The sequence below is a fragment of the Streptococcus sanguinis genome, assembly GCF_050223295.1.
In the GTDB taxonomy this organism is placed as follows: Bacteria; Bacillota; Bacilli; order Lactobacillales; family Streptococcaceae; genus Streptococcus; species Streptococcus sanguinis_X.
Map to the genome: position 1 here is coordinate 980,418 of NZ_CP071424.1, position 461,373 is coordinate 1,441,790.

General features: G+C 42.1%; 418 protein-coding genes, 4 tRNA genes, 16 pseudogenes and 1 other annotated feature (2 of these 439 running past the window's edge). Of the genes and pseudogenes, 245 read left to right on the top strand and 193 right to left on the bottom strand.

The window, feature by feature from the left end:
• From J1C77_RS04835 to J1C77_RS04900, 14 genes are all read left to right on the top strand, one after another.
• On the top strand, positions 1 to 1,403 hold the 3' portion of the coding sequence (locus J1C77_RS04835) for a hypothetical protein (RefSeq protein ID WP_427195153.1). It extends 1 nt beyond the left edge of the window; 1,403 of the gene's 1,404 nt are visible here — the last part of the coding sequence; only part of the start codon is in view: it crosses the left edge, with 2 bases visible at positions 1 to 2; it ends in the stop codon at positions 1,401 to 1,403.
• Positions 1,404 to 1,413: 10 nt separating this feature from the next.
• Complete coding sequence (locus tag J1C77_RS04840; RefSeq protein ID WP_002895761.1) at positions 1,414 to 1,710, top strand: hypothetical protein; 297 nt, start codon at positions 1,414 to 1,416, stop codon at positions 1,708 to 1,710.
• 8 nt (positions 1,711 to 1,718) lie between these two features.
• Positions 1,719 to 2,045, top strand: coding sequence for a hypothetical protein (locus J1C77_RS04845; RefSeq protein WP_002897756.1), 327 nt, complete (start codon positions 1,719 to 1,721; stop codon positions 2,043 to 2,045).
• Between the two features lie 168 nt (positions 2,046 to 2,213).
• Positions 2,214 to 4,754 carry a M1 family metallopeptidase gene (locus tag J1C77_RS04850; protein WP_002921556.1) on the top strand — a complete coding sequence of 847 codons (2,541 nt, stop codon included), beginning with the start codon at positions 2,214 to 2,216 and terminating at the stop codon, positions 4,752 to 4,754.
• 163 nt (positions 4,755 to 4,917) lie between these two features.
• A complete protein-coding gene (locus tag J1C77_RS04855) occupies positions 4,918 to 9,108 on the top strand; it encodes a GbpC/Spa domain-containing protein (protein WP_002921554.1) in 4,191 nt (1,396 codons plus the stop codon).
• A 267-nt stretch (positions 9,109 to 9,375) separates the two neighbouring features.
• Positions 9,376 to 9,660, top strand: a complete 285-nt coding sequence (locus J1C77_RS04860; RefSeq protein ID WP_002900560.1) for a helix-turn-helix domain-containing protein — start codon at positions 9,376 to 9,378, stop codon at positions 9,658 to 9,660.
• Between the two features lie 55 nt (positions 9,661 to 9,715).
• Positions 9,716 to 10,042, top strand: a complete 327-nt coding sequence (locus J1C77_RS04865) for a DMT family transporter (protein WP_002904310.1) — start codon at positions 9,716 to 9,718, stop codon at positions 10,040 to 10,042.
• A gap of 3 nt (positions 10,043 to 10,045) precedes the next feature.
• Entirely contained in the window at positions 10,046 to 10,861 is an 816-nt protein-coding gene (locus tag J1C77_RS04870) for an SDR family NAD(P)-dependent oxidoreductase (RefSeq protein ID WP_002921552.1), read from the top strand.
• Between the two features lie 181 nt (positions 10,862 to 11,042).
• Complete coding sequence (locus J1C77_RS04875) at positions 11,043 to 11,516, top strand: hypothetical protein (protein ID WP_002921550.1); 474 nt, start codon at positions 11,043 to 11,045, stop codon at positions 11,514 to 11,516.
• A gap of 104 nt (positions 11,517 to 11,620) precedes the next feature.
• Positions 11,621 to 12,295: a response regulator transcription factor gene (locus J1C77_RS04880; protein ID WP_002897753.1), complete on the top strand. Its 675-nt coding sequence runs from the start codon at positions 11,621 to 11,623 to the stop codon at positions 12,293 to 12,295.
• A complete protein-coding gene (locus J1C77_RS04885; RefSeq protein ID WP_002904314.1) occupies positions 12,285 to 13,676 on the top strand; it encodes a sensor histidine kinase in 1,392 nt (463 codons plus the stop codon). Before J1C77_RS04880 ends, J1C77_RS04885 begins: the two co-directional genes overlap by 11 nt.
• A gap of 15 nt (positions 13,677 to 13,691) precedes the next feature.
• Positions 13,692 to 14,630: a ketopantoate reductase family protein gene (locus tag J1C77_RS04890; RefSeq protein ID WP_002921549.1), complete on the top strand. Its 939-nt coding sequence runs from the start codon at positions 13,692 to 13,694 to the stop codon at positions 14,628 to 14,630.
• A gap of 113 nt (positions 14,631 to 14,743) precedes the next feature.
• On the top strand, positions 14,744 to 15,130 hold the full coding sequence (gene gloA / locus J1C77_RS04895) for a lactoylglutathione lyase (RefSeq protein ID WP_002921548.1): 387 nt from the start codon (positions 14,744 to 14,746) through the stop codon (positions 15,128 to 15,130).
• Between the two features lie 61 nt (positions 15,131 to 15,191).
• Positions 15,192 to 16,589, top strand: coding sequence for a polysaccharide deacetylase family protein (locus J1C77_RS04900; RefSeq protein ID WP_002921547.1), 1,398 nt, complete (start codon positions 15,192 to 15,194; stop codon positions 16,587 to 16,589).
• 92 nt (positions 16,590 to 16,681) lie between these two features.
• Here the strand turns inward: J1C77_RS04900 and J1C77_RS04905 are convergent, their stop codons facing one another.
• Positions 16,682 to 17,773: a DEAD/DEAH box helicase gene (locus tag J1C77_RS04905; protein WP_002904320.1), complete on the bottom strand. Its 1,092-nt coding sequence runs from the start codon at positions 17,771 to 17,773 to the stop codon at positions 16,682 to 16,684.
• On the bottom strand, positions 17,763 to 18,773 hold the full coding sequence (locus tag J1C77_RS04910; protein ID WP_002921546.1) for a Gfo/Idh/MocA family protein: 1,011 nt from the start codon (positions 18,771 to 18,773) through the stop codon (positions 17,763 to 17,765). The genes J1C77_RS04905 and J1C77_RS04910 overlap by 11 nt, the downstream gene beginning before the upstream one ends.
• A 79-nt stretch (positions 18,774 to 18,852) precedes the next feature.
• On the opposite strand from J1C77_RS04910, the gene udk reads away from it, so the two are divergent.
• The 26 genes and pseudogenes from udk to J1C77_RS05040 all read left to right on the top strand — a co-directional run bounded on the left by udk (position 18,853) and on the right by J1C77_RS05040 (position 39,532).
• Positions 18,853 to 19,488 carry a uridine kinase gene (udk, locus tag J1C77_RS04915; protein WP_032907433.1) on the top strand — a complete coding sequence of 212 codons (636 nt, stop codon included), beginning with the start codon at positions 18,853 to 18,855 and terminating at the stop codon, positions 19,486 to 19,488.
• Positions 19,489 to 19,653: 165 nt separating this feature from the next.
• A complete protein-coding gene (locus tag J1C77_RS04920) occupies positions 19,654 to 20,322 on the top strand; it encodes a YoaK family protein (RefSeq protein WP_002921544.1) in 669 nt (222 codons plus the stop codon).
• Positions 20,323 to 20,405: 83 nt separating this feature from the next.
• Positions 20,406 to 21,071 carry a hypothetical protein gene (locus J1C77_RS04925; protein ID WP_002921543.1) on the top strand — a complete coding sequence of 222 codons (666 nt, stop codon included), beginning with the start codon at positions 20,406 to 20,408 and terminating at the stop codon, positions 21,069 to 21,071.
• Positions 21,072 to 21,218: 147 nt separating this feature from the next.
• A pseudogene (locus tag J1C77_RS04930) lies at positions 21,219 to 21,893 on the top strand (hypothetical protein).
• A gap of 157 nt (positions 21,894 to 22,050) precedes the next feature.
• On the top strand, positions 22,051 to 23,049 hold the full coding sequence (locus J1C77_RS04935; RefSeq protein WP_002921540.1) for a hypothetical protein: 999 nt from the start codon (positions 22,051 to 22,053) through the stop codon (positions 23,047 to 23,049).
• A gap of 323 nt (positions 23,050 to 23,372) precedes the next feature.
• Complete coding sequence (locus J1C77_RS04940) at positions 23,373 to 23,759, top strand: hypothetical protein (RefSeq protein ID WP_235787765.1); 387 nt, start codon at positions 23,373 to 23,375, stop codon at positions 23,757 to 23,759.
• A 108-nt stretch (positions 23,760 to 23,867) separates the two neighbouring features.
• Entirely contained in the window at positions 23,868 to 24,359 is a 492-nt protein-coding gene (locus J1C77_RS04945; RefSeq protein WP_235787764.1) for a hypothetical protein, read from the top strand.
• A 5-nt stretch (positions 24,360 to 24,364) separates the two neighbouring features.
• The gene (locus J1C77_RS04950) at positions 24,365 to 24,526 is read left to right on the top strand and encodes a hypothetical protein (protein WP_002921536.1); all 162 of its coding nucleotides are present in this window, start codon (positions 24,365 to 24,367) and stop codon (positions 24,524 to 24,526) included.
• A 6-nt stretch (positions 24,527 to 24,532) separates the two neighbouring features.
• The gene (locus J1C77_RS04955) at positions 24,533 to 25,396 is read left to right on the top strand and encodes a hypothetical protein (RefSeq protein WP_002921534.1); all 864 of its coding nucleotides are present in this window, start codon (positions 24,533 to 24,535) and stop codon (positions 25,394 to 25,396) included.
• Positions 25,389 to 25,514, top strand: a pseudogene (locus tag J1C77_RS04960) (DUF4176 domain-containing protein); the annotation flags it as partial. The gene J1C77_RS04955 and the pseudogene J1C77_RS04960, both read left to right, overlap by 8 nt.
• Positions 25,515 to 25,763: 249 nt before the next feature.
• A complete protein-coding gene (locus tag J1C77_RS04965) occupies positions 25,764 to 25,955 on the top strand; it encodes a TipC family immunity protein (protein WP_002921525.1) in 192 nt (63 codons plus the stop codon).
• A gap of 230 nt (positions 25,956 to 26,185) precedes the next feature.
• Entirely contained in the window at positions 26,186 to 27,199 is a 1,014-nt protein-coding gene (locus J1C77_RS04970; protein ID WP_042763204.1) for a hypothetical protein, read from the top strand.
• Positions 27,200 to 27,315: 116 nt separating this feature from the next.
• A complete protein-coding gene (locus tag J1C77_RS04975) occupies positions 27,316 to 27,762 on the top strand; it encodes a hypothetical protein (protein ID WP_002921520.1) in 447 nt (148 codons plus the stop codon).
• Positions 27,763 to 28,194: 432 nt separating this feature from the next.
• Positions 28,195 to 29,763 carry a 2-isopropylmalate synthase gene (locus J1C77_RS04980; RefSeq protein ID WP_042763202.1) on the top strand — a complete coding sequence of 523 codons (1,569 nt, stop codon included), beginning with the start codon at positions 28,195 to 28,197 and terminating at the stop codon, positions 29,761 to 29,763.
• Positions 29,764 to 29,775: 12 nt separating this feature from the next.
• On the top strand, positions 29,776 to 30,813 hold the full coding sequence (gene leuB / locus J1C77_RS04985; RefSeq protein WP_002921514.1) for a 3-isopropylmalate dehydrogenase: 1,038 nt from the start codon (positions 29,776 to 29,778) through the stop codon (positions 30,811 to 30,813).
• Complete coding sequence (locus tag J1C77_RS04990; protein WP_002921512.1) at positions 30,810 to 31,076, top strand: DUF1294 domain-containing protein; 267 nt, start codon at positions 30,810 to 30,812, stop codon at positions 31,074 to 31,076. The genes leuB and J1C77_RS04990 overlap by 4 nt, the downstream gene beginning before the upstream one ends.
• A 1-nt stretch (position 31,077) precedes the next feature.
• On the top strand, positions 31,078 to 32,460 hold the full coding sequence (leuC, locus tag J1C77_RS04995) for a 3-isopropylmalate dehydratase large subunit (protein ID WP_002921509.1): 1,383 nt from the start codon (positions 31,078 to 31,080) through the stop codon (positions 32,458 to 32,460).
• A 9-nt stretch (positions 32,461 to 32,469) separates the two neighbouring features.
• Positions 32,470 to 33,060, top strand: a complete 591-nt coding sequence (gene leuD, locus J1C77_RS05000; protein ID WP_002897735.1) for a 3-isopropylmalate dehydratase small subunit — start codon at positions 32,470 to 32,472, stop codon at positions 33,058 to 33,060.
• Positions 33,061 to 33,159: 99 nt separating this feature from the next.
• Complete coding sequence (locus tag J1C77_RS05005; RefSeq protein ID WP_002897734.1) at positions 33,160 to 33,939, top strand: L-threonylcarbamoyladenylate synthase; 780 nt, start codon at positions 33,160 to 33,162, stop codon at positions 33,937 to 33,939.
• 173 nt (positions 33,940 to 34,112) lie between these two features.
• Positions 34,113 to 34,550: a MarR family winged helix-turn-helix transcriptional regulator gene (locus J1C77_RS05010; protein WP_002900536.1), complete on the top strand. Its 438-nt coding sequence runs from the start codon at positions 34,113 to 34,115 to the stop codon at positions 34,548 to 34,550.
• A gap of 3 nt (positions 34,551 to 34,553) precedes the next feature.
• Entirely contained in the window at positions 34,554 to 35,318 is a 765-nt protein-coding gene (locus J1C77_RS05015; protein ID WP_002900535.1) for a nuclear transport factor 2 family protein, read from the top strand.
• Between the two features lie 13 nt (positions 35,319 to 35,331).
• Positions 35,332 to 36,060, top strand: coding sequence for an ABC transporter ATP-binding protein (locus J1C77_RS05020; RefSeq protein WP_002900534.1), 729 nt, complete (start codon positions 35,332 to 35,334; stop codon positions 36,058 to 36,060).
• Complete coding sequence (locus J1C77_RS05025) at positions 36,053 to 37,573, top strand: ABC transporter permease/substrate-binding protein (RefSeq protein WP_002900533.1); 1,521 nt, start codon at positions 36,053 to 36,055, stop codon at positions 37,571 to 37,573. The genes J1C77_RS05020 and J1C77_RS05025 overlap by 8 nt, the downstream gene beginning before the upstream one ends.
• Positions 37,574 to 37,744: 171 nt before the next feature.
• Positions 37,745 to 38,041 carry a TfoX/Sxy family protein gene (locus J1C77_RS05030; RefSeq protein WP_002900532.1) on the top strand — a complete coding sequence of 99 codons (297 nt, stop codon included), beginning with the start codon at positions 37,745 to 37,747 and terminating at the stop codon, positions 38,039 to 38,041.
• Positions 38,042 to 38,132: 91 nt separating this feature from the next.
• Entirely contained in the window at positions 38,133 to 38,798 is a 666-nt protein-coding gene (locus J1C77_RS05035) for a SatD family protein (RefSeq protein WP_002900531.1), read from the top strand.
• Entirely contained in the window at positions 38,795 to 39,532 is a 738-nt protein-coding gene (locus tag J1C77_RS05040; protein ID WP_002900530.1) for a DUF3307 domain-containing protein, read from the top strand. Before J1C77_RS05035 ends, J1C77_RS05040 begins: the two co-directional genes overlap by 4 nt.
• A gap of 78 nt (positions 39,533 to 39,610) precedes the next feature.
• Here the strand turns inward: J1C77_RS05040 and J1C77_RS05045 are convergent, their stop codons facing one another.
• A complete protein-coding gene (locus J1C77_RS05045) occupies positions 39,611 to 40,372 on the bottom strand; it encodes a DNA/RNA non-specific endonuclease (protein ID WP_002900528.1) in 762 nt (253 codons plus the stop codon).
• A 193-nt stretch (positions 40,373 to 40,565) separates the two neighbouring features.
• Here J1C77_RS05045 and J1C77_RS05050 point away from each other — a divergent pair, with 193 nt between their 5' ends.
• The 7 genes and pseudogenes from J1C77_RS05050 (at position 40,566) to J1C77_RS05080 (ending at position 45,463) form a co-directional block, all read left to right on the top strand.
• Entirely contained in the window at positions 40,566 to 41,147 is a 582-nt protein-coding gene (locus J1C77_RS05050) for a GrpB family protein (RefSeq protein ID WP_002921506.1), read from the top strand.
• Between the two features lie 46 nt (positions 41,148 to 41,193).
• Positions 41,194 to 41,463: pseudogene (locus tag J1C77_RS05055) on the top strand (methyltransferase domain-containing protein); the annotation flags it as partial.
• A gap of 11 nt (positions 41,464 to 41,474) precedes the next feature.
• Complete coding sequence (locus tag J1C77_RS05060) at positions 41,475 to 42,098, top strand: Type 1 glutamine amidotransferase-like domain-containing protein (protein WP_002921504.1); 624 nt, start codon at positions 41,475 to 41,477, stop codon at positions 42,096 to 42,098.
• Positions 42,099 to 42,202: 104 nt separating this feature from the next.
• The gene (locus tag J1C77_RS05065) at positions 42,203 to 43,036 is read left to right on the top strand and encodes an alpha/beta fold hydrolase (protein ID WP_002921503.1); all 834 of its coding nucleotides are present in this window, start codon (positions 42,203 to 42,205) and stop codon (positions 43,034 to 43,036) included.
• A gap of 29 nt (positions 43,037 to 43,065) precedes the next feature.
• Positions 43,066 to 43,563, top strand: a complete 498-nt coding sequence (locus J1C77_RS05070; protein WP_042763200.1) for a GAF domain-containing protein — start codon at positions 43,066 to 43,068, stop codon at positions 43,561 to 43,563.
• Complete coding sequence (gene dnaX, locus J1C77_RS05075) at positions 43,563 to 45,233, top strand: DNA polymerase III subunit gamma/tau (RefSeq protein WP_002921501.1); 1,671 nt, start codon at positions 43,563 to 43,565, stop codon at positions 45,231 to 45,233. Before J1C77_RS05070 ends, dnaX begins: the two co-directional genes overlap by 1 nt.
• A 38-nt stretch (positions 45,234 to 45,271) precedes the next feature.
• On the top strand, positions 45,272 to 45,463 hold the full coding sequence (locus J1C77_RS05080; RefSeq protein ID WP_002895701.1) for a DUF3272 domain-containing protein: 192 nt from the start codon (positions 45,272 to 45,274) through the stop codon (positions 45,461 to 45,463).
• A 52-nt stretch (positions 45,464 to 45,515) separates the two neighbouring features.
• Here the strand turns inward: J1C77_RS05080 and birA are convergent, their stop codons facing one another.
• From birA to J1C77_RS05095, 3 genes are all read right to left on the bottom strand, one after another.
• Positions 45,516 to 46,451: a bifunctional biotin--[acetyl-CoA-carboxylase] ligase/biotin operon repressor BirA gene (birA, locus tag J1C77_RS05085; RefSeq protein ID WP_002921500.1), complete on the bottom strand. Its 936-nt coding sequence runs from the start codon at positions 46,449 to 46,451 to the stop codon at positions 45,516 to 45,518.
• A 16-nt stretch (positions 46,452 to 46,467) separates the two neighbouring features.
• Positions 46,468 to 47,469, bottom strand: coding sequence for a LacI family DNA-binding transcriptional regulator (locus J1C77_RS05090; RefSeq protein WP_002921499.1), 1,002 nt, complete (start codon positions 47,467 to 47,469; stop codon positions 46,468 to 46,470).
• 82 nt (positions 47,470 to 47,551) lie between these two features.
• Positions 47,552 to 48,382: an AraC family transcriptional regulator gene (locus tag J1C77_RS05095; protein ID WP_032913384.1), complete on the bottom strand. Its 831-nt coding sequence runs from the start codon at positions 48,380 to 48,382 to the stop codon at positions 47,552 to 47,554.
• Between the two features lie 102 nt (positions 48,383 to 48,484).
• On the opposite strand from J1C77_RS05095, the gene J1C77_RS05100 reads away from it, so the two are divergent.
• From J1C77_RS05100 to J1C77_RS05200, 21 genes and pseudogenes are all read left to right on the top strand, one after another.
• Positions 48,485 to 50,647 (top strand): alpha-galactosidase, encoded by a 2,163-nt coding sequence (locus J1C77_RS05100; RefSeq protein WP_002921498.1) that lies wholly within the window; start codon positions 48,485 to 48,487, stop codon positions 50,645 to 50,647.
• Positions 50,648 to 50,659: 12 nt separating this feature from the next.
• Positions 50,660 to 51,330: pseudogene (locus J1C77_RS05105) on the top strand (extracellular solute-binding protein).
• A gap of 13 nt (positions 51,331 to 51,343) precedes the next feature.
• On the top strand, positions 51,344 to 52,210 hold the full coding sequence (locus J1C77_RS05110; RefSeq protein ID WP_002921496.1) for a carbohydrate ABC transporter permease: 867 nt from the start codon (positions 51,344 to 51,346) through the stop codon (positions 52,208 to 52,210).
• 13 nt (positions 52,211 to 52,223) lie between these two features.
• Positions 52,224 to 53,057: a carbohydrate ABC transporter permease gene (locus J1C77_RS05115; RefSeq protein ID WP_002904353.1), complete on the top strand. Its 834-nt coding sequence runs from the start codon at positions 52,224 to 52,226 to the stop codon at positions 53,055 to 53,057.
• Between the two features lie 197 nt (positions 53,058 to 53,254).
• Positions 53,255 to 54,700 (top strand): sucrose phosphorylase, encoded by a 1,446-nt coding sequence (gene gtfA / locus J1C77_RS05120; RefSeq protein ID WP_002921495.1) that lies wholly within the window; start codon positions 53,255 to 53,257, stop codon positions 54,698 to 54,700.
• Between the two features lie 21 nt (positions 54,701 to 54,721).
• A complete protein-coding gene (locus J1C77_RS05125; protein WP_002912291.1) occupies positions 54,722 to 55,858 on the top strand; it encodes an ABC transporter ATP-binding protein in 1,137 nt (378 codons plus the stop codon).
• Positions 55,859 to 56,034: 176 nt separating this feature from the next.
• Positions 56,035 to 57,213: a galactokinase gene (locus J1C77_RS05130; protein WP_002921494.1), complete on the top strand. Its 1,179-nt coding sequence runs from the start codon at positions 56,035 to 56,037 to the stop codon at positions 57,211 to 57,213.
• A gap of 219 nt (positions 57,214 to 57,432) precedes the next feature.
• Positions 57,433 to 58,914, top strand: coding sequence for a UDP-glucose--hexose-1-phosphate uridylyltransferase (galT, locus tag J1C77_RS05135; protein WP_002921493.1), 1,482 nt, complete (start codon positions 57,433 to 57,435; stop codon positions 58,912 to 58,914).
• A 45-nt stretch (positions 58,915 to 58,959) separates the two neighbouring features.
• On the top strand, positions 58,960 to 59,961 hold the full coding sequence (galE, locus tag J1C77_RS05140; protein WP_042762906.1) for a UDP-glucose 4-epimerase GalE: 1,002 nt from the start codon (positions 58,960 to 58,962) through the stop codon (positions 59,959 to 59,961).
• A gap of 350 nt (positions 59,962 to 60,311) precedes the next feature.
• Positions 60,312 to 60,902 (top strand): CDP-archaeol synthase, encoded by a 591-nt coding sequence (locus J1C77_RS05145; protein ID WP_002921490.1) that lies wholly within the window; start codon positions 60,312 to 60,314, stop codon positions 60,900 to 60,902.
• Positions 60,903 to 60,916: 14 nt separating this feature from the next.
• Complete coding sequence (locus tag J1C77_RS05150; protein ID WP_042762905.1) at positions 60,917 to 63,412, top strand: PEP/pyruvate-binding domain-containing protein; 2,496 nt, start codon at positions 60,917 to 60,919, stop codon at positions 63,410 to 63,412.
• Positions 63,399 to 64,031, top strand: a complete 633-nt coding sequence (locus J1C77_RS05155; protein ID WP_002921487.1) for a CDP-alcohol phosphatidyltransferase family protein — start codon at positions 63,399 to 63,401, stop codon at positions 64,029 to 64,031. Before J1C77_RS05150 ends, J1C77_RS05155 begins: the two co-directional genes overlap by 14 nt.
• On the top strand, positions 64,024 to 64,896 hold the full coding sequence (locus J1C77_RS05160; protein ID WP_002921486.1) for a phosphatidylserine decarboxylase: 873 nt from the start codon (positions 64,024 to 64,026) through the stop codon (positions 64,894 to 64,896). The genes J1C77_RS05155 and J1C77_RS05160 overlap by 8 nt, the downstream gene beginning before the upstream one ends.
• Positions 64,881 to 65,780, top strand: a complete 900-nt coding sequence (locus tag J1C77_RS05165) for a UbiA family prenyltransferase (protein WP_002921484.1) — start codon at positions 64,881 to 64,883, stop codon at positions 65,778 to 65,780. The genes J1C77_RS05160 and J1C77_RS05165 overlap by 16 nt, the downstream gene beginning before the upstream one ends.
• Positions 65,780 to 68,263 (top strand): phosphoenolpyruvate synthase, encoded by a 2,484-nt coding sequence (locus J1C77_RS05170; RefSeq protein WP_002921483.1) that lies wholly within the window; start codon positions 65,780 to 65,782, stop codon positions 68,261 to 68,263. The genes J1C77_RS05165 and J1C77_RS05170 overlap by 1 nt, the downstream gene beginning before the upstream one ends.
• A complete protein-coding gene (locus tag J1C77_RS05175) occupies positions 68,250 to 69,323 on the top strand; it encodes a hypothetical protein (RefSeq protein ID WP_268681875.1) in 1,074 nt (357 codons plus the stop codon). Before J1C77_RS05170 ends, J1C77_RS05175 begins: the two co-directional genes overlap by 14 nt.
• Positions 69,324 to 69,527: 204 nt before the next feature.
• The gene (locus J1C77_RS05180; RefSeq protein ID WP_002921478.1) at positions 69,528 to 78,203 is read left to right on the top strand and encodes an SIALI-17 repeat-containing surface protein; all 8,676 of its coding nucleotides are present in this window, start codon (positions 69,528 to 69,530) and stop codon (positions 78,201 to 78,203) included.
• Between the two features lie 388 nt (positions 78,204 to 78,591).
• Positions 78,592 to 81,012: an SHIRT domain-containing protein gene (locus J1C77_RS05185; RefSeq protein ID WP_002921476.1), complete on the top strand. Its 2,421-nt coding sequence runs from the start codon at positions 78,592 to 78,594 to the stop codon at positions 81,010 to 81,012.
• Positions 81,013 to 81,216: 204 nt separating this feature from the next.
• Positions 81,217 to 82,263 (top strand): M42 family metallopeptidase, encoded by a 1,047-nt coding sequence (locus J1C77_RS05190; protein ID WP_002921475.1) that lies wholly within the window; start codon positions 81,217 to 81,219, stop codon positions 82,261 to 82,263.
• Between the two features lie 92 nt (positions 82,264 to 82,355).
• Entirely contained in the window at positions 82,356 to 83,471 is a 1,116-nt protein-coding gene (locus tag J1C77_RS05195) for a glycosyltransferase (protein WP_002921473.1), read from the top strand.
• A gap of 12 nt (positions 83,472 to 83,483) precedes the next feature.
• Entirely contained in the window at positions 83,484 to 86,378 is a 2,895-nt protein-coding gene (locus J1C77_RS05200) for a MucBP domain-containing protein (RefSeq protein WP_002921471.1), read from the top strand.
• 45 nt (positions 86,379 to 86,423) lie between these two features.
• On the opposite strand, the gene J1C77_RS05205 is transcribed toward J1C77_RS05200, so the two are convergent.
• Positions 86,424 to 87,890: an alpha-amylase gene (locus J1C77_RS05205; protein ID WP_002921469.1), complete on the bottom strand. Its 1,467-nt coding sequence runs from the start codon at positions 87,888 to 87,890 to the stop codon at positions 86,424 to 86,426.
• 196 nt (positions 87,891 to 88,086) lie between these two features.
• Here J1C77_RS05205 and J1C77_RS05210 point away from each other — a divergent pair, with 196 nt between their 5' ends.
• Positions 88,087 to 88,830, top strand: a complete 744-nt coding sequence (locus J1C77_RS05210) for an ABC transporter ATP-binding protein (protein WP_002915365.1) — start codon at positions 88,087 to 88,089, stop codon at positions 88,828 to 88,830.
• Positions 88,820 to 90,457, top strand: coding sequence for a hypothetical protein (locus J1C77_RS05215; RefSeq protein WP_002921467.1), 1,638 nt, complete (start codon positions 88,820 to 88,822; stop codon positions 90,455 to 90,457). The genes J1C77_RS05210 and J1C77_RS05215 overlap by 11 nt, the downstream gene beginning before the upstream one ends.
• An 82-nt stretch (positions 90,458 to 90,539) precedes the next feature.
• On the opposite strand, the gene J1C77_RS05220 is transcribed toward J1C77_RS05215, so the two are convergent.
• Complete coding sequence (locus J1C77_RS05220) at positions 90,540 to 91,313, bottom strand: XRE family transcriptional regulator (RefSeq protein WP_002921465.1); 774 nt, start codon at positions 91,311 to 91,313, stop codon at positions 90,540 to 90,542.
• A 103-nt stretch (positions 91,314 to 91,416) separates the two neighbouring features.
• Positions 91,417 to 92,259: a DegV family protein gene (locus J1C77_RS05225; RefSeq protein ID WP_002921462.1), complete on the bottom strand. Its 843-nt coding sequence runs from the start codon at positions 92,257 to 92,259 to the stop codon at positions 91,417 to 91,419.
• Positions 92,260 to 92,393: 134 nt separating this feature from the next.
• Here J1C77_RS05225 and J1C77_RS05230 point away from each other — a divergent pair, with 134 nt between their 5' ends.
• The gene (locus J1C77_RS05230; RefSeq protein WP_002921461.1) at positions 92,394 to 92,969 is read left to right on the top strand and encodes a TetR/AcrR family transcriptional regulator; all 576 of its coding nucleotides are present in this window, start codon (positions 92,394 to 92,396) and stop codon (positions 92,967 to 92,969) included.
• Between the two features lie 14 nt (positions 92,970 to 92,983).
• On the opposite strand, the gene J1C77_RS05235 is transcribed toward J1C77_RS05230, so the two are convergent.
• From J1C77_RS05235 to coaA, 3 genes are all read right to left on the bottom strand, one after another.
• The gene (locus J1C77_RS05235) at positions 92,984 to 93,505 is read right to left on the bottom strand and encodes a DNA topology modulation protein (protein ID WP_002921459.1); all 522 of its coding nucleotides are present in this window, start codon (positions 93,503 to 93,505) and stop codon (positions 92,984 to 92,986) included.
• 57 nt (positions 93,506 to 93,562) lie between these two features.
• Positions 93,563 to 93,799 (bottom strand): 30S ribosomal protein S20, encoded by a 237-nt coding sequence (gene rpsT, locus J1C77_RS05240; RefSeq protein ID WP_002895661.1) that lies wholly within the window; start codon positions 93,797 to 93,799, stop codon positions 93,563 to 93,565.
• 70 nt (positions 93,800 to 93,869) lie between these two features.
• On the bottom strand, positions 93,870 to 94,790 hold the full coding sequence (coaA, locus tag J1C77_RS05245) for a type I pantothenate kinase (protein ID WP_002921456.1): 921 nt from the start codon (positions 94,788 to 94,790) through the stop codon (positions 93,870 to 93,872).
• 94 nt (positions 94,791 to 94,884) lie between these two features.
• Here coaA and J1C77_RS05250 point away from each other — a divergent pair, with 94 nt between their 5' ends.
• The 8 genes from J1C77_RS05250 to J1C77_RS05285 all read left to right on the top strand — a co-directional run bounded on the left by J1C77_RS05250 (position 94,885) and on the right by J1C77_RS05285 (position 102,610).
• Positions 94,885 to 95,472: a class I SAM-dependent methyltransferase gene (locus J1C77_RS05250; RefSeq protein ID WP_002921454.1), complete on the top strand. Its 588-nt coding sequence runs from the start codon at positions 94,885 to 94,887 to the stop codon at positions 95,470 to 95,472.
• 1 nt (position 95,473) lies between these two features.
• Complete coding sequence (locus J1C77_RS05255) at positions 95,474 to 96,751, top strand: pyrimidine-nucleoside phosphorylase (protein WP_002921453.1); 1,278 nt, start codon at positions 95,474 to 95,476, stop codon at positions 96,749 to 96,751.
• Positions 96,752 to 96,768: 17 nt separating this feature from the next.
• Positions 96,769 to 97,431, top strand: coding sequence for a deoxyribose-phosphate aldolase (gene deoC, locus J1C77_RS05260; RefSeq protein WP_002897691.1), 663 nt, complete (start codon positions 96,769 to 96,771; stop codon positions 97,429 to 97,431).
• Complete coding sequence (locus J1C77_RS05265; RefSeq protein WP_002921451.1) at positions 97,418 to 97,807, top strand: cytidine deaminase; 390 nt, start codon at positions 97,418 to 97,420, stop codon at positions 97,805 to 97,807. Before deoC ends, J1C77_RS05265 begins: the two co-directional genes overlap by 14 nt.
• A 71-nt stretch (positions 97,808 to 97,878) precedes the next feature.
• Positions 97,879 to 98,934, top strand: coding sequence for a BMP family lipoprotein (locus J1C77_RS05270; protein WP_002906684.1), 1,056 nt, complete (start codon positions 97,879 to 97,881; stop codon positions 98,932 to 98,934).
• 136 nt (positions 98,935 to 99,070) lie between these two features.
• Positions 99,071 to 100,603, top strand: coding sequence for an ABC transporter ATP-binding protein (locus J1C77_RS05275; protein ID WP_002900481.1), 1,533 nt, complete (start codon positions 99,071 to 99,073; stop codon positions 100,601 to 100,603).
• The gene (locus J1C77_RS05280) at positions 100,596 to 101,651 is read left to right on the top strand and encodes an ABC transporter permease (RefSeq protein WP_002906683.1); all 1,056 of its coding nucleotides are present in this window, start codon (positions 100,596 to 100,598) and stop codon (positions 101,649 to 101,651) included. The genes J1C77_RS05275 and J1C77_RS05280 overlap by 8 nt, the downstream gene beginning before the upstream one ends.
• A 2-nt stretch (positions 101,652 to 101,653) precedes the next feature.
• The gene (locus J1C77_RS05285) at positions 101,654 to 102,610 is read left to right on the top strand and encodes an ABC transporter permease (RefSeq protein WP_002900479.1); all 957 of its coding nucleotides are present in this window, start codon (positions 101,654 to 101,656) and stop codon (positions 102,608 to 102,610) included.
• A 109-nt stretch (positions 102,611 to 102,719) separates the two neighbouring features.
• Here J1C77_RS05285 and J1C77_RS05290 read toward each other — a convergent pair whose 3' ends face one another.
• A complete protein-coding gene (locus J1C77_RS05290; RefSeq protein ID WP_002921449.1) occupies positions 102,720 to 103,685 on the bottom strand; it encodes a polysaccharide deacetylase family protein in 966 nt (321 codons plus the stop codon).
• 140 nt (positions 103,686 to 103,825) lie between these two features.
• On the opposite strand from J1C77_RS05290, the gene J1C77_RS05295 reads away from it, so the two are divergent.
• The 7 genes from J1C77_RS05295 to J1C77_RS05325 all read left to right on the top strand — a co-directional run bounded on the left by J1C77_RS05295 (position 103,826) and on the right by J1C77_RS05325 (position 111,196).
• Positions 103,826 to 105,112 carry a homoserine dehydrogenase gene (locus tag J1C77_RS05295; RefSeq protein WP_002921446.1) on the top strand — a complete coding sequence of 429 codons (1,287 nt, stop codon included), beginning with the start codon at positions 103,826 to 103,828 and terminating at the stop codon, positions 105,110 to 105,112.
• Between the two features lies 1 nt (position 105,113).
• Complete coding sequence (gene thrB / locus J1C77_RS05300) at positions 105,114 to 105,980, top strand: homoserine kinase (protein ID WP_002921445.1); 867 nt, start codon at positions 105,114 to 105,116, stop codon at positions 105,978 to 105,980.
• A 347-nt stretch (positions 105,981 to 106,327) separates the two neighbouring features.
• On the top strand, positions 106,328 to 107,233 hold the full coding sequence (gene murB, locus J1C77_RS05305; protein WP_002897679.1) for a UDP-N-acetylmuramate dehydrogenase: 906 nt from the start codon (positions 106,328 to 106,330) through the stop codon (positions 107,231 to 107,233).
• Between the two features lie 181 nt (positions 107,234 to 107,414).
• Positions 107,415 to 108,572 (top strand): ABC transporter ATP-binding protein, encoded by a 1,158-nt coding sequence (locus tag J1C77_RS05310; protein WP_002921444.1) that lies wholly within the window; start codon positions 107,415 to 107,417, stop codon positions 108,570 to 108,572.
• Positions 108,553 to 109,359, top strand: a complete 807-nt coding sequence (locus J1C77_RS05315; protein WP_002921442.1) for an ABC transporter permease — start codon at positions 108,553 to 108,555, stop codon at positions 109,357 to 109,359. The genes J1C77_RS05310 and J1C77_RS05315 overlap by 20 nt, the downstream gene beginning before the upstream one ends.
• Positions 109,356 to 110,129 (top strand): ABC transporter permease, encoded by a 774-nt coding sequence (locus tag J1C77_RS05320; protein ID WP_002900472.1) that lies wholly within the window; start codon positions 109,356 to 109,358, stop codon positions 110,127 to 110,129. The genes J1C77_RS05315 and J1C77_RS05320 overlap by 4 nt, the downstream gene beginning before the upstream one ends.
• Positions 110,126 to 111,196: an ABC transporter substrate-binding protein gene (locus tag J1C77_RS05325; RefSeq protein WP_002921440.1), complete on the top strand. Its 1,071-nt coding sequence runs from the start codon at positions 110,126 to 110,128 to the stop codon at positions 111,194 to 111,196. The genes J1C77_RS05320 and J1C77_RS05325 overlap by 4 nt, the downstream gene beginning before the upstream one ends.
• A 67-nt stretch (positions 111,197 to 111,263) precedes the next feature.
• Here J1C77_RS05325 and J1C77_RS05330 read toward each other — a convergent pair whose 3' ends face one another.
• The gene (locus J1C77_RS05330; protein WP_002921437.1) at positions 111,264 to 111,680 is read right to left on the bottom strand and encodes a DUF6556 family protein; all 417 of its coding nucleotides are present in this window, start codon (positions 111,678 to 111,680) and stop codon (positions 111,264 to 111,266) included.
• Between the two features lie 184 nt (positions 111,681 to 111,864).
• Positions 111,865 to 114,486, bottom strand: coding sequence for a pyruvate, phosphate dikinase (gene ppdK, locus J1C77_RS05335; RefSeq protein ID WP_002921435.1), 2,622 nt, complete (start codon positions 114,484 to 114,486; stop codon positions 111,865 to 111,867).
• Between the two features lie 245 nt (positions 114,487 to 114,731).
• On the opposite strand from ppdK, the gene J1C77_RS05340 reads away from it, so the two are divergent.
• From J1C77_RS05340 to J1C77_RS05380, 9 genes are all read left to right on the top strand, one after another.
• On the top strand, positions 114,732 to 115,361 hold the full coding sequence (locus J1C77_RS05340) for a CBS domain-containing protein (RefSeq protein ID WP_002921433.1): 630 nt from the start codon (positions 114,732 to 114,734) through the stop codon (positions 115,359 to 115,361).
• 5 nt (positions 115,362 to 115,366) lie between these two features.
• On the top strand, positions 115,367 to 116,185 hold the full coding sequence (locus J1C77_RS05345; protein WP_002921431.1) for a pyruvate, water dikinase regulatory protein: 819 nt from the start codon (positions 115,367 to 115,369) through the stop codon (positions 116,183 to 116,185).
• Positions 116,186 to 116,226: 41 nt separating this feature from the next.
• Positions 116,227 to 118,137 carry a fructose-bisphosphatase class III gene (locus J1C77_RS05350; protein WP_002921429.1) on the top strand — a complete coding sequence of 637 codons (1,911 nt, stop codon included), beginning with the start codon at positions 116,227 to 116,229 and terminating at the stop codon, positions 118,135 to 118,137.
• 100 nt (positions 118,138 to 118,237) lie between these two features.
• Positions 118,238 to 119,380 (top strand): cysteine desulfurase family protein, encoded by a 1,143-nt coding sequence (locus tag J1C77_RS05355; protein WP_149565595.1) that lies wholly within the window; start codon positions 118,238 to 118,240, stop codon positions 119,378 to 119,380.
• Positions 119,381 to 119,383: 3 nt separating this feature from the next.
• The gene (gene thiI, locus J1C77_RS05360; RefSeq protein WP_002921425.1) at positions 119,384 to 120,598 is read left to right on the top strand and encodes a tRNA uracil 4-sulfurtransferase ThiI; all 1,215 of its coding nucleotides are present in this window, start codon (positions 119,384 to 119,386) and stop codon (positions 120,596 to 120,598) included.
• Positions 120,599 to 120,945: 347 nt separating this feature from the next.
• On the top strand, positions 120,946 to 121,260 hold the full coding sequence (rplU, locus tag J1C77_RS05365) for a 50S ribosomal protein L21 (protein WP_002904398.1): 315 nt from the start codon (positions 120,946 to 120,948) through the stop codon (positions 121,258 to 121,260).
• 15 nt (positions 121,261 to 121,275) lie between these two features.
• Positions 121,276 to 121,620: a ribosomal-processing cysteine protease Prp gene (locus tag J1C77_RS05370; RefSeq protein WP_002900460.1), complete on the top strand. Its 345-nt coding sequence runs from the start codon at positions 121,276 to 121,278 to the stop codon at positions 121,618 to 121,620.
• A 17-nt stretch (positions 121,621 to 121,637) separates the two neighbouring features.
• Positions 121,638 to 121,931 carry a 50S ribosomal protein L27 gene (rpmA, locus tag J1C77_RS05375; RefSeq protein ID WP_002895619.1) on the top strand — a complete coding sequence of 98 codons (294 nt, stop codon included), beginning with the start codon at positions 121,638 to 121,640 and terminating at the stop codon, positions 121,929 to 121,931.
• A 250-nt stretch (positions 121,932 to 122,181) separates the two neighbouring features.
• Positions 122,182 to 123,537: a vWA domain-containing protein gene (locus J1C77_RS05380; RefSeq protein WP_002921423.1), complete on the top strand. Its 1,356-nt coding sequence runs from the start codon at positions 122,182 to 122,184 to the stop codon at positions 123,535 to 123,537.
• 97 nt (positions 123,538 to 123,634) lie between these two features.
• Here J1C77_RS05380 and J1C77_RS05385 read toward each other — a convergent pair whose 3' ends face one another.
• Positions 123,635 to 124,375: a hypothetical protein gene (locus tag J1C77_RS05385; protein ID WP_002921422.1), complete on the bottom strand. Its 741-nt coding sequence runs from the start codon at positions 124,373 to 124,375 to the stop codon at positions 123,635 to 123,637.
• Between the two features lie 236 nt (positions 124,376 to 124,611).
• On the opposite strand from J1C77_RS05385, the gene J1C77_RS05390 reads away from it, so the two are divergent.
• The 3 genes from J1C77_RS05390 to J1C77_RS05400 all read left to right on the top strand — a co-directional run bounded on the left by J1C77_RS05390 (position 124,612) and on the right by J1C77_RS05400 (position 130,626).
• Positions 124,612 to 127,410, top strand: a complete 2,799-nt coding sequence (locus J1C77_RS05390) for a glycoside hydrolase family 3 N-terminal domain-containing protein (protein WP_002921421.1) — start codon at positions 124,612 to 124,614, stop codon at positions 127,408 to 127,410.
• A 284-nt stretch (positions 127,411 to 127,694) separates the two neighbouring features.
• A complete protein-coding gene (locus J1C77_RS05395) occupies positions 127,695 to 129,656 on the top strand; it encodes a peptide ABC transporter substrate-binding protein (RefSeq protein WP_002921419.1) in 1,962 nt (653 codons plus the stop codon).
• Between the two features lie 112 nt (positions 129,657 to 129,768).
• Positions 129,769 to 130,626: a GNAT family N-acetyltransferase gene (locus J1C77_RS05400; protein WP_042762899.1), complete on the top strand. Its 858-nt coding sequence runs from the start codon at positions 129,769 to 129,771 to the stop codon at positions 130,624 to 130,626.
• A 150-nt stretch (positions 130,627 to 130,776) separates the two neighbouring features.
• Here the strand turns inward: J1C77_RS05400 and J1C77_RS05405 are convergent, their stop codons facing one another.
• Positions 130,777 to 133,134 (bottom strand): KxYKxGKxW signal peptide domain-containing protein, encoded by a 2,358-nt coding sequence (locus tag J1C77_RS05405; RefSeq protein ID WP_049547394.1) that lies wholly within the window; start codon positions 133,132 to 133,134, stop codon positions 130,777 to 130,779.
• Between the two features lie 279 nt (positions 133,135 to 133,413).
• Between J1C77_RS05405 and J1C77_RS05410 the strand changes: the two genes are divergently transcribed.
• From J1C77_RS05410 to J1C77_RS05700, 59 genes are all read left to right on the top strand, one after another.
• On the top strand, positions 133,414 to 134,316 hold the full coding sequence (locus J1C77_RS05410) for a LysR family transcriptional regulator (protein ID WP_032908183.1): 903 nt from the start codon (positions 133,414 to 133,416) through the stop codon (positions 134,314 to 134,316).
• A gap of 3 nt (positions 134,317 to 134,319) precedes the next feature.
• Positions 134,320 to 134,787: a signal peptidase II gene (gene lspA, locus J1C77_RS05415; RefSeq protein ID WP_002921410.1), complete on the top strand. Its 468-nt coding sequence runs from the start codon at positions 134,320 to 134,322 to the stop codon at positions 134,785 to 134,787.
• Positions 134,771 to 135,667 (top strand): RluA family pseudouridine synthase, encoded by an 897-nt coding sequence (locus tag J1C77_RS05420; protein ID WP_002921408.1) that lies wholly within the window; start codon positions 134,771 to 134,773, stop codon positions 135,665 to 135,667. The genes lspA and J1C77_RS05420 overlap by 17 nt, the downstream gene beginning before the upstream one ends.
• 116 nt (positions 135,668 to 135,783) lie before the next feature.
• The gene (gene proB, locus J1C77_RS05425; RefSeq protein WP_042762897.1) at positions 135,784 to 136,893 is read left to right on the top strand and encodes a glutamate 5-kinase; all 1,110 of its coding nucleotides are present in this window, start codon (positions 135,784 to 135,786) and stop codon (positions 136,891 to 136,893) included.
• Positions 136,894 to 136,914: 21 nt separating this feature from the next.
• On the top strand, positions 136,915 to 138,177 hold the full coding sequence (locus J1C77_RS05430; protein ID WP_002921405.1) for a glutamate-5-semialdehyde dehydrogenase: 1,263 nt from the start codon (positions 136,915 to 136,917) through the stop codon (positions 138,175 to 138,177).
• 2 nt (positions 138,178 to 138,179) lie between these two features.
• Positions 138,180 to 138,983: a pyrroline-5-carboxylate reductase gene (gene proC / locus J1C77_RS05435; protein ID WP_002921404.1), complete on the top strand. Its 804-nt coding sequence runs from the start codon at positions 138,180 to 138,182 to the stop codon at positions 138,981 to 138,983.
• Between the two features lie 138 nt (positions 138,984 to 139,121).
• A complete protein-coding gene (gene hemW / locus J1C77_RS05440) occupies positions 139,122 to 140,252 on the top strand; it encodes a radical SAM family heme chaperone HemW (protein ID WP_427195154.1) in 1,131 nt (376 codons plus the stop codon).
• A gap of 3 nt (positions 140,253 to 140,255) precedes the next feature.
• Positions 140,256 to 140,996: an acyl-[acyl-carrier-protein] thioesterase gene (locus tag J1C77_RS05445; protein WP_002921401.1), complete on the top strand. Its 741-nt coding sequence runs from the start codon at positions 140,256 to 140,258 to the stop codon at positions 140,994 to 140,996.
• An 11-nt stretch (positions 140,997 to 141,007) separates the two neighbouring features.
• On the top strand, positions 141,008 to 141,778 hold the full coding sequence (locus J1C77_RS05450) for a TIGR01457 family HAD-type hydrolase (protein ID WP_002921399.1): 771 nt from the start codon (positions 141,008 to 141,010) through the stop codon (positions 141,776 to 141,778).
• Positions 141,771 to 142,400 (top strand): TIGR01906 family membrane protein, encoded by a 630-nt coding sequence (locus J1C77_RS05455; RefSeq protein WP_002921397.1) that lies wholly within the window; start codon positions 141,771 to 141,773, stop codon positions 142,398 to 142,400. The genes J1C77_RS05450 and J1C77_RS05455 overlap by 8 nt, the downstream gene beginning before the upstream one ends.
• A 13-nt stretch (positions 142,401 to 142,413) precedes the next feature.
• Positions 142,414 to 143,397, top strand: a complete 984-nt coding sequence (locus J1C77_RS05460) for a CPBP family intramembrane glutamic endopeptidase (protein WP_002921395.1) — start codon at positions 142,414 to 142,416, stop codon at positions 143,395 to 143,397.
• 170 nt (positions 143,398 to 143,567) lie between these two features.
• On the top strand, positions 143,568 to 144,311 hold the full coding sequence (locus tag J1C77_RS05465; protein WP_002900441.1) for a DeoR/GlpR family DNA-binding transcription regulator: 744 nt from the start codon (positions 143,568 to 143,570) through the stop codon (positions 144,309 to 144,311).
• Positions 144,308 to 145,219, top strand: a complete 912-nt coding sequence (pfkB, locus tag J1C77_RS05470; RefSeq protein WP_002921393.1) for a 1-phosphofructokinase — start codon at positions 144,308 to 144,310, stop codon at positions 145,217 to 145,219. The genes J1C77_RS05465 and pfkB overlap by 4 nt, the downstream gene beginning before the upstream one ends.
• Entirely contained in the window at positions 145,216 to 147,177 is a 1,962-nt protein-coding gene (locus tag J1C77_RS05475; RefSeq protein ID WP_002921391.1) for a PTS fructose transporter subunit IIABC, read from the top strand. The genes pfkB and J1C77_RS05475 overlap by 4 nt, the downstream gene beginning before the upstream one ends.
• A gap of 125 nt (positions 147,178 to 147,302) precedes the next feature.
• Complete coding sequence (locus tag J1C77_RS05480; RefSeq protein ID WP_002915309.1) at positions 147,303 to 147,677, top strand: DUF1149 family protein; 375 nt, start codon at positions 147,303 to 147,305, stop codon at positions 147,675 to 147,677.
• A 2-nt stretch (positions 147,678 to 147,679) separates the two neighbouring features.
• Positions 147,680 to 148,528, top strand: coding sequence for a DegV family protein (locus J1C77_RS05485; RefSeq protein WP_002921389.1), 849 nt, complete (start codon positions 147,680 to 147,682; stop codon positions 148,526 to 148,528).
• A gap of 41 nt (positions 148,529 to 148,569) precedes the next feature.
• The gene (dapB, locus tag J1C77_RS05490; RefSeq protein ID WP_002921388.1) at positions 148,570 to 149,337 is read left to right on the top strand and encodes a 4-hydroxy-tetrahydrodipicolinate reductase; all 768 of its coding nucleotides are present in this window, start codon (positions 148,570 to 148,572) and stop codon (positions 149,335 to 149,337) included.
• Entirely contained in the window at positions 149,334 to 150,533 is a 1,200-nt protein-coding gene (locus J1C77_RS05495) for a CCA tRNA nucleotidyltransferase (protein ID WP_002921387.1), read from the top strand. Before dapB ends, J1C77_RS05495 begins: the two co-directional genes overlap by 4 nt.
• A complete protein-coding gene (locus J1C77_RS05500; protein WP_002921386.1) occupies positions 150,530 to 152,398 on the top strand; it encodes an ABC-F family ATP-binding cassette domain-containing protein in 1,869 nt (622 codons plus the stop codon). Before J1C77_RS05495 ends, J1C77_RS05500 begins: the two co-directional genes overlap by 4 nt.
• A 40-nt stretch (positions 152,399 to 152,438) precedes the next feature.
• Positions 152,439 to 152,849 carry a GNAT family N-acetyltransferase gene (locus tag J1C77_RS05505; protein WP_002921382.1) on the top strand — a complete coding sequence of 137 codons (411 nt, stop codon included), beginning with the start codon at positions 152,439 to 152,441 and terminating at the stop codon, positions 152,847 to 152,849.
• A gap of 112 nt (positions 152,850 to 152,961) precedes the next feature.
• The gene (locus J1C77_RS05510) at positions 152,962 to 153,921 is read left to right on the top strand and encodes an ROK family glucokinase (RefSeq protein ID WP_002921380.1); all 960 of its coding nucleotides are present in this window, start codon (positions 152,962 to 152,964) and stop codon (positions 153,919 to 153,921) included.
• A gap of 104 nt (positions 153,922 to 154,025) precedes the next feature.
• A complete protein-coding gene (locus tag J1C77_RS05515; protein ID WP_002921378.1) occupies positions 154,026 to 154,865 on the top strand; it encodes a thymidylate synthase in 840 nt (279 codons plus the stop codon).
• 124 nt (positions 154,866 to 154,989) lie between these two features.
• A complete protein-coding gene (locus J1C77_RS05520; RefSeq protein ID WP_002921373.1) occupies positions 154,990 to 155,502 on the top strand; it encodes a dihydrofolate reductase in 513 nt (170 codons plus the stop codon).
• Positions 155,503 to 155,726: 224 nt separating this feature from the next.
• On the top strand, positions 155,727 to 156,956 hold the full coding sequence (clpX, locus tag J1C77_RS05525; protein ID WP_002895582.1) for an ATP-dependent Clp protease ATP-binding subunit ClpX: 1,230 nt from the start codon (positions 155,727 to 155,729) through the stop codon (positions 156,954 to 156,956).
• Between the two features lie 10 nt (positions 156,957 to 156,966).
• Entirely contained in the window at positions 156,967 to 157,554 is a 588-nt protein-coding gene (yihA, locus tag J1C77_RS05530; RefSeq protein ID WP_002921367.1) for a ribosome biogenesis GTP-binding protein YihA/YsxC, read from the top strand.
• 146 nt (positions 157,555 to 157,700) lie between these two features.
• Positions 157,701 to 158,399 (top strand): glucosaminidase domain-containing protein, encoded by a 699-nt coding sequence (locus J1C77_RS05535; RefSeq protein ID WP_002921366.1) that lies wholly within the window; start codon positions 157,701 to 157,703, stop codon positions 158,397 to 158,399.
• Between the two features lie 135 nt (positions 158,400 to 158,534).
• Positions 158,535 to 159,941 (top strand): amino acid permease, encoded by a 1,407-nt coding sequence (locus J1C77_RS05540; protein WP_002921365.1) that lies wholly within the window; start codon positions 158,535 to 158,537, stop codon positions 159,939 to 159,941.
• 9 nt (positions 159,942 to 159,950) lie between these two features.
• Positions 159,951 to 160,898, top strand: a complete 948-nt coding sequence (mmuM, locus tag J1C77_RS05545) for a homocysteine S-methyltransferase (RefSeq protein ID WP_002921364.1) — start codon at positions 159,951 to 159,953, stop codon at positions 160,896 to 160,898.
• A 113-nt stretch (positions 160,899 to 161,011) separates the two neighbouring features.
• The gene (locus tag J1C77_RS05550) at positions 161,012 to 161,809 is read left to right on the top strand and encodes a formate/nitrite transporter family protein (protein ID WP_002921363.1); all 798 of its coding nucleotides are present in this window, start codon (positions 161,012 to 161,014) and stop codon (positions 161,807 to 161,809) included.
• Between the two features lie 239 nt (positions 161,810 to 162,048).
• On the top strand, positions 162,049 to 162,390 hold the full coding sequence (locus tag J1C77_RS05555; protein ID WP_042762894.1) for a hypothetical protein: 342 nt from the start codon (positions 162,049 to 162,051) through the stop codon (positions 162,388 to 162,390).
• Between the two features lie 106 nt (positions 162,391 to 162,496).
• On the top strand, positions 162,497 to 163,120 hold the full coding sequence (locus tag J1C77_RS05560) for a hypothetical protein (protein WP_002921360.1): 624 nt from the start codon (positions 162,497 to 162,499) through the stop codon (positions 163,118 to 163,120).
• 110 nt (positions 163,121 to 163,230) lie between these two features.
• Positions 163,231 to 163,366, top strand: a sequence feature (ribosomal protein L10 leader region).
• Between the two features lie 37 nt (positions 163,367 to 163,403).
• Positions 163,404 to 163,904, top strand: coding sequence for a 50S ribosomal protein L10 (rplJ, locus tag J1C77_RS05565; protein WP_002897628.1), 501 nt, complete (start codon positions 163,404 to 163,406; stop codon positions 163,902 to 163,904).
• 72 nt (positions 163,905 to 163,976) lie between these two features.
• Entirely contained in the window at positions 163,977 to 164,345 is a 369-nt protein-coding gene (gene rplL / locus J1C77_RS05570) for a 50S ribosomal protein L7/L12 (RefSeq protein ID WP_002900419.1), read from the top strand.
• A 259-nt stretch (positions 164,346 to 164,604) separates the two neighbouring features.
• The gene (locus tag J1C77_RS05575; protein ID WP_001171243.1) at positions 164,605 to 164,778 is read left to right on the top strand and encodes a hypothetical protein; all 174 of its coding nucleotides are present in this window, start codon (positions 164,605 to 164,607) and stop codon (positions 164,776 to 164,778) included.
• Entirely contained in the window at positions 164,775 to 165,599 is an 825-nt protein-coding gene (locus J1C77_RS05580) for a replication initiator protein A (RefSeq protein ID WP_000822756.1), read from the top strand. The genes J1C77_RS05575 and J1C77_RS05580 overlap by 4 nt, the downstream gene beginning before the upstream one ends.
• 157 nt (positions 165,600 to 165,756) lie before the next feature.
• Complete coding sequence (gene dcm, locus J1C77_RS05585; protein WP_000670058.1) at positions 165,757 to 167,112, top strand: DNA (cytosine-5-)-methyltransferase; 1,356 nt, start codon at positions 165,757 to 165,759, stop codon at positions 167,110 to 167,112.
• Positions 167,096 to 167,524, top strand: a complete 429-nt coding sequence (locus J1C77_RS05590) for a hypothetical protein (RefSeq protein ID WP_000770702.1) — start codon at positions 167,096 to 167,098, stop codon at positions 167,522 to 167,524. Before dcm ends, J1C77_RS05590 begins: the two co-directional genes overlap by 17 nt.
• A 9-nt stretch (positions 167,525 to 167,533) precedes the next feature.
• Positions 167,534 to 167,917, top strand: a complete 384-nt coding sequence (locus J1C77_RS05595) for a hypothetical protein (protein ID WP_000890151.1) — start codon at positions 167,534 to 167,536, stop codon at positions 167,915 to 167,917.
• Positions 167,918 to 167,926: 9 nt separating this feature from the next.
• On the top strand, positions 167,927 to 168,160 hold the full coding sequence (locus tag J1C77_RS05600) for a hypothetical protein (RefSeq protein WP_000999832.1): 234 nt from the start codon (positions 167,927 to 167,929) through the stop codon (positions 168,158 to 168,160).
• 2 nt (positions 168,161 to 168,162) lie between these two features.
• Positions 168,163 to 168,744 carry a CPBP family intramembrane glutamic endopeptidase gene (locus J1C77_RS05605; protein ID WP_000826253.1) on the top strand — a complete coding sequence of 194 codons (582 nt, stop codon included), beginning with the start codon at positions 168,163 to 168,165 and terminating at the stop codon, positions 168,742 to 168,744.
• Positions 168,745 to 168,820: 76 nt separating this feature from the next.
• Entirely contained in the window at positions 168,821 to 169,309 is a 489-nt protein-coding gene (locus tag J1C77_RS05610) for a hypothetical protein (protein ID WP_000093689.1), read from the top strand.
• Complete coding sequence (locus J1C77_RS05615) at positions 169,309 to 171,129, top strand: VirD4-like conjugal transfer protein, CD1115 family (protein ID WP_000253516.1); 1,821 nt, start codon at positions 169,309 to 169,311, stop codon at positions 171,127 to 171,129. The genes J1C77_RS05610 and J1C77_RS05615 overlap by 1 nt, the downstream gene beginning before the upstream one ends.
• A 17-nt stretch (positions 171,130 to 171,146) precedes the next feature.
• Positions 171,147 to 171,389, top strand: a complete 243-nt coding sequence (locus J1C77_RS05620) for a hypothetical protein (RefSeq protein WP_001072180.1) — start codon at positions 171,147 to 171,149, stop codon at positions 171,387 to 171,389.
• 16 nt (positions 171,390 to 171,405) lie between these two features.
• Entirely contained in the window at positions 171,406 to 172,260 is an 855-nt protein-coding gene (locus tag J1C77_RS05625) for a type IV secretion system protein (protein WP_001066427.1), read from the top strand.
• A gap of 61 nt (positions 172,261 to 172,321) precedes the next feature.
• A complete protein-coding gene (locus tag J1C77_RS05630) occupies positions 172,322 to 172,675 on the top strand; it encodes a PrgI family protein (RefSeq protein ID WP_001097594.1) in 354 nt (117 codons plus the stop codon).
• Positions 172,632 to 174,983, top strand: a complete 2,352-nt coding sequence (locus tag J1C77_RS05635; protein ID WP_002921334.1) for a VirB4-like conjugal transfer ATPase, CD1110 family — start codon at positions 172,632 to 172,634, stop codon at positions 174,981 to 174,983. The genes J1C77_RS05630 and J1C77_RS05635 overlap by 44 nt, the downstream gene beginning before the upstream one ends.
• On the top strand, positions 174,980 to 177,784 hold the full coding sequence (locus J1C77_RS05640) for a phage tail tip lysozyme (protein ID WP_000196426.1): 2,805 nt from the start codon (positions 174,980 to 174,982) through the stop codon (positions 177,782 to 177,784). Before J1C77_RS05635 ends, J1C77_RS05640 begins: the two co-directional genes overlap by 4 nt.
• Positions 177,785 to 178,028: 244 nt before the next feature.
• Positions 178,029 to 178,622, top strand: a complete 594-nt coding sequence (locus J1C77_RS05645) for a PBECR4 domain-containing protein (protein ID WP_001012715.1) — start codon at positions 178,029 to 178,031, stop codon at positions 178,620 to 178,622.
• Between the two features lie 243 nt (positions 178,623 to 178,865).
• Positions 178,866 to 183,770 (top strand): SspB-related isopeptide-forming adhesin, encoded by a 4,905-nt coding sequence (locus tag J1C77_RS05650; protein WP_032461792.1) that lies wholly within the window; start codon positions 178,866 to 178,868, stop codon positions 183,768 to 183,770.
• Entirely contained in the window at positions 183,771 to 183,962 is a 192-nt protein-coding gene (locus J1C77_RS05655; protein ID WP_000433422.1) for a thrombospondin type 3 repeat-containing protein, read from the top strand.
• A complete protein-coding gene (locus J1C77_RS05660) occupies positions 183,946 to 184,497 on the top strand; it encodes a hypothetical protein (RefSeq protein ID WP_000312517.1) in 552 nt (183 codons plus the stop codon). Before J1C77_RS05655 ends, J1C77_RS05660 begins: the two co-directional genes overlap by 17 nt.
• A 49-nt stretch (positions 184,498 to 184,546) precedes the next feature.
• The gene (locus tag J1C77_RS05665; RefSeq protein WP_002921323.1) at positions 184,547 to 191,368 is read left to right on the top strand and encodes a DEAD/DEAH box helicase family protein; all 6,822 of its coding nucleotides are present in this window, start codon (positions 184,547 to 184,549) and stop codon (positions 191,366 to 191,368) included.
• Between the two features lie 69 nt (positions 191,369 to 191,437).
• Complete coding sequence (locus tag J1C77_RS05670) at positions 191,438 to 191,737, top strand: DUF5962 family protein (RefSeq protein WP_000195243.1); 300 nt, start codon at positions 191,438 to 191,440, stop codon at positions 191,735 to 191,737.
• 14 nt (positions 191,738 to 191,751) lie between these two features.
• Positions 191,752 to 192,042, top strand: a complete 291-nt coding sequence (locus J1C77_RS05675; protein ID WP_000572502.1) for a DUF5966 family protein — start codon at positions 191,752 to 191,754, stop codon at positions 192,040 to 192,042.
• Between the two features lie 110 nt (positions 192,043 to 192,152).
• Positions 192,153 to 192,791, top strand: coding sequence for a hypothetical protein (locus J1C77_RS05680; protein WP_000932867.1), 639 nt, complete (start codon positions 192,153 to 192,155; stop codon positions 192,789 to 192,791).
• 39 nt (positions 192,792 to 192,830) lie between these two features.
• Positions 192,831 to 193,919 (top strand): toprim domain-containing protein, encoded by a 1,089-nt coding sequence (locus J1C77_RS05685; RefSeq protein ID WP_000196745.1) that lies wholly within the window; start codon positions 192,831 to 192,833, stop codon positions 193,917 to 193,919.
• Between the two features lie 53 nt (positions 193,920 to 193,972).
• Positions 193,973 to 194,188, top strand: coding sequence for a DUF5965 family protein (locus J1C77_RS05690; protein ID WP_000110927.1), 216 nt, complete (start codon positions 193,973 to 193,975; stop codon positions 194,186 to 194,188).
• Positions 194,189 to 194,203: 15 nt separating this feature from the next.
• Positions 194,204 to 194,599: a DUF5945 family protein gene (locus J1C77_RS05695; RefSeq protein WP_000159227.1), complete on the top strand. Its 396-nt coding sequence runs from the start codon at positions 194,204 to 194,206 to the stop codon at positions 194,597 to 194,599.
• Positions 194,600 to 194,642: 43 nt separating this feature from the next.
• Positions 194,643 to 194,930: a hypothetical protein gene (locus tag J1C77_RS05700; protein WP_001235982.1), complete on the top strand. Its 288-nt coding sequence runs from the start codon at positions 194,643 to 194,645 to the stop codon at positions 194,928 to 194,930.
• A 26-nt stretch (positions 194,931 to 194,956) separates the two neighbouring features.
• On the opposite strand, the gene J1C77_RS05705 is transcribed toward J1C77_RS05700, so the two are convergent.
• The 5 genes from J1C77_RS05705 to J1C77_RS05725 are packed head-to-tail and all read right to left on the bottom strand — an operon-like array spanning position 194,957 to position 197,857.
• The gene (locus tag J1C77_RS05705) at positions 194,957 to 195,256 is read right to left on the bottom strand and encodes a DUF5960 family protein (RefSeq protein WP_001072431.1); all 300 of its coding nucleotides are present in this window, start codon (positions 195,254 to 195,256) and stop codon (positions 194,957 to 194,959) included.
• Complete coding sequence (locus J1C77_RS05710) at positions 195,243 to 195,611, bottom strand: hypothetical protein (protein ID WP_000567221.1); 369 nt, start codon at positions 195,609 to 195,611, stop codon at positions 195,243 to 195,245. The genes J1C77_RS05705 and J1C77_RS05710 overlap by 14 nt, the downstream gene beginning before the upstream one ends.
• On the bottom strand, positions 195,608 to 197,023 hold the full coding sequence (locus tag J1C77_RS05715) for a Y-family DNA polymerase (RefSeq protein ID WP_001840572.1): 1,416 nt from the start codon (positions 197,021 to 197,023) through the stop codon (positions 195,608 to 195,610). The genes J1C77_RS05710 and J1C77_RS05715 overlap by 4 nt, the downstream gene beginning before the upstream one ends.
• Before the next feature lie 4 nt (positions 197,024 to 197,027).
• Entirely contained in the window at positions 197,028 to 197,162 is a 135-nt protein-coding gene (locus tag J1C77_RS05720; protein WP_000115706.1) for a hypothetical protein, read from the bottom strand.
• A 2-nt stretch (positions 197,163 to 197,164) separates the two neighbouring features.
• Positions 197,165 to 197,857 (bottom strand): helix-turn-helix domain-containing protein, encoded by a 693-nt coding sequence (locus J1C77_RS05725; protein ID WP_000491222.1) that lies wholly within the window; start codon positions 197,855 to 197,857, stop codon positions 197,165 to 197,167.
• A 213-nt stretch (positions 197,858 to 198,070) separates the two neighbouring features.
• On the opposite strand from J1C77_RS05725, the gene J1C77_RS05730 reads away from it, so the two are divergent.
• Positions 198,071 to 199,870, top strand: coding sequence for a Spaf_1101 family AAA-like ATPase (locus J1C77_RS05730; protein ID WP_002921320.1), 1,800 nt, complete (start codon positions 198,071 to 198,073; stop codon positions 199,868 to 199,870).
• 10 nt (positions 199,871 to 199,880) lie between these two features.
• On the opposite strand, the gene J1C77_RS05735 is transcribed toward J1C77_RS05730, so the two are convergent.
• Positions 199,881 to 200,992 (bottom strand): IS3-like element IS981 family transposase gene (locus J1C77_RS05735; RefSeq protein WP_106083840.1). Its coding sequence is split into 2 segments (ribosomal slippage): positions 199,881 to 200,776 and positions 200,776 to 200,992, totalling 1,113 coding nucleotides; the frame shifts between segments, so codons are not numbered across the junction.
• A 30-nt stretch (positions 200,993 to 201,022) separates the two neighbouring features.
• Here J1C77_RS05735 and J1C77_RS05740 point away from each other — a divergent pair.
• The 7 genes from J1C77_RS05740 (at position 201,023) to msr(D) (ending at position 208,950) form a co-directional block, all read left to right on the top strand.
• Entirely contained in the window at positions 201,023 to 201,811 is a 789-nt protein-coding gene (locus tag J1C77_RS05740; protein ID WP_002921310.1) for an AAA family ATPase, read from the top strand.
• A gap of 418 nt (positions 201,812 to 202,229) precedes the next feature.
• A complete protein-coding gene (locus tag J1C77_RS05745) occupies positions 202,230 to 202,589 on the top strand; it encodes an SAG1252 family conjugative relaxosome accessory protein (protein ID WP_000529539.1) in 360 nt (119 codons plus the stop codon).
• Positions 202,590 to 202,598: 9 nt separating this feature from the next.
• Complete coding sequence (gene mobC / locus J1C77_RS05750) at positions 202,599 to 202,964, top strand: plasmid mobilization relaxosome protein MobC (protein ID WP_000263053.1); 366 nt, start codon at positions 202,599 to 202,601, stop codon at positions 202,962 to 202,964.
• Entirely contained in the window at positions 202,951 to 204,813 is a 1,863-nt protein-coding gene (locus J1C77_RS05755) for an SAG1250 family conjugative relaxase (RefSeq protein ID WP_000261800.1), read from the top strand. Before mobC ends, J1C77_RS05755 begins: the two co-directional genes overlap by 14 nt.
• A 780-nt stretch (positions 204,814 to 205,593) precedes the next feature.
• Complete coding sequence (locus J1C77_RS05760; protein ID WP_000873143.1) at positions 205,594 to 205,764, top strand: hypothetical protein; 171 nt, start codon at positions 205,594 to 205,596, stop codon at positions 205,762 to 205,764.
• A gap of 385 nt (positions 205,765 to 206,149) precedes the next feature.
• Positions 206,150 to 207,367: a macrolide efflux MFS transporter Mef(A) gene (mef(A), locus tag J1C77_RS05765; RefSeq protein ID WP_000417519.1), complete on the top strand. Its 1,218-nt coding sequence runs from the start codon at positions 206,150 to 206,152 to the stop codon at positions 207,365 to 207,367.
• A gap of 119 nt (positions 207,368 to 207,486) precedes the next feature.
• Positions 207,487 to 208,950 (top strand): ABC-F type ribosomal protection protein Msr(D), encoded by a 1,464-nt coding sequence (gene msr(D) / locus J1C77_RS05770; RefSeq protein WP_000420313.1) that lies wholly within the window; start codon positions 207,487 to 207,489, stop codon positions 208,948 to 208,950.
• Between the two features lie 117 nt (positions 208,951 to 209,067).
• On the opposite strand, the gene J1C77_RS05775 is transcribed toward msr(D), so the two are convergent.
• From J1C77_RS05775 to J1C77_RS05790, 4 genes are read right to left on the bottom strand one after another with little or no spacing between them, the layout of a single operon-like run.
• Positions 209,068 to 209,367 (bottom strand): DUF5960 family protein, encoded by a 300-nt coding sequence (locus J1C77_RS05775; protein WP_001072467.1) that lies wholly within the window; start codon positions 209,365 to 209,367, stop codon positions 209,068 to 209,070.
• Complete coding sequence (locus J1C77_RS05780; protein ID WP_000567222.1) at positions 209,354 to 209,722, bottom strand: hypothetical protein; 369 nt, start codon at positions 209,720 to 209,722, stop codon at positions 209,354 to 209,356. The genes J1C77_RS05775 and J1C77_RS05780 overlap by 14 nt, the downstream gene beginning before the upstream one ends.
• 12 nt (positions 209,723 to 209,734) lie before the next feature.
• The gene (locus J1C77_RS05785) at positions 209,735 to 210,070 is read right to left on the bottom strand and encodes a hypothetical protein (protein WP_000806926.1); all 336 of its coding nucleotides are present in this window, start codon (positions 210,068 to 210,070) and stop codon (positions 209,735 to 209,737) included.
• Positions 210,067 to 210,312 carry a hypothetical protein gene (locus J1C77_RS05790; protein WP_001813542.1) on the bottom strand — a complete coding sequence of 82 codons (246 nt, stop codon included), beginning with the start codon at positions 210,310 to 210,312 and terminating at the stop codon, positions 210,067 to 210,069. The genes J1C77_RS05785 and J1C77_RS05790 overlap by 4 nt, the downstream gene beginning before the upstream one ends.
• Positions 210,313 to 211,276: 964 nt before the next feature.
• Here J1C77_RS05790 and J1C77_RS05795 point away from each other — a divergent pair.
• From J1C77_RS05795 to tnpA, 5 genes are all read left to right on the top strand, one after another.
• Positions 211,277 to 211,747 (top strand): MarR family winged helix-turn-helix transcriptional regulator, encoded by a 471-nt coding sequence (locus J1C77_RS05795; RefSeq protein ID WP_000142891.1) that lies wholly within the window; start codon positions 211,277 to 211,279, stop codon positions 211,745 to 211,747.
• A complete protein-coding gene (locus J1C77_RS05800; protein ID WP_000845068.1) occupies positions 211,731 to 212,756 on the top strand; it encodes a phosphotransferase family protein in 1,026 nt (341 codons plus the stop codon). Before J1C77_RS05795 ends, J1C77_RS05800 begins: the two co-directional genes overlap by 17 nt.
• Positions 212,753 to 214,498, top strand: a complete 1,746-nt coding sequence (locus tag J1C77_RS05805) for an ABC transporter ATP-binding protein (protein ID WP_002921287.1) — start codon at positions 212,753 to 212,755, stop codon at positions 214,496 to 214,498. The genes J1C77_RS05800 and J1C77_RS05805 overlap by 4 nt, the downstream gene beginning before the upstream one ends.
• The gene (locus J1C77_RS05810) at positions 214,479 to 216,218 is read left to right on the top strand and encodes an ABC transporter ATP-binding protein (protein WP_002921285.1); all 1,740 of its coding nucleotides are present in this window, start codon (positions 214,479 to 214,481) and stop codon (positions 216,216 to 216,218) included. The genes J1C77_RS05805 and J1C77_RS05810 overlap by 20 nt, the downstream gene beginning before the upstream one ends.
• Positions 216,219 to 216,479: 261 nt before the next feature.
• The gene (tnpA, locus tag J1C77_RS05815) at positions 216,480 to 216,944 is read left to right on the top strand and encodes an IS200/IS605 family transposase (protein ID WP_037616840.1); all 465 of its coding nucleotides are present in this window, start codon (positions 216,480 to 216,482) and stop codon (positions 216,942 to 216,944) included.
• Between the two features lie 142 nt (positions 216,945 to 217,086).
• Here the strand turns inward: tnpA and J1C77_RS05820 are convergent.
• Positions 217,087 to 217,353 (bottom strand): annotated as a pseudogene (locus J1C77_RS05820) (IS66 family transposase); the annotation flags it as partial.
• 219 nt (positions 217,354 to 217,572) lie between these two features.
• On the opposite strand from J1C77_RS05820, the gene J1C77_RS05825 reads away from it, so the two are divergent.
• Entirely contained in the window at positions 217,573 to 217,866 is a 294-nt protein-coding gene (locus J1C77_RS05825) for an LPXTG cell wall anchor domain-containing protein (protein ID WP_157641670.1), read from the top strand.
• Between the two features lie 255 nt (positions 217,867 to 218,121).
• Here the strand turns inward: J1C77_RS05825 and J1C77_RS05830 are convergent.
• Positions 218,122 to 218,385 (bottom strand): annotated as a pseudogene (locus J1C77_RS05830) (DUF5960 family protein).
• A gap of 355 nt (positions 218,386 to 218,740) precedes the next feature.
• Positions 218,741 to 218,991 (bottom strand): annotated as a pseudogene (locus J1C77_RS05835) (hypothetical protein).
• A gap of 46 nt (positions 218,992 to 219,037) precedes the next feature.
• Here J1C77_RS05835 and J1C77_RS05840 point away from each other — a divergent pair.
• The 20 genes and pseudogenes from J1C77_RS05840 to sdbB all read left to right on the top strand — a co-directional run.
• A pseudogene (locus tag J1C77_RS05840) lies at positions 219,038 to 219,837 on the top strand (IS30 family transposase); the annotation flags it as partial.
• A 110-nt stretch (positions 219,838 to 219,947) separates the two neighbouring features.
• On the top strand, positions 219,948 to 220,166 hold the full coding sequence (locus tag J1C77_RS05845) for a helix-turn-helix domain-containing protein (protein WP_000278092.1): 219 nt from the start codon (positions 219,948 to 219,950) through the stop codon (positions 220,164 to 220,166).
• A gap of 269 nt (positions 220,167 to 220,435) precedes the next feature.
• On the top strand, positions 220,436 to 220,684 hold the full coding sequence (locus J1C77_RS05850) for a DUF3173 family protein (protein ID WP_002921272.1): 249 nt from the start codon (positions 220,436 to 220,438) through the stop codon (positions 220,682 to 220,684).
• Positions 220,685 to 220,686: 2 nt separating this feature from the next.
• The gene (locus J1C77_RS05855) at positions 220,687 to 221,892 is read left to right on the top strand and encodes a tyrosine-type recombinase/integrase (protein WP_000201883.1); all 1,206 of its coding nucleotides are present in this window, start codon (positions 220,687 to 220,689) and stop codon (positions 221,890 to 221,892) included.
• 342 nt (positions 221,893 to 222,234) lie between these two features.
• Entirely contained in the window at positions 222,235 to 227,736 is a 5,502-nt protein-coding gene (locus tag J1C77_RS05860; RefSeq protein WP_049547698.1) for a ZmpA/ZmpB/ZmpC family metallo-endopeptidase, read from the top strand.
• Positions 227,737 to 228,104: 368 nt separating this feature from the next.
• Positions 228,105 to 229,841, top strand: coding sequence for an ABC transporter ATP-binding protein (locus J1C77_RS05865; protein ID WP_002921267.1), 1,737 nt, complete (start codon positions 228,105 to 228,107; stop codon positions 229,839 to 229,841).
• A gap of 13 nt (positions 229,842 to 229,854) precedes the next feature.
• On the top strand, positions 229,855 to 231,633 hold the full coding sequence (locus J1C77_RS05870; RefSeq protein ID WP_002921265.1) for an ABC transporter ATP-binding protein: 1,779 nt from the start codon (positions 229,855 to 229,857) through the stop codon (positions 231,631 to 231,633).
• Between the two features lie 56 nt (positions 231,634 to 231,689).
• Positions 231,690 to 232,244 (top strand): GNAT family N-acetyltransferase, encoded by a 555-nt coding sequence (locus J1C77_RS05875; protein ID WP_002921262.1) that lies wholly within the window; start codon positions 231,690 to 231,692, stop codon positions 232,242 to 232,244.
• A 412-nt stretch (positions 232,245 to 232,656) separates the two neighbouring features.
• Positions 232,657 to 233,985, top strand: coding sequence for a branched-chain amino acid transport system II carrier protein (gene brnQ / locus J1C77_RS05880; RefSeq protein WP_002921260.1), 1,329 nt, complete (start codon positions 232,657 to 232,659; stop codon positions 233,983 to 233,985).
• Positions 233,986 to 234,205: 220 nt separating this feature from the next.
• Entirely contained in the window at positions 234,206 to 235,384 is a 1,179-nt protein-coding gene (locus J1C77_RS05885; RefSeq protein WP_002921258.1) for a YSIRK signal domain/LPXTG anchor domain surface protein, read from the top strand.
• A gap of 80 nt (positions 235,385 to 235,464) precedes the next feature.
• Complete coding sequence (locus tag J1C77_RS05890) at positions 235,465 to 236,163, top strand: response regulator transcription factor (RefSeq protein WP_002921257.1); 699 nt, start codon at positions 235,465 to 235,467, stop codon at positions 236,161 to 236,163.
• Entirely contained in the window at positions 236,160 to 237,194 is a 1,035-nt protein-coding gene (locus J1C77_RS05895) for a HAMP domain-containing sensor histidine kinase (protein WP_002921255.1), read from the top strand. Before J1C77_RS05890 ends, J1C77_RS05895 begins: the two co-directional genes overlap by 4 nt.
• Before the next feature lie 142 nt (positions 237,195 to 237,336).
• The gene (gene ccdA2 / locus J1C77_RS05900) at positions 237,337 to 238,047 is read left to right on the top strand and encodes a thiol-disulfide oxidoreductase-associated membrane protein CcdA2 (RefSeq protein ID WP_002921253.1); all 711 of its coding nucleotides are present in this window, start codon (positions 237,337 to 237,339) and stop codon (positions 238,045 to 238,047) included.
• 27 nt (positions 238,048 to 238,074) lie between these two features.
• Entirely contained in the window at positions 238,075 to 238,395 is a 321-nt protein-coding gene (locus J1C77_RS05905; RefSeq protein ID WP_002921252.1) for a hypothetical protein, read from the top strand.
• A gap of 70 nt (positions 238,396 to 238,465) precedes the next feature.
• A complete protein-coding gene (locus J1C77_RS05910) occupies positions 238,466 to 239,029 on the top strand; it encodes a redoxin family protein (protein ID WP_002921250.1) in 564 nt (187 codons plus the stop codon).
• 15 nt (positions 239,030 to 239,044) lie between these two features.
• Positions 239,045 to 240,154 (top strand): peptide-methionine (R)-S-oxide reductase MsrB, encoded by a 1,110-nt coding sequence (gene msrB / locus J1C77_RS05915; protein ID WP_002921249.1) that lies wholly within the window; start codon positions 239,045 to 239,047, stop codon positions 240,152 to 240,154.
• 59 nt (positions 240,155 to 240,213) lie between these two features.
• Positions 240,214 to 240,948: a response regulator transcription factor gene (locus tag J1C77_RS05920; RefSeq protein WP_042762853.1), complete on the top strand. Its 735-nt coding sequence runs from the start codon at positions 240,214 to 240,216 to the stop codon at positions 240,946 to 240,948.
• On the top strand, positions 240,945 to 242,648 hold the full coding sequence (locus J1C77_RS05925; RefSeq protein ID WP_002921247.1) for a cache domain-containing sensor histidine kinase: 1,704 nt from the start codon (positions 240,945 to 240,947) through the stop codon (positions 242,646 to 242,648). Before J1C77_RS05920 ends, J1C77_RS05925 begins: the two co-directional genes overlap by 4 nt.
• 222 nt (positions 242,649 to 242,870) lie before the next feature.
• Positions 242,871 to 243,578 carry a thiol-disulfide oxidoreductase-associated membrane protein CcdA2 gene (gene ccdA2, locus J1C77_RS05930; protein WP_002921246.1) on the top strand — a complete coding sequence of 236 codons (708 nt, stop codon included), beginning with the start codon at positions 242,871 to 242,873 and terminating at the stop codon, positions 243,576 to 243,578.
• Positions 243,579 to 243,592: 14 nt separating this feature from the next.
• Positions 243,593 to 244,168, top strand: a complete 576-nt coding sequence (gene sdbB, locus J1C77_RS05935; RefSeq protein WP_002921245.1) for a thiol-disulfide oxidoreductase-associated lipoprotein SdbB — start codon at positions 243,593 to 243,595, stop codon at positions 244,166 to 244,168.
• Between the two features lie 49 nt (positions 244,169 to 244,217).
• On the opposite strand, the gene J1C77_RS05940 is transcribed toward sdbB, so the two are convergent.
• The 3 genes from J1C77_RS05940 to J1C77_RS05950 form a co-directional block, all read right to left on the bottom strand.
• Complete coding sequence (locus J1C77_RS05940; RefSeq protein ID WP_002921244.1) at positions 244,218 to 245,468, bottom strand: NAD(P)H-dependent oxidoreductase; 1,251 nt, start codon at positions 245,466 to 245,468, stop codon at positions 244,218 to 244,220.
• Positions 245,469 to 245,485: 17 nt separating this feature from the next.
• The gene (locus J1C77_RS05945; protein WP_002921243.1) at positions 245,486 to 246,091 is read right to left on the bottom strand and encodes an NADPH-dependent FMN reductase; all 606 of its coding nucleotides are present in this window, start codon (positions 246,089 to 246,091) and stop codon (positions 245,486 to 245,488) included.
• A gap of 171 nt (positions 246,092 to 246,262) precedes the next feature.
• The gene (locus J1C77_RS05950) at positions 246,263 to 247,198 is read right to left on the bottom strand and encodes an FAD:protein FMN transferase (RefSeq protein WP_002921242.1); all 936 of its coding nucleotides are present in this window, start codon (positions 247,196 to 247,198) and stop codon (positions 246,263 to 246,265) included.
• Positions 247,199 to 247,456: 258 nt separating this feature from the next.
• Between J1C77_RS05950 and nox the strand changes: the two genes are divergently transcribed.
• The 9 genes from nox to J1C77_RS05995 all read left to right on the top strand — a co-directional run bounded on the left by nox (position 247,457) and on the right by J1C77_RS05995 (position 257,416).
• Positions 247,457 to 248,833 (top strand): H2O-forming NADH oxidase, encoded by a 1,377-nt coding sequence (nox, locus tag J1C77_RS05955; protein ID WP_002897609.1) that lies wholly within the window; start codon positions 247,457 to 247,459, stop codon positions 248,831 to 248,833.
• Between the two features lie 143 nt (positions 248,834 to 248,976).
• Positions 248,977 to 250,533: a chloride channel protein gene (locus tag J1C77_RS05960; protein ID WP_427195053.1), complete on the top strand. Its 1,557-nt coding sequence runs from the start codon at positions 248,977 to 248,979 to the stop codon at positions 250,531 to 250,533.
• A gap of 118 nt (positions 250,534 to 250,651) precedes the next feature.
• Complete coding sequence (gene efeO, locus J1C77_RS05965) at positions 250,652 to 251,524, top strand: iron uptake system protein EfeO (RefSeq protein ID WP_002895547.1); 873 nt, start codon at positions 250,652 to 250,654, stop codon at positions 251,522 to 251,524.
• Between the two features lie 4 nt (positions 251,525 to 251,528).
• Complete coding sequence (efeB, locus tag J1C77_RS05970) at positions 251,529 to 252,737, top strand: iron uptake transporter deferrochelatase/peroxidase subunit (RefSeq protein ID WP_002921237.1); 1,209 nt, start codon at positions 251,529 to 251,531, stop codon at positions 252,735 to 252,737.
• On the top strand, positions 252,715 to 254,415 hold the full coding sequence (locus tag J1C77_RS05975) for an FTR1 family protein (RefSeq protein ID WP_002921236.1): 1,701 nt from the start codon (positions 252,715 to 252,717) through the stop codon (positions 254,413 to 254,415). The genes efeB and J1C77_RS05975 overlap by 23 nt, the downstream gene beginning before the upstream one ends.
• Positions 254,408 to 255,124: a twin-arginine translocase subunit TatC gene (gene tatC, locus J1C77_RS05980; protein ID WP_002921235.1), complete on the top strand. Its 717-nt coding sequence runs from the start codon at positions 254,408 to 254,410 to the stop codon at positions 255,122 to 255,124. The genes J1C77_RS05975 and tatC overlap by 8 nt, the downstream gene beginning before the upstream one ends.
• Positions 255,124 to 255,312 carry a twin-arginine translocase TatA/TatE family subunit gene (locus tag J1C77_RS05985; RefSeq protein ID WP_002897604.1) on the top strand — a complete coding sequence of 63 codons (189 nt, stop codon included), beginning with the start codon at positions 255,124 to 255,126 and terminating at the stop codon, positions 255,310 to 255,312. Before tatC ends, J1C77_RS05985 begins: the two co-directional genes overlap by 1 nt.
• Positions 255,313 to 255,377: 65 nt before the next feature.
• Positions 255,378 to 255,959 (top strand): xanthine phosphoribosyltransferase, encoded by a 582-nt coding sequence (locus J1C77_RS05990; RefSeq protein WP_002921234.1) that lies wholly within the window; start codon positions 255,378 to 255,380, stop codon positions 255,957 to 255,959.
• A gap of 116 nt (positions 255,960 to 256,075) precedes the next feature.
• Complete coding sequence (locus J1C77_RS05995) at positions 256,076 to 257,416, top strand: MATE family efflux transporter (protein ID WP_002921233.1); 1,341 nt, start codon at positions 256,076 to 256,078, stop codon at positions 257,414 to 257,416.
• 22 nt (positions 257,417 to 257,438) lie between these two features.
• On the opposite strand, the gene J1C77_RS06000 is transcribed toward J1C77_RS05995, so the two are convergent.
• A complete protein-coding gene (locus J1C77_RS06000; RefSeq protein WP_002919037.1) occupies positions 257,439 to 257,621 on the bottom strand; it encodes a 4-oxalocrotonate tautomerase in 183 nt (60 codons plus the stop codon).
• Between the two features lie 123 nt (positions 257,622 to 257,744).
• Here J1C77_RS06000 and J1C77_RS06005 point away from each other — a divergent pair, with 123 nt between their 5' ends.
• From J1C77_RS06005 to J1C77_RS06045, 9 genes are all read left to right on the top strand, one after another.
• Positions 257,745 to 258,317: a thymidine kinase gene (locus J1C77_RS06005; protein ID WP_002919036.1), complete on the top strand. Its 573-nt coding sequence runs from the start codon at positions 257,745 to 257,747 to the stop codon at positions 258,315 to 258,317.
• Positions 258,318 to 258,352: 35 nt separating this feature from the next.
• Complete coding sequence (prfA, locus tag J1C77_RS06010; protein ID WP_002919035.1) at positions 258,353 to 259,432, top strand: peptide chain release factor 1; 1,080 nt, start codon at positions 258,353 to 258,355, stop codon at positions 259,430 to 259,432.
• Positions 259,432 to 260,262, top strand: coding sequence for a peptide chain release factor N(5)-glutamine methyltransferase (prmC, locus tag J1C77_RS06015; RefSeq protein WP_002921231.1), 831 nt, complete (start codon positions 259,432 to 259,434; stop codon positions 260,260 to 260,262). Before prfA ends, prmC begins: the two co-directional genes overlap by 1 nt.
• Entirely contained in the window at positions 260,255 to 260,845 is a 591-nt protein-coding gene (locus tag J1C77_RS06020) for an L-threonylcarbamoyladenylate synthase (RefSeq protein WP_002921230.1), read from the top strand. Before prmC ends, J1C77_RS06020 begins: the two co-directional genes overlap by 8 nt.
• A 47-nt stretch (positions 260,846 to 260,892) precedes the next feature.
• Positions 260,893 to 262,155 carry a serine hydroxymethyltransferase gene (glyA, locus tag J1C77_RS06025; RefSeq protein WP_002900380.1) on the top strand — a complete coding sequence of 421 codons (1,263 nt, stop codon included), beginning with the start codon at positions 260,893 to 260,895 and terminating at the stop codon, positions 262,153 to 262,155.
• Between the two features lies 1 nt (position 262,156).
• A complete protein-coding gene (locus tag J1C77_RS06030) occupies positions 262,157 to 263,131 on the top strand; it encodes a nucleoid-associated protein (RefSeq protein WP_002921229.1) in 975 nt (324 codons plus the stop codon).
• A complete protein-coding gene (locus J1C77_RS06035; protein WP_002921228.1) occupies positions 263,131 to 263,733 on the top strand; it encodes a lysozyme family protein in 603 nt (200 codons plus the stop codon). Before J1C77_RS06030 ends, J1C77_RS06035 begins: the two co-directional genes overlap by 1 nt.
• A gap of 115 nt (positions 263,734 to 263,848) precedes the next feature.
• Entirely contained in the window at positions 263,849 to 264,703 is an 855-nt protein-coding gene (locus J1C77_RS06040) for an alpha/beta hydrolase (protein WP_002921227.1), read from the top strand.
• Between the two features lie 275 nt (positions 264,704 to 264,978).
• Positions 264,979 to 265,959 carry a DUF1002 domain-containing protein gene (locus tag J1C77_RS06045; protein ID WP_002902904.1) on the top strand — a complete coding sequence of 327 codons (981 nt, stop codon included), beginning with the start codon at positions 264,979 to 264,981 and terminating at the stop codon, positions 265,957 to 265,959.
• A 120-nt stretch (positions 265,960 to 266,079) separates the two neighbouring features.
• Here the strand turns inward: J1C77_RS06045 and guaA are convergent, their stop codons facing one another.
• The gene (guaA, locus tag J1C77_RS06050; RefSeq protein ID WP_002921226.1) at positions 266,080 to 267,642 is read right to left on the bottom strand and encodes a glutamine-hydrolyzing GMP synthase; all 1,563 of its coding nucleotides are present in this window, start codon (positions 267,640 to 267,642) and stop codon (positions 266,080 to 266,082) included.
• 238 nt (positions 267,643 to 267,880) lie between these two features.
• On the opposite strand from guaA, the gene J1C77_RS06055 reads away from it, so the two are divergent.
• From J1C77_RS06055 to xerS, 7 genes are all read left to right on the top strand, one after another.
• Positions 267,881 to 268,579: a GntR family transcriptional regulator gene (locus J1C77_RS06055; RefSeq protein ID WP_002921224.1), complete on the top strand. Its 699-nt coding sequence runs from the start codon at positions 267,881 to 267,883 to the stop codon at positions 268,577 to 268,579.
• A gap of 152 nt (positions 268,580 to 268,731) precedes the next feature.
• Positions 268,732 to 269,064, top strand: coding sequence for a putative DNA-binding protein (locus tag J1C77_RS06060; protein ID WP_032907526.1), 333 nt, complete (start codon positions 268,732 to 268,734; stop codon positions 269,062 to 269,064).
• A gap of 2 nt (positions 269,065 to 269,066) precedes the next feature.
• A complete protein-coding gene (locus tag J1C77_RS06065; RefSeq protein WP_042762852.1) occupies positions 269,067 to 269,282 on the top strand; it encodes a hypothetical protein in 216 nt (71 codons plus the stop codon).
• A gap of 28 nt (positions 269,283 to 269,310) precedes the next feature.
• Positions 269,311 to 270,885, top strand: a complete 1,575-nt coding sequence (ffh, locus tag J1C77_RS06070) for a signal recognition particle protein (RefSeq protein ID WP_002921219.1) — start codon at positions 269,311 to 269,313, stop codon at positions 270,883 to 270,885.
• A gap of 79 nt (positions 270,886 to 270,964) precedes the next feature.
• Positions 270,965 to 271,765: an alpha/beta hydrolase gene (locus J1C77_RS06075; RefSeq protein WP_002921217.1), complete on the top strand. Its 801-nt coding sequence runs from the start codon at positions 270,965 to 270,967 to the stop codon at positions 271,763 to 271,765.
• 53 nt (positions 271,766 to 271,818) lie between these two features.
• Positions 271,819 to 272,262 carry a MepB family protein gene (locus tag J1C77_RS06080; protein ID WP_002921214.1) on the top strand — a complete coding sequence of 148 codons (444 nt, stop codon included), beginning with the start codon at positions 271,819 to 271,821 and terminating at the stop codon, positions 272,260 to 272,262.
• 178 nt (positions 272,263 to 272,440) lie between these two features.
• On the top strand, positions 272,441 to 273,511 hold the full coding sequence (gene xerS / locus J1C77_RS06085) for a tyrosine recombinase XerS (RefSeq protein ID WP_002921212.1): 1,071 nt from the start codon (positions 272,441 to 272,443) through the stop codon (positions 273,509 to 273,511).
• An 86-nt stretch (positions 273,512 to 273,597) separates the two neighbouring features.
• On the opposite strand, the gene J1C77_RS06090 is transcribed toward xerS, so the two are convergent.
• The 27 genes and pseudogenes from J1C77_RS06090 to J1C77_RS06220 form a co-directional block, all read right to left on the bottom strand.
• Positions 273,598 to 274,236 (bottom strand): hypothetical protein, encoded by a 639-nt coding sequence (locus tag J1C77_RS06090; protein ID WP_002921210.1) that lies wholly within the window; start codon positions 274,234 to 274,236, stop codon positions 273,598 to 273,600.
• Positions 274,237 to 274,401: 165 nt separating this feature from the next.
• A complete protein-coding gene (locus tag J1C77_RS06095; protein ID WP_002921209.1) occupies positions 274,402 to 275,391 on the bottom strand; it encodes a lipoate--protein ligase in 990 nt (329 codons plus the stop codon).
• Between the two features lie 66 nt (positions 275,392 to 275,457).
• Positions 275,458 to 277,164, bottom strand: coding sequence for a dihydrolipoyl dehydrogenase (gene lpdA, locus J1C77_RS06100; RefSeq protein ID WP_002921208.1), 1,707 nt, complete (start codon positions 277,162 to 277,164; stop codon positions 275,458 to 275,460).
• Positions 277,165 to 277,242: 78 nt separating this feature from the next.
• On the bottom strand, positions 277,243 to 278,286 hold the full coding sequence (locus J1C77_RS06105) for a dihydrolipoamide acetyltransferase (protein WP_002921207.1): 1,044 nt from the start codon (positions 278,284 to 278,286) through the stop codon (positions 277,243 to 277,245).
• Between the two features lie 336 nt (positions 278,287 to 278,622).
• Complete coding sequence (locus J1C77_RS06110) at positions 278,623 to 279,615, bottom strand: alpha-ketoacid dehydrogenase subunit beta (RefSeq protein WP_002921206.1); 993 nt, start codon at positions 279,613 to 279,615, stop codon at positions 278,623 to 278,625.
• Positions 279,616 to 279,633: 18 nt separating this feature from the next.
• Complete coding sequence (locus tag J1C77_RS06115) at positions 279,634 to 280,602, bottom strand: thiamine pyrophosphate-dependent dehydrogenase E1 component subunit alpha (RefSeq protein ID WP_002921205.1); 969 nt, start codon at positions 280,600 to 280,602, stop codon at positions 279,634 to 279,636.
• A gap of 222 nt (positions 280,603 to 280,824) precedes the next feature.
• Positions 280,825 to 281,991 (bottom strand): ATP-grasp domain-containing protein, encoded by a 1,167-nt coding sequence (locus J1C77_RS06120; protein ID WP_002921202.1) that lies wholly within the window; start codon positions 281,989 to 281,991, stop codon positions 280,825 to 280,827.
• Between the two features lie 12 nt (positions 281,992 to 282,003).
• Entirely contained in the window at positions 282,004 to 282,744 is a 741-nt protein-coding gene (locus J1C77_RS06125) for an esterase family protein (protein ID WP_002921199.1), read from the bottom strand.
• Between the two features lie 32 nt (positions 282,745 to 282,776).
• On the bottom strand, positions 282,777 to 283,601 hold the full coding sequence (locus J1C77_RS06130; protein ID WP_002921197.1) for an alpha/beta hydrolase: 825 nt from the start codon (positions 283,599 to 283,601) through the stop codon (positions 282,777 to 282,779).
• 115 nt (positions 283,602 to 283,716) lie between these two features.
• Positions 283,717 to 285,051, bottom strand: a complete 1,335-nt coding sequence (trmFO, locus tag J1C77_RS06135; protein ID WP_002921194.1) for a methylenetetrahydrofolate--tRNA-(uracil(54)-C(5))-methyltransferase (FADH(2)-oxidizing) TrmFO — start codon at positions 285,049 to 285,051, stop codon at positions 283,717 to 283,719.
• 93 nt (positions 285,052 to 285,144) lie between these two features.
• Positions 285,145 to 285,639: a hypothetical protein gene (locus J1C77_RS06140; RefSeq protein WP_002921193.1), complete on the bottom strand. Its 495-nt coding sequence runs from the start codon at positions 285,637 to 285,639 to the stop codon at positions 285,145 to 285,147.
• 58 nt (positions 285,640 to 285,697) lie between these two features.
• Positions 285,698 to 287,791, bottom strand: coding sequence for a type I DNA topoisomerase (gene topA / locus J1C77_RS06145; protein ID WP_002921190.1), 2,094 nt, complete (start codon positions 287,789 to 287,791; stop codon positions 285,698 to 285,700).
• A gap of 84 nt (positions 287,792 to 287,875) precedes the next feature.
• Positions 287,876 to 288,718, bottom strand: a complete 843-nt coding sequence (gene dprA, locus J1C77_RS06150; protein ID WP_002921187.1) for a DNA-processing protein DprA — start codon at positions 288,716 to 288,718, stop codon at positions 287,876 to 287,878.
• A gap of 131 nt (positions 288,719 to 288,849) precedes the next feature.
• Positions 288,850 to 289,413: a sugar O-acetyltransferase gene (locus tag J1C77_RS06155; RefSeq protein WP_002921185.1), complete on the bottom strand. Its 564-nt coding sequence runs from the start codon at positions 289,411 to 289,413 to the stop codon at positions 288,850 to 288,852.
• A gap of 20 nt (positions 289,414 to 289,433) precedes the next feature.
• Positions 289,434 to 290,231 (bottom strand): annotated as a pseudogene (locus J1C77_RS06160) (PRD domain-containing protein).
• Positions 290,232 to 290,248: 17 nt separating this feature from the next.
• The gene (locus J1C77_RS06165) at positions 290,249 to 291,013 is read right to left on the bottom strand and encodes a ribonuclease HII (protein ID WP_002921178.1); all 765 of its coding nucleotides are present in this window, start codon (positions 291,011 to 291,013) and stop codon (positions 290,249 to 290,251) included.
• A complete protein-coding gene (ylqF, locus tag J1C77_RS06170) occupies positions 291,000 to 291,851 on the bottom strand; it encodes a ribosome biogenesis GTPase YlqF (RefSeq protein WP_002921176.1) in 852 nt (283 codons plus the stop codon). The genes J1C77_RS06165 and ylqF overlap by 14 nt, the downstream gene beginning before the upstream one ends.
• A gap of 141 nt (positions 291,852 to 291,992) precedes the next feature.
• A complete protein-coding gene (locus J1C77_RS06175; protein ID WP_002895476.1) occupies positions 291,993 to 292,331 on the bottom strand; it encodes an ATP cone domain-containing protein in 339 nt (112 codons plus the stop codon).
• Between the two features lie 237 nt (positions 292,332 to 292,568).
• Positions 292,569 to 293,168, bottom strand: a complete 600-nt coding sequence (locus J1C77_RS06180; RefSeq protein ID WP_002921174.1) for a hypothetical protein — start codon at positions 293,166 to 293,168, stop codon at positions 292,569 to 292,571.
• A gap of 60 nt (positions 293,169 to 293,228) precedes the next feature.
• On the bottom strand, positions 293,229 to 294,164 hold the full coding sequence (gene dapA / locus J1C77_RS06185; protein ID WP_002897548.1) for a 4-hydroxy-tetrahydrodipicolinate synthase: 936 nt from the start codon (positions 294,162 to 294,164) through the stop codon (positions 293,229 to 293,231).
• A gap of 82 nt (positions 294,165 to 294,246) precedes the next feature.
• Positions 294,247 to 295,323: an aspartate-semialdehyde dehydrogenase gene (locus tag J1C77_RS06190; RefSeq protein WP_002921173.1), complete on the bottom strand. Its 1,077-nt coding sequence runs from the start codon at positions 295,321 to 295,323 to the stop codon at positions 294,247 to 294,249.
• Between the two features lie 530 nt (positions 295,324 to 295,853).
• Positions 295,854 to 296,378: a GNAT family N-acetyltransferase gene (locus J1C77_RS06195; RefSeq protein WP_002921166.1), complete on the bottom strand. Its 525-nt coding sequence runs from the start codon at positions 296,376 to 296,378 to the stop codon at positions 295,854 to 295,856.
• Positions 296,375 to 297,028 carry a DNA alkylation repair protein gene (locus J1C77_RS06200; protein ID WP_002921164.1) on the bottom strand — a complete coding sequence of 218 codons (654 nt, stop codon included), beginning with the start codon at positions 297,026 to 297,028 and terminating at the stop codon, positions 296,375 to 296,377. The genes J1C77_RS06195 and J1C77_RS06200 overlap by 4 nt, the downstream gene beginning before the upstream one ends.
• A 3-nt stretch (positions 297,029 to 297,031) precedes the next feature.
• Positions 297,032 to 297,643 (bottom strand): DUF5052 family protein, encoded by a 612-nt coding sequence (locus J1C77_RS06205; protein WP_080980244.1) that lies wholly within the window; start codon positions 297,641 to 297,643, stop codon positions 297,032 to 297,034.
• Between the two features lie 2 nt (positions 297,644 to 297,645).
• Positions 297,646 to 298,173, bottom strand: a pseudogene (locus J1C77_RS06210) (N-acetyltransferase family protein).
• A gap of 76 nt (positions 298,174 to 298,249) precedes the next feature.
• Complete coding sequence (locus J1C77_RS06215) at positions 298,250 to 299,920, bottom strand: formate--tetrahydrofolate ligase (RefSeq protein ID WP_002921159.1); 1,671 nt, start codon at positions 299,918 to 299,920, stop codon at positions 298,250 to 298,252.
• Positions 299,921 to 300,112: 192 nt separating this feature from the next.
• Positions 300,113 to 300,670, bottom strand: a complete 558-nt coding sequence (locus tag J1C77_RS06220) for a hypothetical protein (RefSeq protein ID WP_002921157.1) — start codon at positions 300,668 to 300,670, stop codon at positions 300,113 to 300,115.
• A 132-nt stretch (positions 300,671 to 300,802) separates the two neighbouring features.
• Between J1C77_RS06220 and J1C77_RS06225 the strand changes: the two genes are divergently transcribed.
• From J1C77_RS06225 to J1C77_RS06245, 5 genes are all read left to right on the top strand, one after another.
• Positions 300,803 to 301,486: a phosphopantothenate--cysteine ligase gene (locus J1C77_RS06225; RefSeq protein WP_002921155.1), complete on the top strand. Its 684-nt coding sequence runs from the start codon at positions 300,803 to 300,805 to the stop codon at positions 301,484 to 301,486.
• Between the two features lie 16 nt (positions 301,487 to 301,502).
• Positions 301,503 to 302,054, top strand: coding sequence for a phosphopantothenoylcysteine decarboxylase (coaC, locus tag J1C77_RS06230; RefSeq protein WP_002921153.1), 552 nt, complete (start codon positions 301,503 to 301,505; stop codon positions 302,052 to 302,054).
• Entirely contained in the window at positions 302,038 to 302,601 is a 564-nt protein-coding gene (locus J1C77_RS06235) for an ECF transporter S component (RefSeq protein ID WP_002921152.1), read from the top strand. Before coaC ends, J1C77_RS06235 begins: the two co-directional genes overlap by 17 nt.
• Before the next feature lie 238 nt (positions 302,602 to 302,839).
• On the top strand, positions 302,840 to 304,558 hold the full coding sequence (locus J1C77_RS06240) for a phospho-sugar mutase (protein WP_002921150.1): 1,719 nt from the start codon (positions 302,840 to 302,842) through the stop codon (positions 304,556 to 304,558).
• A 124-nt stretch (positions 304,559 to 304,682) separates the two neighbouring features.
• Positions 304,683 to 305,030, top strand: coding sequence for a thiol reductase thioredoxin (locus J1C77_RS06245; RefSeq protein WP_002921148.1), 348 nt, complete (start codon positions 304,683 to 304,685; stop codon positions 305,028 to 305,030).
• Positions 305,031 to 305,076: 46 nt separating this feature from the next.
• Here J1C77_RS06245 and mutY read toward each other — a convergent pair whose 3' ends face one another.
• The 5 genes from mutY to J1C77_RS06270 all read right to left on the bottom strand — a co-directional run bounded on the left by mutY (position 305,077) and on the right by J1C77_RS06270 (position 309,661).
• Positions 305,077 to 306,237, bottom strand: coding sequence for an A/G-specific adenine glycosylase (gene mutY / locus J1C77_RS06250; protein WP_002921145.1), 1,161 nt, complete (start codon positions 306,235 to 306,237; stop codon positions 305,077 to 305,079).
• Positions 306,238 to 306,302: 65 nt separating this feature from the next.
• The gene (gene pta / locus J1C77_RS06255) at positions 306,303 to 307,280 is read right to left on the bottom strand and encodes a phosphate acetyltransferase (protein WP_002921144.1); all 978 of its coding nucleotides are present in this window, start codon (positions 307,278 to 307,280) and stop codon (positions 306,303 to 306,305) included.
• Between the two features lie 23 nt (positions 307,281 to 307,303).
• Entirely contained in the window at positions 307,304 to 308,191 is an 888-nt protein-coding gene (locus tag J1C77_RS06260; protein ID WP_002921142.1) for an RluA family pseudouridine synthase, read from the bottom strand.
• Positions 308,188 to 309,015, bottom strand: a complete 828-nt coding sequence (locus tag J1C77_RS06265; protein WP_002897531.1) for an NAD kinase — start codon at positions 309,013 to 309,015, stop codon at positions 308,188 to 308,190. Before J1C77_RS06265 ends, J1C77_RS06260 begins: the two co-directional genes overlap by 4 nt.
• Positions 308,990 to 309,661: a GTP pyrophosphokinase gene (locus J1C77_RS06270; protein ID WP_002921140.1), complete on the bottom strand. Its 672-nt coding sequence runs from the start codon at positions 309,659 to 309,661 to the stop codon at positions 308,990 to 308,992. The genes J1C77_RS06265 and J1C77_RS06270 overlap by 26 nt, the downstream gene beginning before the upstream one ends.
• 95 nt (positions 309,662 to 309,756) lie before the next feature.
• Between J1C77_RS06270 and J1C77_RS06275 the strand changes: the two genes are divergently transcribed.
• From J1C77_RS06275 to J1C77_RS06305, 7 genes are all read left to right on the top strand, one after another.
• Entirely contained in the window at positions 309,757 to 310,320 is a 564-nt protein-coding gene (locus tag J1C77_RS06275; protein WP_042763190.1) for a CYTH domain-containing protein, read from the top strand.
• 135 nt (positions 310,321 to 310,455) lie between these two features.
• Positions 310,456 to 311,412: a ribose-phosphate diphosphokinase gene (locus tag J1C77_RS06280; RefSeq protein WP_002921136.1), complete on the top strand. Its 957-nt coding sequence runs from the start codon at positions 310,456 to 310,458 to the stop codon at positions 311,410 to 311,412.
• 10 nt (positions 311,413 to 311,422) lie between these two features.
• The gene (locus J1C77_RS06285; protein ID WP_042763188.1) at positions 311,423 to 312,535 is read left to right on the top strand and encodes a cysteine desulfurase family protein; all 1,113 of its coding nucleotides are present in this window, start codon (positions 311,423 to 311,425) and stop codon (positions 312,533 to 312,535) included.
• 1 nt (position 312,536) lies between these two features.
• Positions 312,537 to 312,884, top strand: coding sequence for a DUF1831 domain-containing protein (locus J1C77_RS06290; protein WP_002902952.1), 348 nt, complete (start codon positions 312,537 to 312,539; stop codon positions 312,882 to 312,884).
• 116 nt (positions 312,885 to 313,000) lie between these two features.
• Positions 313,001 to 313,222: a DUF4649 family protein gene (locus J1C77_RS06295; protein ID WP_002921132.1), complete on the top strand. Its 222-nt coding sequence runs from the start codon at positions 313,001 to 313,003 to the stop codon at positions 313,220 to 313,222.
• A 123-nt stretch (positions 313,223 to 313,345) separates the two neighbouring features.
• Entirely contained in the window at positions 313,346 to 313,993 is a 648-nt protein-coding gene (locus tag J1C77_RS06300; RefSeq protein ID WP_002900304.1) for a redox-sensing transcriptional repressor Rex, read from the top strand.
• Positions 313,994 to 314,017: 24 nt separating this feature from the next.
• Positions 314,018 to 314,710 (top strand): gamma-glutamyl-gamma-aminobutyrate hydrolase family protein, encoded by a 693-nt coding sequence (locus J1C77_RS06305; protein WP_002921128.1) that lies wholly within the window; start codon positions 314,018 to 314,020, stop codon positions 314,708 to 314,710.
• Positions 314,711 to 314,779: 69 nt separating this feature from the next.
• Here J1C77_RS06305 and radC read toward each other — a convergent pair whose 3' ends face one another.
• The 3 genes from radC to gyrA form a co-directional block, all read right to left on the bottom strand.
• Positions 314,780 to 315,463, bottom strand: a complete 684-nt coding sequence (gene radC, locus J1C77_RS06310; protein WP_002921127.1) for a RadC family protein — start codon at positions 315,461 to 315,463, stop codon at positions 314,780 to 314,782.
• Positions 315,464 to 315,584: 121 nt separating this feature from the next.
• Positions 315,585 to 316,340: a class A sortase gene (locus J1C77_RS06315; RefSeq protein ID WP_002921124.1), complete on the bottom strand. Its 756-nt coding sequence runs from the start codon at positions 316,338 to 316,340 to the stop codon at positions 315,585 to 315,587.
• Between the two features lie 14 nt (positions 316,341 to 316,354).
• Positions 316,355 to 318,814 carry a DNA gyrase subunit A gene (gene gyrA, locus J1C77_RS06320; RefSeq protein WP_042762849.1) on the bottom strand — a complete coding sequence of 820 codons (2,460 nt, stop codon included), beginning with the start codon at positions 318,812 to 318,814 and terminating at the stop codon, positions 316,355 to 316,357.
• Between the two features lie 194 nt (positions 318,815 to 319,008).
• Here gyrA and J1C77_RS06325 point away from each other — a divergent pair, with 194 nt between their 5' ends.
• Positions 319,009 to 319,995: an L-lactate dehydrogenase gene (locus J1C77_RS06325; RefSeq protein ID WP_002895436.1), complete on the top strand. Its 987-nt coding sequence runs from the start codon at positions 319,009 to 319,011 to the stop codon at positions 319,993 to 319,995.
• 46 nt (positions 319,996 to 320,041) lie between these two features.
• Here J1C77_RS06325 and J1C77_RS06330 read toward each other — a convergent pair.
• The 13 genes and pseudogenes from J1C77_RS06330 to parE all read right to left on the bottom strand — a co-directional run bounded on the left by J1C77_RS06330 (position 320,042) and on the right by parE (position 330,572).
• Positions 320,042 to 320,458 (bottom strand): annotated as a pseudogene (locus tag J1C77_RS06330) (NUDIX hydrolase).
• Positions 320,459 to 320,514: 56 nt separating this feature from the next.
• Positions 320,515 to 320,586, bottom strand: a tRNA-Arg gene (locus J1C77_RS06335).
• A gap of 87 nt (positions 320,587 to 320,673) precedes the next feature.
• Entirely contained in the window at positions 320,674 to 321,876 is a 1,203-nt protein-coding gene (rpsA, locus tag J1C77_RS06340; RefSeq protein ID WP_002921119.1) for a 30S ribosomal protein S1, read from the bottom strand.
• Between the two features lie 163 nt (positions 321,877 to 322,039).
• A tRNA-Gln gene (locus J1C77_RS06345) sits at positions 322,040 to 322,111 on the bottom strand.
• 13 nt (positions 322,112 to 322,124) lie between these two features.
• Positions 322,125 to 322,205 (bottom strand) — tRNA-Tyr (locus J1C77_RS06350).
• Positions 322,206 to 322,254: 49 nt separating this feature from the next.
• Positions 322,255 to 322,485 carry a DUF2969 domain-containing protein gene (locus J1C77_RS06355; protein WP_002921118.1) on the bottom strand — a complete coding sequence of 77 codons (231 nt, stop codon included), beginning with the start codon at positions 322,483 to 322,485 and terminating at the stop codon, positions 322,255 to 322,257.
• Between the two features lie 105 nt (positions 322,486 to 322,590).
• Positions 322,591 to 323,616: pseudogene (locus J1C77_RS06360) on the bottom strand (branched-chain amino acid aminotransferase); the annotation flags it as partial.
• 167 nt (positions 323,617 to 323,783) lie between these two features.
• Positions 323,784 to 326,234, bottom strand: a complete 2,451-nt coding sequence (gene parC, locus J1C77_RS06365) for a DNA topoisomerase IV subunit A (protein WP_002921116.1) — start codon at positions 326,232 to 326,234, stop codon at positions 323,784 to 323,786.
• 242 nt (positions 326,235 to 326,476) lie between these two features.
• Complete coding sequence (locus tag J1C77_RS06370) at positions 326,477 to 327,295, bottom strand: aminoglycoside 6-adenylyltransferase (RefSeq protein ID WP_042762848.1); 819 nt, start codon at positions 327,293 to 327,295, stop codon at positions 326,477 to 326,479.
• A 16-nt stretch (positions 327,296 to 327,311) separates the two neighbouring features.
• Complete coding sequence (locus J1C77_RS06375; RefSeq protein ID WP_002921113.1) at positions 327,312 to 327,848, bottom strand: GNAT family N-acetyltransferase; 537 nt, start codon at positions 327,846 to 327,848, stop codon at positions 327,312 to 327,314.
• Between the two features lie 29 nt (positions 327,849 to 327,877).
• A pseudogene (locus tag J1C77_RS06380) lies at positions 327,878 to 328,096 on the bottom strand (protein adenylyltransferase Fic); the annotation flags it as partial.
• Between the two features lie 43 nt (positions 328,097 to 328,139).
• Complete coding sequence (locus J1C77_RS06385; protein ID WP_002921107.1) at positions 328,140 to 328,616, bottom strand: hypothetical protein; 477 nt, start codon at positions 328,614 to 328,616, stop codon at positions 328,140 to 328,142.
• A 12-nt stretch (positions 328,617 to 328,628) separates the two neighbouring features.
• Entirely contained in the window at positions 328,629 to 330,572 is a 1,944-nt protein-coding gene (gene parE / locus J1C77_RS06390) for a DNA topoisomerase IV subunit B (protein WP_427195054.1), read from the bottom strand.
• A gap of 190 nt (positions 330,573 to 330,762) precedes the next feature.
• Here parE and plsY point away from each other — a divergent pair, with 190 nt between their 5' ends.
• Positions 330,763 to 331,413, top strand: coding sequence for a glycerol-3-phosphate 1-O-acyltransferase PlsY (plsY, locus tag J1C77_RS06395; RefSeq protein WP_002921094.1), 651 nt, complete (start codon positions 330,763 to 330,765; stop codon positions 331,411 to 331,413).
• 39 nt (positions 331,414 to 331,452) lie between these two features.
• Here the strand turns inward: plsY and nt5e are convergent, their stop codons facing one another.
• The 12 genes from nt5e to J1C77_RS06455 all read right to left on the bottom strand — a co-directional run bounded on the left by nt5e (position 331,453) and on the right by J1C77_RS06455 (position 344,074).
• Positions 331,453 to 333,612, bottom strand: coding sequence for a cell surface ecto-5'-nucleotidase Nt5e (gene nt5e, locus J1C77_RS06400; protein ID WP_002921093.1), 2,160 nt, complete (start codon positions 333,610 to 333,612; stop codon positions 331,453 to 331,455).
• A 162-nt stretch (positions 333,613 to 333,774) separates the two neighbouring features.
• A complete protein-coding gene (locus tag J1C77_RS06405) occupies positions 333,775 to 335,043 on the bottom strand; it encodes a dihydroorotase (RefSeq protein WP_002921092.1) in 1,269 nt (422 codons plus the stop codon).
• 12 nt (positions 335,044 to 335,055) lie between these two features.
• Positions 335,056 to 335,520, bottom strand: a complete 465-nt coding sequence (locus J1C77_RS06410) for an NUDIX hydrolase (protein ID WP_002921090.1) — start codon at positions 335,518 to 335,520, stop codon at positions 335,056 to 335,058.
• 8 nt (positions 335,521 to 335,528) lie between these two features.
• Complete coding sequence (locus J1C77_RS06415; protein WP_002921088.1) at positions 335,529 to 336,182, bottom strand: uracil-DNA glycosylase; 654 nt, start codon at positions 336,180 to 336,182, stop codon at positions 335,529 to 335,531.
• Between the two features lie 36 nt (positions 336,183 to 336,218).
• Positions 336,219 to 336,971, bottom strand: a complete 753-nt coding sequence (locus J1C77_RS06420; RefSeq protein WP_002921086.1) for a DUF4336 domain-containing protein — start codon at positions 336,969 to 336,971, stop codon at positions 336,219 to 336,221.
• Positions 336,968 to 338,506, bottom strand: a complete 1,539-nt coding sequence (locus tag J1C77_RS06425) for a glycosyltransferase family 39 protein (RefSeq protein WP_002921084.1) — start codon at positions 338,504 to 338,506, stop codon at positions 336,968 to 336,970. The genes J1C77_RS06420 and J1C77_RS06425 overlap by 4 nt, the downstream gene beginning before the upstream one ends.
• A 110-nt stretch (positions 338,507 to 338,616) precedes the next feature.
• Positions 338,617 to 339,246: an orotate phosphoribosyltransferase gene (gene pyrE, locus J1C77_RS06430; RefSeq protein WP_042762847.1), complete on the bottom strand. Its 630-nt coding sequence runs from the start codon at positions 339,244 to 339,246 to the stop codon at positions 338,617 to 338,619.
• A gap of 78 nt (positions 339,247 to 339,324) precedes the next feature.
• Entirely contained in the window at positions 339,325 to 340,017 is a 693-nt protein-coding gene (pyrF, locus tag J1C77_RS06435; protein ID WP_002904555.1) for an orotidine-5'-phosphate decarboxylase, read from the bottom strand.
• 247 nt (positions 340,018 to 340,264) lie between these two features.
• Positions 340,265 to 341,203 (bottom strand): dihydroorotate dehydrogenase, encoded by a 939-nt coding sequence (locus J1C77_RS06440; protein WP_002921080.1) that lies wholly within the window; start codon positions 341,201 to 341,203, stop codon positions 340,265 to 340,267.
• An 11-nt stretch (positions 341,204 to 341,214) separates the two neighbouring features.
• Positions 341,215 to 342,126 (bottom strand): dihydroorotate dehydrogenase electron transfer subunit, encoded by a 912-nt coding sequence (locus J1C77_RS06445; RefSeq protein ID WP_002921078.1) that lies wholly within the window; start codon positions 342,124 to 342,126, stop codon positions 341,215 to 341,217.
• A gap of 102 nt (positions 342,127 to 342,228) precedes the next feature.
• Positions 342,229 to 343,206, bottom strand: coding sequence for a hypothetical protein (locus J1C77_RS06450; protein WP_002921077.1), 978 nt, complete (start codon positions 343,204 to 343,206; stop codon positions 342,229 to 342,231).
• A gap of 25 nt (positions 343,207 to 343,231) precedes the next feature.
• On the bottom strand, positions 343,232 to 344,074 hold the full coding sequence (locus J1C77_RS06455) for a hypothetical protein (RefSeq protein WP_002921075.1): 843 nt from the start codon (positions 344,072 to 344,074) through the stop codon (positions 343,232 to 343,234).
• A 234-nt stretch (positions 344,075 to 344,308) separates the two neighbouring features.
• Here J1C77_RS06455 and J1C77_RS06460 point away from each other — a divergent pair, with 234 nt between their 5' ends.
• Complete coding sequence (locus tag J1C77_RS06460; RefSeq protein WP_002895403.1) at positions 344,309 to 345,217, top strand: LysR family transcriptional regulator; 909 nt, start codon at positions 344,309 to 344,311, stop codon at positions 345,215 to 345,217.
• A gap of 42 nt (positions 345,218 to 345,259) precedes the next feature.
• Here J1C77_RS06460 and J1C77_RS06465 read toward each other — a convergent pair whose 3' ends face one another.
• The 6 genes from J1C77_RS06465 to rpiA all read right to left on the bottom strand — a co-directional run bounded on the left by J1C77_RS06465 (position 345,260) and on the right by rpiA (position 350,505).
• Positions 345,260 to 345,991, bottom strand: coding sequence for an NAD-dependent protein deacylase (locus J1C77_RS06465; protein ID WP_002921074.1), 732 nt, complete (start codon positions 345,989 to 345,991; stop codon positions 345,260 to 345,262).
• 11 nt (positions 345,992 to 346,002) lie between these two features.
• Complete coding sequence (locus tag J1C77_RS06470) at positions 346,003 to 346,764, bottom strand: hypothetical protein (protein ID WP_002921073.1); 762 nt, start codon at positions 346,762 to 346,764, stop codon at positions 346,003 to 346,005.
• Positions 346,761 to 347,474: a purine-nucleoside phosphorylase gene (gene deoD, locus J1C77_RS06475; protein WP_002921071.1), complete on the bottom strand. Its 714-nt coding sequence runs from the start codon at positions 347,472 to 347,474 to the stop codon at positions 346,761 to 346,763. The genes J1C77_RS06470 and deoD overlap by 4 nt, the downstream gene beginning before the upstream one ends.
• Before the next feature lie 286 nt (positions 347,475 to 347,760).
• Entirely contained in the window at positions 347,761 to 348,573 is an 813-nt protein-coding gene (locus J1C77_RS06480) for a purine-nucleoside phosphorylase (protein WP_002921069.1), read from the bottom strand.
• Positions 348,574 to 348,602: 29 nt separating this feature from the next.
• On the bottom strand, positions 348,603 to 349,814 hold the full coding sequence (locus J1C77_RS06485) for a phosphopentomutase (RefSeq protein WP_002921064.1): 1,212 nt from the start codon (positions 349,812 to 349,814) through the stop codon (positions 348,603 to 348,605).
• A 13-nt stretch (positions 349,815 to 349,827) separates the two neighbouring features.
• On the bottom strand, positions 349,828 to 350,505 hold the full coding sequence (rpiA, locus tag J1C77_RS06490) for a ribose-5-phosphate isomerase RpiA (RefSeq protein WP_002921063.1): 678 nt from the start codon (positions 350,503 to 350,505) through the stop codon (positions 349,828 to 349,830).
• A 176-nt stretch (positions 350,506 to 350,681) separates the two neighbouring features.
• Here rpiA and mnmE point away from each other — a divergent pair, with 176 nt between their 5' ends.
• Positions 350,682 to 352,055, top strand: a complete 1,374-nt coding sequence (gene mnmE / locus J1C77_RS06495; protein ID WP_042762845.1) for a tRNA uridine-5-carboxymethylaminomethyl(34) synthesis GTPase MnmE — start codon at positions 350,682 to 350,684, stop codon at positions 352,053 to 352,055.
• A gap of 99 nt (positions 352,056 to 352,154) precedes the next feature.
• On the opposite strand, the gene J1C77_RS06500 is transcribed toward mnmE, so the two are convergent.
• From J1C77_RS06500 to J1C77_RS06535, 8 genes are all read right to left on the bottom strand, one after another.
• On the bottom strand, positions 352,155 to 352,892 hold the full coding sequence (locus J1C77_RS06500; protein WP_002921061.1) for an alpha/beta hydrolase: 738 nt from the start codon (positions 352,890 to 352,892) through the stop codon (positions 352,155 to 352,157).
• 29 nt (positions 352,893 to 352,921) lie between these two features.
• Positions 352,922 to 352,993: transfer RNA gene (locus tag J1C77_RS06505), tRNA-Arg, on the bottom strand.
• A 40-nt stretch (positions 352,994 to 353,033) separates the two neighbouring features.
• Complete coding sequence (gene rplS, locus J1C77_RS06510; protein ID WP_042762843.1) at positions 353,034 to 353,381, bottom strand: 50S ribosomal protein L19; 348 nt, start codon at positions 353,379 to 353,381, stop codon at positions 353,034 to 353,036.
• Between the two features lie 118 nt (positions 353,382 to 353,499).
• A complete protein-coding gene (gene crcB, locus J1C77_RS06515) occupies positions 353,500 to 353,826 on the bottom strand; it encodes a fluoride efflux transporter CrcB (RefSeq protein ID WP_002921058.1) in 327 nt (108 codons plus the stop codon).
• Positions 353,823 to 354,197, bottom strand: a complete 375-nt coding sequence (gene crcB / locus J1C77_RS06520) for a fluoride efflux transporter CrcB (protein ID WP_002921057.1) — start codon at positions 354,195 to 354,197, stop codon at positions 353,823 to 353,825. The genes crcB (J1C77_RS06515) and crcB (J1C77_RS06520) overlap by 4 nt, the downstream gene beginning before the upstream one ends.
• On the bottom strand, positions 354,197 to 354,460 hold the full coding sequence (locus J1C77_RS06525; protein ID WP_002921056.1) for a chorismate mutase: 264 nt from the start codon (positions 354,458 to 354,460) through the stop codon (positions 354,197 to 354,199). The genes crcB (J1C77_RS06520) and J1C77_RS06525 overlap by 1 nt, the downstream gene beginning before the upstream one ends.
• 214 nt (positions 354,461 to 354,674) lie before the next feature.
• Positions 354,675 to 356,057 carry a Fe-S cluster assembly protein SufB gene (sufB, locus tag J1C77_RS06530; protein WP_002895377.1) on the bottom strand — a complete coding sequence of 461 codons (1,383 nt, stop codon included), beginning with the start codon at positions 356,055 to 356,057 and terminating at the stop codon, positions 354,675 to 354,677.
• 123 nt (positions 356,058 to 356,180) lie between these two features.
• Positions 356,181 to 356,621 (bottom strand): flavodoxin, encoded by a 441-nt coding sequence (locus J1C77_RS06535; protein WP_002917149.1) that lies wholly within the window; start codon positions 356,619 to 356,621, stop codon positions 356,181 to 356,183.
• Positions 356,622 to 356,726: 105 nt separating this feature from the next.
• Between J1C77_RS06535 and J1C77_RS06540 the strand changes: the two genes are divergently transcribed.
• Positions 356,727 to 357,662: a DHH family phosphoesterase gene (locus J1C77_RS06540; protein WP_002921055.1), complete on the top strand. Its 936-nt coding sequence runs from the start codon at positions 356,727 to 356,729 to the stop codon at positions 357,660 to 357,662.
• Positions 357,663 to 357,769: 107 nt separating this feature from the next.
• The gene (locus J1C77_RS06545; RefSeq protein WP_002895374.1) at positions 357,770 to 358,012 is read left to right on the top strand and encodes a type B 50S ribosomal protein L31; all 243 of its coding nucleotides are present in this window, start codon (positions 357,770 to 357,772) and stop codon (positions 358,010 to 358,012) included.
• Between the two features lie 207 nt (positions 358,013 to 358,219).
• Here the strand turns inward: J1C77_RS06545 and J1C77_RS06550 are convergent, their stop codons facing one another.
• From J1C77_RS06550 to uvrC, 13 genes and pseudogenes are all read right to left on the bottom strand, one after another.
• Positions 358,220 to 360,184, bottom strand: a complete 1,965-nt coding sequence (locus J1C77_RS06550; RefSeq protein ID WP_080980296.1) for a cell wall protein — start codon at positions 360,182 to 360,184, stop codon at positions 358,220 to 358,222.
• Between the two features lie 701 nt (positions 360,185 to 360,885).
• A complete protein-coding gene (locus tag J1C77_RS06555) occupies positions 360,886 to 361,176 on the bottom strand; it encodes a cupin domain-containing protein (protein WP_002895366.1) in 291 nt (96 codons plus the stop codon).
• 29 nt (positions 361,177 to 361,205) lie between these two features.
• The gene (gene ldcB / locus J1C77_RS06560) at positions 361,206 to 361,994 is read right to left on the bottom strand and encodes an LD-carboxypeptidase LdcB/DacB (RefSeq protein ID WP_392392039.1); all 789 of its coding nucleotides are present in this window, start codon (positions 361,992 to 361,994) and stop codon (positions 361,206 to 361,208) included.
• A 4-nt stretch (positions 361,995 to 361,998) separates the two neighbouring features.
• Positions 361,999 to 363,729, bottom strand: coding sequence for a TcaA second domain-containing protein (locus J1C77_RS06565; protein WP_002921051.1), 1,731 nt, complete (start codon positions 363,727 to 363,729; stop codon positions 361,999 to 362,001).
• Positions 363,730 to 363,745: 16 nt separating this feature from the next.
• Positions 363,746 to 364,783 (bottom strand): annotated as a pseudogene (locus J1C77_RS06570) (DUF6574 domain-containing protein).
• A 98-nt stretch (positions 364,784 to 364,881) separates the two neighbouring features.
• Positions 364,882 to 365,196, bottom strand: a complete 315-nt coding sequence (locus J1C77_RS06575; RefSeq protein WP_002921046.1) for a rhodanese-like domain-containing protein — start codon at positions 365,194 to 365,196, stop codon at positions 364,882 to 364,884.
• Entirely contained in the window at positions 365,189 to 366,151 is a 963-nt protein-coding gene (locus tag J1C77_RS06580; protein WP_002921044.1) for a zinc-binding alcohol dehydrogenase family protein, read from the bottom strand. The genes J1C77_RS06575 and J1C77_RS06580 overlap by 8 nt, the downstream gene beginning before the upstream one ends.
• Before the next feature lie 247 nt (positions 366,152 to 366,398).
• Positions 366,399 to 366,887, bottom strand: a complete 489-nt coding sequence (locus J1C77_RS06585) for a prolyl-tRNA synthetase associated domain-containing protein (RefSeq protein WP_002921041.1) — start codon at positions 366,885 to 366,887, stop codon at positions 366,399 to 366,401.
• An 11-nt stretch (positions 366,888 to 366,898) separates the two neighbouring features.
• On the bottom strand, positions 366,899 to 367,483 hold the full coding sequence (locus tag J1C77_RS06590; RefSeq protein ID WP_002895357.1) for a uracil-DNA glycosylase family protein: 585 nt from the start codon (positions 367,481 to 367,483) through the stop codon (positions 366,899 to 366,901).
• 53 nt (positions 367,484 to 367,536) lie between these two features.
• The gene (pepV, locus tag J1C77_RS06595; RefSeq protein WP_042762842.1) at positions 367,537 to 368,943 is read right to left on the bottom strand and encodes a dipeptidase PepV; all 1,407 of its coding nucleotides are present in this window, start codon (positions 368,941 to 368,943) and stop codon (positions 367,537 to 367,539) included.
• A 69-nt stretch (positions 368,944 to 369,012) separates the two neighbouring features.
• On the bottom strand, positions 369,013 to 369,618 hold the full coding sequence (locus J1C77_RS06600) for a nitroreductase family protein (protein ID WP_042762841.1): 606 nt from the start codon (positions 369,616 to 369,618) through the stop codon (positions 369,013 to 369,015).
• A gap of 87 nt (positions 369,619 to 369,705) precedes the next feature.
• Positions 369,706 to 371,022 (bottom strand): hypothetical protein, encoded by a 1,317-nt coding sequence (locus J1C77_RS06605; RefSeq protein ID WP_002921036.1) that lies wholly within the window; start codon positions 371,020 to 371,022, stop codon positions 369,706 to 369,708.
• Positions 371,023 to 371,103: 81 nt separating this feature from the next.
• Positions 371,104 to 372,939: an excinuclease ABC subunit UvrC gene (gene uvrC, locus J1C77_RS06610; protein WP_002921033.1), complete on the bottom strand. Its 1,836-nt coding sequence runs from the start codon at positions 372,937 to 372,939 to the stop codon at positions 371,104 to 371,106.
• Positions 372,940 to 373,303: 364 nt separating this feature from the next.
• On the opposite strand from uvrC, the gene J1C77_RS06615 reads away from it, so the two are divergent.
• The 3 genes from J1C77_RS06615 to J1C77_RS06625 all read left to right on the top strand — a co-directional run bounded on the left by J1C77_RS06615 (position 373,304) and on the right by J1C77_RS06625 (position 376,836).
• On the top strand, positions 373,304 to 374,560 hold the full coding sequence (locus J1C77_RS06615) for an extracellular solute-binding protein (RefSeq protein ID WP_002921031.1): 1,257 nt from the start codon (positions 373,304 to 373,306) through the stop codon (positions 374,558 to 374,560).
• 81 nt (positions 374,561 to 374,641) lie between these two features.
• Positions 374,642 to 376,000: a carbohydrate ABC transporter permease gene (locus J1C77_RS06620; protein ID WP_002904606.1), complete on the top strand. Its 1,359-nt coding sequence runs from the start codon at positions 374,642 to 374,644 to the stop codon at positions 375,998 to 376,000.
• Entirely contained in the window at positions 376,000 to 376,836 is an 837-nt protein-coding gene (locus tag J1C77_RS06625; protein ID WP_002897450.1) for a sugar ABC transporter permease, read from the top strand. The genes J1C77_RS06620 and J1C77_RS06625 overlap by 1 nt, the downstream gene beginning before the upstream one ends.
• Positions 376,837 to 376,998: 162 nt before the next feature.
• On the opposite strand, the gene J1C77_RS06630 is transcribed toward J1C77_RS06625, so the two are convergent.
• The 3 genes from J1C77_RS06630 to rimM all read right to left on the bottom strand — a co-directional run bounded on the left by J1C77_RS06630 (position 376,999) and on the right by rimM (position 380,987).
• The gene (locus tag J1C77_RS06630; protein ID WP_002921027.1) at positions 376,999 to 379,566 is read right to left on the bottom strand and encodes a CAP domain-containing protein; all 2,568 of its coding nucleotides are present in this window, start codon (positions 379,564 to 379,566) and stop codon (positions 376,999 to 377,001) included.
• Between the two features lie 190 nt (positions 379,567 to 379,756).
• Positions 379,757 to 380,479 (bottom strand): tRNA (guanosine(37)-N1)-methyltransferase TrmD, encoded by a 723-nt coding sequence (trmD, locus tag J1C77_RS06635; RefSeq protein ID WP_002921020.1) that lies wholly within the window; start codon positions 380,477 to 380,479, stop codon positions 379,757 to 379,759.
• Positions 380,469 to 380,987, bottom strand: coding sequence for a ribosome maturation factor RimM (rimM, locus tag J1C77_RS06640; RefSeq protein WP_002921017.1), 519 nt, complete (start codon positions 380,985 to 380,987; stop codon positions 380,469 to 380,471). The genes trmD and rimM overlap by 11 nt, the downstream gene beginning before the upstream one ends.
• A gap of 198 nt (positions 380,988 to 381,185) precedes the next feature.
• On the opposite strand from rimM, the gene J1C77_RS06645 reads away from it, so the two are divergent.
• Positions 381,186 to 381,644 (top strand): hypothetical protein, encoded by a 459-nt coding sequence (locus tag J1C77_RS06645; protein ID WP_002921015.1) that lies wholly within the window; start codon positions 381,186 to 381,188, stop codon positions 381,642 to 381,644.
• A gap of 106 nt (positions 381,645 to 381,750) precedes the next feature.
• On the opposite strand, the gene J1C77_RS06650 is transcribed toward J1C77_RS06645, so the two are convergent.
• The 14 genes from J1C77_RS06650 to lepA form a co-directional block, all read right to left on the bottom strand.
• Positions 381,751 to 382,539, bottom strand: a complete 789-nt coding sequence (locus J1C77_RS06650; protein WP_002921013.1) for an alpha/beta fold hydrolase — start codon at positions 382,537 to 382,539, stop codon at positions 381,751 to 381,753.
• A gap of 162 nt (positions 382,540 to 382,701) precedes the next feature.
• The gene (locus J1C77_RS06655; RefSeq protein WP_002921012.1) at positions 382,702 to 383,493 is read right to left on the bottom strand and encodes an alpha/beta fold hydrolase; all 792 of its coding nucleotides are present in this window, start codon (positions 383,491 to 383,493) and stop codon (positions 382,702 to 382,704) included.
• A gap of 15 nt (positions 383,494 to 383,508) precedes the next feature.
• Entirely contained in the window at positions 383,509 to 384,057 is a 549-nt protein-coding gene (locus J1C77_RS06660; protein ID WP_002921010.1) for a putative immunity protein, read from the bottom strand.
• Positions 384,058 to 384,296: 239 nt separating this feature from the next.
• Positions 384,297 to 384,536 carry an RNA-binding protein KphA gene (kphA, locus tag J1C77_RS06665; protein ID WP_002895313.1) on the bottom strand — a complete coding sequence of 80 codons (240 nt, stop codon included), beginning with the start codon at positions 384,534 to 384,536 and terminating at the stop codon, positions 384,297 to 384,299.
• 19 nt (positions 384,537 to 384,555) lie between these two features.
• Complete coding sequence (rpsP, locus tag J1C77_RS06670) at positions 384,556 to 384,828, bottom strand: 30S ribosomal protein S16 (protein WP_002895310.1); 273 nt, start codon at positions 384,826 to 384,828, stop codon at positions 384,556 to 384,558.
• A 130-nt stretch (positions 384,829 to 384,958) separates the two neighbouring features.
• Positions 384,959 to 385,786, bottom strand: coding sequence for a hypothetical protein (locus J1C77_RS06675; RefSeq protein WP_002921009.1), 828 nt, complete (start codon positions 385,784 to 385,786; stop codon positions 384,959 to 384,961).
• A gap of 11 nt (positions 385,787 to 385,797) precedes the next feature.
• Complete coding sequence (locus J1C77_RS06680; RefSeq protein WP_042762840.1) at positions 385,798 to 386,487, bottom strand: YjjG family noncanonical pyrimidine nucleotidase; 690 nt, start codon at positions 386,485 to 386,487, stop codon at positions 385,798 to 385,800.
• A gap of 191 nt (positions 386,488 to 386,678) precedes the next feature.
• Positions 386,679 to 387,605: a hypothetical protein gene (locus tag J1C77_RS06685; RefSeq protein ID WP_042762839.1), complete on the bottom strand. Its 927-nt coding sequence runs from the start codon at positions 387,603 to 387,605 to the stop codon at positions 386,679 to 386,681.
• Between the two features lie 53 nt (positions 387,606 to 387,658).
• Positions 387,659 to 388,492, bottom strand: coding sequence for an AraC family transcriptional regulator (locus tag J1C77_RS06690; RefSeq protein ID WP_042762838.1), 834 nt, complete (start codon positions 388,490 to 388,492; stop codon positions 387,659 to 387,661).
• Positions 388,493 to 388,689: 197 nt separating this feature from the next.
• Complete coding sequence (locus J1C77_RS06695; RefSeq protein ID WP_002909597.1) at positions 388,690 to 389,184, bottom strand: YkgJ family cysteine cluster protein; 495 nt, start codon at positions 389,182 to 389,184, stop codon at positions 388,690 to 388,692.
• A gap of 167 nt (positions 389,185 to 389,351) precedes the next feature.
• Complete coding sequence (locus J1C77_RS06700; RefSeq protein ID WP_002921004.1) at positions 389,352 to 389,996, bottom strand: hypothetical protein; 645 nt, start codon at positions 389,994 to 389,996, stop codon at positions 389,352 to 389,354.
• A 104-nt stretch (positions 389,997 to 390,100) separates the two neighbouring features.
• Positions 390,101 to 390,892, bottom strand: a complete 792-nt coding sequence (gene pnuC / locus J1C77_RS06705) for a nicotinamide riboside transporter PnuC (protein ID WP_002900207.1) — start codon at positions 390,890 to 390,892, stop codon at positions 390,101 to 390,103.
• A 330-nt stretch (positions 390,893 to 391,222) separates the two neighbouring features.
• Positions 391,223 to 391,855: a hypothetical protein gene (locus tag J1C77_RS06710; protein WP_002921003.1), complete on the bottom strand. Its 633-nt coding sequence runs from the start codon at positions 391,853 to 391,855 to the stop codon at positions 391,223 to 391,225.
• A 42-nt stretch (positions 391,856 to 391,897) separates the two neighbouring features.
• Positions 391,898 to 393,721 carry a translation elongation factor 4 gene (gene lepA / locus J1C77_RS06715; protein ID WP_032915898.1) on the bottom strand — a complete coding sequence of 608 codons (1,824 nt, stop codon included), beginning with the start codon at positions 393,719 to 393,721 and terminating at the stop codon, positions 391,898 to 391,900.
• 122 nt (positions 393,722 to 393,843) lie between these two features.
• Between lepA and J1C77_RS06720 the strand changes: the two genes are divergently transcribed.
• Complete coding sequence (locus J1C77_RS06720) at positions 393,844 to 394,659, top strand: Cof-type HAD-IIB family hydrolase (protein ID WP_002921002.1); 816 nt, start codon at positions 393,844 to 393,846, stop codon at positions 394,657 to 394,659.
• A gap of 79 nt (positions 394,660 to 394,738) precedes the next feature.
• Here J1C77_RS06720 and J1C77_RS06725 read toward each other — a convergent pair whose 3' ends face one another.
• The 6 genes from J1C77_RS06725 to J1C77_RS06750 form a co-directional block, all read right to left on the bottom strand.
• On the bottom strand, positions 394,739 to 395,104 hold the full coding sequence (locus J1C77_RS06725) for a TIGR02328 family protein (RefSeq protein ID WP_002921000.1): 366 nt from the start codon (positions 395,102 to 395,104) through the stop codon (positions 394,739 to 394,741).
• Positions 395,105 to 395,155: 51 nt separating this feature from the next.
• Positions 395,156 to 396,250, bottom strand: a complete 1,095-nt coding sequence (hemH, locus tag J1C77_RS06730) for a ferrochelatase (RefSeq protein ID WP_042762834.1) — start codon at positions 396,248 to 396,250, stop codon at positions 395,156 to 395,158.
• A gap of 195 nt (positions 396,251 to 396,445) precedes the next feature.
• Positions 396,446 to 397,729, bottom strand: coding sequence for a glycosyltransferase (locus J1C77_RS06735; protein WP_002920997.1), 1,284 nt, complete (start codon positions 397,727 to 397,729; stop codon positions 396,446 to 396,448).
• Positions 397,698 to 398,345 (bottom strand): hypothetical protein, encoded by a 648-nt coding sequence (locus J1C77_RS06740; RefSeq protein ID WP_042763184.1) that lies wholly within the window; start codon positions 398,343 to 398,345, stop codon positions 397,698 to 397,700. The genes J1C77_RS06735 and J1C77_RS06740 overlap by 32 nt, the downstream gene beginning before the upstream one ends.
• The gene (locus J1C77_RS06745) at positions 398,338 to 399,480 is read right to left on the bottom strand and encodes a glycosyltransferase (protein WP_002920994.1); all 1,143 of its coding nucleotides are present in this window, start codon (positions 399,478 to 399,480) and stop codon (positions 398,338 to 398,340) included. The genes J1C77_RS06740 and J1C77_RS06745 overlap by 8 nt, the downstream gene beginning before the upstream one ends.
• Positions 399,481 to 399,482: 2 nt before the next feature.
• Positions 399,483 to 400,253 (bottom strand): SDR family NAD(P)-dependent oxidoreductase, encoded by a 771-nt coding sequence (locus J1C77_RS06750; RefSeq protein ID WP_002920992.1) that lies wholly within the window; start codon positions 400,251 to 400,253, stop codon positions 399,483 to 399,485.
• 138 nt (positions 400,254 to 400,391) lie between these two features.
• On the opposite strand from J1C77_RS06750, the gene pepT reads away from it, so the two are divergent.
• Entirely contained in the window at positions 400,392 to 401,615 is a 1,224-nt protein-coding gene (gene pepT, locus J1C77_RS06755) for a peptidase T (RefSeq protein ID WP_002920991.1), read from the top strand.
• A gap of 44 nt (positions 401,616 to 401,659) precedes the next feature.
• Here pepT and J1C77_RS06760 read toward each other — a convergent pair whose 3' ends face one another.
• The 23 genes and pseudogenes from J1C77_RS06760 to J1C77_RS06870 all read right to left on the bottom strand — a co-directional run bounded on the left by J1C77_RS06760 (position 401,660) and on the right by J1C77_RS06870 (position 426,958).
• On the bottom strand, positions 401,660 to 402,304 hold the full coding sequence (locus J1C77_RS06760) for a DUF6572 domain-containing protein (RefSeq protein WP_002920990.1): 645 nt from the start codon (positions 402,302 to 402,304) through the stop codon (positions 401,660 to 401,662).
• A 64-nt stretch (positions 402,305 to 402,368) separates the two neighbouring features.
• Entirely contained in the window at positions 402,369 to 402,656 is a 288-nt protein-coding gene (locus J1C77_RS06765) for a hypothetical protein (protein ID WP_002913511.1), read from the bottom strand.
• Positions 402,657 to 402,696: 40 nt separating this feature from the next.
• Positions 402,697 to 403,251 (bottom strand): NAD glycohydrolase inhibitor, encoded by a 555-nt coding sequence (locus tag J1C77_RS06770; protein WP_002920989.1) that lies wholly within the window; start codon positions 403,249 to 403,251, stop codon positions 402,697 to 402,699.
• A 250-nt stretch (positions 403,252 to 403,501) separates the two neighbouring features.
• Positions 403,502 to 404,389, bottom strand: a complete 888-nt coding sequence (gene ifs, locus J1C77_RS06775) for an NAD glycohydrolase inhibitor (protein ID WP_002920988.1) — start codon at positions 404,387 to 404,389, stop codon at positions 403,502 to 403,504.
• A gap of 129 nt (positions 404,390 to 404,518) precedes the next feature.
• Positions 404,519 to 405,397 (bottom strand): annotated as a pseudogene (locus tag J1C77_RS06780) (DUF4299 family protein).
• Positions 405,394 to 405,861 (bottom strand): hypothetical protein, encoded by a 468-nt coding sequence (locus J1C77_RS06785; RefSeq protein ID WP_002920984.1) that lies wholly within the window; start codon positions 405,859 to 405,861, stop codon positions 405,394 to 405,396. The pseudogene J1C77_RS06780 and the gene J1C77_RS06785 overlap by 4 nt, the downstream one beginning before the upstream one ends.
• Position 405,862: 1 nt before the next feature.
• Positions 405,863 to 406,423 carry a hypothetical protein gene (locus J1C77_RS06790; RefSeq protein ID WP_002920983.1) on the bottom strand — a complete coding sequence of 187 codons (561 nt, stop codon included), beginning with the start codon at positions 406,421 to 406,423 and terminating at the stop codon, positions 405,863 to 405,865.
• Between the two features lie 150 nt (positions 406,424 to 406,573).
• Positions 406,574 to 406,996, bottom strand: a complete 423-nt coding sequence (locus J1C77_RS06795; protein ID WP_042762832.1) for a hypothetical protein — start codon at positions 406,994 to 406,996, stop codon at positions 406,574 to 406,576.
• A gap of 281 nt (positions 406,997 to 407,277) precedes the next feature.
• Complete coding sequence (locus J1C77_RS06800; protein WP_002920981.1) at positions 407,278 to 407,937, bottom strand: DUF6572 domain-containing protein; 660 nt, start codon at positions 407,935 to 407,937, stop codon at positions 407,278 to 407,280.
• Positions 407,938 to 408,111: 174 nt separating this feature from the next.
• Positions 408,112 to 408,666 carry a hypothetical protein gene (locus J1C77_RS06805; protein ID WP_002920980.1) on the bottom strand — a complete coding sequence of 185 codons (555 nt, stop codon included), beginning with the start codon at positions 408,664 to 408,666 and terminating at the stop codon, positions 408,112 to 408,114.
• 547 nt (positions 408,667 to 409,213) lie between these two features.
• Positions 409,214 to 409,303 (bottom strand): annotated as a pseudogene (locus J1C77_RS06810) (DUF2185 domain-containing protein); the annotation flags it as partial.
• Between the two features lie 6 nt (positions 409,304 to 409,309).
• Positions 409,310 to 409,918, bottom strand: a complete 609-nt coding sequence (locus J1C77_RS06815) for a hypothetical protein (RefSeq protein WP_002920978.1) — start codon at positions 409,916 to 409,918, stop codon at positions 409,310 to 409,312.
• Positions 409,919 to 410,035: 117 nt separating this feature from the next.
• Positions 410,036 to 410,782, bottom strand: a complete 747-nt coding sequence (locus J1C77_RS06820; RefSeq protein WP_002920977.1) for a PoNe immunity protein domain-containing protein — start codon at positions 410,780 to 410,782, stop codon at positions 410,036 to 410,038.
• Positions 410,783 to 411,066: 284 nt separating this feature from the next.
• Complete coding sequence (locus J1C77_RS06825) at positions 411,067 to 414,612, bottom strand: pneumococcal-type histidine triad protein (RefSeq protein WP_002920976.1); 3,546 nt, start codon at positions 414,610 to 414,612, stop codon at positions 411,067 to 411,069.
• Positions 414,613 to 414,621: 9 nt separating this feature from the next.
• Entirely contained in the window at positions 414,622 to 415,560 is a 939-nt protein-coding gene (locus tag J1C77_RS06830; RefSeq protein ID WP_002920975.1) for a metal ABC transporter solute-binding protein, Zn/Mn family, read from the bottom strand.
• A gap of 281 nt (positions 415,561 to 415,841) precedes the next feature.
• Positions 415,842 to 419,021 carry a carbamoyl-phosphate synthase large subunit gene (carB, locus tag J1C77_RS06835; RefSeq protein WP_002920974.1) on the bottom strand — a complete coding sequence of 1,060 codons (3,180 nt, stop codon included), beginning with the start codon at positions 419,019 to 419,021 and terminating at the stop codon, positions 415,842 to 415,844.
• Between the two features lie 23 nt (positions 419,022 to 419,044).
• Positions 419,045 to 420,121 (bottom strand): carbamoyl phosphate synthase small subunit, encoded by a 1,077-nt coding sequence (locus J1C77_RS06840; protein ID WP_042762831.1) that lies wholly within the window; start codon positions 420,119 to 420,121, stop codon positions 419,045 to 419,047.
• 114 nt (positions 420,122 to 420,235) lie between these two features.
• Positions 420,236 to 421,153: an aspartate carbamoyltransferase catalytic subunit gene (locus J1C77_RS06845; protein WP_002920972.1), complete on the bottom strand. Its 918-nt coding sequence runs from the start codon at positions 421,151 to 421,153 to the stop codon at positions 420,236 to 420,238.
• Between the two features lie 106 nt (positions 421,154 to 421,259).
• Entirely contained in the window at positions 421,260 to 422,543 is a 1,284-nt protein-coding gene (locus J1C77_RS06850) for a uracil-xanthine permease family protein (protein ID WP_002920971.1), read from the bottom strand.
• 8 nt (positions 422,544 to 422,551) lie between these two features.
• Complete coding sequence (pyrR, locus tag J1C77_RS06855; protein ID WP_002920970.1) at positions 422,552 to 423,070, bottom strand: bifunctional pyr operon transcriptional regulator/uracil phosphoribosyltransferase PyrR; 519 nt, start codon at positions 423,068 to 423,070, stop codon at positions 422,552 to 422,554.
• A gap of 233 nt (positions 423,071 to 423,303) precedes the next feature.
• The gene (locus J1C77_RS06860) at positions 423,304 to 425,841 is read right to left on the bottom strand and encodes a pneumococcal-type histidine triad protein (protein ID WP_049547677.1); all 2,538 of its coding nucleotides are present in this window, start codon (positions 425,839 to 425,841) and stop codon (positions 423,304 to 423,306) included.
• A 138-nt stretch (positions 425,842 to 425,979) separates the two neighbouring features.
• Positions 425,980 to 426,612, bottom strand: a complete 633-nt coding sequence (locus J1C77_RS06865) for a Pr6Pr family membrane protein (protein ID WP_002920967.1) — start codon at positions 426,610 to 426,612, stop codon at positions 425,980 to 425,982.
• 7 nt (positions 426,613 to 426,619) lie between these two features.
• On the bottom strand, positions 426,620 to 426,958 hold the full coding sequence (locus J1C77_RS06870) for a zinc ribbon domain-containing protein YjdM (RefSeq protein ID WP_002920966.1): 339 nt from the start codon (positions 426,956 to 426,958) through the stop codon (positions 426,620 to 426,622).
• A gap of 274 nt (positions 426,959 to 427,232) precedes the next feature.
• On the opposite strand from J1C77_RS06870, the gene J1C77_RS06875 reads away from it, so the two are divergent.
• Both J1C77_RS06875 and J1C77_RS06880 read left to right on the top strand, forming a co-directional pair.
• Positions 427,233 to 427,757: a membrane protein gene (locus J1C77_RS06875; RefSeq protein WP_002904666.1), complete on the top strand. Its 525-nt coding sequence runs from the start codon at positions 427,233 to 427,235 to the stop codon at positions 427,755 to 427,757.
• A 20-nt stretch (positions 427,758 to 427,777) separates the two neighbouring features.
• Positions 427,778 to 428,311, top strand: coding sequence for a transcription repressor NadR (locus J1C77_RS06880; protein ID WP_002920964.1), 534 nt, complete (start codon positions 427,778 to 427,780; stop codon positions 428,309 to 428,311).
• A 120-nt stretch (positions 428,312 to 428,431) separates the two neighbouring features.
• Here J1C77_RS06880 and J1C77_RS06885 read toward each other — a convergent pair whose 3' ends face one another.
• From J1C77_RS06885 to J1C77_RS06950, 14 genes are all read right to left on the bottom strand, one after another.
• Complete coding sequence (locus J1C77_RS06885) at positions 428,432 to 428,728, bottom strand: hypothetical protein (RefSeq protein WP_002912660.1); 297 nt, start codon at positions 428,726 to 428,728, stop codon at positions 428,432 to 428,434.
• Positions 428,729 to 428,772: 44 nt separating this feature from the next.
• Entirely contained in the window at positions 428,773 to 429,240 is a 468-nt protein-coding gene (locus J1C77_RS06890; RefSeq protein ID WP_002920963.1) for an 8-oxo-dGTP diphosphatase, read from the bottom strand.
• A 521-nt stretch (positions 429,241 to 429,761) separates the two neighbouring features.
• Positions 429,762 to 430,205, bottom strand: coding sequence for a hypothetical protein (locus J1C77_RS06895; RefSeq protein WP_002920960.1), 444 nt, complete (start codon positions 430,203 to 430,205; stop codon positions 429,762 to 429,764).
• On the bottom strand, positions 430,183 to 430,719 hold the full coding sequence (locus tag J1C77_RS06900) for a hypothetical protein (protein WP_002920959.1): 537 nt from the start codon (positions 430,717 to 430,719) through the stop codon (positions 430,183 to 430,185). Before J1C77_RS06900 ends, J1C77_RS06895 begins: the two co-directional genes overlap by 23 nt.
• Positions 430,709 to 431,254, bottom strand: a complete 546-nt coding sequence (locus tag J1C77_RS06905; protein WP_002920958.1) for a DUF1697 domain-containing protein — start codon at positions 431,252 to 431,254, stop codon at positions 430,709 to 430,711. Before J1C77_RS06905 ends, J1C77_RS06900 begins: the two co-directional genes overlap by 11 nt.
• 36 nt (positions 431,255 to 431,290) lie before the next feature.
• Positions 431,291 to 431,788, bottom strand: a complete 498-nt coding sequence (locus J1C77_RS06910) for a GNAT family N-acetyltransferase (RefSeq protein ID WP_049547676.1) — start codon at positions 431,786 to 431,788, stop codon at positions 431,291 to 431,293.
• A gap of 30 nt (positions 431,789 to 431,818) precedes the next feature.
• Entirely contained in the window at positions 431,819 to 432,595 is a 777-nt protein-coding gene (locus J1C77_RS06915; RefSeq protein WP_002920955.1) for a hypothetical protein, read from the bottom strand.
• 106 nt (positions 432,596 to 432,701) lie between these two features.
• Positions 432,702 to 434,690 carry an excinuclease ABC subunit UvrB gene (uvrB, locus tag J1C77_RS06920; RefSeq protein ID WP_002920954.1) on the bottom strand — a complete coding sequence of 663 codons (1,989 nt, stop codon included), beginning with the start codon at positions 434,688 to 434,690 and terminating at the stop codon, positions 432,702 to 432,704.
• Between the two features lie 161 nt (positions 434,691 to 434,851).
• On the bottom strand, positions 434,852 to 435,799 hold the full coding sequence (locus J1C77_RS06925; RefSeq protein WP_002920953.1) for a CPBP family intramembrane glutamic endopeptidase: 948 nt from the start codon (positions 435,797 to 435,799) through the stop codon (positions 434,852 to 434,854).
• A gap of 168 nt (positions 435,800 to 435,967) precedes the next feature.
• Positions 435,968 to 436,561, bottom strand: a complete 594-nt coding sequence (locus J1C77_RS06930; RefSeq protein WP_002920952.1) for a hypothetical protein — start codon at positions 436,559 to 436,561, stop codon at positions 435,968 to 435,970.
• Positions 436,545 to 438,440, bottom strand: a complete 1,896-nt coding sequence (locus J1C77_RS06935; RefSeq protein ID WP_002920950.1) for a DUF3114 domain-containing protein — start codon at positions 438,438 to 438,440, stop codon at positions 436,545 to 436,547. The genes J1C77_RS06930 and J1C77_RS06935 overlap by 17 nt, the downstream gene beginning before the upstream one ends.
• A complete protein-coding gene (locus J1C77_RS06940; RefSeq protein WP_002920948.1) occupies positions 438,430 to 438,789 on the bottom strand; it encodes a hypothetical protein in 360 nt (119 codons plus the stop codon). The genes J1C77_RS06935 and J1C77_RS06940 overlap by 11 nt, the downstream gene beginning before the upstream one ends.
• On the bottom strand, positions 438,782 to 439,075 hold the full coding sequence (locus J1C77_RS06945) for a TIGR04197 family type VII secretion effector (RefSeq protein ID WP_002920946.1): 294 nt from the start codon (positions 439,073 to 439,075) through the stop codon (positions 438,782 to 438,784). The genes J1C77_RS06940 and J1C77_RS06945 overlap by 8 nt, the downstream gene beginning before the upstream one ends.
• 86 nt (positions 439,076 to 439,161) lie before the next feature.
• Entirely contained in the window at positions 439,162 to 440,094 is a 933-nt protein-coding gene (locus J1C77_RS06950; RefSeq protein WP_002920945.1) for a CPBP family intramembrane glutamic endopeptidase, read from the bottom strand.
• A 195-nt stretch (positions 440,095 to 440,289) separates the two neighbouring features.
• Between J1C77_RS06950 and J1C77_RS06955 the strand changes: the two genes are divergently transcribed.
• Together J1C77_RS06955 and J1C77_RS06960 are read left to right on the top strand one after the other, a co-directional pair.
• Positions 440,290 to 442,458: an ABC transporter substrate-binding protein/permease gene (locus J1C77_RS06955; protein ID WP_042762828.1), complete on the top strand. Its 2,169-nt coding sequence runs from the start codon at positions 440,290 to 440,292 to the stop codon at positions 442,456 to 442,458.
• Positions 442,458 to 443,198: an amino acid ABC transporter ATP-binding protein gene (locus tag J1C77_RS06960; RefSeq protein ID WP_002895249.1), complete on the top strand. Its 741-nt coding sequence runs from the start codon at positions 442,458 to 442,460 to the stop codon at positions 443,196 to 443,198. Before J1C77_RS06955 ends, J1C77_RS06960 begins: the two co-directional genes overlap by 1 nt.
• 57 nt (positions 443,199 to 443,255) lie before the next feature.
• Here the strand turns inward: J1C77_RS06960 and J1C77_RS06965 are convergent, their stop codons facing one another.
• The 7 genes from J1C77_RS06965 to J1C77_RS06995 form a co-directional block, all read right to left on the bottom strand.
• Positions 443,256 to 445,034, bottom strand: coding sequence for a serine hydrolase domain-containing protein (locus J1C77_RS06965; protein ID WP_002920942.1), 1,779 nt, complete (start codon positions 445,032 to 445,034; stop codon positions 443,256 to 443,258).
• A gap of 66 nt (positions 445,035 to 445,100) precedes the next feature.
• The gene (locus J1C77_RS06970) at positions 445,101 to 446,882 is read right to left on the bottom strand and encodes a serine hydrolase domain-containing protein (protein WP_002920941.1); all 1,782 of its coding nucleotides are present in this window, start codon (positions 446,880 to 446,882) and stop codon (positions 445,101 to 445,103) included.
• Between the two features lie 102 nt (positions 446,883 to 446,984).
• A complete protein-coding gene (locus J1C77_RS06975; protein WP_002920940.1) occupies positions 446,985 to 447,797 on the bottom strand; it encodes a CPBP family intramembrane glutamic endopeptidase in 813 nt (270 codons plus the stop codon).
• Between the two features lie 234 nt (positions 447,798 to 448,031).
• Positions 448,032 to 449,813: a serine hydrolase domain-containing protein gene (locus tag J1C77_RS06980; protein WP_002920939.1), complete on the bottom strand. Its 1,782-nt coding sequence runs from the start codon at positions 449,811 to 449,813 to the stop codon at positions 448,032 to 448,034.
• 64 nt (positions 449,814 to 449,877) lie between these two features.
• Positions 449,878 to 451,668, bottom strand: coding sequence for a serine hydrolase domain-containing protein (locus J1C77_RS06985; RefSeq protein ID WP_002920938.1), 1,791 nt, complete (start codon positions 451,666 to 451,668; stop codon positions 449,878 to 449,880).
• A 63-nt stretch (positions 451,669 to 451,731) separates the two neighbouring features.
• Positions 451,732 to 453,513, bottom strand: a complete 1,782-nt coding sequence (locus J1C77_RS06990) for a serine hydrolase domain-containing protein (protein ID WP_002920937.1) — start codon at positions 453,511 to 453,513, stop codon at positions 451,732 to 451,734.
• A gap of 113 nt (positions 453,514 to 453,626) precedes the next feature.
• Positions 453,627 to 453,818, bottom strand: coding sequence for a hypothetical protein (locus tag J1C77_RS06995; RefSeq protein ID WP_002920936.1), 192 nt, complete (start codon positions 453,816 to 453,818; stop codon positions 453,627 to 453,629).
• Positions 453,819 to 454,411: 593 nt separating this feature from the next.
• Between J1C77_RS06995 and J1C77_RS07000 the strand changes: the two genes are divergently transcribed.
• Entirely contained in the window at positions 454,412 to 455,938 is a 1,527-nt protein-coding gene (locus J1C77_RS07000) for an ATP-binding cassette domain-containing protein (protein ID WP_002920935.1), read from the top strand.
• Positions 455,939 to 456,013: 75 nt separating this feature from the next.
• On the opposite strand, the gene J1C77_RS07005 is transcribed toward J1C77_RS07000, so the two are convergent.
• From J1C77_RS07005 to asnS, 4 genes are all read right to left on the bottom strand, one after another.
• A complete protein-coding gene (locus J1C77_RS07005; RefSeq protein WP_002920934.1) occupies positions 456,014 to 457,750 on the bottom strand; it encodes an ABC transporter ATP-binding protein in 1,737 nt (578 codons plus the stop codon).
• Entirely contained in the window at positions 457,740 to 459,482 is a 1,743-nt protein-coding gene (locus J1C77_RS07010) for an ABC transporter ATP-binding protein (RefSeq protein ID WP_002920932.1), read from the bottom strand. Before J1C77_RS07010 ends, J1C77_RS07005 begins: the two co-directional genes overlap by 11 nt.
• A 96-nt stretch (positions 459,483 to 459,578) precedes the next feature.
• Positions 459,579 to 460,766, bottom strand: coding sequence for an MFS transporter (locus J1C77_RS07015; protein WP_042762827.1), 1,188 nt, complete (start codon positions 460,764 to 460,766; stop codon positions 459,579 to 459,581).
• A gap of 156 nt (positions 460,767 to 460,922) precedes the next feature.
• Positions 460,923 to 461,373 carry the end of an asparagine--tRNA ligase gene (asnS, locus tag J1C77_RS07020; protein ID WP_002920930.1) on the bottom strand. 896 nt of this gene lie beyond the right edge of the window, so only the last 451 of its 1,347 coding nucleotides appear in the window; the start codon falls outside the window, past its right edge — the gene reads right to left on this strand; the stop codon is at positions 460,923 to 460,925.

A 461,373-nucleotide genomic window follows, 5' to 3' on the forward strand; every position in this document is an offset into this window, starting at 1 on the left:
TGACTTTGTCTGATCAAGAGGTTCAAAGATTACAGTTTGGTCTTAAGAAAAACGTAAAGAAGAATGAGGGAGAAATTATAAATGCCGGAACAGAAGATAGCCCTAAGTTTTATCAAATTGTTTATCGACAGGATAGTATAACCCAAGCAATGGCAGTTGTACCTGTTGATAGCAAAGGATTAAATCCAAACTATCAAGAAACAACCATAGTTGTTGCTGGTACGCAGATGCCTTTTGAGAATTCAAAAGAATTTGGGAATCAGCCATATTTCTGGAAAAAGAATCGAGACATTGTTGATTCATCTGAAAGAGCATTCTTTGCTAGTGGGGCATTTGGAATATTTCCAGGAATGCTGACTCCCCAATCAGATGATATTGATATGTTTTATCAAATTACCGAAGAAAAAATAAAATCCCATAACGGAATTATTTCTAATATGTCTGGGCACAGTCAAGCTGGGCCTGGGGTAGCTTATACAGCCTCAAAGTACGGCCTTAAACAGAACCGTACAATCAAAGTGACAAATTTTATGGATTTTGCGGCTAAAAAAGCTGTTGATACAGGCGGTATTTCAAAAGAACAAGTAGCTTATCTCAATAAAAACGCCACTATCTATAGAGATAGTCGAGGCGATGTTGTTTTCTTAGACGGGAATAGTGGTTATGTTCCCTATGGACAAACTATGAGATTTGAAGTTCTTGAAGGAGAGGACGGACATTCACCAAGAACTCCAGTAATGAAGGGAAACAAGTTAGATGTAGATTATTATTATAAAAGAAATCTATTCGCTACTGGCATGACAGAAAAACAGGTCCGAAAGATTGCTGAGTATAAAGCAAAAACGTACAAAGTAAATGTAGTAATCGCAAATTATGGATTAGAGGATGACAAGCAAAATCCTGAGTATTATGTTAGCGAGTATTTAAAGGAATATGGAGACTTTGCCCCTGAGCCTTCTAAGCAAGATTTAATCGCCATAAATAGGAAACGAATTGATGAGTTGCATGCCTCTTTGAAGACTAGTTCTGGCGACAAAAAAATTAGTTTAAGAGAGGAACTTGTTCGTACGAGTGCGCAAACAGCTCAGCTTCAGGCTGAAGTATATGAGCAAGAAATTAAAGATAAGATAAAAAGTGCTAAATCTAGTGTTGAAAATCATATCAAAGAACTGAGAGATGCAGCTTATACTCTAGCTCACAATCTTTCTGCTGATGAGATAGAAGGATTACTATCTGAGTTGAGCATATCAACTGCTTGGAATGATGGAAAAGAAGCAACTACCCTTGCCTCAGCAAGTGCATATACGACTAAAATGACGGAGATTGCTGGCAATTTAAACAAGGCCGCTGATAATATTGTAGCGATTGATCAAAAAGGCGCCCAGATTTTCACAAAGAAATAGGAGGAAACGCATGATTGAACCAAATACAGAAGATCGAGCTGAAGCCGAACGTATAAAAAAAGAATATTTAAAGATTCAGGAACGTATTGCTATTCGTGGTTTAATTTCAGCTAAAATAGCTGTCCTTCTTGAAGAAAGTCAAGCTTTGCAGAGTTGGCTAGATAGTCAAGCAGATACTATGAAAACTTTTGCCTCTACTCAAGTACCTGCTGACTTATCTGGAGCTTTCACAGGTGGAGCAGCAGATTCAATCAAGGAGGTACTAGGCGCTGTTCCTAAGCCTAGTTTGACCAGCCCTATCTTATAGGAGGCTTTATGGATATTCAGAAAAAGATTGATCGTCTTGATGACGATCACATAGCTTTTCGAAAGAAAGTTAGTGAGTATGAATGGGATTACCAAGATATGAGACGAGAGGCTAAAAATGTTTCAGAGGAAATGAGCGAATGGATATTTTCTTTTTGTTGCAATAGTCCTGATACTGTGCCCTCATATGAATTAAGACAAATAGAAGAAAATAGAGAAATTTTTGAGAGAAAAATTCAGCGTTATGAAGAACGGCTAAACAAAACTTATCACGAAGAAAATCGAATCTATAATAAAAAATTAGAGGAACTTGAGAAAGAAAAGAAGAACTCTTGACCTTTCTTCCATTTTCATAAACTACATAGACAGGTTATTCCCCTGTCTTTTTGTTTGCATTTATTCTGCAACGAAATCTTTTAAATATGATACAATAATAACAGATTATAAGTGGACAAGGGTGGCAGAATAATTTTGCCATGATGTTCGTTAGATGAGGAGAAGCTTATGCAAGCAGTTAAACATTTTATTGAAACTTTTGTTCCTGAGCACTATGATCTCTTTTTGGATCTGAATCGTGCCGACAAGTCTTTTTCAGGCAAGGTGACCATTACTGGAGAAGCTAAGACGAGTAAGATTTCCCTACATCAAAAAGATTTGACAGTTGAAGCTGTAGAGGTGGCTGGCCAAGCTCGTCCTTTCACTCTTGATAAGGACAATGAAGCTCTTTATATCGAGCTGGAAGCGGCTGGGCCTGTATTGGTGACAATAACTTATACTGGTAAGATTACGGACAATATGACCGGGATTTACCCATCTTACTACACGGTAGATGGTGTGAAAAAAGAGATTATTTCTACGCAGTTTGAGAGCCACTTTTCCCGCGAAGCCTTTCCGAGTGTGGATGAGCCAGAGGCTAAGGCAACTTTTGATTTGGCTTTGAAATTTGACCAAGCAGAGGGTGAGTTGGCTCTGTCTAATATGCCAGAAATTGATGTTGAAAACCGCAAAGCGACTGGCGTTTGGAAGTTTGAAACGACTCCACGTATGTCTTCCTATCTCTTGGCTTTTGCTGCAGGTGATATGCAAGGAATTACTGCTAAAACCAAGAATGGAACTTTGGTAGGAGTTTATGCGACCAAGGCCCACCCAGAGAGCAATCTTGAGTTTGCTTTGGACATTGCGGTTCACTGTATCGAATTTTATGAAGAATACTATGGAGTCAAGTATCCTATTCCTCAGTCCCTTCATGTGGCCCTGCCAGACTTTTCTGCTGGGGCTATGGAAAACTGGGGATTGGTAACCTATCGGGAAATTTATCTGCTGGTGGATGAAAATTCAACAGCTCTGAGCCGTCAGACAGTTGCCTTGGTTGTTGCTCACGAACTAGCCCACCAATGGTTCGGAAATCTAGTGACCATGAAGTGGTGGGACGACCTCTGGCTCAATGAAAGCTTTGCCAATATGATGGAGTATGTCTCAGTTGATGCGATTGAGCCTAGCTGGAAGATTTTTGAAGATTTCCAGACCAGTGGAGCTCCTTATGCCCTCAAGCGTGACGCGACAGATGGCGTCCAGTCGGTCCATGTAGAGGTCAAGCATCCTGATGAAATCAATACTCTTTTTGATGGAGCCATTGTCTATGCCAAGGGTAGCCGTCTCATGCACATGCTGCGCCGTTGGCTGGGAGACGATGCCTTCCGTAAGGGACTAGGCGCCTACTTTGAGAAGCACCAATATGGAAATACCATCGGTCGTGATCTTTGGGATGCTCTTTCTCAAGCTTCTGGCTGTGATGTAGCTGCCTTTATGGATGCTTGGTTGGAACAACCGGGTTATCCAGTTGTCACTGCTAAGGTTGAAAATGACTGCTTGATTTTGACCCAGAAGCAGTTCTTCATTGGAGAGCACGAAGACAAAGGTCGCCTCTGGCCAGTACCGCTCAATAGCAACTGGCAAGGACTTCCTGATACTCTGACGACAGAAAGACTAGAAATTCCTAATTATGCAGCCCTAGCAGCGCAAAATGAAGGAGCCTTGCGTCTTAATACAGAAAACACTGCTCACTATATTACAGATTATCAGGGTAAGTTGCTAGATGCTCTTCTGAATAATCTTAGCTCTTTAGACAATATCAGTAAACTGCAAATCGTGCAGGAGCGCCGACTTCTAGCAGAGTCAGGTAAGATTTCCTATGCGGACCTGCTGCCAGTTATCAGCAAGCTGGCAAACGAAACTTCTTATATGGTGGTTTCAGCTGTTTCCCAAGTGCTAGAAGGATTGAACCGCTTTGTGGATGAAGGCAGTCAGACTGAAGAAGATTACAAAGCCTTGCTGAAAATTCTCAGTCAAAGTAATTTCGACCGTCTTGGTTTTGAAAAACAGGAGGGTGAAAGCGATGAGGATGAGATGGTTCGTCAGTTGATTGTGGGTAATATGATTAAGGCTGACGATGAGGCAGCTAAAGCTCAATCTAGCCAGATTTTTGACCGCTATCGTGATAATTTGGAAAAACTCCCTGCCGCTATTCGCTTGCAGGTATTGGTCAACCAAATCAAGCATCATGAAAGCAAGGAGCTGACTAAGCTTTATCTGGACCTCTATGTCGCTTCAAATGATGGAAGCTTCAAAAATGCTCTTTCTACAGCTCTTTCTTATACGAAGAACAAGGAAACCTTGGATGAACTGTTAGCGACTTGGAAGGATAAATTTACTGTGAAACCGCAGGATTTGTCAGCTTGGTATGCCCGTTTCCTCAGCCGGGATTTTACTCAAGAAGCAGTGTGGACTTGGGCGCGTGAGAATTGGGACTGGATTAAGGCTGCATTAGGTGGCGACATGAGCTTTGATAGCTTTGTCATTAGTCCAGCAATGGTCTTCAAGACAGAGAAGAGATTAGCAGAATACAAAGCCTTCTTTGAACCACAGTTGGACGATATGGCGATTAGCCGAAACATCAGCATGGGAATCAAGGAAATTGCTGCGCGTGTTGAACTGGTGAAGCGCGAGAAAGAAGCAGTGGAAAAAGCAATTCGAGCTGCAATCTGATAGATTTGATTAAAATAACAAGAAAGTCTGGGATATTAGCCTATCTCAGGCTTTTTCTTTATCATTTTGAGTATTTAAACATTGCTAATATGCCTTTGCTTTGATAAAATAGAAAAGTATGTGAAATAAACAGGCAACTGTTTAAAGGAGAAATGGAGTTTATATGGAAAAGAAAATAGTATATGGCTTCCGCAAGAGCCGCCTTTCTAAGGGCTTGTGCGGAGCTGTTTTGGGTGCGGCTTTGTTGATAGCTGCCGGATCAGTTCAAGCAGAGGAAAAGGTATCTTCAGCCGCAGATCAGTCTGCTCTTTCTGAAGCTGCTCTTTCGCCAATCGAAGCGTCCCAGCCAACTGTTGCGCCTGCTCAGTCAGAGCCAGTTAATCAAGACAAGCTTCCCTTGGAGGTTTCTCATGCAGAAATGGACCAAGCTTTGGCAGAGGCCGGGAAAGCAGGAGTTCAGCTAAAGCAGGAGCCGACTGTTGATTTAGGAACAGCTAGAGATCCAGAAGAAGCTGCTAGTAAACGGGAGACAGCCCTAACAGATTATGCGACCCAAGTCAAGGAAATACGTGAAACCACAGCAGCTTATCAAGAGCAACTGAAGACTTATGAGAAAGAACTCAGTCAGAAAGAGTCTGCCAATCAAGCCTTGAAAGACCAATATGACAAGGCTCTGGCTTCCTATGAACAAGAGTCCAGTCGCATTCAGGCTGAAAATACTCAGCTTCAGGCAGACTATGAGCAGAAACGGACGGCTTATCAGGCAGAATTGAGCCGTATAGTAAAAATCAATCAAGAGAAAGAAGCCTCCTATCAAGCAGCTTTAGCAGCCTATCAAGAGGAGCGTTCACGGATTTTACAAGAAAATGCTCAAGCAAAAGCGGACTACCAAACTGCTATGGAAAGCTATGCTACAGAGCTGAAAGCTACCCAGGAGAAGAATGCAGAAGCAAAGCGTCGCTATGAAGAAAAGCTTGCCCAAGTCTCATCTCACAACAAAGCTGCCCAAGCTGAAAATGCAGCCATTGCAGAACGAAATCAGGCAGCTGAAAAGGCCTATCAGGAAGCAGTCAAACGGTATGAAGCTGAGGTTTCCAGATTGGCTCAGGTTAAGGCAGAAAAAGAAGCTGTTTATCAAGCTGCCTTGGCTGACTATGAGAAAGAATTGGCTCGGGTTCAGAAAGAAAATGCTGAGCTAGAGCAGCAGTATCAGTCAGAATTGACGGCTTACCAGCAGGAAGTAGAACGCATTCAAACAGCCAATCAAGCTGCAAAACAATCTTATGAGACAGCTTTGGCTAAAATCCAAGAGCAGAATAAAGAGATTGAGGCGCAAAATCTAGCTGTTCAGAAGAAAAATGCAGCCTTAAAGGAGCAGTATCAGGCTGATTTAGCTGCTTATCAAGAGCGATTGGCTGAGATTCGTCAAAAAAATCAAGCGGCAGAGAAAGACTATGAGAGCAAATTAGCTGCTTATCAAAAGAATCGCTCTGAAATCGAGGCGGCCAATGATGCCAAAGCGAGAGATCATCAAGCAGCTTTGACTGCCTATCAATCTGAACTTGAGCGTGTTCAATCTGAAAATAAGAAGCGGCAAACAGCCTATGAGACAGAAAAAGCAGAAATAACAGCCCGTAATGATGCCATTCAAGCTGAAAACGCCCAGATTCGTCAGCAAAATCAGGAAAAACAAGAGCTTTATAAAAATCAATTAGCTCAATATGAGCAGGATATAGCTCGAATCACTGAAAGCAACCAGAAAAGTCGGGAAGCATATGAGAAAGCCTTGCTTACCTACCAGGAGGCGACTGCTCGGATTGAGACGGAAAATAAGAATAAACTAGCTGCTTATCAGGCTGACTTAGCGACCTACCAAGCAAATCTTGCAAGAATTGAAGCAGAAAATCAAAGACTAAAAGAAGATTATGATGCAAACCTTGCGGCTATTTCAGCGCAGAACGCAGTGATTGAGCAGGAAAATGCAAGCATTAAGGGAAAAAATGCCCGCTTGAAAGCTGACTTTGATAAGCTCTTGGAAGAATATAAGAAGGCAAAAGCTGCCTATGATACAGCCAAAACTAAGTATGATGCAGCTCTTGTAACTTTTGAGAGAGAGTTGCAAGAAGCTGAAGCTAAGAAAAATGAAGAAGGTTATCTCAGTAAGGTTGAAAGCCAGCCTTTTGTTTTCAAATCTGAGTCCCAGGCTGTCTTGACGCTTGATCCCTCTATTAGAACCTATACCAATGATGAGCTGACTGATGAGGTTCGTTCTTGGGGAATGGATCAACAAGGAATAACTGCTTTGACCAGTGTTTTAAAAGGGAAAGAACATCAGACTAAAGTCATTTTACAAAAAGATGTGCCTCTGGTAGCTACTTATACTAATATCAAAAATTCCAGTATTCAGGGCAAGAAAATCGCTAAAGTTGTCTACACTTATACTCTGAAAGAATCAACGAAGAGTCAGGATAAGCTGCCAGTTTTCTTAGTTAAGGATCCGACCTTGACTGTCTGGACCTTGGATTTTTATGGCCATTCTCGGGTCAATGTTCAAGCTGAGTTTTTCGATGAGGCGGGAGAAAGGCTTGATATGACAGGCTCGCTTGTCAGCTTCTCGTCTTTAAATACGAACAAAGTTGCGATTGAATATATCAAGAATTTTAATGGTGAATATATTCCTATTACAGGCTCTGCCATTAATGTTCACCCAGATACTAGTGTTCACGCTGATATTTCTATTAACTTTGAGCGGGAAGGTTCTCGCTTTGAGCACAACAAGTGGGATACACCTACTAGTCCTTATAACTGGTATGGCGCTATTGTCGGTAAGGCGCAAGGCGATGTCATTTCCTTTGACATTGGTTCACGAAACCGGGGTTCTGCTTGGTTTGTATTTAACTCTGATATTAAAGCCAAAGGTGTTCCAATGAAGCCTGTTGCTCCGACAGAAGTTGCTCAACCTCAGGAACCGGCTTATGAGGAAGTCAAGGCCTTGCAGCCTCTTCCGAGTCAGCCAGTTTATCAACCCTTGCCAGAAGAGCCAGATCAGCCGGCCTATCAAGAACTTCCTAGCCAGCCGACAGAAACTCAGCCTCTTCCTCTTCCAAATCGGCCTGAGGAGCCAGCAGTTCTACCGGAAAGAGATTTGGAAAGTCTGCCGCAAGAGCTAACTTATCTGCCTGAGCCGCTTCAACCTCAAAAGCCAGTTTATCAGGAAGTGCCAGAAGAACCTAGCTCCCCTTCTCTATTGACAGAGCCGACTGCAGTTGAAGAGCCGACCTATGAGAAGGAGCAGCCCTTGCTGAGCCTTCCGCAAGCTCCGGTCGAAAATCCACTGCCACAGGAACCTCAACGACCATCTTATTTGAAAGAACCAGAAAAACCTCAAAAAGATCCTGAAGCAAGCGCGGGAGAAGCACCGAAACCGCCTGCTTATGAAGAAGAAATTGCTTTAGAGGACCTGTCTCAGGAGCCAAGCTATCTGCAGGAACCACAGCTCCCTAAAGAACCAGTTCTTCAGCCTGAGCCCCAGTCACCTGTCAGAGAAAGTGACCTGCCTTTGATTGAGGAGCCTGACAAGCCGACCTATAAAGAGCTTCCTCAAAAGCCGGCTGAGCCTAGCTTTCAAGCTTTGCCAAGCCGTCCGCAAGCGCCGACTCAAACTTATCACTATAACCAGCTCTTTATCCAGTTAAAAGTCAGAGAAGAGTTGGAGGATGAGTCCAAGAAGAATATTCATCAACAAGAGGTTAGCCAGGGAAGTTTTGCTGTCCTTAATCTGGTAACGGATGCTTTGCCTGCTTATCGCTTGCCAATTCACTCTTTCGTATTGGAAGATCGTCTGCCGGAAGGTTTTGAATTGGATCTAGAAGCGACTAGAGCGAAAAGTCCTGGTTATGAAGTTTCTTATGACCCGAGCACCAGAGTCTTGACTTTTGTTGCTGCACCAGGTCTGCTTGAACGCTACAATGCTGACTTGAATACTGCGACCGAGACCCTAGCTCCAGCAGCAGTCGGTCGACTCTTGTATCCAGGCAGAACCTATACCAATCATTTCAGCTTGCTGATTAATAATCAATACCGGATAGAATCCAATCAGGTTAGTGTTTCGACACCTCCTGCAGAGATTACTGTTCAAACAGCGCAAAAATTTGAGCCTCTTTCAAATCAGGATTGGCAGCATCAAAGATCTGCAAGTAAGCAACCAAGCAACATGCAGCTATCCGTCAGCTACCAAACCAGTCAAGGTCAATTGCCTAAAACTGGTAGCAATGCGAGCTCTCTTCTCACCTATCTTGGCTTTGCGGCCTTGCTAGCTTCAGCTGGTTTCCGCTTTTCTAAGAAAAAGTCATAAAAAGATAAACAGCTCCTGCATCCAGAGCTTTTGAACATGATAAATTTAGACTGAGACAATTTTGTCCCAGTCTTTTTTGCTGCGGATTTTTGGGGCAAATGTTTGATAGATGTATCAAGTGTTTTAGATAGGCAAGTATTTTAAGATGAACGTAAATCGTGTTATAATAGCCATGTCAAAGAATTTTTACCTACAATAATCACTAATGTTAAAGAATTTCATCTAGCCAAACAACTAAAAAATAAGTATGATGAGGAGGAAAAGATAATGTTAGGAAAACAATTGAAGTTTATACGGGAGCAAAGAGGCTATAGCCAAGCTCAGATTGCAGAATCATTAGGAACGACTCGGCAGACCATCTCGAACTGGGAAAATGATAAGACGATTCTAGATAGTGCAAGTCTTATTCGTCTAGCCGATTTTTACCAGATTTCATTAGACGAGTTATGCGGTCGAAAAGCTTTATCTATCTCCAAAGATTCGAGCATAAAATCAATGATTTTGACAAATGCCTGTACACTTTGGACTTGCTTTGTTTCATCTCTCGGATAGTTCTATTGATTTTCCTGCTAACTTTTTAGTTATTTAGAATATTAGGAGGAAAACAATGTTTTACTATTTTTATTTATCTCTCGCAATTCTATTTGAAATTGCCGCCACAAGTCTTTTAAAACTATCTCAAGGTTTTTCGAAACTATTTTTCGGTTGCCTTGCTTTGATGTTTTATGGCTTGTGCTTTTTCTTTTTATCTCTATCTTTAAAGGGCATTCAGTTAAATCTAGCTTACGCTATTTGGTCTGGAATAGGTCTAGTAGGGACAACGATATTATCTATTCTGCTTTGGCACGAAAAAGTAACAGCTGTAAGCCTTTTAGGGATAAGTCTAGTTATTGTCGGACTTGTTTTATTGAATTTATCACAAAAGACTCACTAGAGAATGGAGAATGATATGTTTGATAATTATTTTAAAAATAAAAAGGTTGTAATTATTGGTGCAAGTGGCAGTTTGGGAAGAGTCTATACACGAGCTTTTCATCAAGCAGGTGCTAGGTTATTTCTCTTAGGAAGAGATATAGAGAAGTTAAAGATATTTGTGCAAGAATTTTCGTCTTTTATTCCAATAAGCTCAGTTGATATTACAAGTGAAGAGTCTCTAAAAAATGTAGTATCAGAGATACACGAGTGGTCGGAATGTATAGATATTGTTATCAATGCAACTGGTTTTGATGTAAGAAAGTCTTTGTCAGCGCATTACCTTGAGGACATAGAGCAGACACTATTGATCAATTTATCTGGCGCCATTCTGATTAGCAAGATTTTTCTGCCCTTATTAGCAAATGAAAAAGGTGCTACAATTGTTCATTCTGGCGGTTTTGCAGATGGGCGGCTCGCTTTCCCTTACTATAGCGTAGATGTGGCTAGTCGCGCAGGGATTTTTTCTTTTATTGAATCAATGAATCGCGAATTAAAGCAGGAGCAGAAAAAGGTGTATTTAACCTATTTTTGTCCCAATGCTGCGGATACACCCTCAGAAAAGCCTTACCATCCTGTTTGGAAGGAAATGGGGATTAAGATTTCAACTACAGATGAAGTTTGCCTAGCTTTGCTAAAAGGTATTAAGTCTCATCAAAGAGTCATCCTGATGGGGCGAGGAGCATCTTTGTTTGCTAAACTCAATCTTCTGTCTTCAAGATTAGCTGATTTTCTTTTATTAGATAAATATAGCCGTATATTGAAAAAACACTTTTCATAAACCATTTTCCCTATCTTTCAGCCTTTTTTAAGAAAAAATTCAGTCCTGTTTAAGTAAAAATCTATATGATAATGCTATTCAAGTGAAAGGATGTGTATGGGATGACTTGTAAGCTGCATTAGCTTCTTGTTTGATAGAAACAGATTGAAAAATTTACAAAAGAAAGAAGGAATCGTATTAAATGGATATGGAAAAAATGATGGTTGTAGAAAAAAGCACCAAATGGTGGCTGACAGTTGCGACGGGTGGTGCTCTAGCAGTCGGACTTATGGGTGGCTATGGCCTTGCGACAGCTATTCACGGTATAAACAATCAGCAATCAGCTATTCAACAGACAGCTACTATGCCTGGAGCACCGGAGCAGGGGCAGAATGCAGGAAATGGAATGCTACCACAACCAGGTCAGAATGGTCAAAATGGTGGACCAGGTAATGGAATGCCGCCGCAGGATGGTGGACCAGGACAGAACGGTCAAGACCAAAGCATGCCGTCTCAAGACGGCCAGCAGTCTGACAATGACAAGAGCAAGAATTCTCCTGCTCAGCAAAATGATAACGGGAAGAAAAACAAGAAAAAGTCTTCAACGAACACAAATGAACAATCGGACAAGAACAATAATAAGTCGACAAAAGAAAATAAAACGTCGCAGTCGTAGAAAAAACTTACTGATTTTGACCCAAGTCATGATATAATAAGAATAGCAAATAAAACAAAAACCAAAAGACATGATCTTGGTAAGTTTTATTGGAGGAAAGAAAAATGATTAAAATTCTATTGGTAGAAGATGACCTTGGACTGTCAAACTCAGTTTTTGATTTTTTAGATGATTTTGCGGATGTAATGCAGGTTTTTGATGGTGAAGAAGGTCTATATGAAGCAGAAAGCGGTGTTTATGACCTCATCTTGCTGGATCTCATGTTGCCTGAAAAGGACGGTTTCCAAGTGCTGAAAGATCTCCGAGCAAAAGGAGTTACAACACCTGTTCTCATCATGACAGCTAAGGAAAGCTTGGATGACAAAGGACATGGCTTTGAGCTCGGCGCTGACGACTATCTGACAAAACCTTTCTATTTGGAAGAACTGAAAATGCGGATCCAAGCGCTCTTGAAACGCGCTGGTAAATTCAACGAGAATACTCTTTCTTACGGCGATGTGACTGTCAATCTATCTACAAATTCGACCACGAAGGCAGGTAAAGATGTAGAGTTGCTTGGTAAAGAGTTCGACCTCTTGGTTTATTTCCTGCAAAATCAAAATGTAATCTTGCCTAAGACTCAAATTTTTGACCGTCTGTGGGGCTTTGACAGTGATACCACTGTTTCCGTTGTCGAAGTGTACGTTTCAAAGATTCGTAAAAAACTGAAAGGAACGGCATTTGCGAAAAACCTACATACTCTTCGTAGTGTCGGCTACATTTTAAAAGATGCTGAATAAAATCAAGAAGACCTTTTATGCGGATGATTTCTCTTATTTCATTCGCTATTTTGGGTTGTTTACATTAATCTTCTCAGCCATGACCTTGATTATTATTCAGGTTATGCGCTCCAGCCTTTATACGTCAGTTGATGAAAATCTGAAAAACCTGAGTAATGATCCTAGTTCAGTAGCTGATTTGGCCTATCGGACGACAGGTCAGCAGTCTGATCCGAGTAATAAGGTCAATTCTAAAAGTCCTAAAAGCAGTAAAGAGCCAGATGGTGATTCAGATGAAGAGCCTAAGCCTAACAATCTAACTACGCCAAATGTCAGCTCTAATACTTTTGCCCTGCTTTTGGATGATGATTATAAAAATATTTCCACCAGCAAGAGCGATGGTTTTCTGGACTTTAATTCATTAGAGTTTAACAAGTCCTATCTAAATCAAATCAAGGAAATTGTGATTGGTAATAGCTTTGGTCAGACAGAAAGCTATCGGGCTTATCTCTTTGATATTGATCCTAAAAATGAGTATCCTGATATCAAGTACGCTGTGGTCATGACTAGTATCAGCCAGCTGGAGCAGACCAGCAGCAAGCATGAGCAGTTGATTGCCATGGTCATGGTCAGCTTTTGGGGAATTTCCCTGATTGCCAGTATTTATCTGGCTCGGATGAGTGTCAAGCCTCTGCTGGAAAGTATCCAGAAGCAGAAGGCTTTCGTGGAAAATGCCAGTCACGAGCTACGGACTCCTCTGGCAGTATTGCAGAGCCGCTTAGAGACGCTCTTTCGTAAGCCTGAAGCTACAATTATGCAGAGCAGTGAAAATATTGCTTCTAGCTTGGATGAAGTACGAAATATGCGCTTGCTGACGACCAATCTGCTCAATTTGGCCCGCCGCGATGATGGCATCAAGCCACAATATGGTGAAGTCGAACCAGAATTTTTTGATACGACCTTTGCTAATTACTGCATTATCGCAAGGGAGAATAAAAAAGCGTTTCATTCAGAAAATATGATCAAGCACCCTATTGTAACCGATCAAATTTTTCTCAAACAACTGATGACCATTCTATTTGACAATGCTATCAAGTACACAGATGATGATGGCGTAATCAGTGTCATGGCTACTTCGACAGATCGCTACCTTATTTTCCGAGTGGCGGACAATGGTCCTGGTATCAGCGATGAAGATAAGAAGAAGATTTTTGATCGCTTTTATCGGGTGGACAAGGCTCGGACCCGTCAGAAAGGTGGCTTTGGTCTGGGACTTTCTCTGGCCAAGCAGATTGTCGATGCTTTCAAAGGCTCTATTTATGTCAAGGACAACAAACCAAAAGGTACGGTCTTTGAAGTTAAACTGCTACTGAAAGAAACGAAAAAGCGTTCTGTTAAATAGCGGGAGAGGCCTAATATGAACATTTTGGTTTATGGTGCTGGCACAATCGGTTTGACATACGCTTGGTTACTGTCTAATCAACATAAAGTTACGGTCTTAGTTAGAGAGCATAAGCTGTCGGCTTTTGAGCAAGGCTTCACACTTTCTATTAAAGATTTAAGGAAAGACGAACAGGTCTATAAAGAACATCACTTCCAGCCGCCATTGGTGACGAGCATCGCTCAAGACTATGACCTGATTCTCTTAACGGTAAATAGTTTGCAACTAGAGCAGGCATTGGATCATTTGGCGGCTATAAAGGAAAAAGCTCATTTACTTATTTTACAGAATAACTGGAATATCAACTCCAAGATTCCTTCTTATTTGGACAGAAAGCAGGTGTCGTTAGCTTTTCCTTCTTCTGTTGGAGGAGGGCGAAAGAGTGATGGTCGGATCCAAGCTATCATTTTCAAAGAAGCTACGTTACTTGATGATGATTCTTACACATCAGAGTTGTCTCCTATCTTCACAGCTAGTGGTATAGGCATTGATGCTATGCCTGACTTGGCTTCTTGGATGAAGGTTCACTGCCTTCAGGAGGCGGTAATGGCAGGTGCAGTTGCAGAAGCGGGGACTTTTGATGCACTCTTGAAAGATAAAAAAGCAATTCGAAAGATGATTTGCGCTTGGCGAGAAGGTTTAGAACTCTGTCAGCGATATGGCATTCCTAAACATCGTTATAAACCTACTAAATATCTATCCATGCCCCTATTTCTCTTGGTTCCAGTAATGAAGTTCATGTTGAGTCAGCTTTTGGTTGCCGAAATGGTCACAAATCATATGCATTCAGGCTATGCCGAATGGGTTGATCAATATTTTGAAATCAAAAGAAGTGCTGAAAAAGAAAGCATTCCCATGCCTCAATGGAATTCGTATAGCGACTTCATTGATCAGTTTTTGAAAAACAATTCTTAGCAAGCCTTATTAGCTTGCTTTTTATCTGGCTTCTATTTACTTTTTTAAAAATTTAATATAAGTTTTGCCCAAAATAGGGTATAATAATAAACAAGAAAGAATGAGGTGAAATTATGGCATCAAAAATGTTACATACTTGTTTGCGTGTGGAGAATTTGGAAGCGTCTATCGCTTTTTATGCAGAGGCTTTTGGTTTTAAAGATCTTCGTCGCAAGGATTTTCCAGATTATCAGTTTACTATCGTTTATCTAGGTTTGGAAGGTGATGATTATGAGCTGGAACTGACCTATAACTATGACCATGGTCCTTATGTGATTGGGGACGGTTTTGCTCACGTGGCACTTAGCACGCCAGACTTGGAAGGTCTGCACGCTGAGCACAAGGCTAAAGGCTATGAAGTGACAGATCCAAAAGGCCTTCCTGGCAACCCGCCTAATTATTATTTTGTAAAAGATCCTGATGGCTACAAGGTGGAAGTCATTCGTGAGAAGAGTCTCTAACATCTAGCTGCAGTTAATTTTGCAAGATAAATGATGATTTTTATTCATTTAGGACAGGTGTATGAAAAGACAAAATAACAAGAAACACGGTAAGAAAACGCTCATTGTTCTCAGCTTGCTAGGTTTAGCTTTTGTTGCTGCTCTATTTCTGGGTGCTGTAAAGATTTACGCTATTTTCCAAGAAAAGGAACTGCAAGAGAAGGTTAGTGTGTTGATTTCTCAAGAAGAGACCTTCCACGCTGAAAAAACTGAAAAGCAGAGCAAGATGATTGGCAGTCACTACGTAGAGGCCTTTTATCCTCTGCTGGATGGTCAGGTTATGGCAAGTGTCAAGGAGCAGATGGACGCAGATAGCCAGACGATTAAGGATAATCAGAAGAAGGGCGATAAGATTGAGGAATTGACCTTCTACTATGCCGAGGAAAAAGAAACGAGCCTGAAGGATGTCAAAGAAGTACTGGTGCATCGCAAGGACTATCATGTCAAAGAGATGAAAATCAGTAAAGGAGAAGAGCGGGAAGTTGCTGACAGCTATCTCGGTGCAGACGGCAGCCGTTTCACTCTAGATAAGCTTTTTCAGGATCCTGATGCAGCTAAGGAAATCTTCATCAACGAAATATCCAGCCAGCTGACCTTTAGACAGGCCGATGAGGCGGTGCAGACGGAAATTCTCAATAACCTTAATGGAACGGAGTTGAGTCAGTGGTCCTTCCGTTATGAGTACAGCCATTTTTCTATTAAGCTGAGTAAGGAAGTGCAAGGCTTAACCAGCATTGATGTTCCTTTGTCTAGCTTTTATGACCAGATCAATGCGGACTATCTGACTGGCGATGACTTGGCAGCTTATCAGAGTTTTGAAGCTAAGAAGCATGTGAAGATGGTTGCTCTGACCTTTGATGACGGTCCAGATCCTAAGACAACACCGCAGGCTCTGGATATCCTTAAGAAATACGGTGCCAAGGCGACCTTCTTTATGGTTGGGCAAAACATTGCTGGTAATGAAGCGATTGTCAAGCGCGTGCACAATGAAGGTCATCAGATTGGGATTCATACATGGGACCATCCAGTCTTAACCAAACTACCTCTAGAGTCAGCCCAAAAAGAAATCCTCGATACCCAGACCGCTATTAACAATGTCATAGGCATCAAGCCAACGATTACGCGGCCTCCTTATGGAGCTATTAATACTACAATCCAAAATTCGGTTGACCAGTCCTTTATCATGTGGAATGTGGACAGCCTAGACTGGAAGACACGCAATACTAAAGCTATTATGCAAGAGATTGCTAAAACTCAGCCAGGTTCGATTATCCTCATGCATGATATTCACCAGACCAGTATTGACGCTCTGCCAAGTGTCCTCGAATATCTGAAGAGTAACGGCTATACTTTGGTAACGGTCGATGAGCTGCTGGAAGGCCAAATAGAGCCGCATCGTATTTATTACGGCAGAGACTAAGACGGTCCTTGGGGTTAGATGTTTGAAATTCTTGTTGGTAATGAGTAAAATCAAAAAGCTTTGGAAATCTAATGTTTCCAAAGCTTTTTAGTTTAACTCGTTATATAAAGCTCTTGATTTTTTAGTACAATTTCGCGCACAGAAGCGTATTTTTTCAATGTTTTCAGCTCTTCTGGATGGCTGATAAAGGTAATGACATAGCCTTCCTTGCCCATGCGGCCGGTTCGGCCAGAGCGGTGGGTGTAGGTTTCTAAATCGCGTGGAAGGTCATAGTTGACGACGCATTCTAGCGAGTCAATATCTATGCCGCGAGCAACCAAGTCAGTAGCTAGCAAGAGAGTAATCTGGTGTTCTTTAAACTTATCTAGAATAACCTTGCGGAACTTAACGTTGACATCGCTGGCCAATGAAACAGCATTGGCTTCACGATACTGGAGTTTTTCCTCAGCGCTGCCTAGGTCTGACAGAGCGTTGAAGAAGACCAGTCCGCGGAAATCTTCAACATTTGATAACTTGCGGAGCAAGTCCACCTTATCACGTTTTTCGACTTGCATGTAAAAATGCTGGATGTTGTCCAAAACTTGGTCGTCAATGCTGATTTCTAGGGTATTTTCAGCAATCTTATCGTGGTCGAACTTAGCGGTGGCGCTCATATATACCAGCTGGTGGTCACGAGGCGCATAGTGGGTGATTTTATCTACAAAGTGATACTGAGAATCGCTGAGCAGCTGGTCAAATTCGTCCAAAATGATGGTTTCGACATTCATCATCTTGATTTTCTTGAGCTTGACCAACTCAAAAATCCGTCCAGGCGTTCCGATGATAATTTCCGGACCTTTCTTAAGGCGCTCAATCTGTCGCTTCTGGCTGGAGCCGGAGAGCAGGAGCTGGGCTGTCAACCCTAAAGGCTCCGCCCAAGTCTTGCAGACCTCAAAGATTTGTCCGGCCAGCTCAGTATTAGGAGCTAAAATCAAGAGTTGTTGGGCTTTTTTAGGTGTTAGTCTAAGCAGACTTGGAAAGAGATAGGCCAGAGTTTTACCAGTACCAGTCGGACTGATTCCCAGCACGGTATCACCTGCAGAAATAGGCTCAAACATCTTCTCTTGAATAGCTGTCAAATTTTCAAAGCCTAGCTGAGCCAGCTGATTTTGCCAGCTCGGGGGAAATTGTTCCTTAATCATCATCAACCTCAAATCTAATGCCAGCGTCCTTGCGCATGGCAAATAAGCTTTCATGAACAGCCGCTGCCGCATCCAACCATTTCTCATGAGCTGCATCCTGTCCGCCCTTGAGCACTCGCGCGAAAGCCTGAGCTTCCTCCAGCATGGTATGGGAAGCACGCTGGATAGGCAGCAGCTCCTCTTGACCGTCCAGATTTTGGAAAATAGCAGAGCTGATAAATTCAATCCCGTCTAAAGTCAGAGTTCCCTGATCTGTGTAAATCTCTGCAGGCAGATTGCTGTTTATATTTTTACCGGCCTGAATCTGAACTTGAAAATCTGGATAGATAAGACAGCCGGCTCCATTTAAATCAATCGTATTGGCTAGCTGCTGGGCGCTGTAGCGAGCGAAGCGCGGATGGCCGAAAAGTCTGATAGCCGCATAGACAGGATAGACACCCAAATCCATCAAAGCGCCGCCAGAAAACTTAGCTGAGAAAACATTGGGCTGCTCTCCCGCAAGCAGAGCTTGCATTTTTGAAGAATACTTGGCATAGGTGAAGTTGGCTCCCAAGACGGTCTTGTCCTTGAGAAAATCACTGATTGTATCAAATGCCTGCTCATGATAGTTGCGGGCAGCTTCAAAGAGATAGACTTGATGCTCGTCAGCCAGCTTGACCAATTCCCGCCATTCTTTGGGACGAGAAACCGCAGGCTTTTCGACAATGACATGTTTACGAGCCAGAATGGCTACCTTGGCATGCTTGAAATGCAGGCTGTTGGGACTGGCGATATAAACGACATCAATATCGGACGACAGAAATTCCAACATTTCAGTATAGACGGCTGTATTTCCATAGTTTTGCACAAAGCGCTCAGCAGAAGTTAAAGTCCGAGAGTAGACAGCAACAAGCTGATAGTCGCCTGTTGAGTGAGCAGCCTTGATGAACTCATGAGAAATAGAACCTGTTCCGATGATTCCAAGTTTGAGCATAAAAACCTCCTTTTTTCTATTTTTAAGCATGTACTTTTTTTATTTTAGCTCTTTCATTATAACATGAATTGCGGTAAAATAGATAAGATAACAAGAGATGGAGCTTATAATGCAAAATAGACCTATTATTATTGGTGTAACTGGTGGTTCCGGAGGCGGAAAGACCAGTGTTTCTCGAGCAATTTTGGCTAATTTTCCAAACGAAAATATTGCCATGATTGAACATGACTCCTACTATAAGGATCAGACGCATTTGACTTTTGAGGAGCGGGTGAAGACCAACTATGACCATCCTTTTGCCTTTGACACGGACCTGATGATTGAGCAGATCAAGGAGCTCTTGGCTGGTCGGCCAGTGGATATCCCTACTTACGACTATACGGAGCATACCCGCAGTAAAAAGACCTATCGTCAGGATCCTCAGGATGTGTTCATCGTTGAGGGGATTTTGGTCTTAGAGGACCAGCGCCTGCGGGATTTGATGGATATTAAGATCTTTGTGGACACAGATGATGATGTTCGGATTATCCGTCGTATTAAGCGGGACATGGAAGAGCGTGGTCGCAGTTTGGATAGTGTTATTGAGCAGTATTTGGGTGTCGTTAAGCCTATGTACCATCAGTTCATCGAGCCAACCAAGCGCTATGCGGATGTCATCATTCCAGAGGGAGCTTCTAACAAGGTGGCTATTGACTTGATTACGACCAAGATTGAAAAAATCCTTAAGGAAGCCAGAGAAGGCTAGGACAGACAGCTTTCTAGCTCTGTCATTTGATGAAATAAAAGTTTGTAAATCTGGTGAATCGCAGTAGCTGCAAGATTTTTGAAATCTAATCTAGCAAAGGGCAGTGGACGGACTGAAATCTAGAATTTTCGAAGTCTGGTCACTCCCTTATTTTGTAGGTGGTTTATGAAACAATTTGTAAAAAGAGAGTTTCACTCTCGTTCAAAATTTTTTGCCTGCCTCTTGACCTTTTGTGCAGGATTTATCGACGCCTATACCTTCATTGAGCGGGGAGGGACCTTGGTGGCAGGGCAGACGGGAAATGTCGTTTTCCTTTCGGTTGAGCTCATCAATCAAGAGACAAGAGGAATTGAAGTGAAATTGGCAACTATGTTGGCCTTTATGCTGGGTATTTTTCTGATGACCGTTTTTCAGCATCATTTTGATCATTCTTGGCGCAGGCTGTCCAGTGTTTTCCCTTTGATATTGACAACAGTTATCGCTGGATTTTTGCCAGCAAATATCCCCCATCTCTATATCGTGCCGCCACTTGCTTTCTGCATGGGCCTGGTTGCGACCGCTTTTGGCGAGGTGGATGGCATTGTCTACAACAACTCCTTTATGACGGGGAATATCAAGAAAACCATGGTAGCTTTTGGCAACTATGCTCGAAACAAGAAAGCGAAAGATTTGAAAGAAGGCCTTTTCTTTGTAGCTCTACTGGCAAGCTTTGTAGTGGGAGCCATCATCTCTACCTATCTAATTCAATTTTACCTCCTGAAGACCATCTGGCTTGTTTCTCTGATTCTAACAGCCTTTCTCCTTTTCCGAGGCATTCAGTATGTGAGGAGATGAGGGTGTATATTTTTCTTAGAAACGAAGTGCCTTAAGAAGTGATACTGTGAAATTCATAGAAAGTAGTAAAAATATAAGAAAATATGAGAAAAATAATTTTTATAGGACAGAGCGGTGACGGAGCTGTCTACTATAATACGCGAACAAGAGAGGCTCTGGTAGCTGATAAGAGTGCTCTCTTAAATACAGAAGGAGCAAGGAGATCGAATAGAGGGATTGCTCCTTTAATTGCTTTATTCTCTTTTTTAGGTTTACTTGGAGGATTTGTTTCTATACCAATTTTCTCAGGCTTTCGTTACAATAGTGGGATGGTTCCTATTTTTATACTTTGTCTTTTCCTTATCATATTTGGATTTATATGGATGATGGAAGTCGCCTTATATAAAGGAGTGAAACGAGCCCGAGGAGCAACAAAGCAAGATTTTAAAGAAGCAGTTTATTCAAATTTGTTCTGGGAAAATTTTAGTGAGAAAAAAGCAACGTTTGGGAAGATAACAGTTTTTCTAATAATACAGTTAGTAATTCTATTTTTAACATTCATAGGAATTGCTACTGTACCAAATATTGTAAGTTCATTTATAAAGCAGGAGAAATTTGATGCACAAATTATATTTTCATTATTGATAGGTCTCTTTCCTGCATTGTTGTACCTTTTCTTATTCCAAAACAATCCTATCCGCTGGCTCTTAGCTGTGCGGAAGTATGAGCAGGGAAAAGTAGTATTTGCAGAAGAAAAGGAAAAACAATAGTTTTTACTTATTGCTATTGAGACCTTATTTGGTGCATGGGTAGGAACAGTGGTTGGTAATGTTTTATCAACAAGCTATGATAAAGCTAGACATGATAAAGTTGAATTTTCTGATTATAAAGATGTTTTAAAACTGTGGTGATTGAATATGAGAAAAATAATTTTTATTGGACAGAGCGGTGATGAAGCCGTCTACTATAACACGCGAACAAAAGAGGCTTTGGCAGCTGATAAGAGTGTCTTGTTAAATACGGAAGGGGCTAGGAAGACCAATAAGGCTATTATTCCTTTGATATTACTTTTTGCGTTATTTGGTGGGGGTACTGGGGTTGCTATTTTTTCCTTTACTACTCCATTTAGATTAAACGAGAGGATGATTCCAATCATTTTATAAGCCATATTTTTAGTTTTCGTTGGAAGTATTTATATGTTGGAAAAGGCCTTGTATAAAAATGTTCGATCCACAGTTTTGGCAAACGAAGAACAATTTAAAGCTGCAGTGAATAGCAGTTTAATTTGGGAAGGTTTTTCCGATAAGAAAGCCACATTTGGTAAAATTTTCTTTTTCATATTTATTATCTTCATTCTTCTCTTTTGTGTAGGAATTGTAGGTATGTTTGGAATACCAGGGATGCTTATTCCTTATTATAATCATGAGTGGTTCGATCTTTCATTATTATTTTCACCAATAGCAGGGGTTCTTCCAGCTGTGGTCGTAATTTCTCTGTTCCAAAACAATCCTATCCGTTGGCTCTTAGCCATGCGGAAGTATGAGCAGGGGGAAGTGATATTTGCAGAAGAAAAGGAGAATAAAGATAAATAAAATTGGATTCTTTGTTCTTCATTTATAGTGCATATTTTTTATAGAAATTGATTTATTAATAATACTGAGTATTATCGACGGCATTTTCGTGGATTGAACAAAGCGATCATGTAAGTGCGAAGGGAACACAGATAGTTCATTTTTAAGGTATAAAGGTTTGAAAGAAAATACATTTAAAGAAATTAAAGATGCAAATAAGCTGTATTTTAAAAGTCTAGCTAATACACGAGCATCTGTCAGTATGCTGGTTATTGCATGGACTGGAGTACTAATATTGGCTATTGAAATTATTGCTTTTTATTACTATTTTGATATAGATTTGAAAATTAATCCATTTAGCAATATATTTTTTAATTTACTCGTGTTTATTGCATGTTATCTTGTTATAGCCTTTTTTCTTCCTTTTTTAGGTTCCTTTGTTTACAAAAGGCAAATTTTATCAACTGCATTTCTAGCATTATGTTATGCAAGTATATTCTTTTCTTTACAGTTGATGATGCTTTTAATTGTAGTTACTTCGATATCAACAAAAGAATTTACGATAGGTTTTCCAAAGTACTCACCAATTTTTGTGCCATTATTTATCGTAGAAACAGTTCTAAGTTTTATCTATCATTATCTTTGGTTAAAAAGGCAGCTTAAAAATGGATTCTCTATAAATAGAACAGTGGGCAACTATTTTGCGAAATCTAGCGTCTATAGTCGAAATTCTCTTCTTATTATTTTCGGTCTCTCCATGTTAGGAGGAATTCTTTCAGGAAAGTTGATTCTTATCTTTGGGATTTTTGGTTCTCTTCTTTTCAGCTATGCGTTCTCTCAACTAATCATAGAGGTTACATACCTTTTGCATCTAAAAATTCAGAGCAAGGAATATTGGGAAGAGGCTCCTAAAAGGAAAGAAACTTTTCGAGAACTATTTAAAGGATTTAGTTTGAAAAAAACAAAAATTCGTATTCCTATTGAAATCTTAGTTTTTGTTATATTCTTAGGTGTTTTTTATAATACTAGCTATTCGAATCCAAGTATCAAACATCCCTTTTGGTTAAATTTTATTGGCAGAGTTTTTATCTACCTAATAGGATTAGATTGCTTGGCTAGTTTTATACTATCGAAAATCAAAAAATCAAAAGATAAAACTAAAGGAGGAAAGAAATGATGAAATTAATAATCAGATTTGATTCAAACAAGACTTGTTTATTTTTATATTTATTCTAGGGGGTTGCTGTGCAAGCGCATCATCTAAATTTTCGGTATATATTATTGGAGGATAGTAAGGAATATTTTTTGTTGGATAAGCTACCGACATTGTAGGGTTATTTCTTTCCTTATCTGAATTGGTTTAGCAATCGAACGTTTTACCAATTGACAGAGTCGCAATTTTGGGAAATACGTAACCGCAAGAAATCTTGGTCTGAGACTTTTGCTATCTCAACGCCCATTTTGATAGCAATAGAGGTATGGGCAGACAGGGAGATAGAAATGGAGAACAACTATTGGTCAGCGCTGGATAAGGTATACAAAGGCGAAGCGCTGACTGAAGCGGAGCTGACAGCGATAGAGCGATATGCGGCGTCCTATCCAGAACGCGTGGATGCTTCTGTTTTAGAGTACGTACAGCAAGCACGTCAGGTCAAGGCAGAGGAGATGAAAATCCGAGGTTTGATTGATAAGGTGGATGAAGGGAAGTCTTTGACAGATGAGGAAACAAAGACACTTCAAGACTATCAGTCAAATCACCTAGATAGCAATTTACTGGAGAATGTCAAGCATGCGCTAGATCAAAATGAGGCAAATAAGAGTGTTGAGAATGGGAAGCAATTATCTAAAAAGAAAGCAGAGGAGGAAACTCTTCTTCAGCAAGCATAAAATCTATTAGATGACGCTAGAAAAAGTGATCTTTATCAACGTTTTATCATACTTTATAAGCTTTACCCTAAGAATGTGGTTGAAAAGATATTAAAAAATGATGCAATAGTGGAATTGATTAATTCTTCGAAAAATAGAGAAGGGATATATAAGCTGATTAAGTCGTATAGTGAACTAGGCGATAAGAGTTTAAAATTGGGGAAATGGACCATATCTGCTAATTCAATTGGTAAAAAGATAGATTCTTTTAATAAAGGCTTGGGTTTTCTATTACCAACCACTACAATTAAACAGACGGTGACAGAATTTGTTAAAAATTCAAATGTATATAAAGCATTAACTAAGAATGCTTGGTTAGGAAAATCTGCAAAGTTTTTAGGGAAAGCAAGCACTTTCTTAACTGTTGCAGACATAGCTATAACTTACACTAGTAGTGCTATGCAAGAATTTTCTGAATCAGGTCATGTTGGGAAAGCAGTGGCTGTTGGGGCGTTAGATACAATTAAATCAATTGGTCCATTGGAAGGTGCAACGATTGGGTCGATGTTTGGGCCGGTTGGAACGGCAGTTGATTCGGTTTGGGAGCGGTTAATACGGTAGTTCAAATGGTAAATCCACACCTTTATAGTGATATAAAAAAGGGAACTAAGCAGTTTATTGATGATGCTTCGAAAGTTACCAATGCTGTTGGAAAAACAACGAAAAAAGCGGTTAGCAACATTGTAGGGGGCGCATCGAAAATGTTTTCAGGATTTTTTGGAGGATGATAATTAATGAGAAAAACATTATTTAATGCTAATTTTTATGAAAGTCGTCGATTGCGTCATGATGCTTTAATAGAGTATATGGTTAGAGATACTAATAGCCGTGCACTTTATACTGAATACTTTAGTGTTGCAAGAAAAATATTTTCTATTTTAGGAGTGCTGATTATGTTTGGCATTGCTATTTTTACCGATGCAAATGTTCGTCATCCGGCTTCTGATGCTCCTATGGAAACATGGAGAATTAATTTTCTACCTCTTTGGATGTTTTTCCTATGTTGGATTTTGTGGCTTATTTCTTGTCGAGTAAATTTATATAAAAAATATTGTGCCCAAATACCCTACATTGGTATCCTGAATGCTAATCTTTATATGGTGTGGATGATTGTATCAATAAATTTGTTTTTTATTACTTTTTTTGGGAAATTTATGACGGTATATGGTTTAATTATCTTTTATCTTTTAATTATTCTAATTGAATTGTGGTTGACTAAAAAAAGACTTGCTTCTCTTAAATATCGACTTTATAAAAGTGCAACTAATGATTCACTTGAGAAACAAAGGAAGGTGATACAGTTATTCATACTTTTAATCGGGTTAGTTGTTGCTGGATGGCTGACACTAAAAATTTTGCTTCCGGGTATTGGTGAAGTAAAGACAGATGTTTCAGGTGTGTTGTTGTCAATAGGCTTGATATTTATAGTAAATATATTTTTAATAGGTATGCTTATAATACTACTTTTGCCACACTCATTATATGGCTATTATCGCCGGAAGTATTCGGAAGAATATCGTCAATTTGAAGAAAAAACACTAGAAGAATGGTATGGAAAAAAATATTTGAAGAAATATGGAGGAAATTTATATGTTTGAAAAAAATATGTTGCCGCTGGGCAGTGTTGTAATTTTGGAGGAAGGGATGCAAAAATTAATTATTATAGGTCGAGGTGTCATTTATGATGATCCCGAATTAGGTGAAGAAAGATTTGCAGCTATATATCAATTCCGATGGCTTGCTTGCCGTTCTATATAGTAAAAAGTTATCAGGAGATACTTATCTCAATATTGGCTATGTATATGAGGATAGCTTCGTTAAACAAAATGTTTCCATTGCTTTCTCCAAAGTTTCGGATTTTACTGTTCAAGCTTTTATTAATCAATCTAAAGAAAGGGGCTATGTCCGGACAGCAGATGAAATTTATCGCTCTATTGGAGGGGGAGAGCCCCGCGTAAGAGTCTAGTGTCAAAAGAGGAGATTTTGGACTATCTGAAGGATTACGATATTGATCAGGCTTGGTTGTCAGAAAAATCTGACCAAATTCTCTACACTTATTTTCTAGATATCTGGTTTAAAGAGGGAAGTCAGCGCTTTTCTAAAGAAAAAATGGGGAATTTGAAAGTGAAATACTCAGAAACTGTAGGAAAAGAGTGAATAGGCTATTCTAAACCAGACAGAATTTAATAAGTTTTTTTCACTTTAAAAAAAGTTATATGCCTTTTCGATTCAAAGTTGAATTATCAGAGGCGATGTAACTCTTGGAGGATTTTAATGAGCCAAATAGTATTTGCAGAAATTTTAGAGAGGGAGCAGAATTGACAAAGAAAACATCGATTGCTATATATACACTAAAAGGAATTGCTCTGATTAGTATTTTCAGCTTAATGATTATCGTAAGTTTTTTAAACCTCTTTTTAGATGAGAATTTGTTGGCAAATTTTTTATATTTTTCAGGGTCAGTTGTTTTATTAATTACAGTAGGATGGATGGCTTTTGCTTTTATGGGGAGAATAGAGCTTGATGGCCAAGACTTGCTTGTTTTCCGAAATTTTAAATGCTATCGCTTTCCTCTTTCTTCGGTTACATTTTACTTCGGTAAGAAGAGACACCTTTATCGCGGTAGTTATGAATGGCCTTTATTTATTGTAGGAGAAGCATTGACCCCAAATGGCAGCGGTCAAAAAGTAACACTGAAGTTGATTGGAAGCAAGTGGAAGAACCATCAAATCCAGCAGTTTATTCAAGAACATCTTGAAGGGAAAATACACCCTCTGCCTCAGGAAGATTCGTGGAAAGTGAACGCTTTTGGTCAGTTAGAGATCATTGAAGATGAGGTGCATGAAGAACCAAAGTCAGCATTGGCAGTTACAAGGAAGTTGTCTGATTTTATCGAATTTGGAGCAGATCAAGGAAATGTCAAGAGGACTGTGTTTTATGATATCAAGCGAAATGAGCTTTTTGTAGGGAAAAGTGTGTCTTTTCCAATGATTTTTCTACCAAGTGCTGGTTTTTCTTATGGCCTGTATGTATTAACGGAGAATTTGATTGTACGAGGTTTGTTCCCTTTACTTTTTTCATTCATTTTCATGCTTTTACTAGCTCTTTACCAATTTAAAAATAGAAGGGAGAAATCAGTAGTTGAAGTAGTGCCTTATGAGATGCCCAGAGACTATTTTACCACCCAAAAATCCAATGGCCTAAAAACTTATGCTCTCATTTTCCTCTTTGCCTTGATTTCAGCTGTTTTTTCCTGGCTATATCTTCTATTTGGCAGTTTCCTACTTTTATTTTTGACGATTGTGATATGGTATTGTTTCTTGCTCTTGCTCCTGTCTGGTCAATTTAAAAAAACTAAATATTTGAAAGTATTGGAAAAAGAAAAGTTATATAGTAAGTAATGATTAGTGTGTTTATAGGGAATATTTTATGATGATTCTTTTATAATAAGTATTAGAGTGAGGCCATAAACCCATCCATGCTATAATAATGTCAGTAGTTGAAAGGACGATGTGAGATGAAGACTATCAAAAGTACGTTATTTGTAGCATCGCTGATACTTGTATTTCTAGGTGCAATTATAATAGTTCAAAATAAAAATTTGTTTACAGATGGAACCAAGGAGGAGAAAAAGAAAGATCAAGATCCACATGAAAAGCAGCTGGCTTACCTTAAGAAACATGAGGAAGAGATGGCTGAATTCGTTAAATCTTTAAACTCTAAAGTTGAAAGTGTTCAATTTGATTGGGACAGTATGAAGGTCGAAGATATAGGGAACGGCACCCTACAAGGAGGTGGATATATTTTAACCTTGGATGGTAGAATAAATAATAACAAAGACACTGAATTTACATTAGGAATCCCTTTAAACTACGATTCAAATGAAGTTCCTGATAAGCTAGTTATTTATGGAATGCAGCCGATAAGAATTTTACGAGATGGAGGTTGGTTCTTATATGAGTAATAATCATATTAAAAATTTTCAGAAAATATCGACTTTTTCTTGACAGGTTTATGATACTGTGTTAAAATACTAAACAATAAGAAACCATCTCAAAAAGGAGTTAGTCAAACATGAAGTCAACCCAATCTTCAAACTTTGCTTTGTTGTTGCGTTACTCGGGCTAGTGCAAAAGCATTAGTCCTGTTTGGCTTACCAAGCGGGAGTAAATCAACATCTCGCTTGTTCCTCAAGTGAGATGTTTTTTATTTCACCTATCTTACCTCAAATTCTGATGAGGAAGAAATGGTTTCTAAAGGAACGACGGGAGTGAGAATACATCTTGATTTTTCTGAAATCAATTTGTCTCATACTGTCTCAGTCATTGAACATGACCTAGAAGTTGGGAAAGAGTTTTTCCTAAATGGTCTATGTATTTTAGAAAAGGAGTTGTCTATGACACGCAAAGTTGAGTTTTTTGATACCAGCCTCCGGGATGGTGAGCAGACACCAGGAGTGAATTTCTCTATCAAGGAAAAGGTTGCTATTGCCAAGCAGTTAGAGAAGTGGGGGATTTCAGTCGTTGAAGCCGGTTTTCCAGCTGCGAGTCCAGATTCATTTGCGGCGGTGCAGGAGATTGCTAAAGTCATTACAAAAGCTTCTGTTACTGGTCTGGCGCGTTCAGTCAAATCCGATATTGATGCCTGCTATGAAGCGCTCAAGGATGCCAAGTATCCACAGATTCATGTCTTCATTGCGACCAGTCCTATTCACAGAGAGTTTAAGCTGAAAAAGTCCAAGGAAGAGATTTTAGAAGCTGTGAAAGAGCATGTCTCCTACGCGCGCTCCAAGTTTGATATAGTCGAGTTTTCACCAGAGGATGCGACACGAACAGAGCTGGATTTCCTTTTTCAGGTGGTACAAACAGCGGTTGATGCAGGTGCGTCTTATATCAATATTCCAGATACAGTCGGCTTTACCACGCCAGAAGAGTTTGCAAATATTTTCGACTACCTAGTGGCAAATGTGACTTCTGATCATAAGGTGGTATTTGGTGTTCATTGCCATGATGACCTTGGCATGGCAACGGCCAATACTTTGACGGCTATCAAGCACGGTGCTGGTCGTGTTCAGGGGACTATCAATGGAATCGGTGAGCGGGCAGGAAATGTAGCGCTGGAAGAAGTAGCAGTTGCTTTAGAAATTCGTCAAGACTATTATCAGGTTGAGTCGGATATCGTCCTTAATGAAACCATCAACACTTCTGAGCTGGTGTCCCGCTTCTCAGGTATTCCAGTGCCTAAGAACAAGGCGATCGTTGGCGGCAATGCCTTCTCTCATGAGTCCGGTATCCATCAGGATGGAGTCCTTAAGAATCCACTGACCTATGAAATCATCACACCTGAGCTGGTTGGAGTCAAGAGCAATTCACTGCCGCTTGGCAAGCTGTCTGGCCGCCATGCCTTTGTCGAAAAACTCAAAGAACTGGCTCTGGACTTTGCGGAATCTGAAATTAATGATCTCTTTGCTAAGTTTAAGGTCTTGGCTGATAAGAAAAATGAAGTCACAGACGCTGATATTCGGGCGCTGATTGCCGGAACGACGGTCGAAAATCCTGAAGGCTTCCACTTTGATGATCTGCAGTTGACGACCAATGACGACCATACCATCACAGCAGATGTGCAGTTGGTTAATGGAGATGGCGAGACGGTCAGCTGTGTGGCAGAAGGTAAAGGAAGCGTTGAAGCTATCTTTAATGCCATTGACCAATTCTTTAACCAGTCTGTTCAGCTTTTATCTTATAACATCGAAGCGGTAACGGATGGTATTGACTCTCAGGCTCGCGTCTTGGTAGCTGTTGAAAATATGGATACAGATACGATTTTCAACTCCTCTGGTATTGACTTTGATGTTCTTAAGGCCAGCGCCATTGCCTATATCCATGCCAACACCTTTGTGCAAAAGGAAAATGCTGGTGAAATTGGCCATCAGGTATCTTACCGCGATCTGCCTGCAAATAATTAGAAGGAAGCGACTATGACAAAAGAAATTGTAGCTCTGGCGGGTGATGGTATCGGCCCAGAAATCATGGAGGCTGGTCTCCAAGTGCTGGCTGCTGTTGCGGACAAGTTTGGCTTTACTTACCATGTCACAGAGAAGGCTTTTGGGGGTGCTGGTATTGATGCGGAAGGTCATCCTCTCCCTCAGTCAACTCTAGAAGCGGCCAAGGAGGCGGATGCTATTCTCCTAGCAGCTATCGGCAGTCCTCAGTATGATAATGCTCCAGTTCGACCGGAGCAAGGCTTGCTCGCTCTGCGGAAGGAGCTTGAACTCTATGCCAATATCCGTCCAGTTAAGATTTTCGATGCACTTAAGCATTTGTCGCCTTTGAAGGCTGAAAGAATTGCTGGCGTGGACTTCGTAGTCGTGCGTGAGCTGACTGGTGGGATTTACTTTGGTGAGCATATTTTGGAGGATAAATCTGCGCGGGATATCAACGACTACAGCTATGAAGAGGTGGAACGAATTGTCCGTAAGGCCTTTGATATCGCGCGTGGTCGCAGAAAGCGCGTGACCAGTATTGACAAGCAAAATGTGCTAGCGACATCCAAACTCTGGCGCAGAGTAGCTGATGAGGTGGCCAAGGATTATCCAGATGTGACCTTGGAGCACCAACTGGTGGACAGCGCTGCGATGCTCATGATTACCAATCCTGCTAAGTTTGATGTCGTAGTAACAGAAAATCTCTTCGGGGATATTCTATCAGACGAGTCCAGTGTCTTGTCAGGGACGCTGGGAGTTATGCCATCGGCCAGTCATTCGGCAGCTGGACCAAGTCTTTACGAGCCTATCCATGGTTCTGCTCCAGATATTGCAGGGCAAGGTATTGCCAATCCTATCAGTATGATCGTTTCTGTAGCTATGATGCTGCGGGATAGTTTTGCAGAGCTTGAAGCCGCAGAAGCGATTGAAGCAGCGGTTGAAAAGACTTTGGCTCAAGGGATTTTAACGCGAGATCTGGGCGGTCAGGCGACAACAACTCAAATGACGGAGTCAATTATTAATAACTTATGAATTGGATATTAACAGGTATTTGCCTGCTTTGGAACCTTATCGTTTTCCTGCTTTATGGCTGGGATAAGCGTAAGGCTAAGAAAAATCACTACCGCATTCCAGAGAAGACTTTGCTGCTGTCAGCATTGGTAGCCGGAGGTTTGGGTGCTTTATTAGGCGGTCGCCTCTTTCATCACAAGACCAGAAAATGGTATTTCTGGTTGGCTTGGATTTGCGGAATAATAGTTGAAATCGGAATTTTATATTACATATGGAGAAGCTAGTATGGCTGGAAAATCGATTTTTGATAAGCTGTGGGAAAGGCATCTGATAACAGGCGAAGAAGGCCAGCCCCAGCTTATGTATGTGGATCAGCATTATATTCATGAAGTAACCAGTCCTCAGGCTTTTCAGGGACTTCGAGATGCAGGGCGCAAAGTTAGACGGCCGGATTTGACCTTTGGAACCTTTGACCATAATGTTCCTACGGTCAATATCTATGATATCCGGGATGTGATTTCCAAGGCTCAGATTGATAAACTTTCTGAGAATGTTAAGGATTTTGGTATCGAGCATGCAGCTCACGGATCGGAACTGCAGGGGATTGTCCATATGGTTGGACCCGAAACAGGCAGGACTCAGCCGGGCAAATTCATCGTCTGTGGTGACAGTCACACGGCCACTCACGGAGCTTTTGGAGCTATTGCTTTTGGAATCGGTACTTCAGAAGTAGAGCACGTCTTTGCCACGCAGACCATTTGGCAGGTTAAGCCCAAGAAAATGCTGGTCAAATTTACCGGAGTGCCACCTAAAGGTGTCTATTCCAAGGACTTTATCCTCGCTCTGATTGCCCGATATGGTGTGGCTGCAGGTGTCGGTCATGTGGTCGAGTATGTTGGTGATGCGATTGACCATCTGACCATGGAAGAGCGTATGACCATCTGCAATATGTCCATAGAGTTTGGCTCTAAGATGGGCATTATGAACCCTGACCAGAAGACTTATGATTACGTTAAAGGGCGGCCGGGCGCTCCCAAGGACTTTGAGGCGGCGGTAGCCGATTGGAAGACTCTGGTCAGTGATCCTGATGCTGTCTATGATAAGGTCATTGAGATTGATGTCTCCCAGCTGGCACCTATGGTGACTTGGGGAACCAATCCTTCTATGGGAGTAGAGTTCGGATCGGCTTTCCCTGAAATCCGTGATATGAACGATGAGCGGGCCTACAATTACATGGACCTCTCCCCTGGTAAGAAAGCAGAAGATATTGACCTAGGTTATATCTTTATCGGCTCCTGTACCAATGCCAGACTCAGCGATTTGCAGCTGGCAGCTAAGTTTGTCGCTGGCAAGCATATTGCTCCCAATCTGACTGCTATCGTCGTACCAGGCTCTCGTCCGGTCAAGCGGGCTGCTGAAAAGATGGGACTGGATAAAATTTTCATGGATGCAGGCTTTGAGTGGCGCGATCCTGGTTGTTCCATGTGCCTGGGAATGAATCCAGACAAGGTGCCAGACGGAGTTCACTGTGCCTCGACCAGTAATCGGAACTTTGAGGATCGGCAGGGATTTGGAGCTAAGACTCATCTTTGCAGTCCAGCCATGGCAGCAGCGGCAGCCATTGCCGGGCGCTTTGTAGACGTCCGCCAGCTACCGGAGGTCCAGTAAGGAAGGTTTATGGAAAAATTTACAATTTACACGGGGACAACAGTCCCCCTCATGAACGATAATATTGACACGGACCAAATTTTGCCCAAGCAGTTTCTCAAGTTGATTGATAAAAAAGGTTTTGGCAAGTACCTCATGTACGCATGGCGCTATCTAGACAATCAGTACACGGAAGATCCTGATTTCGTCTTTAACAGACCGGAGTATCGCAAGGCGACTATTCTGATTACAGGGGACAATTTCGGAGCGGGTTCCTCTCGGGAGCACGCTGCCTGGGCCTTGGCTGACTATGGCTTTAAGGTAGTCATTGCCGGATCTTTCGGGGATATTCACTACAACAACGAGCTTAACAACGGTATGCTGCCTATCGTCCAGCCACTGGAAGTCCGGCAAGCATTGGCTAATCTGAAGCCGACGGATCAAGTGACGGTGGATTTGGAGCAGCAGAAGATTTTTTCGCCGGTGGGGGAATTCTCCTTTGACATTGATGGAGAATGGAAGCACAAGCTCCTCAACGGTCTAGATGACATTGGCATTACACTGCAGTATGAGGATTTGATTGCAGAATATGAAAAAAATCGTCCATCTTATTGGCAGTAACCTTATTTTTTCTATATTGAGAAAATTCTGAAAAAACCTTGTCTCCGATAAAAATATATGGTAAAATAAATCTTAATTTAATAGAAAAGGAAGAAACTTATGACAAAACACATTCAATGGAACGGACAGCTTTCACAAGAAGGTTATGATATCTTGAAAGGCGATGGTGGCTGTATCGTTTGCCCGACCAAGGTGGGTTACATCATCATGACCAGCGATAAAGCTGGCTTGGAGCGTAAGTTCGAAGCTAAGGCTCGTAACCGTAATAAGCCAGGTGTTGTCCTCTGTGGCAGTATGGATGAGCTCCGTGCTTTGGCTCAGCTAAATCCGGAAATTGAAGCTTTTTATCAAAAGCATTGGGATGAAGACATCCTCTTAGGTTGTATCCTCCCATGGAAGCCAGAAGCTTTTGAAAAGCTCAAGGCCTTTGGCGACGGTCGGGAAGAGCTGATGACAGATGTTCGTGGCACTAGCTGTTTTGTTATTAAGTTTGGTAAGGCGGGCGAGCAGCTGGCAGCTAAGCTTTGGGAAGAAGGCAAGATGGTCTATGCATCCTCAGCTAACCCATCTGGTAAAGGAAACCGCGGCAAGGTAGAAGGAATTGGCGAGCGCATCGAAAATGCTGTTGATTTGGTTATTGAAGCAGACGACTATGTAGCCTCTATCCAGCCAGACAAGACCATTGAAACTCGCTACGAGCAAGGTGTTATGGTCTCTATGGTAGACAAGGATGGAAAACTGATTCCAGAACAAGGTGGGCAACGTTCCATCTCACCAGCACCAGTGGTCATCCGCAAAGGCTTGGACATCGACAAAATCATGATGCACCTGTCTGATACCTTTAACTCATGGGATTACCGTCAGGGTGAATATTACTAATATAAAAAAGAAGCTCAGTGTAAGAAGGGGATTTCCTGTTTATACTGGGCTTTTTTGTTTATAATCTTTATTCAGTTTAAAATTATTTCCAAATAGAACAAAATGCTTGACAGATATAATTCTAGATGTTACAATTTAAAAACGATTCGATATAGAAATAAATTGGAGGGAGTATGAAAGACAGTCATTTGGTAGCCTATCATATTCGTTTGTTGAATGGGCGGATTTTTCAAAAGTTACTGAATCAGGATCCTGAAGCCCTTTATCGGAGTGAACAGGGCAAGATTCTCACAGTTTTATGGAATAGTGAAACGGGCTGTGCGACGGCCACAGATATTGCGCTGGCGACAGGACTGGCCAATAATACGCTGACGACTATGCTGAAAAAGTTGGAAGAACAGGGGTTGGTGACCTTTAGTCAGTGTGGTTTAGACAAGCGAAAAAAATATGTCAAGTTGACGGAGCAAGGTTGGTCCCAGAAAGAAGTTGGCCATCGTATCAGTCAAAAATTGGATGCTATTTTTTATAAAGGTTTCTCAGAGGAAGAAATTCGCCAGTTTGAAAGTTATCAGGAACGCATCTTAGCGAATTTAAAAGAAAAAGAGGCATAAATCATGTCAAAACAAGTTGAAAATGCACAAAATTTATACATTCATGCCATTCAAGATGGGCGCGTTGCCGAGGCTCAAGCTCAGTCTGTAGGGGATACCTACATTCAACACTCAACAGGTGTGCCAGATGGGAAAGAAGGGTTTGCGGCTTTCTTTGCAAATTTCTTTGAGCGCCATCCCGAGCGTGAGATGAAGATTGTTCGCACCATTGAAGACGGCAATCTAGTCTTCGTCCATGTTCATCAATATCTCAATGGCGGGGAAGCTCAATGGGTGACGACTGATACTTTCCGTGCGGATGAGAATGGCCGTATCGTGGAGCATTGGGATGTCATTGACTACTATCGTGTTCCAGAAAATGGACAGTTAGACCAGATCTTTGGAGATTTTGAAATCACGGATTTGGACAAGACAGTAGCAAATAAAAAAACCGTTCGTCGTTTCTTGACAGAAATTTTCCAAAATGGGGAGCTAGAGCAGTGGAGTGATTATGTGGCAGAAGATTTGATTCAGCATAATCACGAGATTGGCCAAGGAAGTCAGGCTTATAAAGACTATGTAGCTGAGCATGGAGTTGCTTTTGACTTTGTTTTCCAGCTTTTGGGACAAGGAAACTATGTGGTTAGCTATGGGCAGGCTCAGATAGATGGGGTGGCTTATGCCCAGTATGACATCTTCCGTTTAGAGAATGGATTGATTGTAGAGCATTGGGACAATAAAGAAGTCATGCCTAAGGTAGAAGACTTGACCAATCGAGGGAAGTTTTAAATGAGGACAAAGAATGATTGAATATAAAAATGTAGCGCTACGCTATACAGAAAAGGATGTCTTGAGAGATGTCAACTTACGGATTGAGGATGGAGAGTTCATGGTTTTAGTGGGTCCTTCTGGATCTGGTAAGACGACCATGATTAAGATGATCAACCGTCTCTTAGAGCCAACAGATGGTAATATCTATATGGATGATAAGAGGATCAAGGACTATGATGAGCGTGAACTCCGCCTTTCCACAGGCTATGTCTTACAAGCGATTGCCCTCTTTCCCAATCTAACGGTTGCGGAAAATATTGCTCTCATTCCTGAGATGAAAGGTTGGAGTAAGGCGGATATTGAGCAGAAGACTGATGAATTGCTAGAGCTAGTAGGCTTGCCTGCTGAAGACTATGCTCAGCGTATGCCAAGTGAGCTGTCTGGTGGTGAGCAGCAGCGGGTGGGCATTGTCCGTGCCATTATCGCCCAACCCAAAATCCTGCTGATGGACGAGCCTTTTTCTGCTCTTGATGCCATCTCGCGTAAGCAATTGCAGAGCTTGACCAAGAGTATCCATGACCAGTTTGGGATGACAACAATCTTTGTGACCCATGACACGGATGAGGCTTTAAAGTTGGGGAATCGGATTGCTGTTCTGCAGGACGGGGAGATTCGTCAAGTGGCAACACCTGAGGAAATCTTATCTGCACCTGCGACCAGCTTCGTAGCAGATTTATTTGGAGGTGTTCAACATGGCTAATTTGTTTTCTACCTTTCAGGAGCGCTTTGGCGAATGGTTGGCAGCCTTAGGGCAACATCTCCAGCTGTCTCTTCTGACCTTATTAGTGGCGATCTTCTTGACCATTCCGCTCGCTATCTATCTTCATAGTCACAAAAAGACAGCCAATTGGGTGCTGCAAATTGCAGGAATCTTTCAAACCATTCCTTCAATGGCCTTGCTGGGACTCTTTATCCCCCTTATGGGGATTGGTACACTACCAGCACTGACTGCTCTGGTGATTTACGCTATTTTCCCGATTTTAGAAAATACTGTCACGGCTTTGAATGGGATTGATCCTAGTTTAGAAGAAGCTGGAATCGCCTTTGGGATGACCAAGTGGGAGCGGCTCAAAAAGTTTGAACTGCCTCTAGCTATGCCCGTCATCGTTTCTGGAATTCGGACAGCAACGGTTATGATTATCGGAACAGCAACTCTAGCAGCCCTTGTCGGAGCTGGTGGACTAGGTTCTTTTATCCTTCTAGGAATTGATCGTCGTAATGCCAGTCTGATCTTGATTGGAGCTATTTCATCCGCAGTTTTGGCTATTCTTTTCAATAGTCTCCTTAAATGGATGGAAAAGGCTAAGCTTCGGACTGTATTTACAGCTTTTGCTGTCTTAATACTCGGACTTGGCGCTTCTTATACGCCAAGTTTTCTACCAAAACAGGAGAAGGATCATCTGGTTATTGCTGGAAAATTGGGTCCAGAGCCAGAAATTCTTATGAATATGTATAAACTCCTCATCGAGGAAAATACGGATATGACTGTGACAGTCAAACCAAACTTTGGGAAGACCGACTTCCTTTATCAAGCTCTGAAAAAAGGTGATATTGATATCTATCCTGAGTTTACCGGTACGATTACTGGAACTCTCTTGCAGCCTGCTCCAAAGGTCAGCAATGATGCTAAAGAAGTTTTTGAAGCAGCACGTGATGGAATCAAAAAACAGGACAATCTAGTCTTGCTCAATCACATGGCTTATCAAAATACCTATGCCATTGCTGTACCTAAGAGTGTCGCCAAAGAATACAATCTTAAAACCATCTCTGATCTTAAAGCAGTCCAAGACAAGCTCAAGGCTGGGTTTACCTTGGAATTTAACGACCGTGAAGATGGAAACAAGGGACTCCAGTCTGTCTATGGACTGAATCTCAATGTGTCAACCATGGAGCCAGCACTTCGCTATGATGCGATTAAATCTGGTGAAATCCAGATTATGGAAGTCTACTCAACTGACCCTGAAATTGAGCGCTATCAACTTCAGATTTTAGAAGACGATAAACATCTTTTCCCTCCTTATCAAGGGGCGCCTCTCCTGAAGGCTGAATTGCTAGAAAAACACCCTGAGTTGGAAGGTATTCTCAATAAACTAGCTGGTAAAATTACGGAAAGTCAGATGAGCCAGATGAATTATCAAGTTGGCATTGAAGGCAAAAAAGCGGAAGCTGTTGCGCGTGATTATCTGGTCAAGGAAGGACTTCTAAAAAAATAAAAAGTAAAAGAGTTAGACTTGTAAGGTCTAGCTTTTTTACTTAATTGAGGATAGACAGACTACGGATTGAAGGAGATGTGTTTATCTTTGAGTCAGGAAATCTTCATTCATTTTTGGTATAATAAAGTATCAATTCATGGAGGTGTTCCGATGGCATCTAGTTAAGAATATTTGGATTTTATTCTGAAGCAGCTGCAGGGCTTAGGCCAAGAAATTAGCTTTCGCAAGATGATGGGGGAATATTTGCTCTATTATCGAGGTCGCTTATTTGGCGGGATTTATGACAATCTCCTGATGATCAAGCCGGTCCAGCCAGCCCTGGATTTTTTTGAAAATCCGGTTTATGAGTTTCCTTATCCAGGCGCAAAGCCAATGCTTTATATAAAAGAAGTAGAAGATGCTGCCTTTCTCTGTAATTTGATTGAAGCTGCCTATCCTGCCTTACCAGCACCTAAAAAGAAAAGATAGACTTTCCTTTACAATAGATATTATAAAAAGTTGCCGTTTAAATAGACATTTTTAAAATTTTCCTTTATAATGGACTTAAAGGAGGTTTGGTATGCTTTATATTGCTCTTATTGGAGATTTAATAGAATCCAAACAGCTGAAAAATCGTAAGCAGGCTCAGAAGGACCTGCAGGACATGATGGCAGTGCTAAATCAGGATTATCACGATTATCTGGTGTCGCCTTTCACGGTGACGACTGGAGATGAGTTTCAGGCTTTGCTGCGGCCTAATCCAGAGATTATGCAGCTCCTTGATCAGATTGCCTTGGGCTTTCCTCATCCGATTCGCTTTGGACTTGGCCTGGGGGAGATTGTGACGGACATCAATCGAGAGCAGAGTATTGGTGCGGACGGTCCGGCCTACTGGAGGGCACGCGCGGCCATTGATGTTATTCATGAGAAGAACGACTACGGCAGCAGCCGTATAGCTGTATCCTTGGGAGATGAAGAGCTCAGTCAGGCGGTCAATACGGTGCTGGCAGCTACTTCATTTATCCAGAGCAAGTGGAACACCAGTCAGAGAGAGGTTCTGGAGCGGATGCTCATGGAATATATCTATGACGAGAATTTTTCTCATGGAGAAATAGCAGAGCTGCTGCAGATTAGTCCCAGTGCGCTTAGTAAGCGGCTGAAGTCGTCTGGTCTGAAGATCTATCTGAGAAATCGCCGTTTAGCTATGAGGATGATTCTACAGGCAGCTAAGGAGGCTGAACAATGACAAATTTTATGGGATTTTCAGAATTTTTCATGCAGAATCCGATTCTTGTACTGACTTTGCTTGCTCATGTACTAGCTGATTTTCAGCTTCAAAGTCAGAAAATGGCTGACCTTAAAAGCCAGCGGTTAAATTTTTTGATTCTCCACTTGGGAATTGTTCTCTTGCCTCTGTTGTTATTAGGGCTAGTCCTACCTAGGTATCTGCTATATTTTGCCTTGGTCTGGCTCAGTCATGCGCTTATTGACTTCTTGAAGTATAGACTGAATTCATTGATTGTCCGGCATCATGCTCAAAAGCTTGCCTTTATACTGGATCAGATCTTGCATCTGATTAGTATTTTTGCTCTTTATTTTCTCTTAGGGCAGCAGCAAATTCCAGTTCCTAATTGGCTGACTGACCGTTACCTCATGCTGCAGGCTCTCTTTTTCTTCGCACTTACTGGTAAGCCAATTAATATCCTCTTTAAACTCTTCTTTAGTAAGTATCAGGCAGGAGAAGACAGTGGGGAGACTATTGCGGGGGCTGGTGCCATGATTGGGATTTTGGAGCGCTTGATTATGGGACTTTCTCTTATTTTCGGGCAGTTTACTGCCATTGGGCTAGTCTTTACGGCTAAGTCTATTGCCCGCTATAATAAGATTTCAGAAAGCCAGTCCTTTGCTGAATACTACCTGATTGGCTCGCTTTTCAGTATGATTGCAGTCTTGTTGGTTTACGGCTGTCTGTATTGGTAAAAATAAATAAAAAAAACAGATCATCATTATTATGCTAAGCACGAATGATGGTCTGTTTTTGTGTTCTTATCTGTAACCCTACTCAATCATAGTATTGACAGCAGTGCCTGTTTGGTAGTCAATCTCTGCATTTGGGGAGACATTGTCCAAGAGGACATGAGACATTCCGTCTTCATCTATTGTTTCCTTGCCCCCTAGCTGGATGCTGACAACATTGCCTTCTGCGTCAAGCCCGACATACTGGAGCTCAATCTTGCGAGGAAGAAGCTCATTGTCCGTGTAAATCGGAGTAACCTTGTAATCCAGCCAGTAATCTGGATTTTCCTCCAACCAGCGCTCCAAGCGGTGTTCATAATAGAGCATGCTGTCTGGGTTATTGTCATCCAGTCCTTGGAAACTGCCAGAGTTGAGCCAAGCTGTCATCGGAACGAGGTTTTTCCCTTCGTTATTGAGGCCGCTGAAAGTGAAGCCAATCAGGTGAGCGCGATTCATGAGCCAAGCCCGATCATCTCCATTACCGTAGTAAAATTTGTAATTGTGCCAACCGATGGGATTGTAAGTGACCTTGGTTTCCTTTTTCTTTTTGGCTTTGTGTTGTTCCTGCATTTGTACATGAGCAGCGGTAGCCCGACCGTACTTGTCCTTTTTCCCAAGCTTTAGCTGATACTCTCCATTCAACTCCAGAGTGCCGATAGCTGTTTCATCGCTATGGTTAAGCAGCTGGACCTTAATCTGGTTCTTCTGATTCGCAGCAGCATTTTCTGCAGGAAGAGCCTGTGAAAGTAACAACAAAGAGCCGGCTGACAGGACAAGCCAAGTGCCAAACCTAAACTTTTTCATAAAGAACTCCTTTTAAATAATATATCTCCGACATCATTCTACTAAAAAATAGATTGTTTGACAACTAAAACTTTTCAAAAATATTACAAAAATAAATATCTGTTCAATAAGTGCAGGGTTTGACTAGGATGTGTATTTTTCCTATAATCATAACTAGAGAAAACGCTTGTATAAATTACCTAAGGAGGTGCTTATGAGTCCATCTTTAGAGGAAATATCACTCGAGGAGTTGTGGCAGCTTTTTCCGATTTTTTTAAGAGAGCATCAGGCTGAGTGGAAAGACTGGTATGATGAGGAGCGGCTTCAGCTCTTGAGTTTTTTGCCTGCAAATCAGCTGGTTCGGATTAGTCATATTGGGTCGACATCGGTAGAGACCATCTGGGCCAAGCCTATAGTGGATATCTTGCTGGAAATTCCTAAAGAAACAGATATGGCGGTAATGAGAGACTTGCTGCTGCAAAATGGTTATCTGCTCATGTCAGAAAGCCAAGGGCGGATGTCATTTAATAAAGGCTACACACCGAGTGGTTTTGCGGAGCGGGTTTTCCATTTGCATCTGCGCTATGAGGGCGATCATGATGAACTTTACTTTAGAGACTATTTACAGGAGCATCCTACTGTAGCCAAAGATTATGAAAAGCTCAAGATATCCTTATGGAAGCAATATGAGCACAATCGTGATGCCTATACAGAGGCGAAAACGGATTTTATCAAGAACTATACAGAGGAAGCTAAAAGGCTTTATGGCGGAAAATATGAGAGGGAAGACAGATGATTTATCCAATTATTGGCTTTCTGGTTATTCTTGCTTTTCTTTACTTGATTTATCAATCAAAGAATTTGATTTGATTGCAGCATTTTAAACTCATTTTCATTGGTCAGATTTAACTCAAGCCTTTTTGGAATTAAAGAGAATTCTTAAGCCAGATGGAATCATCTTACTGGCATGTGAATGGAGCAAATTAGCTTATTAGCAACCAGACTTTACAAAGCAAGAAAAACTGGAAAACTATTTGATAAACTTGGACTTGCATCTCATCGATAGTCAAAGAAAGGGTCAATGGATTCTTTATAAGATTGTTAAAAAATAAGGAGGTATCCTATGAAACAATTATTTTTATGTTCTTATTTTGCGGAAGTTAAGAGCTTATTTAAACAATATGCATCTAAAAAGCAATTGGGCAAACATGTGCTTTTTATCCCGACGGCTGGAAATGTAGAAGAGTACAGAGGTTATATTGACGAAGCCCTGCAGACATTTGCAGATTTGGGATTTCAAGTAGAAATTTTAGATATTTCAGCTTGTGATAGAGAGACAGCTCAGGCCAAAATTTTCCAAAGCAAACTCCTCTATGTCTCTGGCGGCAATACTTTTTACCTTCTGCAAGAACTAAAGAAAAAGCAGCTTCTGTCCTTGATAAAAGAACAGATTGCGGATGGCATGGTTTATGTGGGCGAATCTGCTGGTGCTATCATCACAGCCAAGGACATTGATTACAATAAGCTCATGGACGATAAAGGAGTTGCAGCAGAACTGCACGATACAGGGGCACTAAACGAGGTGGATTTTTATGTTCTTCCTCATGTTGGCGAAGAACCTTTTGTCGAAAGTGCCCAGGCCACTCTGGATACATACAGCGACCAGCTGAATCTGCTTCCCCTCAATAATCGCCAAGCTGTGCTTGTGGAGGGTGAAGAAGTGAAGGTTTTGGAGGAGGATAAGTAAGCAGAATATATGTTCTAGTGAACCTACTTGAGAAACTATAATAAAAGGAATGAGTGAAATTGCGATAAACTAGATTAAACAAATTAGAATGCGAGTGTTGAACTTTGATTGAAAAAATATATGAAACACCAAGTGGAATAATTCATTATTGGACAAATGATGCTGTTGAATCATCCCAAAGTGCTCTTATCTTTTTACCTGGGCTAACTGCTGACCATAGGTTATTTGAAAAACAAATAGAATATTTTAAAGATACATATAGAGTCTTGGTTTGGGACGCACCTGGACATGCTTCATCTTATCCATTTCGTCTCGATTTTACTTTATTTGATTTAGCAACTTGGCTGGATGAAATATTTATCAAAGAGAGAATAGAAAATCCAATAGTAATTGGTCAGTCAATGGGAGGATATGTAGGACAGGTTTATGCTCAACTTTTTCCTGAGAAATTAAAAGGTCTTGTTACGATTGATTCACCATCCCTTCAAAGGAAGTATTATACAGCTATGGAATTGTGGCTCTTAAAAAATATGGAGGCAATTTATAGAATCTATCCATGGAAATCTCTTTTGAAATCAGGCCCTAAAAGCGTATCAACAACAGACTATGGAAGAAAACTGATGTATGATATGATGATGATTTATGATGGCGATCAAGAAAGGTATGCTCGTCTTGCGGGATACGGATATAAGATATTTTCAGAAGCAGTGGAGAAGAAACTTTCCTATGAAGTAAAATGTCCACAATTGGTTATATGTGGAAAAGAAGATCGTGCAGGGTCTTGTATACGATATTTGAAGGCCTATGAAAGAAATACTGGGAAGTCTGTTCAATGGATTGATAAGGCGGGGCACAATTCTAATACCGACCAACCCGATATTGTAAATAGACTGATTGATGAATTTTTGGATAACAAAATTAAAGAAAAGCTTGGTTGAAAGACCGGCTTTTTGATATAATAGAAGCTATGAACACAAAAGAAAAAATTTCAAATTATCAACTTTTACTGGCTCAGCTAGAAGCCTTGTTGGAGGGTGAGACCAATGCTTTGGCTAATCTTTCCAATGCTAGCGCCTTGCTCAATCAAGCTTTGCCTCATTCGGTTTTTACTGGTTTCTATCTTTTTGATGGGAGTGAGCTGATTCTGGGGCCTTTTCAGGGTGGTGTTTCCTGTGTCCATATTGCCTTAGGTAAGGGTGTCTGTGGGGAATCTGCTGAGAAAAAGCAAACGATTATCGTAGACGATGTGAGCCAGCATGCCAACTATATCTCTTGTGATAGCCGGGCTAAGAGCGAAATTGTGGTGCCTATGGTAAAAGATGGCCACCTTTTGGGAGTGCTAGATTTGGACTCAGCCTTGACGGGTGATTATGATAAGGTAGATCAGGAATATCTGGAAAAGTTTGTTCAGATTTTGCTTGAAAAAACGACTTGGAATTTTGAAATGTTTGGAGAAAAAGCCTAATGTATCAAGCTTTATATCGGAAGTACCGCAGTCAGACTTTTGGTCAGCTGGTGGGTCAGCAGGTAGTGGCTACTACTCTGCGGCAGGCTGTGGAGCAAGGGAAAATCAGTCATGCTTATCTCTTTTCTGGCCCTCGTGGAACAGGGAAGACCAGCGTTGCCAAGATTTTTGCCAAGGCTATGAATTGTCCGAATCAAAAGGACGGTGAGCCTTGCAATGACTGCTATATCTGCCAGGCTATTACTGAGGGGAGCCTTGAAGATGTCATAGAAATCGACGCAGCTTCTAATAATGGGGTAGATGAGATTCGTGATATTCGGGACAAGTCAACCTATGCACCCAGTCTTGCCAAGCACAAGGTCTATATCATTGACGAGGTCCACATGCTCTCGACTGGGGCTTTTAACGCCTTGCTTAAGACCTTGGAAGAGCCAACGGAAAATGTGGTTTTTATCCTAGCAACGACAGAGCTGCATAAGATTCCAGCGACCATTCTTTCACGTGTCCAGCGTTTTGAGTTTAAGTCTATCAAGACGCAGGACATTATTGGTCATATCGAGTGGATTTTGGAGCAGGAAGGCATTAATTTTGAGCAAGAAGGTGTGCAGATTATTGCCCGTCGAGCTGAGGGCGGTATGCGGGATGCCCTATCTATACTCGACCAGGCTCTTAGCTTAACTCAGGAAAATCGTTTGACTACAGACATTGCTGAAGAAATCACTGGCTCTATCAGCTTGGGAGCCTTGGATGCCTATGTAGCAGCCTTGATTGCTCATGATGCAGTAGCAGCCTTGGATAATCTCAATCTGATTTTTGACAGCGGTAAAAATATGGCCCGTTTTGTGACGGACCTCCTGCAATATCTGCGCGACTTGATTATTGTCAAAACTGGCGGGGAAAATCATCATGCCAGCGAGCTCTTTCTGGAAAATCTCAAGACACCGCAGGACACTCTCTTTGCCATGATTGATATAGCGACCAAGAGTCTAGCAGATATCAAGAACAGCCTGCAACCTAAGATTTATACGGAAATGATGACCATTCGACTGGCAGATACTAGCAGTCTTCCTGCAGCGGCAGCGATTCCGGATAATCTAGCTGATGAACTTAAGGGATTGAGACAAGAGATTGATAGTCTTAAACAGCAGCTGGCTAATGGCAATGGGAAACCTGCAGCGGCTGTCAAAACTTCGGATATTCGGCCGCAGAAAACTAAGGGCTATCGAGCAGACCGCAATAAGGTCAATGCCATCCTAGAAGAGGCTGTTGAGAATCCTAGCCTGGCTCGCAGCAATCTGACTAAGCTGCAGAATGCTTGGGGTGAGATTATCGAAAGTCTGGCTGGAGCTGATAGGGCCTTGCTGGCAGGCTCGCAGCCAGTGGCCGCCAATGAAAGTCATGCTATCTTAGCTTTTGAGTCTAATTTCAACGCTGAGCAGACCATGAAGCGGGACAACCTCAATACCATGTTTGGCAATATCCTCAGCAATGCGGCGGGATTTTCACCAGAAATTTTGGCTATTTCCTTGGAAGAGTGGACCAAGATTCGGGCGGATTTTTCGGCTCGCAGCCGCAATAGCAAGGCAGAGGTTGAAGAGAAGGAAGAGGAAAGTTTGATTCCAGAGGGATTTGACTTTTTAGCAGAAAAAATTACCATTCAAGAGGATTAAAAAAAGATTTTTCTAAGCTTTCGTGTTATAATAAATCTATGAACAGACGACAATTTATTGTGATGGCTGTTTTCACAGCCTTAGAAACCTATTTTTTCAATGAATCCATCATGGCGGGGCGCTATTTTATGGCTGCTTTCTGGGCTGTTTTGGTGCTTCGCAATCTGCAGATTTCCTATGTAATGGGGCGGATTGTGGATGAAATCGATAAACATTTAGGACCGAAATAATGAAAACAGGACTGAGCCATAAGACTCAGTCCTTTTGAAATGAAATTTTTGATTACCAACTGGTCAACGAGACTTCGCCGCTATTGAGCCAGATTTCCTGACCATCTGTCAGCTGGACTAAAAGTTGCCCGCTGTCTGAGATGTCTTTGGCCAAACCTTGGTAGTCCACGCCTTTTTGGCTAAAGGTCACTTGTCGTCCTAGCACCAAGGAGCGCTGCTTGTTGAGATAGATGAGCTCTTCTGGGTCACTTTCGTAGAAGCATTTCCAAATCTCGGCAATGAGCTCATTGCGACTAATGGCTGGTTTCTCTTCAAAGAGGGAGCCAGCTTTTTCTTTAATCTCAGCTGGAAAGTCTTTAATGAAAAAATTAAAGCCAACACCAATGATAACATCAGTGACGAGCCCTGTCTCAATAGAAGTTGTAGCCTCGGTCAGGATGCCGGAAATTTTCTTGTTTCGATAGTAAATGTCATTGACCCACTTGATATCAACCTCTATAAGGGTTAGATTTTTTACTGCCTTGTAGATAGCTCCTGCGGTCAAGATTGTATAGGAGGGGAGCTGGTCGAAGGGGAGGTTGGGCTTGAGGTGGAGAGACATGTAAAAGCCACCCTGGTTGGGGCAGAAGAAGGCACGACCGAAACGGCCACGGCCAGCAGATTGGGCAGCGGCCAGATAGAGAGTGTTGGCAGGGCGTCCGGCCTCCATGCCAGCCTTGGCGTCCATCTGAGTGGACTGGCAGTCAGGATTAAAGGAGACCTGAACAGGTGAGTGCGCTTCAATCCAATCAGGAATCAGTAAGTCACCCGCTGTCAATCGATAGCCTCGGTTCTTGACGGATTCGATTTGGATGCCTTCTTTTTCCAGTTTTTGGATGGCTTTCCAAATGGAAGTTCGTGAAATGCCCAATTCTTGGGCTATTTTTTCACCGTTGACATAGTCGTCAGCCTGGCTGAGGATGTCAAAGATTTTTTCGTAGGTTTTCATAGGCGGTCTTTCTAGCTTAAAGGCTGCTTGCTCTTAGTGTCAGCTTGGTAGAGAGCTTGATCATATAGGGGATGGGGCTTTCGTCAGTTTTAATCATCTGGTCCAGCATCTGCAGAGCTTGCTTACCCATTTCCTCTGTAAAGACTGTCACAGTGCTGAGAGGCGGATAGACGTATTTGGCGATGGATGTATCATTAAAGGAAATAATCTGGACATCTTGGGGAACAGCTATTCTCGCTTCCTGAAGAGCACGGAGGGCACCGATTGCCAGAGCATCGCTGGCTATGAAAAATGCTTTGGGCATCTGTTCTTTTTGTTCGTCAATCATGTCTTTCATCAGCTGGTAGCCCGACTCTGAGGAGAACTTGCCTGTCTTGACATAAGTCGGCTGATAAAGACCTTTGTCACTAAGGTAACGGCAGAAGCAGGCCAAGCGCGGATCGTCAAGACTTGTCGTTCCGTCTGCGGTCTCTTCACGTCCAGCAATCATACCGATTTCTCGAATGCCCTGCTCAAGAAAATGGTCGAGAACATGAGTAACGACATGCTCAAAGTCCGTTGTCACACAGCTGTGGCCTTGGTCGAGCGTATCGCTGTCCACGAAAACCAAGGCAGGACTGTATTGCTCCAGCTCCTTGACTTGCTTGCTGCTGAATTTTCCGATGGCAATGATGCCGTCAATCTGTTCTAGCTGGCTTAGAGAGTCGTTGTTGAAAATCCGCACGATATCATAGCCCAGTTCCTGAGCTTTCTTTTCGATGCCTAGGCGGATGGAGTAGTAGTAAAGATCATCCAGTTCTTCCAGCTCGGTGTACCATTCAACGATGGCAATGCGGTGGGTCTGAGGCAAAGTCTTTTTCTGTCTGTTGCTTTTTTTGTAGTTGAGTTGTTCAGCGATATCGAAAATCTTTTTACGCGTCTCATCGCTGACAGACATGGACTTGTCATAGTTCAAAACCCGCGAAACAGTTGCGGGAGAAACACCAGCAACCTGGGCGATATCTTTGATAGTAGCCATTTGATTTGATCCTTTTTAATTTACTGTCTACATAAATTATAACTCAAAAATTAGTAAATAACAAAGATATGTTTAGTAAAACTTAACTTTGTTCTCGAAATGAACTGGGTGAAAAGCCAAAATATTTTTTAAAAGCCTTTGAAAAGTAAAGGGGGTCTGAGAAACCGACAGAATAGGCGATAAATTGGACAGGCTCACGGGTGCTTTTGAGGAGTTGTTTAGCTCGATGCATTCGGACATATTCCAGATATTCTTTAGGTGAGCTTTGGTGCTCCTCCTTGAAAATGGTTGTTAGATAGCTGCGATGAACGGACAGCTTAATTGCCATATCTTGAATGCTGAGGTTAGGATTGGGATATTGAGTGTCAATTATCTGCTTGCAGGCTAGATAGAGTTGCTGGCTTGCAGATAGGGTATTTGCTTGGGGCTTATAGGCAACGCTGCCCAAGTGAAAGATGAGTTCATAAAGTTGGCCCATAATGTGGAGTTGAGCTAGTTGGTTAGATTTGGTCTGCTCGGCGAAGTAAACCAAGTTCTCAACAATTTTCCCAATCCTATCTGTTTTTCGTTCCTGGTTAGCAAGTAGGTAGCAGTCTTCGGCAATCTGAGAGTGATTGAAGTAGTCATAAACCCTACCGCCAGTCACTCCCAGCCAGTAGTAAGACCAAGGTTCTTCTTTGTCAGCCTGATAAAAGGTAAGTTCATTTGGCTTGAGCAGAAAGAGATCTCCAGCTCTTAAATCGACAATTTTTCCTTTGTAATGAAATTGACCTTTCCCCTTGTTAACGTAATGAAGTACATAGGTATCTCTAATTGCTGGCCCAAAAGAGTAGTTAGGAGTGCACTCTTCGTATCCGTAGAAGCTAAGTGCAAGATCAATTGTTCCTGTTTGGTATTCTGAAAAAACAAGCATATTTTGCCTCCTACCTAACATTTTACCATATTTCCCTAACATAATTCTATTTTAGGAAGCGATTTCATAAGGTAAAATATTAGTAAATATGGAGGTTCAGAAATGGCTATCAAAATAGACAAACATCTATTCTATATCAATACAAAAAATTCCAGTCTTATCATTGAGGAAAGGGATGGCTACCTTTTGCTTAAACACTTAGGCAGAAAAATCGAATCCTATCATTTTTCCAATACAGTATTTGAGCGAGATCATGCTTTTTCTGGTAATCCGAGATCGAATGAGCGAAGTTTTAGCTTAGATACCCAGCGGCAGGTTTTGGGTCAGCATGGTTTAGGAGACTTTCGGCAACCTTCTCTGCAAGTCCAACATGCTAATAATGAAGTAACAGATTTTAGGTTTATTGAGAGTCAGCTGATTAAGGGTGGTTTGGAAGTTCCAGGACTGCCTAGCCCTCACAGTACAGAAGATGCAGAAACACTGGCCTTTATTTTAGAGGATGCAGTAGCTCACTTACGCCTCACTCTCTATTACACAGCTTTTGAAGATAGTAATACTATTGCAACCTTTACTAAGCTGGAAAATATAGGTAGAGAGACAGCAGTCATACATAAGAACTTGAGCTTAATGGCAGATTTGCCAGCAGGGACTTATGATGTGATTAGTTTACAGGGAGCTTATGCTAGGGAGAAAACAGTTCGTCGTCACAAGCTAGAACAGGGAATTTTCAAAATAGCTTCCAACCGAGGAGCTTCTGGTCACGCGCAGACTCCGAGCCTTATCCTTTGTGATAGTGAAACGACGGAAGAGGCTGGTCAAGTTTGGGCAATTCAGCTCCTTTATAGCGGAAACTTTGAAGCTTGGATTCAGCAAAATCAGTTGAATGAAGTTCGGCTAGGTATCGGTATCAATGAAGATAACTTTGCTTGGAAACTGGAAGCGGGGCAGATTTTCTATAGTCCTGTTGCTCTGTTGAATTATTCGGCTCAGGGTTTGACTGGTCTTAGTCATGAGAGCCAAGCTTTTGTTCAAGAGCATATCATTCCTAAAGCTTTTGCGAAGCGAGAGCGGCCAATTTTAATCAATAACTGGGAAGCAACCTACTTTGATTTCAAAAAAGAGAAGTTGCTAGAGTTAGCAGATGAGGCGCAGAAAGTTGGTATTGAGCTCTTTGTTCTCGATGATGGCTGGTTTGGCAACCGTTTTGATGACAATCGGGCTCTGGGCGACTGGTTTGTCAATGAAGATAAGCTAGGCGGCAGTTTGACGGAGCTCATATCAGAAGTTCATAGCAGAGGATTGCAATTTGGTTTATGGGTTGAGCCAGAAATGATTTCCGTAGACAGTCAGCTTTATCGGGCACATCCAGACTGGGCTATTCAAGCGCCTGATCGAGATCATACCTACTCTCGCAATCAACTCGTATTGGATTATGCTAATCCAGATGTGGTAGCCTATATCAAAGAAACACTGGATCAGCTGTTGAGTCAGCACGATATTGACTACATAAAATGGGATATGAATCGTAATATTACCAATCTTGGGAATGGCACTAACTATCTGGCGACCAAAATGCAGTCGCATAAGTATATCTTGGGGCTTTATGAAATTGTAAAATATTTGACAGAGAAATATGAGAATATTTTATTTGAGTCCTGCTCAGGTGGTGGTGGACGAAATGATCTTGGTATGATGAGGTATTTCCCTCAAGTCTGGGCTAGTGACAATACCGATGCCATAGCTCGTTTGCCAATCCAATATGGGTCTTCTTATCTTTATCCGACTATTTCAATGGGTTCCCATGTGTCGGCAGTGCCTAATCATCAGATGGGTCGGATTACTCCACTAGCAACCCGTGGTCATGTAGCTATGATGGGAAATCTGGGGTATGAGCTTGATTTGACTAGTCTATCAGATGAAGAGAAAGCTGTGATTGCTGACCAGGTGAAGTTGTATAAAGAATTACGGCCAGTGGTCCAGTTAGGGCGTCAGTATAGACTAATCAATCCAGATGTTGCCTCCAATGAAGCAGCGGTTCAATTTAACTATGAAGATCAAACGATTGTAACCTATGTCCGAGTCTTATCAGTTGTGGAAACGATGGAAACAACCTTGAAACTAAAAGACTTAGAGGAAGAAGGACTTTATGAGCTGCAGGGAAATGGCGCAGTTTACTCAGGTGCAGAACTCATGTATGCTGGTATCACTATGAATCTTCCGCAAGGAGATTATCTTAGCAGACAGTTGCATTTTATTAAAAAATAAGGAGGCTAGACCATGAAATGGTATAAAAAGATGAGCTTAGCTGCTATTACAGGACTGTCCCTTTTGGGGCTGTCAGCTTGCAGCAGCCAAGGGGAATCGACAGATGGTAAGGTAACGATTGAGTATTTCAATCAGAAGGGTGAAATGGTTGATACCCTTCGTGAGATTGCAAAAGACTTTGAAAAAGAAAATCCGAATGTGCATGTGAAAGTGGTGAATGTCCCTAACGCTGGGGAAGTACTCAAAACGCGCGTTCTGGCTGGAGATGTTCCTGATGTTGTCAATATCTATCCCCAATCTATTGAATTGCAAGAATGGGCTAAAGCTGGGTACTTTGAAGATTTATCTAATAAAGATTATCTCAAGCGAGTTAAGAATCATTACGCAGATAAATATGCGATAGATGGAAAGATTTACAATATTCCTTATACTGCTAATGCTTATGGTATCTATTACAACAAAGATAAATTTAAGGTGTCAAGGAAGCTGGGTCAGATGCACCGCTAGCCGGTCTTGCTGAACTAGCATTTACAGACCGACACCTCGTTTGGCTAGCTCAAGACTGGACCAGTGAAAGTGATTTTTATACCTTGACCGGGAACTATATTACAACTGGAAACAAAGAGGATATGGCGAAAGCACTAAATGCCTTCTTCAATCCGATGAAAGCAGACGTAGAGTAGGAGTAGATCAACTATGAAAAAATTGATTGAGAAATATTGGGGCTGGCTCTTTGTCCTAGTTCCCCTTGTACTACAGGCTGTATTTTTCTATGTGCCCATGTTTCAAGGTGCCTTCTACAGCCTGACAAACTGGACTGGTTTGACCTATAATTATAAGTTTGTCGGACTCAATAACTTTATGCTCCTCATGAGCGATCCTAAGTTTATGAACGCGATAGGATTTACATTGATCATTACTATCTGTATGGTAGTTGGTGAGATTATGCTGGGAATCTGGATAGCGCGAGCTCTCAACTCGAAGATAAAGGGGAAAACTTTCTTCCGAGCTTGGTTTTTCTTCCCCGCTGTCCTATCTGGATTGACTGTGGCTCTTATCTTTAAGCAACTTTTTAACTACGGATTGCCAGCTATAGGGAATACCTTAGGAATTGAATTTCTTAAAATCAGCCTTCTAGGAACGAATGGCGGCGCAATCTTTGCAGCAATCTTCGTCTTGCTTTGGCAAGGGGTAGCCATGCCTATTATCATCTTCTTAGCTGGTCTTCAGTCTATCCCGACTGAGATTACAGAAGCAGCTCGAATTGATGGAGCTAGCAGCAAACAAATTTTTTGGAAGGTGGAACTTCCTTATCTCCTACCAAGTATTTCCATGGTCTTTATCTTGGCTCTAAAAGGTGGTTTGACAGCATTTGACCAAGTCTTTGCCATGACAGGCGGCGGTCCGAATAATGCGACCACCTCTCTAGGACTTCTGGTATACAACTATGCTTTTAAGAGCAATCAATTTGGTTATGCCAATGCCATTGCTGTTATCTTGTTTCTCTTGATTGCGGTTATTTCTATTATCCAGTTGAGAGTATCTAAGAAATTTGAAATCTAAGAGGAGAAGCCCGATGAAAAATGCAGAAAGAAAAGCTAATTTTAGTAAATATATCTTGCTAACACTGGGATCTATTATCATTTTAATTCCACTCTTAGCAACGATATTCAGTTCCTTTAAGTCTACCAAAGACATCGTAAATAATTTTTTCGGATTTCCGACTCAACCGACTTTAGAAAATTTCCAACGCCTTTTGGCTGATGGTATCGGAGGCTACTATTGGAATTCAATTGTAATCACGGTTCTATCTTTGGTTGTTGTCATGATTTTTATTCCCATGGCTGCTTACTCTATCGCTCGTAATATGTCTAAGAAAAAAGCTTTTGGTATTATGTATACGCTCTTGATTTTAGGGATTTTCGTTCCTTTTCAAGTTATCATGATTCCTATTACAGTTATGATGAGTAAGCTAGGACTAGCCAACACTTGGGGATTAATTATTCTCTATCTGGCTTACGCTGTTCCACAGACTCTCTTTCTCTATGTAGGCTACATTAAGATTTCCATTCCAGACAGTCTGGATGAGGCAGCAGAAATTGACGGTGCTGGAAAGTTTACAACTTATTTCAAGATTATCTTTCCTATGATGAAACCCATGCATGCGACAACCATGATTATCAATGCCCTCTGGTTCTGGAATGACTTCATGCTTCCTCTCTTGGTACTCAATAAAGACTCCAAGATGTGGACTCTGCCACTCTTCCAATATAACTACACAGGTCAATACTTTAATGATTATGGACCGAGCTTTGCTTCTTATGTTGTTGGGATTATCACCATTACTATCGTCTATCTCATCTTCCAGCGCAACATTATTGCTGGAATGAGCAATGGGGCAGTGAAGTAAGCTCAAGATACAAAGACCGTAAAAAGCTCACAGTGCATACAAAGGCAACCACATCCGTAAACTATTGAATTTGTAACGCCTGTGGAAAAATAGGGAATTGGAAAAAGAAGCTTCAGCTTTTTCATACAGAGCTTAGGGCGTTTTCCATTCAGCGCACGGGAAAGAGTATATAAGACAAGATTTTAGAGTAGAAGACTATGGCTATTCAAAATAAGACCATGCTGATTACTTACTCAGACAGCCTGGGGGAGAATTTAAAAGATTTATATGACAATTTAGAAAAGCATTTTGGCGATGCTGTTGGAGGAGTGCATTTGCTCCCTTTCTTCCCATCAACTGGTGACCGGGGATTCGCTCCAGTAGACTATGAAGAGGTTGATTCAGCCTTTGGTGACTGGGAGGATGTAGAAAAGCTGGGCGAGAAATATTATCTCATGTTTGACTTTATGATCAACCATATCTCACGCCAGTCCAAGTATTATAAGGATTTTCAGGAAAAGAAGGATCAGAGTGAGTATCGTGACCTCTTTCTCAGCTGGGATAAGTTTTGGCCAGAAAATCGTCCAACGCAAGCTGATGTTGACTTGATTTATAAGCGTAAGGATCGGGCGCCTAAGCAGGAAATCGTCTTTGCAGATGGAAGCACCGAGTATCTGTGGAACACCTTTGGTGAAGAGCAGATTGATCTAGATGTTCGCAGTCAGGTGACTAATGATTTCATCAAGAAAACATTGCGTCAACTGTCAGAGCATGGCTGTGATCTGATTCGTTTAGATGCATTTGCCTATGCAGTCAAAAAGTTAGATACCAATGATTTCTTTGTTGAGCCAGAAATCTGGGATCTCTTAGAAAAAGTCCAGCAGCAAGCGGCTGAGTTTGGGACGGATATTTTACCAGAAATTCATGAGCATTATTCTATCCAGTTCAAGATTGCAGAGCATGGCTACTTTGTCTATGATTTTGCGCTACCGATGGTAACTCTTTATTCTCTATACAGTGGTAAAGCAGAGCGTCTAGTTGAGTGGCTTGAAATGAGTCCTATGAAGCAATTCACAACACTGGACACCCACGATGGTATTGGGGTTGTTGATGTTAAGGATATTTTGACTGATGAAGAAATTGATTTTGCAACCAATGAACTATATAAGGTTGGGGCTAATGTCAAGCGTAAGTATTCCTCAGCTGAGTACAATAATCTGGACATTTACCAGATTAACTCGACTTACTACTCAGCCTTGGGCGATGACGACAAGAAGTACTTCATTAGCCGTCTGATTCAGGCTTTTGCTCCAGGGATTCCACAGGTCTATTATGTTGGTTTCTTAGCTGGGAAAAATGACCTTGAGCTGCTAGAAAACACTAAGGAAGGCCGCAATATCAACCGTCATTATTACAGTAATGAGGAGATTGCTGAAGAAGTCAAGCGTCCAGTTGTGCAAGCCTTGCTCAAGCTTTTCAGTTACCGCAACCAGTCTGCTGCCTTTGACCTAGATGGCATTATTGAAGTGAATCTATTGGATGAAAATAGCCTCCGGATTGTCCGTAGCAATGCAGATAAGTCAGTCACTGCTCAAGTAGTTATCAACCTCAAAGAATTGACATATAGCGCGAGTGAAAATGGCCAAGCTATCACTTTTGAATAGAGATAAGAAAAGAGAAGAATAATGGTAGAATTAAATCTGAAAAACATCTATAAAAAATATCCCAACAGCGACCACTACTCAGTGGAAGACTTCAATTTAGATATCAAGGACAAGGAATTTATCGTCTTTGTCGGTCCGTCCGGTTGCGGAAAATCAACTACGCTGCGTATGATTGCGGGTTTGGAGGACATCACAGAAGGAACTGCCTCTATTGACGGTACGGTGGTCAATGATGTAGCGCCCAAAGACCGCGACATCGCCATGGTCTTCCAGAACTATGCCCTTTATCCTCACATGACTGTCTACGACAACATGGCTTTTGGTCTCAAGCTGCGCAAGTACAGCAAGGAAGATATTGAAAAACGGGTCAATGAAGCAGCAGAAATCCTAGGCTTGAAGGAATTCTTGCAACGCAAACCAGCTGATTTGTCTGGCGGTCAGCGTCAGCGGGTAGCAATGGGACGCGCTATTGTTCGGGATGCAAAGGTTTTCCTTATGGATGAGCCTCTGTCTAACTTGGATGCGAAGCTGCGTGTTTCTATGCGGGCGGAGATTGCTAAGATTCACCGCCGTATCGGGGCAACAACTATTTACGTTACCCACGACCAGACTGAAGCTATGACCTTGGCGGATCGGATCGTTATCATGTCAGCGACCAAGAATCCTGCTGGAACTGGTACGATTGGTCGAGTGGAGCAGATTGGTACGCCGCAGGAAGTCTATAAACATCCGGCAAATAAGTTTGTGGCCGGCTTCATTGGCAGCCCAGCTATGAACTTCTTTGAAGTGACACTGGAAGATGGCCGTCTTGTCGGACCAAACAGAGACTTCAGTCTCCAAGTCCCAGAGGGCAATCTTAAGAGGTTGCGGGAGAAGGGCTATGAAGGCAATAAGTTGATTTTTGGTATTCGTCCTGAAGATATCAACATGGAACCAGCCTTTCTGGAAACCTTCCCTGAGTCGGTTCTAACTGCGAAGATTTCTGTTTCTGAGTTGCTTGGAGCGGAGTCTCACCTCTACTGTACGGTTGGTGGCAGTGAGTTTGTTGCCAAAGTTGATGCACGTGATCATATGAATACCGGAAGCAGTATTAAACTTGGCTTCGACCTAAACAAGGCGCATTACTTTGATGCTGAGACGGAAGACAATATTTTCTAATCTATTGCTCCTTATAAAATAATCCAGACAGATTACTGTTTGGATTTTTACAAAAAATCTATCTATAAAATTAGTAAAATTTTACTAAATTTATTGAAGTTTTACTCGGAAACAGTTATAATAAAACCAAGAAAACGATTACAATATCGATTATTCATTTTAAAGGAGTTTAGCTTATGTCAAACCTAATTTCAGCGGAGCAAGTCCGCGCAGATTTTGCCAAGGTTTTTGGAGTAGAAGCGGACCACACTTTCTTTTCACCCGGTCGGATCAATCTGATTGGTGAGCATACGGACTATAACGGCGGCCATGTTTTTCCTGCTGCGATTTCTCTAGGAACTTATGGAGCGGCTCGCAAGCGGGACGATCAGCTCTTGAGATTCTTCTCAGGGAATTTTGAAGAAAAAGGGATTATTGAAGTGTCGCTGGAAAACCTGCACTTTGAGCCTGAGCATAACTGGACCAACTATCCGAAAGGAGTTCTGCATTTTCTGCAGGAGGCAGGCCATACAATTGACCGAGGTATGGATGTCTATGTTTATGGAAATATTCCAAATGGTTCTGGCTTATCATCTTCTGCATCGCTAGAGCTTTTGACGGGTGTCATTGCTGAGAAACTCTTTGCTTTGCAGTTGGAACGTTTGGACCTAGTGAAAATCGGTAAATTAACTGAAAATGAGTTTATCGGGGTTAATTCTGGCATTATGGACCAGTTTGCTATCGGAATGGGCGCTGACCAGCGGGCTATTTACTTAGATACAAATACTCTTGAGTATGATTTGGTACCGCTTGATCTTAAGGATAATGTCGTAGTGATTATGAATACCAACAAGCGTCGTGAGTTAGCTGACTCTAAATACAATGAGCGTCGGGTGGAGTGCGAAAAAGCTGTTGAAGAGCTCAATCGCAAGCTGTCTATCGCTACCTTGGGTGAGTTGGACGAGTGGGCCTTTGATGAGTATAGCTATCTGATAGAGGACGAAAATCGTCTCAAACGGGCTCGCCATGCTGTTTTAGAAAATCAACGCACTTTGCAAGCGCGGGCAGCTTTGCAGGCAGGCGATCTTGACAAATTTGGTCGTCTCATGAATGCTTCCCACGTTTCATTGGAGCATGACTATGAGGTGACTGGTCTAGAGCTGGACACCTTGGTTCACACAGCCTGGGAGCAAGAAGGTGTTCTGGGGGCTCGTATGACCGGAGCTGGCTTCGGTGGCTGCGCCATTGCTTTAGTTGCTAAGGATGCGGTGGAATCTTTCAAAGAAAATGTCGGCCGCAAGTATCAAGAAGTCGTTGGCTATGCCCCTAGTTTTTATATCGCAGAAGTAGCTGGTGGAAGCCGAGTGCTGGACTAAATCAGAGAAAAGGAACTTGGGTCTGGGACAAAAGTCCTAGCCTCTCAATTGTCTTTGGATTGTCGAGCAAGACGCAGTGGTTGAGTGGGCTCTATTACGCTGATTTCATCAGCTTTTACAGCCCTAATCAACTGTGCGGAGGTGGGACGACGAAATCGAATTCTAACGAATTACCGATTTCTGTCCCACTCTCTTTACTAGCAAGAGAAAGGAAGAACTATGTCCAAGAAGTTACTGGATGCTTTCGTATCAGCAGTGATTGACAATAGCGCTTTTGAGGAAATGGACACCATCTATCTGAGAAATCGTGTCATGGCTCTGGTTGGAGAGACAGTGGCGGAGGAGGAGACTGAGGCTGAGAATCTAATTGACCTTAAGGATTACTTGGTAGCTGTGGCTGTAAAGAATGGGAAGATTGGCGATACTCTGGCTGAGCAGGATATACTGGGAGCTGAGCTCATGAACTTAATCACACCTGCCCCTAGCCAGCTCAATCGGGACTTCTGGACGACTTATGCCTCCAATCCTGAGCAAGCTGTAGCTGATTTTTACCAGCTTAGTCAAAAGAATGACTATATCAAGGTCAAGGCCATTGCTAAAAACATTGCTTTCAAAGCACCGACTGAATATGGAGATTTGGAAATCACCATCAATCTCTCTAAGCCAGAAAAGGATCCCAAGGAAATTGCGGCAGCTAAAAAGGCAAAGACCAGCCATTATCCAGCCTGCCAGCTTTGCATGGAAAATGAAGGTTACCAAGGGCGCTTGGACCACCCAGCTCGCGCCAATCATCGGATTATTCGCTTTGACTTGGCTGGACAGGAGTGGGGCTTCCAGTATTCGCCCTATGCCTACTTTAATGAGCATTGCATCTTTCTGCACAGCCAGCACCTTCCTATGTCCATCAGCCGGCTGACCTTTGAGCGCCTGCTGAACATCGTTGAGACCTTTCCAGGCTATTTCGCAGGTTCTAACGCCGACCTGCCTATTGTCGGCGGCTCTATCCTGACTCACGACCACTATCAGGGCGGACGTCACACCTTCCCTATGGAAATAGCAGAGCTGGATTGCAGCTTTACCTTTAGCGGATTTGATGAGGTAGAGGCAGGTTTTGTCAAGTGGCCTATGTCCGTCATTCGTCTGAGGTCTGAGAAGAAGGAACAGTTGATTGAGTTGGCTGACAAGATCTTGAAAATTTGGCGGACTTATTCTGACCCAAGTGTGCAGGTGTTGGCAGAGTCTGAGGGTGAGCTGCATCATACCATCACACCGATTGCCCGCAGAAAAGATGGATCTTTTGAGCTAGACTTGGTCTTGCGGGACAATCAAACGTCGCCTGAACACCCAGACGGCATTTACCATCCTCATAGGGATGTGCAGCATATTAAGAAAGAAAATATCGGTCTGATTGAGGTGATGGGACTAGCTATTCTGCCGCCTCGACTCAAGGAAGAACTCAAGCAGGTGGAACTTTTCTTGCTGGGAGAAGACTGTCAGGTCGCTGCCTATCATCAGGAGTGGGCCAATCAACTCAAAAACCAGCATCCGAATGTTTCCGCTGAGACGGTGGAAGGAGTAGTTCAGGCATCGGTTGGACAAATTTTCGGTCGAGTACTGGAAGACGCGGGAGTTTACAAGCGAACAGAGGAAGGGCAAGAGGCTTTCATGCGCTTCGTCCAATCCGTCGGCATCCAGCCCTAGGAAATGTGTTATAATGAATCTAGCGTAACAGGGAAAGGAAGTTTTATGGCAATTTTAGTATTAGGTGGTGCTGGCTATATCGGCTCGCACATGGTAGACCGTCTGGTAGCAGCAGGAAAGGAAGAAGTAGTCGTCATTGATAATTTGGTGACTGGCCATCGGGCAGCCATCCATCCGAAAGCAGTCTTTTATGAGGGGGATTTGGCGGATAAGGACTTTATGCGTGGCGTTTTTGCCAAACATCCATCTATCGATGCAGTCATTCACTTTGCTGCCTTTTCACTGGTCGCAGAGTCCATGTTAGATCCGCTCAAGTATTTTGACAATAACACAGCCGGTATGGTTTCACTTTTGGAGGTCATGCAGGAATGCGGCGTTAAGAACATTGTCTTTTCTTCGACTGCGGCGACTTATGGCATTCCTGAGGAAGTTCCGATTCTGGAAACAACTCCGCAAAAGCCGATTAATCCTTATGGTGAGAGCAAGCTTATGATCGAGACCATTATTCGCTGGGCAGACCAGGCCTACGGCATCAAGTTTGTAGCCCTGCGTTATTTCAATGTAGCCGGTGCCAAGCCCGACGGCTCAATCGGCGAGGACCACGGACCTGAAACCCATCTCCTGCCCATTGTGCTTCAGGTGGCTCAGGGCAAACGTGAGAAGATTGCCGTTTTTGGTGATGATTACGATACTCCGGACGGGACCAATGTCCGCGATTATGTCCATCCTTTCGACTTGGCTGACGCCCATATTTTGGCTGTCGAGCACCTGCGAGCCGGACATCCTTCAGATGCCTTTAACCTTGGTTCTTCGACTGGTTTTTCCAACCTGCAGATTGTAGAAGCGGCCCGAAAGGTGACCGGACATCCTATTCCTTTGGAAATAGCAGAGCGGCGCCCAGGCGATCCGGATACGCTGATTGCTTCCTCTGAGAAAGCAAGAAATGTTCTGGGTTGGCAGCCGAAATTTGACAATATCGAAACCATTATCGAAACTGCTTGGAAATGGCATTCCAGTCATCCAAACGGCTATGATGACAGAGAATAAACTGACAAACCAGCTGGAAAGGCTGGTTTTTTACTTTGAATCATAAAGAGCACTTCTTTACAATTTTTTAAAAGCCTTTTATAATAAAAGGAAGATTGATTGACATATTATCTACAATCTTGTTTAGTTGTTACTAATTATTAGTATTTCTTAAAAAATCAGGCAGTTACAGATGCGACGGGAAGCAATATTTTAGAATAACGAATTTTTGTACAACAATCAGATGTGACAGTTGTTGACAATTTGTTGTGTAAGGGCTTTAGAGACTTATGATATAATGAAGTCATAAAAGTTTGAGAAGTCTCTTAATCTTTTCAAACTGATTTTCATAAAAAGAATAGGAAATAAGTATGCGTTCGATTCTTGCTTTATATATCACCCTGATGCCGGTCATTCTGGCTGGGATTCTGAATATGATCTTTTGCAAGTCTTCACTGCTAGAGGCGGCTTATCGACCAATGGATGCTGGGCTGATTTTAAAGGATGGAAAGAGGCTTTTTGGGGCTAATAAGACCTGGAAAGGTTTCCTAGGGATGATTGTATGGGGAGCTTTGGCGCAGATTCTCTGGGGCTTGCTCTTGAAGAGTATTCCTAGCCTAGAGATGCTGCACTTGGTTTATGCCTTCTACGAAAATACCGTGCTGTTTAATCTGGTGCTTGGGGCTCTTTTGGGGCTGGCTTATGTTTTGTTTGAGCTGCCCAATAGCTTTATCAAGCGCCGGTTGGAAATAAGAGAGGGCAAGACGGCGGAGAATGGCTGGAAATGGACCTTTATCTGGATAGACCAGATTGATTCCTTGATTGGCTGTATTATTTTCTTGCTTTTCTATATCCCTCTGTCTTGGCAGCAGATGCTAGGCATACTTATTCTAGGGGCGGGCACGCATCTAGGAGTCAATCGCCTGCTCTACTGGGCTAAGCTTAGAAAAAATCGTATGTGAGATGGGAGTTTTTGATGAAAGAACTATGGCTGGAAAAAGAGCCTTCGGCCGTCTATGGCGGGAAAATCAATCAGTTAATCAACCTCCGTCAGCTGGGGCTTTCGGTTCCTAAGGGTTTGATTTTACCTGCGGACCAAGTAATGGCTTGGCTAAGAGCGGCTCTGCCAGAATATTCAAAACAGGGACTTAAAGAGTTAATTCATTTGGGCAAGGAGGGAATTGCTGAGCGTTTGCAGCATTATCCCTTGGAGCCATCTTGGCTACAGCAGTTAGCAGCATTTTGTCAGGAAAATCAAGCTTATATCGTTCGAAGCAGTGCTCTTTTAGAAGACGGACAGGCCATGTCATTTGCCGGTCAATATGACTCGATTGGCGACTGCCGGACACTGTCAGAAATTGAGCAGGGCATTCGTTCTTGTCTGCTTTCTCTTTTCAACCCAGAGGCGCTAGCCTATTGGCAACGACAAGGCTTGGCCGAGCAGGATTTTGCTATGGCTGTGCTGATTCAGGAGCAGATAGAGCCTGACTTCAGCGGTGTCTGCTTTTCCCTAGACGTGGCGACCAATCAGGATCAGTCTATGCTCCTTGAGTACGTAAAAGGCTCGGCTGAGAGCTTGGTTAGCGGTCAAGTTAATCCTGTGCAGCTGACTCTTCCTTGGTACAAGCCAGACTGGCTTCAGTTTGAAAAAGTTGAAATGCCTCTTGCAGTCTTGCAGAAGCTGCACGAGCAAGTTTTGCAGATTGTGGCGTATTTTGGTCGGCCGATGGATATTGAGTGGTGTGCTGTCCAAGAGCAAGTCTATCTGCTGCAGGCTCGGCCCATCACGACAGTACCAACTAAAATCGACAGTGGTCGCTGGACGACGGCGAATTTTCGGGATGGAGGGGTGGCGGCTCAGCCCTGTCCCAACCTGATGTGGAGCCTTTACCGCCATTCTTGGCAAGAGGCCCTTTCTAGCTTTTTGCTGGCAATTGGCCTAGAGCCTGAAGGTGTGATGCCTCCACTGATGCGTCTCCATTATGCTCGGCCTTTCTGGAACTTAGGCGTAGTCAAGCAAGGTATGGAGCAGATTCCAGGCTATATTGAGCGAGACTTTGATGATGAGCTGGGAGTTAATAAAGACTACCAAGGTCAAGGTTTCACCAGCAAATTAAGTCCATCCTTGCTCTTGAATTTCCTGCGGGTAGCCTTGAAAACGCAAAAAGTAACTAAGACATTTCTGCATCAGGCGCCAGACAAGCTGCAAGAGTTGCGCCAGCAATTTACCCGCCTGAATCAAGAAATCCAAGAACTGAACGACCAAAGCCTGCTGCATCAGGTCGAGAGTCTTTGGCAGTTAGTGCTAAATCAGGCTTATTTAGACAGTGAGGGAACTTATTTCTGGCAGGCCTACATCAATACGGTCCAGCTGTCTATGAAAAAGACCAGTCTGCTCAAATGGCTGACGGTCGATGAATTTTTCCAACTGATAGCTAAGTTGGGAAATGTTTCGCATACTAAGCCTTTAGCTAGAATGCTGGAAGCTGCGGATCTTGTTTTGGCAGAGGAGAAACTGACAGACGATTGGTTGAAGCTATCGGTGAAGGAATTGCAGGAACTGGCTGCACAATATCCTGAGCGAGCAGATTTCATCAAGATTCAGGATTTCCAAAAGGATTTTGGCTATCACTCGGCTCGGGAGCTGGACTTGCGAGTAGCTAGTTACGAAGAAGATGCTCATCAGGTTATGATAGCAGTCCAGCAATTGGTTGTTGATTCAGCTTACTACCAGGCGGCCAAAGCTTCGCTCAGTCCTGTCTCAGAGTCTGAGCTGGATCTGGCTCATCTATCTCGAGCCAAGCAGAAAAAGATAGAAAAAATCAGTCAAGACCTTCGGAACTTGCTCTGGTGGCGAGAGGAGTTCAAGGATATTTCCACACGTTATTACCACCTCATTCGTCAGATTAGCCTCAAACTCGGCCGAGCCTATGAAAAGCGAGGCTTTCTGAAAAGTGAACAAGATATTTTTTACATTAAGAAAGAAAGTCTGATTTCCTTTATGGAAGGGCAAAAGACTGCTGACAAGCTCCAAGAAGAAGCGGCTGATAATCAGCATTATTGCCAGGCCTATCGAAATTTTGAGCCAGTAGGTGATTTGACCGACAAAGATATGAGCCTAGAAGAGGTGGTCCATGAGAGTCAGGTCCTGCTGACAGGAATGCCAGCCAGCAGTGGTCAGGTGACAGGTCGGGTTCGAGTCCTCTTGGATTTGGCGGATATTGAGACGATTGAACCGGGAGAAATTCTTGTCACTCGCTATACAGATACGGGTTGGAGCTATGTTTTCGGTATTCTGGGCGGTCTTGTGACAGAGTACGGCGGGGTTCTCTGCCATGCCTCCATCGTCGCTCGGGAATGCGGAATTCCAGCTTTGGTCTGCGCCAAGAATGCAACGCAACTGCTAGAAACTGGCATGCTAGTAACTTTAGATGGAAGAAGAGGAGAAATAAGAATTCATGAAGAAAAATGAACCTTTGTTTATCGGTGAATACGACAAATCTGTTATCCTAACCTATATGGGCGCCACTTTTGCACTGTTGGCAGTCTATGCCATCATTCAGTCCCAGCTACGACTAGCCATGATGGCTTTTATCGTTAGCGGTATCTGTGACCTCTTTGATGGTGTGGTGGCGCGGCGGATGAAGCGGACTGAAAGCCAGAAGCGCTTCGGCATTGAGATTGATTCGCTCTGCGACATGATTAGCTTTGCGGCTCTTCCGGCGGTGCTCCTCATGACCCAGCTGCCCTTGGGAGCGGCCAATATCATCTTGGCTGTCCTCTATGTCTTGGCTGCAGTTACGCGCTTGGCTCATTTTAACCGTTTGGCCAAGCATGATGAAGGATCGGGCGCTTATTTTATCGGCTTGCCCGTGACTTACAGCGCCCTCTTTTTACCTCTGACCTATCTGGTATGTCAATGGCTAGCGCCTGGTTTCTTTGCTTGGGCGTGGCTGGGCTTGTCTCTTTTGCTGACCTTTCTATTTGTCTACAACTGCCGTATTCCCAAGCCCAATAAGCTGGCCTATCTGGTCTTTGCGATTCTGGCTGTTGCAAGTCTGATTGGTCTGGGGGGTCTCCCGCATGGTTAAGGTCTATCAGAGAAGGACTGGACAGGTAGTGGAACCGACAGAATACAAGGCGGGTCTGTTAGACAAGCTTTATGGTACTGCTTGGGGTCGCTTCCTATTGCCTATCTTGACCCGACCTAGCCTGTCTTATCTTCTGACTTTGAAAGACTACACTCCTTTTTCTCGCAAGAAAATAGCAGCTTTTGTGGAAAATTATCAGCTGAATCTGGCTGACTATGAGGATGGCCCTTATTCTAGCTTTGCCGCTTTTTTTCAGCGGAAAATCAAGCCTGATTTGCGTCCAATCTGTCCTGACAGTCAAGTACTGGCAGTGGCAGATGCCAAACTAGAGGCTTTTACCATCAGTCAGGACTTGCAGCTGCTGATTAAGGGGCAAACATACAGGCTACCTGACTTACTGCTGGATGATGACTTAGCTCAGCTGTTCACTGGCGGAACAGCGCTGGTCTATCGTTTAGGAGTGGAAGACCTGCACCGCTATTTGGCGGCTGAATCCGGCAGAATTACCCAAAGTCGAAAAATTAAGGGCCGCTTGCATACGGTCAGGCAGGTAGCCCAAAAGCGGCGCTTTATTTACAAGGAAAATAAAAGAGAATACTGTCTTTTAGATACCGACCTAGGACCTGTCCTGCAGATGGAAGTAGGGGCTCTCTTGGTCGGAAGAATATACAATCACAGTCAGGACCATTTGGTCAGAGGACAGGAGAAGGGCTGCTTTGGTCTGGGTGGCTCAACCATTCTTGTCCTCTATCCAGCAGGCACGATTCGCTTGGATCAGGATATCCTGACTTACTCAGACCTCGGAATAGAAACCCAGATTCAAATGGGTGAAAAGATTGGAGAAAAGCTATGTTTAAACGATTAGCCGTTTATTACAAGGAAATGTTTCCTTTGCTGCCGCGCTTTTTTGTGGCTGCCATTATGTTTTTTGAGATTTATTTTGTCCTCTTGCTCAATGACGGAGTGACTACCTTTCACTTTGACCATCAGGAGTTGATTGGGATTTTTACTATTTTTGTCTTTCTGATGATTCTGCGGATCGCAGATGATTTCAAAGACTACGAGACCGACAGACGGCTCTTTCCTCATCGGGCTCTGCCATCTGGTCGGGTTAAAAAGAAGGACTTGGCTATTGCCCTCAGCTTTATCGTAGCGGTGTCTGTATTTCTCAATATCCTCTTTATGAACAATATCGGCTGGTTCCTTTTTCTCTATATCTACGGAACCCTCATGTCCTTCTGGTTCTTCAAGCGTGACAAGATTCAAAATTCTCTACCACTGGCTCTAGTGACCCATAATCCAGTCATGATGATTTTGAATCTCTATACTATCTCCTTCGTCTGCTATAAGTATAATCTGCCTCTCTTGTCTTTGCCGACCGTTTTGCTGGCCTTTACCATGTATTTCCCAAGTCTGATCTGGGAAGTCTGCCGCAAGATTCGGGCGCCAAAAGACGAGACAGAGTATGTGACTTATTCTATGCTTTTTGGCTACAAAAAAGCCACTCGGTTTATCGAGGTGGTGACTCTGCTGGATATCTTGACCAATTTCGCCCTTCTCTGGAATATTTCCCATGTCGGAGTGGTAGTCTTGGTGCTGAATGTCATTTGGATGACTGTCCAGTTTGAGCAGTTTATCAAGGATCCGACTTGCTTTAATATACGGGAGCGGGTGGAACGTTATACTTATATCACGGAGACGACCATGGTTCTGTCCGTTGCTGTTTATCTCTTGATGGGGGTACTTTGATGAAAAGAATCAAGCAGACAGGGCTTGACCAGGTCGGAGGCAAGGTCTATCATTTGCTGAAAATGCAGGCTGCTGGTTTGCCGGTTCCTGACTTTGCAGTGTTTGCTTTTGACTTTTTTCAAAAATCTGCCAGCTCTGCTGACTTGGAGCGGATGGAAGCAGCCTATCGGTCTGGAGAGCTGGACTTGTCCCAACTCAGTCAGCAGCTCCAGGACTGGGCCAGAGAGCAGTTTGGTCAAGAAAATCTGACGGCAGCAGAAAACTGGATTCATCAGGAGTTTTCTCAGAAAGACTGTCGCTTCGCAGTCCGCTCATCTGCTACCATTGAGGATGGGAAGGCTTCATCCTTTGCCGGTCAGTTTGAGAGCCAGCTCAATGTGAAGCTAGAGGGGCTTAAAGAAGCCATCCAAGCGACCTTGCTCTCTCTTTATCAGGAGTCGGCTCTTAGTTATCTATTTGAGCAGGGATTATCCTTGAAGCAGGCACAGATGATTTGCCTTGTTCAGATCATGCAGGAGGGAGACTTGTCTGGGATTTACTTCACAGCTAATCCCAAGGGCATTCTGAACGAGCACATCATTGTCATCGGTCGGGGCTTGGGCAATAAGGTTGTTGAGGATAAGATTCCTACGACAATGGTGACCCTCCATCCCAAGGACCAGCTCTTTTATACAGAGCAGACGGAGGACTCGCCAGACTTATCGCAGAAACTACTTGAGGACTTACAGGCCATGGCTGGTCAAGTAAGTCAGCTTTTCGGACCTTACATGGATATGGAGTTCACCTTCGCAAATGGTCAGCTCTATCTCTTGCAGGCACGACCTATTACCACCTTGCCAGAGGGACAGCGGATTATTCTGGATAACAGCAACATTGTCGAGAGCTATCCGGGCGTTTCCAGTCCTCTGACTATTAGCTTTATTCAAGAGGCTTATGCCAGCATTTTCCGCAGTCTGGCCCAGCGATTGGTTGGCAAGAATGCCCCTGAATTGGCAGCTTATGAATCCACATTTCAAAATATGCTACAACCGGTCAACAGTCGGGTTTATTACCAGATTCAGAGCTGGTATCAGCTCTTGCAGCTTTTGCCTTTTTCGAAGAAAATCATTCCTATCTGGCAGGATATGCTGGGTGTTCGAGAGACAGAGGTACCTCAGATGCCGGTGCACCTGTCTGCTTCCAAACGCCTGCAAATCATGCTTCGCATTATTCGAGAGTTTTGGACGGCACCCAAGCAAATGCAGCAATTGGAAGAACAGTTTGCCCAGATTCAGCGCGAATACGAAGCGAGCTTTTCTCCCGACGCAGATGCAGAGACCTTGATTGCCTTGGTCAGCAAGCTAAAAGAGGATATTCTGGCTCACTGGGACATTACGCTGGTCAATGACCTCTATGCTTTTGTCTATACTGGACTCCTGAAGAAGTCGCGTCGTGGCGGAGCTGTTCAGGCTGAGATTGCAGGAATTGAGCAGATTGAAAGTATGCAGCCAGCCTTGGCTCTGCAGGCTTTAACAGCTCAGCTGAAAGCAGAAGAAAATGCAGAGATTAGACAGGCCATGGCAAGTGAAAGTCCAGCAGTCTTTCTAAGTCGCCAGCACCCTTTGGTCAAAGAAATAGTCCATTTTATCCATGAATTTGGCGACCGGGCTCCGGAAGAGTTGAAGTTAGAAACACCAACCTTCCGAACGCACCCAGAGCGTCTGCTCAAGCTCCTGCTGCATATGTGCCAGCAAGAGGAGAAGAAGTTGGCTCCTCAGAAACTTGAAGAAGAGGAGCAAAAATCAGGCTGGTGGGTGAATTTTCTTCGCAAGCGAGCCATGACTGGTGTTAAATATCGGGAAAACTCTCGCTTAAACCGAACACGAATCTATGGCATGATGCGGCAGATTTTCAGAACATTGGGCCAGCAATTAGCTGAGCAAGGGCTGCTGGCTACGCCTGACGAAGTTTTTTACCTGACAAAGGAAGAATTGTTTGAGCTGACCAGAAAGCCCAGAGATGTTAGCGACTTAATAGCCGAGCGTCGAGAGAAGTTGGAGGCTGATAAAGAACTGCCAACATTTAGTCGATATGTTTTTGCTGGACAGGTCTTTGAGAAATACCTGAAACTGCAAAACCGTACCAGCAGTCATAATACGGCTAATCACGCCTTACAAGGGATTGGCTGCTCGCCTGGTTTCGTTAAGGCTCAGGTTTTGGTCGTAGAAGATGTGCAGGAGATTGAGTCTGCTCAGGACCGAATTATCGTGACCAAGATGACCGATCCGGGCTGGGTTTATCTTCTGACCCAAGCCAAGGGTGTCATTGCCGAGCAGGGGTCTTTGCTCTCGCACACGGCCATTATTTCCCGCGAGTTGGGTATTCCTTCCATTGTCAATATCAGAGGAGCCTGCAGTCAATTGCAAAATGGCGACTGGATTGAGATGGATGGCCTTACTGGCAAGATTCGACTGATCAAGGAGGAAGACCATGCTGCAAATTAAACCAGTCAAACCCAATACGACAGAGCTGGATGATTTTCTAGCTCTGCCCAAGCGGATTTACCAGCCAGACCACCTCATGCAGTCTGAAGAGGAAGAACTGGCTTTGATTGAGGGCAGTCACCCGTTGAGTTCTGACATAGTAACCTATGCCTTTATCGGCTATGAGGAGAGTCAGCCTTGTATTCGCGGACTTCTGACCTTTTATTCAGAAGATGAGGCTGCTTACTTAGGATTTTTCGAGTCGATCAATGATCAACAGATTGCATCTGCTTTTATCGAGCATTTAGCAGGTTTTGCTCGCAGTCTCGGAGCTAGCAGGATTATCGGTCCGGTACAGGCAAGTTTTTGGCTGGGTTATCGAATGCAGCTGACTGGAACAGAGGAGCTTCCTTTTACAGGGGAGCCTCATAATCTAGCCTATTATCCTCAGCTGTGGCGGGCTGCAGGTTTTGAGCTCAAGGAGCGCTATCTATCAAATTTTTATCCCAAGGTTAGCAATCAAACTCATCAGGACAAGCTAGCTCATCGCTTTAAGTCTTTTGAAGAAGCGGGTTTTACCATTTGCTCTCCAAAGAAGCAGGAGTGGGAAGAAGCTTCGCTGCTGGTTTTTGAGCTCCTCAATCGGCTCTATCAAGATTTTCCGATTTATCGGTCAATTTCTAGTCAGCAGTTCAGTCTGATTTTTCAGAAATACCAGCATATTCTTGATTTTTCTATGGTTAAGTTGGCCTATAAGGAGGACAAGCTAGCTGGTTTTCTGATTGCCATGCCGGACTATGGCTCTTTGGTTTATCAAAAGCTGACTCCTCTTAACCTAGCCAAGCTTTTTTGGACCAAGCGTTTTCCCAAACGTTATACGATTATGTATCTAGGAGTAGATGAGCAATTCTTGGGGTTGGGCTCTGCCTTGGTCTATCCGATTTTTAAAGAAGCACAGAAGCGACAAGCCTCAGCTATTGGAGCTTTGATTCATCAAAAAACCGTCACGCGCCACTATGCAGCAGAATTGCAAGGGGACAAGCATGAGTACGGCCTCTTTGAGTTGAATTTAAGCTCTTGATTAACAAATTAAAACATAGATTAAAAAGCAAATTTTCTAACCGAAGATTTGTTTTTTTAGTTAAAAATGAACACTATTTTCAGGTTGTTCAGAAATCAAAAGATTTCAGCTTTCAAAGATATATTTTTAAGCAAAAGCATTGAATTTTTGTAGGAAATTCTGTAAAATTTTAAGAGATTATTATATGGAGAAAAGGGAATTATTATGGAAAAAAGAATCACTGGCGATACGCTCCAGCGTTATTCTTTTAGAAAGTTATCAGTAGGATTGGTTTCCGCCACTATCGGAAGCTTCTTTTTGAGTACCGCCATAGGGGGAAATATAAGCACTGTTGAGGCTGCAGAAGTCTCAGCCGGCAAAACCGTTCCAGTTCAGTATCACTACGTAGTAGAGTCTGAACTGACTGAAGCTGAGAAGAATGCAGTTGTTAAGGAGCTTCCAAAGTTTGTGGAAGAAAACTCTGATGCTTATTACCTGGTTTACCGTCCAAAGACCCAGGGGCTTTCGGCAAAAAGTTTGCCAAAGACAGGCTACTCAAGTCTGTGGGAAGCAACATTTGCAGCTGCTGGGTTGACCTTAGCAGTCTTAGTAATTGCACGAGGTAGAAATGGTAAGCGATACCTGTCTTCTATCTTACTGGTGACAGGTCTAGGCTCTATTCTCCTAGCTCCTTCTGTATTTGCAGTGACCAATATTGAATTAGCCGCCTACAATCAAAGGCTAAATTTGACAGTAGGAGATAAGCTACCTGAACCTTTAGAGATTGCTGGTTTTGAGTATGTCGGCTATCTAAAAAGCGGTGAACAAGGCAAGGAGAACGCAGCAGGAAGTCATCAGCTTCCTACGGCACAAAAGGACTTGTCAGCTGTCGAAGTCGATCAGCAGGCAGGTAAATCTGCTAGTCTTTCTGGGAATCTGAGTACTGCCAACAAGCCAGCATCTACTGAAACAGAGAAACTAACTGAGCAAGAAAAAGAGATTATTGCTGCCAAAGAGCGCGAATTCGCTCGGCTTTCTCCAGTCACTGAAGTACCAGAACTGGAATTCAAGAGCCAAGAAAGCAGCCAGACCCAAGTCCTGCCTTATCAAACAGAATACCAATATTCAAATAAACTCGCAGAGGGGCAATCTCAGGTCATTCGTGCAGGTGTCGCTGGTACACGTACTGTCGTCACACGCAATTATATTGTAGGTAAAGAGATTGTAAAAAGCGAAGTCGTTTCAGACCAGGTAACTGCAGAGCCAGTTTCGGAAATTGTGTTGGTTGGAACTGCTGCAGTCAAATCTGTACCAAAAGAAGCACCAGTGCAAGAAGTCCCAGAGCTTACCAGCTATGGCACTGCACCAGATACCGCACCCGTAAATGAAGTTCCCGAATTGACGACCTATGGAACGACGCCCGATACAGCGCCAGTGCAAGAAGTTCCAGAGCTAACAACTTATGGTACCTCACCAGATGAAGCACCCGTGCAAGAAGTTCCAGAATTGACGACTTATGGCACAACGCTAGATACAGCACCGGTTCAAGAAGTCCCAGAGCTAACAACTTATGGTACCTCACCAGATGAAGCACCCGTGCAAGAAGTTCCAGAATTGAAGACTTATGGCACCGCACCGGATACTGCACCGGTTCAAGAAGTCCCAGACTTGACAACGTATGGCACTGCACCAGACACCGCTCCAGTACAAGAAGTTCCGGAACTAACCACTTATGGTACCTCACCAGATGAAGCACCCGTGCATCAAGCCCCAGAATTAGAACTGACTGCGACAGATGAAACAAGAAGAGAAAAGATAGATTTTTCCGTCGAAGAACAGTATACTGATGAGATTCCAGAAGGCAGTCGCCAGATTGTCACACCAGGAGTTGAGGGCGAGCGGGCGATTACCACTCGTATCTATACCTCGAATGGCCAAGAGGTTGATCGCCAAGTTTTATCGGATGAAGAAATTCTTGCAGCAGTCACTCAAATTATTAAGGTCGGTACAAGTAAGTCAAGTCTGATTCCGGCTGACGCACCAAAGGTAGAAGAGCTATCAGAATACCCGCTAACTTACACGGACGAAACGCGTGTAGAGAAAATCAACTATACTATTCGTGAAGAAGAGACTGACGAGCTAATTCAAGGCACCCGTCAAATAGTGATTCCAGGAGTTGAGGGCGAGCGAACTATCAAGACCCGTATCTACAGCTCCAACGGTCAAGAAGTTGACCGCCAAGAACTTTCAAATGAGGAAACTCTAGCGCCAGTAACGCAAGTTGTCAAAGTTGGTACAGCTAAGTCTCACATGGTACCGAACGATGCGCCAAAAGCAGACGCTTTGCCAGAGTACCAGTTGACTTATGCCGATGAAACGCGTGTTGAAAAGGTTAACTTCACCATTCGTGAAGAAGAAACGGACGAGCTAGCCCAAGGTACTCGCCAAATTGCGACTCCGGGTGTCCAAGGCGAGCGGACGATTAAGACCCGTGTCTACAGTTCCAACGGTCAAGAAGTTGACCGTCAAGAACTTTCAAATGAGGAAACTCTCGCTCCAGTAATGCAAGTCGTCAAAGTCGGAACAGCTAAGCCGCATATGATACCGAACGATGCACCAAAAGCAGAGGCTTTGCCAGAGTATCCACTGACCTACACGGACGAAACCCGTGTTGAAAAAGTAGCCTTCAATATTTTGGAACAATATACTGATGAGTTGCCACAGGACGCCCGTCAAATTGCAACTCCAGGTGTCCAAGGAGAGCGCACTATTAAGACTCGTGTCTACAGTTCCAATGGTCAAGAAATTGACCGCCAAGAGTTGTCCAATGAGGAAACTCTAGCTCCAGTGACGCAAGTCATCAAAGTTGGTACCGCTAAGCCAAATATGGTACCGAATGATGCACCAAAAGTAGACGCCTTGCCAGAGCATCCACTGACTTATACCGACGAAACTCGTGTTGAGAAAATAGCCTTAAACATCGAGGAACAATACACCGATGAATTGCCACAGGACGCCCGTCAAATCGCAACCCCAGGTGTGCAAGGTGAGCGAACAATCAAGACTCGCATCTACAGCTCCAACGGTCAAGAAATCGATCGTCAAGAGCTGTCTAACGAGGAAACGCTAACTCCGGTAACGCAAATTGTCAAGATCGGCACGGCTAAGCCAACCATGGTACCAAACGATGCACCGAAAGCAGACACTCTTCCAGAGTACCCGTTGACTTATACAGATGAAACCCGCGTAGAGAAAATAACCTTCAATATTGAAGAGCAATATACGGATGAGCTGGTTCGCGATGCCCGTCAAATTGCAACCCCAGGTGTCCAGGGCGAACGGACGATTAAGACCCGTGTCTACAGCTCCAATGGTCAGGAAATCGACCGCCAAGAGCTTTCGAATGAGGAAACTCTGGCTCCAGTAACACAAGTTGTTAAGGTTGGTACAGCTAAGCCAAATATGGTACCGAATGATGCACCAAAAGCAGATGTTTTGCCAGAGTATCCGCTGACTTACACAGACGAAACCCGCGTAGAAAAAATCAACTTCAGCATTCGAGAAGAAGAAACGGACGAATTGGTTCGTGATGCCCGTCAAATTGCCACTCCAGGTGTTGAGGGCGAGCGAACTATCAAGACCCGAGTTTACAGCTCCAACGGCCAAGAAGTTGACCGCCAGGAGTTGTCCAACGAGGAAACTCTAGCTCCAGTAACGCAAGTTGTCAAAGTTGGTACCGCTAAGCCGAATATGGTTCCAAACGAAGCTCCGAAAGTAGACGCCTTGCCAGAGTACCCTCTGACCTACACGGATGAAACGCGAGTTGAGAAGATTAACTTCTCTATTCGTGAAGAAGAAACGGACGAGTTGGTTCGAGATGCCCGTCAAATCGCAACACCGGGTGTTCAGGGCGAGCGGACCATCAAGATCCGCGTCTACAGCTCTAACGGTCAAGAAATTGACCGCCAAGAGCTTTCTAATGAAGAGACTCTAGCTCCAGTGACGCAAGTTGTCAAAGTCGGAACAGCTAAGCCAAACATGTTGCCAAGTGAAGCTCCGAAAGCAGACGTGTTACCAGAGTATCCACTGACTTACACCGACGAAACGCGAGTTGAGAAGATTAACTTCACCATTCGCGAAGAAGAGACAGACGAGCTTGTACGAGATGCCCGTCAAATCGCAACACCGGGAGTTCAAGGCGAGCGGACCATCAAGACTCGTATCTACAGCTCCAACGGTCAGGAAATTGATCGTCAAGAACTGTCCAACGAGGAAACTCTAGCTCCAGTAACGCAAGTTATTAAAGTCGGTACAGCTAAACCGCACATGGTACCGAACGATGCGCCAAAAGTAGAAACTTTAGAAGAATTCGATTTAATTCCACTGTATAATCTATTAGCGGAAGCGGATCAGATTAAAGCTCAGGCACGTTATTTCAACGATAGTCAGAGCCATCAAACTAGCTATGATACTGCTTTGACAGCGGGTCAAGCGCTTCTGAGTCAATCACATGCTAGTCAAGCAGAAGTCAATCAACTGGTGGAACAAATCAATCAAGCCAAGGCACAGTTAAGCGGACTTGAGGTTGTCAAAACCGCTCTTCAAAATGAATACGATTTAAATCCAACTATCAAAGCTGCTCCAAAATATAAAAATGCTGACTCAGATAAGCAGACAGCTTATACTGACGAATTAGCCAAGGCAGAAGGAGTTCTAAACAATCAAACTGCTACGCAAGTGCAGGTCAACCAAGCTTTTGCTAGCCTGACAGCAGCCAAAGAAGCTCTAAATGGACTGCCTAAAGTTAAGCCGACAGTTTCTATTCTAAGTCTGACAGAAAATGCAGATGACAAGTCGGTTACGGTTCAATATAGATTGGAAGACCAGACCCAGTCCTTCCGTTCAGCGACTGCTGAATTGTACCAGGGTGATCAGCTTGTCCGCACTCTTCCGATTACCAATTTCGCAGGAAGTCTGAAGATTGACGACTTAGACTACTACACAGGCTATACCCTGAAAACCAAGCTGACTTATGAACTGGATAATGGCAGCTTCACAGAACTTGAAACGGACAGCCGCAATTTTGAATTGGAATACAAGAAGATTGCCTTCCGAGATATTGATTCGGCCGAGTTTTACAGAAAAGAAAACGACCAGTTTAAGCGCGTCGTGTCCATGAGCTCTATGCCTACGGATCTGTCTACCTACTTTGTCAAAGTCAAATCAAGTGAATCTAAGGAAATGCTCCTGCCGGTTCACAGCATAGCGGAAAGTCATAAGGATGGCAGAGATGTCTATAAGGTGACCGTTTCTCTGCCTGAGCTGGTCCAAGAAGCTGAGATAGGCTATAAGGCTGGTTATGACTTCTATATCAGTAAGGCAGTCCCTAGCCAGCAAAATGTCTACACTAGCTTTGCTGGATTGGTAGACGCTATGAAGCAAAATATGGCTGGCAACTATGTTCTGGGAGCAGATTTGGATGCTAGCGAGGTTACTCTTGCACCTGCGGATTATGTCTATCTCAAAGGGAACTTCACAGGCAGTCTGACTGGTAGTCATAATGGCAAGCAGTACGCGATTTATAATCTGGTCAAGCCGTTATTTGGAAACCTCAAGAGTGGTTCCTCTATTTCTAATCTGGACCTGAAAGAGGTCAATATTGTAGGCACCTATGACTCAGCCGCCCTGGCCCGCAATGCAGAAAATGCTCGAATCACAGATGTTTCAGTCCAAGGTAGAGTAGAAGTAAAAGACAATGCTTCTCAGGTGGCAGGTCTGGTCGTTATTGCTAACAATACTCAAATCACCAATAGTTCCTTTACTGGAACTATCGTGTCAAATGATAAACAGGGCAAAGAATACAATGTCGGGGGTTTGGTTGCCAATCTTAAGGGAGGAAACTCCTTGATTAGCCAAAGCAGGACAGATGTGACCATTCTAGCAGGCGCTAGAGCCAACAACCAACGCTTCGGTGGTTTGGTTGGCCGTTTAGAAAACAATGCCCGCATCAGTCGTTCTTATGTAGCTGGAAAAATCAAAAACTCTACTAAGAACGGTCAGATTGGTGGTGTAGTAGGTTCCAATTACTTCAATGGCTTGATTGATAATGTCATCAGCAATGTCAGCGGTACAAATGTTTACAGTATTTCTGGCGATCAGGGATATGAGAACAACCGCATCACAGAAGCTTATGCCGTTGAAGGAAATAAAACACTGGAAAATGACAAGTTTGTCACTTCAACACTGACTCTGAACGAGGCAGAAGAAAAGCTGACTAACCTAGACATTACGACCACCCTAGAAGACACGAATCTCAACCTTTATTCTGTCAACTATGCTCAGGAAAAGAATGCTCGAGAAGACCGTCTGATAGCTTATGCTAACATGGAAAAACTCCTTCCGTTCTACAATAAGGAGACCATCGTTGCCTATGGAAATAAACTTCCAGATAATCACAAGCTCAATACAGAGTACTTGCTGGATGTTGTTCCGATGAAGGGCGACCAGATTATCACTGATATCAATAGCAACAAGATCGGAATTAACCGCTTGATGCTGCACTTTGAGGATAATACGGTTGACTACCTGGATCTGACCTATAAGGGAGATTTCAAATATAAGGCAATTGCAGAGTACAGTGTAAATGGCTTAGATCTCCTTTATACACCAGAAGCATTCCTATCAGACTATAGCAGGGTTCTCAATCAAGTGCTGCCGGAGTTGAACAAGGTTGTCCTTGACTCACCAACTATGCGAACTATTTTAGGCGTGAATGCTGACACTTCTCTGGATGATCTCTATCTGGATACAGCCTTTGACCAAGTCAAGACTAAGCTGTCAGAAGAGTTACGCAAGGTTCTGGCTATGGACAAGTCCATCAATACTGAAGGTGATGTCGTGGCTGACTATGTAGCTCAGCAAATTAAAGACAATAAAGAAGCCTTCTTACTTGGTCTAACCTATCTCAACCGTTGGTATAATATCAACTATGACAATATCAATGTCAAGGATTTGTCGGCCTATAAGTTTGACTTCTTTGGAAATCATAATGCTTCAACGCTGGATACTATCATTTCACTAGGTCAGTCAGGCTTTAATAATCTTAAAGCTAAGAACAACTATATGGCTTATGATACCTCGCTCTCTGAGGCGACTGGTAAACGAGGGCTCTTTAATTATCTGGAAGGCTATCGTCAGCTCTTCCTGCCGGACAAGTCCAATAATGAATGGCTCAAGACCAATACAAAAGCCTACATCGTTGAGGCTAAGTCGGATATAGCAGAAGCGAGACAGCTTCAGGATGCAGCCGAGGACAAGAGCAAGTATTCTGTCGGCGTTTACGACAAGATTACTGCTGATAACTGGGAACACAAGGGCATGCTCTTGCCACTCTTGACCATGACTGAGAAGGGTGTCTATGCTATCTCAAATATGTCCACCATCTCCATGGGGGCTTATGACCGTTATCGCCTTGATGCCAATGGCAGGGTTCGGACAGATGCAGAGCTAGCTGAATTTGTCGAAGACAGAGTGAGAAAAACAGCTGAATACCAGCGCGATCACTATGACTTCTGGTATAAGATTCTAAGCGATGAAAGCAAGGACAAGCTCTTCCGTTCTGTTCTGGTTTACGATGGATTCTCATTGGTTGACAAGACTGGTCAAAGATATTGGGCTCCAGCTAATGACAAAAAATCACTGGCTATGCAGGAGTTCTTTGGACCAGCTGGCAAGTGGTATCCAAGCAAGGGCTACAATGCCTATGCGACAGGAAGTGTAACCCACTTTGATGCAGCTAAATTGTTAGAAGACTATGGTAACTCTGTCTACACGCATGAGATGACCCATAATTCTGACGGAGGCATTTACTTTGAGGGCAATGGCCGCCGCGAAGGTCTGGGAGCTGAGCTTTATGCTCGCGGTCTCTTGCAGTCCACTCCAAGTGCAGATGAAGCTACCATTACTCTCAATACCCTCTTCAAGGTTGACAAGGACTCTAAGACGCGCCTACACACATATAACTTCAAGGAACGCGTTCAAAATGCAGAAGACCTTCAGCACTATGTCCATGGTATGTTTGACATGATCTACACCCTAGATTACCTAGAAGGTACCTCTATGCTTAAGCAGAGCGATGATGCCAAGCTTCAGTGGTTCAGAAAGATGGAGAATTACTATATTACAGATAAGTATGGTAAGGAAACCCATGCCGGTAACCAGACACGAAGCTTTACTGCTGAGGAAATCAAGCAGCTGAAGACCTTTGACTCCCTGATTGAAAATGATGTTATCACTCGTCGGGAGAATAAGGATAGTGGGAAATATGGCCGAAATGGCTACCTCAGTCTTAGCCTCTTCTCACCAATCTACTCAGCCTTGAGCAATCCAAATGGAGCTCCGGGTGACGTCATGTTCCGCCGCACAGCCTACGAGTTGCTGGCAGCCAAGGGTTACCATGAAGGATTTATCCCTTATGTTTCTGGTAAGTACTCTAAGGAAGCCTTTGATGAAGGTAAGAAAACGTGGGATGGATGGTCCGGAAGAGATGTTGGTCTCGTAACTGACCAGAAAGTCTTGGAAAATGTATTCAAGGGTGAATATGACTCCTGGGTAGCCTTCAAGAAAGCTATGTATAAAGAGCGGATTGATCAGCTGACCAAGCTCAAGCCAATCACCATTGAGTACGAGCTCAGAAACCCAAACAGTACTAAGAAAGTAACCATTCGCTCTTATGCAGAGATGCAGAAGCTGATGGACGAAGCAGTAGCAGAGGATGTACGCAACATTGCCAATGCTACCAGTCGTGTTGATGCTAGCTGGGTCAATCTGCTCAAGAAGAAGATTTACAATGCTTATATTCGTGAGACAGATGACTTTAGACAGTCAATCTTTAATAAGTAAGCGGTAAAATGTTTTTCAGAAATACCTTTAAAAATATCTAGACTGTAAAAAGTCTAGGTATTTTTTCTGCTATTTATTTCTAATATATCAATAATAACCCATCCGAGTTAGATTAAAAAACAATTTGTAACTTTTTTGTAATGAAAGTAGACAAAGAATAGAAAAATGCTAATAAAAATAATAGTTTACAGGGCGTAAATTATAATTTTTATGTTATAATTGATATGTATATGTCATATTTGCTTATCATATACGAGTGCTATCATTTTTAGTTTGGTAATAAATCATGATTTAGAATCGGCTGAAAATGAGGGGGTAGACAGGTGATGGTGTGCCTGCCAGCATTTGTCAAAAATAAAATATAAAAAGAAGGAGGACCGCATTCAAGGTGAAACAAACTTATCATAAAGTGTCTCATGCTCTGATGACTTTGCTGCTTTTGGTATCAACCTTTCTTCCCTTGTTAAGCTCAAGTCCTAGGGTTTCTGCTGCAGAGTTAGGTGAAAGTGATTATCAGCTAACTACAGATGTCACTATTAATACTAATCCTTTAAAGGATACAGGCTACGGTGAAGGTAAATTTTACATTGCTCCGACCTATACATTTGCAGATAGCAAAGTATTAAATAATGGTGATACCATGGTTTATCGTGTTCCATCACAGTTCAAAATTGAGCGAACTTTGGAGGAAAATATAAGCGCACCGGATGGCACTGTTGTTGCCAAGTTGGTGACAGATCCTGTTACCAATACAGCGACCATTACTGTCACAAATGCTGAGTATTTTGCGAAAATGCCAGATACCAAGCGTATTCAATCTTCTTTCACAGTGGTTTGGGCTGATAATATGCCTTATGACCAAGAGCAAGAAGTTAATTTCCCAGGTGCTAGAACCTATAGGCTGAAGCGTATCAAGGTTGATGAAGAACCTCAGGGGTATTCCAAGTGGGGTGTTCAGGATTCTAAGGATCCTAACTACGTCAACTGGCGTATCCGTGTCAATCGTGATGTCCAAAATCTTGGTCAAGTTGTCATTGAGGACACTATTCCAGAAGGCCAAGAGCTAGATGAAGATACAGGTATTAAAGGTTACTACTTTACTGAGTGGGAAGGTGCTTCTGGCACACGTAAATCCTTTAACCCAAGCGATGTCGTTTCAATTACAGACTCCAATCATTTCACAGTTAATGCTGGGGATTTGAGTGGAAGAGGTATTTATGTTATCTATCGGACACGTTTGACAGAGCCAGTTGATAAGGTGACCAAAAAAGCCTTTAACGATGTAACCGTTACGGCTAATGGACAAAAGATGCCAGATTTAGTATCACGTCCATTTGCACCTTTGACAACTCTTGACGGTGTCGGGGAAGGTACCCGTTCGGATGAAGTTATCTTCAAAGTCAAAAAGGAATTGACTGGCCGCAATTTGGCAGATGGTGAATTTACTTTTGATTTGATCAATAAGGATGACAACGACAAAGTTGTTCAAACGGTAACAAACAAAGACGGTGCCGTAACCTTTAAGAAACTTCGTTTCAAAAATGAGGGAACCTTTAACTATGTCATTCGTGAGCGAGCGAGCAATCTGCCGGGTGTGACAAACGATGCCAATTCAGACATCAATGTTACTGTTACTGTAACAGACAACAACGGCGTTAAGACAGCAACTGTTGCCTATGACCGTGATGCTTTCACCAATACATACAAGTTAGAGCCAGCGACTGCAGCAATTAACGCTAAAAAAGTTCTGGATGGTAAAGCACTTGAAGCTGGTAAGTACACTTTCAAGCTGACTGAAGTTGGCGGAAATAACGTGGAACTTCAAGCAACAAATGACGCCAATGGTAATATTAAGTTTTCTGAAATCAACTATGATAAAGAAGGGACTTATACCTATAAGCTGAAAGAAGTAGCTGGAAGTGAAGCTGGAGTGACTTATGACAGTACAGAACATACTGTGACTGTCACAGTGACCGCAAACAATGCTAAATTGGAAGCTGCTGTTACAGACAACAATCCAACATTCACCAACAGTTATAAAGACTATGGTGTCAGCTATGAGTTTCTCAGCTCTAATCCAGCCTATCCAAACCTGCCAAAAGAAGTAACTGATTTGCTTCCAGCAGATACTAATCGCTACACTAGTGGTACTAATGTAGACGCTAAGCAGCCTGCTAAAACAAGTGTTACAATTACTGAAGGCACATGGACTTTCGAAGGCTATGCAGAAACGAATGCACAGACTGTTGCGGATAAGGACCTTAAATTTACCGGTAAATGGAATTTCACTCCTGCACCGAAATACAAGGTGACTTATGAATTTGTAAGCGAAGATCCGAATCGCGCCTTACCTGCAGAGGTAACAGAATTGCTGCCGACCGATGCCAATGAATACACAGATGGTACTGCAGTTCAAGCGGTTCAGCCAGCTAAGGATTCTATTGAAGTAACTGGAGGTACTTGGAAATTCCTTAAATATGACGCGGATAGTAAAACTATTGCAGGCTCAGATGTCAAATTTACAGGCACATGGACATTTGAAGCTAGACGTCCACAAGGACCAACACCACCACCATCTTCTTCAGATTCGACACCACCACCGTCATCATCTGGTGATAAACCAGGCGGTTCGAAAAATGGAACCCCAGGTAATTCGACAGATAAAGATGGAAAAGATGTTCGTGGATCAGCAACTGGCAAAAAAGTTTTGCCGAAAACTGGCAGTGAAACATCTATCTTTGCGATAGCAGCAGGATTTGCACTGATTCTTTTATCAGCTCTTGTCTATCGTTTCAAAAAAGCTAATTAATATTAGCCAGACAAATCATCTCAGCTAGCTGAGATGATTTTTTCTTGTCTTTGTGCCTTTTTAGCTTTTCTATGAAGAAGTGTAGAAGTACAGCGATAGTAATTGAGGAGTTTTTATTGCATTTAATCCTTAAAAGCCTGCTGAAAATCTATTTGCTCAGGCTTTCTTTGTGCTATAATAAAGAAAAACGATGAGGAGACATTCATGAATCAAACTATTCAATATTTACAGGAATTAACGGCTATCCCTTCCCCAACAGGCTTTACGACTGAGGTGGCAGACTATTTGGTACGCACGCTGGAAGGATTGGGCTATGAGCCTGTTCGGACCAATAAAGGCGGCGTTCATGTTGTAGTTAAGGGTGAAAATGATGCCCAGCATCGGGTTGTGACTGCCCATGTGGATACACTGGGGGCTATTGTTCGGGCTATTAAGTCTGACGGTCGTCTCAAGCTGGATCGGATTGGCGGTTTCCCTTGGAACATGATTGAAGGAGAAAACTGTCTAGTCCATGTGGCCAGCAGTGGCAAGACTATCAGCGGGACTATCTTAGTTCACCAGACTTCCTGCCATGTCTATAAGGATGCTGGGACGGTTGAGCGAACTCAGGACAATATGGAAGTCCGTTTGGATGAAAAGGTGACGAGTGAGAAAGAAACGCGGGATTTAGGGATCGAAGTCGGGGATTTTATTTCCTTTGATCCTCGTACCACAATTACCGAGTCAGGTTTTATCAAGTCTCGCTTTCTGGATGACAAGGTCAGCGCAGCTATTTTCCTCAATCTTTTGCGCGTTTATAAAGAGGAAAATATTCAGCTACCAGTGACGACTCATTTTGCTTTCAGTGTCTTTGAAGAGGTTGGTCATGGGGCTAATTCCAGCCTGCCGGAGCAAGCGGTAGAGTATCTGGCTGTTGATATGGGCGCTATGGGTGACGACCAGCAGACAGATGAATACACGGTTTCAATCTGTGTCAAGGATGCATCAGGACCTTATCACTATGGCTTCCGCCAGCATTTGGTAAATTTGGTTAAGGAGCAGGACATTCCTTATAAACTGGACATCTATCCATTTTACGGATCAGATGCCTCTGCTGCTATGAGCGCAGGAGCAGAAGTCAAGCATGCTCTGCTAGGTGCCGGCATCGAATCCAGCCACTCTTATGAACGTACCCATATTGATTCAGTTGTCGCGACAGAGCGCATGGTGGATGCTTATCTAAGGAGTGGCTTGGTTGAACAAAAAGGGTAATTTTGTCTAAAATCATTGCTCAAATTATTGGTATAATTCTTAAAAATATGTTATGTTCGTATATAGAATTACTTTAGGTTAAAAGGGAGAAAATGAAAGTAGTTTGTGTGGATTCTTGTATCCGTTCTAGGGCGTTTGGGATTGACATTGCCCTCCGCAATCGATTTGAACTTTTTGAAGAAATGAAAGTTCCTTATGAATTGTGGGTTTCTGAAGCGGATACAGATATATATGCTAATGCCTCTTCTAGGCAGATTGTGTTGGACAGTTATGAAGCCTTGGGAATTGATAGGAGTAAAGTCCGTTTTCTGGGCTTAGAATTAGCTGGTAGGAGCCTGCAGGAGTTTGCTGAGGAGGAGCTTGAACCAGAAGACTGGCTGATGATGGAACGTCTGGATATCCCAGAAAATATTCTCTTGAGACGTGGACAAGATTTTCATGTAGCGCGCGTCCTTCATCAGGATCATATGATTGCCCTCGGACAAGAGTTAAATAAAAAGGTGATGGGCTGGCTGGATCAGGATGTGTTAGACTCTTTGATTTTGGTTGGGGAAGGCCAAGAGGCTTATCTGCCTCAAAAGATGAGGGATCAGGCCCTCTTTATTCCAACAACCTACGCAGATCAAGTGGTCCAGTATCCAAGAAAGAGAGTCTTTGATCCAAAGGAAATTCGCTTGGTGACTGTCAGTCGTTTGTCTGAGGAGAAAAATGTTCTGTTATTGCTGAAAATCATGGCTTTGCTGAAATTTAAAGGGTATGAGCAATTTAGATTAGATATCTATGGAGATGGTCCAGACATGTCCATGCTAAAAGATGTAGTCCAGCTCAATGATTTGGAAGGCATGGTTTGTTTTAAGGGCTATCAGTCTCAAATACCTTATCAAGCTTATGATGCCTATATTAGCACTTCCGTATCGGAAGCCTTTGCGACATCGCTCTATGAGGCTCTGGTCAATGGCTTGCCTCTGATAGGTCTGGATGTGCGTTATGCCAATCGAGCTTATATTAAGCATGGAAAGAATGGCTGGCTGATACCGCAAAATGATGCTAATCAATATATTGCCTATCTGGAGCAATTTAGCCAATTTGGAGAAAAAGAATGGAGGGGATTTTCGGCAAGATCCAAAGAACTTGCCTATCGTTATAACAAAGAATTACTAGTCAATCTATGGGAAAAAGTTTTTAAAATTTCAAAAATAGGAGATTAAAAGGAGAATAATATGAAAAAGAATTTAGGGAAAAAAGTAGAACTGGGAATGAAATTAGTCCCAATTCCTCTGTCTTTACTGCTTGCTGGGACAATGGCAGTGACTGTGCAGGCTGAGGAGGTAAGTAGTGAAACAGAGGGGAATCAAGTCCAAAATAACCAAGCGACTCCTCCTGTCAATCAAGAACTGCCAAATGATGGGACAATCAAAAATACACCAGCAGAGGAAGCTTCCGGTCTGACCATCTCAGAAGAAGGAGAGAAGGGCGCAGCCCAAGTCACGCCTGAAATCAAACAATTAGCTCAAGAGTTTTATGACTATCATACTAAGGAAAATAGCTCTGAAATAACTAAGGCTGCAACCTTAACTTCCGTTATGCCTGAGATGCAGTCAAAGGAGCAAATAGAAGAAGAAGCTAAAAAGTATGATCGTGCTTATGCTATTCGCAAGATGGATGGTGTCTTTAAATACATTGATTTAAAACAAGTAGAAAATTTAAATCTAGTTAGAGATGAGGATTTTAGGGATGTAGGTTCTCGAGTGGCAACACTTATCCAAAATGATACGGCCCTCTTCTTTTTGAATAAGTGGGAGGCTATATTTAATCCAAATCCAACACCTGAAGAAGTAGCGAAGATACCAAAAGCTATTATTCCGCGCTCAGAATTGGATTTGACAGTTGATGAATCTATTCCAAAAAGAGTGTTTTTGAGAAACGCGTATCATCCACGAAACTGGCGTGGAGACTGGGATGGTTGGAAAACCTATGAAGAGGCTTTTTCTAGAAAATATCTGCCTTCGTCAGATCGTAGAATATTATCTATGAAAGAGATAAGACAGATATATTCTAAAAATCCTGATATGGTCCGAGTTGAAGCGTATCCTATTGAAAGGGAATTCTCTGAAAAAGGACCTATAAATCCGTACTTTCAGAGAATTGTGATTAATCAAAAGGAGCTCGAATTTTTTTCCACGCGTTTCCATAATAGGGATATAAAGAATGGAGTGTTTGATACACGAGATACGGATTCCTTAGGGTTTGGTTATAGAGATCCTATTGAATCATGGAGACAACAAAATTATCGTTTCAATGAGTCTCAAATTGGTAGAATTTTTAAACTACAAAAAGGGATGGGATTAGAAAAATATAACGACCTAGTGTATATCGACTGGCTGGGGAATAATCCGACAGTAACGGAGCCTTGGTTTGGTGAAAACAATATTAAAACCTTCCACTACAAACTGTATCTGATGAAACCTGGTGATAAGACTCGCTACTATATCGATCGGGACTATACGATTCAAATTGAGGGTGTACATGGGTTAATTGAGACGCCTGATGGTGGACTTAAAATTGTTGAATCAACTCTTTACAAGGGAGGGAAGACAACACTTGGCTTAAAAATTGACCAAAAGTTCATAGATACAGCTTTTAGATCTGTCAAAGCTGATGGCTTCGTCTTTAAAGTTTCGGATGTTAAGAAGGTTTATGCGAGTGATACGGAACCGGGCAAGGTTCTTGTCCGGTATCAAGACGAGCATGGCAATGCTATTGCCAACCCTATTACTGATGAACAACCGGGTATGACCAGATACACAGTCAGCCCTAAACCTCTTATTTCCTATAATAACAAGCTCTATACTTATAAATCTCGGCTAGCATACTATGATGATGAATCGGGAGAGTATGAAGCGGGAAGAACCAAAGAAATCGTCTATAAGTATGAACTCAGCCAGTTCCAGCTTCCAAATGATGCACCAAGCGAAGACAAGCCCATCTTGGAAATGACTCGTTTTGTAGATGAATCAGGTCAAGAGTTATCAGACCCAGAGCGAGGTTTAGTAGCTTCTAAGAGTATCGCTGGCTATGACTATCAGTCCAGCAGTGACGAGGACAGTATTCGCACGCATGTCTATCGCGCAAGTGTGCATGAAGTACCGTCAGACTCTCCAAGTGAAGACAAGCCAGTCATGGAAATGACCCGCTTTGTCGATGAATCAGGTCAAGAATTATCATCTCCTGAGCAAGGTTTGGTGGCATCTAAGAGTATTGCTGGCTATGATTTCCAGTCTAGTACTGAGGAGGATGGCATTCGTACTCATGTCTATCGTGCCAGCGTGCATGAAGTACCGTCAGAAGCTCCACGAGAAGAGAAACCAGTTTTAGAAATGACCCGCTTTGTCGATGAATCAGGTCAAGAATTATCAGACCCAGAGCAAGGTTTGGTGGCGTCTAAGAGTATCGTTGGCTATGACTTCCAGTCCAGCACCGACGAAGATGGTGTTCGCACTCATGTCTATCGCGCCAGCGTGCATGAAGTACCGTCAGATGCTCCAAGCGAAGAGCGTCCAGTCATGGAAATGACTCGTTTTGTCGATGAATCAGGTCAAGAACTATCAGATCCAGAACGTGGTTTGGTGGTGTCTAAGACTATCGCAGGTTATGACTTCCAATCCAGCAGTGATGAGGACGGCATTCGCACCCATGTCTATCGTGCTAGTGTCCATGAAGTACCGAAAGATGCTCCGGTTGAGGACAAGCCATCTATCGAAATCACTCGCTTTGTAGATGTAGAAGGAAGACCTTTAGCAGCAGCGGAATTTGGTTTGCTTGATGCTAAGACTATTGAGGAGTATGGATTCGTTTCTGTATCAGATGCTAATGGCGTTCGCACTTATGTTTACAAGCCAAAAACGCACACTCAAACACCTTTGGGAACAGAAACTTCTGCTCAGAAGAGTCCTGCAAGGGTTGAAAACTCTGAGACTAGTCCGGTTCTATCTCGAGTGTCGAAACACACATTACCAAATACAGGAAGTACAAATTCATCATTCTTGGGAGCAGCAGTCATTAGCCTTTTGGCTTCCTTTGGCTTACTACATTTCAAGAAAGAACGAAAAAAATAAGACCAATTTGGTCTTATTTTTCTTTTTCCATATGTTTTCTGTGACTTATCTGACACTCCAGACACTGACTGACTTTTCCTCCACTGGAAATTCTCCCCAGCCTTCTTCGTCAATCGTCACGATTTGAGAGCTGTTGCCTAGATAGTCACTGAATTCTCTGCCAGCCCATTCTGGACCGACAAGCATGGATTTGCTTGTTGCTTGGTCATTACTGATAAGGACAGCGATTGGCTGACCATCGTCCATACCTTGGCGAGTCCAGCCAATACAGTTGGCATCGTCAAAGTAGTCGGTCTGCTCACCATAGGCAAGATTGAGGCGGATGTCTAGGAGTTTATCCAGTAGCTCTTGAAAGCAATCTTGGGCAAATTCTCCGCTAATGCCATAGTAGTCTCCATAAAAGACGCAAGGCAATCCAGCTTCTCTTAGAAGTATAAGAGCATAGGCCGCCGGCTTGAACCATTCTTCGACGGTAGACTCCAAAGCCTGACCTCTCTGAGTATCGTGATTATCTACAAAGGTCACAGCTGATTCGGGGTGATTTTTTGCAAGTGTCTGGTCAAAAATAGTTCGCAGGTCATAGTTTGCTCCAGATTTGCTGGCATCAAATAAATTATGATGAAGTTTAACATCGACTAGGTCAAAGCGGTAGTCAATACTTTCTAGATAATCGTTATTAGCTGTCTCGTCACTATTCCAAAATTCCCCAAAGACATAGAAATCGTCACCGTATTTTTCAGTAATATCACGAATGAAATTCTTCATAAAGAAGGAATCAATGTGCTTAACAGCATCCAAGCGAAAGCCATGAACTCCAGTGCTTTCAATAAACCAATGAGCCCAGTCGTAGAGGTTTTGGATGACTTCGGGATGCTTGAAATCAATATCCGCATACATCAGGTAGTCGTAGTTACCATTCTCATTGTCCACTAGCTCATCATCTGCCCAACCTTTATTGTCCCCTTGGATGAGAAAAATGCCTGACTTGTTGTTTTTGGCATCATAGTCGGTGCCAGTGAAGTGGTACCAGTGCCATTCAAAGTCATTGTAGGCTTTTTTGCGACCTGGGAAAGCAAAATGCATCCATGCTTCTATTTCAAATGGTTCTGAGATTTCTACATTTCGGTCACTTGGATCAACTTCAACGACAGTAAAACGCTCTTTGTAGTCAGCTGCGGCCTTGTGATTGAGAACCACATCTGCAATAGCTTCGATACCGTTTTGGCTAAGCGCTTCAATTGCTCGGAGGTATTCTTCCTTCAATCCATACTTGGTGCGTACAGTCCCTTTTTGGTCGAACTCTCCCAAATCAAAGAGGTCATAAATACCATAGCCGACGTCATTAGAGCCCGTTCCCTTGAAAGCTGGCGGCATCCAGACCTTGCGAATTCCTTTCGTTGCCAAGTTAGGTGCGTCTTCTGCCAAGCGATTCCAATGCTGACCGTCATCTGGCAGATACCATTCAAAATACTGCATTAAGGTTTGGTTTTCCATATAAATTTTCCTCTTCATTCTCACTGATTGGCTTTATTGTACCAAAAGAAGCAGAAAGACGCAATCGCTTGCGTTTTTTCACTCTCATAGATATTTAACTCTTTTATAATTTGAAAAATATTTTTAAAATTGAAAATGAAACATTTTTAGTTGAGACAAAAAGCCGCAAAAAGAGTATACTAATCTGTATAGAAATCGGTAAAGGAGCTTTCTTATGATTGAATTTAAAGATGTCACTAAAGTTTATGAAGGAACGGTAGCTCTCAATCAGCTGAATCTGACCTTGCAGAGCGGAGAAATCGTCGGTCTGATTGGTCACAATGGTGCCGGAAAATCTACTACCATTAAGTCATTGGTCAGCGTCATCAATCCTAGTAGTGGACAGATTTTTGTAGATGGGAAAGAATTATCCGCTAATCGTTTGGAAATCAAGAAAAAAATCGGCTATGTAGCTGACTCACCAGATCTATTTTTACGCCTAACTGCCAATGAGTTCTGGGAGCTGGTAGCGACTTCTTACGATATGACAAATGCAGAAGTCGAAGAACGACTGGGCAATCTGCTCCATATTTTCGACTTTGGCTCTCATCGGTATGAGGTTATTGATTCATTCTCTCACGGTATGAGACAAAAAGTCTTCGTCATAGCGGCGCTTTTGTCTGACCCGGATATTTGGGTGCTGGATGAGCCGCTGACTGGTCTTGATCCGCAGGCGGCTTTTGACCTCAAGCAGATGATGCGGGAGCATGCAGATAAAGGAAATACAGTTCTCTTTTCAACCCATGTCTTGGAAGTTGCAGAGCAGCTCTGTGATAAGGTGGCCATTCTCAAAAAAGGGAAATTGATTTTCTACGGAACGATTGAAGAACTAAAAGGCCAACATCCAGAACAGTCTCTTGAAACCATTTATCTTGGTCTGGCAGGCCGTAGAGAAGAGGTGAGTCCTGATGCGCATTAAAGCTATAAAAAAACTCGTTGATATCAACATCCTCTACGCCATTCAGCCGTCTCAGCTGCAGCAGTACCGCAAGATGCAAGCTAAGAATCCTGAGCGCAAGGTAAATGTATCGCTGAAGGCTATCCGTATGTATCTGATCTTAGGACTGGTCTATCTCTTTCTTTTCGGTTTGATGGGCTCCCTGAACCAACTGGTTGGCAATCCTGGTCTCTTTGCCAATTTGGTTTCTGCTTTTGCTCTCTTTTCTATGTCTCAGGGCTTTCTGGTTTTTTACAATGTCTTTTACGAAAGCAAGGACTTGCAGTCTTATCGTCCCTACGCTTTTAGCGAAGCAGAAATCATCGTCGGCAAAAGCATTTCAGTTATTCTGACCTTGCTGATTGCCATTCTGCCTATGTTCAGTTATTTCTTGGTTTTGGCTTTTCAAGGTGGTAATCCTTTCTTGGGGCTGCCCTTGGCTCTGCTTGCTATTCTGATTTTAAGTTCAGTTATCACCTTTCTGATTTTGATTGCCGTCCACTTTATTACCAAGACAGCATTTTTCAGAAAGTACAAGACCATCCTGTCCAATGTCATTCTGGTTCTTGTTTCCGTCGGATCCTTTTTCCTCTATTTTATGATTAATCAAATGAACAGCAGAAGCGTCATAAATCGTACAGAGGTCAAAGCTTTCTTCCCGCCAGTTCAAGCTTTTTATGATTTTATCCTTCATCCTTTTCATACAGCTTCCTTGCTGAGCTTTTTGGGATGGGTGGCAGTTGCGGCTCTTCTATTTTTCATCGTAAAGACCAAGGTGATTCCAGAATTTTATGAGGCAGCTCTCATGACGGGCTCTTCAGTAGGAAAGCGGGAGCGCTTGCATGACATCAATATTACGGAAGCAAAAAATCTCAAAAAGTTTGTCTGGCGCTACAATATCAGGCTCTTGAGCGAGGGTTCTGTCATTATGCAGGCCATCTTTATGTCGGCCTTTCTCCCTTACATTGTCATTTTCAGTATGGGAATGGGGATGATACAAGGCGGCCTGTCTTTGACTTCTTATCTGGGACCACGTTTCCTCTTGCCAATGATGGCCCTGGCTGTTTTGATTGCAACACTAAACTCAGGCGGTAGCAACCTTACGGCTATTGGGATTTCTCTGGAAAGGGAAAATTTTGATTATCTCAAGGTTCTCCCCTTTGATTTGAAGCAATATATTCATCTGAAGTTTTGGCAACTCTTTGCCGTCCAGTCTATCCTGCCTCTGACCTTGCTTTTGATAACCAGCCTTGTTTCTGGTATGCATCCAGTGACTTTCTTGGGCATGGTTATTGTTTGGGCCTTAATCAGCCTAATGTGGAGTTCTTGGGGTTACTATCGAGACTACAAGCATCTCGTGACTAATTGGTCCAATGTCACAGAATTGATGAGCCGAGATAACAATATGGTGAAAACTCTCCTAGCTATCGCCCTGATTTTAGGAATGTTGATTATCATTACTCTTCTCTTCTTTATATCCAATGTTCTTGCGCCTCTGGTAATTTATACGATAGTAGCTATAGTTCTAGTAGGATTAGCTGTGTTGTCTTATATAGTCCACAAACACTACATGAAGAAGCTGAATGAAGAGTTAGCAGTATTTTATTAAACGAGCATCAGGAAGTCGAAAGACTTTCTGATTTTTTGACTGATAATCATAAAAATAACAGCTCTGTACATTTGCAGAGCTGTTATTTGTTTTTCTTTATTTTTTCTACATCCAGTGGCATGAAAGTCGCCATGACCCGACCGATAAGTTTAGGTTCTTCCTCATGCGGGATAAACTTATCACTGTATTTTTTATTAAGGGAAATTAGACGGATACCGGATGGATCGTTGAAGACCCTTTTTATAATGGTTTGACCGTCATAGTCGATAGCATAGATAGCGCCGGCAAGCTCGAAATGAGTCTGCTCGATTAGCGCTACGGAATCTCTTGGATATTTGGGCTCTAACGAGTCAGTTCGTACCCAAAGGGCAATATCGTAGTCAATTTCTCTGTCCAGCCAGACTAAATCAGCTTGTTCAGGCTTATGCTGAGAGAGATAGTAATTCTCATAGACCAAGTAGGGGAAGTAGTCATCCTTTAAGCTGGCTTGTGTTTCTTGCTCAGTCAGGCTAGCTTCCAGTAGCTTTAATCCTTGCTCCTGTCTGTTTTGGTCAAGTTGCTGATAAATACGATTTAAATCGGGAAATTGTTGAGGGATATCTGCAATTAGTCGGTAACGAGGGTCGATTTCTTTGACCTCTACCTCAAAAAAACTTGCAATCTTTTCTAGATTGGCTGCGATAGGCAGAGATGTCCCTTTGATATAGCCAGTCAGTGTACTAGCGGGAATGCCTGTTTCACGAGATAGCTCAACTTGTTTTTTACCTGTTTCCTTGAGAAGTTCTTTGAGTTTTTTAGAAATGAGAAGACTTGCTTCCTTATCTTGGGGGCTTGCGGCGCCTCTTCCTCTGGCCATAATATCAACTCCTTTACTTGGTTTTATTATAGCGAATTAAATCGAAAAAGTAAAGGATTAGGTCAATTATTTGAGCCTAGTCCTTTACTTTTTTAATGCCGTATTAAATTTCGTAGCCCATTAAGATTCCGCCTTCCTCAGCATAGAAGCTGCAGAGGCCTGAAGTCGGTACCGTTTCGATTTGAGCTTGAGGATACTTTTCTTGTACCAGTTGGCTAATTTGCTGGCAGAATTTTTCGTTATTGCGGTGAGCGATAATGAGTCGGCCACCCTTGTAACCGGCTTTGAGTAGCTCTTCGATTGCAGAAGCAAGGGCTTTTTTCGGACCGCGTGCCTTTTGCAGAAGCTCTAGAGTACCAGTCTGGCTAGCTTCACCGACCATACGTATATTAAGCAAGCCGACAACGGTTCCCAGAAGTTTACTCAGTCTACCGTTTTTGACCAAGTTATCTACTTTTGCTAGAACGAAGAGAAGTTTTGTTTTCTCCTGATAGCGATTAATGACTTCAACAACTTCATCAAAGCTGAGATCTTGCTGGATGAGTTCATTGAGTTTTGTCACAAGTAAGTCCACCTCGCCGCCAGCAGAAAGACTATCAATGACATGAATTTGGGCATCAGGATGTTCTTCCAAAAAGATTTTCTTAGCAACATGTGCACTATTATTGCTGCCAGATAGAGTTCCAGTGATAGTCACCACAAAGATTTTGTCAGCCCCCTCAAAGCTTTTGAGATAGTCATCTGGACTAGGGCAGGCAGACTTTGAAGCAGCAGAAGAAGCATACATCTTCTCCATCATCAGGTCAATATCAAGCTGCTTATCATCTACAAAAATCTCATTTTCCACTTGAATGGTCAAGGGAACACTTTCAAACTGGGTGTCTTTAGCCAAGTTTGCCATTTCACGAAAGTCACAGCCAGAGTCAGCTATAATTTTCCAAGTCATATTTTTCTCCTTTTTTGTCAAGTATGTACAATAAAAAAATTGACAAAAAACCTGTCTTTTTTTAAAATTATAACATGAAGAATGCTTACTAAAAAGCGGAAACTGTCAGCTGATACAAGAGGGAAGAAATTGTTATGTCGGAAAAGAAAATATCGGAAAAATCACTCGCGAATTTAAAGAAATACAATCAGGAATCCAATCAAATCACGAGAGAGTCTCTGGAAATTTCTCTCATGCAGCTGCTGGAGAAGAAAGAACTCAAAAAAATTACGATTTCAGAGCTGGTTGAGCGAGCAGGGGTTTCCCGCGCTGCATTTTACCGCAATTATAGCTCTAAAGAGCAGATTCTGGAAGAGATTTTTAAAAACACTGTTCAAGGTATTACGGATAAATTGGAAGAGTTTAACTTTAAAACTGAGATGTACCAGATTTGGCTTTTTCTTTTTAAGGAAGCTAAGAAAGAGGCTCGGGTTATCAGTCTAGCCATTGACTATAATTTTGAAAAGCTGCTGACCCAGGCTGTATTCGACTTTTTGGAAAAGCGCAATCGCAATGCTAAGAAAATGACTAACTCTTACATGAATTCCTTCTGGAGTTCGGCAGTTGTTTCCGTTCTTTCCAAGTGGATTAAGGACGGCATGAAGGTTCCAGCTGAAAAAATAGCTTCTTTAGGCCTACCTCTTTTCCCACAGAAAAAGAAAATCAAATAAAAACAAGTGAGTCATTAGGGCTCGCTTGTTTTTAGGTTCTGTAAGAAGTTAGTCAGTTCTTTTTGATTTCTTATTTCATAGAATTTCTGAGGAAAAGTCTGTCGGATTCTCTTATATCTTGCCAGTGCTGTCCGACGTCGTCCTTTCCAAAGAACCCAGCAGATAAACTCCCGGTCAAATTTTTCAGGGCAACCGGGAGCCATGCTTTCTCTGGTCCGATTGCGATATTTTAGATAGCGCTTGAAAGCTCGATAGAGGCAGTTCCAGTGAGAGAAGTTCAGAAAGATGATTTGGTCGGCTTCTGCCATCCGACGTTCATAAAAACACCAAGAGTAGTTGCCATCAATAATCCAGTCGGTATTTTTTGACAAAAAATTATCCATCTGTTTACTCATCCAATCACGGTCGCTATCCTTCCAGCCAGGTTGGAACTGCAATGTATCCATGTGAAGTTTGGGAATGGAGTAGTGATTGGACAGTTGTGCTGCTAGAGTGGATTTGCCAGAACCGGAATAACCAATAATTGCTATTTTCATCCCTACCTCCTTTATGTTAGAAACAAAAAAAGCTCCTGAGAGCTCCCTTTGTATGCATTATTTAGCAAGTTTAGCTGAAAGACGTGCTTTATCGCGGCTTGCTTTGTTTTTGTGGATCAAACCTTTTGTTTCTGCTTTATCGATAGCTGAGCTAGCAGCACGGAAAAGTTCTTCAGATGGGTTTGCTTCAAATGCTTTGATTGCAGTACGCATAGCTGACTTTTGAGCTGAGTTTTTTTCGTTATGTTTCACGTTCAATTCAGCGCGTTTGATAGCTGATTTAATGTTTGCCAAGTTGTTTCACCTCCATTGAAAATACTAACTATCTAATTATATATGAAAAGTTAGGATTTGACAAGCTTTTTTATTTTTTTAAGTAAATTTCATCAATTTCATGATTTCCAGCTTTGTGCAGGATAATTTCTGCTCGATTTCGGGTTGGCTCAATGTAGTCTAGCAGGTTGACAAGGTTAATGCTTTTCCATACATTATGGGCGAAGGTTACTACTTCCTCTTCTGATTGCGTGGTGAAGCGGTGGTAGTAGTTTTTGGGGTCGTTTTCAGCCAGAGTCAGCATTTTTTTAAAGCGATCTAGATACCAGTTTTCGATATTTTCGACTTCTGCATCGACATAGATAGAAAAGTCAAAAAAGTCTGTCATATATAGGCGCTCGTTCTGTGGATTCTGGAAAACGTTAATCCCTTCGACAATAACAAAGTCGGCTGCCTTTACCTCTTGCATTTCTTGAGGAACGATATCGTAAGTCTCATGCGAGTAGACGGGTATTTGGAAATTCTGACCGTTTTTTATGCTGTCCAGAAAAGAAAGAAGCAGCTCCATATTATAGCTTTCTGGGAAACCTTTGCGGTTTAAAATGTCATGATCTTCCAAGATTTTATTCGGAAATAAAAAACCATCTGTGGTAACTAGCTCGACTGTCGCATTTGAAAAAGTCCGAGAAAGCAGAATCTGCAGCAAACGGCTGGTGGTGGATTTCCCAACGGCCACGCTGCCAGAAACTCCGATGATAAAGGGCTGTTTCCGGCTTTCTTTTTGTAGAAAAATCCCCTTGGAAAAAGCCAAGTCTTCCTTAGAACGTTTATAAATCTGAATGAGATTGGTTAAGGGTAAGTAAATGTCCGTCACGTCCTGCAGGCTAATTTTGTCATTGAAACTCTTGATAGAGTTAAGTTCAGCCTGAGTCAGGGGCGGAGTTGTTTTTCGGTGCAGGTTTTGCCATGTATGGCGGCTGATTTTTTCAAAATGAAGAAATTCGTTAGTCATAAGTTACTCCTGTATGATGGACTTTAGTATAACATACTTTTTGGAGAAATGAAAACGATTTACAAATCTAGGAAAATTATGATAAAATGGTTGTATGACTAAAATGTATTTTGCAGAAAATCCTGACGCCAAACATGATATTCATGAATTAAATGTAGAACTGTTAGGACAGCGGCTGACTTTTTTGACTGATGCTGGTGTTTTCAGTAAAAAAATGATTGATTATGGCAGTCGGGTTCTTTTGTCTGTCTTGGACTTTGAAGCTGGAGAACGGGTGCTGGATGTTGGCTGTGGCTATGGGCCTCTAGGTTTGACCTTAGCCAAAGCGCAAGGAGTGGCTGCGACCATGGTAGATATCAACCAGAGGGCCTTGGACTTGGCTCAGAAGAATGCTGAGAGAAACCAGATTTCAGCTGAGATCTTACAGTCAAATGTTTATGAAAAGGTCAGTGGCATTTTCGACCATATTATCAGTAATCCGCCTATTCGTGCTGGTAAGCAAGTTGTACATGAAGTTATCAGCGGAAGCTATGGGCATTTGACAGAAGGCGGTGATTTGACCCTTGTGATTCAGAAAAAACAGGGAGCACCCAGCGCCAAGTCGAAGATGGAAACTGTCTTCGGTAATTGTGAGATTGTTAAGAAGGACAAAGGCTACTATATACTAAGGAGCGAAAAATAGGATGCGTGCTGTAGATATTATCCAAAAGAAAAGAGATGGTCTTGAACTGACCAGTCAGGAAATCCAGTGGCTGATTGAGGGCTATGTGGATGGGACTGTGCCTGATTATCAGATGGCAGCCTTTGCGATGGCTGTCTATTTTAAGGGCATGACGACTCGGGAAATTTCGGATTTAACCATGACAATGGTTGGAACTGGAGAGCAGTTTGACTTGTCAGAAATCGCGGGAATAAAAGTAGATAAACATTCTACTGGCGGTGTCGGTGATAAAGTAACTCTGGTCTTGGTTCCTTTGGTGGCTAGCTTCGGTGTTCCCGTTGCTAAAATGAGCGGCCGTGGGCTGGGCCATACTGGAGGAACCATTGATAAATTGGAATCCATTAAAGGATTTCAGGTAGAGCGCAGTCAGAAAGACTTTATCAAGCAGGTGCAGGAAATTGGCTTGTCCGTTATCGGTCAGTCTGATCAGTTGGTGCTAGCGGATAAGTTGCTCTATGCCTTGCGAGATGTAACAGCAACCGTTGATACAATTCCGCTGATAGCTAGCTCTGTTATGAGTAAGAAAATTGCTGCTGGTGCAGACAGTATCCTTCTGGATGTGACGGTCGGTGAAGGCGCCTTTATGAAAAATATTGATGACGCTCGTGTACTAGCACGTACTATGGTAGATTTGGGCAAGGCTGTCGGCAGAAAAACAGTAGCTGTTCTGACAGATATGAGTCAGCCTCTGGGAACCAGCATTGGCAATCGTCTGGAAATCTTAGAAGCTTTGGATATCTTGCAGGGCAGGGGTCGTGAAGACATCACAACTTTCATTTGTGAGTTGGCTCAGATTATGCTCGGACTGGCAGATGTTGAGAAAACGGTGGAAGAAGTGAGAGAACAGTTGACTAATGGCGCTGCTTTGAAGAAATTTGAAGCTATGATTGCTGCTCAAGGAGGTGACTTGCAAGATCTCTATCGTCCATCAAGTGCAGCTCATATTATAGAAGTGAAAGCAGAACAGGCAGGTTATATCACTGAACTGCCTGCTATGGAATTCGGACTCTTTGCCATGAGACTTGGAGCAGGACGGGCAGTTAAATCTGACGACTTGGATTATGAAACTGGAATTGTTTTCGAAAAGAAAGTCGGAGACAAGGTCGAAATTGGAGAAGTTTTCGCAAAAATTTATTCAAATGAAAAAATTTCTCAAGAACTAGTTACAGATTTTCAAAAAAATGTTAAAATAGGTGATGAAAGCGTTGCAGTAAGCGAGATTATCGAGGTTATTGCTTAATTCTAGGAGAAGCCAACATGAAATTAAACAAATACATAGACCATACGCTTTTAAAACCAGAAGCGTCAGAAGAGCAGATTCTGAAGTTAATTGAAGAAGCAAAAGTTTATGATTTTGCTAGTATCTGTGTCAATCCAACCTGGATAGAGTTTGCTGCGGAGCAGCTGAAAGGCTCAGATGTCAAGGTTTGTGTGCCAATTGGTTTTCCTTTAGGAGCCAACACTTCCGATGTGAAAGCTTTTGAAACCAAGGACGCAATCCAAAAGGGTGCTGGCGAAGTGGATATGGTCATCAATGTCGGTGCTCTGAAATCTAAAGATTATGATTTGGTAGAGCGAGACATCCGTGCGGTTGTAGAAGCTGCTAACGGTACCTTGGTCAAGGTAATTCTGGAAACTTGCCTGCTGACAGATGAGGAGAAGGTTAAGGCCTGCCAATTGGCTCAGAAAGCTGGAGCTGATTTTGTTAAGACCTCTACAGGATTTTCAACTGGTGGTGCAACAGTCGAAGATGTCGCCCTTATGAGAAAAACAGTTGGTCCTGACATGGGGGTCAAGGCTTCTGGCGGTGCTCGTTCTTATGAAGATGCGCTGGCCTTTATTGAAGCAGGTGCGACTCGTATCGGAACTTCAGCCGGTGTGGCGATTATGAAGGGAGAAGAAGCTAGTGGCGACTACTGAGTTGATTGACTTGGCTGTCCAAGCCAGCAAAAATGCTTATGTTCCCTATTCTCATTTCCCGATTGGAGCGGTTTTAGTCGCTAAAGACGGACGGATATTTACCGGTGTTAATGTTGAAAATGCCAGTTTTGGCTTGACCAACTGCGGCGAGCGGACAGCTATATTTAAGGCAGTTTCAGAAGGAGCTTTAGACTTCGAGGAGCTGATTGTCTATGGTGAGACGGAAAAACCCATATCGCCCTGTGGTGCCTGCCGCCAAGTAATGGCAGAATTTTTTGCTGAGGATCTAAAAGTGACCTTGGTCGCTAAAGATAAATCGACGGTCGTGATGACGGTCAAGGAATTACTTCCATATTCTTTTACAGATTTAACATAAGTCTGTTATCGGTCATCTGACCAAACTCAAACTTGCAACTGTGTTGCACATCTTAATTAGGAGGTTCAGAAATGAACAAAAAACAATGGCTAGGTCTTGGTCTAGTAACTGTCGCAGCATTCGGACTTGCTGCATGTGGAAACCGTGCTTCTCGCTCAGATTCTTCAAACGCGAAAACTGATTTGAAGGCTGCTATCGTAACTGATACTGGCGGTGTTGATGATAAGTCATTTAACCAGTCTGCATGGGAAGGCTTGCAAGCTTGGGGTAAAGAAAACGGTCTTTCTAAAGATAACGGCTTTACTTACTACCAGTCTACAAGTGAAGCGGATTTTGCGAATAACTTCAGTCAAGCAGCTACAAATGGCTATAAATTAGTTTATGGCGTTGGTTATAAATTAGCACCTGCTGTTACAGCTGCTGCTGATGAAAATGCTGATATTAATTATGTTATTATTGATTCTGTTATCAAAGACAAGAAGAATGTAGCATCTGCTGTTTTTGCTGATAATGAAGCTGCTTATCTTGCAGGTGTTGCTGCTGCAAAAACTACTAAGACTAACAAAGTTGGTTTTATTGGAGGGGCACGTGGCGAAGTTATCACTCGTTTTGAAAAAGGCTTTGAAGCAGGAGTGAAGTCTGTTAACAAAGATATTTCAGTTGATATTCAATATGCCGAAGACTTTAATAATCCTGAAAAAGGAAGAACTATTGCTGCAACCCAATATGCCGCAGGGGCTGATGTAGTTTATCAAGCTGCAGGTGGTACTGGAGCAGGTGTCTTTAAAGAAGCAAAAGACTTGAATGAGAAGAAAAATGAAGACGAAAAAGTTTGGGTAATCGGTGTCGATCGTGATCAAGCTGAAGAAGGTAAATACAAGTCTAAAGATGGTAAGGAATCTAACTTTGTACTTGCTTCCAGCTTAAAACAAGTTGGCAAAACTGTTCAAGAGATTGCTACTCAAACAGCTGATGGTAAATTCCCGGGTGGGAAAGTAATTACATTTGGTTTGAAAGATGGTGGAGTTGAATTGACAACTTCTAACCTATCTGAAGATGCTAAAAAAGCTGTAGAAGATGCTAAGAAACAGATTATTGATGGTAGTGTAAAAGCACCTGAAAAATAATAAAGATCCAGAAGCGACCCAACCTTCTTGGGTTGCTTTTTTAGGGTATTGAGACATTTTGTCTCAATAGAACCTACTAACTTGATTAGTAGGCTCTACTGAAATAAAATATAATTTTCTAGAAAGGAATACTCTAATGGCACATGAAAATGTCATTGAGATGCGTGAGATAACTAAAGTTTTTGGTGAATTTGTCGCAAATGACAAAATCAACCTACAACTGCGTAAAGGTGAGATTCATGCACTTCTTGGTGAAAATGGAGCTGGGAAATCTACCTTGATGAATATGTTGGCTGGTCTTTTAGAGCCAACTAGTGGAGAAATTTTTGTCAACGGAAAATCGGAAAAATTGGATTCTCCTTCTAGGGCTGCAGCTCTCGGAATAGGAATGGTTCATCAGCACTTTATGTTGGTTGAAGCATTTACTGTTGCTGAAAACATTATTCTTGGTAGCGAAATAACGAATAAAGGTGTATTAGATTTGAAAAAAGCTAATGCAGATATCCTTGAATTATCAGAACGCTATGGCTTAGCTGTTGATCCAACAGCTAAGGTTGAAGATATTTCTGTTGGTGCCCAACAACGTGTAGAAATCCTGAAGACCCTCTATCGTGGTGCCGAAATTTTGATCTTTGATGAGCCAACGGCAGTATTGACCCCTGCTGAAATTTTGGAATTAATGGATATTATGAAAACTCTTGTTAAAGAAGGGAAATCTATTATCCTGATTACTCATAAACTAGATGAAATTCGAGCAGTAGCGGATCGTGTCACAGTTATTCGCCGTGGAAAATCAATTGAAACTGTTAGCATTGAGGGCGTTTCAAATAAAGATTTGGCTGAAATGATGGTTGGACGCTCGGTTTCTTTTGTTACTGAAAAGGAAGAAGCTAAACCGAAAGACGTTGTACTTCAAATTTCTGATTTGATAGTGAATGAGAATCGTGGGGTACCAGCTGTTAAAGAGCTTTCTCTTGATGTTCATGCGGGTGAAATCGTAGGAGTTGCTGGGATTGACGGTAACGGTCAGAGTGAGTTGATTCAGGCTATTACTGGACTTCGAAAAGTAAAATCAGGAAGTATTAAAATCAAAGGAAGGGAAGTTGTAGGACTTTCTCCACGAAAGATTACAGAAATGCAAGTTAGTCATGTACCTGAGGATCGTCATCGTGATGGTTTGGTACTTGAAATGATGCTATCTGAAAATATTGCTCTCCAGACTTACTATAAAGAACCGCTCAGTAACAAAGGTGTTTTGAATTATAATCAAATTAATTCATATGCCCGTAAATTGATGGAAGAATTTGATGTTAGAGCAGCAAGTGAACTTGTTCCAGCAGGTGCTTTGTCAGGGGGGAATCAACAAAAAGCTATTATTGCTCGAGAAGTTGATCGTAATCCAGATCTATTAATTGTCAGTCAACCTACTCGCGGATTGGATGTTGGTGCGATTGAGTATATTCATAAGCGCTTAATTTCTGAACGTGATAAAGGGAAAGCCGTTCTTGTTGTCAGCTTTGAATTAGATGAAATTCTTAATTTATCAGACCGTATTGCTGTTATTCACGATGGAAAGATTCAAGGAATTGTAAAGCCATCTGAAACTAATAAGCAAGAGCTTGGTATTCTCATGGCTGGTGGAAAAATCAAGGAGGGTTCTAATGGATAAAAAAACACAGCAAATTGCTATTCCTTTTATTTCAGTTCTTTTAGGAATCTTACTTGGCGCCATCATCATGTGGATTTTTGGTTATGATGCCTTGTGGGGTTATGAAGAGTTGTTCAAAACAGCTTTTGGTTCCATTAAAAATATTGGAGAAATTTTCCGAACCATGGGGCCGCTAATTTTGATTGCTCTTGGGTTTGCAGTGGCTAGTCGTGCTGGTTTTTTCAATGTTGGTTTACCTGGTCAAGCTTTGGCAGGTTGGATTGCAGCTGTTTGGTTTGCCCTATCTTTTCCAACTATTCCTCGTTTTGCAATGTTACCACTGACTGTCCTTGTAGCAGCAGTTGCCGGTGGTTTAATCGGTTTAATTCCGGGTTTGTTGAGAGCATTTTTAGGTACAAGCGAAGTTATTGTTACCATTATGATGAACTATATTGTTCTTTTTGCTGGAAATGAAATTATTCGGAATTTCCCTAAAAAATTAATGGTTGATTCCGAATCGAGTATTCCTGTTTCGGCAAACGCTAGCTATCGTCTAGACTTTCTTACAGAGCTTACTAAGTCACGTATGAATATTGGAATTTTCATTGCTTTGATTGCTGTCGCTGTAATTTGGTTTATCATAAAGAAAACCACACTTGGATTTGAAATTCGCTCAGTAGGTCTCAATCCAAATGCTTCAGATTATGCAGGGATGTCGGCGAAACGTACTATTATTCTTTCAATGGTGATTTCTGGAGCTCTTTGTGGTATTGGAGGAGCAGTTGAGGGTATAGGTACTTTCCAGAACGTATATGTTCAAGCAGGATCTCTGGCTGTTGGATTTAATGGTATGGCAGTTGCTCTTCTTGCTAGCAACTCTCCTATCGGAATCATTTTTGCTGCGTTTTTACTTGGAACATTACAAACTGGTGCGCCTGGTATGACAACAGCTACTATTCCTCCAGAACTTGTCAATATTGTAACAGCTTCCATTATCTTCTTTGTAAGTGCTCACTACATTATTGAAAAATATATCAAACCGAAAAAACGAATGAAAGGAGTAGAGTAAAGATGAATATTGTTGCTATTCTAACGATACTTGTATCAAATATGCTGGTCTATGCCGCTCCTCTCATTTTCACCAGTATTGGAGGTGCTTATTCTGAGCATGCTGGTGTTGTTAATGTTGGCTTGGAAGGCATCATGGTCATGGGAGCTTTTACAGGAGTTGTTTTTAACCTGACTTTCGCTGAAAGCTTAGGAGGAATGACTATTTGGCTTTCTCTTCTTGCAGGTGGTTTAGTTGGTCTTATTTTTTCTGCGATTCATGCAGTAGCAACCATTAATTTTCGTGCTGATCATGTTGTTAGCGGTACTGTACTGAACTTGCTGGCGCCAGCTTTAGCTGTCTTTCTTGTTAAGGCTATTTATGGAAAAGGACAAACTAATAATATTGATTTGTCCTTTGGTAAATTTGATTTTCCAATTTTGTCTAATATTCCTGTTATTGGAGATATTTTCTTTAAGAATACTAGCTTGATGGGTTACATAGCTGTTGGATTCTCATTTTTAGCTTGGTTTATCATGTTTAAGACGAAATTTGGTCTTCGCTTACGCTCAGTAGGTGAACATCCTCAAGCTGCTGATACATTAGGGATTAACGTTTATCTCATGCGTTACTATGGAGTGTTGATTTCAGGATTTTTGGGAGGAGTAGGTGGAGCTTTGTATGCTCAATCTGCTTCGGTTAATTTCTCTGCTACGACGATTGTCGGCCCTGGATTTATCGCTTTAGCTGCCATGATTTTTGGCAAATGGAATCCAATAGGTGCTATGCTTTCAAGTCTTTTCTTTGGACTTTCCCAAGCCCTGGCTGTTGTTTCTACACAGATTCCTTTCCTTGCTCATATACCTGCGGTTTATCTTCGTATCGCGCCTTATGCGTTGACAATCATTGTTTTAGCCGCTTTCTTTGGTAAATCAGTTGCACCCAAAGCGGATGGTATCAACTATATCAAGTCTAAATAAAACTTTACACCAGTTCTTTAGAACTGGTGTTTTTTGGGTGTTTGAAAGAAGTTATAATCATAGGATAGGAATAGAAAAGCCTGCTTCAAGTGAAGCGAGCTTTTTAAGATTAGTTGGTTGCAATTTCATTTAGCAGGTCTTCTGCAGTGGTGGTTGGATTAACGCGTACGCGGTTGAGTGAGAGCAAGCCATTTGATAGGGAAGCTAGTCCGTTATTGGTTGTCAGTCCCATCTTGTAGCCAAGGCTTTCAGCAATCTGCAAGGTTGCATCACTGTATCGTCCAGATGGATAGGCAACAGTTGTTGTGGTTTGAGACAGTTCCTTGTCTAAGTAAGACTTGGAGTCTTTTAACTCAATTTTTTGTTGGTCTTCTGCAGTCGCTGAGAGGTCAGGATGGTTGACGGTATGGTCTTCAAAGGACATGCCTTTTTCCTTCATTTCCTTTATCTCATCTAGCGTCAGCATATCTTCACGCCCTGCTTGAACAAATCCGGTAATGACATTATTGGTTGCTTTCATGTCATATTTCTGGAGAAGCGGAAAGGCATTAGTATAGAAATCCTTTAAACTGTCATCGAAGGTCAGCCAGACGACTTTTTTGTTTTCTGGCAGGACGTTCTCCGTCAGTACCTTGTATGCTTCTGCTGGTGTTAGTGGATAGTAGCCTGCGTCTTTCAAGGCTTTCAGATGACTTTCAAATGTGGCTGGGTCCACAATCAAACCGGCGTTAGCTGCTTCTGATGGATCCATGACGTGAATGGCATGATACATCAAGATAGGTACTTGAACTGGTTGGTCTTGTTTGACCCATTTTACCTTGTCTTTGCTACTGTCATCCGAAGTCGTCTTTTTTTCCCGAGTCGGTGCTGACGAAGTTTTAGATGAAGTATTGACCTGGTTTGTTGGCACATTATTAGCTTCTTTTTGATTGTGCGAGTTTTGCAGCTGAGCTAGTAAAGAAAAGCCACCAACAATCAGGACGAGAAAAAGTAATAAACTCGTTAAAGAAAGCAAAATAGCTCTTTTCCTAGCTTTGCGTTGCTGCATGCGATTTCCTCTGTGTTTTCCTGTCATAATATCTCCTTTTTTTAAAAAATTACAATTCCTTGCGGAAATTTACATCTATTATAACAAATAAAGAAGTAGTTTTGTAGGCATTTTTATATAATTTTGTTATAATATTTTTTATACAAGAAATTTTCAAGGAGTGCTTCATGTCTATTAAAATAGCTTTACTTGGTTTTGGAACAGTGGCAAGCGGTGTGCCTTTTTTGCTGAAAGAAAATGGAGAAAAAATCGTTCAAGCGGCTCATTCAGAGATTGAGGTTGCTAAAGTCTTGGTCAAGGACGATGCCGAAAAAGATCGTCTTTTAGCAGCTGGAAATGACTTTAATTTTGTAACAAATGTTGAAGAAATTCTGAAGGATCCTGAGATTACTATCGTTGTAGAATTGATGGGACGAATCGAGCCAGCGAAAACGTTCATCACTCGTGCTCTTGAAGCTGGCAAACATGTAGTAACGGCCAATAAGGACTTGTTGGCTGTTCACGGATCAGAGTTGCTGGAAATTGCTCAAAAGCAAAATGTAGCTCTCTATTATGAAGCAGCTGTTGCTGGTGGGATTCCGATCCTGCGTACCTTGGTTAATTCATTGGCTTCTGACAAAATTACCCGTATCTTGGGTGTCGTCAATGGAACCTCTAACTTTATGATGACCAAGATGGTGGAAGAGGGTTGGTCTTATGAAGACGCTCTTGCTGAAGCACAACGCCTTGGCTTTGCTGAAAGCGACCCAACCAATGACGTAGATGGCATTGATGCGGCTTACAAGATGGTGATTCTTAGCCAGTTCGCCTTTGGTATGAATGTTAAATTTGAAGATGTGGGCCATCAGGGAATTCGAAATATCACACCAGAGGATGTGGCTGTTGCTCAAGATCTGGGCTATGTAGTCAAGCTGGTTGGTTCTATCGAAGAAACGGCATCGGGTATTGCAGCAGAAGTAGCTCCAACATTTCTGCCTAAAGCTCATCCTTTGGCTAGTGTCAATGGGGTGATGAATGCTGTCTTTGTTGAGTCCATCGGTATTGGCGAATCTATGTACTACGGACCGGGAGCTGGTCAAAAACCAACCGCAACTAGTGTTGTGGCAGATATTGTCCGTATCAGCCGTCGTTTGAATGAAGGAACAGTTGGCAAGGCCTTTAATGAATTCAGCCGTGAGCTTGTGTTGGCTAAGCCAGAAGATGTGAAGAGCAGCTATTACTTCTCTATCTTGGCACCTGATTCTAAAGGTCAAGTTCTGCATTTGGCTGAGATTTTCAATGCTGAGGATATTTCCTTTAAGCAGATTCTGCAGGAAGGTACTGACGGTAAGAAGGCTCGCGTGGTGATTATTACCCATGCTGTCAGCAAGACGCAGCTGGAAAATGTCACTGCTAAGCTCAAAGAAGTTGCTGAGTTTGACTTGCTCAATACCTTCAAAGTATTAGGAGATTAAGATGAAAATTATTGTACCAGCGACCAGTGCCAATATCGGTCCTGGCTTTGACTCCGTTGGGGTAGCCCTCTCAAAATATCTGGAAATTGAAGTCTTGGAAGAAAGTCAGGAGTGGGTGATTGAGCATGACCTCAATCCGAGAATTCCTAAGGACCGACGCAATTTACTGGTTAAGATTGCCCAGCAGTTGGCTCCAGATATTCAGCCACGCCGTTTGAAAATGACCAGTGATATTCCATTAGCTCGCGGACTGGGGTCTTCTAGTTCGGTCATTGTGGCTGGGATTGAATTGGCCAACCAGCTGGCTCATCTTAATTTGTCGGATTATCAGAAACTGAAAATCGCTACCAAGATTGAAGGACATCCTGACAATGTTGCGCCGGCTATTTATGGTAATTTGGTCGTATCTAGCTCATCTAGAAATCAGGTGTCTGCTGTGGTAGCGGACTTTCCGGATGCAGACTTCATCGCCTATATCCCAGACTATGAGCTTCGGACGGTTGAGAGCCGCCAAGTCTTACCAAATCGGCTTTCTTACAAGGAAGCTGTTGCGGCCAGCTCCATTGCCAATGTTGCGATTGCAGCTCTTTTAAAAGGTGATATGAAAATCGCTGGTCGGGCTATCGAGTCAGATTTGTTCCACGAAAAATACCGTCAACCTTTAATCAAGGAATTTTCAGATATTAAGTTCTTAGCCAGAAAAAATGGCTCTTATGCAACCTATATTTCAGGAGCGGGCCCAACTGTCATGGTCTTATCGCCTAAGCACAAGACGGAGACGATTTATCAGCTTCTGCAAAAGCAGAATTTCAAGGGGCAAATCTTCCGGCTTCAGGTAGACACAGAGGGTGTCCGAGTAGAAAAATAAATCATCAAGAGGTTTTCCATGAACCTCTTTTTTCTTTTCTAGGAACGCGTACACAATAGAAGGAGTGGATATCCCTATCTTTTTATACCTAACTGTGCTATAATGGGTCTAGCTTAAAGGAGGATAATTCACTTTATGGATCATTTAGAATTACAGGCTCTAGCGAGTGAGCTAGCTTTCGGTGCCATCAGGAATGCTCTTTCTACTCAAACACAACGTTTTGCTACTAGGCAATTATAATCATTAAAAAGCTGACCTTTCTCAGCTTTTTCTTTGTAATCTATCGTAAATGCCATAGATTTTTGATATAATAGAGTGTATTTTGTTTACATAAAAGAGAGAAAATCATGCAAAAACTAGAGAAATTAAAATCTGAATTAGAGGGAATCGACATTCGCTTCAATGAGCCTTTGAGTCAATACACCTACACAAAGGTCGGGGGTGCAGCCGATTTCTTAGTTTTCCCCCGCAATCGTTATGAGCTGGCTCGTATTGTCAATTTTGCCAATCAAGAAGACATTCCTTGGATGGTGCTGGGAAATGCCAGTAATATCATTGTGAGAGATGGCGGTATCCGAGGTTTCGTGATTATGTTTGACAAGCTCAATAATGTAGCAGTAGATGGCTATATGATTGAGGCAGAGGCTGGAGCTAATCTGATTCAGACAACCCATATCGCCTTGCAGAACAGTCTGACTGGCTTTGAGTTCGCTTGTGGTATTCCAGGTAGCGTTGGCGGAGCTGTCTTTATGAACGCTGGGGCTTATGGCGGCGAGATTGCTCATGTCTTGGTGTCTTGCAAGGTACTGACTCCTCAGGGTCAAGTCAAAACGCTGGATGTTCGGGATATGAAGTTCGGCTATCGTCACTCACTGGTTCAGGAAACAGGCGATATCGTTATTTCAGCTAAGTTTGCTCTTTCTCCTGGTGTTCACAGAACGATTCGTCAGGAAATGGAACGCTTAACCCATCTGCGGGAGCTCAAGCAGCCTTTGGAATATCCATCTTGTGGATCTGTTTTCAAGCGTCCTTTGGGTCACTTTGCTGGTCAGCTGATTAGCGAAGCAGGACTAAAGGGGCATCGGATCGGCGGTGTAGAGGTATCTGAGAAGCATGCCGGCTTTATGATTAACGTCGATAAAGGAACGGCTCAAGATTACGAAAATCTTATCGCTCATGTGATTGAAAGGGTGCGGGAAAATTCAGGTATTACACTGGAGCGCGAAGTCCGCATCATTGGTGAATCTCTGTAAGACAGATATGATTTCCAGTAGAAGTATGCTGGATAAGGAACTGCAGCTGGCTGCAACTTAGTAAGGGGGTGAAAGCCTATCGACACGGAATTTATAAAGGGCCTTTACAGCCCTCACGAGGTAGCAGCGGTCTGACAGAACCCTTAATCTGTTAATACGAGAAAGAAGGAATTTATGACAATTGAAAAAACCAATCATCGAGTTTAAAAACGTTTCAAAAGTTTTTGAAGATAATAATACTGTCGTCCTGAAAGAAATTAATTTCGAGCTGGAAGAAGGAAAGTTCTATACTTTGCTGGGGTCTTCTGGTTCTGGCAAATCAACGATTCTGAACATCATTGCTGGACTTTTGGACGCGACGGACGGGGATATTTTTCTTGATGGCGTCCGCATCAATGATATTCCAACTAATAAACGAGACGTCCACACGGTTTTTCAGTCCTATGCACTGTTTCCGCATATGAATGTTTTTGAAAATGTGGCCTTTCCGCTGCGTCTGCGCAAGGTTGATAAAAAAGAAATTCAAGAGCGGGTTGCCGAAGTACTGAAAATGGTTCAGCTGGAAGGTTTTGAGCGCCGTTCTATTCGCAAACTGTCGGGCGGTCAGCGCCAGCGTGTAGCCATCGCGCGGGCAATCATTAATCAGCCGCGGGTCGTTTTGCTGGATGAGCCGCTGTCTGCTCTGGATTTGAAGCTGCGTACAGATATGCAGTATGAGCTGCGGGAATTGCAGCAACGTCTGGGCATTACTTTTGTCTTTGTCACGCACGACCAAGAGGAAGCCCTGGCTATGAGCGACTGGATTTTCGTTATGAATGACGGTGAAATTGTTCAGTCGGGGACGCCTGTCGATATTTATGACGAGCCTATTAATCATTTTGTTGCAACCTTCATTGGCGAGTCCAATATTCTGCCAGGTAAGATGATTGAGGACTATCTGGTTGAGTTTAACGGCAAGCGCTTTGAAGCAGTGGATGGTGGGATGCGCCCAAATGAATCTGTTGAAGTGGTGATTCGGCCGGAGGACTTGCGGATTACTCTGCCAGAAGAAGGCAAGCTGCAGGTTAAAGTTGATACCCAGCTTTTCCGTGGTGTCCACTATGAGATTATCGCTTACGATGAACTGGGCAATGAATGGATGATTCACTCAACTCGCAAGGCCATTGTTGGTGAAGAAATTGGCCTGCATTTCGAGCCTGAAGATATCCATATCATGCGTCTCAATGAAACTGAAGAAGAATTCGATGCCCGTATCGAAGAATATGTAGAAGTAGAAGAGCAGGAAGCGGGTCTGATCAATGCTATTGAGGAGGAACGTGATGAAGAAAACAACCTCTAATCTTTTTCTCTTGCCTTACCTGCTCTGGATTTTCCTTTTTGTCCTAGCACCTGTTGTCATGATTATCTGGAAATCCTTCTTCAACATTGAAGGCCAGTTTACGCTGGAAAATTACCAGACCTACTTTACATCGCAGAACTGGACCTATCTCAAGATGAGCCTGAATTCGGTTCTTTATGCAGGGATTATTACTGTCGTAACCCTGCTGATTTCCTATCCGACCGCATTCTTTTTGACTCAGCTCAAGCACAAGCAGCTTTGGCTCATGCTGATTGTCCTGCCAACTTGGATCAATCTCCTGCTCAAAGCTTATGCTTTCATTGGTATTTTCGGTCAGAATGGCTCAATCAATCAATTTCTGACTTTTATCGGAGTGGGATCGCAACAGATTCTCTTTACGGACTTTTCATTTATCTTTGTAGCCAGCTACATTGAGCTACCTTTTATGATTCTGCCCATTTTCAACGTTCTGGATGATTTGGATCCTAATCTTATCAATGCCAGCTATGACTTGGGAGCTAATCGCTGGGAGACTTTCCGTCGGGTTGTTTTCCCTTTGTCCTTGAATGGTGTCAGAAGTGGAGTGCAGTCTGTCTTTATCCCTAGTCTCAGTCTCTTCATGCTGACCCGCTTAATCGGTGGTAATCGAGTGATTACTCTGGGAACTGCCATTGAGCAGCACTTCCTGACTACTCAGAACTGGGGCATGGGCTCTACTATCGGAGTGGTACTGATTGTTGCCATGCTCTTTACCATGTGGGCGACCAAGGAAAGGAGAGGGCGATGAAAAAAATTGCAAATCTCTATTTGGCCTTTGTCTTTTTGGTGCTCTACATCCCCATCTTTTACCTGATTGCTTATGCTTTTAATGCTGGGGAAGACATGAATCGTTTTACAGGATTCAGTCTCAGCCATTTCCAGAATCTCTTTGAGGATTCACGTCTGATTTTGATTTTGGTTCAGACTTTCTTTCTGGCTTTCCTGTCTTCGTTGATTGCGACGCTGATTGGAACTTTTGGAGCCATCTATATCTATCAAGCCCGCAAGAAATATCAGGATGCCTTTCTGTCTATCAACAATATCCTCATGGTGGCACCGGATGTCATGATTGGGGCCAGTTTTCTGATTCTCTTTACCACTGCAAAATTCCAGCTGGGCTTCCTGTCTGTGCTGGCTAGCCATGTGGCCTTTTCCATTCCGATTGTGGTGCTGATGATTCTTCCGCGTCTGAAGGAAATGAATGATGATATGATTAAGGCTGCCTATGACTTAGGCGCCAGCCAATTGCAAATGCTGAAAGAAATCATGCTGCCTTATCTGACTCCAGCCATCATCGCTGGCTACTTCATGGCCTTTACCTACTCACTAGATGACTTTGCAGTGACCTTCTTCGTTACAGGCAATGGCTTCTCGACTCTGTCTGTTGAGATATACTCCCGCGCTCGTCAGGGAATTTCTCTGGAAATCAATGCCCTGTCAGCCTTGGTCTTTCTCTTCAGCATTGCTTTGGTAATTGGGTATTATTTTATCACCCGTGAGAAGGAGGAGACTGTATGAGAAAGCTCTATTCATTTTTAGCGGGGATTCTGCTGATTATCGTAGTCTTATGGGGTGTTAGTTACCAGATTGAAAGTCGGACGCAGAGCAAGGAGAGCGATAAGCTGGTCATTTACAATTGGGGTGACTATATCGATCCTGAGCTGCTAACTGAGTTTACTAAGGAAACTGGTGTCCAAATCCAGTACGATACCTTTGACTCCAATGAAGCCATGTATACGAAAGTAAAGCAGGGCGGCACAACCTACGACATCGCCATTCCCAGTGAATATATGATTGCCAAGATGATGAAAGAAGGCTTGGTGGAGAAGCTAGATCATAGCCAGATTAAAGGTTTGGAAAACATCGGATCTGACTTTTTAGACCAGCCTTTTGATCCTGGAAATCAGTACTCGATTCCTTATTTTTGGGGAACACTGGGCATTGTCTACAATGAAAAAATGGTTGATAAAGCTCCTGAGCATTGGAATGACCTCTGGCGTCCTGAATACAAAAACTCTATCATGATGATTGATGGAGCCCGTGAAGTCATGGGACTTGGTCTGAACTCGGATGGTCATAGTCTTAACTCCAAAGATGCAGATCAACTACAGGAGGCTGTCGATAAGCTTTACACTCTAACGCCAAATATCAAGGCGATTGTGGCCGATGAGATGAAGGGATACATGATTCAGAACAATGCTGCTATCGGTGTGACCTTTTCTGGCGAGGCTCGGCAGATGCTGGAGGCCAATGAAGACCTACGCTATGTCGTGCCAACAGAAGCCAGCAATCTTTGGTTTGACAATATTGTCATCCCCAAAACGGTCAAAAATAAAAAAGCAGCCTATCAGTTTATTAACTTTATGCTGAGACCGGAAAATGCTTATAAAAATGCCCTTTATGTTGGTTATGCGACACCAAATCTTCCTGCCAAGGCCATGTTGCCTAAGGAAACTCAGGAAGATGAGGCTTTTTATCCGACTGAGGAAACGATGAAACATCTGGAAGTTTATGAGCAGTTGGGCCCTAAATGGTTGGGAACCTACAATGACCTCTATCTTCAAGTCAAGATGTATCGGAAATGATAGTCAAATAATTACTTGATGAATACAAAAAACGCCTGGCTCAATGAGCTAGGCGTTTTCTACTTGCTTAGTTTGAAGCTTCTGTCTGAGTGTTGGTTGCCGTGTCTTGGCTCTGGCTAGAAGCGGTAGTGTCGCCTGCTGCTGTATCTGCCGCAGAGCTAGATACACTAGTCTCAACCGCTGCTGTATCGCTGCTAGAAGCAGTTGTATCAGTTGCAGTTGTTGAAGCAGGGCTGCTTGTTTCTTTTTCGATTTCCTTGATAATGGTAGTCGTTGCAGTAGAGCTGCTGGTATCAGTTTTTGATTTTTCATCCTTTTGGCCAGTCAGATTCATAATCGTGATGCTGGCAATGATGATAGACAAGATACTGGCAACCGTTGCAATAGTCTTTTGGAAGGCTGAAAGACCTGTTTTAATATGCTGTTTAGTAGGTTTTTTAGATGATTTTGTCTTGTTTTTATTACTGCGAGAATAGTTTTCCATGCTTGCAAGAATCTCCTTTTAAAATTTCAATGATTTCTTATCTCTCATTATACGTTTTTTATCTGAAAATGTCTTAAAAAAATCAAATTTTTATCTATGAAAACGCACACAGAAGATTGCTGTCAAGAAAAGAAACTGCTCAAATTTGGATTGAGCAGTTTCTTGAGCTAGAATAGCAAAGTAATCATGCCTTCTCATCTTGGAGTGCAGCTTGAGCGACAGCCAGCCTAGCTGCTGGAACTCGATAAGGAGAGCAGGAAACGTAGGTGACACCAATTTCTTGGAAGAAAGGAATGGAAGCCGGATCACCACCGACCTCGCCACAAATGCCGATAGGAAGTTCAGGCTTAACTTGACGCCCTTTGCTGATAGCTATCCGCATCAATTCACCAACGCCGTCCTGGTCAATACTTTGGAAAGGATCAAAAGGAAGAATTTCTTTCTCTTTATAATGGCCGATGAATTTTCCAATATCGTCCCGTGAAAAGCCATAGGTCATCTGGGTCAGGTCGTTAGTACCAAAGCTGAAGAAGTCCGCTTCCTGAGCCAGATGGTCTGCAACCAGACAAGCACGCGGAAGTTCAATCATGGTGCCAATTTCATAAGGGAAAGGCTCCAGACCTTGATACCGAAAGAGCTTAGTGATATGTTGGATGAGAAAGGCTTTGACAGAGTCCAGCTCAGCCTTGTCCGCAATCAGCGGAATCATGATTTCTGGCCTAACGGTTAATCCTTCTTGACTCAGTTTGATAGCACTCTTAAAGACGGCTTCGACCTGCATCTTGTAAATCTCTGGTTGCGTGATACCCAGACGGCAGCCGCGGTGGCCTAGCATTGGATTGCTTTCTTGTAGCTGTTCAATGCGGCGAGTCAGTTTTTCTGGTGATTTGTGTAGTTTGTCAGCCAAAGCCTTGATTTCCTGTGAATCTTTAGGTAAAAATTCATGCATCGGCGGATCCAAAAGACGGATAATCATAGGTTTGTCCTGAACTGCTTTGAACATTTGATAGAAGTCATTTTCTTGGAATTCCAGTAGTTTTTTGAGGGCGGATCTGGTTTCCAATTCGTTGTCGGCTAGAATCAGGCGCCGCATTTCTAGAATTCGTTCCTGATCAAAGAACATGTGTTCAGTACGAGCAAGACCGATACCTTTTGCCCCAAACTTAATAGCTGTTTTCAAATCCTGAACGGTCTCTGCGTTGGCACGGACTTTGAGTTGTGCGAACTTATCTGCCCATGAAAGCAAGCGGTGAAGTTCTTGGTCATTTTCGATTAGGACGGTCGGAATTTCTCCGCTATAAATGCGTCCAGAGCTACCATCAACTGAAATGACATCACCCTCAGTCAAGACAAGGCTTCCGCAGGAAACAGTTTTGCTGTCCTCGCTGATGGTCAGCTCACCGCAGCCAGCCACACAACAGGTTCCCATTCCCCGAGCTACGACAGCCGCATGAGAGGTCATACCGCCCTGACTGGTTACGATGGCCTGGCTGACAACCATACCTTCAATGTCTTCAGGTGAAGTTTCCTGGCGGACTAAAATGACCTTTTTACCCAAGGAGTGGTAGTCTTTGGCGCGCTCAGCTGTAAAGACAATCTCGCCAGTTGCAGCACCTGGGCTGGCTGGCAGTCCTTGAGCCAAGAAAGGAGCATCTTGCAGAGCTTTTTCTTCAAATACAGGATGGATGAGTTGGCTAATCGTAGCAGGAGATACGCGCTGGAGAGCTTCTTTTTTGCTGATAATGCCCTCGTCTACCAAATCTAAGGCGATTTTCAAAGATGCTTTGGCGGTTCGTTTACCGTTTCTAGTTTGGAGAATATAGAGTTTACCCTTTTCGATGGTAAATTCGATATCTTGCATGTCTTTATAGTGGTTTTCGAGAATCTTAGCATAGTCTTGGAAGGCTGCATAGGCCTGAGGGAGAGCTGTCTCAAGTGCAGCGATAGGCTCAGGTGTTCGAATGCCGGCTACGACATCCTCTCCTTGTGCATTGAGCAAAAATTCGCCAAATAACTGATGCTCACCGCTGGCAGGGTTTCTCGTGAAGACAACACCTGTACCACTGGCCTGGTCGCTATTTCCGAAAACCATGGCTTGGACATTCACCGCTGTTCCCAAATCATGAGGAATATCATTCAAGTTGCGGTAAACCTTAGCTCTAGGGTTATTCCAAGACTTGAAGACAGCCTTGATAGCAGCATAGAGCTGTTCTTTAGAGCTTTGCGGGAAGGTTTGATGATGCTCACGATAAAGCTGCTTGTACTGGTCGATTAATGCTTGATGTTCTTCCAATGTGAAATCCTTGGCTTGTTTTCCAGCATTTTTTTCAAAATAGCCCAATAGGTCATCGAACTCATCCTTGGAAATTCCATAAACCACATCAGCAAACATTTGCAGCAGACGTCGGTAGCAGTTGTAGGCAAAGTCAGCATTGGTCTGCTCAGCCAGAGTCTGGGTTCTTAAATCGTTGAGACCTAGATTGAGAATAGTGTCCATCATGCCCGGCATGGAAAACTTGGCTCCGCTTCGAACAGACACTAAGAGCAAGGCAGAGTCGTTGCCGCTGAAATATTTACCTGTTTTCTCTTCTAAATCAGTAACCGCTTTCAAAACATCTTCTTTTAAAGAAGATTCAAAGAAATAAGGACTTTCTAAATATTCGATACAGCTTTCTGTGGTAATAGTAAAACCTGGAGGGACAGGCAGTCCCAAATTGGTCATTTCAGCTAGGTTGGCTCCTTTTCCACCAAGCAGGGCTCTGTCATCTGCACATCCTTCCTCGAAGGAGTAAATCCATTTCGCCATATTTACCTCCAAAATTATGAAATATGTGTCATATTGTAGGACAACTACATTGTAATATACATCACATATATTTGTCAACCGAAAAAAGCATCCTGTTTTATTGACAATTTTTCTTTTTTTGTTATAATGTGTTACAAAATGATGATTATTTAAACGTTTAAAAATAAAATATGAGTAATAATTCCTAAATTTTAAGCGAAATCAGGCTAATCATCTATTATAAAGAACGAAGGAGTCAGACCTATTTGAAATTAAGTGAACGGCAAAAGAAAATTGTAGAAATTGTAAAAGAACACCAGCCACTCAGCGGTGAGAAAATCTCTGAATTACTCGATATTTCTCGGGCGACCTTGCGCTCGGACCTGTCTTTTCTGACCTTGGTTGGGATTTTGAAGGCTACGCCAAAAGTTGGTTACACGTACTCGGGCTCGGATTTAGAGACGCTTTTCTTTTTCGATACCTTTCGAAAGGAAGTGGCGGAAATTATGACATCTCCTGTTTTGGTATCTCATGATTCCTTTATTCAAGATGCCATTATCACCTTATTTATGTATGATGCGGATGTTCTCTATGTCATTGATGAGCATAAGCTGCTCTTGGGGATTTTGTCGCGTAAGGACTTGCTGCGGGCTTCGCTCAATACTAACATTGACAGCACGCCTGTAGCGGTCTGCATGACCCGAATGCCCCATATTAAAACTTGCTACAAGGATATGAATATTTTGGAAGCGGCAGCAGTTTTGCAGGATTTTGCGATTGATTCACTGCCGGTAGTGGATAAGGATAATGAACGTAAGCTTTTAGGAACTGTGACCAAGTCAGCTCTGCTGGATTATATTATTCAAGAGGCCAGAAGCGCTGAGGTTAATAGATAAGAGGAATGAACATGAAGAAAGAAATTATTGTTTACAGCATTTCAGATTCTTTGGGGGGGACTTCGCAGAAGCTGTTGTCTGCAGTGACAGCCCAGTACCCAGATATTATTTTTAATAACAGCTATCGTTTTCCATTTATCAACAAGGAAGAAGAATTGCTGGATATTCTGCGCGATGCCATCAAGGACGATGCCCTTGTCATCAGTACACTGGTCGATGGTAGGCTAGCTGCTGCAGCTAGGGAGTTCAGTAAGTCCAATGGCCTTGCTTATTTGGATTTGATGCACCCATTTTTTGAGATTATTAGAGAAAAGACGGGCACCAATCCTATAGAAGTTCCGGGTACACTGCACCGGCTGGACACTGAGTATTTTAATAAAATCTCCGCTATTGAGTTTGCAGTTAAATACGACGATGGCAAGGCACCGCAAGGTTTTTTAGATTCAGACTTGGTCCTCTTGGGGGTCTCCCGTACATCTAAAACACCACTCAGTATTTATCTGGCTAATAAAGGCTACAAGGTTTCTAACCTGCCTTTGATTCCAGAAGTCCCTCTGCCTCAGGTCTTGGATAAGGTTGATCCGGAGCGGATTATCGGCCTCTTATGTGAGCCAGAAAAACTGTCTAAGATACGAAGTAATCGTTTGAATTCTCTGGGATTGACCCAGTCAACCAGCTATACAGATCTGGAAAAAATATACGAAGAACTGGACTACTCAAAAGAAGTCTTTAAAAAGTATCGGGCACATGTCATCAATATCACTGATAAATCAATCGAGGAGACGGCTTTCTTGATTGAAGATCATTTAAAGAAATTGAGATAAGAAAGAAGATTGAGTGAGCGGTTATATAGTGAGGACTGAAGATGGAGCAATATAAGCGTATTTTACTGAAAGAATTTGATACCCGGCAGAAGGTCATTACAGAGCTGACTAACCTAGAGGCAATTTTGAACTTGCCCAAAGGAACGGAGCTGTATATAAGTGACATTCACGGGGAGTTTGCTGCTTTTGACTATATTTTGAGAAGCTGTGCAGGTATTCTCAATGAGAAGATTAAGGACTGTTTTGGAGACAGCTTGTCAGAAGAACACAAAGACCGCCTGTCAGCGTTGGTTTCCTATCCTGAGCTTGTGTTGGGGGAAGAAACTAAAGGCCAAGACTGGTATCAGGAAACCATTCCTCAGCTCTTGAACTTGCTGGCTTTTGCGGGTGCCAAATACAGTCGCTCCAAGGTTAGAAAGGCCTTGCCGCCACAATATGCCTATATTATAGAGGAGTTGCTCTATAGTGACAGGGCTTTAGCTGATAAAAAATCCTATTTTGAGAATATCCTGACTTATGTGATTGAATTGCGGGAAGCGGTGCCTTTTATTCTAGGCTTGTCCCGAAGTATTCGGCAGTTGTTGATTGACCATCTGCATGTGGTTGGAGATATTTTTGACAGAGGAGCCGGCAGTGCTCAGGTCATGGATGAACTGCAGCGTTTTCACTCGCTCGATATTCAGTGGGGCAATCACGACATTATCTGGATGGGAGCCTTTTTTGGCTCTAAGGCTTGCTTACTCAATGTGCTGCGCATCGCAGCTCGCTATGGCTATCTCTGGGATATAGAGAAAGATTATGGTTTAAACCTGCGCTCCTTGACTCTTTTTGCGGACAAGACTTACCAGTCTAATCCTAAGTTTAGGCCTATTCTTGGTGGCAGAGAGCAGGAGTTTTCTGAAGAGGAAATTCTGCAACTGGAAAAAGTTCACCAAGCCTTGGCGATTATCCAGTTCAAGCTGGAAAATCAACTCATCAAACGACGGCCTGAATTCCAGATGCAGGACCATGTTATGCTGGACAAGATTGACTATTGGGAAGAAAGTGTTACGATTGACGATACCAAGCATGCTCTGGTTAACACTTGTTTCCAAACTATCAATCCGGAAAATCCGTCAGCTTTGACACCAGAAGAAAATCAAGCTGTAGACAGTATGCTGGCCTCATTCCAAAGTTCTCTTAAGATGGCGGAGCATATGAGTCTTCTGATGAACAAGGGCTCTATGTATAAGATTTACAACCAGCACTTGCTTTTTCACGGCTGCATTCCTCTGGAGCCGTCAGGAGAATTCCAGCCTTTCATTCTCAATCAAGCCCATTATGCAGGCAAGGAATTGCTTGATTTCTTCGAGTATCATATTCGGCAGTCGGCCAAGGATAAGGAAGTGAGCGACGATTTGTCGACTGATTTGATTTGGTATTGCTGGAAAGGAAAACTATCGCCCCTGTTTGGCAAAGAAAAGATGACTACCTTGGAGCGCTATTTCATTGAAGATAAGGTCACCCACAAGGAAGTGGAAAATTCTTATTTTTCTTATCGTAATTCTGAGAAAGTCTGCCAGCTGATTTTAGAAGAATTTGGCCTCTTTTCTCAAGAGTCTAGGATGGTCAATGGTCATACTCCAGTTAAGACGGGCAAGGGAGAGTCGCCTATCCGTGGGGGCGGTCTGCTCTTTGTCATTGATGGTGGCCTCTGCAAGGCCTATCAGAAGAAGACTGGAACGGCTGGCTATTCACTGCTCAATAATTCCTATGGCTTCCAGCTAGTGACGCATCAGCCTTTCCAAAACGCTCAGAAAGTTGTAGAATCGCCCTTTGCTCAAACCTCCTTGAAAAAGGTGATTGAAAATGTAGAGGAACGAACCCTCATCAAATCTACTACCATCGGTCAGAGCTTGTTCGCTCAACAACAGGAACTCTTTGGCTTATTGCATGAGTTTTATGACCGGTGAAGTTTAGCCCTAAGTTTTAACAGAATTTAGGGCTTTTTCTTTCTTGTTCCAGTTTCTCTTTCGTGTTACAATAGGAGTATTGAAATTTAGAGGAAAGAACATGATTTATTTAGATAATTCAGCGACAACCAAACCTTATCCCGAGGCTTTGGCCGCTTACACAGAAGTAGCTTCTAAAATCTGGGGAAATCCATCCAGTCTGCACAGTTTAGGCAGTCAGGCAACCCGTCTTTTAGAAGCTTCTCGTCGGCAAATAGCAGAGCTTTTAGGCAAGTCTTCGTCAGAGATTTTTTTTACGTCTGGAGGGACAGAAGGGGACAACTGGGTACTTAAGGGAGTTGCTTTTGAAAAAGTTCCTTTTGGCAAACACATCATCGTATCCAACATTGAGCATCCAGCGGTTAAAGAATCAGCTCTCTGGCTGCAGAGTCAAGGGTTTGAAGTGGATTTTGCCCCAGTTGATAAGGCAGGTTTTGTTGATGTAGATAAGCTAGCAGAGCTGATTCGACCAGACACCACTCTGATCTCCATCATGGCAGTCAATAATGAAATCGGCAGTATTCAGCCCATTCAGAAAATATCCGAACTGCTAGCAGACAAGCCGACTATTTCCTTTCATGTGGACGCTGTGCAGGCCGTTACGAAGATTCCGACAGCTGCTTATCTGACGGATCGCGTGGATTTTGCGACATTTTCCAGTCATAAATTTCACGGTGTCCGGGGCGTAGGATTTGTCTATATCAAGTCTGGCAAGAAAATCAGTCCCCTCTTGACTGGTGGCGGTCAGGAGTCGGACAAGCGCTCGACGACGGAAAATCTAGCTGGCATTGCAGCAACAGCTAAGGCTCTGCGTTTGTCCATGGAAAAGCAAGAAGTATTTGCCCAGCGGACGGCTCATATGAAGAAGATTCTCTTTGAAGAGCTGCAGAAGTATCCAGATGTGGTGATTTTCTCAGACATGGAAAATTTTGCGCCTCATATACTAACCTTTGGTATCAAGGGAGTGCGGGGTGAAGTCGTCGTTCATGCATTTGAAGACTACGAGATTTATATCTCGACTACCAGCGCTTGTTCTTCCAAGGCTGGAAAGCCAGCAGGTACCCTAATCGCTATGGGCGTCGAGAAATCTCTCGCTCAGACTGCTGTCCGTATCAGTTTGGATCTTGACAATGATATGAGCCGGATGGAGCAGTTTTTGACAACTTTTAAAATTATTTACGAAAAAACCAGAAAAGTAAGGTAAACAATGCATTATTCAGAAATTATGGTGCGCTACGGTGAGCTCTCAACCAAGGGCAAGAACCGCATGCGCTTTATCAACAAGCTCAAACGCAATATCCAGGCTGTTTTGTCAGTCTATCCGCAGGTCCATGTCAAGGCTGACCGTGACCGGACCCATGTCTATCTGCATGGAACAGACTATCAGCCGGTCGCTGAGTCGCTCAAGCAGATTTTTGGGATTCAGAATTTCTCGCCGTCTTACAAAATTGAAAAATCTGTACCAGCCCTAATCGAAGCTGTCCAATCCATTATGAAGGACGTCTATCAAGAGGGCATGACCTTTAAAATTACCAGCAAGCGAAGTGATCACAGTTTTGAATTGGATAGCCGCGAGCTTAACCATACACTTGGTGATGCTGTTTTTGAGGCTATTCCCAATGTTCAGGTCAAGATGAAAGCGCCGGATATTGAGCTACGTGTCGAAATTCGTGAAGAAGCGGCCTATATTTCTTATGAGACGATTCGTGGTGCTGGAGGCCTGCCAGTTGGTACTTCAGGAAAGGGTATGCTCATGCTGTCGGGAGGAATTGACTCACCGGTGGCGGGCTATTTGGCTCTCAAGCGGGGGGTAGATATCGAGGCGGTTCACTTTGCAAGTCCGCCTTACACCAGTCCAGGTGCGTTGAAAAAAGCTCAGGATCTGACTCGGAAATTAACCAAGTTTGGCGGCAACATCCAGTTTATCGAAGTGCCTTTTACAGAGATTCAGGAGGAAATCAAGGCCAAGGCTCCAGAAGCCTATCTCATGACACTGACCCGTCGCTTTATGATGCGTATTACGGACCGGATTCGAGAGGAGCGGAGCGCTCAAGTCATTATCAACGGAGAAAGTCTTGGTCAGGTGGCAAGTCAAACGATTGAGAGTATGCAGGCTATCAACGCTGTAACCAATACACCGATTATACGTCCTGTCGTGACCATGGACAAGCTGGAAATCATTGACATTGCTGAAAAAATCGATACTTTCCAAATCTCTATCCAGCCATTTGAAGACTGCTGTACCATTTTTGCTCCAGACCGGCCTAAAACCAATCCAAAAATCAAGAATGCAGAGCAGTACGAAACTTACCTAGATGTTGAAGGTTTGGTAGAACGCGCTGTTGCAGGCATCATGATTACAGAAATCAGACCACAAGCAGAGACTGATGAAGTTGACGAGCTGATTGAGGGGCTGTTGTAATAGCAAGAATGAAGTAGTCTTTGTGCATTAGCAGACAAAATCTAAAAACAATTCTTAAAAATCCGTTTTCATGAGATGAAAAAGCTTGCTAAAGAGCTGCAGAAGTGCTATACTTATAGAGTTGACTATGCACATTCCTGTGCAACCGCACGAACATCGTTGCTCGTCGTATAACAAATTTAAACTTCGTCATTGTCGCTTTGCCTAACACAAGTTATGCCTTCGGCTCAATTCCTAGTTTATTCTTTGTTATACTTAGAGCTCTTCTCTTAAGTGGTTCGTCCCACGATGCTAGGCGAGTCTTCACAAAATTAGGGGAAACCCCAAAAAATCATAGGAGGTGCATAATGAGCACATACGCAATCATTAAAACTGGCGGAAAACAAGTTAAAGTTGAAGTTGGTCAAGCAATCTACGTTGAAAAGTTGAACGCTGAAGCTGGTCAAGATGTTACTTTTGATGAAGTTGTTCTTGTTGGTGGTGAAAACACTGTTGTAGGAACTCCGCTTGTTGCTGGAGCTTCTGTTGTCGGAACTGTTGAAAAACAAGGCAAGCAAAAGAAGGTTGTTACTTACAAGTACAAACCTAAAAAAGGCAGCCATCGTAAACAAGGTCACCGTCAACCATATACAAAAGTTGTCATCAACGCTATCAACGCTTAATTTTAAGGAGATTAAATGATACAAGCAGTCTTTGAAAGAGCCGAAGATGGCGAACTGAGGCGTGCAGAAATCACAGGTCACGCCGCGAGTGGTGAATACGGCTTTGATGTCGTGTGTGCGTCCGTTTCGACGCTCGCCATTAATTTTGTCAATTCAGTTGAGAAATTCGCAGGCTACGAACCAAACTTAGAATTAAACGAAATAGAAGGCGGTTATCTGAAGGTTGAAATTCCTCAGGATATACCGTCACACCAAAGAGAAATGACTCAGCTTTTCTTTGAATCATTTTTCCTAGGAATGGCAAACTTATCGGAGGACTCATCTGAGTTCGTCCAAACCAGAGTTATCACAGAAAACTAACACGGAGGAAAAACATTATGTTAAAAATGAATCTTGCTAACTTGCAACTATTCGCCCACAAAAAAGGTGGAGGTTCTACATCTAACGGACGTGATTCACAAGCGAAACGTCTGGGAGCTAAAGCAGCTGACGGTCAAACCGTAACTGGTGGTTCTATTCTTTACCGTCAACGCGGCACTCACATCCATGCAGGTGTCAATGTTGGACGCGGCGGAGATGATACTTTGTTTGCAAAGGTTGAAGGCGTAGTACGCTTTGAACGTAAAGGACGCGATAAGAAACAAGTTTCTGTTTACCCAATCGCTAAATAATTAATAATAAATCCCCATGCTCAAATATCGAGCATGGGGATTTATTATTAGAGACGGCACGATAAAGCATTTGTTTAATGATTCATGATGATGCTCATCGATTTTGGTATACAAACTCTGATAATATTCTAAAATTTTAATTTTTAGACTAATAAATATCTGAAATCGCTTGCAGTTCCTATTTTTTTATGTTATTCTATATAAAATAGATGCAATCATGTTTCTAAATCTAAAAAGATAAGGAGAAATTATGGAAAAAGAATCATTTAAACTTCCAGGCTTTTCATTGTACAAATTGAAAGTTGGATTAGCATCAGCAACTCTTCTATTTGCCTTTTCACAAGCTTCGCATGTTTTTGCAGACCAGATTGGTACACCACCTTCATCAAGCGGTATAGCAAAAACTGAAGCAGTAAGCTCTCCGATTGAAGCTGCTGGTACTGAAATTGCTGCTGATACAACGAAACCTGTTGTTGAAGAATCCGCAGCGAAACCAGGAGACTTGATCGATGTCTCAAAAAATGTATCACCTGTTGATGTCAAAGAAAGTCAAGAAGGCAATCAAACAGTCCGTGTAGAAACGGCAACTGTTGATGTTACAAAGACAGAAGTGGCTCCGGCAAAGGTTGATAAGGCGCCAGAGCCAATAACTAGACGTACTGAAAATACTTTATCTGGCACAGATGAAAATGGAAATCCCTATACGCAGTATGAGCGAGTAGATAAGACTACAACTATTACCTACACCTCAACGCCACCAACTGTGACAAAAGCTGGTTCAGCTGATATTGTATTTGTTGTCGACCGTTCAGGATCCATGGGTGGCACAATTGATATTGTTCGTGCAAATATTAATGAATTTGTGCGAAATATTACTAAAGAGGGGATTACAGCACGTTTTGGCTTGGCAACATTTAGTGATGAAGTCTACGGCCGTAATTCTGGCAGCAAAGATGAAGATACGGTTCTAACACGGTTTGGGTCATCTTATTTTACAACTGATCCGGCTGAGCTCGAAAAAGCATTGGCTGCAATTCGTATAGCGAGTGGAGGAGATACTCCAGAAACACCAACTCCTGCCCTGAACCAGATTATTTCAACCTATGACTGGTCTAAGTCATCTAAAAATAAGAAATTCGTCGTTTTATTGACAGATGCTGAAATGAAAGAAGACCCTTCAATTCCAACGGTTGCTGATACACTTGCTGCTCTAAAAGCTGCTGGTATAGAAAGAACCGTAGCGACGGTAAAAGCGATTGAGGGAATTTACAAAAATTTTGCAACAGAAGGCAGAGTGCTTGATATCGAAAATAACTTAGCTGATGCTCTGACAAAGGGAACCACTTCATGGATTGTTGAAAGTGTCAATGAAGCTCGTTACTATAAGATCATAAAAGATAGTTATCAATTCTATCTTGAGCGTCGTACTACAATGCCTACATCTACCGTCTACCATGTTCAGGCACCAACACTTTTGGCTAAATCAGAACAGTCTCTTCCTAAAACAGGAAGTAGCGAAAAGGCAGTCTATAGTGTTGTGGGGCTTGGTTTGCTTCTGGCTGGATTGGGACTAGGTATTAGTATAAGAAAATCAAAAGAACAATAACCATCTGCTTATAAAAAATGAATTTTCTATTTGAGTGATTTTGAATAAAATAAATACCAGAAACGAAGACATACGTCCTCATTTCTGGTATTTTTCGTTATGGTGTAACTTCTTCATCTTTTATATTAACAACGCCATACCAATTTGCATAATAGGTCTTTCCGTTGTAGTTGACAATAGTTTCCCTATAAAGTTCACCGTACTCACCAAAGTAATAATAGTACTTGCCAATCTTATAAAGTCCGTTTTTATAAGGTGTTCCATCTTCTCCAAAGTAATAAGTGTATTCAGAGTAACTAATAAATTTGTTTTTAGCCATTTCTCCGTAAGAATCAAAGAAGTATTGTTTGCCATCAACACTGTAAAGATTGATGACCCTTCGTCCTTTTTCGTCAAAATAATAGACCTTACCTGTTGGGCTGGTATAGAAGGAGTTTTTTAGATTTGTCGGAATTTGTTCTGCTGGGTCATCTTGAATTTTGTATGTATCTCCATATTGGTTTGCGAGATAGTATTTACCCTCGTGAAGTACGATTCTATTTTTAATTATTTCCCCAGACTCATCATAAAAAGCAGCAGGGAACTCACGCTTAGGAGCCTCCGGAACCTTGATAGGTCCTGGATCATCAAAGATAGTAGGGTCGTCCTCAATATCTGGTACACTAGGATCGTAAATACCAACTTCACGTCTAGAAGCCCAGTCAGGGATTGACTTGTTCTCCGCTCGAACTGTTCCGGTGGAAATCAAAGCAGCGGCCAAAGTTGCAGCAGAAGCGAGGGAAAGCCCCAGCCAGTAGCGGCTGTTGAACATTGCTTTGGTGTTCTTTTCTTGTCTCATAGCAAATCCTTTCTATGCAACTGTTACTATAAGATTAAAGAATCTCATTTTTAACAGTTAGGTTATGTTATTTCTATAAAATTATACCTCTGTAACATTTCTATAATATTGTAATATTATTTCATTTTTATAGAGATTATATTACTAATTGGTGATAAAAACAAACAATAATTAGATAATATGTAAACGTTTACAAACATCGTTTTTTGTGCTATTATTATAGGGATGAAAGGAGAATGCCTATGATGAAAAGGTATAAATTGCTATTGGCGCTTGCCTTATCATTACTAGTTTTTTGGCCAATGGGAGCCATAAAGGCAGATACGGTTAATCAGCCGCCAGAATCTGCTAACCAGTCTGAACAAGCAAGTGCTGCAGTTGTAACATACTCTTCTGATAGTAGTGCAGAGGCTAGGGGGACGCCAAGTCAGGATAGTCAGATTGCCGAAAAAGCCTTGCCAGTCTCTGATGCTCCGTCAGTTGCAGCTACTGAAACGGCTGCTTCAACCCAAGAAGCCAATACTGGTAATTTGGTAGAAGATTCTGCCAAACCAGCGACCGCTCAGTCTGCAGAAGTTTCCTCAGATGCCAATCAGGCGCAAGGTCAAGCGGCGACTGATGCGCCACCAGCTTCTAAGAGAGTACAGGAGCTTGTGGCAGATATGACGCTTCGTCAGAAAATTACCCAGATGCTGATGCCAGACTTCAGAAAATGGCAGCAAGAGGGTCAAGCCGCCCAGTCCGATATGACGGAGCTTAATAAAGAAGTGGCAGAAGCGGTTGATAAATACGACTTTGGCGGAGTTATTCTTTTTGCTGAAAATGTGAAGGGAACTGCTCAAACCTTAGCCTTGACTCAAGCTCTGCAGCAAGCAGCTATCAGTAACCAAGCTAATAATGGTAAGTTGCCACTCTTGCTTGCTATAGACCAAGAAGGTGGTATTGTTTATCGTTTGGGCAGTGGGACTGCTCTTCCAGGCAATATGGCAGTTGGCGCGACGCGTGATCCGGAATTGGCTAATCAAGCAGGTCAAATCATCGGACGGGAGCTATCAGCTCTCGGTTTGAATGTCAACTTTGCCCCAGTTTTTGATACCAATAATAATCCACAGAATCCAGTTATTGGTTTGCGTTCCTTCTCTTCAGATCCTAAGGTGGTTGCTCGTTTGGGAACGGCTATGATGGAGGGGATTCAGAAATACAATGTCGCAGTAGCGGCTAAGCATTTCCCTGGGCATGGCGATACGGCGGTGGATTCTCACACTGGTCTGCCTCTGGTAGATAAGTCCTATGCGGAGTTAGAAGCGCTGGAGTTGCTGCCTTTCAAGGCTGCCATTGACAAAAACGCTGATATGCTGATGACAGCCCATATTCAGTATCCTCAGATTGAGAAAGACACGGTTATATCTAAGCAAACTGGGGAAACCATCTATATCCCTGCCACCTTGTCTGCTGACATTATTACTGGCATTGTTCGCAAGAAATTTGGCTACAAGGGAGTGGTGGTATCTGATGCTATGGGCATGGATGCAATTGCCAAAAACTTCGGAGAATCTGAAGCGGCTATCATGGCTATCAAATCAGGTGTAGATGTGGTGCTGATGCCAACCGTCTTACGCAGCAAGAGTGATTTGGCCAAGGTTGATAAGATTATCAACGATATTGAACAGGCGGTTCAGAGAGGTGATATTCCAGTCAGCAGATTGGATGAGTCTGTGACCCGCATCTTGAACCTAAAAGAAAAACGGGGTATTTTAGACTTTGACCCATCTGAACGTACCCAAGCTAAGGCTGAAGCAACTGTTGGCTCAGAGTTAAACAGAGATACTGAACGAAAAATCGCTGCTAGTGCAGTGACAGTAGTTAAAAACGATGATACTGTTCTGCCTTTTAAGGTCAAATCTGGTGACAGGATTTTGCTGTTAGCTGCTTATGACGATGAAGTGCCTGGACTAGAGCTGGGTGTCAAGCGTCTGATAGCGGACGGAGTGATTCCAGCAGGTGTCACATATGAAGCGCTAAACTACAGCAAAACAACCAAGTTAGAAGATTTGAAAGGGAAGATTGACCAGGCGACTCACCTTGTCTTAATCTCTGAAATTGGTCGTCAATCTCAACTGGCTAGCGATTTCTGGCTGACAAGAGTTCCGACAGAAATCGTGGACTATGCAAACGCAACTGGAAAACAGGCAGCTGTCATGAGCATTTCTAAACCTTATGATGTAGCGAATTATCCTAATGCCAAGGCTATTGTAGCAGTTTATGGAAACAAGGGCATGGATCCAACTGAGTCTCTGAAGCCTGACAATGCCTTCGGCCCTAATATCCCAGCTGGTGTGGAAGTTATTTTCAATGGTCAAAATCATGTTGGGAAGTTACCAGTAAATGTACCGAGTATCAAGGATGGTATCATGTCTGAGACAGAGGTTGCCTATCCTATCGGGCATGGTCTCTTTTATACCGATCCAGTTAAGGATATAAAGGTGAATATCCCTGCATCTGCTCAGCTAGATCAGCCTTTTACGGCTACCGTTACCCTAGGTGGACTAAACGGTTTAGAAAAAAATGACTACCGTCTTGCCCTTAAGATGGATACTCAGCACTTCAGCATTCTGCCAAGTTCAGGCTATACCATCTCTGGTGACACTGTTTTGATTTCTAAAAAAGCCAATGATACGAATCCAGTTGAGATCAGCTTGAAAGGATTAGGAGAGGGTCAGTTCAGTCCAGTGCTTTCCCTGACCTTGATTGACAGTCAAGACAGAGAATTCAGCATGGGAGAAGGTTATTATAAGGAGCTTATTCAGATTACTGCAGCTGGGCAGAACACGATTCCAGGCCAACAAACTCCTCCTCAGTTGAGTTTGCGTTCTGTTGAACCTGTAAGTTCTCGTCAGCAACTAAGTCAGCAGGCTGCACAGGTAAGCCAGCTTCCCAAAACAGGAGACAGCAGCAGTTTGTTCTTAGTCTTGCTGGGTGCTTTGTTCTTGTTTGGAGCTGTCTATCTATATGACTTGTCTTCTCGCAGACTATAATCAATAAAAGAATGAGCGAGCAGTGTTGAAGAGCTCACAGTTCTAATCATTCTTGATAAAATAACAAAAAGGAAGAATCCAAAGCAAGTTTGCAGTAAAAGCGGATTCTTCTTTTTTACTTGGAATTTTGTAGGAATGCTGCAGCAGAGAGCTTTGCGAGTTTTCTAAAAATACGTAGGCTTGAATATTTTACTCAACTGTCATCGGTTTACTATTTACTTTTTATACGCTTTTTGGTATAATAGTTCATGTTATAAAATGTAACATCAAAGGAGGTTCTATCCATGAAAGCATCAAAGTGGCTGATTGCGACTGGAGTTGCACTGAGTGCCGGGCTATTGCTAACGGCTTGTAGCCAGTCTTCATCTAGCACAAATAATTATACTTACGTTTATAGTTCAGACCCTGACAGCTTGAACTATCTTGCTACAAACCGTACAACGACAAATGATGTCATTTCCAACCTGGTCGATGGACTTTTTGAAAATGACGAGTACGGAAATCTGGTTCCCTCTATCGCGAAGTCATGGACAGTTTCTAAGGACGGTCTGACCTATACTTATAAGCTGCGTGATGATGCTAAATGGTACACATCCGATGGTGAAGAATATGCAGAAGTAAAAGCTCAGGACTTTGTGACTGGCTTGAAGTATGCAGCGGATGAAAATTCTGAAGCTATTTATCTAGTTCAGGACTCTGTGAAGGGCTTGGATGCTTATATCAAGGGTGAAGATAAGAATTTTGACAATGTTGGTGTCAAAGCTATTGATGACCATACCCTGCAATACACTTTGGCCCGTCCGGAGCCTTACTGGAACTCTAAAACGACCAGTACGATTCTTTTCCCAGTCAATGAAGAGTTTCTGAAAGCAGAAGGAAGCAATTTTGGCTCTGTCAAGCCATCTAGCATCCTCTATAATGGTCCTTACTTGCTCAAGTCTCTGACTTCCAAGTCTGTGATGGAATTTGTCAAGAACCAAAACTACTATGACAAAGACAATGTGACTCTGGATAGCATCAAGCTGACTTATTACGATGGAAATGATCAGGAAGCGCTGATTCGTAACTTTAGCGATGGCGTCTACAGTACTGCTCGTCTCTATCCGAATAGCTCTGGCTTTGCTTCAGTCAAGAAGAAATATGCTGACAATATCGTGTACAGCCCGCAAGATTCTACTTCTTATTACTATAATTTCAACTACAACCGTCAGTCTTACAATCATACTTCTAAAACAACAGACGCTCAAAAATCTGCGACTAACGAAGCAATCATGAACAAGGACTTCCGTCAGGCTATTAACTTTGCCTTTGACCGTACATCTTATGGTGCGCAAGGAAATGGTGAGGACGGAGCGACTAAGGTCTTGAGAAATACCTTGGTACCACCTAGCTTTGTCCAAATTGGCGACAAGGATTTTGGAACTGTTGTTGGAGAAAAATTAGTCAACTATGGCAGCCAATGGCAAGGAATTGACCTCTCTGACGCTCAAGATCCTTACTACAATCCTGAAAAAGCCAAGGCGAAATTTGCAGAAGCGAAGCAAGCCTTGCAGGCTAAGGGAGTTGAATTCCCAATTCACTTAGATATGCCTGTGGATCAGTCTAGCACGATTGGCGTTCAATGGGCTAGCTCAACCAAGCAGTCTATCGAATCGGCTCTTGGAGCAGAAAATGTCGTCATTGACCTGCAAAAGATGAGCACAGACGATTTTAATAATATCACCTATTTTGCTAACTCTGCTGCTCAGAAAGACTATGATATGTCTACTGGTGGCTGGACTGGTGACTACCAAGACCCATCTACCTACCTTGATACTCTCAATATCAAGAACGGCGGAAGCTTGCAAAACTTTGGTTTTGAGCCAGGTCAGGATAATGATAAGATTAAAGAGCTGGGCTTGGATACATATACTAAGATGCTGGAAGAAGCCAATGCTGAAACCAACGATGTGCAGCTGCGTTACGAAAAGTATGCAGAAGCGGAAGCTTGGTTGCTAGATAGCGGCTTGATTATCCCGACTGTTTCACAAGGAGCAACACCGTCTGTTACTAAATCAGTGCCATTTACAAAGGCCTACTCACCAGTTGGTGTCAAAGGTTCAGCTTACAACTTCAAGCTGACCCAGCTTCAGAAGGATGTAGTAACGACTAAAGAATACGAAGCGGCTAAGAAAAAATGGAAAGAAGAAGCTACTGCGGCAAATAAAAAAGCCCAGGAAGAACTTGCTGACCACGTTGAAAAATAAAAAATGATTAACTTAGCGACATTGGGGCTGGATTTTTCCAGTCCCTTTTTGAATGGCTTGGTAGGGCTATTCGTGGTAAAATAGAAAGAAATACTGCAAGGAAGTGAAAGAGTTGAAAGTAAGAATTTATAGTGCATTGCCTGAAAAAGAAAAGCAGGAATTATTTGAATTAGTTCAAGAGTGTAATAAGGTGGACGGAGGCTATAGACTGCCCTATCTGGATAATAATTATAATGCAGATCCTGAAATGCCAGCCTTCTTCTTGGCTGAGATGGATGACCGAACCATCGGTTTTTTATCAGTCTACTCGGATGAACCTGGCCAAGCTGAGGTTTCTCTCTATGTTCTGCCATCGTATCGCCGTCAGGGTGTGGCTAATCAGCTTCTGGCTGCTTTTGCAAAAGTAGCGGATCAGTATGATTTGACCAAGATTGAATATATAGTGGAGCTGGTCTTTTTGAACGCTCAACCTGATTTTGCTAGAAGATTTGATTACCAAGCAGATGAAGCGGAAATCTGGCTGGCACAGCCTGCTCAAACTTTTCCTCTGGAAGAAAGAGAAGGGATAGAGGTCATGCAGGGAAGTTTGGACTTGGCAGAAGAGATTGCAGCCTTTCAGTCCCAAGTCTTTGAGACACCGCTAGATGTTGCTTTGAAATATGCCAGAGAAGCCGTCAGCAGCACATCCAGTCTGCTTTATATCTTGAAGAAAGATGGTCGGGTTGTGGCTTCTGTGTCGGTTGATACGGATTTTGGGACCAATTATTTCTTTGGCTTGGCGGTTGATCAAGATTTTCAGGGGCAGGGGTTAGGAAGCTATCTCTTGCTTGCAAGTATGCAGGATTTGAATGAGCTCAATGGACAGGAGTTTCAGATTGTCGTAGAAAAGCAGAATACGCGAGCTTTGAAACTCTATAAAAAGCTAGGCTTCAAAGAGATGACAGAGGTTGTCTATCTGACAGAGAAGTGAAGATGAATTGGCTCATTTTAGATGGATTTATCTTGGGTGAAATGGAGTACATGGCAGAGTGTGCGTTTTGCAGACTAGATTGCGCCACGGTTTTTTGATCATAGTGAAGAGGCTGAGATCTTTTGAGCTCAGCCTCGCTTCTCATCTTTTTTATGGCTCAATCAGAGTTACAACTCCCTTTTCATCGGCTTTGTATTTTTTGCCTTTCAGATTGAAAGTTTGATTCTTAAGCAGGGCACCGGAGTTTCCGAAGCAGTAGCTTTTTCCATCGATTTCCTTTAATTGACCAGTCACTAAAGCGGGATAAGGGCTACTATTACTATCAAAGTAATAGGTATTATCGTTGGTTGTCAGCCAGCCACTAGCTAAGCTTCCGTCCTCCTTGAGATAGACTTGAATTTTTTCTCCATTACCTTTTACATAGGAGACCAAAAGATTGGCTTGGGCTTCGCCCTCTTTGTCGTCCAGATAGTAGTAGTGGCCGTCAATAAATTTTAGTTCATTTTTAATTTGGCGCCCTCTTTCATTAAAGTAAATTTTTCTGCCATTAATGATCTGCCAGCCTGTGACTGGTTTGCCGTCGTCTTCCAAGTAATAGTAGTAGCCTTTTGGACTCAAATAAAATTGATTTTTAGCATTGGGTGGCATTTCTTCGTCAAAATCCTTGTCTGATTTAGTAGCGATGCCATCTCCATCAATGATATAGTCGGATTCGCGATAGTAGACGATGCGATTGGTCGCTTTCTCTCCAGTCCACTCATCGAAATAATAGAGTTTGCCATCAATTTTCCAAAGTTCGCCTTTGATTTGTCCGCCTTTTTGATGATAATAATCGTACTTCAGATCTGGATTAGGTCCTTTTGCGAAATACAAAAGCTTTCCATCCACTTCTTTCCATCCTATGACAGCTCGGCCGTTCTCATCAAAATAGTACCAGCCGTAGAAATAAGGGGAATAAGTGTAGTTGTTGCCTATTCCGACATAACGAAATTCATTTTTGACCACCTCTCCAGTGTAGGTATCATAATAGCGGAAACTGTCGCCGTCGTCGATGAGTTTGCCTTTTATTTGTTCTCCATTACGGTAGAATTCTAATTGCTTACCGTTGATATTCTGCTCACCGGTTAGTGCAGCACCGTCTGGACCGAAATAATACCAAGCTATATAACTGCCGTAGTTGTTGCGGGATTTGATACCAGCAAAGCGGTCTTCGACCATCTCTCCAGTATCAGGCGCAAAGTAATATTTTTTTCCGTCGATTTCAACCAACTGATCTTTCGCCTGAAATCCGGAAGCGCTAAAATAGTACTTCTTCCCGTTTATAATCTGCAAGCCCTTTGCCAATTCGCCGTTAGTAGTGATATAGAACCACTGACCGCTTTGATTAGTATAAAAACGGTTGGTTTGGAGTGGATTTGTGTTAATTTCACCAGTATTAGGATCTGTGTAGAGCAATTTCTGCTTTGAATCAAAACCGAGTCCTTTGAGCTGTAATCCATTATCATTGAAGTAATATTTTTTTCCGTCAATGGTTTGGTATCCGTTGACGAATTGGCCGAGTTCATTGAGGTAGTACCAATCATTTGAAGGTGCATATTGGAAAAATCTGTTGGTAATAAGATAGCCTGTATCTTTTTCGAAGGCGTATTTTTTGCCATCTATGCGATATGATCCTCTGACTAAGACACCGTAGTCATCAAAGTAGACCTTGTGTCCATCGAAAGTTTGCCAATGTTTCAAGGCTTTTCCGTCTGGACCGAAATAGTATCGATTTCTAGGGTAAAATTCTTCTTCCCACCATTGATTGGTAATAGGATGGCCATCTTGGCCGAAATAGTAAGTAGCTCCTTCGTAACCAGTTAGAGCTAGCTGGTTTTTGTAAATACCGCTATAACGATCTTGGTAGTATTTTTTTCCGTCTACTTCAAATAAGCCCTGCGGATTTTCTCCTTTTTCGTCGTAGTAAAACGTGTGGCCCTGTTTATCTGTTACAAACTGATTTTTAGGAGGGTCAATGGCAGGATCGTTTTGTTCTTTCTTTTCGACCTCCTTGTTTTGTCTTGCTTGCTCAGTTTTTGGCTGAGTGATTTCAGTATCTGACTGGTTGTTTGCTTCCTTTTCTGCAGTCGTTTCTCCTTTCTTTGCCTGTTCTTTCTCAGTGTCCTTCCTTTCCGCTAGATTTTCCTGTTTTCCTTGAGAAGGATTGGACTCCTCTTGGTGGCTATTCTTGTCAGTTTCGAACGGGGCTTGGGATATAGTTTCATCCTGATGTTCTGGCTCAGCTAGATGATTTTCTGGGGTATCCAGAAGATTATCAGTGTTTTCAGAAATCTGCGGACTGATATTTTGTCTAACTTGAGCTTGCTGTGGAGAGCTAGGTGAAGTCATCTCCTCTGCCTCTGCTTGCCAAAAAGTCAGTAAACCAGCTCCTAAAGTAGCAGAAGTGACTGCAACTGTAATCCATTGCTTTTTAACTTTTCGGAGTTTGAAGTGCGTTCTTTTTTTCATGATAATTCCTTTCTAAAGTGAGGGCGGAAGAGTTTTGCCTCTTGCCGCTTGAGGGGTATGAGAGTTGGTGAGATTCGTAAATTACTCTTAAATAATATAGCACATTTTTATTACCATAATGTTATGGTTATTTTTCATACTAATATAAAATTAGAGTTATTAGACGCATCTATTTCTAACAATAAAATAGAAAAACAAAGACGAATGTTTTCTGCCTGAATCTTTTGTTCTGCCTTGGTTTATGGTATAATGAGACGATATGTAAAGAAGGAAAATGTTATGAATATTCAACAATTGCGTTATGTGGTCGCCATTGCTAACAGTGGGACCTTTCGAGAAGCTGCGGAAAAAATGTATGTCAGCCAGCCTAGTCTGTCTATCTCTGTCCGTGATTTGGAAAAAGAGCTGGGCTTCAAGATTTTTCGTCGGACCAGCAGCGGGACTTTTCTGACTCGCCGAGGAATGGAGTTTTACGAGAAAGCTCAAGACTTGGTTAAGGGCTTTGATGTCTTCCAAAACCAATATGCCAATCCCGAGGAAGAGCGGGATGAGTTCTCAATTGCCAGTCAGCACTATGACTTTCTGCCGCCTTTGATTACCCAATTTTCTCAGACCTATCCTGAGTATAAGAACTTCCGAATTTTTGAGTCAACAACCGTGCAGATTCTGGATGAAGTAGCGCAAGGCCATAGTGAAATCGGCATTATCTACCTCAATAATCAAAATACCAAGGGCATTATGCAGCGGGTGGAAAAGCTAGGTTTGGAAGTAATTGAGTTGATTCCTTTTCAGACCCACATTTACCTGCGGGAGGATCATCCTCTGACTCAGAAGAAGGAGTTGGTCATGGAAGATTTGGCTGCTTTGCCGACCGTTCGCTTTACTCAGGAAAAGGACGAGTATCTCTATTATTCAGAGAATTTTGTCGATACCAGTGCCAGCTCACAGATGTTTAATGTGACGGACCGTGCAACTTTGAATGGGATTTTGGAGCGAACCGATGCTTATGCGACCGGATCTGGCTTTTTGGACAGCAATAGTGTAAATGGTATTACTGTCATCAAGCTTCGTGACAATTTGGACAACCATATGGTCTATGTCAAGCGTGAAGATGTGGAGTTGACTCAGGTCGGAGAAGACTTCGTATCGGTTATGAAAGAGTATTTTGCACAGAAAAAATAAAGTATGAAAAGAAAAATTATTATTCCTTTTGCAGTCTTGGTTCTTATTGTTGTGGACCAGCTGGTTAAGTTATATATTGTCAGCGATTTTAAGCTGGGGCAGGTCAAGAGTTTCATTCCGCATCTGGTGAGTTTGACCTATCTTCAGAATACCGGTGCAGCCTTCTCCATGCTGGAAAACCAGCAATGGCTTTTTACTTTGGTGACATTTCTGGTTATCGGAGGAGCTGTTTACTACCTTATCAAGCACCTCAATGCCTCGAAGTGGATGCTGGCCGGGCTAACCTTGGTGATTGCTGGCGGTTTGGGGAACTTTATTGACCGGATACGTCAAGGTTTTGTCGTGGACATGTTTCAGTTAGATTTTATTAATTTTGCTATTTTCAATGTGGCGGATATGTATCTGACCTTTGGTGTAGCTGTTTTACTGCTGATGATTTTGAAGGAAGAAAAAGATGGAAGTAAGAATTGAGTCTTCAGTAGCTGGTCAGCGATTGGACAAGGCGGTTGCCGAGCTGACAGACTTATCGCGGAGTTTGGCTAATGAGCAGATCAAGGATGGCCGGATTTTGGTCAATGGACAAGTCAAAAAAGCCAAATATGCTGTCAAAGAAGGCGATGTCATCTCCTATGAGCTGCCTGAGCCGGAAGTAGTGGAGTATGTTCCTGAGGATATTCCGTTAGAAATCATCTATCAAGATGAGGACGTGGCAGTTGTCAATAAACCTCAGGGAATGGTGGTTCATCCTTCTGCGGGCCATACCAGCGGTACGCTAGTCAACGCTCTTATGTATCACATCAAAGACCTGTCTGGCATCAACGGAGTCCTCCGTCCGGGGATTGTCCATCGGATTGATAAGGACACCTCAGGGCTTCTCATGATTGCAAAAAATGACCAAGCCCATGTAGCTCTAGCTGATGAACTTAAGGATAAGAAATCCCTACGCAAGTATTGGGCTATTGTTCATGGGAATTTACCTAACGACCGTGGAGTGATTGAGGCACCGATTGGCCGCAGTGAAAAAGACCGCAAGAAGCAGGCCGTAACGGCAAAAGGCAAGCCAGCTCTGACGCGTTTCCAAGTCTTGGAACGTTTTGGTGACTATAGCTTGGTTGAGCTTCAGCTAGAAACGGGACGGACTCATCAAATCCGCGTTCACATGGCCTACATCGGACACCCTGTGGCTGGAGATGAAGTCTATGGACCGCGTAAGACGTTGAAAGGGCATGGCCAATTTCTGCACGCGCGAACGCTGGGCTTCACCCATCCTCGAACTGGTGAAGTGCTGGAATTTACAGCTGAAGTGCCAGCTGTTTTCCAAGAAACCTTGGAAAAATTGCGACAAGGATAGCGCAAGTCCATTCATCATTAAAATACAAATTTTCCTTTGACCGCTTTAATCGCGGTCATTTTTATTTTCTGTAAATCGTGGTATAATAAGACAATCTAGCAGTGAAGGAAAAGGAAATGAAAGCAAAGCGAATCGTATTTAAGGTGGGGACTTCGTCATTGACTAACGCAGATGGCAGTCTGTCACGCGCCAAGGTAAAGGAAATCACTCGGCAGTTGGCTCTCTTGCATGAGGCGGGACATGAGTTAATCTTGGTCTCATCAGGAGCTATTGCGGCAGGTTTTTCTTCTCTAGGCTTTAAAAAGCGACCGACCAAGGTAGCAGATAAACAAGCTTCAGCTGCGGTTGGACAGGGTTTGCTTTTGGAGGAATATACAACCAATCTTCTTTTGAAACAAATCATTTCTGCTCAGATTCTTTTGACACAGGATGATTTTGCAGATAAGCGGCGTTACAAAAATGCCCATCAGGCCTTGTCTGTCTTGCTGAATCGCGGCGCTATTCCTATCATCAATGAAAATGACTCGGTGGCCATCGAGGAGCTCAAGGTTGGGGATAATGATACACTGAGTGCTCAGGTGGCAGCCATGGTTCAGGCGGACCTCTTGGTGCTCTTGACAGATGTCGATGGACTCTACACGGCTAATCCCTCTAGCAATCCTGATGCCCAGCGGCTTGAAAAGATTGAGAAGATCAGCTCCGAGCTGATTGATATGGCAGGCGGTGCAGGAACGAGCAATGGTACTGGCGGTATGCTGACAAAGATAAAAGCTGCAATGCTGGCGACCATGTCTGGAGTTCCGGTCTATATCTGTTCCTCGCTCAAGACTGATGCTCTGCTGGAAGCTGCGGAGGAAACCAAGGATGGCAGTCTCTTTTTAGCCCAGGAAAAGGGGCTAAAAACGCAGAAGCAATGGCTGGCTTTTTACGCTAAAAGTCAAGGGGAAATCTATGTAGACCAAGGGGCAGCCGACGCTCTCAGAAATAAGGGAAAAAGTTTGTTGGTTTCTGGTCTTGTATCTGTATCTGGTAGCTTTGCCTATCAAGATACGGTGACGGTTTATGAAGAAGGAAACGGAACTATTCTCGGTAAAGGGCGCGTGCGTTTTGGCAAGTCAGCTCTTAAAGATATGCTCAAGTCCACTAAACCTAAGGGTGTTATCATTCATCGGGATGACTGGATCTCTTTGACACCGGAGTTAAATGATTTATTTGCTGAATTTTAGAAGACAAGGAAGGGAGAAGCGATGACCTCAACACAAGCGATTTTTGAAAAGGTTCAGAAAGTCAAGAAGACGATCAATACGGCCACAACGGCTGAGAAAAACCATGCTTTGGAAGAAATGGCAAGTCAGCTCTGGCTTTCTCGTGCGGATATTTTAGCAGCCAATGAATTGGATATGACCACGGCTAAAGGTAAGATTTCAGATGTGATGCTGGACCGCCTCTATCTGGACGAGGATCGCATTGCTGCCATGGCTGAGGGCATTCGCCAGCTGATTGACTTGGAGGATCCTGTAGGGCAAGTCTTGGGAAAAACCGAGCTTGAGAACGGTCTTGTCATCAGTAAAAAGCGGGTGGCTATGGGTGTGATTGGTATTATTTACGAGAGCCGGCCTAACGTCACCTCTGACGCTGCAGCTCTTGCCCTAAAGAGTGGCAGTGCAGTCGTCCTCAGAAGCGGCAAGGATGCTTATCAGACAGCGCTAGCTATTGTTACAGCTTTGAAAGAAGGCTTGGCTCAGACGAAGATTTCGCCGGATTGTATCCAGTTGGTTTCTGATACCAGTCGGGCTTCCGCCCAGGCTATGATGAAGGCCAAGGGATATCTGGATTTGCTCATTCCTCGTGGTGGTGCGGGACTGATTCAGGCGGTCGTGGAAAATGCGACTGTGTCGGTTATTGAGACAGGTACTGGAATTGTCCATATCTATGTAGACAAGGATGCTGATCAAGACAAGGCTTTGGCGATTATTGAGAATGCCAAGACCAGTCGCCCTTCTGTCTGCAATGCCATGGAGGTACTGCTGGTTCATGAAGAGATTGCAGCAGAATTTTTGCCACGTGTGCAGAAGATGCTGGTGACAGATCGAGATGCTGAGCAAGAAAACCCTGTTGAATTGCGTTTGGATGAGAAAGCAGCTCAGTATATCTCGGGCTCGCAAGCTAGTCCGGAAGATTTTGATATCGAATTTTTGGACTACATCTTAGCGGTCAAGCTGGTTTCTTCGCTGGAAGAAGCGGTGGAGCATATTGAAGCTCACAGCACCCATCATTCGGATGCCATTGTGACGGAGAACGATTCAGCGGCAGCTTACTTCACAGAGCAGGTGGATAGTGCGGCAGTTTATGTCAATGCCTCAACCCGCTTTACAGATGGCGGTCAATTTGGCCTCGGCTGCGAAATGGGGATTTCTACTCAGAAACTGCATGCCAGAGGTCCTATGGGGCTGAAAGAGTTGACCAGCTATAAATACGTCATCCAAGGGACTGGTCAAGTGAGGAAATAAAGATGAAAATTGGATTTATCGGTCTGGGAAATATGGGTGGCAGTCTCGCTCGCCTAGTTTCCCAAGATGAAAGATTTAGAAGCGAATTACTCCTGGCCAATCGCAGTCGTGACAAGGCTGAAAAGATTGCTGCGGAAGTTGGTGGACAACCGGTTAGTAATGCAGAAGTTTTTGCTCAGGCAGAAATTATTTTTCTGGGAATCAAACCAGCTCAATTTGCTGACTTGCTGGCTGATTATCAGGAGGTTCTAGAAAAACGGGAGTCTCTTTTGCTGGTTTCGATGGCTGCTGGTCTGAGCTTGGAAATATTAGAAAAATTGACACCTAGCCACCATCGTTGGATTCGGATCATGCCTAATACACCAGTAGCTGTTGGCGAGGGGGTTATTACCTATGCCTTATCCCAGCAGGCGAATCAAGTGGATGAAGACTTGTTGCGTGAGCTTCTGTCTTCAGCTGGCCTTTTAGTTAAACTAGAGGAAAAACAGTTGGATGCAGCGACAGCTCTTGCTGGCTGTGGACCAGCTTTCGTCTATCTCTTTATAGAGGCCTTAGCGGACGCTGGGGTGCGGGCAGGACTCAGTCGCGATATATCACTTGAACTGGCCAATCAAACTCTCTTAGGCGCTGCCAAGTTAAGCCGGGTCAGCGGGCAACATCCGGCTCAACTCAAAGATCAGGTCTGCAGTCCGGCCGGATCGACTATCGCCGGGGTAGCCAGTCTGGAAGAAAATTCCTTTCGAGGAACGGTCATGGATGCCGTTCAAGCTGCTTACAAGAGGACGCAGGAGTTGGGGAAGAAGTGATTTAAATCTTTAATTTTTTAGATTATAGGAAAGGGTGTGACTTGCGAGGACAATTTTTGTCTTTACAGGATCACTCTTTTTTTCTTTGTTTGATAATCAAATAAGTCCTCTCTTTAAAACTGTGGTATAATAAGTACTATGCAAACCAAACCGACTTCTGCTTATGTGCACATTCCTTTTTGTACTCAGATTTGTTATTACTGCGACTTTTCCAAGGTTTTTATCAAAAATCAGCCGGTAGATAGTTATCTGGAGCATTTGATTGAGGAGTATCATTCTTACGATATCAAAAAGCTCCGTACCCTCTATATCGGTGGCGGAACTCCGACCGCTCTATCGGCGCGTCAGTTGGCTTTTTTGCTGGAAAAGCTGACAGACAAGCTGGACTTGTCTTGTCTAGAAGAGTTGACCATTGAAGCCAATCCCGGGGATTTGGACCAGGAGAAGATTGCTGTACTTAAAGACTCGCCTGTCAATCGGGTTTCGCTAGGCGTACAGACTTTCAATGACCGCATGCTTAAGCAGATTGGCCGCAGTCACTTGGAACAGGACATCTATGATAATATTACTAATCTCAAAAAAGTGGGTTTTGATAATATTTCAATTGACTTGATTTATGCCCTGCCCAAGCAGACTATGGAAGATGTGAAAATCAATGTAGCCAAGGCTATTGCTCTGGACATTCCTCACATGAGTTTGTACAGCTTGATTTTGGAAAATCATACGGTCTTTATGAATCGGATGCGGCGGGGGAAGTTGCCCCTGCCCAAGGAAGACTTGGAAGCGGAGATGTTTGAATACATTATAGCTGAGCTGGAAAAGGCCGGCTTTGAGCATTATGAGATTTCAAACTTTTCCAAGCCAGGCTTTGAGAGCCGCCATAATCTCATGTACTGGGACAATGCGGAATATTATGGTATTGGAGCGGGAGCGTCTGGCTATGTCGATGGTGTTCGCTATAAAAACCACGGGCCGATTCGTCATTATCTGCAGGCGGTGGAAGCGGGCAATGCCCGTGTGCAGGAAGAAGCGCTGACATTGAATGAAAAGATGGAAGAAGAGATGTTTTTAGGCTTGCGTAAGAAGTCAGGTGTTTCTAAAAAGCGCTTTGAGGAAAAATTCGGTCTTTCCTTTGAAGACCAGTACGGAGTTGTTGTGTCTGAGCTGACTGAGCAGGGCTTGCTAGTAACAGACAGAGACATCGTGCGTATGACCAAGCAAGGCCTCTTTTTGGGCGATACGGTTGCTGAGAAATTTATATTGGAGTAAATCATGGGCTTAACTTATCAAATGAAAATGAAAATTCCTTTTGATATGGCAGATATGAATGGCCATATCAAGCTGCCGGATGTCATCTTGCTGTCCTTGCAGGTATCGGGGATGCAGTCAATCGATCTTGGCGTCAGTGACAAGGATATGCTGGAGCGGTATAACCTAGTCTGGATTATCACGGACTATGATATTGATGTGACACGTCTGCCACGATTTGCAGAGGAGATTACTATCGAAACAGAAGCCTTAACTTATAATCGGCTCTTTTGCTACCGTCGCTTTACGATTTTTGATGAAGCGGGTGAAGCCATTATACAGATGATGGCAACCTTTGTTCTTATGGATCGAGATAGCCGCAAGGTTCGTGCCGTTGATCCGGAGATTGTAGCGCCATATCAATCAGACTTTTCCAAGAAATTACTGCGAGGTCCTAAGTATCCAGACTTGGAAAATCCTGTCAGCAAGGACTACCATGTGCGCTTTTACGACTTGGATATGAACGGACATGTCAACAACAGCAAGTATCTAGACTGGATTTTCGAGGTTATGGGTGCAGACTTCCTTACGAAGCATATTCCTAAGAAGGTCCATCTAAAGTATGTCAAGGAAGTTCGACCAGGCGGCATGATTGCTTCTAGCTATGACCTAGAAGGTCTGCAAAGCAATCATCGGATTTCCAGTGACGGCGAAGTCAATGCCCAGGCTTTAGTAACCTGGCAAGAGTTTAAACAAGAGAATTAGGAAGAGCAGAAATGACTTATAAAGGATATTTGATTGATTTAGACGGGACGATTTATAAGGGAAAGAGTCGGATTCCGGCTGGTGAAGCTTTTGTACATGAGCTGCAGAAGCGCAAGATTCCCTACCTTTTCGTGACCAATAATACCACGCGCACGCCAGAAGCAGTGCAGATCATGCTGGCTGAGAATTTCAATATTGAAACACCGATTGAGACAATTTACACAGCTACTTTAGCTACCATTGACTATATGCAGGAGAAAAATCTGGGCAAGAAAGTCTATGTTATCGGTGATGTTGGTCTTAAACATGCCATTGAAGAAGCTGGATACATAGAGGATACAGAAAATCCTGACTATGTGGTAGTGGGGCTGGACTGGGAAGTGGACTATGAGAAGTTGACAATAGCGACTCTAGCCATTCAAAAAGGTGCTCATTTTATCGGGACCAATCCAGATCTCAACATTCCGACTGAGCGAGGTCTGCAGCCAGGAGCAGGTGCTATCAATGCCCTCTTGGAAGCAGCCACTCGGGTTGAGCCGACCTTTATCGGCAAGCCAAATGCCATCATCATGGAAAAAGCTATAGAGCATCTAGGACTGGCGCGTGAAGAAGTGGTCATGGTGGGTGATAACTATCTGACAGATATTCGAGCGGGAATTGATAATGGCATTCCGACGCTCTTAGTTACGACAGGCTTTACCCTGCCAGAAGAGGTGCCCAATCTGCCTATCCAACCGACGCATGTCTTGTCCAGTCTAGCGGAGTGGGACTTCGATGCGTGATAAGTTGAGATTTTCAGCCAGCGTTTTGTGCTTGCTGGCAGTAGCTATCCTGCTGACCATTTATCTGGCTTGGCTCTTATACCCGATGGAGATTTCTTATTTCAACTTGCCGGATAAGGTTTATTTGAAAGCAGAGACCATTCAGTATAATTTTAATATTTTGATGAATTACCTGACCAATCCTTTTAATCAGAAACTGGCGATGCCAGATTTTCGTTCGTCAGCAGCAGGGCTGCATCATTTTCAGGCGGTCAAGTATCTTTTTCACTTGGCGCAAGCTATTTTTCTAATAACTTTGCCGGCTTTGATTTTCTTTATCAAAAAAGTGGTTAAAAAGGGATTTTTAGGTCTCTACAGACGGGCTTTTCTTGTGATTACTCTTTTGCCGCTTGCCTTAGGTGTACTGGCCTTTTTGATTGGCTTTAACAGTTTTTTTACACTCTTTCATCAAGTTCTTTTTGCCGGAGACAATACCTGGATGTTTGACCCGGCCAAGGATCCAGTCATTTGGGTTCTACCAGAAGAATTTTTCATGCACGCCTTTATTCTTTTTGCTTTGCTTTATGAGGGAATCTTTTTGACCTTGTATTTCCTGAGCAGAAAGAGTAAAGAGCAAACTTAATATAGGAGATTTTATGTATTATATACCCGAACCTTTAAATCCTAAAAAAGATCTAGGACGATTTTCAGCGACTTGCTTTACTTATTTATGGGTCATGATTGCTGCTGTCTTCATTTACGTATTTGTTGCCTTTTTTGTCATCATGCCAGGACAAGGTATGGACATTCAAAAGACGCAAGACATTGTTACCAAATTCATGGAAAAGGACGGAGGAGCCTATATTATAGCTTCCTGTCTTGGCGTTCTTACTTTCACAGTGTCTCGAGGAAAGCAGCTCTTCAAATATGACCTTCGTCATAAGGGGCAGAAGATGACTCCTAAAGTTTTCTTTTACATGATTTGCTTCCTATTATTCGCCCAATTATTCACAGCTGTTGTTAATCAGCTCATGGAGGCTATCATTCAGCTCTTCAATCTAGATCTTTCTGGTATGGAATCAGGGAGCGGTGGTTCTGAGACACTGACTATGCTGATTTATTCATCTTTGATGGCCCCAGTTACAGAGGAAATTATTTTCAGAGGCGCTGGTTTGCGAGCTTTAGAGAAGCATGGAAAGATTTTTGCCATTCTTATGACTTCGATTTTATTTGGCCTTTTTCACGAAAATCTTTATCAGCTTTATTTTGCTAGTTTAATTGGTTTGGGGCTTGGCTATATCGCTTTTGAGTATTCGATTATCTGGTCTATCATTTTTCATGCTATTAATAATTTTGTTATAGCAGAAGGTTTAGCTTTTCTTTCAAAAAGAGCTCCGGAGCCTATAGTTAACATCTTTTTTTACGGCTTATTAATTGCTGGAAGCACAGTATTTCTTTTGTTTTTAATCTTGAAATGGCCAAAATTTAAGGAATACATTGCTTCCAATCGTTCGCTCCCAGGGACCTACAAACAGGCTTTTAAATCAGTCTGGTTCTGGGTTCTGGTTGTGTTTACTTTTCTTGGAACTTTTCTGCCTGTCATGGCAGCCTATATTGTATCCTTAATCAATAATAGCTAATTGCCTTTTATTTGGCAGCTATGCAACGATATGAAAGGAGTTGGATGTAGTCCAGCTCTTTTTTTGTTCGATAAAAAGATAGAAATTGAAAGTTTTTGATAGAAAATGCTTGACATTGAAAATTAAAGAGGTATAATAATAATCGTAAACGATTTCAAAGGAGGTGCTTTATGCTGAAGTCGGAAAGAAAGCAGATTATTCTAGAGACAGTCATAAGAGAAAAATTTGTTTCCTTAGACTATCTAGTACATGCTTTAAACACTTCAGAATCAACTATCAGAAGAGATTTGGATGAATTGGAGAGCGAGCACAAGCTGCGACGAGTTCATGGAGGAGCCGAAAGCCTTCATTTTCTACAGGAAGAGGAGAGTAATCAGGAAAAATCTATCAAAAGCATTCAAGAAAAGACAGCTATTGCCAAGATGGCAGCAAGCTTGATTCAAGAGCATGATGTGATTTTTATTGATGCGGGGACAACCAATGAGCTTTTAGTCAATGAGCTGCATGATCCAAGAGTGACAGTTGTCACCAACTCCATTCACCATGCGACCAAGTTGGTAGAGCGCAATATACCGACAGTCATTATCGGCGGAAAGGTCAAACGCTCAACGGATGCCAGCATTGGCGGTGTTGCCCTAAATCAAATCGGTCAGTTGAATTTCGATAAAGCCTTTATTGGAATGAATGGCATTGACGATGGCTTCTTTACCACTCCAGATATGGAAGAAGGAGCTGTCAAAAGAGCGATTTTAGAGAACGCTAAGAAAACTTATGTCTTGGCTGATCTTTCTAAACTAGGACAGACGTCCTTTGTCAAGGTCGCTCCTCTTGCCAAAGCAAGCATTATTACTATTCAAAATGAATCGGAAGTGATTCAAGCGCTGAAAGAAAAAACGGAGGTGATTGAGGTATGATTTATACTGTCACACTAAACCCTTCCATCGACTATATTGTCCGTTTGGACAAGGTCCTTATAGGAAGCGTCAATCGGATGGACAGTGACGACAAATTCGCTGGCGGAAAGGGAATCAATGTTAGCCGAGTTCTCAAACGTCTAGGTATTGAGAATACAGCGACTGGCTTTATCGGTGGTTTTACTGGCAAGTTCATCACAGATACTCTGGAAGAGGAAGGAATCTCAAGCCATTTTGTAGAAGTTGAGCAGGATACTCGTATCAATGTCAAAATTAAAGCAGATGCTGAGACAGAAATTAACGGACCTGGTCCAGAAATTTCCAGTCAGAAACTAGAAGAACTGGAGAAATTCCTTTCTTCTCTGACCTCGGAAGATACGGTAGTCTTCGCAGGTAGCAGTCCTAAAAATTTAGGTAATATTGTCTACAAGGAGCTGATTGGCTTAACCAGAAAGACGGGAGCACAAGTTGTATGTGACTTTGAAGGTCAGACGCTACTGGATTCTTTAGAGTTTGAGCCGCTTTTGGTCAAACCTAATAATCACGAACTAGGTGATATTTTCGGAGTCAGGCTCGAAAGCTTGGATCAGATTGAGAGTTATGCTCGTCAAATTTTAGCCAAGGGTGCCCAGCATGTCATCATTTCCATGGCTGGCGACGGTGCCTTGCTGGTAACTCAGGAGGGTACTTACTTCGCTAAACCTATCAAGGGCAATGTGAAAAATTCTGTTGGTGCTGGCGACTCTATGGTGGCTGGGTTTACTGGAGAGTTTGTCCGCTCTGGCGATGTTATTCAAGCCTTCAAATGGGGAGTGGCCTGCGGAACAGCAACCACCTTCTCAGATGATTTGGCGACAGCTGATTATATAAAAGAAATCTATGAAAAAGTAGAGGTAGGAAAAATATGAAAATTCAAGACTTACTAAGAAAAGATGTGATGTTGCTAGACTTGCAGGCAACAGAGAAAAAAGCTGTTATCGAAGAAATGATTCAGAGCCTAGTGGATGATGGTTATGTGACAGACTTCGAGACTTTCAAAGAAGGGATTTTGGCTCGTGAAGCCTTGACTTCTACAGGCCTGGGTGATGGAATCGCTATGCCTCACAGCAAAAATACTGCAGTGAAAGAAGCGACTGTCCTTTTTGCCAAGTCAAATAAAGGCGTCGATTATGAAAGTTTGGATGGCCAGCCAACTGACCTTTTCTTCATGATTGCAGCTCCAGAAGGTGCTAACGACACTCACTTGGCGGCCTTGGCTGAATTGTCTCAATACTTGATGAAGGATGGTTTTGCGGATAAATTGCGTCAAGTGACTTCGCCTGATCAGGTGATTGAGCTCTTTGACCAAGCTTCGGAAAAAGCGGAAGAACCTGCTGTTGTCGAACCTGCCAATGAGGGGGGAGACTTCCTTGTAGCTGTAACAGCTTGTACGACAGGAATTGCGCATACTTACATGGCTCAAGAGGCTTTACAGAAGGTTGCAGCTGAAATGGGTGTCGGCATCAAGGTTGAAACCAACGGTGCTAGTGGTGTTGGGAATAAGCTGACAGCAGAAGATATTAAAAAAGCTAAAGCTGTTATCATCGCGGCAGATAAGGCCGTAGAGATGAATCGCTTTGACGGCAAGCCGTTGATCAATCGTCCAGTTGCAGATGGTATTCGTAAGACAGAAGAACTCATCAATCTGGCCCTTTCTGGAAATGCTGAGGTTTACAAGGCAGCTAACGGTGGTGGTGCTGCAGAATCCAGCAATGAAAAGCTTAGTCTGGGCGGCGCTTTTTACAAGCACTTGATGAGCGGTGTTTCCCAAATGTTGCCATTCGTTATTGGTGGTGGTATTATGATTGCCATTGCATTCTTGCTGGATCAGATCTTAGGTGTACCAAAAGATCAGCTTTCTAATCTAGGAAGTTATCATGAGATTGCAGCTCAGTTTAAAGCAATTGGTGGAGCAGCCTTTGGCTTCATGTTGCCAGTATTAGCTGGTTATATCGCTTACTCAATCGCTGAAAAGCCAGGTCTGGTTTCTGGTTTCGTAGCTGGTGCAATTGCGAGCAGCGGTGCATCATTTGGTGCTGTTGCCTATGCTGAAGGCGGTCAGAAAACACTTGATTTAGTTGGTGTATCATCTGGTTTCCTTGGAGCTTTGGTAGGCGGCTTCTTAGCTGGTGGTATCATCCTTCTCCTTCGTAAGCTTCTTGCAGGTCTGCCTCGCTCACTTGAAGGTATCCGTTCAATCTTGCTCTTGCCTCTTCTGGGCGTTCTTGTGACTGGATTTGTGATGTTGGCGGTCAATATTCCAATGTCAGCAATCAATACAGCCCTGAATGATTTCTTGGCAAGTCTGAGCGGAAGCTCTGCTGTCCTTCTTGGTCTCTTAGTCGGTGGTATGATGGCTGTCGATATGGGGGGGCCTGTTAATAAGGCTGCTTACGTATTTGGTACTAGTACACTTGCAAGCACTGTTTCAACTGGTGGTTCACCTGTTATGGCAGCGGTAATGGCAGCTGGTATGGTTCCGCCTTTGGCAGTATTTATTGCAACTCTTTTGTTCAAACATAAATTCACTGAGGAAGAACGTGATTCAGGTTTGACAAACATCGTCATGGGACTATCTTTCATTACAGAAGGAGCAATTCCTTTTGGAGCTGCTGACCCAGCCCGTGCTATTCCAAGCTTTATCGTAGGTTCTGCTCTTACAGGTGCTCTTGTAGGCTTGTCTGGTATCAAGCTCATGGCTCCTCATGGAGGAATCTTCGTTATCGGATTGACAAATAATCCAATCCTTTACTTGTTATATGTATTGATTGGTGCAGTAGTCAGCGGTATTATCTTTGGTTACCTGCGCAAACCACTTAAAAAATAATATTTAAAGAATCTCGCTTGTCAGTGAGATTCTTTTTTGTGTTTTCTGGCCTGCAAATTTTAGCATGGAAACTTCGTTCGATATATGGTATAATGGGCCTATCGCATATTTTTAGGAGAATAAAAATGAACATACAGCGCGAAAAAGAATTTGTTAGTCAGTACCATTTTGACGCCCGAAATTTTGAGTGGGAAAAAGAAAATGGCACACCTGAAACCAAGGTTGATGTGAATTTCCAATTGGTCAAAAGAGATGTCGAAGCCCACACAACTTCATTGATTGTGATTTTGACTTTTATGATTGTTTTTGAGAATTTTGTTATCAGCGGAACCATTTCGCAAGCCAACCACATTCACGGTCGTCTTATTGAAGAACCGAGTGAATTTGACCACGATGAAGTAGAAGAGTTGGCTCGGCCTTGCTTGACCATGCTTAACCGCTTGACTTATGAAGTGACAGAAATTGCTCTGGATTTGCCTGGCATTAATTTGGAGTTTTAATCATGAAGTTAGCGGTTATCACAGATTCATCGGCCTATCTGCCGGCTTCGCTGCTAGAGAACGAAAATCTTTTTGTTTTGGACATTCCGGTCGTGATTGACGGTGAGTCTTATGTCGAAGGCAGAAACTTAACAGCCAGTGAATTTTATGAAAAAATGGCTCAGTCAGATGAATTGCCTAAGACCAGTCAGCCTAGTATTGCTGAATTAGAAGAGATTCTCACCATTCTAGACGGCAAAGACTATACCCATGTTCTGGGGCTCTTTCTATCTAGCGGTATTTCTGGTTTTTACCAAAATATTCAGTATCTGAAAGATGAGTTTCATGGTTTGAAAATTGCCTTTCCGGATTCCAAGATTACCAGTGCACCGCTCGGTATCATGGCCCAATCAGCTCTAGAATGGGCAGAACAAGGCCTAGATTTTGAAACAATTTTAGCTAATGTTCAAAAGCAGATTGATGGCACCAGCGCTTTTATCATGGTGGACGACTTGAACCACTTGGTCAAAGGAGGACGGCTGTCTAACGGAGCAGCTATTCTGGGAAATCTGCTTAGTATCAAGCCTATTCTGTATTTTAACGTTCATGGTGTGATAGAGGTTTTTGAAAAGATTCGGACGGAGAAGAAGGCTACTAAGCGTATGCTGGAACTTGTCCAAGAAAGAACAGCGGGCGGTGCTTATCAGATTATGGTTATCCATGGCAATGCGCCAGAAAAAGCAACTGAGCTTCAGCAGAATCTGCTAGGCAGTGGTATTGCTGGCGAAGTTCCTATCGCAACCTTTGGCAGCGTCATCGGGACACACTTGGGTGAGGGCAGCGTTGCACTTGCTTATATTCCTGTAATTTGATTGTCTGAGTACCTAAGCTTGTCTCTGTAAGGAGGAGAAACATGAGTATTAAAGTTATTATTGCTGGTTTTAAAGGAAAAATGGGCCAAGCAGCCTACAAAATGGTAACAGAAGATCCGGAACTAGAATTAGTTGGACTGCTGGATCCTTTTACGGATGAAAAAGAAGTGGCTGGTGTTCCTGTTTTCAATGCTAAGGAAGAATTGGCTGGACTGGAAGCCCATGTCTGGGTTGATTTTACAACCCCTAAAGTAGCTTATGAAAATACTCGCTTCGCCCTAGACCAGGGATTTTGCCCGGTGGTAGGAACGACAGGTTTTACTCCTGAGCAGTTGGAAGAGTTAATCAAACTGTCTAGAGAAAAGGAGCTGGGTGGATTGATTGCTCCGAACTTTGCTTTGGGAGCTGTTTTGCTGATGCAGTTTGCAGCTCAGGCAGCTAAGTATTTCCCAAATGTAGAAATTATCGAACTGCACCATGACCAGAAAAAGGATGCTCCGAGTGGGACAGCTATCAAGACAGCTGAGCTCATCAGCCAAGTAAGACCAAGCAAGCAGCAGGGAGCTGCTGATGAGGAAGAGTCTATAGTTGGCGCCCGCGGAGCCGATTTCGACGGCATGCGTATTCATTCGGTTCGCTTGCCAGGTTTGGTTGCCCATCAAGAAGTAATCTTTGGCAGCCAGGGAGAGGGATTGACCCTGCGGCATGATTCATATGACCGTGCTTCCTTTATGACAGGAGTTAATCTCGCTATTAAAGAAGTTGTCAAACGCTCAGAATTAGTCTATGAATTGGAACATTTACTATGAGATTAGAAACTCTGCCTTCTGAATTTCAGGAGGCTTTGCCAGTATTAGAGAAGATAAAAGCGGCTGGCTTTGAAGCTTATTTCGTTGGGGGTTCTGTTCGAGATGCCCTTTTGCAGCGACCTATTCACGATGTGGATATCGCTAGCTCCAGCTATCCTGAGGAAACCAAGCGTATCTTTGAACGGACAGTTGATGTGGGGATTGAGCATGGAACTGTCTTAGTTCTGGAAAATAACCGTGAATACGAAGTGACTACTTTCCGGACCGAGGATGTCTATGTGGATTACCGCAGGCCCAGCAAGGTTTCTTTTGTGCGCTCATTGGAAGAAGATCTTAAGCGGCGCGATTTCACCATCAATGCTCTAGCTTTGGATGAAAACGGCCAGGTCATCGATCTTTTTCAAGGCTTGGATGACTTGGAAAATCGGATTTTGCGGGCTGTTGGGACGGCTGCTGAGCGTTTTAATGAAGATGCTCTCCGCATCATGCGGGGCTTTCGTTTTCAAGCTGCCTTGGATTTTGACCTGGAGCAAGATACTTTTGCGGCTATGAAGGATTGTGCTCCCTTGCTTGAAAAGATTTCGGTTGAACGAATTTTTATCGAGTTTGACAAGCTCTTGCTGGCTCCGTTTTGGCGCAAGGGTTTAGAGGCACTCTTGACAAGCGGTGCCATAGAATTTTTGCCAGATTTGAAGGGGAGCAGAGCTAAGTTAGAACGGCTCTTTGACTTAGCTTCAGATTTTCGCTTTTCAGCATCTGAACAGGCTTGGGCAGCCCTTTTACTGGCTTTAGATGTGCAAAATGTCAAAGGTTTTCTGAAAAAATGGAAGACTTCTCGTGAATTTGCCAAGAAAGTAGAAGACTTGGTTGAGATTGCGGCCATCCGCTCAGAACGAGACTTGACTAAGCGCGACTGCTATGACTATGATATTAACTTATTGCTACAAGCAGAAGAACTCCGACAGGCGCAAGGTTTGGCAGTTGATTTCTCTGCGATTCAGAATCTTGATGCTAGTCTAACTATTCATAACAAGCAGGAAATGGTTGTTAATGGTGGTATGCTGATGCGGGAGTTCGGCTTTGAGCCTGGACCAAAACTGGGTCAAATTCTGAAAGAGTTGGAATACGCTATTGTAGATGGCTACTTACCTAATGACTTAGAGGTCATTTACGCCTATATCAAGGAGAAAAAATGAGCGATTTTATCGTTGACAAGCTAACCAAATCAGTAGGAGATAAGACTGTTTTTCGGGATATTTCCTTTATCATTCATGACCTAGACCGGATTGGTCTGATTGGTGTCAATGGAACAGGAAAGACGACGCTGCTGGATGTGTTGTCGGGCAAGTCGGGCTTTGACGGAGATGTCAGCCCTTTTTCTGCTAAGACAGGCTATAAGATTGCTTATTTGACTCAGGAGCCTGATTTTGATGAGGAGCAGACGGTGCTTGATACTGTTTTGTCCAGTGATTTACGGGAAATGCAGTTGATTCGAGAATATGAGCTGCTCCTGACGGCTTATGATGAAAGCCAACAGTCAAGACTAGAAGCGGTTATTGCCGAGATGGACTCGCTCCATGCTTGGGAAATCGAAAGTCAGGTCAAGACGGTTCTGTCCAAGCTTGGTCTGACTAATCTGTCACTTAAGGTTGGTCAGTTATCAGGAGGTCTTCGTCGCCGAGTTCAGCTGGCTCAGGTTCTCTTAGGTGATGCCGATTTGCTCTTGCTGGACGAGCCGACCAACCACCTAGATATTGATACCATTGAATGGCTGACGCATTTCTTGAAAAATTCAAAGAAGACCGTGCTTTTCATCACCCATGATCGCTATTTCTTGGATAATATTTCGACACGAATTTTTGAGCTGGATGGCGGTCGCTTGATTGAATACCAGGGAAATTATCAAGACTATGTCCGTCTCAAGGCAGAGCAGGATGAGCGGGATGCGGCCTTGCTTCATAAGAAGCAGCAGTTATACAAGCAGGAGCTTTCCTGGATGCGACGGCAGCCTCAGGCTCGGGCAACCAAGCAACAGGCTCGTATCAATCGTTTCCATGACCTCAAGAAAGATTTGGCAGGCCAGACGACTGACAGCAATCTGGAAATGAACTTTGAAACCAGCCGTATCGGTAAGAAAGTCATCGAGTTTCAAAATGTAGACTTTGCTTATGACCAAAAGCTTATTCTCTCTCAATTTAGTCTTTTAATCCAGAACAAGGACCGAATTGGGATTGTCGGAGATAACGGTGTCGGCAAGTCGACCTTGCTCAATCTGATTGCCGGTAAACTTCAGCCTCAGGCTGGTCAGCTCATTATCGGAGAGACAGTTCGAGTGGCTTATTTCTCTCAACAGATTGAGGGCTTGGATGAGTCTAAGCGAGTCATCAATTATCTGCAAGAAGTGGCTGAGGAGGTCAAGATTGGCAGTGGAACGACTTCCATTGCAGAGCTCTTAGAGCAATTTCTCTTCCCTCGTTCTACTCATGGGACTTTGATTGAAAAGCTATCTGGCGGAGAGAAAAAGCGCCTTTATCTGCTCAAGCTTCTTTTGGAAAAGCCGAATGTCTTGCTTCTTGACGAGCCAACCAATGATTTGGATATTGCAACTCTGACGGTCTTGGAAAACTTTCTGCAAGGCTTTGCCGGTCCAGTTATTACAGTCAGCCACGACCGCTATTTCCTAGACAAGGTAGCCGGCAAGATTTTGGCTTTTGAGAATGGAGTGATCAGAGAATTTTTCGGAAATTACACGGATTACTTAGATGAAAAAGCCTTTCTGGCAGAAAGCTCTGCTATTTCCCAAAAGGCGGAAAAGGAAAAATCGGCCAAAGTGCGCGAGGAGAAAAAGCGCATGACCTACTTTGAAAAGCAGGAGTGGGAGTCTATCGAGGCCGATATCGAGGAGCTGGAGGAGCTGATTTCTGAGATTGAAGCGGCCATGCAGGAGAATGGATCTGACTTTACTCGCCTGTCTGAACTCCAGCAAGAACTGGATGAGCAGAACGAGAAACTGCTGGAAAAATACGAGCGCTATGAATACCTGAGCGGGTTGGACGGATGAAAGAAGTAGTGTTTAGGAAGAAATCTAAACGGAGGCATCTATGAAACTAAGATTGGAAAATACCGACTCAAAGAAAACACAAGAACTGGGAAATTTGATCAGGGCCTACAATCAATCTAAGAGGGAGCCCTCCAAAAGCGAACCTCTTAACATCTATGTGGAAGACGAACAAGGAAATCTGCTGGCTGGTATGGCGGCTGAAACTTTTGGTAATTGGCTGGAGATTGAGTATTTGTATGTGAACGAGGATTTGCGAGGGCAAGGCATAGGTTCAAAAATACTGTGCAAGGCTGAACAAGAAGCCAGAGAAAGGAAATGCAAATATTCATTTGTAGATACGTATCAATTTCAAGCTCCAGATTTTTATAAAAAGCACGGCTATAAAGAAGTGTTTGCGCTGAAAGACTATCCTTATACTGGTGAAAGATATTATTATACAAAAGAGTTGTGAGTTTACTTGGGGAATAAAGATTAATTTGCTTTTCATTTTTCTTTATGCAAACCTTTTCCTTACTGAAAAAATCTGATATAATGATGATAAATAAAACACAGAGGAGAACATCATGTCGAAAAAAATAATCGGAATTGACCTTGGTGGAACATCTATTAAGTTTGCTATTTTGACTTCAGAGGGCGAAATTCAGGAAAAATGGTCCATTAAAACCAATGTTTTGGACGAAGGCAGCCACATCGTAGATGATATGATTGAGTCAATCCTGCATCGTTTGGAATTACTTCAGCTTTCAGCAGAGGATTTTATTGGGATTGGTATGGGATCGCCAGGAGTTGTTGACCGCGAAAAAGGCACTGTTATCGGTGCTTACAATCTCAATTGGAAGACGCTGCAGCCGGTCAAGGATAAGATTGAAAAAGCGACTGGGATTCCTTTCTATATTGACAACGATGCTAACGTTGCCGCTTTGGGCGAACGTTGGATGGGTGCTGGAGAGAACCAGCCTGATGTAGTCTTTATGACACTGGGTACAGGTGTTGGCGGAGGAATTGTTGCAGAAGGCAAGCTCTTGCACGGACTTGCTGGAGCAGCAGGGGAGTTGGGTCACATCACTGTTGACTTCGATCAGCCAATTCTGTGTACCTGTGGCAAGAAGGGATGCTTGGAGACTGTTGCATCTGCGACTGGTATTGTCAATCTGACTCGTCGCTATGCTGATGAGTATGCTGGTGATGCTGAGCTGAAAAAACTGATCGACAATGGTGAAGATGTCAATGCAAAGGTTGTCTTCGACTTGGCGAAAGAGGGCGATGAGCTGGCTCTGATTGTCTATCGCAATTTCGCGCGCTATCTAGGAATTGCCTGTGCCAATATCGGCTCTATTCTCAACCCATCTACAATCGTTATTGGTGGTGGCGTATCAGCTGCGGGTGACTTCTTACTTGATGGTGTGCGCAAGGTTTATGAAGAGAATAGCTTCCCGCAGGTTCGTACTTCAACCAAGTTGGCCTTGGCTACTCTTGGAAATGATGCTGGCGTTATCGGGGCAGCTTCATTGGTATTACAATAATTCTACAAGTATGCTTCATTTGTTCTCCTGCAGAAAGGTCTGTAGGAGAATTTTTATAGAAAATTTGCTATACTAGAAAAAGCTCACTGAACGAAGGAGAAATCATGACGCTAGCAGATACGATTTTCAAAGAGAATATTAAAAAAATTATGGAGCAGGGTGTTTTTTCTGAAAATGCCCGTCCGCGCTACAAGGATGGAAATGTGGCTAATTCCAAATATATCACTGGTTCTTTTGCGGAATACGATTTGAGCAAGGGAGAATTCCCAATCACGACTCTGCGCCCTATTGCCATCAAATCTGCCATCAAGGAAGTTCTTTGGATCTATCAAGATCAGTCCAATAGCCTGGAACTGCTCAACGACAAGTATAATGTTCACTATTGGAATGACTGGGAAGTTGGCGATACAGGTACTATTGGGCAGCGCTACGGAGCTGTTGTCAAGAAGCACAATATTATCAATAAAATTCTCCAACAGCTGGAAGCCAATCCTTGGAATCGTCGCAATATCATCTCTCTCTGGGATTATGAAGCTTTTGAAGAAACAGATGGCTTGCTCCCATGCGCTTTTCAAACCATGTTTGACGTTCGGCGTGTAGATGGAGACATTTATCTGGATGCGACTCTGACTCAGCGCTCAAATGATATGTTGGTTGCTCACCACATTAATGCTATGCAGTATGTGGCTCTGCAGATGATGATTGCCAAGCATTTCGGCTGGAAAATTGGCAAGTTCTTTTACTTTATCAATAACTTGCACATCTATGACAATCAGTTCAAGCAGGCAGAAGAGCTATTGCGTCGGGAACCTAGCGACTGTCAGCCTCGGCTCGTTTTAAATGTGCCGGATGGAACCAATTTCTTTGATATCAAAGCAGAAGATTTTGACTTGCTGGACTATGATCCCGTTAAACCTCAGCTGAAGTTTGATTTGGCTATTTAACGATTTTGATAAGTGTATGCGAAAACTTCCAACCTCTGCAAAAGTTCTGCCTGAATCATACTTTAAACATGCCTTTTTACAGCAAATTTGATAGAATAGAGTTACTAATACAAAGGATAAAAGGATGACAAAGAAGATTATTGCCATTTGGGCTCAGGCAGAGGATGGTCTGATTGGAAAAGACAAGGTCATGCCCTGGCATCTCCCGGCAGAATTGCAGCATTTTAAAGCAACAACCACTGGACATGCTATTTTGATGGGCCGAGTGACCTTTGATGGTCTGCAGCGTCGCGTTTTGCCAAATCGGATTAGTCTGATTTTGAGCAGGGACAAGAACTATCAAGTTGACAATGAGAATGTCTTGCTGTTCAGCAATGTGGAAGATGTCTTGGATTGGTACCACAAGCAAGATAGAAACTTGTATATTATTGGCGGAGCGCAGATTATCAGGGCTTTTGAGCTGTATTTGGAAGAATTGATTCAGACTCAGATTGCTGCTAAGCTGGAAGGAGATACCTATTTCCCTGAGACATTTGACTGGGCTCCTTATCAGGAAGTTAGCAGTGAATTTCATGCCAAAGATGAAAAAAATCCTTATGATTTCACTATAAAAAGATACCGAAGGAAGGACTCGTAAGAATGGAACGTAGTATTTTTGGTTTTTTTACGGCCTTTTTATGTGTCATTTGTCTTATTTGTGCCGTTCAAACCTTTCGGAAAAAGCGGTTTGGACTGGCAGCTTTATTTTTGCTGAATGCTTTTACAAACTTGGTAAATTCCATTCATGCTTTTTATATGACACTTTTTTAACATGTACGAAAGAAAATAAATAGATTTAGAATTTTAGAATTGGAGTAAACAATGCCTACAAGTCGTAATGATGATATGATGGTTTTTTGTTCTTTCTGTGGGAAGAACCAAGATGAGGTGCAGAAGATTATCGCTGGTAACAATGCCTTTATCTGTAATGAATGTGTGGAGCTGGCACAGGAGATCATCCGTGAAGAGCTAGCCGAGGAAGTGCTGGCAGATTTATCTGAGGTACCAAAACCTCAGGAGCTGCTGAATATCTTGAACCACTATGTTATCGGGCAAGACCGAGCTAAGCGTGCCTTAGCAGTAGCGGTCTATAATCACTACAAGCGTATTAACTACCACGACAGCCGTGAAGAAGAAGATGTGGAACTGCAAAAGTCAAATATTTTGATGATTGGTCCGACTGGGTCAGGTAAGACCTTCCTGGCGCAGACTCTGGCTCGCAGCCTCAATGTGCCTTTCGCCATTGCGGACGCAACAGCTTTGACTGAAGCTGGTTATGTCGGAGAAGATGTTGAAAATATCCTTCTCAAGCTTTTGCAGGCGGCTGACTTTAATATTGAGCGTGCGGAACGCGGGATTATCTATGTCGATGAGATTGACAAGATCGCTAAAAAAGGCGAGAACGTCTCTATCACTCGTGATGTTTCGGGTGAAGGAGTTCAGCAAGCTCTTCTGAAGATTATCGAAGGAACCGTAGCGAGTGTACCGCCGCAGGGTGGACGCAAGCATCCGCAGCAGGAAATGATTCAAGTTGATACCAAGAATATTCTCTTCATTGTTGGCGGTGCTTTTGACGGTATCGAAGAAATCGTAAAACAGCGTCTGGGTGAGAAAATCATTGGTTTCGGTCAGAATAACCGAGCAATCGACGAAGATAGTTCCTATATGCAGGAAATTATCTCAGAAGACGTTCAAAAGTTTGGAATTATCCCTGAGTTGATTGGCCGTTTGCCTGTTTTTGCTGCTCTGGAGCAACTGACAGTTGATGATTTGGTCCGTATTCTGAAAGAGCCTAGAAACGCCCTTATTAAGCAGTATCAGGCCCTTCTGTCTTATGATGACGTTAAGCTTGAATTTGACGAGGATGCTCTGCAGGAGATTGCAAATAAAGCGATTGAACGTAAAACAGGTGCTCGCGGTCTTCGTTCTATCATCGAAGAAACTATGATGGATGTCATGTTTGAAGTTCCAAGTCAGGAAAATGTCAAGCTTGTCCGCATTACCAAAGAAGCAGTAGATGGAACAGATAAGCCTATTCTAGAAACTGCCTAACGAGGTGCTTATGGAAATCAATACCCACAACGCAGAGATTTTGCTGAGTGCAGCAAATAAATCGCACTACCCTCAAGATGATATTCCAGAGATTGCCTTAGCTGGCCGATCAAACGTCGGAAAGTCCAGCTTCATCAATACACTGCTTAATCGTAAGAATTTAGCACGAACTTCAGGAAAACCTGGAAAAACTCAGCTGCTAAACTTTTTCAACATTGATGACAAGCTGCGTTTTGTCGATGTGCCAGGTTATGGCTATGCCCGTGTTTCCAAAAAAGAGCGTGAAAAATGGGGTCGGATGATTGAGGAGTATCTGACCAGTCGTGAAAATCTCAAAGCGGTTGTTAGCCTTGTTGATCTTCGGCATGATCCTAGCGCAGATGATGTGCAGATGTATGAATTTCTGAAATATTATGACATTCCGGTTATCCTAGTAGCGACCAAAGCTGATAAAATCCCTCGCGGAAAATGGAATAAGCACGAGTCAGCTATTAAGAAAAAGCTGGACTTTGACAGAAATGATGATTTCATTCTTTTTTCCTCAGTCACCAAGGATGGTTTAGATGCTGCTTGGGATGCGATTTTGTCAAAAATTTAATGATACGAATTAAATCCAACTCGTTTTTGAGCTGGATTTTTTGAAATAAAACGAAAAATGTCATATACTTGTAAATTATCAATAGTGTTTTTTAATCTTTAGTATGTTACAATGGTATCATTAACATCTTATTCAGGAGAAGTGCTGTGAAAAAGAGAATTTCAAAAAAAGGTAAGAGAATCCTTTCAGCTTTATTCATCATGACGACGACGATTGCTGTTGGTTTCGTCTTGGCAAAGCATATTAATCCTGCTAGTGCTAATAATAGCGACCAGCAGCCTATGAATCAAACAGACTATTTCATCTCACAAATCGGTGAGCCAGCGCGTCAGTTGGGACAGGACAACGATCTTTATGCCTCTGTTATGATTGCACAGGCTATTTTGGAAAGTGGTTCAGGACAGTCTGGTCTGTCTGGTGAGCCTCATTATAACCTTTTCGGTATCAAAGGTCACTATGATGGCCAATCTGCTAATATGGAGACTTGGGAAGATGATGGAGAGGGAAATGCCTACACCATCAACGATAGTTTCCGTTCATATCCTAGCTATGTAGAGTCTCTGCAAGACTATGTTGCAGTGCTCAAGCAAGGCCATTTTGCAGGTGCATGGAAGAGCAATGCGCCAACCTATCAGGATGCAACAGCTGCCCTAACCGGTGTCTATGCGACAGATACTAGCTATAATGTTAAATTGAATTATATTATTGAAAAATATGATTTGACTCGCTTTGATTCGCCACTCTCTGAGTCTGGTGCTGGCTATATCGTTTACAATCCTTATCGTCAGCAATACACTACTCAAGATATCTTAGACGTCGATACTGCTTGGGCGAATAGATTTTAATAAAGACAACAAAAAAGAGGGAGACCTCTTTTTTAGTATATAGGTTTTCTTTATGACCCAAATAAAAAATATATATGATTCCTTACTTTCCTTTATGATACAATAGGTAAATAGCAAAAAAATAAAGGAAGTATTATGGCTAAAAAAGATTCAAAACATGAACATTCTCAAAACCACAACTTTGAGAATGAAGGTGAATTTCAGCGTAAAATGACGAGCAGGCATCTCTTTATGCTGTCGCTAGGCGGTGTTATTGGGACAGGTCTTTTTCTCAGTTCTGGTTATACGATTGCTCAGGCAGGGCCTTTGGGGGCAGTCTTGTCTTATCTAATTGGTGCAGTGGTGGTTTATTTGGTTATGCTCTCTTTAGGAGAGCTTGCTGTTGCCATGCCAGTGACTGGTTCCTTCCACACTTATGCAACAAAGTTTATTAGTCCAGGCACAGGCTTTGCAGTTGCTTGGCTCTATTGGCTTTGTTGGACGGTGGCTTTAGGAACAGAGTTCTTAGGTGCAGGTATGCTGATGCAACGATGGTTTCCTAGTGTTCCAGCTTGGTTTTTTGCGGCTTTTTTTGCAGCTGTAATTTTTGGGATGAACGCTCTTAGTGTTAGATTGTTTGCGGAAGCAGAATTCTACTTTTCAAGTATAAAGGTGATCACGATTATTGTCTTTATTATCTTGGGAATTGGTGCCATATTTGGTCTGATTCCTATGAGTCACCATCAAAACGCGCCTTTCTTCAGCAACTTGACAGCTCATGGAGCTTTTCCTAAAAGCTGGACAGCTCTTTTGTCTATTATGTTGGCAGTAAACTATGCCTTTTCAGGTACAGAACTTATTGGTATTGCAGCAGGAGAAACGGATAATCCGACAGAAGCTGTGCCTAAAGCTATTAAAACAACGATTGGTCGTTTGGTAATTTTCTTTGTTTTGACAATCGTTGTTCTAGCTGCTCTGTTACCAGTCAAGGAAGCAGGAGTGACACAGGCTCCTTTCGTAACTGTTTTTGATAAGATTGGCTTACCTTATGCAGCGGATATCATGAATTTTGTTATCTTAACAGCTATTCTGTCAGCGGGAAATTCTGGTTTATATGCTTCCAGTCGTATGCTATGGTCTTTAGCAAATGAAGGAATGATTAGCCGAAAAGTTGTAAAAATTAATCGACATGGTGTACCAATGAGAGCTCTCTTATTATCTATGTTAGGTGCTGCATTATCACTTTTTGCAAGTTTTTATGCGGCAGACACAGTTTTCCTAGCTTTGGTTTCGATTGCTGGTTTTGCGGTAGTAGTTGTTTGGTTGTCTATTCCCATTGCTCAAATTCGTTTCCGCAAAGAATGGCTGAAAGAACATCAGGAAGAGGAACTAGCTTTCAAAACTCCCTTTAGTCCTTTCTTGCCTTACATTACGATAGTTCTTTTGGTTCTTTCTGTCGTTGGGATTGCTTGGGATAAGTCGCAAAGGGCAGGACTTTATTTTGGTCTACCTTTTGTTGGTCTTTGCTATCTATATTATTACCTTCGACATCGCAGATTTTAGGAGTATTTCATGGGAAAATTTAAAGATTTGCTTGACAAGCAAGAAATTATTATTTTAGATGGAGCCTTAGGCACAGAGTTGGAAAGCCTGGGTTATAATGTATCTGGTAAGCTTTGGTCCGCTCAATACCTATTAGACCAGCCTCAGATTATTCAAAATGTGCATGAAAGCTATGTGAGAGCTGGCAGTGACATCATCACTACGTCTAGTTATCAGGCCAGCATTCCAGCATTTATAGAGGCAGGACTAACTCCTGAAAAGGCTTATAATCTTTTAAAAGAGACAGTCTTCTTAGCACAAAAGGCAATCGAAAATATCTGGATAGGATTATCTCCAGAGGAGCAGAAACAGAGACCCTATCCTCTGGTTGCAGGCTCGGTAGGGCCTTATGCTGCTTATTTAGCTGATGGTTCCGAGTATACGGGAGACTACCAGCTGAGTGAGGAAGAATATCGAGATTTTCACCGTCCGCGTATCCAAGCTTTACTAGAAGCTGGGAGTGACTTGCTGGCTATTGAAACAATTCCAAATGGGGCAGAAACGGCAGCAATCCTCCGACTTTTAGTTGAGGAATTTCCGCAGGCTGAGGCTTATTTGTCCTTTGTCGCCCAGTCGGAGAATGCTATATCAGATGGCACTAAAATTGAGGAATTAGGAAACTTGGCTCAAGAAAGCCCACAAGTCCTGGCAGTTGGTTTTAACTGTACCGCTCCACATTTAATTGCTTCTTTATTAGGTAGGCTTGGACAAGTGTGCAACAAACCTTTGCTTACCTATCCAAACTCTGGCGAAACTTATAATGGCTTGACCAAGACTTGGCATGACGATCCAGAGCAGGAGCGGAGCTTGCTGGAAAATAGTAAACTTTGGCAAGAGCAAGGAGTGCGTCTTTTTGGTGGTTGCTGCCGAACACGGCCAGAAGATATTGCTCAGTTATCAAAAGGATTTAAGGGTTGAAAATAGATTTTCAATCCTTTTTTAGAAAATTTAAAAAGGTTCTCGAAAACGCTATCAAAAGAAAGAACTTTGTGATATACTATACATAGTTTAAATTAATAGGAGAATTTTTTATGCCTGAATCGACATTTATCCCTAAAATTGAAGCAGCTTGCCGCAAGAAAGAAGCTTTGTTTGATACAAGCAAGGCCAAGTACGCTGTTCGTTCCATCTTTGCCGGAGCTTTCCTAACCTTTAGTACTGGTGCTGGAGCTATTGCGGCAGATTTGACGAATAAGATTGTTCCAGGAACTGGGCGTTTTCTCTTTCCTTTCATCTTTGCTTGGGGATTGGCTTACATTGTCTTTCTAAATGCAGAGTTGGTGACTTCCAACATGATGTTTCTGACTGCTGGTACCTTTTTGAAGAAGATTGACTGGAAAAAAGCTTTGGTGATTTTGCTTTATTGTACCTTTTTCAATCTGATTGGCGCCTTGATTGCCGGCTGGCTCTTTGCTAACTCGGCTGCTTATGCGGGACTTAGCAAAGATAGTTTCATTTCAGGTGTTGTGCAGATGAAGCTTGCTCGCTCTAATGAGCTGATTCTTCTTGAGGGAGTCTTGGCCAATATCTTTGTTAATATCGCTATTCTTTCCTTCGTTTTGGTTAAGGATAGTACAGCTAAGCTCTTCTTAGTAATATCAGCCATTTATATGTTTGTATTCCTAACCAACGAACACTTGGCTGCTAATTTTGCTTCCTTTGCTATCGTGAGATTCAGCTCAGCAGCAGCGGAAGTGCAAAATTTTGGTATTGGAAATATCCTACGTCACTGGGGCGTAACCTTTATCGGTAACCTCATCGGTGGTGGCCTACTCATAGGTTTGCCATACGCTTGGTTTAATAAAAATGAAAAAGATTACGTGGATTAAAATGCAGCTTTAGGGCTGTATTTTTTTGAAAAAATATTTGAATTTTTACACTTCAGAGGTCTAATTCAAACCAAGCTGTCAATTTCTTTCAGTTCTCTAATACTATCTTTGACTAACTTTCTAGTCTCTTTTTTAATGTTCATTGGCTATCAATCTCTAATATCTAAGCAAAAAAGTTGACAGATATATCAAAGTTTGTTAAATTAATTTGGTATATTATGTCATCAAAAGGAGATGTTATGAATAAGATCACTATTCAGTCACCAGATGGAAGCAAAGTCAAAACCTTGTCACCATCTTACTCTATTACAACTTTTCTATTTAGTTTTTTTGTACCACTTTTTCGAAAAGACTGGAAATACTTTGGTATTATTTTAGGTTCTTTCTGCGCTTTGCTTGTTATTGCTGTGCTTTTCATTCCAGAAGATTTGTTAAAGCCAACTGGAACAGCCTTTAATTTCTTTTGGACTTTTTTCTATAATCGTTTTTGGATAAAAGATCGTGTTTTCAATGATGGATGGCTGCCTGCCGATGAAGAAAGCAGAAATCTACTTAAAAAGACTTTTCCTAATATGCCATAAAACTACTGGAATAAATTTTTTCTATGATAAACAAAGTTACATACTCAAGAGGAGGAATGCGATATAAAAGGCGATAAAGAATTGAGTTTAGGAGGAGCTGGGGGAAATGGGAAAAAGGATTAAGTTTTCTCCGCTAAAAGCTAGAATTTTGATGATGGTCAGTCCAATGTTTTGCGCTATCTTCTTTGGTTTGGGTTCGTGTAGTTTTATTGATCATACATTAAAAGTAGGATTATCATTTTGGCTAGATATGATTCGTGAAGATTTTATGTTGGTTCTTTCCTTTATTTGGTTCAATATGAGTTTAGTCAAGTCTATCTATAGAATGATAAAAAATAATCTTTTGTTAAACAGTAATATTCAGGAATTGAGAGATTGTTATCCTGAGCTTGAGGAGGACTGGCAAAATCTTAATGATGCGGACTACCTTGACAAAGATTTGCAAGTTTTGGTTTATGGCAATCATCTCATTTGTTACAGGACATTTGATATTGCCTACCTGCCAGAATGTTCTAAGATAGATGCATTTATGAAGATGTATCGTTTAGGTAGTCGTTATAAGGTGAGACGAGTTCATTTTTCTGCATGGTATCTTGATGGCAGTGAATTTGAACTCCGTACAAATGAGTTGCGAAAGTTTATTGGAATGAATCAGAAAGCTCGTAAAGATGCCTTATTTGATTATATAAGAGAGAACTTTGATTATATTGAACTCGAAACTTTCGACTAAGGGAAAGAAGTAGATATTAGTCAAGTAAGAGATTTGCAGAAAATAATGACTAAATTTTAAAAGATTGTATAAAAAGCTTGCAATCTTTTTTTTCTTTTGCTATAATTATCAATGGTTTGAAAAAACTGCCTAAGACAGTAGGGGAGCTCGACTCATAAAGATCCTACCGAGGACAAAACGTATCATGTAAAAAGAAGCGTATTGTACTTTCGTGTCTAGGTTTGGGCGCGTTTTTCTTTTGGAAAATTCCCCAAGCAAAATAATTACGGAGGTGAAACACTAAATGAGTGAAGCTATTATTGCTAAAAAAGCGGAACTGGTTGACGCAGTTGCTGAGAAAATGAAAGCTGCTGCATCTATCGTCGTTGTTGACGCTCGTGGTTTAACTGTTGAGCAAGATACCGTTCTTCGTCGTGAGCTTCGTGGAAGCGAAGTTGAGTACAAAGTTATCAAAAACTCAATCTTGCGTCGTGCAGCTGAAAAAGCTGGACTTGAAGACCTGGCATCTGTTTTTGTTGGACCATCTGCAGTAGCATTTTCTAACGAAGATGTTGTTGCTCCAGCGAAAATCTTGAACGACTTTGCTAAGAACGCTGATGCACTTGAAATCAAAGGTGGTGCAATCGAAGGCGCTGTCGCATCAAAAGAAGAGATTCTTGCGCTTGCAACTCTTCCAAACCGCGAAGGACTTCTTTCTATGCTCCTTTCTGTACTTCAAGCGCCAGTTCGCAACGTTGCACTTGCTGTCAAAGCAGTTGCAGACAACAAAGAAGACGCAGCTTAATCTTAAGCTACGCAGCGTAGCCTAGCTACGAAAAAATATTATAAATTTAAAAATTATTTGGAGGAAATAACAATGGCATTGAACATTGAAAACATTATTGCTGAAATTAAAGAAGCTTCAATCCTTGAATTGAACGACCTTGTAAAAGCTATCGAAGAAGAATTTGGTGTAACTGCAGCTGCTCCTGTAGCTGTAGCTGCTGCTGGTGCTGGTGAAGCTGCCGCTGCTAAGGATTCATTCGATATCGAATTGACTGCTGCTGGCGACAAGAAAGTCGGCGTTATTAAAGTTGTACGTGAAATCACTGGTCTTGGCCTTAAAGAAGCTAAAGAACTTGTTGATGGTGCACCAAACGTTATCAAAGAAGGTGTTGCTGCAGCAGAAGCTGAAGAACTTAAAGCTAAATTGGAAGAAGCTGGTGCTTCAGTTACTCTTAAATAAGAAGCACATAGCAATTTGAGAGCGGAAGCCCGATTTACCAGTCTTTTAGAGCTTATAGCGATTTAAAGAAACTGATAATTTGATTTGGTTTCCTGCCAAAAATCCTGCCAAAAAATCTTTGGCAGGATTTTTGTTTTTATATAAATATACTGTGCAGAATTGCTATTCTTCAACATTTGTATTTGTAAAAATATATTTTTATGTGAGCGAGAACATTTCAATAAGTGTTCTCGCTTTTTTTATTTTCAGGAGGAAAATCATGCAAAAGAATGAACAGTCATCACGACAAATTGTGATGTGTCATCTCATGGCTATCATGAGAATTGATATCGAGAAAGCAAAGAGGATTGTTGTTGAAATGGAAGAGTTTGGCTTAATCCAGTTTGATGATATGGGGAATGTTGGTTTGTTAGTGTTGGAGGGACAATCATGAAACGTATCACCGCAAATCACTATCTAACGTCAGAGCGTTACTATAAACTCCCAAAACTCTTATTTGAGAGTGAGCGCTACAAGGACATGAAACTTGAGGTTAAGGTTGCTTATGCTGTTCTAAAAGACCGTTTGGAATTGTCATTAAGTAGAGGATGGATAGATGAAGATGGAGCTATTTATTTGGTCTATTCCAACTCCAAGCTCATGGCACTACTTGGCTGTTCCAAGTCAAAATTATTGTCGATTAAGAAAACCTTACGAGAGTATGGTTTGATAGATGAAGTCCAACAATCTTCCAGTGAAAAAGGACGTTTGGCCAATAAGATTTATTTGGGGGAGTTGGAACATGAACCTACCCCTGTCTCAAATTCAGACGGGGGTGGTGTTAAAAAAACACTAGGGGGGTATCAAAATCAGCCGGGGCCAGTCTTAAATTCAGCCACTAGTGAGACTGAAGTTAGTGAGACTGATATGAGTGAAACTAAAGAGAGTGAGTCAGTCATTGAAGACGAGGAGGAGAAAGAAAGTCTAACAAGTAAGAAATGTGACAATGACAATTTTCAACGTAAAGTAGACCGAGTCACAAGATACGACAGAGATTACATTTGGGGCTTGGTACATGATCAGTTGAGACAAGTTGGTCTATCACAGGCTGCTAGTGATTATGCCATGATTTATTTTGATCATCGGTATCAGTACGCTTTAGAGTATATGAGGTTTGCAGATAGGGCAGAAACGATAGCGGAATATGTCTTTAATGGCGTCTTATCCGAATGGACCAAGGTCCAACGCTTAAAAGAACTAAAAGGGGGTGAGTAAGATGTTTTGGTGGATATTATTAGGTATTTGGGGATTAGGAATGATTTGGTTCATTTTTGAACTTATCACTGCCCCAGAAATGGAAGATCATTGTTAAGAAAGGACGTTACGCAAGAAGTAAGGTCCTTTTTTATTTTGTCAGAAAGGAATGAGAGACATGAAGTTTTTAGATTTGTTTGCAGGAATTGGAGGCTTTAGGATGGGATTAGAAAGCCAAGGCCATGAGTGCATTGGTTATTGTGAAATTGACAAGTTCGCAAGAAAATCCTACCAAGCCATCTACGACACGGAAGGAGAAATAGAATTACATGATATTAGACAAGTCACAGACCAAGACTTTAGACAACTTAGAGGGCAAGTGGACATCATCTGTGGGGGATTCCCTTGCCAGGCATTTTCACTCGCAGGCAGACGATTGGGATTTGAGGATACTAGGGGAACTTTGTTCTTCGAAATTGCTCGAGCGGCCAAACAGATCCAACCACGTTTTTTATTTCTCGAAAATGTCAAGGGCTTACTCAGTCACGGCAAGGGAGAGACATTTCGAACAATCCTCACCTCATTGGATGAGTTGGGGTATGATGTTGAATGGCAGGTGCTTAACAGTAAAGATTTCCAAGTGCCGCAAAACCGTGAAAGAATTTTTATTATCGGACATTCTAGAAGATACCGTCCCCGATTCCTATTTCCTCTCAGAGGAGAAATCAGCTCAGTTAGTCTTGAACGATTAGGTAATGTTAATCCGTCAGGCAAAGGGATGAATGGAGAAGTCTATTTATCACGTGGCATAGCACCAACCTTAACCAGAGGAAAAGGTGAGGGAACTAAAATTGCCATTCCTGTTTTAACTCCTGATAGGCTAGAAAAACGCCAACATGGGAGACGCTTTAAAGGGAACGATGATCCGATGTTTACTTTAACTAGCCAAGATCGGCATGGTGTAGTTGTCGCAGGAACTTTACCAACTTCTTTTATCCAAACTGGGCGAGTTTATGACCTTTCAGGGCTTTCTCCAACACTGACCACGATGCAAGGAGGGGATAAAGTTCCTAAGATTCTTTGTCGTGAAGAAGCGCCACATTTGAAAATTAGGGAAGCGACCAAACTAGGCTATGCCAAGGCAATAGTGGGAGATTCTGTCAACCTTGCTTACCCAGAGTCTACCAAACGCAGAGGTCGAGTGGGAAAGGGGATTTCAAATACCCTAACCACTTCTGACAATATGGGAGTGGTAGTTGCTGCTTTGGAATACCGTAAGGACAAGTGGTATGAAGTGACTGGAATAATCCTAGATGGAAAACTGTATCGTTTGAGAATCAGACGCCTAACCCCAAGAGAGTGTTTTAGGTTACAAGGATTTCCTGACTGGGCTTTTGAGAGGGCAGAAAGTGTTTCAAGTAAAAGTCAGTTGTATAAACAAGCAGGCAATAGCGTGACCGTCACCGTTATCGAGGCCATTGCTAGAGAATTTAGAAAGATTGAAGAGGAAGAAGAACATGAAATTATTACATAGTAAAAGTATTAGGAACTGCACGGAGCTAGAAGAAGCCATACATCAAGCAGAAGTGGAGAGATTTTCGGAAATGATTGCTTCTTTACCCAATTATGATTGTGACATTGATGTCACTTTTGAAGATGACTACCACAAAGAAATGAATTATCCGTTAGCTTATGAGTCCAACTTACACCGTATTTTTGAGTTTATTGAAACCCAAGACATCAAAAATGGTGTTGATACTTATCTAACGGATGAGAACGATCTCGCCTTTAGGGCATATGGGCAAGGCTATTCTTGGAATGATAAGAATGATGTCGTCACCACATTAATAACAGTGAAGTGCTTTGGTGAAGGCAGGTCACCCATCGATATGAGTAAGGTGTTTACGCCACCAACTCAAGCATTAGAGAAGGAGCTATCTGTGTAGGAGGAAGCGATGTTAGAAATCTATTTAAGTCGAAATACCAGTCGGAATCAAAAACTCCTGTCTTTTTGTGACTCGCATGGTATTTCTTACTCCTGTAAAGAAGTGAGTTATCTATCACGTGAGGAATTACTGAGGTTGTTTACCAAAAGCAGTGATTGTTTTACGCTCTTATCCCCTTCGCTACAACGATTTAAAGGTCATAGAGAGATGAAATTGAGTGAGTTAGTGACGGTGGTTCTACGGAAACCTGACCAGAATCTTCGTCTCCCAATTGTGGTTTGTGAGGATAACGTGTATCCCGATATGAGTTTAGAAGAAGCGAGAACCTTTCTTCCGAGAAGTCAAAAAGTGGTTTCCTTTCGTGAACATCTTTTTAAGGATATGACGACATAAGGAGGAGCTATGAACGACCGTTTTTGGGAAAATTTGGAAATTATCGTTATGGAAAGAGAGCTGTCATGGGCTGACCTTGCTCGACAGATGTTTAAGGGACAATACGTCTACCCTAGTGAGTTTAACCGCCTCTACCAAACCTTTCGCCACTACAAATCTCATCGTCTCATGCCACAAGGTAAATGGGTGGAGAAAATAGTGACTGTCTTAGAGATTGACTATGAAGATTTGTTTAGGAGGTAGAGATGAAACGTTTATTAGTCATGTACGGAGCCATTCATGTCAATGTACTCCTAGTGAGTTTGTACCTGATTGGTTGGCTAAATGGGACATGGTTACCTGTTTTACAAGTGACATTTTTAGCCCTGCTATTGTGGGGTTGGAAAAGGTTTAAGATACCGAAAAGAAACCTATCCTTGAAGGAGAGAGGGCTTTGGGTGTGTGGTAGTCTAGGTGTCATGGTAAGTATGGCTCTTATTATGAGTGCTCTATTTTCAGGAAGCGAACCAAACCAAGAAACGTTAGTGACTGTTCAAGACCGGATTCCTGTTCTGTCCTTTATTCTTTTTCTCCTTAATGCCAGTGTTGTGGAAGAAGTCTTTTATAGAGAGGTGTTGTGGGGAGTCTTGTCTCAACCAGTGGTTCAAGTTTTGTTAACGAGTTTCCTTTTTGCTTTAGCTCATCACCCATCCAGTCTATTCACTTGGGTGCTTTATGGGAGTTTAGGTCTCACACTTGGTGTGGTTAGAGGGCAAACAGACTGCTTGAGCTCAACTCTCGTTCACCTGTCTTGGAATGGAATCGTCTTTTTCCTATCTTTATTGTGATACCAAAATCAAGGGTGCTTTCGTATCATGAAAGCACCCTATTGTTTTGATGGGGAATCATATAAAGGAGGAAATGATGTCATCCGAACAACAGGAACGCCAAGCGATTCAATATGCGGAACGGAGTGCTATGTTTACGGTGAAGGTCCTTCTCAAACTCTTAGAGTGGTCAGCCAGACACGCCCTAGCACAAGACTCGGCTTATAAAGTTGGGGTTCAAAAGTTAGAAGAACTCCTTCAAAGTCCATATGCCATTGAGTCGCTGAATATCTCAAAAGACATTTTGGATAAACCAGTTGATGTCGAGAAATTCAAGGAATTGGTGGAATCAGAAAACCTTCCTATTGCCATTAGTTGGCAAGGAGACTACCTGCATTTCTATGCTAAGGATAAGTCGCTCTTAGACAAGCACTTAGATGAGTTGCTTCAGAAGTTGGTTTCCAATCCAGAAAAACTGAAAGGGCTAACTATGGATAAAACTCTTGATGAGGAAATCGCACAAGCCAAGGAACAGATTGTGATGTCAGAACCCTCTGCTGTGAAAACAAAGGAGGTCATTCTCTAATGGTCTCAGGGAAAAAAGTTTTTTTCTTTGGTATTTTAGGGCTTGCTCTTGGCTATTTCTGCCATAGGCTAGTCTTGCTTTACGATAGCCTACCTAATCAACCGCCCTTGGAACGCCTTGCCTATCTCTTAGGCGAAGGACAGAATCAGGTCTTAAATCCCTTGTGGAATGGCAACTTTACAGGTAAATCAATTTTGGGCTTTTGCTTTGGATTTGTGACGATGGGCCTAGTCTATCTTTATGTCTCAACTGGTCAAAAGGTTTACCGAGAAGGGGCGGAGTATGGTTCTGCTCGCTTTGGAAACAATCGTGAGCGTAAAGCCTTTCTCAGTAAGAATCCCTTTAATGACACCATCTTGTCACGAAATGTTAGGCTAACCCTGTTAGAAAAGAAAGCCCCACAATTTGACCGAAATAAGAACCTTGTGGTCATTGGTGGGTCTGGTAGCGGGAAGACCTTTCGGTTTGTGAAACCCAATCTGATTCAGCTAAACTGTTCCAATATTGTCGTTGACCCTAAGGATCACTTAGCTGAAAAGACAGGTAAGCTTTTTTTAGAGCATGGCTATCAGATTAAGATCTTAGATCTTGTAAATATGACCAACTCAGATGGTTTTAATCCTTTTCGCTATGTGGAAACGGAGAATGATTTGAACCGTATGCTTACGGTCTATTTCAATAATACCAAAGGCAATGGCAGTCGCAGTGATCCCTTTTGGGATGAAGCTTCCATGACCTTAGTCAGAGCCATTTCCTCTTACTTGATGGATTTTTACAATCCTCCAGGTAGTAAAAAGGAAGAAGCCGATAGTCGTCGTAAGCGTGGGCGTTACCCCTCTTTTTCTGAAATTGGAAAACTCATCAAGCTCTTATCCAAAGGAGATAATCAAGATAAGAGTGTCTTAGAAGTGATGTTTGAGACCTATGCCAAGACATATGGGACAGAAAACTTCACCATGCGTAACTGGGCAGACTTCCAAAACTACAAGGATAAGACCTTAGATTCGGTGATTGCCGTCACAACAGCTAAGTTTGCCCTCTTTAATATCCAATCTGTCATTGATTTAACCAAACGTGACACCTTGGACTTAAAAACATGGGGAACGCAGAAAACCATGGTTTATCTCGTTATTCCAGATAATGACACCACCTTTCGCTTTCTCTCAGCCCTCTTTTTCTCCACCGTCTTTTCAACTTTAACGAGACAAGCTGATGTGGACTTTAAGGGACAACTACCTATCCACGTGAGAAGTTATTTAGATGAATTTGCCAATGTCGGCGAGATTCCAGACTTTGCGGAACAAACCTCAACAGTTCGCTCACGGAACATGAGTCTCGTACCCATTCTTCAAAACATTGCCCAACTTCAAGGGCTCTATAAGGAGAAGGAGGCTTGGAAAACTATTCTAGGAAACTGTGATAGCTTGCTTTATCTTGGAGGCAATGATGAAGAGACCTTTAAGTTTATGAGTGGTCTCTTAGGCAAACAAACCATTGATGTGAGAAGTACCAGTCGGTCGTATGGCCAAACAGGGTCTGGGTCAACGTCTCATCAAAAAATCGCAAGGGATCTCATGACCCCTGATGAAGTCGGAAACATGAAACGTGATGAATGCTTGGTGAGAATAGCAGGGGTTCCTGTTTTTAAGGAGAAAAAGTTCTTCCCCTTGAAACACAAGAACTGGCAATACCTGGCGGATAAGGAGTCAGATGAACGTTGGTGGCATTTCCACATTGACCCCCTCAAAACAGAGGAAGTTCCGTTTGAACCCTCAGACCACAAGGTTAGGGATTTAAGCAAAGAAACCACACTACACTAATAGAAAAGAGGAATCGTATGAACCAAAAATTAACAGGCTTTGTTTATGGCGTGGACGCTAGTTCCATGTTTGCCCAAGCCATGGCGCTCTTACAAAAAGGAATGGTTGCGACAGGTGCCTTTCTTGTCGTCATGGGTATTATAAACCTATCAACCAATATCAAAGATGGTGGACCTGGTGTCCGCAATGCCATCTTAGAAATTGTGGGTGGTGTTATGGTAGGTGCCGCAGGTGCCTTCATCACCCAAATTACCATTTAGGAGGGCAAGATATGACATGAACAACACATTACCTTCAGCTTTTGTCTTTCTAGCCTCGGAGAAAATTTCAAGCGATAGCCTTTTTGAAGGCTTTAACGTGGACTTGGAATCGACGGCCAACTTGGTAAAATCCCTTGCGGATTATAACCCAACCGTGTGGTCTTATCTGTCAGCTATCACAAAAGGAGTGATGCAGCCCTTGGGAGTGGCTATTTTAGCCGTTGTGTTAGTCCTTGAGTTTTCTAAGATGGCTAAGAAAATCGCCAACTCAGGTGGTGCCATGACCTTTGAAGCTATTGCTCCTATGATTGTCTCTTATATTATGGTGGCTGTGGTCATTACAAACACCACTGTTATTGTAGAAGCCATTTTAGCCGTTGCTTCTCACATCATTGAAGGCGTAGCTGGTGTCGTTTCTCATGGGGGAACGACTTATGAGACCATTTCAGGACTTAAAGGGTCAGGAATTATTGGAAAACTGATTGTTGGTTTCTTTGCCATTCTGATATGGTTAGTGCGATTGGTTAGCGTGATGGTGGTGAATCTCCTTATTACTATTCGCTTTATCCAACTTTATCTCATGATTCCATTTGCGCCTCTAACGATTCCGACCTTCCTCAGTGATGACTGGCGAAGTATTGGGATTGGCTACCTGAAAAACATCATGGTCTATGCCCTTCAAGGGGTCTTGATTTTCTTAATCATCTCCCTTGTTCCCCTCTTTGAATCAGCTGGGAAATTGGCTCTCTCAAATGGTGCAGGAGTGACGGAGACGCTAGCGACTGCCTTTGGTGGTTTAGTTCAGGCTATTTTATTGATCATTGCCTTGGTGGGCAGTCAACGGACTGCCAGAAGTATCCTAGGCATGTAAGGAGGATTGGGAAGGACGTTCCTCCCAATCTTTTTTCATATTCATCTTAGATTGGAGTCTTATGAATACACGTGTTTTTAAGGACATCACAAAAGTCCAACATAGGGCTTGGCTAGGCTTTACCACACGACAAGTTATCTTTGTCTTGCCAGCCATTGCCATTACCATCCTGATTTTAGGGTTAAACCTCTTTTATTGGCAATTTGGGGATTGGTTTGTCTATGGTCTTATCTTTACCTTTACCATTCCCCTCATGTTATTTGGGGTTTATCGCCCTAATGACTTACCATTTGAAACGTATCTTAATTATAGATGGCATTATGAAATGACCATACCAGATCGTACACTAACTGGACAGAAAGGAATACGCAATGAAAAAAACAAACCACTCAATGAAACCAAAGACCTCTTCTAAGCACAAGAAGACACGTAAACCAAAAGAAGAAGTGCTACCAACAACTGTTAATACGCTTCTTTACCAAGGCCTTTTTCCTAATGGTCTCTTGCAAGTCACCCCAGATTATTTTTCTCAGTCCTATCTTTTAGGAGATGTCAATTACCAAACGGTTGGTTTGGAGGATAAGGGAGCGATTATGGAAACCTATTCAGACTTGATTAACAGTTTGGATGACAAGACCAATTTCCAACTTACTATTTTTAACCAGAGGGTCAACTTGGATAAATTTAGAAAGGGTGTCTTGTATCCTCTTCATGAGGATGGGTATGATACCTATCGTGAAGAACTCAATCGTATCATGGAGAATAACTTAGAAGCTGGAGAAAATAACTTTTCAGCGGTTAAGCTCATTTCTTTTGGGAAGTCAGACCAAAATCCGAAACTCGCTTATCGCTCCCTGTCTCAGATTGGGGAATACTTTAAGAGTGGTTTTTCTGAAATAGATGCGAATTTTACTCTCCTCAGTGGAGAAAGCCGTGTGAACCACTTGGCTGATATGTTGCGAGGGGAAAATCATTTGCCCTTTACTTATCAAGACCTGGTGCGTTCAGGTCAAACAACCAAGCACTTTATTGCCCCAACCAGTATATCTTTCAAACATAAGAATTATGTAGAGATTGACGATAGAGTGCTTCAGATTGTCTATGTTCGTGACTATGGGATGGAGTTGGGGGATAAGTTCTTACGAGAACTCATGCAGTCGGATTTAGAAGTGATGATTAGTCTTCATGCCAAAGGGTCAGCCAAGTCAGAAGCCATGACCAAGCTCCGCACCAAGAAGACTTTGATGGAATCGCAAAAAATTGGGGAACAACAAAAGATGGCACGATCTGGCGTTTATCTTGAAAAGGTTAGTCAGGTTCTAGAAAGTAACATCGATGAAGCCGATGAGCTGATTAAAACCATGACGCAAACAGGCGACAAGCTCTTTGACACCCTTTTTGTGATTGGGGTCTTTGCGGATAACGAAGACCAGTTGAAACACTCCCTTGATACTATCAAACAAGTTGCAGGTTCTAATGACCTTGTGATTGATAATCTGACCTATATGCAGGAAGCTGCCTTTAATAGCTTATTGCCATTTGGCATGAACTACCTTGAGGGTGTGTCTCGGTCTCTTTTGACCTCAAACATTGCCGTGAATTCCCCATGGACCTCTGTTGACCTACAAGATAAGGGAGGGAAATTTTATGGGATAAACCAGATTTCAAGTAATATCATCACCATTGACCGTGGGAAACTCAATACCCCATCAGGATTGATTCTAGGGACATCAGGTGCTGGTAAAGGGATGGCGACTAAGCATGAAATCATCTCAACCAAGTTAAAAGAAGAAGAGAGTGATACCGAAATCATCATTGTAGACCCAGAAAATGAGTACAGTATCATTGGTCAAGCCTTTGGTGGGGAGAGCATTGATATTGCGCCTGACTCTACCACTTTCTTAAATGTTTTAGACTTATCCGATGATAATATGGATGAAGACCCTATTAAGGTCAAATCTGAATTTCTTCTCTCTTGGATTGGGAAGCTCTTGGACCGAAAAATGGATGGTCGAGAAAAGTCCTTGATTGACCGTGTGACACGGTTGACCTACAAGCATTTTGCCACACCATCTCTCGTGGAATGGGTCTTTGTCCTCTCTAAACAACCTGAACAAGAAGCCAAAGACTTAGCCCTTGATATGGAGCTTTATGTGGAAGGGTCACTCGATATTTTCTCACACCGCACTAATATTAAAACGGATAGCCATTTCCTCATTTACAATGTTAAAAAGTTAGGGGATGAGTTGAAGCAGATTGCCCTCATGGTGATTTTTGACCAGATTTGGAATCGTGTGGTTAAAAACCAAAAACTTGGCAAGAAGACCTGGATTTACTTTGATGAAATGCAGCTGTTGTTGCTGGATAAGTACGCTTCAGATTTCTTCTTTAAATTATGGAGCCGTGTCCGTAAGTATGGAGCCATTCCAACAGGCATTACTCAAAACGTAGAAACCTTACTACTTGATGCCAACGGGAGACGTATTATCGCTAATAGCGAGTTCATGATACTTCTAAAACAAGCTAAAAATGACAGAGAAGAGTTGGTTCATCTTTTGGGCCTATCTAAGGAGCTTGAGAAATACTTGGTTAACCCAGATAAGGGAGCTGGATTGATTAAGGCTGGTTCAACGGTTGTTCCCTTTAGAAATAAAATCCCACTTCAAACCCAACTCTTTGACATCATGAGTACCGATCCAGAAAAGATGAGGAGTGAATCATGACAAGAGAGCAACAGAAGGTCAAGGTAGCCCGTAAAACCTTTCAGAGTAGTTTAAAGGCCAGCCGTATCCATTACCGTAGGGAGAAGAAGGGGTTAAAACGCTCACTTCCTAAGCGACGCTTTATCATGCGCCGAGCTGAGAAAGCTGAAACAAGGGAACAACGTCAGGCTCTGAAGCAAACCTATCAAGAGGAAAAAGACCTAGCGACAGATACCTTTAAGGAAGCGATTGCCTATGTGTCACCCAGATGGCTAAAGCGTAAGGAAATTAAGAAGTATCGGCTTCCTCAAGCCAGACAGCGCCTAGCAGTAGCGAGAAAACACTTGGCAGAGGTCAAGATGGCCGAAAAAGAGGAGAAAGCCACTTCTAAGTTTACCTATCAGAAAAAGCCAACAGAATCAAAAACGTCACGGTTTCAGTTTCAAAAAGAGAAACCTCTTGAACGCCTTCAGGCAGAAAATGGGGTGAAATCAGCGAAGCGGGACGTGAAACAACTGAAAAAAGCACATCAGTTTAAGACCCCCTCGACTAAGGTCAAACGAGGGTTACGCTATGTCGCTTCAGAATCACTTGATCTAGTCGCTCAAGATGATGACTTAGAGGGAATCAGAACCCTAAAAGAGTCTGTGATCAAAGGAAGACGCTATGGGAGATTTACTTATCAGTCAGGAAAACTCCTTGTCAAAAGTGGGCAGACTGGTCTTCGGTTTACTAAGACGAAAGCTGCTCATAGTAAGGAGCGGTATCAGAACTTTAAAAAGGGGAAAGGGTTCACCCGTCAGAAGCCCTTAAAACCAAGAAGACGTTACCAGACTTTTCTCAAACAAGCTAGAAAACAGAGTGTGTCAGGAATAACAAAGGTTATTCAAGCGATTAAGAATAGCCTGACCTTCTTTTCATCGATTGCCCTTAATCCTATGACTTGGGTCGTGTCAGGCCTCTTGTTTTTCTTGCTTTTGATGATGAGTTTTGTTATAGGAATTTCAGGAACTACTCTCATTCAACAGGATGAGAGTGAACTGACAAAAGCCTATACTCACATGACGTGGGAAGATGCGGAAAACACCCGAACCAATCCCACTGGCATTACCTACTACACCAAGATTGATGACGTTATGGGCTTTATGAATCTCAAGTATCAAGATTATGCTTTAGAAGAAATCATGGAAAATGGTGATAAGACTTATCACGCCTATCTCAGTCAACTTTGGCAGGACTTAAACGGTGGGGATTCTTTAAAATCCATGCTTGAGTTGACCAAGGAGCCTGCCTACAAACTCTCTGATGACGATAGAGAAGACTTAAAGGAATTAAGTGAGGAAGGCACATACCTTGCCCTCCAAGAATTGGATAATCCATTTCAGGGACAGACTGAAGATGATGCGCTTACCATGACAGTTCGTTATGGTTATGAGGTGATTGATGACAAGCCAACGCTTCATCATCATATCATTCTAGAAGCAAAAGAAAATCAAGTGATTGTGGCTCCCATGGATGGTAAGGTTTCCCTAGATGGCGAGAACATTATCATCACGTCAGGTAAGGGACTAAACAAGTCTCAATTGACCTTGTTTAATATCCATACTGGTCGAGTGAGCGATGGCCAAAAGGTACAAGCAGGAGAGGTGATTGGTAAAACTAAGGATGGTGCTGGTCTTAAAGTGACCTATCAAAAGGTTGACGATGATTCAGAGAAACTGGTTTACGTCAATCCAGCCTTTTACTTTCCTAAAGTCATTCAACTCCAAACGACCATTCTACCTACCATTGGTCAATTTGGAGGCGATGAGTTTGCGAGAGCCAAAGCTATCTATGAGTATTTGAAGAGTCAAGGAGCGACTAATCAAGCGATTGCGGCTATTTTAGGAAACTGGTCAGTAGAATCCTCTATCAATCCTAAACGAGCTGAAGGTGATTACTTATCGCCTCCTGTTGGTGCAACGGATAGTTCTTGGGACGATGAGGGCTGGTTGTCTCTAAATGGTCCAGCTATCTATAATGGCAGGTACCCCAATATTCTAAGACGTGGCTTAGGCTTAGGGCAGTGGACAGATACAGCTGATGGGTCACGCAGACATACTTTATTATTAGAGTATGCCAAAGGGAAAAATCAGAAGTGGTATGACTTAGGCTTACAATTGGATTTTATGCTCCATGGGGATAATCCTTACTATACCAACTGGTTAAAAGATTTCTTCAAAAACTCAGGAAGTCCAGCCAGTCTTGCCCAACTCTTTCTCATTTATTGGGAGGGAAATAGTGGTGACAAACTCCTAGAACGTCAAACGAGAGCAACGGAGTGGTATTACCAAATTGAGAAAGGCTTTAGCCAACCAAATGGTGGGACCGCCCAAAGTGATCCAAAAGCGCTAGAAGCGGTTCGAGGAGACCTTTATGACAACTCCGTTCCAGGTGGAGGTGACGGTATGGGTTATGCCTATGGGCAATGTACGTGGGGAGTTGCCGCTCGGATTAACCAATTGGGCTTGAAACTCAAAGGCCGAAACGGTGAGAAAATCCCAATTATCAGTACCATGGGGAATGGTCAAGATTGGGTGGCGACAGCAGCACGTCTTGGTGGAGAAACAGGTAAGCTACCAAAAGCAGGAGCGATTATTTCCTTTGCGGGAGGAGGTCATGGATCGCCGACAGAATACGGGCATGTCGCCTTTGTCGAGAAAGTTTACCCAGATGGATCTTTCCTTATCTCAGAAACCAACTATAATGGCAATCCTAACTATACCTTCCGTAAGTTATCAGGAGTCGATAGTACGATTAGCTTTGCTTATACAACGAAATAAATTTTTTGGAAGAATACATCTTTAGATAAATCTTTATATGATGTTTTAATTGACATTAGGAAGTAGTTAGGTTATACTATATGTGTAGATAACAAGAGTATTTACTAAGCGTTAAGCATTATTGGTCGGTTGGTTTGACTGGTAGTGTTTGCTTTAGTAGGGTTGTGTGTGAACACCTCGAGCCAACAATGAAAACACTCGATGAAAGGATTCGTATGAATCCTTTTTTCGTAGAAAGATTACTATGAATGGTGACTTATTAAAATTAGCAGCAAAAAATTTTGAACCTTTATTAAATAAGAAAATTACAATTGAACTTGGTAGAAAAGGACAGAAAACGGTTTTAGACATTCTGTTTTCAAAAGACCATTTCTTTCACTTAGCTGGACTTCATAAACTAAATGATATACATTTTAGCCATAAAAAATCTTCTCTAGTTTTTGATGATATTTTAGACGACCGGATTAACTCTGACTTATTAGAATCTTCGTTGTATTATGATAAAAAAGGGGTTAGGTCACGTTTAGAAATTTTGTCGTATTTATATGATGGCTTTACAAAGCCTAATCTTGTCGTTAGAAAAGCAAAGAATTTCCCCATCAAAGGTAGTAAATTAAGATGGAGTTATTTGGTGGAATTTTACATTGATGACATCCGTCTAGGTGAGTTTTTTATTGATAACTATCGAAGTGGTCATTCTAATGAATTTATTGGTGTCAGTATTTTTGAAAAATCTGAAAAAGATTATACTGTGAATCAAACAAAGTTTACAATACTTTCAGTTTATGAAACAAATATCGTGTCAGGAAATGTAGAGGTTCTTTTCACTAGAATGTAGTTCTCTTAGTTATATATAATATCATGTTGTTATCGAATTGGGGCGTGCTAGTCACGTCTGGGAGGGTCTGATGCGTCAGGTCCCCCTTTTTTTTATAAGCAATTTTCAGAGGTTATCGGTAGTGCTACGATAGCTTTTTTCTTTATCCTTCTTTGATGTGATACCAAAATCAAGTCGTCTTTTTTATGATGGGGAGAGAGTGACAGATTGTTGCTACTTATCAAAAGAAAAGAAGGACTTTTTATGACCAAACAATGTCATCATCACTTTTTAGTCAATCAGGAAAAAGCAGAAAAACACGTCTTCCGTAAAAGTAAGAAGTACCGTACGCTTTGTTCGGTAGCTCTTGGAACTATGGTGACAGCTGTTGTCGCTTGGGGTGGCCAAGTAGCACAAGCTGACGAAGTGGTAACACCCTCGCAAGATAAAACCGTTCAGTTGACAGAAAATCCTGCGACCAACTTACCAGAAGCGCAACCTACACCAGTTGCTGAACAGACGGATAGCCTTGCGTCAACTGGTCAATCAGATGGGGCTATTACAGTCACCGTTCCTCACGATGTTGTGACACAGGCTGTCAATCAAGCAACTGCTGAAGGGGTTACGACCATTCAGGATAAACCTATGGATTTAGGGAACACAACCTCTGCGAGTGATACCAGTAAGCAATTAGATAAGGCGGAAGTGGATGCTGCTAAGCAGGCTGAAGCCATCACTCAGGTGACCAATACCTATAAAGCAGATAAAGCCACCTATGAACAAGATAAAACTCGTGTTGAACAAGGGAATGCTGCGTTGGCTGCTAGTCATAAAGAAGCCACTCAAGCAGGAAAGGCCTTGAATCATTCAGTGGATAGCACAGTTTCAAAAATCAGAGGACAAGATCAGTCAGCTAATGTGACGGTTACCACTCAAACCGTTCCGGCAGGAGATGGCTCAACGGTTTCAGGCTATCAGGATTATACTTCTGCGGTAGCTGCTATTGATAAGCAAAATAAGGACAATCTATCTGAATACGAATCAAAGAAGAAAGTCGCAGACGCCATTGTCGCAAAGAACTTAGTGACTCAAAAGGAAAATGAAGCAGGTCTTGCTAAGGCAAAGGCTGATAATGAAGCAATTGACAAACGCAATCAAGCTGGACAAAAAGCAGTGGATGATGAAAACAAGGCCTCTCAAGCTGCTGTGGATGCCCACAATAAAGACCAACAGAAATTAGTCACAGACCGTGAAGCTGAGATTACGGAAATCACGAAAAGCAATAAGGAAAAAGAAGAAGCTGCCAAGAAAGAAAATGAAGCGATTGATACCTACAACGCCAAGGAAATGGAGCGCTATAAACGTGATTTAGCTGAGATTTCAAAAGGAGAAGAAGGCTATATCTCTCAAGCTCTTGCTCAGGCACTCAACTTGAATAATGGAGAACCGCAAGCACGTCATTCAGCTGATACCAGAAATCCTAATCGTATCGTTGCTAAGGGTGACGCTATGCTTGGTGGGTATTCTAAAATCCTAGATTCTACTGGTTTCTTTGTCTATGATACTTTCAAAACGGGAGAAACCCTTTCCTTTACCTATCAAAATCTTCAAAATGCTCGCTTTGATGGCAAGAAAATCACAAAAGTAGCCTATGACATTACAAACCTTGTTTCTCCAGCTGGAACTAATGCCGTTCAGTTGGTTGTACCAAATGACCCAACAGAAGGCTTTATTGCCTACCGTAATGATGGGACAGGCAATTGGCGAACAGACAAGATGGAGTTTCGTGTCAAAGCCAAGTACTTCTTAGCAGATGGCTCACAAGTCAGCTTCACCAAGGAAAAACCAGGTGTCTTTACTCATTCCTCACTCAACCACAATGATATCGGTTTAGAGTATGTAAAAGACACATCAGGTAAGTTCGTTCCTATCAATGGCTCAACCATTCAAGTGACTAACGAAGGTCTAGCTCGTTCACTTGGGTCAAACCGTGCCAGTGATTTGCAGCTTCCTGAAGAATGGGATACGTCATATAGTAAGTATGCCTATAAGGGAGCGATTGTCTCAACGGTTACATCAGGCAACACCTATACAGTGACCTTTGGTCAAGGGGATATGCCCCAAAATGTTGGTCTCTCTTATTGGTTTGCCTTAAATACCCTTCCAGTTGCACGGACGGTCAAACCTTATAGTCTAAAACCTCATGTGACACCAAAGTTAGAGCCAATTCCAGAACCGATTAAGGTTGTGCCAAAAACCTTTACCCCAAAGACCTTTACGCCAGAGCCACCTGTGAGCTTTAAGGAAAAACCACTAGAGAAAGTTACTCAGCCTAGTCTAACACTTACCAAGGTCACCTTGCCTAAATACCCTACGCCAGAGCCGTTACCAAAAGCACCACACGTGCCAACGGTTCATTACCACGACTATCGTCTGACAACGACTCCTGAAATTGTTAAGGAAGTTATCAATACCGACCAAGTGAACCTTCATGACAAAACGGTCGCAAAAGATTCAACGGTCATTTACCCTTTAACCGTAGACGCTTTTTCTCCAAATCGAGCCCAAATCACTAGCCTCACCTTTGAAGATTACCTTCCAGCAGGCTATGCTTTTGACAAGGAAAAAACGCAGGCAGAAAACGGAAATTATACCCTCAGCTTTGATGCTGCTAAGAACTTTGTGACCTTGACCGCCAAGGAAGCCTTGCTCCAAGAGGTCAACAAAGACCTCACCAAGTCTTACCAACTGGTGGCTCCGAAACTTTACGGTAGCCTTCAAAATGATGGAGCAACCTATTCCAACAGTTATAAGCTCCTCATCAATAAGGGAACCCCAAATGCCTATACAGTGACTTCTAATGTTGTGACAGTGCGTACGCCTGGTGATGGAACGACCACTAGCCGTATTAATCCGCAGAAGAAAAATGAAAATGAAGATGGTATGGTCATTAACGATACAGTAGTGGCTTTAGGAACAACTAATCATTACCGTTTGACCTGGGATTTAGATCAATATAAAGGCGATAGGTCTTCTAAAGAGACAATTGCTCGTGGTTTTTTCTTTGTAGATGACTACCCAGAAGAAGTGTTGGACTTAGTAGACCAGGGAACAAGTATCACCACTCCTGATGGCAAAGCCGTATCAGGGATTACTGTCAAGGATTATGCGTCGCTGTCAGAAGCTCCAAAAGACCTTCAAGATAAACTCGCTCATGCTAAGATTTCTCCTAAAGGGGCTTTCCAAGTCTTTATGCCTAATGACAATCAGGCTTTTTATGACCAGTATGTCAAAACAGGCACTTCCTTGAACCTTGTCACTAAAATGACAGTGAAAGATGACTTCTATGGGAAAACGGCAACCTATCGAAACAAGGCTTACCAAGTGGATTTTGGGAATGGCTATGAAACCGATGAGGTGACGAATACCCTTGTTAGCCCAACACCTAAAAAACAAAACCTTAATAAGGATAAGGTGGATATCAATGGCAAACCGATGGTAGTCGGTTCACAAAACCACTATACCCTGTCATGGGACTTGGACCAATACCGTGGCATTAAGGCTGATAAGGCTCAGATTACACAAGGGTTCTACTTTGTGGATGATTATCCCGAAGAAGCTCTATTACCAGATGACACAGCTATTCAACTTGTGACAACTGATGGCAAAGCTGTCACAGGCGTGACGGTAAAAACTTATACGAGCTTATCAGAAGCTCCTAAAAAACTACAAGTAGCTCTTTCAAAACGCAAGATTGCGCCTAAAGGAGCCTTCCAAGTCTTTATGGCAGAAAATCCACAAGCCTTCTATGATTCTTATGTAACGAAAGGTCAAAACATCACCATCATCACCCCTATGACTGTCCGTGAGGAGATGGCAAATACAGGCAAGTCTTATGCCAATGTGGCTTATCAAGTAGACTTTGGGCAAGCCTATGAAACCAATACGGTAACGAATCACGTGCCAAAAGTAACACCACATAAAACTAATACCAATAAAGAAGGCGTGTCTATTGATGGCAAGACCGTTCTTCCAAATACCGTCAATTATTATAAGATTGTTCTTGATTACAGTCAGTACAAGGACTTGGTCGTAACCGATGATGTTCTTGCCAAAGGTTTTTACATGGTGGATGATTACCCTGAAGAAGCGCTTATCCTAAACGCAGATGGTGTTCAAGTGATGGATAAGGCAGGAAATCTTGTCAAAGGGATTTCGGTGAAAGCCTATGCCTCATTGTCAGAAGCGCCTAAAGTGGTTCAAGATGCTATGGCCAAACGTCAGTTCACACCAAAAGGAGCCATTCAAGTTTTAAGTGCTGAAGATCCCAAAGCGTTCTACGAGGCTTATGTTAAAACTGGTCAAACCTTAGTGGTGACCCTTCCAATGACCATTAAGAATGAGCTGACAAAGACTGGTGGGAAGTATGAAAACACCGCTTATCAGATTGACTTTGGTTTGGCTTATGTGACAGAGACAGTGGTCAATAATGTGCCAAAACTAGACCCACAAAAAGATGTGGTGATTGATTTATCACAAAAGGAGAAAAGCCTTGATGGAAAAGAAGTTGCCTTGAATCAGGTCTTTAACTACCGTTTGGTGGGAGCACTCATTCCAGGCAATCGTGCGACACCACTCATCGAATACCGCTTTGACGATGATTACGATGAAATCCATGACGACTATAATGGTGTTTACAAGGCTTACACTGTGGTGGATGTCACTCTTAAAGATGGAACGGTTTTACCAAAAGGGACAGAAGTGACCAAGTACACGCTACAACAGGTCGACACGTCAAAAGGAACGGTTACCATCAGTTTTGATCAGGAATTCCTTGAAAAACTAGCAGAAGAATCCGAGTTTCAGGCAGATGTTTACGTGCAAATGAAACGAATCGCTTCAGGTGTAGTAGAAAATACCGTATTACATACTGTCAATGGCTACACCATCAGTTCAAACACGGTTAAAACAACTACTCCTGAACCAGGGCCACCAACTCCGAATCAACCAACACCACCTCAACCACCTATTCCAACACAAGAAGCACCAGTTCCAGCAAGTGTCTTACCAAATACAGGAGAGAGTCAATCACTCTTAGCGCTTGTCGGTGGAGGACTTCTTTTTGGCCTAGCTTACGGACTTTCTAAACGCAAAATGGAGGACAACTAGATGGAACCTAAAAGCATTTACACAATGGATTCAGACCAAGATGGCCTAACGGATGCTCAAGAGTTAGCTTTAGGGACTAATCCTTTTAGCAGTGATACGGATAGTGACGGACTGACAGACCTTGAAGAAGTCCAACAAGGCTTGAATCCAATTCAACAGCGTAAGGAGAGAAGCTATGGCTTGGAATTATGACACAATTTCTAGAACTCTTTCTGAGATGGCACGAGAAAACTATAAAGACATGGTTAAAGCCTTTTTAGCCATGGAATTGAGTATCAAAAACAAGTCACTTCTTGATACGCTCTATCAAGACTTTATGGGCATTGATGACTTGTCTTTAGTTAGTGATGACCTGCGCCTAAGAGCAGACGGTTATCAGGAACAGCTTCAAGAAGAAGTGACGGACCTCTTGGATAAACTCTATCGAACAGGTGAGGGAGCTAGTTTCATTATGGAAGTGATTGTGTCCAACAATATTTCTGAGTCCCTTGCTCAGTATGAGGTTTTGAATGAGGAGGATTATTCGCCTCTCACCTTAGAGACCTTGCAGGACATTATCCAAAAGGAGTTGTCTTTAACGAGTCAAGATTATTTTGGAGATGTGACCTATCTCGCCCTGCAGAAAGATTTGTTAGACCAGAAAAGCCATTTCTTACAACAGTATGTGACAACTTTAATGGATAAGTTACCACAAGAAAAAGACCAAAGCGCCTTGGTCCTAGACTAAAGCAATGGGCTGAGAATACCTCTCAGCCCCTTTTTAATTGGAGGAACATATGACTCAAGAACAATTACTTGAAATGTTGCGGGCAAGATTGCCACGTGACCAGATTCTTTTGGAATCCTTTTTACGCTATCAAGCAGTCCATTTTGATGAGGATTGGGATAGCCTTATCCAAAATTTTACAACCCAAAGAGGAGTAGTCACCTCACCTGTTCAAGTGGTTCGCTTTGAAACAGAAGTTTCTGCTTTTGTAGAGGCGAGCCCCTTTGACGAGGCAACAGACCTAAGCAGCTACACACAGACCTTTGGTCAGGCTGGCTTAAAGAAGTTACCTCAGTTAAACAGTGATGAGAAAGCCTTGGTGATTGAGGTAGCCCTCTTTAACCTAGCCACTCGCTTTCATCTCTTAGATCAAGAAGGCGCCTATCAGTCCATTTCGGTAGCTTCTCTTTTGGATAAAGGCAAAGCTGCTAATTTGGTCAATGTCTATCGAGTGGCCAATAATTTGTCTGACCGTATTAGCCGTGATATTGAACAGTTTCTTCTCACTTATGAACCTGAACTAATAAGCACCCAGGAAACGGTAAAGGAAAGAGAAGAGGTAGTTGAAGAAAAAGTAGTTCCAGAACCTTCTCAGGACATCACCTTTCGTGAAGAAGGACTTGTCATAATCGCAAGTCTTGATGAGGAAGAGTTATCACAACTAGATTTACGAACAGGGCAAACAGAACATTTACCAGCTTATGAACATCTAAACTTGTCTCAAAAATTTGAGATATTAAGTCACTTTGACCAAGTGCGAAATAGCCGTCCAAAGCTACCAAACCTGAGACGTGGGGAGTTTGACCATGAAATGGAAATGACGCCAATCTATGAGGACAATGAGCTATTAACCTATTTAGAAGCAGATGGGACAGCCTATGACTTACAACGTCCTCTAACACCTCAAGAAGAAGTAATCTTAGCTGAAATGGGTCAAACCATTTTGGCTGAAAATACCGAAAAACTGACTCGTTTAGGGATAGACTTAGCTGACGTTGATGAGCAGCAACGTGGGATACTGATAGATGCTGCAGGGCGTTTTCATTTGATTAATGCCGACCTAGCCATATTAGGGGGCTATCCTAAGGCAACCGTCACTCAATTAGCCCTTGTGACAGAATTGCTTCAGATGGGATTAACGCATGACAAGGCAGAATTTTTCTTGACCAGTCAGCTAGACTTAGAAGAAGCAAGACCCATTGCCTACGCCTTCTTGCATGAAGACCTTACTCTTGAAGAAGCTAGAACCTTTGAAAGGGACAAACTGTCCCAACCTGACCTATCCTTTAGGGAATGGCGAGAACACATCTCACAAACAAAACCTGAAATCATGACTCAATCACTCCCTCAAAATCCTATCGTAGAGGAAGCCCTTAAACGCTATCCGATTGCTTCGATTGTGACTTATAAGGGGCAAGAGTTTCAGGTAATGGCCATTGAGGACTCAGGCGTTAATAACCTGATTCGGATTGAATTACAAAATGATTTCACAGATATGATTGAACAAAATCCAGTTCTTTTCTTACGGACATTAGAAGACATCACTCAAGCTCTTCATGTTCCTTCTGTCGAAGAAAAAGAGGAAGTGGAAGAACCTAGCCTAGAATTAGACCTCTTTTCTTTTATGGATATGGAAGAATCTCAAGAGCCGGTTTCTCAAGTGACAACATCTCTATCATCAAATAAGAAAGAGGCTAAACAAGAAGAAGCATTGTCAGAAGATGAGTTGGAACCAGAAGTCACTGAGACGCTCCCAGTCACAGATTTTCACTTCCCAGAAGATCTGACAGACTTCTACCCTAAGACAACAAGGGATAAGGTTGAAATGAATGTGGCTGCTATTCGTTTGGTGAAAAGGCTTGAATCTGAATACCGTCAAGCCACACCAAGTGAACAAGAACTGCTTGCCAAATACGTGGGCTGGGGAGGCTTAGCTAACGAGTTCTTTGACGAGTATAATCCCAAATTTTCTAAGGAACGTGAGGCATTAAAAACGTTAGTCACCGATAAAGAGTATACAGACATGAAACAGTCCTCTCTGACCGCTTACTACACAGACCCTCACTTGATTCGTCAGATGTGGGAGAAGTTAGAACGTGATGGCTTTACTGGTGGTAAAATCCTAGACCCGTCTATGGGAACGGGAAATTTCTTTGCGGCAATGCCTAAACATCTGAGAGAAAATAGTGAGTTGTATGGTGTAGAGCTAGACACGATTACAGGGGTTATTGCCAAATACCTTCATCCGAATAGTCACATTGAAGTAAAGGGCTTTGAGACCATTGCCTTTAATGACAATAGCTTTGATTTGATTCTCTCAAATGTGCCGTTTGCTAATATCAGGATTGTGGATAGTCGCTATGACAAGCCCTATATGATTCATGATTACTTTGTTAAAAAATCTCTTGACTTGGTGCATGACGGTGGGCAAGTAGCCATTATTTCCTCCACAGGAACCATGGATAAACGGACAGAAAACATTCTCCAGGATATTCGTGAGACGACTGATTTTCTAGGTGGTGTGCGTTTACCAGATAGCGCCTTTAAGGCCATTGCAGGTACCAATGTCACAACAGATATGTTGTTCTTCCAAAAACATATGGATAAGGGATATGTGGCAGATGATTTAGCTTTTTCAGGTTCTATTCGCTATGACAAGGATGACCGTATTTGGCTCAATCCATATTTTGACGGGGATTACAACAGTCAGGTTCTTGGGACCTATGAGGTTAGAAACTTTAACGGTGGGACACTTTCTGTGAAAGGCACTTCTGATAACCTAATAGAAGCTGTACAGACAGCTATTAAACAGGTTAAAGCGCCTAGAAGTGTTGACCCTTCTGACATTCTTATCACTCCTGATGTGATGAGAAGACAAGTCATTGATACCTCGATTCCTTCTGACATCAGAGAAAGCTTAGACCAGTATAGCTTTGGCTATAAAGATTCTACGGTTTACTACCGTGATCATAAGGGCATTCGTGTAGGGACAAAAACTGAGGAGATTAGCTACTATGTGGACGAAGAGGGTAACTTTAAGGATTGGGATACCAAGCATTCTCAAAAACAGATTGACCGTTTTAATGCTTTAGAAGTGACCGATAGCACCGCTCTTGATGTGTATGTGACAGAAGAAGCCGCTAAACGTGGGCAATTTAAGGGCTATTTCAAAAAGACGGTTTTCTATGAAGCACCTTTGTCTGAGAAAGAAGTTGCACGGATTAAAGGGATGGTCGATATTCGTAATGCTTACCAAGAGGTGATTGCCATTCAACGCTACTATGATTACGACAGAGATGAGTTTAATCACTTGTTAGGACATCTCAATCGGACCTATGATAGTTTTGTGAAACGCTTTGGCTATGTCAATAGTGCTGTGAACCGTAACCTCTTTGATAGTGATGATAAGTATTCGCTCCTTGCGAGTTTGGAAGATGAAAGTCTTGACTCAAGTGGTAAGACTGTTAGTTATACCAAGTCGCTTGCCTTTGAAAAAGCCTTGGTTCGTCCTGAAAAGGAAGTGACGGCAGTTTCTTCTGCCCTTGACGCTCTCAATTCTAGTCTAGCAGATGGTCGTGGTGTAGATTTGGATTACATGATGTCTATTTATCAGACGGATTCTAAAGCGACTTTGATTGAGGAATTAGGAGACGCTATTATTCCAGACCCAGAACGCTATCTAAACGATAGGGAAGTGGTCTATGTGTCTCGGCAGGACTTCTTATCAGGAGATGTGGTGACTAAGTTAGAGGTTGTGGACTTACTCATTAAAGCAGACAACTCTGATTTTCCTTGGGTCTATTATCAAGGTCTCTTAGAAGACGTGAAACCACCACGTGTGACCTTAGCTGATATTGATTATCGGATTGGCTCACGTTGGATTCCTCTAGCCGTTTATGGGAAATTTGCCCAAGAAACCTTTATGGGACAAACCTTTGATCTCACAGACCAAGAAGTAGCAACTGTCCTTGAAGTCAGTCCGATTGATGGGACGATGTCCTACCAATCCAAGTTTGCCTTTAGGTATTCTACCGCAACGGATAGAAGTCTAGGTGTGTCTGGTTCACGCTATGATAGTGGCCGAAAAATCTTTGAAAACCTGCTTAATTCCAATCAACCAACCATTACCAAACAAGTGGAAGATGGGGATAAGAAAAAGCATGTGACAGACGTTGAGAAGACAACGGTTCTTCGTGCTAAGGAAACTGAGCTTCAAGAACTCTTCCAAGACTTTGTGGCAAGTTACCCTGAGGTGCAACAGATGATTGAAGAGACTTATAATAGTCTCTATAATCGTACGGTCTCCAAAGTCTATGATGGTAGCCATTTAACCATTGATGGGCTTGCCCAGAATATTTCCTTACGTCCTCATCAGAAGAATGCTATTCAACGGATTGTGGAAGAAAAACGAGCGCTTCTAGCTCATGAAGTCGGTTCAGGTAAGACCTTAACCATGCTTGGAGCAGGTTTCAAACTGAAAGAACTGGGAATGGTTCATAAACCTCTTTATGTGGTCCCATCAAGTCTGACCGCTCAGTTTGGACAAGAAATCATGAAGTTCTTCCCAACCAAGAATGTCTACGTGACGACCAAGAAAGATTTTGCGAAAGCCAAACGTAAACAGTTTGTGTCACGGATCATCACAGGGGACTACGATGCCATTGTCATTGGGGATTCCCAGTTTGAGAAAATTCCCATGAGTCAGGAAAAGCAAGTGACCTATATTCAAGATAAGTTACAACAACTTCGTGACATCAAGCAAGGCAGTGATAGTGATTATACCGTTAAAGAAGCAGAGCGTTCCATCAAAGGTTTGGAACACCAATTAGAAGAACTCCAAAAACTGGAACGTGATACCTTTATTGAATTTGAAAATCTTGGGATTGACTTTCTCTTTGTGGACGAGGCTCACCATTTTAAGAATATCAGACCCATTACAGGACTTGGTAATGTCGCAGGAATTACCAACACGACTTCTAAGAAGAACGTAGATATGGAGATGAAAGTGAGACAGGTTCAAGGAGAACATGACTATCGTAATGTGGTCTTTGCGACAGGAACACCAGTCTCTAACTCTATTAGTGAACTCTATACCATGATGAGTTATATCCAACCAGATGTCTTAGAACGATACCAGGTATCTAATTTTGATTCATGGGTAGGGGCTTTTGGGAATATCGAAAATTCTATGGAACTAGCACCGACAGGGGATAAATACCAACCCAAGAAACGCTTTAAGAAATTTGTGAACCTGCCTGAACTCATGCGGATTTATAAGGAAACAGCTGATATTCAGACCTCAGATATGCTTGATTTACCTGTTCCTGAAGCTAAAGTCATTGCGGTAGAGAGTGAACTCACAGAAGCTCAGAAATACTACCTTGAAGAGTTGGTTGACCGTTCAGACGCTATCAAGTCAGGCAGTGTTGACCCTAGTGATGATAACATGTTAAAAATCACTGGGGAAGCTAGAAAATTAGCCATTGACATGCGCCTCATTGACTCAGCCTATACCCTATCGGACAATCAGAAGATTATGCAAGTGGTGGATAATGTGGAACGTATTTACCGTGAGGGAGAAAATTTGAAAGCTACCCAGATGATTTTCTCTGATATTGGAACACCTAAAAGTAAGGAAGTGGGCTTTGATGTTTACAATGAACTTAAAGATCTACTTGTTGATCGAGGGATTCCCAAAGAAGAAATAGCCTTTGTCCATGACGCTAATACGGATGAGAAAAAGAACTCTCTGTCACGCAAGGTCAATAGTGGAGAAGTACGGATTCTCATGGCTTCTACGGAAAAAGGTGGAACAGGTCTAAACGTCCAGTCACGTATGAAAGCAGTCCACCATTTGGACGTTCCCTGGAGACCAAGTGATATTGTCCAACGTAATGGCAGGTTAATTCGTCAAGGCAATATGCACCAAGAGGTAGATATTTACCATTACATTACGAAAGGGAGCTTCGATAACTACCTCTGGCAAACACAGGAGAATAAACTCAAATACATCACGCAAATCATGACCTCTAAAGACCCAGTACGATCGGCAGAAGACATTGATGAACAAACCATGACTGCTTCAGACTTTAAGGCTTTAGCGACAGGTAATCCTTATCTCAAACTAAAAATGGAACTAGAGAATGAGTTGACGGTATTGGACAATCAAAAGCGTGCCTTTAATCGCTCCAAAGATGAGTATCGCCATACCATTTCTTACTGTGAGCAGAACCTCCCTGTCTTAGAGAAACGCCTTAGCCAATATGACCGTGATATTGCCCAATCTTTGGCAACTAAGTCACAAGATTTTATCATGCGGTTTGACAATCAAATGATGGATAACCGTGCAGAAGCTGGAGACTATCTACGAAAACTCATTACCTACAACCGTTCGGAAACCAAAGAAGTAAGAACGCTTGCGACCTTTAGAGGGTTTGAGCTTAAAATGGCAACCAGAAGTCTTAGTGAGCCCTTGCCAGATATGGTGTCTTTAACCATTTCAGGCAGCAACCAGTATTCTGTCTCTTTAGACTTGAAATCAGACGTGGGAACGATTCAACGCATTACCAATGCCATTGACCATATCTTAGAAGACCAAGAAAAGACAGAAGAAATGGCTAACAATTTGAAAGATAAGCTATCTGTCGCAAGGGTTGAAGTGGAAAAGGTCTTTCCTAAAGAAGAGGATTATCAGCTGTTTAAAGCTAAGTATGACCTTCTTGCCCCCTTGGTTGAACAAGAAGCAGAGGTTGAGGAAATTGATGCAGCCCTAGCTAAGTTCAATGAAACGATCCAACCACAACAGGACCAACAACTTTCGCTTGATTTTTAAGAAAAAGGCTGACAAAAAATAATGAACGCGGTAAAATGACATTAAGAAATCATCAAAGGAGAATTGATTATGACCCAGACAGTAGAAGATATACGTTACCAATTAGAAGAATGGTTAGCACAAGGTTTTACAAGCTCCGAAGATAGAGCTAACTATCAAGCCTTAAAGGAACAATATGAAGATGAAACCCTTGATTACAGCTTTTCAAAGCGAGAAATCATTGGTCAATTAGAGGTGATTATCACGACTCGTGAGAATGACTTTCCAGACTTAGATGAAGTGACTAAAGGAGAGTATCTAGACCTGGTTGAACAACTTGATAATCTGGACAAGGGACAGGCAGATTATTATCGTAAGCAATTAGCGTAGAAAGATGTACAGATATGATTGAACAAATTATTCAAAGTCTTTTCATTATCGCAGCAACAGGACTAATTTTACTTGTCCTTTACCAGATTGCGAAGATGCTTGGAAGCTTATTTATCATTGGATTAATCGGATTTTTAGCTTTCACAGAAGTCTATGGGATTTACCTCTTTTTTACAGAACGATACCTCTATTTGGAAGATTTAGCCACCAATGGTATTTTGAGCTTTACCACTTTCTATATTATTTTTAATCTTTTACTTGTCTTTGGACTTGTTAGAAAAGTTGTTAGAAGTCGGATGGCATGACGTAATGGGATTACCTAAGTTTGGTAGTCCTTTTCTTTATTGTGATAACTTTTTCAAGTTCATCTTGTTATCATAGTGCTATCTTATGGAAAAAGGAGATGGCACTAGTGATGTTAAATAAAATGAAGGCTAGATTTTTGATTGGTTTTGGTGGTCTAGCAGTCACCAGCTTTATGGTGATGATGGGTTATACCATTGGTTCTCAGTCTGTGACCAGTCACACGCAGAAACAAATCCAATCTGAAGCTCATAAATTATTGACAAAAGTGAAAGAAAAGGAAAAGGCGAGTGTTCTCTCTGATGAGTTGGTTAAAGAATTTCTCACGCAATACTACACCAAGGAAAAGCTGGGCGAGAACAACAACCGTATCAAGCCCTATATGACAGATTCTGCCTTTAAGGAAGAAGTAGCTCGTCAAGAAGATTCTATCAACCAAGTCTATAAAGACTATATGTTGGATTATCGCTTTGAGTCTGCCAATATCTATGTCAATTCAGAAGCAAATGAAGCCCTTGCGGAAGTGTCTTATCAAGTTATCTATGTGTCTGATGTCAGTGATAAGGCTCAGAAAAGTACACAGACAGAAACGACCTCTCTTAAACTATCTTATGCCAAATTGTCAGATAAACTCCTTGTCAATCAGGTAACCATTTGGAATGGGAAGCTAGGGGACTTGAAAGAGTCTTCTGATGGAGTAAATTCAAGCATTCCAAAGATTCAAGGCACTACTACAAGTGAGACCAACTAGCAGGAGTATATCTTCTGCTTTTTTTGATAAGGAGATGGCATGACAAGAATTGAAAAAGTGAAACAAAAGGCGATTTTAGAGGTGGCAGAAAGTCTAGGTTATTCTTTTAAACGACTATCAGGGCAAGTCTATGAACATCCAGAACACGATTCCTTTAGGATTTTTGCGGACACCAATACCTTTAAATGGTTTTCACGTGACGTACAGGGAGATGTGATTGATTTTGTTCAGTTAATGACGGGAGTGTCTTTTAAAAAAGCCCTGTCTTACCTTGAAACTGGAGACTTTGAACAAGCTAAAATCGTCGAAGAGACTTACCAACCCTTTCGTTATTATCTAAGAGAAGAACCATTTGACCAAGCACGGATATATCTGAATGACATTCGTGGTTTAAGTGATGACACTATCAATGCTTTTGGCAGACAAGGTCTATTAGCACAGGCTCATTACCAGACAAAGACCTTTCAGGAATCAGTTCTTGTCTTTAAGAGTTACAATCATCTTGGCCAACTAGAGGGAGCAAGTCTTCAAGGGCTTGTCAAAGATAATCAGAGACATGATCGAGGTTACCTCAAGAAAATCATGAAAGACTCTCATGGCTATATAGGGATGAGCTTTGATATTGGAAAACCGAAACGCCTTATCTTTTGTGAATCGGTGATTGATATGATGAGTTATTATCAACTCCATCAGAAGCAGTTATCAGATGTGCGTTTAGTTTCTATGGAAGGCTTAAAACTCTCTGTGATTGCGTATCAGACTTTACGATTAGCAGCTGAGGAACAAGGCAAACTTGAGTTTTTAGATACTGTCAAACCAAGTCGATTAACGCATTACCTTCATGCTATACAAGAGACGACTACCTTCTTTCAGACGCACCCAGGCTTATTAACCTTGGCTGTTGACAATGATGAAGCAGGGAGAGATTTTTGTCAGAAATTATCTGAGAAAGGACTTCCCACTGAAACAGACTGTCCACCATTACAGGAACTGGAAACTAAAGCAGATTGGAATGATATTGTAAAATATCAAAATAATTATTCTCTAAAAGATGTGATACAATCGGCCAAGTTACAAGTTATCCGAAGCAATCCTCCGCCTAGAAAAAATACCGCTTTAGAGTTGTGATAACAAAATCAAGTTTCTTAGTTTAATCTAGAAAGTGATAAGGAGGACACCCTATGAGTGTGATTGAACGCCTAGCTGAAAGAGTGGCTAGGCAAGAGGAAAAAGTTGCGAAAGAAACGGAAAAACTAGAAACTTATCGCAGTCAATTACAAACAGCGATGTATCAAGCCTTTATCAAACGCCAACAAAACAGTCCTTGGACATTTGATGAAGCATTGACGCAAGCCTTTGGCCAAGATGAACAAAAACCAATACCATCAGATAATTGAAATGAGGAATAACATATGACAAAAGATTGGACCTTTGACCAACCACTAGATGATAACACACAGACATCTTCCACAGAAGAACGTGCGAAGATTGCGGCACTATTTCATAAAGAAAACCAAGAGGGCGCTGAAGACGTTGATTATGTGGCAGCCTTTGAAATGGAACAACAAAAAGCTAAGGAGAAATCCGTTTCACAACCAAAAACTCAAGAGCAATCCACACCAAAAGTGGTGTCCTCCTCTAACATTACAAACGACTACAAGCAACATCTAGCTGATGTGATGGCTCAGAATAATGAAGACATTCTTCAAAGTCAGAAGAAAATCGAAGAGTTGCACCAGTTGATTGATGACAAAAATAAGCAAAATAAGAAATTACAAGCCATTTCAGCAGCTATTGATGACTTGTAAGTGAGGCAGTCCTTACAAGGGCTGCTTTTTATAAGGAGATAAGATGAGGTTATTCAAAAAACAAAGACACAACCAAGATAGTTTTAAACAACTCATTCATCGCTTATCAGGAATGTCTGAAGCTGACTTACATAAGGTCAACCAATTATTAGATGTCGTTTTTGACGCTACACGTCAAACTATCGAAGATGAAAAAAAGTCTCCTGAAATATTGCTAAAGGAGCCTATATTAGATGAGACCATAACTGAAGCTAAGAATAAATTGAAGACTGAGCAACTTGAAAAGCGGATAGAGCAATTTAGGCAGGCAAAGAAACCTAAAAATGAGTAAAAAAGATTAGGCATTGTGATGAAGGCCTAATCTTTTTGTCTGATGCTTGTTGTTCGCTGATACACATATTTTTTTGTCAATTTACTATCATTTAGGTTTTCTATGTCAAAAATGAAATAATGATCGCGATTATCTTTAGCATTTTCTTTATTGAGCTTGAAATAGTTTTTAGCAGATTTCGCCATTGCCAACATGATATCATCTGTTAGAAAAGTCAGTGGTGTATCAAGTGCTGAGTAGCGATAGAAGTCACTTTCAAATTTACGGTAATTTTCACTGAAGTAGTCCATCTGTAATTCGTTTTTATAAAAGTCAAGCTGATTCATGGTAGACCTCCTCAACTAATGTGATAGTTATAATATCTTCTAAAGCGATCGCGATATGTCCGTCATTGGTTTTTAGAATGACCTCATTTGTTGATAGGGTCGGAATGGTTCCGATAATATTTTGTAAATCATTTTTCTGTTTTCTAGTCACCTGTATGGTCAATTGATTAGCGTAACTCTGACTGAGTAACATTAATTTTTGATTCAGCGATAGGTCAGAAAGGTAGCTGACTTGCTTAACATCATCTGATAAGGCGGAGGTGTGTTCCGATAAAAAGAACCCCATCCACTTTTGCATGTTAACGTCTTGATAGTCTCTTGCGGATTGAAATGGTAAGTATGATCGGTCAATCATTGTAATCCCTCCAAGCCACCTGCTGAGTGGCCTCCTATTAGTTTACTTCTTGCAATATTCCTGGAACTGTCTAGGAGGGCAGTTCCTTTTTGAACCGCTAAAAAACCGAATTGGTCTCTAATATGGTCAATAGTTTGTTGTAACTTTTCTTCTTTTTCGGTTGCTTCGATATCATCAAATAATGAGATTAAGGTATAGCTTTCATCGACAAATCCTGAGTAATTGACTGCAATACCCCGAACGGCTCCTGACGTGTATTTTTTACGAAAAAGCGTTAATACGGTATCGGTAAGCAGTCGTGTATGATTAGTGGGTTCTATCTTCATTTGAGCGTTAATTGGCTGTTTCATTTCTGTTTTAGAGTAGGTCACAAAGATGGAAACAATAGTAGCTTTCTGATGTTCTCTCCTCATTCGGATGGCAACTTGTTCAGCCATTTCACTAAGGACAATCTCAATATCACGCTGCTTGACATAGTCACGAGGTAGCACCTGAGAGTTGCCAAGCCCGTGTGACTTTGGTTTATAGGGTTGATGAACATTACTCTCGTCAACACCATTGGCATGAAACCACAACTGGACTCCAACCTTCCCAAATTCTTTTTTCAATAGGTCTGGATTGCTATTGGCTAGTTCCTTGATAGAGGCAATTCCTAGTTTGTGAAGGCGTTTTTCTGTTCTAGAACCAATACCCCAAAAATCAGTTAGATGAGGGATTGACCAGACTTTGGTTTCTACATCTTCGTAGGACCAATTGGCACGCATAGTAGGTGTTCGTTTGGCTTCATTGTCTAGAGCAAGTTTGGCCAATAATGGGTTAGCGTTACTCATACCAATGGTAGAATAGATACCAGTCTTTTGCCAGATGTCATGTTGTAGTTTGGCAGAGACTACATCTAATTTTGCCTTTCTATCCATCTGTTTATCACTTACAAAGTAATTGAGCGAGGAGGTTAAATCAATAAACCCTTCATCGATGGAGTAGGGGAGAATATCTTCAGGGGCAGCATAATCTTGGAAAATGTGCTGAATATCAATATTCTTTTCAATATATCTATCCATTCGAGGAGGGACAATAAGCGTTCGCTTAGCCCAATGTTCAATATAGGAAATATAGCGTGGTGATATGTCTAAGCATTGACGTTTGGCATTATAGTGGTCAAATTTTCTTGTGCTGATGTCAAAAGGTAAATCGTAGGCACGTCCAACATTATTTTTACCAAAGACCTTTTTGAACATGGGAGAAGAGGCTAAAATTAAGCCTCCAGCGTTATCAGCACGACTCATGACACAGAGAGAGGTATGGAGGGGATTCAATCCTCTATCCACACATTCAACCGAAGCATAGAATGATTTCATATCAACGAAAGCTATATCAGACTGAGGTTCTCTTGAGTAATCGATATAGCCCATCATCTTATCCTCTTTTAAGCATTTCTAATTCTTCCATCAGTTCCTGAATATGATCAGTAATGTCATACTCTTTGAGATAGGGTGTAAAATAGATACGGTTGTCTCTGAGATAAATCATTTCTTTAATATTGACTGACATATTTAAGCTCCTATAACAGGCATAAAGTGACTTACGACAAGTCCCACGATACGAGGATTGTCTTCATAAGGAATCCATTTATCAGGGTAGTTATCGTTGAGGGATACCATTCTAAAGCCATGTTCTTCTCGATAAAGTTTTTTGATATAGACAGAATCATTCCAAGATAGGGCGTAGACTGCACCATCGTAATCAAAACCACTAGCACGAATAAGGGCTACTTCACCATCAAGATAGATGGGTTCCATAGAGTCTCCTTTAATCCAAGCAGCAATATCATAACCATACTGTTCTTCCTCAGCATAGACGGTCTCTGTATCGTATTCGTCAAAGAGCGATTCTCCAAGACCAGCAGAAAGAGCGATATCAGATAACACTTCTACAGCAAATAGTGGAACAACCTTATCATGTGATTGTTGTGCCTGAAGTAGTCCTTCCGCATACTCATCAACCTTTCCTTGATTTTCCGTAGATAGTTGGAGATAGGTATTCACAATCTTGTATTCCGATTCAAAATAGGTTGTTGGAACATCAAGTATTCTTGCAAGGGCAGAAAGATTTTTTTGATTAGGAACAGATTTACCAGTCTCCCATTTGTTGTATGACGCCCTATTGATTTTTAATAGATTAGCTAGCTCAGATTGGGAATAGTGCTTTTCCATTCTACATTCTTTAAGACGGCTACCAGAAAACATAAGCTAAAACTCCTGTTGCTTTATTATGCAACAATTATATCAAAAATTTTTTAAGATGCAAGAAAAATAGTTAAGAATATTTTGGGTAATATCTGATACAGATTTTTGAAGTTATCAGTAATTCGTGCGAAGTTGATTTAGAATGATAACTAAAATAATAAATTGTTTATGTTATAATGAAAAATAAAGTGAGAAGGTGCAGGTTATCCAATAATGGTAAAGAAATTTAATAAAAAAATTGAAACTGTATATAGAGTATTCTCGGAAGAGAAAGTCTCTTTTGGAGTGTTTCATAAAACATTAATTCATTTACATACTCCAGCTTCGCATGACTATAAGCTTTTTTCTAATTGGACTGAGGATGAATATAAAGCTGCAACAAATGAGCAGTTATATGAACTTTTTTTTAATAACAAAATTGAATTAAAGAAAAGATTTCCTATGGATGAATTAGCTAGTTCTGTAGATGATTCTTTCTTTGTAGATTTTAAAGAATACATAAGTTATTTGTTTTTAGCTGAAAGCATTCTACAGAATGAGTTAGAAATAGTAGTTGTGACAGATCATAATACTACTAAAGGCGTAGAAAAACTGCAGAAAGCAGTATCAATACTTAAGGCAAATAATAGAAATTATAAATATCACCCCCATATTTTGTATGGTGTTGAGATTAGCGCTGCTGATAAGCTCCATATAGTTGGAATATTTGATGATAATAAAAAAGAGGTAGTTAATAAATGGTTGGATGAAAACTTACTCAGTACAGAGGAAGGAAGCTATCAACATTCTTTAACTATAATGAATTTTTTTAATGAAAATAAAATCTTAAATTATATCGCTCATTTTAATACTTCTAATATTTTTACTAAAAAGGCTCAATTGTCAGGTGCTTATAAAAAGTCTTTATTTTCTCCAACACAAATTAAATTTATGGGTGTAAATAAAGCTGAAGTAATTCCTGGCTTATTTAATAAACTATTACGAGACTTTTCTTGTAGACCAAATTTTATATTAGATAATGATTCACATGATATTGACGGATTAGATAAAAATATTATGTGGTTCAAAGGTGGGAAACTATCTTTTCAAATGTTTGAGGAAGCATTACTAGATTATGAAGTATCTGTTAGTTTAGAACAGCCAAAAATTGAGGGAAACTCTTATATTAAAGGAGTCTATGTAGAAAAAAGAAGAGGGAACAGAAGTTTCTTACTAGATAAATCAAAGGAAAAAGATTTTTATATTTCCTTTTCTCCGTCATTGAATTGTTTGATTGGAGGTAGAGGTACAGGTAAGAGCACATTAATTGATATACTTCAATTTGCTTTATCTCAATATTGTGATAAACAAAGTAAGTTGGAATTTATGTGTAACCATGCAAATATTTTTATCTTATACGTTTTGGATAATGTGGAATATATTATCGAGGTAAGTTTACCAGATGTACTTCAAGAGAATAAGGATAATATTTTACAATATTATGGTCAAAATCTCGAAGATAAATTTTCGTATCATTATATTTATAATTCTCTCTCAATCAGAGAGTGGACAAGATCGCAATATACTAATGTTTATAAAGTAGAAAGTGGGAAATTCAAATCAATCGATAAAAACAAAGTTTTAGATAAAATGTTTGATAGAAGGTATTCAGTTAATGAATTAGTTCGAACAGCGGATGGAGAGAAAATTACAGAATTTATTTCTGATTTGATGCTGAAAAATAAAAATTTACCAAATCCTAATTATGGGCTACGAACTCAGAAACTAGAATCATTTGTAGCCAAATTGAATGAACTTGATGAATATAGAAAACAACGAAAAGAATCGATACTTGAAATAATAGATGATTTTAATAAGACTCAAGTTGGAAAGCTAAGAATTTGTTATGAACAAGTTGATAGTTGGGAAGAGCTACGCTTGGAGAGTGTGTTATTTGATAGTGATTCTCTTCTAAGTTCTTCATTTGATATGACGTTAAGTCAAGTTTTTAGAGTAACTAACGTAGAATTTTAATCTATTTATTTTAAGCACTTACCTTTTCAAATTGATTAGGTGTAAGATACCCTAAACTTTGATGGATTCGTTTTGAATTATAAAAGGCTTCGATGTACCAGAAAATACTCTGATAGGCTTCTTCAAAGTTCTTATATTTAAATTGATACACCCACTCTCTTTTTAAATGTCCATGCCAAGATTCAAGACTGGCATTATGATAAGGGTATCCCCTTCGACTGAAAGAGTGAGTCATCCCATAATACTTAAGCAACTCTTCATACTCTAGACTCGTATACTGGGTTCCTTGGTCAGAATGAAGAATAACAGCTTCTGGATAGTCTTGTGATTTAATGGCCTTATTTAAAGTTCTTTGCACTAATTCTACAGTCATTCGCTTGCCCAAATCCCAAGCAATGACTTTTTTAGTATAACGATCCATAATGGTTGAGAGATAAGCCCATCCTTGTTGAGTAGGAATATAAGTAATGTCGGTTGACCAAACCTTATTTTTCTTTGTAGGTTCAGTCTGTATGAGATTTTTTCGATTGATGTGATCACTTAGTGAGTATCCAGGCTTAAATTTCTTAATGACTGCAGACTTGAGTTGAAGTTGCTTCATTAGCTTCTGTACCAGTTTTAACCCGACTTTTTCCCCTTGTTTAAGTAGAAGATGATGAATTTTAGGAGCACCATAGATTCCTCGGTTAGCATTGAAGAGTTGAGAAATTTTGAGTGACAGGTATTGTCTCCTTAATTGAGTTTTAGATGGATGTCGGTTAATCCGTTCATAATAACTTGATTCAGGAACATCAAGGAGTTGACAGCTTAGTCTGACATTGAGTGCTAAAGTTTGTATGGTTTGAGCCATATCCGCAGCACTCACTTCTTTTTCTCGGCGAATATGGTCAATACTTTTTTTAAGATGTCTCGTTCTTCCTTAACTTTAGCCAGTTGTCTTTTTAATTCTAGAAAATCAGCTTTAGAGACGGAGCTTTCATTAGATGTAGAGTAGAGGTCTATCCATTTATAAATTGTTGCAGGGGCCACGTCGTATTCTTTAGACAGCTGGGTGACGGATTGACCAGAATGATAGAAGGCGATAAGGGTTTCTTTAAATTCTTTTGAGTAGCGTTTTTGCATGTTTTTGTCCTTTGTCTAAATTATACAATAGTGACTCTAAGATTTAAGGATAACATCAATAATTTTAGAATAAGTAAACAAGATGTAGTTGATATTTTCTATCTTGCTTATAAAGAATTAGGAATAAAGAATTTTGTTGAATGTATAATAAAAGAAAGCCTTGGTCAAAAATATTTTAATCTTTTAAAAACGATATCAAACGATAATTTCTTGCAAAGAACTAATCAATGGGAAAATTTTAAAGAAATTAATGATAGCAATATCAAATATTTAAAATCAAGTATGTATTCTTTGATTAAGAATAATCGTTTATTATCTGAGTTAAAAAGAGTTTTACACGAACATGTAGCAAATGAAAAATTATTTTTAGAGTTTAACATTAATTCAAAGGAAAGCTCAAAACAACTTAATATTCTTTACAAAGAAGTCAGTGTACTAAGTTTAGGGCAAAAAGTAGTAGCGATGCTTGATTTTATATTAGCATATAGTGATTATTCTAAAGATTTCAGACCATTAATTATTGATCAGCCTGAGGATAACTTAGATAACCGTTATATATACAGTCACCTAGTTCAACAATTTAGAAAAGCTAAAATTCAAAGGCAAATTATTTTAGCAACGCATAATGCTACAATTGTGACAAATTCTATGACAGATCAAGTAGTAATTATGGAGTCAGATGGAACACATGCTTGGATTGAAGCGAGAGGATACGTAAGCGAAAGATTTATAAAGAATCACATCATCAATCAGCTAGAGGGAGGAAAAGAATCATTTAAACATAAGATGTCTATATACGAGACTGTACTTTCTGAATAGACATAACGGAGGAATTAGGAAATGGCTTAGAGTTACGTTGTTAAGAAATGTTGCTTCTAAGTCATTTTATATTATTCAATTTTGTTAGAGAAATTTTAACAATCGAGTTTTTACCATTCTTTTTGTAATGTGATAACTTTTCCAAATTATCCTTGTTATCCTTATATCAATCCTAAGAAAATCAAACTTTGATTTTCTACTGGGGGTTTGGGGGGCGAAGCCACCAAGTTATCTTATCGTTGGCTGTCAAAACAGAAAGGTTTTGGTCGGCTGGCGATATGATTTTTTGGGTATTGTGACCACAATGCCTGAGCTCGCAAAGACCGAACAAGAAGAGAGTGAGGTCTTTAGGAAGCGTACTGACAATGTGAGGCAGCCTGACACTGTCAGACAAGTATAATGTTGAAAGGATAGTAGGATGGGACAAGAAATTAAGTTAATCCGTAAGCAATTTAGGATCACGAGACAAGAAGAAAAACAGATAAAAGAAATGATGAGGGAACAAAAACTGGATAGTTTCTCAGAATTTCTTCGTCAAAATTTGTTGAAAAAGAATTATCAGGATAGAATTTTTGAAAGTTGGTTTTCCCTTTGGCAATCTCAAAAGTTTGAACAAATTAGTCGAGATGTGCATGAAGTTCTAGTTGTCGCAAGAGAAAATCACCAAGTGACTCAAGAACACGTTTCAATCTTACTGACATGCGTTCAAGAATTGATTGCGGAAGTCAATCAAGTACAGCCGCTCAGTCGTGGATTTCGTGAAAAATACATGAGATAGGAGGCTACTATGGTTTATCGTTATCGTACCAATCTCAAAAAAGTATTTCTAACAGATTCAGAGTTACATCAATTGAATGAGCGAATCGACAAGAGTCACTGTCAAAATTTTTCAGTCTATGCCAGAAAAGTGTTGTTGAATCCCAATATGTCATTTGTCACCATTAACACGGATACCTATGACCAGTTAGTATTTGAATTGAGACGGATTGGAAATAACATTAATCAAATTGCGCGTGCAATCAATCAAAGCCATTTGATTTCTCAGGAACAGTTACAAGAATTGAGTAAGGGAGTTAGTGAGTTAATTACTGGCGTAGAGAAAGAATTTCAAGTGGAAGTGAAAAGATTGAAGGAGCTCTATGGTAGTCACTAAACACTTTGCGACACACGGAAAAAAATATCGTAGGCGTTTAATTAAGTATATTCTCAATCCTGATAAAACGGACAATTTGAAATTGGTATCTGATTTTGGCATGAGCAATTATTTAGACTTCCCTAGCTATGAAGAAATGGTAGAAATGTACAATGTCAACTTTACCAATAACGACAAGTTGTACGAATCCAGAAATGACCGACAAGAAAAACATCAACAAAATATCCATGCCCATCACCTCATTCAATCATTTTCTCCTGAAGATAATCTGACACCTGAAGAAATTAACCGCATTGGTTATGAGACCATGATGGAATTAACAGGGGGCCGTTTTCGTTTCATCGTGGCAACTCATACAGACAATGATCATGTTCATAATCACATCCTAATCAACGCCATTGACCGTAATTCAGATAAAAAGTTGATATGGAATTATGCCTTGGAACGAAACCTTCGTATGATTTCAGATCGTATTTCTAAAGTGGCTGGAGCGAAAATTATTGAAAAACGTTTCTCCTACCGTGACTATCAAAAATATAGGCAGTCTAGTCATAAATTTGAATTGAAGCAACGCCTTTATTTTTTGATGCAGCACTCAAAGTCCTTTGATGATTTTTTAGAAAAAGCGGTGCAGTTACATGTTCATATTGATTTTAGTCAGAAGCATAGTCGATTCATGATGACGGATAGAGCAATGACAAAACCAATTCGAGGACGCCAACTCAGCAAACGAGATTTATATGATGAAGAATTTTTTCGTACACATTTTGCCAAGCAAGAGATTGAAAGTCGTTTAGAATTTTTGTTGAACCGTGTCAATTCTTTAGAAGAGTTACTAACAAAAGCAAAAGAATTGAATCTAACCATTGACTTAAAACAAAAAAATGTAATCTTTATACTTGAAGAAAATGGAAAGCAATTCAGTCTGAGTCATAAAAAAATAAGTGATAAGAAATTATATGATGTCAATTTTTTTCAAGATTATTTTAAAAATAAGGAAGTCGGTGATTCAGAAGGCTTAGAGAATTTACAGGAGCAGTACCATGCTTTTCAAGAAGAACGTGATAAGGAGAAGGTAGCCACTGAAGAAATTGAGGAAGCCTTTGAGGAATTTAAGAAGAAGCGAGATGCCGTTCACGAATTTGAAGTGGAACTTGCAGGACACCAAATAGAGAAGTTAGTTGATGAGGGCGTTTATATCAAGGTGTCTTTTGGTGTAAAGCAGAGCGGTTTTATTTTCATTCCTAACTATCAATTAGATATTCTTGAAGAAGAGAATCAGACAAAATATAAAGTCTATATCCGTGAGACAACCTCATACTTTATCTATAACAAAGAACATTCGGATAAGAATCAGTATATAAAAGGACGAACCTTGATTAGACAGCTAACCAACGATAGTCGAGCAATACCATACAGACGACCGACTGTTGAAAGACTTCAAGAAAAGATTTCTGAGATTAACCTCTTGATTGAGTTAACAGAGACAGACAAAAAATACCAGGTCATCAAAGACGAACTGGTCGCAGAAATAGCAGAGATAGACATCAAACTGACTCAAATAAATGAAAAAATCGCCACCTTAAACAAGATGGCGGAAGTGTTTATTAATCATAAAAGTATAGATAAGAGTAGTAGGAAGTTAGTAAGATATGAATTATCAAAACTAAATATTCCCGAGAATGTAACTTTAAAGAATATAGAATATGAGGTTGCAAAATTAAATAAACAACTAATTCAGCAAATTGATCTATATGAAAAATCAGTTAGAAAACTGGAAATTTATTTAAAACAATTTGATATAAATAAACATCGAATTTCTAGAGATAAAATTGAAATTGAATTTTAAAGGATTTGAGTACATATTACGACTAATAGAAAAACTTGATATATAAGGGATTTATTGATGCAAAGATACTAATTACTGATACAGTTATTAAAACGACTAAAGTAATTGGAGTGAAATCGGGTGAAGTTGTGTTAGAAACGAAAGAAGAAGTAGAAGAAATACCTCAACCATTTGACACAATACCGTTATTTTTTTAGATGAGATTAATTCTTTGTTTTCCAAAGACACATCATGTTGAGGCGGTAAGTTTGCTAGTCAAGGAGTAAAACGACGAAGATTAGCATTTACTTCCGCCCATGCGATAGCTGTCCGTGATTGACAAGTGCTAGCACGCAGACAGAACGGAGATAGCGAACCGCTGAGTGTGTCGCTCTGCTCGTAAAAGCTTAGAAACCTTTGAACGAAAGGGATAATGAAAGCCTTGATTGCAAGGCTTTTTGCTTTATGGTGGGTAAGTATCAGAGTGAGAAAATTTTTGGAATGAGTAGAAGTGATAGCTAGAAATTATCAGTTTCTATTTCCATTTACCCTGTGGGTACGTGTTTGTTTCCATTGACAAGGAGTTTGTGGGAATAGAAATGTACCCACCTTGTTTGAATCAAGTGAAGTGTAGTTGAAGGAAATCTGTTGAAAGCAATACTTCATTTTACCGAATAAGTAATAATTTAGGCAACTTCAAATCGATTAAAAAAAACTATTTTAAAGGTTAAGAGTAGACAAAAATTGTCCACTCTTTTTTGCAAACTCAATTTATCAATAAATGAAATGAGGGAATGTAAAATGAAATATTTTGAGGTTGAGTTAGAAAATCCTGATGAATTTTTAAAACTACAAACAGAAGATTTTGTGAAAGCTAATCGCTTGCTACTAAGGAAGATAATCCAGAGCGTTACAGTCTATGAAGAAAACTTCGTCATATCCTTTAAATCTGGCATCGAATTGGAAGTATGAGTCTCATTCCATAACTTTTATATTGAACATATCATCTTGTTGTGTTATACTATAAATTGATATAAACAAAGATGTAGGAGGAACCGAAACTATGACAGCCTCAATGCGTTTAAGATAAGCTGGCAATAAAAAAAGCAGAATCTATACCCGATGATAGGCTTTTTTGTTGTGCTTATTTATACGATATTGAGCATTCATTAGTTACGGTGAGGATATTGGTTATTTAACTATACCTTTATTTAACTATGTCTTTAATATGAATGTTTCCAAATTGTATGTATGCAGACCAAAAGCCACATTGTGGGGTTTGGCCTGCATTTTTTATTGCCTAGAATGCTATTCAAAATAGAAATTCAAGCAAAATAATATGCAGGAGATAATATAAATGGAAAAATACAACAATTGGAAACGAAAATTTTATGCAATATGGGCAGGGCAAGCAGTATCATTAATCACTAGTGCCATCCTGCAAATGGCGATTATTTTTTACCTTACAGAAAAAACAGGATCTGCGATGGTCTTGTCTATGGCTTCATTAGTAGGTTTTTTACCCTATGCGATTTTGGGACCTGCCATTGGTGTGCTAGTGGATCGTCATGATAGGAAGAAGATAATGATTGGTGCCGATTTAATTATCGCAGCAGCTGGTGCAGTGCTTGCTATTGTTGCATTCTGTATGGAGCTACCTGTCTGGATGATTATGATAGTATTGTTTATCCGTAGCATTGGAACAGCTTTTCATACCCCAGCACTCAATGCGGTTACACCACTTTTAGTACCAGAAGAACAGCTAACGAAATGCGCAGGCTATAGTCAGTCTTTGCAGTCTATAAGCTATATTGTTAGTCCGGCAGTTGCAGCACTCTTATACTCCGTTTGGGATTTAAATGCTATTATTGCCATCGACGTATTGGGTGCTGTGATTGCATCTATTACGGTAGCAATTGTACGTATACCTAAGCTGGGTAATCAAGTGCAAAGTTTAGAACCAAATTTCATAAGGGAGATGAAAGAAGGAGTTGTGGTTCTGAGACAAAACAAAGGATTGTTTGCCTTATTACTCTTAGGAACACTATATACTTTTGTTTATATGCCAATCAATGCACTATTTCCTTTAATAAGCATGGAACACTTTAATGGAACGCCTGTGCATATTTCTATTACGGAAATTTCCTTTGCATTTGGGATGCTAGCAGGAGGCTTATTATTAGGAAGATTAGGGGGCTTCGAAAAGCATGTATTACTAATAACAAGTTCATTTTTTATAATGGGGACCAGTTTAGCCGTTTCGGGAATACTTCCTCCAAATGGATTTGTAATATTCGTAGTTTGCTGTGCAATAATGGGGCTTTCGGTGCCATTTTATAGCGGTGTGCAAACAGCTCTTTTTCAGGAGAAAATTAAGCCTGAATATTTAGGACGTGTATTTTCTTTGATCGGAAGTATCATGTCACTTGCTATGCCAATTGGGTTAATTCTTTCTGGATTCTTTGCTGATAAAATCGGTGTAAATCATTGGTTTTTACTATCAGGTATTTTAATTATTGGCATTGCTATAGTTTGCCAAATGATAACTGAGGTTAGAAAATTAGATTTAAAATAAACAATATTGGAGGAATATTTATGTATCTTATTTTCATGTAACTCTTCCTGCTAAAATCGCAGGGTTTTCCCTGCATACAAGCAAATGAAAGCATGCGATTATAGACAGGAGGAAATGTTATGGAATTAATATTAAAAGCAAAAGACATTCGTGTGGAATTCAAAGGACGCGATGTTTTAGATATAAATGAATTAGAAGTATATGATTATGACCGTATTGGTTTAGTAGGAGCAAATGGTGCTGGAAAAAGCACTTTACTCAGGGTACTTTTAGGAGAATTAACTCCCCCAGGATGTAAAATGAATCGTCTGGGTGAACTTGCCTATATTCCCCAGTTGGACGAAGTAACTCTGCAGGAGGAAAAAGATTTTGCACTTGTAGGCAAGCTAGGTGTTGAGCAATTAAATATACAGACTATGAGCGGTGGTGAAGAAACAAGGCTTAAAATAGCACAGGCCTTATCGGCACAGGTTCATGGTATTTTAGCGGATGAACCTACGAGCCATTTAGACCGTGAAGGAATTGATTTTCTAATAGGACAGCTAAAATATTTTACAGGTGCACTGTTAGTTATTAGCCATGACCGCTATTTTCTTGATGAAATAGTAGATAAAATATGGGAACTGAAAGATGGCAAAATCACTGAGTATTGGGGAAACTATTCTGATTATCTTCGTCAGAAAGAGGAAGAACGTAAGAGCCAAGCTGCAGAATACGAACAATTTATTGCGGAACGTGCCCGATTGGAAAGGGCTGCGGAGGAAAAGCGAAAACAGGCTCGTAAAATAGAACAGAAGGCAAAAGGTTCTTCAAAGAAAAAAAGTACTGAAGACGGAGGGCGTTTAGCTCATCAAAAATCAATAGGAAGTAAGGAAAAAAAGATGTATAATGCTGCTAAAACCCTAGAGCACAGGATTGCGGCCTTAGGAAAAGTAGAAGCTCCGGAAGGCATTCGCAGAATTCGTTTCAGGCAAAGTAAAGCATTGGAGCTCCATAATCCATACCCTATAGTCGGTGCAGAAATTAATAAAGTATTTGGGGATAAGGCTCTGTTTGAAAATGCATCTTTTCAAATTCCGTTAGGAGCAAAAGTGGCGTTAACTGGTGGTAATGGAATCGGAAAAACAACTTTAATCCAAATGATCTTAAACCATGAAGAAGGAATTTCTATTTCGCCTAAGGCAAAAATAGGTTACTTTGCACAGAATGGTTACAAGTACAACAGTAATCAGAATGTTATGGAGTTTATGCAGAAGGATTGTGACTACAATATATCAGAAATTCGTTCAGTGCTAGCATCTATGGGGTTCAAACAGAACGATATTGGAAAAAGTTTATCTGTTTTAAGCGGTGGAGAAATTATAAAATTGTTGCTTGCTAAAATGCTCATGGGTAGATATAACATCCTAATAATGGATGAACCCAGTAACTTCCTTGACATACCAAGTTTAGAGGCTTTGGAAATACTAATGAAGGAGTACACCGGAACTATCGTGTTTATCACCCACGATAAACGATTACTCGAAAATGTAGCAGATGTAGTTTATGAAATTAGAGATAAGAAAATAAATCTGAAACATTAAATTTAAGGTAGTCGCTGGTCAGTATAGTCTGTTCTGGTTGGCGACTCCATTGTTAAAGAGTATAAAGACTTTAGATTTTATGAATATTAAAAATAGGAACAGTCAATTGAACTGCTCCTATTTTTCTGCTAAATATATTGTAGTTTTCTTATATGTATAATGATAGATTAGCGGATTCTCATCTACGGTACTTACTTCAAATATGAAGAAGTGATCGCGGTTATCTCTGGACTTTTCCTTATTGAGGACAAAGTAATTCTTACGTGAAGTCGCCATTGTTTTTAGGATATCATCAGTTAGGAAGGTCAATGGAATATTCATGTTAGAGTAGCGGTAGAAGTCACGTTCAAAATCTTGGTAGCTCTCGCTATAATAGTCCATTTGTAGGTGATTACGCTGAAACTCAAGCTGATTCATAGAGCACCTCCTCGACAAGTTCAATACTAATAATGTCTTTTAATTTCAAATTGATGTGACCTGTTGTAGTTTTTATCAAAATGAAATCTTTGGTCAGACTTGGTATTGTTCCAGTGTAGGAAACACGCTTGTTTTTTTCAATCACTTGAATGCGTGTGCGTAGCTGCCCGGCGTATACTTGACTGAGGAGTAATAATTTCTTCTCTAGTGATAAGTCAGACATGTACGTTACTTTGTTTGTATCATCAGAGAGTGCTGATGCATGTTCAGATAGGAAAAAGCCCATCCATTTTTGCATCTTTGTATCCTGGTACTCTCTTGCTGATTGAAATGGTAAATATGAACGGTCAATCATATCAAATCCTTTCTATGCAGAGGCAAGGGTATTTTTATCAAATTGAATCGTAAAACCTTGAATTCCCCCACCTGTGTAACATTCTTTAAAGCGATTGATTACCTCAGTATAGATTATCACAGATGAGCTTGTTGGCTTAATGCTAAATGTAAATTCCAATGGTAATCGGTTTTCAGATTTAGCATGTACTAGTCGTATCGATATTTCAGTTGTTTTGAGTTTTCTCTGACGAAGTTTTGAAGTTGCTGTTTCAACGATTCCATGTAAAAATCTTTCAAGCATTTCAATATCATTACATCCTTTGCTACGGATTTCTGAAAATTGTACTGTATTTTTTTCTTGTTTCATTTTAATCCCTCCAATCCACCCGCGGAATGACCACCGATAAGTTTACTGCGTTCAATATTTCTGGAACCTTCAGTTAGGACGGTTCCTTTTTGTATGGCTAAAAAACCAAACTGTTCTCTGACAACATCAATAGCTGTCTGAAGTCTATTATCTTTTTCAATTTGTTCTACATCATCAAAGAGTGATAGTAGAGTATAGCTTTCATCTACGAAGCCACTATAAGATACACCAATTTGTCTCACTGCACCAGAGGTGTATTTTTTCGGAATAATACAAGTACATGACTCACCATTGTTTTGGGGAGATTTGCGGGTTCAATTTTATTCTGAGCATTTATAGATTTTTTCATCTCAGTCCTAGAATAGCCAATATGAATAGAAACGACAGTAGTCAATACTAGGGCTACTGTTCCGTTCCACAGTATCATTTAAAAATCATTTTCACACCCTTTCGTCTATTAGTATAGAAGAAAGCTCTCAGCACATGTGGAGGTTGTAGGACTGCTGGTGAAAGAGGGATAAACCCAACCGTTTCAGGGTTTACAAAAGACTTGAAATCAAACCTTTCTTGCTTTTTGGGGAGAAGTATCAGTTTGATAGTCTGAAGTGAGCTAGTAGCACTGCTAGTGATTATCTTAGAAATCTAATCCCACATACGCAGTGGGGGTGCAAAATCTATTTACAGAAAAGTGTCTCTGGGAATAGATTTGCACCCCTTTTTTTGCGTGCGGATTATCCTGTGGGGACTCATGGGTGTTAACTAGCGTAGTAACAATGGACCATTAGAAGTCAGTCGAAGACATAGTAGTGATGACGTTTCTGTAATGGAAGTGTAGCTAAGGGCTGAATAATTAAGTTAGTATCTATCCATGCAGTTTTGTCTGCCCTAACACATGGTCTGAAACAGCAGTACTCGCCTAACGTATGATGAAAGAGGCTATTTACAAATATAGGACGACACAAACAGAACGAAATCGAAAAAGATAGATGTGGAGGAAATTTTTACATGCCAAAGTTTAATTGAACCACCGTATACCTAACAGCACGTACGGTGGTGAGAGAGGTTAGAAACTATCTTCTACTCGATTGTACTGATGTCTGATAAATAATTTGGATCGCTGTAAATCTTTTCTCTTGACTAAAATCCTAAATCGTACTATAATGCTTTTAATGTCCGAAATCGAATTTTGAAAAAGAGGTATCCAATATGACATTTAAAGAAGAAAGCTACCAATTAATCAATGCCTTAGTTGCTATAGGCGAAACTTATTTTAAGATTGCCAAGTTATCTGATGTGCCTGAAAATCTTTTCTGGTTACTGGCTGGTTTGAGTGATAAGGGTTTTCACACCCAGAAAGAAATTCATGAGACTTGGGGTCTGCCCAAGACAACTGTTAACAGCTTGGTGAAGAAATTAGAAGGTCAAGGCTACTTGGAACTGATAGCCATTTCAGGTCGTAAACGAGAATTGCAGATTAGTCTGACAGAGGCTGGTCAAACTTACACCGATGAAGTCCTCTCCTTGATGTCAGAGGTGGAGAGAGAGGTGTTGAAGCGAGTAAAGGCTGAATTGCCAGCTCATTTTATCCGAGACATGATGACCTACAGTCGTATTGTTCAAGAGACAGTAGCCAGCCATAAAGAAAGGAGAGGAGTTGCCCATGAAGACAGCCACTAAAAATAATTTTTCAGACCAGACCATCAGGTGTCTAGTCAAGTCTCACTTTCCCCAAGCCATATTGAGCAAGATTGAACGGATTGTTGGTGGGACCTTTAATACGGTTTACTTGCTAGAAGGTAGTGGTTTGCCTGATGCCAGTATCATGCTAAAGACCGGACCTCATCGTGATGTTGAAGTACCCAAGCATGAGGCGGATAATCTCAAGACAGAAATTTATACCTATCAACTACTAGAAAATCAGAATATACAAGTACCTAGAATTTATGCCCATGATTTTAGTCATAGCATTATCCCCCACGATTTTTTCTTCATGGAAAAAATATCAGGAAAGACCTGGTATGAGATTAGCCCTAAGAAGACGCCCCAGCTCATGTATGAACTAGGACGGCAAACGGCTGAGATGCACAAGACCAAAGGTAGCTGGTTTGGAACCATCAATGATGAGACAGATGAGCGGTTTGACACTTGGTCACAGGCCTTTCAGCATAAAATTGAAACCTTGTTGAAAGAGGTGGAGGCAAGAGGAAGTACGCTTCCTATTGCAGAAATCCGTCATCAGATTGCGCTTAGAAAAGACCTTCTTGATGAGGTCAAGACACCTCGACTGGTCAATTTTGACCTCTGGGCAGGTAATGTCTTTCTGGAAAAAGGCTCAGATTGGCAGATTTCAGGCTTGATTGATTTTGAACGCAGCTTTTTCGGTGACCCCATGGCTTCCTTTGTCTCAGCTCTCTTTCTATATGATAATGTTGAAAAGGAGCCCCACTTTATTCAGGGCTATAACCAAGTGAGTCAAGAACTCCTAGTTATTACCGAAGATGACAGAGAACGCATGTGGCTCTATACCTTACTTTTTTATCTAAGAGCCTATGTCGAAACAGAGCGTTATCAGGGGTTGATGAAGTGGGGGCAAAAGAGTTTTCTAAGTGCAACCCTCACATTCATGACTAGAGCTTTAAACCGTCGTTGGAAAAAACGCTTAAAAGCTAGAAAGGACGAAAAATGAACCAAATATTTTCAAGGGTTAAATTCAAGAAAAAATACTTTGTTTGGCTATTTACTTTTCTCATTATTGCTATCGCTGGTGAGACAGCCCTACCTACCCTTATGGCTGAGATGATTGAGCAGGGCGTTGTCAACCAAGCAACCAACAGTATTTGGCTCTTAGCAGGGGGAATGGTACTGGTCGTGCTCATGGCCTTTGTGGGCAATATGCTAGTCGCAAAGATTTCCTCACGGATTGCGACACTCTTTGCTCGTGATGTGCGCAAGGCACTCTTTGACAAGGTTCAGTCATTTTCTGGACAGGAGTTGGATAAGTTTGGGACAGCCAGTCTCATTACGCGGACCACTTCAGATGTGACCAATCTTCAGTCATTCTTATCGGCAGGCTTGCAGATTGGTATGCTGGCGCCACTTATGATGGCAGCAGGTGTAGTCCTAGTTGCTGTTACTGGTGGTGAGACCAGTAGTGTACTTGTTTTCACTCTGCCTATCCTCTTGATTGCGATGACTGTGGTTTTGGTTTTAGCTACTCGCTATTCCAAAGCCCTGCGTTTGACCTTGGACAAGATTAACCGTATTTTCCTAGAAATATTACAAGGTGTCCGTGTTATCCGTGCCTTTAATAAACAGGAAACAGAGAAAGCCCGTTTTGGTCAAACCAATAGCCAATATGCTGATATTTCTCTTAAAAACAACCGTCTCATGGGTGGGATGATGCCTTTTATCCAAGTGATTTTTGGTCTGACTACGATTGGTGTCATGGCTGTCGGCGCTGAGGCTGTGGCTAAGGGGAAAATCACGGTTAGTGCCCTTGTCGCTAATAGTCAGTATGTTGCTCTCATCCTTGGTGCCATCGTCATTGCAGCCTTTATCATCAGTTTCTTCCCGACGGCTTTTGCCAGTATGTCACGTATCGGTGAGGTTTTGGGGATCGAGGTCAAAATTACTGACGGTGATGATGAGCAAGCTATGACGGAAGCTCAGGGAACAGTGACCTTTAAGGATGTGACCTTCTCCTATGCTGACGCAGCAGAACCAGTCCTAAAAGACATCAGTTTCACCTCAAAACCTGGTCAAGTGACCGCCATTATCGGTGCTACTGGGTCAGGAAAATCTTCAGTCCTTAAGCTTATTCCACGTCTTTACGACATCACTTTTGGTGAAATCAAGGTCAACGGTCGTAATGTCAAAGATTATAAATTACAGGAACTTCGAGACATTATCGGCTATGTCCCTCAGAAAAACGTCCTCTTCTCAGGTGATATCGCAAGTAACCTCAACTTTGGTCAGGAAGACGGAACAGAGGCGGACTGGAAACGTGCAGCAGACATTGCCTCAGCCTCAGAATTTATCGCAGATAAGCCAGGGAATTATCAATCAGAAATTGCCCAAGGTGGGACCAATCTATCAGGTGGACAACGCCAGCGTATGGCCATTGCCCGTGCCATGATGAAACGTCCGCAGGTTTATCTCCTTGATGATAGTCTGTCAGCACTTGATATGAAGACGGATAAACAAGTTCGTACCAATCTGCGTACCAACCTTGACCAAGCCACCATGATTATGGTGGCGCAACGTATCAGTTCTATCATGGACGCTGAGCAAATTATCCTCATTAGTGAAGGAAAAATTGCAGGTAAAGGCACCCATAAAGAATTACTGAAAAACAACGACATCTATCGTGAACTAGCTATTTTACAACTGGGAGAGGAGGCGGTTGCCTATGAACTTGACAATGCTTAAACGTTTATACACCTATATCAAACCCAATCGTCTTGGTTTCTTCACAGCACTTTTCCTTGTTGCTGCTGGTACTGGACTTACCGTCCTAGCGCCAAGCTACACGGGGCAAATCACGACTCAGCTCTACAATGGCATTAGTCAAGGCTCTTTTGATTGGAAAGCTATTTTCCAATTGAGTGTTATTGTTGCAGGTCTCTATCTAGTTGGGCAAAGTCTGGTTTTCTTGGCTTCCTTCACCTTAGCCAAAGTTATCGCTAAGTCAGTCGAGCGTTTGAGAAATGAGGTTAGTAGTAAAATTCACCGTCTACCTATTAATTATTATGATACCCGTGGTAATGGTGAAATCCTCAGTGTCATCACCAATGATATTGACATCCTCAATAACTTCCTCAGCCAGAACTTGCAGGAAATTATTGTTCAGACTGTGACCATTGTGGGCATTTTCTCCATCATGCTCTCTATCAATGGTTGGTTAACCTTGGTTGCTGTCATCATGGTTCCTATCTCCCTCCTGACAGCAGCGAGTTCAGCTAGCTTTGGACAAAAGATGTATGAAAAGCAGCAGAACTTGATTGGGCAGGTCAATGGCTACATTGAAGAAATTTATAACGGTCATAATGTCGTGCAGGCTTTTAACTACCAAGACCGTGCCAAGGCAAAATTCGATAGTCTTAATAAAGAATTGCAGAGCACCGCAGAAAAGGCAGAAACTTATGCCAGCTATGTCATGCCACTGATTAAGATTGTCAATAATGCAGGCTATGTCATCAGTGCCGTCTGGGGAAGTTTTATGGCACTACAAGGCACCATGACAGTTGGTAATGTCCAAGCCATGCTTCAATACACCCAGCAGTTCAATGAGCCATTTAGCTCTATCGCTGGTATGGTCGGGGCTTATAGCTCAGCCATGGCAGGTAGTCAGCGTATCTTTGAACTGCTTGACGAGACTGAAGAAGTAGCTGACCAAGCCACAAGCCAAGACCTGTCCAAACAAGCAGGACGTGTCGAATTCAAGCATGTCAAGTTTGGCTACACACCTGATAATCTGCTGATGCAAGATGTTAATGTTACCGTTGAACCTGGTCAAAAAGTAGCCATTGTGGGACCTACTGGGGCAGGTAAAACCACCCTCATCAACCTCCTCATGCGTTTCTATGAAATCAATGACGGTCAAATTTTAGTGGACGGTGTAGACACACGTCAGATGAGTCGTGAACAGCTCCGTAGCCAGTTTGGCATGGTGCTCCAAGATACTTGGCTCTTTGAAGGCTCTATCATGGAAAATCTCCAGTATGGTCGAGAGAATATCTCCCATGACCAAGCTATCTCTGCTGCCAAAATGGCATCAGCACACAGCTTTATCAAAACCCAGCCAGGCAGTTACGATATGGTTTTGGAAAATAACGGAGAGAACATCTCTCAAGGTGAGCGTCAGCTTTTGACAATTGCCCGTGCCATTGCTGCCAATCCTAAAATGCTGATTTTGGACGAGGCGACATCTAACGTTGATACCTATACTGAGCAGCTCATTCAAAAAGCCATGGCCAAACTCATGGAAGGGCGCACCAGCTTTGTCATCGCCCACCGTTTGTCGACCATTAAGGATGCTCACGTCATTCTCTACATGGAAAAAGGTGATATCAAGGAGGTCGGCAACCATGATGAGCTCATGGCTCTAGATGGCAAATATGCTAGTCTCTATAATAGCCAGTTTGTCTAAACTAAAAAGCGATAATCTAAACTGCACTCCAAAAGTTAGACAAACGTAAGCGCCCAATAACGAGGTATATTGAAAAAATCCAAAGTCTTACGATGACTCTGGATTTTTTTATTATGTGACTTTCAGTCCGTCTCGCTCCGTTAGGTGCGAGACAAAAAAACCACCCGCTATGCGGGTGCGCATCGAAGGTTATACCAAAAAAACTCCAAACGCGATACAATTAAGGTGTTCAAGCCAATTGTAAAGCGAAAGGAGAAAAATATGGCTCAAAAAGCACATAGTTTATCACACACAAAATGGATGTGTAAATATCACATTGTGTTCACCCCTAAGTATAGACGAAAAGTGATCTATAATCAATATCGAAGTAGTTTGGGAGAAATATTCCATAGATTATGTAGTTATAAAGGTGTTGAGATTATCGAAGGCCATTTAATGCCAGATCATGTTCATATGTTGGTAAGCATTCCACCTAGAATTAGTGTTGCAAGCTTCATGGGATATTTAAAAGGTAAAAGTGCTCTAATGATGTTCGATAAACACGCAAATCTGAAATATAAGTTTGGAAATCGACATTTTTGGGCAGAGGGATATTATGTAAGTACAGTTGGCCTCAATGAAGCCACAATAAAGAAATACATTCAGGAACAAGAGCGAAAAGATATTGCTTTAGATAAGTTGAGTGTAAAAGAATATGAAGATCCCTTTAGGGATAGTGGCAAGTAGTACGTATACCTCTTTGAGAGGTCTGTGACGAGTCAAATGCAATAAGGCTTGAACAAAGTGAAAGCCAGCGTCTTTAGGCGCTGGCTAGTCATCTGGGCTTATAGCCCTGGTACAAACCACCCGTTTGACGGGTGGTCATGATTTACTTGCAATTCTTCTGTATCTGCTCTGCCCATGGCAAATAAGCCTCTAGAACCTCCTTATTTGTGAGGGTTTCCTCATTAGGAAGCTTTTCTAGTAGGTAGGTCATATATTTTTCGCTGTCTAAGTCATGTCTCCTAGCCGTTTCTAAAAGAGACATAATAATAGCTGTCGCCTTAGCACCCTCAAAACTTTGGAAGAACAGCCAATTTTTGCGTCCCATAACTAAGCTCTTGATCGCTCGCTCAGCCATGTTATTGGATAAGACAAACCGACTACTCCACCAATGTTCAACTTGCCAGAGATAGAGATAGAAACAAAAGTACCAGAAGACTAACCAACATTCGACCTACCGAAACTAGAAATACCAACACCGGTAACAGATATACCAAATAATCCGCCAATGCTTCCGCCAAAACCAGAACTGAACATAGGTGTACCGAACCTACCAGGAGAATTCCCTCCAACAGTTCCAGAAAAGCCAAGATTGGAGATTGGTATCGTACCAAACGAAGCACCGAAAAATGAGAAACCGGAATTAGAATTACCAATTCCACCGGCAAGTGAAGTGCCTAATACGCCAGAAGCACCAACACCAGAGACACCTGAAAATGAAACACCGGAAGAAACAATGCCACCGACTTACAGTCGAGTAGCGCGTAATTCAGAAGTATTACCTAATACAGGTGATTCTGAATCTGCATTTGCTGCGGTTACAGGAATAGCAACAATCTTAGGAGCGTTTGGTTTAGTATCAAAACGTCGTCGTAAAGAAGATTAATTAAACCCTATTGATTTTTAGGCATTATTTCCATACCTTAATACCTAAATTTAAAACTTATGTTAGAAAATGTTAATTTATTTTTACGATTGCATATTCCCTTTAAAATAAAAATATTTACGATTAGTTAATGTTTTCTAAAAAGTTTTACCCCGATTAATGCTGTTGTAATCGGGGGTTTTTATTGATTTACTACATTGATAGTCTTTTTCATTTGTCATTTAGGATATATAATTTCAAATTGATAAAACAGTACTATGATAAATATATTTTTTGATTTTCATTAATTGTTTCAATGGTGAAAAAAATATAATGAGCTTGTCCATCTTTGGCTTTTTCTCGATTAAGTTTGAAATAACATTTATGAGATGTTGCCACTGATAGGAGTATATCATCTGTGATAAATGTTAAAGGGATGGACATCTCGGAAAAGCGGTAGAAGTCAGATTCAAACTGCCGATAACTATCTGAAAAGTAGTCCTTTTGTAATTAATTCTTATTAACTTCCAATTGATTCATTAGTTACCTCCGATGTTATTTCTAGATGGATTGAGAGAATTGAAAAGATAGATATTTTAATATGTCCATTGTCGATTTTTAGTATGATGCTGTCATCTTGAAGAGACGTAATAAGTCCAGTTTCTTTCGTTGTAACTTTATTCTCTCTGTAAGTGATGATTATAGGAAGTTGCTGAGAATAGGATTAACTTAATAGGAGGTCGATTTGTTCCTGTGAAAATCCGTCATCAATAGATTGTGTATCTTTCGCTTCATTTATTAAAGAAGTGTGTTCTGAGAGATAGAAGCACATCCATTTTTTCCATTCCCTTATCCTGATAATATTGCACAATGGGAAAGGGTAAGTATGATCTATCTATAATTGTAATCCGTCTAAACCTCCTGCTGAGTGTCCGCCTATGAGTTTGCTGCGGGCAATATTACGTGATCCCTCTAAGAGAACAGTTGCTTTTGAATGGCAATAAAATCAAATTTGTCACGTATCTGATCAAGCACTTCATGAATACTATCATCTTTAGTTTACATTTGGTCAAAGTCATCGAAGAGTGAAGACAGATCATAGCTCTCGTCAATCAAACCACCATATCGAACCCCAATTTGTCTCACAGATCCAGACTTGTAATGTTGTCGAATGAGTCCTAAGACATTAAATAGTGTGTATCTGAAGTTAGACCAGTGTTCATCACGCACTTTGATGAGCTTGAAAAAGGTGTTAAAGCTACTGTTCGTTGTCATAGTGTGGATACATTTATTCACGTATACAAAGAGAAATATCCAACATAAACTATTCCTTCAACAACGACATTCAATCGCTAAATTGGCGCTGGTTCTTATTGTCATTAAGCCAATCGATTTGCCAAAGATGGTGATCATCAGAAAGCGGTCTAAATCCACGGCATATAAAAAGTCCCTTGGAAATTCCATCGAGGAGCGTCCAGAAATGGTTAACAATCGCTTTGAATTTGGACACTGGGAAATTGATTTGGTTCTCGGTAAGAAGAATAAAGGGGATGCTGTTGTCTTGATTCTAGTTGAACATCAAACACGTTTGCCTTGGCGTGTAAGCTACCTAATAAACAAGCTGATACGATTAATGAATCTGTCAAATAACTATTGTTTCAGTACCCGATTACTTCTATGACATCAGATATCGAATCCGAGTTTAGTCTCTTGGTCGACTTAGTAAGTGTCGACATAAATTTTGCTCATCCATATTCTTCCCATGAAAGTGGAACAAATGAGAATTTCAATGGTCTACTCAGAGAATTTTTTCCAAAAAGACAGTCGCTTAAACCAATAACTGATGAAGAGTTTACTCGTTATGTTTCAGCTATCAATAACAGACCTAGACGACTTCATCATTACAATACAGCAACATTTCAGTTTGGGTTAGCCAAAAAACTTAAACAATGGAATACTAAGATATCTGCAAACTTGTTGCACATGACTTGACAATGTCTCAAAAATTTTAAATCTAGAATTTTTGTAAATAATTGTCCAATTAGGACAATTAAAGAAAGATCTCCTAAAAGTGAAATATACTATTTTTAGGAGTTAACTAGATGTATAAACGTTTAAGAGATTTAAGGGAAGATCGGGATCTCACACAAAAACAAGTGGCTGAATATCTTTCATTTACACATTCTGCCTATGCAAAAATAGAACGTGGTGAAAGAATTTTATCTGCTGAAATTCTTATTAAACTTTCAAATCTATATAGCGTTAGTATTGATTATTTGCTCGGGTTATCTGATTTTCCTGACCGTATCATAAAAAAATAGTTTCTCCTTATTATGTCCATTGACAATTGAATATACCAAGGTGGGACTTTCTTATTTGTGGAGCAAGCTGTTTATTACGCGATGAAATGAGCGATAAAATTTTAAACAGAAAATAGGATGGTAACCTATTTGCCATGAAATCAAATAATTATAATGATACTTCTGACCGTTCAGGCTGCCATCGTAAAAGGACAGCGGGTGAAATGCCCATGAATGATTTAACCAATCATACCCACGGAGGAAAAAATTTTTTTGATAGGAGTGGAGGTATGAAAACAGTAACATATAAAAACCTGATGAATATTGGTTTTCCTGAGCATACGGCAAGAAATATCATTAGAGAAGCAAAAAGAATAGCAGTAAAAAAGTTTGAAGAAGCTCGCAAAGTTGACCATAATGCGGTACAATTAAGTAAATCGCCCTTTGACAATAGAAGACTTGGTATTGCTCCTAAAGATATTGTAGAAGAGCTAATCGGAATTTCACTCTCTGAAGAAAGTTTAGAAAGTGAGAATTAAAGATGGCTACAAAAAATCAAAAAAAGTACAAAGGTGTTTATTGTGATAAGAATGGTAAAATATTTTATCAAGCTGATCTTGGTGTTGACCCTGTAACAGGTAAACGTGTTCAAAAGAAAGCTAGAAAGAATCAGTATGGTAAGCCATTTAGTACAATGAAAGAAGCTTATGATGAATTGGTCCGAATCAGATATGAGTTTAATAATAATCTTAGTATTGAAAATTACAATATAACATTTGAAAGTTACATGAATAGCATTTATCTAAGAGCCTATAAGCAAAAGGTTCAGTCTGTAACATATAAAACTGCTTTGCCACATCACAAGATATTTATTCAGTATTTTGGCTCCAAACCTTTAAAAGGGATAACAGCTAGAGATTGTGAATCTTTTAGATTACATATTATTGAACATTACTCTGAAAACTATGCGAAGAATTTATGGTCACGATTTAAGGCATGCATGGGTTATGCTGAGAGATTAGGATATATTTCATCAATGCCATGCAAGGCGTTAGATAATCCTAGAGGCAAGCACCCTGATACACAATTTTGGACTTATATTGAGTTTCAGAACTTTATTAAATCATTTGATTTACAAGATTACGAAGAGTTACAAAGATTCACGACTATTTGGTTATATTACATGACAGGTGTTCGTGTGAGTGAAGGTTTATCGTTATGGTGGGAAGATGTCGATTTTGAGCATAAATTCTTGAAGGTTCATACAACCTTGGAAAAGGATGAAAATGGAAATTGGTACCGTAAAGACCAAACCAAGACACCAGCTGGAGAACGCCTTATTGAATTAGATGATGTGACAATATCAGTATTGGAAAACTGGCGAAAAAATCAAATTTCCAATCAAGATACAGATTACATCATTTCACGATTTGGTGAACCATTTTGTAAATCAACAATTTGTCGAATTATCAAGAGAAAAGCCAAAGAAGTTGGAGTACCAGTGATAACAGGAAAAGGTTTGCGACACAGCCATGCTTCCTATCTTATAAATGTTTTGCAGAAAGATATATTATATGTTGCAAGACGAATGGGACATGCTGATAAGTCTACAACCTTAAATACATATAGTCACTGGTTTAATGCATTAGATAAAACAGTATCAGAAGAAATCACCCAAAATGTAATTAGTGCAGGACTAGATTCCATTTTATGCCAAAATTCCTGCCAAACTCTGAGTAAAGGCTAAAAAGCCAATTATACCGCCCACAGAGTAACGTATGTTATTGTTACTCTTAAATAATAGAGTTTCCAATCATAGAAATCAACCAAGTCGAAAGACTTGGTTTTTTTGTATCCAAAAATCATTTTTATGTTAAAAACGCTAACAAAAAATAGGATTGTATGATATAATTTAGACAGATTATTGCGATTTAGGAGATATTATGAATAAGATAAAAGTTATATGAGATTGTAGATTAGGGAATTTTTGTTAGGGGGATTCAGATGAATGAATGCAATGGCTTACTGTTGCTTATTCTCTGGTTAAAGGATTTGTTATTCTTTTTAGAATAATTTGAAAGGGATTTTAATGAAAAAGTTTTTTGGGGAGAAGCAAACTCGTTTTGCTTTTAGGAAATTAGCTGTCGGGCTTGTTTCGGCTGCTATTTCTAGTTTGTTTTTTGTTTCTATCATTGGGGTTGACTCTGTTCAGGCGCAGGAAAAGTTGAATGTACACTATAAATACGTGACAGAGACTGAAATAACTCCGCAAGAAAAGGAGTTGATTGTAAGTGGATTTCCTAAAATGCCTGAAGGCTATGAGGAGACCTACTATCTTGTCTACAGGTTAAACCCAAATGCTGGAGCAAAAACCTTACCGAATACAGGCGACAACAATTCCAATACTATGATGACGGTTGGTCTGTTAACGACGATAGGATTGCTTGTTTTTGTTGTGTCAAAAAGAAAGGTTCAAAGCAAGTTCCTATTGACTGTTTTGGTGGGGGCTAGTGTCGGTGGAGGTTTGATACTATCTGTCGATGCGCTGGAAAATGGGATCTTGCTGCAGTATAATGCCGAATATCAAGTGTCGGCTGGGGATAGTCTGCCGTCACCAAGTGAAATCTCTGGCTATACCTATGTTGGCTACATAAAAGATGAATCGATCAAGAAATTATTAGACAATAAGATTCTTGATCATCAGCAGAATGCTAATGAAAATAAAGAAGTTTTAAACCAAAATAAGAAGCTAGATTATTCTGTCTCTTTTGATAAGAATAGGCTGAAAAATCAAACGTTAGGCGTCAATACAATTGAGCCTCAAGATGAAGTCTTGTCTGGCCGAGTAGCTAAGCCGGAACTATTATACAAAGAAGAGACCGTTGAAACTGAGATAGCCTTTGGAGAACAAATACAAGAAAATCCGGATTTAGCCGAGGGGACTGTAAGAGTAAAACAAGAAGGCAAACTAGGCCGTAAAATCGAAGTCGTTCGGATTTTCACTGTAGATAATGCGGAAGTTTCTAGGGGAGTTCTTTCGACTAAAATAGAGGAAGCGACTCCTAAAATAGTGGAAAAAGGGACTAAAAAACTTGACGCGCCTAGCGACAAACCAGTAGCTTCTAACTTGGTTCAACCTGAGCAAGTCGCACCATTACCAGAGTACACAGGCGTCCAATCCGGTGCAATCGTTGAGCCTGAGCAGGTCGCTTCCTTACCTGAGTATACAGGTACATTATCTGGAGCCATCGTTGAGCCTGAACAAATTGAACCGGAGGTTGGAGGAGTTCAATCCGGGGCAATAGTAGAACCTGAGCAAGTGACTTCATTGCCTGAATACACTGGTGTTCAATCTGGTGCGGTAGTTGAGCCTGAACAAGTGACTCCGCTACCTGAATACACCGGTGTTCAATCGGGTGCAGTAGTAGCACCCGAACAAGTCACACCATTACCTGAATACACTGGTGTTCAATCCGGTGCAGTAGAAGCACCCGAGCAAGTCGCTCCCTTACCAGAGTACACAGGCATCCAATCCGGCGCAATCGTCGAACCCGAACAAGTTACTTCATTACCTGAATACACAGGAACTCAAGCAGGAGCGATTGTTGAGCCTGAGCAGGTAGAGCCTCCGCAAGAGTATACTGGAAACATCGAACCAGCAGCGCCAGAAGCGGAAAATCCTGCTGAAAAAGTTCAAGAGCTGAAAGAGCAGAAACAAGAACCAGAAAAGAATATCGAGTTAAGAAATGTATCTGATGTGGAGTTGTATAGTCTAACGGATGGGAAGTACAAGCAGCACGTTTCTCTGGATGCAGTTCCAAGCAATCAAGAGAATTATTTCGTGAAAGTAAAATCTTCTAAATTTAAAGATGTTTTCTTGCCGATTTCTTCAATAGTCGATAGCACGAAAGATGGCCAACCAGTTTATAAAATTACTGCAAGTGCTGAAAAATTAAAACAGGATATCAACAATAAGTACGAGGACAATTTTACTTTCTATTTAGCTAAAAAGGCAGCGAAAGAAGTCACAAACTTTACTTCCTTTAGTAATTTGGTTCAAGCTATAAATAATGATCTTGGTGGAACTTATTATTTAAGTGCTAGTCTGAATGCCAATGAGGTCGAACTAGAAAATGGCGCTAGCAGTTATATAAAGGGCAGATTTATAGGTAAGCTCTTTGGCAGCAAAGACGGAAAAAATTATGCTATTTATAATTTGAAGAAGCCTTTATTTGACACTTTGAGTGGAGCTACTGTAGAAAATCTGGCTCTTAAAGATGTAAATATCTCAGGGAAATCTGACATTGGGGCCCTTGCAAATGAAGCGAATAATGCAACAAGGATTAACAATGTCCATGTAGACGGTGTTCTGGCTGGTGAACGTGGCATTGGTGGCTTGGTGTGGAAGACTGATAATTCTAAGATTACGAACAGCAGTTTCAAGGGAAGAATTGTCAACTCCTATGAAACGAGGTCTCCATACAATATCGGAGGATTGATAGGTCAACTGACTGGCATCAATGCACTGGTCGACAAATCAAAAGCTACGATTACCATCTCGTCAAATGCGGATAGCACAAACCAAACTGTCGGCGGCCTTGCAGGTCTTGTCGAGAAAGATGCGCTTATCAGCAATAGTTATGCCGAGGGCCAGATTAATAATGTGAAGCGCTTTGGAAGTGTTGCTGGTATTGCTGGCTACTTGTGGGATAGAGACTCTAACGAAGAGAGACATGCTGGAAGATTGCATAATGTTCTTAGTGATGTCAACGTTATGAACGGGAATGCGATTAGTGGCTATCACTATAAAGGGATGAGGATAACTGACTCATTTAGCAACAAAGACAACAGAGTCTACAAAGTGACTCTTGAAAAGGATGAGGTTGTCACCAAGGAATCTCTCGAAGAGAGAGGAACAATCCTTGATGCTTCTCAAATCGCAAGTAAGAAATCTGAAATTAACTCTCTTTCTGTACCGGCTGTTGAAAATTTGCTGACTAGCAGCAATAAAGAAAGTGATTTTTCTAAGGTTGAAGACTATCAAGCCAGTCGAGCTTTAGCATATAAGAATATTGAAAAATTGCTGCCATTTTATAATAAGGCAACCATTGTAAAATACGGTAATCTGGTAAAAGAAGATAACGCTTTGTTTGAAAAAGAAGTCTTATCTGCATTCATGATGAAGGATAATGAAGTGATTACAGATATCGCTTTGCATAAAGAGGCAGCTAATAAGCTCTTGCTGCACTATAAGGATCATTCATCTGAAAAACTAGATATCACCTACCAATCTGACTTTAGTAAGTTAGCAGAATACCGTGTGGGAGATACAGGTCTCATCTATACGCCTAATCAATTCTTGCATAGTCATAGTTCGATCATCAATGAAGTTTTGCCTGATTTGAAAGCAGTCGATTATCAGTCAGATGCTATCAGAAACACCCTAGGTATTTCTTCAGGCGTTTCACTGACGGAATTATACTTAGAAGAGCAGTTCACTAAAACGAAGGAAAATCTAGCAAATACACTGGAAAAACTTTTGTCTGCAGATGCAGTCATTGCCAGCGAAAATCAAACGATTAATGGTTACGTCGTTGATAAAATCAAACGCAACAAGGAAGCCTTGCTTCTAGGTTTGACTTATTTAGAACGCTGGTATAACTTTAAATATGGTGACGTGAATATCAAAGACTTAGTCATGTATCATATGGATTTCTTTGGTAAGGGCAACGTATCGCCGCTAGACACAATCATTGAATTAGGTAAATCTGGCTTTAACAATCTTCTGGCTAAGAACAACGTAGATGCCTATAGCATCAGCCTTGCAAACAATAATGCAACAAAAGATTTGTTCAGCACGCTTGCCAATTATCGAGAGGTATTTTTACCAAACAAAACAAATAATCAATGGTTCAAAGAGCAAACCAAGGCTTATATCGTTGAAGAAAAATCAGCTATTGATGAGGTGAGGGTCAAACAAGAACAAGCTGGCAGCAAGTATTCTATCGGGGTATATGATCGAATTACTAGCGACACTTGGAAATACCGAAATATGGTCCTACCTTTGCTGACAATGCCTGAAAGATCAGTCTTTGTCATATCGACTATATCCAGTCTTGGTTTTGGTGCCTATGACAGATATAGAAATAATGAGCACAGAGCAGGGGCAGAACTCAATAAGTTTGTTGAGGATAATGCTCAGGAAACTGCAAAACGTCAACGCGACCATTATGATTATTGGTATAGAATATTAGACGAGCAGGGCCGTGAAAAGCTTTATCGAAATATCTTGGTCTATGATGCCTATAAGTTCGGTGATGACACTACTGTTGGCAAAGCTACAGCGGAGGCACAATTTGACAGTTCTAATCCAGCTATGAAGTATTTCTTTGGACCTGTTGGAAACAAGGTCGTGCACAACAAGCATGGAGCTTACGCTACTGGTGACGGTGTTTACTATATGGGTTATCGTATGTTGGACAAGGACGGAGCCATTACCTATACCCATGAAATGACGCATGATTCTGATAATGAGATCTATTTAGGAGGATATGGAAGAAGAAGCGGACTTGGTCCTGAATTCTTCGCCAAGGGCTTGTTGCAGTCGCCGGATCATCCAGATGATGCGACAATCACGGTCAACTCAATTCTCAAATATGACAAGAATGATGTAACTGAAAAATCTCGTTTGCAAGTCTTGGATCCAACTAAACGTTTCCAAAATGCGGATGATCTGAAAAACTATGTTCATAACATGTTTGATGTCATTTATATGTTGGAGTACCTAGAAGGGATGTCAATCGTGAACCGTCTGTCTGATGTCCAGAAAGTGAACGCTCTGAGAAAAGTCGAGAATAAATATGCCCGAGATGCTGATGGAAATGATGTTTACGCAACGAATGTGATAAAAAATATTACAATGGCGGATGCGCAAAAATTAAATTCATTCGACAGTCTCATTGAAAATGATATCCTTTCAGCGCGTGAGTACAAAAATGGTGATGTAGAAAGAAACGGCTACCATACGATTAAGCTCTTCTCTCCGATTTATTCGGCATTAAGTAGCGAAAAAGGAACGCCTGGAGATCTTATGGGACGCCGTATGGCTTATGAACTTCTGGCAGCCAAAGGCTTTAAAGATGGTATGGTCCCTTACATCTCTAATCAATATGAAGATGATGCCAAGCAAAATGGGAAAACCATCAGTATCTATGGTAAGACCAGAGGTCTGGTAACAGATGACTTGGTTTTACGCAAGGTCTTCAACGATCAATTTAATAGTTGGACTGAGTTTAAGAAGGCTATGTATGAAGAACGTAAAAACAAGTTCGACAGTCTGAACAAGGTCACATTTGATGATACAAGACAACCATGGACAAGTTATGCTACCAAGACTATAAGTACTGTAGAAGAGTTGCAAACCTTGATGGATGAAGCAGTTCTCAAAGATGCAAATGACAATTGGTATTCTTGGAGCGGCTATAAACCAGAACATGACAGTGCTGTCCACAAGCTGAAAAAAGCAGTCTTTAAAGCTTACCTTGATCAGACTAAAGATTTCAGAACATCAATCTTTGAAAACCAGAAGTGATTGGTTTGAGCTGTCAAATAATCTGCAAAGTTCCAAGTCTGAAATGTTAGGGCAGAGCTTGAATTACTCTCAGGCTCAGACCTTCTTGCAGATGAGAAATTACAAACCTAGTGAAAACTAGGTTTGTTTTTCTATATAAGTCAAGCAATTAAAACTGTAGCTGGTCTGCTTTCAGGAAGTTTGCTTCTGACAGTCATTTATGAGGCTGATGATAAGCAGAAAAAAGTCTGAAATGACCTTTACCCTCCTTCATATTTTTGATATAATATTTGTATTAAGGCGTGCATTTGCGCGCTCTTTTCTGTATTTTCAAAGCACATGGTTGCTTTAGAGTGAGTTATTTTTGAATAGATGGTGAAGGAGGAGTTATGTTATACATTTGGTCTTATTTGAAGAGATATCCTAAGTGGCTGGTCTTGGACTTTGTGGCGGCAATCTTTTTTGTGATTGTCAATCTAGGGTTGCCAACGGTGCTGGCTCGGATGATTGATGAGGGAATTAATCCTAAGCAGACAGATCGGCTCTTTTTCTGGGCTTGGGTCATGTTTGGCGTTATTATCTTAGGAGTGCTGGGACGAATCGTTCTGGCTTATGCGGCTGGAAAGCTAACGACGACCATGGTGCAGGACATGCGCAATGATCTCTATGCCAAGCTGCAAGAGTATTCTCATCATGAGTATGAGCAAATCGGTGTGTCTTCATTAGTCACGCGCTTGACTTCAGATGCTTTTATTCTCATGCAGTTTGCAGAGCAAACCCTGAAAATGGGTGTCATTACTCCCATGATGATGCTGTCCAGTATTCTCATGATTTTCTTGACCAGTCCGTCTCTTGCCTGGATTGTAGCTGTTTCAGTGCCTTTCTTGGCTGTCGTGGTCATTTATGTAGCGGTTAAAACCAAGCCCCTGTCTGAAAAGCAGCAGAAGACCCTTGATAAGATTAATCAGTACGTAAGGGAAAATCTGACTGGTCTGCGCGTTATTCGAGCTTTTGCACGGGAGGAATTTCAAGAGAAGCGTTTTGCTGACGAAAATGAGGTCTATGCGCAAAACTCCAATAAGCTCTTTAAGCTGACTGGTCTGACAGAGCCACTCTTTGTGCAGATTATTATTGCGATGATTGTGGCCATTGTCTGGTTTGCCCTCGATCCTTTGCGGGACGGCAGTCTTGAAATCGGAAATCTCGTTGCCTTTATCGAATACAGCTTTCACGCCCTGCTGTCCTTCCTCTTCTTGGCCAATCTCTTTACCATGTATCCGCGGACAGAGGTATCGAGCCAGCGGCTCAAGGAAGTCATGGACATGCCCATTTCCATCAATCCTAATGAAGATGGTATAACCGAGACAGATACGCAGGGTTATCTGGAGTTCGACAATGTAACCTTCGCTTATCCAGGTGAGACGGAGAGTCCTGTACTGCATAATATTTCCTTCAAGGCTAAGCCGGGTGAGACTATTGCCTTTATTGGTTCAACTGGTTCTGGTAAGTCTACACTGGTACAGCTGATTCCGCGCTTTTACGATGTAACACTAGGTAAGATTTTAGTGGACGGTGTGGACGTCCGTGAATACAATCTGAAGGCTTTGCGTCAGAAGATTGGCTTTATCCCGCAAAAGGCTCTGCTATTTACCGGAACCATCGCGGAGAACCTACGCTACGGAAAGGAAGAAGCCAGCCAGGAAGAGCTTAGTCAGGCGGCTGATGTTGCTCAAGCCAAAGACTTTATCGAGAGCCGGGAAGAGCGTTTTGAGACTCATCTGGCTGAGGGAGGCAGCAATCTATCCGGTGGGCAGAAGCAGCGGCTCTCTATCGCTCGCGCGGTAGTCAAAAAGCCGGAAATTTATATCTTCGACGACTCTTTTTCTGCTCTGGATTATAAGACGGATGCGGTGCTGCGTCGTCGTCTCAAGGAAGTGACTGGTCAGGCAACAGTGCTGATTGTGGCTCAACGGGTGGGAACTATCATGGACGCTGACCAAATTATTGTTCTGGATCAGGGGGAAATCGTCGGACGCGGGAAGCATGAAGAGCTGATGGAAACCAATGATATCTATCGTGAAATTGCTGATTCTCAGCTGAAAAATCAAGCTTTGACAGAGGAATAGAAAGGAGACTGACATGAAAAACACATCAAGTTTTGCTCGTCTATGGAGCTACCTAAAAGTTTATAAATTTGCAGTCGCCTTTGCCATCTTCCTCAAAATCCTCAGCGTCGTTATGAGCGTCGTCGAGCCCTTTGTATTAGGCTTAGCCATTACAGAGTTGACAAATAATCTGCTGGATATGGCTAAAGGTGTGGCTGGCGCCCAGATTAATGTGTCCTATGTTGGCTGGGTCATGGTCTTGTATTTTGTGCGGGCGATTATTTATGAAATCGGTTCTTACTATTCTAATTACTTTATGACCAATGCAGTGCAGGCTACCATTCGTGACTTGCGCAATGAACTTAGTCATAAGATTAATCGTATCCCCGTTTCTTACTTTGACAAACATCAGTTTGGTGACTTGCTGGGGCGTTTTACCAGCGATGTCGAAGCTGTTTCAAATGCCTTGCAGCAGTCCTTTCTGCAGGTTATCAACGCAGTCTTTACTCTGATCTTGGTTATCGTCATGGTATTGGTGCTCAATCTGCAACTGGGAGTAATTGTGGTAATCTCGATTCCGATTACCTACCTCAGTGCTCGCTTTATTGTGAAGAAATCCCAGCCTTACTTTAAACAGCAGGCAGATGCACTGGGAGCTATGAATGGCTTTGTTCAGGAAAATCTGACAGGCTTTAATATCTTGAAGCTCTATGTCAGAGAAGAAAGCTCTCAGGAGGATTTTCGTCAAATTACGCAAAATCTGCAAAAAGTAGGTTTTAAGGCCAGCTTTATCTCTGGTTTGATGATGCCTGTTTTGAATGTTATTTCAGATCTGACCTACCTCTTGCTGGCTCTGCTGGGCGGCCTTCAGGTTATTGCTGGGCGCTTGACAGTCGGGAATATGCAGGCTTTTGTTCAGTATGTCTGGCAGATTAACCAGCCCATTCAAAGCCTGACTCAGCTGGCTGGTCAGCTGCAGAGTGCCAAGTCTTCTTTAGATCGGATTTTCCAAGTACTGGACGAAGCAGACGAAGTCAATGATAGGACAGAAAAGCTGGAGCAAGATTTGACAGGTCAGGTTAGCTTCAAGGATGTGGACTTCCAGTATGTGGCAGATAAGCCGCTCATTCGGAATTTCAATCTGGAAGTCAAACCAGGTGAAATGGTCGCCATTGTTGGTCCAACTGGTGCTGGTAAGACCACGCTGATTAATTTGCTTATGCGTTTCTACGATGTGTCTAAAGGAGCGATTACAGTTGATGGACACGATATTCGCCATTTATCCCGCCAGGACTATCGCAAACAGTTTGGTATGGTGCTGCAGGATGCTTGGCTTTATGAGGGGACTATCAAGGAAAATCTTCGTTTTGGCAATCTGCAAGCCACTGATGAAGAAATTGTAGAAGCGGCCAAGGCAGCTAATGTGGACCACTTTATTCGGACATTGCCAGGCGGCTACAACATGGAAATGAACCAAGAATCCAGCAATATCTCGCTTGGTCAGAAGCAGTTGCTTACGATTGCGAGGGCTCTTTTGGCTAATCCTAAGATTTTGATTTTGGATGAAGCGACCTCATCTGTCGATACACGGCTGGAGCTCTTGATTCAGAAGGCCATGAAAACACTCATGCAGGGGCGGACCAGTTTTGTCATTGCTCACCGGTTGTCGACCATTCAGGAAGCGGATAAAATTTTGGTGCTCAAGGATGGTCAGATTATCGAGCAAGGAAATCATGAGAGTCTCTTGGCTGATAAAGTATTTTATTATGACCTCTATCAAAGCCAATTTTCTAAAAAGGCGGAAGAAGCTTGATAATGCTTGCTAAATTTTTTGACAACTGCTAGAATATTAAGCAAAGTGAGGTAGCAATGTCTTTAACGAGTCAAATTATTACAGCAGAATTTCCTGATTTGGATAAGGTTGAGGCTTTAAACCGCGAGGCTTTTCCTATAGAGGAAAGGGTACCTATCAGCGAATTTCTTCGTTATACAAACGATAAGCGGTCTCATTTCTTTGCCTTCTACAATGAGGAAGAATTCGTTGGTTTTGCTTTTGCAGTTTATAACGAAAAAATGTTCTACGTTAGCTTTTTTGCGATTATGCCGCACCTTCGCAGCCATGGTTATGGGGGAGAGATTATTCATAAATTGACAGAGTTTTATCAAAAAACCATGGTTCTAGAGGTGGAACGTGTCGATGAAGAATGTGACAATTTAGAGCAACGTCAAGCTCGTATGGACTTCTATAAGCGTAATGGCTTTCGAACGACCAATGCCTTTCTGGAATATGAAGGGTTAAGCTTTGAAATCTTGTATTTGGGACATCATTTTGATGAGGAGGCTTATCGAGATATTTTCCATATGCTGCAAGAGAAGAACTTCTTTGAATTCGAAATTAAGTACAGAAGATTTAGCGATGTGTAAAGATTGCTAAATGATTTATAGCCATTTTTAAAATGTTGAGATAGGATGTCTCAACCTTTTTACTATGAAAAATCTCTTTTATTTTGTTTTGGATCAGGATGTACAATATTGTATTTTTCTCGCATTCAGCAACAGTAGAGCATATATATTTAAAGAAAGGAAACTTTTAAAAAGATAGGTAATAATGAAGTTGTATAAATACGATTTAAAACAAATTTATTTGTATTATTCTAAAATAATTTAAAATAAGCCTTAAATCTGTGGAAAAGTGATGATTTTGCTAAAAATCTTCAAAAATATTTCGATTTATTTCGTTTTTTAAACTAACTTACCGTGAAAAGTTAAAAGTGTTGCGGAGCGGGCTATTTACGTATATAATGATAAAGCATGAAAAAATTTAAAGGAGATTCCCGTGATTAAAAAAGGTGCCTTGACAGGCTTGCTCTTATTTGGAATATTTTTCGGTGCTGGAAACTTGATCTTCCCGCCTTCACTTGGAACATTATCTGGTCAGCATTTTTGGCCAGCTATTGCAGGATTTGTCCTGTCTGGGGTTGGACTTGCTGTTCTGACTTTGATTATCGGAACGCTCAATCCTAAGGGCTATATTCACGAGATTTCTCAGAAGATTGTGCCTTGGTTTGCTATTGTCTATCTTGTAGCCTTGTATCTGTCAATTGGGCCTTTCTTTGCTATTCCGCGGACAGCGACGGTGGCCTATGAAGTTGGTATTGCTCCTATGATGTCTAAAAATATGACCGGTATCGGATTGATTGTTTTCACGACACTTTACTTTGCGGCTGCTTACCTGATTTCTTTGAATCCATCTAAGATTTTGGATCGGATTGGACGTATTCTGACGCCTGTCTTTGCAGTTTTGATCATCATTTTAGTCATCCTAGGGGCTTTGAAATACGGCTCAAATGTTCCTCAGCAGGCTTCGCAAGCTTATTCTGCGTCAGCTTTTGGACGGGGCTTCTTGGAAGGTTATAATACTTTGGACGCCTTGGCTTCAGTGGCTTTCAGCGTTATTGCAGTAACGACTCTAAATCAGCTAGGCTTCAAGAATAAAAAGGAGTATGTTTCAACTATTTGGGTCGTTGGCATAGTGGTGGCACTAGCTTTTAGTGCCATGTACATTGGTTTAGCTTATTTGGGTAATCATTTCCCAGTTCCTTCCCAAGTTATTTCTAAAGGGAATGCTGGTGTTTACGTGCTTTCTCAAGCAACCCAAGCTATCTTTGGACCTACCGCACAGATTTTTCTTGCGGCTATGGTTACTGTAACTTGTTTCACCACAACAGCTGGTCTAATTGTATCGACTGGGGAATTTTTCCATAAAACTTTCCCTAAAGTATCCTATAAAGTGTACGCCACGGTCTTTACATTAATTGGTTTTGCGATTGCTAATCTTGGTCTCAATGCCATTATCCAATATTCTGGTCCGGTCTTGCAGATTCTCTATCCGATTACCATCGTTATCGTGCTGATTGTCATCGTCAATAAATTCTTGCCACTGTCCAAAATCGGTATGCAATTGACGGTGGCAGCAGTGACTCTGATTTCCTTTGCGGGTATTCTTGGGCAGCAGTTCCATATCGCTTGGGTAAGTGATAAGGTAAATGCCCTTCCATTTGCTCAGGCTTCATTGCTTTGGTTGGTGCCAGCTCTAGTTGGAATTCTACTTTCTCTCTTTTTGCCAAACAAGCAGAAGAGTGAGCGTTTTGAGATGGAGAGCTAATAGATAACATCCGCCACAATGTGGTGGATTTTTTTGACTCATTGTCAATTATAGTAGGGAATTTATAGCGAAGAAATTCAAGCTGTTTTTTTATGAGCAATAGGACAATATAATCATTTTATAAGATAGATTTAAGAAAAATTTTAACTTTTTCTTAACCATTTTTAATCTCAGGAGATTATACTAAAGTCATAAAAAAACAAACCTAAAGGAGAATCTTATGAAATTCAATTCAAATCAAAAATATACCCGCTGGTCAATTCGTCGTTTAAGCGTGGGTGTGGCTTCCGTTGTTGTTGCCAGTGGTTTCTTTTTGCTAGTTGGTCAAACAAATACCGTACATGCAGATGATCTCACCTCAACTCCTACTAAAGTTCTTCAAGAAGATTCGTCATTATTAGAAAAGAATAAGTTGCCAGAGACAGTTTTAAAAGAAGAAATGGATTCGGCTCTACCTGCAAATCAGTCAGCTCCTAAGGAAGAGGTTGATGAAACTATTTCTCTAGATAAGTCTAGCCTATCTCCTAAGGAAGAAATGGTAAAACCAAAAGAAGAACAGACTATGGCAGAAGTTAGCAATCAAAAAGAAGAAGCTAAACCGGAGGCAACTCTTGTTGAAGTTTCAAACCAAGATCGTGAAGCGGCTACTTCTCAATCGGTAAAGACTCCAGATGAAGTTAGAAAAGGAGTCGAAGAAAATACCAAGGACTCAGTAGACGTTCCGGCCAGCTATTTAGAAAAAGCAAACGTTCCTGGTCCATTCTTGGCAGGTGTTAATCAAGTTATTCCGTATGAAGCTTTCGGTGGAGATGGTATGTTGACTCGCCTCTTGTTAAAAGCCTCAGACAAAGCCCCATGGTCAGATAATGGTTCGGCTAAAAATCCTGCTCTATTGCCGCTTGAAGGCTTGGCAAAAGGTCAATACTTCTACGAAGTGGATTTGAACGGCAATACTACAGGTAAAGACGGGCAAGCCCTTCTTGACCAACTTCGTATTAATGGCACTCATGATTACCAAGCGACTGTCAAAGTCTATGGTGCTAAAGATGGTAAACCAGATTTGACTAATCTTATCGCAACTCGCCAAGTAATAATTCGGCTGTATGGAAAAGAAATGTCTGCACAACCATATCAACAAGAACAAATGAATGTGAAACCTTCTACAACAGATTCTATGAGTACAGCTAAGGGTATGAAAGAAGTGGATCACCATACAGCTGATCTGAAGGAGAAACATCCCACTTCTAATCCGATGGCAGATATGGTGAAAAAAAATGATAAGCCTTCGTTACCAAAAACTGGTGAAGCCCAGACTTCTACAGCAACAATTGGTTTCTTCGGGCTAGCCTTGGCAGGAATTCTTAGCCTTCTAGGTTTGAAAGAAAAACAAAAAGATTAAGGTTCAAATCATTTAAAAATTACTAAAAATAGTGTTATACTAAAGCCAGTATAACACTGTTTTTATCAGGAGATTGGCAAATGGGAAAGACAATTTTACTCGTTGATGATGAGATGGATATTCTAGATATTCAAAAGCGCTATCTTATGCAGGATGGCTACCATGTTTTAGTGGCTCGAGATGGCGTGGAGGGGTTAGATCTTTTCCGAAAGAAATCTGTTGACCTGATCATCACGGATATTATGATGCCAAATATGGACGGCTATGACTTTATCAGTGAGGTTCAGTATATAGTACCTGATCAACCTTTTCTTTTTACAACGGCTAAGACCAGCGAGCAAGACAAAATTTACGGGTTGAGCTTAGGAGCAGATGATTTTATAGCCAAACCTTTTAGTCCACGCGAGCTAGTTCTAAGAGTCAATAATATTTTGCGCCGACTTCATCGTGGAGGTGAGATCGAACAAATTGAGCTCGGTGACTTGATGATGAATCATGTGGTTCATGAGGCTCGTATCGGGGAGTGTTTGTTGGAATTAACAGTGAAGTCCTTTGAACTGCTTTGGATTTTAGCTAGTAATCCTGAGAGAGTTTTTTCAAAGACGGAGCTTTACGAGAAGGTGTGGCAGGAAGACTTCGTAGATGATACCAATACACTTAATGTTCATATCCATGCTCTGAGACAGGAATTGACCAAGTATGCCAGTTCAAACACTCCTGCCATCAAAACTGTCTGGGGTCTTGGGTATAAAATGGAAAGATCACGAGGTGGAAAATGAAATTAAAAAGTTACATTCTAGTAGGGTACCTAATTTCTAGCCTACTAACGATTTTACTCGTTTTCTGGGCAGTCCAGCGAATGTTGATTGTAAAAAGCGAGATTTATTTCCTAGTTGGAATGACATTGATTGCTAGTTTTATAGGAGCGGCAGTCAGTCTCTTTCTTTTATCGCCAGTATTTTCTTCCCTTTGGCATTTGAAAAAACAGGCTCAGAATATAGCTGACAAGGATTTTAGTACAGAGATTGACTCCAAGGGCCCTATCGAATTTCAAGAGTTGGGTCAGGCTTTTAACGATATGTCGCATAATTTGCAAGAAACGTTTGAGTCGCTTGATGAAAGTGAACGAGAAAAAGGAATGATGATTGCCCAGCTTTCTCACGATATTAAAACTCCCATTACCTCTATTCAGGCGACTGTGGAGGGGATTTTAGATGGAGTGATTGAAGAAGAGGAGCAGATTCATTACTTGACCACGATTAGCCGTCAGACAGAGCGTTTGAATAAATTGGTGGAAGAATTGGATATTTTGACTCTTAATGCCCAGCCTCAAATAGAATCAGATGGAGAAGCTGAAATAGTCTTTCTAGACCAGCTATTGATTGAGGTCATGAGTGAATTTCAACTATTGATTGAGCGGGAGGAGCGGGATATCTACATTCAAGTGTCTCCCGAGTCAGCGAAAATTAAGAGCCATTACGATAAACTTTCCCGTATTTTGCTCAACTTGCTAAATAATGCCTTTAAATACTCCGACCCTGGGACTAAAATTGAGATCGTGGCTCAGTTAACTGAGCAAATCTTGACAATCAGTGTGAAGGATGAGGGACGGGGTATTTCTCCTGAGAATTTGGATAAGATTTTTAAACGCCTTTACCGTGTGGAAACTTCTCGAAATATGAAGACAGGTGGGCATGGTCTGGGCCTTGCTATTGCACGTGAGTTGGCTCATCAGCTGGGTGGGGAAATAACGGTCGAAAGCCAGTATGGCCTAGGAAGCACTTTTACATTTACTCTCAACTTAACATAAATCCACAATAAGTGATAAACATTTTTAACGCCTGATTTAGCAAAGATAACATCAAATTCAAGTTTTTTCAAATCTATCTCCCTATTTTTAGGGGGATTTTTATTTTATACTAGAGTCAGAAATTGATAGAGAGGTTTTTGAAATGGCAACAAGTTTTTTGTTCTTTATTTCTGTTTTTCTGGCGGGGATTCTATCTTTTTTCTCGCCCTGTATTTTACCACTTATGCCAGTCTATGTGGGGATTTTGCTGGATTCGGATCAGCCGAAAACGGTTCGGTTTATGGGAAAAGATATTTCCTGGTATGGTCTAGCTAAGACTCTCTGCTTTATAGCTGGCTTATCAACTGTATTCTTAGTTTTGGGCTATGGAGCTGGTGCTTTGGGGCAAGTCCTCTATGCCCCTTGGTTTCGCTACGTTCTTGGTGGGATTGTCATTCTACTGGGAATCCATCAGATGGGAATCATTAATATCCAGCAGCTGCAAAAGCAAAAGAGCATCCAACTTAAAAAGAATAGTAAAAGAAGTGACTTTCTTAACGCTTTTCTCTTGGGGATTACCTTTAGCTTTGGTTGGACGCCCTGTGTGGGACCTGTTCTGAGTTCTGTTTTAGCAATTGCAGCTTCTGGAGGTAACGGCGCTCTTCAGGGAGGCTTGCTGATGTTGGTTTATACATTTGGATTAGCCCTTCCTTTTCTAGCTATGGCTTTGGCTTCCGGCTGGGTAGTAAAGCGCTTTGCAAAACTCAAACCTTATATGGGAACGCTTAAGAAAATCGGCGGAGCACTCATCATTCTCATGGGAATTTTGCTGATGCTTGGAAATCTAAACGCTTTAGCATCATTATTTGGATAAAAATTATATAATTAAAGGAGACACATCATGAAAAAAATCACTACACTTACAATCGCTGCACTTAGTATCTTTGTCCTAGCTGCCTGCTCTAATCAAAAGTCAGATTCTGATATGAAGAAGACGGATGACAGCAGCATGATGAAGAAAGAGGACATGAAAAAAGACGACATGAAGAAAGAGGATATGAAAGACTCCAGCATGTCTGATGATAAAATGAAAAAGGATGACATGAAGGACTCTTCTATGATGTCCGACAGTAAGTCTGACATGAAAGATGATATGAAATCAAGCGATTCGAGCATGAAGGATGACATGAAAGATTCATCCGAAATGTCATCTGACAAATAAGAATTCCACCATAGGAAAGAAAGTCGTCAGTTTTGTCGGCTTTCTCCTTATTTTGAAAGGAAAGAAAACGATGAAGAAGTTATCAATATTGACTGTCAGTCTGCTTTGTATCGGCTTATTGGGGGCCTGTTCAAATCAGAAAATGAACTCGGAAATTTCTAAAAGTGATAAAAGCAATATGCAAACAAAAGCAGATTCTGGGCAATCTACCAAGATGGCCAAGGACTTTAGTCTGCAAGGAGTGGACGGCAAGACCTACAAGCTGTCTGATTTCAAAGGCAAGAAAGTATACCTAAAGTTTTGGGCTTCTTGGTGCTCTATCTGTCTATCCACTCTTGGTGATACTAATGATTTGGCTAAGGAGCAGTCAGGAAAAGATTATGTTGTCCTGTCTGTTGTGTCTCCGACTTTTAATGGAGAAAAGTCTGCTGATGATTTCAAGGAATGGTACAAGTCTTTGGATTACAAAGACTTCCCAGTTCTCATGGACACCAAGGGAGAATTGCTGAAAGAATATGGTATTCGATCCTATCCATCTGCTCTTTTCGTAGGCAGTGATGGTTCTCTTGCCAAGACGCATATTGGCTATATGAGCAAGGAAGATATTGAGAAAACACTAAAAGAAATCAAATAGAAAGGAGAAGTTAGCATGGAAGGAAAATGGAAGATTCTTCTGGTTCTGCTTGGCTTGCTTGTCTGCTTTGGACTGGTCTATGTGATTGTGGGTAATGGTAAGCAATCTTCTCCTGAGCAGATCAAGAAAGCCTCTATGAGCAAGACAGAAGCTGTATCCCAACAAAAGCAAGAAGATGTCAAGGAAGAAGATAAGCGGGAGATTTATCTGGCAGGCGGCTGTTTCTGGGGAGTAGAAGAGTACTTTTCTCGCGTGCCGGGTGTCATTGATGCTGAGTCCGGCTATGCAAATGGTAAGGGCGACACGACCAAGTATGAATTGGTCTCTCAAACTGGTCACGCTGAGACTGTTCACATTACTTACAATGCCAAAAAAATCTCTCTCAAAGAAATTCTGCTGCATTATTTCCGCATCATTGATCCAACTTCTAAAAACAAGCAGGGAAATGATCAGGGTACTCAGTACCGGACAGGTGTTTATTATAAGGATGAAGCTGATCTTGAGACTATTAACCAGGTCTTTGATGAGGTTGCTAAGAAATATGATAAGCCTTTGGCCGTCGAAAAAGAAGCTCTAAAAAACTTTATCAAGGCAGAAGATTATCATCAGGATTACCTAAAAAAGAATCCTAATGGATATTGCCATATCGATGTCAATCAAGCTGCCTACCCTGTTATTGAAGCTAGTCGCTATCCTAAGCCTAGCGATGAAGAGATTAAGGCTAAGCTCTCTCCTGAAGAATACGCAGTCACACAAAAGAATGACACAGAGCGGGCCTTTTCTAACCGCTACTGGGATAAGTTCGATGCTGGTATCTATGTGGATGTGGTGACAGGCGAGCCACTCTTTTCATCAAAGGATAAGTTTGACTCAGGCTGCGGTTGGCCGAGTTTCACACGTCCTATCAGTCCAGATGTTGCGACTTACAAAGAAGATAAGAGCTTCAATATGACTCGAACAGAAGTTCGCAGTCGGGTTGGAAATTCACATCTGGGCCATGTTTTCACAGACGGTCCTAAGGACAAGGGCGGCTTACGCTATTGTATTAATAGTTTGTCAATCAAGTTCATTCCCAAAGCTGAAATGGAGGAGAAGGGCTACGGTTATCTTTTGGATTATGTTTAAGAGCATTTTGATTGAAAATTTGCTATAATAAATCCAGTAAAAATAAGGAGTTGAATCTGGTGTATTCAATTATGATTGTAGAGGATGAGTATCTGGTAAGACAGGGGATTGCGTCCTTGGTAGACTATGAACAGTTTGGCATGCAAGTCATTGCCCAGGCTGAAAATGGAAGAGAAGCTTGGCAGAAATTTCAGGAAAATCCTGCTGATATCCTGCTGACCGACATCAACATGCCACAGATGAACGGCCTCGAACTGGCCAAGCTAGTCAGGGACCAGGCTCCTAAGTGCCATATCGTTTTTCTGACGGGCTATGATGATTTTGACTATGCTCGGATGGCTATTAAGCTAGGTGCAGATGACTATCTTCTCAAGCCCTTTTCCAAGGATGATGTTGAGGAGATGTTGGCCAAGGTGCAGACCAAACTTGATAAGGAACGTAGAAAAGCCCAAATTCAAAACTTGGTTGATCAGGGGCAGCGCTCTGAGTTGGAAGAGGCTATTCATGCGCGTCTTGCTGATTCAGAGTTAAGCCTGAAAAGTTTGGCTTTTCAATTGGGTTTTAGTCCGTCCTACCTAAGTGTTCTTATCAAAAAAGAATTAGGCTTGCCCTTTCAGGATTATCTGATTCAAGCGCGGATGAAAAAAGCAAAACTCTTACTCCTGACTACAGATTTGAAGATTTATGAAATAGCAGAGCAGGTAGGTTTTGAAGATATGAACTATTTTTCTCAGCGCTTCAAGCAGGTGGTTGGGTTGACACCTAGGCAGTTTAAAAAAGGAGAGGAGAAATGAAACGATATCCGCTTCTTATCCAGTTGATTGTCTATATTTTTCTGCTGATTCTTTTCCTCTTGGGATTTGTTGGGAGTCTTTACTATCAGACTAGCTCGGGAACTATTCGGCAGCTGACAGAGCGGACGACGCGCAATAGCATGGAGCAAAGCGGGCAGTTCATTGCTTCCTATTTGCAGAAATTAAAACAAACCACCTCCACACTGAGCAAGGAAGAAATGATTCGTAAGTTTGCTCAGAATCAAGAAAGCAGCGAAACGTCAGTTCAGGCTTTGATGAAAACCATCATTGAGACTGATCCGGATTTGGTGTCGGCAGTATTGGTTACCAAGGACGGACGCGTGGTCTCGACAGATTCGCAAATCAGCATGCAGACATCTTCTGATATGATGAATGAAAAATGGTATCAGGAAGCTGTCCATACCAGAGCCATGCCTGTCTTGACACCTGCTCGGAAAGAATCTCTGTCATCTGAGAAGGAGAAGTGGGTTGTTTCTGTCACTCAGGAAGTAGTGGATGAAGCAGGACAGAATCTCGGTGTTTTGCGTCTGGATATCGGCTATAAGAGTCTCAAAGCCTATCTGGATCGGCTTCAGCTAGGAAAGAAGGGCTTTAGCTTTATTGTCAATAGCCAGCATGAATTTGTCTATCATCCTAAGAAAAGTGTTTACTCCTCCAGTCAGGAAATGAAAGCTATGCAGTCCTATATCTCGGTCAAGGAAGGTTACGCAGATCAGAAACAGGCTTTTGTCTACCAGATTGATATTCCAGATAGTGACTGGACTTTAATTGGCGTTGCCTCATTGGAGCAATTACAGATGCTTCAGTCACAAATGCTTTATTCTTTTGTGGGAATGGGCGTTTTAGCACTCCTGCTGTGCTTGATTGGTATTTGGTTTGTCCTGCGTTTGTGGATTAAGCCTCTCCAGAATCTACAAGCAGTCATTCTGAAGATTGGGGCAGGTGACTCAAATCTGCGAGCGGAAGCTAAAGGTTCTCCAGAGTTGGTTGACTTGGCTCAGCAGTTCAATAAAATGCTGGACCAAATTGAACAACTAATGGAAGCTGTCAAGACTGAAGAACAAAATGTCCGACGCTATGAGCTTCGAGCTCTCTCAGCTCAAATCAATCCCCATTTCCTTTATAATACCTTGGATACTATTGTCTGGATGGCTGAGTTTAATGACAGCAAACGTGTTGTTGAGGTAACAAAGTCACTCGCTCAGTATTTCCGTTTGGCGCTCAATCAAGGACACGAACAGATTGCTCTCAAAGATGAGATTGATCACGTTCGTCAGTATCTCTTTATCCAGAAGCAGCGCTATGGTGACAAGCTCCAATATGAGATTGAAGAGGATGAATCCATAGCTGATTATAAACTGCCCAAGCTGGTACTTCAGCCTTTGGTCGAAAATGCCATCTACCATGGCATCAAGGAAATTGACCGACAAGGCGTGATTCGGGTGACGTCAGCAGCAGAAGAAAGACAGCTGATATTGTCTATCTATGATAACGGCCGTGGCTTTGATGTCAAAGCCTCTATGGATGCGACTTTCCTTCGCTTAGGTGGTGTCGGTCTGAAAAATGTTGATCAACGCTTAAGATTGCAGTTCGGGGACGACTACCATATGGAAATCGATTCTGAACCAGATAAATTTACCCAGATTAGTCTTTATTTGCCGCTAGTTACAGATGATTAGGTCTATTAAGTTTTAAAATATTCAAGCCGGTAGAATTTTCTCCGGCTTTTTACTGTTTGAAAAAGAGTACTGATTTTGCTGTTCATCAAGCGAATTTTTCTCTTTTCCGAGCTACATTATGTTTACCAGAAAATTACCGTAGCGGATTTGTGAAAAATCTATAAGATTCATTTATAATAATAAGTGAATGAATATTCTAGGTAAGGAGTTAGAGGAGAGTATATGGAGTCACCTTTATTTTTTGTTTCAGTTTTTTTAGCTGGTATTTTGTCCTTCTTTTCCCCTTGTATCTTTCCATTATTGCCGGTTTATATTGGTATTTTGTTGGATGACAAGGAGGTCAAGACCCTGAAAGTATTTGGTCGAGAGCTTGCTTGGCAGGGTATGGTTAGGACACTCTTTTTCATTGCGGGCATCTCGACGGTCTTCTTTTTGCTAGGCTTTGGGGCTGGATTTTTAGGAACTATTATTTACAGTCCGACCTTTCGTTATGTGATGGGTGGTCTCATTATTCTGCTAGGTCTGCATCAGATGGAGCTTATTAACATTCGCCAATTACAGATTCAAAAGAGTTTGACTTTCAAAAAGAACGGTCAGAAACATCATTTTTGGTCTGCATTCTTACTGGGGATTACCTTTAGCTTTGGTTGGACTCCTTGCATCGGTCCGATTCTCAGCTCAGTCTTAGCCTTAGCAGCTTCAGGTGGGAATGGTGCTTTTCAGGGAGCAATTTTGACCTTGATTTACACCTTAGGAATGGCCCTGCCTTTCTTAATCTTAGCTTTGGCATCTAGCTTTGTTATGCAGTATTTTAATAAAATCAATCCTTATATGGGCCTGATGAAGAAAATCGGCGGAGCCCTGATTATTCTGATGGGAATTCTGCTGATGCTAGGACAGCTCAACGCCCTGTCTGGACTTTTTGGATAAAAGGAGAAAGAAATATGAAAAAAATCGTTACATTATTAGCAACTGTGTCAGTTGTGGCCTTTTTGGCAGCCTGTTCGGAACAGGAAGAGAAGCCTATGACTATGCCCACAGCCAGCAGCTCGTCTAGTGAGACCGCTCAGACAAGTACAGTCACCCAAGCAGCTGTCGGTCAAGAGGCTCCCGACTTTACTCTGCAGTCTATGGATGGAAAAACTGTCAAACTTTCTGACTATAAAGGCAAGAAGGTTTATCTAAAATTCTGGGCTTCTTGGTGTGGACCTTGTAAGAAGAGTATGCCAGAATTGGTTGAATTGGCTGGTAAAACAGATCGTGATTTTGAAATCTTGACAGTTGTAGCACCAGGTCTCCAAGGAGAGAAATCAGTCGAGGAATTTCCAAAATGGTTTCAAGAACAAGGTTATAAAGATGTACCAGTTCTATTTGACACTTCAGGAGAAATTTTCCAAGCCTATCAAATTCGTAGCATCCCAACTGAAATTCTCATTGACAGTCAAGGGAAAATCGGTAAAATTCAGTTTGGTGCTATCAGTAATGCTGATGCAGAAGCAGCTTTTAAAGAAATGAAATAAAGCGAAAAAGAATGGACTTATGATCCATTCTTTTTAGTTTGTAAGGTAATTAAGCGCTAGCACCTGATGTCGCATCGGCTCCTCCGCCTCCGTGACCTCCATCGCCATCACCTCCGGCATCAGAAGCACCAGAAGTAGCGTCTGCGTCTCCATGACCTCCGGCAGGAGCAAATGGTCCGCTGCCTCCAACCAAACGTTGACCAGTTTCTTTTAAGTACCAGTCGAGCCATGGTTGGAAATTAAAGACGATTTCATTGATACCTGCGTATGATCCGTCAGGATAGTACATAGCTTGGTAGTTGTGGGTATTGATAACGCCTGCAGGTGAACCTGGGACGATTGTACGTACGTATTCTTGGTTTCCGTTGCGAAGTGTTCCGATAACCCACTCTACATTTTTCATCCGAGCTGGTGGAAGAGAACCATGAACGGTTGACATGCGGCTACCTGATTGAGGTGGCACACGTTTAGCAAACATAGTATCTGGATCTTGGTGGGCGTTGTTGTAGTAAAGGAATTGGTTGTTATCGTCAGCGTATGTCAATTCAAATGGCATAGCTTTCAAGAACATATCAATCTGGTTAACGGTCAAGATACCATGGTCAAGTTTGACATAAGTATCTCCTGAAACAGCGCCAGTGATTTCAGCGACTTTTTCCACCCATTCTGGATCATCTGGATCAACTTCTGTAATTGTCGTAGCGATTGGTTTTCCGCAGTCTAAGTCTTCAGGTTCAATTGGTTTTGGTTTTTTCAATTTTGAAACGACCTCTACATATTTGATAAAGTTATCTAAGCATGTTTCAAGGAAATTCACCGTTCCTTCGTTGGTGATATTACCATCATTGTCAAAAGCTTCCTTGGCTTTGCCCAGCAAGAACTCATTGCCTGGAAGAGTGTAAGCATTGACACCAGGGGCGTCTAGGATTTTACGCAGGTGAACTTGAGCACGAGAAGTTCCTTGGTCATAGTAAGAAGCACCGACGATCATGACAGGCTTGTTTTCGAAAGGATGAACCTCGTAAGAGAGCCATTCTAAGACACTCTTCAAAGGAGCGCTGATAGTATGATTGTGCTCAGGGGTTGCGATAATGACACCGTCTGCACGTGTGATTTTGTTATACAAATACCGCAATTGGAAACTTTCATCCCATTTTTCATCTTGGTTAAACATTGGGACTTCATCGATTTCTAAGACTTCCAATTCAAATTTAATTTTGAACTGACGGCGGATGAATTCCAATAATTTTCGATTATACGATTGTTCGTAGTTTGATCCTACAATTCCAACAAATTTCATTCTTTCGGTCTCCTATCTTACAATTTTTCCCAGTTAAATTCTTCAGCATCTTTGCGAAGCAATTCTTGAGCGTTGCGCAATTTTTCAGTGATTTTGACAAAGATACGGAAGTCATCAAAGATAGCATCCAATTTTTTGACAACATCAAGATCCACCAAATCTCCGCTTGGGTCAAAAGCTTGAAGAGAATGTGAGAGTAAGAACTCATCTGGAAGTACATTTGCCTTGATTTCTGGAGCGTTCAAAATTTGACGGAGCTGCAGCTGGGCACGAGAGGAGCCAAGTGTACCATAAGAAGCACCAGTGATCATGACTGGCTTGTTCAGCAATGGATAGATACCATAAGAAAGCCAAGCCAGAGCATTCATGAGTACAGCTGGAATAGAGTGGTCGTACTCAGGTGTTCCAATGAGTACCCCGTCTGCTGCATCGATTTTTTCGGCAATTTCTGATACCAATTCAGGCACATTTCTGTCTGCAGGTTTATTAAACATTGGGATATCTTTAATCTCTACCAGCTCGATTTCAGCCTTGTCAGCAAAGTGCTTAGACATATATTGAAGAAGTTGCCGGTTTGTAGAACGTTTAGAATTTGTTCCAACAATTGCAATAAGTTTTAACATAAAATTTCCTTTCTGAAATGAAGATACAAATCCCTCGTAAGTGCATTTATTTTTCTTGAGGCAGGTAAAAACCAGAAGAAAGAGAGGGCGTTTTTAAATGGGCATTAGTTATAAAAGCTAGAGCGATAGAAGTACCGCTTAGTGAGGCAGCAAATTCATCACTTTTGAGAATTAAGAAGCAGGAATTAGCTGCTCTAAAAGACCTGAGCTACAGAAGAGCTGACTGTCCTGGGTGATAATCAAGGCTTCAATCCCTGCTTGCTGTTCAATCTGAGACAGAATTGATGTCGGACTTTCACCAAATAGACGAGTTGTCCAGATTTCGCCATCTACCGACTTGTCTGAAACAATGGTCAGACTAGACAATTGATTTTCGATAGGATAGCCTGTTTTGCGATCCAGAATGTGATGGTAGTTCTGTCCTTCAACTGTAAGAGTTCGCTCGTAGATTCCTGATGTGACCACTGACTGATTAGTGACAGCTAGTATAGCTGAATGATTGCCGCGAGGCTGCTTGGGATTTTGGATGCCAATTCGCCAGGCGCGCCGGCTGACTGCATTTTGCCCAATGGTTAGTACATTGCCACCGAGATTGATAAGAGCAGAGGTCACTCCCTGACCCATCAAATAGTCTTTAATCTTATCAGCGATATAGCCTTTAGCCAAGGCACCTAAATCCAGCTTCATGCCTTTCTTAGTCAAAAAGACACTACAATCTTCTGGCTTCAACTCAAGCAAGTTTGGGTCGGTCAGACTTAGAGCTTGCTGAATCTCCTCCCTGCTTGGGAGACGGGCGTCTGAAAATCCTATCCGCCAGGTCTGGACGAGAGGGCCAATCGTGATATTTAAGTGGCTGCCTTCTACTAGGCTGTGATATTTTCCCAGCTCAATCAGTTCAAAAAGCTCGGGATGAACTGATACGCTTTCAATTCCTGCCAAATGGTTGATAGTCATAAGTTCAGAGTCTTCATCATTGGCACTGAAGCGATTTTTATAGAGATGAAGCAGTTGAACCGCCTCATCTAAGAGTATTTCCGCTCGCTCATGACAGAGAGATATGCAAATCGTACTCCCCATCAAATGGAGTGAGCGAGAAGCAAAGTCCACATTATCACAACCTTTCTAAAATTAACCTCTCTAACCTTATTATATCAAAAAGATACCGGTTTCACAATCTTAAAATTGTTATATTTTCAGAAAATTAACTTTCGCATAAAGCTGTATTTTCGAAGCGATGAGACAGCGGTGGTATAGCTTTTTAGGCTGTATAAGAATTTTTGAAAATCTCGAGCAAATTTCTTGTAAACGCTCACAGGAGATGATATACTGTTCTAGTAAATTATAAATTAAGGTAGGACTATTCTTATGAGTAAAATCGTTGTAGTTGGTGCAAACCACGCAGGTACAGCGTGTATTAATACAATGTTGGACAATTATGGTGCAGAAAACGAAGTAGTTATTTTTGACCAAAACTCAAACATTTCATTCTTGGCATGCGGAATGGCCCTTTGGATTGGACAGCAAATCAGCAAGCCAGATGGACTTTTTTATGCAGATAAAGAAACTTTTGAAGCAAAAGGCGCAAAAGTTTATATGAATTCACCAGTTGAGTCAATTGATTATGATGCGAAAAAAGTTACAGCTATTGTAGACGGTAAAGAGCATGTAGAGTCATATGACAAATTGATTTTGGCAACAGGTTCTCAGCCAATTCTGCCTCCGATTAAAGGTGCTGAAATGGATCCTAACAGTCGGGAATTTAAGTCAACCTTGGAAAATCTGCAGTTTGTTAAATTATATCAAAACGCTGCAGATGTTATTGAGAAATTGCAAGACAAGAGCAAACATATCGAACGTGTGGCAGTAGTAGGAGCTGGTTACATTGGGGTTGAGTTAGCAGAAGCCTTCAAACGCCTTGGTAAAGAAGTGATTCTGATTGATGTTGTGGATACTTGCTTGGCAGGTTATTATGACCATGACTTGTCTGAAATGATGCGCCAAAATCTTGAAGATAACGGTGTTCAATTAGCCTTCGGTCAAACTGTTCAAGCTATTGAAGGTGAAAACAAGGTAGAACGCATTGTAACGGATAAGGCTAGCTATGATGTAGATATGGTTGTTCTGGCGGTTGGTTTCCGACCAAACACTGGTCTTGGCGCTGGCAAGTTGGAAACATTCCGCAATGGTGCTTTCTTAGTGGATAAGAAGCAAGAAACTAGCATCAAAGATGTTTATGCAATCGGTGACTGTGCGACTGTCTACGATAACTCTATCAATGATACAAATTACATCGCTTTGGCTTCTAACGCCCTGCGCTCTGGTATCGTAGCAGCTCATAATGCTTGCGGTCATGAATTGGAGTCTAATGGTGTTCAAGGTTCTAACGGTATCGAAATCTTTGGTCTGAAGATGGTTTCAACTGGTCTAACTGAAGAAAAAGCAAAACGCTTTGGTTACAGCCCAGCTGTAGTTGAGTTTAAAGATACTCAAAAACCAACTTTCCTTGAAAAGGTTGAGCATCATGATGTTACGATTAAGATTGTCTATGATAAGGATACACGTGTAGTTCTTGGAGCTCAGATGGTTTCTAGAGAAGATATGTCTATGGGGATTCACATGTTCTCATTGGCCATTCAGGAAAAGGTTACAATTGATAAATTGGCCTTGTTGGATCTCTTCTTCCTGCCACACTTCAACAAACCATACAACTACATTACTCAAGCAGCTTTGAAAGCAAAATAAGAAAATGAGTCTGGAATAATTTCCAGACTTTTTTGTAGAGCCTTTAAAAAGAAAACTGAAAGAAGAAATTTATATTTCATCTGTTTATCAGGCCTGCTTTGTGCTAGAATAGTGGTAAAGTAACTATTTAGAGGAGATTGGGAATGGCAAAAGAGGTTAGCTCACGTGAGGACGACATCAAGAGAGAATTTAATTTCGCAACTCATTCGATTATTTCCCAGGTTTTGCGTGGTGTCTTAGTTGGGATTTTTGCTGGACTGGTGGTGGGCGTTTTTCTCTTTCTGATTGAAAAAATCTTTCATTTAGTGCAGGATGTCTACCATAGTAGTCAGCAGTCTATTCTTTGGTTACTGGCCTTGGTGTTCCTTTATGCTTTCATCGTCTTGCTCAATGCTCGCTTGGTAAAGTCAGAGAAAAATATCAAGGGTTCAGGGATTCCACAGGTTGAAGCAGAGCTGAAAGGTCTGATGTCGCTTTCTTGGTGGGGTGTTCTCTGGAAGAAGTTTGTATTGGGGATTTTAGCCATTTCAAGCGGTCTGATGTTAGGTCGAGAAGGACCAAGTATTCAGTTGGGTGCTATGAGCGGCAAAGGCGTCTCTAAATTTCTGAATTTGAGTGCCGCTGAGGAGAGAGCGCTCATTGCTAGCGGTGCAGCAGCAGGCTTAGCGGCAGCTTTTAATGCACCAATCGCAGGCCTGCTTTTCGTAGTAGAAGAAGTTTACCGTCATTTTTCACGCTTTTTCTGGGTTTCTACGCTGGCAGCCAGTCTAGTTGCTAACTTTGTCTCACTCTCCATGTTTGGACTGACGCCAGTGCTGGACATGCCAGATAATATCCCGGTCATGAGGCTGGAGCAGTATTGGATCTATCTGGTCATGGGTTTGCTGCTGGGCTTGTCAGGCTATATTTATGAAAAAGTCATTTTGAACATTCAGCTGGTTTATCAGTTTTTGGGTCGCTTGTTTCGAATTTCAGAAGCCTATTATCCTATTCTGGCCTTTGCCTTGATTATTCCGATTGGTTATTTCCTGCCTCACTTGCTGGGCGGGGGCAATCAGTTGATTTTATCTTTGACCGCTAGTCATTATACTGTGGGAACCTTGCTCTTATTTTTTGTTCTGCGTTTTGTCTGGAGCATGCTGAGTTACGGAAGCGGCTTGCCAGGTGGCATTTTTCTGCCTATCCTGGCTCTGGGTTCACTTCTGGGCGGAGCAATGGGGGCAGTCTGTCTGCAGCTAGGTTTGATTTCTCAGGAGCAATTTCCGATTTTCATTATCCTAGGCATGAGTGGTTATTTTGGCGCCATTTCCAAGGCTCCTCTGACAGCTATGATTCTGGTCACAGAGATGGTCGGCGACATCCGTAATCTCATGCCGTTGGGACTGGTCACTCTGACTGCTTACATTATCATGGATTTGCTTAAAGGAGCGCCAGTCTATGAAGCCATGCTGGAAAAAATGTTACCAGACAGTATCGAGGACCAGGGAGATACAACTTTAATTGAAATCCCTGTTTCTGAAAAGATTGCTGGTCGGCAGGTGCATGAGCTAAACTTGCCTGATGGGGTCTTGATTACCATGAATGTCCACAAGGGCAAGACTCAAACGGTCAATGGTAGCACGCGCCTCTATCTGGGAGATACGATTTACTTGGTGCTGAAAAAGACGGAAATCGGGAAAGTTAAAGAAGAGCTGCTTTAATGGTCTTAATATAGAGTTTTTGATTAAATTGTCAGACAATTTCTTGAAATATAAGAGAAAAACTGGTATAATTTACAGGAAATAATCTCTATCTAGGAGAGAAAACAAAGGAGTCACCATGAAAAAACTTGGCATCGTCCTATTTTCAACGGCAATTTTACTGACTGGCTGTGCAGCCAACAATTCTTCAAACAAGACTGGCTCAAGCAGTCAAGCATCCAGCAGTCAAACGGCTGTCAATCAGAAAGAATTGGACAAGGCGACAGCGGATTACAAAACGTTTGTTCAAGGACAAATCGATCAGCTCCTGACAGATACGGAGAAGTTTCGTGACACCCTTAAAGAAGGCAAGCTTGATGAGGCTAAAAAGCAATATCCGCTTATCCGTATGGCCTATGAGCGCTCAGAGCCGATTGCTGAGAGCTTTGGTGAATCAGATGTTAAAATTGACTTCCGCTTAGTCGACTATGTGGATGAAAACAAGACCGAAGAAGGCTGGTCTGGTTTCCACCGCATCGAAAAAATCATGTGGGAACAAAATACGACCAAAGGAACTGAAAGCTATGCTGATCAGCTGGTCAATGATATCAAGGAGCTAAAAGCTAAAATCGCAACAGTTGAAGTGACTCCAGATATGATGCTGACAGGCGCTGTTGACTTGCTCAATGAAGTGGCGACCAGCAAGATTACAGGTGAGGAAGAAGTATTCTCTCATACAGATCTCTATGATTTCCGTGCGAATATTGAAGGAGCAGAAAAGATTTTTGAGCTCTTTAAGCCATTGATTAAGGATAAGGACGAGAAACTCGTCAAGACCTTGGAACTTGAGTTTAAAAACGTCAACGGTCTCTTAGACAAGCACATGACTGACTCGGAAAACTACAAACTCTATACAGAATTGACAAAGGAAGACACCAAAGAGCTGGCGGAAGCTGTGACCAAACTGGGTGAGCCTCTTTCACAAATGGGAGTCATTCTAAACGGGGAGTAATCATATGACAAACGACGAAAAATGGTTTAATAAAAAGATGGATCGTCGTGAATTTCTTAAAAAAGCAGGGATTGGAGGCGCTGGTCTTGCACTGGGTGTCTCTGGTGCATCTGCTTTTTTCGCTAATCAGGCCAAGGAAGATAAGAAATTCGCTGACGGTGAGGAAGAAATCAGCTTTTATGGAGAGCATCAGGCGGGTATCACAACTCCGATGCAGAAGAATATCTACTTTGTTGTGTTGGATTTGCATACGACAGATAGGGAGACCATTATCCAGCTCTTCAAGGACTGGACAGCCTATAGCGAGAAGCTGGTAGATGGAGAATTGGTCAAAAAAGATAATTCCAATGCTCTTTTGCCGCCAACAGACACTGGAGAAACTGTCGGTCTCAACCCTTATCGACTGACTTTGACCTTTGGGGTCTCAGCCTCTTTTCTGAAAAAAGTGGGCTTGTCAGACAAACGACCGAAAGCTTTTCGGGATTTGCCGCCATTTCCAAAGGAGCAGCTTAAAGAAAAATATACGGGTGGCGATATTGTCATCCAGGCCTGCGCAGATGATGAGCAAGTAGCCTTTCATGCGGTCCGCAATCTGGTTCGCAAGGGGAGAAATGCCATCACTATGAAGTGGAGTCAGTCAGGCTTTGCTGCTATCGGAGACCGGATGTCAACGCCTCGTAATCTCTTTGGATTTAAGGACGGCACAGCCAATGTGACCAAGGAAAAAGACTTTGACAAGGTTATTTGGTGCGACAGCAAGGACTGGATGAAGGGCGGCTCTTATATGGCTGTCCGCCGAATACAGATGTTCCTTGAGACCTGGGACCGGACCAATCTGCAGGAGCAGGAAAACACTTTTGGACGCTATAAAGAGAGCGGAGCGCCTTTTGGCAAGAAAGACGAGTTTGACGAGGTTGACTTGGACCTGCTGCCAGAGGATTCACATGTCCGCCTGGCCAAGGAGGTTGATAAGCCCATATATCGCCGGTCTTATTCTTACTCGGATGGGATTGATGAAAGTACTGGTCAGTTCGACACAGGCTTACTCTTTCTTTCCTTCCAGAAAGATCCTGACAGCTTTGTCAAAGTTCTGACTAATCTAGGCGCTCAAGATAAGATGAATGAATATGTCACACATATTGGCAGTGGTTTGTTTGCCTGCTTTGGTGGAGTGAAAAAAGGAGAATACCTTGGTCAAAAATTGTTTGAATAAAAGTCTCTTGATATTGGGTCTCTTGCTGGTCTTTTGGGCTAAGCCGGTTTTAGCGGATGATAGCTACAGCAGTCTATTTGTCAAAATTACTGATGCCAGCACTGCAGTCAAGCAGAAAGACCAGGAAAAAGCCAAGCAGCTAGTCGGAGAGATCAAGACTGACTTTGAAAAGGTGGCTAATCACGACTCTGCAGCGGGACAAGAGGTAAGCAAGGCATTAGACTTATCGGGTCAGGTGACGGAGGAGAAGCTGACACAAATCTCTTCTGCCCTATTGAAATTTGAAAAAGAGCAGAATCCAGTCGACTTAGAGGCTGAGAAAAAGAAGCTTCTCGGTAAGTTAGAGCCAAAATTTGAAAATCTACAAAAAGCCATTAGAGCTAAGGATTTAGAAGCGACAAGAGAAGCATACAAGAAGATGAATAGCACCTGGACTAGCAATGAAAGCGTGGTGCGAGATAAAAGCACAGCTCATTATGGCAAGGTAGAAACAGCTATTTCATTCCTGCGCAGCGTCATTGAGACGGAGCCTACTGACTTTGACATGATTCAGTCTTCTTTTGATGATTTGAAAACCGCCATTGATAATTTTGTCAAAGGAGAGAAAGTCCAAGAAACTGCTGGCAATCTGACGCTGAAAGATGGAATTAAGCTCCTAGAGGAAGCCTTGAGTCTCTTTCAAAGCGGAGATGATAAAAAGGCTGCTGCCAAGATGAAAGAGTTCATTACCATTTGGCCAACGATAGAAGGAGATGTCAGTGTCAATAATCCTTCGCTTTATACCAAGGTAGAGAGTCAGACGCCTGTTATTATGGTCAAGGGTAGCGAAGAGAAGTATAAAAAGCAGCTAGAATCTTTGATTAGTGAGCTGTCACAGATTGACACGACAGCTTCCTATCATTTCTTTGATGCTATGCTGATTTTGCTGCGTGAGGGTGTAGAAGCGCTCTTGATTGTCATGGCTTTGATAACGACTCTGAAAGCCTCCAAGATGAAAAAAGGACTCAAATGGGTTTATGCAGGGGCAGCGAGTGGAGTTCTAGCCAGTGCTGTGATTGCAGCTTTGCTGCAGTTTCTTTTTCCGGCAGTTGCTTCTGGATCCAATCGTGAAATTATCGAAGGTGCAGTGGGAATTTTCGCTGTCGCCATGATGATATTGGTTGGTATCTGGCTGCACAGCAAGGCATCTATAGAGAAATGGAATGACTTTATGGAAAGCCAAATGAAGGCTGTAACAGCCACAGGCAGTTTTCTTTCCATGTTTGCTCTTAGCTTTCTGGCAGTTTTTCGTGAAGGAGCTGAGACCATTCTCTTTTATGCGGGAATTCTGCCGCGCATCACTATGACTGATTTTCTTTTAGGAATCGGCTTGGCTGTTCTGGTCTTGGTCTTGCTGGCCTTTATCATGAGCAAGGCTTCAGGTCTTCTCAAGCCACACAGCATTTTCTTCTGGCTGACTTGGCTCATCTATGCCTTGGCCTTTAAAATGCTGGGAGTCAGCATCCATGCCCTTCAGCTGACCAATATCCTACCAACTCACTTAATCAATGGTTTTGTGACAGTGGACTGGATGGGGATTTATCCAAGCCTAGAAGTGGTAGTTAGTCAGGCCCTCTTTATCCTGCTAGTCATTTATGTTAGCTTTAAAAATCAGAAAAGCGAGCAGCAGCATGGATAAAAAAGAGCAGACTATTATTGAGCATTTGACAGAGTTCAGACGGCGTTTTCTAGCGGTATTGGCTTGCTTCTTCGTAGTTTTTCTGGTTAGCTTGCTTTTTTCGGCTGATATTTATCGATGGCTGACCAGTAATTTTGAGCAGAAGCTGCTGGTGCTGGGGCCGGATGATATCCTTTGGATTTATATCAGTCTGGCTAGTCTGGTCGCTTTTTCCCTAACCTTGCCATTTCTTGTTTATCAGGTCTGGGAGTTTGTCCGACCAGCTTTGCGGGCCAATGAAGCTCGGGCTGTTTTCGCTTATATCCCGGCTACCTTTCTCTGTTTTGTTCTGGGGCTGGCTTTTGGCTTTTACTTTGTGACTCCGGCTATTTTGCAGGTCTTGCTGTCGCTAGGTGAGGACCTCTTTGAGACTCGGCTGACAGCGCAGAATTATCTTAGTTTCGTCTTTCATACCACTATTCCGATTGCTTGCCTCTTTGAGTTGCCAGTTCTTGTGTCCTTTCTGACTTCTATCGGTTTGCTCAATCCGAAATTTTTGGTAAAATATAGACGATACGCTTACTTCATTTTGCTGGTTTTAGCTGTTGTCCTGACACCCGCCGACTTTATCAGCGACTTGTCTATGACAGTGCCTTTGATTTTGCTCTATGAAGTCAGCATTCTGCTTAGTCGCATCATTTATCAAAGAAAATCAACGAGGAGAAATTAATGGGACTTTTAAAAGACATCGGAGTACCTGGGGTAATTATTATTGTTCTGGGAGCCCTGCTTATTTTCGGACCAAAGCGCCTGCCTGAACTGGGGCAATCTATCGGTAAAATGTTTTCAGAATTCAAAAAAGCAGTCAATCACGCTGGAGAAGAAGACAAGACCGAGAATAAAAATGAAAAAGAGTAAACGAAAAGCACGGATATCTGTGCTTTTTTTACTAGAGTCAAGATAGCTTATGAAATGGAGTACAAATGAAAGCATTAGAAGAACGAATTCTCAGAGATGGACAAGTCTTAGGTGAAAATATCCTGAAAGTTGACTCTTTTCTGACTCATCAGGTTGATTTTTCATTGATGAAAGAGATTGGCCAGGTCTTTGCGGAGGCAGTAAAGGATGCAGGAATTACCAAGGTAGTAACTATTGAAGCTTCTGGTATTGCTCCGGCTGTCTATGTAGCAGAGGCGCTGGGTCTACCAATGATTTTCGCTAAGAAGGCCAAAAACATCACGATGACAGAAGGGATCTTGACGGCCGAAGTTTATTCTTTTACCAAGCAAGTGACTTCGACCGTTTCGATTGCTGGGAAATTTCTCAACTCTGATGATAAGGTGCTGATTATCGACGATTTTTTGGCTAATGGTCAGGCAGCCAAGGGCTTGATTACCATTATCGAGCAAGCAGGAGCGCAGGTTGAAGCGGTTGGCATTGTCATTGAAAAATCATTTCAGGATGGCCGTCAACTTTTGGAAACTGATGGCTATCGTGTCCTTTCTTTGGCGCGTATCGCAGGATTTGAGAAGGGGCAGATTGTCTTTGCTGAGGCAGATATATGATTTCCTTTTCCTTTTGACTATCTGTCTGGCTTATAGTATAGTAAAGATAGTTGATATTCCAAAAAATCTAAGCTCATTGATTTTACTTGGGTAGGAAAAGTTTTTGAGGGATTTCTATGCACCAAACTCATAATTTAAATCAGCGGATGCGGCTCTTTATTTCTATTTTTTTGCCAATTTTGATCTACCAACTGGCCAATTTTTCTGCTTCATTTGTTGATACGACCATGACTGGTCAGTATGACACCTTGCATCTGGCTGGTGTTTCTATGGCAACTAGTCTTTGGATTCCATTTTTCGACCTGTTGATAGGGATTATGTCTGCCTTGGTACCCATAATCGGGCACCATTTAGGGCAGGGGAAAAAAGAAAAGATTGCTTCTGATTTTTATCAGTTTATTTATCTTTCTTTGGGGCTATCGCTAATTTTATTTGCCTTGGTATTTGTGGGCGCTCCTCTAGTTTTGTCTCACCTTGGCCTAGAGCCTTTGGTAGAAGAAGTGGCTAAGAACTATCTTTGGTATCTGGCGCTTGGTATTATTCCTCTTTTGCTCTTTAGCACCATTCGTTCTCTGTTTGATGCTCTGGGGTTGACCAAGCTTTCCATGTATCTCATGCTCTTACTCTTGCCCTTGAACGGCTCTTTTAATTATGCCCTAATCTACGGAGCATTTGGTTTTCCAGAAATGGGCGGAGCCGGAGCCGGACTTGGGACCTCTTTGGCTTATTGGGTTTTGCTTCTCATATCCTTGTTAGTAGCAGTCAAACATCCAAAAATCCGAGCCTATGAGCTATGGAAGATTCGACCGCTAGATAAAAAGGGCTTAATTGATGGCATTCGGCTTGGACTGCCTATCGGCGGAACCTTTTTTGCTGAAGTTGTGATTTTCTCGGTTGTTGGCTTAGTCATGGCTAAGTTTTCGTCATTAATCATTGCCAGTCATCAGGCGGCCATGAATTTTTCAAACTTAATGTATGCCTTTCCTATGAGTATTTCAACCTCAATGTCTATTATCGTTTCTTATGAAATTGGAGCCAATCGTCCTGACGATGTTAAGAAATTCTGTAAACTCGGGCGGCTGACGGCCTTGGGAATTGCTGGATTTACCTTTCTCTTTCTCTATATCTTACGCGACCGTGTGGCTGCTCTCTATGGGTCGGATACCGAGTTTATCCGTATGACATCTGTTTTTCTGACCTACAGCCTCTTTTTCCAATTAGCAGATACTTTTGCGGCTCCTTTGCAGGGCATTCTTCGGGGCTACAAGGATACTCAGGTGCCATTTTTCTTGGGCTTGATTGCTTATTGGGGAGTTTCGCTGCCCCTGGGACTCTTCTTAGATTACTATACTAGTTTAGGCCCTTATGGATATTGGATTGGTCTCATTGCCAGCTTGGTGACGAGCGGCATTCTTTTTCAGTGGCGGCTTCATAACATTCAAAAGAAAAGCAGCTAATTAAACAACTAGCTGCTTTGTTTTATTTTTCCCGCATTTCACCTTGTGGGAAGTAGGTTCCTTCTGGCATGTCGTTAATGATGACATGGACAGCAGACTGAGGTGCGCCAGTATTTCTGACAACAGCTCCAGTTACTTCCTTAGCAAGAGCTTTTTTCTGCTCCAGAGTACGACCTTCAAATAAATCAATTCTAACAAATGGCATATTTTCTGCCTCCTTTATTTCGTTATTATTATTTTATCACAAATGAGGTTTTAAAGAGTAGTGAATTATGGTAAAATAATGTGAAGTAAAAATGGAGATAGTGAATTAGCAAAGATTTAAATTATGGCTCAGTTATACTACAAATATGGCACGATGAATTCGGGCAAGACCATTGAAATTTTGAAAGTGGCCCACAATTACGAAGAACAAGGCAAGAGCGTAGTTATCATGACCTCAGCTGTTGATACCCGCGACGGCTTTGGTGTCGTTTCTAGTCGTATCGGTATGAAGCGGAATGCTATAGCTATTGAAGACCAGACGGATATTTTTGGCTATATCCAGCAGCTTCCTGAAAAACCTTATTGTGTTTTGATTGATGAGGCTCAGTTCTTGAAACGCCATCATGTCTATGATTTGGCTAGAGTGGTGGATGAGCTTGATGTTCCGGTTATGGCTTTTGGTCTGAAAAATGATTTTCGCAATGAACTCTTTGAAGGGTCCAAGCATCTCTTGCTCTTGGCTGACAAGATTGAGGAGATTAAAACCATTTGCCAATATTGCTCTCGTAAGGCTATCATGGTTTTACGGACTGATAACGGAAAGCCAGTTTATGATGGTGAGCAGATCAAAATTGGCGGTCATGAGACCTATATATCAGTCTGCCGCAAGCACTATTTTAACCCCGATATTAAGTAATCCAACGATAGAAAAAAGGAGATGATGAAAAATCTATGAACATCTATGAACAGTTACAAGCAGTTGAAGATCGCTATGAAGAACTTGGTGAACTCCTAAGCGACCCTGATGTAGTCAGCGATACCAACCGTTTTATGGAGCTTTCTAAGGAAGAAGCCAGCACCCGCGATACAGTGACAGCTTACCGCGAGTATAAGAAAGTCCTGCAAAACATCACAGACGCTGAAGAAATGATTAAAGACGCCTCTGGTGATGCGGACTTAGAAGAAATGGCCAAGCAGGAGCTCAAAGATGCCAAGGCTGAAAAAGAAGAATACGAGGAAAAACTAAAAATCCTTCTTTTGCCTAAAGATCCAAATGACGATAAGAATATTATCCTTGAAATCCGCGGGGCTGCAGGAGGAGACGAGGCGCAGTTGTTTGCAGGAGACCTCTTGCAGATGTATCAAAAATATGCTGAAAGCCAAGGCTGGCGCTTCGAAGTCATGGAGGCCTCTTATAATGGTGTAGGCGGGATCAAGGAAGTGGTCGCTATGGTCTCAGGTCAGTCGGTCTACTCAAAGCTTAAGTATGAATCTGGTGCTCACCGCGTACAGCGGGTTCCTGTAACCGAAAGCCAAGGTCGCGTTCACACCTCAACAGCAACTGTCTTGGTGATGCCAGAAATTGAAGAAGTAGAATACGACATTGATCCTAAAGATCTGCGCGTTGACATCTACCACGCATCTGGTGCAGGCGGACAGAATGTCAATAAGGTTGCGACTGCGGTTCGTATCGTCCATCTGCCAACCAATATTAAGGTCGAAATGCAGGAAGAGCGGACCCAGCAGAAGAATCGGGATAAGGCTATGAAAATCATCCGAGCCCGCGTAGCAGACCACTTTGCTCAAATTGCTCAAGATGAGCAGGATGCAGAGCGCAAGTCCACAATTGGTACAGGCGATCGCTCTGAGCGGATTCGCACCTATAATTTCCCGCAAAACCGGGTGACAGACCACCGTATCGGATTGACTCTGCAAAAGCTGGACACGATTTTAGCTGGCAAACTGGATGAAGTCGTTGACGCTCTGGTTCTCTATGACCAAACGCAAAAACTAGAAGAGCTGAATAAATAATGACATTGGCTCAATATTTGGCGGAGCTAGAGCAGGAGCTGGTAGCAGCGGGAGAAGAAGCAGAAAGCCTGTCTTTCGTTTATCGGGCTCTCAAGAATCTCTCCTTTACCGACTTTGTTCTCAAGCTTCGGACAGAAGTCAGCCAAGAAGATCGTGACCAGCTAAAAACAATTCAAGAGCAGCTGCTTGCTCATAGGCCAGCCCAGTATATCAATGGGAGAAGTGACTTTCTAGGTTTGAGTCTCAAAGTGGATGAGCGTGTGTTGATTCCAAGGCCTGAGACAGAGGAGCTGGTGGAGCTGATTTTGTCAGAAAATCCTGAAAGTTCTTTGTCTGTCTTGGATATCGGAACGGGCAGCGGAGCCATTGCTCTTGCACTGGCAAATAGCCGTTCAGACTGGCAGATTACTGCTTCTGATCTCTCGGGCGATGCTCTTGCCTTGGCAGAAGAAAACGCTCAGTCCTGTAATCTTAGTCTTACTTTTGTCCAATCCGATTGCTTTGAAGCAATCAGTGGGAGCTTTGACATCATCGTTTCCAATCCGCCCTATATTTCAGAAGCGGACAAGGACGAAGTTGGACTTAACGTTTTGACCTCAGAACCTCACATGGCCCTCTTCGCGGAGGAGGATGGCTATGCCGTCTATCGGAAAATTGCAGAGCAGGCGGGGGACTATCTGACAGAAAAAGGAAAAATCTATCTGGAAATTGGTTACAAGCAAGGAGACGGCGTCAGGGAGTTGCTGGAAAAAAACTTCCCTCAAAAACGAATCCGAGTCCTGAAAGATCAATTTGGCAAAGATAGAATGGTGGCGATGGACAATGGATAAGATAGAAAAGACTCTGGCAGCGGGCGGAGCAGTTGTCCTGCCGACAGAAACTGTTTATGGCCTCTTTGCTCAGGCTTTGAATGAAGAGGCAGTTGAGCGAGTCTACGAATTAAAACGAAGACCCCGTGACAAGGCTCTCAATCTCAATGTGGCTAGCTTGGAAGAGATTTATGCTTTTTCCAAGAATCAGCCCAGTTATCTGGATCACCTCTACCAAGCTTTTCTGCCTGGGCCTTTGACTATTATCCTTCAAGCCAATGACCGAGTTCCTGCTTGGATAAACTCAGGTAAGGAAACCGTGGGTTTTCGGATTCCTAAGCATCCAGTTACGCTGGACTTGATTCGTAAGTATGGTCCCTTGATTGGTCCATCCGCCAATCTTTCTGGAAAAGCTAGTGGAACTTCTTTCCAGCAGATTATGATGGATTTTCAAGAGGAGGTCTCGGGTGTAGAGGATGATGACTCTTTGACCGGTCAGGATTCAACTATTCTGGACTTGTCTGGAGAAAAGGCTCTTATTTTACGTCAGGGAGTGATTACTCGCGAGGATATTATCAATCAAGTAAATGGTATAAAATTTTAACTTTTAGGACCTAAGGTCCTATTTTCGCAAAAGAAGGGAGACACCTTATGATTTTTGACCAAGAAGACTACAAAGCATTTGACCCAGAGATTTGGGAAGCAGTTGCTAAAGAAGAAGAACGTCAGCAGCATAATATTGAGCTGATTGCTTCAGAAAATGTTGTTTCTAAAGCTGTCATGGCTGCTCAAGGTTCTATTTTGACCAATAAGTACGCTGAAGGCTACCCAGGTCGCCGTTACTATGGTGGGACAGATGTAGTGGATGTAATTGAAAGTCTAGCGATTGAGCGTGCCAAGGAAATTTTTGGTGCTAAGTTTGCTAATGTTCAGCCTCACTCAGGCAGCCAGGCTAATTGTGCAGCTTATATGGCTTTGATTGAGCCAGGTGATACAGTTATGGGCATGGATCTGTCTGCTGGCGGCCACTTGACTCATGGTGCATCAGTCAGCTTCTCTGGTCAAACCTATAATTTTGTATCTTATAGCGTAGATCCAGAAACGGAATTGTTGGACTTTGATGCCATTCTCAAGCAAGCCAAGGAAGTACAGCCTAAGCTGATTGTGGCGGGGGCTTCAGCCTATTCTCATATAATCGACTTTTCAAAATTCCGTGAAATCGCTGACGCTGTAGGTGCCAAGCTTATGGTTGACATGGCTCACATCGCTGGTTTGGTTGCTGCAGGTCTCCATCCTAGCCCTGTTCCTTATGCAGATATCACAACCACGACGACCCACAAGACCTTGCGTGGACCTCGCGGTGGTCTGATTTTGACAAATGATGAAGAATTAGCTAAGAAGATTAACTCTGCTATCTTCCCAGGCATTCAAGGCGGACCATTGGAGCATGTCATTGCAGCCAAAGCTGTGGCTTTCAAAGAAGTGCTTGACCCAGCTTTCAAGGTTTATGCCCAGCAGATTTTGGACAATGCCCAAGCCATGGCCCAAGTCTTCCGTCAGCATGACAAGTTTCGTGTAATTTCTGACGGTACTGAAAATCACCTTTTCTTAGTTGATGTCACTAAGGTTGTAGAAAATGGGAAAGTTGCTCAAAATCTCTTGGATGAAGTCAATATTACGCTCAATAAAAACTCCATCCCTTACGAGACTTTGTCACCATTTAAGACTAGCGGAATTCGTATCGGTACAGCAGCTATTGCAGCTCGAGGCTTTGGTGTAACAGAAAGTATCAAGGTAGCCGAGCTTATTATCAAGGCTCTGGAAAATGCTGAAAACGAAGCGGTGCTGAATCAGGTGCGGGCGGAAGTTCGCGAACTAACGGACGCTTTTCCACTCTATGAGGGCTTGAACTAAGATGGATATTTACGTAAAAAAAGCGATTATTCATCAATTCAGCCCAGCTGATACCGAACTGCTGCTGGCGGATAAGTTTCTCAACATTACTCCCAAGATTGAAGAATACCTGCGCAAGAAGATTGAGCGGGTATATTCTGACGATGCTAAAACAGGTGTTTTCGATCCTGAAAACGTCTTTTTAGCCCAGCTTTCAGACGACTTACTGGAAACATCAGTGACAGTGGCTAAGCTCTGGCAGGAGGAGTTTTCTGTCAGTGAAAACCAGAAAACCAACGATCTGATTTTTGTCCAGTTTGACAAAGAAGGTGTGGAGCACTTCGCTTTTCTGCGGATTGCTCTGCGGGAAACCCTGACCCACTTGGGTGGTGAGGTGGACAATCCTATCAAGCTGACGCAGAACAATCTGCCTGGCTTTGGTACGGGGGCAGACGAGGCTTTGGTCATCAATCTCAAGTCTCGCAAGTACCATCTGATTGAAAAGCGCATCAAGTATAACGGTGCCTTTCTCAATTATATGTCAGATAATCTCTTGCAGGTCAATCCGACAATCTCAGCTAAGAAATCAATCAAAGCTCTGGAGAAGACAGCTCAGAAGGTTGCCGAAAGTTTTAACAAAGACGATTTTCAGTTCCAGTCCAAGGTCAAATCCAGTATTTTCAAAAATCTGGAAGAAAATGACGAACTGTCGCCTGAGAAACTGGCCGATGATCTTTTTGACAGCAATCTGACTGCCCGACTTACCTTTATTGACCAAGTCAAGAAAGCTATTCCTGAGCCAGTCAAGTTTGATGAAATTGACAGCAGCCGCCAGAAGAAAAAGTTCGAAAATCAGAAACTCTCCCTTTCAAATGGAATTGAACTCATCGTTCCTAATAATATCTATCAGGACGCAGAGTCGGTAGAATTTATCCAGAACGATAACGGGACCTATTCTATTTTGATTAAGAACATCGAGGATATCCAAAATAAATAATGTTTAAATTTCTAAGAAGACTGATTTTAGTCCTTTTCGTGCTCTTTGCCGGCTACAAGATTTATCAGGTTCATCATGATGTCAAGCAGGTCATGAAGTATCAGACTTTGGTCAGAGAAGTGCTGGACGAGCAGGACACGGCGGCCAATGAAGAATTGGTACTGGCCATGATTTATACAGAAACCAAGGGGAAAGATACTGATGTTATGCAGTCCAGTGAAAGCGCAACTGGTCAGACCAATGCCATCACGGACAACAAAGAAAGTATTCGCCAGGGAGTTCAGACCTTATCTGAGAACCTAGAGTTAGCCAGCGAGAAAAAGGTGGATGTTTGGACAGCAGTACAAGCCTATAATTTCGGTCAGGCCTATATCGACTATGTCGCTAAAAACGGTGGCGAAAATACGCTGGAGCTGGCTAAAAAATATTCCAAAGATGTTGTCGCTCCAAGTTTAGGCAATGTAACTGGCAAGACCTACGGCTACTATAACCTGATTTCAATTTTCCACGGTCCAGAACTCTATATCAACGGCGGCAATTATTATTATTCCCGTCAGGTCAAGATGAACATGCACATCATGCGCCTCTTAAAATGGTTTTAGAAAGAAGTTTTCAAGCTTCTTTCTTTTTTTGATGGTGAAGTAATAATCCAGATATTTGTAACCACCATGGATACATGATATAATTTTGTACATCTATCATAAAAAGGAATGAAAAATGAACAAGAAACTTGGTTTTAAGCTCCTCATTCTGGTTTTGGTGACAATTGCCGGTCTAACAGCTTTTTACAACCATAAAGAAGCCACTAGCCTCAATACAAAACAATTTGTGCAGTCAACAACGCCGACCTTGTTTTTCCACGGTTTTGGATCCAGTTCTAATGCTGAAAATCATATGACAGAGGCAGCCAAAAAAGCTGGAGTCACTCAGACAATTATCACAGCAAATGTCAGTAAGAACGGTCAAGTAAGCTTATTAGGCGAGATACAGAAAGGTGCTATCAATCCCATTATTAAGGTAAACTATGAAGATAACCGCAATGCCGACTACGCTCAAGATGGCAAATATGCAACAGCCGTGATTCGCAAGCTAAAAGAAACCTATGGCTTTGATAAGATGAATCTGGTAGGCCATTCGATGGGAAATATGTCCATCCTCTTTTATATGCTGGAGAACGGTCAGGATGAAAAGCTGCCCGAGCTGCAAAAGCAGGTCAATATTGCCAACCATGTTAATGGTTTGGAAGGAAGGGACTTACCAGAAGATTTGAGAATCCTAGACGACCAAACTGGCCAGCCTAGTGCTATGAGCCAGACCTATCAAAAACTACTGGGATTACGAGAAGTTTACCCGCAAGAACAAGTAGATGTTCTGAACATTTACGGTGATTTTAAAAACGAATCCGATGGCTCCGTACTCAATACCTCTTCTCGCAGCCTCAAATATCTTCTAGTTGAGAATGCTAAATCTTACCAGGAAAAGAAAATTACAGGTCAATTGGCTCAGCACAGCCAATTGCATGAGAATCCAGAAGTAGACGAGTTATTAATTGATTTCCTTTGGAAAAAGTAGAAAAGAGCAGTTACTGGCAAGCAAATCCAGCGACTGTTTTTTCTTTGAACTTCTTTGAGAAATGTTGTAAAATGTATCTATTATCTCAAGCCCTCAACGGATGAGATAATAATAACTCCATCATTGCAGCAACTTACCTGAAGCACTCTGAATATAAAAAGGAGCAGAATTTACACGCTCAAGAAACAGAAATTCGAGGCAGTCAGATAGAAAGTTTGCTGCGAAAAAAGCTATAGAATTTGGGAAACTATAGCGGGAGGAAAAGAGGAAAAAATATGAAATTCAAAAAAACTTTAATGACAGCAGGAGCCTTGCTGGCTACTCTGTTTACTGTATCGACAGCAGCTGCCGATTCAAATGTTCAGAAAGTCATTGATGAGACTTACGTGCAGCCTGAGTATGTGCTGGGTTATTCCTTAGATGAAAGCCAAAAACAGCAGACCTTGCAGATGCTGGGCTACAATTCATCTAGTGACAGCAAGCCACTTAAGACCATGACTCCAGAAGTCTACTCTAAAATCATGGATGTTGCTAATGACTCTAGCCTGCAGCTTTATTCTTCTGTAAAAATCCAGAAGTTAGGCAGCAATAAAGCATTAGAGGTCAAAATTGTCACTCCGCAAAATATCACTAAGGTTACAGAAGATATGTATCGCAATGCAGCTGTTACTCTGGGTGTTCAGCACGCGCAGATTACCGTTGCGGCACCAATTCCGGTAACAGGTGAGAGTGCCTTGGCAGGGATTTACTACTCTCTGGAAGATAATGGCGCGACCATTCCTCAAGAGAATAAAAACCTAGCTCAAGAAGAACTAGCTGCCCTTTCTGGCATCAATGCTGAAAATACAGGTAAGGAAGGCTATGACGCAGACAAGCTCAACGTAGCCTTGGCTGATATCAAAGCGGCTATTGCCAATGCTAAGAAGAACAACAGCAATCTGACAGCAGATGATGTTCGTAAGATTGTTGAAGAAACCTTGAAAAACTACGGTCTGACTCAGTCAGTGACCAGTGACCAAATCAACCTCATCGTGAATTTCGCTGTCAATCTTTCAAACAGTGGAGTCATTACAGATTCTGACTTTACAAAGACACTTAGTGACTTGAAAGACAGCATCGTTTCAAAGGCAGGGGATACTTTTAACAATATTAACCTCAACTTTGATGCAAACGGCCTCCTTCAAGAAGGCGGTAATTTCTTTTCTAATATCTGGAATGCCATTGTCAACTTCTTTAAAGGATTGTTCGGCGGTTAGTTTCAAGACTATATAAAACAAGGCTGGGACTAAAATGTCCCAGCCTTGTTTGTTTTTTTATACGTTAAATCCTCCATCAGAAGTCTTCCGGTGGAGGATTTTTTAAATATGATTTACTTGTTACTCCCACTCTACAGTTGCAGGTGGTTTGCTGGTAATATCGTAGACGATGCGATTGACATGGTCTACTTCATTAACGATACGAACAGAAATCTTTTGCAGAACATCCCAAGGAATCTTGGCAAAGTCAGCTGTCATGCCATCAATAGAAGTGATAGCGCGAATCGCAATTGTGTAGTCGTAGGTCCGGCCGTCGCCCATGACACCAACAGATCGGACACCTGTATTAACAGTAAAGTATTGCCAGATGTCGCGGTCAAGACCAGCTTTGGCGATTTCTTCGCGGAGAATAGCATCAGATTCGCGAACTGTTTCCAATTTTTCCTCAGTGATTTCTCCCATGACACGAATAGCAAGTCCTGGTCCTGGGAATGGCTGGCGCCAGACAATTTCATCAGGCATACCAAGCTCTGTACCCAAAGCACGAACTTCATCTTTATAAAGTGTGTTCAACGGCTCAATCAGCTCAAACTGCATGTCTTCCGGCAGTCCGCCAACATTATGGTGAGACTTGATAGTCTGAGCAGTGTCGGTACCAGATTCGATAACGTCTGTATAGAGCGTTCCTTGAGCCAAGAATTTTACATCTTTTAGTTTGCTGGCTTCGTCATCAAAGACATAAACAAACTCGTTTCCGATGATTTTACGTTTTTGCTCTGGATCTGAGACACCAGCTAGTTTATCAAGGAAACGTTTAGCAGCATCTGCCTTAATGATATTTAAACCAAATTTGCCACCCAGCATATCCATGACCTGATCTGCTTCGCCTTTACGCAAAAGACCATGATCCACAAAGATACAGATTAGTTGATCGCCGATTGCTTTCTGCAAGAGAACACCGACAACAGAAGAGTCTACGCCGCCAGAAAGTCCCAACAGCACCTTCTTGTCACCAACGGTTTGGCGGATTTTTTGAATTTCCATGTCAATGAAGTTATCCATAGACCAGTCGCCTTTAGCTCCACAAATATTCAGAGCAAAGTTGCGCAGGATATCATAACCAAACTCTGAATGACGAACCTCAGGATGGAACTGAATGCCGTAGATTTTCTTAGTTGGATTTTCAATAGCCGCAAAAGGACAGTCAGCAGAAGTACCAGTACGAACAAAGTCAGCAGGAATCTCAGTTACTGCATCTCCATGGCTCATAAGAACTAACTGGCTTTCAGGCGTACCTTTGAAAAGGCTGGAATTAGCAGTATGTGACAGATTTGACTGACCGTATTCACGATTTCCAGCATGACCAGCAGGGACAACCTTGCCCCCCAGCTTGTGAGTCAACAGCTGCATACCATAGCAGATTCCCAAAATCGGGATTCCCAACTCGAAAATTTCCGGATCAATATCAAAAGAGCCGTCTTCGTATACAGAATTCGGACCGCCGGAAAGGATAATCCCGACAGGCTGGATAGCACGGACTTCGTCAGCGGTAATCTTGTGGCTCTTGAGCTCAGAAAAAACACCGATTTCACGAATGCGGCGTGAAATCAGCTGGTTGTACTGGCTGCCGTAATCAAGCACGATGATCTTTTCGACATCTTGCAATTCAGTTCTAGTAGTCATCTGTTCCCTTTCTTAAAAGAAGTAATCTTTTCCCCTCATTTTATCACAAAAAAGGAATTTTTCCAAGGCAATAAGGAGCAAGAGTAATGAAAAAACGAGTATGAGTCTTTATTTGGCTAAACTGCTAGAATCGTGAGAAAAGCAAGCATTTGAGAGCTGATCTCTATCATTTAGTTTGACATTTGAAGTATTTGGTACTAAAATAAAGGAAGGTACCAAATAAGAAAGAAGAGTCAACATGTTGCCCGCATATATCAAAATTCATGATCAGATTAAGAAAGACATCGACGATGCCGTTTGGGAGATTGGAGAGCGCCTGCCCAGTGAGCGAGATCTAGCCGAAACCTTTAAGGTCAGCCGTATGACCCTGCGTCAGGCCATTACGCTCTTGGTTGATGAGGGGGTGCTGGAGCGTCGGGTCGGCAGTGGTACCTTCGTAGCCAGCACACGTGTTCAGGAGAAAATGCGCGGCACCACCAGCTTCACGGAAATCATGAAGGCGCAAGGCAAAACGCCATCCAGCCAGCTTATTTCTTATCGGCGTACCCTGCCCAGCGAGCAGGAAGTGGAGAAGCTAGGCATCCATAAGACAGAAAATGTCATTCGGATGGAGCGGGTCCGCTATGCTGACGATTTGCCGGTGGTCTACGAGGTGGCTTCAATTCCAGAGAAGTTCATTAAGAATTTCAAAAAAGAAGAGGTGACCAGTCATTTCTTTCAGACCTTGCAGGAACATGGCTATAAGATTGGCAAGTCCCAGCAGACGATTTATGCTCGGCTGGCTAAGGAGAAAATCGCCAATTACCTTGATATACCCCGCGGTCATGCTATATTAGGACTGACTCAGATTTCTTACTTTGATGACGGCATAGCTTTTGAATATGTAAAAAGTCAGTATGTCGGCGATCGTTTTGAATTTTATTTAGAAAACAATTAATTATTGCAAAACTCTTGGTTATCACTAAGAGTTTTTAACTTGTCTTTTACTCAGCAGAAAAAGCTGATTGACCTTTTGCAATCTCATATTTCGAGTGTATATTTCCCTTGTCAGACTAGAGTTTATCACGCTTTTCTGGTATAATGTTTCTTATGGAAATTGAAAAAACAAACCGAATGAATGCTCTCTTTGAGTTTTATGCAGCGCTTTTGACTGACAAGCAGATGAACTATATCGAGCTCTATTATGCGGATGACTACAGTCTGGCTGAGATTGCTGAGGAGTTTGGTGTTAGCCGTCAGGCCGTTTATGATAATATCAAACGGACAGAGAAGATTCTGGAAGACTATGAGAAAAAGCTGCACATGTACTCGGACTACATTGTTAGAAGTCAGATATTTGACCAGATTACAGAGAAATACCCTGACGACAGCTATCTGCAGGAGCAGATCGGGATTCTGTCTGGTATTGACAATAGGGAGTGACTATGGCTAAACAAGTTATCTACAAGGGAATGTCTTGCTGGTTGTTGGAGTCGGAAGAACCTTTTCCTGCCAGGGTACAACTCATCTCCCCTGACAATCTTTCTAAGGCAATGCAAGAAGGCTTCAGCTGCTGGGGATACCCAAATGAGATTATGAAAGAAGTCTCTGCTGAGGAATATGCTTGTTTAACACGTTTTGGAAAATTTCCACTGAATTGATTGAAATAGAAACTAGGAGAAATAAAAAATGGCATTTGAAAGTTTAACGGAACGTTTGCAGAACGTCTTTAAAAATCTACACAGAAAAGGAAAAATCTCAGAGAGTGATGTTCAGGAAGCAACCAAAGAGATTCGTCTGGCCCTTTTAGAAGCCGACGTTGCCCTGCCAGTTGTCAAAGACTTTATCAAGAAAGTCCGTGAGCGTGCTGTCGGCCATGAGGTTATCGATACTCTCAATCCAGCACAACAGATTATCAAGATTGTTGACGAGGAACTAACTACTATCTTGGGTTCTGATACTGCTGAGATTATCAAGTCACCAAAGATTCCGACTATTATCATGATGGTTGGTCTGCAAGGGGCTGGTAAGACCACCTTTTCTGGAAAGCTTGCTAATAAACTCAAGAAAGAAGAAAATGCTCGTCCGCTTATGATTGCGGCGGATATTTACCGTCCGGCGGCTATTGATCAGCTGAAAACACTTGGACAGCAAATTGATGTACCAGTTTTTGCCTTGGGTACGGAAGTTCCAGCTGTTGAGATTGTCCGTCAAGGTCTGGAGCAGGCGAAAGCTAACCACAATGATTATGTCTTGATTGATACGGCTGGGCGCCTTCAGATTGACGAAAAGCTCATGCAGGAGCTGTCAGATGTCAAAGCGCTGGCTAATCCGAATGAAATTCTCTTGGTTGTTGATGCTATGATTGGTCAAGAAGCGGCTAATGTCGCTCGCGAATTTAACAGCCAACTGGAAGTGACCGGGGTTATCTTGACCAAGATTGATGGCGATACCCGTGGTGGTGCAGCCCTGTCTGTCCGTCAGATTACTGGTAAGCCAATTAAATTTACTGGTACCGGTGAAAAAATCACTGATATTGAGACCTTCCACCCAGACCGCATGTCCAGTCGAATCTTGGGCATGGGGGACATGCTGACTCTGATTGAAAAAGCCTCTCAAGAATACGATGAGAAAAAATCGCTTGAAATGGCTGAAAAGATGCGGGAAAACACCTTTGATTTCAATGATTTTATTGATCAGCTGGATCAGGTACAAGGTATGGGGCCTATGGAAGATTTGCTCAAGCTGATCCCAGGAATGGCCAATAATCCTGCCCTCAAGAATATCAAAGTGGATGAGAAAGAAATTGCCCGCAAGCGTGCCATTGTATCCTCTATGACACCGGCTGAGCGTGAAAATCCAGACTTGTTGAGTCCTAGCCGTCGCCGTCGTATTGCCAATGGTTCGGGTAACAGCTTTGTTGATGTCAATAAATTTATCAAAGACTTCAATCAAGCTAAGCAGATGATGCAGGGTGTTCTGTCAGGCGATATGAGCAAGATGATGAAGCAAATGGGTCTCAATCCAAACAATATGCCTAAGAACATGCCTGGTGGCGGAGGAATGCCTGACATGTCAGCTCTAGAAGGCATGATGGGCCAAGGCGGTATGCCAGATATGTCAGGATTAGGAGGAGCCGGCATGCCGGATATGAGCCAAATGTTCGGCGGCGGACTCAAGGGCAAAGCTGGAGAGTTCCTGATGCGCCGCAGCATGAATAAAATGGCCAAGCAAATGAAGAAAAACAAGAAGAAGCGGAAGTAATAACAAAAAAAACAAGTCGCATAACTAAGTTTTATGTGGCTTGTTTTTGGAAATATCAGATTCAGATACGGAGACTAGAATGAAGCCTTTTTTGACTCAATTGATTCATCGACTTGCTAAAACCTTTCAAAAATTATTGAATAAGCTGCCTTCCCACCCTATTTCCCATCTACCTGCCAGCAAGGTCGAAATACATCCTATTATCATGATTCCAGGTAGCTCTGCAACGGAAAATCGTTTTAATCGAATGGTTAAAAAGCTCAACCGCAATCAGCATCCACGTAATAGTCTGGTCCGTATTAAAGTCTGGAATGACGGACGTATAACTTATCGAGGTCATTTGAAGCGCAAGGATAGAAATCCCATTTTTGTGGTTGGCTTTCAAAATAATCGCGATGGTTATGAAAATATCAAGAAGCAGGCGGCCATGTTTGATGCTGCCTTGACTGTCTTGCTAGAGAAGTATTCTTTTAACAGCTTTAAGGCGCTGGGGCATTCTAACGGTGGTCTAATTTATACAGTATTCCTGCAGCAATATCTGACAAATCATTCTGATTTGGAGGTGGAAAAGCTCCTGACTATTGGCAGCCCTTATAATCTAAACAAGAAAAATCTTAATCATCGAGTCCCGATGCTAGATGACTTTGTATCCAACCAGGGAAAACTTCCTAAGAAGCTGCAGCATTTGTCAATTTTGGGAATCTTTTTCCGAGATGGTGACGGAATTGTCCATAAAAGCAGTGTAGAGGCCGGGAGCTTGATTTATAAAGGAAAGATTGCTTCACACAGAGAGGTCGTCATCGTAGGAAAGGATGCTCACCATTCTTCCTTGCCGCAAAATGAACAGGTAGTTGATTTGATTAAAGGGTTTTTATTCTAGTAATTATTTTACATAATTTAATTTTGGTAAAAAATTAAAAAAGTGATAAAACAATGAAAATGACAGACATTCTTCATAGGTATTATGGTGACTTTGATCTGATAAATGAAAAATGGAATGAAGACTATGAAAGCATTTTGATTAAGCCAAAGGATGATCAAGAATATAAAAGATGCCGTTTGGCAAAGAAGACACCTAAAAAAGAAGGCTACTTTACAGTCTTTTGGAAAAAAGACCAAGACAATAAGAACATTCCATATACTGATAAAGACTTAGGTGATGAACTGGTAATTGTCGTTATCGACGACCGTCATTGCGGTATATTTATCATTCCCAAAGAGGTGGCTATTAGTAAAAAAATTCTTTCTACAAAGGATTGCAAAGGAAAAATGGCTATGCGGTTTTATCCGTCCTGGTGCACAAATTTAAATAAAACAGCTCAGACAACACAAAAATGGCAACTGGATTATTTTCAAAAAATCGAATTAGAAGAATAAGTTTCAGGTAAAACAAGACAGAGTTCAATTTCTCAATTTTGTCTTGTTTTTATTATCTATTTTGTAGTAAAGTTAGCTTGCTTACTTCCCTCTATCATCTTTCCGAAAAACTATAATTTTCTTGAAAAATATATCTAGATATGCTATACTACTGTTATAGAAAAAACGGAGAATTTTAATGAGACGTGAACTGTTATTAGAAAGAATTGATAAACTCAAGGCTACCATGCCCTGGTACATTTTGGAATATTACCAGTCTAAGCTGGCAGTACCTTATAGTTTTACAACCTTATACGAATATCTCAAAGAATATGATCGCTTTTTTAACTGGGTGCTGGAATCTGGCATCACAGACGCTTCGCATATTGCTGAGATTCCTCTCTCGGTCTTGGAAAACATGACCAAGAAAGACATGGAAGCCTTCATTCTGTATCTGCGAGAGCGGCCGCTTCTCAATGCCAACACGACACAAAACGGTGTTTCTCAGACAACTATCAACCGAACTCTGTCAGCTTTGTCCAGCCTCTACAAATATTTGACTGAGGAAGTTGAAAACGAGCAAGGCGAGCCCTACTTCTATCGAAATGTGATGAAAAAGGTTGCTACTAAGAAGAAAAAGGAAACTCTGGCTGCTCGTGCAGAGAATATTAAGCAGAAGCTCTTTTTAGGGGATGAGACAGAAGAATTTCTTCAGTATATTGATACGGAGTACCCTAAGAAGCTCTCTAACCGCGCTCTGTCTTCTTTTAACAAGAATAAAGAACGAGACTTAGCCATCATTGCCTTGTTGCTAGCCTCTGGTGTTCGTCTATCTGAAGCTGTCAATCTGGACCTAAAAGACATCAATCTCAAAATGATGGTCATTGAAGTGACAAGAAAAGGCGGGAAAAGAGACTCTGTCAATGTCGCTGCTTTTGCAAAGCCTTATTTAGAAGAGTATCTGAATATTCGGAGCAAGCGATATAAGGCCGAAAAGACTGATACAGCCTTCTTTTTGACTGAATACCGTGGCACTCCTAATAGAATTGATGCTTCTAGTGTTGAAAAAATGGTGGCCAAGTATTCTGAGGACTTCAAAGTGCGAGTGACTCCTCACAAACTCCGCCATACGCTTGCTACACGCTTATATGATGCAACCAAATCTCAAGTTCTCGTAAGTCATCAGCTAGGGCATGCTAGCACTCAGGTAACGGACCTCTACACCCATATTGTCAATGATGAGCAAAAGAATGCTTTGGATAAATTATAATATTACATAATTTAAAATATGTAACAACAGAGACAGCAATAACAACAAAAGAGCGAAAATCTAGTTTAGATGCTTCGCTCTTTCTTTTATAAAAATTCAATCCAATAGTTCCGATGAGGTTCAATAATAAGCGGTCTGCCCCAGAAGTGCTTGAGATGCTCCAGATTTGCTGCTGTGACAGGTCGATTCTTGGAGTTGTACTTTTCAGCGCTTTCTCTAGTTAGGAAACATTTGACTGCTTCGTAGGAGCCTTCTGCTGTCTCTCTATTCAGCCCTTCGAAGCTAACTTCATCGCCTGGCTGAGGATTATCCGTGAAGAGTTTTCCGATAAAATAGACCGTTTTACTCTTCATCAGATCGTAAGCCTTGATATTCTCTATTCGATTATTAGCTGCTGCAAACATGATACAAAAGCTGTCTACAAGATCCTTCAAGGGCATCAGGTCTTCCTTGGGAACGAAAACATCTACCATGTAGAGCCCGCCAATGACTAGGTTTTGGAAAGAAGGTTGCTGAATAACATTATCCAACGCCATGCCAAGCGGTAATTTCACAGCTTGATAGCCTGATTTTTCAAATTCTTCTTTCTTTTTCTCATAATCTTCTGGAGATATGCTAACATAAAAATTGTCTGGATTAGGAGATGGTTTTTTCTTCAGAAAAGCTACAACTGTGCGGTCCAACTGCTCAAACAGACCAAGGCTTTCTACTGGGACTTTCTGCATCAAGGCACCCCTTTCTCTAATTCCCTATCATTTTATCATATCTGGTAGATAAAGCCTAGAGAAAACTAGCTGGTTAAGGAAACGTAAGAATGTTGTTGATTTGAAATATACTGTTTACATGAAAAACCAAACTCTTCGAGAGCTTGGTTTTCTTTATGTCATATTTTAACCGACGATAGCTTCGGCAATTTCTTCTCTGCTGATTCCAGCAAAGTAGCGGCTAATATCAATCCTTTCAAGAGCTTTCAGAACATCTTCACGTTCGTATTTAACACCGCGCAGCACATCCTCTACTGCTGCTACGTCTTCAATACCAAAGAAGTCTCCATAGATTTTAATATCCTGAATCTTAGATTCAACAACATTGGCAAAGATTTCTACCTTACCGCTGGTAAACTTGGTGCCACGGCGCACATTGTATTCAGGTGATTTACCGTAGTTCCAGTCCCAAGTTCCAAACTTGCTATCTCTGATTTGCTTGATTTCTTCCAGTTCTTTCTCAGAGAAGACATACTCTGTCATTTCTGGATATTCTTTCTTCATATAGTCCAGAAGCAGGTCGCGGAATTCTTCGACAGTAATCTTTTCAGGCAATTCATTGACAATATTTGTCACGCGTGCACGGACAGATTTAACTCCTTTTGATTCGAACTTGTCTTTAGAAACTTTAAGCGCATTGGCCAAGACAGACAAATCAACATCAAAGAGCAGGCAACCATGGTGCATGATACGGCCGTTAATATAAGCCTGCGCATTGCCACAGAACTTCTTACCGTCAATTTCCAGGTCGTTACGGCCGGTGAATTCAGCCTTTACCCCAAGCTCTGCCAAGGTGTTGATAACCGGCGTAGAAAAACTCTTGAAGTCAAAGGCACGATCTTCGCTTTCCTTGGAGATAATGGTGTAGTTGAGGTTGTTTAGATCATGATAAACAGCTCCGCCGCCGCTGATACGACGCACAACTTCAATGCCATGCTCACGAACGTAGTCGCGGTTGATTTCTTCGATGGTATTTTGGTGACGTCCAACAATGATAGAAGGTTTGTTAATCCAGAGCAGGAAAATTTCATCCTCATCTAAGAGGTGTTTGAAAGCATATTCCTCCAAAGCAATATTAAAAGCTGTATCATTTGAATAGTTAACAATGTATTTCATAAGCTACCTCTTTATACGATAGAGACTGGAACAATGATTTATGCCCAGTCTAATCTATCTTTTAAATTATTTTTTCTTAGGTGAGTGAACTGCCAAGCCCAGTACATCTGCAAAAGCTTCGTACATGACTTCTGAGAAGGTTGGGTGACCGTGAATAGTCTTAAGCATTTCTTCTACGGTGATTTCCATTTCGATGATGGTTGATGCTTCATTGATTAATTCTGCAGCTGCAGGACCGATGATATGAACACCAAGCACTTCACCATACTTCTTGTCGGCAATGACTTTAACGAAGCCTTGAGCCGCGTCTGAAGCGATAGCACGGCCGTTAGCAGCGAAGTTGAACTTACCAATCGCTACATCATATTTCTCACGAGCTTGCTCTTCTGTCAAACCAACTGCTGCTACTTCTGGCAGGGTGTAGATAGCTGCAGGTGTCAGATTGAGTTTAGCAACATGGTGGTTGCCTTTCAGAGCATTTTCAGCAGCGACTTCACCCATACGGAAGGCTGCATGAGCCAGCATCTTAGTACCATTGATATCACCTGGTGCGTAAATACCTGAAACAGAAGTTTCCATGTACTCATTGACCTTGATACGGCCGCGATCCAGTTCGAACTCAACCTCGCCAATGCCTTCTAGGTCTGGCACACGTCCGATAGAAAGCAAGGCCTTATCTGCGACAATATCTTCTTTCCCTTCAACCTTGATACGGAGTTTTCCGTTTTCTTCGATAATTTCTTCCAACTTAGTTTCAGTCAGAATTGTCATGCCCTTGCGCTCCAAGATGAGGCGAAGGTTTTTAGAAACTTCTGCATCCATAGCTGGGACGATACGATCCATCATTTCGATAACGGTGACTTTTGAGCCAAATGTCATGAAGGCTTGTCCAAGCTCAATACCGACAACACCACCGCCGATAATTACCAGATTTTCTGGCACTTCGTTCATTTCCAAAATATCATCACTGGTCATAACAAGAGATGATTCCATACCAGGAACATTGATCTTGCTGACTTTTGAACCACCAGCCAAGATAATCTTCTTTGTTTCTAGCAGCTCGCTGCCGTTTACAAGAACATTCTTGTCTTTAGTAATGGTACCAATTCCCTTATGAACATCTACGCCATAGCTGCGAAGAAGGCCAGCAACACCGCCAACGAGTGTATTGACAACCTTGTTTTTGGTTTCCAGGACCTTGTCCATGTCTACTGTGAAGCTTGGGTTTTCGATGATGATACCGCGGTTAGCAGCGTGACCAAGGCTTTCAATGATTTCAGCATTGTGCAGGTAAGTCTTTGTAGGGATACAACCACGATTCAAGCAGGTTCCGCCCAGCTCAGACTTCTCAACCAAGGCAATCTTGCCACCCAGCTGGGCTGCTTTGATAGCCGCTACATAACCAGCAGGTCCGCCACCGATAACAACGATATCGTAAGCATCATCGCTTTTATCTTCATCTGTGCTGGCTGCCGCTGTTGCAGGAGCTGGTGCTTCCGCAGGTGCAGAACCGCCAGCAGTTGGAATGTTTTCTCCTTCTTCTCCCAAGTAACCGATGACTTCCGTCACTGGAACAGTTTCACCGTCACCTTTGAGAATAGCAATCAGGTAGCCGTCTTCTTCGGCTTCCAATTCCATGCTGACCTTGTCAGTCATGATTTCCAGAAGGATTTCCCCTTCTTTGACAAATTCGCCGACTTTTTTATTCCATTGGACAATTTGCCCTTCGGTCATATCCACGCCGGCTTTTGGCATAATTACTTCTAAAGCCATTTTTCTTTCCTTTTCTAATTTAATTTTTCACTTGCTGAGTGTTTCGTTTCTTTACTTTTTAAACTAGCAAAGAAAATCTTATACCAACATTGAAATTGGGTCTTCAATCAAAGCCTTCAAGTCCTTCATAAACTTAGCTCCAGCCATTCCGTCAACTACACGGTGGTCAATGGTCAAGCCAAGACTCATAATTGGACGGATAACAATTTCGCCATTAACAACGACAGGTTTTTCCACTGTTGAGCTCACACCTAAGATAGCAGAGTTAGGCTGGTTGATGATGGGCCCAAAGGACTGAACGCCAAACATACCCAAGTTACTGATTGTGAAAGTTGAGTTTTGCAGCTCGCTTGGAGCTAACTTGCCTTCCAAAGTACGTCCGATAACATCTTTAAAGGCTACTACAAGCTCTGATAGGCTCATTTTTTCTGCATTATAGACAACTGGTGTCATCAGGCCATTATCCATACCGACTGCCATTGAAAGGTTGACATAGTTGTGTGTGATAATGGTCTTGCCATCCTCTGTCAAGGTCGAATTGAGGTAAGGATGCTTCATCAGTGTCTTCACAACAGCCAGCGAAAGCAGGTCTGTGACAGTTACTTTTTTGCCAGTTGCTTCCATGATTGGTTCCAGCACTTTTTTACGCAAGGCCAGCATTTCTGTCATATCAACATCATAGTTAAGGGTGAATGTTGGCGCCGTCAGGTAAGATTCTACCATCCGCTGAGCAATGACCTTTCGCATCGGCGTCATTGGGATACGCTCAATCTCACCATAAGGAGTGACATTATCAGGCACTTCTTCCGCTTTTTCAATTTGAGCAGGAGATTTGATTGTATCGCTCTCAACATTCTCAGGCAAGAAAGCAAGAACATCTTTCTTCATAATCTTGCCACGATGGCCAGTTCCTTGAATCTCTTGCCAAGCAATATTGTGTTCTTGGGCAATTCGTTTTGCCAGTGGTGAAATGCGCACCACGTTTGTATCTTTATAAGTTTCCACGTCTTCTTTGTGGACACGACCGTTTGCGCCTGAGCCAGAAACATCATAGAGGTTGATTCCCAAATCATCCGCTAACTTTCTAGCCGCAGGAGTCGCTCTTAGCTTATCATCAGCCATGACCTCTCCAATTCTAATTATGATACTAAGGGCGTAAAAAAATCAAAGTGAAAATAGAAAACTTAACGAAGAAATTTTAGTTTCCAGAAAAGTTTATTTTTCACACAGACTCTAGCCCGTGTTCAACTCTACAAGTAACTTGGATACGAAACGTATCTCAAGTTACTAGGGTTGTCGCTATCTGCGTCCAACCTAGTAGACTTACTAATACTCAACCGAATAACGATTTTCTGCAATTAGAAAATTCTAAACCTCATTAACCCTCTACACAAGATTAGATTACATAAAATAATTTATGTAATCTAATTCGTAAGAAAGCCTTTTCTTTATTATACCTTATTCTTTGTGATATGTCTTCCGAATAGCGTCTTTGATGCTTTCAACGGTCGGAATCATCGCATTTTCCAAGTTTTGTGCATAAGGCATTGGCACATCTTCACCTGCACAACGGCGGATTGGCGCATCTAGATAGTCAAATGCTTCAGACTCAGAAATAATCGCCGAAATTTCACCAATGAAACCGCTAGTTTTGTGAGCATCATTAACCAAAACAACCTTTCCAGTCTTCTTAACAGAATTGATGATAATATCCTTATCGAGCGGCACCAATGTACGTGGGTCAACCACTTCTACAGAGATACCTTCTTCTGCTAATTCTTCAGCTGCCTGCATGACACGGCGAAGCATTTTTCCGTAGGTAACAACTGTTACATCGGTACCTTCTTTTTTGATTTCGCCCACGCCAAGCGGGATTACATACTCAGGATCCAGTGGCACCTCGCCTTTTTGGTTAAATTCAGACTTGTATTCCAGGATAATGACCGGGTTATTGTCACGGATAGAAGCCTTAAGGAGCCCCTTCATATCAGCCGGCGTTCCTGGAGCTACCACCTTAAGCCCTGGAATGTGGGTAAACCAAGATTCCAAAGACTGCGAGTGTTGAGCAGCAGAACCAACTCCATTACCCGCCGCACAACGGACAGTCATTGGCACTTGACCTTTTCCGCCAAACATATAGCGAGTTTTAGCAGCTTGGTTAACAATAGCATCCATGGCAATTACAGAGAAGTCCATAAAGGTCATGTCTACGATTGGACGCAGCCCTGTCATAGCTGCTCCAGCTGCTGCTCCCGATATGGCTGCTTCTGAAATCGGACAGTCACGTACACGTTCTGGCCCGAACTCTTCCAGCATACCAACTGATGTTCCGAAATCTCCACCAAAGACTCCGACATCTTCTCCCATCAAGAGTACATTTTTATCGCGACGCATTTCCTCAGACATAGCGAGGATAATGGTGTCACGAAAAGACATAGTTTTAGTTTCCATTTTCTTTTTCTCCTCTCTTTAGTCTGCGTAAATATCTTCAAAGGCAGATTCAAGCGGTGGGAATGGACTTTCTTCTGCAAACTTTACAGATGCTTCTACTGCTTTTTTGACTCCGGTTTGGATTGCTTCCAGCTCTTCCTCGCTTGCAATTTTGTTTTCAAGCAAATATTTACGAAGATTTTCGATTGGATCTTTTTTCTTCCATTCTTCTACTTCTTCACGAGTACGGTATTTACCTGGGTCAGAAGACGAGTGTCCCAACCAACGATAAGTCACACTTTCAATCAAGACAGGTCCTTTACCGCTGCGAACGTGCTCTACAGCTTTTTGGAAGCCTTTATAAACATCTAGAACATTATTTCCATCTTCGATGAACATACCAGGAATACCATAAGCTGCGCTGCGCTCGTGGATGTGCTCTACATTGGTCATTTTCTTGATGTCGGCAGAAATACCATAGCCGTTATTGATACAATAGAAAATTACTGGTAGATTCCAGATAGAAGCCATGTTGACAGCTTCGTGGAAGACGCCTTCGTTGGTAGCACCGTCACCAAAGAAGCAGACAACAATCTTACCCGTTTTCTGCATTTGCTGGGTCAGAGCTGCTCCGACAGCAATTCCCATGCCGCCACCTACGATACCGTTAGCGCCAAGATTTCCGGCATCTAGGTCAGCAATGTGCATAGAACCGCCTTTTCCTTTACAGGTCCCAGTGTATTTTCCTAGGATTTCCGCCATCATTTCATTGAGGTTGATTCCTTTGGCGATAGCTTGACCGTGTCCCCGGTGATTAGAAGTCAGCAAATCATCCTCATTTAAGGCCAGCATAGCACCGACATTGGCTGCTTCCTCACCTACTGAGAAGTGAGTCATCCCAGGAACCTTTCCTTTTTTTACAAGTTGAGCAATTTTTAAGTCCATGCGACGGATTTCTTCCATCTTACGGAACATCTCTAACAAAAGATTTTTATCTAAAGTTGCCATTTTTTTGCCTTTCTAAGCATAATTCTTCTATTTAATTCTATCTAAAGCTGTAAGCACTGTCAAAACTTTTGCTCACTTACATTTCACAAAGAAAAACCAGTCAATCCATTGGATAAACTGGTTTTCGATGCCAAAATAGAAATTTCACAAACTTTTTGTGCTAGAGTAGTTTTTACTACTTTGAAACTGTTATACGAAAATAATAGCAGAGCACGACTCCGATTAGTCTGCCTGTTTAGCAAAGTCTGCAATCATCTGCTCCATCTGCTCACGGCTTGGTGTTGTCAGCATATAGAGGTAATCACCTTGCAGCTCCGCAAATGCAGCTGGCATGTCTTTCTTAACTTTGAAATTATCTCTGTATTTCTCCAGCAAGTCAGCCTCAGGGTAAGCATAGTTCGTTGATGCACGGCGTGATGTTGCCAAACAATACAGCGGCTCCATGTGGGCAGCTGGGAAAGGCTCTCCTGCTACAATCGCTGCATAGCCTCTGTAAAGATCGATTGAGTGGGCGAAATTATAGACATCAATGGTAAAGCCACCTGCTGGACGGTTATTGTACTCAATGGCTACATAATCATCACCCTCGCGGAAGAACTCAATATGGAAAAAGCGTTCTTTCATGCCGAAGATTTTGACAATCGCTTCTCCATAGGCACGCAGTTTTGGATCCATATCCTTGAGGACGTAGTAGGAATTGTCCATCTTATACATCATCAAATCAAGCGGCGTATGAGCATAATCAAAGGTGGTTGCAAAGACGATCTGACCGTCCTTATCTACCAAACCGTCAAAAGTACAGATTTCGCCAGACTGGACAAACTTTTCAAAGAAATAAGCTGTCTGATGATCCCATTCTTGCTTGAACCGTTCGACATCTTCTGCTGTTTCTAGCTTAAAGGTCGCAGCTGCTCCCACTCCGTTATCAGGCTTGGCAATCAAAGGCAGACCAAGTTTCTTGACAGCCAAATCAGCGCCTGCTTCTGTATTGACAATCTGACCAGGTACCACTGGAACGCCTGCTTTTTTAAAGAGTTTCTTCATTTCTGATTTGAACTTGGTCTTTTTCAAGTCTTTTGGTTTTGCTCCAAAGACATTGAATTGCTCGCGCAACTCAGCATCCAGTTCCAGCCAGTATTCATTATGAGACTCAATCCGATCAATAGGTCCATGCTTGTAGAAGAGAAAGGCCACAGCTCTTTTTACTTCGTCAAGATTTTCAAGATTTTCTACTCTGAAATATTCGGTCAATGAATCCTTCAAAGGCTGATCTAGCTGGTCATAAGGCTCCTGACCGATTCCCAGAACAGTGATTCCTTTGTTAGCCAGCTCCACTGTAAACTGCTGAAAATTTTGTGGATAATAGGGAGAAATAACGATATAATTCATAGGAAACCTCCTTTAAAGATTGAGTTCATTGAGGAAATAAGGCATTTGCTTACGCCACCAAATCCAGTCATGGGAAACATCATGGCCCCATTCAGCAAACCAAGCTGGAATATTCTTATGCTCAAAAGCTTCTTTCAGCGTGTAGAAGGAAGGCAGACCGTCCTGCTCCCAATCGCCCAAGCCAGTACAAATGATAATATCAGCCTGTCGATAGCGGTCAATAAACCAGCCATCATTTTGGTTCCAAATATAGTCTGCTGGAGAGTTTTGATAAATGACTTCGTCGTTCAAATTGTCACCAACAAAGAAACGTGCATCATAGACACCACTAAGGGCAATCACTTTATTGAAAACATCTGGATGCTGCAGGAAGAAATTAACAGCATGATAAGCTCCCATGGAGCAGCCTGTCGTCATCATAGGGTCAAACCAACCCGTCTTATGCTTGACAAACGGAATCGCCTCTTCGATGACATAACGTTCATAGGCACGATGCATTTCTGCGCGGTCGTGAGGATGCTTCCAGTCCGCCAACCAACTTTCACTATCAACACTGCTGAGAGTAAAAAACTGGATCTTACCGGCCTCAATAAAACCTGCGCAGGCCTCAATCATGCCGAAGTCAGCATACTCATTGTGGCTGCCGCCTGATGATGCGAAGACTATAATCGGGAGCCCGGCATGGCCATAGCGATTGATATACATTTCACGACCTAGATTGCCGCTCCAATGACTTAAAAATTCTACATGCATAGTTTCTACCTCTTTCTCACTGTTTGACTAGATTACCATTTCTCGCTGATAAAACGGAAACAGTCTGGCAAGTGCTCTGCCCAAGCGATTTCATTATGAATAGCTCCAGACTGGATCTTAATCTGAATATTTGCCAAATCTACCCCAGATACAAGTAACTGTCGGAAATAGCTGAGCGATGAATCAATATAGGCCTGCTTGATGTTGCCAGCCATCAATGTCTTATCCGTATCATCAGCCTCTTCTGTCCCAACATAAATGAAAACTCGCTGGTCAGCCTGAAGTGTCTTTCTCTCAATATAACGGTCAAAAGCTTCCTGATGCAGCCAATTAGCCGATGAAAAGATGCCCAGACAGCCAATTTGATCTTGGTATTCAACACCGATAAACTGACTGATATTTCCTCCAAGAGAGGAACCAATCATAGCTGTATGCAGCCGATCCGACTTGGTCCGATAATGCTGGTCAATGAAAGGTTTGACGACTTCCATGACAAACTCCGCATACTCCGTTCCCTTGCCACCGAACTGAATGCCTGGAATATTGGACTCTTGGAACTTCCAAGCTGAATATTCATTCATGCGCCGTTGGCCATCGTTGTCAATAGCCACGACAATCATTTTTTCAATATCTGGATTACGCTTGATTGTCGGAATAACCTTCCACGAATGGCCACTGAAAGACTCCTTGCTATAGAGAACATTTTGACCGTCGTGAAAATAAACGACGGGATACGACTTATTTGTGTCCTGACTATAGTTCTTTGGAAGTAAGACGCGAACACGACGTTTCTGTTTGGTATAAGGAACGACCAACTCATGTGTTTTCATTTCAAGGTAAAAATAGGATTTATTCATTTTCAGAAAACTTTCTATTTTCAAAATTTTTATTTATTATATCACAAATTAAGCAAAAAAGTTAGGAAATTCCTAACTTTTTAATGATTTTTATTAGATAATGATAGAAAATAGATTATTTATCCAAATAAGGCTGTAAATCCTGCAAGGCGCGCTCAGCAATTTTCTCATAGCGCTCCTTCTTATCACGAATCCGAGGGCCGTCCAGTTCTTTGATAATGCCAAAATTGACATTCATGGGTTGGAAATGCTTGCTGTCAGCATGGGTAACATAATGTGGCAGGCTTCCAATAGCTGTTGTTTCTGGAAAAACAAGTGCTTCTTCTCCTTTGAAGAGTCGAGCAGCGTTGATACCAGCAACCAAACCAGAAGCCGCTGACTCAACATAGCCTTCAACTCCAGTCATTTGACCCGCAAAGAAAAGATTTGGCTGTTTCTTAGAGCGGAAAGTCTGTTCAAGCAGATTTGGAGAGTCCATATAAGAGTTTCGGTGCATGACTCCGTAGCGGACAAATTCTGCATTCTCAAGGCCAGGAATCATTTGAAAGACCCGCTTTTGCTCGCCCCACTTGAGATGAGTTTGGAAGCCAACGATATTGTAAAGACTACCTGCTGCATTATCCTGCCGGAGTTGCACCACAGCATATGGCGTCTTAAAGTCTCCGTCGCGAGGACCTTGATAGTCATCTGGATATTCTAACCCAACCGGCTTCATCGGACCATAAAGCATGGTTTTAATGCCTCGCTTGGACATAACTTCAATAGGCATGCAGCCTTCAAAGTATTTTTCTTTTTCAAAGGAATTAAGCGGTGCTTCTTCGGCATTGACCAAAGCATCATGGAAATCCATAAATTCTTGCTTGGTCATGGGAGCATTAAGGTAAGCTGCTTCCCCCTTATCATAGCGGGATTTGAGATAGACCTTAGTCATATCAATGGTATTGACATCAATAATTGGCGCTGCTGCGTCGTAGAAATAAAAACCGTCTCCTCCATTGAGCGCGTGAATTTTTTCTGCTAAAGCATCACTGGTCAAGGGCCCTGTCGCAATGACTGTGATGGCATCTTCAGGAATTTCAGTGATTTCTTCGCGAATGACCTCAATCAATGGATGGTTAGTCACTAGCTCCGTCACCAGCTGCGAAAAGCCTTCTCTATCAACCGCTAGAGCACCACCTGCTGGCACCCGAGTTGCCTCTGCTGACTTTAAGATAACTGAGTCCAACCGCCGCATTTCTTCCTTGAGCAGACCGACTGCATTGGTCAGCGCATCTCCTCGCAGAGAGTTTGAACAGACCAGTTCTGCAAAGTCTGCAGTCTTGTGTTGAGGCGTTGACTTAACACCCCGCATTTCATAGAGTTTGACTGGGATGCCACGCTTGGCAATCTGGTAAGCTACTTCACTGCCAGCCAGACCAGCACCGATAACATTGATATAGGATGATGACATGATACTCTCCCTTGGATATTTCTAGATTTTCACTCTGACCATTATAACAAAAAGATAGTAAAAAAGACAGACAGGAGAATTCCCGTCTATCCATCATTTTGTCATTTTTTCTAAGTAAGCAATCTTAGCAAAATCCTTATGATTGTTATTTTCATTTCGATAAGAATCTTGTGAAGAGGCGCGGTAGATAGCTAAAAATTGCTCTGCAGTTGGCAGTAGAAACTCAACACCTTCTACTTCTTTTCGAGAAAGCTCCACTATTGGCACACCTGAAAAAGCCTCTAAGGTTTCCATGGCTCCAAACTCAATAGATAGATCTTCTTTTTGAAATTCATGCTCGTGCAAATCGACCAAGCGATAGCCCAAGCTCTCCATCATAGGCTCAATCTTGTCCATATCGTAAATACGATCTTCATCTGGTGCTTCCCAGCCACGTTTATCACCATGAACATGAATATCAATATCCCGCGCTTGCCAGTCTTGTCCAGTAACTTGCTCCAGACCTAGAGAGCCCATCAGAATTGGAACAATTCCTATCTTATTCAGTTGAAACGCGATTTTTAGAAATTCTGCAAATTTATCTGTCATAAAGCTGCACCTCTTCTTCAGAAAAATGTTTCACATAATATAAATTATGTAAAAGTATCTATTTCACTTTTTCTTCTTCGTAATCTCCATTACTGCAGACCACTTGCTTGCCGCCACCACGAACTTTCTTTTCAATCAGATAATGGTCACATTTTGGACAGTTCCGACCGACTGGCTTGTCCCAAGATGTGAAATCACAGTCTGGATAACGATCACAGCCATAGAAAATGCGATTTCGCTTAGTCTTACGCTCAATAACTTGACCTTTCTGACACTGCGGGCAAGTCACGCCAATTTCCTTGACAATAGCCTGAGTGTGACGACAGTCTGGGAAATTGCTGCAGGCGTAGAACTTGCCAAATCTACCCAGCTTGATGACCATGGGACTGCCACAAATCTCACAATCAAAACCAGCTGGTTCATCCTTGATTTGGATTTTCTCCATTTCAGTCTCGGCCTTAGCGACTTCCTTTTCAAAAGGTCGATAAAATTCGTCAATGACCTTCTGCCACTGTTCTTTTCCGACTTCTACATCATCCAGTTTTGCTTCCATTTCGGCTGTAAATTTCACATTTACGATACCTGGGAAGAATTCGACAATTAGTGAATTGACAATCTCACCTAGTTCCGTCGGCTCAAAACGCTTGGAAACCAGCTTAACATAGTAGCGTTTCTGAATAGTCTCAATGGTCGGTGCATAGGTAGACGGCCGACCAACACCGTTTTCTTCTAAAGTCTTGATGAGAGTCGCTTCAGAATAACGAGCAGGTGGCTGGGTAAAGTGCTGTTCTGGATTGGTATTGACGCGTTTGACTGTATCACCTTTTTCCATATCTGGCAGCATTTTATTCTTGTCAGAGTCGTTGTAAATAGCCAGATAGCCATCAAACTTGACCTGACTGCCGTTGGCAGCAAATTGGACACCATTTTGCCCTAGCTTAACGTTCATAGTGTCAAAGACAGCTGCTGTCATTTGGCTGGCTACAAAACGGTTCCAAATCAGCGTATAGAGCTTAAGCTGATCCTTGTCCAAATACTTTGCGATGCTTTCTGGAGTATTGAAAACGCTGGAAGGACGAATGGCCTCGTGTGCATCTTGAGCGCCAGAAGCGTTCTTAGCCTTACTGCCATGTTTAGAATATTTAGCACCAAATTTATCCGTGATAAAGCTTGCTGCTTCATTCTGCGCTACTGGACTGATACGAGTCGAGTCGGTACGCATATAGGTAATAAGACCTTGTACGCCAGAACCGATATTAATCCCCTCATAGAGCTGCTGAGCCACCATCATGGTCTTACGAGTCCGGAAATTAATCTTATTAGCAGCATCCTGCTGCATAGAGGAAGTCGTGTAGGGCAGCGGGGCATTGCGTCGACGCTCTTTCTTTTCGACACTGTCGACTGTAAAGTCATCACCCTTGAGGTGAGACAGAACTTCTTTGACATCATCGTTGTTGGTCAGCTTCATCTTTTTACCATTCATACCATAAAAGCTGGCCTGAAACTGACGGGTTCCTTTCTTGAAGGTTCCGTCAATAGTCCAGTATTCTTCTGGTTTGAAGGCATTGATTTCATTTTCCCGGTCGATAATCAGCTTGAGCGCGACAGACTGCACCCGACCAGCTGACAGGCCTTTTTTGACTTTCTTCCAGAGAATAGGAGAAATAGAATAACCAACCAAGCGGTCCAAAACTCGACGAGCCTGCTGTGCATCGACCAGATCCATATCAATCTGGCGGGGCTCTTTAAATGCATTCTTGACCGCATCTTTGGTAATTTCATTAAAGACGACACGGTTTTTTTCTTTCTCATCCAGATTCAGAATGTGAGCCAGATGCCAAGAAATAGCTTCTCCTTCGCGGTCCGGGTCACTTGCCAGAAAGACTTGCTTAGCTTTCTTCGCTTCTTTTTTCAAGTCATTAATCAAGGGACCTTTACCACGAATATTAATGTATTGCGGCTCATAGTTGTTCTCAAAATCAATGGACATAGTAGACTTTTTCAGGTCACGAATATGCCCGACACTGGCCAGAACCTTGTAGTTTCGTCCCAGATATTTTTCTATTGTTTTTGCCTTGGCAGGCGACTCTACGATGACAAGATTTTTCTTTGTCGTAGACTTTTTCTTTGTTTTTGTTACCAATTTAGACACCTTCTATAAGAAATAAATCTCATAGAGTTTAAACTATTTTTTGATAGATGTCAACTGCTAACTTTTCTTATAGGAAAACTTGTTTTAAAAATCAAACTCAGAAAGGACGTCAGAGCCTGATGTAATGCACTTTGCACCCTCTTGAATCAAATGATGGCAACCGTCAGATTTTCCATCTAAAATTGTCCCCGGAATAGCAAAGACATCCCGCCCTTCTTCCATGGCTCGCTCACAGGTAATCAGGCTGCCTGAGCGCATCTTAGCTTCTGCCACAATGACGCCACGACAGAGACCAGCGATGATACGATTCCGCTCTGGAAAATGAAATTTCAAGGGCTGTTCACCTGGACCATACTCTGTCAGCAACAAATGATTTTTGCCAATGTAAGCTTGTAATTTTTTGTTGGCCTTGGGATAAAAGACATCTAATCCAGTTCCGATGACAGCAATCGTCTGCCCCCCGTTTTGCAGGGCAGCCATATGAGCCGCTGTATCTATTCCACGAGCTAGGCCACTGACGATAACCAATTCATTATTTAGCTCCTTGACAATCTTTTGTACAGAGGCATTTCCTTGCTTACTGCTGTCTCGACTGCCAACGACCGCAGCTTTTGGCAATTCTAGTAGTTCTAGATTTCCCTGATAAAATAACAAAGTCGGGGCATCGTAAATTTCACATAAATCCCAAGGATAAATATCATCCAAGATAGAAAAGGACGGAAAAAGTTCAAATTCTTCCTTCAAAGCTGGTAAATCAAGCCTCTTGTATTTCTCTATAAAGAGTGCAGGATTGCGGCACTCAGATACGACAGCCTTATCTCGCAGAGAAAGCTTGCCATCTTTACTCTCGGCGTATCTCAAAACATTTAAAACCTGATGATTAGTCAAACCAGCTTTTTTCATTTTATAAATCTCAAAATTATTCATTTTTTCACCTCACTTTCTTATTCGTAAAAAAGTTCAAAAAAAGAACTGCAGTACAGTTCCTTCTTTACGATTTTATTTAATTTGATGTTGTCAATAGCTGGTTTCTATGCCTATCACCTTTAACACATCTTTTATTCTTTATGAACAGGGATTTCCTTAATAATCTTAGCAGGATTGCCAGCCAAGACTACATTATCACCAAAAGACTTGGTCACAACCGCTCCTGCTCCGACTACCACATTATCTCCTAGTGTCACGCCTGGCAGAATTGTCACACCTCCGCCAGCCCAAAAGTTATTACCAATAGTGATTGGGGCTCCGTACTCAATTCCGGAATTTCTTTCCACTGGATCAAGCGGATGAAGAGGCGTCAGAAACTGGCAATTAGGACCGAGCAGGGCATTGTCTCCGATGCGAATCGGGCAAACGTCCAGCATAGTCAGATTCCAGTTAGAATAAAAATTTTCTCCTAAATGAATGTTAATTCCGTAGTCGCAAACCAAATCTGGCTTCATAGCAAGATTCTCCCCTGTGCTGCCAAACCATTCTTTGATAATAGCACTTCTCTTGTCGCTGTCTTGCTCTTGGTTAAAACGATATTGAAATTCTTTGGATCGGGCTCTAATTTTTCTTAAATCTTCGTCTTGTGGTCGGTAAATCTCTCCAGCAATCATTTTTTCGTATTCGCTTTGCATGGCATCCTCCTTTTCATGCGTTACAAATGGATGGTCAGGTAAAGTTGTTCATCCTCTGATGTTTGGTAATTTCTGGTTTGCTTTAAAAATTCAGCAATCTTCCTAGTGGTTTCATAAGCCAAGGGATACTTACATTTAAGTAAGTCAAACATTTCATTGTCCTCCAAGTCACGGTGGCCATTATCAGTCAGGACTCGCTCACAGAAAAATTTCAGATGGGTCATGAAGCGCTCTAGGTAGATATCTTCTTCATCTAAAGAAATTTCCAAACTGTACTTGACAATGGTCATGATTTCCTCCATCATCATAGTCAAATCACGCGCAGTTCCATCGCCATTTTCCAACTCTGCATTGACCAAGGTCAGCGCCATAAATGCTGCTTCATCATCTGGAAGTTCCTTGCTGACATAAGCGCTCAAAAGCTATTTTGCATACTGACCAACCTCAAACTCGATAGGAAAAAAGCGTTTAATATCCCACATGAGGAAATTCTTGAGATAAATATCATCTTCCAAGCGCAGCAAGACTCCGTGGATATGATCTGCCATCGCCAGAAAAGCAGTGTCTTTGAGCTTCTTCTGCAGTTTCTCCCTTGCGAAAGAAATAATCTTATCCGACATTTCCATGACCTCTGCTGGCAACTCCATCAGAAGCTGGCGTCTATTTTCTGACAAGACATACCTTTTCTCAATCAGCTCATCTGGAATCTCCTGGCCAACTTTTCGACCAAAGGCCAGTCCTCGTCCCATTAGAATAACTTCTTCTTGATCCTCTTCAGAAATCACCACATTATTGTTTAAGATTTTACTGATTAGCATGCCTCACCTCTTCGTGCTTATTCACACATTGATTTTACGGGTTCAAATGTCTTGCGATGAATAGGAGTTACGCCGTGTCTCTCCAAGCCCTGCAAATGGCTCTTAGTCCCATAACCGGCATTTTGCGCAAAATCATAACCAGGATATTCCTTGTCGTAGTCTGCCATCAGCTTATCCCGAGTGACCTTAGCCACAATACTGGCTGCCGCGATAGATAGAGAATTGGCATCTCCTTTGATGATGGACTCTTGCGGGATATCAATATCTAACTTCATAGCATCAATCAGCAGATAATCTGGCTTGAGAGAAAGCTTAGACAAAGCCTCTTTCATAGCAAGCTTGGTCGCTTCGTATATATTGACTTGGTCAATAATCTCGCTGTTCATCAGGCCAATACCGACCGCCAAAGCTTTATCTAGAACTGCCTGATAGATTTCTTGATGTTTTTTCTTGGGTATCTTCTTGCTGTCGTTAAGGCCCTTAATCTTACATCCTGGAGGTAAGATAACTGCTGCAGCGACAACTGGTCCAGCTAGAGGACCGCGGCCGACTTCATCAATCCCAGCAATCGTCTGATAGCCGGCTTGATAAAGTTCTTTTTCATACCGTAGCATCTGCTCCAGACGCAAATCCTCGTCCAACTCCGCCTGAATGACTCTTTTACGCTTTTCAATCGCCTTTTGAACTCCGCTGCGCAAATCATTCGCCGCTTCTGCCAGAAAAGGATCAGCCAAATCTGTCACTAACTCTAAACGTTGCTGAATTTCTTTAATCGTTGCCATCTAGTTCTCCAACCGTGTCCAGGCAATAACGACCTAACTTGCCATCGCGGACATCTTTGACAAAAAGGCTGTAAAAACGGTCATAGTCATCGCGAAAGCCGAGTTTTTTGGTCATATCCATAATCATGTCTGGTGCTTCCTGGCTTAGATCCAGCTGCTTGAAGCGTGCTATCAGCTCCTCAGGATAATGCTCCTTAAAGTAATTGAGGCCAAAAATCGTCACCTCATCCATAGGCAGCAGATTATCCTTAATAGCACCAGTCAGGGCAAGCTTGAGAGCAACCGTCTCATCTTCAAACTTAGGCCAGAGAATACCTGGCGTATCCAAAATTTCCAGGTCTTTATTTGACTTGAGCCATTGCTGACCCTTGGTCACACCTGGCTTATTCCCTACAACAGCAATTTTCTTACCAGCCAAGCGATTCATGAGGGTTGATTTACCAGCATTGGGAATACCAATTATCATGGTACGCAGGGTTTCGATGCGAATTCCTCTTTCTTTCTGTCGCGCCAATTTATCAGCCATAAGCTTTTTAGCTGCGTCTGTCACTTTTTTAACAGCAGATTGCTCTTTGGAATTAATAGATAAGGTCGGAATCCCTTGGCTTTCAAAATATCTCTGCCATTCCTTAATACGAACAGGGTCAGCTAAATCAGCCTTGTTTAAAATCAAAAGCTTGGGCTTATCCCCCACAATCTTAGTCAGCATAGGATTTTGACTGGATAAAGGAAGTCTCGCATCAACCAATATCGTCACAAAATCAACAAACTTAATATTTTCCTGTACCTGTCTCCGTGCCTTAGACATATGCCCCGGAAACCATTGAATCGTTGCCATAATTTATCCTTTCAACGAATATCATTGATAAAATTTTATATCCTTAACTATTTTAACATATTTCTAAAATTTAAGCGGGTGAATCCTAAAGTGATACTCTCTACCTCAGGAGCAAAAAAAGCCCTAGCGGGCTTTCTAACTTTATCTTACTTGCTCAAAATGCAGATGCACAGCAATATGATCTCCATAGCCATTGCGCTCTAAATCTCGCTGTAAGCGATAGGAAATATAATGCTCGGCAATAGTAATATAACCTGCACCCAAGAGGCGGCTTTCAACCATGGACTGAATCATGCTGATTGTCGCACGTTCAACCTTAGCTTCTTCCAAATCCAGAACCACTTTCTTTGTAACCTGCGCTAAATTCTGACGCAAATCATCTGTCAACACATAGACAGTCTGAGCTGCCTTTAAAACTGCTTGATAGATTTTATCTGGGTCAAATTCTACAACCTCACCGCTCCGTTTAATAACTTGCATAAAAAACTCCTTTTATATTATATATTTCTAATCTAATGTATGTCTCTAACATGACTGCTGCCATCCTCTATAGTCTGCTCAAAAAGAATTCTCAAAGTCAGACCATACCTTAACATTATATAATTTTTTCCAATATTTTTCAAAGGAAGCTTCCTTTTTTATATGCTCTTCATAAACTATCAGATACTGAATTCACTTTTAAGTTTAAGTCAAGACGACTAAATAGCAAGCAAAACATTATGTATCGGATTTCTCTAATGTTATGTCCTGTCTTTTATAACGATAGTGTATTTTCCAGTGATTTTCAGACAATTCTTCTAAACTCAATGTTTTGTTAATAGCCTTAAAAGACAATTTTTCTTCTTCAACTCTCTTTAAGAGCTCAACTAATAACTCTCCCCCAGCATTCAGAGAAATTAAACTATCATCCTCACTATCATATTGAAGTAGAATTTTCTTTGTTGGTTTGTGAATGATGTTATAGAGATTGAAAGCTTTATCAATTTCAAAATTTTTCTCTTTGTCAGCTACCATTGACAAACTATGCAGCTCCAACTGACCGATTTTAAAAGCTCCAAAAAGACTGAAAACTATCCCTAACGCAGCAAGTGTTTCCCAGATGAAAGAGAAAAGTTTCAAATCCCAATCCGTTATCAGTATAAGAAGTAAATAAATAATTCCTAAAACAGATCCAAGTAAAATCAATCCTGAACCATAGCAACCTGCCTTATCACCAGTTCGGATAACTGGCTTATCATAAACTTTTTTCCCCTCAAGTTTTTCCAGTCTATGCTTATCCTTATACTCCTCAATTCGTTCACTATGTTTTTCTGTCACAATTTTCAATTCTTTCTTTATTATTTTTATCTATGTCAATCCTAAAACTGCTGCTATCAATCAATAATCCGGTCTCAGGACACCTTTAACAGTCTCTTTGGTCGCTTGGTAGTCACCATCAACCACAACCTTGATAATTCGTTTGGCATCTTCTTCAGGCGCTGGCACAAGCGGTAAGCGGGTTGGACCAGCTGCAAATCCTAAGTAATTAAGGACTGCTTTGACAGGGGCAGGGCTTGGGTATGAGAAAAGGGCATTGACTTTAGGAATGAATTTCCGTTGGATAGCTGCTGCTTTTTTGATGTCATTGTGCTCAATAGCGTCCAGCATTTCAAACATTTCATCACCGTTTGTGTGAGAAGCAACTGAAATAACTCCATCAGCTCCCAGATTCATAGCATGAAAGGCATCGCCATCCTCACCAGTGTAAATCAGAAACTCCTCTGGACGATGTTCGATCAGATAGGCCATATTCGCCAGACTGGTACATTCTTTAACACCGATAATGTTTGGATGTTCTGCCAACCTCAGCATGGTATCAGGCGTCATCTCAACCACTACCCGGCCAGGTATATTGTAGATAATGATTGGCAGGTTTGAAGCATCCGCAATGGCTTTAAAATGCTGATACATGCCTTCCTGAGAAGGTTTGTTATAATAGGGTACGATGGCCAAACCAGCTGCAAAACCACCAAATTCATCTACTTCTTTGACGAATTCGATAGAGTCGCGCGTTTCATTGGTACCGACACCGGCTATCAAAGGAACACGCCCCTTGACAACCTTTTGAACTGCCGCAAATAGCTCCAACTCTTCATCGTGTGTCAGGGTTGGACTTTCAGCAGTCGTTCCAGCCAGCAAAATCCCATCCGTATGATGCGCCAAAAGGTGCTCAATCAAGTCTGGAATAGCTTCAAAATTGATGGAACCATCTTCATGAAAAGGAGTAATAAAAGCTGTGATGATTTTACAGTTTTTCAGATCAGCATACGCCATAAACTTACCTCTCTTTATTATACGAAAAGAGGGTTGAAAGAACGATTATTCAACCCTGTGCTGTCAAATTTCCTTGGTCACTTTATTTTAATTCAAAAACAACTTCTGCTGTTGGACGAACTAAACCACGCTCATGCAATGTCTCTGCGATTTGGACAGAATTCCAAGCCGCCCCCTTAAGAAGATTGTCTGAAACAACCCACAAATGAATTCCTTTTTCTGCATCAAGATCCTTACGAATTCGGCCAACAAAGGTTTCTTTCTTACCAACAGCATTGATTGCTTGCGGATAAACCTGATGAGCTACATCATCCTCCAAAACTGCACCTGGGAAGGCTGCAATTGCTGCTTTTACCCGGTCAATAGGTGCAACTTCCTTAGTCTCGATGTAGACAGACTCTGAGTGAGCAGACAAGATAGGAAGACGGACACATGTCGCAGAAACAGCAATAGAATCATCTTCCATGATTTTCTTAGTTTCCTTAGTCATCTTCATCTCTTCGTAAGTATAGTCGTTATCTGTAAAGACATCAATCTGAGGTAAGGCATTAAAGGCAATAGGGTAATGTTTTTTATCGCCGCCGCATGGCAGGATATTGGCTTCCGCATCCTTAGGATTTACACCATCATTGAGAACAGAGCGTAATTGTGCTTGGGTTTCAAGAATGGCTCCCATGCCTGCACCAGAAACCGCTTGATAGGTAGACACAATGATGCGCTCCAGACCCCATTTTTGACGAACAGGCTCTAAAGCTACCATCATCTGAATTGTCGAGCAGTTAGGGCAAGCGATAATTCCCTTGTGCTGATCTAAGGCATGGGCGTTGACTTCTGGAACAACTAGAGGAACATCGGGATTTTGACGGAAATAAGAGGTGTTATCGACCACTACCGCTCCAGCTTTGACTGCGTAAGGAGCGAATTTTGCCGAAGTAGAACCACCAGCTGAGAAGAGAGCAATATCTACACCTTCAAAAGCCGTTTCAGTTGTCTCTTCGATAGTAATATCTTGTCCCTTGAACTGGAGAACTTTACCAGCTGAACGAGCAGACGCCAGATAGCGTATTTTATCAATTGGAAGGCTAGATTCTTCCAGCATTTTAATCATTTGAGATCCAACGGCACCAGTGGCACCTACTACAGCAATTGTATATCCCATGCGATAACCTCTCTGAATTTTCAAAAAATTTTGTATTGTTAGTATTATACTATTTTTAAGGAAAAATGCAAATGGTTCTAAAGAATAAAAGTTCGATATTTTAGTTAAACTGCATTTACCCTCTGCTCTACAACTCAACTTCTTCCTGCAGATTCGTTTCGTCAAGAGCAATAGCACTCACGACGCCAACTGTCTCAGTATCAATGTCTCTAAGCTCGGCTGAGGCAAACACTCATGCCTCTCTATGAGAGTTTTCAAGGTTTATAGATTTTGTTCTCACGAACAAAACTGTATCCACTGCTCTATGACTCAATTTCCTCCTGCGGACTCGTTTCGTCAAGAGCAATAGAAAATCCCCAATCCGTAGACTGGGGATAAGGGCACTTTCGTGTGATCAGCAGGTTCACACAACTGATCAAGGTCCGCTCCTGCGTTTATGACCTCCCATGCTTCAATTTGCAGAAAAACTGCATATCGACTCATCGCACGAAATATAGTTTACCTTATCTTTTTCCGTTTTGTCAAGGTATTTAATCTAAAATATAAACAAAAACTTGTCTATCTTTCCATTCTTGACCTTCTTTTTGGAATTGTTTCCGTACTCCTTCACGATAGAAATCAGCTTGCTCTAGTAATTTTTGCGAAGGGATATTCTGTAGATCAACATGTGCTTCTAAACGATGAAATCCTAGTTCGCGACTGACTTTCTTGAGTTCTTCTAACATAGCTCTGGCGTAGCCCTGACGCCAAAATTGATTATGTATCGTATAACCTATTTCCGCCCATTGGAAATCGTCTCTAGCTAGCACAAACAAATTAACCGTACCTACATGTTTTCCGCTTTTTGCATCATAAATCCCCCAAATATACTGTTGGTCTTTCTCTCGAAAATCGCGGTGCTTAGCCACCAAATCCGAAAACCAACTTTCTGTACAAATTGTCATATCTAAAAGCCCATCATCAAATAGCGATTGGGAAGGTAGTCTATTGGAAAATCCTTCCAGCCAAACCGAGTAATCCTTCTCTTCCAGATATTTTAAATAAATATGTTTCATAAATACTTTCTTCCCTCTCGAATACTAAGTGCAGCCATTTCTGCCTGATGCCGCTCGATAAAATCTCTGACCCAGTCTGGATTGGTTTTGGAATAATCTCTCAGCGCCCAACCGATGGCCTTGTTAATAAAGAATTCTGTTTGGCCTAGATTATTGACTAAAATGTTCTCTAGCAACTCTGTGTCTGTTTCCTCTTTTCGCAGCAGCTGATGATCAATAGCCAAGCGCCGTAACCAAATATCCTCATCACAACTCCAGGATAAAATAGTAGCTTTGGTTTCTGGGAATCGGGTAATGATTGATCCAACCAAGCGGTCCAAAAAGTCAATGGTATCCCACCAAGATTTTGTTTGGGCCAGCTTTTTCAAATGTGGCAAGTCAGATGGAGTCAATAGTTTCTTGCGACTTTCCAGATAGTCTAGCGCGGCATACTGTAATTCTCGATAAGGATTTTTCCAAGCTTCATTTATAAAATTCCAGTCAATGACGGAGTCAGTCTGCTGTTTGAAAAAAGCCTTTGCGAGCTTCCGTCTGGCTGGAGTCTTGACTCCTAGAAACTCAAATTTATTTTTCGTATAGGCTTTCATAGCTCCCGCATCGTCAGGGTTAGCTACTGCTTTCAGATTTTCAAGTAATTCTTCTACATCCATAACTTACTCCAGCAATTCACGGTCATAAATAGTGTAGTCGCAGCGGTAAATCACGAGGCGCTTGCCGTCAATCAGCAATTCAGAGGTTTTGGGAGCATCAGATTTATCAAGAGAAACACGGTCTCCAGCATAGGCAGCCAACGGAGTGCCGTTTTGAGAGCGAATCAGAACAACCTTTTTCTTTCCGGTAAAGTCGTTTTTAAAGGCTGAAATCATGCGATTTAAAACAGGGACAGAATGGCTATTCTCCTCAATATCTGCAGTCTTTTGATATTGAGCAAAGACATCTTTCAAGCCTTTTTCTTCTGCAATCAAGGAAGAGCCCACATGGTCAATCTCATACTTACCCAAGGTTATTTTGAGCACAGAAGAATCTTCCTTGGAATTTCCTTCCTCATCAACTGAGTCAAATTCCTCGTTACGCGAGATGGATAGGGACTTGCCCGACATCTGGTCAATGAGCTGAGAATTTTCATCATAGGTGCGAACCGTCATCTCCAACCCCAACCATTCCTCCTTAGCATTTTTAAACCAATTTTCAACGGACTGACAGCCGGTCAAGGTCAAAAGGGTAATGCTTAGAAGAGTTATTAATAGGTATTTCTTTTTCATCATTTTCACTCCATTTCTTTTAAAAATTTGATGGGTCCAGCTTGCTTGTCTAAGGACTTTTGCAGCCAAACAATGTCATGTCAACGCTCTAATTTATAGCCAATTTTAGGGAAATGCGCCACCTGCTGGTAGCCTCTTTTTCGATGCAAAGCCAAGCTGGCTTCATTTGGCAGAGAAATACAGGCTAGAAAATGCATATATCCCATCTGATTTAACAGATCTTCTAGCGCATCATAAAGCTTACTGCCGACTCCTTTTCCTCTAGCATCTTGACTGACATAGACGGACAATTCCACCGCCCAATCATAGGCTGCACGCGCATAATAAGTCGAAGCATAGGCATAGCCTAAAATTAAACCATCTTCTTCCGCTACCAGATAAGGATATTTTTCCAACGTTTTTTCAATCCTATTTGCAAAATCCTCAATGGTTGGAACTTCATATTCAAAAGTGATGGCTGTATTTTCTACATAAGGCGTATAAATAGCAAGCAAGGTTGTAGCATCTGATGGTCTTGCTAATCTAATGTTCATGTTGACTCCATATTCTATTCTCATTATTTTCACTATTATACCAAAAAAGACTCGTAAAGAGCCTTTTAAACCATGATCAAAATAGACCAATCGCTGTGCCGTCTGCTACCACATCCATATTAAGTGCCGCAGGACGTTTTGGCAATCCTGGCATGGTCATGACATCTCCTGTCAAAGCCACGATAAAGCCCGCTCCAAGTTTTGGTACCAGTTCACGAATGGTAATTTCAAAGTTTTCTGGCGCCCCCAGAGCAGCAGGAGTGTCAGAGAAGCTATACTGTGTTTTGGCCATACAGATTGGTAGCTTGTCCCAGCCGTTTTTGACAATTTCGCGAATCTGAGTCTGCGCTTTTTTCTCAAAGTTCACCTTCGAACCACGATAGATTTCTGTGACAATTTTTTCTATTTTTTCTTCAATAGAGAGATCATTGTCATAGAGGCGAGTGTAATGAGCAGGTTCTTCATTAATGGTTTTGACTACAGTCTCAGCTAGAGACACACCGCCTTCAGCGCCATCAGCCCAGACACTAGCAAGCTCAACCGCTACTCCGATTTCTGCACAAAGTTCCTTAAGCGTAGCAATTTCAGCTTCCGTGTCAGAGACAAATTCATTGATGGCTACTACTGCTGGAATACCGAACTTACGGATATTTTCAACGTGACGTTTGAGATTGGCAAAGCCAGCTCTGACCGCTTCAACATTCTCTTCTGTAAGTGCATCTTTAGCCACACCACCATTCATCTTGAGGGCGCGTAAGGTTGCGACAATCACTACTGCATCTGGAGAAGTTGGTAAGTTTGGAGTTTTAATGTCCAAGAATTTTTCAGCACCAAGGTCCGCACCAAACCCTGCCTCAGTCACTGTATAATCAGCCAAACGCAGCGCTGTGCTGGTCGCCAAAACAGAGTTACAGCCGTGGGCGATATTGGCAAAAGGCCCGCCATGAACAAAGGCTGGTGTCCCGTAAATAGTCTGAACTAGATTTGGCTTAATCGCATCTTTCAAGACCAAAGCCAAGGCTCCTTCTACCTCAAGGTCACGAACATAGACTGGTGTGCGGTCATAGCGATAACCAATGACAATGTTAGCCAAGCGCTTTTTCAAATCTTCAATATCCGTAGCTAGGCAAAGAATCGCCATAATTTCAGAAGCAACGGTAATATCAAAGCCATCTTCGCGTGGAATACCGTTAACTGGACTTCCTAAGCCAACGGTCACATGACGAAGAGCCCGGTCATTCAGGTCAACCACCCGTTTCCAGATAATGCGGCGCTGATCGATTCCCAGAGCATTTCCCTGATGAAGATGATTATCAATGAGAGCTGACAGGGCATTATTAGCAGTCGTAATGGCGTGCATATCACCAGTAAAATGCAAGTTGATATCTTCCATCGGTAGAACCTGCGCGTAACCGCCGCCAGCTGCTCCCCCTTTGATGCCCATAACTGGCCCCAGAGACGGTTCCCGGATAGCAATCATAGTTTTCTTGCCAATTTTATTGAGTGCATCAGCTAGTCCAATGGTAATGGTAGACTTACCTTCTCCAGCTGGTGTCGGATTGATTGCCGTTACCAAAATCAGTTTGCCAACAGGATTTTTTTCAACCTCACGAATCTTATCAAAGCTGAGCTTGGCCTTATACTTACCATATAGTTCTAAGTCATCATAGTCGATGCCGACTTTTTTCACCACATCAACAATAGGCTGCAATTCAACACTTTGAGCAATTTCAATATCTGTTTTCATCAAGAACTCCTCTATCAATTAATATAAAGATTATAACAAAAAAGAGCAAAATCTACATGATTAAGCTCTAAATAGATTTTAATGTTCGGTTTTTAAATGTCAACTTGGTAATCAATTGCATGATGTTCCTCTAAGTTGATTTAGAAATAATCCATCTACTTATCACTACGAAAAACTTATTTTGTTTTTATTCTAGAAGTCTATCAAAGAAATTTCTGGATGATACTTGTGCAAAACTTGTTGGATATCACTGTAATTCTCATCTAATTTTGAAATAGAGATCTCAAATACTTCTCCTTTCTTAGTTTTAGGACATATATAGTGAGATGTACTACTACCATCCTCATCATATTCGACGACTTGCTTGTGAGAAATACTGTCAATTATTTCCCATTCCAAAAAATGAACGTTCCCATTGCTTAATCGAAAAACCATTTCTTCAGCTGTCCCCGCTAAAATAGGGTATTTACTATCTTTTTCTGCATTCATACTTCTTACAATTAGTGTGATAATAATCACAGACGCAATAATTGCAAAGAATATTAAAAAACCTTCAACGCTCCCTTTTTCTGCAGAAGCGCTCGAATAGCTATAACTTGACGAAGATCCCAAATTGTGTTCACTGTCATGACCTTGTATACTTGCTATTAAAAACAAAGGGAAAATTATCGACATTATAATTCCAACGACTGATGATATATAATAATTTTCACCAGCAAAAAATGCAAATTCATAATCATCTTTATTCATTATTTTTCTCCATATCTAAATTTTAGTTTCAATAAACACTGCAGTACACTTTTGGATTAGTCACTTCTCCGCTGTGACACTCTGCAATTAGAATTATTTTACTAAATTTCTTTTTTCTTGTAAAATAGTGCTATGAACATATTGATTACTTCTGGCGGGACCAGCGAGAAAATCGACCGTGTCCGCTCTATTACCAATCATTCGACGGGCCGACTTGGGAAAATCATAGCTGAAACTTTCCTAGACAAGGGCGATCAGGTGACTCTGGTAACGACTCCTAAAGCCGTCCGCCCAGCAGCTCATCCCAATCTTACCATTGTCCAAATTGAAAATGTTGCAGAACTGCTTGAAAGCTTGAAGCCGCTCGTTCACAAACATGATGCATTGATTCATGCAATGGCTGTCTCAGACTACACCCCCGTCTATATGACTGGTTTGGAAGCTGTAGCTGCTAGCCCTGATATGACTGAATTTCTGAATAAAACTAACTCAGAAAGCAAGATTTCTTCTCAGGCTGATGTTCAAGTTCTTTTTCTCAAAAAGACACCAAAAATCATCAGCCTGGTAAAAAAATGGAATCCAGACATTCGCTTAATTGGCTTCAAACTCTTGGTCAATGTTACTAAGGAAGAGTTACTCAAGACCGCTCGAGCCAGTCTCATAAAAAATCAAGCAGAAATCATTGTCGCCAATGATTTAACAAAGATTTCTAACCAAGAGCACAGAGCTTACCTTATCGGAAAAGATACTGTAATTCAAGCTCAATCTAAAGAAGAAATTGCTCAGCTCCTCTACCTTCATATCCACAATACATAACATAAGGAGGATCAAGATGACTCAGATTACCTTAGCTGTCAGCGGAAGTATCTCAGCCTATAAGGCTGCTGACATCACTAGCCGTCTAAAGAAAGAGAACTTTGAAGTAGCTGTCCTCATGACAAATGCAGCGACAGAATTTATCACACCACTGACCCTGCAAGTCTTGTCACAAAGGCCAGTTGCAATTGATATTATGCAAGAACCCGACCCTAGCAAGGTCAATCACATTGATATCGCTAAAAAGTCTGACCTCTTTTTACTGGCTCCTGCAACAGCCAATACCATCTCTAAATTAGCCAACGGCTTAGCTGATAATATGGTGACAGCTACTGCATTGGCTCTGTCACCTCGTTCGAAGAAAGTTTTAGCTCCAGCTATGAACACTAAGATGTTTGAAAATCCACTAACTCAGCAGAATCTGGAACGTCTGCAGCGTTTTGGATGGAAGATTATCCAGCCACGCGAAGCTGTGTTAGCCTGTGGCGATCAGGGGACAGGTGCTCTAGCCGAAGTTGATACAATTATTGATACAGTAAAGGAACATATTTATGAAAAAACAGTCTAAAATTGCTCAAATTGCTATTTTCTTTGCCATTATGTTGGTACTTCACTTGCTCAGCTCAGTTATTTTCAACTTACTTCCAGTACCGATTAAACCGACGATTATTCACATCCCAGTGATTATCGCCAGTATCCTCTATGGCCCTAAAGTCGGAGCTGTTCTAGGCGGGCTCATGGGATGTATCAGTGTTATTACCAATACCTTGGTGCTGCTGCCAACCAGCTATCTCTTTAGCCCTTTTGTGCCAAATGGAAGCCTCTCTTCACTTCTTGTTGCCATGGTGCCTCGAATTCTCATCGGTATCACTCCTTATTTCGTATATAAAGCAATGAAAAATAAGGCTGGCTTGATTGTAGCTGGTTCCATAGGTTCTGCTACCAATACCATCTTCGTCTTGGGCGGTATCTTCTTTCTCTTTTCAAATGTATACCAAGGTGATATCAAAGCACTTCTGGCTGTGATTCTATCAGCAAATTCCATTGCCGAGTTAATCATTTCTGCGATTTTGACAGCAACTATCATTCCTGCGCTTGAAAAAGCCAAAAAATGATGATGATTTAGTTTTCTGGACCAAGCCTTGCTTTGGTCTTTTTTTAATCTCGCAATTCTGCAATACTATTCTAAAATCCTTGAAACAATACCTTGAAAAGTATTTCATCGTTTTCTAGGTAACCTCTTTCAAAATTAATGAAAATATGCTACAATGTAAGCGATTAAGAAAATTTAAGAGCAGGATTTTTTACTAAAATTTCCATCTCTTCATTTCAAAAATAAAGGAGACTCCACCTATGACTTATCGAGATAACTTCAAAAAATGGCTTGATTATGCTGAACTTCCTGACTATCTTCGCCAAGACTTGAACAGTATGGACGAAAAAACTAAGGAAGATGCTTTTTACACCAATCTTGAGTTTGGTACCGCTGGTATGCGTGGTTTGATTGGCGCCGGTACCAACCGTATTAATATTTATGTTGTCCGTCAGGCAACCGAAGGTTTGGCTCGCTTGATTGAAGAAAAAGGTGATGAGTTCAAAAAACGCGGTGTCGCGATTGCTTACGACTCCCGTCATTTCTCACCAGAATTCGCCTTTGAATCTGCTGCTGTTTTAGCTAAACACGGCATCAAGTCCTATGTTTTTGAAAGTCTGCGCCCAACTCCAGAACTTTCATTCGCAGTGCGCCATCTGGGAACTTTCGCTGGTATCATGATTACAGCCAGCCACAACCCTGCTCCATTTAATGGCTACAAGGTATATGGTGAAGACGGCGGACAAATGCCTCCGCATGATGCAGATGCATTGACTGACTACATCCGTGCTATTGAAAATCCTTTTGCTATTGAGGTCGCTGATGTTGAAGCTGAAAAAGCTTCTGGCTTGATTGAAGTGATTGGCGATACTATTGATGCTGAATACCTCAAGGAAGTTAAAGATGTCAATATCAACCAAAAACTGATTGATGAATACGGCAAGGACATGAAAATTGTCTATACTCCTCTGCACGGTACTGGTGAAATGCTGGCTCGTCGCGCTTTGGCTCAAGCTGGATTTGATTCTGTAGAAGTTGTTGAAGCTCAAGCTGTAGCTGATCCAGACTTCTCTACTGTTAAGTCTCCAAACCCTGAAAGCCAAGCAGCCTTTGCTTTAGCTGAGGAATTGGGCCGTAAAGTTGGTGCAGATGTCTTGGTCGCAACTGACCCAGATGCTGACCGTGTCGGTGTAGAAGTTCTGCAAAAAGACGGTAGCTACCTTAACCTTTCAGGTAACCAAATCGGTGCTATCATGGCTAAGTACATCTTGGAAGCTCATAAGAGTGCTGGAACTCTGCCAGCAAACGCAGCACTCTGCAAGTCTATCGTTTCTACTGACTTGGTGACTAAGATTGCTGAAAGCTACGGTGCGACTATGTTCAACGTCTTGACTGGTTTCAAATTCATCGCTGAAAAGATTCAAGAATTCGAAGAAAAACACAACCACACCTACATGATGGGATTTGAAGAAAGCTTCGGCTATCTGATTAAACCTTTTGTACGTGATAAAGATGCTATCCAAGCTGTTTTGGTTGTGGCTGAGCTTGCTGCCTACTACCGCTCACGTGGCTTGACCTTGGCTGACGGTATTGAAGAAATCTACAAAGAGTATGGCTACTTTGCTGAAAAGACTATCTCTGTAACCTTGTCTGGTGTTGATGGGGCTGAGCAAATCAAGGCTATCATGGCTAAGTTCCGTGACAATGCTCCGAAAGAATTCAACGCTACTGCTATTTCTGCTACTGAAGACTTTAAGGCGCAGACTTCTACCGCCGCAGACGGTACTGTTACAGCTCTGACGACTCCTCCAAGCGATGTGCTGAAATACACTTTGGCTGACGGTTCATGGATTGCTGTCCGGCCATCCGGAACAGAACCAAAAATCAAGTTCTACATTGCCGTTGTCGGTGACAGCAATGAAGATGCCCAAGCAAAAATTGCTGCTATTGAAGCAGAAATTAATGCCTTTATCAAGTAAAATAACACTATCAACCGATCAACCAGAGGATGAATTTCACATTCTCTGGTTTTTCGTTTCCAAATCAAGCATTTTTCTGATTTTTATGGCATACTAGTTCTATCAAAAGAAATGAGGATAATTTATGGAACAATTTGCTCAAAATATTAAAGACCTTGAAGTCACAACTGTTGACCGTGCTCGTCAAGCGATTGCTGACAAAGAAACTGCAACTTTCTTCGTTGGTCGTAAAACTTGCCCTTACTGCCGTAAATTTGCTGGAACATTAGCTGGTGTCGTAGCTGAAACTAAAGCACACATCTACTTCATTAACAGTGAAGAAGCTAGCGAATTAGAGAAATTGCAAGCCTTCCGCTCTGAATACAGCATTCCGACGGTTCCTGGTTTTGTTCATATTCAAGGCGGCCAAGTATCTGTTCGTTGTGATTCTTCTATGATTGCAGAAGAAATTAAAGCTTTTGCAAACTTGTAAAATTGATTCAATTCAAAAATCTGAGACAAACTGAGTCTCAGATTTTTTATTTATTTCTAGCTTCCCGAAAAGCCTCCCACATCTTCTGCTGGGGTTTGGCAAAGGGGTAGTTTCCAAAGTCATCTGGATGAAGCCACAAGACCTCTCCATCAGCTGCGTGCTGGCTGTCATTAACTCGACCATAAGCTAGCTGGATATGCCACTTGCGATGGCTGAAGACATGTTGCACCTTTGAAAAGGTCTGCTGCTGCCAATCAACCTTCAAATCATAATCCTGCTCAAAACTTTCTTGAGGAGACAGATCCAGACTTGACTGATTTTCTGCCACCTCAAACAAGGACATCTGATTTTCAGTTTGAAATTCCTCGATTTCAATCAAGGGAAAATGCCAAAAACCTGATAACAAGCCAGCAGCCTCATTCTTTTCAAGTAAGAATTGTCCCTGCTCGTTTTCTATAATCAAGCCTTGCAGATAGACTGGAACTGGCTTCTTTTTAGGTGCTTTGATTGGATATTTATCCATTGTTCCATTCAAATAAGCTGCGCTGAACTCCTTTACAGGACTGTCTTCTGGATGAGGATTAACAGGAGCTTCAATATCTGACCCCAGATCCATCAGCGATTGATTAAAATCTCCTGGTCTATCTGGATCAATCAGAATCTCCATCATAGCCTGAAATACCTTCCGATTGCTAGGTTGGCCAATATCTAAATCAACTTCAAACAAGCGACTCAGCACTCGCATGACATTACCGTCTACCGCAGGCTCAGCTAGGCCAAAGGCAATGCTAGCAATGGCACCAGCTGTATAAGGTCCAATCCCTTTGAGGCTAGCAAGTCCTTCATAGCTATCAGGAAATTTTCCAGCAAAATCCGTCGTTATCTGCTGGGCTGCTTTTTGCATATTTCTCACCCGCGAATAATAGCCCAACCCTTCCCAAGCCTTGAGCAGTCTATCCTCTGGCGCCTGAGCTAAATCAGCTACAGTCGGAAACCAGTCAAGGAAACGTTCATAGTAAGGAATCACCGTATCAACTCTGGTCTGCTGCAGCATAATCTCAGAAACCCAGATATGATAAGGATTGTTTGTCCTACGCCATGGCAGGTCACGTTTGTTTTCATCATACCAAGTTAATAATTTCTCTCGAAAAGAGGCGATTTTATCTGCCCCCCACATATCAATTCCATATTCTTTCAAATCTAACATAAATCTAGTATAGCATAAGGCAAGAAAAATAGGAGAGCTTATGCCCTCCAATTGTTTCTTATCGTTTAATAATGACCAACAGCCTGACTGGCTGTAATCAAAGTCAGCTTGTATACGTCATCCGCATTACATCCTCTGGAAAGGTCATTAACTGGATGGTTAAGACCCTGCAAGATAGGACCTACTGCTGAAAAGCCACCTAAACGCTCTGCCATTTTGTAGCTGATATTACCAGCCTCGATACTTGGGAAGACAAAGACAGTCGCTTGACCAGCCACAGAGCTGCCAGGTGCTTTCAGTTCAGCCGTTGCAGGGACAAAAGCTGCATCAAACTGTAATTCACCATCGATAGCCAAGTCTGGACGCATTTCCTGAGCCAACTTAGTCGCCTCCACTACCTTATCAACCTTTTCACCGAAACCAGAGCCCTTGGTCGAATAGCTGAGCATGGCAACTTTAGGATCAATACCAAAAATCTGCGCTGTTAGGGCTGAGTTAACAGCAATCTCCGCCAAAACATTGGCATCTGGATCGATATTGATGGCACAGTCACTGAAAATGTAGCGTTCGTCATCACGCACCATGAGGAAGGCTCCTGAAGTGCGAGAAACCCAAGGAAGAGTCTTGATGATTTGAAGAGCCGGCCGAACAGTCGCTGCTGTAGAATGAATCGCGCCAGACACCATCCCTTGGACTTTACCAAGGTAAACCAACATAACTCCAAAGTAGTTGACATCTTCCTTGAGCAACTGACGTGCTTCATCTGCAGTGATTTTCCCTTTTCGACGCTCAACGAATGCTTCTACCAATTCCTCAAAGCAGGAACAGTTTGAAGGATCAATAACCTGATATCCTTCTTTTACTCCCTCAATTTCCAGATAAATACGGATTTTATCAGGATTCCCCAAAAGAACTGGAGTAATATCGGTTTCTTTCACCAAACGTTTAGTAGCTTGCAAAATCCGTGGCTCTTCACCCTCCGGCAAGACAATCTTTACTTCCTTATCCTTCAAGGCTTCACGAATTGAATCAAAAATTTTCATGTTTCTTAAAACTCCTTTATCTCTTATTCTTTTAATTTCTCAATAACTTGTTTAAAATCTTCTGGCAAAGGACTGGCACGCTCAACTTCCTGTCCGCTAAAAGGGTTATAAAATTTCAAAGAATGACAATGTAAAGCCTGACGCTCTATTCCGTGTTCCAAACTCCCACCATAAAGGTCGTCACCCAAAAGCGGAAAGCCAATATGTGAAAAGTGAACGCGGATTTGATGAGTCCGCCCAGTATGCAGATGAATATCCACTAGATAGACATCTCCAAATCGCTCTATGACCTTGTAACTGGTATGAGCGTACTTGCCATCCTCTGTCACGCGCCTCGTAATGATACTCTCAGGATTGCGTCCAATCGGAGCAATAATCTCACCTTGCTCTTCTAAGTCACCAGTCCCCCGAACTAGAGCGTAATAGCGCTTTTCTATCAGCTTCTTCTGCAACTGTTTGTCCAATCTGGCATGAGCATAGCCATGCTTGGCAAAGAGCATGAGCCCACTTGTATCCTTATCCAGACGCGTCACGATATGCACCTGCTGGTTTTCATAGGCATGACGAATATAGTAAGCCTTAACAAAGTTTGCCATAGTATTGGAATGATTAACACTGGGAATACTGGCCACCCCTGCCGGTTTATCCAAAACCAAGAAATGCTTATCCTCGTAGACGACAGACAAGTCCTTATCAACAGCTTTCAGACTCTCAAATCCTTTTTCAGAAGGAATGTCAATCGTCACTTTATCGCCAATATCCAAGAGATAAATAGCGTTCTGAGGCTGATGGTTGACAAGAATGTTTCCGCCGGAAAATTTTATCTTAGCCAAGAGGCCTTTGGAAATTTCATGTCGCTTCAAAAAGGTCTTTACCTTGACATGTTCATCAGCAATAAACTCAAACCTCATTCCTTGCACTCTCCAATAAAGGAGTCTCTGACACGATTCCAAAAGCTGGTATGGCTTGGCGAAGCCACAAAATGTATCTTGTGATTGTCAATCTGATACTCAATACGGACAATGTTTTTGAAAGAGAAAGTCTGATTATCGACCGCAATGGTGTGATAGTCACTGCGGGTCGGCACTAACTCAATCTTATCTTTTTTGGGAACAATGACCGACGAGCCCAACGTCCGATAGACCCGATTGTTGAGACTGGCAATCTCTGTCACCTGCAAGGCTTCGATTGTCGGATGCAATACCGCTCCACCCAGAGATTTGTTATAGGCTGTACTGCCCGTCGGAGTAGAGACGGAAATCCCATCTCCTCGGAAACGCTCGAAATGAACCCGATTGATAATGACATCAGCTACCATAGTTCGATCCGAACGCTTGATTGTTGCTTCATTCAAAGCACGAATGATACGCGTATCACCATTTTCAAAAGTAATTTTGACATTTAAAATTGGATAAGAAACCTGAGCACCCGTATCCAATTTAAGGTTTTCGACAAGTTTATCTAGTTCAAAATCACGGTAGTCTGTATAAAAGCCGAGATGCCCTGTATGCACACCGACAAAGCGGACCCGATCCAGCTGTTCTTCATACATATGAAAAGCTGATAGCAGCATGCCGTCACCACCCACCGAAATCACAATGTCGGGATTCTTAGGAGTTAAAATAAAGCCATTCTGTTTAAGCTTCTGCTTCAAATCCTGATAGACTTGTTCACTCTGTCTTTTCCGATTGCGGATAATCGCTATTTTTTTATCTGTATTCTTCATCTGTATCATCACTATTTCCCACACCGTCATTTAACTTGCGGTGAAGAGGATCAAAGAGAGCTTGCGCCTCCTGGATAGCATCACGGATTTCTCCCATCTCCTCATCCAGCTGATAGGCAAGATTAGCTGTGGTTTCCAAGCGGCATTTGATTTCCTCGGGAAATTCTCCTTTATACTTGTAATTTAAAGAATGCTCAATCGTAGCCCAAAGATTCATCGAAAGGGTGCGAATCTGAATCTCAGCCAGAATAAGCCTATGACCATTAATCGTATCAACTGGATACTCTACAATCACATGGTAGCTCCGATAGCCACTGGCTTTTTTGTTTTTGATGTAATCCCGCTCCTGCACAATGCGCATATCAGTCCGATTTCGCAAGACTTCTAAAACTTCATCCACATCATCGACAAACTGGACCATGACTCGTAAGCCTGCGATATCCTGCATCTCTTGCTCAATATTCTCCTCGCGAATGCCTCGCAGAATCATCTTTTCTTTAATGCTCTCAATCGGCTTGACACGTCCAGTCACAAACTCAATCGGAGAATGACGTTGCTGCTTGCGGTATTGCTTTCGCACTCCACGCAACTTAATTTTCAGCTCTCCAACCGCTTGAATATAGGGGTCTAAAAACTCTTCCCATTCTATTGTCATACACTTACCTTGTCATATCATTATTTTTTGTATAAAATAAACACAACTGTTATTATAACATAAATCGCTTTCAAAAAAAAGAAAAGGATATGAAAATGAATCACTTAGAAATTGAATTCAAAACCATGCTGACCAAAGAAGAGCACGACCGTCTGCTCCAGTTATTTGTTGATATTTCGCCTATTAGCCAAACCAACCACTACATCGATTCAGATCAGCAAAGTATCCGACACGCTCACATGGCTTTTCGAGTACGGACTTTTAACCATCGCGAGGCTGAGCTGACGCTCAAGATTCCTCAAGAAGTCGGATCCTTGGAACTCAATCAGAACTTAACACCAGAAGAAACTGAAAATATTTTGCAGAACAATAAATTTCCTACGGGAGATATTTTAGAAACGCTGCTTCAGAAAGAAATTCCCATCCAAGACTTGAAGATTCTAGGCTCTCTAGAGACTATCCGCTATGAAAAAGAAGACGAAATCGGTCTGCTTGCTCTGGATGAGAGTCACTACTTGGGCAAAACAGACTTCGAACTCGAAGTCGAAGTTGAAGATTTCGAAAAAGGAAAAGAAAATTTCCTCAACTTCCTAAAACAGCACAAGATCGACTACAAGCCTGGCAAGAGCAAGATAGCAAGATTTTCTGAAAACTTATAAATCAACGACCATAAAAAAGCTGAAATAATCTAATTTTTTTGGTAAAATAAAAGGTAGCAATCTAAAACCTATTGAAAAATAAATTTCATGGAGCATTAGATATAGAAATGAGACAAAAAGAGGACGGTCCAACTCATGTCAGATAAAAAAAATATGAAGCTTTTTTCCCTCAACTCCAATCATTCCATAGCTGAAAAAATCGCTGAGGCAGCTGGAGTTCCTTTGGGAAAACTTTCCTCCCGCCAATTCTCGGACGGCGAGATTCAGATTAACATCGAAGAAAGTGTTCGTGGCTATGACATTTACATCATTCAGTCTACTAGCTTCCCTGTCAATAATCACTTGATGGAACTCTTGATTATGGTGGATGCCTGCAAGCGTGCAAGTGCCAACACGATTAATGTTGTCATGCCTTATTTTGGTTATGCCCGTCAGGATCGGACTGCTGCTCCTCGCGAGCCAATCACAGCTAAACTGGTTGCCAACATGCTTGTTGGAGCTGGAGTAGATCGCGTGATTTCTCTGGATCTTCATGCCGTGCAGGTCCAAGGATTCTTTGATATCCCAGTAGATAACCTCTTCACTATCCCACTCTTTGCCAAACACTACTGCAACATGGGCCTTACTGGCGATGATGTCGTTGTCGTCAGCCCTAAAAACTCTGGTGTAAAACGCGCCCGCAATTTGGCTGAATATCTGGATGCCCCTATCGCTATCATTGATTATGGCGAAGATGAGGCAGGTCGCTCTGAGGGATATATCATTGGAGATGTCGAGGGCAAGAAAGCTATTCTTATTGACGACATTTTAAATACCGGTCGGACTTTCTCTGAAGCAGCTAAAATTGTCTGTCGTGAAGGCGCAGTCGAAATCTATGCTGTATCCAGTCATGGTCTCTTCGCGGATAAAGCTGCGGAATTGCTGGATAATTCTCCTATCAGGGAAATTCTTGTAACTGACTCTGTTGATACCAAAGAAGAAACACCTAAGAATCTCCACTACATTACAGCTAGTGAACTGATTGGTGATGCTATTGTCCGCATTCAAGAGAGGAAACCAGTCAGCCCACTCTTTGCCTATCAAAAGAAATAAGGTAACCGGAGTGATTTATTTAGATAATGCCGCTACAACTGCTTTGTCGCCCGCTGCAATCCAAGCAATGACCAAGACGATGACTGTCTTTGGGAATCCTTCCAGTACGCATAGTCATGGCCGAGAAGCTAGTAAACTGCTCAGACAGGGACGTGAGGATATTGCTCAAGCTCTGCATACTCAAAGCAATAAGATTCTTTTTACTTCAGGTGGCACTGAAAGCAACAATACTACTATCAAAGGTTATGCCCTTCGTCACCAGAACCGAGGAAAACATATTGTGACCACTGCTATTGAGCACCATGCTGTCTTAGAAGTGGTAGAGTACTTAGTAGATAAATTCGGCTTCGAAGCTACTTTTGTTCAGCCGGTAGATGGTCAGATTCGAGCGAAGGATATTAAAAAGGCACTTAGACCTGACACTATTCTTGTATCTGTCATGGCAGTTAATAACGAAACTGGTGCTATCCTTCCCATTAAGGAAATTAGTGAATTACTGCAAGAACATCCTGCTGCTTTTCACGTTGATGCTGTTCAAGCAATTGGTAAACTTCCCATCTACCCAGACGAGCTAGGGATTGACTTCCTCTCTGCATCAGCACATAAGTTTCATGGTCCCAAAGGCGTTGGCTTCCTTTATGCCAAGAAGATGAATTTTGACAATTTCATGCATGGCGGTGACCAGGAAGAAAAACACCGGGCCGGAACTGAAAATCTAATCTCTATCACAGGCATGGCGGCGGCTCTGTCAGAGAGCATGGAACATCTAGAGGAAAATCTAGAGCATGCGCAAGACTTAAAAAACAGCTTACTTGCTGACTTATCAGACATTGACTATTACTTAAATGAAAGTCAGCCAAGCCTGCCTTATGTCATCAATTTGGGATTTCCCAATCAAAAGAATGATCTACTTCTGCTTCAAATGGATTTAAATGGCTTTTCCATTTCAACAGGATCAGCCTGCACAGCCGGAGCTATACAACCCAGTCATGTTTTGCAGGCTATGTACGGCAAGGATTCCAACCGCTTGCATGAGTCTATTCGAATCAGTACTTCGGACCAAACGACCCTGCAAGAGATTCAATCATTTACAAAGAAATTAAAAGAAATTTTAGGAGGATAAGATGGCCTTTCAAACATCTGTTAGCTTAGCAAACTGTGAATATACCTATTCACTTCACCCAAATGTCAAGAAATTTACCTTGCGCGACAATACTTTCGCGGAAAGCAAGGTTGGAAACTACGAACTCTCTCGTCTGCTGGAATCTGTACCCAACAGCGGAAATGGTTTTCTGCTGAAAATAATCGTCAATAAAGATTTGAATGGTTTCAAAATCAACATCACTGATAAATCAGGCCTGCGCTTGGTCAATATTTTCAAATCAGAAGACCATCACATTATCCAGCAAAAATTTTATTTCTTGATGGATAGCCTGGTTGAAAGAAATATTTTTGAAAAGACACCACAATAAGCAAGATTCTCGCAATTTTGCTTTTTTGGTTTTGACTTTTCAAAATTTAAACGCGCTTGGCTTCTACTTAGAACACTTGAAGAAAAGACCAACCGAACCCAAAGAAAGGATTAACAATGGTTGAACTGACCTATTTGGACTCGTATAAAGTGAAACGAATACTTACCTATGAAGACTTCGACGAATTTCTTCTCGCCTTCTCTGGCTGTGTCACGGTTCCTGACTCGCTCAAGGTGCTTTCTGTTACCTATAAGGGACACCAGCTGCCTTTTACAGGGTTAATTGGTGACTTGTACCGCCAGATGTACCAGTTAGACTTGACTCCCTACCAGGACTAATCCTTCGCAGTTACAACATAACCAAAACTTCCACCCTTTTCTTTTTTAGTGAATCAAACATCCTTAATTAGTTGATTTTTTCACAAACTTCCTATAAAATAGAATTAGAAAGGTTGTGATTTTGTGAAAACTGAAAAAAATACTACAATTCCTCGGGCAACTGCTAAAAGGCTATCGCTCTACTATCGTATTTTTAAACGTTTTAATGCTGAGAAGATTGAAAAAGCAAACTCCAAACAAATTGCAGAAGCCATTGGTATTGACTCTGCTACTGTCAGACGAGATTTTTCTTATTTCGGTGAACTTGGCCGCAGAGGATTTGGTTATGATGTCAAGAAATTGATGAACTTTTTTGCCGACCTCTTGAACGACAATGCTATTACCAATGTCATGATTGTTGGTGTTGGTAATATGGGGCGGGCTCTGCTACACTATCGTTTTCATGAGCGCAATAAAATGAAGGTTGTAATGGCTTTTGACACAGATGACCATCCAGAAGTTGGCAGCACAACCAGCGATGGGATTCCTATCTATGGAATTTCCCAAATCAAAGAAAAAATACAGTCAGGAAATGTGCAAACTGCCATCCTAACTGTACCTAGCGTAAAAGCTCAAGAAGTCGCATCTATCTTAGTTCAGGCTGGTGTCAAGGGCATTCTCTGTTTCTCACCTGTAAACCTATCCCTGCCTAAGGATGTGGTCGTCCAGTATGTTGACCTGACTAGCGAACTGCAGACTTTGCTCTACTTCATGAGAAAAAATGATTATTAATTTGAAAGAGGTATTAAACACTCTATGAGTAAACCTATTATTGGAATAACCGGAAATGAAAGAGAAATCCCAGACGATCACTTCATCCATATGAGCTATACAGCGACAGGATTCGTTGAGGGAGTTAAAGAAGTTGGCGGAATTCCAATGATTTTGCCAATCGGTGATGAAGAAATGGCTAAACAGTATGTTTCCATTGTCGATAAATTAATCATCACAGGAGGTCAAAATGTATGCCCTCAATTCTATGGTGAAGAGAAAACCATTGACAGCGATGATTATTTACTCAAGCGAGACATTTTTGAGTTAGCTTTAATCAAGGAAGCTCGCCGCCAAAATAAACCAATCTTCACTGTCTGCCGCGGAACCCAACTTTATAATGTCGCTTTAGGCGGTACGCTTCATCAAGATATTGAAGATCATTGGCAAGATAGCTCTGCTGAGTACACAACCCAAAGCATGGTGACCAAGAATGGTTCTATTCTGCACGAAATCTATGGACCAGCATCTGAAATCAACTCTTTCCACCATCAGAGTATCAAGAATTTAGCTGCTGGCCTAGAAGTCATTGCCTATGATCCTAGAGATAAAATTATTGAAGCAATCACTTCTACTGACGGCAGTCCTTTTCTTGGTGTCCAATGGCACCCAGAGTTCTTGTTTGGCTCCAGAGAAGGAGACCTAGCTCTGTTTGATTATGTTATCAATATTCTTTAAAAAGCCTCTATTCCTAGATAAACTTCTGTTCTACACGAATAGAAGTTTTTTATATTCAAGTAAATCAAATTATATCATATCTGTCTCCTCTCGGTAGCTATAGTAGTTGGATTTGGACACAATCAAATGATCCAAAAGGACCAAGCCCATCATCTCACATGCTTCTTTCATATGCTGGGTCACCTCATCGTCATTTCTGCTGGGAACGACTGAGCCTGATGGATGATTGTGTACCAGTATGATAGATGTCGCTAGATGCTTGAGAGCGTAGTGGAGAATCTCTCTTGGCTCAGCAATGCTTCTGCTGACCGTCCCCATGAAAATTGTCTGCTGGTGCAAAATTTGATTTTGACTATTAAGATAAATAGCAACCAAGCACTCCTGCCTCATATCTCCCAATTCCTGCTGCATCTTCTGGGCTAATTTTTGACTGCCCATAATCTGCTCTTTTTGCAGAACCTCTGCTCGGTTAATCCGACGCCCAAATTCGATAATGGCCTGCAGCTCCACAGCCTTAATCGGACCGATTCCAGAAATAGTTTGCAATTCCTGCAAAGTTAAATACTTAAGATCGTTCAAACTGGAAATCGATGATAAAATTCTTTGAGAAACTTGAAAAACAGTTTCTTTTTTGTTGCCTGTCCTGAGGAAAATTGATAGAAGCTCTTGGTTACTGAGTTTTTCAGCCCCTTCTCTCATCAAACGCTCCCGCGGCATCATGCTAATATCATCTTGAAATGAAATGCTATACATAGAAACCTCCTTACCTTATTATTCGGAAAAAGAGTCAAAATCAGCAAGAATTGATATAAAAAAACTCCAAAAGTTAGAGTTCTATCTAACCTTTGGAGTGAATTTTTTTAGTCTTTTGCCTTTAAATCTGCATTTGATTATAGGACTTACTGAAAGATTCAAGAACTTCCTTAGGAGCCTTGTCATACTCGACAGAGCCTTCTAACGTTCCCTTGACAATCGTTCGATTGGTTGCCGCAGCATCCTCACAAGTAACCAAAGTAATCTCTGTAACGCCTTCGGTATCCTCAATCAAATCCGTTCGATCCGGAGTTACCGTTTCAACACTAGTAATTACATCAGTATAGACATGCTCTTTATCAGTGATATAGATCTTCATGCCAGCCTTAGCACGATCCAGTGGGGAAAAGAGCATGTTGCTAGCCCCTGTGATGCCAAAGACATGGTGGCTAGCCAAGGCATAATTCCCCTGCCCCATCTGCTGGGTCTCTTTCATCGTACCAGCACCATAATACAATCCAGCATTATCCAGTCCTTTGAAGATCGGCAAATTCATGGAAACTTCCGGAATAGAGATGCCTCCGATAACAGGCAATTGCTGCGCTTTCCACTGAGCATTGATGACCGCCTCTGTAGAAAGCGACTCTACCTTATTAAAGTCAAAGCTAGTCTCAGCATTTTTATTTTTATTAATAGAGTCTTTGGAAACCTTGCTGACCTGATATTGGTTGGTATGCCAAACCATAATCATGTTTCGGATTTGCGCATTAAAGATCAAGCCAAGGGCCACAAAAATTAATAATGTCGCAACAATATTGATGAAAATATTTCTTTTACTTCTTTGTTTTCTTTTTCGACTTCTTTTTCCTTGTACCATATAGAGGTCCTCTTTTACGATTCGTTTTCTTCCTCTGCTACATCTTCCTTATCATCTGCTTCGACGCTTGTAAAGGTGACAATCTGTGCATTTTGGTCCAGACGCATGACCTTAACTCCCATGGTTGAGCGGCCTGTCTGAGAAATATTTGCCACACTGGTCCGAATGATGACACCAGTATTAGTGATAATCATCAAATCTTCCTCGCCAGTAACAGTCATCAGACCAGCAAGAGGTCCGTTCTTATCAGTGATATTGGCTGTTTTAATCCCTTTACCACCACGGCCCTTGGTTGGATACTCACTGGCAAGAGTTCGCTTACCATAGCCTTTTTCAGTAATGACAAGCACTTCGTCTCCCTCAGCAATCACACCAGCTCCAACAACCTGATCGCCATCTCGAAGATTGACTCCGCGAACACCAGTCGCTATCCGGCTCATGCTCCGGACAGCTGTCTCATTGAAGCGGACAGAATAACCAAACTTAGTACCAATGATAACATCTGCAGCACCGTCCGTCAGAAAGACATTGATTAACTCGTCTTCATCCTTCAAATTCAAAGCCTTAAGACCGTTCTGACGAATATTAGCAAATTCTGTTACACTGGTCCGTTTGACCACCCCATGACGGGTAGTAAAGAAGAGATAGGAATCATCACTGCGATCTTGCTGGACATTAATAATGGTCTGAATAGTCTCACCTTCATCCAGTTTCAAGAGATTGACCACTGGCAAGCCCTTGGCTGTCCGGCCGTACTCAGGGATTTCATATCCTTTGAGACGATAGACTCGGCCCTTGTTAGTAAAGAAGAGCAGTCTATCGTGAGTACTAGTTGAGACCAGCTCTTTGACGAAGTCATCGTCTTTGACGCCAGTTCCTTGAACACCGCGGCCTCCGCGTTTCTGAGCAGTAAATTCTGCCTGATTCAGACGTTTGATATAGCCTTTATTAGACAGGGTAATCAAAACATCCGCTTCCTCAATCAAATCTTCATCTTCAAGAGAAAGAACTTCTCCCACCATCAGCTCAGTTCGGCGATCATCCGCAAATTTACGTTTGACCTCGTCTAACTCTTCCTTGATAATAGCGATAACGCGCTCTGGCTTAGCCAAGATATCAGCTAAGTCTGCAATCAAGGCAATCAGTTCATCGTATTCTGACTGGATCTTATCACGTTCCAAACCAGTCAGACGGCGCAGACGCATATCGAGGATAGCCTGACTCTGGCGCTCAGATAGCTCAAACTTAGCCATCAATTCAGCCTGTGCTTCTGCGTCCGTTTCGCTATTACGGATAATCCGAATCACTTCATCAATGTGATCCAACGCAATCAGCAAACCAGCTAAGATGTGCGCTCGAGCTTCCGCCTTTTCTTTATCGAAAGCCGTCCGTCGAGTCACTACTTCTTTTTGGTGCTCAATGTAGGCCAACAAAATCTCACGTAGAGATAGAATCTTTGGCACACCATTTTGAATAGCCAGCATATTGAAGCTGAAATTGGTCTGCATCTGAGTCAGCTTGAAAAGATTATTTAGAATGACATGTGCAGAGGCATCTCGACGAACCTCGATGACAAAACGAACTCCTTCACGGTTGGACTCATCACGAACAGCTGTGATACCATCAATTCGTTTTTCCTGCACCAGACGAACAATATGCTCATGGACCTTGGTCTTATTAACCATGTATGGAAACTCGGTTACGACAATTCGCTCACGGCCGTTTTTCATTTCTTCAATTTCAGTGCGAGAACGAAGAACAATCGAACCCTTCCCTGTTTCATAAGCCCGGTGAATACCAGATTTACCCATAACCAGTGCTCCTGTAGGAAAATCCGGTCCAGGCAGGACTTCCATGATATCGCGAGTTGTTGCATCCGGATTGTCCATGACAAGCTTAACTGCATCAATAGACTCACCAAGATTATGCGGTGGGATATTGGTCGCCATCCCAACTGCAATCCCTGTCGCACCGTTTACAAGCAAGTTAGGGAAGCGAGCAGGAAGAACTACAGGCTCTCTCTCGCTGGCATCATAGTTGTCAATATAATCAACAGTGTTTTTATTAATATCACGAAGCATCTCCAGAGCAATCTTGCTCATACGTGCTTCTGTATAACGTTGAGCAGCAGCTCCGTCTCCGTCCATAGAACCGAAGTTCCCATGGCCATCTACGAGCATATAGCGATAGCTCCACCATTGAGCCATCCGCACCATCGCTTCATAAATAGAAGAGTCACCATGCGGGTGATACTTACCCATGACATCCCCTGTGATACGAGCTGATTTCTTGTGAGGCTTCTCAGGTGTCACGCCCAGCTCATTCATACCATAGAGAATCCGACGGTGAACTGGCTTTAGACCATCACGAACATCTGGAAGTGCCCGAGCCACGATCACGCTCATCGCGTAATCAATGAAACTAGTCTTCATTTCACTAGTCAGATTAACATTTACTAAGTTTCTGTCTTGCATTAAAAAATGCCTTTCTTTCATATTAAACTACCCTTTATTATACCACATTTTCTTTAATTTTTCAGTATTTTGAACCGTTTGTAAAAACGTTTACATCACTAGATATACAAGTTGACCGTGACAAAATATGTCAAAAGTGGTAGAATGAATGTGTACGGGAAATATTCCCTAAAAAAATAAGGAGATGTTTAGAAATGACTGCTACTAAACAACATAAAAAAGTCATCCTTGTCGGTGACGGTGCTGTAGGTTCATCTTACGCATTTGCTCTTGTAAACCAAGGTATTGCTCAAGAACTTGGTATCATTGAAATTCCTCAATTATTTGAAAAGGCTGTCGGTGATGCTGAAGACCTTAGCCACGCCCTTGCTTTCACTTCACCTAAAAAAATCTATGCAGCTACTTATGCAGACTGTGCGGATGCTGACCTCGTTGTTATCACTGCAGGTGCACCTCAAAAACCAGGTGAAACTCGCCTTGACCTTGTTGGCAAAAACTTGGCTATCAACAAATCTATCGTTACTCAAGTCGTAGAATCAGGCTTTAACGGTATCTTCCTCGTTGCTGCTAACCCAGTGGATGTTTTGACATACTCTACATGGAAATTCTCTGGTTTCCCTAAAGAGCGCGTTATCGGTTCAGGTACTTCACTTGACTCAGCTCGCTTCCGCCAAGCTCTTGCTGAAAAGATTGGCATCGATGCTCGTTCTGTCCATGCCTACATCATGGGTGAGCATGGTGACTCTGAGTTTGCCGTTTGGTCACACGCTAACGTTGCAGGTGTGAAATTAGAGCAGTGGTTGCAAGCTAACCGCGACTTGAACGAACAAGACTTGGTTGATCTTTTCATCTCCGTTCGTGACGCAGCATACTCTATCATCAACAAAAAAGGAGCAACTTACTACGGTATCGCAGTTGCTTTGGCTCGTATTACAAAAGCCATCCTTGACGATGAAAATGCAGTATTGCCATTGTCAGTCTTCCAAGAAGGCCAATATGGCGTTGAAAATGTCTTCATTGGTCAACCTGCTATCGTTGGTGCACACGGTATTGTACGCCCAGTAAACATCCCACTGAACGATGCTGAAACACAAAAAATGCAAGCTTCTGCTAAAGAATTGCAAGCAATTATTGATGAAGCATGGAAGAATCCTGAATTCCAAGAAGCATCTAAAAACTAATTATAAAAAAACATCTCCTAATACAAGGGGATGTTTTTTTGTTGCTTTATACAGATTTGTCAGCAAAAATATCTATCAAATAAGGTATGATGAGCTCTTTCTCTAAGTCTTTTAAAGAAGTAATCCAGACAAAGTCTGTGTGCTCTTATGGAACTAATATAATATCACGCTGCTCCGTAATCCTACCCGCATAAACTAAACGTGTGAAAACAGTATCTTTGCTAGCATCAAACTGACTATCTTCATGGATAATCTTATCAATCAGAATCTTTTGATTAACCTCCTCCATAGCCTCACGTAGAGCTGCCTCTCTAGGCAGTTCATTCTCTTCTACACTTCCGCCTGGAATATCCCAATAAGATGGATAAACATTAGGAAGGCCTCGCTTTATCTTAGAGCGTTTGATAAGCAAATACTTCCCCTCTTTCTCGATTAAGGTATGAGAGATTAATTTTACTGTCATTGCATATTCCTCCAAGAAAGAGCAAAAAAGACTCCGAAGAGTCCAATTTTAAGTCATCCACCCTGAGAGAATCGAACTCCCATCTCAAGAACCGGAATCTTACGTGATATCCATTACACTAAGGGTGGCAACTAATTCATTATAACTGATTTTCTTTGAAAATACAAGTGAAAATCAGAAAAAGAAGCTGAGATTTCTCAACTTCTTTTATCTAATTACAATTCAATATCACCAAACAAATCAGCCATTGAGAATCCAGTTTGAGTTTCTGGAAGTTCAAAGTCACGTTTTTCTTGACGTTTTGGACGACGAGGACGTGATTGACGTTTCTCATCTCCTTGTCCTTCTTCTTGAGCTGGACGTTCTTCAAGAGCCTTGATAGAAAGTGATACACGCTCATCAGCAGCATTCACTTCAAGAACCTTAACAGTCACTTCTTGACCAACCTTAAGGGCATCTTTAGGGCTTTCAACACGTTTGTGTGAAATTTGTGAGATGTGAACCAATCCATCGATACCTGGCAATACTTCAACGAAAGCACCAAAATCGGTCAAACGTTTTACAGTTCCTTCGATCACATCGCCTGCAGCAAGTTTTTGCTCAACACCATCCCATGGTCCAGGCGTTGTTGCTTTAAGAGAGAGGGATACGCGACCTTCTTCTTCGTTCAAGTCAAGGACTTTCACTTCGATTTCATCGCCAACTGATACAACAGACTTAGGTGATACGTTACGCTCATGTGACAATTCAGTCAAGTGAACCAATCCATCAACTCCGCCAAGGTCAATGAAAGCACCGAAGCTAGTGATGCGAGCAACTTTACCAGTTACAATATCACCAACATTCAATTTACCAAAGACTTCAGCACGTGCTGCTGCAGCTTCAGCTTCTACAACTTCACGACGTGAAAGGATGAAGCGGTTTTCTTTTGGATCTACTTCTTTAATCTTAGCATCAAACTCTTGACCTACAAAACGCTCAGTGTTACGAACGAAACGAGTATCAAGCATTGAAGCAGGGATAAATCCACGAAGTCCTTCAAACTCAACTGAAAGTCCACCTTTAACAGCACGAGTGCCCTTAACAGTGACAACTTCTTCTTCACGACCAACCAATTTGTCCCAAGCTTTGCGAGCTTCCAAACGTTTTTTAGATACCAGGTAAGTTACTGTGTCTGTATCTTTACCCACTACTTGACGAAGAACAAGCAATTCAAGTGTTTCACCTGGTTTTACAAGGTCGTTGATATCAGCGTCGCGGTCATTTGTCAACTCACGAAGAGTCAAAACACCTTCAACACCAGTTCCAGCGATTGCAACATTAGCTTGGTTAGCGTCAACAGTCAATACTTCAGCAGTAACGACGTCACCTGGCTCAACTTGGCTAACACTGTTTAGCAAATCTTCAAATTCATTCATCTAAAAAAATCCTCCAACAATCAAGCTTTCGCTTGACATACTACTTATTTATTTTCCTAAGCACCCGCAAATGACATTGATCTATCGTTAACGATTTCCATCCTATAAAGAAATAAAACACCAGAAGATATTTTATTATTTTATCAGATCTATTACCTAAGAACTGGGGTAGCTGGATTCGAACCAACGCATGAGGGAGTCAAAGTCCCTTGCCTTACCGCTTGGCTATACCCCATTAATATAAAGAATGGAGAGAGAGGGATTCGAACCCCCGAACCCGAAGGAGCGGATTTACAGTCCGCCGCGTTTAGCCTCTTCGCTATCTCTCCGACAATCAACGCTATCTATTATAACATTGATACAATGAAAATGCAAGCCCTATTTGCTTAAATTATAGGTTTCAATCAAAGTTTCCACAGCTCTTTCAAGTTTTTTATAAAAACTTTCAGCATTTCCATTTTTGATAATTGCAAACTGGCCATCTAGTTCGGCAATCTCGCCGATAACCTTCTTGCCAATGGCAAGACTATAACCGTCAAATTGGTCTGCTCCGACCTTCACTTTGTTGTCTGTGATTTGAATTTCAATTTTTTTGTCTTTTTTACTCATAACTTACCTCTTTCAAATTTCTATTGTACACGAAAAAGACTGAGTACGCAAGCTATCTTCGGCTAGAATTACAGAAAAACCGCCCAATCAAGGGCAGCTTTTAAATTATACCTTCACAATCCAACCTTCTGGTGCTTCAACATCACCGAATTGGATACCAGTTAATTCGTCATATAGTTTCCGAGTGACTGGCCCGACTTCTGTCTCGCTATAAAAGACATGGAAGTCATCGCCGTGCTGGATACCACCGATAGGAGAGATAACTGCAGCTGTTCCACAAGCTCCCGCTTCAGTGAATTTACCCAAGTCTGCCAGTGGAACATCACCCTCAATCGGTTTAAGTCCTAGTCTATGCTCCGCCAGATAAAGCAAAGAATACTTGGTGATAGATGGCAAAATTGAAGGGCTAAGTGGCGTCACAAACTCATTATCCTTGGTGATACCAAAGAAGTTGGCAGAACCTACTTCTTCAATCTTGGTATGGGTTGCCGGATCCAGATAAATCACATCTGAAAAATGCTTATCCTTAGCAATCTTTCCTGGTAATAAGCTAGCAGCATAATTGCCTCCCACTTTTGCTGCACCTGTTCCGTGCGGTGCAGCGCGATCATAGTCATCTGACACAATGAAGTTAGTCGGAGTCAGACCGCCTTTGAAGTAATTGCCAACCGGCATTACAAAGATAGTGAAAATGTATTCTTCGGCTGGTTTCACGCCGATAATATCGCCGACTCCAATCAAGAGCGGACGAATATAAAGAGTTCCGCCCGTTCCATAAGGTGGCACATATTCTTCATTAGCTTGGACAACCTGCTTAACTGCATCCACAAACATTTCTGTAGGAACTTGCGGCATGAGCAAGCGGTCAGCTGTCCGCTGCAGACGCTCCGCATTTTTATCCGGACGGAAAAGCTGAATACTGCCATCCTTAGTCCGATAGGCCTTCAGACCTTCAAAAGCCTGCTGACCGTAGTGAAGGCAAGGAGAGGACTCAGAAATATGGAGTGTAGCATCCTCCGTTAGGGTTCCTTCTTCCCACTGGCCATTGCGATAGTAAGCTATGTAGCGATAAGGTAGTTTCATATATGAGAATCCTAGATTTTCCCAATCAAGATTTACAGTCATAGTCTTTCTCCTCTTCTTCCAAACTTCATTTTTAGATACTCCCTATTTTACACCTTTTTGAGATATTTTCAAGTATTATTTTCAATTTTCAGAAAATTTTGTTATTCAGACTTTTTCCTGCTATCAAACTTTTAGAAATTGAAAAAACCAGCTCTTGTGAACTGGTTTGATGATTATTTGATATAAGCTGAGAAGACTTCTTCGTCTGAAATAGTATCAGAAATAAAGCTGCCGTTGCTAGTTCTCTCAGACAGGCTGAGATCAGCTAAATTAATCTCATAGGCAGCTCCTTTATTAGAAAGCACCTGCAAAATCTGCTCCTCACTGGCTTCTGCTTCAGTAGTAAAGAGGTCAAAGTCCACTGCTTCGCCAAAGACTGGTCCAGCTGCAAAGACACGATGGGGCTTAGCCTTAAGCTCTCTCAGAACTTGAAGACCGCGATTTGCCCGACTGGTAACAGGAATATCTGCGACTGCCATACGCTTGAGCGAACCGCGCTGAGTCAGGAGGTAAAGTGAGTCTGTATTGGCAATAAAGGCTGCCGCTAGGACATCGTCCTTCTTGAGGTTGATGGCTTTAACCCCAGCTGCCTTAGCTCCGATGACAGGAACTTCCTCAATATTGAAGCGAAGGGCATAGCCATTCTTGGTCACGAGCATAACATCATCCAGCTTAATCGGCGCCAGAGCAATGACCTGGTCGTCTTCATTTTTCAGCTTAGCAAACTTAAGCGACTTAGACTTGTAGGTCCGCCAAGGACTGAATTCCTTGCGCTCTACACGCTTGATTTGTCCCAGTTTGGTCGCTGCAAAGTAAGTTCCCTCCTCAAAGCTGTCCAGTAATTCCGTATAGATAACCTCTTCCTTGGTATCAAAGTTACTGATGGTCTGGCTGAGGTGTTCTCCGATTTCTTTCCAGCGGATATCTGACAGCTCATGAACAGGCCGGTAAATAACATTTCCCAGACTGGTGAAAATCAATAAATGCTGAGTCGTCTTGGCCGGGCTAACGAAAATCAGACGGTCATCATCTCGCTTTCCTATCTCCTCTAGGGTCGAAGCTGAGAAGGAACGCGGACTGGTTCGCTTGATATAACCAGAACGAGTCACGCTGACATAGGTCTCTTCCTCCACGATGAGACTAGCTGTATCAATCTCAATAGCGTTTGCTGTATCCTGCAGCTCGCTGAGACGTGGATTGCCAAACTTCTTCTTGACGTCACGGAGCTCTCGCTTCATGAGGTTATACATGGTGCGCTCATCGCCGATAATGGCCGCCAGCATGGCAATCTTCTCGCGCAGCTCTGCTTCTTCCTCTTCCAGAACCACTACGTCTGTATTGGTCAAACGGTAGAGTTGGAGAGTGACGATAGCCTCAGCCTGCTCCTCAGTGAAATCATAGCTGACCTTAAGATTTTCCTTGGCATCTGCTTTGTTTTCTGAAGCACGAATCAGGGCAATCACTTCGTCCAAGATGGAAATAACCCGAATCAGTCCTTCCACGATATGCAGTCGTTTCTCAGCCTTAGCATTGTCAAAACGGCTGCGTGCCAGAATAATCTCCTTGCGGTGGGCAATATAACTGGTCAAGATTGGCACAATCCCCACCAAACGAGGCGTGAAGTTGTCAATTGCCACCATGTTGAAGTTATAATTGACCTGCAAATCAGTGTACTTAAAGAGGTAGTTGAGAATCAGCTCAGTATTGGCATCTTTCTTTAGCTCGATAGCAATGCGAAGACCGTCACGGTCGGATTCGTCCCGTACCTCAGCAATGCCCGCCACCTTGTTATTGACCCGCACATCGTCAATCTTCTTGACCAAGACCGCTTTATTAATCTCGTAAGGAATCTCGGTGATGACGATTTGCTCTTTACCACCCTTCAGCTTTTCAATCTCAGTTCTGGAGCGCACCACGACGCGACCTTTGCCAGTCTCGTAGGCTTTCTTGATCTCATCTCGGCCTTGGACAATAGCTCCTGTCGGAAAATCTGGGCCAGGCAGAAACTCCATGAGTTTGTCCACTTTGGCAGACGGATGGTCAATCATATAGATAACCACGTCAATGACTTCGGCTAGATTATGAGGTGGAATATCAGTCGCATAACCAGCGGAAATCCCAGTTGCTCCATTGACCAAAAGATTAGGAAAGGCTGCCGGCAGAACGGTCGGCTCCTTCTCGGTATCGTCGAAGTTCCAAGCAAAAGGAACGGTATCTTTCTCGATATCCTGCAAAAGATAGCCAGCCATTTCAGACAGCCGCGCCTCAGTATAACGCATAGCCGCCGGTGGATCACCATCCATGGAACCATTGTTCCCGTGCATCTCAACGAGAATCTCACGGTTTTTCCAGTCCTGAGACATACGAACCATGGCATCGTAGATGGAGCTGTCACCGTGGGGATGGAAATTCCCCATGATATTCCCGACAGACTTGGCTGACTTGCGGTAGCCCTTGTCAAAGGTGTTGCCGTCCTTGTTCATCGAATAAAGAATACGGCGCTGAACAGGCTTCAAGCCATCGCGAATATCCGGCAAGGCCCGCTCTTGAATAATGTATTTGGAGTAGCGACCAAAGCGCTCTCCCATGATGTCCTCAAGGGACATGTTTTGAATGTTACTCATAGGATACAGAGCCCGTAAAATACAAAGTGAAAATAGGAAATTCTTGCAGTCAGCAATGCTCACAAGAGAATTTATCTTCTTCACACAGTATTTAGGGCGTGTTCAACTCCTTTCAAAGAATGTAGAGTAGTTTTTTATAAAATAAAGGATATTTTACGAAAATTAGTCCCGTGTTCAGTTACTATAAGTAACCAAACTATCCTTTCTGTAGTTTAAAGTTTTAAATTACGTTCTTTATTTAGTCAGTGATTGGAAAGTCTTGCCTCAGCATACTCAATCATCTTCTCTGCGGTTGCTTTGTCATAGTGGAAGCCGGTTTTGAGAGAGAAGACTTGTGCTTCTTTGTGGAAAAAGTCCATGGTAGCTAAGAAAGACTTGGTGAGGCTTTTCTGGTCAGAAAAGTCAAGCAAGGCTGCAAATTCCTTCTCTTTCTCAGTAGGCAAATACTGAAAGAGGTACTTGTAGTTCTTGCCAACATCGACCGTCCCCTTATCTGCTGCTACTTGCCAAGCTAACAGCTTGAGCAATTCTTGCTGGCAGATTCCATACAGATGATCCGTCGCATAGACCAGGTGGTTTCGATGAATTCCCTTGACCACATAGGCTGAGACCCACCAGAATTCATTGCAGGATTTGTCAAAGTCAGTCGCACTGGCTGGTGCCGTCCAATAACGCTTGGGTGTCGGTGTATAAGGCTCAAACAGCCCCTGCGGGTCATCCAGCACTGTGAAATCCGCTTCGCTATCCACCCATTCTTTGATGTGCTCCTTTGGGCAAAGGGTCAAATCTATCCGATTACCATCTCCAAAGAGCATGAGATAGAGGCGGCGGTGGTCAAGTAGGACATGCTGCTCAATCATGCGCTTGCCAAACTGGTCCAACCAAGCAAGGTCGGCTATCAGACCATCCAAATCCTTCACGATATAGACTACATCATAGTCTTGGAACTCGTCCTTGGGAGCATTTGGATTTGTCCGCGAGCCGGACATGGCAACAGCGTCAACCTGTAGCGCTTTTGCAGTTTGCAAAATCACATCAAACATTTCGGATTCAGTTCTCATGGGAATACCTGCCTTTTCAGTAAAAACTCTTGATTCTGTAGAGGACATGTCTATAAAGCGGACTGTCAGCTGGAACTTTTTCGTTATCAAACTCTTTGACAAATTCCATGCCTAGTTTTTGCATGACTTTCTGCGAAGGTTGATTGAGTAAGGATGTAAAAGAGTGAACTTCTGACAAGCCAGCTTGCTGAAAAGCAAAGTCTAGACAGGCTTGGGCAGCCTCTGTCGCATAACCACGATTCCAAAACTCTTTTCGCAGACGCCAGCCGATTTCTACAGCTTCTTTTCCAGCGAAAATCTGTAAATCCGAATGGTGCAGACCTACCAAGCCGATAAACTCCTGACTGTCCTTTTCTTCAACAGCCCAAAGACTGTAGCCATAAGCATCAACTTCATCTTGAATGCCCTGATAAAGGCGCAAGGAATCCGCTTGAGTATATGGCTTTGGGAAATACTGCATGACCTCTGGATCCTGATTCAGAGCAATCAAAGCTGGCAAATCTGATTCCTGCAAGTTCCGTAAAATGAGACGGTCTGTTTCTAGAATAGTCATCTAAACACTCCTCTGCAAACTTTCTTATCTCACAAGTCCTCAGCCTTATACAGGCTATAGCCTTCATAGTAGTAACTATGGTCAACGCCCTTCATGTAGAGGTTGCGGTTATGAATGTCCTTTGTGAGAGCTTGCTTGAGGACGTGCTTGATTTCTGTATCTCGAATGGGACTGCGCTCCATAGCTAGGAGGTAATCTTCCTTGTCCACTTGAGACCAGTCCACGACTTGTCCTAGCTCAGCCTTTAGCTAAGCAATTAACCACTAGACCTTATCAAAAGCATTCTGTGTCTTACTGATTTCGTTTGGTGTACTGGAGATAGAGAGGAGGAAGATAGGAAACCAGAATCATCGAAATCATGACAAAGAATGTCAACAGATGAATCTGAACTAAATTTACCACATACCATCCCAGAGTACCTACAGATAGGGGACCTAAAATATAGGATAGGAAAATCAAAAAAGCCTTCCACCGTTTCTCCGGATAGACGTAACACAAACGAATAAGTGTGTAGATTAAGGCTCCTGCTATCAAAGGAAAACCAATAAACAGCATAATAGCAGTCGCTACTAAAGATTCAGATCCTGCGGGATCTAAATTGAAAAAAAGCATCAAAATCATGAAAAAAGTAAATACAATCGGTGCATATAAACCTTGGAAACTTTTTTTTCGACTATTGATGTAGAATGCAAGAATAGCTGAGGGTAAAGAAACTAAGAAAATGAAACCCAAGTAACTTCCAAAAATAGAATATCCTGAACTATCCATTATTCATACTCCTTAAAACACCGTCGCTTCTTCCAGCGTAAACTTAACATTATCCTCAATCCACTTGCGGCGTGGTTCGACCTTGTCGCCCATGAGGACATTGACGCGGCGTTCGGCGCGAGCTAGGTCTTCGATGGTGACACGGATGAGGGTACGGGTTTCAGGATTCATGGTGGTCTCCCAGAGTTGGTCAGCGTTCATTTCACCGAGGCCCTTGTAACGCTGAAGCATAGCTCCCTTGCCAAACTTGCGGCGCAGGTCGTCCAGCTCGCCATCAGTCCAGGCATACTCAACAACTTCGCTCTTGCCCTTGCCCTTGGACATCTTGTAGAGAGGTGGTAGGGCGATATAGACGCGGCCAGCCTCGACCAGCGGGCGCATATAGCGATAGAAAAAGGTCAGCAGCAAGGTCTGGATATGGGCACCGTCAGTGTCCGCATCGGTCATGATGATGATCTTGTCATAGTTGGCATCCTCAAGGGTAAAGTCTGTCCCAACACCCGCTCCAATCGTGTAAATCATGGTGTTGATTTCTTCGTTCTTGAGAATGTCGGCCATCTTAGCCTTGGCAGTATTGATAACCTTACCGCGCAGGGGCAGGATGGCTTGGAACTTACGGTCACGGCCTTGCTTGGCAGATCCACCGGCAGAGTCTCCCTCGACCAGATAGAGTTCGTTCTTGGCTGGATTCTTGGACTGGGCCGGAGTCAGCTTACCAGACAGCAAGCCCTTATCTTTTTTATTTTTCTTGCCGTTTCGGCTTTCGTCACGCGCCTTGCGGGCTGCTTCCCTAGCGTCTCTGGCCTTGATAGCCTTGCGGATGAGATTGGAAGCCAGCTCACCATTTTCCAAGAGGAAGAAAGTCAGCTTCTCAGAGACGATGGAGTCTACGGCCGGACGAGCCAAAGGGCTGCCCAGCTTGTCCTTGGTCTGGCCTTCAAACTGCAGGTGCGACTCAGGGACCAGGATGGACAGGACAGCAGCCAAACCTTCGCGGTAGTCCGATCCTTCCAGATTCTTGTCCTTTTCCTTGAGCAGGCCGGTCTTTCTGGCATAGTCGTTCATAGCCTTGGTAATAGCGGTCTTTAGCCCCGTCTCGTGGGTACCGCCGTCCTTGGTACGGACGTTATTGACAAAGGACAGGATATTATCGGCGTAGCCGTCGTTGTACTGGAGAGCCACCTGAACTTGGAAGCCGCTCTCCTCGCCCTCAAAATAGAGGACAGGAGTCAGGGTTTCCTTGTCTTCATTGAGATAGCTGACAAAGTCTTCAACCCCATTCTCATAGTGGAACTCTACTTCTTCGCCAGTCCGCGCATCGGTCAGTGACAGGCGAACATTCTTGAGCAGGAAGGCTGATTCCTTCAGCCGCTCAGCAATGGTGTTGTACTTAAAGTCAGTCGTTGAAAAAATCGTATCGTCTGGCATGAAGGTCACTTTGGTCCCAGACTTGGACTTAGGTGCAGTGCCGATTTTTTTGAGCGTAGTGACTGGTTTTCCGCCATTTTCAAAGCGCTGCTTGTAAACAGTCCCATCGCGTGTGATTTCCACTTCCAGCCAGCTAGACAGGGCATTGACAACAGAGGATCCTACACCGTGGAGACCACCCGAGGTCTTATAACCACCTTGACCGAACTTACCGCCGGCGTGGAGAACGGTGAAGATAACCTCAACCGTAGGAATCCCCATAGCGTGCTTGCCGACTGGCATCCCGCGTCCGTGGTCTGCGACAGTCAGACTTCCGTCTTTGTTGATCGTCACATCAATTCGGTCACCAAAGCCTGATAGGGCTTCATCGACAGCATTGTCCACAATCTCCCAGACCAGATGGTGGAGTCCCGCTCCGTCGGTTGAGCCAATATACATCCCCGGACGTTTGCGGACCGCATCCAACCCTTCTAATACCTGAATGGCATCGTCATTATAATTGTTAATATTTATTTTCTTTTTTGCCACAAGAACCTCCTAATGATTCATCTTTTCTATCTTACAAGTTTTTGGCAAATATTGCAAAGATTTTTTTGAAAAAACTGCTGATGAGGACTGATTTTACACGAAGAAGAATCCAATATCCGAGTAGACATTTCCTGCTATAAATTCTATCCTTTTCTATTGTAAGAAAGCGAAATAATGGTATAATAAAATCATGATGAACACGATAATTGGATTAATACTAGCATACTTACTGGGCTCTATTCCGACCGGGCTTTGGATTGGGCAAATTTTCTTTAAGAAGAACCTGAGAGAATACGGCAGCGGCAATACCGGAACGACCAATACTTTCCGAATTTTGGGAAAGACCGCGGGAACGGCTACTTTTGCTATCGACTTTCTCAAAGGAACTGCAGCGACCCTGCTGCCTTTCTTTTTGCATATTGAGGGAATTTCACCGCTTGTCTTTGGTCTCTTGGCCGTAATCGGTCATACTTTTCCTATCTTTGCTGGTTTTAAGGGCGGTAAGGCTGTGGCAACCAGTGCAGGAGTTGTTCTGGGCTTCTCACCAGCCTTCTTTGTCTATCTGATTGTCATCTTTGTCAGCATCCTCTATCTAGGAAGTATGATTTCTCTGGCAAGTGTGCTCTCAGCAGTCATCGCTATCCTGTCGGCGCTGCTCTTTCCTCTAGCTGGCTTTATACTGCCCAGCTACGACTTCTTCTTCACTTTGATTATCATTGCGCTGGCTTTGATTATTATCCTCCGGCACAAGGACAATATCCAACGTATCAAACAGAAAAAAGAAAATTTAATCCCTTGGGGTTTGAATATCACGCATCAAAATCCTGAGGCTAAGAAATAAAACGGAAGTGAACAACTTCCGTTTTATTGTATCTTCTAACTAGTCTTCTTTATGACTTTTCTTGATTCCTGCCAATCCAAAGAATCCTAAAACCATACCAACTAGACTCAGGGTAACTACTGATTCGCTGCCTGTCTGTGGCAGTTCTTTAGTTGCAGGATCCTTAGTGAAGGTCTTGGCAACATGAACTGCTACTTGCTTGGTTTGATTTGAAGTGTTAGCCAGTGGAGCTGCCTGTTTTCCAGGATCAGCTGCTTTGGCACCAGCTGGGTAGGAAGCTGCATTAGCCGGATCCGTTCCTTGCTTGATTTCTTCAATATCTGTATAGCCATCACCGTCTGTATCCTTAGTGGATGAAATAGAGATAGCACGAGAGTTTGGATTGATAGCTGCATAGGCTGTCAAATCAGCTTTTGCAAGATAGTCTGCAAAAGCCACATCCATCGATGGTCCTTCCTCGCGAGGGCCGCCCAGCATGGTATAGCCATCCCCACCAGCAGCCAGGAAGTCGTTTGTCGTCAGATAGTAGGTCTTATTTGGATCAAGAGGCTCATAAACACCAGTTTCTTTGTTCTTAATCTCAATGTGGAGGACACGCTGATTAGCTGGCAGAGTGGTGTCGTAGTAAACTTTAGCTCCAGAGATTTGCAGGTAACCACCGCTTGGTTCCAGCAAGGGTTGTCCGTTCTCATCCAGCACAGGCTTGCCATCTTTTTCCTGAAGAATAGAGCCCAGAGATTTGGCAAACATATCTGCGATATTTTGACCGGTCACCTTGATTTGCGAAATAGTGTTCCCAAAAGGCAATACGGCGATAACATCTCCCTTGGTGATCGGCTTGTCTTTGGCAATAGTTTCGCGCAGGCCGCCTCCGTTAGTAACAGCTAAGTCTGTTTTATTGGCAAAGCCAGTTTGACCATAATCGTAAAGAGCATCAGCTACGACATTACCCAGATTGGTTTCGCGAACGCGGACATTTTCACGGTCGCCATTAAGCTCTACAGGGCTGTTTGCTACGATAACCTTGGCATTATCTGCGTCGTACCTAGCTTTAATCTTGCTGACCATGTCTGCTACAACTGGGTCTGGAGCGACTTTCTTAGCTGTTTCAGCAGGGATTTGCTGAGGATTTCCCAGAAGTTGATTGGCCTTGAAAGTTACTTTTCCGATATTGTGAAGGTAGCTACCGGTCTGGTTGTAAGTTACATTATCACCATAAGTCGTAGACTCTACTGTGTGAGAGTGGCCGTCAATAACAGTTACGCGCTTGCCTTTGAGCTTAGGATTTTTAGAAAGAGCTTCAGCCAAGGTTGAACCGCGCCACTCAGTCGGTGTGGTCGTGTCAACACCCAAGTGAGCTAGAACAACGTAGTTTTTGTAGTTCTTTCCTTCTGCCACTGCGCGTGCTTCGATTTCGTCAATGACCCGATTAACTTCTGTAATTGGATCAGTGAAGGTCACACCTTGGATGTTTTTAGGGTGAGTTTTTGTAGCAGTTTCAGGTGTTGTCACACCGATTACCACAAACTCATCCCCCTCAACCGCTGGATCCTTGTCTACAATGGTAGATGCTTGGAAAACTCGAGCATTGTTGGCATAAGTATTGGAGCTGAGGAGTGGGAATTTAAGAATTTCCTTGTATTTTTTCGCCTCATCCAGACCAAAGTCAAACTCATGGTTCCCGACTGCCATAGCATCGTAGCCTATTTCATTGAGGATTTTCGCTCGTTCTTCACCTTTTGAACTATTGGAAATTGGCAAGCCTTGGAAGGCATCACCCGCATCCACAACTAGTACTTTAGGATTTTTAGCGCGCTCTTCCTTGATAACAGTAGCCAGCTTAGCATCGCCGATAACGCCTTTTTCCTCTACGATGCGACCATGCACATCGTTGGTATGGAGAATCGTAGCCTCTGGAAGATTTTCAGACTGGGCTGGTGCTGCAACGGCTTCTGTCGCAGCTGGAGCAGCCGGAGCAGCTGCATTTTGACTATCTACTGCTGGTTTTTCTTCTGCTGAAGCTGCTGGAGCGATTGGTTGCGCTGCAGATGCTGTCTCAGCAGCTGGCTGATTGGTCAACTCAGCCTTTGCTGGCTCTGGACTAGCCTGAGCCTCTTCTGCAGAGACTTGATGGGCCAAAAAAGCAGGTGCCAAAAGCACTGTCGATAGAACAGGTAAGATGAAAAATTTCTTCTTCATATAACGAACACTCCTCTTTAGTATTTTGTTATATTATACATCTTTTTTGCTCAAAAAGGAACTAAACCACTACTATTTCAACAAACATTCGGTTTTTCAGAAAATTACTAGAAAATTTTCTGTGTTAAAAAGACTCTGAAATTCATCAGAGTCTGAACTATATTATCCCTCAAAGACAACTTCCCCATCACAGATGGTAAACTTCACCTGGCCTTTAAGCTTTTCGCCAACAAAAGGCGAATTAGCAGCCTTGGAGGCAAAATGGTCAGTCACAAGTCTATCTGCTTCTGGGTCAAATATTGTCAAATCGGCTGGACCATCCTGAGCGATGAAGCCAGCATCAAAACCATACAACTGCATAGGATTGACTGTCATTTTTTCCAAAAGTTCCATCAAACTCAGATGACCAGCCTCTACCAAGTAGGTCAGTCCCAGAGAAAGCGAAGTCTCAAGACCAGTCATGCCAGAAGGCGCTTGAGTGATATCGGCCACATTTTTCTCATCAGCATGATGTGGAGCATGGTCCGTCGCAATGATAGAAATGACACCAGACTTGAGCCCCTCAATAACCGCCAGACGGTCCGATTCTAAGCGCAGAGGCGGATTCATCTTAGCATTGCTGCCCTTGGTCAATAGCAGAGCTTCTGTCTTAGAGAAGTGCTGAGGTGCTGCTTCAGCGGTGACTTGAGCACCTAGCTTCTGAGCGAATTCCACAACCTTTACACTCTCAGCCTTGGACAAATGCTGGATATGCACATGAGCCTTGGCATCATAAGCAATCATGACATCGCGGGCAATCATGCTGTATTCTGCCACACCTGTCGCGCCACAGATATGAAAATGCTCTTTGGCGATATGCTCATTGAAACCGAGTATGCCATTGAGATTAGGGTCTTCCTCGTGCAAGCTGATAAAGGTGTTATTTTTACGCGCTTCTACGAGGGCTTGGCGGACAATGCCAGCGTTGGTCAGCGGAATACCGTCGTCAGAAAAACCTACTGCACCAGCTGCCAAGAGACCTTGGAAATCTGTCAGATGCTGCCCATCAAAATTCTCTGTAATTGTTGCAACCGACTTGATATGGATATTTTCACGACTAGCCGACTCCAGGACTTCCTGCAGGGTTTCAACTGTAGAGATGGTCGGATTGGTATTGGCCATCATAACAACTGTCGTAAAGCCACCTGCTGCTGCTGCCAAAGCCCCCGTATGAATATCTTCCTTATGAGTCTGGCCCGGCTCCCGAAAATGAACGTGTATATCCACCAAACCTGGAGCCACAACCAAACCACTGGCATCAATAACTTTTGCTCCTTCTGCCTGCAAATCTTGACCGATTTTAACAATCTTCTTCCCCTCAACCAAGAGGTCAGCAATTTGGTCAAAACCAGTCTTAGGATCCATAACTCGTCCGTTTTTGATTAATAGCATCGTCTTATCTCCTTATTCGTAAAAGTCCACCTGCGTATCCAAGAGCTTATCCCCGTCATAAACAAACTTTGCAGAAAAGAACGGCTTGTCTTCTAAAAGCCATTCAACAAAGATATGATCGCCTTCCCAGGTTGGTTTAGACAAAACCTGATCATAGGGCACCCATTCCAAAGTCCCTTCGTTGCAGTCAATCAATTCCCCCTCAAACTCCGTCACCTTGAAGACGTAGGTGTACCAGTCCAAGTTGGGAGTAAACTCCGGAAAAGTGATAACGCCTTTAAGAACAGGCTTGGCCTTTAGACCTGTTTCCTCTAAAATCTCACGTGTAGCGCATTCCTGCGGGGTTTCTCCACGTTCTAACTTGCCACCGACACCAATCCACTTCCCAGCATGAACATCATTGGGCTTTTTGTTGCGGTGCAGCATGAGAAACTCCCGACCATTATCGATATAACAAATCGTTGCTAACTGAACCATACTACCTCCTAAGCTAACCAATCGATAGGTTCCAATCCCTTAGTCACTAAGAAATCATTGGTACGTGAAAAAGGTTTGCTGCCAAAGAAACCACGATACGCAGACAGCGGACTTGGGTGAGCTGACTCGATGATCAAATGTTGAGGATTGCTTATCAAGGCTTTTTTCTTGCGGGCGTAAGAACCCCAGAGGATAAAGACAACTGGATCAATCTTCTCATTGACTACTTTGATAATAGCATCCGTAAAAGGCTCCCAGATTAAGCCAGCATGCGCATTGGCCTGACCAGCAGGCACTGTCAGACCAGCATTGAGCAAGAGAACACCCTGCTGAGCCCAGGAAGTTAAATCATGCGACTCTTTCACTCCGATATCGTCTGCCAGTTCTTTAAGAATATTCTGCAAAGAAGGCGGAGCTGGAATGTCATCAGGCACCGAAAAACTTAAGCCTTGTGCCTGTCTTGGTCCGTGGTAGGGATCCTGCCCCAAAATAACCACCTTAACATCTGCTAAATCTGTCGTCTGAATCGCATTGAAAACCTTTTCGCGAGGTGGGTAAATGGTCCCTGAAGCATACACTTCATCTAAAAAATGATTGATTTTTGCAAAATAACCTTCCGGCAGCTGCTCCTTAATCAAAGCATGCCAAGCTGAATGCTGCATACATGTCTCCTCTCATTTTCTACGATAAAAATTCTATTACTTAATCCACCTAAGCGCTCTTCTGAGTTCTGCTGTGCCATTTTCCAGAAAACAAGAACCATGAGCTAGTATGATTTTCTCCGGTTGCCAAGTCAGCATCTGCTCTAGACATTCTTTGGCTTCTTTTTGATGACCGATAAAGGTCATGCGGTAGTCAATAGGGGTCTGGCCATCCGGAGCAGCAACACGAACTAATTTATAAGCTTTGCCGCGAATCTGACTTAGAAAATGCTCTGTTTCAAAATTCTCGATCAAATCTGTCAAGATTAAGGTTTGACTGTCTTTATGAAAAAAGACAACTTCCTCAATATAAGTACTTCCCTTGAAAACCAACTGATCTATCTGACCTACCCAAGCTTGTGGAGCCTCATCTGTCAGCTTTTCATCAAAAGAGACTGGTATTTTCTGCTTGGCTGCTCTCTCTTCCACTCCTGGGCTAGACCAAGCAATTGCCTCAGGATAACGCTTCTTCCAGTCAGCTATATAGGCATAGTGAATCTTATTAGGCGAGACAAGGTGTGCAACTGGTCCCAAAGCGTCTAACTGGTCAAACAAGGCTTGATTTGGCTGAATTGGTGAATGACACCAGAGCTGGCCATTTGCTAACTTGATGACAGTCATGCGGGTAGAAAAAGGCAACTTTGTCACCACTGCATCCATCTCAATCAAATCACCGTCGACAATCCAGATATTCTCAGCAATGGGCTTCAAGCTATAAAGCGGTTCATAGGTAGGAACAGGTTTTTTCATTTCAAAGAGTCCTTCTTTCTAATCCAAAAGCGAAACTTCCCTAGGGCTTGTGGGTACTGGGCTAATCCTAGGGCAGACAGAATTAGAATCTGTGGCAAAAACTGAATCAGATAACGCGTCTTCCCTCCCTCGAAAATCTGCAGAAAGAGCAGGCCGCCAAAAACAGCTAAGGTTAGAAAATTCAGTTCATCACTGGAGCGATATTTCCAAAGGGCAAAGACAAGTCCTGCTGCCATGAAAATCCAAACCACCTGCTTGGACAGCGAGAAATAGACAAATTCAGACTTGTCAGTGTTCAGGAAGAAGTCACGGACAAACTGAGTTAAAGGATTATCTTTCGTATCTTGGTAAAAAGGTGATATATAAGGCGTCTTTTCATTTTCAACACTGCGGTAGAGCCAGCCCAAATCCCCTTCTGCTACAGTCAGAGACTGCTTGTGGAAGAGATGATGAGCTAAAGTCAAAGGATTATATTCACTTAAGCGACGCTTGATTTCCTTAACAACATATTCCTTGGCAAACATGCCATTGTTATAGTCATATTGCTTATCGGGCTCGATATACTGCAAAAGCCCTTCTTTCATATCTTCCTGATTGTGGCCATTGAAGGTCAGACCCAAATTGATAAAGAGCAGGGGACCCTTTGATAGTCCCTCTCCTTTCATAATTGGCACCTCTGTCTGATGCTTGGACCAGTAATGCAGCGGGGCATAGCTAATCGCAAAACTGCAAGCAAAAACGACTAGTGTCAGAAAGAACTTCCTCCAGTTCTTTTTGAAAAAGAGGACTCCAAAGACGGCTATCAGCAGAATCATTACTGTTGGTCTAAAGAAGAAAGCCAGACTAGTCATCAGCCCAAGCAAAATACTACGCCAAATCAGCTGTCGACTGGTTTCCTCTCCCTTCAGCAATCCCAGAACTAGGAAAATCTGCAGACTGATGAAAGGAAGGGGCGGAATATCGGTATACATTGAAAAGAAATAAGGAGAAAAGCCCAGTAAAAGCACATAAAGACTAAAGACAGCATCTGCAGCCTTTTGGGAAAAATACTTTTGGCAGCCCTTGTAGAGAATCAAGGCCGTTACGTTAGTATAAACAATATTCAAGGCCTGCATGACCCATAGACCAGATTCCCCAAATACATTAAAGAAAAAACGCTCATATAGAAAGAGTGAGACATTGTTAGGGTTGCGGGTCAGATAGTTAGAAATGGAACTTTCTTTCAGAGTTTTGAAAGCCCCAGTAAAGACTACTGCTGCATCCCTCCTAATTAAAAGCTCTGCCGAAAAGAGCATGATCAGCTGAAAAATAAAGACAGCTAGCATAATAAGAAGTTTATGCTTCATCAGCCAATGATAGGCTTTTTCTAGCAAATGCCGATAGCGATAGGCCAGATAAGCCAAGCCAGCAAAGGCAAACAAAGCCAAAATATTCAGCTCTGCAACATGCCAGATGGCAATCAGAAACCAATGAACAGCCGTAATCAGCATAACTTTCTGTAATATCGAAAAGGATAGATGATAAATCTTAGACATAGCTCTATTATACCAAATACCGAGACTTTAAGCCATTTTAAAAGGCAAGACAAGGACGTTTTACAGAAAAATGACCTGAATAAGAGTCAGATCATTTTATTTGTATTCGTCTAAACATGCCAATTTTCTTGGTCATGCTTAAATTTCTCAAGCAAGGCCAAGCCCTCAGGACTGACATAACCTTCTGCTTCAGCCAGAGTGATTAGCTCAGTGTAGTTAGAAAGGGTCACCAATTTCACACCCGCTTCATTGAAGTTCTTTTCTGCTTTTGGTAGCTCATAGGTAAAGATAGCCGCTGCGCCAATCACATCAGCACCTTCACGTTTAGCAGCAACAATAGCGTCCAAGACCGAACCGCCAGTTGAGATTAAATCCTCAATGACAACCATCTTCTGCCCAGGTGCTACGCGACCTTCGATTTGATTGCCCGCTCCGTGATCTTTTGGTTTGCTGCGAATATAGGCAAATGGCAGGTTCATCTTATCTGCGATAATGGCTCCGTGAGGAATGCCCGCTGTCGCAGTTCCGGCAATGACTTCTACATCTGGAAATTCCGCCCAAATCTTTTCTACAAAACCATCCTCGATCAAGGTCCGAGTCTCTGGATAAGCCAAGGTCACACGGTTGTCCGTATATATAGGTGACTTGATGCCTGAAGCCCATGTAAAAGGCTCTTCTGGCTTCAAATACACAGCTTTGATTTTCAATAAATCACGCGCAATCTCTTTTGCTAAAGTCATTTTTTGCTCCTTATAAATTTGAATGTTTATGATGGTGTCAATTTCATGCAACGATTTAAATCGAATACATTGTTTTGCTTAGCTATTCCACTGCTTCTTAATCTCGTGGTAGGCATCCCAAGGATTTTCAGCCTGAATAATCGGACGTCCTACTACAATATAATCACTACCGATTTGATGAGCTTCTTGCGGAGTCATAACCCGTTTCTGGTCGCCAATTTCTGATCCAGCTGGCCGAATACCCGGCGTCACACAGAGGAAATCATCCGCAGTTGCCGCCTTAATCAGTTCAACTTCTTGAGCTGAGCAAACCACACCATCCAGACCGGCTTCTTTGGCCTTCCGAGCGTAGTTGACAACAGACTCCTGAACCGTAGTCTGGATATTTTGGCAATCACGCATATCTTCCTCGCTGGTCGAGGTCAGCTGAGTCACAGCAACCAACTTAGCCTTATCTCCCAAAACCTTCTTGGCTTCGCTCATCATCTCCACACCGCCAGCCGCATGAACTGTCACCATGTCGATACCAAAAGTTCCTAAGACAGACATGGCTGAGCGTACAGTATTGGGAATGTCGTGCAGTTTCAAATCCAAGAAAATGCTGTGTCCAAGTCCTTTCAGATAATGAACGATTTCTGGACCGATGGCATAGAAGAATTCCATACCGATTTTGACATAGAGTTTTTCATCTTCCGGAAAATGCTCCAAGAAATCTTTGACATCGTCAAAAGATGGAAAGTCGAGGGCGATAATAGGCCGTTCTTCACGCATAAGGGGAAAATCTCCTTTTTAATTTTTATCTTTAAAGAAGCCCATTAGGTATTTATATCTCAAAACCATCCTTCGCGTTAAGCTTAGAGACATAGAAAAACCTTGCCCGAGAGCAAGGTTACACGAAAATGTAGCAGTATCTGCCATTCAAACGTATGTACCTTAGTAGCCTCTCTGGACTTCTTTAAAGGTTATATTTAGTTCATTCTATAATTTCACAGCAGGATTGTCAAGTAAAAATGTAACTTTAAAGCAAATTCTCTCGAACTTCTTTTCGTAAAGTTTCAAGACTTTCGATGCCGTATTTATCCATAACCTTTGGCAAGTCTTCAATGATGGTCGGACAGGCATAAGGATCCGTGAAATTGGCAGTGCCCACTCCAATAGCTGAAGCCCCTGCTATAAACATCTCCAGAGCAGCCTCCGCCGAATCAACTCCCCCCATGCCAATGATGGGAAGTTTGCTTGCCTGCGCCACTTGACGGATCAGCTTGAGGGCTACTGGAAAGACAGCCGGACCCGACATACCTCCAGTGCCATTAGCGATAATAGGCTTTCGTGACTTCAAGTCAAATCGCATACCTACCAAGGTGTTAATCATGGTAAATCCAGCAGCTCCAGCATCTTCAACGGCCTTGGCTACCTGAGTGATATCAGCCACACTCGGAGTTAATTTGACATAGACAGGTACTGCAGAAGCATCTACTGCTGCCTTGGTTGCTTCGTAGGCTAATTCTGGAACTTGGCCAATCAAAAGGCCAGCATTTCCATGGTCAACATTAGGGCAGGAGATATTTAGCTCAATAGCCTTGACATTGGGGGCTTGGGAAATTTTCCCAGCCACTGTGGCATATTCTTGATTGGAAAATCCCGCTACATTAGCGATGATTGGAAGGTCGGGATAATGTTTTTCCAACCAGGGCAGTTTTTCAGCTAGAACAACCTCAACACCTGGATTTTGAAGGCCAATGGCATTGAGCATACCAGCTGGCGTTTCTGCCACCCGCGGAGTGGGATTGCCAAAGCGGGGGTTCAAAGTCGTAGCCTTTATCATGATAGAACCCAGTAAGTCCAAGTCATAGTATTTGGCATATTCTTGTCCAAAGCCAAAGCAGCCTGATGCTGGAATAATTGGATTTTTCAAGTCCAAGCCTGGCAAAGAAACTCTTAAACGTTGATCACTCATTCTCTCCCCTCCTAGACAATAATCTTGCCCGTTTCAAAGACCGGACCGTCTTCACAAACGCGCTTATTGACTGACTCGTCCTGACCTGCCACATGAACGACGCAGGCATAGCAAGCGCCCATACCACAAGCCATACGAGACTCCATGGAGAGATAAGCATGCGGATGGTCCTGAAACTTACGATCGACATACTGGAGCATGGCTGGCGCTCCACAGGAATAGACAGCCGCATAGTCTTGAATCATCTCATCTACCACCGCTGATACATAGCCCTTGCGACCATAGGAACCATTATCCGTCGTGACAATGACATCAGCGTATTTTTTCATTTCTGATTCCAAAATGACAGTAGCTTTATCAGCAAATCCCAGTACAGCTGTCACTTGTGCACCCTTGGTATGCAATTCTTTAGCAACCTCAAGCAAGGGAGGGACACCAATCCCACCACCGATAATCAAAACTCGGTCATCTGCCCTTACAGGACTTAAATCAAAGCCATTTCCCTGAGGTCCCATAACATCAAGAAACGAGCCGACTGGCAGTTGAGAAAAAATAGCTGTCCCGCCGCCTTCTATCCGATAAATAATGCGACAAGTCAGATTGTCTCGGTCAATCTCTGCGATTGAGATAGGCCGGCGCAAAAGCTTGCTGTCATCTGGTACCCGAATATGTAAAAACTGCCCAGCTTGCATCTGGCTGACCATTTGCCCCTTTAGGAGCATAGAAAAAATATTAGGTGCAATTTCTACTTGCTCCAGTAGCTCCATCTGCTCCAGCATAATCTTTCCAAATCTCTTTTTACAACTGTCACTAACCATGACAACCTCACTTTCTACAAGAAAAAACCTTGCCGCAGCAAGGTTTCGCAAAAAACAAGGCAGCCAATTGCCTCTTATACCGTTTTTCCCACCTTGCAGCCTCACTGGACTTGATTAAAGGTTAAATTGTAAACATTATATCGTTAGAGATGAGGAATGTCAAGGCATAAAATATCAGAATTTTCACATCTCCGACTTACCACAGCTTTACCAGTCCTTGTCAAATTCGCTACTTACATCTGCTAGACAAAAGCTTCCATCCTCCTGTCTTCTGAAAATCAAGGCTACTCTATCACTTTTTCGTTCAGTATCTGATTTCCGTATATTAATATACTGTATACTCAATGATAAGGGGTCAAAATCCGTATCATTCCCATGAATATTACTGTAAGAGGGTAATCCAAAACGTTCAACAACTTCTTGATAAGTCATACCACCTTTACCTCGCTGCCTATCGCCCAATATCAATGTATCGATATCTTCTGGCTTCCAGTTAAAGACAAACTCCTCTTTGGCAGCCACTGGATAGCGACTATCGTCCAAGAACAATGCCGATTTAGTTATCAAATAGTACTCCTTGCCATTGGAATCGGGATCAAAAAAACCTAGTCTTATCTCCTGAGGATGATCAGATAAGCTGTTTTTTTCTATGTCCATCACCCTTGTCTTATAAGTTAGTGTCAATCCATTTTCGGTAAAACTCACATTTGAACCCTTACCGTATTTCGTAATAACTTCTTCCAAAGTCGGATTATTCTTCCACCCCCCAATTTTTGCTATTTTGAGTTCTACAAAATTGTCTAATGTCCATTTAAAAGCAAACTTTTTTTCATCTTCTACCACAAGTTTATTTTTAAGTTCCTTCTGTTTCTTGTCCATTTCTAACTCAGGTTCATCTTGCTGAGTAGTAGAGCTTTCTTTACTAACTGACGAGACTGTCTTATCTTCTTTGTGTTTAGCATTGTCTTTGTTAGGAACCTTTAGTGATAAATAATAGAAGCCAAAGAATAAAGTAAATGATATGGTTAAACAAAGAAGAATAAAGGCCAAGTTAGTCCTTTTTTTCTTCTCTTGTATGGCCATCATGCTGAGTTCTTCTCTTTTTATCTTTTGTTGTCTATAAAGTTCCTTTTTTATATCTCTAAATGAATTGGAATCATGTTTTTTCTTGCTATTCTTTCTCAAGTTTGTCTCCTCTTTCTTATTTAGTTTACTGGCTTTGTTTAGAAACTAAACGCCATGTTCCATCTTCTTGGTTGTAGAATTCTAGAATAACAGTCTGTAATTTATTACGTTCTTTCCAACCCTTTGGATTATTATAAGTAATCCTTAACTTAAGTTGATTGTTTTCTCCTGAAATTATTTGATAAAAAGGCAAACCAACATTTGAAACAATCTCATCATAAGCCGTACCTTTGTCAGTACCTTCTCTAGCACCAATAACAAGACTATCTATATATTCTTGCGTCCATAAAAAATCTCGATCAGGTTTTTTATCAACTTTAATTGCATTACTTGAAAGATTAAAGAACTTTGAGGTGAGCTTATAGACACCATCAAATTCAGCAAATATTAAAGATATATTGCCTATATTACCGTTTTTATCTTTCCAGAAAAGACTAATATAGTTTCGGACTTCATGATTTGGTAATAAGTGGATCCACGAACCAGCTTCGACAGGTTTTCCAAATTCTTTTAAAACATCTTCCAAGACGGCTCCGCCTTTATCTTTGTCCATGGGTAGAGAAACTGCCTTGTCAACCGTCCAAAGAAAGGGACCGCTTTTTTCTGGAGAAACTGTAAGACTTTCAGCGAATTTTTTTACTTCAGTCTTCTTATCCTCTAATTTTTTTGATGGTGAAATAATGTGACTTGACTGGCTCACCGGTTGCTTAGATTTAGCTTTTTCCGGTATAGAGAGCATTAAAAAAACCGCTCCAACGATAGAAAAGCCAATAATGGCTAATAGAACGAATGGTAAGAACTTTGACTTAGAAGTCTCCTTCTCTAACTCAAAAGCAATATCTTCAAAAGAATCCTCTTTTCTCTTCATAACTACTCCTTTTACAGTCTAAAAATCATCATATCACGAATAACTTGAAATTGCAAAATCCGTTTCATTACAATAGACTGAATAAAATATTTCTATGAAAAACTTCAAAAATGTCACTATATCCAATAGAATTTCTTTTACCATCTGTCCATTTTAATAAATTCAATCATAAAACCTTACTACCTTTCATTGATTTACCGGGAAAAAATCCCCAGTTTGTGATAAAATAGTCCTATGAGAATTCAACAGTTACACTATATTATCAAAATTGTCGAGACCGGCAGTATGAACGAAGCTGCCAAACAGCTTTTCATTACTCAGCCTAGTTTGTCCAATGCTGTACGGGATTTGGAAAATGAAATGGGTATCGAGATTTTCATTCGCAATCCCAAAGGAATTACCTTGACCAAAGACGGCATGGAGTTTCTTTCCTATGCCCGGCAGGTTGTTGAGCAGACGCAACTTCTAGAGGAGCGATACAAAAACCCTGTCGCCCACCGCGAGCTTTTCAGCGTGTCTGCTCAGCACTATGCTTTTGTGGTCAATGCCTTTGTCTCCCTGCTTAAAAAAAGCGATATGGAGAAATACGAGCTCTTTCTGCGGGAAACTCGGACTTGGGAAATTATTGACGACGTAAAAAACTTCCGCAGCGAAATCGGCGTCCTCTTTCTCAATAGCTACAATCGCGATGTCCTATCCAAGATGCTGGATGACAATCATCTGATTGCCACTCATCTCTTTACAGCTCAGCCCCATATCTTTGTCAGCAAGTCCAATCCGCTGGCCAAGAAAAAACTGGTCCAATTATCCGACTTAGAAAACTTCCCCTACCTCAGCTATGACCAAGGGACTCACAACTCCTTCTACTTTTCTGAGGAAATTCTCTCTCAGGAACACCATAAAAAATCTATCGTGGTCAGCGACCGTGCGACCCTCTTTAACCTTTTGATCGGTCTGGATGGCTACACGATTGCAACCGGTATCCTCAACAGCAACCTCAACGGAGATAATATCGTGTCAATCCCACTGGACATTGATGATCCGATTGAACTGGTTTACATCCAGCACGAAAAAGCTAGCCTATCCAAAATGGGAGAACGCTTCATTGAGTATCTGATTGAGGAAGTACAGTTTGATAAATAAACTGCAAAAAAAACCTGAAAAAAGCTTTTTCAGGTGTTTTTTCTATTGTTTCAACTCCCCAAACACTTCTCCAATCTTGCCCTCAATGACAAGGTCTGCCTGACTATCTTGAGGGATGCTGGTCTTGTTGATGACGACCAGATGCTTACCTGAAAAGTACTGGATGAGGCTGGCTGCGGGATAGACGACTAAGGATGTGCCGCCGATTATCAGCAAGTCCGCTTGATGGATAGCTTGACCTGCCTGCTGGAAAACTTCCATATCTAGCGATTCTTCATAGAGGGTCACATCTGGCTTGACAATACCGCCACAGTCAAAGCAGTGAGGAATGATACCGCGCAGAGCCAGAAAGCCGTCCAAATCATAGAATCGCTGACAATTCAGACAAGAATTTCTATCCGCACTGCCATGTAGTTTGAGAACCTTTTTCGAACCGGCCATTTCATGCAAGCTATCGATATTTTGAGTCACCACAGCCTTGAGCTTGCTCGTCTTCTCCAAGTCTGCCAAGTAGACATGAGCAGCATTGGGCTTAGCATCCGGATAGAGCAGGTACTTCTTGTAAAAGTCAAAAAACTCCTGCGGATAGCGCTCAAACATAGTGTGAGAAACCAGCTGCTCTGCTGTAAAATGCCGACCTAGCTTAACGCTGTATATCCCATCTGAACTTCGGAAGTCCGGAATATTGGATTCAGTCGAAACTCCGGCTCCACCGAAAAAGACGATATCCCGGCTTTGATCTATCAATTCTTGCAGCCTTGCAATCTTATCCATCCTGCTACTCCTTATAAGAGACTTTCTATGACCGCATTCGCTCGATCGAAGTAAAAAGGTTTCCTCTGGTAAACAATGCCTGTCTCCTGCGCCAAATCAACCAGAAGCTCCATAAAGTGTTGAGACGAAAAACCTGTCGTCCTGTGCAATTCTTCCTCATCAAAAGGCTTAATAAGATGAGCCAGAGGATTTCGAACCGACTTTTCTAACTCTCTTAGTTGCTGTGCTGATTCTTTGACAGATTCGGACAAATCCAACTGCAAAATCAGCTCCGTCAAACTAGAAGAATTAACCGTGCTTTCCGCATGAAAATTTTGCAGGTCAGGATTATCAGAATTTCGCATCTTTTCAAACTTCCAACGGTCGTAACTAGCCCCTCGCGAATTATGAATATAGCTGTCAATATCCGGTATTTGCATGCGAATCAGCCGCATAAAAATCCGATAAATAGCTGGACTGACAGCTCGGATAAAATCAATCAGCTGCTCATTTCTCAGCTTGGCTTCCAGGTCATAAAGGTAATTGGCCAGCTGCTCGTCTGCTTCATTTTCATGGCAAAAAAGCTGAAAATCAGCTAGGGTAGACCCAGTGATTTCCAAATTTAGATTCATCATAGATTGGATGTTGAGTTCTCTTCGCTCCGCTAAAGCCTCAAGAAAACGGACCAAGTCAGTCTTGACACTGCTTCCTGCTCGCTCAGCCAGCTTATACGCATAAGCATAGTCATAGCGGGAAATAGCAAAGAGAATGGCTTCTTTGACATCTAGTTTCATGCTTCTGCGATCAAGGTTTCCAAACCAACCTTCATCATATCGGTGAAGGTATTTTGGCGCTCTTCTGCTGTCGTATCCTCTTCAGGATTGACCAAGCTGTCAGAAATAGTCATAATCGCGAGAGCATCTACATGGTGCTGAGCAGCCAGATAGTAAAGTGCCGCAGCTTCCATTTCAACTGCCTTAACGCCCCACTTACCAAGCTCAATATTCTTTTCAAAGTAGTTTGAGTAAAAGACATCAGACGACAAAACATTCCCAACATGGGTTGTCATACCGAGATCTTTGGCAATATGATAAGCCTTATCTAGTAAATCAAAGCTAGCGATTTGTGGGAAATCATACTGTGGCCAGTCATTACGGATGATGTTTGAGTTGGTTGCAGCAGCTTGCGCCAAAACCAATTCACGGACATGCACATCAGCATTCAGCGAGCCAGCAGTTCCGACACGGATTAGCTTTTTCACACCGTAGTCAACAATCAGCTCACGCGCATAGATAGAGATTGATGGCATCCCCATCCCAGTTCCCATAACAGAAACACGCTCGCCTTTATAAGTACCAGTGTAACCGAACATATTGCGGACTTCATTGAAGCAAACAGCGTCCTCAAGGAAATTCTCCGCAATAAACTTAGCCCGAAGCGGATCACCTGGAAGAAGGATTTTATCAGCAATCTCGCCTTGCTTAGCAGCAATATGAATAGACATAATTAAGATACTAAGGGCTTAAAAGAGGCAAAGCAAAAATAGGAAATCGAACGAATATGCGACTGCATCTAGGTAGATTTATCTTTTTTGCACCGCCTCTAACCCGAGTTCAATTCAAACTCAGACGCCCTTCCTTTCTGTGTTTATTTGAAAGATAGTTTTTCGCTCGTGTTCAAATCTGAACTCCTCGCTCTACCTTTCTTTAGTTTAATGATTTTATCGGCTAGATAGAAAGGCTGTTCCGGGTTTAATTACCAACCCAGACACTCCGCCTTTCAACATTTTTTTACAATTCAGCAAGTGTTTCTTTAAGAAGTCGTTTGAAATCCCCCTTGACACGTTCTGTTACTTCAACCACTTCCTCATGATTAAGCTCTTCTTGGAAACCAGCAGCAAAGTTTGTAATGCATGAAATTCCAAGGACTTTCAAACCAGAATGTGCTGCTACAATCACTTCAGGAACAGTAGACATGCCGACTGCATCTGCACCCAAACTCTTGTAAGCACGAATTTCAGCAGGTGTTTCATAAGTTGGTCCAGTTACACCGATATAAACACCCTCATCCAGCTTGATGCCGAGCTTATCAGCAACTTTATGAGCGACGGCACGGTATTCTGGAGTGTAAGATTTTGACATATCAGGGAAACGTGGACCAAATTCATCCAAGTTTTCACCGATCAAAGGATTTTGACCTGTCATATTGATGTGGTCGGTGATTGCCATAAGTGTACCAGGGCCATAACCGATACCGCCAGCAGCATTGGTTACAATAACACCTGTCGCACCAAGAGCCTTCATCACACGCACAGGGAAAGTAACGATTTCTAAAGGATTTCCTTCATAGAAATGGAAACGGCCTTGTAGTGCCAAGACTTTACGTCCTGCCAAGTCTCCATAAACTAATTTACCAGCGTGCCCAACAACAGTTGAGCGGCCCCAGTTTGGAATATCCGCATAGTCAAGACTAACGGCATTTTCGATTTCAGAAGCCAATTCTCCCAAACCAGATCCCAAAATCAGACCAAATTCAGGTTCTGTCATACCTTTTTCTTTTAAGAAGGCTGCTGTTTCTTTGATTTTTTCTGATAAGCTTGTCATAAAATATTTTCCTCACTCTCTTATAATGCTTATACCAATTTGTCCAAGAAGCTTTTGCCAATCATCGCCTTGTCCACTCCGAAGTTTTCAGCAATAGTAGCTGAGATATCCGCAAAGTGTCCGACAGGAATATGACCATGACCGCTCAGCGATTTTCCGAAGACCAAGAGCGGAATGTACTCACGAGTGTGGTCGGTTCCGGCATAGGTCGGGTCATTACCATGGTCAGCAGTAATCATGAGCAGATCATCTTCACGCATATTTTCAATGATTTCTGGGATGCGAGCATCAAACTCTTCCAGGCAGTCACGGTAGCCATGTGGATCACGGCGGTGACCATAAAGAGCATCAAAGTCTACTAGGTTAGTAAATGAGAAACCTTCTTTGAAGTTTTCGTCTTTCAGGGCTTTGACCAAAGTATCCACACCATGATTGTTAGACTTATTGTGTCCCATGTCATGGTTAATTCCAGCACCGTTGAAGATGTCGTTAATCTTACCAACAGAATAGGTAGCAATTCCAGCTTCATTGAGCTTATCAAGTACAGTTGGATTAAATGGAGAAACTGCATAGTCGTGACGGTTGGCTGTACGAGTGAAGTTGCCTGGCTCACCTACATAAGGACGAGCGATAATACGTCCCAGAAGCGCAGGGCGTTCCAAGGTAATAGAGCGGGCGAATTCACAGATACGATAGAGCTCTTCCAAAGGAATCACTTCTTCATGTGCCGCGATTTGTAATACTGGGTCAGCAGAGGTGTAGATAATCAGCTCGCCTGTTTCCATCTGACGAGGGCCAAAGTCATCAATAACTGCTGTACCAGAGTATGGCTTGTTAGCCTCACGAATGACCTTACGACCAGAAAATTCTTCGATCTGAGTCAGGATTTCTTCTGGGAAGCCATTCCAAAAAGTATCAAAAGGCTCAGTAATATTGAGACCCATGATTTCCCAGTGTCCTGTCATCGTGTCTTTTCCGAGTGATACTTCTTCCAGCTTGGTATAGTAGCCGCTAGGATTTTCTTCTTGAGGAACTGTCTTCAAAGGAGTAGGACGCTCGATATTTCCCAGGCCGATTTTAGCCATGTTTGGTACATTCAGTCCTACCGTTTTGGAAATATGTCCCAGAGTATCTGAAGCACCATCTGGTACCCCTGCATTGACAAAGTTATTGGCATCTGGTGCAGCACCGATACCAACTGAGTCCATGACTACCAAGTGAATACGATTAAATTTTGGCATAAAATACCTCTTTCTATTTATTGGCCTCTAAAACTTGGAGACCCGATTTCCCAGCAACAATGACCTTGTCTACCATTTGATTAAACAATCCATGCTCCACTACTCCCACAACATGATCAAGTTCTTGTGCAAACTCAACTGGATTTTCAATCACACCTAAATCTAAGTCAATAATGAAATTCTGCATGTCCGTGACAAAACGTTGGTCATCTTTCTCACGAAAGGCTGGCTTATATCCAGCACGCTCAAAGCGACGAAAGAGCTGTTCAGCACCGTACTGAACAACTTCTACTGGTAGCTTGAAGGCACCTAACTTCTCGACCATCTTGCTCTCATCGACTACCCAGATATAGTGCTTTGTAGGCACCGCTACGACTTTCTCCATGAGAAGCGCGCCGCCACCGCCCTTGATACCGTTAAAAGCTGAATCAACCTCATCAGCACCATCAACTGTCACATCAACAAAGTCAACTTCATCAATGGATTTGAGCGGAATACCTAAACCTTCCGCCTGTTTGCTAGTGACACTGGAAGTCGTAACAGCTGTAATCTGTAGTCCTTCTTCTTTTATACGACGGCCAATTTCTTCGACAAAATAATAAGCGGTCGAACCCGTCCCGAGACCAACAATCATCCCGCTTTGGACAAATTCAGCAGCCTTGATTCCTGCCAGTTTCTTTAGATTTTCCATAGCACCTCCTCAAATCACACTACTTTTATTATATCATGATTCTCACTAACATGAAAGTGTTTTCTTTACCAGGCTTAAATTTCATTCCTTTGGCTTGATAATCGAAAGCCTTGCTCCTCCTTGATTTTTGCGTTACAATTAAGGTAATTGATTTTAAACACAAGGAAAAATACTGTATGATTACCAGAGAATTTGATACAATCGCTGCGATTTCTACACCTCTTGGCGAGGGGGCCATCGGCATCGTCAGACTAAGCGGGACTGACAGCTTTGCTATTGCCCAAAAGATCTTCAAAGGGAAAAATCTAAGCGAAGTAGAAAGCCACACGCTCAACTACGGCCATATCGTTGACCCTCAAAATCAGGAAATTCTGGACGAGGTTATGCTTGGTGCCATGCGCTCTCCCAAGACCTTCACACGCGAGGATATCATCGAGATTAACACTCACGGCGGAATTGCGGTCACGAATGAAATCCTGCAGCTTGCTATCCGAGAGGGCGCTAGAATGGCTGAGCCTGGTGAGTTTACCAAGCGTGCCTTTCTCAATGGGCGCGTAGATTTGACTCAGGCTGAGGCTGTCATGGACATCATCCGTGCCAAGACCGATAAAGCAATGAACAATGCTGTCAAGCAGCTGGATGGCTCTCTCTCCAATCTTATCAACAATACTCGTCAGGAAATTCTCAACACACTGGCTCAGGTCGAGGTCAACATTGACTATCCGGAGTACGACGATGTGGAAGAGATGACGACCCAGTTGATGCGAGAGAAAACGGCTGAGTTCGAGGCACTCCTAAGCAACCTCCTCAATACTGCACGACGAGGCAAGATTTTGCGCGAAGGTATTTCTACTGCTATCATCGGCCGGCCTAATGTTGGCAAATCAAGCCTGCTCAACAATCTCCTTCGTGAGGACAAGGCTATTGTGACTGATATCGAGGGTACGACTCGTGATGTGATTGAGGAGTATGTCAATATCAAGGGTGTGCCGCTCAAGCTCATTGATACAGCAGGAATTCGGGAAACCGATGACCTTGTAGAACAGATTGGAGTTGAGCGCTCTAAAAAAGCCCTGCAGGAAGCTGACTTAGTTCTCTTAGTTCTTAATGCCAGCGAACCTTTGACAGACCAAGACCGCCAGTTGCTGGAAATAAGTCAAGACAGCAATCGTATCGTCCTGCTTAACAAGACTGACCTTGAGGAAAAGATTGAGCTGGACCAGCTGCCAACTGATGTCATCAAGATTTCTGTCCTTCATAATCAAAATATCGATAAAATTGAAGAACGCATCAATCAGTTCTTCTTTGAAAAGGCTGGTATCATCGAGCAAGACGCCACCTATTTGTCCAACGCCCGTCATATCTCCTTGATTGAAAAAGCCCTAGAAAGCCTGCAAGCCGTCAACCAAGGCTTGGAAATGGGTATGCCGGTAGATCTTCTCCAAGTCGATATGACCCGCACCTGGGAAATCCTCGGCGAAATCACTGGTGACGCTGCACCAGACGAACTCATCACCCAACTCTTCAGCCAATTTTGCTTGGGGAAATAGAGAAACAAGAGACCTAAAATTTAGGTCTCTTTTCGAATGGAATATTTCATTCTTTAAAATCATTAATATCGCTTTAAATCAAAAAGAGTATTCTAACTCTCAATCTAAAACAGACCTTACCATCTTAGCCAGCCCCAAAGGATTGTCTCCATAGATATTGTGTCCACAATCTTTAACCTCTGCCAGCTGAACATAAGCAGGCAATCCTTGTAAAGCCTGAACTTTCCAACTCGGATCCGATTCGGTTTTCTGAGGAATAAATAGATGGATTTGGCGGTCGCTGAGTTTAGATAAACGTCCGTATATAAGTCGTCTCAACGTCAGCAAGTTCTTCACAATTTGCTGAGAAATTCCCAACTTCCATACCTGAGACTTTTTATTAAAGACAAGATTGACTTTGACAGCTTTAGAACAATTCTCTGACCAATGTTTTGCGTCGTCTCGCTCCAAAGAAACAGCTTCCTCAATACTGCTATAGGAAGTTTTCTCCAAATAGGCAAGAGCATCTGCTATCTCTTCTTCCAGATTACATATTTTGTCTAGGTTTAAGTAGCCACCATCCAGCAGAATTAATTTCTTAACAGAAGGAAAGACAGAAGCTAGATAGACCGCGAAATCAGCACCTAGAGAATGTGCAATCAGAGTCATTTCTTGAGTCAAATCAACTTGCAGAGCAAACCACTCTTCCAAGTCTGCTTCTTGGCGAATTTCTTGACAATATAAATCCAGATATACAATAGGGAGCTCTAGAGCTGTTAAAAAGTCTTGTGGGTAATAAACATTGCATCCCAGACCGCCAATAAAGTAATAAGCCATCTCTTTTCCTCCTGAGAGCATTGAAAAAAGCCTTAGTTAGGCTTTAAGAATGTCCCCTGCCGGAATCGAACCAGCAACTACTCCTTAGGAGGGAGTTGTTATATCCATTGAACTAAGGGGACTTAGAGAAAAACTCTGCCCAACGACAGAGTCTTTCTAAGATTAACGGCGAATTTCTTTGATACGCGCTGCCTTACCTTGCAATGCACGAAGGTAGTACAATTTAGCACGACGGACTTTACCGTAACGAACGACTTCAATCTTTTCAACACGTGGAGTGTGGATTGGGAAAGTACGTTCAACACCGATACCGTTAGAGATTTTACGAACGGTGTAAGTTTCTGAGATACCAGCACCTTTACGAGCGATAACCACACCTTCAAAAATCTGGATACGTTCGCGACTTCCTTCAACAACTTTCGCGTGAACGCGGACAGTGTCACCAGGACGGAATGCAGGGATGTCAGTACGAAGTTGACCTTCAGTCAAACTTTGGATTAATGGATTCATTTTTTCTACTCCTATCTTACTAATCTTAAGGTTCAAGACCGCAGCGGATTAGCCGTTTTTTGTGCTTCCATTAGGCACAAAGTATATTATATCAAAATTTCTAAAAATGTAAAGATGTTTAAATAAAAATTCCCAAAAGAATCGCTAAAAACCCGAGTATGTATGTCGAAGCCAAATAGAGAACAAATTTCTTTCGCTCCGAAAAGAGCTCTGCCAGCTCATCATTCAAGGTGGAAAAAGTCGTCAGGCCACCACAGAAGCCTGTTGCTAAAATGACATAAACCTGCTTGTCTTCTATATGATTATAAAAATATCCAATGAGAAAAGCACCTAGAAGGTTTGCCGCCAAAGTCCCAATCGGAAGAGATGCTCTGCTATTGACCTTGGAGAAAACATAACGCACAAGAGCACCAGCGCCGCAGCAGATTAACATCGCCCACATCATGCCTTCTCCTGCTTTCCAGCCCATAGGGCGATTGCAAGGCCACCACCTACACTTAAGACTAGATAGATAAGAAGCTCCATATAGCGCCCTGAATCTGCTAACTTGATGCCGTCTAGCAGAAGACCAGAAAAGGTCGTCAAACCTCCGCAAAAACCGGTCGAAAGTGCTAGAATTAGGCGCTGGGACTTAACTTTACTACTAAGATAGCCCTTGATAATATAGACTAGCAAAAACGTCCCCAAATAATTGATCAGTAAGGTAGCCAGCGGAAATGAATCAGCAAAAACTGATAAGAGCGCTACTTGGTAACGCAGCCATCCGCCTACCATCGCAGATAAAGCCACAGCTATCGAGTTCTGTACTTCTTTCATTAGATATTTTTATTCTGAAATTCACGCGAACGTTTTAAAATGTCAGAAAAGGTCGCAACAATAGTTTCTTTGTAGTTCTTGTTTTCTACCTTATCTGCAACTCTGGCGAAAATCACATCTTCTCTCTTACTATCCAAGACAGCCGTACCCGTTAATTTTTTTAAAGCCACGACTTGGTCCACCAGATTCATGCGTTGCTCCAGCAAGGTAACGATTGCATCATCCACTTGATCGATTTCCTGTCTGATTTCTTCTAACGTCATCTACTTCCTCCTTATATTCTATCTATCATATCAAAAAATAGTAAAATTTTCTAGTTTAATTCTAAATAAAAAGGTCCAATGGACCATGATTAAAAGAAAACTCGCTTAACCGAGTGCTTATCCGTAGATTAAAAAGGTCCAATGGACCTTAGATTAAAGAGAACTCACAAAAGCGAGTTTTTATCCGCAGATTAAAAAGGTCCAATGGACCTTTTTAACCAACTGAGCCTTCCATACTCATGTTGATGAGTTGGTTGAGTTCGACGGCGTATTCCATTGGTAGTTCTTTGGTAATGGGTTCCATAAATCCATTGATAATCATAGCTGTGGCTTCTTCTTCGCTGATACCTCGGCTCATCAGATAGTAGAGCTGGTCCTCAGATACTTTGGAAACCTTGGCTTCATGCTCTAACGCGACATTGGAATTATGGATTTCATTAAAAGGAATGGTGTCCGAACTGGACTCACCATCCATCAGAATGGTATCGCACTCGATATGAGATTTGGAACCAGCACTATTCTTACCAAAGCGGACCTGACCACGATAGTCTGTCTTTCCACCATCCTTGGCAACTGATTTAGAAATCAGAGTACTGGATGTCTTAGGCGCATTATGAAAAACCTTGCAGCCTGCATCCAAGTGCTGACCATAGTTGGCAAAAGACATGGATAAAACAGAAGTCCGTGCATTGCGGCCATTAAGAATGCTACAAGGATATTTCATATTGACCTTACTGCCTAAGTTCCCATCAATCCACTCTAAGGTGCCACCCTCCTCAACAATCCCCCGCTCGGTTACGAGGTTATAGACATTGTCCGACCAGTTTTGAATGGTTGTATAGCGGAAAAAGGCATCCTTTTTGACAATGATTTCGACATTTGCAGCATGAAGACTATTGCTTGTATAGGTCGGTGCTGTACAGCCCTCGATGTACTGTATAGAACCGCCCTCCTCGATAATCATCAAGGAGCGCTCAAACTGGCCGGCATTTTCACCATTGATTCGAAAATAGGTCTGAACAGGAACTTGGCACTGGACGTTCTTGGGCACATAGATAAAGGTTCCGCCAGACCAAACTGCGCTATTAAGCGCAGAAAATTTATGCTCAGCGTTTGAAATCACAGTACCAAAATACTGCTTGACCAAGTCCGGATATTCCTGAACAGCCGTATCAGTATCGGTGAAGATAATCCCCAGCTTGGCAAACTCTTCCTTCATATTGTGGTAAACCACTTCAGATTCATACTGAGCCACAGCTCCAGATAGGAACTGCTTCTCAGCTTCTGGAATTCCCAAGCGGTCAAAGGTTTTCTTAATCTCTTCTGGAACCTCATCCCAACTGCGAGCCCGATCTCCGCTTAGCTTCTGATAATAGATAACATCATCAAAGCGAATCCCTGACAAATCTGGGCCAAAGTCGGGCATGGGCAGCTTATGAAAGAGTTCCAAGGAGCGCAGACGATAGTCCAACATCCACTGGGGCTCATTCTTGATTTCTGAGATTTCTCGAACAACTTCTTCGGTCAAACCTTTACCAGTCGAAAAGAGCGGCTTGACATCATCATGAAAGCCAAAGGCATAGTCACGTTCTTTCATAGGAACTCCTCCTTTATCTGATGGATAGCGCTTACCTATATTATACTCCTAATCATGAGAATTGTCAGAAAATAACACTTTCGCACAAAAAAACGGCCGCAGCCGTTTCCTCTATTTATCACTTTAAACTTTATTAACCAAGCCTTCCGCAAAAGCTTCCAAGCGTGCAATATCATCATCTTCCGCAGATAGGTCCACCTTAACACTTTCTGCACCCTTCGTCGCTCCTGTAGCAGCAAAGGCAGCATCAAAGTCATCGACAGCCTTGCAGAATTCGTCATAGAAAGTATCGCCTGAACCGACCACCCCATAGACCTTGCCAGACAAATCCAAACTAGACAAGTCTTCGTAGAAGTCCATCATCTCATCAGGTAACTCACCGTCACCATAGGTGTAGGTTGCTACAATCGTAATATCTGCTTCCAAGAAATCTTCTGCATCGACAGTGGTGCACTCGTCCACTTCAACTTCTACATCCAGTTCTCTTAGCTTATCCGCCACAATATCAGCAATTTCCTCGGTGTTTCCAGTCATGCTGGCAAATACAATTTTCGCTAAGGTCATATCTTCCTCCAAATTCTAATCTGCTCTCATTATATCATATCTTTTTTATTTTAAAAATAAAAACTCTTATGCTACAATGGGTAAAGAAAGTTGACGAGGTTATTTATGACTCTTTATCATGATATTTTAAGTAAGATCAAAGAATACGATACTATTATTATCCACCGCCATATGCGGCCAGATCCTGATGCTCTTGGTAGTCAGGTCGGACTGCAAAAGCTGCTTCAGTACCACTTCCCAGAAAAGACAATAAAAGTAACAGGCTACGATGAGCCCAATCTCATGTGGTTGGCACAAATGGACCAAGTTGCAGACGAAGAATACCAAGAGGCCCTAGTCATCGTCTGTGACACTGCTAATACAGCCCGCATTGATGACCAACGCTATACGACAGGCGACTTCCTCATCAAAATCGACCATCATCCTGATGATGAGGTTTATGGAGATATTTCTCTGGTAGATACAAGCTCTAGCAGTGCCAGTGAGATGATTGCTCTCTTTGCCTTTGAAAATGACTTAGATTTGAGCAAGGAAGCAGCCGAACTCCTCTATGCTGGTATCATCGGCGACACCGGCCGCTTCCTTTATCCTTCTACGAGCGCCCGCACATTCGAAGTAGCTGCCAAGCTGCGCCAGTACGATTTCGACTTATCAACCTTGTCTCGCAAAATGGACTCTATCAGCCGCCAAGTCGCTAAACTGCAGGGCTATGTATATGAGCAATTGGAAATAGATGAAAATGGGACTGCGCGAGTCATTCTGCCTCAGGAAGTTTTACAAGCCTATCAACTGACCGATGCTGATACTGCGGCCATTGTCGGAGCACCTGGACGAATCGAAGAAGTCGGTCTGTGGGCTATCTTTGTTGAGCAGCCAGATGGTCACTACCGTGTCCGCATGCGCAGCAAGGTTATTCCTATCAACGGTATTGCTAAAAATCATCACGGCGGTGGACACCCCTTAGCCAGTGGAGCCAATGCATTTTCAAAAGAAGAAATAGAGCAAATCTACACCGAGATGAAAGAATTGGCAAAAAAGTAAGAAATTAGTCTAAAAGTCTTGTCAAATCAATCAGAATTTGATAAACTATCAAAGTAACTAATCTATGGCTCGCAAAGAGACCATGGCAGAAAGGAAATTTTTGTAAAATGAGAAAAGATATTCATCCAGAATACCGCCCAGTTGTCTTCATGGACACTTCTACTGGCTACCAGTTCCTTAGTGGTTCAACTAAGCGTTCAAACGAAACAGTTGAATTTGAAGGGGAAACTTACCCATTGATCCGTGTAGAAATTTCATCAGACTCACACCCATTCTACACTGGACGTCAAAAGTTCACTCAAGCAGATGGACGTGTGGATCGTTTCAACAAAAAATACGGTCTCAAATAATCATAAGCACCAATCGGTGCTTTTTTTGTACTCAAAATTTCTTTTCGCCTTTTTAAACTTTAAAATCTGTCCACAACCGCCACTTTTGCTTCCTAGTTAATTCAACAAAAAACTCCAAAAGTCAGACAATTAAAATCTAACTTTTGGAGTGTGGTTTATATGCAACCAAAGATTAAGAGCACAGATGTTTAAGAATACAATTCCTTATTATTTATAGCTGTAGGCCCAGTAGTAAACACCATTTCCGTCTACAACTGTCGCTACTGCCCCTTCAGTTACGTTAGGATCAAGAAGCAATTCTCTCAGACCGCTGTTAGCCCATTTCTTAACGACAACAGATGGATCTTCATCGCGACGTCCAACAAAGCCTGAGCTATCGTATTGACGTGAGATTTCATTTACTTTTGGAAGTGCTTGATTTTGATAAATATCTTCTGACCATGTCAACTCTTTCAAGCCTTGAGCTTTACGCTCTTCATTGATTTTAGCGAAAGCTTCTTTAGCTTTTGAAACATAGTCATAGTTTGTATCGTTTGTTGCTTCAACACGGTAAACAAACTTAACATAACCAAATTCTACATCACTGTATTTCTTGTCCTCAACGCCACTCTTAAGGTTTGCAATCAAGACATAATTCTTAGCATATGGGTTTTCTTTGGTTTTTTCAAAGATTTCTGGATCTTCGATTTCCCATTCAACTTTGGCATCCCATCCTGCATTATCAAGGAACTTAGGATTCATCTTTTCGATAACGTAGTTCTTGAACTCTTCAACGTTCTTGAATGGAAGCGGCTGACCAGCTTTAGCAGTTGTCACTAGGTTAGTTGAGTACAATTTCACGCTAGAGTCTTTATCACTGTACATGTATTCATCATCAGCAGTGTTTTCGTGAAGTTTTGGATCAAGAGCTGGATCGTTTGGATCAGTCATACCTTGAAGTTTCCATTTGTCACCAAACCATTTCCAATATGGAGAGTATCCATTTGCTTCTGAGTCAGATGGTATACGGTAATAATGTGTAGAACCATCAAAGTAATAGTTAGGATCTGACTCGAGAGCCTTGTCACCTGGTTTTCCAGTTGGGTAGATGATTTTTGGAGCTCGTCCATTCGGTGCCCATGTCAAATGTTCAAGACCTTCTGCTGGTTTTTCAACATACGGCGGAATTTGATCTTCACTTGGTTTATCAGTTGTTACCAAACCAGGAGTCTCTGGCACAGCAGGTCTTGTCGGAGTTTCTGGTTTTGGTTCTGCTGGTTGCTCTGGTTTCGGAGCAAATGGATTAAGGTCGCCTTCTGCACCGTTAATTGGAGGATTTTCTGGCAAATCAACACTTGGTACCTCTGGTTTTGGTTCTGCTGGTGTAGTAGGCTCATCTGGTTTATCAGTAGGAGCTGGCGTTGGTTGTTCTGGTTCCGCTGGAGTCGGAGTTGGAACTTCTGGTTTTGGTTCTTCCGGCTGACTTGGAGTTGTTGGATTAGTAGAGTTATCAGTAGAATCCTTAACAAATACCCACTTACCATTTTGATAGTAGTAATAGTCGCCATTATCCAATACATAGTAATGATAACCATTTTCATAACGATAATGTGGATCGTTTTCCAGATTGTTATTGGATGTACTGTTATTGTTAGTATTTGTCAGCGGCTTCCACTCACCATCACGATAGATACGGTAAGAACCATCTGTCATACGGTAGTAATGGTTACCATTCCAGTAAATATAGTTCTCATCATTTGCCAGATTGTTGTAGTTATTCCAACCATTATATCCGTAGTTGTTGCTATAGTTATAATTCCAGTTGTTATAGCCTGGATAATAGTTATTATAACCATAGTCATAATTATAGCCATTGTAACCATAGTTATAGTTATTATAGCCATAATTGTAGTTATTGTAACCATAGTTGTAATTGTAGTTATTGTAACCATAGTTATAATTGTTGTAACCATAGTTGTAGTTATTGTAACGGTAGTTGCGGCTGTTACGGTAATTATAGTTGTTATAACCATAGTTATAATTGTTGTAACCACCATTCCAGTAATTATAGCCTGGTTGATAGTAGTTATAGCCATAATCTTGAGCCTGAGCATTATTCGCAAGAGCAATTGCTGGAATAATAGCCGCAGCCGCTACAACAGATCTTGATAAGAGTCTGAAACGATTGTTCATATTAATTAAACCTCCAAAGTGACCAACATCACTTTATTTTTTGTGGGGGGAATTTATTTTTTGTGCACAACTTCATAAAAAAGACTTTCACGAAAATACTGCCAGCTGACAGTTGACTGCTCCATCATTATCAAACGCAAAAAACGAATCACTAGTTAGTGAATCCACCTGATTAAAGGTTGCACATAAATGTTTTTATAACATTTGATTTAGAAACAAAGAAGTCAATATGCTTGAAAATACTTTTTTATGCATATCTCACCCTCAAGACGAATTATAGCACAAGAAATTTTTGAATGCAAGCATTTTAGTTAACAGGGTGTAAATTATTTTCATGGGTAATTTTTTATAGTTCGTCTTTTTGTTTATTTTTCTGTTTTTCAGCTTTAAAAATCTATAAAAACTTCTTTTTAACGAACTAAAATAATAGAAAAATGTTTATAATTTGGTTTACACTGTGTAAATTATTTTTATTACTTATTTATAAAAACTCCTCACCCTATCATTTCAATTTTTTATTTAAGTTTATTTTAAGCTTATATTAAGCCTTTTTTAAGCTTATCTTAAGTTTGTTTTAAGAATCAAAGAATCTGTTTATGAATTCCTTCCTTATGGGTTTTTATTTACAGAAATGAATAACTCTTAAAAAGTAGTAAAAAATACTAGAAGCATTTATTCCAGCTTCTAGTATTTTGAATTTATTAATATTTGAGTTGTTTGATAACCAAGAGGTGGCTATCTTCCTCTCCGACCAAGCTGTGTGGCTCATTGGGCTCCATCGTCAAAAAGGAACCTGCCACCAGCCGCACGGTTTGTTCTCCAGCAGAAAAGCTCACATCTCCCGACAAACAAACAACTGTTACTAGTGCATCAGCACTGTGCTCTGGTACTTCTTTTCCTTTGGCAAGATGCAGATGATGGATGATTCTGCCTTCTTCTTGCACAGGTGTTTCTGCAAAATCATTATTGGGATTGGTAACAAAAAATTTCATTTTCTTCCTCCTTCTAATGGATGATGTGACTACTGATCTTCATAGCCTCCACCAGTAATGCCGAAATATTCTTCTAAAGATTTGCCTGATTGAGCAATTTCCTTGGCTTCTTGACCAATATAGCGCAGATGCCAGCTTTCAGGCATATAGCCAGTTGAACCTTCCTTACCCTCTAGATAGCGAACGATAAAACCGTATTTATAGGCATTATTTAGAAGCCACTGACTTGCTCCAGCTTCTTGTACGAGATTGCCATTCTTGTCAATCAAGTCAAATGCCAAACCGGTCTGGTGCTCGCTGTAGCCTGGTCGAGCTGAATAGCGGTCTGCAGCTGCCTTACCATCCTGATTGACATAATTTTGATAGAGCTCGGTCTGAGTATCATAGCTGCGGAAACCACTGTATTGGTCGCTAATGGCATAGCCTTGTGCCTGCATGTCTGCAATCAGTTTGAGCAATTCTGCTTTAGCAGTCGCATTCTCACCTGGGTTATAGGAAGCAGACAAAGGATAATGTTTATTGACAACAAGAATCTCATCATATTTCCCTTTGACACTGTAGTAGCTGCCGTTATAAGAAACATTTTGATCAAGAGTTTTGTCCTCGTGATTTTGCTCCTTTTTAGTATCAGTGCTTTCTGATGCCGTATCTTGGCTAGACTTTTTATCTTTTTCAGCATCTTGTTTCTTAACTGTACTAGTTGAGCTAGCCGCTTGTTTATCAGAGCTATCTCCAGTAGTGTCTTTACCAGACGAACACGCGCCTAGAACAAGAACAGATGCTGCAAGAAAAATTAGTTTACTGTATTTCATTGTCATAATATCAACCTTCTGAAACTTCAAGATTATAGATTACAAAAGAATCCCCACTAGGTTTCAAGTAGTAAGTCTTATTTTTACGATTTACACTATTTGGAGTGTTATCGACATAGTGGACTGTGTAGTCCTCATATGTGGTCACGATATAGGAACCATTTTCCTCCTTGATTTCGCGGATATCCAAAGCTCCTGGCTCATAATAGTTAATTTTCGCTTTCTTAACACCACCACCAGTGGTCCACTCAACCATTTCTCGATATACTGCACTAGAGGTATCATAGTATTGAGAATAGTTGTTGCTTCTGTTAGAAACAGAGCTGAAAACAGCACTGCGGTAGTCATTAAGGAAAGTAGAGACTTTTGCCTTTTGAGCCTCAACCTTTTTCGCTTCTTCGTTCTTTTCTCTAATCTTAGAAAGCACTTCCTTAGGAAGAGATAATTTTACATTTGTGGTATCATCTTCCACAATCACTGTCTCTTTATTGGTAGTAAAGGTAGTATCAGAGATAGTAAACTTAGCATAAATTTCAAGTTCTTGATAAGGAACAAGCTGCAACTCAGGGGTCAAACTGCTACCACTTTCTTTACCATTAACAACGATTTTAATATCTGTTGCTTTTGAAGTTTCAGAAGGCATCGTAATTTTTAGCTGTTTCTTTTCAGACTTGAGATCCAGTTTGATTTCATTATCTTTAGCCGTAGCTAAATCAAGCTGAACCTTACTCTCTACATCTCCAACATCTGTCTTTCCTTTGAGTGTAAAATCTTGTTTGATGAAGTGATATTCACCCAATTCAGTGTCTGTATTTTTCTTAAGAGTAATAGTTTTTTTCTCACCAGGTTTAATGGTAGCATTATCCAAATTTGTATTGACTTTAACTTTGACTGGATAGGAAACCATTTGATATTCCTGGAAAATACCAAATTTCTTACTCTTTTCAGTAACACCTAAAATCTTATTATTGTTGTCATCAATATAAGCAGATTTGCCATTTGACTCAACAATGTTATCTAGCTCAGTTTCGAGATTAATCTCCTGGCTCTCTAGGTGCTCAACTAAAGCTCTTGCTTCCGCGCGTGTCCACTTATCGGATTGAGTAGAAAGAAGACTTGCCACTTCATCGAAGTCTTTACTAGAGACGGCTTTTGCAAAATGGTCTGTGACCACTTTAACTCCAGTTATAGAGTTTAGATAGAAGAAAGCTCCAATCAAAGCGGCAACTAAAACGGTTGGAGCCCCAATCATGATTGCTTGCTTCTTTGATATTCTCTTTTTAGCCTTTTTTACCGGTTTCTGTGGTAATTGCGAGTCGAGCAGTTCAGACCGAATAGGCAAGTTAGAGAATCCTTGACTCTTAGCTTCTGCAAATTCTTCTTTGGTAGGTTTTCGACCAATATTATTTTCAAAAGCTTGCAGCCAATTCTGGCGAAGTTCTTCATATTGGCTAGATTCAAACTCGCCTTGCTTCTCATCTTGGGAAGTTGATTGAATCGATTCTTCTGTGACAGAATCTTCAGAAGGTGTCTCCTGAACAATATCTTGATTATCAGAAGCTTCATCAGTAGTATTTTCTACTGACGAAGTATCTGTGGTTGCTTCCCCTGCTTCGCCTGCAATCTCCTTAATCTTTTTTGGATCAAAGTTAGATTGTTTGCCGGCTTGGAACTCACTTGGAGTTGGTTTTCGACCAATTACTTTTTCAAAGAGATCAACCCATTTTTCTTTTGTTGCCATAAATCTCCTCCAATTATTACATCATTATGATACTAGCTAGTAGAGAAAAAGCGATGAAAGAGAAGATAATTGTAATCACACCATTGATAATAATGGCCAATAGATATTTATAAAAAGGATCCATAGAGTTGTTTGTCTTGGAATAAATCAAAGCAAAGGTCGCTCCAACTCCGACTAACAAAAGAACAATCCATGTGAAAAACAGAGATAAATGAATAATACCCAACAGAGCAAACAGAGCAGAAACAGCAATAAATGGAAGAACAATAGCATACAGTCGGCCGTACCAATCAAAAGCCTTATTAAAGGTAAAACTTCTATCTTGGTAGACCAAACGCTTCACAACAAAACCACCTAAAATAATAGAAAAAAGGAAGAGAGCCGCTGCTATCAGAGAAACAAAGAAGACTTTGAAATTAAAAGTCGGTCCATTATACATACCAAAACTCATGATACCAATGGTACTGAAAATATTGTAGTTTGCAACAATAGCAAAAAAGAACGCTGTCAAACCTAGAGAAAGGTAACCATTCACCTTACTGCTCTCAACTTCAGATGTCGGTGATTTCCAAGCTGAAACGAGCCAAGCCCAGAAACCTTTCATTGTTTTAGAAAACTCGCTGGGTTGAGGAGGTTGCTGACTGTAATAAGCCTGTGGTCCTTGTTGAGGTATTTGTGAATTGAACTGTCCTTGCTGCTGATTGTTCTGATAAGCTTGCGGACCAGAAGACTGAGGCTGTCCAGCAAAGGGACTTGCTTGCTGAAATCCTTGTTGCTGATAAGCTTGTCCCTGATTTGCAAATTGATTTGGATTTGCTTGTTGCTGAGGAACTTCTTGATATTGTTGAGAAGCCTGCTAAGCAAAAGGCTGTTGGAAGTTTTGCGGCTGTTCAAAGCTTGATGAAGCCGGACTAGCTTCACTAGAGGCTTGCTCCGCACTTACCTGTTCAGCTTCAACAAATTCCCCGGCAGCCAATGCTTGGGCAATTTCCTCCTCTGTAGCCGAGCGTCCATTAACGGCCTCAAAATATTCAAGCCAATCTTGTTTTGACATAAAATATCTCCTATCTATAAATTATTATACTACTATAGTATACAAAAAAAGGGCCGGAAATTCAATCTATTCCGGCATTTGCTCTTCTTAATCGCTTGTCATATCGTCAATTTAGCAGGAAAAGCTTCCACTCCTCCTTCGACATTAGTTACTTGGTAACCCTTAGCTTCCAAAAATTCGCAGGCACGCGCTGAGCGTCCGCCTTTTTGACAGATGATATGGTAGGGGATTTGTTTATCTAGTTTTCCATAATTTTCAGGCAAGGTGCTGAGAGGCAGATTCTGAGCCCCAGAGATATGTCCAGCAGTAAATTCATCCACCTCGCGAACGTCAATCAAGCGCAGTTCTTCTGCCTGCAATTTGTCATATAAATCTTTCGCACTAATTTTTTGCATTCTTTTTCTCCTATTCATTCATAATCACAATTTTTCCAAAACCTGCCGTCCCTTCGATAAATGCATGAGCTTTGGGCACTTGCTCTAGGGAAAAGACACGCCTTGGTGTAACATTGACCTGGTAGCGGTCAATATAGTCAAATAATTCATCCATCAAGTCTTGGCTCACATGAGCAGAGTGAAAACTTGTCAGAAAACTGTTGTTTTTAATTTCTTCAATTGGGTTGAAATCATCCATCTCCCACTGACCTCCCAAGAGTCCGGTCACACAGATAATACCACCCTCTTCGATATGGTCAAAAGAATCCTTGACAGTTGCCGGACCGACCAACTCAAGGATTTTATCAAACTTATCCTCTGTTTCCAGTCGGCCATCCTGGTCTATGATGATATCATCGTAGGCTTGGTGCTTGAGTAGAAACTGTTTGGAACCACTATTGACCGAACCCACGATATGTGTGTCTGGAAACTGTGCCTTGACCAGACGAGCAAAGGCCAAACCAACACCGCTAGTGGCAGCCCGAACCAAAATCTTGTCATTAGGCTCAATGCGCAGATTTTTCATAGAACCTAGGGCAGTATAATAGGTCTCTGGCACTGCTGCCAGCTCTGTCCAGGTCAGGTTGGTCTCGACTGTATAAATTTGATCGTTCGGCAGGAGGACATACTCAGCATAAGAACCATCAAAAGCTCGCCCCATTTCTCCCATGATGGAAACCACTTTTTGATCGACCTCTAAATCTTGTCGAGTCGTCTTGGCCACTTGGCCAACACACTCAATACCTAAAATCCGAGGAAAGGCGACACTAGGCGATAAACCCTCACGAGTAAAAATCTCCGAGCGGTTAATCCCAAACCCTCTGACCTTGACCAAGGTCCAGCCCTCTTGAAGTTCTGGAATCGGTCTTTCTTCCAGCAGAAGCTTTTCTGGGCCGCCCGCTTCGTAAATGACTATAGCTTTCATCGTTTCCATAGAATCACCTCGCTTTCTTAAAAGTTTAGCATTCTAAGCTTAGACTTTCCAAAAAATCAGTCAGATACTTCTGAAAATCAAACTGAACTTTGACAAAATCATTGGCTGACTGTTTGAGAATCTCCTGAGGGAAGCACGTTGCAGGATATGCCCTTCATCCAAAATCAAGATAGAGGGACAAGACGCTCGGTTTGACCACCTGAGAGAGAAGCTGGATAACGCTCCTCTATCTCAGCAAAACAGCTTACTAAAGCTCCAGCACTTGATAAGAGTAGCCCAAATCTTTCAGAAACTTGAACAAATCCTCTGTAGAGATAAAGATAGTCTTTTCATTGGTATTAGGATGGAAAGTCATGATATCCTCAGATACAATGTCCTTATCAAAATAAACTTGAATGTCCTTTTCCTCGTTGTTAAGCAGACCAAAAGGCGATACCGTTCCTGGTGGCAACTGCATTTTTTCATAGAGGGAATCCGCTGAAGCCATACGAATACGGTTGGCTGAAACCAGCTCTTTAAACAAATCCATGTCCAAACTCTTCTTATCATCCATAATCAGCAGGTAATACTGGGTTTTCTTCCTGTTGGTCAAAAACATAGACTTAGTCCGAACACCTTCCATGCCTTCAATATAGCCATCTGCCTGCTCTGTCGTAAATGCAGGTGGGTGCTCCACCACATCAAAGGTGATCCCCAACTCTTGCAACTTGTTAGCTACTTGTTGATAAGCATCCATAGTTTTTTCCTTTATTGATGAATAATCTTTTGTACCAATGCTTGCAAGTCTGGCACAACCTGCTCTGCAAACCAAGGGTTTTTAGCCATCCAGATTTGGTTGCGGGGCGATGGGTGTACCAAAGGGAAAAAATCAGGCAGGTAGTCTTGATAATGCTGAACTGTCTCGGTCAGCTTGATATTTCCTTTTTGATGCAGATAGTATTTCTGTGCATACTGACCAATCAAAATGGTCAGCTCAATATCTGGTAAAAGCTTTAAAATCGGCTGATGCCATTTGTCCGCAAAGTCCTTACGAGGCGGTAAATCACCAGATTTCCCATGTCCTGGAAAATAAAAATCCATGGGCAAAACTGCAAAGTAGCCAGAATTATAAAACATCTCTTCATCAACACTCAGCCATTCTCTCAACCGGTCACCACTCTTATCTTTCCAGTAAAGCCCTGCCTCTTGAGTTTTCAGCCCCGGCGCCTGACCAACAATGTTAATTCGAGCATTCTTTGGTGCCGCAAAAAGCGGCTTGATCCCTTGCTCCGTAAATTCTTTATTTTCTGGGTCGGCCATGATGGCCTTAGTAATATCTTCTAAAGTATGCATAGCAACTCCTTGCAAAGAAACTCATTTGGCAAGACCAAACGAGTTCTTCTTTTTTATTTGATTAATTCGTAGATAGCTTCCGCGTAAATGGCCGCAGCACGGAAAAGGTCTTCTACATCAGTAAATTCGTTGGCTTGGTGCATAGTGTTGACATAGTCTGGGAACATAGCACCAAAAGCCACACCTCGCTTCAAAAGACGGCCAAAGGTTCCACCACCGATGACTTGTTCATGCCCTTTAAGACCTGTTTGTTTTTCGTAAACACTCAAAAGAGTTGCTACCAATTCATCATCTGCTGGAACATAGTGTGGAGTGTGTCCGTGTTCAGACAAGCTCACAGACACAACACCAGTAACTTTTTCAAGACCGGCCTGAATTGTTTTCGGATCAGTTCCTTGCGGGTAACGTATGTTAAGAGCAATAGTATTGTCAGCCTTGGCGCTGTCAAAATGGAAGACACCGGCATTCATGCTGAGAGCGCCCATTTTAGCATCCGTATAAGCAATTCCTAACTTTTCACCAGTAAAATCCTCGTGCAGAACTCGAGCCGCCACTTCCAGATAAGCCTTGGCATCATCAGCAAAATCAAATTGGTTGAGGAAGAGAGCTAAATAGGTTGCTCCGTTGATACCATCCTCTGGTGTAGAACCATGAGCTGATTTCCCAATAACTGTCACTTCAAGAGCGTCGCCACTTGCTTTCAGACTAGCTGAAACCTTGTGCGTAGCAGCAAAGTCTTGTAATTTGGTATCCAATTCCGCTGCATCAATTGGCGCTGTAAAAATGGCTGTCGCTGATTCTGGCACCATATTCTCACGAAGTCCTCCAGTGAAGCTTTTGAGTTTAAAGCTGCCATCATTACTGTTACCAAAGTGGAGATATTCTGTGATATTCCCTTTTTCACCATTAATGATTGGAAATTCCGCATCTGGTGAGAAACCAAAGTCTGGCTCAGGCAAACCAACATGCTTGAAATAATAGTCCATGTCTTGCCAACCGGATTCCTCGTCTGTCCCCACCACAAAGCGCACACGCTTAGATACTGGCAAGCCCAAGTCTTTGATGATTTTCAAACCGTAGTAACAAGCCATGGTTGGCCCTTTATCATCAGACGAACCACGCGCATAAAGCTTATCATCAATAATTTCAGGTTTGTAAGGATCTGTATTCCAGCCACTTCCAGCAGGAACCACATCCATGTGGGCAAAGATTCCCAATTCTTCCTCACCCTCACCAAAAGTAAAGTGGCCAGCATAATTGTCCACATTCTTGGTTTCATAACCATCTCGTTCAGCAATTTCTAAAAACTTATGCAGAGCTTGAACAGGACCAGGTCCAAAAGGATGTTCCTTGTCTGCCTTGGAATCGTCCCGTTCTGAGTTGATTTCTAAAAGACTGAACAAGTCAGCTAAGAGATCTTCTCTTCGTTTTTCAACTTCTGCTTTAAAATCAATTGTCATTATTTTACCCCAATCTCCAATTCGATTTAAATCAATGTACATACGAATTAAATCAAAAACATAACTATATCAACGTTTCTCAATGATTTCATCAACCGGCAAACGATAACTAGGGTCTAGTTTTTCATTAGTATAACCAACCGTAATTAAGAGTTCCGGACGAAAACGCTCATCAATTTCCAAAACCTCATTAACCTTAGATTTATCAAAACCTAAGATAATGTTAGATCCGATACCTTGGTCAGTCAGAGCCAGAACAAGATTCATAGCCACCAGACCAGCATTAAGAGCTAAATAATCACTCTTTTGCTGTTCACTATAGCGAGCAAACTCAGCAGGCAGATTCTGCATGTAAAATTGAAGCTGCTCATCAGAGAAATTCTTAACTCCAGCCACACGCGCAATCTTGCGAGCCCGCTTGGGCAAATCTGTATCCGTAAAGAGAGCAATGGTCACTGGTGCTTCCTTAATCTGGTCCACATTTCCACCGAAAGCTACCTCTGCTAGAGCTTGATTATGCTCCCGCACCACAACAAACTTCCATGGCTGGCTATTGTGAGCACTAGGTGCCAAAGTCGCAATCTCAATCGCTGTACGAACATCCTTTGGATCCACGGGTTTGTCATTAAAATGCTTGGTTGCATGACGCTTTTTATTGAGTTCTAGAAATTTCATAAGTCGCATCCTTTTCTAAATATACTAGCTTCATTTTATCATATTTTGTAAGAGTTTGCAGAAGTTTTTGAATTGCTTCTACTCTTGTTAATATTTTTCATTTATTATTTTAATTTTCTCAATTTTGACTTTATTTACATTATCTACCCTCTCTGCTTTATCCAGAAGATAGACATAATCCATAGTTCCAGATTTTATAAAGAATCTTAAGTCTTTAGGTCTTTGTGGAACAGGCACCATAATTCTTAATTTCCATTTTTTTACACCGTCTTCAAAATCCTGATTAACTAATTCATACCTAGTAGTTGATTCGTTACTTGTGGGTAATAAATCATAGATAATCCATTCCTTTTTGTCATTTTTTGAAATAGCAAAAGAGGGATTTCTGTTTAATAATATATTATGAAACTTATGTTGTTTGAATTCATAATAAACCCCAGAATCAGTGACATTACTTAATCGTTCAAAAGATAAAGTTGAAAGGACACCAATCATTACAAAAATTGAAACATTAGCAATTTTTAGTTCCTTTTTATCATGAAATATTTTTTCAATCCATCCTCGAACCATTTTTTGCAATCCAATAAGCGAAGCATAATAAATTGCTTTTAAGATGCTACCATTATGATCTCCTAGTTTACTAAACACCATTACGACAGCTACGATTGAAATAAATAGAACAGATACAAAACTTACCAGAAGAAAAACTTTTAATAGAATAGGAAAGAGTTTGTTTATTATTTTTTTCATAGAATAAAACCGAGAATCTGCTTGTATATCATTGTATTCTAAAAAAAAGGGTAATGCGCTACAACTAATACTTACAACAGACAATGCAAAATTCAAGATACTCCAAATCAATGAATTAGACCATTTATCAAAAACTAGTAGGAAATAATTATAAAAAGTGGATAAATCATTGGCCAAACTAAAATTTAAGTCGTTAAAGACATACATAATAATCTTCGTGATAAGCAAAGGAACAATAATATAAGTCAATAATCTGATTTCTAAATTTTCTGCACTCGACTCTCGCGAATAGAAAGAAAAATGATTAATCTCTTTCTTTTCTCTATATTTTTGAAAAGTTTTGTTATTTTTCTTATATTCCATAGTTTTTTTTTGATTATAATATCCAATAGAATAATTAAATAAAATAAGAGCAAAAAATATAACTCCGATTTTTAAATAAGCTCTCAACTCTATTTGGTTTTCATCAATATGCCACAACATTTTAAACAATAAAAGTTCAATAAGTAGGAGAGTAATTAAGTATTTATGACGTTTCAAAATACTGCTATGTCTGTCTCTCAAATGAGTGCCTCTCTTACTATTCCAAAATTTGCTAAAGTAATCATAGATATTCTTACCACTAAAAAGTCTATTTTCAATTTTCTTTGTCATGTTTATCCCTTATACTTCTAAAATATAGCTTGGCTATGATACCATAAAAGAATACTTAAATGGTCTTAATATGTAATTTCTCTATTCTAATTCCACCTGCGTTTCCGCCACCTCTCTCAACTGTGCTTGTTCCCGCTCCTGAGTTTTCGGATTCAACTTCTCCCACACTGCTTCTGCCACTGCTCGTGGTACGCCGACTTCGACGATTTGGTCGACACTGGCTTCTTTAATCTTGGTTAGAGATTTGAAGTGTTTCATAAGATTTTGCTTGCGCTTTGGTCCCAAGCCTTCAATGCCATCTAGCTGCGATGAGAAGGAATTCTTAGACCGGAGCTGGCGGTGGAAGGTAATTGCAAAGCGGTGGACCTCATCTTGGATACGCTGGAGTAGGAAAAACTCCTGCGAATTGCGAGATAATTCTACAACCTGCAGAGGGTCGCCAAAAAGCAATTCATGAGTCTGGTGCTTGTCATTTTTTTGCAGTCCAGCGATGGGAATATCCAATCCCAACTGCTCCTGAATAACTTCTTTAGCGACATTGACCTGCCCCTGTCCACCATCAATGACAATCAGATCAGGCGGTGTCAGTCCATCGCGAATCACCCGGCTATAGCGCCGCTTGATGACCTCGCGCATACTGGCGTAGTCATCGGGTCCTACAACAGTCTTAATCTTATACTTGCGATAGTCCTTCTTGCTTGGTTTACCATTGACAAAGACCACCATAGCCGATACAGGACTGGTCCCCATAATATTGGAGTTATCAAAAGACTCAATACGAACAGGCGTTGGAATGTTAAGGAGCTGCCCTAGATTCTCAATAGCACCTTGAGTCTTTTCAATAGATTTCTCCAAGAGGTCAAATTTCTGCTGGAGACTAACTCGGGCATTTTTGGTAGCCAGATTAACCAGCTGTTTCTTTTCGCCTCGCTGGGGCTTAAGCACCTTGGTATCCACCATGGCTCGGACAGCTTCTTCGTCAATATCTGCCGGAATCAAAATTTCATTGGGCTTGAGGTGGGATTTTTCCTGATAAAATTGTCCAATATAGGTCAAGAAATCCTCGTCCGGATCATTGTAATAGGGAAAAAGATTGACATCGCGCTCAATTAGCTTTCCTTGGCGGACAAAGAAGACCTGTACGCACATCCAGCCCTTGTCCACATAGTAGCCAAAGACATCACGATTCTGCAAATCCTTGGCCATGACCCGCTGCTTGGTTCGCAAGGTGCCAATAGACTGAATCAAGTCGCGGTACTCTGCTGCCTTTTCAAACTCCATAGCTTGCGCTACGCCAGCCATTTTCCCCCGTAAATCCTCAATAATCTGGTCATCCTGACCCTTGAGAAAGGCTGCCACCTCTTGGGCCAGCTCCTTAAAATACTGGCTGTCTACATGGCAAATAGTGTGGGCCTTGCACTGTCCCAGATGGTAGTAAAAGCAAACCTTCTCAGGCGGATTTGTACACTTGCGGAAAGGAAAGAGTCGATCCAAAAGACGCTTAATTTCATTGGCCGCACCGACATCCGGATAAGGACCAAAATAAAGTCCACCGTCCTTTTTGACTTGGCGCGTGATGATTAGGCGTGGATAGGTTTCGTTAGTAATCTTGATAAATGGATAGGACTTATCGTCCTTGAGCATGATATTGTACTTGGGCTGGTTTTCCTTGATTAGATTGATTTCCAGAAGCAAAGCCTCAATGTTAGACTCGGTGACAATAAACTCAAAATCCTCAATCTCAGAAACAAGAGCCTCCGTCTTGGTATCATGACTACCACGGAAATAAGAACGAACCCGGTTGCGCAGATTCTTGGCTTTGCCAACATAAATAATGGTATCGTTTTTGTCTTTGTGAATGTAACAGCCGGGACTGGTCGGCAACAGTTCCAGCTTTGATTGGATTAGCTTGTTCATAGGTCTATTATAGCAGAAAAGGGAAGCATTCAACAGGTAGACACTAGATTATTAGAAAATCATAAGTTTGATTCTTTTCATAGGTAATACTGAACTTTAACTTGTCTTTATATCTTCTTGCAAGTATCAAAAATCAATCTCAAAAGAAACATGATTTTCTTTATAACAAAGCATTTTCTAAGCAAAAATCAAGCAATCGATTGCACAGCCATTTTAATAGGCTTTGATTAAATAAACAGAAATAAAATAGAAAAATTTTAGAAAAATTAATATATTTTTAAAAAAATTTCAAAAAAAGACTTGACAAAAATTGCAAACGGTTGCATAATAGGATTGTAAATAAAAATTCCGGGAGGAAATAGGAATGAAAACATGGAAAAAAGTGGTATTAGGCAGTGTCAGCTTGCTGGCTGCAGGAACGCTGTTAGCAGCTTGTAGCTCGAATAGCAGCAAGGAGAGCTCTTCTTCTAAAGCCGATAGCAAGACCTTGAAACTTTGGGTACCAACCGGTGCTAAAGATTCTTACTCTGATACAGTTAGCAAGTTCGAGAAAGAATCAGGCTACAAGGTTGACGTAGTCGAAATGGAAGATCCAAACGCTCAGGAAAATCTGACAAAAGATGCTAGTACTGCTGCCGATGTTTTCTCTCTGCCACATGACCAACTTGGTAAATTAGTTGAAGCTGGAGCTATCCAAGAAGTTCCTTCTAATATGGCAGAAGAAATCAAGAAGAACGATACAGAACAAGCAGCTATTGGTGCTCAGTACAAAGGTAAAACTTATGCTTTCCCATTCGGTATTGAGTCACAAGTAACCTACTATAACAAGTCAAAACTTTCTGCTGACGATGTTAAGTCTTATGAAACCATCACTTCTAAAGCTAAATTCGGCGGAAACTTGAAAGAAGTTAATGCTTACGCTACTGCTCCACTCTTCCTTTCTGTAGGCGACACTCTCTTTGGTAAAGATGGTGAGCAAGTAGACGGAACAAACTGGGGTAACGAAGCCGGTGTGAACGTTCTGAAGTTCATCGCAGCTCAAAAGAATAACAGCGGTTTTGTAAACGTAGATGCATCAAACCTTCTTGCTAAATTTGAAGATGGTTCAGTTGACGCTTTCCAATCAGGTCCATGGGACTACGCAGCTGCTGAAAAAGCTGTCGGCAAAGACAACCTTGGTATCTCTGTTTACCCAACCGTTAACATCGGTGGACAAGACGTTCAACAAAAAGCCTTCCTTGGTGTAAAACTTTACGCAGTTAACCAAACGCCTTCAAACGGTGACGGAGAACGTATCGCAGCAAGCTACAAACTGGCTCAAGCACTTACTAGCAAAGAAAGCCAAGAAAACCAATTCAAGTTTGAAGGACGTCACATCATCCCTGCTAACAAAGAAGTACAAGAGTCTGAAGATGTGAAGAAAGATGCCTTGGCACAAGCTGTTATTACAATGGGATCTTCTGATACCTACACAACAGTTATGCCTAAACTTAGCCAAATGTCTGTCTTCTGGACTGAAAGTGCTGCAATCCTCAGCGATGCTTACAACGGTAAATTTGGTGAAGATCAATACCTCGCAAAATTACAACAGTTTGATAAAGATTTAGCAGCAGCTAAATAATCCTCAAACGAATAAAAATAAGCATTGAAGTGAGGAGGGCAGCCTCCTCACTTCTTTCTTTGTAAATATAAGGAGAATACTATGACTCAGTCATCCTATGACAATGCATCCATGGTTCAGGTCTTTAAAGAAGGAACCTGGGATGTCAAACTCTCTTTTCTGGTAATGGGACTGAGCAACCTTGTAAACAAACAATTTATCAAGGGGCTGCTCTTCCTCTTCTCAGAAATTGCTTTCCTGATTGCTTTTGCAGTCCAAATCATACCAGCTATTGGCGGCATGATTACATTGGGGACTCAAGAGCAGGGAGAGGCTATCAAAAAAGTTAACGGTTTGGAAATCACCGTTCAAGTAGCTGGTGACAACTCTATGCTGATGCTGATTTTTGGACTTGCTTCTCTTATCTTCTGTGCAGTCTTCGCCTACATCTACTGGTGTAACCTGAAAAGTGCTCGTCACTTAATGGCTCTTAAGCAGTCTGGTCAGAAGATTCCTAACTTCGTTGAGGACTTTAAGACGCTTGCTGACGGCCGCTTTCACATGGGCCTAATGAGCATTCCTCTTATCGGAGTACTGCTCTTTACCATCCTGCCTCTGATCTATATGATCTGCTTGGCTTTTACTAACTTTGACCATAAGCATCCAGCTCCTAAGTCACTCTTTGACTGGGTTGGCTTCTCTAGCTTTGGTGACGTTTTCTCAGGTCGCATGGCTAGCACCTTCTTCCCACTTTTAGGCTGGACCTTGATTTGGGCGGTTGCTGCGACAGCTACTACTTTCTTCTTCGGAATCGTTTTAGCTCTCTTGCTCAATACAAAAGGCCTCAAGTACAAGAAAGTTTGGCGCACACTCTTCGTTATCACTATTGCTGTACCCCAATTCGTATCCCTGCTCTTGATGCGTAATTTCCTGAATGACAATGGACCTTTGAACGGATTATTGCAAAGCCTTCATCTCATTCAGCATCCAATTCCATTCTTGAGTGACCCTGTTTGGGCTAAGTTCTCAATCATCCTTGTCAATATGTGGATTGGTATTCCATTCACCATGCTGGTAGCGACTGGGATTATCATGAACCTACCTAGCGAGCAAATCGAAGCTGCTGAGATTGATGGAGCTAGCAAGCTTCAAATCTTCAAGAGCATTACTTTCCCTCAAATTCTCTTGATTATGGCGCCATCACTCATTCAGCAGTTTATCGGAAACATTAACAACTTCAACGTTATCTACTTCCTGACAGGCGGTGGACCTACTAACTCTTCCTACTATCAGGCAGGCTCAACTGACCTCTTGGTTACCTGGCTCTATAAACTGACTGTTTCTGCCAAGGACTACAATCTGGCATCTGTTATTGGTATCCTGATCTTTGCAATCTCTGCAGCCTTCAGTCTCTTAGCCTATACTAGATCCGCATCATTCAAGGAAGGAACTGCTAAATAATGAAAAATAGAAAAAAACTCAGTTTATTAGGGATTTATGTCTTGCTGGCTGTTTTAGCACTTATCTGGCTAACACCGATTATCTGGATTTTTCTGACCAGCTTCCGTGGTGAAGGTTCTAATGCAGTCCCTTACTTCTTCCCTAAGACTTATACTCTTGACAACTATATCAGACTGTTTAATAACAACACTTATCCTTTTGTTCAGTGGTTTATGAATACGCTGATTGTTGCGACAGCAACCTGTATCCTGTCTACTTTGATTACCGTGGGTATGGCTTACTCACTCAGTCGTATCAAATTCAAGCATAAAAACCGTTTCCTTAAGCTGGCTCTGGTTCTTAACATGTTCCCAGGCTTCATGTCAATGATTGCGGTTTACTACATCTTGAAAGCACTCAATTTGACACAAACCCTGACTTCACTGATCCTGGTTTATTCAGCTGGAGCGGCTCTAGGCTTCTATATTGCTAAAGGTTTCTTTGATACTATCCCATATTCTTTGGACGAATCCGCTATGATCGACGGAGCGACTCGCTTCCAAATTTTCCGGACTATTACATTGCCGCTGTCAAAACCAATTATCGTTTATACAGCGCTTATGGCTTTCATGGGACCATGGGTTGACTTCATCTTTGCCTCTGTCATCCTAGGCGATGTCAAGGAAAAATACACAGTCGCTTTAGGACTTTTCCAAATGCTTAATAAAGATGCCATCAATAAATGGTTCTTGCCTTTCACATCTGGAGCGATTATCATCGCTATCCCTATTACTCTTCTCTTCATCTTCATGCAGAAATACTACGTAGAAGGTGTAACAGGCGGAGCGGTCAAATAGAATCTAATATGTATATCAAAAACTTCCGACAATTTAAATCGGAAGTTTTTATCTTTCTTAGAAAATATGGAACTTAACTCCTCATCCCTTTTATATGAGATTACTTATTAACTTGGACAAAAAATGAGTCTGGAAATTATTCCAGGCTCATTTTGTATTTCTTTAATTATAATCTTCGTCTCTACGACGGCGTTTGTTGGTTCCCAAAAAGGCAGCTGCACCAAGTGCCATACCAAAAATTGCAAGGCGTTCTGCTTCTGAACCAGTATTTGGCAGAATAGCAGGAACTGTTGGAGCCTTATCAGCAGTTGTAGCCACGCTAGCAAGTTGAGCTGCAGGATTTACAACAAAATCAGTGAATACGTCACTACCTGCCGCTTGAACAGCACCTGTAGTTGCTCCTTTGACTTCACGAGTGTTCGCATGAACTTCTGCAATCTTAGCATCTGAATCTTTCTTAGATTCATCCTCTGCACCTGGACCAGCAGCTCCGCCTTTTACAGCAGTTAGAGTCTGTTTATCTTCACCTGAGCGATAGTTACTATTCAGAGCATTTCCATACAGGAGAGCTGCTTGATTCAAGATATTCAAGAGAGTTTCATAATTCGCTTGAAGACTGTTGTAGGATTCCTCAAGAACAGCTAAAGTTGCAGTCTCTTGATTTAAGATTGCTTGTTTAGCTTCATAATCAAGCTGCGCTTCTGCCAACTCCCGCTCTGCTTCTGCAAGTAACTGAGGAGCATTCTGAAGGTCAATAACTTTCTTTTTAGCTGCTGCTAATGTCTTTTGAGCAGCCATGAAGTCCTCTTGAGCAGTTCCCAAATTAGCTTTTGCAGCTTCTTGAGCTGCCTGAAGTTCTACCAACTTATCCTTAGCTGCCGCTAGAACTGCCTGAGCATTGCTCAAGTTAGTTTGGTAAGGAGCCAAGCTTGCTGCAATCTTAGCTGTTGCTCTGTCAAGAGCTTCTTGCTTGAGAGCAACATTCTGCTTAGTCAAAGCTAGATTATTTTCAGCAGTTGCAACCTTTTGACGAGCTGCTTCAACTGCTGCAATTTGAGTTGCAGCTGCCTTTTGAGCATCAGCTAATTGAGCATTTAGGATATTGATAGCTGATTCCTGACCAACTTTTTGAGCCTTGAGTTCAGCCAATTGATTCTTAAGTGCTGTAACATTAGCGTTAGAACCTGCAGAACGACCACCACCAGCACGCAACAACTGCTCCATAGCTGCAACAGTCAATAGAGTACCGTTATTAACACGTTGGTCAAAGTTGCTAATGTGATGGAAACCAACCTCGGATGTACCATGAGGTGTGCCCCATTGGTTTGGATGTTTATCATAAGCTGCTGAGATAGCATTAGCTTTATTGTCCATCATCTGCACATAGTGGCCAATTTTTTTAGCAAATACATCAGCACCAACTCTCATGTAGATTGCATTAGCATCAATCTGAGTTTCATCTGTAGGCAGTCCATATTGCGCTGCAATCTTTTGGTACTCTTCTTTTTCTTTGTTGTGCCAAAAATTGACAGCTCCTTGTGGGTCAAAACTAATCGCTACATTTTCGTTACGAATCAGCTTGCCCATATGCCAGTTATTGCGCTCAAAGTAGATAGTCTGAATCTGGCTAGCCACATTCGCATACGGATCAACCAACAACTCTTGTAAGCCGGCATTACGACGGTAAGCATTAATCGCTTTAACCAACTCTAAAGCTTGCAGGTTATTTTCTAGACTAGCTGGACTGGTTGGATCAGAATTAACTGAGATACTAAATTCATTTTGACCACGTTGGTAAACAGCAAGTGCATTGTTGGCAGCATCACGAATTTCTTGATTAGCCGCATTGTTACGAACATTTTCTAAAAATTGAGAATAAGTCGTATTGCGAAGGTCAACAGGAGCTGTTGCTGCTGCTTTCTCAGCAGCAGGAATTTGTCCTTCAAGAGAGCTGATAGCTTGATTGGTTTGGCTCAAAGATGCCTTTGCCTGATTGATTTTATTCTGGATTTCAGCCTGCACTTGTGGAGCAGAAGACGCTGCTTGCTCTGCCTTTGTCAACTCAGTTTTTGCATTGTCTAAAGCGGTCTGTGCTTGACTTTGCTGGCTCTTAGCAGTTGCTACAGCTTGCTCCTCTGAGTTAAGTGGTGTTTTAGCATGTTTCAATTCAGTCTCGGCAATATCTACCAGAGATTGGCTCGCCTTAATAGTATTCGCTTGATCTTTAACAGCTTGGTCTGCCTTAGCAGCTTTAGCAGCAGCTTCTCGGACGGCAGTGTCTTTTGCGCTAACCTCTTGCTCTGCTGTTTTTGCTTCCGCTTCCGCCTTAGCAACATTTTCTTCTGTTGCTTCTGCCTGCACTTCTTTAGCAGTCTCAACAGCGGCTTCAGCCACTTTCACGCTAGTTTTTGCATCTTCAGCTTCTGTTTTAGCAGTATCTACTATCGATCTTTGCTCATCAAGTTTAGCTTTGGCTGCTTCAGCATTTTCTTGGGCAACAGCTACATCTGCTGCTGTCACTGGTTTCTCAGTTACTTCAGTCGCTTTTGGAGCTGTCACAGTTGATTCAACCAACTCATCCGCGTGCACTTGATGGGTCAGTCCACCAGAAATAATAGTTGTAGCCGCGATACCAGTCGCTACAACAGACTTGCCTATTTTCTTTTCCATAATCAATCTCCTTTTTATAATCTCACATACTATAATTAACCTGGGTATAGCAGCCCACATAGTAATATACTATCACAAAACGCTAGTATTAACTAGTAGCAAACGTATAGTTTTAATAGTTTTTTTATTACATTTTAGTTACAAAAATGTTTTATTAGAAAAATAAGCTGGTTTTTCCAACAAAAATGAGCATTTCTTTATCAAATAAAGCAAAAACTCCTAAATCCTTTCTAAGAGTTAACCTTGCTTGTCAGTCCGATTGAGCTTGTCGAATTTCTTCTAACATCGCTTCTTCTTCGGCCGTCATCTTATAGCCTTTTAGTAAGTCAGGCCGTCTTAGATAGGTCTTTTTCAGACTTTCATAGAGACGCCACTTGCGGATGTTTTCATGATGGCCACTCATGAGGACTTCCGGAACGACCATGCCTCGATACTCATAGGGCCGAGTGTACTGAGGATACTCCAAGAGCCCAGATGAAAAACTATCATCTGTATGACTGGCTTCCTTGCCAATAACCTCTGAAATCAGGCGAACGGTCGCATCAATCATAGTCATAGCTGCCAACTCTCCCCCAGTAAGGACATAGTCCCCAAGCGAGATTTCATCTGTCACTAAAGTCTTGATCCGCTCATCATAGCCTTCGTAATGACCACAAATGAAAATGAGTTCCTCTTCCTTGGACAGTTCCTCCGCATATGCTTGGTTAAAAGTCCGGCCAGCAGGATCCAGCAAAATCACGCGCGGTTGCTTCTTTTCAATGGCATCATAGGCATCAAAAATAGGTTGAGCCCGTAGCAGCATACCCTGACCTCCGCCGTATGGCTCGTCATCTACATGCCGCGATTTTTCTGCCTTCTCTCGGAAATTGTGGTAGTTGATTTCTAAAAGGCCTTTTTCCCGCGCTTTACCTACAATCGAGTGCTCCAAGGGAGCAAACATCTCCGGAAAGAGAGTCAAAATATCAATTTTCATCGTCCAGTCCTTCCGGTATCTCTACATCAACGCGACCTTGCTCAATGTCAATCCCCAGTACCACTGGCGGAATGTAAGGTAAAAGCAAATCGCGCTTGCCCTTGCGTTTGACAACCCAGACATCATTGGCTCCTGGCTGCAGAATTTCCTTAATCCTACCAAGAAGAACGTCATTTTCATAGACTTCAAGGCCGATGATTTCATGGTAGTAAAATTCCCCGTCTTCCAAGTCCGTCAAATCTTCCTCTCGGACTTTCAGAGTAAAATCACGAAATTTCTCTATGTCATTGATATGGTACATCCCCTTAAACTTAATAATATCAAAGTTCTTGACCTTACGATGGCTGGCAATCTCCACATCCATGACAAACTGATCCTTCTTGTCAAACAGGGCAAGGGTGTTGCCTTTTTTAAAACGCTCTTCTGCAAAATCTGTCACAGACAAAACCCGCATCTCTCCTTGCAGACCTTGAGTATTGACGATTTTTCCAACATTAAAATAATTCATCTCGACTCCAACATATTATACTCTGCCTAGTATTTTATCATGATAAAGGGGAATGTACAAGCGAGATAAGAGGGAATTCCCTTACCTATATTTATTTGATTAAAGTTGCTATTTAACGTATAATTATACATATAGAGCTTTTACACTATAAACACCCGAGTGTGTTTACGCAAAACTAGAAAGAAGTTGGTGACGACTATGGGAAAAAAGTTAAGTAAACTTCTGCTCTCTACTGCTATTCTAGCCACAACAGCCGCCAGTCTGACTGCTTTGACACAGGTCAAAAAGGGCCAGGCAATGGAAAATGAAACGAGGGAAACTAGAAATCTCTCAGCCCTTGATGAAAAAATTGCTCAAATTGATAACCCAACCATTAAGGCTTTCCTAGAATACTATGCTAGTCAGAACATGACCTCCGCATCATCTCTTCCGATGATAGATGATTTGGAGGCAAATACGCGCGTCATCGTTATTGATATAGACTATGCAGACACAAGCCTCACCCCTGCCATTGGAACATCAGTCGATGGATCCGAAGGGCCTGTCGGTGGAACTGTTGATGCTGATGGCCAATACATCGAGTTTGATACCAGTGACCATAGTAAATCCGCAACCGTTCAGGAAATTCGAGATGCTATTGCTGAGATACTAGGGTAGACTCTCATAAATACGTACCAAATAGCTGAGATTAAAATCTCAGCTATTTTGCATGTATCATCACTCCCACATTCAATATACTATTTAAAGCTTGTATACATCTTACTCATCCCATTTCTAAAAGAAGTTCCGCTATCTTTTCTGACTGACTCCAATGTAAATAGTGATGGTTGCCTCCTAAAATAATCTGGGTATTTTGTGAAGCAAATTCGGAATCTTTATATTCTTGTTCTCGATAGGCCTGACTCAGGATAAAAATCTGGAATTGAAAAGAAATATCTATGTTTTGAAAATCGCTTTTTGCGATACTGCAGTAATGTTGAAAACCTTCTTGTACATATTTTAATCTATCTGAACTCTTTTCTGCCTTAGCCCATAAGATTTTAAAATCAGCTACTGGAAAACTCTCTTGTCCTATTTTTTTCAGATATTCATATCCACCACCGAGCATCTGAACTTTCTCCTGTAAGGATAAAAATTCGTGATAAGGATTCTGAGCTAATTCGCCATATAGAACAGAATAAGTGGTCGGTTCAATCAAGATTAGTCCCTGACAAAACGGCTCTGACTCAGCAATTTTAACTGCCACAAGGCCGCTAATACTGTGTGCGCAAACAGCATACTGAATGACTTTAAAATGCGATAAAACCTCTATAATAGATTGGACCAAATCGTCCAAAACAAAATTTTCTTGATTTTCCAGTGGGCTTTGCCCAGCATTAGGGTAATCTATTGTTAAATAGCCCCAATTTTTAGGTAACTTCCGAATAACTGGCAAAAAATTTTCATAGGTCGGCAGACTCCCTGCACCGCTTAAAAATACAGCAATCTTTTCCGCAGGTTGATAGGATACAAATAGCTGTCCTACTTTCGTTTTGATCATTCTTTCTTTCATAATGTTTCCAATCAATTCTTAAAAATATTATCTAGGCACACACTACTATCTGAGAGATAGCTATTTTACTAGTGGAATAAGGACACCCCTATACCAGAATTTTTTCATATTCAACCAAGGACCGTGTCACAAGAGGCAGTTGCTAGTATTGCCTTAAAGGCATTAAGCTCTCTCTGCGAAAACCTGTTTAGCAAATTCCTCCACAAGAGCATTAAACTTGGCTGGTTGGCATAGATTCGACGGATCAAACGAATCAGCAATGACAAGATCCTGAGCAAGCCTCAGATGTTCCTTAGTTGTTTTCATCATTTGGACTAATTTCCCTGAAAAATCCCCCGCCAGCAAAAGTGTAGGAATCTTGCACTTATCCAAGGCAGCACGATAATCAATAGCTTCAATTGCCCTGCGCTGCAAAACTGACTCCTCGGGTCGAATCCGGTCGAATAAATCAACAAAATAGGAGCGAGCTAAAGGCCAGCGTTTATAAATTGGCAAGGTTGATAGCTTCATAAACCATGAGTATTTCACCAAAGGAGCCGTAAGTTGAGCCAGAGAGTTCATCATTGGCGACAAATCCGTCGCACAAAAAGTATCGCACAAGAGAGCTCCCTTAAAGATTTGCGGATTTTGAGTCATGAGGTGCATGGTTAAGATACCGCCATAGGAAGTCCCTCCGATAATGGCTTGGTTGACGCCTTCTTTTTCCAAAATCGCCAGCACATCTGCTGCCTGTATATCTAGAACCTGATCCGCCTGACAAGTCAGCTGGCTTGATTGCCCATTTCCTCGTAAATCAGGAGCAATAACCCGATAGCGACCTTTAAAAAAATCTATCTGAGGCTGAAACATGCCCGAGTCAGCACTCAAGCCATGCAGGAGCACGAGCGTTTCTTTATGACCTCGCCCTTCTATCCGATAGGATACCCTACCATCAGTTCTTTCGATATGATCCATCCTATTGCCTCCATTCTACAGCTCATTTATACTTTTCTGCCATTCTTTGGCTAATTCTATCTGTTGCTTTCTTTCTCTGACAACCGCTTGCATATCATCTGGACTCTGCAGATTTATTACTTTCACTGCATAATCAGCCGAGACAATGGCATGACCTCGCATGTGGGCTGTTGCGACCGCTTGGGCAAAGACACGCGCGGCATACTTACTGACTGGTGATTTAGCTTGCTGAGATAGCTGCTGAGCTAAGAAACCAGCCTTCCTCAGCTCATAGGCAGAAACTTTACCCTCAAGTCGCGCCTCAAACACTTCCTGAACTTGAGTCAAGATTTGCTGTTTTTTAAGATTGTCACCAATATTTATCAAAGCTATAAAGCGAGTAGCATGTTCCATTGCCCATTGGGCAAGCTGCTTTTGAGGAAGCTGGACCAAGATTTGTTCCAGTTCCAATCTTTTCTGACTGTCATCAAGGATCTTAAGCTTGTATGGACTAGGTAGGCTCACTTGCTCACTCTCATAACACTCTCGTTCATGGGTGTTCCAAGCATAATCTTCTGACTTCATATTTCCTCCGTTTCCACGCTTCTCGCTTTCCTCATTGAAGAAGCTAAGCTAGATAGTTCTCACATACGCTCGAACTGCATCAATTTCCCAAAATTCAACTGCGCCTAACGGCTTGTTTCATTAAGAGCCTTGTACACACGCTTAAGCTGGGCATCAATTTCTCTAAGCTCACTTGAGAGCTGCGCACTCAGTTCGCTAAGAGAAATAGAAAAAAACGGGACGCACTGGTCCCGTTCTTCTTATTTCTCATCAATAACGATGCGAACTTTTTTGTATTCAGTGGGGACAGAGTAAACAATCGTCCTTATAGCGGAAATAGTACGACCTTTACGACCGATTACACGTCCAACATCACTCTGATCAAGATCCAGGTGATATTCTAAAAATTCAGGTGTATCCTCAATCTTGATAGTTAAGGCATCTGGCTGTGAAATCAAAGGTTTCACTATCGCAATAATTAGATTTTCAATCGTGTCCATATGTCAACCTACACTTCTATTATTTAGAGTATTTTGAATCGTGGAATTTCTTCAATACGCCTTCTTTTGAAAGGATGTTGCGTACAGTATCAGAAGGTTGTGCACCATTACCCAACCACTCAAGGATACGGTCTTCTTTCAAAGTCACTTGGTTTTCAGCTACAAGTGGGTTGTAAGTACCAACTGTTTCGATGAAACGTCCGTCACGAGGTGAACGTGAGTCTGCAACATTGATACGGTAGAAAGGTTTTTTCTTAGAACCCATACGAGTCAAACGGATTTTTACTGCCATTATTAAGGTCTCTTTTCTTTATTTTTTTCTTTTGGTGAAATAGCAGAGCTATTAAGCACATGTTCTATTATAGCAGATTAAAAACAGCTGTCAAGTTTTTTTCTTGACAGAGTTAAAAAATTTTTTTAGATTAGTCTTTTTGGTTGTTTAAAACTATCTGTTCAGAAAGGTTTTCATATTTTTTAAAAAACAATTTGACTGAAGCGTCTTTAGGAAAAGCACCTAAATCCATATACTTATTAATGGTCTCTGGTGCATAATACTCTGTGTCTCTACTACGACTATTATAGGACCTGCTTTTTACCTCGTCTTCTGATATATTTTTCTCATCCAGTACTTGGTCTGAATGAATTTCGAAAGACCATTTTAAAAGATCAGCTTTATCCATTTTTCGGACAATCTCTTTTAGCTTATCATGATTTTCTGGATTCTTCCTGAATTCGACTAAAAACTTACTATATAGCATAAGATATTTATTTAGGCTGTCTGAATCATCAACCTTTTTAGAGGACGACACGCTTATAGTCTGAAATAGAGCTCTGTCAAATCCTGATTTTTGCTGGTATTCAGCTGTCATGTCATGTTCCATCTCGCCCTTAATCTCATCAATTAAGCTAGTTATTTCTTGGTCTACCAAACAATCCAGTAGTTGATCTGCTGTTCGCTCTCCGTAAAATATCTCATAAAATTCGATTTTACTGCCCTTTCGATCTGGGTGGTATTTTAAAATAGGATGTTTTTGGATATCTTCCTCAGTGAAATACAAATCAATCGTCGCCCCACCACCCTCATAATGATAACTGCCATCAGAACTAACCTTGACGGGCTGAAAAGGGAGCTTTTTAAAAAGAGCCTTCGTCGTTCGTATGCTTTCGTCGACTTCTTCTTTCTTAGCATAACAGGCTGTCAGTAGCAACAAACTGGCAAGAAGAGAAAACCAGGCAAGGATTTTTTTCATTTGCAGTCTCCTTATGGAACCAAGAGTCTGATAATGTCGTCATAAGAATAGGCGGTATAGGTCGGTTGAAAAAGACTTTTATTTTCTAGCTGCTTGGGATTGTACCAGAGAGAGTCTAGTCCAGCATTATTAGCGCCAGCAATATCTGCTGTCAAGGAATCTCCAATCATCAAAGTCTGAGACAGATCAAAATCTGGTATCTGCTCTGCTATTTTTTCATAAAACAAAGCTTCGGGCTTCTGAGTCCCCATCTTTTCCGAGATGAAAATATGGTTAAAATAGGGTGAAATATCGGAATGAGCCATACGGCCGGTCTGAATAGCCGTGATGCCATTGGTCGCTCCGTAAATCTCATAATCAGCTTCTGTCAAGTTATCCAAAAGCTCGCTAGCACCAGCGTAGGTTTGTCCTTGCTGAGCAATGTGCCGTTGGTAGAGGAGAGCCAACTCGGCGCCATCCTTCTCAATGCCAAAATGAGTAAAAAGATGAGAAAAGCGAGTGTTAACCAGCTCTGGCTTGGTGATTTTCCCCTGCTCCAGATCCCGCCAAAGCCCCTTGTTCATAGGAATATAATAGTCTTTGTAGGTCTGAATCTCCGTTACGCCCTGCTCCTTCAAAAAATGAGTCAGCGCGATGTCTTCCGCCGTATCAAAATCCAGCAAGGTATGGTCAAGGTCGAAAAGTAGAAATTTGTATGGCAAGGTAGAAATCCTTTCTGTAACTGTAGTAGCTTCATTATACCACAAGCTACAAAAACCAGCCGCTCAAAAACGAACGGCTGGTTTCTAATCTACTTCACAACTGGTATCCAGAGCGTCCATTTGATAGTTTGGAGTCCATTCTTTCGATCCTGCTGCATTTCCAAACAGCAGCTTCGCTTTTCCCACTTCTTCTACTCTACTTTATAGTGAATGCACAAATCTCTAAATTTATTATCTAGCTCTGCAATATCATACAAGACTTCTGACAATTTTTGGTAATCTTCCTTGATACAAAATAGATGAGCTTGGCCGAACAATTTTGCTAAATTTTCTTTTAGTTCAGATCTGACCGTATCGTGGTCTTTTAAGAAGTTGCACATGTATAGATTTCTGATAGAAGCTAATTTGAAACTAAAGTATTGATGAAGATGTTTTTGTTCTTCATTCAAACCATTGTCCGCTACCGACTTAGCATATCTTACTATCACGTTCTCTTCGCCACGTTCATATTGTTGCTTCATCAACATAGATGTTTTCTGATAAATCTCTTTGGAAGTTGGAGATTTGATTTTTTTGAAGTTTCCCCACATGGAGAAAGAACCTCTTTTATAGTCGATATTTTTAGCTTCCCAGGCTTTCGAAAATTCTGAGAAACTCATTTTCATACAAGCAAAACCAGCTGGATCATGGAAATAGATAAAGTCATCATCTAGATCATAAACTGAAACAAAATGGTCCACCCCATACAAATGGATATGATTGGGGTTATAAGTCAGATAACCCATGTCCAAAGGGCCAAGAACAACTGCCCCACTAAGTAAGAACTTACTTAACTTTTCTCTGATAGAGAGAAGATTCACCTCATTTGAATCCTTTATATAGTATTCATCATATGTAAAGCCTAGAATGTTTAAAGAATGACTGATAGAACTATCTGGCATCCCATTATCAAAGAAGACTAGCGGGTGTTTTTCATCTTCCTTTACAATACTAGCGCCATTTCCCATTACCATAATGGCTTCCAAAAACTCAGGGCGAACATCATAACCATACGAATGCAGCACCATCGCAAGTGAATATGTATAACAAAGAGAAACGTCCCCAAAATACATCTGCATAGCATCATCCTCCTCTGTAATCAACACCTAAAAAATGACTTGCAAGCACCATTTTATTTCACCACAGGTATCCAGAGTTCCATTTGGTAGTCTGGTGACGACATGTCGCCTTCGGTGTAGACTTCAAAATCTGGTGCTCCTGAGTGGCGATAGCCAGTTTCTGGGAAAAAGACTTCTAAGACGTATTTCCAAGCATTGTGGATACTGGCTGGTATAGCCCCTTTGACTGGTACGATGGCATATTCCGCTTCTGAGATTTCCTTGATTGACAAACCTAGTTCTTCTGCTTTCGCTTTATCCGTCACATCATAAGCGGCCATATAGTTGATAATTTCGCCTTCTTTAACATCCGAGCAGACGCCAAAGAATTGGCCACTGCCCAGACTTTCTAGGCTTTCAATGCTGTGATTAGCATAGAGCTGCTCCCATGCAGACGGGCACTGGCTATTGTCAATAGCTTCCAATAGGACGCCTGCTACGGTAAATGCAGGTTTCTTTTGAATCTTGATATCCATGTTCTTTCCTCCTGTAATCTTTAAGGATAATTGAAGTCTAGGAAAAACGCGATAAGGTTTTCCATTTCGAACTTCTGAGGGAGTCGCACCATGGAATTTCTTGAAGGCTGCGCTGAAGGCATCTGCAGACTCATAGCCGTATTTCAGTGCTATATCAATGACTTTCTCAGAGCTTTCCCGCAAGTCCGTCACAGCTTCTGACAGCCTGCGATTGCGCAAGTATTCTGCTAAAGTCATATCTGCTAGAATAGAAAAGAGCCTGCTAAAGAGAGCATAAGAATAGCCCGATAGCTGCTGAAATTTCTGCAAATCCACTTCTGCGTCCAGCTTACTTTCCAGATATTCCATGGTTCGATTGAATTGATGCATCATATTCTTTTTCACCTCATAAAAGATACTAAGGCCGTTAAAAGCAAAGTGGAAATTGGAAAATTGACGGAGGGGCTCCTGCTCCGAGAAAATTTCATCTTTTTCACACAACTTTTAGGCCATGTTCAATTCTAACTATAGTCTAACAGATCTAAGATACTTCCGCCCTAGAATTTTTGTACAAGATTTAGAGGGGGATGTTACAACCTATCCCGCAGCTTCTCCACAAAAAGATAAGCCGCTGGGCAAGTCAGGGTGTTTTTGATTGTTAGATGATTAATCTGATGAATCTTCTTGCGGTCTGTATGAGGGAACTCTCGACAAGCCTTTGGACGGACATCGTAGATCGAGCAGAGATTGTCTCCACCTAAAAAAGGACAAGGCATAGATTTGAAAACCTTGTCACCGTCTTCGTCCACCTGTAGAAACTCCTCTTCAAAAGCCGGCAGCTTCATCTTGAAATACTTGGCAATACGGACAATATCGGCTTCCTTAAAGTCTGGTCCCAGCGTCTTACAGCAATTGGCACAGGCTGTACAGTCAATCTCCTCAAAAACCTCATCATGGATTTGCTGAGCAATCTTATCTAGGTTTTTTGGTGGCTTTTTCTTGAGACTGGCTAAAAATTTTCGATGCTCTTTCTGCTTCTGCAAAGCTAGCTGATGGTACTTTTCAAGGTCGATTTCTTGGGTCATATATTTTTCTTTCTGTATTCAAATTCTTTTTATTATATCATAAAATGAGCCTTCTTAAATCTTATCAAACTCAAAGAATATGATATATTCCATCTCACAAAAAAATCTGAGAATAAGTCCCAGATTTGCTTTTTATAAACTTAGAGAGCTATCATCAAATGCTGTCGCTAGATGCTTTTTCCACCGTCCTTGCTGACGCTCCATGTATCTTCAATATAGGGGATAAATTCATACAGAGTGTCTTCATCGCCTTCAAAGGACATCATATAGACCTTATCGCCTTGTTTGAAGACCCAAACCGTTAGGTTTTGAGTGGATTTTAAAACAACATTAATCTGAAAGGCTTCATTTCCAGCTACGGTACTCTTTGCTCCCCAAAAATCATCAACTTCCTTATTATCCTTCCAGTGGTAGGCAATCCGTTGGGCAATGGTTTCAGCGTTGAATTCTTCACCTTCTCCAATGTTAGCTTTTTCTTTTGTATAAGCGTTCATCGTGACAATGTTATAGCCACTTCCATCCGTATACTGGACGCTGTCGCCACCATCTACGTCTGTAAACTTAATCCAATTATCAGGAATACTAATATAGCCATAATCATCAGAGCCAACCCGCTGCGTACCAGTAGTCTTTGACGAATCTTTTTCTTTACGACTGCTACTACTTGTATCGCTGTCATCTCTCAGGGAAACTCGACTGGAAGAATCAGATGCTTTCCGACTGCTATAACTCTTGATGAGGCTACAGGAAGACAGAGAGAGACCGGCTAAGATAGTCAGGGAGAGCAGAAAGTACTTCTTTTTCATGGTCATTCCTTCCTAAATCTAATAAATTTTACTAATACTAGTTTACCATATTTTTAGGACGAAAGGAAAGAGAGACATTGTCACATCCGATTTCTTTTCCGTTTATAGTACTATGCCTTTTTAGCAGCCTTATTCCACTGGTACCATCCGACCAAGCTGTTGATTAAATAGATCAAATATTTCCCTTGAATCTGAAGACTTTCACCCCACCAAAGGTAGATAGAAAAAATATTGGTCGCTGCCCAGAAAATCCACTGTTCGCGATAAACAGCCGTCATCAGGATTTGCCCTACACCATTTGTCGCATCCGTGATTGAATCTCGATAAGGACGATTGGCACCCACAGACTGATAAATCAAGCCAAAGACCAACCACCAAAGCACACTGAGTGATAGATATTTTGTCCATCCTTTAGCATCTAGCTTACGAGCAACAAACTCTTGCTTTTCTTTTTTGAACTGACCTTGGTAAATCCACACTAAGAGTCCAATTGGCTGCATGATGGTAAAGTAAAGAGTCGTCAGGACCTCGCCATAGAAGCCTTTCTGCAAAGCCAAAATCAAGTAAATCACAGAGTTAATCAAACCAAAGAGGTAATTGCTAGCCCGTCCTTCAGATACGAAGATCACACAGATAATCCCAGTCAGACTGCAAATCATCCCTGTCCAATCCACGATACGATGTTCATATATCAGCTCCAGCCAGAGCGGAAAACTCCCTAGAATCAAGAGATAAAACCATTGACCTAGGCTGCGATGAGCAAACAAATCGTCCCAGATAAGTTTCAAGGTACCAGAAAAGCCGAGCTTCTTCATGCTAGTCACCATTCGTTTGTAGCCACCAGACATTTCAGAAAGCGTCAGCTTCATGTTTGCGATTTTCTTTTGGATATAAGTATTCATTCTTTCTCCTTTTGTTTTTTAAGAGCCGTGTCAAATTGACTTACGGATGCAACGCTCTATTATTTTCGAACACGCACAAGGTTTGTCTTATACAGTGTTCACATTTTATCATATTCCTATTTCAGAAAATGTCAAGTAAAATCTAAAAAAGATTTCCTAACGTTCGGATTTCAAGAAAAGACCTACAAATTTTTGTAAGTCTTTTTACTTAGATTTGATAGTAGTCGAACATTTTTTGATTAGATACAATCTTTTTTTGTGAAACATAATTAACTTCTACACTGAAAAAACAAGAGACTTAATAAATAGGCCTCTTGTTTTTTTAAACTATTATTCGCTGACTGCTCCCTTGCTATCAAGACTCCAAGTATCTTTCATGTTTGTAGTGAAATCATCAAGAGTTTCTTCGTCGCCTTCAAAGGATAGTATATAGACTTTGTCATCTTTTTGGAAAACCAATGTATTAGCAAGTTGTCCCGATTTCAGAATGATGTTTATTTGAAAGGCTTCTATTCCTGAGACAGTACTTTTAGAGCCCCACATCTTCTCAATATTATCTTTTTGACTCCAATTATAGGCTACATGTTGAGCAATTGTTTCTGCATTGAAAATCTCACCATCTGCTACTTCAGCTTCTGCCTTAGAAACAGCATTCATGGTAACGATATTATAAGCAGAACCGTCGGTATATTGGATAAGTCCCTCAACCTCTGCATCAAAAAATTTAATCCATTTACTTGGGATATCGATATAACCAAACTCTGGAGAACCAACACGTTTTGTTTCTTGATTGGTTTTGTTCTTGCTTCTTTTAGAAGAAGAATTTGAAGAATTCTTTTTCACTTGTGCACTGGAACTGGTTGAAGAACTAGATTGACCAGGCTTTTGTCCAGAATTGGCACACGATGTAAGAGTAAGTGAAGTTAGTACCAGAACTGCTCCAAGCAGATACGATCGTTTCATGATTTTCTCCTTTTGGGATATATTACCTAGAGAGATAAGACTTTATTCCTCATCCATACTCAAAACACTGAGGAAGGCTTCTTGTGGGACTTCGACAGAGCCGATAGCTTTCATCCGTTTTTTACCAGCTTTTTGTTTTTCTAGGAGTTTGCGCTTCCGAGAAACGTCACCACCATAACACTTGGCCAAGACATTCTTACGCAAGGCCTTGATGTCTGTCCGAGCCACGATTTTCTGTCCGATAGCGGCTTGAATAGGTACTTCAAACTGCTGACGAGGAATGATTTTCTTGAGCTTGTCTACAATCAGCTTACCGCGCTCATAAGCAAATTCCTTGTGAACAATGAAGCTGAGAGCATCAACCTTGTCGCCATTGAGGAGAATATCCATCTTAACCAGCTTGGACGAGCGATACTCAGAGATTTCGTAGTCAAAGCTAGCATAGCCACGAGTAGAGGACTTGAGCTTGTCAAAGAAGTCAAAGACGATTTCAGCAAGCGGGATCTGATAGATGACATTGACCCGATTATCATCGATATAGTCCATGGTCACAAAGTCACCGCGTTTGCGCTGAGCCAACTCCATCACAGCTCCGACAAATTCCTGGGGCACCATAATCTGCGCCTTAACATAAGGCTCCTCAATAGAGTCAATCTTCGTTGGGTCTGGAAACTCGCTCGGATTGGACACATCAAGGGAGGCACCGTCCGTCATATTGACCTTATAGATAACCGACGGAGCCGTCATGATTAAATCAATATTAAACTCACGCTCCAAACGCTCCTGAATAACATCCATGTGCAGCAAGCCCAAGAAGCCACAACGGAAACCAAATCCTAACGCCTGCGATGTTTCTGGCTCAAACTGCAGACTGGCATCGTTTAGCTGGAGCTTTTCAAGCGCCTCGCGCAGGTCATTGTATTTATTGGACTCAATCGGATAGAGACCAGCGAAGACCATAGGATTCATCTGCTTGTAGCCAGCCAGTGGCTCTGCTGCTGGATTGTCCGCCAAGGTCACTGTATCCCCGACCCGGGTATCCTGTACAGTCTTGATAGAGGCTGCGATATAACCAACATCCCCTGTTGCTAGGAAATCGCGGCCAATAGCCTTAGGCGTAAAGATTCCGACCTCAGTCACGTCAAAGGTTTTACCGTTACTCATGAGCTGAATGGTATCTCCTGGCTTGACCACACCGTCCATAACCCGTACTTGCAGGATTACCCCACGATAGGCATCGTAGACTGAGTCAAAAATCAAGGCTTTTAGTGGTGCTTCAACATTTCCAGTCGGTGCTGGAACTTTCTCCACAATCTGCTCTAAAATTTCCTCAATTCCGATGCCAGCCTTGGCAGAAGCCAACACGGCTTCGCTTGCATCCAACCCAATCACGTCTTCAATTTCTGTCCGCACCCGCTCTGGGTCCGCAGCTGGAAGGTCAATCTTATTGATAACTGGCAGGATTTCCAAGTCATTGTCCAGCGCTAGATAGACATTCGCCAAGGTCTGAGCTTCAATTCCCTGAGCCGCATCCACGACCAGAATCGCCCCTTCACAGGCCGCTAGCGACCGCGATACCTCATAGGTAAAGTCCACGTGTCCCGGCGTGTCAATCAAGTGGAAGATATAGGTTTCGCCGTCCTTGGCAGTATAATTGAGCTCGATAGCATTGAGCTTAATGGTGATACCGCGCTCCCGTTCCAAGTCCATGCTATCCAAGAGTTGGGCCTGCATTTCCCGACTAGAAACCGTCTCCGTCGCCTCCAAAATCCGGTCAGCCAAGGTTGATTTCCCGTGGTCAATGTGGGCAATGATGGAGAAATTGCGGATCTTCTCCTGACGTTTTTTCAAATCTTCTAAATTCATTTTTCTCATCCTTTTAGGGTATTCTATTTATTATAACACAAGACCAGTGATTTTTCCTATAGACTCGGACTTTCTCTATAAATTATGCTATACTAGTCAGAGAATAATTTTGGAGACACTTTATGATTAAAATTCTTGCACTTGATATGGACGGCACCTTACTCAACAGCAAAAAAGAAATCCCCCAAGCTAACATTGAAGCTCTGCACCGAGCTATTGAGAAAGGGGTCAAATTGGTTCTTTGCACAGGTCGTCCCTTGGTCGGCGTCAAGCCTTATTATGGCAAGCTAGGCCTTGCACATGAAAACGAATATGTCATCGTGGACAATGGCTGCGCTACACATCAGACCAGCGACTGGAGTCTGGTGGACTGGCAAGAGCTGAGCGGCCAGGATATTCGCTATCTCTATAGTCTGTCTGAAAATAGCCCTGTCCAGCTGACTCTCTTTGATGAAGAGCATTATTTCGTCGTTGGAGAAAAAGCCAGTTCCTATGTCGTGAATGATGCTAGCTTAGTATTCACCACTCCAACCGAGATTAGCCTAGAAGAGGCTTGCAGCGGTAAACACAGAATGTTTCAAGCTATGTTTTTAGGCAGCCAAGAGCAAGTAGATGCTTTTGAAGCTGACTTTGGCCAAGAAATCTGCCAGAGTTTCAGCGGTGTTCGCTCCCAGCCGGTCATTTACGAGGCCATGCCATCTGGTGTAACCAAAGCCTTTGCCCTAGAGCGATTGGCTAAACAATTGGACGTCAATCCTCAGGAAATCATGGCAATCGGAGATGCTAACAACGACATCGAAATGCTGGAATATGCTGGCCTCGGTGTAGCCATGGGCAATGCTTCAGACCATGTCAAAAGCCTAGCCGATGCCGTCACAGACAGCTGTGAAGAAAATGGGGTCGCTACAGCTATCGAGAAGTTTATTTTGAACTCATAAAAGTCAAAAAGGAAGAGCACTATATCTTCCTTTTTGTTGTTCTATAACCTTAACACTATGCCGTCTTGGTACTTGGAAATCAGAAAATTTCTATTCCTTTCTCTTTCAGATTTTCCAAGCATCCTTGCAGATAGGCTGCGTCATGCTCCGGATAAATGGGATGTTCTAGCTCCTCAGCTGGCAACTGCTGGTAAGGTGGACAAGTCTTGCCACGATAGTCCTTGTCCAGCCAAAGTGGATCCGGCTGATAGCCCCGCTTTTGCATCTCCTCCATAATCAAGAGATGATAAGCATAGAGGAAATAAGGACTGTGCTCAAAAACATAGTTGACCGTCGCATGCGGCTTGCCCCAACCTCGTCCACGTAAGGCTGCACACTCTCGGTGCTGGCCTAAAAGCTGCTGGCGCGGAAGTTTTTCAATCAAATCTTGGTGCCAAAGTCTCACGGTTTTCTCCTTCTAGAATGATCCTATAAACTCATCAACGAATATGAACAATCAACTCTTGGGCAGCTTTCCTGCTTTCTCCAGCATTTTCTTGACAAAATACGGCATCTTAACATTCTCGCGCCCCTTTTTCTCAATTAGCTTCTTGACGAAATCTGGCATTTTCAGCTCTACATCCTCTGCAAGAATCTGGCTGCTCTCCTCCGACGGCTGCAATTCATCGAAAGTTTCTTCTTCTGGAAAACATTCTTTGAAGGGTTTATGCTCATGGCGGCGGATAGTTTGAATCAGGGCGTCAATTAAACGGTCATCTGCATTGGGCATAGGCGGTCTATGATAGGCAACTCCCAGATCTTCGCAAAGTTCCTTACACTCCACGTCATTGTCAAAAAGGACCTCTATATGCTCACTGATAAAACTAATCGGCACAAAAATATAATGCTTCGGATGCGTTTCTTGCTGGCGCATGTAGTCCAGCACGTCAGGTTTGATCCAAGGGAGCCCGATGTCACTCTCGCTTTGCCAAACATTGAGATAATCCTCTTCTGTCAGACCTAACCTTTCAACAATCAAACGGGCATTGTCATAGATCTGATCAATGTAAGGATCTCCGAAATCCAAGGCCAGAATAGGCACACTGTGGGCTGAGAAGAAAATCTTGAATGTCTCTTCTCTAACCTCTTCTGTAAGAATCTTTCTCAGCTCCTCTGCCCAATAATCAAGAATAGCTTCTTCTTGATACCATTCCTTAATGATATTAAAGCGGATGGAATCACTCTGGATAAACTTCTCATAGCCCATGACAGAATAGTAAGAAAAATGCGGCTCTAGAATCAAACAGATACAATCCTCAATACCATCCTCTTCCATCTGCCCAATCACATCTGTGATAAAAGGACGTGAGAATTTATTGGCAAAATAAACTGCATACTCACCAGATAAACGCTGACGGACCTTTTCCACCTCTTCTAGACTGATACGCTGCAGAGGCGTTCCGCCAATGAGGACATAGTTATCATAGAGGGTCTGAATTTCATGGTCTTGCGGCCTGACACCGCGGCGAATGTTGGTAAAAAATTCAGCCACTCCCTCAAAGCTAATCTCCTCTGGCGAGCCAAAAGTCATCATTAGAATTGCTTTCTTCATCATCTTTCCTCTTCAGTCACTCAGAGAAAGTCAAGTTGACTTTCCAACTACTTTCTTGTAATCACTTTCATTTTAACATCTTAAAAAAGACTTGAATAGACCAAAAAACCTATTCCTTGAAAAGAATAGGGAAATTTAATAATTCAGACACTTTAATATTGGAAGTATGCTTTAATAGTTTGTTGAATTCTCCAGTTATAAATCAACCTTAAGCAGCCGCCCTAGCTCTTGATAGAGAATCTCTGTAGGCTGATATTCTTTACTTTGCTGAGCAAGAGTTTTCAACTGAGACCAGTCTGTGCGATCTGTCAATTCCTTAAAAAGGCGAAGCACTTCTGTATCGGTCTTTCTACGAGCTACCAGCCCTACTTGGGCTAGCTCAGCACGAACGGCATTGTCAAACTGGTCATAATCCTGCGGCAAAATGAGACTGGGAATCTCGTGCTCAATACAGGCCATCATGATACCCGTCCCTGCGTGGTGAATGGCAAAATCTATCTTGTCCAAAATATCGGTATAGGGCAGATAGTCAAAGAGCAACAGGTTTTCTGCAAGTCTCTTCGGAGCATTACCCAAGCCACTAGCTTCTCCCAAGGTGATGTAAAAGAGGTAATCTGGGTAGAGTTTGCTTAGCTTTTTCGCTCGCTCCACCATGCGCTCCTTCTCCCATTTTAAATGCGTTCCGCAAGTCACTAAAACCCGCTTCTTATCAGTCTCAAAATAAGACTCATGATCTGTAGGCAGACGATCAAAGGACAGGCATTTGTAGCCAACCCAGCGAAGATGCTTAGGAAAATCATCTCGAAACTCCAGCTCTTTCATGCCCAAAGCCAAGATAGAGTAAGGCGAGTAAATAGCTTCTGTGCCGTCTTCCCTATAGAGTTTAAAATCTTGATAGTCTCCCAAACTCTTCCGAACTAAAGCAAAGGCCATTTTCTTTCCACAGCGAATAACTTGCCTGCCTAAAGCATCTCTGAATTTGTACAAGACACCCTGATGAGGTTTCCAGCCCCCTAAATAGGTCGGAGTTGTCGTCCGGCACTCAATAGCAACCGGACTCGGAATCGTGGTTATCCATGGGATACCAAAGCGATTAGAAATCAAGCCTGCTGGTGAAGCAACAAAATCCGCTATGACCAAATCCGGTTTACCATCCTCTCGCCAAATTTTATTTAATTCGTCTATAACTTCTGGAATTAGTCTGGAATTGGCCCGAAACTGCTGATAGGCAATCAGAAGATTGCTTTGCTGCGGAGCATTGGCGATGTCTTCCATCACTGTCGGTCTTTCTGGAAAGAGGGCCAGACAATCAAAACCAATTTCCTCTACTAGCTCTTTCTTTTGGCAGCCAGTGATGACCCGAATCCGAAAACGCGGATCCGTCAGCAGAGGCTTGACTAAGGTCAAAGTAGGCAGCAAATGTCCACTAAATGGCACACTAATCACATCAATCTTTATCACTTTTTCTAATCCAGTCATAAACTAATCCTTTCACATCTTCCCTGTATTCATAATCAAAATGGTTGCTATCCACTATCACATCAGCTAGATGGCCATCTAGACATCTGCTGTAAATATCCTTCCTGCCCTTGATGACCAGCGAGTCAATATCCTTGCGATTTAGGAGTCTCCGTGAAACAGGCCCCAGCGCAATCACTCTCAGTCTGATCGGCAGATTTTCCTCACCCAAGCCCTCCAGCCACTGGGTCAGCATATTGAGTCCAGAGCTCTTGCAGATAATGACAGCCTCCTCAGCATTCAGTAAAGGAGACAAGTGCCGCTGCAAAGCCTCCTGAAAGCGAGAATTGTAGAGAGTATGCCAATAGTAACGGATATTGGAAATGGAAGCTGTTAACAAGGAAACTTGGGTTTGTCTCCCATGCTCAAATCTCTGGTTAAACGGAAAATTGCTAGCCACCACTGAGAAATCCGATGGACAAATCTGCTCAAGAAACTCAAGCTGGCCTGCAGTCAGACTAGCGCATTCCAAATGACTGCTGCCACTGAGAAAAAGCAAGACTTTGCTAGATTTTAGCAAGGTTTGGTCTGGCGACAGAGCATCCAACTTATCCAAATACTGCTTCATCTTACTCATAGCGAATTTTCCCATCCGTCACTCGAATCTTCCTTCCCCGCCAGTTAATCACCTGCGGACTAAGCAAGACATAGAGGAAAAGCCAAGGCAAGAGTAAATCATTCAACACTTCGTAAAGCACTTCATCAGGATGCGGCCGACCAGATAGAATATGACGACGATAAGCCAGCATCCAAATTGCCTTGATCAAGAGCAAAAGCAAAGCCAGCAGCACAAAAGGCCAGCCAAGAAAGAAACTAATGAGCAAGGCAGGAAGGGGCAGAAAACTAGGCAGAGCAATTAAAAGAATAACCTTCCAGTCCAAGTGCTCTTTCAGATAGATGGAGCTAAAAAGCAGCCAACGCTTCATTTGCAGCAAATATTGCTTGGCATCCTTGATAGTAGTCCGAACATTACAGGTCACCCGCGTCTGGATAATCTCCACTCCCTTGCTGCGCAGAAAATCAGCTACAGCCAAATCATCACATAGATAGTCTTTTATAGCAGTGAAGAGTTTTTGCTCCCTAGCAAGTTCAAGGGGCAGGATGTAGAACATTCCATTAATTGAGTGGTTGGCTTTGACTTCTGCCATGGTAAAATAAGTAATGAAAGAATTTCCATTGACAAAAGCAGCTACTAGCTTGGACCAGAAATTACTTCTCTCTTGATTATAGGGAATGCCGGTCAAAATAACATTCTCACCTAGATAGTCTGTCAATTCTCCCATTTTTGAAAAATCAATGACGCTGTCGTCGTCGAGAACAATCAAATAAGGTCGAGTCAGCTCATCTATAATCTGCTCAATCTTATAACTCTTAGGATTAATCCCCTGGGGGACATCCTCCATGAGAAAAACGCGAATACGCTGGGCATAAGAGGGATTTTGACAAATCTTGTCAGCCACTCGCTGCGCCTCTGGGTCAGACTGATCAATTAGCCAGTAAAACTCAACTGCTTCAGTCTGTTGGAGATTGGCTAATAAATCATTTTCCAAACGAGGATCACCAGATAGGATGGGCTGAACCACCGTATAAAGCTCCTCTTGAAAGTCCGATGAAGAGCTCTGCCCTTTTTTCAAATAAGCCAAAGACAAGAGCCAACGCAAGATAAAGAGAAGCAAATAGGCAGCAGCCAGCAGGGAAAAAATAAATTTCATGATCAAAGCCCCTTTCGTAGATAAGCGCCAATCAAACGGATAATCCATCTTTGTGGAAGTAACTTCATGAGCCAAGCCAGTAGTCGATATCTCTTGCCCACTATAGCATAGGAACGGCCTTGCTGGAGCAGTCCGATGATGCGTCGTGCTGCTATCTCCGGGCTCATCTGTAATTTAGCACCACCCAAAGCATCCTGCAGCTCTGGAGGAAAGATAGAAGTCCGAACCGGTCCCAGTATATAAAGACAAACTGTCATTTCAGAGCCTTTGAGGCGCAGCTCTTCTTGCAAGGCTAAGCTGTAGGTCTGCAAAGCGGCCTTGCTGGAGCTGTAAGCCGCCAGATAAGGATGAGGATAAAGGGCTGCCAGAGAGGAAAGTTGGACAAGTCTTATCTTGCGATTGCGCTCCACGATTTGCCTCATCAGTCGAACCGCCGCTTGGTAATTGACCTGCCAGAGAGCCTTTTCATCTGCTTCTGAAAGAGATAGCGCCGGACCAAAATTAGCCAGACCGCAGCAATTAATCACTAGATCAGCCTCTAGCTGCTGAGCAAAATCTTCCACATCAGTCGCATCCAGCAAATCCAAAACTCTGTAGGAAAGCTTGGCTCTAACTTCAGACAAGTCCTCTTGCAGCTGAGTGAGCTCAACCTCATCTCTGCCAACCAAGACCAGCTGGTCTGTCCTTGTAGCCAGCTCCCTAGTCAACTGACGACCTATACCTCCCGAAGCCCCCAAAATCACAGCTTTGCTGATTGTTTTTTCCATTTGCATAGATATAGTTTACCAGATTTTGACAAGATATAAAACTAATTGCTAGATTTTACCTTTGTCCTCAAGAAACGAAAAACATTTCTCACTCTCTCCTGAATATGCTAAAATAGATTTAAATGAAATGAAAAAGGAGCATTTATGAAATATCCTAATCTTTTAGAGCGTTTCCTGACCTATGTCAAGGTCAACACGCGCTCAGATGAGACATCTACTACTACACCCAGCACCCAGAGTCAGGTGGACTTTGCTAATAATATCCTTATCCCTGAGATGAAGCGGGTTGGCTTGGAAAATGTCTACTACCTGCCCAACGGCTTTGCGATTGGAACTCTGCCAGCCAACGACCCTAGCTTTACCCGCAAGATTGGTTTTATTTCCCACATGGATACGGCAGACTTCAACGCGGAAAACATCCAGCCGCAGGTCGTTGAGAATTATGACGGCGGTGTGATTCCGCTGGGACAATCTGGCTTTAACTTAGATCCTGCGGACTTTGCCAGTCTCTATAAATACAAGGGCCAAACCCTGATTACGACTGACGGAACCACTCTTTTGGGAGCAGACGACAAGTCAGGTATTGCTGAAATCATGACTGCTATCGAATACCTGTCTACCCATCCAGAAATCAAGCACGGAGAAATCCGAGTTGGCTTTGGACCAGATGAAGAAATCGGTATCGGAGCTGATAAGTTTGACGCTGAAAACTTCGATGTGGACTTTGCCTACACAGTGGATGGCGGACCTCTAGGAGAACTCCAGTACGAAACCTTTAGCGCCGCTGGAGCAGAGCTGACCTTCCAAGGCCGCAATGTCCATCCGGGAACTGCTAAAGACCAGATGGTCAATGCTCTCCAGCTGGCTATTGACTTCCACAATCAGCTGCCAGAAGCCGACCGGCCAGAGAAGACCGAGGGCTACCAAGGCTTCTACCACCTGATGAACCTGACCGGTACTGTCGAAGAAGCTCAAGCTAGCTACATTATCCGCGACTTTGAGACAGAGGCTTTTGAAAATCGCAAAGCTGCTATGCAGGCTACTGCTGATAAGATGAACCAAGAGCTGGGCAGCGAGCGCGTTATCCTGACCCTCAAAGACCAGTATTACAACATGAAACAGGTCATTGAAAAGGACATGACACCTATCCATATCGCCAAAGCAGTCATGGAAAGTCTGGATATCCAGCCTATCATCGAGCCTATCCGTGGCGGAACTGATGGCTCTAAAATTTCCTTTATGGGCATCCCGACACCTAATCTCTTTGCCGGCGGCGAGAACATGCATGGCCGCTTCGAATATGTCAGCCTAGAAACCATGGAACGTGCTGTCGATACTATCATCGGCATTGTTTCCTATCAAGAGTAAAAAAAGAAACCACAGAAGTTCAAGAGTAATTTCTGTGGTTTTTTTCACTCTGGCAATTCTACCTTCAAACTCATATCTGTGGGTTGCAATACTTTCTGAACAGCAGCGAGAAAGGCCAAACCGTTGTCAGAAGGGGAATATTGAAAGGTGATATGGATGACTTTTTTATCAAATTTATCGCCGTATCGTGCCACATATTGCTTACTTTCGAGGAAGTAGATATAGTTATTGAGTTTTTCCTGCAGAATTTCCAGATGGACTGCCTCTATTTCTTCCTGCCAGTCAACTGGATCCACTAGAAGAAGCTCCAAATGATTATCAACTGTACCAATAGCGTCAAGTTCAGTTGGCTTGAGTTCTGAAGAGATGGCTTCTTTTAGCAACTCAATAAATTCTCGTTCAGAAAACAACCGCTTAATAGATGGTGGATTTACTAAAACGCGAACAGGCGATGACCTAAAATAATTCTGTCTAGCCGCTTCATTGCTTTCCTTAGTCACCCATTCTCCGGTTTCTAAGAACAGTTCAACTTCATAAGCATCCTGTTCGGACTTTAAAGCTTTATCTACTAATTCTTTGCTTACTGGATAACTAACTTCTCTATCTTGAAAACCTCCTGTCATCCAGGACATTATATAATTCCCATTTTCTTCTGTTATGATAAAACCATTTGCTTTTATTTGATTCATTTGGTAATACACCTTTTCCCCTTCATATAAGTATGCCCAATGAAAAATATATCACTGTTTCTAATCAATCATTTTCTGAAACGTCTGACAGAATTGGAGTTTCTTTTATCCAAAAAGTTGTTTTTATCAAACGAAAAAGTCGCTCTATTGCATCATTTTCATTTTTAAATTCATCTCTAATCCAGATACATTGACGTTCATTAACTTCATAAACTTTATACTTCCTAGACTTATCATCATAATAGTATCCCAAAGTAAATTGACCTTCAAATCGTTCATCAAGCGCAATATGAAATGCCCCTATTTTATCTTTATGTTTATTAATAAAATTTATTAGTTCTTGTTTAGTCATTTAAAATTCTCTACAACTCTCACATCCACCATGACGCTTGCTATTGTTCTACCACTTTAGGTGGATTGTAGTATTTTTCCTTGAATTCCTTAAGGATCTTCTCTACCTTTTCCACCTCATAATACTTGAAAGAAGGAATTGATTTAATATTTCCAATTAATCGACCATAATATCCACTAGTTTTTAACACGTTAGGAAGTTTTTCTATTGTATCAAGTATAAGAGGAACTATTTTTCTTGTATCAATTTCAAAAGGAAGAGGCTTATATTCCGCCAGAATGAAATCTTGAAGCAATAAATATTCTGTAACTTGCCATATTTTCTTTTCATCAATACTTAAAGAGAACTCTTTTAATATCTCAAATGTCCTTCTCTCTATATCTTTATCACCTTCTACATATAGAGGGAATAAACAATATTCTAGCAACACCTGAATATCAGTGTATTCTGTTATCATTGAGTTTCGTTGTTGAAAACGATACCTAATATCCTTTCCAAGAAAAGCTTCGGCTTCTTTTCCTTCCCTCATCACTTCTAGATAATGTTTGGCAAAGTGTTTATAATTTTCTTTATTTTTCAATTTATAAGTCTGCATTTATTTACCCCATTGATTTATTCTGAAAATCCCCTCAACTTGAACAATTTCATTAGTGCCAGGCTTATAGACACGTGGATTTTTGATTTCATAATAGCCTTGACGTTCAATCGCAGATAAAAATTTGTCGTATGAATGTCCTGTTGTGTCAATGACGGCACATGCAGTTCGCTATTTTTACCTGTTTAAAAAAGTCTTAATAACCTAGTCCAATTATACCACAAAAAAGAGAGCGAATTCGCTCTCTTTATTACTCCGGCAATTCTACCTTCAAACTCATATCTGTATTCTGTAATGTCTTCTGTACAACTGCTAAAAAGGCTAGACCGTTATCAGATGGAGAATACTGGAATGTGATATGGATGACTTTTTTATCAAACTTATCACCATATCGCTCCACATACTGCTTACTTTCGAGGAAGTAGATATAGTTATTGAGTTTTTCTTGAAGTTTCAAGAGATGCCCCTCTTCTAATGACTCTATCCATTTGTTTTCATCAATCAACAACAACTCTAGATGGTCATCTGAAACACCCATCGCATCAATACTCGTAACGTCTAGTTCAATTTCCTCAACTGTTTTAATGGTTTCTACTACCTTAGGGGGATTGTAGTATTTTTCCTTGAATTCCTTGAGAATTTTCTCCACCTTTTCTTCATCACACTTCCTGTATACTGGATCACACTCCAATGCATTACACAGCCCTTGGTATAACCAATCTTTCTTCTGTCCATCTGATAATTTTGAAATGCTTTCTATAATATTTTTAACTAATTCATCTGTTTCAATGATAAAGGGAAGACTAGTATATCTTCTTAAACGCCTATTTTGAATAAAAATATAATCAGTTACCTTATCTAATTTGACTAAGTCAACCGATAAGCTAAAATCTTTCAAGATAGCAAAGGTTCTGCGCGCTATATCCCTATCACCTTCCACATACAAAGGATATAAGCAATATTCCATTAATACCCCAATATCTGTACTATCAAGTTCATAAGAATCTCGTTGTCGAAAACGATACTTAACTTCTGTTCCTAGAAAAGCCTGAGCTTCTTTTCCTTCCCTCATCACTTCTAAGTAATGTTTGACAAAATTTTGATAATCTTTAGGCTCTGGTATTTCAAATTTCTTCATTTATTTACTCCATTGATTTATTCTAAAAATCTCTAAACTTGTCTGATTTTTCAGCCTGATAGAACATATTTGTTGGAATGTATAATCATATCAAAGAAGGCTTCTCAAAAGATATTTTTATCCGACTTTTTAAATTCTGGCTAGTATATGTTGTAAAGTTTCAGGAGAAATTGGGTCTACAAGAACATATTTGGCATCCAACATATAGATGCCCTCGGTCAACGACTCTAAGTACTGACGATAAGGAACTTCGGCTAGTTTTTCCCCATTGGCTGTCATGATAAATAGTCGTGCAACTGCAACTTTACTTCCTCGATATTGTTGTAAATATTGAGGTTCTAGCTCTGGTTGAGATGGTAATATTGTTCGTCCTTCACTATTTAGATAGTTGACAGGAATGATGATATCCTCACCATCCTGCTCTACTTTAAAAACTTGCTACTCAGAGTAATAAGCATTCAGCTGTTGGGTAAAGCGCAAACGCTGGTCATAGCTATTCAAAAGTTGTTCGTCCGGAACATGGATGATCTGCCCTAGGTAGAGTTCATTGATGTAAATGGGACGTTTCACTCCCATAATTTCCACGATGGGATGGACTTTTACTTCCTTAGTCAATTCTGAAAGAGCTGATAAGAAAATATCCGTGAAATGAAAATCAAGAATAGAATCTTTATCATACGCCACACCATCATGTTCACATACAGTTACGTCTAAGAGAATGAGCAAGGTTTTCAAGAACATCAAGGCCCCAGTCCAGTCAGAAGCTGTCGCCAAATCTGGAACAGATACCTGATAAGCTTGACCATCAAAAGATAGACGGAACCCTAAACTAGACTTCTCTTTGACCCCAAACTGAACAGAATGGAAATCCGAAATAAGAGAGTCCGCAGATGGCTTTAATCCTGCATCCTTAGCGGAAACGCTGTAACATTCAAAGAGTTCTGCTTGAAGCACCTCACCAATTCTTAGTGATTGGTTGCTTTTTATTGTAAAAATAACTGATTTCATATTTTTCTCCTTCGGTCTACTGGCAAATCCTTTCTACGACGTAGAATCGTTACTTCGCTGACAGGGATTTTCCCTGATGCATACATGGTCTGGCCATATTTCTCATCCAATAATTCCGCATCATCAGCTAAATTGTTTTCAATTAGAAATTCTTTATCAAAAACCAGGAGTCGCACATAAGAATCGGGTGCTGTAAAATCATCATCCCCATGCTTGTGACCAGCAATTGTAAATTCATGTTCTTTATACAAAACACGATCATAAACCGAATACCTCTGACTAACCTCACTATAAGGCACAAGCTTCCCGTATAGACCTTCTTCTTCACCATCTACATAGGAACTATAGGGGAAATAGCCTTCTTTCAACATTGCCGGATCTTCTGAAAGAAGGATATAGTCATTTATATAATTCACAAAATTAGAGTATACTTTATTTTGGTAAACTAGAAATTCTTTATCCATTTTATCCCTCCACGTATTCCATTATACCATCTTTATTAACCCTACCAACCAAGACTTCCTCTCCTCCAACATTTAGATACAATTTAGAGCCTTCCTTGAGTCTACTTTTATCTGAATGAAGATATTCTGGAACCAAAAACTCGTCTGAATCTGATTTTATGAAGCCATTTCCGCTTGCAGGATCTATTACTTTATTAGGCTTGCCTGTAGAGCTATTCATCACAATTTTACCTTTTCCATCTATTAAATTCCCATCCATATCTCCATATGGGATTTTAATATAGCCCGTCTCATCAGTAGTATACTCTAAGCGAAGGTATGCATCGGTTTTAAGAACTAAATTACCATTCTGATCACGTACTGCAACCCTATTGCCATTTGCATCAATCATGGTTTCAACAAATGGAGAATTTTTATAATCAAGGCGTAAGCCTTCTACAGCTTCTCTGATATTAGTAATATTTTTCACATCCGAACGTTTTGCTACATAGCCACCTGCTGTTGCTTTTTTCTTCCTATCGAATAGCCAAACCTCAGCTTCAATAGGCATAATCTTTTGCATGACTGTTGAATCGTTAGGATAAGGAGAGTCCCATGCACCTCTACTAGGTAGGTGCGCATGCTAGAGATGGCCTGACCTCGGAGGTTTGCACTTAATGTAAAAACAGGAACTTGCCTACAACTAACAGTGTATAAACAAGTTCCTTACAAGCTATTTCAATGGTGATACATAATCATCTGGAAGTTTGCCTCTCCAGTCAATCCATTTCTGTTCAGCAAGCGGAATTAATCTTTCAAGCTCTTCCTGAGTAAACAATTCCCAACTCTTAGGATTAGCTATTAAAGGAGTTAAGCCTTTTAATATAAATTGTTTCTCACTAGCTTTCTTTTCTTCTTCCGTCGGTGGCCAACGATCGTTCTGAACCTTCCAAGATACTTCGCGTAGCGTTCTTTCCCCACTTTCCAGTAAGGCAAATAATTCTTGTGGCAATTCATAGACTACTAACCAAGAAGCTACGGTTCCCTCTTCTGAAACTAAATAATATTTATCCTTATTTTTCCAAATGGATTTCCCATACCCTTCAATTTCCTCAAACTTACTAACATCTTCCCATTGTAGTTTTGTTGGTTTCATTTGTATTCTCCTAGTGCAAGTTCTACTCTCAACATAAAACATCATAAAAATCAGGCTTCTATTTCTCTTCCTCAATAGGCTACGCCATCTTTTATCCATTTTTTAGTTTCTAAATCCAAATTAAAATAGAAATCTGTTCGACTTTTCCGACACATCAAAAGGTACTAATCGAAAATTTTACCTTTGCTTATTATAACATATTGGGACTTAGGTGGTGCTGAAAAAACAAAGTGCTCTAAAAAAGAGAAGATGATTATCTCCTCTATATTTCGCTAGCTTTTTCACTCCGGTAGTTCTATCTTCAAACTCATATCTGTATTCTGTAATGTCTTCTGTACAGCTGCTAGGAAGGCTAAACCATTGTCTGATGGAGAATACTGGAATGTGATATGAATGACTTTTTTATCAAAGTTATCGCCGTATCGTTCTACATACTGCTTGCTTTCGAGGAAGTAGATATAATTGTTAATTTTTTCCTGCAGAATTTCCAGATGGACTGCTTCTATTTCTTCCTCCCAGCCAACTGAATCCACCAGAAGAAGCTCTAAATGACTATCAACTAGACCAATAGCGTCAAGCTCGCTAGGTTCCAGTTCTGAAACAATGGCTTGGGTGACAATTTGTGTAAATTCCTCTGCTGTGAAAAGACGACGGCTATTTTTAGGATTCTTCAAAATAAAGGAAGGATGATTTTCGATGAAGAGCTTACCAGACTCATCTTGTGTATACTGTTTTTTAGATTTCCAAAAACCATAATCTGCATAATTCATCAACTCTTTACCAGTATGTTCTCCAGACATATAACTATCTGCAGCTTCTTTGGGGATTTCTTGAACTACTTCTGGCATGGTAATATTAAAAGTTGGATAACGCAAGAAATACTTATCACCATCTTGACAAATTTCCAACATATCTTTTTGACTTACATAAATTGATTCCATTCTTATCTCCTTTGTCTTTTACCAAATATCTACTGATTATTTATTCCCTAATGCAAAAGAACTAACTGTTGATACTTCACCCAATTTTTTTGGCTGTCCTTATAATGTAATCCACTTTACTATAAAGGCCAGTACCCTGTTTCAGCATAAATCATAACTTCATATGCTCCTCTATTAGTATGCTAAACCAAGTTTTGTCCATTTTCCTGTATCTAGATCTAATAGGAAATGAAAACAATCACGACCGTAGGAATCTCGATTCTCCTCAATAACTACATCGCAAACAACTTTTATTTGGTCACTAAGAACATCTGTGACATAGACCATAGTATAACCCTCAGGAGATTTAACTTGATAAATGAGATTACCATATAAATCCAATATTTTCATTTCAGTAACCGAAGTCAGTTCAGATGAAATTCTATAAATAACTAAAATCAGTTTTTGATTGGGGTAGAAAGAGACTGATTCTTTATTAGGAATCTCTATTTCATGTTTTTTATTATAGCCCCAGGAAATAATGTCAGTCGACTCATGATATTGGAGTATTAACACCCCATCTATAGAGTAATAATAAAAATCTGATGCAATAAAATTTTTTCCAACTCCAATAAAAATAACATTTTTATCTTTATCAAAGTCTGCAAATATTATATTTTCTATGTGAATTTCTATAGTTTCTCCATTATTCTCCCACTTAACACTTTGGTCAGTATATTTAAACCTCATATAAACTATCCTCTCACTATTCTATATTACGAATTCCAATTATCTCTAAATGTTTCATTTTTTCTCTCCCCATCAACATTTCAATCTGATTGAGACCCACCTGGCAAATCTACCTCTAAGTCTGGTATACCACTGCGACCAAACTTTGCATTCATATAATCGCTCGCCTTGCCGAAACCAAAGCCCATATCTTGTCCAAACACTAAGTTCTAAAGCGCCGAGGTCGGATCTTGACCGCATAGACAACTTTAGATACATCGTTCACATCATCTGCATATTTGCCTGTCGTTGCCAAATTCTTCAATAAGTTTGGACCCAATGTGCCAAACTTCGTCAGATAAGCTAGTGATCCCATTTATGTCAAAGTCGTAGCTGCATCTATCCCAACCCAAATTCGATCCTCTGTTTAAAGACGATCGCCTGTTATCATGTCCTGACCTTGGAGATTATCACTTAATGTAAAAACAGGAACTTGCCTACAACTAACAGTGTATAAACAAGTTCCTTACAATACATCATAAAGACTTAGTCGAGATACAAATGATACTCAATTAACGATCTCCTCGATTGTAGTCTCTCTATCTCTCACCAAATCATAAAATCCTACATGAACACCCTCCTCATATAGCCAGCATACCTACTTCTATTCTGTAGGCTGCTCTTCAGAATTTTGCTCTCTCAAGTCTTGCAAGGATTTATCAATTACTTTCCTAATCGTTTCGTCATCAGCTCCAGGGATATGGTAATGAGAGTTATTATTATCACTACTGGAGCTTTCCGTTTGAGCGCTTTCCTCAGTTGCAGTTGAGGAATTAGACTCGGAAGAAGCCGATAAACTAGATGTTCCCTCATTAACCTTAAGTGCATCGTTTAGCTCTTTATAATTAATCTTCTGCTGCTCAACAGGTCTATAGAATATTGCAAAGGAGAGAAGCAAAGCTAAAGTTGCACCGATACCTGCTAATGTCCTTTTTCTAGCCTCATCCACAGGAACTTTTACTCCTTTTGTGCTAAGTTCTTTCCATTCAGGATGCTCTTCTTCCAACGCTTTTTTCTGTTGCCAAAAAGGAACAAGCAGAGAATGATTCACTGGTATGACAGACGCCATGGCTGTTGCTAAAAATGGGATAAATCTGGAAGAACTAACTATTAGCATACAATCTAGTATGACAAATAAAATGAAAAGGAAAATCACTAAAGCAAGACGAATTCTACACTCCTTTTTTATCTGTAAATATTTCTCTTGGGACATCTTATTACCTTTCTCATTCTTCTGTTGTTTTTAATTTTGTCTGTTCGTTTTATATAGAGTACGGCCATTACTTCTGTAAGCCACTAATTCTATCACTTAAATATCTCTTAGCACATACTAGTCTTTCGCTCCTTCAACAATCAAATCATAAGGGAAATACGGAATGCCTTCCAATTCCTTGTAATTCAAACCTCTAATTTTGCAAATAGCTCCTGATTCAAAGGACCAATAGCCATAATAACTTTTATTGTTTGTTTTATGCAAATCATGCCATCCCGTATCTTTGCTCCCTTGATACCATTTCTTAGTCAAATATTCTCTCAGCAGTTTGAGAGCCTGTTCAGCGTTCTCTTCTTCAATAATTTTCCGAGTAAAGCCATAGGGTCTTGGAAAATTATAGTTTATCCGAATCTTCCAATCTGGATAACGTGATTGGATCAAGTAATCAATCAAATAATCCTCTGAATCATCTTTTTTGACCAAGTCTACCAACTGATCAAAAATCTCCTCATCAATCTCTAACAGAATACCAATAGAAAGCGCCCATACCATTTGTTCGTAACCAGAGTTACTATGCCATGATAGCTTCATGTTTTTTATATACTTAATATACTCGCTCTTAAATTTTTCAAGAGAATAACCAGCTGTATAAGTAGCAATCATAATTTCTTTTTGATATCTAAAAATCGATGATCTTATATTATAGATTACTACCATATTATCTAACGAAAATTTTTGAACTCCTTCTTTCTCATCTTGTTCAATTTCTTGAATTCTTTCTTCAGAATCCTGAATAGCTTTTTGAAAAATATTTATAAGTCCATCTATATTATTTTTATCTGAAAATGTATCTCTTAATTCCATTTATATCCTCTATCTAAGGCCATAAAGCGCCTTCTTTTAGGTTAAAAACTTTCAACTTATTCTCAGCCTTATTGATTATTCTGATTTTCTTCCTTACGTTGTTTATGAAGATCCTCAAGAAATTCCTCCTGAACTTGCTTTAGCATACTACTGTTCTCTGTTTATTTTAACACAATATCATTCAAATAAGTATAGGGTTGTGAAAATCAAAAACGAATGATGGTCTTAGACTTGGCTTGGTCTTCATCATTCGTTTTATTGTTGTTTTACATCAAAATGTAGTATTAACTAATCTGAACAGTTTTCTGTTGCCCGTCTGCTCCTGTAAAGCTGATGCTTCTGCTTGCTGGATTATAGCTGAAAGTCTCTGGGCCGACACCGTAGAGCTGAGAAAGCTCCTGCAATTTCTGGTTGAATGCTTCCTCTGTCATGCCAAAACTCGCTGCTAAGCTTGATTGACCAGTTGGGTTTGCAGCTGTAGAGGCTTCTGCTGGCTTGTCAGATTGGTTTTGAGCTGCTTCTCTAGTGGCAGATTCGGAAAGTAGATTATCACTTTGCGCAGTTTCTGGAGCACTGCTGCTTGCTGGCTGACCAGAAGTAGGCTGTTCAGCCTGTGCTTTCAGGAAGCCTTTTTGCACCGCATGGGCATCTGCTGCTTGACGTTCAGCTTCTGACAAGTCTTTCTTGTAGATATAATGCTCGTGATCCAGATGGGCTACCCGATAGCCTTGCTCATCCGCTCCGACCATATCCTGAAGATTAAAATGATAGCCATCATCGTCCCTATGCTGAGAATTGAACTCGCTTGCCCCCTCAGGATGGACGAGTGACTGCTGGAAGGCCAAGATTTCCTTGAGCAGCTCTTTCTTGTCTGTAGCTCTCTGTCCAAGCTTATCAAAAAGCTGGTCCAGCTGCTGGTATTGCTGCTCACTTCCTTGATTCTTTTCCAGATACTGATGGATAGACATGAGCAGATTATAAAGCTGTTGATAAACTTCCTGATTTTCAGTATTAGCCGGCTCTTCCTTTTGTCCGGCAATGGTCCGGCTCATCTGATCCAAAAGCTTCTGACTGGCTGCCAGCAGAGCTTGCTTATCTGAGCTGCTGCTCTTTAACTTCTTGCCTAATTCCAAGATTCTAGCTGCATAGTCTGCTCGGCTGTTTTGGTCCTTTACTTCTCCAAGCAGTTCCTGCGCTTTTCCAAGAAAGACAAGCGCTTGAGCGCTCTTCTCGCTATCATCCGAAATGCCAAAATCATCATAAATCCCCTTCAAAAATTCATAAATCATGGCCTTATAGGTTGGCTGATCGGGCTCTCCCTGATCCAGCTCTGTCTTTTCAGAGGACGGAGAAGGCTGACCGCTAGCAAGGGCCGCTGCAATCTCTTTTTTAGTCTGATATAGGGCAGGGAAAAGCTGCTGGAGATTGGTCGCTTCTATAAAGGCTTGAGACTTATAGAGAGTCAAGGTCAGCCCAGCTGCTTTTCTGCGCAGCTCAGGGCTCAAACGCCCATCCTCCAAAGCTTGGTAGAAATAACGAATATACTCAACCGCTGTGACGCCTGTCCGATCATGATAATCTTCTAAAGCGGATAGTAATTGTCCTAGCTCTGCCATTTCAGCTTGATTCTGGCCAGCATAAGCATTTTGCAGACGCTGCAGCAAGTCAGCTTTCTTCAGCCCATAGCTATCCGTATCAAGTCGGTTCATTCTCTCCAAAAGTCCTTGATAGTTCTTGTCTAGCTCGGTCTCTTGAATTGGCTTGACCGTCTGATCCACATGGATAAACTGCTTATCAAAGTTATCTAGACTGTTCAGATAACCAGCTGTTGAGTTGCTAGGCAGCTTCTTCATGGTTTCCACAAACTGCCCCAAAGCCAGCTCAATCCGCCGCTGCATAAGAGGATCATCGGCATAGAGACGCTGGCTGTCCGCTTTTAGGCTTTCTACTTTTTGCAAAATAGCGGCCTCATCATAATCCCCCTGCTCATATTTAGATTGAATCTGAGGCAGACGATTTTTCAAGGCTTCTGCTGCGCCCTTGGACTGGATCTTGATATAGTGATTGTGGTCGCCATGAGGAATGACAAACTGACCATCTTCCACCTGCAGACTGTAAGGCGAAAGACCTGAGCGCAGGGCTGTTGTGTAGAGCTCATTCATGAAGTCCAGCTCTGCATTGCCCGTTACTAGAGGAATGCGGACATGCTCCTTGCGGACAGCATAGGGGTGGATATGTGTCGGATCGTAGGCTTGGTCAGGGTTATTAAAGACAAAGAAGCCATTTGAGATGCGAACCGCTTCCTTGGGAACGCCATAGGTTTGGCCGATATAAGCAATCTTTTCCTCATCGCTGGCATCGCGTGAATAGCGTTCAGCGTCATTGACTACTGCTGATGGTTTTACTGGTTGCTGCTTAGCCAAGACCCGCTCCGCTGCTTGAATCTGTTCAGAAGTCAAGTCTTTCCTGTAAAAGTAATGAGCATGGTCTCCGTGCGATACCATGTAGCCTTGGTCGTCCTTGCCAATGACAGCCTCCGCATGAAAACCATGGTCGTGATCAGGCTGTGACGGTAGCTGAGGCTTCAAAGCTTGCAGTGGATCTCCTAGGGGCTCGTAAGTATAGCCAATAGGAATTAAGCGGGCAATCTTAGCTTCCAAGTCTGACAGCTTGTCATAAGGAATGAAATGATGGTGGTCTCCGTGGGGTATAACGACCCCTTTGTCTGTCCGACGGCTGATTTTCAGCGGGTCAAACACCACGCCGTCCCCTTCATGATAGCGCTGAGACTGAGGCAGGGCATAGAGTTGCTGCAGCAGACTTGATATGGATGGCTGAGATGGTTGAGACGGCTGAAGCGGATTGGATAGACTCGGCTGAGTGGTCGCTAAGCCAGGACTTGGCTGCTCAATCTTTGAATGATTTGGCAGCTGTGGAGTCGGATTTGAGACGGCTCCACCCTGATTGATAGCACTATTTTGATTCCATGTGTTAGAAGATACTATCGGCCTACCGTAGTTAGGCGGATTCACCCGTCCGCCGGCCTGCCTGCTATTCCAGTAGCTCTGAGCCGCAGCCAATTCTGCTGGTGACAGGTCGCTCTTAGGAATGTAGTGAAAATGCCCGCCATGTGGCACGATAAAAGCATCGCCAGTATCTTCGATGATATCAGACGGACTAAACGTATAACCATCATCCGTCCTATATCCCCCTTGGCCTTGGTAAGAAACTCCTGCAAGGTCTGCTGCCGTCTTTCCCGCAGCGAGGGACTTGCTGGGCTGGCTGAAATCGCGGATCTTGCTTGATTTTGCAGTAGAAGATTTGCCACTATCGCCTTCTTCCTTGGTCTTATGCAGCTTCTTCTGCCTGGCAATCTCATCCACTGAGCGGACATTACTGGTATGCTTGGCATCCTTGAGGTAGAGATAATACTTCCCCTCTACCTTGATGATGTAACCATCCTTGACCTCATTGACAATATCTGCTTCCTGCAGCGTGTAGTTAGGATCTCGGATAATCAGCTCTTCGCTGATAATGGCATCAAAAGGCACCTTCCCGTCAAAGTAATGATAATGGTCTCCATGGGAAGTGACATAGCCCTGATCTGTGATTTTCACGACGATCTGCTCTGCTTCGATACCTTCTTCATCATTGATTTGATCAGATGTCAAATTTTTATCCGTCTTGTCGCCCGAAGTCTTGTCCTCAATATAGGCTACTTTGTTATCTTTGGTCTGAGGTCGGGGCTGAGCTTGCCATTGGATAAGACCGTAAGTTCCGATACCAAGAGCTAATACAGCAGCTGAAGCAAGAAAATATTTCTTTTTCATGGTTGTCTTTTATCCTTTCAAATCTTTAGCTAAAACAGCTAGATTTTCTTCTAAATTTTCTAAATAAGATAGTTGGTTGGCTGGGTCTGCTTCCAGAGGATTCAGCTCCTTGATTTGTACACCGGTCGCCTTGACCAAGGTTTGAGCCACTTTGGAAGAAGCATTGCTTTCCACAAAAATGGTCTTCACCTTGTGCTCCTTGACAAAGTCTTCTATCTCTGTCAGCTGACGCGGACTAGGCTCCTGCTCTGGTGAAATACCAGCAATGCCCAACTGGGTCAGCCCGAAGCGCTTGGCTAGATAAGAAAAGGCTGTATGTTGCGTGACAAAGGTCTTATTGGGCACTTTATCAAAAATCTCCTGATAGCGTTCTGTCAGTTTTTTGGCCTCTTCTTGAAATTTTCGAGCATTGGCCTGATAAGTATCCCGATGGTCGCTATCCAGCTCCGACAGTTTGTCAGCGATAATCTGAGCTTCCTCTGCGACCTTCTGAGGATCCAACCAGGTATGGGGGTCATAGAGCGTCTTCTCATCCACTCCCTCTCCCGCTTGGACATCTTCCAAGCCAGCGACTCGATCCAACTCCATTCCCTGGGAAGCCTCAAGGACTTGAACCTTGGAATTCTTGAGACTAGGATTCAGCTCTCCCGCCCAGGACTCCAAGGTCCGTGAATGATAGACAAAGACATCTGCATCATAGATGGCTGCCACATCATTGGCTGAAGGCTCAAAATCATGAATACCACTGCTAGACTGAATCATGCGCACGTCATTCAGATCGCCTGATATAACCTTAACCATAGAGTAGATAGGATAAAAGCTGGTTACAATTCTCAAGCCTTGCGACGAACTGGATGGACTGGATTCTTTTTGAGACTGACAAGCCCAGAGACACAAGGCCAGGGCCAGCAGACTAAGGCAGGATGAGAATTTTAAAGCGCGTTTCATAATATCTCCTTAACTTATTATTAACCAGTTTATTAACTGGTTAATATAATACACTTTGTCAACTTCTTTGTCAAGTTGTTTTAAGAAAATAAAGCAAAAAGGAAGTAGAATTCCTTCCCACTTCCACTTTGCTTTTAATTCCAATATTTTGAAAGGTTATTTATTATGACTATTCAAGGACAGAATATGCTTGGGCAGATGCATTTCTCAAGCTTAACCGTTTGAGATTACTTTTTCGACTTGCAGACGGTAAAATGACAATCTGGAAGTCAAAAATCGTTCTAAATCGCCTCTGTAGTGAAACTGCGGCTTTCCAGGACCTTCAGCATGGCATCAGCCGTGTCCAAGGCTGTGAAGAGTGGAACTCCATGCTCAATAGCTGAGCTGCGGATAATTTGACCATGTTTGTCAGCTGTCCGCTTGGTTCCGACCGTGTTGATAATAGCCTGAACCTTGCCCTTGCGGATATAGGCTGGGATATCCTTGTTATCATCACTACCGATTTTTTCCACCAGACGGACGTGTAGGCCATGATTTTCAAAATAGGAGGCTGTTCCCTTGGTTGCCCAGATACCATAGCCAATATTAGCAAAACGCTGAGCCAGCTGCAGGGCTTCTTCCTTGCTGTCGTTTGCAATAGTAAAGACGACATTTCCAAAGTTTGGCAGATGGAGATAGGAAGCCTCAAAAGCCTTATAGAGTGCTTTTTCGAGCGTACGGTCGCTGCCCATAACTTCGCCGGTAGACTTCATTTCAGGCCCCAAGAGACTGTCGACCTTAGCCAGCTTGGTAAAGGAGAAGACTGGCGCCTTGATATGAACCATGGAACTTTCTGGATGAAGACCATCTTCATAGCCCAGCTCTGCCAGACTTTCTCCAAGAATCAAACGAGTCGCTACTTGCGCCATCGGAATATCGGTCACCTTGGACAAGAAAGGAACAGTCCGACTGGCACGCGGATTGACCTCAATGACATAGACCTGCTCATCCTTGATGACGAACTGAATATTCATCATACCAATACAGTTCAGTCCCAGAGCCAAGCGTTTGGTATATTCAGCAATGGTATCCTTGACTTTCTGAGATAGAGTTTGTGGCGGATAAGCCGCCATGGAATCCCCTGAGTGAACCCCTGCCCGCTCGATATGCTCCATAATCCCTGGAATCAAGACCTGACGGCCATCGGAAATGGCATCCACTTCGCACTCATCCCCAACAATATAAGAATCAACCAAAACCGGATGGTCTGGACTGGCCTTAACCGCTGTCCGCATATAAGAGCGTAGATCCGCTTCGTTTTCTACGATTTCCATAGCACGGCCACCCAAGACATAGGAAGGCCGCACCAGAACGGGGAAGCCAATCTTACGAGCAGCCTCTACTGCCTCCTCTTCATTAGTAGCCGTCTGACCCGGCGGCTGCGGAATATCCAGCTCCTTCAGTGCCTGCTCAAAGAGATCCCGATCCTCAGCTCGATCCAAGTCTGCCACTTGGGTACCTAAAATCATCACACCTGCCTTGGACAGTGGCTCTGCAAGATTAATGGCTGTCTGCCCGCCAAACTGTACGATAACCCCTTTAGGCTGCTCCAGCTCAATGACATTCATGACATCTTCAAAGGTCAGCGGCTCAAAATAGAGCTTGTCAGAGACAGAAAAGTCAGTTGACACAGTCTCTGGATTGCTGTTCATGATAATCGCTTCGTAGCCAGCTGCCTGAATAGCCTTTACAGAATGAACAGTCGCATAGTCAAACTCCACTCCCTGACCAATTCGGATAGGACCAGAGCCCAGCACCAGAACAGATTCCTTGCTGGATTTGACAGATTCATTTTCAAAGCCATAGGTAGAGTAGAAATAAGGTGTCGCAGACTCGAACTCAGCGGCACAGGTATCCACCATCTTGTAAACCGGCACAATCTTCTGCTCCTGCCGGATGCGACGCACCTGCTCGGCTGTCATGTCCCACAAGGATGCAATCTTAGTATCCGCAAAACCATTTTGCTTGGCTTTCTTAAGCACATAGCTATCTCCGATATGACTGGCCAACTCCTGCTCGATTTCGTAAATGTGGAGCAACTTATCCAGGAAAAAGACATCAATCTTGGTCAGTTCGGCAATTTCATCCGGACTGTAACCACGTCGAATAGCCTCTGAGATATAGAAAAGTCGGTCGTCTTGCGCCTTGACAATCTTCCTCATCAGCTCATCATCGCTTACTTGGCTGAGAGCAGACAGCTCGTTGTGGTCCACACCAACTTCCAAAGAGCGGCAAGCCTTGAGCAGACTCTCCTCGATATTGCGGCCGATAGCCATGACTTCCCCTGTCGCCTTCATCTGGGTTCCCAGACGGCGCTCACCCTGCTCAAACTTATCAAATGGAAAGCGTGGAATCTTAGCGACCACATAGTCCAGAGCCGGCTCAAACATAGCATAAGTAGAACCTGTCACCGGATTAATGATTTCATCTAATGTAAGCCCGACCGCGATTTTAGCCGCCAACTTGGCAATCGGATAGCCAGTCGCCTTAGAGGCTAGGGCTGATGAGCGAGAAACCCGCGGATTAACCTCAATGACATAGTACTTAAAGCTATGCGGGTCCAGAGCCAGCTGCACATTACAGCCACCCTCAATCTTCAGTGCTCGAATAATCTTGAGGCTGGCGTCCCGCAGCATCTGGTATTCATAGTCTGAGATAGTCTGACTAGGTGCAAAAACGATAGAATCCCCTGTGTGGATGCCGACTGGATCAAAGTTTTCCATATTACATACGACCAGCGCATTGTCTGCGCCATCCCGCATGACTTCGTATTCGATTTCCTTAAAGCCTGCTATGGAGCGCTCAATCAGACACTGGGTAACCGGAGAGAGTTTGAGGCCGTTTTCTGCGATTTCCTGCAGCTCTTCTTCATTGCTACAGATACCGCCGCCAGTTCCTCCCAGTGTAAATGCCGGACGGACAATGACTGGATAGCCGATGCCAGCCGCAAATTCCAGTGCTTCATCAACTGTATTGACAATTTCTGACTCAGGGATGGGCTGGCCTAGCTCTTCCATCAGCTGCTTAAAGAGATCTCGGTCTTCCGCTTGGTCAATGGCCGACAGCTTGGTTCCCAAGAGTTCCACTCCTAGCTCTTCTAAAAGTCCTGACTTGGATAGTTCCATGGCCATATTGAGTCCGGTCTGGCCGCCCAGAGTAGGCAGAAGAGCATCCGGCCGTTCCTTACGCAATATCCGCGCAACAAACTCCAGTGTGATAGGCTCGATATAAACCCGGTCTGCAATTTCCTTGTCCGTCATGATGGTCGCTGGATTAGAATTAACCAAGACGACACTGTAGCCCTCTTCTTTCAAGGACAGGCAAGCCTGGGTTCCTGCATAGTCAAACTCCGCAGCCTGACCGATAACGATAGGACCAGAACCGATGACCATAATTTTCTGAATATCTTTACGTTTTGGCATAGTGCACCTCTCAATCTTGCTTCCTAGTAAGCCTGATGGGCATCCATCATTTCCATAAACTCATCAAAGAGATAGTCTGCATCATGCGGTCCCGGCGCAGCATCTGGGTGAAACTGCACAGAAAAGGCGGGATAATCCCGATGGCGCACACCTTCAACAGACTTATCATTGATTTCTTCATGAGTCACAATCAGGCATTCCGGCAAATCCTCACGACTGACTGCATAGCCGTGATTTTGACTGGTAAAGTCAACTCGTCCTGTCGCAATCTCGCGTACCGCATGATTGAAGCCACGGTGGCCGAACTTCATCTTATGCGTCTTAGCACCGTTAGCCATGGAGAAGAGCTGATGTCCCATGCAGATTCCAAAAATTGGAATCTTGCCCTGAACATCACGAATCATGTCCAAAGCCTCCGGCACATCTTCCGGATTTCCCGGTCCATTGGACAGCATGACGCCGTCAGGATTGAGCTGGAGAATTTCCTCAGCGCTGGTATCATAAGGTACCACTGTCACGCTGCAGTTGCGCTTGGCTAACTCCCGCAGGATAGAATGCTTAAGACCAAAGTCCACCAATACCACGCTGCGACCCGTTCCCGGGGCTGGATAAGACTGCTTAGTAGAGACCTGCTTGATGTTATCAGTCGGCAGAACAGTCGCCTGAAGCTGGTCTTGCAGATGCTCGATGCTATCATCCGCATTGGCAATGGTTGCTCGCATGGTTCCATGCTGGCGGATAATCTTGGTTAGCGCCCTTGTATCAATTCCCGAAATTCCTGGTATCTTCTTGATTTTGAGGAACTCATCCAAAGACAATTGCTGGCGCCAATTGCTGGCACGGCGTGCATACTCATATACCACCACTCCCTTGCAGGTCGGTAAAATGGACTCATAATCGTCCCGATTGACACCATAATTTCCAACCAAGGGATAGGTAAAGGTCAAAATCTGGCCGTTATAAGACTGGTCCGTAATTGATTCCTGATAGCCTGTCATGCCTGTGTTAAAGACGATTTCGCCTGTCACAAAAAGATCCGCTCCAAAAGCTTCCCCTTCGAAAATCATGCCGTTTTCTAATATTAAAAGTCTCTTTGCCATTGTTCCCTCCTGTCCAAGATGCAGACCGCCCATGACCATCCACATAAGATATATAATAATAGGGAGTGGGATTGCTTCACATAGCTTCACCCACTCCCGGCCTACTGTCCGAGATTATTGACGACCTTTCAGAACCGCTTCGATAATAGCCATTCTGACAAAGACGCCGTTGGTCATTTGTTCAACGATACGCGATTTTGGTGCTTCGACCAGATGATCCGCAATTTCTACATCGCGGTTAACTGGAGCTGGATGCATCAGAATCGCTGTATCTTTCATACGGTCATACCGCTCTTGAGTCAGACCATGCAGTCTGTGGTAATTTTCTTTAGAAAAGATGGACTCGTAGTCATGACGCTCATGCTGCACGCGCAGGAACATCATGACATCCACTTCTTCAATCACCTCATCAATGGTGACAAACTTACCATAGTCCGCAAACTCTTGGCTCCGCCATTCTTCCGGACCAGCAAAGTAGAGCTCTGCCCCCAAGCGCTTGAGAATCTGCATGTTTGACTTAGCCACGCGCGAATGGTCCAAGTCACCAGCAATCGCAACCTTTAGTCCTTCAAAGCGACCAAACTCTTGATAAATAGTCATCAAATCCAGCAAGCTTTGGCTAGGATGCTGACCAGAACCGTCTCCACCGTTAACGATAGAAGTCGTAATGGTTGGACTTTCCACTAGCTCTTTGTAATAATCCACTTCTGGGTGGCGAATGACACAAACATCGACGCCAAGGGCAGACATGGTCAGGATAGTGTCATACAAAGTCTCTCCTTTATTGACCGAGCTGGTCTTGACATCAAAGTCCAGAAGATTGCAGCCTAACTTCAACTCTGCTACCTCAAAGGCCTTGTGGGTACGAGTCGAAGGTTCAAAGAAGAGGTTAGACACGATATGCTGCTCATCATAATGGACTTTAGCGCCATTTTTAAATTCGATTCCGCGTTTAATCAAGGCCATAACTTCTTCATTTGACAGAGTTTCCATAGAAACAAGGTTCTTAAGAGCGATTTGATTGGATGACATGATGTAATTCTCCTTTATGAAAGAATGAGGGCTTCCAGAGTGCTGCAAGTAAAGTCGCTCTGAGAGCAAGCTATTTTGAACGAAAGTTAATGATTTAGCACCTAGCTCAATCCTTGGGCTCAGGCAGGACAAGATAGAGTACAATTCCCAGAATAGTTGACAAGGCAACTCCTGAGATTTGCAGACCCGACAGCTGCAAGGTCAGACCGCCGATACCAGATACCAAGATGACACTGGCAATCAAGAGGTTCTTTTTATTGTCAAAGTTGGTCTGTGCTTCGATCAGAATCTTGAGACCGCTCGAAGCAATTACCCCAAAGAGGGCGATGGAAATACCACCCAGCACAGGACTCGGGATGGATTGGAGCAGGGCTGAGACCTTGCCCACAAAGCTCATGACAATGGCCAGCACTGCAGCACCTGCAATGACATAGACGCTATAGATTTTATTGAGCGCCATGACTCCGATATTCTCTCCATAGCTAGTCACTGGTGGTGCTCCGAAAAGCCCTGCAATAATCTGAGCCAGACCATCACCAGTCAAAGTCTTGTCTAGACCCGGATCCTTGAAGAAGTCCTTACCTGTCAAGCTATTCAGCACCATAACATGCCCGAAGTGTTCTGTCATGGTTACAAAGGCGATAGGCGCCATGGTTAAAATCGCACTAGGATAAAATTTCACATCATAGTCCAAGAAAGGCAGACTCATTGGCGGAAGGTGGAACCAAGAAGCTTCTCCTACCTTGGCAAAAGAAACAATTTCCTGCCCAGTCACAGCCCCTAAAATCAAGCTAAAAATGTAGCCGACTATCAAGCCTAGCAAGACTGGGATGATTCCCACAATCTTCTTACCATAGATATTAAAGAGAATGACTGCCAAGAGAGTGACCATACCAATAATGAAGTAGGTCAAATCATAAACCTTTTCGCCATTAGTCAAAGTCTTGTTCATCACATCGCTAACAGCTGTTCCAGCCAAGCTCAGACCAATGACCATGATGATAGGCCCAACCACTACTGGCGGCAACACCTTGTCAATCCAAGCATTGCCGGCAAACTTGACAATCAATGCCACGATAAAGTAGACCAAACCACCGGTGATGGCTCCCTGTGCAACCGCTCCGATACCATCTGTCTTCATCAGCATCTGCATGGCTGCGATATAAGCAAAGCTAGAGCCCATGTAAGCCGGAATCTTGTACTTAGTAACAGTCAGATGGGCAATCGTTCCAAGACCGCTGGAAAAAAGAGCCACCGCGGGGTCAATTCCTACCAGAATCGGTACCAAGACCGTCGCCCCAAACATGGCGAACAAGTGCTGAAAGGATAGTCCTAAAAGCAGACCTGGCTTTGGCATATCATGCACATCATACTTAACATCTTGACTCATTTAGCTAATTACTCCCCCATAATCAACACGCGATCTTGACCGTCTGTCTCGGTCATCTCAACAACAATCTCCTCAGTTTGGCTAGTCGGAATGTTCTTGCCGACATAGTCTGCCCGAATGGGCAGCTCGCGGTGGCCACGGTCAACCAAGACAGCCAGACCAACCCGAGAAGGCCGACCATGACTGACCAGATTGTCAATAGCCGCTCGAATGGTTCGTCCCGTGTAAAGAACATCATCGATCAGGATTACTTGACGGTCGGTAATATCTACTGGAATCACTGTCGTATCTTCCTCAACCTTTATATCATCTCGAAAAGGCTTGGTATCTACCTCTGCGACTGGAATATCAATATTCTCCAACTGAGCCAATCGCTTCTGAATCCGGTTAGCCAAGTGAACCCCACGGGTCTTAATGCCAGCCAAGACGACTTGATTTAAGTCCTTATTGCGCTCGATGATTTCATAGGTAATCCGCGTAATCGCACGATTCATGGTGATGTCATCGACAACTTCTTTTGTTTTCATTCTTTCCTCCTCAAACAACAGAAAAAGTCTCCTTATTACAAGGAGACTTCAGAAAAATCTAGTTAGGTAAGCTGAAACAAGACGCACTTGCTTACACTCCACCCATCTTTTTACTTGCTCCTTGTCTATCTCTCTGGATAGAATTAAAGGATTATTTAATTTTTTATACTATATCACAAATTCAAAACTATTTCAAGAAAAAATTGTATTTTTTCTGCTCAACTGGATAAGGATTAGTGATTAGCTTCTTTCTCTTCTTTTTCCTTATCTTTAGAATCCTTTTGATTTTCTTTGTTTGTTGCTTGAGCTGGCTCGTCTTTTAATTCAGGCTTTTCAGCAGTTGGTGCTTCTTCTGATGATGGCTTAGAAGAGTTTTCTGGATTCTCAGCTTGATTGTTTAACTCTGCTTCAGGAGATCCAGCTGGATGCTCGCTATCATTAGAATCTCCTTGGCCGCTTGCTTCAGCTGAGGCTGGCTTATCGGATGATGGTTTCCCTTGGACATCTGCCTTATTAGACTCACTTCCCTTAGGCGATTCCTTATTTTCTTCTTTTGGATCAGCCGGCTTATTATTGTCAATGCTGCCACCCTGAACATCTGGGAAATGCTGCGCCAAGGCTTTCGGAATTTTATTTTCATTCAATTCAAGCTCTTCTTTAGGGATGTGATTGTCGCTGACATTGATATAAGTCACCGTCTTATTTGGTTCCTGCAGCGCTAAGGTTGTGATTTTATTCTTGTTGACAGCCAGATTGTCTAAAGCCCTAAACTGATTAATCCCTTCCAAGTTTTTCAGCTCATTCTCACCCAAGTTTAAATTCTTCAAGGAAGACTGAGCGGCTGGAATCTCCAAAGATTCAATCTTGTTTTGACCTGCGGACAAAGTTACTAAATTCTTAGCAGCTTCAACTCCTGCTAGCGAAGTCAGACGATTGCCATTTAGGCTTAGAGTTGTCAGATTTGGACTATCCTTCAGGAAGTTCAAGCTCTCAACATTGGAATTGTCAGCTGTTAATTCTTCAAGTTTGGAAGCTTTGAGGGTATTGAGATTTAAGTTTGGATTATTGGATAAGAAAAGCCTTGTTAAATCTTCTTTTTGGCTCAGAGCAGAAACATCTTGTAGTTGATTATGCTCTAAACTTACCGCTTTTAATTTTGAAAGCTTGGTCAAAGCAGAAATATCAGAGATATTATTGTAGTCAAGGTTCAATGACTCCAGATTTTTCAACTCCGCCAGCGGTGAAATATCGGTAAGGTCATTTCCCGCTGCTGCGACTGTCTTGAGGTTTGGGTAATCCTTTAAGAAAGTTAAATCGGTGATGCCATTCTGGGAAATATCCAAGCCTTCCAAGGTCGGAATCTCTTTTAAGAAATCATAGTTGGTAACGCCTGTCTTTGTCATCCATAGCTGTTTCAAATGCTTAAATTGCAGCACTGGTCTGATGTCCTTTATCGGAGTAAAGCCTATTCCCAGAACTTCAATATTTGGCATCAGTTCTAAACCTTTTCTTTCTAGCGGATCTTTGCGCTGGCCGATATTTAAGTATTTCACAGTTGCAAGCCAGGCTTTCATCTTTTCCGTATCCGTCTCACCTGATGGGAATGGGCTATCTGCCGTAGCATGTAAAATATCTTCAATGATTTCATCATCAAATCCTAGAGCTTTCAAGGTTGCCATACCAACTGCGTCATGAGCGTGCGGATTTCCATGAGGGTCAAAAGGCTTGGTCGTATCAATCTCACTGACCAAGGTTGAATGGCTGTGGTCGCCATGCGGATAGATAAATACCTTTCCTTTATCTGTATCGCTCACCTGAATCAGACTTTCATCGATTCCTAATTGCTGAGCTAAATAGGCCTTTTTCTTGGCAATTTCTTCCTCGTCTGATGGATTTGGCGAAGGCTCAGGTGTAGGAGCTGGTGCTGGCGACGGTTCTGGTGAAGGCTGTGCTTGCCCTTGTCGGCCATAGTAGGCATCTTCAGCAGCTTTCTTATGTTCTGCGGGAATCAATGACTCCCAAGGTGAAGCAATCAACTGCTCATAGGGGATGAAATGAGTATGACCATTATGATCTGCCAGCAAGCCTGTAGCAAGTTTGCCTATTACCCCTGTGCCTCTAAATAAGAATCCATCACTTGTAGGATAATCAATCCCAGCAAACTGGTGTTTAGTTGTCCCTTGCTGCTGGGGAACAGATGGTCTAAGCACTGGCTGATAAACATGTCCCGTAGGATTGCTAGACGGCGTTGGACGATTGGTCGGAGCTTGTGCAAGATTACCCACAGACTGTTTCAAAATATAATGGAAATGATCCCCGTGACGCACAACATAGCCGTATTGGTCTTCTGACACAATGTCTCTAGGATTAAAAACATAGCCGTCATCTGCAGTGCTCATTTGATTTGCCAGCTGAGGGGAGCCTGCAGGCACTTGCCCATCTTTTGGTATCAGATAGGCCCATTTACTATTCTTTAGATCAGAATAAAAAATAAAGTGCGTATGGCCATCATGCTCTAAAATCAAACCTTCACTAGTTCTAGCTTTAATTTGAGACTCGCTTTTGAAGAGAAAACCATCATCCGTCGGCTTATCAACTCCAGGAACCTGTCCTTTTTTGGTCGCCTTACTTTTCTTCTTCACTTCTTGCTTGGTCTTCACCTTCTCTTGACTGCTTTTCTGTTGAGATGTCTGAGACTGACAAGCAGCCAAGCAAAGATTACAAGCTAGAAGGATCCCTGCTAGTCCTAACAGTTTCTGATTGTGTTTCATTCTTTCCTCCTTTTTTGTTTAACCGGTTAATCATTAACTAGTTAACTATATCATACAAATCTGATATTGGCAAGAAAAAATCGAAGCAAAATAAAAAAACAGATAAAATCTGTTTTTTTCATCTACAAGTACATGTATCTATGAAGTCTTCTTCTTTGAGAAAGAGATAGCTTTTATCCCGTAAAAGACAAAACCAAATACCAGATAGGCTGCAAAGATAATCAGACACATCTGGATGACATAAGGCCAGCCTTTCTTAAAGACATTGAGGAAAAAGTAAGGAAATGGATTGTCCTTGGATCTTGGAATATCTATTTTCAAGAAAAAGCCATTAAAGAGAGCAAAGGCCATGTAGACCAAAGGCACACTCGTCCAAGAAATCGGATCAAACCAGCGGTACTGGCGCGATTTGTCAAAGATTACTGTATCCAGAAGAAACGCCAAGGGGACTATATAATGGCAAAGGAAATTCTCTAGACGGTAAAAATCTGTCGCAATCGGAGCCAGCAAGAGGTGGTAAACGACGCAAGTAATCATGATGGACATGGTCACCCCACCCTTGATTCTCAAGATTTTTGGCGCCTTCCAAGCATCGCCAGGTCTCGTCATCAGATAGACCAGATAGCCCGTAAAGAGCAGGACCAAGAGATTGGACAAAACCGTATAGTACATGAGCATGCCCACGCCATACTTAGTGATTTCCAGATACACACCCAAAAAGGCCAGGATAAAAAGAATAATTCGATAAATTAAGATAAAACGACGATTCATAGTGACCTCAAATTTTCTTAACAAACTCTGACTTGAGCTTCATCGCACCGAAGCCGTCAATCTTACAGTCGATATTATGGTCGCCTTCCACGATGCGGATATTTTTCACGCGTGTTCCTTGCTTGAGATCCTTAGGTGCTCCTTTGACCTTCAGGTCCTTAATCAAGGTAACTGTGTCGCCATCAGTCAGCTTATTGCCATTAGCATCGATCGCTACTGGTCCTTCTTCTGCTTCTTGAACCTCAGCTGGATTCCATTCATAGGCGCATTCTGGGCAGACCAAGAGCGTTCCATCTTCGTAGACATACTCTGAATTACATTTGGGGCAGTTTGGTAAGTTGTTCATTTTTTCTCCATTTCTAGTCAAGGCTGCTAAATTCCCATACCAGCCTTCTCTATATGATTAAGCTCTTCTTTCATTTTTCAAATCCAGCAGAACACTAAGCCATGTGAAGGTCAACTAAATCCTAAAAATCTAGTTTTCTCCTATTTCCACACCTTTCTAGTATAAGCTATTTTAAGCGTTTTGACAAATCTCTTTTAGGATTTCCTACAGGTCTTGACCTTTCTGCAAAAACAGTGTACTATACTAGTGTATATACAGATAAAAAGGAGTCACTATGAAACCAAGATCTAAAAATCAGTTTATGACACTAACCGCTTTTTTGACTGCACTAGCCATTGTTATCCCACTAGTTATGCCGATTAAAATTGTCATTCCGCCCGCCTCCTTCACCTTAGCCAGCCATGTCGCTATTTTTTTGGCTATGTTTATTTCCCCTCTCATGACGGTGATTGTCGTGATTGGTTCAGCTATTGGGTTTGGAATGTCCGGACTTCCTTTTATCATCACTCTTAGAGCCCTGTCCCACTTGCTCTTTGCTAGCATCGGCGCTCTTTATCTGCAAAAGCACCCGGACACACTGGACAGCCAGAAGAAGACTTGGATATTTAATTTCCTACTGGCCTTGATTCATGCCTTTGGTGAAGTGGTCGTCTGCATCCTCTTTTACACGACTTCTGCCTATCCTGCTAATGCTTTCTATATCTTATTTGGTCTGGTTGGACTTGGTACGGTCATCCATAGCATGGTCGACTTTGTCATTGCTAAGTTCATCTATCAAGCGCTGAAAAAGATTCGCTAGAGCTTGAAGATTCCTGACTTTTGGTTTACAATGAAGCTATGACCAAGCAAAGACGAGAAGAACTATTAAACCTTTTGAAAACATCATCTGCTGCCCTTAACGGCCAGTCACTGGCTGAACATTTCCATGTGACCAGGCAGATTATCGTGCAAGATATTGCCCTCTTGCGGGCTGATGGTGCCCCCATCCTCTCAACCAATCGTGGCTATCTTTATAAAGACCGCCAAGAAAATGCTGCTGTCCATCAGCTCTTCAAGGTTCAGCATGGGGCTGAGGATATGGAGACTGAGCTGCTGGCTATCGTGGATAATGGCGGCCGCGTGCAGACTATTTTGATTGAGCATCCGGTTTACGGTGAAATACAAACTTACCTGAAACTGACCTGTCGCCGTGATGTTCAACATTTTCTCCAACAGGTTAAAGAATCTCAATTCCGTCCTTTGTCTGAGCTGACAGATGGAGTCCACTATCATCTAGTACAAGCCGACTCCCAGCAGGATTTGGACTATGTAGAATCTGCCTTGAGAGACCTAGGATTTTTACAGGATAAATAACAAGCAAGAAAAAGACTGATTAGGCCCCAACCTATTCAGTCTTTTTAGTACATACTCTTGCGCCAACCGGCTTTCAAATGATAGATAGTCGCTATAAAAATCACTGATAAAACAATCAAACTATTCTTTAAAAGAAATTAAAAAAATTAATATTCCAGAAAATACAATACTAATAATTGACAAGACCAAGACCCTATTCTCGTTTAAATCTGTATACAAAGAATAAAGAAAAATGAGCAAATTAAGCAAAATCACTGATCTATAAAACCTAGATTGGCTCTGCTTCCATCCTTTTAAAGTATGAAAAGCAAATGGAAATCTCAAACCGAATCCAGCATTTCTAGAAGGAAAAAAATGGTTTAAGCCCAAAAGAAAAAATGCAACAATAGCAATCCATAATGAAATCATGACAGTCATCCACCTTTCTATCTTTGCACTTCAGACACAAAAGGAAACATTTTTTAATACATACTCTTGCGCCAACCGGCTTCGATACGCTCATGATAGTAATATTCTGACAGTTCCTCATCTTCCATCATACGCAGGAGTTCTAACATATCGTAGGCCAAGTCCAGCTGTGGCAGGGTTTCCTTGTCTACCCAAGAGATCTCGCCCTCCTCTGTCGAATGAATCTGACCAGAAAATTCAGTCGCTTTGTAGCAAAAGACGATGTAGCGAATCCCTTCATCCGTATGCCAGTTCTTTACTCCGACCAATTTCGGATGAGTAATAGTCAAACCCGTTTCCTCTAAAATCTCACGGACAACTGAATCATGGAGAGACTCACCCTTCTCAATGTGACCACCCGGAAAAGCATATCCAGACCAACGATAGCGCTCAGGAGAGCGATACTGCATTAGGACTTTACCTCGCGCCTTATCTTCAACAAGGCAGATGTTTGTTAGAATTGTTTCTTGGGAACGTGACATGGATTCACTCGCTTTCTATTTGTTAATATTCATCTCGATATTTCACTTCTGACTTCATCATAAAAGGATTAACTAAATCATGGTATTCACGATAACCATGAAGTAAAGTTCCTCTAACGATGATAACTTCTCTATCTACTATTCTAAAATCTACTGTAATTGGAATGCGTGAATCTTCTATAAAAGAAAAAGCTAAAAGTGAAACACCCCAGATACAAAAAAACTACAAAAGCACTAAGAAGCTCTAGAATAAGATGACGCTTTTGATCTATCCTTGATTTATAAAATCGAGCCCATAAATGCAACAACAAGGTTAAACCAAGACAAAGCAACCAGATATTCCACAAAGTTGGAATAAATGCTAAACCAAATGTTAATAAAATAAGATGGAAAATGACAAAGGATAACAAGGCAAGATAAGCCATTCTAAACACATTTAAATATTTCAAAATAATTTTTCCTCTTCTCGAGATTATGACTAGATCTAAAACGGGCTATGGATTTGCTCACTTTCTAAGTTATTAAAACATATCTTCGTTATATTTCACTTCTGACTTCATGATGAAGAGATTGATCAATTCATGATGTTCATAGGTACTATGGACCACAAAACCTCTGACAATGATGATTTCATTATCTTGTATATGATAGTCTATATTGATGGGAATGGCTGGATCCGAGATAATTGACAAAGCAAAGAATGCCGAAAACCAAAGATAAAGCGCCACCAATCCACTGAATAATTGAAAAATAAGGTGATACCAGTGAAAATCTCTTGTCCTAAAAAAGACTATCCAAGGATGGATAAAGAAGGTCAAACAAAGAATAAAAAACCAACTATTCCACAAAACCGGAGTAAAGGATAGACCAAAAGGTAACAAAATCAAATGAAGAATGACAAAGGTTAGCAAGGCCAGATAGAGTGTTTTAAATGAAAAAAACTTAGATAGATTTTCTTTGGTCATGTTTTTTCCTCTTTTTTTCATTATGTTTTAAAATCAACATCGTTAACGCTGGAATGAAGAAAAAGATTAGATAGGTAGCAATCGGAAACCAAACATAGCGAGGATTCAAACTGATTAGAGGTGATGCAAAATGTTTTCCATCTTTTGATCGAATTCCTATAAAATAATGGATTAAGAAAACCGGCCCGTTCAGATAAAGAAATGCTTCCGCTAAAATCTTCAGAGAAGTAAATCCTTCTTTTCTCAAGCTACCAAATCGAGAATAATAAGGAATAAGCACCAAGAGGAGCAAGTTTACACATAAAGGACTAATATAATTAAAATGACGAAGTGGAGCAGGAATGCTCTCATTACCAAAAGTTAAATATCCCACACCAATCGCAACAACTATTAAGACTAAAAAATTTAAAAAAGCTTCTACTACCCGATGTTTTTCCAACCAAAGACTAAACTTATTCCCCTGAACTTTTACTTTTCTTTTGTTTTTATTTTTCTTTTTGGTCTTACTTCTCATTCACCAACTCCACAATCTTCTGGAAGGTCTTGCCGTTTCGGATGGTTAGTTGCTTGTAGAAACTAGATTTGAGAAGTTTCTTATGGTAGTTGGACTTGAGATAGTCCGCTTGGTCAGCATTACTATAAAAGAAAGCCGTCTGCCCAAAATGCAGTTGCTCCTTGTCATTCGCCCAACTGCCTGCTAACTCTTGAACGCTTTCCCTGTCTACCTCTGGCAGATAAAAGAGAACATCGCACCGAAAGGCTGTTTCATCCTGCCACCAAGCAGGAAGATTGGCTATTTCTTTTTCAAGCATGGCAGAGCTGACAAGGACGAAAGGCAGCGGAAAATCGTAAGACCGACTGAAATAAGCAGTCAAGCTCTCCCGAATCCTCTCCTCCTGCTCCTCGCTATCAAAGAAAAGATTGCCACTATTGATGTAGGAAACTGGATTTTCAAAACCCAACCCAGCCAAATCTTTCTTCAAATCAGCCATAACGACCTTGTTTTTCCCGCCGACATTGATGCCGCGGAGTAAAAGTGCATAACGCATGTGGTGCTCCTTAAAAATATATCTATTATTTCCAAACTAACTGTTAGAGTTTCTAATGTAAACCATCCGTTTTTCTTTCACGGCTTTTCCTAGGTCAATGACCTTTTCCTCGCCGTCAAAAACAAAACCCATTTTTTCATAAAAGGCGATGGCACGTTTGTTATCTTCTAAAACCCATAATATAATCTCTTGATAACCATCCAAGGCAGCAAAAGCAGCCTGCATTAACTGCTGTCCTACACCCTTGCCATAATAATCTTTTAAGACATACAAGGCGAAAATTTCACCCGCTATCGTAGCTGAATCTTGAAAATCACCGTAGCTAACAAAGCCAACCACTTTAGCATCATCCAAGGCGATCAAGGTATTTTCAGGATACTTTTGACTATAAAATCGGCACTTATCCAAAGTCATCTGCTCTTGAAATTCCGCAGGCAAAATCTCATTATAAGCTTCTCGCCATGTCTGCCAATGAACTCGGGATTTTCCTTCTATCTCCTCAGCTGTTTCCATTGCTTTGATTGTGATGACCATTTGTTTCCTCCTTGAATAAATCAATCTCAATTATTCTGCCTGAAAACCATTGCTATCTAATTTCCCATTTTCTCCCCAAACAACTACATAAACATTTTTGGGTAAGCTAGTAAAATCAATATAGTCACTTAAACTCGCACCTTCAGGAATATCTCCTTCCAGATATAGATCGAAAAACAACAGAACCTCGTAATTTTCCGATAAACGAATGAAATCTTTTCTCAAATCCTTTATTTCTTCTGCCGATGCTTCATACTTCCCTGTCTTGGGATTATACTTTAGTTCTTTTTTAATTTGAACCAAATCACGATAAAACCCTTTTTGGTCATCAGTTACATCGTAATCTAAATCTGTTCTCAGCTCCTTAAATTTCACTGTCTTTAGAACAGACTCTTTATCAAAATATAAGGTATTCAACATAGGATGAGAATTTGTATCTAAGACAGAAGAAAATATAAGATCTTTTAGTATTGAAGATGGTTCATCGTCACTATTAGCGTAATAGGAAAAAGTCCCTTCTTCTAACTTATCTGTTAAAATTTTGTTTGCGCCTTCTGTCAGTTGAACTTTTACATCATATTCATAAGAAACATGGCTAACCCAAGTTGGAATCTCTATGTTCTTAACCTTCAATCCTAAATTATCTTCAAAAGCTGTGTTCACAACATATTCAATATGCTGCTTTTCCTCTTTTGTAACAAGTTTTGTCGGCATAAATGCCCAAATAAATTGAACTATAGGTAACATGCCTATGACAAAAATTGAAATAAAGAAAATAAATATTAGTTTAATTAAATCCTTTTTCACTTCAATTCCCCCACTTAAACTTCTCTAACTTTTTTTCACATAGTGACTCATTGACTAGAGAAGCAATTAAGAGCTTAGCTTGCAACTTTGGTGCTAACTATATTTTCTAATCCATCGCCTTTATTTCCAGAATCATATCTCGAATCTGTGCGGCCAGCTCGAAGTCCAGAAGTCCGGCAGCTTCTTGCATCTGACCTTCCAGTTTCTTAATCATGTCCTTGCGTTCTTGCTTGTTGAGGCTTTCGATTTCGACTGTTTCTTCCTTGTCTTGCAAGGCAGCCTTGGTCACACTGATCAGGTCGCGGATTTCTTTCTTGATGGTCTGCGGTACAATGCCGTGCTCTTCATTATATGCCATCTGGATTGCCCGACGGCGGGCAGTTTCATCGATAGCGCGCTGCATGGACTGGGTCATGGTGTCCGCATACATAATCACATGCCCCTCACTGTTGCGGGCTGCCCGACCGATGGTCTGGATCAGGCCACGCTCGTTGCGGAGGAAACCTTCCTTGTCTGCATCAAGAATTGCCACCAGACTAACCTCGGGAACGTCGATTCCCTCGCGCAGCAGGTTAATCCCAACCAGAACGTCAAAGACACCCAAGCGCAGGTCTCGGATAATCTCAGTCCGCTCCAAGGTCTTGATGTCTGAGTGCATATACTTGACCTTGACACCCATTTCCTTGAAGTAGTCCGTCAAGTCTTCCGCCATTTTCTTGGTCAGTGTTGTGATAAAGGTCCGTTCGTTCTTTTCAACACGGGCATTAATTTCACCTAAGAGATCATCAATCTGCCCCATAGTTGGGCGGACTTCCACCTCTGGATCCAGAAGCCCAGTCGGCCGGATAATCTGCTCAATAACAGTATCCGTCTGTTCATTTTCATAGTCGCCCGGCGTAGCCGATACATAGACAATCTGGTGAACATGGCTCTCGAATTCCTCCCGGCGCAGCGGACGGTTGTCCAGAGCAGACGGCAGGCGGAAACCATAATTAACCAGCATCTCCTTACGAGAGCGGTCGCCATTGTACATACCCCGAATCTGTCCCATGGTCATGTGACTCTCATCAATCATAATCAAGAAATCATCAGGGAAAAAGTCCAGAAGGGTATAAGGCGGCTCTCCTTCACTTCGACCATCCATGTGGCGAGAATAGTTCTCAACTCCATTCGTATAGCCCATCTCGCGCAGCATTTCGATATCATACTCTGTGCGCTGCTTCAAGCGCTGAGCTTCCAGAAGCTTGCCTTCCTTCTCAAAGATACCAAGCTGCTCCTCAAGCTCGGCCTGAATCTTAGCAATAGCTACTTCCATGTGGTCTTCATTGGTCACGAAGTGAGTAGCTGGGAAGATGGCCAAATGGTCCACCTCACCCAAGACTCGTCCTGTCAAGGCTTCAACCTCACGAATCCGGTCAATCTCATCTCCGAAAAACTCTACTCGAAAGGCATGCTCATCCCGAGAAGCTGGGAATATCTCTACCACATCACCACGAACCCGAAATTTCCCCCGCTGAAAGTCAATGTCATTGCGCTCAAACTGGATATCAACCAAATCATTAAGCAGCTTGTCACGGGAAATCTCTAGGCCAGGACGCAGGCTAACCACACTATCGGAGTATTCCTTAGGCGATCCCAGACCATAGATACAAGAGACCGAAGCTACGACAATCACATCGTTACGCTCCAAGAGAGCTGATGTCGCTGAGTGACGGAGCTTGTCAATCTCGTCATTGACCGAGCTATCCTTTTCGATATAAGTATCGCTGGAAGGAACATAGGCTTCAGGCTGGTAATAATCATAGTAGGAAACGAAGTATTCCACAGCGTTATTGGGGAAGAACTCCTTGAACTCACCATAAAGCTGGCCGGCCAGCGTTTTATTATGGGCGATAACCAGAGTCGGCTTGTTGACCTGAGCGATAACCTGACTCATGGTATAGGTCTTACCAGTACCCGTCGCCCCCATGAGAATCTGGGCCTTCTCGCCCCCCTCAATATTGTCCACTAGCTGCTCGATAGCTTGGGGCTGATCTCCTGAAGGCTCGTACTTAGAAACCAATTCAAATTTATTATCTGTTATTCTGTTAATCATCTTTTATTCCTTAAATTGTGCTTCTATCATTTTACCATATTTGCCCTATTTTCTCTGGATTTGGGTGTAGGTAGAATGGCCACGCTTCTACCATCGTCTGTCCCTTGTCACACATCTCTTTAAAAGACATAAAAAATGCCCAGCTCAACTGGGCGAAATGGTTATTTCTTAAAAATCAGCTCCTGAGGCAGGCGATTTTCTTTCTTTAATGACCAGTAAAGATAGGCAATGCAGCCAATCAGGACGATAGTGGCAAAAATAGATCCTTCAGCACCAAAGGCTCCACCAGACAGCAAATCCACAGATGATTGTGGGCTATAGTTCAAGATTGAGGCAGATGCTCCTTGGCCACTGACCTGAATACCATAGATATTTCCTTGCACAAAATTCCAAGCACCGTGCATACCAGCCAGTACCCACATATTGTCATACTTGAGCATAAGGAAACAAGCAAAGATACCGTCTAGCACGATATTGACAATAGAAAGAATGGTCACGCCAGGATTAAAGAGGTGCAGTGCCCCGAATAGAGCGCTAGAAATCAAGATACCAATGAAGATATTTGACTTAGCACTAACTGCTGGAAAAAGCCAACCACGCGTCACTAGTTCTTCTGTTCCGCCTTGTAGAATCCAGAAAGGAATGATAGCTAGGACAAAAATCAAAGACTGCAAGTTAAGCTGACCTAATTTCAGACTGCCTGTCCCCGTTACCAAGAGCAAGACAACAACCAGTGAAAACTGAACGGCTCCAATAAGGAAGCCTTTGAGGAGATTTTTGAACCAGTCTTGTTTATAAAATCCCAGACTAGAAAAAGGACGCTTCTCACGATATCGAACCCAGAGAAAGACTGCTAGGGCGATAAAGAAGAAAGTAAATAGTTCAAAAAATAGACTATAGTGACGGAAAAATTCCATAAGTGCTGCTTGGCCTCCAGCGGGGTTTGTCGCACGGAACAAAATACCAATAACAAGCCCAATCGGAAACATTCCGAACATTCCAGCAAAACGACCTACATAAACAAAACCTATAGCAATCAAGATAGCCAACCAAATCGGCGGAATATAACGCGATTGCTTGATATCATCCAACATACGAGATTTAAACATATAATTATTCCTTTCCTCATTTTAATTTATTATAGCATATTATTTTAGGGTGAGCAAAAGAGGATGGTCTGAACTATTTTAGTTGTCTTATCAACTTCAATACTCTAGCCCTTCTCACTTCCTCACCTATTGACGCTATATTACTAAATAATAAATTAGAAAAATCTATCAGTCCCCTTCGTTTTCTCTAGTAATCTCTTCAATGTTTGCTATTTCTTCATCTAACCGTTTATCAAATTCCGCCTTATTCTTGAAGGGATAAGAATAAGTCCGCCAAGTGTACCATTTAAGCCCTTCCTCACCTTTGTAATACCATTCTATCTTGGTTGGCAGAAAATCTTTGTTGTATGTGATGCGCACCTTTGAAAACTGTTCTTCTTCCCTGTAGATATATTGTAACTCAAACTCGGGTGGATATTTTTCTTTTAATAAAGATTTATTCACTAGCGATTCAGGTGAGCGAGTAATTTGATAGTTTGATTTTTTTATTTCATCAGTTGTAAAATTCGAATTTAAGAGTGCAGAAGAGAACTCAAAGTTTTTCATTCTTATAAAAAATTCTGTTGCATTACTGTTATTAGCTCCTCCGTAAATAGAATTATCTTTTATAGCAGCCTGATTAGGATTAAAAAATTTTTTATCATATAGATCAAAACCTTTGCCATAATGATTGCCTCTACTTTTTATAGACTCGGGATTTTGAACTAACACAAAGCGTTTCTGCTCAAGAATTTCCAGAGCGTTATTAGTGGTCCCAACCATAGTCCTTACTATTAGAATAATCGCTATAACCAGGAGTAGCACCAAACTTATTCGCATACTCTTTATATTTATTATACTCTGCCACTTTTTCATCTTCGGACATACCCTTTGTTCTTTCTTGCCAAGCTTCATAATCTTTATGTCCTCCTCCTTTTACAATATCTGCATACTGACCGCCCTTTTTGCCCAAATCTTTTTCCGATTTAAAGATATTCTTGGCCTTTTGTCTAAGTTCAGAATCAGCCGGCTGTGTAACATCCAATCTATCATGCTGGCCAACATAAATTCCTTTATTTGGTTTATTATGCCCTTTAGATGGACCATAGTTAAAGGACTCTGTATTAGCAATTTCATGCAATTCATCATAAGTATAATGTTCTGGATTGGAATCATATCTACCATTAGGCAGCTTATGCTTATCATAGGCATCCCACTGTGTCTCAAATTCTCCTGTTTCTAGATTTACAATAAACTCAACCATTCGAGCATTATTGAAATCATTTTCTTGATCAAAAGTGTTTTCTTGAGGAACTTGAACTTTCATATTGTAAGGACGTCTAAAAACATCTGTATCTTTATCATAACGATTATGATAGTTAGCTCCCGTAGTATAATCAAAAGTAAGCCCTTGCTCTTCACCGTACGCCAAAAGCTTTTCATAATCACTAGCTCCCTCATAGTTATTTCGAATATAATAAATTGCTTGACGATCAAGATAATAGCGGAACAGGTGAATTTGTTGACCTAAGCCAGATTTATCTTCCTTAAGCGATTTGTCCTTAAAAGTCAAAATTACATCTTTTCTAAAATACATCAAAAAGTCTCCATGAGGTGGCATTTTGTCAGAAAATTTATGAGTAGCACTGGTTAAATGCATGAAATTATGTTCATCTACTTCAGCTCCTAAATGTTTGAGAACTAATTCTAATTTTTCTCTGGAACTCATCTTACTTGCTACATACATGCCTGTGTAGACGTCAGATCCTACTTCCTTTGTTTGAGCATATAGTTCGTCACGTTTATTGTAGAACTCTTGGCCTGTCTGAAGTTTTGCTGTGCTTGATTTAACCTGATTGATATAATTCTTTACAGCCGCATCATCCCAGCCATCAACTTTCTTCAACTCTTCGGCCTGTTTGTGCAGTCCCGTGATATAAGAATTGTATTCCTTCCATGAAAGATTTTGTGGTCGCTCAATCTGATATTTCTTAGCAAAATCACGATTTGCTTTTAGTTCTCCCGCTACTGTCGTCCACGATAAATCTGCAGGAATACTATAGGTCCCTGTATTAGCATCCCAAGAGCTGGCTAGCTGCCCCACACCAGTATCAATTGCTTGCGCCAAAGCGTCAATATCTCCAAATATTTCAGGAGAACTAGCATTAAAAACTCTGAGTTTATCTAATTTTTCTTGAAGTTTATCTCGAGCTGCAGAATAGGTATCTCCAAGTTTCTGCAGACTCTGTAGACGCTGTAGATTCTGAAAGTTTCCCGAACTAGTTGACTTGTTAACTTCAATGGTATCTATTGAAGCTTGATTGGCTGCAATAAGCTGGTCATAATGCTGAATATCCTCTATTAGCTTATCCTCTTGTAAATCCTCATCTGCAACTTGTGCACGATACTCTTTTGGAAGAGACTTAACATCTTTCTGAGTTGCTTCAGCCAATGCTATCCCTGTTTCTTTTAATGGAATAATGACACTTGTGATAAAAGCTCTAAAGGAATCATAAGCTTTACCAGATAAGTCCGAGACCGAATTTTCCACTTGTTCGAGAGAAATCCCTAATTCTTTATAGCTATCCAACTGGCTTTTCGTCATAGCTGTAGTACTCTCAACTTGCGAATCTAAACTTCCGCAATAAACTTCAATTCCCATCTACTTTATCCTCCGTTTGATTGATTCTGATACGTTCATGATAAATGTCATTCAAATCATCTTCTAGCTTACGCTTTTGAAGATTAATCTCATCCAAATCATCTAAAAAACTCTCAGAAACAATATTCGATTCATGAAACGCTTCTGAATATAACTGTTCAAAAAAAATTCTGGAAGAGGGATAAGACTCGAATGAATCCCAAAGTTGAGTTTGCGCTTCTGAACGATACCAATCGAAATTTTCTTTTTGGTTCTCTAACAATCTTTTTTCCCTCAGCAGTCTTTCCTCCTGCAAAAACAAGCCCGCTTCCTTTTCTCTCAGTTCATCAAGTTTCTTCTCTTTATTCACGATTCTGTCCTTCAATTAAACGAAACCTTCCAACACTATCCTCATCAACTGCTTGAAATTGCTCAGCCACACTTTTGATATTAGTACAAGCTGATTGAATGGCCAACGAAATATCCTTGGCTTTACTTTGAGAAAGATCTATTGCATGATGCGCAGAATCATTTCCCAAAAGTTTAGTCTTTTCATCCTTGGAAGCATTTGAAACACTAGCTAGGGCATCTCCTCCAGTCTTCATAGCTGACGCTAATTGTTGAACAATCAAAATATCGCTTTTAATTTCTTTCATTGACTCTTCCCTCAAATTCACTTTTATAACCCAATTCTAGCATATTATTAGGCAAAATAAAACTGCTCTTTATTTTAACACTGTTTCTACATCTTTCCCACTAACCCTGTCAAACTGCCATCTTTTTTCATCTTGAAAAGCAAGTAAAACACGGCCATCAAGAGAATGAACGAGCTAAGAATAGAAGCTTCAGCGCCGAAAGCTCCACCAGTCAGCCAGCTCCATTCTGACTTAGGGATAAAGTTCAGGACTGCCGCGTCCACACCCGTACCACTAACGCTGAAACCATAGATATTTCCTTGGCTAAAGTTCCAAGCAGCATGAAGTCCTATAATCCCCCAGACATTGTCCGTCCGGAGCAAATAGAGACTTGCAAAGAGTCCAAATAAAGCAATGTTAACAATGGGAAGAATGCCAATATCTAAATTGCCTAGGTGCAAGAGGGTAAAGAGCAGGCTTGAAGTCAGCAAACCGATGGGCAGATTGGTCTTTTTGACAGCAACTGGCAGCAGCCAAGCGCGTGTCACTAACTCTTCGGCCCCGCCCTGAATCATCCAGAGCGGAAGCAAAATCAAGATATAGAGGAAAGGCCCCATCGTCAGCTGTCCCCATTCGAAAGAGCCAGCTCCGCTCAACAGCATAAGCAGAGCGACTAGACTAAAGAGGAGAGAACCTACTGCCAGTCCTTTGACTAGCTCCACCAAGCTTCCTTTTTTAACAAAGCCCAGAGTCGAGAGCGGTCGTCCTTCAGCCCAGCGCACCCAAAGAAAGAGAGCCAGTATCATAAATACAAAGCCAAATAAGAGAAAAGGCAGAGCAAAATTGAAGAAGATTTCAAAGAATCCGCCTTGACCTAAAAAACCTAGAAAAAGACTGAGGACAGCCGAAATTGGCTCCAAAGCCCAATAAGCTAACTGCTGACCCCCTTGCACGAAAACAACTGCCAGTAAAAGAGACAAAATATAAGGAGGGACAAATCGAGCTTGATTGACTCCGTCCAAGATACGTGATTTTTTCATAAGAACCTCATTCTAATCTTGCTTTCATTCATTTCCAGTATAGCAGACTTTACTCTAAGAACAAAGAAAAGTTACGGTTCTTCTTACAAAAAACACAGGGTTTTTATGTCAGAAAACCTAACATAAAAATAGGAGAAATTTGCCTAATCAGTGATTTTTTGCTATAATGCTAGAATGCTAAAAAGGAGGAAGAAAATGAAGAAAAAATTCTTAGCAGTCTTGCTAACATTATTTCCATTTTTTGCGTTAGGGGCGACAGCCCAGGCAGATACGATCAAAATCGTATCCGATACTGCTTACGCACCATTTGAATTTAAAGATTCTGATCAGACTTACAAGGGGATTGACGTTGATATCATCAACAAGGTCGCAGAAATCAAGGGCTGGGACATTGACATGAGCTTCCCAGGCTTCGATGCAGCTGTCAATGCCGTCCAAGCTGGTCAAGCAGACGCCATCATGGCTGGCATGACCAAGACAAGCGAGCGTGAAAAAGTCTTTACCATGTCTGATACTTACTACGACACTAAGGTCGTTATCGCGACGACCAAGGCAAACACCATCAGCAAATATGAACAACTGAAAGGAAAGAAAGTCGGTGTCAAAACCGGAACAGCTGCCCAGCGTTTCCTTGAGAAGAACAAGGATAAGTACGGCTACACCCTCAAAACCTTTGACACGGGTGACTTGATGTATAACAGCCTTTCTGCTGGTGATGTCGATGCAGTGATGGATGATCAGCCTGTCATTGAGTACGCCATCAATCAAGGCCAAAACCTGAAAATTTCTATGAAGGGTGAGGCTGTTGGAAGTTTTGCTTTCGGTGTCAAAAAAGGCAGCAAGCACGAGCATTTAGTTACTGAGTTTAACGAAGCTTTGGCGCAGATGAAGGAAGACGGCAGTCTGGATGAAATCATTAATAAATGGACGGCTTCTAAAGGCAGCTCTGACTCCGCCGTCCCAGAGACTTCTACTCCTGCCGGTCAAAAAGCTAGTCCGACAAAAGACAAATACATCATTGCCAGCGACTCATCTTTTGCCCCATTTGTCTTCCAAGATGACAGCAACCAATACACTGGTATTGACATGGAGCTGATTAAGGCTATTGCCAAAGACCAAGGCTTTACTGTGGAAGTCACCAATCCTGGCTTTGATGCAGCTATTAATAGCGTTCAGACCGGTCAGGCTGACGGAATTATCGCCGGCATGTCTGTCACTGATGCTCGCAAGAAAACTTTTGACTATTCTGACCCTTACTACACAGCCAACTCTATCTTGGCAGTCAAGGACAGCAGCAATATCAAGTCCTACGAAGAACTCAAAGGCAAGACAGTCGGTGTCAAAACTGGTACCGCTTCTCAGACTTTCCTTGAGGAAAACAAGAGCAAGTACGGCTACTCTATCAAAACATTCTCAGATGCAGCTTCCATGTACGACAGCCTTAATACTGGCTCCGTCGTAGCTGTGATGGATGATGAGCCCGTTGTCAAATACGCTATCAAACAAGGTAAGAAACTTAAAACACCTATTGAAGGGACGCCAAGCGGCCAAGTCGCTTTCGCAGTCAAAAAAGGCAGCAATCCTGAGCTGATTGAGATGTTTAACAATGGACTGGCCAACCTCAAAGAAAGCGGCAAGTACCAAGAGATTTTAGACAAGTATCTGGCTAGCGAGGAAAAGGAATCCACAGTAGATGAGTCAACTATTTGGGGCTTGCTGCAAAACAACTACCAAGAACTTCTTAAAGGTCTGGGGGTGACGATTGCCTTGGCACTGATTTCATTTGCGATTGCTATGGTCATCGGGATTATCTTTGGTATGTTCAGCGTCAGCCCTTATAAACCGCTGCGCTGGATTGCAGAAATCTTTGTTGATGTCATTCGTGGTATTCCGCTGATGATTGTGGCGGCCTTTATCTTCTGGGGTATTCCTAACCTAATCGAATCCATGACTGGCCAACAAAGCCCAATCAATGCTTTCGTTGCAGGAACCATCGCCCTCTCTCTTAATGCTGGCGCCTATATCGCAGAAATTGTCCGTGGAGGTATCCAGGCCGTTCCTGTTGGACAGATGGAAGCCAGCCGCAGCTTGGGGATTTCCTACTCCAAGACCATGCGCAAGATTATCTTGCCACAGGCAACTAAGATTATGCTGCCAAACTTTGTCAATCAGTTTGTCATCGCACTCAAGGATACAACGATTGTCTCAGCTATTGGACTGGCCGAGCTCTTCAAAACGGGTAAAGACATCATCGCCCGCAACTATCAGAGTTTCCGGATGTATGCTATCCTAGCTGTGCTCTATCTCATCATTATCACGCTCTTGACCCGCTTGGCAAAACGCTTAGAAAAGAGGATTAAGTAATGGCAAAATTAAAAATCGATGTGAACGATCTTCATAAATACTACGGGGAAAACGAAGTCCTAAAGGGGATTACTGCTAAATTCTACGAGGGCGATGTGGTCTGCATCATCGGTCCTTCCGGTTCTGGTAAGTCAACCTTTCTGCGCAGTCTCAATCTGCTAGAGGAAGTCACTAGCGGAACCATCACGGTTGATGGCTTTGATTTGACGGACAAAAAGACTGACGTGGATCTGGTCCGTGAAAATATCGGTATGGTCTTCCAGCACTTCAACCTCTTCCCGCACATGACTGTTCTGGAAAATATCACCTTTGCTCCTGTTGAGCACAAGCGCTTGACCCAAGACGAAGCAAATAAGCTGGGGATGGAGCTTTTGGAAAAGGTTGGCTTGGCTGATAAGGCTGATGCCAGCCCTGACAGCCTGTCCGGCGGTCAGAAGCAGCGGGTAGCTATTGCTCGCGGTCTGGCTATGAATCCAGACATCATGCTTTTTGATGAGCCTACTTCTGCCCTTGACCCTGAAATGGTCGGCGATGTTCTCAACGTTATGAAGGATCTGGCCCAGCAAGGTATGACCATGCTGATTGTGACCCATGAGATGGGCTTTGCCCGTCAAGTAGCCAACCGCGTTATCTTTACTGCTGATGGTGAATTCCTAGAGGACGGCAAGCCTGACCAAATCTTTGACAATCCGCAGCACCCACGTCTCAAAGACTTCTTGGACAAGGTACTGAATGTATAAAACCAAACGAAGAGCCAGCTTATAAGCCGGCTCTTTTCTTGTTTCATAATTTTTAAACTACATCACCCACCATTGGTAAAGCGACCAGTAGAGGATATTAGCTACGATAGCGAGTGCAGATAGACTGGTCAGAACCGTCAAGAAGAGGCGGACTTTCCCGAGACCTTTTCGAGCCTTGCTAAAGAGCGGATAAACCGCACATCCTGCTAAGAACAATCCCAGACCGGCAAAAGCCATATAACGCCACTGAGCGATGATACTGAGATCCGTAGTGCTTGAGCTAAGCAGGAGTATCAGTAAATTGCAAGCCGCGGCCACTACTCCTGCAGCTGTCAAGATGTGCCACCATTTCCAAGTTCGATTTTGCTTGCTTTTTTCTTTTCCAAAAACCAGTCGATAAAGGACTAGCACAGATCGCACAAGTAGATTGCCCAAAGCATAAACGACACTTAGAGCTGCCAAAGCAATCAACCCAAACCTAGTCCAGATTTCCCAGTCAGGGACTTTCTCAAAATCACTGACCGGAGTAGCGATTCGCGTTTTGCCATTTCCACTTTTATAAATAGTCCAAAACAAATGATCCATTCGCTCCGAGGACGGCTTCTTCATATGAAGCATATTACCTGGAAAGAGCTGATACAAAGAAAGCGGACCTTGATTAAAATTCCGAAGAATTTGATAATAGCCTGGTTCGAACTTTTTCTGAGTCTCTGCACTGGCTGTCGGACGTTTTCCGAAAATCAATTCTGGCATGCCATCATTATAAATTTCTTCCACACCTTGATTGGTCATGATTACCTGACCGATACCATCCTTCAGATCCAGCAGGAGATAGCTGGAAAAACCATTTGTATTCCCTCCGTGCCCTAGCACTGTAACGGCAAATTCACTGGCCCAGAAGCCATGAGCATTACGAACGATGTCTGTACCAGGATAATAGGAAGTGCCGGTGTATAGTTTGTCCCAAGTCTCCGACCGAGTAAAGAGAGTTTTACGACTTAGCAGAGCCTGAGCAAATTTTTGAAAATCACTCAATGTTCCTGTGGCTCGACCAACTGGATACAGGCCGACTTCATAAAGTGCATCTCCTAACAGGCTGCCATCTGTCGTATATCCTTTTACTTCCTTGCGCTTGGCTTGAACGTAAGCATTGTCAGACAAGTCTTGAGCTATAGCCGTTCTCTCCATGCCCAGAGGCTGGAAGATATGCTCATGGGCATAATCAACAAAAGATTGCCCAGAAATTCGTTCCACAATGTAGGCCGCCAACCCCGTACTGTAGTTGGAATAAGCTGTCGTTGTTCCCGGCTCAAAGGACTGAGCTGGCTGATATTGGAGCAGCAAATCCTCTAAACTTTTGCCCCCTTGCATATAGAGAGGGGCTTCATCAAATCCAGACTGATGGTTCATCAGATTTAGCATGGTGATAGGCTTGTCATACCGGAGATTTCTAAGAAAGCCCTCTGGCAGATAGGTGCGAATATCTTCTTCTAAGTCAATCTTACCTTTCTCCCAGAGCTGCATAACAGAGACCCAGACGGTCAGTTTGGTCACGGAGCCCCATTCAAAGACGCTGTCATCATCGGCCTTGAGCTTGTTTTCCTTGTCCATATAACCAAAGTTTCCTTGATAGATAGTGCCGTCCTTGTCAAATACCGCAGTTGCCATGCCGGCTGTTGTCTTTTCGTGCTCTTTGACATAGTCTTGGATTTTCTGACCAATTTGGCTGCGCTCTGTGCCCGAAGGAAGCTTCTGAGAGTCAGCCAATGCAGTGATTGGGCGAAAAAGCCCCAATGTTAAAATAGTTAGAAGTATGAGAATAACTGATTTTTTCATGAGATACTCCTTTGCAGAATTACACAGACAAAGCCCGCCTTCCCAAAGGAAGGCAAGCAACTTATATCACATCACCCACCATTGGTAAAGTGACCAATAGAGAATATTGGCGACAATAGCTAGGGCAGATAGACTAGTCAGAACCGTCAGGAAGAGGCGACCTTTTCCGAGATCCTTTTGAGCCCTGCTAAAGAGCGGATAAACCGCACAGCCTGCTAAGAATAGTCCCAAACCTGCAAAGACCATATAGCGCCAAGATTGAACAATTGAGTAGTCCTGGTTCATGGCAGCCAGTAAAAGCAGAATAAGATTGCCTGCAAAAAGGATCATTCCTAGAGAAGTCAGGTAATTCCAGACCTTCCAAGAGCGCGGAGCCGAACTTTTAGCTTTACGCAGGATAAGACGGAAACTGCCAATCAGAAAACTAATCAAGACATTTCCAAAAGCAAACACGAGTGCCAAACCTCCGAGAAACACGACTAGATAATGCCTAAAGAGAACTGAATCGGAAATCCTTTCTGCATTAAGGACACCGAATTCGAGGCGGTCAGCACCTTGACTCTTGTCAATAGTCCAGAAAGTGCTCAGCAGATCCGGCTGATCTGAGACTTTGTTAATCTTTTGGATGGCCCCGGGAATCATGAGCATGAAGGACAGTGGCCCCCTATTATAGCTTCTCAGATAGTGGTAAGAGCCAGGCTTGAATTGCTTTTTAGTAGCTTCGCTGACAGTCTGCATCTTGCCAAATATCAGCTCCGGCATTTGAACATTGTAAACTTGTTCATACAGTTGATTGGTTAAGATGACTTGGCCGATGCCATTTTTCAGATCCAAGTAGAGATAGCTAGAAAAGCCATCAGCATTACCACTGTGTCCCAGCAAGGTAACACCGTAGTGACTGGCCCAAAAGCCATGAGCATTACGAACAATATCCGTACCAGGGTGGGTAGAGGTTGTTGAGTAAAGCTCGGTCCAAGTTTCTGGATGATGAAAGAGCGTCTTACGTTCCAGCAAGGCCTGGGCGAATTTCTGCAGGTCTCCTAGAGTCCCCACAGCCCCTCCGACTGGGTACATCCAGAGCTTAAATGGTGTATCTCCCAAGAGCTTACCTTGGTCATCATAGCCCTTATCCTCCTTGCGCTTTTCCTGTACATAAGCGTTGTTCGATAAGTCAGGCAAGATAGCAGTCCGATCCATGTCCAGTGGCTCAAAAACATGCTCATGGACATAGTCTGCATACTTCTGCCCAGATATCCGCTCCACGATATAAGATGCCAAAGCCGTGCTGAAGTTAGAGTATGATGTCGTCGTACCCGGCTCAAAGGACTGAATAGGCTGGTAATCACGGAACTGCTCTTCCAAGTCGCTCTTGTCTCCCTTTTTGTAGAGTGGCATTTCATCAAAACCAGCCTGATGGTTCATCAGATCCAGCATGGTGATAGGCTTATCATAGCGAAGATTGCGGAGAAAGCCTTCTGGCAGATAAGTTTTGATGTCTGCTTCTAGGTCGATTTTGCCCTCTTCCCAGAGCTGCATGACCGATACCCAGACCGTCAGTTTAGTGATTGAAGCCCATTCAAAAACACTGTCATCGTCAACTTTGACTTTGTTTTCCTTATCCACATAGCCAAAATTTCCCTTGTAGATGGTTCCGTTTTTATCAAAGACTGCTGTTGCCATGCCGGCCGTTGTCTTTTCATGTTCCTTGACAAAGTCTTGGATTTTCTGACCGATTTGGCTACGGTCCGTACCAGACGGCAGCTTCTGCGAGTCAGCTAAAGCAGCGGTCGGTCGGAAGATTCCTAGAGTTATAATCGTTAAAAGTGTCAGAATAAATGATTTTTTCATAGCATTTCCTTTCTGTTCGACTCAAAGATTCATATGAGCTAAGGTCAGATAATTTGTACAGTCTCCTTTTAATTTTAGAATCAGGCTATTCTTGTTTTTTAATCATGCGTTTTTCTCTTCCTTATCCGCCCGATACCAGAGATAAATACTGTAAAGGGTCAGAATGCCCAAGCCGCCAAGGTAAAAGAGGGAGTTAACCTGAGAGAAATCAAACTTATCAGCTAGGTTGATGCCGACAAAAGTTTCTATCAGAATATCTAGTAGGGCATGGAAAATCATACAGGCAAGGACAGATTTCGTCTTCTTATGCAGTGCAGCAAACCAGATAGACTGGACTATAGTTACAATGATATAGACTAGAAAGGGATTCTGACTTCGATCATAAAAGCGGTCATAAAACCAGAGAGGAATATGCCAGCAAGCCCAAACTAGTCCAGTTATCAAGGAGGCGATAAGCATAGAGAACTTCTTTTCCAAAGCCGGCTGCAGAAAGCCTCGCCAGCCAGGCTCTTCCATGCCGCCAGCCAAAGTCATAAGGTAGATAAAGGATCCAATAAATGAAAGCAGAGCCCCGTCTACCAACTTGCCTCCGGAAGCTAATGCAAAAGTCACAGTCAGACCTCCACTGAAGAGTAGGAGATAGAGCCAAGTCCCTTTCTTGCTTGAGAAGATAAAGGAACAGATGGCTTTGAAGCCTTTTATTTTCAGCACTATTAGGCTTGCTATCACCGGTCCGAACATACTGAGACTCGTTAGGAGGCCTTCCAGAGTCAGATAAAGTACGGGTGGATTTTCCGGCCAGAGATTTTTGAGAATGATAGCTAGCAACATAAATCCCCAAGTCCAGCCGAAGTTCCAGGCCAAAAATGGCCAGACTAGTTTTGGTTGTGGTTTGCTTCTTGTTTCATTAGTCATCGAATTTTCTCCTTTAAATGGTTTGATTTTATCTGCTTGCTTTTTGTAGTCTGATAAGGTCCTAGATTTTTTGCCTCATTTAGCCGCGCTCTGTATAAAAGACAGCTATTGTACTTCAGCTCCTGTTGAAAAATCACTAACCTTAAGATTGTAAAAAGAATTAATCAAACGATTTACCTCATGAGATATTCCTTCACAAGATTGTCCATTCCCCCAGAAAAGACAAGAAAATAATCACAATGCCCACCACTGATAAAGTGACCAATAGAGAATATTGACAACGATAGCTAGAGCTGACAGACTAGTCAAGACAGTCAGGTAGAGTCGGCTCTTGCTCAGTCCTTTTCTTGCCTTGGTCAGAAGTGGGAAGACTGCACAGCCAGCCAGAATCAATCCCAGACCGGCAAAAACAATGTAGCGCCAGCTAGCTAAAAAGGTCAGATCACTGGTAGCAAATGTGTTAAAGAGGAGGAGGAAGTTTATAGCCACACCTACTCCAGCTAAAGAAGTTAGGTAAGTCCAGATACGAAGAGGTTTTGGTGTTTTAGATTGACCTTTTTTGAAGACCAAGCGGAAGAGATCCAGTCCGCCCCGTGCCAAAAAGAGAATGATACTGAAAACAATTCCGACTGCCGCTGAAATAAGCAAGGACCAGTCTTTCAGAATCTCGCTATCCTTGACTCTGAAGTTATCGCCATAGGAAGCTGTTACCTTAGTCTCGTCTCCACTACCGCTGACTACTGAAAAATTCTGACTCAAAAGCGGATTGTCCTTGGATTTCTCAACAAACTGAGTGTAAAGCAAGGTTCTGGAGATAGACATAGGACCACTGGCAAAGTAGCGAGCAGATCGGTAATTTCCAGACTGGAATTTGTCAAAGGTGGCTGAGTCCGTCTTTTTCTTAGGTCCAAAAACCAAGGCTGGCATTTCATAGTTATAAACCAACTCATGATCTTGATTCGTCATAATAGTCATACCTATACCATTTTTCAAGTCCAGCAGAATATAAGATGAGTAGCCAGTTGAGTTTCCTCCATGGCCAACAAGCGTCGTGCCGTACTCCCGTGTCCAAAAACCGTGCATATTGAGCGGCATATCCGTTCCTGGATAATTCGAGGTTGCCGTGTAAAGGGTTGTCCAAGTCTCAGTGTGCTTGAAAAGCTTTTCTTTCTTCAAAAGCGCTTGGGCAAACTTCTTGAAGTCAGCCAGAGTAGAGACGGCATTCCCTGCAGGGTAAAGTCCTAAATGAAAATAGCTAGTTCCCATAGATGTCCCGTCCGCCCGATAAGAGATTTGCTCCATCCGCTTCTGGTAAATCTTTGGATTTTCTTTAAAGTCGGCTGATAGAGCAGTGTCTTTCATTCCTAGTGGTTGGAAGATATGTTCATGGACATAGGCTGAGAAGTCCTGACCAGATATTCGCTCGACGATGTAGGCTGCCAGACTAGCAGAAAAGTTTGAGTAGGCTGTCATGGTGCCGGGCTCGTAGGACTGTTCTGGCTGATTAACTGCCAGAATCTCCTCAATAGACAAGCCCTTATCTTCCTTGTAGGCATGGGTAGACTCGCCAAAGCCGGCCTGATGGTTCATGAGGTCTGTCATAGTAACGGGCTTGTCGTAGCGCAAAGTCTTCATAAATCCCTCTGGCAGATAGGTGCGAATGTCTTCGTCAAGGTCAATCTTACCCTCTTCCCAGAGCTGCATGACAGAGACCCAGATAGCTAGTTTCCCGACTGAGCCCCATTCAAAGACGCTGTTGTCGTCGGCTTTAATGCCTTTTTCCTTGTTCATATATCCAAAACTGCCTTGGTAAATAGTCCCGTCCTTGTCAAAAATGGTTGTTGCCATACCGGCTGTTGTCTTTTCATGTTCCTTGACAAAGTCTTGGATTTTTTGACCAATTTGGCTGCGCTCCGTACCAGACGGCAACTTCTGCTCTTCAGCTAGCGCAGTGGCTGGGCGAAAAAGCCCCAATGTTAAAATAGTTAGCAGTGTAAAAATAAATATTTTTTTCATGCGATTCTCCTTTGCAGAATTATGCAGACAAAGCCCACCTTCCCGAAGGAGGACAGGCAACTTATCACATCGCCCACCACTGGTAGAGCGACCAATAAAGAATGTTAGCTACGATAGCGAGAGCAGATAGACTCTTCATGATTGTCAATAAGAGCCGACCTTTGCCAAGTCCCTTTCGAGCCTTGCTAAAGAGCGGATAGATGGCACATCCTGCTAAGATTAAACCTAGAACTGCAAAGACTATATAAGGCCATATGCTATAGGGGTAACTACGATTACTTGCTAGAAAAGCTGCAACAAGGCCATAAAAATTTAAAGCCACTCCTACTGCTGCTAAAGAGGTCAGATAAGTCCAAATCCGAAGTTTCTTAGGTGTTTTAGGCTGGCCTTTTTTGAATACCAATCGGAAAAGATCTAAACCACCCCGTACCAAAAAGAGAATGATACTGAAAACAATTCCGACTACCGCTGCAATAAGCATGGCCCAGTCTGCCAAAATTTCGCTATCCTTGACTCTGAAGTTATCGCCATAGGAAGCTGTCACCTTGGCCTTATCTCCGCTGCCACTGACTACTGAAAAATCCTGACTCAAAAGTGGATTGTCCTCGGATTTCTTGACAAAACGAGTATAAAGGAATAAGCTTCTAGAGATAGACATAGGACCACTGGCAAAGTAGCGAGCAGATCGGTAATTTCCAGACTGGAATTTGTCAAAGGTGGCTGAGTCCGTCTTTTTCTTAGGTCCAAAGACCAAAGCCGGCATCTCATGGTTGTAGGCGAATTCGTGTTCTTGATTCGTCATGACAGTCATACCGATGCCATTTTTCAAGTCTAGCAGGATGTAAGAGGAATACCCCAAGGTATTACCGCTATGGCCGACAACAGTCATGCCAAACTCTGTAGCCCAGAAACCGTGCATATTGAGCGGCAGCTCTGTCCCTGGATAGGTCGAGGTCACTGTGTATAGGGTCGCCCAAGTCTCAGCTCGCTGAAAGAGCTTCTCTTTCTTCAAAAGCGCTTGGGCAAACTTCTGAAAGTCAGCCATGGTAGAGGCAGCATTTCCCATTGGATAGAGCGCTGAGTATAAATAGGCAGTCCCCTTCAAAGTCTGACCATCTGCACTATAGGACAAGGCCTCCATTCGCTTCTTATAAACCTTAAGATTATCCTTCAAATCTGAAGACATAGCTGTATCATTCATCTCTAATGGCTGGAAGATATGCTCATGGACATAGGTAGAGAAGTCCTGTCCGGAGATTCGCTCGACGATATAGCTCGCCAAACCGGCAGAGAAGTTTGAGTAGCTGGTCATGGTGCCGGGTTCGTAGGACTGGGTTGGCTGATTATTGGCTAAGCTTTCCTCAATTGTCAATCCTGTCTCTTCCTTATAGCCCTGAATTGACTCGCTAAATCCCGCCTGATGGTTCATGAGGTCAATCATAGTGATCGGCTTGTCATAGCGAAGTTTTTTTAAAAATCCCTCTGGCAAATAGGTGCGGATGTCTTCCTCTAGGTCAATCTTTCCCTCTTCCCAGAGCTGCATGACGGAGACCCAAACCGTCAGCTTGGTAACTGATCCCCATTCAAAAACGCTGCTATCATCCGTTTTGACTTTCTTTTCCTCGTTCATATAGCCAAAGTTTCCTTTGTAGATGGTGCCATCCTTATCAAAGACCGTCGTCGACAAACCAGCTGTTGTTTTTTCATGTTCCTTGACAAAGTCTTGGATTTTCTGACCAATTTGGCTGCGCTCCGTGCCAGACGGCAACTTCTGCTCCTCAGCCAAGGCTGTAATTGGTCGGAAGAGTCCCAGAGTTATAATCGTTAAAAGTGTTAGAATAAATGATTTTTTCATGCGATTCTCCTTACAAAATCACGTAGACAAAGCCCGCATCCCTTCAGAAAGGCAGGCAACTTATCACAGCGCCCAGAACTGATAAAGTGACCAGTAGAGAATATTGGCAACGATGACCAGAGCTGACAGACTAGTCAAGACAGTCAGGAAAAGTCGGCTCTTGCTCAATCCTTTTCTTGCCTTGGTCAGAAGTGGGAAGACTGCACAGCCAGCCAGAATCAATCCCAGACCGGCAAAGACCATGTAGCGCCAACTAGAAAGGTAGCTAGGGTCACTTGCTCCTAAAGCTAAGAAAAGGAAATAGAAATTGACAGCAACTCCCACTGCTGCTAGGGAAGTCAGATAGGTCCATATACGAAGTTCTTTAGGTGTTTTAGACTGATTTTTTTTGAATACTAGTCGGAAAAGATCGAGACCGCCTCGCACCAAAAGCTGAAGTAAAGCATAGATAACTCCTACTACCATGGAAATCAATACCGCCCAATCTCTCATCACGTCTATATCTTTTACTTTGAAAGAATCACCATAGGCATATGTTACTTTTGCTGTTCCATTTTGCTCACTGACTACTGCAAAATCACCGTTCAAAAATTTATTATCAGCTGAATTTGTAACATAACTGGTACGTGGGAATATTCTAGTGAAAGACAGGGGGCCTGTTTCATAATATCTTGCTGATCGGTAATTTCCCGCTGGAAATTTGTCGAAAGTTTCCTGCGGAGTCTTTTTCTTAGCTCCAAAGACAAGAGCTGGCATATCGTAATTATAGACCTCTTCATGCCCTTGATTGGTCATAATGGTCATACCAATACCATTTTTCAAATCTAACAAGAGATAAGAAGAAAAACCATAGGAATTGCCACCGTGACCGACAAGAGGCGTGCCATATTCTTGGGTCCAGAAGCCATGCATATTGAGCGGCATATCCGTTCCCGGATAATTCGAAGTTGCCGTATAAAGGGTAGTCCAAGTCTCAGCATGCTTGAAAAGCTTCTCCTTCTTCAAAAGTGCTTGGGCAAATCTCTGAAAATCACCCATGGTACTCGCTGTAAGACCGACAGGGTAAAGACCGATATTCATGTAATTCACACCTAGAGATTTACCATTGATATCATAAGTCATCTCTTCCTTCCGTTTCTCAAGGACGTAATCATTATCTATATAGCCAGTTAAAAGAGATGTTTTGTTCATACCTAATGGTTGTAAGATATGCTTGCGGGCATAGTTCGCAAAGCTCTGACCGGAGATTCGCTCAACGATATAGGCTGCCAGTCCCGTACTGAAGTTAGAGTATCCAGTCATAGTGCCTGGTTCATAGATTTGAGCTGGCTGATTGATCGCAAGGATTTGTTCAATATTCTGCCCTTTATTTTCTAGATAAGCGTGAGAAGAGTCCTCAAAGCCTGCTTGATGGTTCATTAGATCCAACATAGTAATGGGCTTGTCATAACGGAGGGTCTTGAGAAATCCCTCAGGCAGGTAATTGCGAATATCTTCTTCAAGATTAACCTTGCCCTCTTCCCAGAGCTGCATGACCGATACCCAGACCATTAGCTTCCCAGCAGATCCCCATTCAAAGACACTATCGTCATCGGCCTTGATGCCTTTTTCTTTATCCATATAACCGAAATTTCCTTGATAAATTGTACCATTCTTGTCAAAGATAACAGTCTCCATACCGGCCATTGTCTTTTCATGTTCCTTGACAAAGTCTTGGATTTTCTGACCGATTTTGTCACGGTCCGTACCAGACGGCAACTTCTGCTCCTCAGCCAAGGCTGTAATTGGTCGGAAGAGTCCTAGAGTTATAATCGTTAAAAGAATTAGAATAAATGATTTTTTCATGATATTTCCTTTCTATTTAGCTTCAACAATCGCATAGGCGATACTTCTGTATACCATTCGGATAAAAATTCTTAACATATCTTTCTCCTTTCTTACGCAATGATTTGCATCATCTAATCAAAGGTCACAGTTTCTACAGCCACCCTTGTCGCATCATCTTTCTTGACATGGTCCTGAATTTTTTGGCTAATCTGAATGACCGCCGTGTTAGACTTCAAAGATTGCTCCATCGTCTTAGCTTGAGGCGTTTTTACCAGTCCTAAGCTTAGGACTGTCAAAAGCCAGAGAAATAACGTTTTTGGCATGATTTCTTACTCCTTAGATACAATTTAAAATGACGACTGGAATCTATCTCATTCCAGCTCTTCTTATCTTTTACAAATTTTAGGCCTATTTGTATAATCATTTTATATATATAATTTTTATATACAAGACGATTATATATAATTTTCTATTATATGTCAAATTTTTATATAATTAAAAAATTATATATCAAAATCAGCTTAAAAGCCTTGAAATCAATATTCTTAGAGAGTTTATAAAAATTTTTATTTATTTGAAAGCGCTTGACGAATCTGCTATCTTTTGCTAGACTTAAGACAGAACTATTTCGGAGGTACACGGAGACATGAAAAATTAAGTCTATTTTTTAAAGGAAACTTTATTTAGTAGATTTTGTCATGTTTCTGCATATCCGCGGGATGTTCGTTTTTTGTGCTTTCTAGCTTCTATTTGCTTATCTTTAGGTCAATCCTGTCACTCCTATGACAGTGTAAGCTGGAAGCCTATAAACGAATAATCCTACTTAGACACTCCTGTGTCTGCTTTGTGCAACTAAAAACAGCTCTGCTAAATAAAGCAGGGCTGTATTTTGTGTTATAAAACGAAGGAGACATCTATGCTTCAAATAAGAAATCTAACCATTACCCATCTAAAAGACCTGAAAGAGTTAGTCAAAGATTTGTCACTGACTGTCAATCAAGGAGACAAGGTCGCTATTATTGGTGAGGAGGGCAATGGCAAATCCACCCTGCTCAAGCTCTTGCTAGACGAGCGACTGGTCAGCTCCTATGTCAGCTACAGCGGACAGATTGATAAGTCCTATACTGCTGCTGTCTACCTGCCCCAGCAGTTGCCTTCAGAGGATGCCCAACTAACGCTCAATGACTATTTCTTTGCAGATTTTGAGACAGAACTGGACTATGACAAGCTCTACCGCTATGCTGGGGAGCTCAACTTTGACAGCCAGCGTTTTGCTAGTCAGCAGCAGCTCTCTAGCCTATCTGGAGGAGAAAAGCTCAAAGTCCAACTCATCAAGAAACTAGCCAGTGATTGGGACATTCTCTTTCTTGATGAGCCCTCTAATGACCTTGATCTCGAAACTCTGACTTGGCTGGAAAGCTTTATCAGCCACAGCCAGAGAACGGTCCTTTTCGTCTCTCACGACGAACACTTTCTCGCTCAAGCTGCGACCAAGATTGTTCATCTGGAGCGAATCAAAAAGAAACAGGAAGCTAGAACCAGTGTCAAGAGTCTGGACTATGAAAATTACCGCCAGCAGCGTCAGGAGGCTTTTGAAAAACAAGGGCAACTAGCACGAAAAGAGCGGGAAGAACATGCTAAGACTATGGAAAAACACCGACGGGTTAAGCAGAGTGTGGAGCATACTTTACGAAACACCCATGACGCTACTGCAGGTCGACTGGTAGCCAAAAAGATGAAAAACGTCCTCTCACAGGGCAAACGATTTGAAAAGGCAGGTGCTGAAATAACAGAAATTCCGACACAGGAAGATGCCATCAGCCTTCACTTCTCAGACATAGAAGCTCTGCCATTGACCAAAAGAATCCTGAAATTAGAAGGAATGAAACTGGAAACAGACGAACGACAACTGGCAAAGAACCTGACTCTGGAAGTCTGCGGCCAGGAAAAAATCGGGCTGATTGGTGCTAATGGTGTAGGCAAGTCTACTCTGCTTAAGGAAATATGGAAAATCCTGCGTGAGCGGACAGACATGCTAGTAGGCTACATGCCCCAGCATTATGGTGACTTGCTGACTGATGAGAGCAGTCCTTTAGACTTTCTGGCTCCCTCTGGTGACAAGGCTCAGGAAGAGAAAATCCTGACGCATCTAGCTAGTCTCCAGTTCACTCGCGACGAGGCCCGCCACCCGATTGAGCAGCTTTCTGGTGGCCAAAAAGCCAAGCTCCTCCTGCTCAAACTAGTCTTAGACCGCCCCAATGTCCTCCTTCTGGACGAGCCAACCCGCAACTTCTCTCCCACCTCTCAGCCTCAGGTTCGCCAGCTTTTGGCGACCTATCCTGGCGCCATCATCGCTGTCTCCCACGACCGAATCTTTCTCAAAGAAGTCTGCCAGAAGATTTATAAACTGACGGAGACAGGGTTCGAAGAAGTTGAATTATAAGCAAAAAGAGTTGGAATTTCCAACTCTTTTAGTTTTGTTTAGCATCAATCTGTGAACTTTAATAAAGCTCCCCTTCTACTCCTGAGCCGTCTGCATTTGGTAATAAACACCTCTGGCTGCCATGAGCTCTTGGTGATTACCATGTTCGACGATATTGCCGTCTACCATGACGAGGATGATGTCCGCATTTTGAATAGTGGACAAACGATGGGCGATGATAAAGCTAGTCCGTCCCACCATGAGCTTGCTGAAAGCCTCCTGAATCAAGACTTCTGTTCGGGTATCGATGGAGGAAGTCGCCTCATCCAAGATTAGGATTTTAGGAACAGCCAGGAAGACACGGGCAATGGTCAAGAGCTGCCGCTGACCTTGAGAAAGTGAGTCCCCAGCATCCGCCAGATAGGTGTCATAACCCTGAGGCAGCTGCTGGATAAAGAAATGAGCATTTGCCGCCTTGGCAGCTGCAGTGACCTCTTCTCGGCTGGCGTCTGGCCGGCCAAAAGCTATGTTATCATGAATGGTCGCCGTCTTAAGCCAAGTCTCTTGCAGTACCATACCAAACTGCTGACGATAAGAGGCTCTGGTGTAATGACTGATGGGAATACCGTCTAAAGAAATAAGACCACTATCAACATTGTAAAAGCGCATGAGGAGATTAATCAAGGTTGACTTGCCAGCACCGGTCGGACCGACAATTGCGACCTTGCTAGCTGCTGGAATCCTTATATTCAAATCCTGAATCAGCTCTTTGCCAGGCTCATAGCCAAAAGCCACATGCTCAAAGCTAATCTGTCCTCTGACATCTTCCGACTGGAGGATTTCCTGACCAGACTCTGCTATTTCTTCTTGGTCCAAAACGCTGTAAATCCTCTCCGCACAAGCTAAAGCGCTCTGCAATTCCGACATGACTGACGATATATCATTGAAAGGCTTGGTGTACTGGTTGACGTAGTTGAGAAAAGTTACCAGCTGCCCAACCGTAAAACCTGTTCCCTGAATGATTCGGACAGCCCCAAAGCCTACAATCAAAGCATAGATCAGGGCATTGATAAAACGAGTCGAAGGATTGACCGTTGAAGAATAGAAAATAGCCGCCTGCGAATAGTCTGCATAGATTTGATTACTGCGAGTAAAAGCTGTATCAAACTGCTCCTGAGCATTAAAAGCCTGGATCAAACTTTCCTGGGTCAGACTTTCCTCAATCAGCTGGGTCTGTGCTCCTCTCGCCTGTGTCTGCCGTTGGAAAAAGCTAAAACTCTTTTTAGCTATAAAGCGCGCTAAGAAAAGAGAAAGGGGCGTCAAAAGCAGAACCAAAAGCAAGAGGAAAAAGTCCAGCCGGGCCATGCTAATGATAGTGACTAAGATGGTCAGCAAACCCACAAAAAACTGATTAAAAACCATAAGCAAGCCATTGCTGAGCTGCTCCAAGTCCGTCGTCACCCGACTAACCAAATCGCCTGTTCCCTGCCGATCCAGATAAGCCAAAGGTAGATAATGAATTTTCTTGATGACACCTTGTCGGAGCTGCTGGCTATAGCGATAGACCAGCTGATTATAGAGCAAGGGATTGAACCACTGAATCAGCGTATTGGCTAAGATAACCAACAGCATCTGACCCAAAATCGGCATCAAATGCTGGTCCGCTTGAGGAAGTAGAACACTATCAACCGCATTTCCGATTAAAACTGGAAGAAGAACAGTCAGAGCCACTTGAGCCACCGTTCCCAGACTAGCTAGGAGAAAGAGCCAGCGCGCCTGCAGCAAATCTCGAGTCAAACGCCTCAAGCTGCTAGGTGATGTCTTATGCTTCATGCTTGCCCTCCTCTCCTTGACTATGCTGTGAGTGATGGATTTCTCGGTAAATAGCAGAGCTAGCTAAGAGTTCCTCATGGCGACCAAGAGCCACCTGTTCTCCCTTATCCAGCACTAAGATTTGATCTGCTGAGCGCAAGCTATTGGTCCGCTGAGAGATCAAGATCAGACTGGTCTCAGTCAATTCATTCTTAATAGACTGCAAGAGCCTAGCCTCTGTCAGATAGTCCAGAGCTGAGGTCGCATCATCTAAAACCAAGAAAGGCGCCCTCCGCAAGACAGCTCTTGCAATGGTTAAACGCTGACGCTGACCGCCAGAAAAATTCCGACCAAAGGCCTCTACAGTCGCATCCAAGCCACCTTCCTTCTGAGAGACAAAATCCGCTGCCTGAGCAATCTCTAAAGCCTGCCATAGGTCTGCGTCTGTTGGCTTGGTTGACATGCCCAAGGTCAGATTGGAGCGAACAGTTCCTTGAAAAAGCTCCGCCTTCTGAGGCACCAGACTGATCCAAGACCGCCATTCTATGAGATTTTTAGGACTGCGTCCTTGGAAAAAGATGGTCAACTGACCAGCAGCCACAGGATAGAGATGAGACAGCAGCTGAACCAGAGTAGACTTACCTGAACCTGTCCCACCAATAACCCCCAAAGTCTGACCTCTTTTCAAATCAAAAGTCAGACCAGTCAAGGCTGGACTAGCTGCATTTGGATAAGAAAAACTAACCTGCTGGACTTTAACGGCTTGATCCAGCAGAGCTGTTTCCTGCACTAATTCCTGCAGGACATCTTCTTCTGCTTGCTCGAAGACTTGACTGATACGACCTGCACTGATATAGCTTTGATTGAGAGAATTGACCAGCATAGCTAGCTTGAGCAATTCCACCAAAATCTGCAATAAATAATTGACCAAGGCTACTAGCATCCCCTGGGTCAGCAAGCCCTTTCCGATAAAGCTATTCCCCTGCCAAATCACAGCAATTAGAGTACCATTGACTGTGAGAAAGGTCAGAGGACTAATCAGACTAGCCAGAGCTCCCGTCCTGATTTGCCAGGTTTTATAGAGCTCATTGCGATTGCGAAAGGTCTGAACCTCGCGTTGGGTCTGACCGAAAGCTCGTATAACCCGCATGCCCTGTAGCTGCTCACGCGTCAGATTGACTAGTTGGTCTGTCAGCTGGCGAATCTTAGCGTAGAGAGGATTCATCAGACGAGACATGAAGACGATAATAGCCGTTAAAATTGCCACCATGAGCAAAAACCACAAGGTAATGACCGGACTGATAGTAAAGGCCATGATGATAGAGCCAAAAACGATGATAGGCGCCCGAAGAAAGAGACGAAGGAATTGATTGATTCCCGTCTGAATCTGATAGGTGTCGCTCGTCAGCCGGGTCACCAAGCTAGAAGTCGTCAACTCATCCCGACTAGCCTTGGGCAGACGCAGGATTTTTTGATAGAGGTCGCTTGTCATCTGACGAGTAAAGCCCACTGCCGCCTTTGACGAATAATATTGGGCCACAACTGCTACCACCACGCCCAGCGCAGCCAAGCCCATCAAAAGAAAAACCATCCAGTAGAGATGGGAGTTGTCGTGTCTAGGAATGGTCTCGTCCACAATCCCCGCAATCAAAATCGGAACTAACAGTTCAAAACTGGCCTCCAAGAGCTTGAACAAGGGTCCAAGAAGAGACTCTCTGATATAGCCCTTGAAATATTTCAATAAATCTTTCATACCGCCTACTTCTCCATTAAACTGTATTTATTTTACCATAATTTTCAAAGGGTAAAAAATATTCTCCTTCTGAATATCAGAAAGAGAACATTGATATTAGACTTCTTGTAAGTTCTGGCTTATTTTCTTTAATCCCAAATGCAAAAATGGTGTCACTACTAATAAAAAGGTGCCCAAAGCTATAAAAGTCCAATCGAAGCCGAAGTAATCAATCAACCAGCCCGTCACAGGGAAAATGACAATCATGCTCAGGCTGAACATCATAGAATAAACACTGAGCATGGTCGCCCGTACTTCACTTGGCAGCTGCTTTTGCAAATCATTATCAAAAATCGGCTGAAAGAGTGCATACAAGGCGTTGCTGATTAGATAAATCAAAATATAAATGATCGGAGTTCCAAAATAGGACAGCAGGTAGCTTGCTCCGGTTAGAAGAACCACTGAAGGAAAAAGTTTTAAGGCAGAATACTTCTTTCCAATCACACTCGCCAGATAGACCGCCAAGATATTCAAAGCACTGCCAATCAGCATGACTACCGAAATCTGCCAATCTTTTAAATCAGGCAATTGATTTTGATAATAAAAATAAAACATACACATCAGTGTTCCAATGATTTGGGACAGAATCATCCAGATAAAAAGGCTGGGATTTCTCTGCAACTCCTCTTTGACAGCCCAGATAATCTTTTTCATGGTCAGACGTTCCGCTTTCTCTGCTTTGACACTAGGTTCTTTCAGCATCCAGGTCAAGAAAAGAACGATGATAGAGGTACCAATCATGATATAGTAGGTCAGATGCAATTGTCCGTGGACAAAAAATCCAGCCCAGACCGTTCCCAAAGACCGAGTCGCCTCAGCCACCCCAGACATAAAACTGGAGATGGATAAATAATGTTCCTTGAGGCCGGCCTCCACAGATGAATCATAAACCATGGCCGCACTTGTCCCCGAATCAAAGTTATAGGACCAAGCACTAATCACCATAGCCAGTGCATAAACCAAAAAATTTCCCTGCCCAGCTAACATGAGAACAGAAGACACAATCCCAGCTATCCGGCTCAGATACAGATTAGTCTTGTAGGAAAAGCGATCCGCCAACATCCCAGAAGGAATTTCACAAATAACGCTGGTCGCATGAAAAATACTTTCCAAAAGGCCAATCTGCCAAAGGGACATGCCGTTTTGACTTAGAAATAAAATCCAAAAACTAGTAATGCCTAGAAAAGCAAAAAATTCTACTCCGGCCATAAGACCGATATTTTTCCGATAACTTCTTTTAAACATTTTTTCTCCTTTAACAAGTGTTTTTTCATTTCTATCCTTTATCACTTGTTAATCTGCTGTTCACATGATCTCTACCTCTTCTTTCTCTAAAATTCTATATTTGGATTATTTCATAGTTCATTGCTGAAAAAACGCCACATGGGCGTTTGAATCATTTTACGGTTTAATACGATGCAACATACGTGGGAATGGAATGGCTTCACGGATATGCTTGGTTCCTGCTACAAAGGTTACCATGCGCTCGATACCGATACCGAAGCCACCGTGCGGAACTGTTCCATACTTACGAAGATCCAGGTAGAATTCGTATTCTGAAGTATCCATACCAAGCTCTTCCATCTTAGCAACAAGGGCATCGTAGTCTTCCTCACGCATAGAACCACCAATGATTTCGCCATAGCCTTCTGGAGCAAGCAAGTCTGCACAAAGGACACGGTCTGGATTTCCAGGAACTGGCTTCATGTAGAAAGCCTTGATAGCTGCTGGGTAGTTAACGACAAAGGTTGGTACACCAAAGTAGTTTGAAATCCATGTTTCATGCGGTGAACCGAAGTCATCCCCATGCTCCAGATGCTCATAATCTGCATCCTCATCATTTTCATGCGCT

Excerpts from the sequence above, each read along its gene's own strand:
- J1C77_RS04840 (WP_002895761.1), top strand. The coding sequence starts at position 1,414 with ATGATTGAACCAAATACAGAAGATCGAGCTGAAGCCGAACGTATAAAA.
- J1C77_RS04845 (WP_002897756.1), top strand. The coding sequence starts at position 1,719 with ATGGATATTCAGAAAAAGATTGATCGTCTTGATGACGATCACATAGCT.
- J1C77_RS04850 (WP_002921556.1), top strand. The coding sequence starts at position 2,214 with ATGCAAGCAGTTAAACATTTTATTGAAACTTTTGTTCCTGAGCACTAT.
- J1C77_RS04855 (WP_002921554.1), top strand. The coding sequence starts at position 4,918 with ATGGAAAAGAAAATAGTATATGGCTTCCGCAAGAGCCGCCTTTCTAAG.
- J1C77_RS04860 (WP_002900560.1), top strand. The coding sequence starts at position 9,376 with ATGTTAGGAAAACAATTGAAGTTTATACGGGAGCAAAGAGGCTATAGC.
- J1C77_RS04865 (WP_002904310.1), top strand. The coding sequence starts at position 9,716 with ATGTTTTACTATTTTTATTTATCTCTCGCAATTCTATTTGAAATTGCC.
- J1C77_RS04870 (WP_002921552.1), top strand. The coding sequence starts at position 10,046 with ATGGAGAATGATATGTTTGATAATTATTTTAAAAATAAAAAGGTTGTA.
- J1C77_RS04875 (WP_002921550.1), top strand. The coding sequence starts at position 11,043 with ATGGATATGGAAAAAATGATGGTTGTAGAAAAAAGCACCAAATGGTGG.
- J1C77_RS04880 (WP_002897753.1), top strand. The coding sequence starts at position 11,621 with ATGATTAAAATTCTATTGGTAGAAGATGACCTTGGACTGTCAAACTCA.
- J1C77_RS04885 (WP_002904314.1), top strand. The coding sequence starts at position 12,285 with ATGCTGAATAAAATCAAGAAGACCTTTTATGCGGATGATTTCTCTTAT.
- J1C77_RS04890 (WP_002921549.1), top strand. The coding sequence starts at position 13,692 with ATGAACATTTTGGTTTATGGTGCTGGCACAATCGGTTTGACATACGCT.
- gloA (WP_002921548.1), top strand. The coding sequence starts at position 14,744 with ATGGCATCAAAAATGTTACATACTTGTTTGCGTGTGGAGAATTTGGAA.
- J1C77_RS04900 (WP_002921547.1), top strand. The coding sequence starts at position 15,192 with ATGAAAAGACAAAATAACAAGAAACACGGTAAGAAAACGCTCATTGTT.
- J1C77_RS04905 (WP_002904320.1), bottom strand. The coding sequence starts at position 17,773 with ATGATGATTAAGGAACAATTTCCCCCGAGCTGGCAAAATCAGCTGGCT.
- J1C77_RS04910 (WP_002921546.1), bottom strand. The coding sequence starts at position 18,773 with ATGCTTAAAAATAGAAAAAAGGAGGTTTTTATGCTCAAACTTGGAATC.
- udk (WP_032907433.1), top strand. The coding sequence starts at position 18,853 with ATGCAAAATAGACCTATTATTATTGGTGTAACTGGTGGTTCCGGAGGC.
- J1C77_RS04920 (WP_002921544.1), top strand. The coding sequence starts at position 19,654 with ATGAAACAATTTGTAAAAAGAGAGTTTCACTCTCGTTCAAAATTTTTT.
- J1C77_RS04925 (WP_002921543.1), top strand. The coding sequence starts at position 20,406 with ATGAGAAAAATAATTTTTATAGGACAGAGCGGTGACGGAGCTGTCTAC.
- J1C77_RS04940 (WP_235787765.1), top strand. The coding sequence starts at position 23,373 with ATGGAGAACAACTATTGGTCAGCGCTGGATAAGGTATACAAAGGCGAA.
- J1C77_RS04950 (WP_002921536.1), top strand. The coding sequence starts at position 24,365 with ATGGTAAATCCACACCTTTATAGTGATATAAAAAAGGGAACTAAGCAG.
- J1C77_RS04955 (WP_002921534.1), top strand. The coding sequence starts at position 24,533 with ATGAGAAAAACATTATTTAATGCTAATTTTTATGAAAGTCGTCGATTG.
- J1C77_RS04970 (WP_042763204.1), top strand. The coding sequence starts at position 26,186 with ATGATTATCGTAAGTTTTTTAAACCTCTTTTTAGATGAGAATTTGTTG.
- J1C77_RS04975 (WP_002921520.1), top strand. The coding sequence starts at position 27,316 with ATGAAGACTATCAAAAGTACGTTATTTGTAGCATCGCTGATACTTGTA.
- J1C77_RS04980 (WP_042763202.1), top strand. The coding sequence starts at position 28,195 with ATGACACGCAAAGTTGAGTTTTTTGATACCAGCCTCCGGGATGGTGAG.
- leuB (WP_002921514.1), top strand. The coding sequence starts at position 29,776 with ATGACAAAAGAAATTGTAGCTCTGGCGGGTGATGGTATCGGCCCAGAA.
- J1C77_RS04990 (WP_002921512.1), top strand. The coding sequence starts at position 30,810 with ATGAATTGGATATTAACAGGTATTTGCCTGCTTTGGAACCTTATCGTT.
- leuC (WP_002921509.1), top strand. The coding sequence starts at position 31,078 with ATGGCTGGAAAATCGATTTTTGATAAGCTGTGGGAAAGGCATCTGATA.
- leuD (WP_002897735.1), top strand. The coding sequence starts at position 32,470 with ATGGAAAAATTTACAATTTACACGGGGACAACAGTCCCCCTCATGAAC.
- J1C77_RS05005 (WP_002897734.1), top strand. The coding sequence starts at position 33,160 with ATGACAAAACACATTCAATGGAACGGACAGCTTTCACAAGAAGGTTAT.
- J1C77_RS05010 (WP_002900536.1), top strand. The coding sequence starts at position 34,113 with ATGAAAGACAGTCATTTGGTAGCCTATCATATTCGTTTGTTGAATGGG.
- J1C77_RS05015 (WP_002900535.1), top strand. The coding sequence starts at position 34,554 with ATGTCAAAACAAGTTGAAAATGCACAAAATTTATACATTCATGCCATT.
- J1C77_RS05020 (WP_002900534.1), top strand. The coding sequence starts at position 35,332 with ATGATTGAATATAAAAATGTAGCGCTACGCTATACAGAAAAGGATGTC.
- J1C77_RS05025 (WP_002900533.1), top strand. The coding sequence starts at position 36,053 with ATGGCTAATTTGTTTTCTACCTTTCAGGAGCGCTTTGGCGAATGGTTG.
- J1C77_RS05035 (WP_002900531.1), top strand. The coding sequence starts at position 38,133 with ATGCTTTATATTGCTCTTATTGGAGATTTAATAGAATCCAAACAGCTG.
- J1C77_RS05040 (WP_002900530.1), top strand. The coding sequence starts at position 38,795 with ATGACAAATTTTATGGGATTTTCAGAATTTTTCATGCAGAATCCGATT.
- J1C77_RS05045 (WP_002900528.1), bottom strand. The coding sequence starts at position 40,372 with ATGAAAAAGTTTAGGTTTGGCACTTGGCTTGTCCTGTCAGCCGGCTCT.
- J1C77_RS05050 (WP_002921506.1), top strand. The coding sequence starts at position 40,566 with ATGAGTCCATCTTTAGAGGAAATATCACTCGAGGAGTTGTGGCAGCTT.
- J1C77_RS05060 (WP_002921504.1), top strand. The coding sequence starts at position 41,475 with ATGAAACAATTATTTTTATGTTCTTATTTTGCGGAAGTTAAGAGCTTA.
- J1C77_RS05070 (WP_042763200.1), top strand. The coding sequence starts at position 43,066 with ATGAACACAAAAGAAAAAATTTCAAATTATCAACTTTTACTGGCTCAG.
- dnaX (WP_002921501.1), top strand. The coding sequence starts at position 43,563 with ATGTATCAAGCTTTATATCGGAAGTACCGCAGTCAGACTTTTGGTCAG.
- J1C77_RS05080 (WP_002895701.1), top strand. The coding sequence starts at position 45,272 with ATGAACAGACGACAATTTATTGTGATGGCTGTTTTCACAGCCTTAGAA.
- birA (WP_002921500.1), bottom strand. The coding sequence starts at position 46,451 with ATGAAAACCTACGAAAAAATCTTTGACATCCTCAGCCAGGCTGACGAC.
- J1C77_RS05090 (WP_002921499.1), bottom strand. The coding sequence starts at position 47,469 with ATGGCTACTATCAAAGATATCGCCCAGGTTGCTGGTGTTTCTCCCGCA.
- J1C77_RS05095 (WP_032913384.1), bottom strand. The coding sequence starts at position 48,382 with ATGCTTGTTTTTTCAGAATACCAAACAGGAACAATTGATCTTGCACTT.
- J1C77_RS05100 (WP_002921498.1), top strand. The coding sequence starts at position 48,485 with ATGGCTATCAAAATAGACAAACATCTATTCTATATCAATACAAAAAAT.
- J1C77_RS05110 (WP_002921496.1), top strand. The coding sequence starts at position 51,344 with ATGAAAAAATTGATTGAGAAATATTGGGGCTGGCTCTTTGTCCTAGTT.
- J1C77_RS05115 (WP_002904353.1), top strand. The coding sequence starts at position 52,224 with ATGAAAAATGCAGAAAGAAAAGCTAATTTTAGTAAATATATCTTGCTA.
- gtfA (WP_002921495.1), top strand. The coding sequence starts at position 53,255 with ATGGCTATTCAAAATAAGACCATGCTGATTACTTACTCAGACAGCCTG.
- J1C77_RS05125 (WP_002912291.1), top strand. The coding sequence starts at position 54,722 with ATGGTAGAATTAAATCTGAAAAACATCTATAAAAAATATCCCAACAGC.
- J1C77_RS05130 (WP_002921494.1), top strand. The coding sequence starts at position 56,035 with ATGTCAAACCTAATTTCAGCGGAGCAAGTCCGCGCAGATTTTGCCAAG.
- galT (WP_002921493.1), top strand. The coding sequence starts at position 57,433 with ATGTCCAAGAAGTTACTGGATGCTTTCGTATCAGCAGTGATTGACAAT.
- galE (WP_042762906.1), top strand. The coding sequence starts at position 58,960 with ATGGCAATTTTAGTATTAGGTGGTGCTGGCTATATCGGCTCGCACATG.
- J1C77_RS05145 (WP_002921490.1), top strand. The coding sequence starts at position 60,312 with ATGCGTTCGATTCTTGCTTTATATATCACCCTGATGCCGGTCATTCTG.
- J1C77_RS05150 (WP_042762905.1), top strand. The coding sequence starts at position 60,917 with ATGAAAGAACTATGGCTGGAAAAAGAGCCTTCGGCCGTCTATGGCGGG.
- J1C77_RS05155 (WP_002921487.1), top strand. The coding sequence starts at position 63,399 with ATGAAGAAAAATGAACCTTTGTTTATCGGTGAATACGACAAATCTGTT.
- J1C77_RS05160 (WP_002921486.1), top strand. The coding sequence starts at position 64,024 with ATGGTTAAGGTCTATCAGAGAAGGACTGGACAGGTAGTGGAACCGACA.
- J1C77_RS05165 (WP_002921484.1), top strand. The coding sequence starts at position 64,881 with ATGTTTAAACGATTAGCCGTTTATTACAAGGAAATGTTTCCTTTGCTG.
- J1C77_RS05170 (WP_002921483.1), top strand. The coding sequence starts at position 65,780 with ATGAAAAGAATCAAGCAGACAGGGCTTGACCAGGTCGGAGGCAAGGTC.
- J1C77_RS05175 (WP_268681875.1), top strand. The coding sequence starts at position 68,250 with ATGCTGCAAATTAAACCAGTCAAACCCAATACGACAGAGCTGGATGAT.
- J1C77_RS05180 (WP_002921478.1), top strand. The coding sequence starts at position 69,528 with ATGGAAAAAAGAATCACTGGCGATACGCTCCAGCGTTATTCTTTTAGA.
- J1C77_RS05190 (WP_002921475.1), top strand. The coding sequence starts at position 81,217 with ATGAATCAAACTATTCAATATTTACAGGAATTAACGGCTATCCCTTCC.
- J1C77_RS05195 (WP_002921473.1), top strand. The coding sequence starts at position 82,356 with ATGAAAGTAGTTTGTGTGGATTCTTGTATCCGTTCTAGGGCGTTTGGG.
- J1C77_RS05200 (WP_002921471.1), top strand. The coding sequence starts at position 83,484 with ATGAAAAAGAATTTAGGGAAAAAAGTAGAACTGGGAATGAAATTAGTC.
- J1C77_RS05205 (WP_002921469.1), bottom strand. The coding sequence starts at position 87,890 with ATGAAGAGGAAAATTTATATGGAAAACCAAACCTTAATGCAGTATTTT.
- J1C77_RS05210 (WP_002915365.1), top strand. The coding sequence starts at position 88,087 with ATGATTGAATTTAAAGATGTCACTAAAGTTTATGAAGGAACGGTAGCT.
- J1C77_RS05215 (WP_002921467.1), top strand. The coding sequence starts at position 88,820 with ATGCGCATTAAAGCTATAAAAAAACTCGTTGATATCAACATCCTCTAC.
- J1C77_RS05220 (WP_002921465.1), bottom strand. The coding sequence starts at position 91,313 with ATGGCCAGAGGAAGAGGCGCCGCAAGCCCCCAAGATAAGGAAGCAAGT.
- J1C77_RS05225 (WP_002921462.1), bottom strand. The coding sequence starts at position 92,259 with ATGACTTGGAAAATTATAGCTGACTCTGGCTGTGACTTTCGTGAAATG.
- J1C77_RS05230 (WP_002921461.1), top strand. The coding sequence starts at position 92,394 with ATGTCGGAAAAGAAAATATCGGAAAAATCACTCGCGAATTTAAAGAAA.
- J1C77_RS05235 (WP_002921459.1), bottom strand. The coding sequence starts at position 93,505 with ATGAAAATAGCAATTATTGGTTATTCCGGTTCTGGCAAATCCACTCTA.
- coaA (WP_002921456.1), bottom strand. The coding sequence starts at position 94,790 with ATGACTAACGAATTTCTTCATTTTGAAAAAATCAGCCGCCATACATGG.
- J1C77_RS05250 (WP_002921454.1), top strand. The coding sequence starts at position 94,885 with ATGACTAAAATGTATTTTGCAGAAAATCCTGACGCCAAACATGATATT.
- J1C77_RS05255 (WP_002921453.1), top strand. The coding sequence starts at position 95,474 with ATGCGTGCTGTAGATATTATCCAAAAGAAAAGAGATGGTCTTGAACTG.
- deoC (WP_002897691.1), top strand. The coding sequence starts at position 96,769 with ATGAAATTAAACAAATACATAGACCATACGCTTTTAAAACCAGAAGCG.
- J1C77_RS05270 (WP_002906684.1), top strand. The coding sequence starts at position 97,879 with ATGAACAAAAAACAATGGCTAGGTCTTGGTCTAGTAACTGTCGCAGCA.
- J1C77_RS05275 (WP_002900481.1), top strand. The coding sequence starts at position 99,071 with ATGGCACATGAAAATGTCATTGAGATGCGTGAGATAACTAAAGTTTTT.
- J1C77_RS05280 (WP_002906683.1), top strand. The coding sequence starts at position 100,596 with ATGGATAAAAAAACACAGCAAATTGCTATTCCTTTTATTTCAGTTCTT.
- J1C77_RS05285 (WP_002900479.1), top strand. The coding sequence starts at position 101,654 with ATGAATATTGTTGCTATTCTAACGATACTTGTATCAAATATGCTGGTC.
- J1C77_RS05290 (WP_002921449.1), bottom strand. The coding sequence starts at position 103,685 with ATGACAGGAAAACACAGAGGAAATCGCATGCAGCAACGCAAAGCTAGG.
- J1C77_RS05295 (WP_002921446.1), top strand. The coding sequence starts at position 103,826 with ATGTCTATTAAAATAGCTTTACTTGGTTTTGGAACAGTGGCAAGCGGT.
- thrB (WP_002921445.1), top strand. The coding sequence starts at position 105,114 with ATGAAAATTATTGTACCAGCGACCAGTGCCAATATCGGTCCTGGCTTT.
- murB (WP_002897679.1), top strand. The coding sequence starts at position 106,328 with ATGCAAAAACTAGAGAAATTAAAATCTGAATTAGAGGGAATCGACATT.
- J1C77_RS05315 (WP_002921442.1), top strand. The coding sequence starts at position 108,553 with ATGAAGAAAACAACCTCTAATCTTTTTCTCTTGCCTTACCTGCTCTGG.
- J1C77_RS05320 (WP_002900472.1), top strand. The coding sequence starts at position 109,356 with ATGAAAAAAATTGCAAATCTCTATTTGGCCTTTGTCTTTTTGGTGCTC.
- J1C77_RS05325 (WP_002921440.1), top strand. The coding sequence starts at position 110,126 with ATGAGAAAGCTCTATTCATTTTTAGCGGGGATTCTGCTGATTATCGTA.
- J1C77_RS05330 (WP_002921437.1), bottom strand. The coding sequence starts at position 111,680 with ATGGAAAACTATTCTCGCAGTAATAAAAACAAGACAAAATCATCTAAA.
- ppdK (WP_002921435.1), bottom strand. The coding sequence starts at position 114,486 with ATGGCGAAATGGATTTACTCCTTCGAGGAAGGATGTGCAGATGACAGA.
- J1C77_RS05345 (WP_002921431.1), top strand. The coding sequence starts at position 115,367 with ATGAACATGAAGAAAGAAATTATTGTTTACAGCATTTCAGATTCTTTG.
- J1C77_RS05350 (WP_002921429.1), top strand. The coding sequence starts at position 116,227 with ATGGAGCAATATAAGCGTATTTTACTGAAAGAATTTGATACCCGGCAG.
- J1C77_RS05355 (WP_149565595.1), top strand. The coding sequence starts at position 118,238 with ATGATTTATTTAGATAATTCAGCGACAACCAAACCTTATCCCGAGGCT.
- thiI (WP_002921425.1), top strand. The coding sequence starts at position 119,384 with ATGCATTATTCAGAAATTATGGTGCGCTACGGTGAGCTCTCAACCAAG.
- rplU (WP_002904398.1), top strand. The coding sequence starts at position 120,946 with ATGAGCACATACGCAATCATTAAAACTGGCGGAAAACAAGTTAAAGTT.
- J1C77_RS05370 (WP_002900460.1), top strand. The coding sequence starts at position 121,276 with ATGATACAAGCAGTCTTTGAAAGAGCCGAAGATGGCGAACTGAGGCGT.
- rpmA (WP_002895619.1), top strand. The coding sequence starts at position 121,638 with ATGTTAAAAATGAATCTTGCTAACTTGCAACTATTCGCCCACAAAAAA.
- J1C77_RS05380 (WP_002921423.1), top strand. The coding sequence starts at position 122,182 with ATGGAAAAAGAATCATTTAAACTTCCAGGCTTTTCATTGTACAAATTG.
- J1C77_RS05385 (WP_002921422.1), bottom strand. The coding sequence starts at position 124,375 with ATGAGACAAGAAAAGAACACCAAAGCAATGTTCAACAGCCGCTACTGG.
- J1C77_RS05390 (WP_002921421.1), top strand. The coding sequence starts at position 124,612 with ATGCCTATGATGAAAAGGTATAAATTGCTATTGGCGCTTGCCTTATCA.
- J1C77_RS05395 (WP_002921419.1), top strand. The coding sequence starts at position 127,695 with ATGAAAGCATCAAAGTGGCTGATTGCGACTGGAGTTGCACTGAGTGCC.
- J1C77_RS05405 (WP_049547394.1), bottom strand. The coding sequence starts at position 133,134 with ATGAAAAAAAGAACGCACTTCAAACTCCGAAAAGTTAAAAAGCAATGG.
- J1C77_RS05410 (WP_032908183.1), top strand. The coding sequence starts at position 133,414 with ATGAATATTCAACAATTGCGTTATGTGGTCGCCATTGCTAACAGTGGG.
- lspA (WP_002921410.1), top strand. The coding sequence starts at position 134,320 with ATGAAAAGAAAAATTATTATTCCTTTTGCAGTCTTGGTTCTTATTGTT.
- J1C77_RS05420 (WP_002921408.1), top strand. The coding sequence starts at position 134,771 with ATGGAAGTAAGAATTGAGTCTTCAGTAGCTGGTCAGCGATTGGACAAG.
- proB (WP_042762897.1), top strand. The coding sequence starts at position 135,784 with ATGAAAGCAAAGCGAATCGTATTTAAGGTGGGGACTTCGTCATTGACT.
- J1C77_RS05430 (WP_002921405.1), top strand. The coding sequence starts at position 136,915 with ATGACCTCAACACAAGCGATTTTTGAAAAGGTTCAGAAAGTCAAGAAG.
- proC (WP_002921404.1), top strand. The coding sequence starts at position 138,180 with ATGAAAATTGGATTTATCGGTCTGGGAAATATGGGTGGCAGTCTCGCT.
- hemW (WP_427195154.1), top strand. The coding sequence starts at position 139,122 with ATGCAAACCAAACCGACTTCTGCTTATGTGCACATTCCTTTTTGTACT.
- J1C77_RS05445 (WP_002921401.1), top strand. The coding sequence starts at position 140,256 with ATGGGCTTAACTTATCAAATGAAAATGAAAATTCCTTTTGATATGGCA.
- J1C77_RS05450 (WP_002921399.1), top strand. The coding sequence starts at position 141,008 with ATGACTTATAAAGGATATTTGATTGATTTAGACGGGACGATTTATAAG.
- J1C77_RS05455 (WP_002921397.1), top strand. The coding sequence starts at position 141,771 with ATGCGTGATAAGTTGAGATTTTCAGCCAGCGTTTTGTGCTTGCTGGCA.
- J1C77_RS05460 (WP_002921395.1), top strand. The coding sequence starts at position 142,414 with ATGTATTATATACCCGAACCTTTAAATCCTAAAAAAGATCTAGGACGA.
- J1C77_RS05465 (WP_002900441.1), top strand. The coding sequence starts at position 143,568 with ATGCTGAAGTCGGAAAGAAAGCAGATTATTCTAGAGACAGTCATAAGA.
- pfkB (WP_002921393.1), top strand. The coding sequence starts at position 144,308 with ATGATTTATACTGTCACACTAAACCCTTCCATCGACTATATTGTCCGT.
- J1C77_RS05475 (WP_002921391.1), top strand. The coding sequence starts at position 145,216 with ATGAAAATTCAAGACTTACTAAGAAAAGATGTGATGTTGCTAGACTTG.
- J1C77_RS05480 (WP_002915309.1), top strand. The coding sequence starts at position 147,303 with ATGAACATACAGCGCGAAAAAGAATTTGTTAGTCAGTACCATTTTGAC.
- J1C77_RS05485 (WP_002921389.1), top strand. The coding sequence starts at position 147,680 with ATGAAGTTAGCGGTTATCACAGATTCATCGGCCTATCTGCCGGCTTCG.
- dapB (WP_002921388.1), top strand. The coding sequence starts at position 148,570 with ATGAGTATTAAAGTTATTATTGCTGGTTTTAAAGGAAAAATGGGCCAA.
- J1C77_RS05495 (WP_002921387.1), top strand. The coding sequence starts at position 149,334 with ATGAGATTAGAAACTCTGCCTTCTGAATTTCAGGAGGCTTTGCCAGTA.
- J1C77_RS05500 (WP_002921386.1), top strand. The coding sequence starts at position 150,530 with ATGAGCGATTTTATCGTTGACAAGCTAACCAAATCAGTAGGAGATAAG.
- J1C77_RS05505 (WP_002921382.1), top strand. The coding sequence starts at position 152,439 with ATGAAACTAAGATTGGAAAATACCGACTCAAAGAAAACACAAGAACTG.
- J1C77_RS05510 (WP_002921380.1), top strand. The coding sequence starts at position 152,962 with ATGTCGAAAAAAATAATCGGAATTGACCTTGGTGGAACATCTATTAAG.
- J1C77_RS05515 (WP_002921378.1), top strand. The coding sequence starts at position 154,026 with ATGACGCTAGCAGATACGATTTTCAAAGAGAATATTAAAAAAATTATG.
- J1C77_RS05520 (WP_002921373.1), top strand. The coding sequence starts at position 154,990 with ATGACAAAGAAGATTATTGCCATTTGGGCTCAGGCAGAGGATGGTCTG.
- clpX (WP_002895582.1), top strand. The coding sequence starts at position 155,727 with ATGCCTACAAGTCGTAATGATGATATGATGGTTTTTTGTTCTTTCTGT.
- yihA (WP_002921367.1), top strand. The coding sequence starts at position 156,967 with ATGGAAATCAATACCCACAACGCAGAGATTTTGCTGAGTGCAGCAAAT.
- J1C77_RS05540 (WP_002921365.1), top strand. The coding sequence starts at position 158,535 with ATGGCTAAAAAAGATTCAAAACATGAACATTCTCAAAACCACAACTTT.
- mmuM (WP_002921364.1), top strand. The coding sequence starts at position 159,951 with ATGGGAAAATTTAAAGATTTGCTTGACAAGCAAGAAATTATTATTTTA.
- J1C77_RS05550 (WP_002921363.1), top strand. The coding sequence starts at position 161,012 with ATGCCTGAATCGACATTTATCCCTAAAATTGAAGCAGCTTGCCGCAAG.
- J1C77_RS05555 (WP_042762894.1), top strand. The coding sequence starts at position 162,049 with ATGAATAAGATCACTATTCAGTCACCAGATGGAAGCAAAGTCAAAACC.
- J1C77_RS05560 (WP_002921360.1), top strand. The coding sequence starts at position 162,497 with ATGGGAAAAAGGATTAAGTTTTCTCCGCTAAAAGCTAGAATTTTGATG.
- rplJ (WP_002897628.1), top strand. The coding sequence starts at position 163,404 with ATGAGTGAAGCTATTATTGCTAAAAAAGCGGAACTGGTTGACGCAGTT.
- rplL (WP_002900419.1), top strand. The coding sequence starts at position 163,977 with ATGGCATTGAACATTGAAAACATTATTGCTGAAATTAAAGAAGCTTCA.
- J1C77_RS05575 (WP_001171243.1), top strand. The coding sequence starts at position 164,605 with ATGCAAAAGAATGAACAGTCATCACGACAAATTGTGATGTGTCATCTC.
- J1C77_RS05580 (WP_000822756.1), top strand. The coding sequence starts at position 164,775 with ATGAAACGTATCACCGCAAATCACTATCTAACGTCAGAGCGTTACTAT.
- dcm (WP_000670058.1), top strand. The coding sequence starts at position 165,757 with ATGAAGTTTTTAGATTTGTTTGCAGGAATTGGAGGCTTTAGGATGGGA.
- J1C77_RS05590 (WP_000770702.1), top strand. The coding sequence starts at position 167,096 with ATGAAATTATTACATAGTAAAAGTATTAGGAACTGCACGGAGCTAGAA.
- J1C77_RS05595 (WP_000890151.1), top strand. The coding sequence starts at position 167,534 with ATGTTAGAAATCTATTTAAGTCGAAATACCAGTCGGAATCAAAAACTC.
- J1C77_RS05600 (WP_000999832.1), top strand. The coding sequence starts at position 167,927 with ATGAACGACCGTTTTTGGGAAAATTTGGAAATTATCGTTATGGAAAGA.
- J1C77_RS05605 (WP_000826253.1), top strand. The coding sequence starts at position 168,163 with ATGAAACGTTTATTAGTCATGTACGGAGCCATTCATGTCAATGTACTC.
- J1C77_RS05610 (WP_000093689.1), top strand. The coding sequence starts at position 168,821 with ATGTCATCCGAACAACAGGAACGCCAAGCGATTCAATATGCGGAACGG.
- J1C77_RS05615 (WP_000253516.1), top strand. The coding sequence starts at position 169,309 with ATGGTCTCAGGGAAAAAAGTTTTTTTCTTTGGTATTTTAGGGCTTGCT.
- J1C77_RS05620 (WP_001072180.1), top strand. The coding sequence starts at position 171,147 with ATGAACCAAAAATTAACAGGCTTTGTTTATGGCGTGGACGCTAGTTCC.
- J1C77_RS05625 (WP_001066427.1), top strand. The coding sequence starts at position 171,406 with ATGAACAACACATTACCTTCAGCTTTTGTCTTTCTAGCCTCGGAGAAA.
- J1C77_RS05630 (WP_001097594.1), top strand. The coding sequence starts at position 172,322 with ATGAATACACGTGTTTTTAAGGACATCACAAAAGTCCAACATAGGGCT.
- J1C77_RS05635 (WP_002921334.1), top strand. The coding sequence starts at position 172,632 with ATGAAAAAAACAAACCACTCAATGAAACCAAAGACCTCTTCTAAGCAC.
- J1C77_RS05640 (WP_000196426.1), top strand. The coding sequence starts at position 174,980 with ATGACAAGAGAGCAACAGAAGGTCAAGGTAGCCCGTAAAACCTTTCAG.
- J1C77_RS05645 (WP_001012715.1), top strand. The coding sequence starts at position 178,029 with ATGAATGGTGACTTATTAAAATTAGCAGCAAAAAATTTTGAACCTTTA.
- J1C77_RS05650 (WP_032461792.1), top strand. The coding sequence starts at position 178,866 with ATGACCAAACAATGTCATCATCACTTTTTAGTCAATCAGGAAAAAGCA.
- J1C77_RS05655 (WP_000433422.1), top strand. The coding sequence starts at position 183,771 with ATGGAACCTAAAAGCATTTACACAATGGATTCAGACCAAGATGGCCTA.
- J1C77_RS05660 (WP_000312517.1), top strand. The coding sequence starts at position 183,946 with ATGGCTTGGAATTATGACACAATTTCTAGAACTCTTTCTGAGATGGCA.
- J1C77_RS05665 (WP_002921323.1), top strand. The coding sequence starts at position 184,547 with ATGACTCAAGAACAATTACTTGAAATGTTGCGGGCAAGATTGCCACGT.
- J1C77_RS05670 (WP_000195243.1), top strand. The coding sequence starts at position 191,438 with ATGACCCAGACAGTAGAAGATATACGTTACCAATTAGAAGAATGGTTA.
- J1C77_RS05675 (WP_000572502.1), top strand. The coding sequence starts at position 191,752 with ATGATTGAACAAATTATTCAAAGTCTTTTCATTATCGCAGCAACAGGA.
- J1C77_RS05680 (WP_000932867.1), top strand. The coding sequence starts at position 192,153 with ATGTTAAATAAAATGAAGGCTAGATTTTTGATTGGTTTTGGTGGTCTA.
- J1C77_RS05685 (WP_000196745.1), top strand. The coding sequence starts at position 192,831 with ATGACAAGAATTGAAAAAGTGAAACAAAAGGCGATTTTAGAGGTGGCA.
- J1C77_RS05690 (WP_000110927.1), top strand. The coding sequence starts at position 193,973 with ATGAGTGTGATTGAACGCCTAGCTGAAAGAGTGGCTAGGCAAGAGGAA.
- J1C77_RS05695 (WP_000159227.1), top strand. The coding sequence starts at position 194,204 with ATGACAAAAGATTGGACCTTTGACCAACCACTAGATGATAACACACAG.
- J1C77_RS05700 (WP_001235982.1), top strand. The coding sequence starts at position 194,643 with ATGAGGTTATTCAAAAAACAAAGACACAACCAAGATAGTTTTAAACAA.
- J1C77_RS05705 (WP_001072431.1), bottom strand. The coding sequence starts at position 195,256 with ATGAATCAGCTTGACTTTTATAAAAACGAATTACAGATGGACTACTTC.
- J1C77_RS05710 (WP_000567221.1), bottom strand. The coding sequence starts at position 195,611 with ATGATTGACCGATCATACTTACCATTTCAATCCGCAAGAGACTATCAA.
- J1C77_RS05715 (WP_001840572.1), bottom strand. The coding sequence starts at position 197,023 with ATGGGCTATATCGATTACTCAAGAGAACCTCAGTCTGATATAGCTTTC.
- J1C77_RS05720 (WP_000115706.1), bottom strand. The coding sequence starts at position 197,162 with ATGTCAGTCAATATTAAAGAAATGATTTATCTCAGAGACAACCGTATC.
- J1C77_RS05725 (WP_000491222.1), bottom strand. The coding sequence starts at position 197,857 with ATGTTTTCTGGTAGCCGTCTTAAAGAATGTAGAATGGAAAAGCACTAT.
- J1C77_RS05730 (WP_002921320.1), top strand. The coding sequence starts at position 198,071 with ATGGTAAAGAAATTTAATAAAAAAATTGAAACTGTATATAGAGTATTC.
- J1C77_RS05745 (WP_000529539.1), top strand. The coding sequence starts at position 202,230 with ATGGGACAAGAAATTAAGTTAATCCGTAAGCAATTTAGGATCACGAGA.
- mobC (WP_000263053.1), top strand. The coding sequence starts at position 202,599 with ATGGTTTATCGTTATCGTACCAATCTCAAAAAAGTATTTCTAACAGAT.
- J1C77_RS05755 (WP_000261800.1), top strand. The coding sequence starts at position 202,951 with ATGGTAGTCACTAAACACTTTGCGACACACGGAAAAAAATATCGTAGG.
- J1C77_RS05760 (WP_000873143.1), top strand. The coding sequence starts at position 205,594 with ATGAAATATTTTGAGGTTGAGTTAGAAAATCCTGATGAATTTTTAAAA.
- J1C77_RS05775 (WP_001072467.1), bottom strand. The coding sequence starts at position 209,367 with ATGAATCAGCTTGAGTTTCAGCGTAATCACCTACAAATGGACTATTAT.
- J1C77_RS05780 (WP_000567222.1), bottom strand. The coding sequence starts at position 209,722 with ATGATTGACCGTTCATATTTACCATTTCAATCAGCAAGAGAGTACCAG.
- J1C77_RS05785 (WP_000806926.1), bottom strand. The coding sequence starts at position 210,070 with ATGAAACAAGAAAAAAATACAGTACAATTTTCAGAAATCCGTAGCAAA.
- J1C77_RS05795 (WP_000142891.1), top strand. The coding sequence starts at position 211,277 with ATGACATTTAAAGAAGAAAGCTACCAATTAATCAATGCCTTAGTTGCT.
- J1C77_RS05800 (WP_000845068.1), top strand. The coding sequence starts at position 211,731 with ATGAAGACAGCCACTAAAAATAATTTTTCAGACCAGACCATCAGGTGT.
- J1C77_RS05805 (WP_002921287.1), top strand. The coding sequence starts at position 212,753 with ATGAACCAAATATTTTCAAGGGTTAAATTCAAGAAAAAATACTTTGTT.
- J1C77_RS05810 (WP_002921285.1), top strand. The coding sequence starts at position 214,479 with ATGAACTTGACAATGCTTAAACGTTTATACACCTATATCAAACCCAAT.
- tnpA (WP_037616840.1), top strand. The coding sequence starts at position 216,480 with ATGGCTCAAAAAGCACATAGTTTATCACACACAAAATGGATGTGTAAA.
- J1C77_RS05845 (WP_000278092.1), top strand. The coding sequence starts at position 219,948 with ATGTATAAACGTTTAAGAGATTTAAGGGAAGATCGGGATCTCACACAA.
- J1C77_RS05850 (WP_002921272.1), top strand. The coding sequence starts at position 220,436 with ATGAAAACAGTAACATATAAAAACCTGATGAATATTGGTTTTCCTGAG.
- J1C77_RS05855 (WP_000201883.1), top strand. The coding sequence starts at position 220,687 with ATGGCTACAAAAAATCAAAAAAAGTACAAAGGTGTTTATTGTGATAAG.
- J1C77_RS05860 (WP_049547698.1), top strand. The coding sequence starts at position 222,235 with ATGAAAAAGTTTTTTGGGGAGAAGCAAACTCGTTTTGCTTTTAGGAAA.
- J1C77_RS05865 (WP_002921267.1), top strand. The coding sequence starts at position 228,105 with ATGTTATACATTTGGTCTTATTTGAAGAGATATCCTAAGTGGCTGGTC.
- J1C77_RS05870 (WP_002921265.1), top strand. The coding sequence starts at position 229,855 with ATGAAAAACACATCAAGTTTTGCTCGTCTATGGAGCTACCTAAAAGTT.
- J1C77_RS05875 (WP_002921262.1), top strand. The coding sequence starts at position 231,690 with ATGTCTTTAACGAGTCAAATTATTACAGCAGAATTTCCTGATTTGGAT.
- J1C77_RS05885 (WP_002921258.1), top strand. The coding sequence starts at position 234,206 with ATGAAATTCAATTCAAATCAAAAATATACCCGCTGGTCAATTCGTCGT.
- J1C77_RS05890 (WP_002921257.1), top strand. The coding sequence starts at position 235,465 with ATGGGAAAGACAATTTTACTCGTTGATGATGAGATGGATATTCTAGAT.
- J1C77_RS05895 (WP_002921255.1), top strand. The coding sequence starts at position 236,160 with ATGAAATTAAAAAGTTACATTCTAGTAGGGTACCTAATTTCTAGCCTA.
- ccdA2 (WP_002921253.1), top strand. The coding sequence starts at position 237,337 with ATGGCAACAAGTTTTTTGTTCTTTATTTCTGTTTTTCTGGCGGGGATT.
- J1C77_RS05905 (WP_002921252.1), top strand. The coding sequence starts at position 238,075 with ATGAAAAAAATCACTACACTTACAATCGCTGCACTTAGTATCTTTGTC.
- J1C77_RS05910 (WP_002921250.1), top strand. The coding sequence starts at position 238,466 with ATGAAGAAGTTATCAATATTGACTGTCAGTCTGCTTTGTATCGGCTTA.
- msrB (WP_002921249.1), top strand. The coding sequence starts at position 239,045 with ATGGAAGGAAAATGGAAGATTCTTCTGGTTCTGCTTGGCTTGCTTGTC.
- J1C77_RS05925 (WP_002921247.1), top strand. The coding sequence starts at position 240,945 with ATGAAACGATATCCGCTTCTTATCCAGTTGATTGTCTATATTTTTCTG.
- ccdA2 (WP_002921246.1), top strand. The coding sequence starts at position 242,871 with ATGGAGTCACCTTTATTTTTTGTTTCAGTTTTTTTAGCTGGTATTTTG.
- sdbB (WP_002921245.1), top strand. The coding sequence starts at position 243,593 with ATGAAAAAAATCGTTACATTATTAGCAACTGTGTCAGTTGTGGCCTTT.
- J1C77_RS05940 (WP_002921244.1), bottom strand. The coding sequence starts at position 245,468 with ATGAAATTTGTTGGAATTGTAGGATCAAACTACGAACAATCGTATAAT.
- J1C77_RS05945 (WP_002921243.1), bottom strand. The coding sequence starts at position 246,091 with ATGTTAAAACTTATTGCAATTGTTGGAACAAATTCTAAACGTTCTACA.
- nox (WP_002897609.1), top strand. The coding sequence starts at position 247,457 with ATGAGTAAAATCGTTGTAGTTGGTGCAAACCACGCAGGTACAGCGTGT.
- J1C77_RS05960 (WP_427195053.1), top strand. The coding sequence starts at position 248,977 with ATGGCAAAAGAGGTTAGCTCACGTGAGGACGACATCAAGAGAGAATTT.
- efeO (WP_002895547.1), top strand. The coding sequence starts at position 250,652 with ATGAAAAAACTTGGCATCGTCCTATTTTCAACGGCAATTTTACTGACT.
- efeB (WP_002921237.1), top strand. The coding sequence starts at position 251,529 with ATGACAAACGACGAAAAATGGTTTAATAAAAAGATGGATCGTCGTGAA.
- tatC (WP_002921235.1), top strand. The coding sequence starts at position 254,408 with ATGGATAAAAAAGAGCAGACTATTATTGAGCATTTGACAGAGTTCAGA.
- J1C77_RS05985 (WP_002897604.1), top strand. The coding sequence starts at position 255,124 with ATGGGACTTTTAAAAGACATCGGAGTACCTGGGGTAATTATTATTGTT.
- J1C77_RS05990 (WP_002921234.1), top strand. The coding sequence starts at position 255,378 with ATGAAAGCATTAGAAGAACGAATTCTCAGAGATGGACAAGTCTTAGGT.
- J1C77_RS05995 (WP_002921233.1), top strand. The coding sequence starts at position 256,076 with ATGCACCAAACTCATAATTTAAATCAGCGGATGCGGCTCTTTATTTCT.
- J1C77_RS06000 (WP_002919037.1), bottom strand. The coding sequence starts at position 257,621 with ATGCCATTTGTTAGAATTGATTTATTTGAAGGTCGTACTCTGGAGCAG.
- J1C77_RS06005 (WP_002919036.1), top strand. The coding sequence starts at position 257,745 with ATGGCTCAGTTATACTACAAATATGGCACGATGAATTCGGGCAAGACC.
- prfA (WP_002919035.1), top strand. The coding sequence starts at position 258,353 with ATGAACATCTATGAACAGTTACAAGCAGTTGAAGATCGCTATGAAGAA.
- prmC (WP_002921231.1), top strand. The coding sequence starts at position 259,432 with ATGACATTGGCTCAATATTTGGCGGAGCTAGAGCAGGAGCTGGTAGCA.
- J1C77_RS06020 (WP_002921230.1), top strand. The coding sequence starts at position 260,255 with ATGGATAAGATAGAAAAGACTCTGGCAGCGGGCGGAGCAGTTGTCCTG.
- glyA (WP_002900380.1), top strand. The coding sequence starts at position 260,893 with ATGATTTTTGACCAAGAAGACTACAAAGCATTTGACCCAGAGATTTGG.
- J1C77_RS06030 (WP_002921229.1), top strand. The coding sequence starts at position 262,157 with ATGGATATTTACGTAAAAAAAGCGATTATTCATCAATTCAGCCCAGCT.
- J1C77_RS06035 (WP_002921228.1), top strand. The coding sequence starts at position 263,131 with ATGTTTAAATTTCTAAGAAGACTGATTTTAGTCCTTTTCGTGCTCTTT.
- J1C77_RS06040 (WP_002921227.1), top strand. The coding sequence starts at position 263,849 with ATGAACAAGAAACTTGGTTTTAAGCTCCTCATTCTGGTTTTGGTGACA.
- J1C77_RS06045 (WP_002902904.1), top strand. The coding sequence starts at position 264,979 with ATGAAATTCAAAAAAACTTTAATGACAGCAGGAGCCTTGCTGGCTACT.
- guaA (WP_002921226.1), bottom strand. The coding sequence starts at position 267,642 with ATGACTACTAGAACTGAATTGCAAGATGTCGAAAAGATCATCGTGCTT.
- J1C77_RS06055 (WP_002921224.1), top strand. The coding sequence starts at position 267,881 with ATGTTGCCCGCATATATCAAAATTCATGATCAGATTAAGAAAGACATC.
- J1C77_RS06060 (WP_032907526.1), top strand. The coding sequence starts at position 268,732 with ATGGAAATTGAAAAAACAAACCGAATGAATGCTCTCTTTGAGTTTTAT.
- J1C77_RS06065 (WP_042762852.1), top strand. The coding sequence starts at position 269,067 with ATGGCTAAACAAGTTATCTACAAGGGAATGTCTTGCTGGTTGTTGGAG.
- ffh (WP_002921219.1), top strand. The coding sequence starts at position 269,311 with ATGGCATTTGAAAGTTTAACGGAACGTTTGCAGAACGTCTTTAAAAAT.
- J1C77_RS06075 (WP_002921217.1), top strand. The coding sequence starts at position 270,965 with ATGAAGCCTTTTTTGACTCAATTGATTCATCGACTTGCTAAAACCTTT.
- J1C77_RS06080 (WP_002921214.1), top strand. The coding sequence starts at position 271,819 with ATGAAAATGACAGACATTCTTCATAGGTATTATGGTGACTTTGATCTG.
- xerS (WP_002921212.1), top strand. The coding sequence starts at position 272,441 with ATGAGACGTGAACTGTTATTAGAAAGAATTGATAAACTCAAGGCTACC.
- J1C77_RS06090 (WP_002921210.1), bottom strand. The coding sequence starts at position 274,236 with ATGCAGAAAGTCCCAGTAGAAAGCCTTGGTCTGTTTGAGCAGTTGGAC.
- J1C77_RS06095 (WP_002921209.1), bottom strand. The coding sequence starts at position 275,391 with ATGAAATACATTGTTAACTATTCAAATGATACAGCTTTTAATATTGCT.
- lpdA (WP_002921208.1), bottom strand. The coding sequence starts at position 277,164 with ATGGCTTTAGAAGTAATTATGCCAAAAGCCGGCGTGGATATGACCGAA.
- J1C77_RS06105 (WP_002921207.1), bottom strand. The coding sequence starts at position 278,286 with ATGGCTGATGATAAGCTAAGAGCGACTCCTGCGGCTAGAAAGTTAGCG.
- J1C77_RS06110 (WP_002921206.1), bottom strand. The coding sequence starts at position 279,615 with ATGGAAACTAAAACTATGTCTTTTCGTGACACCATTATCCTCGCTATG.
- J1C77_RS06115 (WP_002921205.1), bottom strand. The coding sequence starts at position 280,602 with ATGGCAACTTTAGATAAAAATCTTTTGTTAGAGATGTTCCGTAAGATG.
- J1C77_RS06120 (WP_002921202.1), bottom strand. The coding sequence starts at position 281,991 with ATGAATTATATCGTTATTTCTCCCTATTATCCACAAAATTTTCAGCAG.
- J1C77_RS06125 (WP_002921199.1), bottom strand. The coding sequence starts at position 282,744 with ATGCATGTAGAATTTTTAAGTCATTGGAGCGGCAATCTAGGTCGTGAA.
- J1C77_RS06130 (WP_002921197.1), bottom strand. The coding sequence starts at position 283,601 with ATGAATAAATCCTATTTTTACCTTGAAATGAAAACACATGAGTTGGTC.
- trmFO (WP_002921194.1), bottom strand. The coding sequence starts at position 285,051 with ATGTCATCATCCTATATCAATGTTATCGGTGCTGGTCTGGCTGGCAGT.
- J1C77_RS06140 (WP_002921193.1), bottom strand. The coding sequence starts at position 285,639 with ATGACAGATAAATTTGCAGAATTTCTAAAAATCGCGTTTCAACTGAAT.
- dprA (WP_002921187.1), bottom strand. The coding sequence starts at position 288,718 with ATGAATAATTTTGAGATTTATAAAATGAAAAAAGCTGGTTTGACTAAT.
- J1C77_RS06155 (WP_002921185.1), bottom strand. The coding sequence starts at position 289,413 with ATGCAAAGCGAATACGAAAAAATGATTGCTGGAGAGATTTACCGACCA.
- J1C77_RS06165 (WP_002921178.1), bottom strand. The coding sequence starts at position 291,013 with ATGGCAACGATTAAAGAAATTCAGCAACGTTTAGAGTTAGTGACAGAT.
- ylqF (WP_002921176.1), bottom strand. The coding sequence starts at position 291,851 with ATGGCAACGATTCAATGGTTTCCGGGGCATATGTCTAAGGCACGGAGA.
- J1C77_RS06175 (WP_002895476.1), bottom strand. The coding sequence starts at position 292,331 with ATGCAAGTTATTAAACGGAGCGGTGAGGTTGTAGAATTTGACCCAGAT.
- dapA (WP_002897548.1), bottom strand. The coding sequence starts at position 294,164 with ATGGCGTATGCTGATCTGAAAAACTGTAAAATCATCACAGCTTTTATT.
- J1C77_RS06190 (WP_002921173.1), bottom strand. The coding sequence starts at position 295,323 with ATGGGATATACAATTGCTGTAGTAGGTGCCACTGGTGCCGTTGGATCT.
- J1C77_RS06195 (WP_002921166.1), bottom strand. The coding sequence starts at position 296,378 with ATGAAACATATTTATTTAAAATATCTGGAAGAGAAGGATTACTCGGTT.
- J1C77_RS06200 (WP_002921164.1), bottom strand. The coding sequence starts at position 297,028 with ATGGATGTAGAAGAATTACTTGAAAATCTGAAAGCAGTAGCTAACCCT.
- J1C77_RS06205 (WP_080980244.1), bottom strand. The coding sequence starts at position 297,643 with ATGATGAAAAAGAAATACCTATTAATAACTCTTCTAAGCATTACCCTT.
- J1C77_RS06215 (WP_002921159.1), bottom strand. The coding sequence starts at position 299,920 with ATGAAAACAGATATTGAAATTGCTCAAAGTGTTGAATTGCAGCCTATT.
- J1C77_RS06220 (WP_002921157.1), bottom strand. The coding sequence starts at position 300,670 with ATGAATAAAGATGATTATGAATTTGCATTTTTTGCTGGTGAAAATTAT.
- J1C77_RS06225 (WP_002921155.1), top strand. The coding sequence starts at position 300,803 with ATGAACATATTGATTACTTCTGGCGGGACCAGCGAGAAAATCGACCGT.
- coaC (WP_002921153.1), top strand. The coding sequence starts at position 301,503 with ATGACTCAGATTACCTTAGCTGTCAGCGGAAGTATCTCAGCCTATAAG.
- J1C77_RS06235 (WP_002921152.1), top strand. The coding sequence starts at position 302,038 with ATGAAAAAACAGTCTAAAATTGCTCAAATTGCTATTTTCTTTGCCATT.
- J1C77_RS06240 (WP_002921150.1), top strand. The coding sequence starts at position 302,840 with ATGACTTATCGAGATAACTTCAAAAAATGGCTTGATTATGCTGAACTT.
- J1C77_RS06245 (WP_002921148.1), top strand. The coding sequence starts at position 304,683 with ATGGAACAATTTGCTCAAAATATTAAAGACCTTGAAGTCACAACTGTT.
- mutY (WP_002921145.1), bottom strand. The coding sequence starts at position 306,237 with ATGTTAGATTTGAAAGAATATGGAATTGATATGTGGGGGGCAGATAAA.
- pta (WP_002921144.1), bottom strand. The coding sequence starts at position 307,280 with ATGAAAATTTTTGATTCAATTCGTGAAGCCTTGAAGGATAAGGAAGTA.
- J1C77_RS06260 (WP_002921142.1), bottom strand. The coding sequence starts at position 308,191 with ATGAGGTTTGAGTTTATTGCTGATGAACATGTCAAGGTAAAGACCTTT.
- J1C77_RS06265 (WP_002897531.1), bottom strand. The coding sequence starts at position 309,015 with ATGATACAGATGAAGAATACAGATAAAAAAATAGCGATTATCCGCAAT.
- J1C77_RS06270 (WP_002921140.1), bottom strand. The coding sequence starts at position 309,661 with ATGACAATAGAATGGGAAGAGTTTTTAGACCCCTATATTCAAGCGGTT.
- J1C77_RS06275 (WP_042763190.1), top strand. The coding sequence starts at position 309,757 with ATGAATCACTTAGAAATTGAATTCAAAACCATGCTGACCAAAGAAGAG.
- J1C77_RS06280 (WP_002921136.1), top strand. The coding sequence starts at position 310,456 with ATGTCAGATAAAAAAAATATGAAGCTTTTTTCCCTCAACTCCAATCAT.
- J1C77_RS06290 (WP_002902952.1), top strand. The coding sequence starts at position 312,537 with ATGGCCTTTCAAACATCTGTTAGCTTAGCAAACTGTGAATATACCTAT.
- J1C77_RS06295 (WP_002921132.1), top strand. The coding sequence starts at position 313,001 with ATGGTTGAACTGACCTATTTGGACTCGTATAAAGTGAAACGAATACTT.
- J1C77_RS06305 (WP_002921128.1), top strand. The coding sequence starts at position 314,018 with ATGAGTAAACCTATTATTGGAATAACCGGAAATGAAAGAGAAATCCCA.
- radC (WP_002921127.1), bottom strand. The coding sequence starts at position 315,463 with ATGTATAGCATTTCATTTCAAGATGATATTAGCATGATGCCGCGGGAG.
- J1C77_RS06315 (WP_002921124.1), bottom strand. The coding sequence starts at position 316,340 with ATGGTACAAGGAAAAAGAAGTCGAAAAAGAAAACAAAGAAGTAAAAGA.
- gyrA (WP_042762849.1), bottom strand. The coding sequence starts at position 318,814 with ATGCAAGACAGAAACTTAGTAAATGTTAATCTGACTAGTGAAATGAAG.
- J1C77_RS06325 (WP_002895436.1), top strand. The coding sequence starts at position 319,009 with ATGACTGCTACTAAACAACATAAAAAAGTCATCCTTGTCGGTGACGGT.
- rpsA (WP_002921119.1), bottom strand. The coding sequence starts at position 321,876 with ATGAATGAATTTGAAGATTTGCTAAACAGTGTTAGCCAAGTTGAGCCA.
- J1C77_RS06355 (WP_002921118.1), bottom strand. The coding sequence starts at position 322,485 with ATGAGTAAAAAAGACAAAAAAATTGAAATTCAAATCACAGACAACAAA.
- parC (WP_002921116.1), bottom strand. The coding sequence starts at position 326,234 with ATGAGTAACATTCAAAACATGTCCCTTGAGGACATCATGGGAGAGCGC.
- J1C77_RS06370 (WP_042762848.1), bottom strand. The coding sequence starts at position 327,295 with ATGAGAACTGAATCCGAAATGTTTGATGTGATTTTGCAAACTGCAAAA.
- J1C77_RS06375 (WP_002921113.1), bottom strand. The coding sequence starts at position 327,848 with ATGACTATTCTAGAAACAGACCGTCTCATTTTACGGAACTTGCAGGAA.
- J1C77_RS06385 (WP_002921107.1), bottom strand. The coding sequence starts at position 328,616 with ATGGATAGTTCAGGATATTCTATTTTTGGAAGTTACTTGGGTTTCATT.
- plsY (WP_002921094.1), top strand. The coding sequence starts at position 330,763 with ATGATGAACACGATAATTGGATTAATACTAGCATACTTACTGGGCTCT.
- nt5e (WP_002921093.1), bottom strand. The coding sequence starts at position 333,612 with ATGAAGAAGAAATTTTTCATCTTACCTGTTCTATCGACAGTGCTTTTG.
- J1C77_RS06405 (WP_002921092.1), bottom strand. The coding sequence starts at position 335,043 with ATGCTATTAATCAAAAACGGACGAGTTATGGATCCTAAGACTGGTTTT.
- J1C77_RS06410 (WP_002921090.1), bottom strand. The coding sequence starts at position 335,520 with ATGGTTCAGTTAGCAACGATTTGTTATATCGATAATGGTCGGGAGTTT.
- J1C77_RS06415 (WP_002921088.1), bottom strand. The coding sequence starts at position 336,182 with ATGCAGCATTCAGCTTGGCATGCTTTGATTAAGGAGCAGCTGCCGGAA.
- J1C77_RS06420 (WP_002921086.1), bottom strand. The coding sequence starts at position 336,971 with ATGAAAAAACCTGTTCCTACCTATGAACCGCTTTATAGCTTGAAGCCC.
- J1C77_RS06425 (WP_002921084.1), bottom strand. The coding sequence starts at position 338,506 with ATGTCTAAGATTTATCATCTATCCTTTTCGATATTACAGAAAGTTATG.
- pyrE (WP_042762847.1), bottom strand. The coding sequence starts at position 339,246 with ATGACTTTAGCAAAAGAGATTGCGCGTGATTTATTGAAAATCAAAGCT.
- pyrF (WP_002904555.1), bottom strand. The coding sequence starts at position 340,017 with ATGCGTGAAGAACGGCCTATTATCGCCCTCGACTTTCCATCTTTTGAC.
- J1C77_RS06440 (WP_002921080.1), bottom strand. The coding sequence starts at position 341,203 with ATGAGTGATCAACGTTTAAGAGTTTCTTTGCCAGGCTTGGACTTGAAA.
- J1C77_RS06455 (WP_002921075.1), bottom strand. The coding sequence starts at position 344,074 with ATGAAGAGAAAAGAGGATTCTTTTGAAGATATTGCTTTTGAGTTAGAG.
- J1C77_RS06460 (WP_002895403.1), top strand. The coding sequence starts at position 344,309 with ATGAGAATTCAACAGTTACACTATATTATCAAAATTGTCGAGACCGGC.
- J1C77_RS06465 (WP_002921074.1), bottom strand. The coding sequence starts at position 345,991 with ATGGATAAGATTGCAAGGCTGCAAGAATTGATAGATCAAAGCCGGGAT.
- J1C77_RS06470 (WP_002921073.1), bottom strand. The coding sequence starts at position 346,764 with ATGAAACTAGATGTCAAAGAAGCCATTCTCTTTGCTATTTCCCGCTAT.
- deoD (WP_002921071.1), bottom strand. The coding sequence starts at position 347,474 with ATGTCTATTCATATTGCTGCTAAGCAAGGCGAGATTGCTGATAAAATC.
- J1C77_RS06480 (WP_002921069.1), bottom strand. The coding sequence starts at position 348,573 with ATGACAAGCTTATCAGAAAAAATCAAAGAAACAGCAGCCTTCTTAAAA.
- J1C77_RS06485 (WP_002921064.1), bottom strand. The coding sequence starts at position 349,814 with ATGCCAAAATTTAATCGTATTCACTTGGTAGTCATGGACTCAGTTGGT.
- rpiA (WP_002921063.1), bottom strand. The coding sequence starts at position 350,505 with ATGGAAAATCTAAAGAAACTGGCAGGAATCAAGGCTGCTGAATTTGTC.
- mnmE (WP_042762845.1), top strand. The coding sequence starts at position 350,682 with ATGATTACCAGAGAATTTGATACAATCGCTGCGATTTCTACACCTCTT.
- J1C77_RS06500 (WP_002921061.1), bottom strand. The coding sequence starts at position 352,892 with ATGCTCTCAGGAGGAAAAGAGATGGCTTATTACTTTATTGGCGGTCTG.
- rplS (WP_042762843.1), bottom strand. The coding sequence starts at position 353,381 with ATGAATCCATTAATCCAAAGTTTGACTGAAGGTCAACTTCGTACTGAC.
- crcB (WP_002921058.1), bottom strand. The coding sequence starts at position 353,826 with ATGATGTGGGCGATGTTAATCTGCTGCGGCGCTGGTGCTCTTGTGCGT.
- crcB (WP_002921057.1), bottom strand. The coding sequence starts at position 354,197 with ATGAAAGAAGTACAGAACTCGATAGCTGTGGCTTTATCTGCGATGGTA.
- J1C77_RS06525 (WP_002921056.1), bottom strand. The coding sequence starts at position 354,460 with ATGACGTTAGAAGAAATCAGACAGGAAATCGATCAAGTGGATGATGCA.
- sufB (WP_002895377.1), bottom strand. The coding sequence starts at position 356,057 with ATGAAAGAACGTGACTATGCCTTTGGCTTTCATGATGATGTCAAGCCG.
- J1C77_RS06535 (WP_002917149.1), bottom strand. The coding sequence starts at position 356,621 with ATGACCTTAGCGAAAATTGTATTTGCCAGCATGACTGGAAACACCGAG.
- J1C77_RS06540 (WP_002921055.1), top strand. The coding sequence starts at position 356,727 with ATGACTCTTTATCATGATATTTTAAGTAAGATCAAAGAATACGATACT.
- J1C77_RS06545 (WP_002895374.1), top strand. The coding sequence starts at position 357,770 with ATGAGAAAAGATATTCATCCAGAATACCGCCCAGTTGTCTTCATGGAC.
- J1C77_RS06550 (WP_080980296.1), bottom strand. The coding sequence starts at position 360,184 with ATGAACAATCGTTTCAGACTCTTATCAAGATCTGTTGTAGCGGCTGCG.
- J1C77_RS06555 (WP_002895366.1), bottom strand. The coding sequence starts at position 361,176 with ATGAAATTTTTTGTTACCAATCCCAATAATGATTTTGCAGAAACACCT.
- ldcB (WP_392392039.1), bottom strand. The coding sequence starts at position 361,994 with ATGACAATGAAATACAGTAAACTAATTTTTCTTGCAGCATCTGTTCTT.
- J1C77_RS06565 (WP_002921051.1), bottom strand. The coding sequence starts at position 363,729 with ATGGCAACAAAAGAAAAATGGGTTGATCTCTTTGAAAAAGTAATTGGT.
- J1C77_RS06575 (WP_002921046.1), bottom strand. The coding sequence starts at position 365,196 with ATGAATAGGAGAAAAAGAATGCAAAAAATTAGTGCGAAAGATTTATAT.
- J1C77_RS06580 (WP_002921044.1), bottom strand. The coding sequence starts at position 366,151 with ATGGAAACGATGAAAGCTATAGTCATTTACGAAGCGGGCGGCCCAGAA.
- J1C77_RS06585 (WP_002921041.1), bottom strand. The coding sequence starts at position 366,887 with ATGGATGCTTATCAACAAGTAGCTAACAAGTTGCAAGAGTTGGGGATC.
- J1C77_RS06590 (WP_002895357.1), bottom strand. The coding sequence starts at position 367,483 with ATGCATACTTTAGAAGATATTACTAAGGCCATCATGGCCGACCCAGAA.
- pepV (WP_042762842.1), bottom strand. The coding sequence starts at position 368,943 with ATGACAATTGATTTTAAAGCAGAAGTTGAAAAACGAAGAGAAGATCTC.
- J1C77_RS06600 (WP_042762841.1), bottom strand. The coding sequence starts at position 369,618 with ATGAAATTTCTAGAACTCAATAAAAAGCGTCATGCAACCAAGCATTTT.
- J1C77_RS06605 (WP_002921036.1), bottom strand. The coding sequence starts at position 371,022 with ATGACAAAGAAAATTGAAAATAGACTTTTTAGTGGTAAGAATATCTAT.
- uvrC (WP_002921033.1), bottom strand. The coding sequence starts at position 372,939 with ATGAACAAGCTAATCCAATCAAAGCTGGAACTGTTGCCGACCAGTCCC.
- J1C77_RS06615 (WP_002921031.1), top strand. The coding sequence starts at position 373,304 with ATGAAAACATGGAAAAAAGTGGTATTAGGCAGTGTCAGCTTGCTGGCT.
- J1C77_RS06620 (WP_002904606.1), top strand. The coding sequence starts at position 374,642 with ATGACTCAGTCATCCTATGACAATGCATCCATGGTTCAGGTCTTTAAA.
- J1C77_RS06625 (WP_002897450.1), top strand. The coding sequence starts at position 376,000 with ATGAAAAATAGAAAAAAACTCAGTTTATTAGGGATTTATGTCTTGCTG.
- J1C77_RS06630 (WP_002921027.1), bottom strand. The coding sequence starts at position 379,566 with ATGTGGGCTGCTATACCCAGGTTAATTATAGTATGTGAGATTATAAAA.
- trmD (WP_002921020.1), bottom strand. The coding sequence starts at position 380,479 with ATGAAAATTGATATTTTGACTCTCTTTCCGGAGATGTTTGCTCCCTTG.
- rimM (WP_002921017.1), bottom strand. The coding sequence starts at position 380,987 with ATGAATTATTTTAATGTTGGAAAAATCGTCAATACTCAAGGTCTGCAA.
- J1C77_RS06645 (WP_002921015.1), top strand. The coding sequence starts at position 381,186 with ATGGGAAAAAAGTTAAGTAAACTTCTGCTCTCTACTGCTATTCTAGCC.
- J1C77_RS06650 (WP_002921013.1), bottom strand. The coding sequence starts at position 382,539 with ATGAAAGAAAGAATGATCAAAACGAAAGTAGGACAGCTATTTGTATCC.
- J1C77_RS06655 (WP_002921012.1), bottom strand. The coding sequence starts at position 383,493 with ATGGATCATATCGAAAGAACTGATGGTAGGGTATCCTATCGGATAGAA.
- J1C77_RS06660 (WP_002921010.1), bottom strand. The coding sequence starts at position 384,057 with ATGAAGTCAGAAGATTATGCTTGGAACACCCATGAACGAGAGTGTTAT.
- kphA (WP_002895313.1), bottom strand. The coding sequence starts at position 384,536 with ATGGACACGATTGAAAATCTAATTATTGCGATAGTGAAACCTTTGATT.
- rpsP (WP_002895310.1), bottom strand. The coding sequence starts at position 384,828 with ATGGCAGTAAAAATCCGTTTGACTCGTATGGGTTCTAAGAAAAAACCT.
- J1C77_RS06675 (WP_002921009.1), bottom strand. The coding sequence starts at position 385,786 with ATGAAAAAAATCCTTGCCTGGTTTTCTCTTCTTGCCAGTTTGTTGCTA.
- J1C77_RS06685 (WP_042762839.1), bottom strand. The coding sequence starts at position 387,605 with ATGCAGATGTATTTTGGGGACGTTTCTCTTTGTTATACATATTCACTT.
- J1C77_RS06690 (WP_042762838.1), bottom strand. The coding sequence starts at position 388,492 with ATGATGCATCAATTCAATCGAACCATGGAATATCTGGAAAGTAAGCTG.
- J1C77_RS06695 (WP_002909597.1), bottom strand. The coding sequence starts at position 389,184 with ATGACCCAAGAAATCGACCTTGAAAAGTACCATCAGCTAGCTTTGCAG.
- J1C77_RS06700 (WP_002921004.1), bottom strand. The coding sequence starts at position 389,996 with ATGACCATGAAAAAGAAGTACTTTCTGCTCTCCCTGACTATCTTAGCC.
- pnuC (WP_002900207.1), bottom strand. The coding sequence starts at position 390,892 with ATGAATACTTATATCCAAAAGAAAATCGCAAACATGAAGCTGACGCTT.
- J1C77_RS06710 (WP_002921003.1), bottom strand. The coding sequence starts at position 391,855 with ATGAAACGATCGTATCTGCTTGGAGCAGTTCTGGTACTAACTTCACTT.
- lepA (WP_032915898.1), bottom strand. The coding sequence starts at position 393,721 with ATGAATTTAGAAGATTTGAAAAAACGTCAGGAGAAGATCCGCAATTTC.
- J1C77_RS06720 (WP_002921002.1), top strand. The coding sequence starts at position 393,844 with ATGATTAAAATTCTTGCACTTGATATGGACGGCACCTTACTCAACAGC.
- hemH (WP_042762834.1), bottom strand. The coding sequence starts at position 396,250 with ATGAAGAAAGCAATTCTAATGATGACTTTTGGCTCGCCAGAGGAGATT.
- J1C77_RS06735 (WP_002920997.1), bottom strand. The coding sequence starts at position 397,729 with ATGACTGGATTAGAAAAAGTGATAAAGATTGATGTGATTAGTGTGCCA.
- J1C77_RS06740 (WP_042763184.1), bottom strand. The coding sequence starts at position 398,345 with ATGAGTAAGATGAAGCAGTATTTGGATAAGTTGGATGCTCTGTCGCCA.
- J1C77_RS06745 (WP_002920994.1), bottom strand. The coding sequence starts at position 399,480 with ATGAAATTTATTTTTTCCCTGCTGGCTGCTGCCTATTTGCTTCTCTTT.
- J1C77_RS06750 (WP_002920992.1), bottom strand. The coding sequence starts at position 400,253 with ATGCAAATGGAAAAAACAATCAGCAAAGCTGTGATTTTGGGGGCTTCG.
- pepT (WP_002920991.1), top strand. The coding sequence starts at position 400,392 with ATGAAATATCCTAATCTTTTAGAGCGTTTCCTGACCTATGTCAAGGTC.
- J1C77_RS06760 (WP_002920990.1), bottom strand. The coding sequence starts at position 402,304 with ATGAATCAAATAAAAGCAAATGGTTTTATCATAACAGAAGAAAATGGG.
- J1C77_RS06765 (WP_002913511.1), bottom strand. The coding sequence starts at position 402,656 with ATGACTAAACAAGAACTAATAAATTTTATTAATAAACATAAAGATAAA.
- J1C77_RS06770 (WP_002920989.1), bottom strand. The coding sequence starts at position 403,251 with ATGCAGACTTATAAATTGAAAAATAAAGAAAATTATAAACACTTTGCC.
- ifs (WP_002920988.1), bottom strand. The coding sequence starts at position 404,389 with ATGAAGAAATTTGAAATACCAGAGCCTAAAGATTATCAAAATTTTGTC.
- J1C77_RS06785 (WP_002920984.1), bottom strand. The coding sequence starts at position 405,861 with ATGGATAAAGAATTTCTAGTTTACCAAAATAAAGTATACTCTAATTTT.
- J1C77_RS06790 (WP_002920983.1), bottom strand. The coding sequence starts at position 406,423 with ATGCAAAAGATTATGCCTATTGAAGCTGAGGTTTGGCTATTCGATAGG.
- J1C77_RS06795 (WP_042762832.1), bottom strand. The coding sequence starts at position 406,996 with ATGAAACCAACAAAACTACAATGGGAAGATGTTAGTAAGTTTGAGGAA.
- J1C77_RS06800 (WP_002920981.1), bottom strand. The coding sequence starts at position 407,937 with ATGGAATCAATTTATGTAAGTCAAAAAGATATGTTGGAAATTTGTCAA.
- J1C77_RS06805 (WP_002920980.1), bottom strand. The coding sequence starts at position 408,666 with ATGAGGTTTAAATATACTGACCAAAGTGTTAAGTGGGAGAATAATGGA.
- J1C77_RS06815 (WP_002920978.1), bottom strand. The coding sequence starts at position 409,918 with ATGTCCCAAGAGAAATATTTACAGATAAAAAAGGAGTGTAGAATTCGT.
- J1C77_RS06820 (WP_002920977.1), bottom strand. The coding sequence starts at position 410,782 with ATGGAATTAAGAGATACATTTTCAGATAAAAATAATATAGATGGACTT.
- J1C77_RS06825 (WP_002920976.1), bottom strand. The coding sequence starts at position 414,612 with ATGAAAAAGAAATATTTTCTTGCTTCAGCTGCTGTATTAGCTCTTGGT.
- J1C77_RS06830 (WP_002920975.1), bottom strand. The coding sequence starts at position 415,560 with ATGAAACGCGCTTTAAAATTCTCATCCTGCCTTAGTCTGCTGGCCCTG.
- carB (WP_002920974.1), bottom strand. The coding sequence starts at position 419,021 with ATGCCAAAACGTAAAGATATTCAGAAAATTATGGTCATCGGTTCTGGT.
- J1C77_RS06840 (WP_042762831.1), bottom strand. The coding sequence starts at position 420,121 with ATGGCAAAGAGACTTTTAATATTAGAAAACGGCATGATTTTCGAAGGG.
- J1C77_RS06845 (WP_002920972.1), bottom strand. The coding sequence starts at position 421,153 with ATGTCATCCAATCAAATCGCTCTTAAGAACCTTGTTTCTATGGAAACT.
- J1C77_RS06850 (WP_002920971.1), bottom strand. The coding sequence starts at position 422,543 with ATGAGTCAAGATGTTAAGTATGATGTGCATGATATGCCAAAGCCAGGT.
- pyrR (WP_002920970.1), bottom strand. The coding sequence starts at position 423,070 with ATGAAAACAAAAGAAGTTGTCGATGACATCACCATGAATCGTGCGATT.
- J1C77_RS06860 (WP_049547677.1), bottom strand. The coding sequence starts at position 425,841 with ATGAAACACAATCAGAAACTGTTAGGACTAGCAGGGATCCTTCTAGCT.
- J1C77_RS06865 (WP_002920967.1), bottom strand. The coding sequence starts at position 426,612 with ATGAATCGTCGTTTTATCTTAATTTATCGAATTATTCTTTTTATCCTG.
- J1C77_RS06870 (WP_002920966.1), bottom strand. The coding sequence starts at position 426,958 with ATGAACAACTTACCAAACTGCCCCAAATGTAATTCAGAGTATGTCTAC.
- J1C77_RS06875 (WP_002904666.1), top strand. The coding sequence starts at position 427,233 with ATGAAACCAAGATCTAAAAATCAGTTTATGACACTAACCGCTTTTTTG.
- J1C77_RS06885 (WP_002912660.1), bottom strand. The coding sequence starts at position 428,728 with ATGACTGTCATGATTTCATTATGGATTGCTATTGTTGCATTTTTTCTT.
- J1C77_RS06890 (WP_002920963.1), bottom strand. The coding sequence starts at position 429,240 with ATGTCACGTTCCCAAGAAACAATTCTAACAAACATCTGCCTTGTTGAA.
- J1C77_RS06895 (WP_002920960.1), bottom strand. The coding sequence starts at position 430,205 with ATGACCAAAGAAAATCTATCTAAGTTTTTTTCATTTAAAACACTCTAT.
- J1C77_RS06900 (WP_002920959.1), bottom strand. The coding sequence starts at position 430,719 with ATGAGAAGTAAGACCAAAAAGAAAAATAAAAACAAAAGAAAAGTAAAA.
- J1C77_RS06905 (WP_002920958.1), bottom strand. The coding sequence starts at position 431,254 with ATGCGTTATGCACTTTTACTCCGCGGCATCAATGTCGGCGGGAAAAAC.
- J1C77_RS06910 (WP_049547676.1), bottom strand. The coding sequence starts at position 431,788 with ATGGTCATCACAATCAAAGCAATGGAAACAGCTGAGGAGATAGAAGGA.
- uvrB (WP_002920954.1), bottom strand. The coding sequence starts at position 434,690 with ATGATTAACAGAATAACAGATAATAAATTTGAATTGGTTTCTAAGTAC.
- J1C77_RS06925 (WP_002920953.1), bottom strand. The coding sequence starts at position 435,799 with ATGTTTAAATCTCGTATGTTGGATGATATCAAGCAATCGCGTTATATT.
- J1C77_RS06930 (WP_002920952.1), bottom strand. The coding sequence starts at position 436,561 with ATGGTTGGGACCACTAATAACGCTCTGGAAATTCTTGAGCAGAAACGC.
- J1C77_RS06935 (WP_002920950.1), bottom strand. The coding sequence starts at position 438,440 with ATGGGAATTGAAGTTTATTGCGGAAGTTTAGATTCGCAAGTTGAGAGT.
- J1C77_RS06945 (WP_002920946.1), bottom strand. The coding sequence starts at position 439,075 with ATGAAAGAAATTAAAAGCGATATTTTGATTGTTCAACAATTAGCGTCA.
- J1C77_RS06950 (WP_002920945.1), bottom strand. The coding sequence starts at position 440,094 with ATGAAAAAATCACGTATCTTGGACGGAGTCAATCAAGCTCGATTTGTC.
- J1C77_RS06955 (WP_042762828.1), top strand. The coding sequence starts at position 440,290 with ATGAAGAAAAAATTCTTAGCAGTCTTGCTAACATTATTTCCATTTTTT.
- J1C77_RS06960 (WP_002895249.1), top strand. The coding sequence starts at position 442,458 with ATGGCAAAATTAAAAATCGATGTGAACGATCTTCATAAATACTACGGG.
- J1C77_RS06965 (WP_002920942.1), bottom strand. The coding sequence starts at position 445,034 with ATGAAAAAATCAGTTATTCTCATACTTCTAACTATTTTAACATTGGGG.
- J1C77_RS06970 (WP_002920941.1), bottom strand. The coding sequence starts at position 446,882 with ATGAAAAAATCATTTATTCTGACACTTTTAACGATTATAACTCTAGGA.
- J1C77_RS06975 (WP_002920940.1), bottom strand. The coding sequence starts at position 447,797 with ATGACTAATGAAACAAGAAGCAAACCACAACCAAAACTAGTCTGGCCA.
- J1C77_RS06980 (WP_002920939.1), bottom strand. The coding sequence starts at position 449,813 with ATGAAAAAAATATTTATTTTTACACTGCTAACTATTTTAACATTGGGG.
- J1C77_RS06985 (WP_002920938.1), bottom strand. The coding sequence starts at position 451,668 with ATGAAAAAATCATTTATTCTAACACTTTTAACGATTATAACTCTGGGA.
- J1C77_RS06990 (WP_002920937.1), bottom strand. The coding sequence starts at position 453,513 with ATGAAAAAATCATTTATTCTAATTCTTTTAACGATTATAACTCTAGGA.
- J1C77_RS06995 (WP_002920936.1), bottom strand. The coding sequence starts at position 453,818 with ATGCCAAAAACGTTATTTCTCTGGCTTTTGACAGTCCTAAGCTTAGGA.
- J1C77_RS07000 (WP_002920935.1), top strand. The coding sequence starts at position 454,412 with ATGCTTCAAATAAGAAATCTAACCATTACCCATCTAAAAGACCTGAAA.
- J1C77_RS07005 (WP_002920934.1), bottom strand. The coding sequence starts at position 457,750 with ATGAAGCATAAGACATCACCTAGCAGCTTGAGGCGTTTGACTCGAGAT.
- J1C77_RS07010 (WP_002920932.1), bottom strand. The coding sequence starts at position 459,482 with ATGAAAGATTTATTGAAATATTTCAAGGGCTATATCAGAGAGTCTCTT.
- J1C77_RS07015 (WP_042762827.1), bottom strand. The coding sequence starts at position 460,766 with ATGTTTAAAAGAAGTTATCGGAAAAATATCGGTCTTATGGCCGGAGTA.